Genomic DNA, 461373 nt, shown 5'->3' with positions numbered 1-461373 from the left:
GCCTTCGCCATCGAACACGATGTCGTTGGGGCCGCGCAGCACGCAGCCGAAATCGCCCGATTTGTAGAGAATTTCCACGCTGCCGGTAGCGATGTCGATCCGCTCGATCCGCCCGCCCGAATAGTCGCGGGCGATGCCGTGCGGCGCGAGCATGCCTTTATTCTCGATATAGTCGAAGCCGCCATTGTTGCAGCAATAGAGCTTGCCGTCCGGGCCGATCGCCAGCCCGTTGGGGCCACCGCCAGGTTCGGCCACCGTCTCCTTCGAGCCGTCGGAGCGGACCCGCGTGATGCGGCCGGCGGCGATCTCGACCAAGATGACGCTGCCATCGGCCATCGCCACCGGGCCTTCCGGAAAACGCAATCCGTCGGCGACGATCTCCATGCCCCACTCCCGCTCGTCATGGCCGGGTTCATACCCGGTCTTCGAAACGGTCATGCCGCGTCCCGCGGGCGAAAGGAAGATGGTTTTGGATGGAGTTTTAGCCCTCTCCCGCGTGCGGGAGAGGGTTGGGTGAGGGTCTTCCTTCTTCTTTTTCGCCCCGTCTGCTTGGAAGAAGTAAGAAGACCCTCTCCCTCCCACCGCCTTCGGCGGCGCCCCCCCCCTCTCCCGCACGCGGGAGAGGGGGTATCACCGCACCAATCAGAACCGTTCGCCGACCAGTTCCTCGCTCTTCGCCCAGAGCGCCTTGGCGTGCTCGGCGTCGAGTGCGTAGGCGCGCACGCCGCCACGAATGCCTTCGCCTTCCTGTAGTTCCGCGACGTGGCAATCCTCGCAATATTTCCCGCCGATTTCGGCCGGATCGGCGACGATCGCGGCCCAGACCGAGGTGGCTGCGCCTTGCGGAATGGTCTTGAGCTCGAAAGCCGGTGCGCCCGCCTTGGCCGCGGTTTCGTTGATCGAAGCGACCAAGGCGGCCAACTGGCCTTCGTCCATATGGCGGCTGAGCTCGGTCTGGATGCCGCCCGGATGAACCGCCGTCGCACGGACGCCGCGATCGCGATGGCGCCGGTCGAATTCGACCGCGAACAGGACATTGGCGGTCTTCGACCGGCCATAGCCGATCCAGGGTTCGTACGGCGTGTGCTCGAAATTGGGATCGTCGAGGTCGACGTCCGAATAGCGATGCCCGGCCGAGGACAGATTCACCAGGCGCCCGCCATCCTTGAGCAGCGGCGCGATGCGGTTGATCAGCACGAAATGGCCGAGATGGTTGGTGCCGAACTGGGTTTCGAAGCCGTCGGCGGTGTGTCCGAACGGCGGGACCATGACGCCGGCATTGGCGATGATCACGTCGAACGGGCGGCCATCGGCGTTGAGCGCGTCGGCACAAGCGCGGACGCTGGCGAGCGAGGCAAGGTCGAGCTCGACGATCGAAAAGGCGCCCTTGCCCGCTTCCGCCGCGGCGCGGACCTCCGCCGTCGCGCGTTCCGCTTTGGCGACATCGCGCGCGGCACCGACGACTTCCGCGCCATGCGCGACCAGCGCGCGCGCCGTCTCCACGCCAAGCCCGGCCGAAACGCCGGTGACCAGGATGCGCTTGCCCGTCAGATCAACGCCAGCGAGCACATCCTCGGTAGTCGATTTCTCGCCGAATTGGATCGTCATCATCATTCTCCATGAATGTCGGAAAGAGGGCCCGGAGCGATCGCCATGCGCCCTCGCCGCCTATTTGGGCGCGGAGGTCGCCACCGCGGAGCCCGATCGTCTCGATCGCTTGCCCAATCCTATCAGCGGCGCACGATTTCAGGTCGGAAGCGCTTGCGCTTCCCGTCGCCGCGACCACCTTCGCTATCATGCAGGACAAACTCGACGAGATGAGCCGGCGCGTCATGCGCCACACGCAAGGCGTGGCATTCGTCACGGCGATCCCACGAGTCGGGATTGGTGTGGTCGATCAACCGAGCAAGCCAATGCCGACCGTGTACGAACCAATGATCTGCCTGGTGCTGCAGGGCGCCAAGCAGGTGATGATCGGCGACCGCATTCTGCACTACGACCCGGCATGCACCTTCATCGCCTCGCTCGAATTGCCGGTGTCCGGCTGCGTGATCGAGGCGTCGCCCGACAAGCCCTATATCGCCGCCAGCCTGACGATCGATCGCGCGATCCTGGCCGATCTGCTCGCGACCATGCCTTCCTCTCCCGAAGGGCAAACCGCCGGCTTCGCGGTGACGCCGGTCACGCCCGATTTGCTCGACGCCTGGGCGCAATTGCTGGCCTTATTCGACGCGCCGCAGGACATTCCGGTGCTGGCGCCTTTGCGCGAGCGCGAAATCCTCTATCGCTTGCTGCAGGGGCCAGACGGCGGATTGCTGCGCCAGATCGCGCGCGAGGACAGCCAATTGTCGCGTGTGCGACGAGCAATCCACTGGATCCAGGCGCATTTCGACCAGGCGATGCGGATCGAAGGGCTGGCCGAGATTGCAGGAATGAGCGTCCCGTCGTTCCACCGCCACTTCAAGGCGGCGACGGCGATGAGCCCGCTACAATATCAAAAGACGCTCAGGCTGCATGCGGCGCGGCGGATGCTGGTCGCGAGCAACGATGCCAGCCGCACGGCTTATTCGGTCGGCTATGAAAGCGCGTCTCAGTTCAGCCGCGAATATACCCGCATGTTCGGCGCGCCGCCGTCGCGCGACGCCGAGCGGCTGCGCGGCCTGCAGGTAGCGGATCTCGCGGAAGCGGCAGGCTTGGCGTGAACGAGGAAGTCCGAAGCCCCTCTCCCGCCTGCGGGAGAGGGCGGGGCCCGCCGCCGGAGGCGGTGGGAGGGTGAAGGTCTTCTTTTTTCTTCTTGGACCATAGCTGCTGGGAAGAAGAAAGAAGACCCTCACCCAACCCTCTCCCGCGCGCGGGAGAGGGCTTTTGGTCGCGACACACGAATAGGGGGCCGCGCGGTACCGCACGGCCCCCACGTCAGCGCGGTGAGCGCTGCAAGCCGGACAGCGACTAGATGTCGTCGCCCAGCGCGCCCTTCACCTTGCCGACGAACTGTTGGCCTTTACCTTTCAATTCCTGGCCGGCGCCTTCGGCCTCCAATTCATCATCCCGGCGCGTGCGGTTGGGGTCGTCGGCGTCGCCGGCCATCGCCTGCTTCACCTTGCCCACCGCCTCGTTGACATTGCCTTTGATCTTGTCGGTCAGCTCACCCATCGGTTGTTCCTCTCCATTCGCGACAGCGGATCGCCGGCGCGTTGAAATTACGGAAATAGAACGGTTTGAGGGGCCCAGAGTTCCTAAGGAGCAACCCGTTTCAGGAAGGCGAGCACCGCCTGCCAATTATCGTCGGCGCCGCCCGGATTCTTGGCGGCGATCAATGTCGACGACCCGTGCACGCCCGCTTTGGGAATGAATTGCTGCCGATCGGTGCTCTTGGTGGCCGACAGGATCGCCTTCGCTTCCTGCTCCTCTACGAGCGTGTTGGCCGAGGTGACGAAGACCGGCACAGTGATCTTGGCCGCGGCCTGTTCGACCATCTTCTTGTCTTCGAAATATTCGCCCGGCGAGAAAGCGAGCACACCCTTCACGCTGCCTTCTGCCGACTTGGACGCCGCAACCAGGAATACCAGGCTGGCCGAATAGCTCGATCCCCACAGCAGGATCGGCTTGCCCTGCGCCTTGTCCTTGGCCCAGGCGAGCGCCGCCTCGAGATCGGGAAGCGCGCCAAGATAGTCGGTCTTGCCCTTATATCCGGCCATCGTCTGATTGTTGCCGTAGAGCCCGCCGCCGACGCGCTGGTCGATCGCCAAAGCGGCAAAGCCGGCGCGCTGAAGCTGCGGCGCGATCGAGACATATTCGTCCTTCGACGATCCCGCCTGATGGAACAGCAGGATCAACGCGCGTGCATTGCTGGCCGGATAATAAGTGCCATAGACGGCGACGCCGTCGGGTGCGGTGAGCGTCACGGCCTGGGGCGCATGGTCCTTCACCGCGGCGCTTTCGTTGATCAATGCATCGGCATTGTCGGTCTTGGATTGGGAGTGGCAGGCAGCGAGCGCGACGAGCGCGGTGATTGGCAGCAAACGGCGCATCGAGCCTCCTTGGATCAGATCAATCCGGCAAGCGGACTGGAGGGATCGGCATAACGCCGCTTGCCCATCCGGCCGGCGAGATAGGCCAAACGCCCGCTCTCGACCGCAAGTTTCATTGCGCGTGCCATCATCACCGGGTCCTTGGCCTCGGCGATCGCCGTGTTCATCAGCACGCCATCGCAACCGAGTTCCATTGCCACCGCCGAATCGGACGCGGTGCCGACCCCGGCATCGACCAGCACCGGTACCTTGGCGCCTTCGACGATCAGGCGGATCGTGACCTGGTTCTGGATGCCGAGGCCTGAGCCGATCGGCGCGCCAAGCGGCATGATGGCGACCGCACCGACATCCTCCAGCCGCTTCGCCGCGATTGGATCGTCGACGCAATAGACCATCGGCTTGAAGCCTTCCTTGGCGAGGATCTCGGTCGCCCTGAGCGTCTCGACCATGTCGGGATAGAGCGTCCGCGCCTCGCCCAGCACTTCGAGCTTGACCAGATCCCAGCCGCCCGCCTCGCGCGCCAGCCGCAGGGTACGGATCGCATCCTCCGCAGTGAAGCAGCCCGCGGTGTTGGGCAGGTAGGTGATCTTTTTCGGATCGATATAGTCGGTCAGCATCGGCGCCTTGGGGTCGCTGACGTTGACCCGGCGCACCGCGACGGTGACGATCTCCGCCCCCGACGCTTCGAGCGCGGCGGCGTTCTGCGCGAAATCCTTATATTTGCCGGTGCCGACGATCAGCCGCGAGCGGAAGGTCTTGCCGGCCACGGTCCAGGTATCTTCCTTCACCGCGGAAGCGTGGTCGCCACCGCCAACGAAATGGACGATTTCGATCTCGTCGCCATCCTCGACGATGACCTGGTTGAGAGTCGAGCGCGGCACGACCTCCAAATTGCGTTCGACCGCGACCTTCTCGGCGAGGAGGCCGAGCTCCTCGGCAAGTTGGGCGAGCGTGAGCCCGGCAAAGACGCGGCGATGCTCGCCATTGACGCGGATCGAGACGGTTCCGTCGGTGTGCATGGTATTCATGGCAAATCGCGATATAGGGGCGCGACCGATAGCGCCACAACCGAAAGGGCAAGGGTGACCGAAACGATCCTGGTGCTGAACGGCCCCAACCTCAATCTGCTCGGGACGCGCGAGCCGGAGATCTATGGGGCCGACACGCTCGACGACATCGCGGCGAGACTGGAAGAGCGCGCGAGGGAACTCAATCTCGAGATCGACATGCGCCAGTCGAATCACGAAGGGCATCTGATCACCTGGATGCACGAGGCGCAGGGATCGGACGTGAAGGCGATCCTGCTCAACGCGGGGGCGCTGACGCATACCAGCGTGGCGCTGTACGACGCGATCAAGGGCATCAAAGTGCCTGTGATCGAGGTGCATTTGTCGAACCCGCTGACGCGCGAAGAATTCCGCCACCAGAGCTTTGTCGGCCGTGCCGCGCGCGGAACCGTTTCCGGGTTCGGCGCACTTTCGTATATGCTTGCGCTTGAAGCCGCCGCCCGACTCTGACAGAGGGCGCGCCTTTGAGTCAGCCTCAACAGGGCGAAGAAGGGTCGAATGGCAGACAATAACAATGACGGGGGCATGCGAGTCGATGTCGAGCTGGTCCGCCAGCTCGCGTCTCTGCTCGACGAAACCAATCTTACCGAGATCGAGGTCGAGGATAATGACCGCCGCATCCGCGTCGCGCGTCAGGTGCATGCCGCGCCGGCGGTGCACTATGCGGCACCGGCGGCCGTCGCGGCTCCCGCTGCGCCGGGGGGTGCTCCCGTAGCGGCTGCCGATCCGGCACCCGCTGCAATCAGCGCCAACGCGGTCAAGTCGCCGATGGTCGGCACTGTCTATCTGGCGGCGAACCCCGAAGCGAAGCCGTTCATTGCGGTGGGGCAGAAGGTCGCCGCGGGCGACACGCTGGTGATCATCGAAGCGATGAAAGTGATGAACCCGATCATCGCGACGGCCGCCGGCACGGTATCGGCGATCCTGATCGAAAACGGCCAGCCGGTCGAGTTCGACCAGGCGCTCGTCGTGGTCGAGTAAGAAGTTTCTTGCCGATGTGCCGCTCCGGCCCGCTCCCCCACCCGGCCTCCCATATGATGCTGCCGTTGGGAGGCCGGGTGGGGGAGCGGGCCGGCACCGCCTAGGAAAACGACCGATGCCCGAAATCAAGAAACTGCTGATCGCCAATCGCGGCGAGATCGCGCTGCGTATCCATCGCGCGTGCCATGAAATGGGGATCAAGACGGTTGCGGTGCATTCGACCGCCGATTCCGATGCTATGCACGTGCGGCTGGCCGACGAGGCGATCTGTATCGGTCCGCCCTCGGCGACCGAATCGTACCTCAACATCCCCAACATCATCTCGGCGGCCGAGATCAGCCATGCTGATGCGATCCACCCCGGCTATGGCTTTCTGAGCGAGAATGCGCGTTTCGCCGAGATCGTCGAGGCGCACGGCATCATCTTCGTCGGGCCCAAGCCCGAGCATATCCGCACGATGGGCGACAAGATCGAGGCGAAGCGCACCGCCGGCGCGCTCGGCCTGCCGCTGGTGCCCGGCTCGGACGGCGCGATCAGCGATATCACGGAAGCCAAGAAGATCGCCGAGGCGGCGGGCTATCCGGTGATCATCAAGGCCGCATCGGGTGGCGGCGGGCGCGGCATGAAGGTCGTCAATTCGCCCGAAGAGCTCGAAACCCAGATGCAGCAGGCTGGGAGCGAGGCCAAGGCCGCGTTCGGCGACGCCACCGTCTATCTCGAAAAGTATCTCGGCAATCCGCGCCACATCGAATTCCAGGTGTTCGGCGACGGCAATGGCAATGCCATCCATCTCGGCGAGCGCGATTGCTCGCTGCAGCGCCGCCACCAGAAGGTGCTGGAGGAAGCGCCCTCCCCGGTCATCACGCCCGAAGAGCGCGAGCGGATGGGCGGGATCGTCGCCAAAGCGATGGCCGACATGGCCTATCGCGGCGCGGGCACGATCGAATTCCTGTGGGAAGACGGCGAGTTCTACTTCATCGAGATGAACACCCGCCTGCAGGTCGAGCATCCGGTGACCGAGGCAATCACTGGCCTCGATCTGGTCCGCGAACAGATTCGCGTTGCGGAGGGCCATGGCCTGACACTGCGCCAGGAAGACGTGCAGTTTCGCGGCCACGCGATCGAATGCCGCATCAACGCCGAGGATCCGCGAACCTTCGCGCCCTCGCCGGGCCTGGTGAAGCAATATCACGCGCCTGGGGGCATGAACGTCCGCGTCGATAGCGGGCTCTATGCCGGCTATCGCGTGCCGCCTTATTACGATTCGATGATCGCCAAGCTGATCGTCTATGGCACGACCCGTCAGGGCGCGATCCGCCGCTTGCGCCGCGCGCTCGAGGAATTCGTGATCGAGGGGATGAAGACCACCATTCCGCTCCATCAAGCGCTGATCGAGGACCCCGAATTCCTGCAGGGGCAGTATACGATCAAGTGGCTCGAGGAATGGTTGGACAGGCAGGGAGCATGATGAAGCGCCGGGGGGCTGCCGCATTGCTGATCTCGTGGGCGCTGGCCGCAGCGCTCGCCCCGGCAGCCGCAGAGGCGAAGCGCTTCGCAATCGCCTGCGCCGGCACGCTCAATATAGACGAGCGCGCGCTCGGCGGTCTTCCTAGGACCGAGACCCAGAAGGCCGACCAGGTCTTCGTGATCGACGAGGAGGCCCGCCGCGTCGCGCACCTCCTGACCGGTCCCCCGGCGAAGCTGGAGGACATGTGCGTGTCGCGCGACGCCGCCTGTTATTCGGCTTTTTCCGACACGCTGATCGTCGCGGACACCGGCAAGTTCGCGATGGGAGCTCTCACGGGCTCGCAGAGCTTTCGGTACGACCGGGCGGCGAACCATGTCGACATGATGGTGGCGATGGAACGTCCGGACCATCGCACCCTGCGCATGACCTTTTCGATGATGTGCCAACCGACCGGCGTTCCCGATCTGGGCTATTGACGGGCAACGCCGATTCTCAACGGGGAGAATTGAGTGATGAAGAAAGCCATCGTCATCTTAACGCTCGCGGTGATCGCCGCGGCGCCCGTCTCCCCCGTCACCTCGCTGGCCGGACGCTATTCGAAGCATTTCCAGAACGGGATGGTCGACGGGTCGAAATTCTGGTCCGACGACGTGGTCGAGATCGTTCCGGTCGACGCGGGCCACGCCTTTTTTCGCGCCGAGCTCGCTTTCTACAACGGCCATAGCTGCTCGATCGCCGGTGTCGCCAAGGCGGCCGGCGGCAAGCTCGTCTATAGTGAGAAGCAGCCGAGCTATGACGGCGGACCGACCTGTCATCTGACCATCACGACCAAGGGCAAGAGCCTGTTGCTCGACGACGGCGACGGCAGTTGCCAATCCTATTGCGGCGCGCGCGGTTCGCTCAGCGGATTCGACTTGATCCCGCTCTCATCGAAACGGCCGATCAGCTATATGGCGCGGCTCAAAGGGTCGAGCGAATATAAGGGCGCGATCGACGCCTGGAAATCGGGCAAGACCGACTGAAGCCTAAGCCCTCTCCCGCATGCGGGAGAGGGCTTAAATCGCGGAGGGGGGACTCATATGTTCATCGGTCACTACGCGCCGGCCTTCGCGGCCGCGACATCGCCCAAATCGCCGCGGCTCGGCGCGCTGTTCGTCGCCGCGCAACTGGTCGACATCGCCTTTTTCAGCTTCCTGATCCTGGGCGTCGAAAAGATGCGGATGCTGCCCGGCGCGACCGTGATGAACGGCATGGACCTGTACGACATGCCCTGGACGCACAGTCTGGCCGGAGCGATCGGCTGGGGCGTGCTGTTCGCGGTTGCGGTGAAAGCGCTGCGCGGTAGCTGGACCGCGGGCCTGATCGGTGGCGCGGTGGTGGTGTCGCACTGGCTGATCGATCTGCTGGTCCATCGCCCCGACCTCACGCTGGCAGGAAGCGCGCCCAAACTCGGCCTCGGCTTGTGGAACCATCCCTGGATCGAAATCCCGCTGGAGCTCGTCTTCGCGTTCGGGGGATTGTGGTTCTTCGTCAGCCGGACGCGGGCGATCGGCGCAATGGGCAAATGGTCGCCCTGGGCCCTCGCCATCGGCATGGCGGTGCTCCAGGCGGTCAACTGGACCACGCCGCAGCCGAGTGAAGCGGGCCCTGCCCCCGCTTCAACCGGCTGGCTCGGGCTGTTCGCTTATGCTGTGCTCGCCATGCTCGCCTGGTGGGTGGCGCGGACGCGGCGTTTGGCGTAGCCCCTTCCCAAATCGGGGAGAACCGGATGTCGTTGGTCGCAGAGCTCAAGGGATTGCAGCGCAAGCAAGTCCATTCGATCTGGGCAAGCTATCTCGGCTGGACGCTCGACGCGTTCGACTTCTTCCTGCTCGTCTTCATGCTCTCGGCGATCGCCAAGGAATATGGCACCGACATCAAGACGGTGTCGGAAGCGACTTTCCTGACGCTCGCCGCGCGGCCGTTCGGCGCGTTCGCGTTCGGCTGGATGGCCGACCGATTCGGGCGGCGGCCGATCATGATGATCGTGATCCTGCTCTTTTCGCTCTTCTCGTTCGCCTCGGCCTTCGCCTGGTCGCTGACCAGCCTGTTCGTGATCCGGACCCTGTTCGGCTTCTGCATGGGCGGCGAATGGGGAATCGGCGCCAGCCTGGTGATGGAATCGATCCCGATCAAGCTGCGCGGCCCCGTCTCCGGCCTGCTGCAATCGGGCTATCCCTCAGGCTATTTCCTAGCCAGCCTGATCTATTTCCTGTTGTTCGACGCGCTCGGCTGGCGGGGCCTGTTCATGGTCGGGATCGCGCCGGCGATTCTGGTCTTCCTGATCCGGATGCATGTCGAGGAGAGCCCGGCGTTCGAGAGGCGGCGGCACGAACGGCCGGCAAATCCGATCGGCGAACTGGTCAGGAACTGGAAGATCGCGCTCTATCTCGTCATCCTGATGACGGCGTTCAACTTCTTCAGCCACGGCACGCAGGACCTGTATCCGACGTTCCTCAAGGAGCAGCATCACTTCGACACCAAGACGATCGGACTGCTCGCGATGATCGGCAATGTCGGCGCGATCGTAGGCGGAATCTCCTTTGGCATCTGGTCCGAACATATCGGGCGTAAGCGCGCGATCATCATCGCCAGTCTGCTCGCCATCCCGATCATTCCGTTATGGGCGTTCGCGAGCACGCCGGTCATGCTGGGCCTGGGGGCCTTTCTGATCCAGGTTGCCGTCCAGGGCGCCTGGGGGATCGTGCCGGTGCATCTCAATGAGCTGTCGCCCTCATTGGTGCGGGGCATGTTCCCCGGCTTCGCTTATCAGCTGGGCAATCTGATCGCGTCGCGCAATGGGCCGATCCAGGCGTCGATCGCGGAGAGCCATGGCGGCAATTTCGGCTTGGCCATGGCGATCGTCGCGGGCATCACCGTGGTCGTATTGGTGGTGTGGACCGCGATCGGGCCCGAGCGCACCGATGTCGATTTCCTGACGGAGAAGACGAATTGAAGGCGACGATCTGGCACAACCCGCGCTGTTCGAAATCGCGCGAGACGCTGGCGATCCTGGAAGGGACGCCCGGCGTTCAGGTCGAGATTGTCGAATATCTCAAAAACCCGCCATCGCGCGACGAACTGGCCGCGCTCTACGCCGCGGCCGGGCTGACCCCGCGCGAAGGACTGCGCAAGAGCGAGGATGGCGCCAAGGCGCTGAAACAGGCCGATGACGACGCGATCCTCGATGCGATGGCCGCCAATCCAATCCTGATCGAACGTCCGCTGGTCGAGACGCCCAAGGGCGTCCGGTTGGGCCGGCCACCCGAAAAGGTGCGCGAGATCCTCTGATCACTAGGTCGAGAACCAAAATAAGCCGTTGTTCTTAAAGCGACCCATTTCCAAAACTCGTCATCCCAGCGAAAGCTGGGATCTCAAGCGGTATCGCGTCACCGCGTGAGACCAACATCGGGTCGGATCGTCCCCCGGACGATCCTTGAGCATGCGGGGCATGCTCAACCCGATGTTCTTTCGCTGGGGTGACGAGAGGATTCCGCGGGGATGACGCCAGGAATATGAGCTCCCCAACCTAGGCGTTCAGGCTCTATATAGGCGATCGCGCGCACGTTTCGGACATATAGTCAGGGAGGGAAGCCATGACGCCGCTGTTGCTCGCCGCATTCCTGTTCGCTGCCGACGGTCCGCCGCCGGTCAATCCGCAGATCGACTATCAGGGATTCCAGCGGCTTGCCGCGCGCGTCGCGCCGGAACGCGCAAAACGCCGCGTCACGCTGGCGCGCTTCAAGCAAATGGCCGCGACGGGGGAAGCAATCATTCTCGACGCGCGATCGGCCGATGCGTTCGCGCAGGGGCATATTGCCGGGGCGATCAACCTGCCGCTGACCGATTTCACCGCGCCGGCGCTGGCCGCGGTTCTGCCCGACCGCGATCGGCCAGTGCTGATCTATTGCAACAACAATTTCTCGAACGACCGACCACCCGTGATGCTCAAGTCGGCGGCGGTGTCGCTCAACATCCAGACCTATATCAACCTCGCCGCTTACGGATATCGCACCGTCTACGAACTCGGCGAGACTGTCGATTTCGACGACCCGAAGGTGGGCTGGGTAAAAAGCTGACGCCGGGGCGCGTGCGGCCGGTTGGCCACGCGCGCCCGCGATCATCAGTTCGAGCGAGTCGTAACGGTCGTCTTGGTCTTGACCGTCGCCGGCGCCGCCTTGCGCACGACGTGGCGCCTCGTCACCACCCGTTTGCGCGTAGCCGCCCTGGTGACGACCTTGGGAGCCGGAGAGACCGTCTCGGTCGTAACCGTCGTGCTGGTCGGCGTGGGCGGTGGCGGCGGCGCGGCGATGACTACCGGGGCTGGCGGCGGCGCGTTGCGCGCGGCAGCGGCTGCGGCCTCCGCCGCGGCGGCGCGAGCATTGGCGTCCGAGGCCGATCGCGCGGCGTCGGCTGCCGCTGCGTCGGCTGCCTGCTTGTCATCGCGGGCGCGGTTGAGCTTGGCGCGCTGCGCCTCGCCCAGCGCTTGGTCGGCAAGCGTCGACGCGCGATTGGCGTCGGCGATCGCGTCGGTCTTCTTGTCGCGCGCCAGATCTTCCTGCGCGGTACGCAATGCCCCTTGCGCCTCGGCGAGCAGCCGCGGCACTTCACCTGCGGCGCCGACCTTGCTGGCGGCATCGACCTTGGCCTGGGCGGCGGCGACCGCCTCTTGCGCGCGGTCCTTCTTGCCCTGCGCCAATGCGGGCGACGCGGCAATGAGTGCGGCCCCCGATACGCACGCGAATATGGTTGGGAAACGCATGTTACTCTCCTGTTCATGGAACTGCCGCACAACGATCGTTACGCAGGGGATGTTCCGTAACGGTCTCAACGGGTGACGGATGCGATCGGGCCCGCTAAGGGCTGCGGCATGACCGGAATCACGCCCGAAATCGTCGCCGAACACGGCCTGTCGCCCGAGGAATATCAGCGCGTCCTGCACGCCATGGGACGCGAACCCAACCTCACCGAACTGGGCATCTTTTCGGTGATGTGGTCCGAACATTGTTCGTACAAATCGTCGCGTATCCATTTGAAAAAGCTGCCGACGACGGCGCCGTGGGTGATCTGCGGACCAGGTGAGAACGCCGGCGTGATCGATATCGGCGACGGTCAGGCGGCGATCTTCAAGATGGAGAGCCACAACCATCCGTCTTACATCGAGCCTTATCAGGGCGCCGCGACCGGAGTCGGCGGCATCCTGCGCGACGTGTTCACGATGGGTGCACGGCCAGTCGCGAACCTGAACGCGCTGCGCTTCGGCCGCCCCGATCATCCCAAGATGCGCCACCTGATCGCGGGCGTGGTCCACGGCATCGGCGGTTACGGCAATTGCGTCGGCGTGCCGACCGTGGGTGGCGAGGTCAATTTCCACGCCGCTTATGACGGCAACATCCTGGTCAACGCGATGACCGTCGGCGTCGCGGAAACCGCCAAGATCTTCTATTCGGCGGCGTCGGGCATCGGCAATTCGATCGTCTATGTCGGCTCCAAGACCGGGCGCGACGGCATCCATGGCGCCACCATGGCGTCGGCCGATTTCTCCGAGGATTCGGAGGAAAAGCGCCCGACCGTGCAGGTCGGCGATCCGTTCACCGAGAAATTGCTGATCGAAGCGTGCCTGGAATTGATGGCGTCCGACGCGATCGTCGCGATCCAGGACATGGGAGCCGCCGGCCTGACCTCGTCTTCGGTCGAGATGGCATCGAAGGGCGGCGTCGGGATCGAACTCGACATGAATGCGGTGCCGTGCCGCGAGACCGGCATGACGCCGTATGAGATGATGCTGTCGGAGAGTCAGGAGCGGATGCTCATGGTGCTCAAGCCCGGCCGCGAGCCCGAGGCGGAAGCGATCTTCCGCAAGTGGCAGCTCGATTTCGCGATCATAGGAACGGTGACAGATACCGGCCGCATGGTGTTGACGTTCAACGGCGAAACGGTGTGCGATATCCCGCTCGGGCCGCTCGCCGACGACGCACCGGCCTATGATCGGCCATTCGTGCGCACCACGCCCCCGGCGGATCTGACCGATGAGCCCGAATGCGGCGACCTGACCGGCGATCTGCTCAAACTGATGGCGTCGCCCGACATCGCCAGCCGCCGCTGGATCTGGGAGCAATATGACCACATGGTCGGCGCCGACACCGTCCAGCGCCCCGGCGGCGACGCCGCGGTTGTCCGCGTCCATGGCACGTCCAAGGGCCTGGCGATCACCACCGACTGCACCCCGCGCTACTGCCTGGCCGATCCGTTCGAGGGCGGAAAGCAGGCGATTGCCGAGGCTTATCGTAATATCTGCGCAGTCGGTGCGAAGCCGCTGGCAACCACCGATTGCATGAATTTCGGCAATCCGCAGCGGCCCGAGATCATGGGGCAGTTCGTCGGCGCGATCGAGGGCATGGCGGAAGCCTGCACCGCGCTCGACTTCCCGATCGTGAGCGGCAACGTGTCGCTCTACAACGAGACCAAGAATGACGATGGCAGCGGGTCGGCGATCCTGCCCACGCCGGCGATCGGCGGCGTCGGCCTGCTGCAGGATTACACCAAGAGCGCGACGATCGCGTTCAAGCACACCGGCGACGCCATTCTGGCGGTCGGCGAGCGTGGCGGTCATCTCGGCCAGTCGATCTGGCTGCGCGAGGTCCATGGTCGCGAGGATGGCCCCCCGCCCCCGGTCGACCTCAAGGCCGAGCGCCGCACCGGCGATTTCATCCGTTCGGCGATCGAACGCGGGCTGATCAGCGCGTGCCATGACGTCTCCGACGGCGGCATGGCGGTCGCGCTGGCCGAAATGGCGCTGGCGAGCGGCATCGGCGCGATGATCAACGAGGCGCAGCCGTTCGGCGTGGCGGGATCGTTCTTCGGCGAGGATCAGGGTCTCTATCTGGTCACCGTGCCCGACGAAGCGCTGGCCGAATTCCTGGCCGATGCCGCAGCAGGCGACGTTCCCGCCGATCCGATCGGAAGGACGATCAAGGACCGGCTGATCTTCGAACTCGACGAAGGCGATTGGTGCGTCAGCATCGCCGACCTGCGCGCCGCGCATGAAGGCTTTTTCCCTGCGCTGATGGGCGACACCATCGTTTGATAGGGCGCCTGATCGGGCGCCCAATCCGCGCCGGCCGCGTCGGGCTGTTGTAGTACGGCAGGTTGGTGATAGCGTCGGCGTCATGGCATCGCTCGACGCACCGTCTTCGCGCCCCAAGGCGGCCCCAGCGGGCTATTCGGGAACCCCGCTGGCGAAGAAGCTGTCGCTCGCGCCAGGCATGCGTGCCTGGTTCCATGTCATGCCCGACAGCGTCCACGCGGAGATCGATCCCGCGGCGATCGGCGTCGTCGAGGTCGATGCTCCGGTCCTGGGCCTTGATGCCGCGCATCTGTTCGTCACCGACCGCGCCGAGCTGGAGAGGCTGATCGCCCAGCTGCGCACCATGATCGCCCCGGCTGGGCAGATCTGGGTGTCCTGGCCGAAAAAGGCATCCAAGGTCCCGACCGACGTCACCGAGGACGTTATCCGCGCCGTCGCGTTGCCGATCGGGCTGGTCGACGTGAAGGTCTGCGCGGTCGACGCAATCTGGTCGGGGCTCAAATTGGTGATACGCCGCGAATTGCGGTGAAGCGGGGAGAGGAACGATGGAAAGAACCGGTCGCAAGATTCTGTTGGCAACGTTGGTCGCGGGCACGCTCGATATCCTGTCGGCGTGCGTCTACACGCTGATCGCCGGGCGTGCGCCGATCAACATGCTCAAGGGGCTGGCCAGCGCCATCCTGGGCAATGATGCGGTCAAAGGCGGGATCGGCGTGGCGCTGGTCGGGCTGCTGCTGCACTTCGCGATCATGGCGGTGATGGCGGCGTTCTTCGTGATCGCGGCAAACCGCCTGCCATTGCTCAAGGCTCGCTGGCTGCTCGCGGGCATCGCTTATGGTGTCGGGTTGTGGGCGGTGATGAACCTGATCGTGTTGCCGCTGCGCTTTGGCGCGCATCCGTTCACGGCGCTGGGCCTGGCCGAGCAGTTCTTCAGCCATATCGTTCTGGTGGGCATCCCGATCGCCTGGTTCGCGCGGCGGTGATCCACCCACCGGCGAGCGACGGCGCGGCCGTGCCGCAACGGCTGCGCACGCTCGACGCGGTGCGCGGGGTCGCGGTGATGGGCATCTTGCTGCTCAACATCATCGACTTCGCGATGCCCGGTTACGCCGCGATCGACCCCAGTTTCTATGGCGGATCGGCCGGCGCCAATTGGTGGGAATGGGCGATCGCCTATGCGATCGGCGACGGCAAGTTCCGCGGCCTGTTCACGATGATGTTCGGCGCGTCGACCATGCTGATCGCCGACCGCGCGTTGCTGAGCGGCCAGCGGCCGGCCGTGGTCCATTATGCGCGGATGGCGACCTTGTTCGTGTTCGGCATGGTCCACGCTTATCTGATCTGGGCGGGCGACATCCTGGTGCTCTACGCGCTGACGGGGATGATCGCGTTCGTCGGCTGGCGCGTGCGGCCGCGGATGCTGGTGACGATCGGCATGCTGCTGCTGGCCTTCAAACTGGCCGACGGACTGGTCGCTTATCAGCATCTCGAGAGCGCGCGCGTGGCGTCGATCCAGCCGACGCCCGATCCAACCCTGACCGCGGATTGGCGCGCGTTCCGGCAGCAGTCCGATCCGCAGCATGACGCGATTGCGCGCGAACTGGCGGGCTATCGCGGATCCTATGGCGACGCGTTCAAGGTGCGCGCGCGGACCGCGATCTTCTTCCAGACGATCATCAACCGCATCGCCTTCATCGACACCTTGGCGCTGATGCTGATCGGCATGGCGTTGTTCCGCTGGGGATTCTTTTCCGGCGCCTGGTCGCGGCGCGCTTATTGGCTGACGGCCGCCGCCGTGCCGGTCGCGTGGGCGGCCTATATCCCTCTCATCGGCTGGCTCGATGCGACGCATTGGGCGCCGCTGACGATGATCGCGACCGAGGCGATCCAGCTGAGCTTGCTGCGGCCCTGGCTGAGCCTGGGCTATGCCGCCTTGGTCATCCTGTTCGTGCAATCGGGCAGCGTGCCCTGGCTGGCGGATCGCTTCGCCGCGACGGGAAGGATGGCGTTTTCCAATTATCTCGGCACCTCGATCGTCTGCACGTTGATCTTCAACGGCTATGGTCTGGGCTGGTATGGCTATCTGCAGCGCTGGCAGTGCCTGATCGTCGTCGCCGGCATGTGGCTGTTGATGCTCGTCTGGTCGAAGCCGTGGCTCGACCGATTCGCTTATGGTCCGTTCGAATGGCTGTGGCGCAGCGCCGCGCGCGGACAATGGCAAGAGGTCCGGCGCACGGGGCAAATTGCAAACGTGTCGCAATAGTATTGCGAATCGATCTCACTATCGCTAACTCGATCGCAACGAGCGCGAGGGATAATCGGTCTCATGATGGTGTGCGTGTGCAATGCGATCCGCGAACGCGAAGTGCGCGAGGCCGCGCGCAACGGATCGATGACCGCATGCCAGGCCTATCGCTCGCTCGGCCGCCAGCCCAAATGCGGCCAGTGCGTGCCGTTCGCGCGATCCATTATCGATGACGAGCGCGCTGCTGCGTAGCGTTCGCAGCAAACGAAAACCGCAGAAATCCGCCATTTTTTGGACTGTTTCGCCGGGGCTTCCGGGGCTATGATGCTGGCTGAAAAGCAACGAAGGGCATCACCATGAAGGGCGATCCGCAGGTCATCGACTTCCTCAATACCGCGCTCAAGAACGAACTGACCGCGATCAACCAATATTGGCTGCATTACCGCCTGCTCGACCATTGGGGCGTGCAGAAGCTGGCCGAATTCGAACGCCACGAATCGATCGACGAGATGAAGCATGCCGACTGGCTGTCGGAACGCATCCTGTTCCTCGACGGCCTGCCCAACTTCCAGTTGCTCGGGCGGCTGCGCATCGGCGAGACGGTCGAAGAAGTGCTGAAGTCCGACCTCGAGCTCGAGATGGAAGCGCTGCCGCTGCTGCGCGATGCGATCGAACATTGCGAGAAGGTACGCGACTATGTCAGCCGCGACCTGTTCCGCCGCATCCTCGACAGCGAGGAGGAACATGTCGACACGCTCGAGCGCCAGTTCGACATGATCGAGCGGATGGGGCTGGAGAATTACATCCAGCTCAACGCGAAATCGGCGGAAGACAGCGAAAGCTGAGCGGGACACAGGACGGGCTTCTTAATCCGTCATCCCGGCCTTGTGCCGGGATCCACTGTGCAGATTAGCGCAGTAACAGGAGCTTCTTTTTCCGGGGCTTGCCGCCCGGTGGACCCCGGCACAAGGCCGGGGTGACGATTCAGCTCGGTCGCATTCGATCCCAATTGTACGAGATCGGCAAACAAACGGGGCTAAAGATCAAACCGCGCGGCGTCCGAAAGCGGTGGGGCGGCGTTCGACCAGCGGATTGGCCTCGCGCTCGAGCATCGCGAGCGTCGCTTCGAAGGTCGGGCGCAGCTTGACGACATGTTCCAGCGCCTGGTCGGGTGCGTCGCGCGTTTCCACGCACTGGCGCCCGATGACTTCGATCGCTTCGGCGATGGCGGCGAGCTGTTCCGCACCGAACTGACGCGACTCGCCCTTCAGCGTGTGCGCCGGCAGCACGATCGCGGCGGCATTGCCCGCGCGCATCGCCTCCTCGATCGCGGCGACCGACTTGACGCCGTCTTCCTTGAAATAGCCGAGAATACGGACGAATCCGGCGCCGAGCTCGCTCCGGGCCGCCTGAAACGCGCTCCAATCCACTATCTGCCCGCTGTCGATCGTCACCACGTCCTCCACCCGTATCGGCACGCCCCCGCTGCCAATCTGTCCGCTGTAGCTGGCGCAGGTAAACGACCGGTTGACGGAATGCGCGGCCGTCAGCCTCTAAAGCCTTGGAGCCGTGCAGCTTTCACGAAATTAGGTTCATTCCCGATCAAATGGATTCTTCGGCGCGCGCAAGGTCAAGCGAACGGGGACTGCGCCGAAGCCGAGATCGCGGCGCATCGAGTTGACCAGATAGCGCTCGTAGCTTGCGGGAAGTTGATCGACGCGCGTGCCGAAAATGACGAAGCTGGGGGGCCGCGTCTTGATCTGGGTGACATAGCGCATCTTGATCCGCTTGCCGCCCGGTGCTGGCGGAGGGTTGGCGTCGATCGCCCGTTCGAACCAGCGATTGAGTTCGCCGGTGGAAACGCGCTTCGACCAGGCCTCGCGCGTTTCGAAAGCAGCGCCCAGCAGCTGGTCGATCCCCTTGCCGGTCGCGCCCGACACGGTGATGACGATCACGCCCTTCACCTGGCTCAGCCCGTCCTCAAGCGCCTTCTTGACGCCATTGAACAGCGACGAGGCGTTTTCGGCGATGTCCCATTTGTTGAGCGCGATGACCAGGGCGCGCCCTTCCTGCAGCACGCGGTCGGCGATCTTGAGGTCCTGAGCCTCCAGGCCGAGGGTCGCGTCGAGCAGCAGCACGACCACTTCGGCGAAATCGACCGCGCGCAACGCGTCGGCGACCGAGAGCTTTTCGAGCTTGTCCTGCACCTTGGCGCGCTTGCGCATGCCGGCGGTGTCGATCAGCCGTACCGCGCGCGGGCCGCTTTTCGGATCATGCCAGGTCCAGTCGATCGCGATCGAATCGCGCGTGATCCCGGCTTCGGGGCCAGTGATCAGGCGATCCTCGCCCAGCATGCGATTGATCAATGTCGATTTGCCGGCATTGGGGCGGCCGACGATCGCGAGCTTGAGCGGCGCGTCGGGGCTTTCGTCTTCCTCTTCCTCGAACTCTTCCGGTTCGGGAACGAACGGGACCAGCGCCTCAAACAGATCAGCCATGCCTTCGCCATGCTCGGCCGACACCTGGACCGGGTCGCCGAAGCCGAGGGCGAGCGATTCGATGATGCCGGCCTCCGCCGCGCGTCCTTCCGCCTTGTTGGCGACCAGGATGACCGGCGTGGTCGAGCCGCGCAGCCAGCGCGCGATTTCCTCGTCGAGCGGCACGATGCCGGCGCGAGCGTCGATCAGGAACAGGGCGACATCGGCCTGTGCCACCGCCGCCTCGGTCTGTTGCCGCATCCGGCCCGGCAAGGTCGCGGCCTCGAGATCCTCATAGCCGGCGGTGTCGATCACGCGGAACTCGAGGCCGAGCAGGTTTCCGTCGCCCTCGCGCCGATCGCGGGTAACGCCGGGCTGGTCATCGACCAGGGCAAGCTTCTTGCCGACGAGCCGGTTGAACAGCGCCCCACCCGACCTCCCAATCAGGGTATTCTATGGGAGGTCGGGTGGGGGAGCGGGCTGGTGCCGCGAAACGCGCCCTCAGCGCGTTTTCAAACAGACTCTCAGCGATAGGCGGAAATGCGCCCGCGCCCGTCCAGCACATAGAGCGTATTGTTGGCGACCACCGGCCCCAGGCTGAAGCCGTCCTTGCCCGGAATAGTCTGGCCGATCGCGCCGTCGCTCGGCGAGGCGAACACCATGTCGCCCAGCGAATTGACCAGCACCAGGCGATTGCCGGCAAGGACCGGACCGTACCAGGTCAGCGGGTTCTTCTTCTTTTTCTTCTTTTCGACCTGGAAGGCACGCAACTGGCTGATCCAGCGGATCTTTCCGGTCGAGCGCTGCAGGCAGTAGAGCTTGCTTTCGTCGGTCACCACGAACAGCCACTCGCCCGCCAGCCAGGGCGTCGAGATGCCAGCGAAGTTCTGCTCCCACAAACGCTGGCCGGTGGCGAGATTGGCGGCGATGAGACGACCGCCCTGCCCCAAGGCGTAGACATTGGTGTCGTCGATCACCGGATCGGCGTCGATATCGGCGAGGCTGGACACCGAGGTCGAAATGCTGGTGCGCGACAAGGCGTCGCCCCAGATCGCCCGGCCATTTTCGACGCGATACGCGTTGAGTTCGCCCGACGAGAAGCCGGCGACGACCGTCTGGTGCGCCACTGCCGGCGCCGCGACGCCGAACACGCCTTGCGTCTCGAGGCTGCCCGAGGCCGACCAGACTTGCTGCCCGTTGGCGGTCGACAGCGCATAGAGCTGGTTGTCCTGGCTCAACGTATAGAGCTGGTCACCGACGACGGTCGGCGATCCGCGCAGCGGCGGCCCTGGCTTGGAGCGCCACACTTCGGAGCCGGTCTTGGCGTCGAACGCCACGATATCGCCAAGACCAGAGGTCGCATAGACGCGGCCATTGTCATAGGTCGCGCCGCCGCCGAACCGCGCCGATTTGCTCTTCTCCGCCTTGGCGATCGGCACGGTCCACAAGGACGCGCCCGAATTGGCATCGAAGGCGTGCAGCGCGCCGTCGACATCGACCGCGTAGAGCTTGCCGTCGCCGATCACCGGGGACGCCGCCAGCCGCTGCCGGTTCGACCCCGCGGGGATCGACACCGTCCAAACGCGGGAGACGGATCCACCCAGCGCCAGATGGCCCATCGATTTTTCGGGGTTGCCGCCGGGCTGGGCCCAATCGGTGTTGGCGACGGGCGCCGGCAACAGGACGTCGAGCCCCGAAATCGCCGGATCGACCTTGGCATCGCTTTCCGACACCAGGATCGGCACGCGGTCGCCGAGTACAGGAGTCTTCTTTCCGCCGCCCTTGAACGCACCGCACGCGCCGAGCGCGGTCAGCGCCACCAGCGCAATCGGCATCCTCCACTTGGTCGTCATGCTATTTACTTGCCCTTCTGAACGTTCGTGCCGGGATCCAGAGCCTGGGTCGCCTGAACCGCGCGTTGACGGATGCTGTCGGGAACCTTGTCGCTCTCCGCGATCATCTTGAACATCGCGCGCGCTTCCGCCAACCGGTTGAGCTTGAGATCGGCCATCGCGATCATCTCGCCGGCGCTGCCGAGCCAGGCCGAGTCCGAGGTCGCGAGCGGCTTCAGCCGGTCGATCACCACCTGCGGCGCGAGTGTGTCGAATTCGGTATGGGTCTGGCGGATCGTGGCGAGGTCGCGGATCGGCTGCCCGACGCTGCTATCGCCCGCGACTTCGCCATATTTCGCCGCGGCTTCCTTGGTCTTGCCGGCGGCGAGCAGGTCGTTGCCCTGGAGCATCTTGGCGAGCGCGCGGTAGCCCGGTGCGCTGTCGCCGGCGAGCTTGTCGATCGGGGCCTTGGCCGCCTGGCTATTGCCGCTGGCGATCGAGTCATAGGCTTGTTGAAGCTCGATCGCCTGCTTTTCGGCAGCGCCGTGGCTCCATGCCCGCCAGCCGAGCACGCCGGCGAAAATCGCCAGCGCGGCCACGATCAGGCCGACGATCACCCGGCCATAATTCTTCCACACGCCCACGATCTGATCGCGGCGGAGTTCCTCATCGACCTCGCGCAGGAAAGCTTCATCGGTTTTCGGCGTCACAGCCAAGGGGTAGGCTCCAATTGGGGGCAAAAATAAGTCGGCGGACCTTAGGGACCGCGTTCGGCTCTCGCAATGGCCGTGATCGGCGACTGTTCCTAGGGGGGTCCCTTAGCGGCGCGCCGCCCAAAAGCAACGCGGCTTAGGCGTCCTTAGACCTTAGGCAAATAGGTCTGCTCAACTCCGGGGAAGGTCCGGTTGCGCACCTCTTCGGCATAGCGCGTAGCGGCGTCGGTGATGCGACCGGCCATATCGTCGTACTTCTTGACGAAGCGCGCGGTACGCTCGAACAGGCCGAGCATATCCTCGGCGACCAGCACCTGGCCGTCGCAGGCGGCGGATGCGCCGATGCCGATTACCGGAATGTCGGTGGTTTCGGCAATCGCGCGGCCGATTGGCTCGACGACGCCCTCCAGGACGACCGAGAAAGCGCCGGCAGCGGCGATAGCCTGCGCATCGCCCTTGATCTTGGCCTCTTCCTCCTGGCTTCGCCCGCGCGCGCCATAGCCGCCGAGCGTGTTGATCGCCTGGGGGGTCAGGCCGATATGCGCCATGACCGGTATGCCGCGTTCGGTCAGGAAGCGGATGGTCGGCGCCATTACCGCACCGCCCTCCAGCTTGACCGCGGCACAGCCGGTTTCGGCCAATATACGGCTGGCGCTAGCAAAGGCCTGTTCGGGCGAGGCTTCGTAACTGCCGAACGGCATGTCGACGATGACGACGGCATGATAGCTGCCCCGCACCACCGCGGCGCCGTGCGCGCACATCATGTCGAGCGTGACCGGCAGCGTCGACGGCAGGCCATAGACCACCTGCCCCAACGAATCGCCGACCAGCAGCATGTCGCAATGCGGATCCAGCAATTGCGCCATGCGGACCGTATAGGCGGTCAGCATCACCAGCGGTTCCTGCGTCTTTCCCTCGAACTTGCGGCGCTGGATCGCCGGGACGGAGAGGCGCTTCATCGGCGCCGGCGTCGGGTTGGCGCGGCTGGTCGAGGTGTCGATCGTGAAGGTCGTGGACATGGCGCGCTCCCTAGCTGCTTGCCGCCCGCGCCGCCAGCGCCGAACGCCGCGATTGTATCCCACGCTTGACTTCATGTTAGTTTTATGTAACATTGAGTTTATAGATTCGAACATGAGGTCAACAATGCCATTCAGGGAAAAGATGGCCTGGCTATCGGTGACCACTACGGTCGTCGTGTGGGGCGCCTATTTCACCTTCCTGCTGACGACCGCGCGGCACTTGCCCGGGCCGGCGCAATTCGGCGGGTTGCTCGCCGCGGTGATCGTGCAGACTGGGCTGGTCACGGTCGGGGCGATCGTCTCCGCGGTGCTGTCACCCAAGGACGCCAGCGCGGCGAGCGACGAACGCGACAAGGCGGTCTCGCGCCGCGCCTATGCGCTCGCCTATCCGGTGCTGCTGAGCCTGATCGTGTGCGTTGCCGCCAGCATGCATTTCGGCGTCGATGCCAAGGGGATGACCTATGGGATCATGGCCGCAATCGTGATCGCCGAGATCGTCCACTACGGCGCGCAGATCGTCGGCTATCGGCGGGGAGCATGATCATGGCCTATCGCGAAAAGACCGCTTGGCTGACGCTCATCTGCATGATCGTCGCCTATGTCATCTACTTCTCGCTGGTGCTGTCGGGGCATGTCGGGCCCAGGTTGCTCGACATCGTCTGGACGTTCGGCATCGTCGCCTCGATCCAGGCGATCGTAGTGATCATCGGCCACATCGTGCTGGCGGTGCGCGACGGCGCCGAAGGACGCGCCAGGCCCGATGAACGCGACCGCGCGATCGCCCGGCGCGGCGGCAGCGCCGGCTATTACGTGCTTTTGGTCGGGACGATCATGGTCGGCGTGGTGATGCCGTTCAGCGATCCGGCGCCCAAGATCGTCAACACGGCGCTGCTCGCGATCGTGTTGGCGGAAACCGTCCGCCATGTCCTGATCGTGACGAGCTACCGGAGGGGCTGGCATGGTTAGGGCGTGTACTCATGACCGGCAACGCCCTGGATTGCGCTGGGAGGCGTGCTGGCTAGGAGCGCAGCGCAGTCGCGTAGCCTTGAGCTACGCGCAAGCAAGCGACGACGCCGGCGCGCCTCCCAGCGCAACCGCGAAGCGGCGGGCGGATTTTGGCGCCGGGCGGCGTCGCTCGTCGGTCACGATGCAGAAACGCATCGCTCCCTCCTCGCTTCTTGCCCTGCGCCAAAATCCGCTCCGTCCAGGGCACTGCCGGTCATGAGTACACGCCCCAAGCCCCTCCCCGGCCGGGTGGTCAATCAGATCCGCCTGTTGCGCTTCATGGCCAACGAGATGACCCAGGCCGAATTGGGCGAGCGGATCGGCATGACTCGCCAGACCGTGGCGGCGATCGAGGCGGGCAAATATTCGCCCACGCTGGAAGCCGCGTTCCGCATAGCCCAGGTGTTCGGCAAACCGTTAGACGAGGTGTTCCAATGGGAGGGCTGAGCGCCCTCCCCCTGGATCAGCGCCCGATCCAGCCCTTCTTCGCCGCCATCCCGGAAAACCAGATCGCGAACAGGCCGACAAGCGCGATGAATACCGGGAACGGCACCACCTTCGCGGCGCCCTCGTGCGCGATCAGGTCGGTCATCGCGAACGTGTAGCCGAACTGCACGATGACGGCGATTAGCGAGATCCAGAACAGGATGATCGCGCGGCGTTCGCGCAACAGCAAGGCGAGCCCGCCGAGCAATCCGCCGAACGTGGCGACGGCGTAGACATAATTGTACCAACTGGGCAGCGAGCGGTAGAGCGCCTGGTGATAGGGCGTTTGTTCCCACATTGCAGACGCCGCACCCAGGCGGAACTGCTCGACACAGAAATAAACGCCGATCGCGTTCCACAGCACCAACAGGATCGCGACGATCCAGAACCAGACCGGCGGCTTGGCGGTTTGAGCCATGATTCCCCTCCCCATTATGTGTGGCGGAGACTGCGCCCGGATGCGCGCCGTGGCAAGCTCAGCCGATGCCGGCCGTCTGCCAGGCATCGGGCTTGAACCCGGCGACCAGCACGCCGTCGCCTTCGACGATCGGGCGCTTGATCATCGACGGCTGCGCCAGCATCAGCGCGATCGCCTTGTCCTGGTCGAGATCGGCCTTGTCGGCATCCGGGAGCGCGCGAAACGTCGTACCCGCGCGATTGAGCACGGTTTCCCAGCCCAAGGCACTCGTCCAGCGGCGCAGCGATGGCTCATCGGCTCCGGCTTTCTTGTAATCGTGAAAGGCATAGGCGACGCTATGGTCGCCGAGCCAGGTGCGCGCCTTCTTCACCGTGTCGCAATTGGGAATGCCGTATAGGGTAAGCATGGCCGTGTGCTTAGGCCGGGCTCCGCCATCAGGCAATCAAGCAAGCCCGGCCGGCGCGATATCGCCGAAAGCCGGGCTCGCCGATCGGTCGCGGGCCGATACCCGTCAGCGCACGCGCGTGAAGTCGGCGGTCCAGTTGGTTTCCCAGGTAGCGCCGCCGTCGCGCGAAAAGGCCTGTTCCCAGCGTTCGCGATCGGGCGGTTGCTTGGTGCGGATGAAGCGCACCTTGACCGGGATGCCGTCATCGCTGTCATCACCGTAGAACAAGCCATTGTTGCCGCGGAAACCGCCGATCACCGGCGTTCCGAGCACGCCATCGCGACTGTTGATCCAATAGATATACCATTGCCGCCGGGCGCGATTGAACGTGCGGACCGTGAGCCCCGACCAGCCCTTGGTCGGAAAGTTGACCTGGTCGACATTGACGAGGCCATCGAGATATTGGCCGTAAATGTCGTTGCTGGGGAATTCGTCCCATTCCGGATTGGTGGTCCAGCGTTTCTTCAGTCGTCGTTGCACCGCGGTCCAGTGGCCGAGATGATAATCGAAATCGTGGATGTCGCCGGTCGGCGCCTCCGCCGGGGGTAGGACGGCGGCCGCCCGACCCGCCAAGCCTAGCCCACTCGCCAGCAACGCGCCCGCCAGCAGGTCACGCCGAGCCGGTCGTATCGGGTTGGTCATCGCTCTCTCCTTCGGACGGGAAAAGGAGCTTCCCCGCTCCGTACGGCCTGCTAACCTCGCCGCGACAGTGACTTGCCAGCGGATATTCGCGACTGGGCGAACGGGTACGGGAGTGGGCATGGCGGACGGTGCGCGGCGCGGCGTCGAGCTTTGGGAAGCGGGAATCGGCACGCCCGGCGGTTGGCTGCGGTTGCTCGCCTTCGGCGCGGTTGCGGGCGGCGTGGTCGGCTTCCTCGGCTATCTCGGTGGCGACCTGCTGATCTGCCTGTTCAACTGGACCGGTATGATGGTGATCGGCGCGGGCCTTGCCGGGCTGACCGTGCCGCCGGTCGTGAGGATGCTGCGCGCACGCGGCGTGCCGGCATCTGTGGCGCTGGCGATCGCGATCCTGGTGGCGGCCTTGCCCGTCAGCCTGGCGGCTGCGGCGTTCGGCCGCTGGGCATGGCCTGGAGAAGCCGCTCGGATGTCGCTGCTCGATTGGTATGTGAAGACGGCATTGGTCGAGGCGATGGTGGTCGGCTTGTGGTTAGTGGCCGAGGCGCGTCGCAGGTCCGTGCCGGAGCTTGCCATGCCCTCCGCGCCGATGCCGCCCGCTTTCGCCAATGACCACGTCACCTGCCTGCAGATGGAGGATCATTATGTCCGCGTGCACCAGGGCTCGGGCAGCCGGCTCGAACTGATGCCGATGGCCGACGCGATCGCGCGTTATGGTGCGGTGGGGATCCGGACGCATCGAAGCTGGTGGGTGGCAGTGTCGGCGGTGCGCGCGATCGAGCGCGACGGGCGCAATATACGGCTGCGGCTGGACGGCGGCGTGATCGTTCCCGTCGCACGCAATCGCGTCGCGGCGGTCCGCGCCGTGCCGACGCTGGCGCGCCTGTTCCCTGCCCCTAGGTTGGACGCCGCGCGATCCGCCACAGCGTGAAGAGTCCGATCCCGGCCCAGATGACGTTGAGCACTGCCGAGGGGATCGCGCCGTTATAGCCGCTATTGACGACAAAGCAGGCGGCCCCGACCAGGTTCATCCACTGATAGAGCCGCGATTGCCCACCGACCCGACCCGCGGACAGCAGGAGGTAAGCAAGCAGGATCACCACGGCGCCAGTCCAGCCGATCGTTTCGATAAGGATGCGTTCCGCTGTCATGCGATCTGCCGATGACGCGGTTCGCCGCCGCCGTCCAGCCATCACCGTTAAGTCGGCATTCAGCCCCGATTGGCTGATATGCTGTCATAAGACGATATAACGGCTTGGGAGGAAGGGCATGGGGCGGCTGGGCTCGGCGACGCTGACATTGTTGCTGGCGGGGATCGCATTTCCCGCCGTCGCGCAGGATCGCGCCGACGACAATGCGGTGACGCAGGCGGAGGACGGGTTCGGCTTCAGCGTCGGGCGCGAGACGATCGGCATCTACACGTCGAGCAATGCGCGCGGCTTCTCGCCGACCGCGGCGGGGAACGTGCGGATCGACGGCATGTATTTCGACCCCGCGATCGCGCTGTCGAGCATCATCAACGATTCGACCAGCATCAAGGTCGGCCTGTCGGCGCAGGGCTATCCGTTCGCCGCGCCGAGCGGGATCGTCGACCAATTGCTGCGTCGTCCCGGCGACAAGGCCGCCGCCTCGATCGTGCTCAACGCCGATAGCTACAGTTCCTATGGGCTGGAGGTCGACGGATCGCTGCCGGTCAGCAAGCGGCTGTCGGTCGGCTATGGCGCGATCGTCGGGCGCACCGCATTCCCCGACGGCACCGACAATTTCAATCACAGCCAGGGGCTGATCGTCCGCTGGCGCCCCGCGCCCGGCGTGGAGATCATGCCGTTCTGGACGCTGACCAACGATTATAATGATGAGGCGGGGCCGTTCTACGTGCCGGCGGGCAAGTATCTGCCGCCCAAGCCCCCCGCGCACAGCTTCGATGGGCCGCAATGGGCCGATTTCCGCTATACCGGGACCAATCAGGGACTGCTCGCTTCCTATGCGCCGGGCAAGACCTGGCTGCTTCGCGTCGGCGCGTTCCGGTCGGTGTTCGATCAGAAGAAGAGTTACGCCAACCTGTTGGTCGACTTGCAGCCCGACGGGACGGCGGACCGCCTGCTCATCGCCGATCCGCGCGCGAAGAACGTGTCGCTGAGCGGCGAGGTTCGGCTGACGCACAGCATCGTCGACGGGCCGCGGCTGCACGTGATCCATCTCAGCCTGCGCGAACGCGACGCGCGTCATCAGTTCGGCGGATCGGACGACGTCGATCTGGGGCCGACCCGGATCGGTGTCGAGGAGGATTCGCCCAGGCCGAATTTCGTATTCGGCGCGTCATCGCGCGACCGCATTCGCCAGGCGACCCTGGGCGTGGCCTATGACGGGCGCTGGCGCGACATCGGCGAGATCAGCTTCGGCCTCTCGCGTGCCGATTACCGCAAGACCACCTGGCTTCCCGGCGTCGCGCCGATCGTGTCGCGATCGCGGCCATGGCTCTATAACGGCACGGCGGCGGCCTATCTGTCCAAATCGGTGTCGCTCTATGCCGGTTATGCCCGCGGCCTCGAGGAAAGCGGCGTGGCGCCGCCCAACGCGGCCAACCGCAATCAGCCGCTCAACGCGATCCTGACCGAACAGAAGGACGCCGGCATCCGCTGGACGGTGACGGGGAACGTCAAGCTGATCGCCGGCGTGTTCGACCTGCGGAAGCCCTATTTCGGATTCGATGCGGCCAGTCGCTACACCCAGGTCGGCACCACGCGCAGCCAGGGGGCGGAAGTGTCGGTGTCGGGCAATTTGACGCGGACGCTCAATGTCGTCGCGGGCGGGTATTTCCTGCGCGCCCGGGTCGAGCGCGACCCCAATGCGCTTGGCACGATCGGCGCCCGCCCCGTGGGATTGCCGGGGCACCTCGTCAATTTGAACCTCAACTGGAAGACGCCGGTGCTCGACGGGCTGTCGCTCGACACCACCCTGCTCCAGCGCGGCAAGGTGCCGTCGACCACCGACAATCTGGTGTCGCTGCCCGCCCGCGCACAGCTCAATCTCGGCGGCCGCTATCGGTTCAAATTGGTCAACCGCGACGCAACCCTGCGCATGCAGGTGACCAATCTATTCGACAATCGCCCCTTCAACGTCGCCGGACCCGGCATCTACGGCGCAGGCGCGGGACGGTACCTCACCGGCTACCTGGCAGTCGACGTCTAGGGTCCATACTCAGCGTCGACGCGCCAGTCTCCGTAGCCAGGCCCCCGAATGAAAGATGCCCATCAGCGCGTACATCGGCACCATTCCGCCCCACAGCGACATCGCGGACGCGGAACAGTTCATGGTGCCGTCCGCGCCGGATGCATAGCTCAACAGCGCCATCCCGATGAAGGTCGGGGTTGCCACGATGCCAAGCCATCCGGCCGCGTCGGGCGCTGCATCGTTGCGGCGCCCATGCTGGACATCGGCGGTGATCATGCCGCGGTCTCCGCGTAACGGTCATGATGGCGCCACCAAATCCCGTGTTCGTCACGTCCCCGGGGCGCGCGGTCGAGCCACTGGAACATGCCCCACAGCCCGTCGAGCCCGCGGGCGTAGGTCGAATAGCTGTGGTAGACTACGCCGTCCTCGATGACGAATGCGCTGAGGCCGGGACGTTGGCGCAGATAGGCGATCGGGTCGGCGCCGGTCCGCGCCGCGCTCTGGTTGACGACCGGCGGTATCGTTGCCTCGGTCATCGCATGGCCGCCCCGACGGTAATTATATTCGGTGCCACCCGCACGCTGCTGCTCTTCGGAGATCGAAACATTGAAGTCGTAATTGAAGTCGCGGCCCTGGGTCGACGCCCAGGGAAAGGACCAGCCCATCCGCTCCCTGAAGGCAAGCAGCTTGTCGAGCGGAGCAAGCGACGCGGCCCACAGCATCACGTCATGGTTGGCGAGGTGCACCGCGATGCCGTTGAAGCCGTCGGCAATCGCCGAGCAGGAGATGCATCCCGCGGGATATTCCGGTCCGAACATGAAATGGTAGACCAGTAATTGCGACCGACCCTGGAAGAGCGCCGCCAGCGCCACCTCGCCTTGCTCGGTATCGAACCGATAGTCCTTGTCGACCCGTACCCAGGGCAGCGCCTGACGCCGTTCGGCAACCGCGTCGCTCTGTCTCGTCAACGCTTTTTCCGCGTCGAGCAGATCAAGCCGCGCCGCGAGCCATTGCTCGCGCGTTCCGATTTGGTGGGACGTCATCGCGGAATCTCCTTCCTATCGTCGCACGTCATACGTCGCCGGCGCCTTCTCGCGGATGCGGATGCCGCGATGGTCGTCGAGAAGGCGCCGGGCGCTACTCAGGCCGCTTCGCGATAATCGCCGAGCTGAGCATTCAGCGCGCGCTGGAAAGCGGGCCGCGCCATGCAGCGATTGATATAGGCAGCCAGCCGGGGATCACGCTGCGCGACCTCGGGGTGGAAGCGGAGCACCGTCGCCATCATCAGATCGCCGACGGTGAAGCGTTCGCCGTCGAGGAACGGCTTGTCGCCCAGCCGTTTGGCCACCGCGTCGAGTTTCTTGTTCATCAACTCGGCGGCGCTCGCCCGGCGCAGCTTTGCCCATTCTTCGTTCGTGAAGATGAAGTCGATCAGGAAGAGGTTGACGATCGACGGCTCGACCGAATTGAGCGCGGCGATCAGCCATTGCACCGCCCGGATGCGCGCCGCCGGCTCCTTGGGCAGCAGCGCCTCCGACCGCTCCGCGACATGAAGAGCGATCGCGCCCGATTCGAACAGGACGAGCCCGTCTTCCTCGAACATCGGGACCTGCCCGAACGGCTGCATCAGGCGATAGTCCGGATGATCCTGGTCACCCTGTTCGAGCAGCCGTGCGGTGTAGGGAAGGCCCGCCTCCTCGAGCACCCAGCGTACGCGCAAGTCGCGCACCAACCCCTTGGCGAAATCCGGAACGTCGCGGAAAGCCGAAATGGTAATCATTGCCAATGCTCCTTTTCATCCGACCAGGCGCAATTATGTCTGTTCTTGCGGGCACCGATCCGTCGGTAGCCATCGGTCACGAACGGCATCTAGGGCGCGTCGCCGGAAGGGTGAGAGTGACAATCGTGGCGGGATTTCGATGGACTCGCTGATCGCCGCCGCGGCGCAAGCGCTGGCGAAAGGCGATCCGCTAGGCGCGCTCAACCGCATCGCGCTGCGCGACGACGCGCCGGCGCTGGCGCTCCGCGGTATCGCCATGGCGCAGCTCGGCGACTTCGATCGCGCCCGTTCCTTGGTGCGTCGCGCGGCGCGCGCCTTTGGCCCGCGGGAGCCCGTGGCGCGTGCACGATGCGTCGTCGCCGAAGCCGAGATCGCGCTCGCGTCGCGCGACCTGACCTGGCCGACCAAGGCATTGGCCGCGGCGGCGGCGGCACTCGAATCCCATGGCGATCGCGCAAACGCGGCCCATGCGCATTATCTCGAGGCGCGGCGACTGCTGTTGCTCGGGCGGCTCGACGATGCCGAAGGCAAGCTGGCCCGACTGGACGTCTCGGCACTTCCCACCCCGCTGCGCGCGATCCACGAGTTGACGATGGCCGGCATCGCCATGCGGCGCGTTCGGGCCGGTGCCGCGCGCGCGGCGCTCGGCCGCGCCGAGGAGGCGGCACGCTGGGCACGCATTCCGGCGCTCGCCGCGGAAGTCGAGCAGGCCTTCGCGGTGCTCGACACGCCAGCAGCGCGGTCAATCGCGCGCGGCGACGAGCGCCCTCTCCGGCTCGAACAGGTCGAAGCTGTGCTGGCGTCGGACGCGATCGTCATCGACGCCTGTCGCAACCTCGTGCGTGCGCGAGACACGATCGTTCCGCTGGCAACGCGTCCGGTGCTCTTCGCGCTGGCCCGCGCGCTCGGCGAAGCCTGGCCCGGCGATGTGCCGCGCGACATGCTGCTCGCGCGGGCATTCGGCGCGCGATTCGTCGACGAATCGCACCGCGCCCGGCTGCGGGTCGAGATTGGGCGCCTCCGCAAGCTGCTGCTGCCGATCGCGCGGGTGAGTGCGACCACGCTGGGCTTCAGGCTCTCGCCGCTCGGCGCGCGCCAGATCGTCGTGCTGGCCCGCCCCGTCGAGGAGGACCAGGCCAGCGTGCTGGCATTGCTCGCCGACGGTGAATCCTGGTCGAGCTCGGCGCTGGCGCTGGCATTGGGCGCCAGCCAGCGCACGGTGCAACGTGCGCTCGACGCGCTTGCTGCGACTGGCAAGGCGCAAGCCCTGGGTCGCGGTCGGGCGCGGCGCTGGACGACGCCACCATTGCCTGGATTCGCGACGACCTTGTTACTCCCCGCACCGTTCCCGGGCTGCTAGGATACAGGCATGAAGACATCCAAAGCGCAGATCGTCCGCGAATACGGACCCTTCCCTGAGGTCGAGCAGGTCGGCGGGGTCTCCTTCGACGGCACGAACGTCTGGTTCGCATCGGGCGACCGGTTGAACGCTTTCGATCCGGAGAGCGGCGAGCAACGGCGCTCGCTCGACATTGCCGCGCATGCCGGCACGGCGTTCGACGGCGAACATCTGTTCCAGATCGCCGAGAGCAACATCGAGAAGATCGATCCGGCGACCGGACGGATTCTCGCCACCATCCCGGCGCCGGGCGGCGGCAAGGACTCGGGTCTCGCCTGGGCCGAAGGCACGCTCTGGGTTGGCGAGTATCGCGAGCGCAGGATCCACCAGATCGACCCCGAGACCGGCGCGATCCTGCGCACGATCGCGTCCAATCGTTTCGTGACGGGAGTCACCTGGGTCGATGGCGAGCTGTGGCACGGCACCTGGGAAGACGAAGCGAGCGACCTGCGACGCATCGACCCGCGCAGCGGAGAGGTGTTGGAGCAAATCGAGATGCCCGAGGGGGTCGTGGTATCGGGCCTCGAATCCGATGGGTGCGACCGGTTCTTTTGCGGCGGCGGCAACAGCGGCAAGGTGCGGGCCGTCCGCCGACCGACGTAACGGCGCGGCGTGATCGTGCGGGATGCGGCCGGGACTGTGTCCCGCGATCGCCTAACCCACCTCGCGTTGCGGGCGCGCCAAGAAGTAGAACGCGGTGACGTGGGTGATCATCAGCAGCGGCACATAGAGGATCGGGATCGCATAGGCGGCGCCCAGTTCCCCCGCATGCGCCGGGAGGTCGGCCTGGATCGCATGGCTATAGGCAAGCACGAGATCGACCAGGCCGACCAGGTTGAACGCGACCACGAACAGCCAGAAGACGGGCCGAATCCGAACGGTCGTCAGCGCGAGCATCGCGAGCAGCCCGGTGGCGAGATCGCCATAAGCGGCAGGTATGGCAAAACGCGCCGCGAGGTCGGCGCCGACCACGCCCGGGACGATGAAGGCGAGCCCGAAAAATCGGAAGCTGTGAAGCGTCGCGATCGCACGATGCGCCGCGGCGCGATCGATCGATTTGAGCCAGGGCAGGATATAGGCGAAAAAGCACAGCAGCCACGCCACGTATCCGAGGAAAAGATGCGTCTGAAAGATATGGGTCGTCGACATGGCGATCTTCGGTCCTGAATCGATTGCGGCGGGGCCGGGCACCGCCGGCAGTTGAGGTCGCGATCGCATCTATGGTCGCTTTCCCCGCACGACTATCGGCGATAATCTCGACGATCCATGAAGCAGAACTTCACAGTCCGGCACGGTGCGCTCGACGGGGTCGAGACATTCCTGAGCGTCGCCCGCTATCGCAGTTTTCGCCGGGCCGCCGCGGCTCTGGGCGTCACGCCGTCGGCGGTCAGTCAGTCGGTACGGTCGCTCGAAGCGCGGATCGGCGCCGCGCTGCTGACCCGGACCACGCGCAGCGTCGGCCTGACCGAAGCCGGCCAGCGCTTCCTCGACCGGGCCGGCCCCGCCTTTGACGAACTCGTCGCCGCCAGCGAGGCGGCGCGCGATCTGGGCCAGCGTCCGGCTGGATTGTTGCGCCTTGCCGTCCCCCGCTCCGTGGTCCCGCTGATCCTCGAGCCGGTGATCGCCTCATTCTGCGATGCCTATCCCGAGATAGAATTGGAGATCGCCGCGAGCGACGAGATGGTGGATATCGCGGCCGGCGGTTTCGATGCCGGTATCCGCCTCGGCGAACTGATCGCGGCCGACATGATCGTCGTGCGGCTCACGCCTCCCTTCCCGTTCGTCGTCGTCGGCAGCCCGGATTATCTGCGCCGGCGCGAGCCGCCGGCGCGCGTCGAGGATCTCCGCAACCATGCGTGTCTACGCCTGCGCCGTTGGAACGGATCGATCGCGCCTTGGACCTTCGCAGTCGGCAACGATGTGATCGAAGCAGCGGTCTCCGGACCGCTGATCGCGCACGATTACCCGACCCTTCTCGGCGCCGCGATACAGGGCCTGGGGCTCGCGCAAGTGCCCGGCCCGATCGCCCGGGCAGCGATTGCGGATGGCCGGTTGCAAGCGCTGCTGACGCCGCTGGCGATCATGACACCCGGCGTCTTCCTCTATCATTCCGGCAAACGTCAGATGCTGCCCAAGCTCCGCGCCTTCATCGATCACATGAAGGCGACCCGACATCCAACCGCGACCGCCTGAACCTTCAGTTTGCGGCGCCCTGTCGACTAGCGAGATCGAGCGTCGCCTCGAGGCTTCCCACAGTGAACGGCTTCACCAGCACGGGAACCTCATCATCGACCGCCTGGAAGTTTGGTTCGGCATAACCGGTAATGATCACCGCCGGGAGTGTCGGCCGGATTTCGCGCAATTGACGAATCAGGTCGGACCCCGACAGCCGCGGCATCGCATAGTCGCTCAGCACCAGGTCAAAGGCTCCAGGTTGCTTGCGCACCATCTTGAGCGCGGTCTCTCCTTCACCGGCCTCGGAGACGCGATGACCGAGATCGTGCAACATCGCCGCCGTGGCGGCTCGCGCGCCCTCATGATCGTCGACCAGCAGGATGTTGAGTTGCCGTTTGCCGGTCCGCGATTCCGGTGCGGACACCACTTCCGGCGCGACGGGCATAGCCGCGTCGGCCGGCGCCGCGGGCAGCCAGATCTCCACGCGGGTCCCGACGCCGACTTCGCTGGTCAGGCGCAGCGCGCCGCCCGATTGTTTGGCGAAGCCATAGACCATGCTGAGCCCCAGGCCGGTGCCCTTGCCCACCGCCTTGGTCGTGAAAAACGGCTCCATGACCTGCTCGACTTGTTCGGCCGCGATCCCGCAGCCCATATCGGTCACGGCGAAGACGATATAGCGCCCGGGCTCGAGCAGCGTGCCGGCGATATCCTGGCTCGCCTGCGCATCGTGGCCGCTCGCCTCGATCGTCACGGTTCCGCCGTCCGGCATGGCGTCGCGCGCATTGATGACGAGGTTCATGATCGCCAGTTCGAGCTGCGCCGAATCGGCGAATACGGCGTCGAGCCCGTCTTCGCATTTCCAGACGAGCTCGATCCGGCCGCCGAGCGTGTGCGCCAACAGCCCGTCGATCGCATCAGCCAGCGTCGCCACGTCCACCGCGGCCGGTTGCAGCATCTGTCGCCGCGAAAATGCCAGCAGGTGCCGCACGAGTTGCGTTCCCTGTTCGGCAGCGTGCCGGGTCATGTCGACGAGCCGTCGTTGCTGGGCGTCGAGCGGTATCTGCCGTTCGATCATGCCGATGCCGCCGAGCACCGCGGCGAGCAGATTGTTGAAGTCGTGCGCGATCCCGCCGGTCAGTTGGCCGATCGCCTCCATCTTGCGGATCTGGTTGAGCTCGCTCTCGAGCTCGCGGCGGTCCGAAATGTCGAGCAGCGTCCCGGCATATTCGACCGGCGATCCACCCGCGTCATGCAACAGCACCGCTTGATCGAGAAAATGGCGATACTCGCCGTCGGCGTGTCGCCAGCGATATTCGACCGAATGCGCCCCGCCCTGGCCGCGGGCCGCCAGCGCGGCGATCGCCCGCTCGCGGTCCTCGGGATGAAGCCGATCGCTCCAGATGCCGGGGGAATGCCGAATATGGTCGAAGCTGAACCCGGTCAGCGTCTCGAAATTGCCGCTGACGAACTTGGGCATGCGCGGCTCGCAGTCGACATCTTCGAGGTAGAGAGTGATCGGCAGCGAGGCGATGATTGCTGCCTGGCGCTGCTCGGCGAGCCGCAATTGCTGCTCGGCATGGAGCCGCTCGGCATTGGCGCGCAGATTGTCGTCGAGCAGCCGCTGCTGCGCTTCCGCGGTGCGCTGCACTTCCTTGCGCATCGCATAGAGGTCGACGAACACCGCGACTTTGGAGCGGAGCACGGTCGGCTCGACCGGCTTGAAGACGTAATCGACCGCCCCCGTCGCATAGCCCCGCAAGAGATGTTCCATCTCCTTGTTGACCGCCGAGAGAAACAGGATCGGCACACGGCGGGTTTGTTGGCGCTCGCGGATCAGCTGCGCGGTTTCGTAGCCGTCGAGTCCGGGCATGTAGACGTCGAGCAGGATGACCGCGAACTCTTCGCGGAGAAGGTGCCGCAGGGCTTCTTCGCCCGAGCGCGCGACGACGATCTCGGCGAGGTCCTCGAGCACATTGCTGATCGCGACGAGATTGTGCTCGTCGTCGTCAACGACAAGCACGCGCGCCCGTTCGGAAGGGAGCACCACCGGCGCCGGTTCGTCGACGATCCCGCGATCGAGGATCACGGTTGGGGCACGGGGCATGGTCCGCCGCGGCATCTCAGGCATGCCCCGCGAGGATCGCGCCGGCCGCCTGCTGCGCCTCTCTCGATCGCGAAATCCAGACGCGCAGCAACGCGAGCAGCAGATCGATATCGACCGGCTTGGCGATGTAATCGGAAGCGCCGGCGTCGAGGCATTTCTGGCGGTCGCCCTTCATCGCCTTGGCGGTGACCGAGATCAGCGGCAGGTCGGCCAGCGCGGGGCGCCGGCGAATCTGCTTCATCGTCTCATAGCCGTCCATTTCGGGCATCATGATGTCGATCAGGGCGATATCGATGCCGGGCGTCTCCTCCAGGATCACGATCCCGTCGCGGCCGCGCTCGGCGTGCATCACCTCGACGCCATAACTCTCCAGCACGCTGGTCAGCGAGTAGATGTTGCGGATGTCGTCATCGACGATCAGGATCTTGGCGCCCGCCAGTTCGGGCGCCGAGCGCACGGTCGACGGCGGCTCCGTGTCGGGCACCAGTTCGAGCACCGCCCTACCGGAGCCGATCCGTTCCGCGAGATCGCCAAACACCGCGGCGAGCGCATCGCTTTGCGCCGGTTTCTCGGTGACCCCGGCCGCGCCGAGATCGATCGCCCGCGCCAGCTTGTCGGCGCCGGAGATCACATGGATCGGCAGGTGCCGCGTCTGGGGGTCGTGCTTGAGCAAGTCGAGCAGCACGAACCCGTCGATATCCGACAGGCCGAGATCGAGCGTGATCGCATTCGGCTGGAGCTTGCGCGCGAGCGCCACCGTGCCCGCGCCCGCGGTTGAAATGACGCCCTTGAGCCCCGCGCCGCGCGCCACGTCGAGCAGGATCGAGGCGAAAGTGGGATCGTCCTCCACGATCAGCACGAACGGCGAGCCGTCGAGGCTGTCGCGATCGTCGCTCACGTCGAACGTATTGGGCAGCGCCGTCGGTACCATCGCGCCGCTATTGTCATAGCGTGCCTGGCTGGGTTCCACCGGCAATGCCGCCGGCGCGATCGCCTGAAGCGGCACGAACAAGGTGAAGGTCGATCCCTTACCCGGCGTCGAGCGGACCTGGAGCTCGCCGCCGAGCAACCGCGCGATTTCCCGGCTGATCGAAAGGCCAAGCCCGGTGCCGCCATATTTACGGCTCGTCGTGCCATCGGCCTGTTGGAACGCCTCGAAGATCAGCTTCTGCTTGTCCTTGGGAATGCCGATGCCGGTATCGGTCACCGCAATCTCGATCGCGCGCTCCGCTCCCCGCAGCACCGGGTGATTGGTGCTCCAGCCGCTTTCCGCGGTGCGGACGGCCAGGGTGACCGAGCCTTGCGAAGTGAATTTGAAGGCGTTCGACAGCAGGTTGAGGACGATCTGCTGCAACCTTTTCTCGTCGGTGCGGATCGTCGCGGGCAATGCTTCGCCGAACTCGACGATGAAATCGAGATTCTTGTCCGCGGCGAGTTGGCGGAAGGTCCGCTCCATATGCTGTTTGAGGCCCTGCATCGGCATCTCGCCGATCTCGATCGAGACTGTGCCCGATTCGATCTTCGACAGATCGAGGATGTCGTTGATCAGGTTGAGCAGATCCGAGCCGGCCGAGTTGATCGTGCGCGCGAACTCGACCTGCTTCTCGTTCAAATTCCCCTGCGGGTTGTCGGACAGCAGGTTGGACAGGATCAACAGCGAGTTGAGCGGCGTGCGCAATTCGTGGCTCATATTGGCCAGGAATTCGGATTTGTACTTGGAGGTGAGCGCCAGCTGCTCGGCCTTTTCCTCGAGCGCCCGGCGCGCCATCTCGATCTCGAGATTCTTGGCTTCGACCTGGCGCTTCTCATTCTCGAGCAGCTGCGCTTTCTCTTCGAGCTCCTCGTTGGTGTTGTGCAACTCCTCCTGCTTGGTGGTGAGCTCGGTCTGGCGCGCCTGGAGTTCCTGGGTCAGCAGCTGGGATTGTTTGAGTAGACCCTCGGTGCGCATCGTCGCGGCGATCGTGTTGAGCACGATGCCAACCGACTCCATCAGCTGGTCTAGGAAGTTCTGGTGAGTCTCGTTGAACTCGCTGAACGAGGCGAGCTCGATCACCGCCTTGACCTCATCCTCGAACAAGGCAGGCAGGATGGTGACATTGGCCGGGCGCGCCTCGCCCAGCGCCGAGCCGATACGGATAAAGTCGGGCGGCACGTCTTCGAGCAGGATCGGACGTTTGTCGGCGGCGGCCTGGCCGATCAGCCCCTCGCGTAGCTGAAACGCGGGTTTCAGCGCTTCGCGATTTTCCGCGCCATAGCTCGCGGCGAGTTCGAGCACCGTGTCCTCGGCGTCGCGATTGGTCACGTAGAAGACGCCGTATTGCGCGCCGACCAGCGGGGCGAGTTCGGACATGATGAGGTTCGATACGGTCGAGAGGTCGCGTTCGCCCTGCAGCATGCGGCTGAACCGTGCGAGGTTGGTCTTGAGCCAGTCCTGTTCGGCGTTCTTGAGCGTCTGATCCTTCAGGTTGCGGATCATCTCGTTGATATTGTCCTTGAGCGCCGCCATCTCGCCCGACGCCTCGACCGCGATCGACCGGGTCAGGTCGCCCTTGGTCACCGCGGTCGCCACGTCGGCGATCGAGCGCACCTGATTGGTCAGATTGGCGGCGAGCTGATTGACGTTGTCGGTCAGGTCGCGCCACAGGCCGGCCGCACCCGGAACGCGCGCCTGACCGCCGAGCTTGCCCTCGATGCCGACCTCGCGCGCCATGTTGGTCACCTGGTCGGCGAAGGTCGCCAGCGTCTCGATCATCAGGTTGATCGTCTCGGCAAGCGCGGCGATCTCCCCCTTCGCGTCGAGCGTCAATTTTCGCTTCAGATTGCCTTGCGCCACCGCGGTCACGACGTCGGCGATGCCGCGCACCTGGTTGGTGAGGTTGGTCGCCATCAGATTGACGTTGTCGGTCAGATCCTTCCACGTCCCGCCGACGCCCGGCACCTGCGCCTGGCCGCCGAGCTTGCCCTCGGTGCCGACCTCGCGGGCAACGCGAGTCACTTCCGAGGCGAAGCCGTTGAGCTGATCGACCATCACGTTGATCGTGTTCTTGAGCTCGAGGATTTCGCCCTTCACGTCGACGGTGATCTTCTTCGACAAGTCGCCGCGCGCCACCGCCGTCGTCACCTCGGCGATGTTGCGGACCTGGCCAGTCAGATTGTCGGCCATCAGATTGACGTTGTCGGTCAGATCCTTCCACGTCCCGGCGACGCCGCGCACGTTCGCCTGGCCGCCCAATTTCCCCTCGGTGCCGACCTCGCGCGCCACGCGCGTCACCTCGCTCGCGAACGAGTTGAGCTGGTCGACCATCGTGTTGATCGTGTTCTTGAGTTCGAGAATCTCGCCCTTCACGTCGACGGTGATCTTCTTCGATAGATCGCCCAGCGCCACCGCCGTCGTCACTTCGGCGATGTTGCGGACCTGACCCGTCAGGTTCGCCGCCATCAAATTGACGTTGTCGGTCAGGTCCTTCCACGTGCCGCCGACGCCCGGCACCTGCGCCTGGCCGCCGAGCTTGCCGTCCGACCCGACCTCGCGCGCCACGCGCGTCACTTCCGAGGCGAAGCCGTTGAGCTGCTCGACCATCGTATTGATGGTGTTCTTGAGCTCGAGGATCTCGCCCTTCACGTCGACGGTGATCTTCTTCGACAGATCGCCCGACGCCACGGCCGTGGTCACCTCGGCGATGTTACGCACCTGGCCGGTCAGGTTGGTCGCCATCGCGTTGACATTGTCGGTCAGATCCTTCCAGGTGCCGGCGACGCCCTCGACCTGCGCCTGGCCACCCAGCTTGCCTTCCGAGCCGACTTCACGCGCGACGCGAGTCACTTCGCTGGCGAAACCATTGAGCTGGTCGACCATGGTGTTGATCGTGTCCTTGAGCTCGAGAATCTCGCCCTTCACGTCGACGGTGATCTTCTTGGACAAGTCGCCCTTGGCGACCGCGGTCGTCACTTCGGCGATATTGCGGACCTGGCCGGTCAGGTTCGCGGCCATCAGGTTCACATTGTCGGTGAGGTCGGCCCAGGTGCCGGCGACTCCCGGCACCTGCGCCTGGCCGCCGAGCTTGCCCTCGGTGCCGACCTCGCGCGCCACGCGAGTCACTTCCGAGGCGAAGCCGTTGAGCTGATCGACCATCACGTTGATGGTGTTTTTCAGCTCGAGGATCTCGCCCTTCACGTCGACGGTGATCTTCTTCGACAAGTCGCCGCGCGCCACCGCCGTCGTCACGTCGGCGATGTTGCGGACCTGACCGGTCAGATTGTCGGCCATCAGATTGACGTTGTCGGTCAGATCCTTCCACGTCCCGGCGACGCCCGGCACCTGCGCCTGCCCGCCGAGCTTGCCCTCGGTGCCGACCTCGCGGGCAACGCGCGTCACTTCCGAGGCGAAGCCGTTGAGCTGGTCGACCATCACGTTGATCGTGTTCTTGAGCTCGAGGATTTCGCCCTTCACGTCGACGGTGATCTTCTTCGACAGATCGCCCTTGGCGACCGCGGTCGTCACTTCGGCGATGTTGCGCACCTGGCCTGTGAGGTTCGCCGCCATCAGATTGACGTTGTCGGTCAGGTCCTTCCACGTCCCGCCGATACCCGGCACCTGCGCCTGGCCACCAAGCTTGCCTTCGGTGCCGACCTCGCGCGCCACGCGCGTCACCTCGCTGGCGAACGAATTGAGCTGGTCGACCATCGTGTTGATCGTGTTCTTGAGCTCGAGAATCTCGCCCTTCACCTCGACGGTGATCTTCTTGGACAGATCGCCCGACGCCACGGCCGTGGTCACCTCGGCGATGTTACGCACCTGGCCGGTCAGGTTGGTCGCCATCGCGTTGACGTTGTCGGTCAGATCCTTCCAGGTGCCGGCGACGCCCTTCACCTTGGCCTGGCCGCCCAGCTTGCCCTCGGTGCCGACCTCGCGCGCCACGCGCGTCACTTCCGACGCGAAGGACGCCAATTGCTCGACCATGGTGTTCACCACCTTGCCGATGCGAAGGAATTCGCCGCGCAACGGGCGGCCGTCGATCTCGACCGTCATCGACTGCGACAGATCGCCCTTGGCGACGGCGCCGATGACGCGCGCGACCTCGGCGGTCGGCTGCACCATGTCCTCGATCAATTCGTTGAGCGCGCGCAGTTGCGCCTCATAGCCGCCAGTGGCGCCGCGGACATGCCCGCGCTGGTTGATCTTGCCTTCCTTGCCGACGACCCGCGACAGCCGCTCGAACTCGTTGGTCATCTGTTCTTCGAGGCCGACGACCTCATTGAACAGGATCGCGATCTCCCCGTCGGTGCCGGACAGATCCTCCGGCAGCCGGACCGAAAAATCCCCGCGCCTGAGACTACGGAGCGCGGAAACGAGCTGGCGGCGATCCAGCGTTTCGGGGGATTGTTCTGCGTGCACCTATGGCTCCAGGCATCTCCCACCCCGCTCGTTCACGCGACCCCCCGATCGCTTTCACCAACATAGGAGAACTATCTCGTTCGGCGTTTAAAAAAGGTCAATATACCGCGAAAGGTCGGCCCGGAACGGCCGGGCGTCGGTGGAGTAGCGAAGCCGGACCTGCTCGCTTTGTCGGGCCGCTGTTCGATCACGCCGGCGCCGTCGCGGAGAAAGTCTCCTCGACGGATCGACGCCGTCGGTCAGCTGTCGATCCGGTAATGGATCGGCTTGAAGGTGCCGCCATTCGAATCCGGTGCCGAGCAGGCCGTCAGCCCGATGATCAGGTCGATCTCCGCCCGGAACGTGATGTAGTCGCCAGCCTTGCTCCGCGGCGGCAGCACTTTCAGTTTTCCCGTCCGCCCATCGACCGGCACGTTCATGAAGCAATTGAACGCGACCGGAATGCGATCAGGCCCGATGCCATAAGGCGCCAGTGCCTCGGCAAGATTGCCGAAACAGCCGCGATGCGGCGGCAGATCGGGATAGAAATGGTGGAACGTGTCGACCGAGCACGGCGTCAGCAGGAAATCGTGGCGGCCGACCGTATCCTCGACGATCGTCAGCAGGACGCGGGAACGGTTGGAATAGAGTTTGTGCCCAGTCGTCAGCGCGATCGTCTCGGCGTAATCGAAGGTGCGGCCCGACGAGATCACCTCGTCCATGTCGCAGGCGTTGAACGCGAGCAGATCCGCCACTTGCTCGCCCTTGGGATCGATCACGGTCAACAGCGCGCCGCGGGGCAAGGGGAAAGCGGTGCCGCTCCGTTCCGGAATGACGATCTCGCCGCTCATTTCGCGTCGCCGCGATATTCGAACGGAGGCTGCCAATCCTCATCCACCGCGCGGCCGGAATATTGCCGCGCCTCGCTGACCTCTCCATGACGCGCCAGCATCGGATTGCGCGAGCCGGCGAGGTGGTCGTCGCGGACCAGGATCTTGTCGCGCAGCCCCTCATATTTGCCGGCCTCGCGCAGGCGCTCGAACTGGTCGTGGAGATTGAAGACGAGCGTCGGCTGTTCGAACCGGCGAGCCGGACGGCTGGCCTTGGGATGGAGGCCGACGATGAAGAACGCCTCGCCCCCGAAGCTCAGCGAGAAATGCGGGTTACCTGGATCGGCGCTGACGCGTGAATCATAGGCCTGGCCTCGCCAGACGTCTTTGTCGTGGAGCGACTGGACACGATCCCATAAAGCGCGCTCGAACGCCTCTTCGTTGAGGTCGGTTGGTCCCTGAAACACGACGGCAAAGCTTTGGAATAGCGCCGGGTCGCCGCGATACGCCTGGGTAAAACGCAGCAGCGCTTCATGGATGCGCAGGTCGTCCCAGGCACTGTCGATATTATCGCAGGCAAGGACGGTCAGGCGACCTCGCGCCAACGCCGATTTCGCGCCGACGCAGGGAAAGGATGCCGCTTCGACATGCGCGAAAAGCTTGCGTTCCAGCGCGTCCTGGGCGGCGTGAGTCCAATGAAACATGGAGGTTATGGAGATCCTTGGAAATTGATGGTCAGGAAAGCCTGGCAAGAATGCGCGGGCCTGAGTTTCCTGCGCTCTGAGTGTCGCATAACGGTCCAACGCCCGCCTGCCCGCCGGGTTTCGGGGCGCCTAATGTCGCTCAGTACGATTGCCGTACGCGGCTCGCCGATTACCGGCTTGGCCCAGGCTCATCCTTGTTGGTCCGGAGGCGAGTTTAGAGAGGTCGAGGGCAGCATCACGGGATGTCGCTACCAGCCGGCATCGATCGCCGCATCGACCAACCGGGTCACCATTCGCGTAGCTTCGCCGGTGCCGTGCCGGTCGGCTAGCTGAGCGAAGAAACCTTGGCTGGTCAATGCGGTGACGATGTCGGTCAGCGCCGCTGCGTCACCCGGCACATCCAAGCGTGCGATCAGCGTTCCGACGGTGCCACGGCGGCGCTCGCCACGCGCGGCAAGTGCCGCCGCAAATTCTGGATCGGGGGCGATGACTTCGTGCAACCTGCGAACCGCGCCATCACCGCCCCAGAAATCGCAAAATATGGTGACGATGTGGCGCAGCGCCTCGCGCGGGTCTGTCATCGCCATCGCCTGCGGAATCCGGTGCAGCCCGCCCGCCGCCGCACGATCGTCGAACACAGCCTCGAGCAATCCGTGCCGCGAGCCGAACTGGTTGTACACGGTAAGCCGGGTCACGCCGGCCCGAAGAGCCACGGCGTCGAGCGATAACCTGCCACCTTCGCGCAAAATATCCCCGGCGGCCGCGATCAGGCGCGCGCGCGTCGCCGCCGCTGCCGCCTCGCGCTGGGAGCCGGCAATTGGGCGATCATTGGTCACTTGGTACGCGCCGCATAGTTCACTATACAGTGTGTATATCGAGTCGCTCCGAGGCCGTCCATGCAGACCACTATCATCATTGCGCTTTCGCTCCACATTCTCGCCGCCACCTTCTGGGCCGGCAGCACTTTCGTGCTGGCGCGCACCGGAGGCAAGGGCGCCGAACAGTTGCTGCGTCCGCAGATCGGTGCAGCGACCGTTGCGATATTGTCGGGTGCTTATCTGGGGCATTTGCTCCACGCCGGCAGTTTCGAGACGCCGGAGAAATTGCTCGCCGCCGGCGCGGGCTGCGCGCTGGTCGCCTATCTGGTGCAGATTTGGCTGGCGATCGGCCTGCGCGGCCGGAGTCTCGATGAGGCCGCGGCCAGCCGAATGGCGGCGGGCGAGCGCCTCGCCGCCATTTTGCTGGCGATCACGACAGTCTGCATGGCGGCGGCGCGATATGCGTGAGGTTGGCTAAAGCGCCGGGCGTCAGGGTTCGATCGCGACGACGTCGCGGAAATAGACGACGCCAATCTTGTTGCGCCCCTCATCCTCCACCTCGATCTTGTGGTGGAGCACCAGGTGACCGTGCGCCTTGACCGATTCCGCGGCGAAATTGCGCGCCTCTTCGGCCGCGCGCCGTAGCGCCGCCGGCGTGTCGGCCAAGTCGGCGCCCTCCTCGTCCAGCGTGATCTCATCGTTATAGACGTTGAAATAATAGCGGGTCATCGCGATGACCAGAAAGCCGCTGCCGCGATTTGGTTTCGTATTTTGCCTAAAATCAATGCGATTCCGCTCCGGACGCGGATCCTGCGGCGATTTCGCGGGGCAGGCGGCTAGCGTTTCGTCCGTTCCGGCCAATTGGTCGCGGCTCATGATCAATGCCCGCTCGGCATCGTCGAGCCCGAGCGTGAGGGAGTGGTAGCAAGCTGAGTCATGCATTTCCGAACGCGGCCGGCTCGGCGAGGTTTCACCGTCGAGCAGGAGTGACGTGCTGGATTTTTTAGGACAAATGCACTAGATGACCATCTACATGGTCAGGAACACGGCAATGGAAGCAATCAATCTGGCAGAGGCGAAAACACATCTGAGCGAGCTGGTCGATCGGGTAGAAGCCGGGGATTCTATCGATATCACCCGCCGTGGAAAGCCGGTTGCGCGGCTCACCGCCGTAGCCGGGGCACGCAAGCCGATCGATGCCGCGCTACTTCAATCGCTAACGGCAGCGATGCCCCCGCAGCCCGAGAGTGCTGCCGACCTCGTGCGGTCGATGCGGGACGGTGATCGCTACTGATGCTCTATCTCGATACGTCGCTGATCGTCGCAGCGCTATCCAATGAAGCAACGACGCCGCGGATTCAGGCGTGGCTGACGGAGCAGGATCCCGCACAACTGCTGATCAGCGACTGGACCGTCACCGAGTTGTCTTCCGCCATGGCGATCAAGCTGCGGACCGGACAGATCAGCCTGGAGCAGCGCGCGGCGGCGCTCGCCATGTTCAACAAGCTGGTCGCGGAGAGCTTCACCGTCCTGGGCGTGACGGGCGGACAATTTCGGGCGGCGGCGAAATTTGCCAATCAGCATGCGCTCGGGCTTCGCGCCGGTGATGCGCTGCATCTTGCTATCGCATCGGAACATGGCGCCGCGGTTCATACGCTTGACCAACGGCTCGCGGAAGCCGGGCCGGCGCTCGGCGTCCCGACGCAATTGCTCGCTTGATCCGACCCTTCTCCGGCTTGGCAGACTTGCTCGGAAATCGTGATGGGAGACTGGATCAGACTTTCATCACCCGCAGGGCGATCCAGGGCTTGCCCGGCAGCGCGACTTTCGGCCGCGCCGGGTCGTGCACGTCATAATCGTTCTTGCGGGCCATCTTGAACACGCCGTCGACCGGCGTGATCGTCATGTTCCAGGTATCGATCACGTCGATCCGGTAGCTCTGTAATGCATCCTCGCCACGGCCAGGCAAGATGACGTCCCATTCGGTCGGGCGATCGGCGCCGAAATAGCGAAGATAATAATGATTGGCCTTGCCGCCGAGGTGATAATTCCACCACGCCTGGATCGGTTCGATGCCGGGGACCGGCCCCTCTTCCATGATCTTGCGCAGGAAGGCGAGCCGCGGCGGGCTGGTGCCGACCAGCTTGCCGCCCTGCCCCAGCCAGGAGAAATCGGCATTGCGGTTAGCGTCGAACGTCTCGCTGTGGCCGACATAGGTGCCGCCGATCAGTCCGTACCAGAAGCGCTCGACCATCTCCTCGCCGGTCAATTGGCCCCAGCGTTTGTCCGAATTCCCTTCATAGACCACTTCGTCGAAGATCACCGGCTTGAGCGCGAAGGCGCGGTGCAGTTCGGCACGGATGTCGTCGAGCACCGCCGCGCCGTTCTGAATGCTGGCATGGGTGATCCACGGCTTGCGCGCGTCGTAATAGGTATTGATCTGATGGATCGAGCGCAGTCGGTCGTGCGGATCGGCGGCGACCAGCACCTGGAACAGATGGTCCCAGTCGTCCATCGTCTTGGTCTTGATGGCATCATATTCGTTGCCCATCGACCACCAAACGTTGCGATAGGCGCCGAACCGCGCGGCGACGTAGCGCAAATAACGCTCGTCATCGGCGCGCTTCATGTCGGAATAGCCGCGCTTGGCGTCGTACGGGTGGTACAGGATGACGTCGGCCTGGATGCCGAGCGCGCCCAGCCGGACGATCCGGTCCTCGTAGCGGCGGAAATAAGCGGGATCGAAGCGCGCGGGATCCCAGTCCTTGGGACCGTCGCCGGTCCGCACGAACGGATTGGTCGCAACCGATTCCACATTGGGAAAGACCAGCATGCGCATCTTGTTGAACGGCGCGCCGGTCAGCGTCTTCAGCGTCTCCGCGCATCGGGCGTCGGATTGCAGCGCCCAGGAATAGCTGGTCGTGCCGATCTGGCGAAACGGCGTGCCGTCGGCATATTCGAAATGATAGCCGTCCTTCGTGACGCGGACTGGACCATGATTGCCGGGGCCCGGCACGATCGCCTCGAATGCGCCGGTGCGGCCGTTGAGCGCGGGCGCATTGCTCTCGCTGGTCCAGCGCCAATTACCGATCTCGGGCGGGCTGAAGCGGATGCGGTAGACGCCCACGCCATCATAGAAGCCGGGTACACGGACCGTCCGTCCGCCGCCGGTGAAGGTCGCCGACAAGGTGACGTCGTCGAATGGATTGCCCGCTTGCGGCCCATCGAGCGCGATCTCGTACACGCTCCAGCGTTCGACACGCCCGTTGGCCGATCGCTTCGTTGCCGCAGATATCGGACCCGAAGCGGCAGCCGCTCCCAGCACCATGGCATTGGCCAGCACCGCGCGCCGCGAAAGTCCCATCGCTTCATCCTCTCCGTGGCGACCGAATTGCGACGTCGGCCGGGTTTCCGAAGAGGTATCGGGCGCCTCCGGTCGAGTCAATTTGGGATTATAATATGATCAATTGCTGCGGCACCGCTCTCGACAAACCGGGTGCCGACGCACGAAGACTTGCGTCGCACCGCGTCGATGCTACACTCGCTTAATAATATTATCATACGCTTTACGGAGAGCATGCCAATGACCACGGGAGGCTCCGCGACGGGAGGCTGGCGGGACACGATCCTGGCGGGTCTGGCGAATTATATCGACGCCGGATCGATCGTCGCCGGATCAGTGGCGCTGGCATTGTGGCAAGAGGCGTACGGGCTCAGCAACACGACGCTCGGCGTCCTTGGAGCATTCGGGCCCAACGCAATATCGGCGGGGATCGGCGCGCTGATCGGCGGGCGGCTGTGCGATCTCTTGGGCCGCAAGAAGATCTACCAGTATGACATGCTGTTCTACGCGTTCGGCATGTTGTGGCTGGTGTTCGCGATCAACGCCTGGATGGTCGTGCTGGGGTTCTTTCTGGTCGGTCTGGCGGTAGGTGCCGATATCCCGGCGTCCTGGTCGCTGATCGCCGAACAGGCCCCCGACGATTCGCGGGGCAAGCATAGCGGCTCCGCTCAGGTGCTGTGGTATCTTGGCCCGACCGTCGTGCTGCTGATGTTCGCGGCGCTCTCGCCATTGGGCCTGCTCGGCGCCCGCATCGTGTTCGCGCACCTCGCCATCCTCGCGGTCGCCCTCACCTTTCTGCGCGCCCGCATGCACGAGTCCAGGCGCTGGCTCGAAGCCCAGGCGCTGCCCGCCGCGGAACGTCGCCGCGGCAAGTTGAGGGACTTGCTGACCTGGCAGCACATCCGCTCGATGGCGTTCCTGATTGGCATGTACGGTATCTGGAACCTTTGGGCGGGGACCAACGGCTTCTTCTTTCCGTTCATCCTGCGCACGGTCGGCAATCAGAGCCAGTTCACCGCCGTGGCGGTCCAGACGCTGAGCTTCTTCATCGGCATGCTGTCGATCTACCTCGTCTTCATGCAATTCTCCGACCGGGTGAACCAGCGGTTGATGTTCGGCATATCGGCGGTGATCCAGGTGATCGGCATGTCGCTGCTCGCGATCTTCCCGCTAACCCTGCCTGTCGCGATCATTCACGTGTTCCTGATGTCGTTCGGCGGCGGGTTCGGCGCGCAGAGCTTCTTCCAATTGTGGAGCGCGGAGATGTTCCCGACCCTGCTGCGCTCCACCGCGCAAGGGGTGATGTTCGCGGTGGTCCGCGTCTCGCTGGGCGCGTTCAGCTTCTTCGTGCCGGCGCTGACCGCGACCGGCTTCACCACGCTCGCCTGGATCCTGGTGAGTTTCCTGGTGGTGAGCGGGCTGATTGGATTCCTGGGCGCGCCGCGCAACGAAGGCAAGTCGCTCGAGGAAATCGAGGCGGGGATGAAGCCCGCACGCTGACATACGCGAAGGAGGGGAAAATGCGCTGGACCAAGGCGGCGATCGCGGCACTGGCGCTAGCGATGGCGACCGTTTTTCCGGCAACGGCGCAGGAGCGAACGCCGCTGCTCAAGGTGTCGAGCAACGGCCGCTATCTCGAGGCCGGCGGCAAGCCGTTCTTCTGGCTGGGCGACACCGGCTGGCTCCTCCTCTCCAAGCTCGATCGCGAGCAGGTCGAGGACTATTTCGCCGCTCGCGAACGGCAGGGCTTCACCGTCATCCAGGTCATGGTGCTCCATCGGCCGGAAATGGCGAACCCGCTGACCGGACCGGCCCTGGTCGATGGCGATATCGCGCGGCCGCGAGTCACGCCGAGCAACGATCCGTCAAAGCCCGGCGAGTACGATTATTGGGACCATCTCGACTGGGTGGTCGACCGCGCCGCCGTGCACGGTCTGTACGTCGCGTTGGTGCCCGCCTGGGGCACGTTCGCGGAGATGCGCAAGCTGACGGTCGACAATGCGCCGATCTATGGCCGCTTCCTCGCCGAGCGCTACAAGGACAAGCCCAATATCGTCTGGATCAATGGTGGCGACACCCATGCCGACATGGCGACGCTGACCTGGCGCGCGCTTGGCGAGACGATCAAGTCGATCGACCACAACCACCTGATGACTTTCCATCCGTTCGGGCGGACCGATTCCTCCTGGGTGTTCCACGACGCGGCGTGGCTCGACTTCGACATGTTCCAGTCGGGGCACCAGGATTACGCGCAGGACACCCAGCGCTGCGCCTATGGCGAGGACAATTGGCGCTATATCGAGGATGACTGGAAGCGCCGCCCGGCCAAGCCGACGATCGACGGCGAACCGAGTTACGAGAATATCCCGCACGGCCTCGATTTCGTGCAGTTTCCAATCTGGCAAGCGGCGGACGCGCGCCGCTACGCCTGGTGGTCGGTCCTCGCCGGTGCGTTCGGGCACACTTATGGCGAGAACAGCGTGATGCAGTTCTACACGCCGGGCGAGAAAGCCGCTTACTGGCCCAAAATCTCGTGGCAGGACGGGTTGAAGGCGCCGGGCGGCGGGCAGATGCGGTTCCTCAAGGACCTGATCCTTTCGCGGCCCTATTTCGAGCGCGTACCCGACCAGTCGCTGATCGTCGGCAACGGCACGCGCTATGACCGCGTCGCGGCGACGCGCGGCACCAGCTATGCCATCGCCTATAGCTATACGGGCAAGCCGTTCCGCGTGCAGATGGGCAAGATCAGCGGCAAACGCGTGCGCGCGTCTTGGTACGATCCGCGTACCGGCCAGACACAGGCGATCGGCACTTTTGCCAATCGCGGCAAACGCCTGTTCACTCCGCCCGGCACGCCGGCAGCGGGCAACGACTGGGCGTTGCTGCTCGACGATGCGGCGGCAACGAGCGGGAAATAGCGCTGCTATCCCGCGGCCCGTCCGGGCGCTATTGAAGCAGCGCATGGCTCAACAAGATGCATTTTCCGCTGCCGATCCGATCGTCCGGCGCAAATTGTCCGACGAGGTGTTCGACCGACTCAAGGCGATGATCGTCAGCGGCGAATGCGGTCCGGGAGGATCACTGCCGTCCGAGCGCGAATTGATGGCGCGCTTCGGCGTCGGCCGCCCGGCGATCCGTGAAGCGATGCAGGCGCTCGCCAATCTCGGGCTGGTCACGATCAGCCATGGCGAACGCGCCAAGGTCCGCCAGCTCACCGCGGAATCGGCGATGCGGCAGCTCGATCCGATCGCGCAAATGCTGCTGTCGACGTCGCCCGAATCGCTCGAACATCTCAAGGAAGCCCGCAGCTTTTTCGAGCGCGGCATGGTGCGTCGCGCCGCCGAACAGGCGACCGCCGAGGATGTGGCGGATTTACGCGCGATCCACGCGCGGCAGACCGCCGCCGCCGGCGACGCGGTCGCCTTTATCCACGCCGACATGAACTTCCATACGCGCGTGGCGCGGATCACCGGCAACCCGATCTTCGTTGCGGTGAGCGAGATGATGCTCGGCTGGCTGCAGGAATATCATGCGCACATGCTGATCTGGCAGGGTCATGGCGACCAGACTTTGGCCGAGCATGCCGAACTGATCGAGCGCATCGCCGCGCACGACCCGGACGGCGCCGAACAGGCGCTGACCCGGCACCTCGCACGGTCGAACCATCTCTATGCGCATCGCGAGGGTCCGACGGCGGGCTAATCCCCGGCCCAATACCCTCTCGGCACGATTTAACTGGCGCTCGTTTCGGCGATCTCGAACGGCCGCAGCGAGAGTTCGCGCTCGCCGATGCGAGCCACCTGCACATCGGCGGTCAAATTGGCGACCACCACTATTCCGCCCGCAGCGATGGCGGCGATCTTGTCGGGTGCCGACGATCGGCACTCACGCCGCTTCAACCCGGCCATCCGCGCGAGCATCGCGACCGCCGCGAACACCGGCCGCGACCCTTCCTCTCCCAGCACGCCCAGCGGGCCGGTCAGCGCTCCCAAGGTCAGCGTATCGAGCGCGGCGCCTTCAGTCGCGGCGGCATAGCCGATCGTCCAGGCCGCAGCGAAGCGGCCATCCTGGCGCGGATCGGCCATTGCCATCGCGATCCGCTCGCGCGCCGGATTGGGCATGGTGCGCGAGCCATAGGGATTCTGCCTCATCCCGATCGTCACCGGACCGAGCCGGTAGGGCTTGTCGCCGATAATCGCGCGCGCCGAGCGCAGGATGTGGGGAATGGCTTCAAGCGACTGCATCACGCCGAGATCGTCGGCAGCGTGGACGATCGGGCAGGTCGCGTGGCTGACGAAATCGAGCCGGTCGAGCGGCGGGCGCTTGCGGTTGAGTTCGGTGAAATAGCCGTACATCCCGCCGCCCAGTTCCAGGTGAGGAAATGCCCGGCGCGCGGCGGCGTAGACATCGGACAGAGGCGGGCAAGCGGGCCACTCGCTGCCGGGTGGCGTCGATCGCAGATCGGGTGCCGGATAGAGTGCGATCGCGTCGAGCTTCAGTCCCGTTGCCGCGACGTGATCGGCGACCGCCTGCAACTCCATGTCGAGATCGCCGTCCGTCGCGATCACGCATTCGAGTGTCTTGCGATGCGACAGCCCATCGACGGCGCGCGCCAGCGCCTGCATCTCGGCAAGCCCCTGCCCGGCCTGCGCCTCGAAGCTCAGCAGCAAGTCCTGGACGCCGCTGTCGAGCAACGCACCGCGTACCGCCAGCACGGCGTCGGCCTGGGCCGACGCGACAACCAGCCCGACCCGCGGCATCGGATCGATCGTCTCGCCGATCGCGACGGTGACGCTGCCCTCTTGCGACGCCTGCTCGACGGCGTCGCCTTCAATCTCGATGCGCACCGACTGATGCTCGATCGTGCCCCCCGGCATGACGTAGGGCCACGGTTTGGCGAGCGGCCGGACATAGGTCTTGTACGAAGCATCGGACCAGTTGCGCTGGTCCTCCATCTCGAAAATGTCGCCATCGAGGCGGCACGACACGGTCAAGCCGCGCTGGCGATGGATCAGCGCGGCGATGTCGGTGAAAGGCTGAAGCGGAGCGATCAGCTCGGGAAAGACGGATTCCTCTATCGATCCGTCGCCATGCTCGACGCGAAGCGGCACCCCCGCCAGCGCAGCGGGATGAAGCACGCAGAAGCCGAGCCGGTTGAGCGTGACGTCGTCGACCGCTTGCGCCTCGACGCAGAAGATCAGGCGGTCGCCTAACGCGGCGATGGTCGCGCCGTAAACCAGATGCTCGCCATTGGGGCCGGTGCAATCGGCACCGTAATAGATTTCGATCCGATCGTCCGACTGCTCGACATGTAAGGAATGGATCGTCGGGGCCAGCGTACCCCAATCGCGGTCGCGAACCAGGTACTGGATGCCCCGCACCACCTCGACCCCGTCGACGCGGATCGAGCGCAGATTGCCGCCGACCAAGTCGAAGGAAAGGCGTCCGACGGCGAAATGGCGCACCGGCGCGGGCGGCGCGTCGGTGCCGTACAAAGCCAGCGCATCGGCCTCGGTCTTGGCCATTCCTCTCCCCGCGCCCTCTTGGATCCAGCGCTTGCACAACTCATCATACCATCATACCACGAAAGCAAGCAATTTGATCGGAAGGGTTGAAAACATGGTGGCGATTGCGCTGTTCGGTGCGGGCGGGAAGATGGGCGCGCGGCTGTCGCGCAACCTGCAGGGCAGCGACTATGAGGTGCGGCACGTCGAACCCGGCGAGGTCGGCCGCGCGCGGCTGCGCGACGAGCTTGGCATTACGTGCGTCGATGTCGCCGCGGCGATCGATGGCGTCGACGTGGTTATCCTCGCGGTGCCCGACACGCATGTCGGCTCAGTCGCGCATGAGATCGCGCCGTCGCTCAGGTCCGGAACAATAGTGATGGCACTCGATGCCGCCGCGCCGTTCGCCGGGCATTTGCCCGATCGTGCCGACCTCACCTATTTCGTCACCCATCCCTGCCACCCGCCGATCTTCAACGACGAGACCGATCCCGCCGCGCGCGACGACCGGTTCGGGGGGCTCCATGCACGCCAGGCGATCGTCAACGCGATGATGCAGGGACCCGAGGAGCATTATGCCTTGGGAGAGGCGGTCGCACGGACGATCTGGGCACCGATCCTGCGCTCGCACCGCGTCACGGTCGACCAGATGGCGCTGCTCGAACCCGGCCTGTCGGAAACCGTGTGCGCGTCGTTGCTCGACACGATGCGCGAGGCGATGGACGAAGTGGTGGCGCGCGGCGTGCCCGCCGAGGCCGCGCGCGACTTCCTGCTCGGCCATATGAACATCCTGGCGGCGGTGATCTTCCAGCACATTCCCGGGCAATTCTCGGACGCTTGCAACAAGGCGATCCTGTTCGGAAAGCCGGCGATCGTGCGCGACGACTGGAAGCGCGTGTTCGACGCCGACGAGCTTGCTGCGAGCATCCAGCGTATCACCTGAAATTTCCGCCCGATTTTCGCCTGCTGATCAACGGTGTGCATTGACTCGCCCGGCAGACTTATGATCTCATCATACCAGTTTAGAACAACAGTTCGAGCGACACCGGCCGCGTTGCGGGAAACGGCGCGGACCATTGGAGAGGATGATGGCAAGAGCCTGTTCGACGGCGGCGGCGCGCATGGTGCGCCGCCGGCGGCTGCACATGTCCGTCAGGGGTACGATCGCCTTGCTGGCCAGCCTTGGCTGCGGCGCTGGAATGGTTGCACCAATGCTGCACGCGGCCACCGCCAAGCCGCGCGCGGCGTCAACCGTGAGGATCGTTGGCGAACGCAAGCAATGGCATGACGTCCAGCTGACCTTCGCCGGCCCGCAGACCAGCGAAACCGCCAAGCTCAACCCGTTTCTCAACTACCGGCTCAACGTGACTTTCCGCCACGGCGACAAGGTCTATGTCGTGCCCGGTTACTATGCCGCCGACGGCAATGCCGCGGAGACCAGCGCGACCGCAGGCAATCTGTGGCGGGTCGATTTCGTTCCCGACGAGGTCGGCACCTGGACCTACACCGCGTCGTTCCGGACCGGCCCCGAGGTCGCAGTCAGTCTCGACCCGAATGCCGGCACCGCGACCTCGTTCGATGGAACACGCGGCGCGTTCACGGTCGCGCCGAGCGACAAGACCGGCCGCGATGCCCGCGCCAACGGCATGCTGCGCTATGTCGGCAAGCACTTCCTGCAATATGCCGGCAGCAAGCGATATTTGGTCATGGCGGGCACGCAGAGCCCGGAGAATTTCCTGGCTTATTACCAGTTCGACAACACCAGGGATTTCCGCGGGCAGAAGGGCCTGCCCTACCCCGACCAGCTTCATCATTACGACCCGCACGTCAGGGACTGGAAGCCCGGCGACCCCAGCTGGCAGGGCGGCAAGGGCAAGGGGATTATCGGCGCACTCAACTATCTGGCGTCGAAGGGGATGAACAGTTTCTACACGCTGACGATGAACAATTACGGCGACGCCATGGATATCAATCCGTGGATCTCCTACGACGAGCATACCCGCTACGACGTGTCCAAGCTGGGCCAGTGGGAGATCGTCTTCTCGCACATGGATCGCCTGGGCATGCAGGTGATGATGATCACCCAGGAGGAGGAAGGCGAACAGACGCTCGGCAAGATGAGCGTCGAGCGCAAACTCTATTATCGCGAGCTGATCGCGCGGTTCGCGCACCATTCCGGGATCGTCTGGGACCTGGACGAGGAGATGGACCGGTTCCGCTATTTCAAGACCCAGGACATCGAGGACATCGCCAATTACATCAAGGCGATCGACCCCTATAAGCACCCGATCCAGTACGTGCAGTGGAAGGCCGAGCTGATCGACGATCAGCGGACCTATGGCCGTTTGCTGGGCTTTCCCAATTTCGATTCCACCGCACTCCAGCACGATGCCGAGAACACGCATGCGGAGACGATCAAGTGGCTCGACAAGTCGGATGCCGCCGGGCACCCGTGGCTGGTCCACCTGATCGAGATGAACCCCGGCGTCCGCCCCGATACCGAAGACTATGCCCATGACCGGGTGCGCAAGCTGGCGATCTGGGGGCATTATATGGCGGGCGGCACGGGGACGATGTTCTTCTTCACCGACCCGATCGGCGACCTCAATATGGAGGATTACCGCTCGCGCGATCACCTGTTCGACCTGATCCATTACGCACAGGATTTCGTCGTCCGCTATCTGCCGGTCCAGGACATGCGCCATGCCGACGAGCTCACCCCGGCCAAGGACGATTACGTCCTGGCGAAACCCGGCCAGATCTATGCAGTCTATCTGCCCGAGGGCGGGTCGACGGCGCTGGATCTGTCGCAGACACCGGGCAGGTTCGAGGTCAAATGGTACAACCCGCGCGCCGGCGGCGAACTCCAGGACGGCAGCGTCCGCACCGTCGAGGGCGGCGGTAGCCGATCGCTCGGCAAGGCGCCGTCCGACACTTCGAGCGACTGGGCCGTGCTGGTCCGCAAGGTCAACTGACGCCGCCCATTCGGCGACACGATGAAATTGGATCACGCCATGAACAAGACCATGTTTGTACTCGCCGCGCTATTTTATGCGACGGGCGCTTCGGCCCAGGAAAGCGGGCGGGAGAAAGAGGGAGCGGCAATACTCTCGGACGCGAACAGCTCGATGTTGGTCAAGATGACGAGCTCGATGAGCGCGGCGACCAGCAAAGTCGGCGAGCCGGTCACCGGCGAGCTGATCGATCCGCGCGAGTTGCGCGGCGCCAAAGTCGAAGGGGTGGTTGATCGCGCCGACCACGACATATTGAGCTTCTCGTTCGACGCGATCCGGATCGGCGACAAGAGCTACCCGATCCAGTCGCGGCTGGTCTCCGTCACCAGTTCGCGCGGCAATGAGGGCCAGGACGATCTCGGTCAGCGCATCCGGATCGAGGGCGCCGGCATCATCGCTTATGGGGTCTCAACAACGCTCGACGAGGGCGCCGAGGTGCGGATCACCGCCTGGAAGAAATAGCGGGTGGATTCCCCAGCCCAGCCGTTCGGTTGCGGCGGGGATTTGGTTTGATCGCCTCCCCGCGCCGCTTGATCGGAAGGTATGATGGGGTCACGCGGCGGCTAGCGTGATAATGACCGGCCGCCCTAATTTTCCGGGTGGCTGGCGACGTAATCCATCACGGTCGAAAACGGCGCCACCCAAATGGTGTCGGCATGGTCCTTGAGATAAGCGAGGAGTTGCGCGTGCGCCTCGGCGGACACCTTCAAATAGTCGCCGCCGACTCCGTGAAAGCCGACAACCAACAGGTCGCCGGACTTTTTGGCAGTTTCGACCGCCGCGATCATATCGGCGCCCGTGGCCTTTTCGTCGAACCAACGGCACGGCACATCCATCGGATCCAGCACCTTGCCGCCCGGCCAGCCGGCGCTGCGGGTATAGCGCACCAGCCCACTGGTGCGCAGCGCAGGGAGATAGTCCACACCACCGGCCAGATGTTGACCGCACGGCGTGGCAAAGCTGTGCTGCACCTTCCCGTCGATCGCCGTCAGCATGGTGTTCATCGTGCGGATTTCGGCAAGCATCATTGGGACATCGTAAGCTTCACTGGTGTCGAGCTTCCTCGCCGGCGGATAATTGGCCTGCGGACAGGCGTGACGAACGGTGTGGTTGCCGAGCTCGTGGCCTTCGGCCGCCGCTGCCCGCCAGCGCTCGATCTGTTCCGGCACCAAAGCGTTGCCGATCAGGAAAAATGTCCCTTTCAAGCCGGCCGCATCGAGCGCGGGGATCGCGATGTCGAGGTCCGAGGGTAAGGCATCGTCGTAGGTCAGCACCACCGCGGCCCGCCGGCCGCCAGGCCATTCCCTTGCCTGAGCTTGGGACGCCATCAGGGTTAGCCCGATCAGAACCGATCCGACACGCAACAGAGTTGCTACCGTTCGCATCACCACTCCACGATTTTTCCAGTTATGATAGCGCTACCTAGCGGACGGGTGAGACTTCGACAACGTGCCTTGCACATTGGCCGCGGCCCGAAGGTAAGGCTACTCCGGGATTTTGATGTCGATGGTCGAACGACCAATTGGTGCGCAAGCCGCCGACGATCCAGGTCAAAGCAACCGCCGGGCTCCGCACACAAAAAAGACGGGAGAGCGGCCGAGGCCACTCTCCCGCCCAGGGGAGGAAACGGGTCGCGAGGTTACATCTTGATGCGGAAACCGGCGTAGAAACGGCGGCCGATCGGATCAAACATGGTCGACGGGTTGAAGTTGCCGACACTGCCGTAAAGCGGCGGCATCTTCACATCGAAGGCATTCTTCGCGCCGAGGTAGAACTGCCAGTTCTTCTTGACGTCGAAGCGGACCTGAACATCGGTGTAGACCCTCGCGCCGAGCGTGAACAAGCTCTTGGGCGGCAGCGATCCATCGGCCAGCACATAGGTCGTCTGGAAGTTCTCATAATCCAGCATCTGCTTGCCGATATACTGGTTGGTGACCGTCACCCCGAACGTATCGCTCGACCAGTCGAGGGTCAGCACGGCCTTGTCCCGCGGGTTGCCGAACTCGCCCATCGTGTTGTCGTATTTGTCGCCCTGGAGCGGAACGACACCGTTCTTGAGCAGATGGGTCCAGCTGCCCTCGAACGTGGCGGTCCCGCCAAACACCGCCTGACGATAGTTCAGCGTGAAGTCGAGGCCGCGCGTGAACGCGCCGCCGCTGTTGACCAACGTCGTGAAGATCTGCTGGACCGACCCGATGCTGAACGCGCCCGATGGTTGATCGCGCCGGGTGATGAACTGGCAGAAGTCCGAAATACCCTGCACATAGCATTTGTTGAGGATGGTCGTGGTCGACAGGCGGCTGATCGCGCCCTGCAGCTGGATGTCGAAATAGTCAGCCGTGAAGGTCAGGTTGCGAAGCGCATCGATCGACCGCGGATTGATCACCACGCCCGCGGTGAAGGTCTTGCCGGTTTCCTGCTTGATGTTGGGGTTGGCGCCCGACACGCTGCCGACACCGCTCTGGTCCGACGGCGTCAGCGTGAACTTGCCGTTGGCGTTGATGTTCGCGACGACCGACGGCACGGCGAGGCAGTTGGCCGCCGTAGAACCGGTCGAGGTCAGGGTAATGCCCTGACAGGGATCGGTGATCGAGGTGATGCCCGACGACGCGGCCGAGAACAGCTCGCCGATATTCGGCGCGCGGACGGCGTGCGCATAGACCGCGCGGAACCGGATATCCGAGGTCGGCGCCCATTCACCCCCGATGTTCCAGGCCGAGAAGCTGCCGACGGTCGAATAGTCCGACAGGCGATAGGCGCCGCGCAGGGTCAGTGCCTTGAAGAACGGGAGGTCCGCCAGGATCGGCGCGACCACTTCGCCATAGGCTTCCTTGACGTTGAACGAACCCTGCGTGTTCAACAACTGGACGTAACCGTTCTTCGCCTGGTTGCTCAGCGGGTCGAAGATGTCGCGGCTGGACTCGGTGCGATATTCGGCACCGACCGAGATCTGGAGTGGACCATAAGGCAGCTTGAACAGATTGCCGCCTAGGTTGAGCGATACGACCTGCATTTCCTGCTTGGAGTCGCGGATGAGGTTGGTCTGCAGGTATTTCGCCGCGGCAGCCGAAATCTTCGACGAGCCATCCGGGTTCAGGCCGTAGATATTGACCGGCACGCAACCAGCCGCTCGCGCATTGGCGTCGACGCAGACCGCTTCGGTGAGGTCGCCGTTCTTATTGTAGTCGAAGATGTCCGGCATGACCTGGAGCGCGTTGGCGAGGTTGTAGAGGTTCGCCAGCCCGGTCATTTCCTGGTGCTGCTTGGTATAGCTGTACTGGTAATAGCCATCGAGGCTCCAGCTACCGCCAATGTCCCAGGATCCGCCGGCGGCGATCCGGAAATTGTCGCGCTCGGTCGGTGTCTTGCGTGATCCGAACGCGGTGGTGCGGATCAGCATGCTCAGGTCTTTCGACCCGATCGCATCGTTGGTCGAGCGGTCGGTCGCGGCATTGAAGACGGCGGTCGGCACCAGCGGGTTGTTGACGATCACCGTCGCGCCGGTGGTTGGATTGGTCACCGCATATTGGATCGGATAGAAACCGCCGGTGCCCGTGAACGCACCGAGTGCGCTGTCGGTGCGCATTGGCGACGCTTCGCGCTCGCCATTTGTGCGCACGTTCACATAGGTCGTCTCGAGGAAAACGTTGACCTTGTCGGTCACATCGAAATTGGTGCGCTGAGCGAAGGTCAATCGCTTCGACGGTGGCGCGATCTGGCCGTATTGGGCGGCGTTGAAGCCGTCGGTCGCCGGGACATAGGTGTGGAACGAGCCGTCGGGACTGATGATCTGATTCGACTTACTGCCGATCACGAAGGCGCCGCCCGGGCCGACGCTCGACGGCACATAGGCACGTTTGAAGAGGTCCTGTGCCGCCTTGAGGTTGAGATCCGACTTGCCGGCGACGCGTTCGGTCGTGCCCAGGCTCAGCGCCGAGAGACGGCTGAAGTCGCGATCGGCGGCAAAAACCGCGCTTGCCTGGTTCCAGCCGACATAGGCCATCACATTGCCGCGATCGCCGGCGAAATTGGATCCGAACGTGACGTTGGCGTCGAGCTCGTGATTGTCGCCCTTTTGCGAGATGCCGTCCTGCACGTTGAGCTGGATGCCCTCGAACTTCTTCTTGTAAATGAAGTTCACCACACCGGCGATCGCGTCCGATCCATACACCGCCGAGGCGCCGCCGGTCAGCACGTCGACGCGATCGACGAAGGACGGTGGGATCATCGACACGTCGACCTGCGCCGTGCCGGGCACGCCCGCGACGGTGCGCCGGCCATCGATCAGGACCAGGGTGCGATCGGGGCCGAGATTGCGAAGGTTGATGGTTGCAAGGCCGGGATCGGTATCGTTGCCGGTCGTGTTACGGCTCTTGCCCGGAATGCCGACCGCCGGATTGATCTGCAGGATATCCTGGACGTTGGTCGTGCCCTGCTTCTGCAGATCTTCGCTGGTGATCACCTGAAGCGGCGACGGCGAGGTCAGCGTCGGGCTCTTGATGCGGCTGCCGGTGACGACGATCTCGCCCTGCGGCGCCGTACTATCCTGGGGAACGTCCGCGGTCGGCGCGGGCGCCGGAGTGTCCTGGGCGAATGCCGGGACCGCGATCATCGTCATCAGGCTCGCACCGGCAAGCAATGCGGCATGCGCGGCACGCCGTTCGAATCCTGGTTTCTTCAGATATACCTTCATCGTCCCACTCCCTATTTTCGACTTATTCTTCGCAATCACGTCAGCTTCCCGGATCTGCGCCCGGCGTTATGTCTCGCTCGATCCGGCCGTGCGCACCGCGCCGGCCACTGCCGCATGCCAGCGGGCAAGCAGGCTTTCGCGCTGCGCCGCCGGCATCGCCGGATCGAAAAATTCCTTCTGTTCCTCGTCGCTTGCCGGCAGCTTCATGCCGAGCCCGCCCGCCGCCAGCCGCGCCACGCCGAGGGCGCTCGCTTCGGGAATGGTGGATCGGATGATGCGCCGGCCGGTCAGATCGGCGAGCAATTGCATCAGCAGCGCGTTGCGCGCGGCGCCGCCGTCGATCGACAGTTCGGCGATCGCGGTACCGAGATCCGCGTCGAGCGCCGCCATGACGTCGCCGATCTGGAGCGCGATCGCCTCCAGCGTCGCGCGCGCGATATGCGCCGGCTGCGTCGCCAAGGAGAGACCCGAGATCGTACCACGCGCGTCGCTGCACCAATGCGGCGCGCCAAGGCCAGCCAGCGCGGGCACGAAGACCACACCGCCACTGTCCTCGACGCTCTGCGCCAGCGCGGTCAGCGCCGCCTCGTCGGGCAGGCCAAGCATCGTGGTGGCGAAAGCGGCCGCGTGGCCCGAGACCAGGATGTTGCCCTCGAGCGCATATTGGACGCGATCACCCCGGCTCCACGCGATCGTGCTCGACAGGCCATGCGTCGAGCGCACCCGCTCCCCGGTCGCTGCCATCAGCGAGCTGCCGGTGCCGATCGTCACCTTGACCCGCGGCGATCCGTCGGCGCTGTGCTCGAACAGGGCCGCATGGCTGTCGCCCATCACCGCCAGGATCGGCGTACCGTCGCGCAGCGCAGTCAGCCCCGCGGCGACGGTGCCGAACCGGCTGTCGGACGGCATCACCCTGGGCAACAGGCCGAGGGGCACGTCGAACAAACGGGCGAGGTCGGCATCCCAGTCGAGCGTGTCGATGTTGAAGAGTTGGGTGCGCGAGGCGTTGCTATGGTCGGTCGCGTGCACCGCGCCGCCGGTCAGGTTCCACAACAGCCAGCTGTCGACCGTGCCGCAACGCAGGTCGCCGCGCTCGGCCCGCACGCGCGCATCGGGGATCGTGTCGAGCAGCCAGGCGATCTTGGCGGCGGGGAACAGGGGATCGATCCCCAGCCCGCTGCGCGCGACGATCTCCGCCTCATGCCCCGCCGCGCGCAACGCAGCGCAGCGATCGGCCGAGCGGCGGCATTGCCAGATCACCGCGGGACCGACGGGACGGCCAGTCTCGGCGTCCCACAGCACGGTCGTTTCGCGCTGGTTGGAGATCGCGACGGCAGCAATCGCAGCCGGATCGACCGCGGCCGCCAGCTCGGCGATCAACGCGGCAACACCTTCCCAGATGTCCGATGCCGATTGCTCGGCCCAGCCTGACTGCGGATAATCGACGCGCATCGCCCGCGACCGCGACAGGCGCACCGAACCGTCGGGCGCGACGAGCAGCGCCTTGGTGTTGGTCGTGCCCTGGTCGATCGCGAGGATGAGCCGATCGTCCATCAGCTTTTCCCGGCGACCAGCTCTTGCGCGGCGGCGACGATACCGGCGGCATTGAGACCGGCATGGTCCATCAGCCAGCTCGCCGATCCGGTCGGCGCGAAGCCCTGAAAGCCGAGCATCCGCATCGGCACCGGCCGATGCTGCGCACAATATTCGGCGACTGCACCGCCCAAACCACCGCGCGCGAGGCCCTCTTCCGCGGTGACGATCGCACCGGTTGCGGCCGCGGCGGCGATCGCGCCGGTGTCGAGCGGCGAGACGGTCGCCATGTTGATCACGCGCGCGGCGATCCCCTGCGCTGCGAGCGCGGTCGCGGCGTCGAGCGCTCGATAGACCAGGGTGCCGTTGACGATGATAGCGACGTCGCTACCCTCGCGCAGCGTCTCGGCCTTGCCGATCGTGAAGCTCGCGCCGGTCGGCCGCTCAATTGCCGGGACCGGCATGCGGCTGATGCGAATGAAGACGGGGCCGTCATGCGCCGCCGCGGCCTTGACCGCTTCCGCCGTTTCCCACGGATCGGACGGCACGATCACGGTCAGTTTGTCGATCGCGCGCAGCCAGGCAATATCCTCGATGCTGTGATGCGTCGCGCCGAGCTCGCCATAAGCGACGCCGCTCGAAATGCCGCAGAGCTTCACGTTCGCCTGACTATAGGCGCAGTCGACCTTGATCTGCTCCATCGCGCGCGCGGTCAGGAAGCAGGCCGCGCCACTGACGAACGGCACCTTGCCGCCATTCGCCAGGCCGGCGCCGACCCCGACCATGTTCTGCTCGGCGATGCCGACATTGACCAGCCGATCGGGGAAGCGGTCGCGGAACTTGCCGAGCTTGGACGAACCGACCGAATCGTTGCAGACCGCGACGATGCGATCGTCCCCGACGGCGAGCTCTTCGAGCGCGCCGGCAAAGGCATCGCGACAGTCAAACATGCCGGGAAGATTGGCCGGGGCGTTCACTCGCTCTTCTCCGCTTCGAGCTCGGCGATCGCCTGGGCAAGCTGGTCCGCATTGGGGACGCCATGGTGCCAGCCGGCCTCGTCGCGCATGTAGCTGACGCCATTGCCCTTGAACGTGTTGGCGATCAGCACGCGCGGCTTGTCGCGCGGCTGCGCGGCGTCGTCGAACGCCTTGAGCAGGGCGATCACGTCATGCCCATCGACCTCTACCACGTCCCAGCCGAACGCGCGCCATTTGTCGGCAAGCGGCTCGAGCGCGTTGGTCTCTTCGGTCCGCGCACCCTGTTGCAGGCGGTTGCGGTCAACGATCACGGTGAGGTTGCCGAGCTTGCGGTGCCCGGCGAACATCGCCGCTTCCCACATGCTGCCTTCCTGCAGTTCGCCATCGCCGGTCAGCACGAACACGCGATAGCCGGCACTGTCGATCTGCCCCGCCACCGCAACGCCGACGCCGACCGGAAAACCGTGGCCGAGCGGACCGGTATTGGTTTCGACGCCCGGCAGATAGACGCGATTGGGATGACCGTTCAGCCGCGATTCGGGCTTGAGATAGGTATCGAGCTCGGCTTCGGGAAAGAACCCTGCCCCCGCCAGCGCGGTATAGAGCGCACCGGTACAATGGCCCTTAGACAGGATGAAGCGGTCGCGGTCGGGCGCATTGGGATTGGCGCTGTCGATGCGCAGAATATCGAAATAGAGGCACGCGACGATATCGCTCGCCGAGAGGTCGCCGCCGGGATGGCCCTGGCCGGCATCGACGATCATCTTGAGCAGCCGCTGACGCATCCAATTGGCGCGCGCACGGACGTGCGCGGCGCGCTCTTCCAGCGTATGAGCGTTCGCATCGGAAGACCGAAGCGCCTGATGGTCCATTGATTACCCTCTCCTGCGAAGGGCTATAAGTGTGATTATATCCGAACACAAGCCATTTGCTTACGTTTGCTTTCGTTTTTACCGCCAGAAAGCGAAGAGATTGACAAAAAGCAAAAACTCAACCTATCGAACTCGAAACTGGAAGCGAGCGGCCAGAGGAATATGGAGAGCTATGCCGATAAGGCAGCGTCGGGTGTCGAGCCCGGCGACAGCAAGGGAGACCGGCCAGTGAACGGGGGCTCGCGGTCGCGGCTGCTCGGCGAGGCACGGCGCGCCCGAATCCTCGACTGGTTGCAGGAAGAAGGCAGCGCGCGCGTGCGCACGCTGGCTGAAGCCTTCGATGTATCCGAGGTGACGATGCGCCAGGATCTCGAAAAGCTCGAGGCCGACGGCCATATCGTGCGCGAACATGGCGGCGCTTTCCTCAAGTCGGTGACGCAGCAAGTGCGCTCGATGGCGCTCCAGCATCTCGAGAACATGGATGCCAAGCGCCGGATCGGCCGCGCAGCAGCCGCTCTCGCGAGCGACGGCGAGACGGTGATCCTCGATTCGGGATCGACCACGACCGAGGTGGCCGCGCAATTGATCGGCAAGCGCGACATGACCGTGATCACCAACGCGCTCAACATCGCGCTGATGCTGGGCGCCGAGCCGGGGTTCGAGGTCCATATGACCGGGGGGCATTTCAAGGCCCCTACCCTGTCGCTGTCGGGCGAACGGTCGGCCGACTATTTCCGCGGGCTGTTCGTCCAGAAGCTTTTCCTGGCCACCGCCGCGATCGATCTCGAGGCGGGGCTGACCTATCCGGCGATGTCCGACATCGCGGTGAAGCGCGCGATGATCGGCGCGGCGCAGACCGTCATCCTGGTCGCCGATTCGAGCAAGATCGGGCAGCGTTCGTTCACGTCTTTGGGTGGGCTGGAGCTGGTCCGCACGCTCGTGACCGACGACGCGATCCGCGACGAGGACCGCGCGGCAATCGAAGGCATTGGCGTAGAGGTGATCGTTGCCTGAACTTTCGGGTGCGCGGTTTTCGTAAGTTTTCGAAACAATTGGGTGAGGATCGAACGTGAGCAAGCAACGGTACGGCGCCGGCATCTGGCATTTCGCGACCTATGTCGACCGCTACGCGACCGACGGCTACGGTCCACCCCGCACGCTGATCGAGATGATCGATCTCGCCGGCCAGGTCGACGACCTGTCGGTGGTCGACATCAACTACCCCTTTCCCGGCGGCGAAACCTCATTCGACAAGGTCGAGGAAGCGCTCAAGCGCAACAATCTCTCGGTGATCGGCATCACTCCGGAAATCTACACGCGCCAGTTCGCCAAGGGCGCCTTCACCAACCCCGATCCGGGCGTGCGCAAGCTGGCCAATGAGATGGTCAACGATGCCGCCAATGTCGTCCGCCGCTTCGGCGCCGATTACGTCAAGCTCTGGCCCGGCCAGGACGGCTGGGACTATCCGTTCCAGGTCGACCACAAGACGCTGTGGCGGCACAGTATCGACGGCATCGGCGAGCTCGCCGCGCAGAATCCCGACCTCAAGTTCGTAATCGAATACAAGCCGCGCGAGCCGCGCGTGCACATGAGCTATGACAGCGTCGCCCGCACTTTGCTGGGGATCGAGAAGATGGGCGTGCCCAACGTCGGCATCCTGCTCGATTTCGGCCACTCGCTCTATGGCGGGGAAAGCCCGGCCGATGCGGCGCAACTCGCGATCGATCATGGCCGGCTGTTCGGCATGGACGTGAACGACAATTTCCGCAGCTGGGACGACGATTTGATCGCCGGATCGGTCCACCCGATCGAGCTGTTCGAATTCTTCTACACGCTGCGCAAGAACAAGTGGGAAGGTGTGTGGCAGCTCGACCAATTCCCATTCCGCGAGGATTGCGTCGCCGTCGCCAATACCGCGATCGACTTCCTCAAGATCGTCGAGCGCGCGCTCGACAAACTCGATTTCGCGGCGATGCAGAAGGCGCAGGACGAGCATGACGCGGTGACCGCGCTCAAACTTGCGCGCGAGGCGTTGTTCACCTCTTATTGAGGGGTGACGAGGCCGCATATCGCCGTTAGGGAAATAATATGATTATTTCTTCGGCCAGCGATTTCCGGGAGGCGGCGCGGCGACGCTTGCCGCGCTTCCTGTTCGATTATGCCGATGGCGGCGCCTATGCCGAGGTGACGCTGCGCCGCAATGTCGAAGACCTCGCGGGGATCGCGCTGCGCCAGCGCGTGCTCAAGGACGTCGCGACGATCGACCTGAGTACCAGCCTGTTCGGCCGGCAGGTCGGCCTGCCGGTCGCCTTGGGGCCGGTCGGGATCAGCGGCATGTACGCGCGGCGCGGCGAGATACAGGCAGCGCGCGCTGCCCGTTCAGCGGGCATTCCGGCCTGCCTGTCGACCGTATCGATCTGCTCGATCGAGGAAGTAGCGCAGGTCGCCGATCCGTTCTGGTTCCAGCTCTACGTGATCCGCGACCGCGCCTTCATGAAGGACCTGATCGCACGGGCAAAGGCGGCCGGCGCGAGCACGATGGTCTTCACCGTCGACATGCCGGTGCCGGGCGCGCGCTACCGCGATGCGCATTCGGGCATGTCCGGACCCAACGCGCCGCTGCGCCGCATGCTGCAGGCGATCGGCAAGCCGGCCTGGTCCTGGGACGTCGGTTTGCGCGGGCGGCCGCACACGCTCGGCAATTTGCTGCCCGTGCTCGGCAAGGATAGCGGGCTCAACGATTATATGGGCTGGCTCGGCGCCAATTTCGATCCGTCGATCCAATGGCGCGACCTCGACTGGATCCGCGCGGAATGGGACGGACCGCTGATCATCAAGGGCATCCTCGATCCCGAGGACGCGCGCGAGGCGGCAGCGATCGGCGCCAACGGCATCGTCGTCTCCAATCATGGCGGACGCCAGCTCGACGGCGTGCTGTCGAGCGCGCGCGCTTTGCCCGCGATCGCCGATGCGGTCGGCGACGCGCTGACCGTGCTGGCCGACGGCGGCGTGCGCAACGGGCTCGACGTGGTGCGGATGCTCGCGCTGGGCGCGAAGGGCGTGCTGCTCGGCCGCGCCTGGGTCTATGCGCTGGCGGCGCAAGGCGAGGCCGGCGTCGCCAAATTGCTCGAATTGATCGCCCGGGAAATGACGGTCGCGATGACCTTGACCGGGGTCAACCGGATCGACGCGATCGACCGCTCGGTCCTGGCCGAGCCCATCAAGTAACGAGGAAACAGATGAAGCTTCTCGAGGGAAAGACGGTGCTGGTCACTGGCGGATCGACCGGCATCGGCCGCGCCGCGGCGATCGGTGCTGCGCAGCATGGCGCGAACGTCGCGATCAACTATGTGTCGAGCGACGACAAGGCGCAGTCCTGCATCGCCGAGATCGAAGCGCTCGGGCAGCGCGGCATTGCGATCAAGGGCGACGTCGCGCTGCCCGAGACCGCGACCGATTTCGTCGCCCGCGCGGTCGCCGAGTTCGGCCGGGTCGATGTGATGGTGTCGAACGCCGGCATCTGCCCGTTCCACGCCTTTCTCGACATGCCGGTCGAGACGGTCGAGCGCACGTTCCGCGTCAATCTGCATGGCGCCTATTTCATGGTCCAGGCGGCCGCCAACCAGATGGTCAAGCAAGGTGATGGCGGCGCGATCGTCGCGGTATCGTCGATCTCGGCATTGGTCGGCGGCGAGTTCCAGACGCACTACACCCCGACCAAAGCCGGCGTGCATTCGTTGATGCAATCCGCCGCGATCGCGCTCGGCAAACACGGCATCCGCTGCAATTCGGTGCTGCCGGGCACGATCCTGACCGAGATCAACAAGGACGACCTCGCCGACGCGGAAAAGCGCAAATATATGGAAGCGCGCACCCCGCTCGGCCGGCTCGGCATGCCCGAGGATCTGGCCGGGCCGATCGTGTTCCTGGCGTCCGACATGGCCGCCTATGTCACCGGTGCGGCGTTGCTGGTCGATGGCGGCATGTACGTGAATCTGCAATAACGCTGCCGTGACCATCTGCATGCCCGCCCCCGACGAAGCGGTGCTCGCGCGCCGCGGGGAGATCGTCGCCGCGATGCGCGCGATCGTGGCGGGCGAAGGGGTGATCGACAAAGCTGACGAACTGCGCCCCTACGAATCCGACGCGCTGACGGCCTATCGCCAGCCGCCGATGGTCGTGGTGTTGCCCGAGACGACCGAGCAGGTCGCGGCGATCCTGCGCTGGTGCCACGCCAATCGCGTCAAGGTCGTGCCGCGCGGCGCGGGCACCTCGCTGTCGGGCGGCGCGCTGCCGCTGGCCGACGGCGTGCTGCTCGGCATGGCCCGGTTCAACCGTATCCTGGATGTGGATTATGCCGACCGATTGGTGGTGGTACAGCCCGGGGTCACCAACCTGGCGATCACGCGCGCGGTCGAGGACGACGGTTTCTATTACGCGCCCGACCCTTCGAGCCAGATCGCCTGCACGATCGGCGGCAATGTCGCCGAGAATTCGGGCGGGGTACATTGCCTCAAATACGGCCTGACCACCAACAATGTGCTCGGGGTCGAATTCGTCACGATCGAGGGCGAGGTGTTACGTGTCGGCGGGCGTGGGCTGGAGCCGGCGGGGCTCGATCTGCTCGGCGTGATCGTCGGGTCGGAGGGGCTGCTCGGCGTGGTGACGGAAGTGACGGTCCGCATCCTGCCCCGGCCCGAAACGGCGCGCGCCTTGCTGATCGGCTTTCCCGAGGTAGAGGGCGCCGGACGCTGCGTCGCCGACGTGATCGCCGCGGGGATCATCCCGGCCGGGATGGAAATGATGGACAAGCCCGCGGTCCATGCCGCCGAGGCGTTCGTCCAGGTCGGCTACCCGCTCGACGTCGAGGCGTTGCTGATCGTCGAGCTCGATGGGCCCGCAGCCGAATGCAGCCATTTGCTCGAGGAAGTCGAGGCGATCGCGCGCGCCAATGGCGCGGTATCAATCCGCATTTCGACCGACGATGACGAGCGCGTCGCCTTCTGGGCGGGACGCAAGGCCGCTTTCCCCGCCGCGGGCCGGCTGGCGCCAGATTATCTTTGCATGGACGGAACGATCCCGCGGCGCCGATTGCCCGATGTGCTGACGCGAATGGGCGTACTGTCGGAGCAATATGGGCTTGGCGTGATCAACGTCTTCCATGCCGGCGACGGCAATCTGCACCCGCTGATCCTCTACGATGCCAACAAGCCCGGCGAGCTCGAACAGGCCGAGGCGTTCGGTGCCGACATCTTGAGATTGTGTGTCGAGGTCGGCGGCGTGCTGACGGGCGAGCATGGCGTCGGGGTCGAGAAGCGCGACCTAATGCCGGTGATGTTCACCGAAACCGACCTTGCGCATCAACAGCGGGTCAAATGCGCGTTCGACCCCGACTTGCTGCTCAATCCCGGCAAGATGTTCCCCGTGCTGCATCGCTGCGCCGAACTCGGCAGCATGCACGTCCATCGCGGCGCGCTTCCCTTCCCCGATCTGCCGCGCTTCTGACGATGGCAGACGCGATCCGTCCTGACAGCGCCGATGCGCTTGCGGCGATCGTCGCCGAGGCGGCGCGTGACGGGACGCGGTTGTGGCTGCGGGGCGGCGGCAGCAAGGACGCGATCGGCGCGCCGACACCAGACGCCCGGATCGTCGACATGCGCGGCTTTTCCGGGGTGGTCGATTACGACCCACCGGAGCTGGTACTGACGGTGAAAGCGGGAACGCCGCTTGCCGAGGTTCAAGCCTTGGTCGCCGACAAGGGGCAGATGCTGGCGTTCGATCCATTCGATCACGGCGCGATACTCGGCGGCGCGGTTGGCGAGGCGACGATCGGCGGTATCGTCGCGGCCGGCGTGGCGGGTCCGACCCGCGTCAGCCGCGGCGCGGCGCGCGATCATCTGCTCGGCTTCGTCGGCGTGTCGGGACGCGGCGAGCGCTTCGTGGCAGGCGCGAAGGTCGTCAAGAACGTCACCGGTTACGATCTGCCCAAGCTGATCACCGGAAGCTGGGGAAGGCTTGCCGCGATCACCGAACTGACTCTCAAGGTTCTGCCCGCGCCGCGCGTGCGGCTGACGCTCGGGATCGCCGGGCTGGATCCCGCCGCTGCGATCTCGGCGATGGCGCGGGCAATGGGATCGACCGCCGAAGTGTCCGCGGCAGCGCATCTGCAGGACTGGGATGGCGCCCCGCTCACCGCGATCCGGCTCGACGGTTTCCCAAGTTCGGTCGAGGCGCGCGCGGCGATCCTCACACGGCTGGTCGACGGCATCGTGCCGCTCGCTGACGAAGAGGCCACACGCCTCTGGCCCGTGATCACCACGGCTGCACCATTGCCGGCGAGCGTGCCGCTGTGGCGGATCATCGCCCCCGCGGCGCAGATGCCGAAGGTGATGGCGGTGGTCCATGGCGCGTGGCTGCTCGACTGGGCCGGCGGCCTTCTCTGGCTGGCGAGCGGAGACGATCCGCAGGCGATCCGCGCCGCCGCGATGCAAGCGGGTGGGCACGCCATGCTCGTGCGTGCTGACGCCGAAATGCGGGCTGTCGTGCCGGCGCTCCATCCGCAACCCAAGGCGCTCGCCGCGCTGGAGGAGCGCGTGCGCCGCGCCTTCGATCCGGCCAGCGTGTTCGAGACGGGACGCTTTTAGGTGCAGACGCAATTCTCTCCCGGGCAGTTAGCCGATCCGGCAATGGCATCGTCCGAAGGGGTGATCCGCAAATGCGTCCATTGCGGCTTCTGCACCGCGACTTGCCCGACCTATGTCCTGCTCGGCGACGAGCTCGATAGCCCGCGCGGGCGGATCTACATGATCAAGGACATGCTCGAGAACGAGCGCGCGCCGAGCGCCGAAGTCGTCAAGCATGTCGACCGCTGCCTGTCCTGCCTGTCCTGCATGACGACCTGCCCGTCGGGCGTGAACTATATGCACCTGGTCGACCATGCCCGGGCCTATATCAACGAGAGCTACAAGCGCCCGTGGCACGAGCGAATGCTGCGCAGCATTTTAGCCTGGATACTCCCCTATCCTGCCCGATTCCGGACTGCCTTGCGGCTGGCGCAGGTCGGTCGACCACTGGCGCCGCTGTTCGCCAAGGTTGGCGCACTGCGCCCCCTCGCGGCAATGCTCGCGCTGGCACCACGGCGAATTCCAGCCGCGCCGGAGAAACGCGTTCCGGCTGCCACGACGCGCCCGCGCATCGCGCTGCTGCAGGGATGCGCCGAGCCGGTGCTGCGCCCAGAATTTCGCGCGGCGGCGATCCGTCTGCTCGATCGCGCGGGATACGATGTCGTGCTGACTCCCGGCGAGCAATGCTGCGGTGCGTTGGTGCACCATATGGGCCGCGAGGCGGATAGCCTCGCGGCCGCCCGCCGCAATGTCGATGCCTGGACACGCGAGATCGAAACGGGGGGACTTGCGGCGATCGTCGTCACCGCATCGGGGTGCGGCACGACGATCAAGGACTATGGGTTCATGCTCCGGAACGATCCCGACTATGCCGACAAGGCGGCCCGGGTTTCCGAACTCGCGCGCGACATCAGCGAAGTGCTGATCGACGCCGATTTGCCCCTGGGCGATGGCCGCGGCCTGACGGTCGCCTATCACGCCGCTTGTTCGCTGCAGCATGGGCAGAAAGTCACCGACGCGCCGAAGCGATTGCTGGCCGGCGCGGGCTATGTCGTCCGCACGCCGATCGAGGCGCATCTCTGCTGCGGGTCGGCGGGCACCTACAACATTCTCCAGCCCGAAATCGCCGGCAAGCTCGGCGACCGCAAGGCGGCCAATCTCGCCCGGCTCGACGCCGATGTGATCGCCACCGGTAATATCGGCTGCGCGATGCAGCTCGCCCCGCGCCTCGGCATTCCGGTCGTCCATACCATCGAACTGCTCGACTGGGCCACTGGCGGCCCCGTTCCGCCGCAACTTGCGGGCCGCGAGACCCCTAAGGGCGGTTGACTTTAATAGTCATATTATACAATCCAGACGAGCGATGCCGCCAAGGGCGTTATGGGGGAAGGATTCGGATGGGCCTGCCGAAGATCAAGCATGTTCGCGCGTTCACCGTCCGGGGCGGTGGCGCCGACTATCACGACCAGGGCGACGGTCATTGGATCGACGACCATATCTCGACGCCGATGGCGCGCTATCCCGAATATCGCCAGTCGCGGCGGAGCTTCGGGATCAACGTCCTCGGTACGCTTGTCGTCGAACTCGAGGCCGATGACGGCACGATCGGTTTCGCGGTGACCACCGGTGGCGAGCCCGCCGCATTCATCGTCGAGAAGCATTTGTCGCGTTTCCTGGTCGGCCGCAGCCCGGCCGAATATGAGAAGATCTGGGACCAGATGTACTTCTCAACCCAATATTACGGGCGCAAAGGTCTGGTGGTGAACGCCATTTCGGGCGTCGACCTCGCGCTCTGGGATCTGCTTGGCAAATTGCGCGGCGAGCCGGTCTATCACATGCTGGGCGGCGCGGTGCGCGACGAACTGCAATTCTACGCTACCGGGTCGCGGCCCGACATTGCCAAGGAGCTCGGCTTCATCGGCGGCAAGCTTCCGCTCCATCACGGTCCGGCCGAGGGGCTGGAAGGAATGGAGAAGAACATCGCGCTGCTCGCCGACATGCGCAGCAAGTGCGGCGACGATTTCTGGCTGATGTACGATTGCTGGATGAGCCTCGACATCGACTATGCGACCCGGCTTGCGCAGCGCGCCTGGCACGAATGCGGCCTCAAATGGATCGAAGAGGCGCTGAGCCCCGACGATTATTGGGGTTATGCCCAGCTCAAGAAGAACGCGCCCAAGGGCCTGCTCGTCACGACCGGCGAGCATGAAGCGACGCGCTGGGGCTTCCGCATGCTGATGGACATGGACTGCTGCGACATCATCCAGCCCGATGTCGGCTGGTGCGGAGGCGTCACCGAACTGATCAAGATCGCCAATTACGCCGACAGCCGCGGCGTGATGATGGTCCCGCACGGATCGTCGGTCTACAGTTATCACTTCGTGATCACGCGGCACAATTCGCCGTTTGCCGAGTTCCTGATGATGCACCCCGGGCCCACCGAAATCGTGCCGATGTTCGCCCCGCAATTGCTCGGCGAGCCCGTCCCGGTGAACGGCAAGATCCGCGCGAGCGAACTCGACAAACCGGGCTTTGGCGTCGAGCTCAATCGCGATATCGCGCTCCACCGTCCCTATCCAAACTAAGGAATATCCATGAAACTCTGCCGTTATGGTGCCGCAGGCGCCGAGAAGCCCGGCCTGATCGATGCCGATGGCCGCATCCGCGACCTGTCGGGCCATGTCGCCGATATCGGTCCGGACGCGCTGGGCAAGCAGGGCTTGGCCAAGCTCGCCGCGATCGATCCCGCCTCGCTGCCGCTGGTCGAAAGTGACGTCCGCTACGGCGCCTGCGTGACCGGCACCCGGCAGTTCATCGCGATCGGCACGAACTTCGCCGACCATGCCGCGGAATCGAACCTGCCGGTGCCCGAGGAGCCGGTCGTGTTCCAGAAGTGGGTGAGCTGCATCCAGGGGCCGAACGACCCCGTCACCATTCCCAGGGATTCGAAGAAGACCGACTGGGAAGTCGAGCTGGGCGTCGTGATCGGCACCGCCGCTTCCTATGTCGATGAAGCCAATGCCCTCGACCATGTCGCCGGCTATTGCGTGATCAACGACGTGTCCGAGCGTCACTGGCAGATCGAGCGCGGCCTGACCTGGGACAAGGGCAAGGGCTTCCCGACCTTCGGCCCGATCGGTCCCTGGATGGTCACCGCCGACGAAGTGGGCGATCCGCAGAACCTGGCGATGTGGCTGTCGGTCAATGGCCGGAAGATGCAGAACGGCAGCAGCAAGACGATGATCTTCACCGTTGCGCAGATCGTCGCTTATTGCTCGCAATTCATGACCTTGCTGCCGGGTGATGTGATCACCACCGGCACCCCGCCGGGCGTCGGCCTCGGCCAGAAGCCCGAGCCCTGGTATCTCAAGGCGGGCGACGTGGTCGAACTCGGTATCGAGAAGCTTGGTGAGCAGCGCCAGGAATTCGTCGCCTGGGACGCTGCCAAATGAGCGTCTATGCGGGTCGCTTCGCCGGGCGCGCGGCGATCGTCACCGGCGGCGCGTCCGGCCTCGGCAAGGCCGTCGCCAAGCGCATCGTCGCCGAGGGTGGCACGGTAGCGCTCTGGGATCTCAATCCCGAGGCGCTGGCCGCCGCGAAGGACGAGGTCGGCGCCGCCGACATCCAGGCGCTCGACGTCTCCGATCCCGCCGCGGTCGAGGCCGCGGCCAAGGCCAGCGGCGCCGCGCTCGGCAAGGTCGACGTGCTGGTCTGCTCGGCCGGCATTACCGGCGCGACCGTCCCGGCTCACGAATTCCCGATCGACAGCTGGCAGCGAGTGATCGACATCAACCTGAACGGCCTGTTCTACTGCAACCGAGCGGTCGTGCCGTTGATGCTGGCGAACGGCTATGGCCGCATCGTCAACATCGCGTCGGTTGCCGGCAAGGAAGGCAATCCCAATGCCAGCGCCTATTCGGCGTCCAAGGCGGGCGTGATCGGCTTCACCAAATCGCTCGGCAAGGAACTCGCCGAGAAGGGCGTGATCGCCAATGCGCTGACGCCGGCGACGTTCGAAAGCCCGATCCTGGCGCAATTGCCCCCAAGCCAGGTCGATTACATGCGCTCGAAGATCCCGATGGGTCGGTTGGGCGAGGTCAGCGAGTCCGCCGCGATGGTCTGTTTCATGGCGAGCGAGGAATGCAGCTTCACCACCGCATCCACTTTCGACACGTCCGGCGGCCGCACGACCTTCTGACATGACCGAGCGGCCGCCCTTCGTCGACGCCCATGTCCATCTGTGGGACCTGTCCCATATCCGCTATCCGTGGCTGATGCCGCCATTTGCGGAGGACGGCCCGAACGGCAGCGTCGAGCCGATCGCCAAGGATTACGGCCTCGACGATTATCTCGCCGACGCGCGCGGCTGGGATGTGCGAGGCCTCGTCCATATCGATGCCGGCGCCGACCCGGCGGATGCGCTGAAGGAGACCGACTGGCTGCAGGCGATGGCCGATGCGCGCGGCATGCCCAATGCGATCGTCGCTTTCGCCGCGCTTAACGATCCGGAGGTCGAGGCTTTGCTCGCCGCGCATGCCGAGCGCCGCTCGGTGCGCGGCATCCGCCATATCGTCAATTGGCACCCCGACCCGGTGCGCACCTACACGCCGCGCGACGTGACCGGCGACGAAGCCTGGGCAGCGGGTTTCGCGTTGCTCGGCAAATACGGATTGAGCTTCGACCTCCAGGCCTATCCCGGCCAGTTTTCCGGCCTCGCTCCGCTGCTCGAACGGCATCCCGACGTGCCGGTCATGATCAACCATGCCGGCATGATGGTCGGCGAGAGCGGCCGTGAGGAATGGCGCGCGGGGATGCGCGCGCTCGCCGCTATCCCGCATGTCGCGGTCAAGATCTCGGGCATCGGATTCGCCTTCCGGCCGTGGACGATCGAGCAGGTGCGCAGCTATGTGCTCGAGACGATCGAGCTGTTCGGCACCGACCGCGCGATGTTCGCCAGCGACTTTCCGACCGACAAATTGTTCGGCGGGTTCGATCAGCATCTCAATGCATACAATGCCATCGTCGCCGATTTCAGCGACGACGAGCGCCGCGCCTTGTTCGCGGGCAACGCCAATCGGCTCTACCGCCTCGGCCTGACGCTCTGATCATGCGCATCGTCGACCTGCGCGCCGAATATACGGTCGACCTGCTCGGCACCGATGTCGAGCGTCCGCGCCTGTCGTGGCGGATCGAGAGCGATCGACCGGGCACGCGTCAGGCAAGCTATCGCCTGCGCGCGGCGGCCAGTGCCGAAGCGCTCGATGGCGACACGTTGCTATGGGACAGCGGCGAGATTGCCGGCGAGGCGACGTTCGATCTGGCTTATGGCGGTCCTGCCCTCACCGCGATGCAGCGCATCTGGTGGTCGGTCGAAGCGACGGATGATATCGGCGCCACCGCGCGCTCGGCGCCGGCCTGGTTCGAAACCGGACTGACCGCGCCGGAGTCCTGGCGAGCGGAGTGGATCGAAGCCGAGGATGACAATGCCGCGGCCGATCGCGCAGCCGGGCTCGCCTGGGTGTGGAGCGAGACGGCGCTCGACGGCCGGCCCCATGCTTTCCGTCTCGATTTCCACGCCCCCGACGATCTCGTCCGTGCGGAAACATTGCTCGCCGGCAAGGATCATCTGCGCGGCGTCTGGATCAACGGCGCTGCAGCCCCACTCGATCGGCATTTCGATTGGGACACCTACCTCCCCTTCTGGGGCACACTTGCACCTTATGCCGGGGATGTTCGGCCCGGCCGCAATAGCATCTGTGCGCTGGTCGAAGCGGACACGACCGGCTTCTTCCCCGTCGATGGTGGCGCCTTCGCGGCGTTGATCCGCCTGCATCGCGCCGACGGCAGCGTCGAGCGCCTCGTCAGCGGCCCGGCCTGGAGCGTTCGCCCGAGTCCGCCCGCTGATTGGACCGGCGCCGATGCCGATACCTCGGACTGGGCCAATGCGCAGCCAAGCGGCGCGAATGTCCACAACGATCCGCGACCCGCCGAGCCGGCGATGCTGCTGCGCACCGAGTTCGACGCGCGCGGGCCGATCGCGGGCGCGCGGCTCTACGCGACGGCGCTCGGTGCCTATGACATGCGGATCAACGGCGAGCGCGTGTCGGACGCACTGCTCGCGCCGGAAATGACCGTCGCGCACGACCATCTTCTCTACCAGAGTTACGACGTGACCGGCTTGGTAACGCCGGGCGCCAACGCGCTCGCCGCGATGGTCGGCGACGGCTGGTATGCCAGCCCGTTCGGCTGGCGGATCGAGCGCTATGGCTTCGGCCCAGCGCCGCGCCGGCTGCGCGCGCAGCTGCGCATCGATTATGCCGATGGCAGCAGCGAATGGATCGCCACGGGACCCGATTGGCGGATCGCGCCCTCACCGATCCTCAAGTCGGAAATCTATGACGGCGAAACCTATGATGCGCGGCTGGAGCGTGCGGGGTGGGACCGGCCGGGGTTCGACGACAGCGGCTGGCCCCAGGCGAAAGTGGGTGACACGCCCGGCGCTCGGCTCGTCGCCCAGACATCGCCTGCGCTGAAAGCCGCCGGCACGCGGCGCGCGGTCGCGATCAGCGAGCCGCAACCGGGGCGTTACGTCTTCGATTTCGGCCAGAACTTCTCGGGCTGGGTGCGCATTCGCGCGACCGGTCCCGCGGGAGCGACCATCACCGCCAAGTTCGCCGAGCTGCTCAAGCCTGACGGCACCGCCGACCTATCCAACCTCCGCCTCGCCAAGGCGACCGACAGTTTCACGCTCGCCGGTTCGGGCGAGGAAGTGTTCGAGCCGCATTTCACCTATCACGGCTTCCGCTATGTCGAGGTCGCCGGTTATCCCGGCGTGCCGACTGCGGGCGATATTGTCGGGATCGTCGTCCACAGCGCGTGCCGCGAAACCGGCACGATGACGTTCGCCGACGCGCCACTGCTACAAACGATCTGGCAGAACGCCTTGTGGAGCCAGCGCTCCAACTTCTTCTCGGTGCCGACCGATTGCCCGCAGCGCGACGAGCGGATGGGCTGGATGGGCGACATCCAGGTGTTCCTGGATGCCGCGGCGTTCAACATGGAGGTCGACCCCTTCATCCGCCGCTTCCTGCTCGAAGCACGCGCGGCGCAGCGGCCCGACGGTGCCTATCCGATCGTGGTGCCGCAACCTCTGTCCTTCCCCGATGTGGTGACCGCGGGCTGGAGCGAGGCCGGCATCATCCTGCCCTGGCAACTCTGGCAGCGTTATGGCGACACCGCGGTGATCGACGAGAATTGGGCGGCGATGCAAGGCTGGATGGACTTCGTCGCGCGCGGCAATCCCGATCATGTCTGGCGCAACGATCGCGGGCTCGACCTCGGCGATTGGCTGTCGGTCGATGCGATCAAGCCAGACGACGAGACGACACCGCGCGTGGTCTGCGCGACCGCCTATTGGGCATGGTCGGCAGCGCTGATGGCCGAGATGGCCGATGCGACTGGACGCGCCGATGACGCGGAACGCTACCGCGATCTTCGCGCGGCGATCGGCCAGGCATTCGCCGCCGAATTCGTCGCCGCCGACGGCACGGCCGGCAATGGCAGCCAGGCCAGCCAGGTGCTCGCCTTGTTCATGGGTTTAGTGCCTGCCGACCGGCGCGATGCGGCGGCGGGCGTGCTGGCCGCCGACATCCGTCGGCGCGGGATGAGGCTGTCGACTGGCTTCCTCGGCACACCTTACATTCTCGACGTGCTGGCCGATGCGGGCCGCCTCGGGGAAGTCGCCGGGCTGTTGCTCCAGACCGACTATCCAAGCTGGGGCTATATGCCGGAGAAGGGCGCAACCACGATGTGGGAGCGGTGGAACGGCGACACCGGCGACCTGTCGATGAACAGCTACAACCATTATGCTTTCGGGGCGATCGTCGGGTTCTTCTACCGCCGCCTCGCCGGCATCGCACCGGCTGCCCCGGGTTTCCGCCGCATCGCCGCGCGGCCTTTGTGGCTGCCGCAGATCGGCCGCGTGTCGGCGCGCTATGACTCGCTGGTCGGCCCGATCGAGACGAGCACGGATGGCAATGCCGAGCGGCTGACGCGGTTCGCTTTGTCGATCCCCGCCAACACGACCGCCGAGGTAGAACTGCCCGCCGGCGATTGGCACGCCGGCAGCCAAGCCCTCGACGCGCATCCCGCGATCCGCGCACTCACCAATGACGGCACAGCGACCCGCTTCGAGGTCGGCGCCGGACGCTACGATTTCACGACATAAGCCCTGAGAGGAACGACCCGTGGCCACGCTTGGACTCATCCACAATTCGCCGATGCTGGCACCCGTGTTCAACGAGATCGCCGCGCGGGTGATGCCCGATGTCCGCCTGCTCCACTTCGTCGATGAGAGCACGATCAAGAACACGATCGCCGCCGGCTATCTGCAGAAGGCGACGATGCGACAGGTCATCCGCCTCGTCGGCTCCGCATTCGATGCCGGATGCGATGTGGCCCTGGTGACCTGTTCCTCGATCGGCCGTGCAGTCGAGATGGCGGCCGAGCTTTATGACCAGCCGGTGCTGCGCGTCGATCGCGCTATGGCAGAAAAGGCGGTCGCGACGGGCCAGCGGATCGGTGTGGTCGCGACCCTGTCGACCACGCTCGAACCAACCGCCGAGCTGGTCCGCCGGGTCGCTGCCGAACAGGGCAAGAAGATCGAGATCGTCGAGCATCTCTGCCAGGGCGCGTTCGACGCGGTGATGGCGGGTGACGGCGCGACGCATGATCGCATCGTCAGCGAAGGGCTGACCGAGGGAATGAAGGGCGTCGATGCGATCGTCCTTGCCCAGGCATCGATGGCGCGCGTCGTCGCCGCTTTGCCCGAAGGCGCGGTATCGGCGCCGGTCTATTCGAGCCCCGAACTCGGCATGGAGCGCGCGCGAGACGTCCTCGCGAGCCTGGGCAAGTGAAGAAGCGGCACGCGGTCGTCAGCTTGCTGGCGGTCCTGTCGATTATCACCTTCCTCGATCGCATGGCGATCTCGGTCACCGGACCCGGCATCCAGAAGGAGTTGGGGATAACGCCCGACCAATGGGGTTGGGTGATGGGCGCCTATGTCTTCGCTTATGCCGTGTTCGAGATCCCGTCGGGCGCGCTGGGCGACCGCCATGGCTATCGCCGTGAGTTGACCCGGATTACGGTCTGGTGGTCGTTCTTCACCGCGATCACGGCCGCATGCCACAACTTCTGGCAGATGGCCGCCTCGCGCTTCCTGTTCGGCCTGGGCGCTGCGGGCGCCTACCCCAACATGACCGGCGTGCTCTACCGCTGGATGCCGGCCCGCGAGCGCGCACGCGGCCAGGGTGTGATCTGGGCCGCAAGCCGGTTCGGCGGCGGGATGGCACCGCTGCTGTTGGTGCCACTCGAGGCGTATTTCGGCTGGCGCGCAGTGTTCATCGCGCTCGGCCTGGTCGGTTTTGTCTGGGCGATCGTCTGGCGCGGCTGGTTCCACGACAAGCCTGCCGACCAGCCCGGCATATCGCGCGAGGAAGTCGTCGAGATCGGCAGCGACGAGAGCGGCGGGCACCTCGGCACGCCGTGGCGCAAGCTGCTCGCGCTGCCGCAATTGTGGCTGATCGCTTTGGCCTATTTCTTCTACGCGTTCGGCAGCTGGTTCTTCTTCAACTGGTTTCCGACCTGGATGGTCAAGGGAGTCGGGTTCAGCGTCGCCGAGATGGGGCTGTACGGTTCGATCCCCTTCTTCCTCGGCGTGGTCGGCAACCTGATCGGCGGCGTGCTGTGCGACCGGCTGGCGCAGCGCATCGGCATCCGCCGCGCTTATAGTCTGATCGCCTGCAGTTGCTTGTGCACTACCGCGGCCCTGCTGGTCGGAATGAGCATCGCGAGCGACCGGCTGGTCATCATCATCCTGTCGGGCCTGGCGTTCGGCGTGATGGATCTGATGCTGCCCGCGGCCTGGGCGATGTGCATGGCGATCGGTGGCCGTTATGGCGGTACCGCGAGCGGCGTGATGAACACGGCGGGCAACCTCGGCGGATTCATTTGCACCGTGGTGATCGGCTATATGATCGCCGGCACCGGCAGTTACGACCTTCCGTTGCGCGGCGTCGCGGCGATGGTGCTGATCGCCGGCCTGCTGTTCGCGGTGATCGATTGCACCAAGGGGTTCGATCACAAAAGGCCGCCCGAAGCGGACCCGGTGCTGGCGTGACCGCGACGATGCGCAAGACTGCCCTCGCCGTTGCCTGCGCGGCGATGCTGTCTTCGAGCCTGGCCATGCCGGCGGCGGCGCGGCCTCAGGCCGCCAAGGCCTCGGCCATCCCGGTCGCGAACGAGCGGCTGTGGCTCGGATCGGCCTGGTATCCCGAGCAATGGCCCGAAAGCGCCTGGCCCGAGGATCTCGGCCTGATGAAAGCGAGCGGCGCCAATGTCGTGCGGATCGGCGAATATGCCTGGAGCCGTATGGAGCCGAGCGAGGGCCAATATGATTTCGGCTGGCTGGTCCGCGCCGTCCAGCTCGCGGCCAAATACGACATCAAGGTCGTGATCGGCACGCCGACCGATACCCCACCCGCCTGGCTGACCGAGACATATCCCGACACGCTTCAGGTGGACGGTAGCGGCAAGAGGCTGGGGCATGGCGGGCGGCGGCAATTCTCGATCTCATCGCAACGCTACCGCACGCTCGCCCGCGACATCGTCACGCGCATGGCACAGGCGCTGAAAGACGAGCCCAATGTCATCGGCTGGCAGGTCGGCAACGAGCCGACCGACGAAAGCTACGATCCCGAGGCGCGCGCGGCCTGGGTCGCCTGGCTCAAGCAGCGTTATGGCACGCTCGACGCGCTCAACGAGGCATGGACCACCGCTTACTGGTCGCAGACCTATACGGCCTGGGACCAGGTGCCGTTCAACACCGACAAGGGCAATCCCGGCTGGATGCTCGAGCTCAAGCGCTTCATCACCGCGCAATGGGGCGAGTTCCATCGCAACCAGCGCGACGCCATTCGTGCGGTAGTTGGCCCCATGCCGTTCATCACCGTCAATCTGGGCGGGCTCGGCTGGGCCAATCGCTTCGACCGCTACGCGATCAACCGCGACCTCGATCTCGCTTCCTGGGACGATTATGTCGGCACCGGGCATCTCAAGCCCTATCGCAACGGCGCGACGCACGATTTGGTGCGGGGATGGAAGCGGCGGAATTTCTGGGTGATGGAGACGCAGCCGGGCTTCGTGAACTGGGCGCCGGTCAGCAACATCCTTTACCCCGGCGAGACGCGCGCGATGGCGTGGCAGGCAATCGGGCATGGCGCCGACGCGGTGCTCTATTGGCAGTGGCGCAACGCGCTGAACGGCCAGGAAACGATGCACGGATCGGTGGTCGGGCCCGACGGCAAGCCGCTGCCGATCTATCCCGAGCTCCAGGCGCTGGGCCGCGAATTCGCCAAGGCCTCGCCGGTGCTGGCCGGCACCAGCCCGGTGTCGCCGGTCGCCTTGCTGCAGGATTATCCGAGCCGCTGGGCGATCGATTTCCAGCTCCACCATCGCGACTATGACCAGATCGAGGTGCTGCTCGACTATTACCGTCCGCTCAAGGATGCGCTCGGCGCGGTCGACGTGGTCGAAGCTGCCCATGCGCCTCTGGACGGTTACAAATTGGTCGTCGCGCCCAGCCTCAACGTCATCACCGATGCGATGGCGAAACGGCTGGCCGATTACGTCCGGCGCGGCGGGCACCTGATCCTCGGTCCGCGATCGGGAATGAAGGACGAATTCAATCGTCTCGATCCGCAACGCCAGCCCGGCCCGCTCGCCGAGTTGCTGGGCGGGCGGGTCGAGCAATTCTATGCGCTGGATGAGAAGGTCACGGTCGGCGACGGCACCGCCTCGATCTGGGCCGAGCAGCTGACGCCGACTTCGCCCGACACGCGGGTTGTGCTGACCTATGGCAAGGCCAATGGCTGGCTCGACGGCAAGGCCGCGGCGATCACGCGCAAGGTCGGCAAGGGCAGCATCACGTATGTCGGCGCCTTGGTCGACGATCATGTGATGGACGGACTGATCAGTGCCGCCATGCGCGACGCCGGCGTGATGCGCGACTTCGCCGTACCGGCGGATGTCGAGCTGATGACGCGCCAGGGCCAGGGACGGTCGATCGTCATCCTGATCAATCATGGGACCGAGGATCGGACGGTAGAGTTGCCGGAGGCCATGGCCGACGTGCTGGCGGGTGGTCAGGTGAAGTCGGTGACGCTGCCGGCGCAGGGTGTGGCGGTGTTGTTGAAGAGCAAGCCCTGAAAAATCCTCCCCGTTTACGGGGAGGGGGACCAAGGCGCGCAGCGGCTTGGTGGAGGGGGTTTTCCTTTTCGGGATCGTTGAGTGGAGGTCCCCCTCCACCACCGCCTTCGGCGGCGGTCCCCCTCCCCGTAAACGGGGAGGATCTTTAGGAGCTCCTACCCGCCGCGGCGGACAGCTTCGAAGAACTCTTCCCCGCCCATCTGACCGCCCTTCAGCACCAGTTCGAGACCGTCGATCGCTGGATCCTGGGCATGCGCACGCACCAGCGGTGCCCCGCGTTCGATTGGCGCGGCCCAGGTCAAAGCATCGATGCCGAGCTGCGCGACTCCGTGGCTCGACGTGTCCCCGCCGGCGAAGAGCACGCGGCGCAACCCTCCCTGACGGATCGCCGCTCCGGCCACGCGGCCAAGCGCGGAGCCGAGGCGATCGCCTGCCGCTGGGGCGACCGCTCCAAGCGGGCCTTCCGCCGAATGGATCACCGCGCGGCCGCCCTCGCCCAGCGCGCCACCGGCCGCCTGCACCAGCCGCTCTTCTTCCGCGCTTTCGCCGCGCAGCAAGGCGTCGACATCGGCGCGGATCGTGGTGAAGCCGTCGGCCGTGCTGCGCGCGATCTGCGCAGCCGTCACTGGCGAGCAGCTTCCGCTTACCACGAGCAGCCGGTCGACTTCGGGTGCGCGGACATGATCCGGCTCGCCCTTGACGATCCCCGCTGCGCGCCATGCCAGCACCAGCGCGCGCGTGACGCCCGAACTGCCCACCGCGAATTTCACCTTGCGGCCGAGCAGGACCGCGCCGGTCGCGACGAGGTCGTCGACCGACAGTCCGTCGAACAGGACGCCCGCGGCGTCGCCTGCTTCGGCAAAGGCCGCATCGGTTTCGTCGGCGTGGATGCGATCGATCGGCACCAGGGCGATCCGCGCATCGGTCTGGTCGCCGAGATGCCGGATCAGGTCCGCCTCATGCATCGGCGTGACCGGGTGGCGCGACATGGTCGGGTGGCGGTCGATGCGGAATATCTCCGCTCCCGCCGCCGCGAAAAGATTGCCGAACGCGACATAGCGGCGAAGATGTGGTGCGCCGACGACGATCGCCGCCGGACCGCCGAACGCAGCAACACCGAGGTCCAGCGCGCGCCCGATCGAGCCGGTGTGCGGGCTGGAATCGAACGTCGAGCAGGTCTTGTAATGGACGATCGCGGCATCGCTGAGGCTGGCGAAGGCGCGGGGCAGATGGTCGTCCATCCATCCAGGCGAGCGACTGCGGCTGTCGCCGGCGAGGCCGATCGCCCTAGCGTCGGGAAAACGCGCGCGCAACGCGGCATCGGGCTCGCGCAGGAACAGGACCGCCGGCACCCCGCCATCGGCGCATTGCTCGAGAACGTCGGTCGATCCGGTGAAATCGTCGCCATAGAAAGCGTAGAGTGGCGTCACCCCCCGAAAGCCCCCAAAGCCGCGGCCAGTTCGGGTGCATCGCGCGCGGCGTCTTCCACCGGTACGCCGGCAACCGCCGCTTCCCATGCCTGACGCAGCGCGCGCACGCCCGCTGCCGGGCCGCCGGGATGCGCCATGATCCCGCCGCCGGCCGCGAACATGCAGTCGACCGAACCGAGCGCGGCGAAGGTCGGCGCGGCCTGTCTGGCCGACTGGCCCGAGGAGAAGACCGGCATGATCTCGCAACCGGGATGCGGCGGATCGAACATCGGCGTCAGGCATTCGCGCGCCGAGGCGATGACGCTCTCATTGCTCTCGCAGAATTTGTTGTCGATGCCATTGACGTGCGTGTGGTCGATCCCGGCGAGGCGCCACAATTTCTGGAAAGCGATATAGCTCATCCCGATCGCCGGCGAGCGGCCGAGCATGCCCCAGCCGTTGCGATGCCCGTGGATCGGCAGCTGGGAATGCGCTCGCAGCACCTTCATCGCCGGCAGGCCGATCGAATTCATGCTCGCCATCACGCAAGTGCCGCCCTCGGCGACGACATGGTCGTGGCGCGCCAGCATCTCGTCGATCTCGCCGGTCAGATTGGCGGCGTACATGACTTTCTTGCCGGTGCGCTCGGCATGGTCGTTGATCACGCGCATCACCGCCGAGACCCGCGCCTCGAACGGGCAATGCGGCCCGTCGGCCTGGAGCTCGTCATCCTTGATGAAATCGATTCCCGCCTCGACCAGGGTGCGGACCTGCTCGGCGGTCGCCTCTGGCGAGAGGCCGACGCTCGGCTTGATGATCGTGCCGATGATCGGACGGTCGAACACCCCCGCCAGCCTACGCGTGCCGGCGACGCCAAATTGCGGACCCTGATAGCGATCGAGGAATTCGGGCGGCAGCTTCACGTCGATCAGCCGCAGCCCGGAAAACGCCTTGAGCTCACTGAGATTGCCGTTGATCGTCGCCAGCAGATTGGGCAGCGACAGCCCCATGTTCGACACCGGCCAGGACAAGGTCACCCGCGCGGCGCGGCGCGTGGCGTCGCCCGATTTGGGCAGACCCGAGCCCGGTAGCGACGGCGCCGCGACCTCGCCCAGCTCGATCACATCCTCGATCCGCGCAGCGTGCGCCGCGCGCAGCTCGTCGGTCTCGCCGGGTACGCGCACGAAAGTGCCGGTCGATTGCTCGCCGGCCATCGTCTCCGCGGCCTGCTGCAGCGGAAAGGCGGTCTCGATCCAATAGGTCGCGCTGATCCGGGGTTCGGTCATCAGGCGGTCTTGAAATAGGTGTTGTAGCGTTCGGTATCGACGTTGAAATACGGTACGAACACGAGATCGCGACCGTCGACATGCGCGCGATACGACTGGGTCTGGCCCGGCATCGGCTCGAGCGCCGCCGGCAAGGCGATCGTCTGGTCACCGATCCCGGTCCAGGGGTTGAGTCCGACATACATCACCGCGCCGCGCATCACCGCCGCCAGATTCGGGTTCTGGTCATCGATCGGCAGAGTGCGCAGCGGCTGCGGCAGCGTCAGTTCGACCACGTCGCCTGCCTTCCAGGCGCGGCTGACCGTCGCCAGCGTGCCGGGCGCGACCGGTTGCGGCGCGCCGTTGACGCGGAGCGATGCGTTCCTGGTCCAGGCCGGAATGCGCAGCTTCAGCGCGAAACGGCCATTGCCCGGCTTGCGCACGATCAGGCGGATGTGATCGGTCGCGGGATAATCGGTTTCCTGCACGACTTCGACTGCGCCGCCGGGACGGTCCCAGCGGACTTCCGAGCCGGCATACATGTTGACCATCAGCGCATTGTCGTCGTGGAAATAGAGGCCCTGGACGTAATCGGCGACGCCCTGGACGAGCGTGCCCGAGCAGCACGGCCATTTCTTCTGGTAATAGAGCTTCTCGGCGTCGCCGCCGTAATTCGAATAATAAGGATAGTCGCCGTCGCTGTCGGGCAGCCGCGTCGCGAGCATCGTGTTGTAGAGCGTGCGTTCGAGCCCGTCGCCATAGACCGGTGCGCCGGTGAAGCGGGTGAGATAGCGCGCGAGCTTCATGTCGGCGAAACTGCCGCACGGCGTTTCGAAATGCGCCTTGGAGGTTTTGAGGCTGACGGCGAGCTTGCCCTGATGGAGCGGCACGAACTGCTCCTCCGGCCCCCAGCCGCCGCTCGCGAAACGCTGCGGCTCCATGAAGGTCCAGGCATTTTCGAGCGCCTTGCGATATTTGGGATCGCCGAGATGGAGATAGGCCTGGCCGCCCGAGCTCAGCGCGATCGTGTGGCTATAGGCATGTTTGGTCGGCAGCACGTCCTGGCCCGCCGCGAGCGGATCGAACCATTCCTTGTTGAGCAGGTAATGCACCGCCATGGCGCGATATTTGTCGTCGCCGGTGATGTCGGCGACGTGGAACAGATTCTCCGGCAGGACATAGGTCTCGTCATAAGGCGGATCGACCTTGCCGACGCGGTCGCGCGAGACGGGCGAGATATAGGGCATGCATTTGTCGATGATCATCGGCAGCAACGTCTTGGCCTGCTCGACTCCGCTCAAGCGATAGGCATCGACCAGGCCGACGACATATTTGTCCATGACATAGGCCGCCCACTGCTCCTGCGCCTTGGGTCCGGCATAGGGGTTCTTGGCAGCGACCATCGCCTTGCCGAAGCCGTCGACCAGAGTCGCGACCTTGGCGTGAGCCGCCTTGTCGCCGGTGGTGGCGCCGATCCGTGCGAGGCCGGAGACATATTGGCCGAAAGCGAGACCCGGCACGAAGCCGTCGGCGTCATACCAGCCGCCCATGTCGGGGCCGGGCGCCGGCAGACCGGCATTCTGACGGAAGACCTTGAGCAGGCGATCATTGTCGAGCGCGAGGTAATGCGCGGCAATATGGTCGTAATGCTGCTTGATCCGCCCGCCGGTGAGACGGACGGCGCCGTACGGGAATTCGTGCACCGCTTCCTTGCCACGCAATACTGCCTGCTGCGCGGCAAGCGCCATCGGCGACGTGGCCAGCGACCCCGCGGCCGCAGTCGCGCACGCCACGCAATGGACGAAGTCGCGGCGGGACAAGTCGGCCTTTTTCAAGCCTGTCATGGCAATCCTCTCAAAACTCGGCGACCTACGAACAGCGCGGCCAAGCCGATCCTGCTCTTGTGATATAATAGTATCATTTGCGCCGCAAGGCGGCGAAGCCGAGTGAAGGACTATTTCGTTGTCTTGCGTTTGCGCGATGCGCTCGCACGCTCGAGCCGGTCGAGGCCGTGGGTGATGATCGCGCGCATCGCCTGTGCCGCGCCGGGGCCGTCACCCGCTTCGATCAGATCGACGATGCGGGTATGGCCCTGCACGCTCTCTTCGTGCACCTCCGCCTCCCGCACCGGCGAGCTCAGCCGGAACGACGCGAGCAGAGCGGTTTCGATCACCGCCGCGAGCGACCGCATCAGCACATTCCCCGAGGCGTAACCGACCGCTTTGTGGAAATCGAGATCGGCATGGGCGAAATCGCTCGCGCTGCTCGTCGCTTCCGCCATGCGGGCAAGGCAGCAGCGCAGGATCTTTATGTCTTCGGGCCTCGCCTGGTTGGCTGCCGCTTCGGCCGCCGCCGGCTCGATCGACATGCGGATCGCGGCGATGTCGCGGATGAAGTCCACATCCAGTCCCTGGGCGACTTTCCAGGCCAGGATGTCGGCGTCGAAGAAGTTCCAGTGGACGCTGTCGAGCACGGTAGTGCCGACGCGTGTGCGCGCAACGATCAGGCCTTTCGCGGTCAAGGTCTTGAACGCCTCGCGCAACACGGTGCGCGACACGCCGAACCGCGCCAGCATCTCGGCCTCGGACGGCAATTTCGACCCGGGCGCGAAGACACCCGACAGGATATCGCTGCCGATCGAGCGTGCGACCTGGTCCGCGTTCGACAAGGTCGCGTCGGCGACCCTTCCGAAATCAGGACGGGATTGCATCGTCATTGGTCTCCTCCGATCGCCCGGTGCCGGAAATCCGATCGGGGTCGTAAACCGTATGACAATAAGGGCCGGAACTCGATGCGCGCAAGCGGCAGCCGTACGAGGGTTCGGATGTCGAGGATGCGATGGCGGTCACCTCAGCTCGATCTCGTCGGCGAACACTACGCGGACCGGACCGAGCAGCCCCGAATCCACCAGCGGTTCGTCCCTGGAATAGAAGGTCCAGGGCGAGAAAGTGACGCGGCCGCCGGGTGGCTTCGGCTGCCCGGCTTTGTACCAATCGGGGAAAGCCGTGATCTTTCGCGCCATGATCGGGGTCTTCTTGCCGTCGGCACCGACGCGCTCGCCGATTGCCCAGTCGCCGTCGACGTAGTTGCCCTCCTCGGGCAGCGCGGCGTCGGCGATCATGCGGTTGACCCAGAGGTTGGTGACCGCGACCGACACCGTGTTGGCGCCGGGATGGACGACATTAGTGATGTCGACGCGATACGGCTCCTTCCACACCACGCCGATATCCTTGCCGTTGACCGTGACCCTCGCGAGCACTTCGACGCGGCCGAGGTCGAGAAAGACGCGCCGCCCCTTGCGCAGCGCCGAGGCGGGAATGGTGATCTCGCGTTCATAGGTGGCGGTGCCGGAAAAATGCCGGATGCCGTCATCGGCGTTGCGGCTGAGCGATTCCAGGCGGGGCAACGTGGCGGCGGCCGGCGCCCCCCTGCCCGGTTGGAACCGCACCGTCCACGGACTGTCGACCGTGATCGGGTCCGGCACCGCGGCAGTGAAACTGGCGCCGCTGTCGGTGGTGTACTTGCCGCCGCGCCAGGCGAGCGCATCGAGCTTTCCGCTGTCGCGCCGGGTCAGCGTCACAGGCGAGGCACCGATGGTCGGAAGCGGCGGTCCTTTTGCGGCGTCCGCGACAATCTCGGCCGGGGTCAGCGCGCGCGGCACGGTGGCGAGCGGAGTCGCATTGCCCTCGAAGAAATAGGTCACGCCGGTCGGCGATGGCGCATCGCTGCCTCCCGCGAACACATGGCGCCCGCTCTTCAAGCCGGTGCGCACCAGCTTACCGTTGAGATAGAGGCTCGGCACGCCCTTATCATAGACCAACGCGACGTGCGTCCAGCCGCTGATCGGGGTCCGGCTGACCAGCACGGCGGGCACGACATCGGGCGAGACGCGCTCGATCACCATCGCGCCATTGCGGCCGATCGCAAGGCCGGCCACCGCCGTTCCTTCACCGTGCAGATCGCGGCCCGAGCGGGCGTTGATCAGGTAATTCTTGCCTGTCTCGTTGATCCGTCCCTCGATCTTCTCGTCGGGCATCACGCGGAGATCGATGTCTGGCTTGGCCCAGAGCGAGAGGGTGAAGCTGTCCGAGGGCGCGGGCGCGGCCTTGGCCGGCGCGGCGTCGAGATCGGCGACGCGCTGGCCGTCGCGCGCGATCCATTTGATGCCCTGCGCACCGCGCGCAGGATCGAGCATGACGAAGGTCGAGCCGGCCGGCGACAGGTCGAAGGAGACTGTCGTCGTATCGGCACCACTTTCGAACAGAGCCGGGCGGGCGACCTTGCCGGTCTCGGGGTCCCATAACGCCGGCACGGCATTGCCGACGCGGAAGGTGCAGCGCACGGTTTCCGCGCGGCGCTGGCGGTTGGCGACGAAATACATGTCGCTCGCCGTCAGTCGGCGATGGAGCCATACCAATTGGCCATCCGGACTATCGGTCCGGCATTGCGCGTCGGGCGTTATTTTCATGCCGGCAAGCGCGGCGCCGATGCCGCCGCCGGGAAGCACCCTGCCCTTGCCCACCGAACGTGCCGGCGCCGCTGCGGGGCCGCTGCCCCAGAGCGCCGCCGCCGCCGTCTCGAAGGCGCGATCGCCCTCGGACCTGCCGACGAGCGTGAGCGAATGTTGCGGCCTGGGACCCAGGATCGTCGCGCCTTGCTCGACCAGCGCGCGAAGCCGTTCGGCCAGCGCCGGGGTCATGCTCGACAAGGTCGCCGGCAGCACCAGCAAGCGGTAGCGCGCCCCGTTGGGCAGCACGATCGCGCCATCCTCGACATGCGCGCGAGTCAGCAGCACCTCGGCATTGACCAGGTCGTAATTATAGCCCGGCGGCATTTGCGGATCGAAATATTGCCCGATCTTCGGATTGGTATCGGGCGACACGTCGGGCCGGACATATTCGGCTTGGTTGGGACTTTCCTCGCCGACGAAATAGAGGACGTCGGCGACGTAGGTGCCCTGGCGCAGCAGATATTGGCTGCGCGCGAGATACTCCATCCACGGTTTCGACTGCGCGAACCAGGTGTTCGAGCGCTCGAGATTGATCCCCCACGGCCCCATGCTCATCCCCGGCACGGCGTTGGGATCGGGCTGGTGGGCGTAGCGGTGGAAGAAGACCTGGTTGAACCCTTGCGCGAACATCTGATCGCCCAGGAGCTTCATCGCATAGGGATAGTCCTGCCAGCGACTGGTCTCCGCCTCGCCGGTGAACGCCTCGGCGGCGATGACCGGCTTGCCGTAGACGTGCGCCGCCGAAGACACCATCTTGACCGAACGATTGTCGGTCCACGGCGTGCGCGTCCAGAATTCGGTCATCGGCACTTGTGCGCGGCCCGATACCTGGAGCTCGTCGAACGGGCCCGGGCCGTAGCCCTCGACATGGAATCGCAAGCCCGCCGCGTTCGCATTGGCCTGCATCCGGCCGTAATAATTGTCTGCCATCAGGTCGGCGAGCGTACGGCGGAAATCGAACAGGAATCGGTTCGACGTATCGAGATCGCCGACGATCCGCCCGGTCAGCGCCGGCAGATAGGGCAGCATCGAATAGCCGTTACGCTTCTGGAAGTCGGCGGGCAGCGCGGCCGTCCAGTTCTGCAGCCCGGCCTCGTAGCTGTCGATCTCGAGCATGTCGAAGGTCGAGCCGGCGAGCGGGCCCGACGCCTTGACCAATCGGTCGACGCTGCTCTTGAACTGAAAGTCGGTCGCTGCGGCGTCGAGCTTGTCGACTTCGAGCCCACGCCCCGAATCCGACGCGGAGACGTTGAGGTGCGCGGTCGTGGTGTGGCCGAAGCGCAGGATCGTCCAGCGGCCCGGTGGTGGCGTCCAACGCAACGTGCCCGACGCATCGACGCGTGCGGTAACATCGACGATCTTGCTGGGGTCGATCGCGTAGCGCGCCATCAGGTCGGACGGACGGGCCTCGGCCGCGGGCAGCATGTGGAACAGATGCTCGCCCTTGTTGCCCCAATCGTCGATCCGCGGCGTCGCGTAGAACAGGGCCTCGGCGAGCTTGAACGCCCCCTTGGGCGTGACGCGGAAATAGTGCGCGGTGACAGGTGCAAAATTGATGCTGCCCGGCGCTTCGATCCCGCGCTCGTGCTGGACCGGCGCGGAGACCTCGCCGACCTTCTGCCACGTTTGGCCATCGTTCGATGCCTCGATCGTCGCCGAAAAGGCCTTGGCCTCGATATCGCCGTAGAGCGTGACCGCCTGCGCGGTGAACGGCGCCTTCATTTCGATCACCAGCGGCGCATCGGGCGCGATGTCGACCGAGCTGTGCAGGTCACGGTCGGTCAGTACGCCGGCCGCGACGGGACCGGCGACGCGCATCGAGGCGATCGCGGCGCGATAGACGCTCTCGTCGCCGTCGCTCGCGGGGAAAGCGAGCACTGCCGCGTCCTGGTAGAAATCCTTCTTGGTATACGGTTGCGGCAGCTTGATCGCGACCGGCTTGCCGCCGGCGATCGTCGTCTCGTTCCAGACGATCTGCTGCATCGAGCGGTCGGGCGTAATCCATGGCCCGCCCGATGACGACCAGCCCGGCGCATTGTGCAGCCCGACCTTGAGCCCCAGTGCCTTGGCCCGCTCCATCATATGCGTCATCAGGTCGAGCCATTGCGGGCTGAGATAATCGACCGGCCCCTTGGGCACATCACTGCTGCCGTCGAACATCATCGCGCCGCCGAGCCCGGCGTCGCGCATCGCCGTGAGATCGGCATCGATCCCTTCCCTGGAGACGTTGCCGTTCATCCAGAAATAGAGCGTGTTGGGCCGGGCATCCGCCGGCGGATTGCGGAAGGTCGCCGGATCGGGATCGGCCGGTGTGGCTGCAGGTGCCGGCGCGGACACCGGCGCATCTTTTGCCCAGGCCGCGGCTGCCAGCGCCGCCATGGCGCACCCAGCCGCGAATCGCCCGATTCCAGTCATTCCCGGTCCTCTCCCGATGCCGCGATCCCCTGTCGCGGGATCGTTCAAACATCATATAAACATATTATTTGGCGCAAGGCCATGATTTCGCTAGGATGATCTCCGCCGCAACGGCCCGCCGGTGCAGCCGCAAGAATAGCCAGACAAAATCAAAGGGATGGGATGTCGATTCGCGGAATCATCGCCTTGCTGGCTGCGACGTTGGCGACGGGCGCACCGGCCTTGTCGACACCGCCGCAAGCATCGATCCCGTTCCCCCAACGCGCGACCGCCTTCGCGACTCGTCCGGCGATCGCGGTCGGCACCGCCTGGTATCCCGAGCAATGGCCCGAGGCGCGCTGGGACGCCGATCTCGCCATGATGAAGGCGACGGGATTCAACATTGTGCGCATCGGCGAGTTCGCCTGGAGCCAGATGGAGCCCGAGGAAGGCCGCTTCGATTTCGCCTGGCTCGATCGCGCTATCGCGGCGGCCGAACGCCACGGCATGATGGTCGTGCTCGGCACCCCAACCGCGGCGCCGCCCGCCTGGCTCACCCAGAAATATCCTGACGTGTTGCGCGTCGACGAGAACGGTGCGCGCGCCGGCCATGGCGCGCGCCGGCAATTCTCGTTCGCGAGCAAACGCTATCGCGACTTCAGCCGCCGGATCGCGACCGAGATGGCGAAACGTTACGGCCACAATCCCGCATTGGTCGGCTGGCAGATCGACAATGAGGTTGGCCCGCCCTCGTTCGACGACGAGGCGGTCACCGCCTGGCACGCTTTCCTCAAGGCACGCTACGGCTCGATCGAGGTGCTGAACAAGCGCTGGGCGACGCAATATTGGAGCCAATATTACAACGATTTCGAGCAGGTGCCGCTCCACGCCACCGGCCAGCAGAACCCGGCGCTGCTGCTCGATTTCAAGCATTTCACTACCGCGACTTGGATCGATTATGTCCAGAACCAGGTGCAGGCGATCCGCCCGCTGATCGATCCGCGCATGTTCGTCACCACCAACACGATGTTCTGGAATGCGGGCTTCGACCATTTCGCCATGCATCGCGGCCTCGATATCGCGGCGTGGGACAATTACATTCCCGACGGGCGCCCCGATTGGGTGGCGAACGGCGCCAATCACGACCTTGTCCGCGGCTACAAGCAGCGCAATTTCTGGCTGATGGAAACGCAGCCCGGGCGCGTCGATTGGGTCCCGGTCAACCGCGCGCTCGATCCCGGCCAGGTGCGCGAGATGGCGTGGCAAGCGGTCGCGCATGGCGCCGATGCCGTGCTTTACTGGCAATGGCGCCCGGCCGCCAACGGGCAGGAAACCTATCACGGCGCGATCCTGGGACAGGACGGCGAGCCTAATCCGATCCAGCCGGAAATCGCCAGGACCGCGAGCGAGCTGACCAAGGCCGCTCTATTGCTCGCCGATACCGCGCCGGTCGCGCGCGTGGCGATGATCTTCTCGTACGACAGCCGCTGGGCGATCGACCTGCAGCGCCATCATCGCGACTTCGATCCGGTCAAGGCGTTCACCGATTTCTACCGCCCGTTGCGCGTCCAGGCGCAGGGCGTGGCGATCGCGCCGGCGGAGGCCGATCTGTCACGCTACCCGTTGGTCGTGGCGCCCAATCTCAACGTGCTGACCGAAGATCAGGCCAAGGCGCTCGACCGTTATGTCCGCGCCGGTGGGCATCTCGTGCTCGGGCCGCGCTCCGGCATGAAGGACGATGCAAACGCTCTGTGGCCGCAGCGCCAGCCAGGGCCGCTGACCGATCTGCTCGGTGCGCGGGTCGAGCAATTCTATGCACTCGACCAGGATGTCGGCATTGCCGGCAGCGTGGAAGGCAAAGCGTCAATCTGGGCTGAAGCGCTGACGCCGGTCGCGCGCGACGTCCGCACCCTGGCGACCTATCGCGATGCCGGCGGCTGGCTCGACGGCAAGCCGGCGATCGTCACGCGTGCGGTCGGCCGCGGCAGCATTACCTATGTCGGCGCCTGGCTCGACGCCGCGACGATGGCGAAGCTTGCCGCCAATCTGCTCGACGACGCCAAGATCGCGCCGATCGTCGCGGGCGCCGATCCCGACCTCGAGATCGCCGAGCGCGCCGGCGGCGGCAAGCGCCTGGTCATCGTCATCAATCATGGCAATGTGGCGCATCCGGTCGCGCTGCCCGCCGGCGCCTCCCCTGTCGGAGACGACTGGGCTGGCGGCCGGATCGCCGCGCATGGCGTGGCCTTGTTTGAAATCGCTCGCGGAGGAAAATGATGAAACCTGGCCTCACCCTCGCTCTCCCGCTGATCGGCCTGCTCGCCGTCGCCGCTGCCGGAACGCCGGAGCGCTGGGTGCCCGGCTGGGCCGCGCCGCCGATCGGGTATGAGCCCAAGATCAAGGAAGCGCTCGGCCGTCCATTCAAGGACGAGAGCGTCCGCCAGGATCTCCGTGCCGGGATCGCTGGTCGGGCGATCCGCGTACGCTTCTCGAACGAGCTGTCGGACGTCCCGCTGCGCATCGGCGCGGTGTCGGTCGTGCGGCTCGACGCGCAGGACAGACCGGTCGCGGGCAGCCTGCGCTCGCTGACCTTCTCGGGCGCGCCCGACACGATTATCCCGATCCGCGCGCCGATGCTGTCCGACCCGATCGACTATCCGGTCACGGCCGGCGAGCGGCTCGCCATCACGGTCTATTATCCGGAGGAAGCGGCGCCGCCCGCCCATGCGCAGATGGTCGACGTGGCTCCAGGGGACGCAACTACCGCGCTCACACTGACCAATCCGCAGCACGCGCGAGCCCCGGGCGTGGTCAGCGGATTGGAGGTCTCCAGCCCGGCCGCGACGCGCGTTCTGGTCACCTTCGGCGATTCGATCACCGAGGGCGCGGGCGCATCGAAGGCGATGAGCTGGCCCGACCAGCTCGGCCGCCTGCTCGCCGCCAGTCCGCGCGGGCGGTGCTGGGCGATCGCCAATGAAGGGATTAGCGGCAACCGTCTGCTCAGCATGGGCCGAGGACCCGATGCACTGTCGCGCTTCGACCGCGACGTGCTCGCGGTGCCCAACGCCACCCATGTCGTGATCCTCGAAGGGATCAACGACATCGGCAAGGTGCGCGACCCCAAGGATTGGCAGCCTCCCGCCGCCAATCTGATCGCGGCGTACGAGCAGATGCTGGCGCGCGCGAAGGCACGCGGGCTCAAGGTGATCGTCGGGACGCTGCTGCCGTATGAAGGCGCGGCCTATGCCGACGCCGCGGGTGAGCAAAGGCGCGCGACGGTCAATGCGTGGATCCGGGCGAACGCCAAAAGGTTCGATGGCGTGATCGACTTCGACGCCGCGATGGGCGAACCCGGAAAGCCGACCGTGATGCGGCTGGCGGAGCAGATTGGCGACCATCTGCATCCGAACGACGCCGGCTATGCACGGATGGCGAAGACCGCACTGCCGGTGATTGTGGGTCAGGGCTGCCGGTAAGCGGTCGGCTACCGACGCCGACTTTCAATTACTTCGTCACCCCGGCCTTGTGCCGTGTTCAAGCTTTGGCCTGCCCCCGGCAGGCCAAAATCGTGTCCGGGGGACACGATTTCGCTTTGAACACCACTCTTCCACAACCGAGTTGAGGCGTTGTTGCACGGTGGATGCCGGGACAAGCCCGGCATGACGATTAGGTAGGGACGCGAATAAGCGAGCTTTTGAGGCCAAAGCGGTCCAGGCATCAGCGTTCAACCCGGATCAAATAGCTGGTCGTCGCCGGACTGCCGATCGGGATTTCCCAGCCCGGTTCGATCATCTTGCCCGATATCTCCTTGCCGATCGGGCGCGCCGAGCCATCGAGCGGCTGCGCGAACACGCCGATTGCGCCTTCGAGATCCTTGAGCGTAACCCAGCCGGTGATCGGCTCGATCAGGGTCGGCGCGGTGCCCCAGACGGTCAGGTTCGATCCCCGCTCATCCCATTTCTGGCCGCTATTCTCGACCCGTCCCGTTGTGGTCAGCAGGATGCGGTTGGACAGGTTGAGCGGCTTGCCGTCGAGCGACGACAAGGTGATCACCGCAAAGCGGTTGCGGATCTGCGCCGACAGGTTGCGCGTCTCTATGTTGTTGGCGCTGACGAAGCCGACCAATGCCTGGCTGCGCGGGCTGTTGACACTGACCAGGCCGTTCTTGCCACCGTCGGTCAACCAGCTGAGCTCGCCGGTATCCGAGACGATCGGGTTCATCGGTCCGAGCGGCGCTGGCAGGCTGGGCTTGCAGTCGAGACACGACACACGCGAGCCGTGGACCAGCGGAATGCGGACATCGAAACCCGGCGTGTAATAGGGCATCGCCGCGCGCGGCAGCCGCGCCGCCTCGCTGATCTGGTCGGTCGAATAAGAGCGTGTCAGCATCGTCTTCGCCGCCGACACGTCGCCGCGCAGGAAGATCATCGCGCCGACCGGCATTTGCGCCATCGCCACCGGATCGAGCGTCATGTCGAAATGGTCGGTGATCATCGGCGTCCACTCGCCCGCGACCTTGGTCTCGAACGTGTAGAAGAATACCGCGTCCCAATCCTGTAGCGAGGCATAAGAGGCCAGGATCGGAATCATCTCGGCGGCGTAATCGGTCGGGTACGGCTGGTTGACCTCGCTGACCGTGAACGGCTTGCCCGCCACCGCGCTGCGCGCGAGCTTGAGGATGGTGGACAGTTCGGGCGAATTGACCATCGGTTCGTTGCGCTGGCCGTAGATTGCCGGGTGCTGCCAATAGACATGCGCGTCGACGATGTCGGACTTGATGAGCGTCCGCATCAGCGGCTGGTTGGCCATGAAATAGGTGTGGTCGGCCATCGGGATGATCGGCACCTTCACCCCGACCTCATCCTTGAGGAAGCGCTTCATCTCGGCGTGGAAATCGACTTCGACCGAGGTGAGGAAGGCGATCTCGGCATCGAACCGCAGCCGCGGCGCGTCGGGATGGTCGCCGCGGCGCATGAACGGCACCCGCTGGCCATCGGCGACGCCCGCCATCCGGTGCAGTTCGGCAATCTCGGCGGGCTTGCGGTTCTTCGCCAGCCAGTCGTTGTACATTTTCACCAGCAGCGCTTCGTAATGCGGCGTCATGTCGAGCTGGTAGTTGGGACCGTCCTTGCTCCGCTCGCCGCGCAGCCAGTTGCGCGCCCAGAATTCGAGCAGCGAATTTTCGTTGACGACCTCGACCAACGCCACCGCCGGATCGTCGGCATAGCGCAGCCCGGTATAGGCGTTGCGATGGCCGAGCAGCTGCCTGGCGTAATCCTTTTGCAGCGCAATCAGCTCGGGCCCGAAATAGGTGAAGGCCTTGGCGTTGTTGATCAGGTCGACGTCAGGGACGTTGTCGCCCGATTTGAACACGCGCCCGACATTCAGGTTGAAGTCGGCATAGATGCCGTTCTTCTTGAGCTCGGCGATCCAGTAATCGAGCCGGTCGAGCTGGTCGGGATTGAAATGCTGGCTGTCGGGCAGGTCGCCGCGGATCAGGCCGCGCGGCGGATGCGTGAAGGGTCCCGCGGTCGGCGAGATAGCAGCGCCTTCGTTGCGGATCGGCAGCGCGGTGTCGGGGCGGTCGAGAAAATGCAGCCGCACGCAATTGACGCCGATCCGTGCCAGCGCCGCGGCGTAGGTCTCCGCCGCCTTGTGATCGGGAAGCTCGGCCGAGCCCTTGGCCCAGCCGGTCATGTTGAAGCCCCAGCAGCGGAAGCGTTTGCCGTCGCCGCGATAAAGGTGCCCGTCCTGAACGCGGATGAAACCGTGGCTGCCGGCGGGACCGTCATGGACGAACCGTGCATCGGCGGGGGAATCGACCCGCACCTCGTGATCGACGGTGAAGGGCTGGAGCGCCGGCGTGTCGGACTGCGGCCGGCCCGATGCCGGCCGCCGTTCAGTCGGTGATCAATGCGTTCGAATACGCAGCGCGTAGGGGAAGGACCCGTCGGCTGCGAGGGGCAGGCTCACCTTCAGCCCCTGCGGCGTCTGCTGCCAGCTGATCTTGCCGCCATCGAGCAGTTCGATGCTCCTGATCGGCGCATCGAGATAAGGGGTTCCGGCATAGAGAGTCTTGATCAGCACCTTCCCGTCCGACGGACGCGCCAGCCCAAGCGCGTAAACGGCGTTGCCCTTGGCGGTGAAGCGGATGTCCTGCGCCGTGAAGCCCTTGATCGCCGACTGCTCGACCTGGCCGCCAACGCGGACCTGGCCCGACTTGGTCGGCCCCTCGCCGAAATATTTGAACGGACGCGTGCCGTAGATCGCCTCGCCATTGACCTTGAGCCAGCCGCCCATGCCCTTGAGCACCGAGACGATCTCGTCGGGAATGGTGCCGTCGGACTTGGGACCGACATTGAGCAGCAGATTGCCGTTCTTGCTGACGATATCGATCAGGTCGGCGACTAGAGATTGCGGGGTGCGATAGCTGTCGTTCCTGGCATAGCCCCAGCTTTTCAGGCTGACCGACGTGTCCGACTGCCACGGCGTCAGCCTGAGCTGATCGGTCTTGCCGCGTTCCATGTCGAACAGGGCACTGCCCTCGGCGAACTGGCCGCCTTTATAGGCGATGATCCCCGGCGACCCCCAGCTCGCGCTGCGGTTGTAATAATAAGCGGCTGTGTCGCGCATCCGCGATTCGAACATCGGCGCGGCGGTCCACCAGTCGAAATAGATCAGTTCGGGGTGGTATTTGTCGATCAGCTCTGACGTGCGCCCCATCCAGTCGTCCATGAACGCCTTGCTCGGCGGCAGCCATTCCTGGAGCTGGTTGCCATCGGGCCAGTTGGTCGGGCCGTCGGCGGGCAGGCCCATCGGCGCGGCGGGGCCGTAGAGCCCGGCATATTTCGGGTCGTTCACGTCGGAATCGAACGTGCGCCCCATATAATACCACCACCAATGCTCGGCGCGGTGCGAGGACAGGCCGAAATGCATGCCGCGGGCGCGCGCCGCCTTCGCGATCAGGCCGACCACGTCGCGATGCGGACCCATCTCGGCCGCATCCCATTCGGTCAGGTCGGACTGGTACATCGCGAAGCCGTCGCAATGCTCGGCGACCGGGACGACATAGCGTGCCCCCGCGTCCGAGAAGAGCTGAACCCAGGCGGCGGGATCGAACTTCTCCGCCTTGAACTGGGGAATAAAGTCCTTGTAGCCGAACTTCGATTGCGGGCCGTAAGTCGCGACCTGGTGCTCGTAGGCGGCGTTGCCCGGCACGTACATGTTGCGCGAATACCATTCGTTGGCGAAGGCCGGGACCGAATAGACTCCCCAATGGATGAAGATGCCGAACTTGGCGTCGCGGAACCAATCCGGGGTGCGGTATCCGGCGCGCAGCGAATCCCAGTCGGACTTGAACGGCCCCTTCGCGATTCCCGTTTTGACGTTGGTCAGCTTGGTGGCGAGCCTGGCCTGATAGCCCGGGATTTCGGCCGACGCCGCCGACGCCATCAATGCCAGCGCGACGCCCATTGCCGCTCCGCGCGCGATGCTCTTGATCAGCGTGGCCATCGCTCTCTCTCCCGGTCGAGGCGCGCGGCTGATGCCCGTCGCCAAGGCTCGTGATCTAAATCACCGCGCCCCGGCCGATCAAGCTTTATTATCGTATCATATTACATTATTCGACGTTCAAACGCCAACGATGGGCGGGAGAGGATTATGGGACTCGGACGTCGCGAATTCCTGGCGGGCGCCGCTGCGGGCAGCTTCGCGGTCACGCTGAGTTGGCCCGAAATGAGCGAGGCCGCGAGCGACGACGCCTTGCTCGATCAATTCCGATCGCCTGGCCCTGATGCGCGCCCGCACACCTGGTGGCATTGGATGAACGGCAACGTCACCGCCGAGGGGATCACGCTAGATCTCGAGGCGCTGGCGCGGGTTGGAGTCGGCGGCGTCCACATGTTCGATGTCGGCTGCGGCATTCCGCAGGGGCCGGCCAAGACGCTGAGCGCCGAATGGGTGAAGATGATCCGTCACGCCGCCGATGAATGCGGCCGGCTGGGGCTGACACTCGTCCTGCACAATTGCCCCGGCTGGTCGTCGAGCGGCGGCCCCTGGATCACGCCCGAGCGCGGGATGCAGCAACTCGTGTGGAGCGAAATAACTGTCGACGATGGCGCTCCGATCGACCGCGTCCTGCCGCGCCCGTTCACCCGGCTCGATCATTATCGCGACGCGATGGTGATCGCCTATCCGGCACTCCCGGGCGGCCGCGCGGCGGTGCGCGGGCAAATCGTCCGCGCGACGCTCAACGGCGCGTCTGCCGACGTGCGGCTGATCACTGATGGCGACGGGTCGACCGCGCTCGACGTCAAACCGGGCGACTCGCCGTCGCAAATCGTGGTCGAGTTCGCCACGCCCTACCGCGCCCGCTCGATGCTGCTGCAGGCGTCGCCGCCGGAGGACAACGCCAATTTCTCGCCTTCGGCCGCCTTCACGGTCGAGGCGTCGGATGACGGCAGGACTTGGCGTCGGCTCGCCCATGCGCCGGTACCGACATGGCGCGTCCACACCACGCCGCCGATCGTCGCCAATTTCGCGGAGACCGCGGCGCGCTTTTACCGGGTGAGCGTACCGGCCGCCTGCCGCCTCTCGGAACTCCGCCTGTCGACCGATCCGCGCGTCGCTGACCTCGGCGCCAAAGGCGGCTGGGGGCGCTATGCCAATATTGGCGAGACGCCCGATGCGTCTGACCCGGGCGCCACGATCGATCCGGCACAGGTGATCGACCTCAGTCGCTTTATGGCTGCCGACGGCCGGTTGCGCTGGACGCCACCCAAAGGCGCCTGGACCATCCTCCGCTTCGGCCATACCGCGACGGGAGCGCGCAACGTTTCCGCCGCGACCGCGGGCATCGGCCTGGAATGCGACAAATTCAGTGCCGACGCGCTCGACTTCCATTTCGACGCCTATTTTCGCGAATTGCTCCCCGCGCTCGAGCGGCTCGGCCGACGCCAGCTCGCGGGTGTGCTGATCGACAGTTACGAAGTCGGCATGCAGAATTGGACCGCGGCCATGCCGCGCGAGTTTGAGGCACGGCGCGGCTATGCGCTGACCAGATACATGCCCGCACTGACCGGCCGGCTGGTGGGCGACCCTGAGACGACCGAACGCTTTTTGTGGGACATGCGCCGCCTTCAGGCGATCCTGATGGAAGACCTTTATTACGGCCGCTTCCACGATCTGTGCCGCCAGCACGGATTGCTGTCCTTCACCGAGCCCTATGGCAACGGCCCGTTCGACGACCAGCGTCCCGGCGCCAAGGTCGACAGCCTGATGGGCGAATTCTGGGTGCGCGGCGGCGCCGCCGCTTATTCGGTCAAGGTCGCCGCGACCACCGCGCACGTTCAGGGCAAGACTTTCGTCGGCGCCGAATCCTTCACCGGCCGCCCGGCTCAGTCGCGCTGGCAGGAGCATCCCTATGCGATGAAGGGCCTGGGCGACGAGATGTACGCACTCGGCCTCAACCATTTCGTGTTCCACCGCTATGCCCAGCAGCCGCACCCGACCGCGCGGCCCGGCATGACGATGGGCCCCTGGGGATTCCATTTCGACCGGACCAACACCTGGTTCGACGAGGCCAAACCGTGGCTGAGCTATGCCACGCGCTGTCAGCACATGCTGTCCTCGGGCAATTTCGTCGCCGATATCCTGTTCTTCACGGGCGAGAATTCTCCGGTGCAATGCCCGGTCGATATCGAGGAGCCGATCGCGGCCACCTTGTCGGGCCCGCGGCCCAGGCTGCCGCATTCGGTTCCGGCGGGACACGATTACGACGTGTGCGGCGCCGATGTGCTGCACGAACGCGCGCGGATCGAGGGCAATCACATCGTGCTGCCCGACGGCATGCGCTACCGATTGCTGGCCATGCCCGACGACCCACGCATCACGCGCGAGACGCTGGCCAGGATCGACGATCTGGTCCACGCGGGCATGTGGCTGGTCGGCGCGCGGGTCGAACGCTCGCATGGACTGCGCGACTATCCGAACAGCGATGCCGAGGTGAAACGGCTGGCAAGCGGCTTGTGGGGCGACCTCGACGGCAAGACGCGGACATCGCGCGCCTGCGGCAAGGGACGCGTCTTCTGGGGCGTGTCGCTTGAGCGGGTGTTGGCTGAGGCGGGGCTCGCGGCGGACGTCGCGATCTCGACCCGCGCCAACGACGCCAAGATCCACTGGATCCATCGCCGCACCGCCGATGCGGAAATCTATTTCGTGTCCAACGCGCGGCGGCGTCCCGAGGATCTAGTCGCGACTTTCCGCGTCGCCGGACGCCAGCCCGAATGCTGGGACCCGATGACCGGGGAGACCCATTCCCTGCCGGTGTATGAGCAGGCTGACGGCCATATCCGCGTTGCCCTTCGGCTCGACGAGGCAGGCTCGTGCTTCGTCGTCTTCCGCAAGCCGAGCACCGCGTCGGGGGCGCTCGCGCTGCGCGGACCGGCGACCGAAGTGCTGCGGACTGCCGCCTATCCCGCTGCCCCGCGCGAGGAGGCCGAGGGACGCTTCACGATTTCGGCCTGGATCAAGCCCGAGGTCGAACTGTGGCCGATCAGTCCCGACATGGCCGTGCCCAACCCCGAACCCAAACTGGCGGCCGGACGCGCCGTCGCGCTCGCCCGCGGTGGGAACGTGGAGACGCTGGGGATCGCCGGCGCCAGCTTCCTGATCGATCCGCCCGCCGGCAAGACGATCTACGGCGCGGGCAACGCCACCGTTGCGCTATCGGCGGGTCGCAACGGCGTCATCGCTTATGCCAATGAAGGCGACAGCTATCGCGCGGTGCTGTCGGCACCGACACCGATCGCGGGATGGACTCATCTCGCGCTGACCGCCGACAATGGCCGCACCGCATTGTTCCTCGACGGGAAGCCGGTCGCCACCGGCCTGCCGATAAAGGCGCGGCTCCACGCCCTGCTCAACGCCACGATCAACCAGCCGCGATTGTTCGAAGGCGACAGCGCCGGGCTGAGGCTGCATCGGGACGTACTCGATCGATCGGCGATCGGCCGCCTCGCCGCCGAACAGCCCCCGGCGCCCACCGCGCCGCCTGCCTGCGAAATCGTCCCGGGCGGGCTGCTCCTCTGGCAGGCGGGACGGTACGCCCTTGGCGACCGGCAAATCGATGCTGCCACGATCCCCCCACCCGTCGGTCTTGCCGGTCCATGGCAGGTCTCCTTCCCGCCCGACCTCGGCACGCCGGCGGCGATCACCCTCGACCGCCTCGCGTCGCTGCATCGCTATGCCGATTTCGGGGTTCGGCACTTTTCGGGCACGGCGACCTGGCGGACGCGGTTCGCGGTTCCGGCTTCGGCGCTGGGGAGCGACCGGCGGCTGTATATCGATCTCGGCCGCGTCGAGGTGATTGCGCGCGTCGTGGTCAACGGCAAACCCCTGGGCGCGCTGTGGAAGCCGCCCTTCCGCGTCGATGTCACCGACGCGGTGCGCGCCGGCGACAATCTGCTCGAGGTGCACGTCACCAACCTCTGGCCCAACCGCCTGATCGGAGACGAACACTTTCCGCCGGAGAACGCCTACACGGTCAATGCGTTCGGCTGGGATGGCGGGATCGAGCGCCTACCCGATTGGTACCGCGACGGCCGTCCCAAACCATCCGGCCAACGGGTCGCCTTCACCACCTGGAAACATTATTCGGCGGACTCGCCGCTGCTCGAATCCGGCCTGCTCGGACCCGTCCTGCTACGCAGCGCGCGGTTCATCCGCTTGAGCTGAGCGCGTCGTCTACCAGGGTTTGGATCGCGCCACGGCCAGGCCGCGTATGTCGTTGGGCCATTTGCCGCTGACCGCGCAATAGAAGTGATAGAGCGCGCCGTCGTGATAGATCACGGCGGGTTTGTGGGCGAATTTCTCGTCGATCGAGCCCGGGGCGCCGATGTCGACCAGCACCTCGTCGACTTTCTCGAACCGGGTCGGCGTGCGCCCGAGGGCGAGCAACTCGCGACACGGGCCGTCATTGGCGCGGCCGAAATAGAACATCCCCCACTCGCCACGATGCTTGACCACTACTGGATCGCTCGCGAAACGCGCGTCCGGGGCGCCATTGGGGCCGTTGCGGATCAGCGGATTGCCGGGGTGGCGCGTCCAGGTCTTGAGGTCCTTCGACGTCGCGAGACCGGTTTGCTCGAACCATGGCGTGCCCGTCGTCTTGGCGTTGTAGTAGAGATAGAAAGTGTCGCCTTCCTTGATCAGGTACGGCTTGTAGAGCCCACCGCGTTCCCATTCGGCGCCGTCCTCCGGCCGCAGGATCACCGGCCCGCGTTGCCAGTGGAGAAAATCGTCGCTCCAGGCGAGCCCGATCACCGCCGCGCCCTGCTCATATCCTGCGCCGGGATAAGCGTGCCAGGCGGCGAGATACCGCCCGCCGACCTTGACCAGCCGTGCTGGCGACTGGAGTTCGTTTTCGCGCAGGATCGAGGCGCAGGCGATATTGTAGCGAGTGACCGGATCATTGGCATCGCGTGCGAGGATCATACCCTTGCGCGTCCAATGGAGCAGGTCGGTCGATTCGCAGATGCCGGTCTGATAGCCGTCGCCGTCGAAGCCGACATAGGTCAGATAGAATTTGTCATTGGCCGAGAAGACGAACGGACAATCGACGGATTTGGCGTCGAATTCTCCGGCGACACCTGATCCGCCCAGGATCAGCTTCGGATATTTGTACGGCGTGCGATAATCGGCGACTGGATCGGTGGCGGCCCCCGCGAAGCCGGGAAGCGCCAGCGCGCCGGCGGCGCCCGCCGCCATGCCGAGGATGCCCCGGCGGTCGAACTCGGCCCTCTCCATCGTCCTGCTCCTGCGTCGCCGTCATGCACTCGGCCATTGCGGAATCACGCTATCGTCCCGCTCAATCGGGGCCAAGTCATTTGTCATATTAATTGTCGTTTTCTGGCGGCTCGCGCGGTTGCTTTATGCGTGACCGGCGTCATAGTCGGGCGGGGAAAAGAACATGGGGACGAACGCTATCCACTTCCGGACCTTGGCCGATGGCTGACCGCGAAATACGCGAGCCGGGCACCATCCGCTCTACCGCTCGGCGCAGGCCGGCTACCCCGATGGAAGCCGAGATCAGCTTCCACAAATTCAACCGCAAGGCGCGGTCGAACCACGACCAGGTCGCCCGCGCTTTGGGCATCGAGATCATGTCGGGCGTCTATCCGCCGGGCACGCGATTGCCGCACGAGGCCGATGTGCTCGAGCGGTTCGGCATCTCGCGCACCGTATTGCGCGAGGCGCTCAAGACGCTGACCGCCAAGGGCCTGATCGCCTCCAAGTCGCGGGTCGGCACCAAGGTGCTCGACGAGACCCATTGGAACCTGTTCGACGCCGATGTGCTGTCGTGGAAAGTGGCGCAGGGGTTCGATGAGAAATTGAGCAACGACCTCGCCGAGATCCGGCGAGCGATCGAGCCGCGCGCGGCCGCGCTCGCCGCCGGGCATGCCGACCGCGAGATCATCGCGCAGCTCCGCCGTTGCATCGCCGATATGCGTGCCGCGACTGACAGCCGGCGACATTTCGCCGAGGCCGACCTCGAATTCCACCGCGCAATCGGGGCCGCATCGGGCAACATGCTGATGCGCGCGCTCTCGGCGGTGATCGAGACCGCGCTGGTCGAATCCTTCACGCTGAGTTCGCCGGTCCGCGACCTTGCCCAGCACGAAACGGTAGTGCACAAGCACGAACGCATCGTCGACGCGATCGAAGCCCTGGTCGACGCTGACCCACCCCTTAATCCCCTCCCTTGCAGGGAGGGGACAAGACTCGCCTCAGATCGTCCAACCGCCGTCGATGATCTGCACCTGCCCGGTCGTGTAGGTGGCGCCGGCGAGATAGACGACCAGATCGGCGATCTCCTCCGCCGCGCCGATCCGGCCGATCGGCTGGCGCGCGATGAAGGCGGCGCGCGCGCCGTCATAATCGCCGCCGGCGGACAGACGATCGTGCAATGACGGTGTCTCGACCGTGCCCGGACAGATCGCAGTGACGCGGATGTTATTGCCGACGAAATCGGCCGCGATCGACTTGGTCAGCCCGACCACCGCCGCCTTGGTCACGGTATAGGCGAAGCGATTGGGCACGCCCTTCACGCTCGACGCCACCGACGACATGTTGATGATCGCGCCGCCGCCGCGCTCGACCATGCCGGGCAGAACCGCCTGGCAGGTCCGCGTCATCGCGATGACGTTGAGCCGCCATGCGAAATCGAGATCGGCATCGCTCGTCTCGAGCACGGTTCCGCCGTGGACGACGCCCGCGCAATTGAACAGGATGTCGATCGTCTCGTCGCCAAGCGCCGCGACCGCTTCGGGATCGAGCACGTCAAGCCGGCGCGTCTCGATCCGCTCGCCAGCCAAGCCGTCCAGCCCCGCTTCGTTGACGTCGGTGGCAATGACACGCGCGCCGGCGGCGGCAAGTGCCAGCACCGAGGCGCGGCCAATGCCTTGTGCGGCGGCGGTGACGAGGGCGGTCTTTCCGGTCAGGTCGATCAACGTCTTGGTCCTCAAGGTTGGGGAATCGGAGTGCTGGGCACTTTGCCCGCCCTATAACAGGCTTCGACCAGCGCCATAGTCCGCCAGGCGTCATCGACGCGAGTGGCAAGCACATCGTCCTCGCCCGCGGCGAAACGCTGGAGATTGGCCATCGGGCCGATGAACGCGTCGGGGAACCAGGCGCCCGCGAGCGCGACTTGCTCCCACGGTCCGCCACGCGGGGCGAGCCAGAGTTCGTCGGGCTCGCCCGCCGGATAATCGAGCAGCACGCCGAGCTTGGCCTGGGTCGCGCCGTCGGTGCCTTCGACCCGGAAGCTCGCGCCCTGGTGGCGGCGGCCGAAATCGTGATGATGGTTGATCGACAACAGCACCCGGAGCGTGTCGCCATAATCGAGCAGGATCGACGTCCGCGTGTCGGCGAGCTCGCTCGACGGATGGCCGAAACTCCGCGCGAACACGCCTTGCGGGTCGCCGATCAGGGCGCGAATCGTGTCGAGATAATGGATCGAATGGCTGACGATCTCGACCCGTGGATTGGGCTTGAGATGCGGAAACAGATGCCAGGGCGTGACGAGGTTGATACGTATCTCGACCTCGACCAGCTCGCCCAGCCGACCCTGTCGAATCGCATCGGCGATCGCGAGCATCATCGCCGAATATCGTAGCTGGAAATTGACCGACGCGTTAAGCCCACGCGCCCGCGCCGTATCGCGGATCGCGGTCGCTTCGGCGAGGTCGAGCCCCATCGGTTTCTGCAGCAGCACCGCCGCCCCCGTGGGCAGCGCCTCGAGGATCGCACGGTGCGCGACCGGCGGCGCGGCGACGTCGAACACCGCATCGGCCCTCGCCGCTTCCTCGATCGAGGCGAAGACGTGCGGCACGTCCCATTGCGCCGCGAGCGTCCGAGCACGCTCCTGATCGAGATCGAACAAGCCGGCGACGTGGAACCCGGCCTTGCGATAAGCAGGCAAATGCGCGTCGGCGACGATGCCGCCGGTGCCGATGATCACGATCGGCCGCGGCTTCGAGGGCATCGGCCATTGCTGCTGGAGCGCGGTCATGACGCCACCCTTGCCTGTGCCTCTGCGATGAGATCCGCCGTCGCGCGATCGGTCGTCACCGCCGCGGTCATCAGGTCGTCGACAATATGGCTGATGCGGGCCAGATCCGCTGTCAGCGGCATCTCGCGCGCATGTTCGTGCAGCCATTCGAGCCGGTGATAATAAGGCATGAGCGCGTTGATCTCGGGATCGGTCCAGGTCGAGCGCCGCACGCCGATCGCGCCTTCGGTCGTGGTCAGCCGGTCCATTGGCGCGGTGGCGCAATGGCGGAGGAAATCCCAGGCGAGTTCTTTGTTCGCCGATCCCGATCCGATCGCGAGCACCCAGAAGACGTTGAGCGACACGCTGCGCCCGCCCGGCCCCGCCGGCAGCGGCGCGACGTCGACCAGTCCGCGCACCCGGCTGTCCGCGGCGGTATCGGCATGGGCAGCGAAGCCGAACCAATTGGCCATCAGCGCGACCTTGCCCTCGGCGAACAGGCTCCCCGATTGGACGCTGTCGAGCGAGCGGCAGTCGGGGGCGATCGCATCTTGGTCGGTCGCCAGCATTCGGAGAAAATCGAGCGCGGCGTGCGCGGCCGGCGACGTGAAATCGGGTCGGCCGGCACCGTCAAAAACTTCGCCGCCGCGCGACCAGATTTGGATGCAGAAATCGTAGAAGCTGTTGTGCCCGTCGGGGAAGAGCGCCAGCACGGTACCGTAGCGGCCGCTGGTGGGTTCGTGGTGGCGCCGAGCTAGCGCGTGGAAATCCTCCCAAGTTGCAGGAGGTTTAGCGATCAAGTCATTGCGATAGATCAGGCATTCTGGGCCATCGTGATAGGGCATGGCCCAAAAGCCGCCATCGAACCGCTGCAGCCCGGTCAGCGACGGGCTCCAGGCGTCGGGAAAATCGGCGATCGGTGCGCGGACCATGTGCGGCGTCAGATCCTCGAGCAGACCGTCGGCGACCGCCTCGGCCAGCCAGTCGGTGTTGAGGAAGGCGATGTCCCAGGCGCCGGTCGCAAGCCCGCGCTGCCCGATCACGCTTTCGTGCAGCGGGTTGAGGTCCATAGGCACCGCCTCCAGGTCGGCCTCGACGCCATAGCCGCGCGCAAAATCGGCGAATTGCGCGGTAATGGCGCTTTCGAACGGTCCAAAGCGGCGGACCGCGATGCGGAGCTTCGCCATTAGCCGGCCTCCGTCACGGCAGGAGCAGTGGGCGCAGTGTCGACCGCGGCGCGGCGCGCGCGCCGGCGGTCGCCACCGACCGTGTAGATCGCGGCTGCGGCGATCACCACCGCGCCCTCGATCAGTCCCTGATGGCTCGCACCGAGGTCGAGCACGTTGAATCCGTTGGTCAGCGTGAATAGCAATAGCGCGCCGATCACGGTCTTGAGCACGCTGCCCGCGCCGCCCAGCAGCGACGTGCCGCCCAGGATCGCGGCGGCGATCACGGTGAGTTCGGTACCCTGGAGCGCGGTCGGATTGATCGCGCCCAACCGGCACCCGAACAGCACGCCGGCGAACCCGGCTGCGGCGCTCGACAGCACGAAGGCACCGAGCTTGTAGGCATGGACGTTGATCCCCGACAGCCGCGCCGCCTCGGCATTGCCGCCGACCGCGTAGATGCGCCGCCCGATGACGGTGAAACGCAGCACCGCCCAGACCGCGACGGTGAACAACGCGAGATAGACGACGGGCGCCGCGACGGTGAAATCCCTCCCCGCGAGCAGCGCCAGCACCGCGACGACCACGCCCGCCAGCGCGTCAAGCGGCCGCCTCTTCCACGCCGCGAGCGCCAGCAGCGCTACTGCGAACAGCAAGGCAGCCCAGAAGATCGGCACGCGCGTGCTCTCGAACGCCAGCATCTGCTCGAGCACGTCGGGGCGCTCGACCATCAGCGAGCGTCCATCGGTCAGGACGAGCACCAGCCCCCTGACCGCGGTGAGCGTGCCGAGCGTGACGATGAAGGCGTTGATCCCGACGAACTGGACGATCGCGCCGTTGAAGATGCCGACAGCGATCGCGGTGACGATCGCGGCGCCGGCAGCCAGCGGGAAGCCGATGCTCGGTGCCAGACCGACCAACACCGCCGCGGCGAGCGCCGCGACCGACGCCACGGACAAGTCGAACGCGCCGGTGATCAGCATCACCGTCATCGCCACGCCCATGATCCCGACCAAAGATGCCTGGTAAACGATGTTGCCGAGATTCTGCGGCGACAAATAATTGGGCAAGCCGCGCGATTGCGCGATTGCCGCAAGCAACGCGAGCAGGATCAGCAGCGCGTAATAGACGCCCGCTTCGCGCAGACCGAAGGTCCGGCGCCAGTCGATGGTTCGGGTCATGCGGCGATGTCCGTTCTGGATTGGGTTCCACTGGCGAGCTGGATCAGCCCGGCCTCGTCAGTCGTCGCCGGATCGACCTGGGCAACGATCGCGCCGTCGCGCATCACCAGGACGCGATCGGTGACGGCGAGCAATTCCTCGAATTCCGAGCTGACCAGCAAAACCGCCAATCCCTGATCGGCAAGGCGACGGATCAGCCGCAGGATGTCGGTGCGTGCGCCGATGTCGATCCCGGCGGTCGGCTCGTCGAGCAGCAATAGGCGCGTGCGCGGGGTCAGCCATTTGGCGATCACCACTTTCTGCGCATTGCCGCCCGAAAGTTCGCCCACCAAAGCCTCTGCATCGGGCGCCTTGATCGCGAGATCGTCGATCGCGGCGGTCGCCACAGCGCGCTCGCGACGCGGCGCGATCAGCCAGCCATTATGCGGCAAAGCGATGTTCTCGGCGATCGTCATGCCAGGAATGAATCCCTGCGCAGCGCGATCCTCCGGCACCAAAGCGATGCCCGCAGCGACCGCTTCGGCCGGATCGCGGCCCGTTTCCTCCCCGCCGAGCAGGACGGTGCCCCGCGCCGCGGGATCGGCACCGAAGATCGCGTGGAGCAATTCGCTGCGACCCGAGCCGAGCATGCCGGCGATGCCGACGATCTCCCCGGCAGCGATGGAGAAAGTCGTCGGCGCGAGCTTTCCGGGCGAGGCGAGGTCGCGAACATCGAGCAACGCGCTACCTGCCGGAGGGGGCCGCTCGACTCGTTCGAGCGCCGTAACCGAGCGCCCGGCAATCGCCGCCGCGATCGCCGCTTCGTCGAGGTCCGCCGTCCGCGCGTCGAGCACCGCACGGCCATCACGCAGCACGGTGACCTCGTCGGTCAGCGCGACGATCTCATCGAGGAAGTGCGAGACGAACAATATTGCCCGCCCCTCGCCCGCCAGTCGGCGGATAGTGCGATAGACCTGCTCGCGCTCGTCGCCCGCGAGCGACGCGGTCGGCTCGTCCATGATCAGCAAGGCGGGGTCGCTCATCAGCCCCTGCGCGATCGCGACCATCTGGCGCGTGCCGATCGGCAAGTCGCCGATGATCGCATCGAGATCGAACGGGTCGCCCAGCGACTGCGCGACCGCCATCGCCCGGTCGCGCGCGGCACGGTCGATGCGCCATCCGCCGCGCTGCTCGAGCAGCATATTCTCGAGCACCGACAAGGTCGGGACGAGCGGAATATGCTGATAGATGGTGGCGACGCCTCCGGCCCGCGCGGCGCGCGGATTGGTCCAGCGCACCGGCTCACTGCGCCACTCGATGCTGCCGCCGCTCGCCGGGATCGCGCCCGCCAGCACCTTGATCAGCGTCGACTTGCCGGCGCCATTCGCGCCGAGCAGCCCATGAACCTTGCCTGCGCGCACCGTCAGATCGACCCCGCGCAGCGCGATGGTGCCGTTGGGCCAGACCTTCTCCAGCCCGCGCAATTGGAGGAGCGGCGCGTCTACCATTGCCCGACGCATTCGCCGATCGTGGCGCGCGTGACCGCCGGGATCGGATAGGTGCGGAAGCGCGGCGTATTGCCATTCCTGTCGTGAAGCGCCCCGAACGCCAGGGCGCCGAACGCCAGGGCGCCGAGCGCCTCTGGCTTGAAGCAGACCGTACCGTCGACCGCGCCTGCCTTGATCGAGGCGATGCCGAGCTTCGATCCGCCCACCCCGATCAGTCGTGCCCGCGAACCACCGGCGCGGACCGCGCGCGCGCAGCCGATCATCATGTCGTCGGCCTCGTTATAGAACAGGTCGATATCGGGGTGCGCGGCGAGGATGTTCTGGCATGCCGCCTCGCCGCCCTCGCTGGTCCAGTTTCCGGGCTGCGACGCGATGACGACGTAGCGTGCGCCCGCCGCGTCGAGCGCCGCGCGGAATCCCCGGGCGCGCTGCTCGACCTCGGGGAATCCGGCCGCGCCCTCGATGATCGCGATCCGCGCCAGCCGGTCGCGCGGCAGCCAGCGAAGCGCCAGGCTCCCCGCCGCGCGCCCCGCCGCCACTTCGTCCTGCGAGGCGAGCGCGACGAGGCCGGGATAGACGTCTTCGACCGATCGCGTCTTGGGATCGCCGACCAACGCCGCCACCGCCGCGATCGGTACGTTCTGCGCATTGGCACGGCGCACCCAGCCCTGCGCAACCACCGAATCGAGCGGCATCACCGCGATTCCGGCGACGCGCTGCGCGATCAGATCGTCGATGTCGTTGGCCTGTTTCTGGACGTCGCCCTTGGCGTCGAGCACCACCGCGCTCGCCCCGGCGCGCGCCGCCGCGTCGCTGAACCCCTTGGCGATCGCCGCAGCAAAGGGATAGCTCAGCCCGACCGTCGACAAGCCGTAGCGCGGCCCGCCAACATTGCTGCTGGCAACCACCCCCGCCTCGGCCCGCGCCGCCTGTCGTACACCGACCAGCGACGCAACCGCTACGGCGGCGACGATCGCGCACAGAGCTATCGGGATCGGGCGCAGCCGCATCGTTCAGTCGGCCGGACGGCGCGCCACGAGATAGAGATGCTCGCACGCCAGCACCGTCTCACCGCGCTGGTTGCGGATGTCGACCGCTTCGGTAACCACGCCGTGGGACGCTCTTTTGGGATGGTCGCGCTTGTCGGCGATGCGCGTGATAGTCGTGATCGTATCGCCGATATGCACCGGGCGGATGAAGCGCAGCCGATCATAGCCGTAGGACATTGCGTGCGGGTTGATCGTTGTCGCGGTCAGGCCGATGCCAATCGCGAACACCATCGTGCCGTGGGCGATGCGCTGGCCGATGTCCTGCGTCGCGCACCATTCGGCGTCCATATGATGCGGGAAGAAGTCGCCGGTATGGCCGGCATGGACGACGAAATCGGTCTCGGTGATGGTGCGGCCGAAGCTCGTGCGCTCCGACCCGATCTCATAGTCCTCGAAGTATTGTTCGACGATCATTGGCCAAGTTCCCGGTCGATGGATAAGCGGTCGGCCCCGAGCCGGGGCGCCGCGCACGGAGAGGTGAGGATCGCGCCGTCGACGCGGATCGGGCAGCGGGTCAGCGTCAGCGCCGCGCCATCGGGCGAACGCACCTGTTGAGTCGCATGGAGCGCGGCGAAGGCTGGTTCCGCCATCAGCGCCGGCCAGTCGAGCACCGGCGCCGCCCAGATTCCGGCGGGCTCCAGCATCGCCAGCCAATCGGCAGTGGCGCGCGTTCTGAGATGGTCGCGGATCAGCGCCTTGATCGCATCGCGGTCGGCGAACCAGCGGTCCGCCGGAAACCCCGCCAGCGCGGGCAGATCGATCACTTCCCCCAGCCGATCGACCGGCGTCATCGCCAGCGCGAGATAGCCGTCGGCGGTGGCATAGATGCCATAGGGCGCGGCGAGATAGACGTTGCCATTGGCCAATTCGCTGCGCGCCGGCATCGCGCCGCCGCGGTTTAGATGCACCGAGAGATGTTCGAACTGGAGATCGATCGCGGTCTCGATCAGGCTGACGTCGACGCGCCCGCCCTTTCCAGTCACCCCGCGCCGCACGAGCAGCGCCAAGATGCCCTGGCAGAGCTGCGCGCCCGCCATCATGTCGGTGATCGACAATCCCGCGGGGACCGGCGCGCCGTCGGCGTCGCCCGACAACCAGGCAATGCCCGACAGCGACTGGACGAGCAGGTCCTGTCCCGGGCGATCGCGCCACGGCCCGTCCGGACCGTAACCGCTGACACCGGCATAGATCAGCCGCGGGTTGAGCGCGGACACCTGGTCCCAGCCCAACCCGAGCCGGTCCATGATCCCGGGCCGGAAATTGTGGATCAGCACGTCGGCGCGGGCGATCAGTGCCTTCACCGCGGCGAGATCGGCCTCGTCTTTGAGGTCGGCGGTGTAGCTCAGCTTGCCGCGATTGATCGCGTGGAACAGTGCGCTGTCCTGATCGAACGCGGTTTCGGCGAGGAACAGCGATCGGCTGGCATCGCCGCCGTCGGGCCGCTCGACCTTGATCACCCGGGCGCCGAGATCGCCGAGGCGCAGCGCGCAGGATGGCCCCGCCAGGAACTGGCTGAAATCGAGCACAATAATGCCGTCGAGCGGCAATGCGCCGGGCGATCCATTCCCGCCTTGGTCCCGCATCGCCGCTTCCACTCGACCAGCTCCTAAAAAGTATGACTATATTATCTTTGTCGAACTGCTATTGGCGGCCGAATGGCGAGTCAACCGTTTCCCGAACGGGCGACGATCAAATCGATGGAGCAAGGCGCGACTATGCGCGGCATGACCTGGAACCATTCCCGCGGCTACGATCCGCTGGTTGCCGCATCGATCGAATGGAAGGCGCTGACCGGCGAGACGATCGAGTGGGACCAACGCTCGCTGCGAGATTTCGAAAGCTATCCGGTCGAGGAGCTCGCGCGGCGCTATGACCTGATCGTGATCGACCATCCGCATGTCGGCCAGGTCGCCACCAGCGGCTGCCTGATGCCCATAGACGAGGCGATCGATCGCTCGACGCTGGAGGGGATCGCGTCCGGCTCGATCGGCGGATCGTATGAGAGTTACACTTGGGCGGGGCATCAATGGGCGCTGCCGATCGACGCCGCGGCGCAGGTCCAGGCCTGGGTGCCATCGCGCATCGCGGCGCCGGTGACCGACTGGCGGGCACTTGCCGCGCTCGCGGCGGATGGCCGCGCCTCGCTGCCGCTCAAGCCGCCGCATAGCCTGATGAGTCTGTTCACCTTGTGCGGGCTCGCCGGCGTGACGCTCGACGGCGCCGGCGACGACCTCTTCCCCGCCGAGGCCGCACGCGCATATGATCTGCTCGCGACGCTCGCCGGACAGGTCGACGAGCAGGCCTATGCGATGGACCCGATCGACATGCTCGAGGCGATGGCCGATCCTGCCGGCAAGCTTGCGATCGCGCCGTTGATTTACGGTTATGTCAGCTATGCGATCGACGGGCTCCGGCCGGAGACGGTGCGCTTCGCCGACATTCCCGCGCTCGATCACGGCCCCACCGGATCGACGCTCGGCGGCACCGGGATGGCGGTGTCGGCCTATGGCCGCAATCCGCCCGCCGCGGCGCGCTTCGCCGCCTGGGTCGCCAACGGCAAAGCGCAACGCGACCTCATCGCGCGGCACGGTGGCCAGCCCGGCCACGCCGATGCGTGGGACGCGGACAGCGTCAACGCCGCAACCAACGATTTCTACCGCGCCACGCGCGCGACGCTCGACCGTGCCTGGGTCCGCCCGCGGCATGACGGTTATATGCCGTTCCAGCACGCCGCCTCCGAACGGATCAACACGGCGCTGCGCGGCGGCGAGCCGGCGGTGGAGGCGATCGCGGCGCTCAACCAGCTCTATCGCGCGAGCCGATGACCGCCCCGCTCGACGGTCTTCTCGTCATCGACATGGCCCAGTTCCTGTCGGGCCCGTCGGCGGCGTTGCGCCTCGCCGATCTTGGTGCGCGTGTGATCAAGGTCGAGCGGCCCGATGGCGGGGACATCTGCCGCACGCTCTATCTCAGCGACACCGATCTTGCCGGCGACTCCACGCTCTTTCATGCGATCAACCGCAACAAGCAGAGCCTCGCCGCCGACCTCAAGGACCCGACCGACGCGCGGCGCGTCCAAAGGCTGATCGACCGGGCCGATGTCGTCATCCAGAATTTCCGCCCCGGCGTCGCCGACCGACTCGGCTTCGGGCCGGCAGCGCTGAGGGCGCGCAATCCGCGACTGATCGTCGGCAGCATCTCCGGCTATGGCGAGGATGGTCCCTGGGCCGCTTTGCCCGGCCAGGATCTGCTCGCCCAGGCCTTGTCGGGCGCGATGTGGCTGAGCGGCAGCGCGTCGGACGGCCCGGTGCCGTTCGGACTGTCGGTCGCCGACATGCTCGCCGGTCATGTCCTGGTCGAAGGGATATTGGCCGCTTTGGTCCGGCGCGGGATCAGCGGTAATGGCGCGACGGTCGAGACCAGCCTGATCGAGGCGATGGTCGACCTCCAGTTCGAGGTGCTGACCACCCATCTCAACGATGGCGGCCGGCTCCCACAACGCGCGGCGGTCGACAACGCTCATGCCTATCTCGCGGCGCCATACGGCGTCTATCGCACCAGCGACGGCTGGCTCGCGCTGGCGATGACTCCGCTCGATCTGCTCGGGCGATCGCTCGACCTCCCGCTCGCCGGCCGCGACGCCTTTGCCGAGCGGGACGCGATCAAGGCGGACATCGCGGTGCTTCTGGCGGGCTGCACGACCCAGCCATGGATCGAGCGGCTGCGCGCGGACGGCATCTGGTGTGCGCCGGTCAGCGACTGGCCGACTTTGCTGACGGAAGAAGCCTTCACGCGGCTCGACATGCTCCAACGCCTCAAGCGCGGAGCCACGCCGATCACTACTACGCGCGCGCCCATTCGCGTGAATGGCGCGCGCGTCGGCACTTCGGCCGCAGCACCGCGCATCGGCGAGCATAGCGAGGCTATCGTCCGCGAATTCTCGCTCGACGACTGAGCCACACGTCCGAAGAAAAAGGGCACGAACCAGAGGTTCGTGCCCAGTCGGAGGTTCAGGGGAAGTACCGGCCGGATCTTCAGCTCCCCCTTGAGCAGAGCATCCGGCCGGATGGGGTATTCTCGTCGGATCAGTATTTCAGGCGGACGCCGATCATGAACTGTCGATCGTCGATCGTGAACTGCCCGGGCCGGGTCTGGACCTGATAATATTGCTGAATCTGCGTGCGCAGCAGGTTCTGCGCATCGAACGACAGCGTGAAGTGCTTGGTCACGTCGATGTTGAACGACGCGTCGAGCCAACCATAGCCCTTGGTGTAAACGGGCCAGGTGAAGGTGTGAAGCCCGCCGGCCGCGTCCGTATAGGCACCGCCCAGAATGCTCGACAGGAATTTCGAGCGGTAGTTGTATGCGACGCGCAGCGATACGCCGTTCTTCTCGTAGATGCCGACGATGTTGTAGCTCGTCTTCGACAACTGAGTCAGAGGTGCCGAGAAACCGACCAGCGACGTCGGCGCCTTGCTGTCGGCATAAGTGAAATTCGCCTGCATCCCCAGGCCCGACAGGAAACCCGGCAGGAAGTCGAAGAACTGCTGATAGCCGACCTCGAAGCCCTTGACCTTGCCGTCGCCGGAATTCTCCGGTGCCGACAGCGTATAGCCCGTCAACCCGCCGATCGTCACACCCGTCGTCTGGCGCGTGAAGATGAAGCCCTGGACGTCCTTGTAGAAGCCGGCGGCGTAGACCGATCCGGTCTTGTTGAAATACCATTCGAGCGAGATGTCGGCGTTGTTCGCCTTGATCGGGCTCAAATTGGGATTGCCCTGGCTGGCGGCGAGCTGGCCCGGCACCACGGTAAGCGCTGGCGAGAGCTGGCTGAAGTCGGGACGGGTGAGCGTTTTCGATGCGGCCAAACGGAGCTGGAGCTTGTCCGTCAGGTGGATGCGGAAGTTCGCGCTGGGCAGCCAATCGTCATAGCTGTTGTGGACCGAGACCGGCTCGACGACATTGGGCACGACCGGGGTCAGTCCGCCACCCGGAAGCGTGGTCGTTTTCAGCTGATTGCCGACGATCGTGTCCTTGGTCCGGACATATCGGACGCCGATATTGCCATCGACCGGACCGAATTTGAGGCTCGCCATCGCATAACCGGCCCAGACGGACTCGTCGGCATTGAACGCGGCAAGTTGCGAATTGACCGATGTGACCGATGGAGCAAGCGCGCCCGTCAGACCGAGCTGGCTCAGGACACCCTGGAAGTTGTTCGCCAGCTGGCCGACCACGGCGTAGGGATAGTTGCGCTGGAAATCGAGGCCGGCAGCGGTCTTGTCGTAGAAGTCGCCATAGCCATTGGCCTGGAACAGCCCCGGATACGCTGCCGGGTTCGTGTTCGGCGTCTTGCCGGTATAACGAAGCGGGTTGTTCTGCGCGATCGTGCGGTCCGAATACCGGACCCCGAACTTGATCGAACTCAGCCAGCTATCGACCTTGTATTCGCCATCCAGTTGCGCGGCCGCCTCATGCCCGGAATAGTGATTCTCGTTCCGCGTCAGGTTGCCGACCTTGTACTTGCTGAGGTCGGAGAGGTCGTACGCTCCCGTCGATGACGACGGTGGATTGGTCCCCAATTGCTGCGTGATGGTGGGCACCGTGGTGATCAAGTCGAGCTCGGTATACCAGAGATCGTTGGTCGACTTGGTATAGGTGCCGTCCGCGGTCAGCGTGAATTGTCCGCTGGTCCATTTGCCATTGAGCGAGATGGACCTGTTCTCGTCCGCGAAGTCGCGCTCGGTGCTGCCGGCGGTCAGCGACTGATTGGCATAGGTGACCTGAGAAATGTCCTGCGTGCCCGGAAAGGTCGTGGCGCTGCCCGGCACGACTGCGGTACCGGCGCTCTGGAACAGCGCGTTATATTGCTGCTGCGTTGCCTTGAAGCGTTGATATTGGCCCTCGATCAGGAATTCGAGGTTGGGCGCCGGCCGCCACTGGAAAGCCGCATTGGCGCCGATACGTTCGCGTTCGCCGGTAATCAGCACCTGGTTGTTGCCGTTCGGCGCAAACACCTGCTGCCCGGCAATGACGTTCAGCCGCGATCCCGGTGCGCCGGTCGAATCGAGGTCCTGACGATACGGTCGCAATTGGTACGAGACGCTGATCATCGCCCCCATCTCGCCAATGCCCGTGTGCCAGCGGTCGCTGAGCAGGACCGAAGTGGACGGCTTCGATTTGCCGATCAGATCGCCATAGAAATTCCGCAGGGTCGCGCTCGCCGAGAAACCGGGGAGGTCCAGCGGTCGCCGCGTCCGGATATCGACCAAGCCGCCCAGGCCGCCTTCGATCAGGTCGGGGCTCGGCGACTTGTAGACGTCGATCCGGCTGATCAGTTCGGCCGGGAGATCTTGCAGGTTGAAGGTGCGGCCGCCGCCGGCGGTGAAGGTCTCACGCCCGTTGAGCGTGGTTTCGACCTGGGGAAGGCCGCGAATGGCGATCGAGCTGCCCTCGCCCACGTCACGCGACACCTGGACGCCGGTAATACGCTGCAGCGCCTCGGTGGCGTTGTTGTCGGGAAGCTTGCCGATATCCTCGGCGACAATCGAATCGACGATCTGCGAGGCAGTGCGCTTGCGATCTGCCGCACTGGCGATCGACGCACGGACGCCGGTGACGACGATCTCCGCCGGGGCCGAACCGTCGGCAGTCTGCGGTGCCGGATCGGCCGCCTGGGGCGCAGGCGTGCCCGCGTCCTGCGCATGCGCCGCGCCGGCGGTGAGGCCGATGATCATCGCGCCAAGCGCGACTCCGCAACGAATCTGACCGGAATAGTTCATTCCTCTCCTCCCAAGGCGGTTTCGGCTTATCTGCCATGCTTGATTTATAGTACTAATTATCGTGATATTGTATGATTATATGCTTGTCAATCCTGATCAAAGGGCGGCCATCTCGGGAAGAAATCATGATTTATCATGCTGATAAATTGCGAAATTCGGAGGAACGTCGATGGGGTTGAAGCGACAGACTAAGCGGGCTAATTATGTCTGAGTTATTGGAGACATTTCTTGATAGACGGTTCCATCCTGATCGGTGCAGAGGCGCGCCAGTCCGATACCCGCTTCACCTCGGTCGACCCCGCGACCGGTGAGGCTCTGCGGCCCGATTTCTCCTCTGCCGGAGCCGGGGCGGTGGACGCGGCCTGCGCGCTGGCCGAGGCAGCCTTTCCCGCCTATGCGGCGATCACACCCGAAAGGCGCGCCGCGTTCCTCGATGCCGCGGCGCAGGCGATCCTCGACATCGGCGATGAATTGATCGTTCGCGCGATGCAGGAGAGCGGCCTGCCTCGTGCCCGGCTCGAAGGCGAGCGCGCGCGGACCGTCGGGCAGCTTCGCCTGTTCGCGTCCGTCGTCCGCCAAGGCGACTGGCTTGACGCTACGATCGATCCGACTCTTCCCGACCGTCAACCGCTGCCGCGCCCCGATCTTCGGCGGATGAACCTGCCGCTAGGGCCGGTTGCCGTATTCGGCGCGTCGAACTTCCCGCTCGCCTTTTCGGTTGCCGGCGGTGACACCGCCTCGGCATTGGCGGCGGGGTGTCCAGTGGTCGTGAAGGGCCATCCTGCGCATCCCGGCACCGGCGAGCTGGTGGCGCGCGCGATCGCCGCGGCGGTGGCGTCGAGCGGCCTGCCAGCGGGCGTCTTCTCCTACCTTCCCGGCGAGACCAACGCGCTCGGTGGGGCGCTGGTCGCGGATCCGCGGATCAAGGCAGTCGGTTTCACCGGATCGCGCGGCGGCGGGCTCGCGCTGGTGCGAATCGCGGCCGCGCGCGCCGAGCCGATCCCCGTCTATGCGGAGATGTCGAGCATCAACCCCGTCATCCTGTTCCCCGCCGCGCTCGCCGCGCGCGGCCCGGCGCTGGCGGAGGCGTTCGTCGCCTCGCTGACGATGGGTGCTGGGCAGTTCTGCACCAATCCGGGCTTGATCATCGGGCTCGACAGTCCCGATCTCGACGCATTCGTCGCGGCCGCGGGCCGGGTGCTCGAAGGCAGCAAGTCCTCGACCATGCTCACTCCGGGCATCCACGCCGCGTTCGAGAAGGGTGTCGGCGCGCTCGCCGGACATGACGCCGTCCGCACCGTCGCGCGAGGGTGCGCCTGCGACGGCGCCAACCAGGCAGTGGGCGCGCTGTTCGAGACGAGCGCCGAGCAGTTCCTCGCCGATTCAGCGCTGGGCAACGAGGTGTTCGGCGCGTCCTCGATCGTCGTGCGATGCCGCGACACTGCCGAGCTGGCGAAAGTCGTTACCGGGCTCGAAGGACAATTGACCGCGACGATCCAGATCGATCCGGCCGACGAATCCGCTGCAGCGGAAATCCTGCCGCTGCTGGCCCGCCGGGTCGGCCGCATCCTGGCCAACGGCTGGCCGACCGGAGTCGAGGTCGCGCATGCCATGGTCCATGGCGGGCCCTTCCCCGCAACCAGCGACAGCCGCACCACGTCGGTCGGCAGCAAGGCGATCGAGCGCTTCCTGCGTCCGGTCTGCTTCCAGAATCTGCCGGCCGGCCTGATCCCCGCCGCGATTGGCGACGCGAATGAATGGGGGATCGCCCGCCGCATCGACGGCCAGCGTGAGGAGTCGCCGAAATGATCCGTTCCCTGATCCAATTCGACGATGGTGCGCGCGGCGTCGCGGCTTTGGATGACGACGGGGCGCGCCGCGTGACCGGTGCGACGACGACTCTAGCGCTGGCGAACGAAGCAATGGCGGCCGGCGTGTCGCTCGCCGAACTCGCGGGCGCGCGGCTGGGGGAGGCGGTCGATCTTGCGGGCGTCACCCTGCTCTGTCCGATCGACCATGCCGACCCTGCGCACCTGCTGGTCAGCGGCACTGGCCTCACTCATCTCGGCTCGGCCGAGGGGCGCGACAAGATGCACCGCGCGGCGATCGAGAATCCGGCACCGACCGATTCGATGAAGATGTTCCTGATGGGTGTCGAAGGCGGCAAGCCCGAGACCGGCGCGATCGGCGTTCAGCCCGAATGGTTCTACAAGGGCGACGGCGCGATCCTGGCCGCGCCCGATGCGCCGCTCGCCATGCCCGATTTCGCGCTCGATGGCGGCGAGGAACCCGAGATCGCCGGGATCTATCTGATCGCATCGGACGGCGCACCGGTCAGGATCGGCTTCGCGCTGGGCAACGAATTCTCCGACCATGTCACCGAGCGCGGCAATTACCTCTGGCTCGCGCATTCGAAGTTGCGCGCTGCCGCGCTCGGCCCGGAATTGCTGCTCGGCGAGCTGCCCCAAGATGTGCGCGGCACCAGCCGCATCCTGCGCGACGGCGCAGTGATCTGGGAGAAGCCGTTCGTCTCAGGCGAGGCGAACATGTCGCACAGCATCGCCAATCTCGAGCACCATCATTTCAAATATGCCGGTTTTCGCCGCCCTGGCGATCTGCACGTCCACTTCTTCGGCACCGCGACGCTGTCGTTCAGCGACGGGGTGAAGACCGAGCCGGGCGACGTGTTCGAGGTCGAAGCACCGCCCTTTACGCTGCCGGCGCGCAACCCGCTCGCGCAGGAGGACCCAATTCCGGTGGCGGTGCGCAGCTTGTGAGCATTGTCACCGGGATCACGACCGCATAGGCTGGCACGGTCGATGGATGACGACCGCCCCCCTCCCGCGCCACGCATCCATGGTACGATCGCGCGCAAGCTCGGCATCGAAATCGTCGGCGGCATCCGCAAGCCCGGTGACATATTGGACGGCGAGATCGAGGCGAGCGAGGATCTCGGCATCTCGCGGACCGCTTATCGCGAGGCGATCCGTATCCTGGCCGCCAAGGGATTGGTCGAAAGCCGGCCCAAGGCAGGGACGCGAATCACGTCACGCAACCGCTGGAACCTGCTCGATCCGGATATCCTGGCCTGGACGTTCGAGGGCGAGCCCGACCCCCAGTTCATCGTCGATTTGTTCGAGCTGCGCGAAGTGATCGAGCCCGCCGCCGCCGCCTTCGCGGCGCAACGGCGCAGTGACCACGACTTGGCCGAAATGGCCGAGGCGCTCAACGGCATGCAGGCGTTCGGCCTGGCCGACGAACGCGGGCGCGCCGCCGACCAGCGTTTCCACCGCGCCATCCTGGCCGCCGCGCGCAACGAGCCGCTGACCGCGCTGGCCAGCACGGTCGGCGCGGCGGTGAGCTGGACCACCAAGTTCAAGCAGCGCCGCCGCAGCCTGCCGCGTGACCCGCTCCCCGATCATCGCCGCGTCCATGCGGCGATCGAAGCGAAGGATAAAGATGGCGCGCGGCGCGCGATGACCGACCTGCTGCGACTAGCGCTGACAGATATGGAATTGCCGGGGGGGGAGTAACAAAGCGCCCCTCCCTGCAAGGGAGGGGTCGGGGTGGGTGCGCGCGTCTGCGCGCCCAAAAGACTCAATAACCTATCGACAAAACAGCATCGGACGGGGCATCGAGCCTCGCCCGATACTCACCCACCCCTTAATCCCCTCCCTCAAAGGGAGGGGAAATTGGAGTGTCAGTGATTGTCGCGCGGCAGGCCCTTGGTCTGGGCGATGCGCTGATAGGCCTCCGCCCCTTCGAGGATGGCGCCGCTGCCGAGCTGGCCCACCACCGCGCGCTGGATCTCCTGCCACGGGGTCTGCGACGCGGGATAGCGATAGCCCCCCGCCGCCTCCAATGCGCGCCGCCGCTCGGCAAGCTCGGCCTCGTCGATCAACACATCGGCAGTACCGCGCTTGAGATCGATGCGCACGCGATCGCCGGTCCGGAGCAGCGCCAGCGCACCGCCCGCCGCGGCCTCGGGCGAGGCATTGAGGATCGAAGGACTGCCGCTCGTGCCGGATTGGCGGCCATCGCCGATGCACGGCAAGGCATGGACTCCGTCGAGGATCAGGTGCGCAGGCGGCCGCATGTTCACCACCTCGGCCGCGCCCGGATAGCCGATCGGCCCGGCGCCACGCATCACCAGCAGGGTTCCGGAGGTGATGTTGGAGGCGGGATCGTCGATCCGCGCATGATAATCCTCCGGCCCGTCGAACACCACGACCGGCCCCTCGAATGCTTCGGGATCGTCGGGGTTCGAGAGATAGCGCTCGCGGAATTCGGGCGAGATCACGCTGGTCTTCATGATCGCGCTGTCGAACAGATTGCCCGACAGGACGACGAAGCCGGCGTCTTGCATCAGCGGATCGTCGAACCGGCGAATGACCTTCTCGTCTTCGATCGCGGCATCGCGGCAATTGTCGCCCATCGTGCGGCCGTTGGCGGTCATCGCCTCCTCCGCGATCAAGCCGTGCTGGATCAATTGCGCGACCACCGCGGGAACGCCGCCCGCACGGTAATAATCCTCGCCCAGATATTCGCCGGCAGGCTGGAGATTAACCAGCAACGGGATGGCGTGGCCATGGTCCTGCCAGGTTTTTAGCGGCACTTCGACGCCGATATGGCGCGCGATCGCGGTCAGGTGAATCGGCGCGTTGGTCGATCCGCCGATCGCCGAATTGACCGCGATGGCGTTGAGGAACGCCTCCTTGGTAAGGATATCCGACGGTTTGAGATCCTCCGCGACCATCTCGACGACGCGCTTGCCGGTGCGATAGGCGACTTCCTGGCGGTCGCGATACGGGGCCGGGATCGCCGCCGATCCGGGCAGCGACATGCCGAGTGCCTCGGCCAGCGAGTTCATCGTCGTCGCGGTGCCCATCGTGTTGCAATAACCGGTCGAGGGCGCCGATGAGGCGACGAGGCGGATGAACTCGGCATCGTCGATCTCGCCTGCCGCGAGCAGCTGCCGCGCTTTCCAGACGATCGTGCCCGAGCCGGTCCGCTCGCCCTTGTGCCAGCCGTTGAGCATCGGCCCGACCGACAAGGCGATCGCCGGAATGTTCACCGTCGCCGCCGCCATCAGACAGGCGGGCGTCGTCTTGTCGCAGCCGATCGTCAGTACGACGCCGTCGATCGGATAGCCGTAGAGCGTCTCGACCAGGCTGAGATAGGACAGGTTGCGGTCGAGCCCGGCGGTGGGGCGCTTGCCGGTTTCCTGGATCGGGTGGACCGGGAATTCGAGCGCGATGCCGCCCGCCTCGCGTATCCCTTCGCGCACGCGCTCGGCGAGCACGAGATGATGGCGGTTGCAGGGACTGAGGTCGGATCCGGTCTGGGCAATGCCGATGATCGGCTTGCCCGATTGCAACTCCTCGAGACTGAGGCCGAAATTCAGGTACCGCTCGAGATACAGCGCGGTCATGTCGACATTGTCGGGGTTGTCGAACCAGGCGCGGCTGCGGAGCTTGGGCATGTTGTCGGAGGGCATTCAGGGCTCCAGGGGAAATTGGACGAGGCGCGAGGCGGGCGCGAATTTCATGAATATCAATACATTATGCATGCCGCCCCTCCTTTCGATACCGACCGGATTGACCGCGGCACGAGCGATATATAATCAGACAATTAGCCAAGGCACAAGCTTTGCGGTCGTACAAAGGAAGAGGAAGATGGCAGGTCCCGCGGCAACTACCCCGCGTCAGCAGGTCGAAATGCCGAGCGGCGGCAGGTACGGGCCGGCGCTCGCCTTGCTCGCCAGCCTCTTCTTCATGTGGGGGTTCATCACGGTCATCAACAATACGTTGCTGCCGCACCTGAAGAGCGTGTTCGAGCTCAACTACCTGCAGACCACCCTGATCGAATCGACCTGGTTCGTAGGCTATCTCGTCGCTTCGATTCCGGCGGCCAAGCTGATCGAGCGGATCGGCTATCAAAAGGCGCTGACGATCGGGCTCGCGGTGATGACGGTGGGGTCGCTGGGGATGATCCTGGCGGCCAGTCTGCCTTCCTATGGTGTCACGCTCGCCTCCCTATTCATCGTGTCGTGCGGAATCGCATTGCTCCAGGTCGCCGCCAATCCTTATGTCGCGGTGATCGGCTCGCCCCAGACCGCGGAGTCGCGGCTCACCCTGGTCCAGGCGTTCAACACCACCGGCGACGTGCTGGCGATCGTGTTCGGCCGGTATCTGATCCTCGCCCGCACCACTGCCGGGACCTCGGCGGAGGGCGTCCAGCTGAGCCACGCGCAACGCATGGCCGACGCGCAGGCGACCGAATTGCCGTATCTGATCGTCGCGATCGTGCTCGCGGTGCTGACCGTCGTCATCGCCCGCGCCAAGCTGCCCGCGCTGGGCGCGGCGACGCAGCGTGCCAATGCCGAGGAGCGCAAGCATCTGTCGCTGTGGAAGCACCGCAACCTGATTCTCGGCTGCGGCGCGATCTTTCTCTACGTGCTGGCGGAGATCGGCGTCGGCAACCTGTTCATCAACTTCGCGTCGCAGCCCCATATCGCCAACATCACCCATGAGCAGGCCGCCTTCTACCTGACCTTCGTATGGGGCGGGATGATGGTCGGCCGCTTCGCCGGTGCGTGGATCATGCGCTATTTCGCGCCGGAGAAGGTGCTCGCATTGTTCGCCATCGGGGCGCTGGTGTCGGCGCTCATCGCTACCTTCGTGCCTGGCCCGACGGCGATGTATGCGCTGATCGCCGTCGGCCTGTTCCACTCGATCATGTTCCCGACGATCTTCGCGCTTGCGATCCGCGGCCTGGGACCACTGACCGAGGAAGGATCTGGATTGCTGATCATGTCGATCGCCGGCGGTGCGCTGGTCTTCATCCAGGGCAGCGTCGCCGACAATTTCGGCATCCAGCTCGCCTTCATCGTCACGGCTTTGTGCGAGATGTATGTGCTGTATTACGCGCTGTGGGGCTGCAAGGTGACCAACCCGGCGTGACGGCCGGGCAGAATCAGCAGCCTACCCCTTCCGCACGCGCGGCCCAGCGGATCGCGCCGCTGATCATCTTCTGGTGGAGCGGTTCCGAATAGGTCTCCGCCTTGTGGCCGAGTGCCGAGAAGAACACTCGCCCGCGACCGACGCAGCGCGTCCAGATCAGCGGATGGAGCTTGCCCATCCGCACGCGCTCGGGAAACGGTTCGTAGCTGCTCTCGTCGAGCGTCGCGAGGATGTGGGTATCATTGCCGGTCGGCACCCGATCGAACGAATACCATTCCTCGGTCCGCACCCATTTCGCCGGCAGGTCGCGCGTCGCCGGGTTGCTGCGGTCGATCACGTCGATCGTCCCCTGCTGGAACTGCTTGGGCCGGCCGGTATGACCGATGAACTGCGCACCGATCAACGTGGTCGGGTACCAGCTCCAGTCATATTGCGGGTCGCCGCCAGCGCCGTGGAGCAGCACCACACCGCCGCCCTTTTCGACCCATGTCTTGAACGCCGCACGCTGATTATCGTCGAAGATCGTCCCGCTGGTGCTGCTGAGCACGACCACTGCGAAACGCGCGAGGTCGCGCGGGTTCATCACGGCAGCATTCTCGGTCTCGAATACGTCGCGATGCTGTTTGCGGACGAGCCCGACGAGCACCGTCTTCGCGGCGGCGATCTGATCGGGATCGCGGAAGCCGTTGGTCTTGGAGAGCACCAGCACCGCGCCCTTGCGCATTGCCGGGATCGGCGGCGGGAGGGTGTCCATGACCGGCGTCGGCCAATTGCGCGGATCGCGCGGCGGCGGCGCGACGGGCGCCGGACTTGTGGCCTGGAGGGCGATCGCGAACACCAGCGCAGCACGCAATATCATGGCCTCACTCCCCCGTTTTTTCCGGTTGTCCGCAGACGATCACCACTCGAACGCATCCCCGGTCGTACGTTCCGCGATCAGGAACGCGTCCGCCACGAGCTGAAGCGGCCGTAAGTCGACATCGCTTTTCCCGGTCGCAACCAGCTCCGCGAAGCGCCGATAGAGACCGGGATATTCGGCGTCCGCAGCTTCGCGCGGCGGCTCTCCGGGAAGGCGGAGGATCGAACCGCCCATCGACAGCACCATCGTACCGGCATCGGTATCGACCTCGATGTCCCAAGTCTGTGGGCCGGTCTGCAGGAAATCGAATTCGGCCGACACCGGCACGGCGCCTGTCAACATCCCGAGCGTCGCCTTGAGTGCCCCCTGTCGGCCAGCAGGAACGGTGATCGTCGCGGTGTCCACCCGCCAGGGCTCGGGCAGGATCCTGGTCGCGATCGACAGGGCATTGATCCCGGGATCGAACACGCCGAACCCACCCGCCTCCAATATCCAATCCTGGCCCGGATGCCAGCGGCGGATATCCTCGCGCCACGCGATTCGGACCGCATCGATCCGTCGCCCGGCGAGCCAGGCGCGCGCCGGCTCGACCCCCGCCGCTTCGCGCGAATGCCATGTGGCGAACAGCACCACGCCTTTCGCTTGGGCCAGTTCGGCCAGCGCAACCGCTTCGGATACCGTCGCCGCCGGCGGCTTCTCCATCATGACATGCAACCCCGCCTCGATCGCCATGCGCGCCTGATCGAAGCGGCCACGAGGCGGCGTGCAGAGCGATACGGCATCCAGTGCGACATCGCCGCCGAGCATCGCGTCGATCGTCGGGAAGTTGGCAACGCCATCGAGTGTCGCGTTGCGGCTGGCGATCGCGACAAGATCGTAGTCCGCGTTCGCGGCGAGCGCCGGCAGATGCTGATCCCGCGCGATCTTGCCGAGGCCAACCAGTCCGATCCGCAACTTCTTCATGCCCACTCCATGCCCAAATAAATACTCATACATATTCCTATCGGCCGGCCGGCCTGCTAGCAACCACGTATCAGTTGGGCGCCGATCTTGAAGGCCAAGCGGGAGCACACGTGCCGCGGGAATCGATGCATAGCGACGTCCGCAGTCTAGGTAGAACCGCCATGCGCATCCGCACCCTCGCCTCGCTGATCGTCTTGCTTCTCGCGCCAGTTGCGGCTCATTCGCGCGACGAGCCGGATGTTTGCGCCGCGGATCCGGCGATGCCCCCGGAAGTGACGGCCTATCAGGCTTCCGCCGACGCCGCCCGCGCTGCCGGACGCAAACCGACTCCACCCGCTCCCGAGGTGGGCGCCGCTTATGTCGCCTGGCAGCAGAAGCTGTTCGCGGTCGATTTTCCGAATGTCTGCCGATACCGGACCGCCAACGCTGCTCTGCCGCCCGCGACGAAACGCCGCATCGTCTTCTTCGGCGACTCGATCACCGAGCGGTGGCTTACACTGCGCCCGGGCTTCTTTGCCGGCGATCGGGTGGACCGCGGTATCGGAGGGCAAACCACGCGGCAGATGATCGGCCGGTTTCGCGCCGACGTGATCGAGCTCCATCCCGCCGTCGTGCATATCCTGGCCGGGATCAACGATCTCGCCGGCGCGACCGGCCCGACCAGCCTGTCCGAAATCGAAGGCAATCTCGCTTCGATGGCCGAGCTTGCGCGTGTGCACAAAATCAAGGTTGTGCTCGGCGCGGTCCTTCCCGCACGCACGCTCGGCGGCCGGCCGGGGCACGATCCGGCCGCGGACATCGCGTCGCTCAACGCATGGCTTCGGGCCTATACGGCACGCGAGGGCTTCAGCTTCGTCGATTATAATGCGGCGCTCGACGACGGCACACACGGACTATCGTCGGCCAATTCGGCCGATGGCATCCACCCGACCGCCGCCGGTTATGCGATCATGGAGCCGCTGGCGGAGAAGGCCTTCGCCCGCGCCGTTCGCTGACACAACATAACTCCCCGCTGTCATTAATCATACTATACGATTCGACGAGGCGCTTCTATATCGCCGGCACCCTATCGGAGTCGGACATGCCTCAGCCCTTCATCACCCTGAATGACGGCAGCAAAATTCCCCAGATCGGCCTCGGCACCTATCAAGCTGCGGCAGACCGTACGGCAAAGATGGTCGAAACGGCGCTCGGCATCGGATACCGCCACATCGATACCGCGATGATCTATCGCAACGAAGCAGGCGTCGGAGAGGGCTTGCGAACCAGCGGCGTGCCGCGCGAGGACGTCTTTATCACGACCAAATTGTGGAACACCGACCAGGGCAGGGAATCCGCGCGAGCCGCGTTCAACACCAGCCTCGATCTGCTGAAGCTGGATTATGTCGACCTTTATCTGATCCACTGGTCGGTGCCCGTGCGCGATCGCTACGTCGAATCGTGGGAGACGCTGATTCAGCTTCGCGAGGAAGGCCGCGCGCGCGCCATCGGCGTCTCGAACTTCATGCCTGACCAGATCGATCGGCTGATCGAAACGACCGGCGTCGTGCCCGTCGTCAATCAGATCGAATGCCACCCAGCCTTTCAGCAGGTGTCGGCACGCGCGGAGAATGCGAAACGAAAGGTCGCCGTTCAATCCTGGAGCCCATTGGGGCAGGGCGAACTACTCGGCAATGCCGTGCTCGCGGCGCTGGCGGAGAAGCACGACCGTACCGTCGCACAGATTATCCTGCGCTGGCATGTGCAGAACGACCTGATCGTCATACCCAAGACCGTCAACGAGGAGCGCATGCGCGAGAATCACGACATCCTGACCTTCACGCTTGACGCTGATGACATGGCGAAGATCGCGACGCTCGACGACCCTGAAGGACGGATGGGACCCGACCCGCTGACGTTCGAGTGACCCTGCCGGTCGGCTCCGCCGATCGAGAGAAGGCGAAGGCCGCGCTCATCGCCTGGGTCAGCAGATGTCTCTCGCGCCCGGTTATCCGCGTTGTCCGGCGGCTTCCAGGATGAGTTGAGTGATCTCGCCCGGATGAGAAATCAACGAGAGGTGACTTGCTTTCACTTCGATGGTCTTGGCGCCCATGCGCTTGGCCATGAAGCGTTCGAGATCGGGGTTGATCGTCCGGTCTTGCGTCGAAACGGCATAGAAGCTCGGTTTCGACCGCCAGGCCGCGTGCGCGGTCTTTCCCGTCAGCAGGGTCTTTTGGAACGGCTGCTGGACAGCATAGAGCACCCTCGCCTTTTCCTTCGGCAGATCGCCCGCGAAATCGCGCAGGAACGCCGTTTCGCTGAGACGCCCCTCATCGCCGTCATAAACGATCCCCGCGGACGCCGGGGGCGTCGGATAGGTCTTCGCCAGGGCCGTATAGTCCTCACCGGCATCGGGGGCCCGCGCCGCCACATAGACGAGAGCCGAGACGTTGGGATGAACGCCGGCTTCCGTGACGATCATTCCGGAGAATGAATGCCCGACGAGCACGGTCGGGCCGTCCTGCCGGTCCAGCACGCGCTGTGCCGATGCGACGGCTTCTGGCAGCGTCGTCAGGGGATTCTGCACGGACGTGGCGTTGAGCCCAGCCGCCTGCAGGCGCGCGATCACCTCGGACCAGCATGAGCCGTCGGCGAAGAGCCCATGGACGAGGACGACATTGCGCGCCTTCGTCGGGACCGGAATCGCGGCCATGCCGCGGGCGGCAACCAGCGAGACGGCGGCGCCGGTGGCTAAGCTGGCAGAGAAGGTTCGCCTGTTCATCATGTCGGTTACTCCTTCTCGGCCGGCGTCCGTGGTCCGGCAGGAGAGCGATGCGAGACGATCACCGCCGCCTGAATCGACTATACCTTCTCCGGAACCGCCAGCAAACCGCCGCTATCGAATTGGCTGGATGAATTTCCGCCCCAGGCAAAGGAACTACAGAGACGATCGATAGGGATCTGAGACCATGACGTTTAGCATTCCTAGCCGAAATGGCGTTCGCTTTCGGGCTGACGATCCAGCAAGCGCCATCGGCCTTTTGGCGATTGGCGCCGGCCGCGCCTCGGTCACATCGCCCGTTCCTTGCGCATTCGGGCACCGAGCGCGCGTTCGGCGGCGCGGGCATAGGCGCGGCAAGCTCCCGGCGCGGTTTGAAATCTTTCCTTGGCGCCATATTGGTCGGCATGCGCCGTGATGAGAATATCGCAGCGCATCGCTGCCATCGCGGCATAGCTGCGGCGAAAGCCTGCAACCAGGGGACGGCCGGAAGGCGAGGTGAAGCGGTAGCCGTCCGCCGAAACCGGATTGAGGCTCGAGGCGAAAACGACCGACTTGCACTGCCGCGCCTGGCACGAACGCCAGGTCCAGCTCATGCTGCCCATCGTGTGACCCGGCGTTGCGCGCGCGGTAACGACCGTGTTGCCGAGCCGCAGCGTTTCGCCATCGCGAATGATCCGTACCGAGGGTACCGCCGGAAAGCGGCCGTCATAGCCGCGCTGTGGATCGTCGTCGGCAAGGCGCCCGGATCGCAGACCTTCTGCTCCGCGCGGGCTCGCGACGACCGTTGCGCCGGTATCGCGAGCCAGCGCCGCGATACCGCCGGCGTGATCGAAGTGCGGCTCGGTGCTGAGGATGTATTTGATGTCGCCAGGACGGAAGCCGAGCGTCGCGACATTGGCGAGGATCGTCGGCTCGGCCTGTGGCAACGCGCCATCGATGAGGATCAGGCCATCGCCAGTATCGATCAATGCGACGCTGAGCCCGCCAAAGCCCACAAGATAGCTATTGCCGAACATGCGGATGGGGGGACGCGGAGCCAACCATTCCGCGGCCCGTTCCGGGGCGATCGGTCGGGTCAGTGGATCGTCACGGTCGGCTGCGGCGGCGGATCCCACGAGAGCGAGGGCAACGATAGCGGCGAGTTTGACGAGCATGTCCTGTTCTCCTTCGCCGCCGTGATGCCGCCGGGCGGGACGAACGACAAAGCATCTTCTCTGGACAGAGCCATGAGTTGAATTCATGATTAGGCATGGATCGCGCTCGACTGCCGCTCAATGCCTTGCGCGCGTTCGAGGCGGCGGCGCGCCATCTCAATTTTACCCGCGCCGCGATCGAATTGTGCGTCAGCCAAGGGGCGGTCAGCCATCAGGTCGCGCAGCTCGAACGTCGACTGGGGACGCGCCTGTTCGATCGGCTGCCGCGCGGATTGGCGTTGACCGACGACGGCCACGCATTGGTGCCGGTGCTGGCAGAGACGTTCGATCGGATCGGAGCGACGCTCGATCGCTATGCCGATGGAGGATTCCGGGACGCGCTGAGCATCGGCGTCGTCGGCACGTTCGCGACGGGTTGGCTGCTCGAAAGGCTGGACGGCTTCGCGGCGGCGCATCCGCACATCGAACTCCGCGTGTCGATCAACAACAATCGGGTCGATCTTGCCGGCGAAGCGCTCGATTATGCGATCCGGTTCGGGGACGGCGCCTGGCATGGAACGCATGCCGAGCCGCTGCTGGAGGCGCCGCTGACCCCATTATGCTCACCCGCCGTGGCGCAGCGACTGCAAGTGCCGGCCGACCTTACCCGCGAACGACTGTTGCGATCCTATCGCGCCAGCGAATGGACCCGATGGTTCGAGGCTGCAGGCGCGACGCCCCCGACGTTGCGCGGTCCTCTGTTCGATAGTTCCGCGCTCATGGTTGGCGCGGCAATGACCGGTCTGGGCATCGCCCTTGCGCCGAGGACCATGTTCGCCCGAGAGATAGCTGCAGGCCGTCTCGTCCAGCCTTTCGCTGTCGAGGTCGATGCCGGTCGTTATTGGCTCACGCGGTTATTGTCCCGCAAGAGCCGAGCGGCCACGCGGATCTTTCGTGACTGGCTGTTGGACGAAGCCGCGACGTAATCCGCGTAGTTTTGACAAGGCCAGAATGGGCAACTCACTCCCATTCGATCGTCCCAGGTGGCTTTGAGGTATAATCGTAGGTGACGCGGTTGATGCCTCTGACTTCGTTGATGATCCGGGTCGCGACGCGCGACAGGAATTCGCCGGTGAAGTGATAGGCGTCGGCCGTCATGCCGTCGACCGAGGTCACCGCACGCAACGCCAGCACGTTGTCATAGGTGCGGCCGTCGCCCATCACGCCGACCGAGCGCACCGGGAGCAGCACCGCGAACGCCTGCCAGATCGCATCGTAGAGGCCGGCGTTGCGGATTTCCTCGAGGTAGATCGCATCGGCCTTGCGCAGGATGTCGCAGCGTTCCTTGCTTACTTCACCGGGGATGCGGATGGCGAGGCCGGGTCCGGGGAACGGATGGCGGCCGACGAAAATCTCGGGCAAACCGAGTTCGCGGCCGAGCGCGCGCACCTCGTCCTTGAACAATTCGCGTAGCGGCTCGACCAGCTTCATGTTCATGCGCTCGGGCAGACCGCCGACATTGTGATGGCTCTTGATCGTCACCGAGGGGCCGCCGGTGAACGATACGCTTTCGATCACGTCGGGATAGAGCGTGCCTTGCGCGAGGAAATCGGCGCCGCCGACCTTTTTCGCTTCGTCCTCGAACACGTCGATGAACGTCTTGCCGATGAACTTGCGCTTCGCCTCGGGATCGGTGACGCCCGCCAGCCCGCTCAGGAACAACGTCTCGGCGTTCACATGGACGAGCGGGATATTGTAGTGGCCGCGGAACAGGCTGACGACCTGATCGGCCTCGCCAGAGCGCATCAGGCCGTGGTCGACGAACACGCAGGTCAGCTGGTGACCGATCGCTTCATGGATCAAGACAGCCGCGACCGCGCTGTCGACGCCGCCCGACAGGCCGCAAATCACCCGCTTGTCACCGACCTGAGCGCGGATCTCGGCGATCTTGGCCGCACGGAATTCGGCCATCGTCCAGTCGCCGCTCAGCCCGCAGACATGGCGCGCGAAATTGGCAATCAGCCTCGCGCCATCGGGCGTGTGGACAACCTCCGGGTGGAATTGCATCGCGTAATAGCGCCGGGTGTCGTCGGCGATCACCGCGAACGGCGCGCCGGCGCTGGCCGCAACCGGGCGGAAGCCGGGAGCGAGCGCAGTGACTTTATCGCCATGGCTCATCCACACCTGGTGCGTCTCGCCTTCGGCCCAAAGGCCGTCGAACAGCTCGCAGCCGTCGTCGATCTCGATAAAGGCGCGGCCGAACTCGCCGCTGTCGCCCAGTTCCACGGTGCCGCCCAGCTGATGCATCATCACCTGCTGGCCGTAACAGATGCCCATGATCGGCAATCCGCTGTCGAGGATCGACTGCGGCACGCGCGGGCTATCGTCGTCCAGCACGCTGGCCGGGCTGCCCGATAGGATGATCCCGCGTGGCTTCATCCGCGTGAAGGCGTCCGCTGCCGACTGGAAGGGTGCGATTTCGGAGTAGACCCCCGCCTCTCGCACGCGGCGCGCGATGAGCTGCGTCACCTGACTGCCGAAATCTACGATGAGGATCGAGTCGCTGTGCTGGTTCATGGCGCCCGATAGCGGCTGATCCCCCGGAATGCCAGTTCACCGGCGCGAATTGGCCGCTTTCGGTCCGATGCGACGAGCCGCGAAATTTTTGTTTCACAAAAGCTACGTAAATGTGTCATGATTCTGTAACATCGCGATCAAGCGGTGGTTTTGGAAGGATGCAGATATGATCAAGACGGTACTCCTCTCGTTGCTTGTCGCGTCGCCGCTGGCGGCAGTTCCGGCAGCGGCGGCCTCGAATGACGGCCAGACCACGGCGCTCGTCACGGCGCGCGACTCCGATGTTCGTTCGGCCGAAGCGCTTACCCGCATCGCGCCCAAGGACGGCGGTGCCTATATCGAGCTCGCCCAGGCCTATTTGCGCGCGGACCGCACTGCGGATGCCGCTGCTGCTTATCGCCGTGCGCTGACGCTCGACAACGAGATGATGGAAACCAAGACCGGCGATTCGATCTGGTCGCGCAATGTCGCGCGCGCCGCGCTGGTACGTTTCCCCCAGATGTCCTCGCGCTGATTTAGAGGGGGCGCACCCGGCCTCCACTGGAGGCCGGGTAGCGACTTTTTTCGCGACATGGCCCGTCGCCGGTTCGACGATGCGGCGGGCCGCCGCTCAGTTGAAAGTCAGGCCCTCAAACTTGCCCGACCGCGTCCAGTCGTCGAGATATCGGAAATAAGCGAAAGCGCCGAGCGGATAACCGACCGCGAGCGCCGCTGCCGGCCCCGGATCCTTGCCTTCGTTATTGTAATAACCGGGCGTGCAGTCGGGCGCGTTGCGCAATGTCTGTCCCGGTCCGGTCAGCAACAGATCGACCCAGGCGTCCTGCGCCTCCTGCGTCACTCCGACCTCTTTGGCGCCGATCTCTTCCGCGTGACGAACGACGGCGGCGATCGCGCGCGCGGATTCGGTCAGATTGTGCGGAACGTTGGAGATCAGGTTCGCGCCCTGGGTCGGCGTGACCACGAACATGTTGGGGTAATCGTGAACGTGGATGCCATGTTTCGAGCGCATGCCCTGCGCCCAGCTGTCGGTCAGCTTCACCCCGTTGCGGCCGACCACGTCGAAGCCGAGCGAGCTCTGTAAATTGGTGCCGACATGGAAGCCGGAGGCATAGATGATGCAATCGACCTCGTAATGCTTGCCGGCAACGACGAAGCCGGTCTCATCGATCCGCTCGACCCCCTGCCCGTCCGTATCGATCAGGTGAGTACCGGGCGTGTTGAACGCCTGAAGGTAGGCGTCGTGGAAGCAGGGGCGCTTGCAGAGCTGGCGGTACCAGGCTTTCAGCTTCGCTGAGGTTTCCTTATCCTCGACGATCGCGTCGACGCGACCGCGGATTTCCTCCATCTTCTCGAAGTCGGAATCCTCCCATACCGACATGATGTCGGCCAGGCTGCGCTTGTCGGGCGGCAGAGTCGCCACGCGCGCCTTGATGCGGCGCGACAAATCGGTCCAGCCGTCCTGAACCCAATCCTCCTCGATCATGTTGCCCGGCGTCTGGTTGGCGGTGAAATTCTCCAGCCAGCGGCGTTGCCACCCCGGCGTGGCGATGCCCGCGAACCAGTCGGGGTCGATCGGCACGTTGTTGCGGACGTCGACCGAGGACGGCGTGCGCTGGACGACGTAGAGCTCCTTGCACGCCCGCGCGAGGTGCGGGACTGCCTGGACCGAGGTCGCGCCGGTGCCGATGATCGCGACGCGCTTGTCGGCCAGGCCGGTCATCGGCGCGCCCTTGGCGTCGCCGCCGGTATAGTCATAATCCCACCGGCTGGTGTGGAACGACTTGCCCTTGAAGCTGGTGAGACCGGGAATGCCGGGCAGTTTGGCGACATGGAGCGGGCCGGTGCCGATGCCGACATATTTAGCGGTGAAGCGATCGTCGCGGTCGGTGGTGATCACCCAGAGCGACCGCTCAGCGTCCCAGGCGACCTCGCGGATCTGGGTGTGGAACAGCGCCTTGTCGTAGAGATGATATTGGCGACCGATCCGCTGGCATTGCTCGAGAATTTCCGGGCCGTGCGCGTATTTCTCGGTCGGCATGTGCCCGGTTTCTTCGAGCAGCGGGATGTAGATCATCGACGCCGTGTCGCATTGCGCGCCCGGATAGCGGTTCCAATACCAGGTGCCGCCGAAGTCTCCGCCTTTTTCGATGATGCGGAAGTCGCTGATCCCCGCCTCCGCGAGCCGGGCGCCCGTGACCAGGCCGGCAAACCCGCCGCCGACAAAGGCGAAGGTTACGTGATCGGTGACCGGCTCGCGCTCGATGAACGGCGTGTGCGGATCGGCGGCATAATGCGCCAGATTGCCCTCGAGATTGAGATATTGGGCATTGCCGTCGTCGCGCAGGCGCTTGTCGCGCTCGGCGATATATTTCGCGAGCAGCGCCTTCTTGTCGATCGGCTTCTTGAGCGGGGTCTGGTCGTTCATGACCATAATCTATCTTTGAAAAACGGTCCGGCGCAAGAAGGAAACGCCGGACCGTGCATTCGTTTCAGTTGATCGGCTTCACCTCCAGGCCGGTCCATTTGGCGATGAACGCCCAGTCAATCGCGGCCTCGTCGATGATCTTGTCGGTTGGCTTGCCCGAGCCGTGCCCAGCGCGGGTTTCGATCCTGACCAGACGCGGCTTCGGCCCCAGATCCATCGACTGGAGCATCGCGGTGTATTTGAACGTATGCCCCGGCACGACGCGGTCATCAGTATCTGCCGTCGCTGCCAGGACCGCCGGATAGGGCTTGTCCGCGCGAATGTTGTGATACGGCGAATAGGCGTAGAGCGTTTTGAAATCCGTTTGCTTCGACGGATAGCCGTAATCGTCGACCCAATAGCGGCCGGCGGTGAAGCGGTCGAAGCGCAGCATGTCCATCACCCCGACCTGGGGCAGAGCGGCGGCGAACAGATCGGGCCGCTGGTTGACCACCGCGCCGATCAGCAGGCCGCCATTCGAGCCACCCTGGATCGCGAGCTGGTCCTTGCCGGTATAGCCCTTGGCCTTGAGATATTCGCCTGCGGCGATGAAATCGTCGAACACATTCTGCTTGTTGGCCAGCCGCCCGGCATCGTGCCATGCCTTGCCATATTCGCCGCCGCCGCGGATATTGGCGACCGCGAGCACCCCGCCCTGTTCGAGCCAGGCGACCCGCGTCGCCGAGAAGGCCGGGGTCATCGAGATGTTGAACCCGCCATAAGCATAAAGCAGCGTCGGCGCTGGGCCGCTCACGCCCTTCTTGCGGACGATGAACATCGGCACCGTGGTCTTGTCCTTGGACGGATAGAAGACCTGGCTGACCTCATAGCCAGCGGGATCGAACGCCACCTTCGGCTGCGCCCAGACGCTCGCCTTGCCGGTTGCGACGTCATAGCGGTAGATCGTCGTCGGTGTGGTGTAGCTGGTGAAGGTGAAGAAGGTCTCGGGATTGTCGGCTTCGCCGCCGAAGCCGCCGGCAGCGCCGATGCCGGGCAGCGCGACCTTTCCGTCGGGCTTGCCGTCGAGCGTGAAGCGGCGGACCTCGCTCTTCACGTCGACCATATATTCGCCGATCAGCCTGCCGCCGATCAGGCTGGCCGTGTCGAGCACGGCCTTGTCCTGCGGGATGACCTCGACCTCGGGGGGGGTGGCCGAACGCGCGTAAAGGTTGGTCATCACTACCTTGTTGCGCGGCGCATCCTTGTTGGTCAGCCAGTAGAAATTGCCGCCCTGATTGCCGATCAGGCCCCACATATTGGCCATGCCGGTGAACAATTTGCGCGGCATCGGGTTGGGCGCGGTCAGGTCGATGACCGTCACGTCATTGCGATTGTCGGTGCCCTCGGTCGTGTAGATGACCAGCCATTTGCCGTCGTCGGTGACGCTGGCGCCATGGCCCCATTTCGGGTGCTCGGGTGTCGCATAAACCAAGGCATCGGCCGATTGCGGCGTGCCGAGCTTGTGGAAATAGACCGCCTGATTCTCGTTGGTCGACTGGAACTTCTTGCCTTCGGGTGGCGCTGGAAAGCGCGAATAATAAAAGCCCGATCCGTCCTTGGCCCAGGACAGGCCGGAGAATTTGACCCATTCGACATCGTCATCGAGCACCTTGCCGGTGTCGACGTCGAGCACCTTGACCGTGCGCCAGTCGGTGCCGCCGTCCTGGATCGCATAGACCAGCTTCTTGCCGTCCTCGCTCGGGGCCCATTCGCCGAGCGCGGTGGCGCCGTCCTTCGACCAGCCATTGGGGTCCATCAGCACCCTTCCCTGCCCATCGACGCCATCACGGACGAACAGCACCGCCTGGTTCTGCAGACCGCTATTGTGCAGGTAGAAATAGCGCCCGCCCTTGCGCTCGGGCTGGCCGAACCGCTCATAGTCGATCAGCTTCTTGAGCCGATCCTTGAACACGTCGCGGCCAGGAAGCGTCGCCAGATAGGCGTCGGTGATCTTGTTCTCGGCTTCGACCCAGGCCGCGACCTTGGGGTCGACGCGGACGTCGTTTTCGAGCCAGCGATAGGGGTCGGCGACCTTGACGCCGAATTGTTCGTCGACGGTGTCGCCGCGCTCGGTGGCGGGATAAGTGATGGCGGTCATATCGGTTTTTGGGGAACTCGTCTGGGCAAGAGCGGGCGCGGCAAGCGCAATCATGGTCAGCGGCAAGATATGGCGCATTCAGGGCTCCGCAAGCTAGCGTGGGGCATCCTGTGTATCAGGCGGCACACCGCGTTCAATGGCTGGAAATGGCGCCGTTTCGGACCCATAACGGCTTGAATGCGTTTTGCCGTCCATAACCAGGAGAAGAAAAAATGATCCGCTCCCTCCCGATCGCCGCGATCATGTTGTCGTCGATCGCGCTCCCCGCAATGGCGCAAAGTGTGCCCGAGCAGCGCCGCTGGGAAGCCGCCCAGCGCCGCTATGACAACGAAACCGCAATCTACGATCGCGCGCGTGCCGATTACGAAGCGGCACAGCGGCGCGACCGCCGCTACGGCTATAATAATGGCGGCTATAACGACCCTCGCTACAATGGTCCCAATGACGGGCAATATTCGACCGATTATGACGCCTCGCGTTATTATCGAGACGATCCGCGTTATCAGGAGCGCACGCTGAGCTCGAACGACCAGGTCTATCGCGGATCCGACGGCCGTTATTATTGCAAGCGCTCCGACGGCACGACCGGCCTGATCATCGGCGGCGCTGCCGGCGGCATCGTCGGCAACGTCATCGATGGTGGCCGCAACCGCGTTGCGGGTACGCTGATCGGCGGCGCGCTGGGCGCGCTTCTAGGCAAGAAAGTCGACCAGTCGAACAGCGAGTATAAGTGCCGCTGAGCCGCACGCAGGTTAGCGCACGCTAACCTGCGAGACGGCGAAAGCGCGGCCGGCGGGCCGGTTAGCCCGGCCCGACCGATGGCGCGGAATTTACTTCCGCGCCCCGCCGGAATCAGAAAGGCCACGCTCTCCTCGGCGAGCGTGGCCTTTTTTTATCCGGTAAGAATCCTGATCCCACCATACCCGGCCTCCAACACTATTGACAAAACAGGTCGACCGGTCTGTTTTGTCGGCGCCAAACGAGGGGAGTCGGAAAATGCCAGACAAAGACGATCGGCCCGACGAGCGACGCGACGGAGCCGGCGACTTCGACTTCCTGCACGGCGCCTGGCGTGTACATCACCGCCAGCGTCGAACGCCTCGCCGGGTGCGACGAATGGATCGAGTTCGGCGGAACGATGGAAGCCGATCCGATCCTGGGCGGCCTGGGGAATTTCGACCGCAACGTGATCGACTTGCCCGGCGAGCGCTATGAGGCCTCCACTTTACGGCTGTTCCATCCCGACACCGGGCAATGGTCGCTGCACTGGATCGACGGGCGCGATCCCAAGATCGATCCGCCGCTTTACGGCGCGTTCAAGGATGGCGTCGGCACCTTCTTCGGCGACGACAGTTTCCGCGGCCGTCCGGTCCGACTGCGCTTCCTCTGGGAGCGGCCGACGCCGACCACGGCGCGCTGGACCCAAGCCTTTTCGGCTGATGGCGGCGCTACCTGGGAAATCAATTGGATCATGGAGTTCAGCCGGACATGAAACGCGTTCCTTTTCTGTCGCTCGCCGCTGCCGGTATTGCGGCGCTCGCCTCCCCTGTCCCCGGCATTGCCGCCGACGATGCGGCGCCGCATCCGGTCATCGAACTGCGCCAGTACAAGATCGTGCCGGGCAAGCGCGACGCGATGATCGCACTGTTCGAGCGCGAGTTCGTCGAAAGTCAGGAAAAGCTGGGCATGCGGCTGGTCGGCCAGTTCCGCGACCGCGACGATCCCAGCCGGTTCACCTGGATCCGCGCTTTCCCCTCGATGGAGGCACGCGGCAAGGCACTCAACGATTTCTATTTCGGACCGGTCTGGCAGGCGCATCGCGGCGAGGCCAACCCGCTGCTCGACGACAATGACGACGTCCTGCTGCTACGGCCCGCCTGGCCGGGATCGGGGTTCGGGCCGCCAAATGGACTGCGGCCGCCGCCCGGTGCCAGTGGCAAACCGGCTGGGCTGGTCGTGGCGACGATCGAATATCTGTGGAAGCAGCCCACCGAGGGATACGCGGCCTATTTCCGCGACATGTTGGCGCCCGCCTATCGCGCGGCCGGCCTGCCGGTGCTTGCCGTCTATAGTCCCGAGACCGAGCCCAACAATTTCCCGCGGCTCTATGTGCGGCAAAGCGAGCGGCTGCTGGTGTGGTTCTCGCGGGTCGCCAACCCAGCCGCCTATCAGGCAGCACAGCGCAAGTTGCGCGCGACGGCGGTTTGGCGCGGGTCGCTTCGGCCGACATTGGCTAATTATCGCGAACGCACCCCGCAAGTGCTGATGCTGTCGCCGACGCCGCGCTCGCTGCTGCAATGATCCAATAAAAAAGGCCCCGCTTTCGCAGGGCCTTTTTTCGCAGTCGGCCAATGCCCGATCAGGCGGCGACGTCGAAATCCTCGTCGGTCATCACCGGGCCCGAATCCTGACCCTTGGCCGAGACGTCACGATCGACGAATTCGATGATCGCCATCGGCGAGGCGTCCGACGCGCGGATGCCGGCCTTGATGACGCGGGTATAGCCGCCGGCGCGCGAGGCGTAGCGCGGGCCGATTACGTCGAACAGCTTCACGAGCTGCGCGTCGTCGAGCAGGCGGGCGTGCGCCAGACGACGATTGGACAGGCCGCCCTTCTTCGCCAGCGTCACCAGCTTCTCGACATAGGGACGAAGTTCCTTCGCCTTGGCGACGGTGGTGGTGATCTGCTCGTGCTTGATGAGCGCGGCCGCCATGTTGCGGAACAGGGCGAGACGATGCGCGGAGGTACGCTGAAGCTTACGACCGCCAACCTTATGACGCATTGCTTATATTCCTTGTTCGTCCGGAAGCCGTGTCAGGCACTTCCGGCCAGGCGGTGAAAACGGGCCACCACCCAAAAACCCGATGCTTTCGCGAAGCGTGGGCAAAACCCGATCCGCACGCAAAAGTCAAGCCGCACCCGCATGAGCGCGGCTTGAACTTTTCGGGGATGCGGCGGGATTGGTTCCCGACCGCATCCGATTCCTTACTTCGCCTGCGGAACCGGAACTGCCGCCGCGAGCTGGTCGGGGCGCAGTGCGCCCTCGCCCGGGCCCATGTCGTCCGCATCGACCATCTTGAGCTTCTTGGTTTTCAGGAAGTCGTCGCGGGTCGAGGGACGGATGTCGGGACGGCCAACCATGATGCCCATCTTGATCTTGCAAGAAGCATATTGCGTCTCACCATCCTCGACGTTGAGTGCCAGCGTGTCCTTGGCTTCGCTCTTGACCGTGTACTCGTGACGACCCGGCGTCGCGGTCATGATAAAATAACGTCCAGCGCCCAGCGAACTGATCTTCTGACCGCTCTCATTCACCGAGCAACCGATTGCGAAGCCGGTGCCGCCTGGACGGAAGAATACGATTTGCCCCTTGCCCGACGGCGGGGTCGGAATCACGATCGACTCGGTCGGCACGGCCTCGGCCTTCGCCTTGTCCTTATCCTTCGCGACGGCCGGCGTGGCGAGCATCGCCAGCGCGAGCGCAGTCAGGGTAACGATACGCGACGTCATTGTTATTTCCCCTTCTCTTGTGAAGCTTGTTGCAAAGCGGATGGCGCGCCCGCCGACGCAGGGACAACCGCGGGCGCGGCGGCTGTGGCGGGCGTCGGAACGATCGCAGGGCCCGCCTGCGGCCCGGTCGTCGCTTCCAGAATGCTGACCGATCCCGGCGCGATGCTGAAGGCTTCGGCGGTCTTGGCGTCGGCGATCGTCCCTGCCGGAATCAGCGACTGCTTGCCCTTCATGAACATGGCTGCAATGCCGGATATCGCGATTCCGACCGTGTTCGCGCTGTCGATGCGCGATTTTCCGTTCCCGTTCACCACAAGGCTGCGCAGCCGCAGCCGCTTATCGCCGATATCGAGATAGCGCGCCGCGAGGACGAGCTCGCCGCCCGCGCCGCCACCGCCACTGCCCTTGGCAAAAATAACCTCTCCCATCCCCGTCACGCCCGCGGGCACGATGGTCTTGCCGTCGATCATGATCGGATAGGCGAGCTTGATCGGAAACATCTGGCCGGTCTTGCTCAGCTTGCTTCCCATTTCCGCCAGCAGTTCGATCCGGATGGGCGTGAGCGCGGGGATGGCAACACAATCGGCACAGACTGGCGCGACAGCAACATCAGCCGGTGCGAGCGGTGCCGCCTCGATCGCCTGCGATTGGACTGGCGGTAACACTGCCGGCGCGGGCGCGGTCTGCGCCACGGCGCACAGCGGAACGAGACTGCACGCGAGCGCAGCGTTACGCACAATTCGCTGATGCACTGAAATAGCCCCCCGGATTCCCCGCTCGCAACCTATGATGTTACTTTATGACGAGCAAATGAATTCCGTCGGTTACAGGCAAAACGGGTAAAAAAGAGAGGGGCTCCGCGTCGCCGCGAAGCCCCCTCATTTTCGTTCCGAAATCGAAAGGATAGGCCGCTGCTGCGGCTTAGCCCATGATCTCTTGCTCGAGCTTCTTGGCCATCTCTTCGATGTTCTCGGGCGGCCAGCCCGGGATTTCCATCCCGAGGCGGAGACCCATGCTCGACAGCACTTCCTTGATCTCGTTGAGCGACTTGCGGCCGAAATTCGGCGTGCGCAGCATCTCGGCTTCGGTCTTGCCGACCAGATCGCCGATATAGATGATGTTGTCGTTCTTGAGGCAGTTGGCCGACCGCACCGACAGTTCGAGCTCGTCGACCTTCTTGAGGAGGTAACGGTTGATCTGCTGGGTATCGCCCGACACGCCGGTATCCGACGGTGCCGCGGCGACGCCGATCGGCGCCGAGCGGGTGATCGCCGAATCGTCGAAGTGGACGAACAGCGCCAGCTGGTCCTGCAGAATGCGCGCGGCGTAAGCGAGCGCGTCCTCCGGGGTCACCGTGCCGTCGGTTTCGACCGTCAGCGTCAGCTTGTCGTAGTCGAGTTCCTGCCCGACGCGGGTGTTCTCGACCTTGTACGACACCTGGCGAACCGGCGAGTAGAGCGCGTCGACCGGGATCAGACCGATCGGCGCATCGGCCGGACGGTTGGCAACCGCGGCGACATAGCCCTTACCGACATCGGCGGTCAGCTCCATGTTGAGCGTCGCGCCCTCGTCGAGGTGACAGATCACCAGGTCGGGGTTCATCACTTCGATGTCACCCGACACGGCGATGTCGCCGGCCTTGACCTCGGCCGGACCGGTGGCCGCGAGCTGGAGACGACGCGGGCCTTCACCCTGCATCTTCAGCGCGATCTGCTTCACGTTGAGCACGATGTCGGTCACGTCCTCACGGACGCCGGCAAGCGAGCTGAACTCGTGCAGCACATTCTCGATCTTGATCGAAGTGACCGCCGCGCCCTGAAGGCTCGACAGCAACACGCGACGCAGCGCGTTGCCAAGGGTCAGACCAAAACCGCGCTCGAGCGGCTCGGCAACGAAGGTCGCCTTGCTCTTCCCATCGCCGCCCTTCTTTTCGAGCGCGTTGGGCTTCTTCAATTCCTGCCAGTTCTTTGCATTGACAGACACGGGGGCTTCCCTCTGTTGGGCCGGGGGTGGGGGTAACCCCTGCGGCCGTGGGCGAATGCCGGCGCAGCGCGATCAACCGCGCGCCGGCCAGACGAATTCAGACGCGGCGACGCTTGGACGGGCGCACGCCATTGTGCGGGATCGAGGTAACGTCGCGGATCGAGGTGATCTGGAAGCCAACCGCTTGCAGCGCGCGAAGCGCCGATTCACGGCCCGAACCCGGACCCTTGACCTCTACTTCGAGCGTGCGGACGCCGTGTTCGGCGGCCTTGCGGCCGGCGTCCTCGGCGGCAACCTGCGCCGCGTACGGGGTCGACTTGCGCGATCCCTTGAACCCCATCATCCCGGCGGACGACCAGCTGATCGCATTGCCCTGGGCATCGGTGATGGTGATCATGGTATTGTTGAAGCTGGCGTTCACATGGGCGACGCCGGCGGTGATGTTCTTGCGTTCGCGCCGACGAAGGCGCTGCGGTTCACGTGCCATTTTTCTATCCTAACCTTCGAAGCTGGAAGTAGCGGTGCGGATGAGCGCCCCTGCTTACTTCTTCTTGCCGGCGATCGGCTTGGCCTTGCCCTTGCGAGTGCGCGCATTGGTGTGCGTGCGCTGGCCACGGACCGGCAGACCCTTGCGATGGCGCAAGCCGCGATAGCAGGCCAGATCCATCAGGCGCTTGATGTTCATCGCGGTCTCGCGACGAAGATCGCCTTCGACCATATAGCCGGCGTCGATCGCTTCGCGGATCTGCAGCACTTCCTGGTCGGTCAGGTCCTGAACGCGGCGCTCGGGCGCGATGTTCAGCTTCGTGGTGATTTCCTTGGCTTTGGCCGGGCCAATGCCGTGGATATACTGGAGCGCGATCACTACGCGCTTGTTGGTCGGGATGTTGACACCCGCAATACGTGCCATGAAATTTATTCTCCTAGCTCCACGGGATACGGCATGGCTGCCACGTACCCCATCTCATCGCGATGCCCGAAACGCACGACAGCGGCGGACGCAGGCAAGCGCCGCCGGTCAGCCGGTGTATCGGAAGGGCGTTCACTTAGGGTCGAGTCGCTACGCTGTCAAGCGCGGCTGCGGGCGGAATGCGCCAGTCGGCCGCGCTTCAGCGGATGTCGGTGGCGGCATAGCGATCGTCATCGCCTCGTCCCCGTCCATAACTGAGATCGCCGGTGTCGGGAAGTGTATCGGCGGGCTGGACGAAGGACGCGTCGACGATCTCGGCGCCGCGATCCGTCCCGTCCGCCGCCGCGGCAAGGTTGGCGTAAAACGGGTTCATCTCGGCCACCGTCTGATTGCCCGCCAGGATGCCGGTTCCGACTGCTGCCAGCACGCCCAAGCCAAGCCCCAGCGCCCAACGATTGCCGCCATCGACACGCACGGCCATCCTCCTTTCCAATGCCCGCAAGCATCGAACGCGAGAAGGAAGATCGGCGTTCCCGGCTATTTCTTGTCGTCTGGGCCGACCGGCGCGGGTGGCGGCGCCTCCGCCCCGGCCTTGAGTCCGTCAAGCTGGGTGCCGAGCACGCCGTCGACGAGCGGCGCGAGCTTCTCGAACCCGGTCGGTGAATAGCCGCCGGCGACATAGGTCATCTTGACCTTGGTTGCCTTGTCGCCCTCCGGCGACAGTTCGAACGTCAGCGTCGCGACGATCGCCTCACCCTGGAGCGGGCCGAACGCGCCTTCCATCCGCAGCATCTTGCCCTTGTCGACGAAGATCAGCCGCGCGTGCTGGACACTGCCCCTGCCCGGCAGCTTCTCGCAGAAGCAGCCGGTCGCCTGGCTGTCGATATAGAGATTGGCGGAATCGCCCGACCAGGTGTGCTCCTTCGACCACCAGCGTTGTGGCGCACGCAACGTCTCCCACACCGTGTCGGATGAGGCGTCGATCGTGACGGTCTTTTCGACGACGAACCCCGCAGCTTCGGCTTTGACGACATCGGCGATGGCGGGTGTTGTGACGATCGCAAACAGAACGGTGGCAATTGCGGTGCGGAACATGGCGGATCCCCCCTCAGGATGGCGGGAGACTATCGTGCCACAAGCTATCCGTCACTCCGGCGAAACACCCCCCCGTCACCCCAGCGAAAGCTGGGGTCTCGTGGTGACAAGCGATCGCGCCGCCGCTTGAGATCCCAGCTTGCGCTGGGATGACGGAAGTGACTGGCATGACGACTATTTGCCAAGGGGAAGAAGGTCGAGCCTCAGGCCCTATCGCCTTACTTCCCGTCGAGCGCCGCCGCTACCGCCCTGCTGACGTGATCGATATCCGCCATGCCGTCGACCCGCGCCAGGATGCCGCGAGCTTCGTAGATCGGGATGATCGGCGCGGTCTTGCCACGATATTCGGCCATCCGGGTGCGGACGGTTTCCTCATTATCGTCGGGGCGGCGCTTGAATTCGGTCGAGCCACAGACGTCGCAGACACCGGCGACCTTGGGCTGCTTGAATGTGTCGTGATAGCCCTCGCCGCACTTGGCGCAGGTGTAGCGGCCGGTGATCCGCTCGACGAGCGCGTCCTCGTCGACGGTCAGCTCGATCACGCGGTCGAGCTTGCGACCGCGATCGGCGAGCAATTGGTCGAGCGCTTCGGCCTGCGCGGCAGTGCGCGGATAGCCGTCGAAGATCGCCCCCTCGCCCGCCGTCATCTGGTCGAGCCGTTCGCCGATGATGCCGGACACGACGTCGTCGGGCACCAACTCGCCGGCATCCATGATCGCCTTGGCCTTGAGGCCGGTCGGCGTCCCCGCCTTCACCGCAGCACGCAACATGTCGCCAGTCGACAACTGGACCATGCCGCGGTCGGCAACGAGCTTCGCCGCCTGGGTGCCCTTGCCGGCGCCCGGTGGGCCGAGGAGGATGATGTTCACGCCGATCTACTCCCTGTTGGCGCCGCCCCTCTTAACGGAGGCGGCCGCCCTTCAACTTCGCCTTCTTGATGAGATCGCCATATTGGTGCGCCAGCAGATGCGACTGGATCTGGGTCACCGTGTCCATCGTCACGTTGACCACGATCAGCAAGCTGGTGCCACCGAGGTAGAAGGGGATCTTGAGCGCGGACACGAGATATTCGGGCACCAGGCAGATTACCGCCAGATAGGCCGCGCCGATCACCGTGATGCGCGTCAGCACATAATCGAAATAGGCTTCGGTGTTCTTGCCTGGGCGGATGCCGGGAATGAACCCGCCATAGCGCTTCAGATTGTCCGCGGTCTCTTCCGGATTGAACACCACGGCGGTGTAGAAGAACGAGAAGAAGATAATGCCCAGTCCGTACAGTGTCATGTACAGCATCGAGCCGTGCTGGAGGTACTGATTGAGGCCGATGACGACATCGCCCCACCAGGTATCGCCCTTGACCTTGTTGCCCGCGAGCTGAGTGATGGTCAGCGGCATCAGCAGCAGCGACGACGCGAAGATCGGCGGGATCACGCCGGCGGTGTTGAGCTTGAGCGGCAAGTGGCTGCGATCGGACTGGACGCCGCGCTGGGTTTGTCGCTTTGGATATTGGATCAGGATGCGCCGCTGCGCGCGCTCCATGAAGCAGATGAACAGAATGATCGCAACGACCGCCACGATGATCCCGATCACCTGGAAACTGTCCATGCTGCCGGTGCGGCTGCCATTGACCAGATTGTAGATGTTGGTCGGCATGTTGGCGACGATGCCGGCCATGATGATCAGCGAAACGCCATTGCCGATGCCGCGGCTGGTGATCTGCTCACCCAGCCACATCAGGAACATCGTGCCGCCGATCAGGCTGATCACCGCGCCGACGCGGAACAGCATGCCGGGTTCGACCACCGCCTGGATGCCCGAATTGGCGCCATAAGCTTCAAGCCCGACGGCGATAAACCAACCTTGCACCGCGGTCAGCGCGACGGTGCCGTAGCGGGTATATTGGTTGAGCCGCTTGCGCCCGCTCTCCCCCTCTTTCTTGATCGCGGCGAGCGTCGGCGACAGCGAGGTCGCAAGCTGCACCACGATCGAGGCGGTGATGTAGGGCATCACGCCGAGTGCGGTCAGCGACATGCGCTTGAGCGAGCCGCCCGAGAAATTGTTGAAGAAGTCGAGCACGCCGCCATTGGTCTGGTTCGACAGCACGCCAAGCGCGGTCGGATCGACGCCCGGCAGCGGGACGTAGCTCAGCAGGCGGAAGACGATCAGCGCGCCGATCGTGAACCACAGCCGCTTCTTGAGGTCGGTCGCCTGGGCGAACTTGGAAAGATTGAGCCCTGAGGCCAGACTGTCGGCTGCGGATGCCATTTATTTGATCGTCCCGAAATAAAAACGGCGGAGATGCGTGTCCCGCGCCCCCGCCGCTCATATAGGCGCCCATTCGGCCTTGTCACCTATCGCCCGTCGCACAAGCGACGGACCGGTGTGGATTACTTCTTCGCGGCAGCCTGCTTGGCTTCCTTGTCGGCCTTGCGCTCGCGATACTTGACGCCCTTCTTGGCGGCAGCCTTGTCGGCGGCGGAGACGAGCTCGATGACCTCGACCTTGCCGCCGGCCTTCTCGACCGCCTCGATCGCACCCTTCGACGCGCCGGCGACCAGGAAGCTGAGCTTGGCAGTCACTTCGCCCTTGCCGAGCAAACGGACGCCGTCCTTGCCGCCACGCGCCAAGCCAGCAGCCTTCAGCGCGGCGTGGTCGATCGTGCCCTTGGCGTCGAGCTTGCCAGCATCGACCGCCTTCTGGATCGCGCCGAGATTCACCTCGGCATGATCCTTGGCGAAGATGTTGTTGAAGCCGCGCTTCGGCAGACGCATGTGGAGCGGCATCTGGCCGCCCTCGAAGCCCGCGATCGAAACGCCTTCACGGCTCTTCTGGCCCTTCTGGCCACGACCGGCGGTCTTGCCCTTGCCCGAGCCGATACCACGGCCGACGCGGATCTTGCGATGGCGCGCGCCCTGGTTGTCGCGCAGTTCGTTCAGTTTCATATCGTGCACTCGCTTTCGCTTTTGTCGCGCAAGCTCCCGCGAGGGAGCTTTATCCCCTCTCCCGCTTGCGGGAGAGGTACGGAGACTTGGCAGCTTGCTACCTAGTCGAAGTGGTGAGGGTCTTCTTTCTTCTTCGTGACCGCAACGCCGCGGAGAAGAAGAAAGAAGACCCTCACCCAACCCTCTCCCGCAAGCGGGAGAGGGCTAGATGGGTTACTCGGCGACGCTCACCATGTGAGCGACCTTCTTGATCATGCCGCGAACCTCGGGCGTGTCCTTCAGCTCGACCGTCCGGTGCATCTTGTTGAGGCCCAAACCGATCAGCGTGGAACGCTGGTCCTTGGTGCGGCGGATCGGCGAACCGGTCTGGGTGATTTTCACCGTACCGGTCGCTGCTTCCTTCTTGGCTGCCATGTCGATTACTCCGCGATCGCCAAGGCTTCAGCCTCGGCGACGCCCTTGTCGGCGCCGCTGCGGCCGAGCAGGTCGGCGATCTTCTTGCCGCGCCGCTGCGCAACCGACTTCGGCGAAGTCTGGTCGCCCAACGCCTCGAAAGTGGCGCGGATCATGTTGTAGGGGTTCGACGTGCCGACCGACTTGGTCACCACGTCGGCGACGCCGAGCGATTCGAACACGGCGCGCATCGGACCACCGGCGATGATGCCGGTACCCTGCGGCGCCGAGCGCAGCGTGACCTTGCCCGCACCGAAATGGCCGTTGCCATCATGGTGCAGCGTACGACCTTCGCGCAGCGGAACGCGGATCATGTGCTTCTTGGCAGCGGCGGTCGCCTTGGAGATCGCCTCCGGCACTTCGCGCGCCTTGCCATGACCGAAGCCGACCCGGCCCTTGCCGTCGCCCACGACGACCAAAGCCGCGAAACCGAAGCGCTTGCCGCCCTTCACCGTCTTCGAGACGCGGTTGATGTGGACGAGCTTTTCGATCAGCTCTTCGCCGCCATCGTCGCTGCCCTGGCCACGACGATCGTCGCGACGTCCGCCACGGCCGCCGTCACGGCCGCCACGATTGCCGCCACCGCCGCCCGGGCCGCCACGGCCACGACCGCCGCGATTGCCACCACCACGGCCACCCTGCGGCGCCTCATGGGTCGTCGCTTCGGCCGCAGGCGCATCGACGGGCGCGTCGACCGTCGGGTTGGTTTCGTCAGCCATTCTCAGAACTCCAGTCCGGCTTCACGAGCCGCATCGGCCAGCGCCTTGACGCGGCCATGAAACAGGAAGCCGCCGCGATCGAACACGACCTGCTTGACCCCGGCCTTCACCGCGGCTTCCGCCACGCGCTTGCCGACCTGGGCCGCGGCGTCGATGTTCGCGCCCGACTTGTCGCGCACGTCCTTTTCCAGGCTCGATGCGGCGGCAACGGTCTTGCCGTTCTCGTCGTCGATCACCTGGGCATAGATGTGCTTGCCCGAACGATGCACCGAGAGGCGCGGACGCCCGCCGCCACGCGAACGAAGCGCGGTGCGATTGCGCCGACGGCGCTTCTCGAAAAGCGAAAGACCCTTGGTCATTACTTCTTCTTCCCTTCCTTACGGAAGATGTACTCGCCGTCGTACTTGATGCCCTTGCCCTTGTACGGCTCGGGCTTACGCCAGCGGCGGATCTCGGCGGCCAGCTGGCCGACCTTCTGCTTGTCGGCGCCCGAAATCTCGACCGTCGTGTTGTCCGGGGTAGCGACCGTCAGGCCCTCCGGCACGTCGATATCGACATCGTGGCTATAGCCGAGCTGTAGCTTCAGCCTCTTGCCCTGGGCATTGGCGCGGTAGCCGACGCCGGTGATCAGCAGCTTCTTGGTGAAGCCGTCGGTCACGCCGGTCACCAGGTTCTGCACCAGGGTGCGCTGCATGCCCCAGAACGCGCGAGCGCGCTTGGTCTCGTTGGCCGGCTTGACGCCGATCGAGTCCGCCTGGACGTCGTAGATGACCTCATCGGCCATCGGCATGCTGAGGGTGCCCTTGGGTCCCTTCATGCTGAGCGTGCCGTCGGCGACCGTGGCGGTGACACCGCTCGGAATCGCGACAGCCTTTTTGCCAATGCGGCTCATCAGAACACCTCCGCCAGCACTTCGCCGCCGACATTCTGCTCGCGTGCTTCGGCATCCGAGAGCACGCCGCGCGGCGTCGAGACGATGGTGATGCCCAGGCCGTTCATCACGCGCGGCAGTTCCTGCGAACCGCTATACACGCGACGGCCCGGCTTCGAGACGCGCGCGACATGCTTGATGGCCGGCTGGCCCTCGAAATATTTGAGCTCGATACGGATGCCCTTGGCGGGCCCCATCTCTTCCTCGGAATAACCGCGGATATAGCCCTCACGCTGGAGAACATCGAGCACGCGGACGCGCAACTTTGACGCCGGCGAAAGGACCGAGTCCTTGCGCGCGCGCTGGCCGTTGCGGATGCGGGTGAGCATATCACCCAGGGGATCGGTCACTGCCATCTTCGTGTCCTTACCAGCTCGACTTCGTGACGCCGGGGATCAGGCCCTTGTTGGCCAGTTCGCGCAGCTGCACACGGCAGAGTCGGAATTTGCGGTAGTAAGCGCGGGGACGGCCCGTCACTTCGCAACGATTGCGGATGCGGGTCGGATTCCCGTTGCGGGGAATCTCGGCCATCTTCAGCCGCGCGATCAGACGCTCGGTTTCGTCGAGCGACTTGTCGTTCGCCTGCGCCTTCAGCTTCGCATAGCGGTTGGCATATTTCACCACCAGCTTCTTGCGACGCTCATTCTTGTTCACGGAACTCAGTTTCGCCATGACTTAAGTTCTCTTTCCCTTATGCCGCCTGCTTCGCTTCGCCGTCCGCCTCGATGGGGAACGGGAAACCGAAGAGACGGAGGAGCTCGCGAGCCTCATCATCGGACTTCGCGGTGGTGGTTACGATGACGTCCATGCCGCGCACCTTGTCGATGCGGTCATAGTTGATCTCCGGGAACACTAGCTGTTCCCTGAGGCCCATCGCGTAATTGCCGCGACCGTCGAACGACTTCGGGTTGAGGCCGCGAAAGTCGCGAACGCGCGGGAGCGCGATCGTGATGAAGCGATCGAGGAATTCGTACATGCGCTCACGGCGAAGGGTGACCTTCACGCCGATCGGCATGCCTTCACGCAGCTTGAACTGCGCGATCGACTTCTTCGCCTTGGTGATCACCGGCTTCTGGCCCGCGATCAGCTCCATCTCGGAAGCGGCCTGCTCGACCTTCTTCTTGTCCTGGGTCGCCTCACCGACGCCCATGTTCAAGACGATCTTCTCGAGCCGCGGCACTTCGAGCGCATTCTTGTACCCGAACTTCTCGGTCATCGCCTTGACGATCACGTCGTCATAGCGCGCCTGCATGCGAGCCTTGTACTTGTCAGCCATCGATCTTCTTCCCGGTCTTTACCGCGACGCGGACCTTCTTGCCGTCCTTGCCCGTTTCGAAACGGACGCGGGTCGGCTTGCCGTCCACGACATGGGCAACCTTCGACACGTGCATCGGCGCTTCCGAGCGATCGAGACCACCCTGAGGGTTGGTCTGGCTCGGTTTGACGTGACGGACGTGCACATTGACACCCGAAACGACGACCTTGCCGTCCTTCGGCATCGCCTTGACGACCTCACCGGTGCGCCCCTTGTCCTTACCGGACAGGACGATCACCTGGTCGCCCTTCTTGATCTTCGCAGCAGCCATTACAGCACCTCCGGAGCCAGGCTGATCACCTTCATGTGACCACGGGCACGCAGTTCGCGCACGACCGGGCCGAAGATGCGGGTGCCGATCGGCTCCTCGTTCTTGTTGACCAGGACGGCCGCGTTCGAATCGAAGCGGATCACCGAACCGTCGGGACGGCGGATGTCCTTGGCGGTACGCACGATCACCGCGCGGTGAACGTCGCCCTTCTTCACTCGGCCGCGAGGCTGTGCTTCCTTGACGCTGACGACGATGATGTCGCCAACGCCGGCCGTGCGACGCTTCGAGCCGCCCAGCACCTTGATGCACTGCACCCGCTTCGCGCCGCTATTGTCAGCGACGTCGAGATTGGATTGCATCTGGATCATCGATCCGGTTCCTTCTCGTTTGGCCTACCGGGACTAGCCCGGCGGTTCCGTTCCTCTTTTCGTCACCCCAGCGAAAGCTGGGGTCTCGAAGTTGCTTCGTGTCCGCTTGCCGCCTGAGATCCCAGCTTTCGCTGGGATGACGGCTGGGCGTCACGCGTCGACGTCGACCCGCTCCGGCGTCGCGTGGGTGTCAACCCGCTCGATCACCTTCCAGGTCTTCAGCTTGGAGATCGGCGCGGTCTCTTCGATCCGCACGGTTTCACCCTGCTTGTATTCGTTGCCCTCGTCATGGGCGTGATACTTCTTCGAGCGGCGGATGATCTTGCCGTAGAGCGCATGCTTGACCTTGCGTTCCACGTTCACGACCACCGTCTTGTCGCCCTTGTCCGAGACGATCTGCCCGGTCAGCACGCGCTTCGGCATGTCCGTTTCCTTACTTTGCCGCAGCGCGCGAACGCGCGGTCTGCAGGGTCTTGATGCGAGCGATGTCGCGGCGAACTTCACGCACGCGGCTCGGCTTCTCCAGCTGGCTGGTCGCGGCCTGGAAACGGAGGTTGAACGCCTCGCGCTTCAGATTGCCCAGCTCTTGGTCGAGCGTCTGCTCGTCCATGCCGCTATAATCGATCTTGTTCGCCATCTTACTCGCCTCCGAGGTGCGAGGTGTCGCCGAGGCGCGCCACGACCTTCGTCTTGATCGGCAGCTTCATCGCCGCGCGCTCGAACGCTTCCGCGGCCAGTGGGCCAGGAACGCCGTCCAGCTCGAACAGGATGCGGCCGGGCTTGACCCGCGCTGCCCAGAATTCCGGCGAACCCTTACCCGAGCCCATGCGGACTTCGGCCGGCTTCGACGAGACGGGAACGTCCGGGAAGATGCGGATCCACAAACGCCCCTGGCGCTTGATGTGACGCGTGATCGCGCGGCGAGCCGCCTCGATCTGGCGCGCGGTGATCCGCTCCGGCTCCATCGCCTTCAGCCCGTAGGAGCCGAAGTTCAGCGTCGCGCCGCCCTTGGCGTCGCCGTGAATCCGGCCCTTGAACGCCTTGCGGAACTTGGTGCGTTTTGGTTGCAGCATGTCCTGTTGTCCTTAGCGGCGGTCGTCGCGCGCCGGGCGCACGCCGGAGGTCTGAGCCTCCATCATCAACCGCTCCTGCGCCATCGGGTCATGGCCGAGAATCTCGCCCTTGAAGACCCACACCTTGACGCCGCAGACACCGTAAGCGGTGTGCGCCTGCGCTTCGGCATAATCGAGGTGGGCGCGCAGCGTGTGCAGCGGCACCCGGCCCTCACGATAGCTTTCGGTGCGCGCGATCTCGGCGCCGCCGAGACGGCCGCCGCACTGCACGCGGATGCCATCGGCACCCAGACGCATCGCCGACTGCACCGCGCGCTTCATGGCGCGACGGAAGGCGATACGACGCTCGAGCTGGTCGGCAATGCCCTGCGCGACGAGCTTGGCGTCGATCTCGGGCTTGCGGATCTCGACGATGTTCAGCGACACGTCCGAGCCCGTCATCGAGCCGAGCTTGCGCCGCAGCTTTTCGATGTCGGTGCCCTTCTTGCCGATGATCACGCCGGGGCGCGCGGCATAGATCGACACGCGGCACAATTTGGCCGGGCGCTCGATCACGACCTTCGAGATCGCCGCCTGGGGCAGCGTGTCGACGATGTACTTGCGGATCTTGAGGTCCTCGAGGAGGAGCTTGCCGTAATCCTGACCTTCCGCGAACCAGCGGCTGTCCCAGGTACGGTTGATCTGCAGGCGCAGGCCGATCGGATTGCTCTTGTGACCCATTATGCTTCTTCCTGCTCGCGGACGACGATGCGAAGGCGCGAAAACGGCTTCAGGATGCGGGTGGACTTGCCACGGCCGCGGGTCGCGAAGCGCTTCATCGTGATCGACTTGCCGACCGACGCCTCGGCGACGACGAGAGCGTCGACATCGAGGTTATGGTTGTTTTCCGCGTTGGCGATCGCCGAGGCGAGCACCTTGCGCGCATCGATCGCCATCCCCTTCTTGGAGAAAGCGAGGATGTTGAGCGCGTCGCCGGCCTTGCGACCGCGGATTAGGCCCGCGACGAGGTTGAGCTTCTGCGCCGACCCACGAATCTGGGTAGCGACGGCCAGCGCTTCCTTGTCGCCGACCTTGCGGGGAGACTTAGGCTTCGACATCTTAACGCTTGCCCTTCTTGTCGGCGGCGTGACCCGGGAAATACCGGGTCGGCGCGAACTCGCCGAGCTTCATGCCGACCATGTCCTCATTGACCGACACCGGCACGAACTTGCGGCCGTTGTAGACACTGAAGGTCAGGCCGACGAACTGCGGCAGGATGGTCGAGCGACGCGACCAGGTCTTGATCGGGCCACTACGGGCAGTCGATTCCTGAGCGACTTCGGCCTTCTTGAGAAGGCTGAGGTCGACGAACGGACCTTTCCAAACGGAACGAGCCATGAGCGGTTAGCCCTTCTTCTTCGCGTGACGCGACCGGATGATGAACTTGTCGGTCTGCTTGTTGTGACGGGTGCGTGCACCCTTGGTCGGCTTGCCCCATGGGGTGACCGGATGACGGCCGCCCGAGGTCCGGCCTTCACCACCGCCATGCGGGTGGTCGACCGGGTTCTTGGCGACGCCGCGCGTCAGCGGGCGAATGCCCTTCCAACGGTTGCGGCCGGCCTTGCCGAGGTTGGTGTTCTGGTTGTCCGGGTTGGACACCGCACCGACCGTCGCCATGCAATCCGCCGGAATGTAACGCTGCTCGCCCGAGTTGAGGCGAACGATCACCATTCCGCGGTCGCGACCGACGACCTGGACATAGGTCCCTGCCGACCGTGCGATCTGACCACCCTTGCCCGGCTTCATCTCCACGTTGTGGACGATGGTGCCGACCGGCATCTGGCCCAGCTCCATGGCGTTGCCCGGCTTCACGTCGGTCTTCTTGCCCGCGACGACCTTGTCGCCGACGGCCAGACGCTGCGGCGCGATGATGTAAGCGACGCGATCCTTGCCGTCCTCACCCGCGCCATAGTTCACCAGGGCGATGAACGCGGTACGGTTGGGATCGTATTCGATCCGCTCGACGGTGCCGTCGACGTCCCACAGGCGGCGCTTGAAATCGATGATACGATAACGCTGCTTGTGACCGCCGGCGATGCCGCGCGAGGTGACATGACCCTTATTGTTGCGACCGCCGGTCTTGCGCTTGCCTTCGGTCAACGCCTTGACGGGCTTGCCCTTGTACAGCGCCGAACGGTCGACGAGGATCAAGCCACGGCGGGCCGGGCTCGTCGGGTTGTAATGCTTGAGTGCCATTACGCCTTGACCCCTTCGGTCACGTCGATCGACTGACCTTCCTTGAGGGTGACAATCGCCTTCTTCATGTCAGAGCGCGTATAGGGAGCGCCCTTCCACTTCTTGGTCTTGCCCTTCTGGACGATCGTGTTGACCTTCGATACGCTGACATTGAACAGCGCCTCGACGGCAGCCTTGATCTCCGGCTTGGTCGCGTCGCCCGCAACCTTGAACACCACCGCGTTCTGCTCGCTGACGAGCGTCGACTTCTCGGTGATGTGCGGGGCGACGATCACGTCATAGTGACGGATGTCGACCGCGCTTTTGGTCGGCTTCTTAGCCATTGAAACGCGCCTCCAGCTTCTCGACCGCAGCGCGCGTCAGCACCAGCGTGTCATGCTTCAGGATGTCGTAGACGTTGGCGCCGGCGGCCGGGAGAACGTTGATCTCCCGAAGGTTGCCGGCGGCGAGCGCGAAGGTGTTCTCGACGGCGTCGCCATCGATCACCAGAGCGGTCTTGCCGAAGCCGATCTTCTCGAGATTGCCCTTGAGCGCCTTGGTCTTGCCGCCGTCGATGGCGATCGAGTCCATGACGATCAGCGACCCGGCCTTGGCATGGGTCGACAGCGCCATCTTGAGGCCGAGCGCACGGATCTTCTTGTTCAGCGACGGATTGAAGTCGCGAACGCGGGCGCCGTGAGCCTTACCACCACCGATGAAGATCGGGGCGCGGCGATCGCCGTGACGAGCGGTACCGCCGCCCTTCTGGCGACCGTACTTCTTGCCGGTGCGGGCGACGTCGGCGCGCTCACGCGTGCCGCGTGCGGTCGCACGGCGCTTTTCGAGCTGCCAGGTGACGACGCGGTGCAGGATGTCGGCGCGCGGATCGAGACCGAAGACCTCGTCGTTGAGCTCGATGTCCGCGGCCTTCGCCTTGGCGTCGAAGGATTGAACCTTGACCTTCACGTTCAGCCCTCCTGGCCTTCGGTCGCCTCAGGGGCGTCCACCGTCTCGGCGGGCGTCTCTGCGGGAGCGTTGTTGCTGTTGGCGGCCTGCTTCAGCCCGGCCGGGAACGGCGCGTCGGCGTGGCGGGCGACCTTGACGGAGTCCTTGACGAACAGCCAGCCGCCCTTCGAGCCGGGCACGGAGCCCTTCACGAAGATCAGGCCGCGCTCGACGTCGGTACCGACGATCTCGAGATTTTGCTGGGTGCGATACTTGTCACCCATGTGGCCGGCCATCTTCTTGTTCTTGAAGACCTTGCCCGGATCCTGGCGCTGACCGGTCGAACCGAGCGAACGGTGCGAGACCGAGACGCCGTGCGTCGCGCGCAGACCACCGAAGCCCCAGCGCTTCATGCCGCCCTGGAAGCCCTTACCCTGGGTCTTGCCCTGGATATCGACGATCTGGCCGGCGACATAATGGTCGGCCGAGATTTCGGCGCCGACATCGAGCAAGCCATCCGCGTCAACGCGGAATTCCGCGACGATCGCCTTGGGCTCGACTTCCGCCTTGCCGAAATGACCGCGCTGCGGCTTGGCGACGTTCTTCGCCTTCGCCGTGCCGGCCCCGAGCTGAACGGCGGTGTAGCCGTCCTTATCAATTTCGCGACGGGAGATAACCTGCAGCCCTTCGAGCGACAGAACAGTGACCGGCACGTGGCGGCCGTCGTCCTGGAACAGGCGGGTCATCCCCAACTTCTTCGCGATCACGCCAGTGCGCATGATCTGTTCACTCCATAACAGAGGCACCCAAGGGACCATCCCAAGGGTGCTTGTGACCGGCGACGAGCACCGATCGGTCCAGCCCGGAAATGCGAAGCGAGCCCCCGTCCCGGGCTGGGTGTTCGATGGCCTGAGCCAGGGAACGTGACGGGAGACGCTGTCCTGATCAGAAGATCAGCGGTATCTCTATTTGTCAGCGTCCCGCAGGACCGATTGGTCAACCGCGGGAGCAGCGCCGATAGTCGAAGCAGAGCGCCTCGTCAACCGGCCACCCCGCTTTCGCGAGGGTTAGGCCAAACTCGCTCAGGCGAGCTTGATTTCGACGTCAACGCCTGCGGCGAGGTCGAGCTTCATCAGCGCGTCGACGGTCTGCGGAGTCGGCTGAACGATGTCCAGCATACGCTTGTAGGTGCGCACCTCGAACTGCTCGCGCGACTTCTTGTCGATGTGCGGACCGCGGTTCACGGTGAACTTCTCGATGCGCGTCGGCAACGGGATCGGACCACGGATAAGCGCGCCGGTACGTCGGGCGGTGTCGGCGATGTCGCCGGTCGCCTGATCGAGCACACGATGATCGAACGCCTTCAGGCGAATGCGAATATTGCTGTCCATGGTTCCTACCGATGCCAAAGAGCGGGGCGGTTACCTTGCTCCCTCCGTCATCCCAGCGAAAGCTGGGACCTTGTACCACTCGGACAATGCCCGGGCGGCTTGAGACCCCAGCTTTCGCTGGGGTGACGAAGTGGGCGAGACCACCTCTTGCTGTTTCAAACTAAACTGGAGGCGCGCGGATACAGGCGCTTCCTACAAAAAGCAACCGCCCCGGCGCCCTTTTTTTGGGCGCCGGGGCGGTCGTTTGGGATCAGCTTACTTGCTGATGCCGCTGACGATGCCCGAACCGACGGTACGGCCACCCTCACGGATGGTGAAGCGCTGGCCGACGTCCATGGCGATCGGCGCGATCAGCTTCACGCCCAGCGCGACGTTGTCGCCCGGCATGACCATTTCGGTGCCGGCCGGCAGCTCGACGGTGCCGGTGACGTCCGTGGTGCGGAAGTAGAACTGCGGACGATAGTTCGCGAAGAACGGCGTGTGACGGCCGCCTTCGTCCTTCGACAGGACGTACACTTCCGAGTTGAAGTCGGTGTGCGGAGTGATCGAACCCGGCTTGGCCAGAACCTGGCCACGCTCGACTTCTTCACGACCGACGCCGCGGATCAGCGCACCGATGTTGTCGCCGGCCTGGCCCTGATCGAGCAGCTTGCGGAACATTTCAACGCCGGTGACGGTGGTCTTGCGGACGTCCGGGTGGATGCCGACGATCTCGACTTCCTCACCAACCTTGACGATGCCGGTCTCGACGCGGCCGGTCACGACGGTGCCGCGACCCGAGATCGAGAACACGTCTTCGATCGGCATCATGAACGGCTTGTCGAGCGGACGCTCGGGCTGCGGCAGATATTCGTCGACCGCCTTCATCAGCTCGAGAACGGCTTCTTGGCCGAGCTTCGCGTCCGAACCACTGAGCGCGGCAGTCGCCGAGCCCTTGATGATCGGAATATCGTCACCCGGGAAGTCGTAAGCCGACAGCAGCTCGCGAACCTCGAGCTCGACGAGCTCCAGGATCTCTTCGTCGTCGACCAGGTCGACCTTGTTCATGAACACGACCATCGCCGGCACGCCGACCTGGCGCGCAAGCAGGATGTGCTCGCGAGTCTGCGGCATCGGGCCGTCGGTCGCCGACACAACCAGGATCGCGCCGTCCATCTGCGCGGCGCCGGTGATCATGTTCTTCACATAGTCGGCGTGGCCCGGGCAATCGACGTGCGCATAGTGGCGGTTGGCGGTCTCATACTCGACGTGCGCGGTCGAGATGGTGATGCCGCGCTCACGCTCTTCCGGCGCCTTGTCGATGTTGGCGAAATCGACTGCGGTGCCGCCAGTGGTCTCGGCCAGAACCTTGGTGATCGCCGCGGTCAGCGACGTCTTGCCATGGTCGACGTGACCGATGGTGCCGATGTTCATGTGCGGCTTGTTCCGCTCAAACTTTGCCTTCGCCATTTTTCCCTACCTTCTGGAAAATCGTTTCGTGGGCCCGCTATCGGGACTCGCGCGAAGGCGGCCCAATAGCGGGTGTTTTTCAGTAATGCCAGCCCCGCGCGCTCAAGCGCCTCAGGCCAGCTTCGCCTTCACTTCATCAGCCACGTTCTGCGGCACTTCGTCATAGTGCGAGAACTGCATCGAGTAGCTCGCGCGACCCTGGGTGAACGAGCGGAGCTGGTTCACATAGCCGAACATGTTGGCGAGCGGGACCATCGCCTCGACGGTCTGCGCGTTGCCGCGTGCGTCGGTGCCCTGGATCTGGCCACGGCGGCTGTTCATGTCGCCGATGACGTCGCCCAGATAATCTTCCGGGGTGACGACTTCGACCTTCATGATCGGCTCGAGCAGCTTGATGCCGGCCTTCTGGGCCGCTTCACGCATCGCGCCACGCGCGCAGATTTCGAACGCCAGCGCCGACGAGTCGACGTCGTGATAGGCGCCGTCGGTCAGGTGGACTTCGAAGTCGATGATCGGGAAGCCGATCAGCGATCCGGTTTCCGCCGTCTCGCGCATGCCCTTCTCGACCGAGGGGATATATTCCTTGGGAATATTGCCGCCCTTGATCTCGTCGAAGAACTGGAAGCCCGAACCACGCTCACCAGGGACCACGGTCACCTTGACGCGGCCGAACTGGCCCGAGCCGCCCGACTGCTTCTTGTGCGTGTAGTCGATATCGACCTTCTTCCCCAGATATTCGCGATACGCGACCTGCGGGGCGCCGACATTGGCCTCGACCTTGAACTCGCGCTTCATGCGATCGACCAGGATCTCGAGATGGAGTTCGCCCATCCCCTTGATGATGGTCTGGCCCGATTCGTGATCGGTCGACACGCGGAACGACGGGTCCTCGCGAGCGAGACGATTGAGCGCGACGCCCATCTTCTCCTGGTCGGCCTTGGTCTTGGGCTCCACCGACAGCTCGATGACGGGGTCCGGGAACTCCATCCGCTCGAGAATGATCGGCTTGTCGCCCGCGCACAGGGTGTCGCCCGTCGTAGTGTCCTTGAGACCAGCCAGCGCGACGATGTCACCAGCAAACGCCTCGGTGATGTCCTCACGGCTGTTCGCATGCATCAACAGCATGCGGCCGACCTTTTCCTTCTTGTCCTTGACCGAGTTGACCACCTGCGACGCCGCTTCGAGCTTGCCCGAATAGATGCGTGCGAAGGTCAGCGTGCCGACGAACGGGTCGTTCATGATCTTGAACGCCAGCGCCGAGAACGGCGCCTCGTCCGACGACGGACGCTCGTCCGGGGTCTCGCCGTCGAGCTTGACGCCCTTGATCGCGGGAACGTCGAGCGGGCTCGGCAGATAGTCGACCACGGCGTCGAGCAAGGGCTGGACACCCTTGTTCTTGAACGCCGAGCCGCACAGCACGGGCACGAACGAGAAGTTCAGCGTGCCCTTGCGGATCAGCTTCTTGATCGTCGCGGGATCGGGCTCTTCGCCTTCGAAGAACTTCTCCATGACGGCGTCGTCCTGCTCGACGACAGCCTCGATCAGCTCGGCGCGCGCGGCAGCGGCGGCGTCCTTCAGGTCATCCGGGATGTCCCGATATTCGAACTTCGCGCCCAGCGATTCCTCGAGCCAGATGATCGCGCGGTTCTGGACCAGGTCGACCAGACCCTTGAACCCGCCTTCGATACCGATCGGGAGATAGAGGACAAGCGGACGCGCGCCGAGACGATCCTTGATCATCTCCACGCAGCGCTCGAAATTGGCGCCGGTGCGGTCGAGCTTGTTGACGAAGCACATCCGCGGAACCTTGTACTTCTCCGCCTGACGCCACACCGTCTCAGACTGCGGCTCGACCCCGGCAACGCCGTCGAAGCACGCAACCGCACCGTCGAGCACGCGTAGCGAACGCTCGACTTCGATGGTGAAGTCGACGTGGCCCGGCGTGTCGATGATGTTGATGCGATGCTCTTCGCCGTTACCCTCTTCGGCGCGCCAGAAGCACGTGGTCGCAGCCGACGTGATCGTGATCCCGCGCTCCTGCTCCTGCTCCATCCAGTCCATCGTCGCGGTGCCTTCGTGCACTTCGCCGATCTTGTAGGACTTGCCGGTGTAATAGAGGATGCGCTCGGTCGTCGTCGTCTTGCCGGCGTCGATGTGCGCCATGATGCCGATGTTGCGATAGCGGTCGAGCGGATGGCTGCGGGCCATGGTCGTAGCTTCCTTGGAATGTGGGGAGCCGGCCGATCCGGCTGCCCGCTATGTAGGTAATTAAATTACCAATGCCAGATCACCGGCCCCGCCGCAGCGGAACCGGCCGATCCAGTCTTATTACCAGCGATAATGGCTGAAAGCGCGGTTCGCTTCGGCCATGCGATGGGTGTCTTCGCGCTTCTTGACCGCGTTGCCGCGGTTGTTCGACGCGTCGAGCAGTTCGCCCGACAGGCGAGCCGACATGGTGTTTTCCGAGCGCGAACGCGCGGCCGTGATCAGCCAGCGGATCGCGAGCGCCTGAGCACGCTCCGGACGAACGTCGACCGGAACCTGGTAGGTCGCACCGCCGACGCGGCGGCTGCGGACCTCGATGCCCGGCTTGATGTTGTTGAGCGCTTCGTGGAACACCGCGAGCGGGTCCTTCTTGGCGCGGGCTTCGACGGTGTCGAGCGCGGTATAGACGATGCCTTCGGCGACCGACTTCTTACCGTCCAGCATGACGCTGTTCATGAATTTCGACAGAACCTCATCCCCGAACTTGGGATCAGGCAGGATTTCCCGCTTTTCGGGACGACGACGACGAGCCATCTTGAACTTTCCTTTACAAACTTCAGCCGATCCGGAACCCGTCCGGGGCTTACTCTGGCTGTGTGATTACTTCGGACGCTTCGCGCCGTACTTCGAACGGCTCTGCTTGCGATCCTTCACACCCTGCGTGTCGAGCACGCCGCGGAGCACGTGGTAGCGCACACCGGGAAGGTCGCGCACACGGCCGCCACGGATCAGAACCACCGAGTGCTCCTGAAGGTTGTGGCCTTCACCGGGGATGTAGCTGATGACTTCGCGCTGGTTGGTCAGGCGAACCTTGGCCACCTTGCGCAGAGCCGAGTTCGGCTTCTTCGGAGTCGTCGTATAGACGCGGGTGCAGACGCCGCGCTTTTGCGGGTTCTGCTCCATCGCAGGGACCTTCGACTTGGCCTTCTGCGGATCACGGCCCTTGCGGACCAACTGGTTAATCGTCGGCATGAAGCCCTTCACCTTTATGTTACCAGAGACGTCTGGCGGTTACTTTGCCGGGAGCCATTGTTAGCGAATACGAAAAAGGACCGAGGGAGCGCCTTTCGGCTTCCCGGGTCCGTGTCTTCCGGCAACGTTCAGCTCTTACTCGCGCGGCAAAACTGCCGAGTGAGCGGGCGCGCCTATAGACGGGGAGTCGGAAACGGTCAACGGGGGGTGAAAGAGCAATCCGAGCCCGCGGCGGCAATCGCGACAGCCATCCGGCGGCCACCCCAGTCCATATCGAGGCGATAATTCGATTTGGCGAAGGGCGCCAGCCGCCTCTTCCGAACTCGCCTTTACCGAGCGCTAACCGACGCACCGTAAGACGCCACCATGCAACGCGACGGCATCCACATTCCCGTTATGGCGGGTGCAGGCAGGCCGGCGCCTTATGCGATGATGCTGGCGCTCGCCGGCCTCGCCATTGCCAGCAGCCCGATCAACGCGACGTTGCTGCCGCTCATGGTCGGTTTCCTCATCGCACGGCGGGCGCTTCGGCTCTGGTTGATCGCTCCCCTTACCTTCCTGCTCGCCGTGACCGCGCTTCGATTCGCTGGGCTGCCCTGGACCGATCTGTCGACAGTCTATGTTGGCCTGGCCGGCGCATCGCCGCGGCTGTCGAACGATGCGCCGTCGGTATGGGCGATCCTTCAGGCGATGCCCTGGATCAATCACCTGCCCTTTGCCGGCCTCGCTTTGGCGTCGGGCATCGGCGCTGCCGCCTGGCTGACCGCGCGCTTCGCGTGGCGCCGCCCAAGCGATCGCGACCTGGTGGCGAACGGCACGGCGACAAGCCTGATCCTGGTCGGGCTGCTGCCCGGCATGCACTGGAACAGCTTCCTCCCGGTCACCGCGCTCGCCGTGCTGACCGCGCTTCTGCTCGAGGACCGGCGATCCTGGACGGTCGCTGCCCTGGTCGTCACTGGAACGATGCTCGGGCTGGCCAGCCATCTAACCGGAATGGAGGCGTGGGCGATGGCAGGCGCGGTTCCGATGATTGGCGCCACTCTGCTACTTGGCCGCCAGTTCCTCGTCTCGCCCGCGAATGACAACGGCCTGCCGCTCAACCCGTTTCGCGCCTATCCCGCCTGATGCGGAGTTCGCTAGGCTGGCGCGCGAGACTCGGGATTCGCAAAGGGGGTATGGGATGTTCAACAAGCGGGACAACGCGCCGGCGTCGACCTATCAGCCCGCGGCCGCCACGGCGCGCCGGACCAACGGCAGCTCGGGTGCCGGCTTCTCGGTGATCGGTCCCGATGTCGTCGTGACCGGCAATGTCCGCGCTTCGGCTGATCTGCACATCGAGGGACGGATCGAGGGCGATCTCGATTGTGGCAGCCTGGTCGTCGGAAGCGAGGCGCTGATCCAGGGCCAGGTCCGCGCCGAGAATGCGCGCATCGCCGGTCGGATTGAGGGCGCGGTGTCGATCCGCCAACTGACGGTCGAAGCGGGTGCGCGGATCACCGGCGATGTCGAATACGAGACGATCTCGCTTGAAACCGGCGCCCATGTCGACGGTCGCCTGAAGCATTTCTCCGCGCAGGCCGCCGCGGCGGCTGCGACGGTCACGCCGGTGCTGGGCGCGCCGCGCGAATTCAAGATGATCGACGCGCCGAGCGAAGAGGAAGCAGCCTGACTCCCTGCGATTAGATCGTCATGTTGTCGATCGCCGCGTCATAAGCGGTTTGGGCGCCGGCGATATCGATCGCGAAGCCGATCCACATCGCCATCAGCACGAGCACCGACACCCAGAAAGCGGGTGCGCGGACCGACACCTTGCGCAGCACGACGTGGCCGATGCTATGGACCACGCGCAGCGCGACATAGACCCAGGCGAGCGCCACCTGCGCATGGCCGGCCTGATGCGTGATCAGCAATAGCGGGATAAGGGCGAAGAACAGCACCGGCGCTTCGAACAGGTTGCGGAGGTTGTTCGCGGGCATCTCGACCGGCTGGAAATAGCGCATCGCCGCTTCGCCCGTCGCGAGATCGTCGGGGCGCGGCGGGTTTCTCTTCATGTGACCGGTCCGTGCGACCGCTACCCACACCATCACCACGAAGCTGAGCGCCGCGAGCGCGATCGCCGGCCACAAGATCGCGAAAGTCTGCATCCTCTTTGCTCCCCTTATTTGTTAGGATCAGGCTGCCCCAAGGCATGGAGGAATGGAATGGCGAAGTGGACATTGCCGATGGAGGGAGGATGCCGCTGCGGCGAGGTTCGCTTCCGGATCAGTGCGCCGCCGATGTTCACCGCAATCTGCCACTGCACCGGATGCCAGAAAATGACCGGCGGCGCCTATTCGACCAGCGTTGCAGTGCCGCGCGGGGGATTCGAGCTGATCAAGGGCGAGACGGTGATCGGCGGGTTGCATGGCGAACGGCTGCACCATCAGCACTGCGATCGCTGCAAGAGCTGGGTCTATACCGATTTCGAGCCCGACATGGGGTTCGTCAACGTGCGCGCGACGATGCTGGACGATCCGAGCTGGGTTACGCCATTCGTCCAGAGCTACACCAGCGAGGCCTTGCCCTGGGCGCTGGTCGATGCGCCGCATTCGTACGCGCAATTCCCGTCGATGGAAGAGTATCAGCCCTTGCTCGCCGAATTCGCCAGGCTTTAGCTCGCCAACATCTCTGGATAGCCGTTCGGCGCGAGCGGCAGGATAGCTCGCGCGGTTATGCCGCTTGCGATCACCAGCGCCAGTGGAAGCGCGCTCGCGACCAGCATACGCCGCGGCGGCCGCGTTTCGGCGAACAGCAGGATGACACCGAGCGGCGCGGCGATCATCGGCCACAAATGGTAACGCAAATCAGCCGCGATACTGATCGCAACGAAGCTCGTCTCGAGCGCGAGCGCGGATATCGCCAGAGCCAATGCCAGATCGCGTAATGGCGAGGCGGCACGCCCTAGCGCCTCGACCAATGCGGCCACGGCGAGCCCCAGCCAGACGATCGGCCAGCTGAGCGGCGTGTCCGCCAGCGCCTCAGTCGTTTCGACCCACCATGATGCCAGAAGCCCGGGATCACCGAGCCCCTGCCTATTGGGCTGGGATCGCGGTGGCGGCCAAGCGTCCATCAGCCCCCGGCCAACCAGCCAACGCTGCGTCATGTTGAAATGCGCCAGTCGATGCTCGGCATAGGCCACCGGATGGCGGATCGCGGCATAAGCAAGTTGCTGATACATCGCGCCGACCGGCTGGGACGCCAGATCCTCGATTGCGTCCCCGCATGGGCCATCGCCCAGCGTATCCCAGAAATAGGTCTTCACGCACCGGCCGCGCCGCAGCGCCGCGATTCCCGCCGGATCGATCCCGGTCGCGTCAGTATCCCCGGTACGCACCGCGATCGCCGCGAGATCGAACAGCGGTTCGGTCGTGCGCACGCCACTCGGTGCTGCGCCAAACAGGTCGGCGTCGATCAGCGGGGTCAGCGCGACAATCGCGGCTATCCCCGCGAACGCCAGCAACAGCCGCGCTGGCCAGCCTCCACGCGGCAGCAGCATCGCCGCCAGCGGCACGGTCGCGAACAACGCATTGGCACGGACCAATGTCGCATAGCCCAACAGGAGGATCGCGATCGCCACGGCGACCAGCGGCACGCGCTTACCGCGAAGGCGCCACCATCCCACGATCCCGACCGCCGCCAGTATCGCGGCAACCATCTGAACGTCCTTGAGCACGGCCCATTGCCACACCGCGACTCCAGGGAGCGCCCCGATTGCCAATACCAGCACCGCTGCGCGCGGACGGTCGGTTCGCGCCAATCCGCCGGCGATCAAGCCGAGCCCCAGCCAATAAAGCGCAATCTGCAGGGCCATCATCGGGCCGGCGCCGCCGCCTAGGACATGGAGCAGCGACCAGAGTCGCGCCATGACTGGCGGATGCCAGTCATCATACCGGCCGCTCAATACCTGCCGGAATTGCTCGACGCTGTCATATTGGGCGAGCCCCGGCCATCCCGCCGCGATCATCGTCGCCGCGAGTAGCAATGCCGCCCATAAGGGCCAGAATCGACCCGATTTCCCCATCTACACAGATCAGCACATCGCGCGCGGCGACGCGACTCCTAGCGGCGGGGTTTGAGCGCGACCTCGCCCCGGCTGGTCCGCGACCGCGAAGATTCCACCCGCGGGGCGGGTCGCTTCAGATATGCAGCGCTCGACCGTAGGCGCCGAGCACGCTCTCGTGCATCATCTCGCTCAAGGTCGGGTGCGGGAACACCGTTTCCATGAACTCGGCCTCGGTCAGTTCGCCGGTCTTGCCGATCGTATAGCCCTGGATCAGTTCGGTCACCTCGGCGCCGATCATGTGCGCGCCCAGCAACTCGCCGGTCTTGGCATCGAACACCGTCTTCACGAAACCCTCGGCCTCGCCCAGCGCGATCGCCTTGCCATTGCCGATGAAGGGGAAGTTGCCGACCTTCACCTCATAGCCGGCTTCCTTGGCCTTGGCTTCGGTCAGGCCGACGCTGGCAATCTGCGGATGGCAATAGGTACAGCCGGGGATGTTTAGCGGGTCCATCGCGTGCGGATGCTTGCCGGCGATCGCCTCGACCGCGATCACGCCTTCATGGCTCGCCTTGTGCGCCAGCCAGGGCGGCTGGGTCACGTCGCCGATCGCGTAGATGCCGTCGACATTGGTCTTGCAGGTGCCGTCGGTGACGATGTGGCCGCGGTCAGTCTTCACGCCCAATTCTTCCAGGCCGATATTCTCGGTGTTGGGCAGGATGCCGATCGCGACGATGACGTGGCTGAACTCGGCGGTCGTGACCTTGTCGTCCTTGTCCTTGATCGACGCCTTCACGCCGCTGGCAGTGACGTCGAGCTTGTCGACGCCAGCCTTGGTCATGATCGTCATGCCCTGCTTCTTGAGCGCCTTTTCGAGGAAGGCGGAAACGTCCGCGTCCTCGACCGGGACTACCCGGTCGAGCATCTCGACCACGGTAACGTCCGCGCCCATGTCTTTGTAGAAGCTGGCGAACTCGATACCGATCGCGCCCGAGCCGATGACCAGCAGCTTCGACGGCATTTCGCTCGGCGTCATGGCGTGGCGATAGGTCCAGATGCGCTTGCCGTCGGTCTTGGCGAACGGCAGGTCGCGGGCACGCGCGCCGGTTGCGACGATGATGTTCTTCGCGGTCAGCTCGGTCGTCTTGCCGTCCTCCGCGGTGACGGTCAGTTTGCCCTTCCCCGTCAGCTTGCCGGTGCCCATGTGGACGGTGATCTTGTTCTTTTTCATCAGGTGCGTGACGCCCTGATTGAGCTGTTTGGCGACACCGCGCGAGCGTTTCACCACCGCGTCGAGATCGGCGCTGATCTTGTCGGCGACCAGCCCGTAGTCCTTGGCATGCTGCATATAATGATAGATTTCGGCCGAGCGCAGCAGCGCCTTAGTCGGAATGCACCCCCAGTTGAGGCAGATGCCGCCGAGCAATTCGCGCTCGACGATCGCGGTTTTGAGCCCGAGCTGTGCCGCTCGGATCGCCGCGACATAGCCGCCGGGTCCGGAGCCGAGGACGATGAGGTCGTAGGTTTCAGCCACTGGGGAGATCCTTGCTTAGTATCGAAGATTATATGGGAAGCGCGGAGGCATCAGACCATGTCCTGGCGAACATCACCAACGCCGACGAACACGAACCGCCCTTCCGCAACTTTGGCGATCGCCTCGCCATGACGGTCGCGCTTCCAGGCCTCGGTGGTGATGGTCAGCGAGGTGCGCCCCTCGCCCACCACTTCGGCCCAGACAGACAATTCGTCGCCGATATCGGCCGGTGCCAGGAATTTGAAGCCGTCGGCCGCGACCACCGGCGCGCGCTTGCCGGTACGGCGCGAGGCTAGGCTGCCGCCGGCGAGCGACATCTGGCCGAACAGCCAGCCGACGAACGCGGTGCCATAGGGATTGGCGTCGGCGGCCATCACCGTCACGCGGATATCGGGCATGCGTTCGGGCGGAGAGACCGGCGCGCCGTTCATTCCACGATCACCGGCCGCGGTTTGCGGTCCTGATCGATCGCGACGAACGTGAAGCGCGCCTCGGTCACCTTGCGGTGATCGTCGCGGTGGCGATCGCGCGCCCAGCATTCGACATCGATTGTCATCGACGTGCGCCCGACCTTGGCCAGTTGCGCATAGACCGACACTTCGTCGCCGATATGGACCGGAGCGTGGAACTGCATGCCGTCCATCGCGATGGTGACGGCACGGCCGTGCGAGTGGCGCGCGGCGACCAGTCCGGCGGCGGAGTCCATCAGGCTCATCAGCCAGCCGCCGAAAATGTCGCCATAGGCATTGGCATCGGCGGGCATCGCCGTGACCCGGATCGCGGGATCACGCGCCGGCGGAGTGAACGAGGCAGAGGCGCTCACGCGTCGCGCCGCCCGGCACGGTCGGCTCGCCACGAAAGGAGGAACGGCTTGAATCCGAAACCGATCACGAACGCCATCGCGACCAGGCCGATCGGCCAGATCGTCGCCCCGCCCTGCGGATAGCCCCACGCCGCCGTCGCGGTGATGAGGTAAGTCACGATCGCGCTGGCGACCATGTAACACGCCTCGGCAAGAGTCCGCGCGGACATCGTCCGTGCCTCAGGCAAGCATGCCGAGCGGTGCTTCGATCAGCGCCTTGAACGCCTGCATCAGCTCAGCGCCGTCGGCCCCGTCGATCGCACGATGATCGAAGCTGCCGGTCGCCGACATCACGGTGGCGACGCCGAGCGCATCGTCAATGATGTACGGACGCTTCTCTCCAGCGCCGATCGCCATGATCATGCCCTGGGGCGGATTGATCACCGCCTCGAACTGCTTGATCCCGAACATGCCCATGTTCGAGATCGACGCGGTGCCGCCCTGATATTCCTCGGGTTTTAGCTTGTTGTCGCGGGCGCGCATGGCGAGGTCCTTCATCTCGGTCGAGATGGCCGCGACGCCCTTGGTATCGGCATGGGTGATGATCGGCGTGATCAAGCCCGAGGGAGTCGAGACCGCGACGGAAATGTCGGCGCGCTGGAAGCTGATCAACTGGTCGGGCGTGAACATCACGTTGCACTTGGGCACCTGGATCAACGAAGCGGCGAGCGCCTTGATCAGCAGGTCGTTGACCGAGAGCTTCACGCCGCGCGACTCAAGACTCTTGTTGAGGTCGGCGCGCAGCTTGAGCAGCGCGTCGAGACGGATGTCGACGGTCAGATAGATATGCGGGACCTGCTGCTTCGATTCGGTCAGGCGGCGCGCGATCGTCTTGCGCACGTTCGACAGCTTGGTCGCCTCGTGGGGGATATCGGGGATCGCGACGGGCTTGGCCGGTGCCGGCGCAGCCGCTGCCTCTGCCGGCGCGGCAGCGGTGGCTGCCGGGGCGGTGCCGGGCTTCGCACCCTCGACATCGGCGCGAACGATGCGGCCGTTGGGCCCCGAGCCAGTCACCGATGCGATGTCGACGCCCTTTTCAGCCGCGACGCGGCGCGCGAGCGGGCTCGCCTTGACGCGGTCGCCCGAAGCTGCGGGCGCGGATGCTGGAGCGGGTGTCGCGGCAGGAGCTGCGGGAGTCGGCGACGGAGCAGGAGCAGCGTCAGCCTTCGGAGTTTCCGCTTTCGGCGCATCGGCCTTGGGCGCAGCCTTGGCGGCGGAGGCATCCTCACCCTCGACCGCAAGGATCGCGATGACCTGACCGACCTTCACATTGTCGGTGCCCTCGGGAACGACAATCTCGGCAATGACGCCTTCGTCGACGGCTTCGAACTCCATTGTCGCCTTGTCAGTTTCGATCTCGGCCATCAGGTCGCCCGACTTGACGGTGTCGCCGGCCTTGACCAGCCATTTTGCCAGCGTGCCCTCCTCCATGGTCGGTGAAAGCGCGGGCATCTTGATCTCGATGGGCATTCTGCGTCCTCTCGGGCGTCCTGGGGAGGCGGACTGTGAAGCGGCTCCTTCGCGCCCGGCACGCTTCGGGTCAAGACCGAGGTGCTTGCGCAGGCGTGCGTTCCGCGTCACCTATCGCACGAACGAGAGGAGCCGGGCGCGCATGCGCATCTATCTGGTGGTGGTCGACGACAGTCCCGAAGCCGAAGTCGCGTTGCGCTTTGCGGCGCGGCGCGCGGTCAAGACCGGCGGAGGCGTCGAGATCCTGTCGATCATGGAGCCGCAGGAATTCATCGCCTTTGGCGGCGTCCAGGCGACAATCGAGGCCGAAGCCCGGCAGCACGCCGAAGCGATCATTGCAGGCGCGGCGGGTACGTTGTTCGAGGAATCGGGACTGAAACCGGCGATCACGCTGAAGCAAGGCGATGCGCCCAAGGTCATTCGCGAGACGATCGAAGGCAATCCGGAAATCGCGGCACTGGTGCTCGGCGCGGCGCCGAGCGGATCGCCCGGGCCGTTGGTCAGCCACTTTGCGGGAAGCGAGGCGGGAACGCTGCCGGTCCCGATCATGGTGATTCCGGGAAGCCTAGATCGCGAGGCGATCGACCGGCTCAGCTGAACGTCGTGATCACCGATCCCGGGTCCGCAAAATAATACCGCGCTCCGCCGGCTCGATTTCGATCCGATCGAGCTGGTCAATCAACTCGGCGAATAAGTCGTCGTTCGCCACCGGGAAATGGCGATTGAAACCACTGCCCAACAATTCCAGGTCTCTGCTCGTCAGAAACCCGAACGCGACTACGCGTTCCGCGGCCATCACGCGTACCTCCTGTTATTGAAGCGAACGTATCTTAACTATGTAAGTGCCAACCGTTTCGCAGGCGTTGCGTAATATTATTCACGTTGTCCCGAAAATTTGGGCGAGGACTCGACGATCGCGTTCCTCAGCATCACGCCTGCGCAGCTACGTTATTCAGTGTCTAATTTCGTTGCGCGAACGGTGGCATCGAGTCACGTTGCCGCATGCGCAAAACCCTGATGCTCGCCCCGCTCGCGCTCGTTTCCGCAGCTCCCGCGGTCGAGCAGCCCTCCGCACTGAGGATGAAAACCACCGTCAGCACGCTGGTCGGGTTCGGGACACGACACTCGCTGTCCGATCCCAATGACCCGAAACGCGGCATCGGTGCAGCACGAGCTTGGGCGAAAACGCAGTTCGATGCGATCAGCGCGGCCTGCGGCGGGTGTCTGACGAGCGAGACGATCGCGCGCAATTTCTCCGGGCCGCGCGCGCCCGACGGCGTGAACATCGTCGACGTGCTGGGCATTCAGAAAGGCAGCGACCCAAGTCGCGTGGTCATCGTCGGCGGCCATATCGATTCGATCGTCGGCGACGTCATGGATGCCAAGGCCGACGCGCCGGGAGCCAATGACGACGCGTCGGGCGTCGCCGTCGTTCTGGAGTCGGCGCGCATCCTGTCGAAGCGCAAGTTCCGTGCGACGATCGTTTATGCGGTGTTCTCCGGCGAGGAACAGGGGTTGTGGGGCGGCAAGCTGCTCGCCGATACCGCCAAGGACCGCGGCTGGCAGGTCACCGCAATGCTCAACAACGACATCGTTGGCAATTCGATCGGCAAGGACGGCGTGGTCGCCAACAAGAGCGTGCGGGTATTCTCCGAAGGTATTCGCGAGAGCGAGGATTTGAAGGGCGATCTCGCGCGACGGATGAACGGCGGCGAGGATGACGGCCCCAGCCGCGCGCTGGCCAAAACGATCGATCAGGTCGCGGCGGGCATTCCCGGCGGGCTCGACGCGTTCATCGTGCGCCGTCCAGACCGCTTCGGGCGCGGCGGCGATCACTTGCCCTTTCTCGAACTCGGCTACCCGGCGGTGCGCTTCACTGTCGCCGCTGAACGCTGGGACGGACAGCACCAATATGTCCGGAGCGAAAACGGCGTCGCTTATGGCGACACGATCGACAAGATGGACTTCGCCTATCTGGCCAAGGTGGCGGCGATCAACATCGCGACGATCCGCCGGCTCGCCGCCGCGCCTGCTGCGCCGGAAGGCGTGACGGTCCAGGGCGCCTTGTCGCGTGACACGACGGTGCGCTGGCAGCCGGTCAACGGCGCGGTGAAATATCGCGTGCACTGGCGCCGCGCCGACACACAGAATTGGACGACGAGCCGCGATGTTCCCGGCGCCACCGAATTGGTGCTGAAGAACGTTCCGATTGACGACAATTTCGTCGGCGTGTCGGCAGTGGCCGCCGACGGGTCGGAAAGTCTGGTGACGTTCGCCGGACCTGCGCCGCGGCGATAAGCCGGGGCGATCCCTCCCCGAACCGAACGGTTTAAGCTACCGCGACCGCCCCCGCCCCGAAACTGGCCAGATGGCATCGAGCGTCTGGCCACGCACGACATGGTAATTGTCGTACAGGTTGACTGTCGGGTCGCAGTGCGGCGTGCGGAGGGAGACGCGATCACCGAGCACGAGCGAGCCTGGCAGGGTCAGGACCGCGCCATGTTCGTCGCCCATCAGGAAGAAGCGCGCGCCGTCGGGAGCCCCGGCTTCCACCGAGGGTAGCGGCGCATCGGTCGCCATCGACTTGATCCCGGCGTCGAGCGTGAAGAGACCCGGCGTGTTGGCGCTGATCACGCTGGTGTCGATCATCAGCGAGGTCTCGAACGGGATCGGTACGCCCTCTTCCCCGGTCAGATCGCAGGCGAGATATTCGTCGTCCATGAAAATGTAGGAGCCGACCTGGAGTTCGGTGAAGATGCCGAGGCCGGCATCGATGCGGTGCGTCCCCGTCCCGCCTCCGGTGACGATCTCCGGCGCGCCGCCGGCCTCGGCAAGCGCGGCGATGACGGTGCGGAGATAATCGGCGCGCTCGCGCATCGCCGTTTCGCGCTCGGCATAGGCATGGATATGCTGGTGCGAGCCGCAATAGAATTGCACGCCGCGATAGACGAGCGCGGGTAGCGCGCGGATCGTATCGAACAGTTCGACCGCGGCCTCAGGCGAGGCAACGCCGGTGCGGTGGATGCCGGGATCGACGTCGATGATCACCGACAATTTGGCGTTCCCTGCCCGCTCGACCGCCTGCGCGATGGCGCGCGCATTGTCGGGGTTGTCGACCACGGTCATCAGCTCCGCCGACCACAGGTTGAGCGCTGCGAGCCGATCGACCGCAGGCGCCGGCACGACCGGCGACGTGATATGCAGCCCGGTGATGCCACCATCGGCCAGCGCTTCGGCCTCGCCGATCTTGGCGCAGCACAGCCCGATTGCGCCCGCCGCGATCTGGCGCTTGGCGATATCGACGCTCTTGTGCGTCTTCGCGTGCGGACGAAGCTTGAGTCCGTGAGCAGCCGCGAACGTCGCCATCCGGGAGATATTGCTGTCCAGCCGGTCAAGATCGAGCACCAGCACCGGGGTGTTGAGATCATGGCGCGAACCCTGGCGGCCGATCAGATGGGCATGCAGTTCCTGGTCGTTCACAGTGGGTCAGCTCCGGACGGGAGGGGTCAGGCCGAACAGGCGCGCAAGGTCGTCATTGACGAACTTCTGGCCCGGATCGACGGTTTCGCGGACGCGCAGGAAATCGCCGCTGCGCGGATAGAGCCGCGCGACGTCATCGGCGGTCATGGTGTGGCGCTTGGCCCAGTGCGGGCGACCACCCGAGCTGCGCAGCACCGCCTCCATTTCGGTGAACAGGTCGCGCCACGGCATCTTCGCATATTGGTGGAACGAGATGGAAGCGGCCGGGCCGGCGTGGAATGGGCTCATCCAGATGTCGTCGCCCGCGGTCAGGCGGAATTCGAATGGGAAAGCGACCGGCAGCTTGCGGCGGCGGATATAGGCGATCGCTTCCATCAGCGTCGGCAGCCCAGCAGCGCGCGGCACTTCATATTCCATTTCCTCGAACCGGATCGTGCGGTCGGACGGGAAGACGCGCCAGGCGGGCCCGACACGCTGGGTCGGCTTGGCGCTCATCTTCATCATGAAGCGCTGCAGCATGGGGATCAGCCTGGGCACGCGCCGCCCGATTTCGCAGATGTTGCGAAAGATCGATTCGTCGATGTCGGTGGTGTGCTTGAGGTCGCCGCTACCTTCGACCGGATGCAGCGTCTTGAAGATCACGTAATCGGCATAAGGGAAGACGAAGAACTCGAAATGGCGCGTGGCGGCGCCGAGTTCCTCCCAGCGCTCGGCCATTTCGGCAAGCGGGCGGCGTTCGATCCGCTCCTCGAGATAATAAGCCGGCAAGACGTTGATGCGGATCCGCGTGGCGACCCCGAACAGGCCGAGCGACAGGCGCTGCGCCTGATAGAGATCGGGATTTTGGTCGGGACCGCATTCGACCAGGCTGCCGTCAGCCAGCATCAGTTCGAAACCGCAGGCCTGGGTTGATAGGCTGCCGAGCTCGGCCCCGGTGCCGTGGGTGCCGGTAGCAGTGGCGCCGGCCAGGGATTGCGGGTTGATGTCGCCCTGATTGATCAGCGACAGCCCCTCGGCCCATAATGCTTCGGTCAAACGGTCGAGTCCCCAGCCGGCAGGTACCCAAGCCGTGCGGCGGTCAGGCGCGATGTCGATCCCACCTTCGTAATCGCCCATGCTGAGCAAGGTGCCGGACGTCTCGCACAGCGGCATGAACGAATGACCGGCGCCGGTCACACGCACTTTGTCGGCCGCCTGGATCAGGCCCGCCAGTTCGGCGCGGGTCTTTGGGCGCTCGATACGCTGCGGACGAGCGGCGACGCTGCCGGACCAATTGTGCCAATCCATGCCTGCTCTCTCCATGGGCAGCGGTCAGTCGAAATGTTCGAGATAGCGTGCGAACATCAGGCACACTTCGCGGTTGATGATATCGGCGTCGCGGTCAGGTTCCTCGACGACCATCTCGCTTGCCGAGTAACCGAGCTCGACGATCAGGCGGCAGGCCACCTGCACCCGCCGCTCATCGGTATTGGGATATTGTCGGCGCAGCGTTTCGGCGAACGCGCTCGCAATCATGTCGCGCGAGCGGATGCGCAGATCGTTGAGCAAAGGCACCGCGCGCAACGCGCGACCGATCGCGATGCCGCCGGGGAATTCGCGGTGGACCGCAACCATCCGTTCCTGGATCGCAATGCTCTTGGCCAGCCGTTCCTCGAACGTCGCGCCGGTCAGGCCGCCCTCGGCGACCCAGACGAGCACCTCATCGTCCTGGGCGCGCATCAGGCGGTCGCCAAGCTCCTTCAGCACCGCATATTTGTTGGGGAAATAGCGATAGAGCGCCGGCGGGGTCAGTCCGGCCCGCTGACAGATCAGGTTGGTGGTGAGCTGTTCGAAGCCGATCTCGCGCAGCAATTGCCCGGCGACGTCGAGGATCAGTTCAAACGTGTCCTGGCCACGCGCCTGGATCGGGCGATGCTTGGTCGCGAGTGGGATCGCTCGGCGGCGGCGCTTGCCGCCAGCAGTCTTGGCGGCAGGATCGGAAGGCGAAGATGCTGTGGTCATGCGGCGAGGGAGTGGCTTTTGGCCCGGACAAAGTACAGCAGCATGACAATGACGAGCGATGTCGCGAGGAGGCCGATGCCGAGGATCAGGCTTTGCCGTACATCCGCCTCACCGACGAACAGCGACGCCAGGAACGGGCCGGCGCTGCAGCCGAGCAGCGCCGCACCCGATCCGAACATCGCCGCGCGCCGCGTCGGGTCTGCCTCAATCGCCAGCGGTGTGAAGAAGGGCGAAGCGAACATCCACAGGAAGCCGAACATCGCCGACACGGTCAGGAAAATCGTGACGCCGGGCAGATAGGCGAAGACGACCATCGCCGCGCCCATGCCGAGCAGCGAGACGGCCAAGGTCGGTGCTGTCGGCAGACGTCCGGCCGCGAAGGTGGCGACCAATCCGCCCGCGACCTGCGCGCCGAGCGACAGCGCCATCGCCAGACCCGCAGTACCCGCGGGATGCCCCGACTGCCGCGACAATGGCTCGACATAGATCCACACCGCCAGGATGCCGGCATTGAACGCGAAAGCGGCCGCGAGCGCGACCAGCCCGCGCGTGCTCAGCCGCCCGGTCGGCTCATCAGGATCGACCGGCAGCACCGCCAGGCTGTTGGGCACCACCAGTCCGGCGAGGCCGGTCGCAATCCCGATAGCGGCCAACACCGCGAACCCCACTCCCACGCCCGCAGCTCCTTCGACCAAAGCGCCTAGCACCGCGACGATCACGGCTTGCGCCAGCGTCTGGACGGTCAGGTAGATCGCCGCCCAACGATCGGGTCGCGCCGAGCGCACGATCATCGCGGTCATCAGCCAGATCAGCGCGCCGCTTGGGATGCCGTTGAGGCCGCGGACGAGGACTACGGTCCAGCCATCGACGACGATCGATAATGCGTTGAGCCCGGCCATCGCTAGCCCGCACAGGATCGTCAACAACCGTAGGTTCCTGATGCCGTAGAGCGGTCCGGTCAGTCCCGCCGCCACACCCATCGCCAGCAATTCGGCGGTCCCCGCCTGGCCGAGTTGCGCCGGGCTGATCCGGCCGGATGCTTCGAGCCCACCCAGCAGCAGCGGGCCAACCCCGGCAAACAGGATGCCCGCGACGCCCGCGAACAAGATGGCGCCGATCTGGACCGCGCCGGGGCGCGATCCGATCCAGCCATAGTCGCTCTCGTTCGCGATGACGGTCATCCCCGTCTCCCCTCAGTAATGCGCGCGGAGATAGAGGCCGTAAGTGCGCGGCGGCCCGACGCTGACGACATCGAAGCCCAGGCTCGCGATCGGCGTGATGTCTGAGATGTTGGTCTCTCCGAAGATGTTCTTACCCCACACGCCGATCTCGAGCTTGTCGCGAACGAGCTGCACGCCCAGTCGCCCATCGACATAGACCCTGGCCTGGTCGCTCAGTCGCGGCGTGTTGGCGGTATCGAAGAACACCTTGCTGCGATAGCTCGCGCTGACATTCGCGACGATCGCACCGAACGATACCGGCTGGGTATAATCGACCGCAGTCTGGACACTGATCTTGGGTGCCGACGGCAATGTGTTGCCCGAATAATCGGCGCCGGCCGACACGAAGTTTCGGTAGGTAGCGTTGAGATAGGCCGCGTTCATCGAGATGGTCAGACCGCGCGCCGGCGTCGCCTCGAGTTCGAGTTCGCCGCCATACATGCGCGCGGCGGACGCATTGGTGAACAGCTGGCGTGTGATGAAGCCATCGATCACCGTCGTGTAGACCTGAAGGTTCTGATAATCGTAATAGAAGGCGGCCAGGTTGGCGCGCAAAGTGTGGTGGAGCAATTCGGTCTTTAGGCCGGCCTCATAGGCATTGACGGTCTCGTCCTTGTACGGCCCGATATCGGCGATATTGCCGGTCTGACCGCTGAAGAAACCACCGCTTTTCGTCCCGCGGCTATAGCTCGCATAGGCGTTCACATCGGGCGTGAAGCGATATTGCAGCCCGAATTTGCCCGACACGGAATCGAAGGTCTTCGAGCCATCGAAGGTGAAGAACGGTGTGCCGGTGTTCGTCTCTCCGCTAAAATAGTGGAAATCCTTGTGATCGGCCGAATAGCGCAGGCCCACGGTTGCGGTCAGCCGGCTGGTCAGATCGTAATCGAGCTGGCCGAACGCGGCATAGCTGTCGGTCTTCTGCGCCAGCGGCCAGACGAAACGCCCAATTCCCGATAGGGGGTCGGCGGGCAGGATCGCCAGCACGTCATAAGCCGAATTGTTGGTCAGGTCGTCATGGGCGTAATAAAGCCCGAACACGTAACGCAGCGCCGGCTTGCCGCTCGATTGCAGGCGCAATTCCTGGCTGAACGTGTTCTGCCGCGCGATATAGCTGGCGGTAATCACCGGCAGCGGGTTGGCGTCGGTCTCTTCCTGGTCGTTACGCTTGGCATGCTGATAGCCGGTCACCGCGACAATGTCGGCCGCGCCGAGATTGATGGTCAGCGTGTTGGCGACGGTGAAGAGGTTGACCCGATCCTTCCCCTCGAAGCTGTAATCGCCCTCATAGAGGTTCTTGCTGGCATTGGCGTAGCCGAGCACGTTGGTGCAGTTCGCAGTGCCATAATAAGCCGGCGCGCAAAGGCCGTCGGGGCCAGCAACGTCCGGGCTGACCGGGAACAGGGTGCGGTTATAGGCCCAGATCGACCCGCCGCGAGACTTGCCGATGGTAACGACCAGATCGTCGGTGATCGAACTCGACGGGGTGAAATGGACGCTGCCACGTACCGCCCAGCGATCGGCGTTGTTGCCGCGATTGCCGGTCAGCCGGTTGACCGAATAGCCATCGTCGCGCTGGTAGATGCCGGCGACGCGCACCGAGAGCAGGTCCTTGGCTAGCGGCAGGCTGACTCCGCCCTGGAGGTTGACCGAGTTGAACCGGCCATATTCGGCCAGGAAATCGGCTTCGACATCGTTGCCCGGCTTGCGGCTGGTGACGTTGACCGCGCCACCCGTGGTGTTGCGGCCGTAGAGCGTACCCTGGGGCCCGCGCAGAACCTCGGCCTGTTGCAGGTCGAAGAACGCGAAGCGCTGCGCCAGCGGCGAGCCGACATAAACGCCATCGGCATAGATGCCGACCGCGCTGGCGGTTGCCGGGTTGAAGTCGTTGACGCCGACGCCGCGGATGAAGATGCGCGGATTGGCACCGTTATCGTCCGATTTGATCTGAAGACCCGGAGTTGCATTCGACAAATCGACGAGGTCGAGGATGCGCTTGTTCTCGAGCGTCTTGCCGGTCACCGCACTGACCGCGACCGGCACATCCTGGAGATTTTCGGCGCGCTTCTGTGCCGTGACGATGATGTCGTCGACCCGCGGCGCATTATCGTCGGGAGGCGTGGTTGCCGCCGCCGGAGAATTGCCCGCCGACGCCTCCTGCGCCGATGCCGACCCGGCCCATGCAAGGGCCACCAGCGAAACTCCAACCCCGACTGCTCGACGCATAACCACTCCTTTTCGAGTGAGGATGCCTAACGGTAGCATGAACTATCGTAACTGCAAGACGAATGCCCCAACGGAGGATTTGCTTTGCAATACGTAATGTTACGGATGCTTGTTGAGGGCCGGAGGTAGATCTAATGGGAACGAAATTGCCGCCAACGCACCAGAAAGCTCATGAAATGACGGTTTTGCGACTCGCCTGCGCCGATCTCACGGGCAAACGCGGCGGCCGGCCTCTGCGCCATGCGGCTGGGGACGTCGGATTGGACGCGGAGATGTTGGAAGCGGAGATGTTGGAAAATAGGCGACGGCAGCCTTCGACTCATCGCAAAACTCGGAAACTTTTGAGCTTTTGCGCGTTTTACGCGCGATCACGCAGGTCGGTTCCTTAGCGGCCGCGTCGACGTCCTGAACAGAATCGAGCCGACACCCCGAGGGGCAGCCGACCGCACCACTGAGCGGATGGCGAGCGACAGCGAACGACCTTCCTGAAGGTCGAGTTCCGCGCGCTCCCGCGGGAGGGACGCCGATCCCGGCAGACGGCCCCGCATCACCCCTCCCCTTTTGCGCACGATGGACGCCGCGCGTGGCGCATCGCGCGCAGGAGGAGGTTAGGTATATGGACCGGCAGCGCACACGCGATATCGAGATCGAGCCCGATCCCGTCGATCGGGCATCGAGGAATGGGTTTCCAGCGGACGACGCGCCGACGCGGAAGGGGTTGGGACGCCGCGCCTTCGCGCAGTTTTCCACGCTCGCGCCGGACGATTGGTTGCCGCCCGACGGGCAACTCGACGAACAACTGAACGACCGTGCGGCCAATCACTGGCCGATCGTTGCAATCAAGGCGCTGCTCGCGATCGCGATGGGCGCAGCGGGCCTGGCCATCCCCGTCCCTGCTTTGGGTTCGCTGATCGTGGCCTTCGCTCTCTATTGTTTCGCCGATGGCATCGGATCGGCGGTGCTCGCCAGCCATCACGCGGTGAGCGGCACGCGCTGGGCGTGGCAGGCAGTGGCTGCGGTGGTCGGGTTCCTCGCGGGCGCGGCGGCGGTGATCTATCCCGACATGCCGATTGCCACGTTCCTGCGCCTGCTGACCGCCTGGTCATTGCTGATCGGGCTGGCCAGCGTGCTCGCCGCGGCACGGCTGGAGAACGATCACGGACGCGGCTGGCTGATCGGCAGCGGTGTCGTGCTGTTGTTCGTCGGGATCGTCACTGGTGTGGCGCTGCCATTGGCACCCGATATGGCGTTGCGCTCGATCGCCGCGGGTATTCTGGTCGCGGGCGTGCTGATGAGCGCGTTGGCAGTACAACTCCGCGCGCATCGTCCGGAGCGGACGGCCGTCAACGGCTGAAACGGAACTGCCCGTCGTCGCTATAGCGACGACGGGCAGCGCCCCCCCAACGAACTGGTCGATCAGCGGCAGCCGCAACTGCAGGTGCACCGCACCCTGGGCCGCCACTTCTTCACCGGCGCGCGATAGACCTTGCGGGCGACCGGGCGATACGTCTCGGTGATATATTCAGTGGTGGTGGTCGTGGTCGTCGCGCCCGGGATCACGATCGTCGTCGTGGTGCCTGGCGGGGTGTAATAGGTGCCGGCATAGCCGCCGCGATAAGCAATGGTTGGCGCCGGTACGGGCTGCGGCACGACGCGATAATCCGCGCGTTCCTCGTAATAGCTGCTGTTGCCTCCATAGCCCGGCGCGGCATAGTCTGCGCCGAACGCCGGAGCCGGACCGCCAAAATTCGGCCCGGACGCATAACCATTGCTGTCGTCATAGGCATAGCCGTCGTCATAACGGTCCCAATCGATGTCGTAGGCGCCGTCATAGACCACGCCATAACGGTCGACGAGCAACGCGTCGTTGTAATAGCGGGTCCAATAATAGCCGCCGGGCGGCGTCATCAGCCCGTAGAGCTGCCAGTCACCGATCATGAAATTGGAAGACAGCCAGTAGTTCGGGATGCGCTTGCCGCGCTTGATGCGCGAATAGCCATTCCAGCCACCCGGCGCCTGGACGCCGGCCCACCAATAACCGCCGACGCGATTGCCCCAACGGCTGTGATTGCCGTTCCAGCCGCCGCGCCATTGGCCGCCATTGTTCCAATTCCCCGGATTGCCCGGACGCGGGCGATTGCCGTTCCAGCCACCGGGATTACCGGGGCGCGGGCCATTGCCATTCCAGCCGCCCGGATTGCCCGGACGGGGACCCTGCCATTGGCCGGGATTGGGGCGCGGCATCGGCTGGCCCTGCGGTGCCGGTTGGCCGCCCCTCCAGCCGCCGGCGGGCGCGCCGCCATTGCCGAGTCGCTGGGCGTCGGCGGCACCGCCGCCAAAGGCCAAAGTGGCCGCAACCGCAGCAATCACTAGGGTTCGCATGGTTAACACTCCCTGTTACTCGGCGCGGCCATTAACCAAGCCAGCGCGATCGATCTTGGGAATGAGTACCAAAAACCCCTGTTTTCCGCCAGTTTTTCACCAGCCTTATGTTTGTCCCGATCTGGATCAGGATTCAGTTGTTAACCCTGTCCGTTAACAGTCGGGCGATCTGTTCGATTCCGGCCGCATCTTCTTCGTCGAAGCGTGAGGGTTCGGGACTGTCGAGATCGATCACCGCGACGACGCGATCGCCCGACACGATCGGCACGACCAATTCGGCACGGCTGGCGGCGTCGCAGGCGATATGGCCGGGGAAAGCATGGACGTCGGCGACAAGCTGGGTATCTCGCGTCGCCGCCGCCGCGCCGCACACGCCCTTGCCGAACGGAATGCGGATGCACGCCGCTTTGCCCTGGAACGGTCCGAGCACGAGTTCGTCACCGACATTGCGGTAGAAGCCCGCCCAATTGAGGTCAGGTAGATATTGCCACAGCAAAGAGGCGACGTTGGCCATGTTGGCGACCGCATCGGGCTCGCCGGCGGTGACGGCGTCACAGGCGGCAAGCAGGTCGCGGTAGAGGTCGGACTTGGATCCGGCGGCGATGTCGAAGGCGTACATGAAGCACCATGTAGCGATCGTGTGGCGCCAACGGGAGGGGTGGAATGGTCGCCGTCCGCTTAGCCGGACTTCTTCCTGGTTTGCTTGGTCCCGCCAGCATGCCGCGCGGGATATTTCTCCAGCGCCCGCTGCCACGATACGCTATCGGTCAGCCGCGACTGGACGATGCGGAGTTTTTCCCAGCCGGGGAGCTGATGGAGCAGCCGCCGCGTGGTGTCGACCAGCGCCGGCGGGATCGTCGGGCTGAACGTGATGCGGCTGACCGCGGCGCGATCGAGCGGGATGTGGATCACCTCATCCTCGTCGCCGCCGACCGCGATCGCGCGGAATTCGGCTTCGTCGCGGAAACCGGCGCGCTTCATGAACGGCAGGCGGTGAATGTCGCTGGCGTCGATCGTCGCGATATCGGCGATGCGGACATAGTCGACCGGGCCGATCAGGCAATTGGCGCGGCCGTCGAACATCGCGCAGAACCGCGCCTTGTCGAAATGGACACTCATTCCCGCCGATCCGCCGGCGAATACTTGCCAGTGATGGAAGGTTTCGGGCGCTTCGGTCAGGCAGACCGCGCCGACGAAGCCATGGCCGAGATGTTCCTGATAAACCGCCATCGCCTTGCGGTCATTGGCGTCGACCCAGGCCGAGGGGCTGACGAGCGTGATTCGCTCGTTCATCAGCATGTCGATCACCACCGGCAGGCTGGTGTAACGGCGCAGGCTTGGCGTGGGCTTGGCCACAGCTATCTCCTCAATCGATGCGGACCCTGCCGCGCCCGGCTTTTACTGTGCTGCGACCCTTTTTCTCGTCGACACGCCGCGCCTTGGCAGCGCGGGATGGTTTGGTCTTGACGCGTTTGGCCTGGCGAACGTGCGCGGCGCGGACCAGTTCGGCCAGCCGCTCGCGCGCATCCTGGCGGTTCGCCTCCTGCGTGCGGAAACGGCGTGCGGTGACCAGCAGCTCACCCCCGGCCGTCATTCGGCTGCCGGCCAGTTCCTTGAGCCGCTCATAGGCATAAGGCTGAAGGCCGAGCGCGAAGACATTGACGCGAAGCTGGACCGCGGTCGCCACCTTGTTGACGTTCTGCCCGCCAGGACCGGTCGCGGCGAGGAAACGCTCTTCGACGATGGCTGTATCGATACGGTCGACCCAGCCGTCGCCGTCACTCATGACCGAAGCCCGCCGCGACGAACCGTTCGGGGATCGGCGCGACCGCTTCGATCGCCGGCTTGCCGTCACGCGGGATAATCAGTTCGGCGGCATGGAGCAGCATGCCTAGCGTATCGGCGCGGCCATAGACCGGATCCCCCACCACAGGGAGGCCCACTCCCTCGAGCGCATGGACGCGAATTTGATGGGTCCGCCCGGTCGCCGGACGGAATTCGACCAGCGCCCGTCCGCCTTCGGTTCGCAGCACGCGCCAGGCGGTGCGCGCAGCCTTGCCCTTGGGCGAACCGGTCATCCGCCAGCCCTCTTCGCGCGTCGAGACTTTGATAAGCGGCAGGTCGATCACGCCCTCACTTTCCGCCGGTATGCCCTCAAGCACGGCGAGATAGCGTTTCTCGACGCGGTTCGCCTCGAACGCCTGTTGCAGCCGGGCATGGGCCTTGGGATTGCGTGAGAGCAGCAGGCAACCCGACGTATCCTGGTCGAGCCGGTGGACTGCCATCGGCCAGCGCTGAAATCCGAAGGTCAAGCTGTCGAGATGGTTTTCCAGACTAATCCCGCCGCGGCGCGGCGGATCGACCGGCAAGCCCGCAGGCTTGTCGATTACCATCGCCTCACCGTCGAGGAACAACACCTTATCCGCCAGCATGGCGCACCCCTTGCCACTCAAGCCGCCCGCGTGCCAGTGGTTGCGCGCTTTGTTTCCCCCCACGGAGCATATTGATGCCGTTGCGCTGGTTGCTGGTTGCCCTGTTCCTGTTCGCTCCCGCCGCCGCTCTCGCGCTGACCCCGGTCACCTTGTGCAATGGCCAGACTATCGACCCGCTGCCGGACGGGCGGATGCTCGGGCATATTCCCTATCCGGAAGGCAATCCGGCCGACATGGTGGCGATGCCGGGCAATTTCGGGGCGGGGCGGCCGTGCCAACTCCATCACGACGCCGCGGTGGCGATGACCGCGTTGCTCGCCGCCGCCGATCAGGTGCCGGAGGTGAAAGGCAAATTGCGCGGCATATCCTGTTTCCGCACGATCGAACGCCAGCGTCAGATCTTCTGTGGCCAGATCGGGCCCGGCAAAAGGTGCAAGGATGCCGCGGAGCGCGCCAAAAGCTCAGGCCCTCCGGGCTATAGCGAGCATGCCACAGGTTACGCGCTCGATTTCGCGATCCGCCCGCTGACGCGCGGCTGCGGCGATGTCAGCGACTGCATCGCCAACACGCCGCCGGGCAAATGGCTGTTGCAGCATGCGACCGAGTTCGGGTTCGAATTGTCGTTTCCGCCGGGCAATGCGCAAGGCGTGACGTGGGAGCCGTGGCACTGGCGCTGGGTGGGTATCAACGCGACCGTTCCGGGGGCGGCGACGGCGCGCACTTTGTTCGCCACGGCGCGGACGCGCTTTCCGGCATCGCCGGGCATCGCGGATTTATCGCCCGAATGGCAGAGAGCGATCCAGCCATCGCCTGCCCCGACCGCCGCACCGACACCGACGCCGACCTGGCCAAAATAGACCTGATCGAAGGGAGTTAGTCCCTCGTTCGGGACTGGTGGCGGTGATTACGTGATGCTAGGCCGCGCGCCCGCAATCGAAAGGTGAGATCGGTGGCAAGTCGCGTTCGCACAGCATTGATCATGGCCGCTTTCGCCGCAGCAAGCCCTTCGGCCGCGCAGGACGTCAGCAGAGTCATCCCGCCATCGGGCGTGATCGGCGTGCAAGACGCGATGTTGTCGCCCGATTACTGGATCGCGCGGGCCGCTTCTCCTAATGCGCTGTTGATGACGCCAAGCGAGATCGAGGCGCGCAATCGGCAGGGCTTTGCGATCGACTCCAACCTGGTCGACCTTGCGCGGATCGGACCGACGATTTCGCGAGAGCGCGTGCTCGGCTGGCTCAAGTCGATCGCCAGTCCCCTCACCACGCCGCCGGTCGATGCCAATGGCAAGCCGATCGATCGCGAGACGCTGGCAGGCGCCATCGCCAATGAGGACGCCGACACGATCCCCGCGAGCCAGCCGGCGCGCTACGGCTTGGCAGTGCGTCGCGCCCAACTGAGGATCTATCCCACCGAGTTGCATGCTTTCCCTTCGATCGATTCGCTCGATTTCGAGAGCTTCCAGGCCGGTATCCTATTCCCCGGCGATGCCGTCGTCGTTCTGCACCGCAGCCGCGATCGACGCTGGCTCCTCGTCCAGACCTGGCAGGGTCCGGCCTGGGTGCGCGACGAGGACATCGCCACGGGCCCGGCCGCAGAGGTGCTCGGCTATCACGGCGCGGGCCCGTTCCGCATCGTCACCGCCAGCAAGGTGCGGACAGTGTTCACACCCGAAGCGCCGGCAGTATCCGAATTGCAACTCGACATGGGCGCCAACGCGCCGCTCGCGCAGGTCCCACCCGACCAGCCGGTCAATGGCGAGGGACCTTCGCAGTCATGGCCAATCAAACTGCCAACGCGGGCGGAGGACGGGACGCTGCGTTTCGTCCCGGCGCTATTGCCGAAGTCGGAAGGCAGTGCGGCCGCCTACCTACCGCTGACCCGGGCAAACATCATCCGCCAAGCGTTCAAGTTCCTCGGTGAGCGATACGGCTGGGGCCATATGTACAATGCGCGCGATTGCAGCGGCTTTACCAGCGACGTCTATCGCAGCATGGGTGTGATTCTGCCGCCCAATTCGGGCGCGCAGGGAACGAGCCCGGCCATTCGTCATCAGGTCTTCACCGCCGCCGATAGCAAAGCGGCGCGGTTGAAAGCGGTGATGGCGGCGGACGTAGGTGACCTGCTGGTGGTGCCGGGGCATGTCATGATGTTCCTGGGGAAGATCGGCGGTCAGCCCTATATGATCCAGGACGTGCCCTATGCGATTTTCCGCGACAACGCGGGAAAGCTGCGCAAGACCAAGCTCAACCAGGTGTCGGTGACGCCGCTCTTGCCGCTGCTCTACGACGACAATCGTAGCTATGTCGATGCAATGACCAGCCTGGTCCACGTCACCGCGCGCTAGCGCTAATTTGTCGTCAGATCCTGGCTGGCGAGGCGTCGGCGGGATCGAGGATCACGCGGACCGCGGGCAACACGCGGCGGCGACAGCGGCGGTTGATCGCGGCCAGGCAATCCTCGAGCGTATCGTAGAGCACCGCGTGGCGGATCGTCCCCGAGCGCGCGATCTGTTGCCATGCCCAAGTGACGCGCACGCATCCGCCGGCCAGCACGGCCTGAGCGGGGAATACTTCATAGTGGGCGCGGTCACGCTTCATGCCTTGACCAACAGCGGGCGTGAACAAGCGTTCCATCGGTCACCATTTGTTAGCTACGATTCGGGCGAACGCGCCCGTGGGAGGCGTCAGGCGGCCCTCCTCTCACCGAAATCGTGGCGTTGACCGCCGCTATCCCGGCTTGCGGAAACGCAGGATGAACTGGTCGGTCTTGCCGCGGATCGAGGGATCGAAAACGTTCTGAGACCGGGAATCCTCGGGGTTCCTAAGGACATCGGCTCCGCCGTCAGCAACGAATCCCGCCTTAGTCACTTCGCTTTTGACTAACGCCTCGTCGATCCGATGCATCTTGGCCATACCCGCGTCATCGAGTCCCGCGGCTCCCGCGTGATCGAGGATGATATAATGGCCGCCAGGCTTGAGCGCATCGAAGACCGCCTTGTTCAACGCCGCCGCTCCGGAAGCGCCCAGCCAGATGTGAACGTCGTGATAGTTCTGCGACGTCCACACCAGATCCGCCTTTTTGGGCAGGTCAAAGGAATCAGCGGTAGCGACGAGTTCGTGAACGTTGCCACGGCCGGGCTCGCCCGACACCGGCGGCGGGAGAGGACGACCCTTGGCCCTCTCGAGATACACTTGCGGCGTCACGGCATAGACGGTGCCGCGCGGACCCACGCCAAGGCTGAACAGGCGTGTGAAATATCCCCTGCCTGGAAGGAAATCGACGACCGTCTGGCCTGGCCGAACCTTCGCGAAGGCAAGCATGTCGGCCGGCTTGCGCTCCGGATCGCGCGCCTTATCGGTGTCGGGACGGCCGGCGTCGGTCAGGATGGCGGTCCAGGAAGCCGGCGCGGCAACCGCATAGGACACAAGCGGCGCGGTCAGGCTGGCCGCTGCCAGCAGCGTACCCAGTCGCGGACTGATGGGGAATTTCACGGCAAATCCTTTCATCGAAGTTCGCCGATCAACAGGCTCCCTCGAGGCGCCCGGCGCTCGCCTGTTTCGATGAACGCGCGACACGCTTCGACCGGCGACGCTGCCGCACCTTCTATGGTGGCCGGCGCAACGCTATGATCCGCCATGCCCGAGGAATATGCTGCGGACTCGCCCGACGACCCCGCCCTTTCGCCACGCGTTGCCTTATTGTCGATGGTCGGCTTTTGGGCGTTCTATTGCGCCATCGTCACGCTCAGGTCCGCGGTCATCGGACAGGGCGTTCAGCCGGACGTTCTCGTCCGGCGCCTCGCCCTCATGCTGTTCAGCATCGGCCTCACCTATCTTGTCTACCTTGTCTTGCGCAGGATTCCGACGAGCTCGCTCAAGCGCGGCATGATTGCCGCCGGATTGCTCGCGGTGCCTGCGGCGTTGACCTATTCGGCTGCGAGTTGGTTCGTGTTCGATGTCGTGGGACAGACCGAAGCGGCGGCCACCAGCAGCGCCAACGCCCCTACTTCCGCCACACACCAGGCCAAGCCGCCAGGCGGAATGATGGTGCAGGTGGGCGGTACCCACGCTGACGACGCCAATATGGCGATCGTCAAGATGATCGGCGACAGCGCGGTCAACAGTTATTTCTTCTTCGCCGGATGGGCCGCGCTCTATCTGGCGCTTTGCTACGCCGCCGAGGTCGGCGCGCTGGAACGAAAGAACGCCGCGTTTCGCGCCGCCGCGCAGGCGGCCGAGCTTCGGGCGCTGCGCTATCAGGTCAATCCGCATTTTCTGTTCAACACACTCAACTCGCTGTCATCTTTGGTCATGGTCGGCCGGCAAGCCGCCGCCGAACGTATGATCATCAATCTGTCGAGCTTCTTCCGAGCCAGTCTGGTCGGCGATCCGAGCGAGGACGTGCGGCTAGCAGAAGAGATCCGGCTGCAACAACTCTATCTCGATATCGAGCAGATCCGGTTTCCCGATCGCCTGCGACTGGATATCGAATTGCCCGATGATCTGCGCGACGCGCTCGTGCCCGGATTGATCCTGCAACCGCTGATCGAGAATGCCGTGAAATATGGCGTGTCGCGATCGCGGCGCCCCGTCACGATCACTATCCGCGCCGCAAGCGACCGCGATCGCCTCCTGTTGACCGTTGAGGACGATGGCGAGCCTGGATCGACCGGCGCTCCGCCTGACCCGAGCACCGGCCTCGGTCTGCGCAACGTCGCCGATCGCATTGCCGCCCGGTTCGACGGCGACGGTTCTTGCCGCGTCCACCCGCTCGCTCCGGGCGGATTCCGCGTGGAATTGACGATGCCGCTGACCTTCGATGAGGACTGAGCCCGTGTTGCGGACGCTGATCGTCGATGACGAACCGCTCGCGATCGAACGCATGGTCGTGCTCTGCTCGAATATCCCGAGCCTGACGCTGGTCGGCACTGCCTCCGACGGTGAAATAGCATTGCGACTGGCGAAGGCGCTGTCGCCCGACCTCGTGCTCCTCGACATCGCCATGCCGGCAGTGGACGGCATGGACGTGGCCAAAGCCCTGTGCACCGGAGAGCATGTCCCCGCCATCGTCTTTTGCACGGCGTTCGACGGATTTGCCCTGGCGGCGTTTGATGTCGCCGCGGTCGACTATCTGCTCAAGCCGGTGACGCCCGAGGGGCTCGTCCGGGCGGTGGCACGCGCACGTGAGAAGATCGGCGCACCCGAAAACCGCGTTCCGGATCCATCACCGCAGTCGGAATGGATCGAAGAATTCTGGGTGCCGTACCGATCGGAGATGGTGCGCATCGCTGCGATCGATATCGATCGGATCGACGCGATGCGCGACTATATGTCCTTGCAGATCGGGTCGCGCAATTTCCTACTCCACCAAACGCTCGGCACGCTCGAACGCCGGTTGGACCCGGCCAGGTTCATCCGGGTCCACCGGTCGACGATCGTCAGGCGAGACTTCATCGCCAAGCTTCGCCACGACGGGCTGGGGATTTGGTACGCGATTCTCGTCGATGGAACCGACGTCCGGATAGGCCGCTCCTACCTCACCGCCGTAAAGGCCTTGGCAGGCCGCTGAGCCATGCTTTGCCGGCGACCACAAAGGGCCCGCCGACGGGCGATCGGCAGTGCTGATCCTCGGCGGCCGGACGGCATCATGATTATCTGGCGGCGAGCCTGAACGGAGCAAGTCGGGCGTCGGCCTGGCGCGCCGCGACGGTGCGGCAGCGCTCGACCTCGACGGGTACCAGCGCACCGACCCGTGGATAATCGCCGCAAACCCGTTCCGCCGCCCGGCGAATGCGCGCGCGCGCCGTCCTGATGCCGGCATCGGTCGAGAGATCGAGATCATGGATAGAGACGACGGCCTTGGGCAGCTGATCCATGTCCCGAGCTACCGCGGCCGCATCGGCAGTGCCGAAAAAGACCGCAGCGACGATCGATCCCATTCCCACATATGAAATATGCATCACGCTTTTCCCATCAATTGAAGTCAATCGTCGCTCGCCGAAACAGGGCGACGATTTGGGGATATTTCAGGGGACTGGTCGAGCGGAGCGCTCTTCGATCAACGCGCCGATCGCTTCTATCAACCACCTGAGCAGGCGACGAACGACCGACGGCGTTCGACAAGCGGCGACCTGGCCAAAGCCTCTCCTTTTGCAGCTAAATCGAATTCCGCGCGGCTTGAGCGCGGCGTGACGATCCGACATAGAGCCAGGAAGATCGAGGCGGCACGGAAGGCATGACGGTGCAGGAAATCGGTGTCGGCGTGATCGGTTATGGTCTGGCGGGCCGGGCGTTTCATACACCCTATGTCCGCGCCACGGCCGGCATGGCGTTGCGCGCGATCGTCACGCGCAATCCGGCGAAGGTGCATGCCGACTTGCCCGATATGCGCGTCGTGCCCGATGTCGCGGCGCTGCTGGCCGAGCCGGGCATCGATCTCGTCGTTGTCGCCAGCCCCGACGCGCTTCATGCCGAGCACGCCGTCGCGGCGTTGGAAGCCGGCAAGCATGTGCTGATCGACAAGCCGTTCGCCACTAGCTTGGCCGACGCCCGCCGCGTGGCGGCCGCCGCCGACGCCGCGGACCGGCAAGTGACCGTGTTCCAGAACCGCCGCTGGGATGCGGATTTCCGCACGCTGCAGCGGCTGATCGCGGAAGGCTCGCTGGGTGAGATCGTGCAGTTCGAAAGCCATTTCGATCGCTGGCGCCCAACCCCGACCGGTCTGTGGAAAGAAGCCCGCGAGGGTGGGGCTTGGCTCGACCTTGGGCCGCATCTGGTCGACCAGGCGCTGGTGCTATTCGGGCGACCCGAAGGAGTCAGCCTCGACCTCGCGACCTTGCGCGGAGGGGCGCCGTCACCCGATTATTTCCACGCCGTGCTGCGCTATGATCGGCATCGCGTAATCCTGCATGCCACCAAGCTCGCCGCGCAACACGGCCTGAGGTTCGCGGTGCACGGCACGCGCGCGAGCTGGATCAAGCATGGGAGCGATCCGCAGGAAGCCGCGACGCTTGCCGGGCACGCGCCGGAGGGAGAGGATTGGGGCATCGATCCGATCGACGGCACGCTGACGATCGGCGACGATGGCACGGTCTCCCCCGTACGCAACGAACGCGGCGACTATCGGCTCTTTTGGCAGGCGATGGCAGGCGCCATTCGGGGCGGGAATGCGAACCCGGTCCCCGCCAGCGAGGCGATCACGGTGATGGAAGTGCTCGACGCCGGGCTGCGCAGCGCCGCCGAGCGAGCGGAGGCTCTGCTTTAGCCCATCATCCGTTCGGTGCCGCGTGCAGTTGCTGGGCGATCTGCTTGAGCGCGCCCTCGGTTCCTTCGCAAGCGTCATTGGCGAGGAGGACATAGCCTTCCTGCGCCTGCGGATAGAGCACGACCTGGCTCGTCATCCCGAACGTGCCGCCGCCGTGCCATAGCATGCGCTGACCGTTGTCCAGCGCCATGTTCCAGATCAGCCCCTCGCCATCGGACTGCGTCCCGACCAGCGGTTGATGCGCCAGTTTGATCGCGGGGACATTCTCGTCGAGTTGCCACCGGACATAGCGGACCATGTCGGCCGGCGTCGAATAGAGGCCGTAAGCGGCACCGGCATTGCGCAGATGAAAGGGCGTCGCCCGGCCGAGCCGGTCATACGGCGTGACCAGCCTTTTGCGCTGGGCCGGCGAGAGGACGAAATCGGTATCCTTCATCCCGAGCGGGCGCAGGATCGAGGCACGCATCAGACGTTCGAACGGCTGCTTACGGACGGTCTCAAGCCCGAAACCGATCACTTTCATACCCAGGTTGGAATAGGCCTCGGTCGTTCCCGGCGTGCTCCGCAACGCAATGCCGTGCAACGCGGTGAGGTAATGATCGCGGTCATAGCCGCGATCGAGCGCCAGCAGGGCGTCGGGGAGTGTCCGATAATCGCGATGATCGTAGAGCGCGTCGGTATCGGGGAAATCGCGCGGCAACCCAGATCGATGGGTTGCCAACGAGCGCAGTGTGATCGGCTGCCCATCGCGTTCCAGATTCGGATAGGTCTGGGGAAGATAGGAGCGGAAATCGCGATCGACGCCCATCGCGCCGTCGCTCACGGCCTGCGCCGCCAGCGCCCCGGTGAAGGTCTTGGTGACCGAGGCGATTTCGTAGATGCTGTCCGGCGTCGCCTTCCGTCTGGTCTGCCTGGACGCCGTTCCGTAATCGTAGAACCGGACTTGCCCGTGCACCAAAGCCGCGATCGATAGGCCAACGCGGCAGCGGTTCGCCAGAAAGCCCGCGGCAAGCTTATCTGCAGCGGTGTCGATCGCCACGGTGAGCGGCTGCGACACTGGCTGGACACGCATGACCGGTGATGCCGCGGCCGGACCGAAGGCGGCAGCTGCGGTCAGAGTGATGGCGATATAACCTGCTTTCATTGCTGCAGATTTGCACAAATCGCGCAGGCTTGGCCAGGTATTTAGGCTGCCTTCGCATGCTCTTCGACATAGACCGACTTCGGCCGGATCAGGCGGCCGGTCAGCGCCTGTTCGCGCGCATGCGCGATCCAGCCGACGACGCGACCCATCGCGAAGACGCCAGTGAAACTCTCCTTCGGGAAACCGACCGCCTCGAGCAGCAAGGCGGTGTAGAATTCGACGTTGGTTTCGATGACGCGGCTTTGCTTGCGCTGACGCAAGGCGACGAGCGCGATGCGTTCGACCTGCTCGGCGAATTCCAGTCGACCGCCGACACGGTCGAGCGTGTGGAGGGCCGCCTTCAAGGCATCGGCGCGCGGGTCGCGGACACGGTAGATGCGGTGGCCGAAGCCCATAAGCCGCTCGCCGCGATTGAGCGCGCGGTCGATCCAGGCGTGTGCGTCTCCTTCCGCTGCGATACCGTCGAGCATTTCGATCACCGGGCCGGGCGCGCCACCATGAAGCGGCCCTTTGAGCGCCCCCAGCCCGGCCAGCACTGTCGACGTCAGTCCGGCCTGGGTCGACGCGACGACCCGCGCGGCGAAGGTCGACGCGTTGAGGCCGTGGTCGCTGACCGTCACCAGATAGGCGTCGAGCGCCGCACCGCCAGTATCGCGGCCAAGCATCCGCACGACATCGTCGGCGTGGCCGCGCGAGGGATCGGGTGCGATTGGGTGCTGTTCCGCAGATTGACGGAGCAAGGCGGGAATCAGCACTGCGGGCGCGGCGATCAGGCGCAGCGCGTCGTCGAGGGTCACGCCATCCGGCATCGGCGCGAGCGCGGCGCGCATTGCATCATAGACGGGCAGCTCCGCCAGCAACGGCAGTAACGGACGGGCGCGCTCGAACGCGCTAGTACGCGCCTGCCCCAGCATTGCGGCCAAGCGGTCGGGATCGGGCAGGTCATCGAAGAAACCATCGAATAGCAAATGCACGACCTGTTCGAACGTCCAGCGGCCCGCCAGTGCGTCCAGCGGATGGCCGCGGATCATCAGCCGCCCTGCCCCACCATCGACATCGGACAGTACCGTCTCCGCGGCGACGACATCTTCCAAACCGCTGTTCATCAGCCGAACTCCCTTGACGTGACGCAGCGCAAATGGTCGTGTCGCAACCGTCAATCAATCTTGATCAAGTGAATCAATCATGCAGGAATGGCTGTCGCGCGACGAGGCGCTGGTCACGTTGGGAGTCCGGCCGCAGACGCTCTACGCCTATGTCAGTCGCGGGTTGATCGAGCGGCGCGCCGATGCAGCCGATCCCCGGCGAAGCGAATATCGTGGCGACGATATTCTGGCGCTAACCAAGCGGCGCGCGCGCGGACGGCGCACGGCATCGATAGCGGCATCCGCCATGGCTTGGGGCGAACCGGTGATCCCGACGCGGATTTCGACCGTGGCGCATGGGCAGCTGATCTTTCGCGGCCGTCGGGCGGCCGAACTGGCCGATCACGCGACGTTGGAGGAGGTTGCCGCATTATTATGGGAACAACCGGTGGCGGCATTCCCGATCGCGCATGACGGCGGCGATCCTTTCCAAGCCTTGGCGGCGCTGATCGCGGGCGCCAGGTCGATGATCGGACGAGCGCCCGCCAAACTCGCGCAGGAAGCGTCAGTCGCGGTCGCGGCGATCGCCGGTACGTTCGGTGCGGCCGGCGACGGGCCGATACATGAACGTCTGGCGCGTGGTTGGTCGCTCGATGCGACGGGCACCGACCTCATTCGACGCGCGCTGGTGTTGCTCGCGGATCATGAGCTCAATCCCTCGACCTTTGCCGCGCGGATCGCCGCGTCGACCGGTGCACCGATGACAGCGTGCGTAATGGCAGGGCTATCGACACTGTCGGGGCCGAAACATGGCGGCGCAGGTGCCGCACTCGCGGCCCTGGCTGCGGAAGCCAAGGCGAACGGCGTCGATATGGCGGTGGCCCGGTGGCTAGCGGCCGGCCATGGCCTGCCAGGGTTTGGCCATCCGCTCTATCCGCATGGCGATCCGCGTGCCGCCGCGTTGCTGCCGCTAGTCACGCTCGATCCGGCGCTCATCGAGCTGCGCGACGCTGTCGTGGATGCAACCGAGGCGCTGCCCAATATCGATTTCGCCTTGCTCGCGATATCAGTCGCCGCTGACCTGCCTGCCGACGCACCGTTCCGTCTGTTCGCCACCGCGCGCGGGGTCGGATGGGCGGCGCACGCCATCGAGCAGTCGGCCAGCGGCGCGATGATCCGGCCGCGTGCGCGGTATCAGGGACCAGCGACCGGTACCCCGGGAAACGATCGCTAGACGGGTCATGAACAATGGGGCTCGGACGCCGTCGTCCGAGCCCCTGTAGCTTGCTCAATACGTGCCAGAGAAACTGCGATTGAGGATGCGGCCATCGCCGCCTTCCTCCTGATCGCGGCCGGCGCTGTCGCCACCGAAGAACGCGCTCCGCTCTTCATCTCGCCAATGCGCCTTGGCCTCCTCGGCCGTCTTGCGCACGATTACCTTGTCATCGACGCGGTCAATCCAGCGCGACGGAATCGAATGATGCCGGCCGCCGGCATCGGGATCGCTCTTGGTCAGGAGAATGCGATCGCCGCGCACTTTGTCGACGGTGCCGATATGCTCGCCATCGGAACCGACCACGTCCATATGCTCGGTAACACGCTGCAGACTCGATCGCTGAGTCTGCCGTTCGTTGCGCCAACTGCCGAATTCGTTGGAGAACCGCTGCTGGTTCTCGCGGCGATATTCCTCATAATCGCGGTCGAGTGCGGCGATCTGGCCGGCGCGCCAGCTGTGATAATCGCCATCGCCACGATAGCTACTATCGCCGCCATACCGCTGATCATAGCGCTGGTCCGCATCGCGCCGACGCTCGGCCTCTTCGTCGCCGAACCACGACCGCACCTCGTCGCCCGCACGCGCAAAGAAGTTGCGGTCTTCATAGCTATAGTCGCGTGGATCGCGATCATATCCGCGACCAAAACTGCGCCGGCCGCGATACATGTCAGGGCGACCGTAATCGCGATCGTCATCGCGGCGGTCGATATCGGAGAAGCGGTCGGACGCGTAGCTGCCGCGATAGCGTGGGCCGGAGCCATAATCGTATCCGCGATTGGCGAAATTGGGGTTGCGGCTCTGACTGTAATAACCGCGATCGTAATCGTCGCGATCACGATCGGGGCGACGGCTCGGGCCGATCATGCCGGCGGCTTCATATTCGCGCGCGCTGGTATAGGTGCGATCCTGACCGGAGCCATAATCGCGGCCGTAATTGTCGTCGCCGGGTGCGTAATAATCGCCTTGCAGCGAATTGCCGCGGGGGTAGCGTTCATATGCCATCTGGCGGGTCCTCTCATCGGGTGTCGACGGCGGACGCGGAAAGGGGGGAACCGCGCCCGCCTGCCCGCTTAAACGGGACGCAAAGGCCGCCAGTTCCCCAATTTGACGGCTGCTTGATGCAGGTTAACGAAGTTGTCCGGCAACTGAGCGCGACCTGTTTGGCCGACGCGGCAAAGCGCGTGTTGCAAAGCCGGAAAATGGTCGCTAGAGGCTCGCGCTCCCAAGGGCGGAAGCGCCCTTGCGGCGTGGGCGGGGCTGTAGCTCAGATGGGAGAGCGCTGCAATCGCACTGCAGAGGTCAGGGGTTCGATTCCCCTCAGCTCCACCAGCCGCCCACGCCAGATCGGACGCACCGTGCTAGCGTAGCTCGACGGATCGGCGCCTAACCTTTCGCCGCCGCCACGCGACCTAGGCTATCGCCACAGCACCGCCACCCTCGGCGCTTCCTCTTCGAGCGCTTGCAATCGGTCGTACCACGGCCCGATGTCCTGCGCGGCGGGCGAAAACCCTTCAAACTGCAAGCGCGCGGCGATCCAGCGCGCGCGCAAGCTTTCCAGCTCGGTCCAGATCATCCCGACGACTCCGCTGGCCCGCGGTTCTCGCCGACAGACGTTGATCCGTCCCGTTTCGATCGTTTCCCAAACGAGCGCTCCGATTTCGTCGGCGATCAGCCGGTCGATCGAGGGACGCCGGGTACACCAGTCACGCAACATCTCGCCGATCGGGATCAGGGCGTGCGCGGCATCGATCAACGCGGCAACCGCCGGGTCACGGGTCCAGCAGTCGACCGCGAGCAGACGCGCGCTTTCGGGATGGAGGTCGGGCGAGGACTGAACAGCGGCAGGCGGCAATGATTGCTCCCACGCCAGAAGAGCGGCGAAAAGCAAATATGGGACATATTGTCCAACTATTCAACGTCGCCGATGGCAGCTAGCTCGGCCCGGAATATAGCCTTCAGTGGGACGATCTGGCCAAGTCAGCCGCCTTTTCGCAAGGGCTTGCCGTGATTGGCGAGCTGAGCAGCGCGCCATTTTTCGATCATGTGCGGACCGGGCACGTCAGGATAGGGTCCCTTCCCGGCTACACGTCGTCCGGTGAGAAGAAATTCGACCGACACGCCCGTGATCAAGGCAAATTGCTCCATCATCGCATGCGGCATCGGCGTGCGCGATTCGTATTTGCGATAACGTTCGGCCGGTACGCCGAGCAGGGTCGACATCTGTCCGGCCGTCATCCCCCTGAGCTGGCGAAGTGCCTTCACCCTGGCGATATAAAGAGCGTCGAATTCCTCTGGCGTGATCGGATCGGTCATGGACAAATTGTACCATGACCTCGGCTCATAACAAAGCGCCAACTGACGGTTGATATGTTGGACAATATGTCCAATTTATTGCCAATGACGACCGCCGCTAGCTCCGAACGTGCCAATGGATCGCTAAAGGACGGACCGCAAACGAGGTGCGCAGCATGTGGGCGCTCGGTCTGCGATCATCCCGATCCGATCTACGGCGGCATTGTGCCCGCATCTCTTCGGCCCGCGCCAGCGGCCGAAACGCGAACCGGATAGGCCGTCGCGCCGGTCAAATCAGACACCGAATTTATCAGGAGAAAAGACGTTGGCGGATAGCAATCCGAAGATCCAGCGAGCGAGCGCACGCGCTGAGAGTGGCGCGGAAGACCGGCTCACGATGATCCGCGCCAGTGCCGCACGACGATTGGCCGCGCTCCCACAACGCGAGCAGCAGCCCGACGCCGTCGATCGTCTGGCCGCCGCGCTGCACCGGCGCGAGGAGTCGGAACGGCGGCACGAGGCAATGATCGCGCGGTGGCAGCACAAGAATGAAGGTACGCCGGAGACGCACGAAAAGGCGAACGCGCTGCCCGAGCGGCGTCGGCAATCGCCGCTCCACCGGATGGAACGCCTGGGCAAGATCAGCGCGGACGAGCGCGCCGCGGCCGAAGAGATTGCCGGCGTGGCGGAGAGAATCCGGCGCGCCGGGTCGATACGGTCGGTGTCACTGGAAACGCGCGTCGATTTCGCCAATTCGGGGCGGGACCAATTGGTCGAGTCACTGAAACGTGTGCGGCTGGAGGTCGCCTATCGCGCATGGTGCGAGGCCATCCCTCGGCCGAGAGCCATGGTGCTCGACATGGTGTTGAGCGACCGATCGTTCGTGCAACTGGCACACGCGCATGGGATGCAATGGCGAACGGCGCGCAAGCGGCTGATTACCGCGTTGCGGATGTGGCCCGAAATGGCGGCGGCAGCGCGACGAGATGTGGATCGCGAGGATGTCGAGGCGGTGTACGCGCGGCTGGGCGCGGGAGAACTGCTGGGATCGCAACCTTAGCCGGCCAACACGGACCGAAGCGACACGACGACCACCGAGATGTTTGGGAGTGCGCGGCGGACATATCTCCCCCGCACTTTCGAGATATAGTTCGCAAGGGTCTTGCTTCAAGACCCGCCCTTTGCCGTAAAGCCCCTGCCCCATCGATTCGCAGGGAGAGGCGATATGCGGGCAGTATCATCTACTTATGACGTGCGCGAAGGCGCCGATACGAAGGCGAGCGACCACGCGATTGTGATTTGCGGCGGCGGGCCGACCGGACTGATGCTGGCCGGCGAGTTGGCGCTGGCGGGGGCCGATGTCGCGATCGTCGAGCGGCGCCCGAACCAGGAACTGGCGGGGTCGCGCGCAGGCGGATTGCATGCTCGATCGATCGAATTGCTCGATCAACGCGGCATTGCCGACCGGTTCCTGGCCGCTGGAGAAGCGATGCAGGTCACGGGCTTCGCGCTCACCAGGCTCGACATCAGCGACTTTCCCACCCGGCACAATTACGGGCTGGCTTTGTGGCAGAACCATATAGAGCGCATCCTGGCCGAATGGGTCCCCGAGCTGGGAGTGCCGACCTATCGCGCGCGCAACGTGATCGGGTTCGTCGAGGATGAAACGGGCGTCGACATCGCACTATCCGACGGGAGTTCGCTGCGGACCGACTATCTGGTCGGATGCGATGGCGGGCGCAGCCCGATCCGCAAGGCGGCGGGGATCGACTTTCCCGGTTGGGATCCTACTATCAGCAATCTGATCGCCGAGGTCGAGCTGGAAGAAGAGCCCGACTGGGGCATCCGTCGCGACGCGATCGGGTTGCATGGGCTGAGCCGGATGGACGACGGCAAGACGGTGCGCGTCATGATCACCGAGCAGCGGGCGGGGCGTGCCGGCGATCCGGGGCTCAGCGACCTGAGCGAAGGGCTGATCGCGGTCTATGGGACCGATTTCGGGGTACATAATCCGAGCTGGATTTCGCGCTTCAGCGACATGACGCGGCAGGCCGCGACGTATCGCAAGGGCCGGATCTTGCTGGCCGGCGATGCCGCGCATGTCCATTCGCCTGATGGGGGCCAAGGCCTCAACATCGGCTTGCACGATGCGGTGAACCTGGGATGGAAATTGGCGCGCGTCGCCGCGGGGACGGCGCCCGACAGCCTGCTCGACAGCTATCATGCCGAGCGTCATCCCGTCACCGCGCGGGTACTGCGCAATACGATGGCGCAAGTCGCCCTGCGGCGCGCGGACGAGCGCTCCGGCGCGCTGCGCGAGATCGTCGCCGAACTGCTGGGCATGGACGAACCGCGCCGACGCATTGCGGGGATGATGTCGGGGCTGGACGTGCAGTACGATCTTGGCGAGGGGCACGCGCTGCTCGGGCGGCGGATGCCCGACCTCGATTTGGTTACCGCCGACGGCCCGGTGAGGGTGTTCGCATTGCTGCACGATGCGCGACCGGTGCTGATCAATCTCGGCGAGCCGGGCGCGATAGAAATCTCGCCCTGGGCGGATCGAGTGAAGCTGCTGGATGCCAGTTATGAGGGGATCTGGGCGTTGCCGGTGATCGGCGCGGTTTCCGCCCCGACCGCGGTGCTGGTCCGGCCCGATGGCCATGTCGCCTGGGTAGGAAACGGCGATGATGGCGGGCTGGCCCAAGCGCTGGCGACCTGGTTCGGGCCGGCGGCAATAGCGTGACCCATCGGACGGAGGGGCGGCGTCAACGGCTCCTCCGTCCACCCGAGAAAATGAGAACAAACCGTGAAAACTTCTTGACTGCTACGAAAAAACGTGTATGTAGCAATCATCCAAATTTGCGTTCGACCGAAACGGCGTCGCGCAGTTTTCTCGCAGAAAATCCACCGGTTCCCGGACACCCGTCCGGCAACGTGCGTACGTTGCTGGAGCGGGTTGTTGCGGCGCGTCGGGCGGATGGCGATCGGGTGGAGTTCGGATGGCGGAGCGGAAGCGTGCGGGGTCGGGAACATCCGCCAAGAACGCTATTGTTCCAACTTGGTTAGTCTCCCCTCCGACGCACCTTCCCAACACTGCGCGCAAAAGCGGGCGGGCGACGATCGAAATTACCGACGCGATGCGCGCCGACGTACGGCGCTTCGCCGAGGTCGGGACACCCTATGCGATCATCGCACGGATTATGGGCATCAGCGCGACGACATTGAAACGGCGGTGCCGCGCCGAACTCGACGCGGGCGTCGAAGTGGCCAATGCGCGGATCGCGCTGACCTTGTTCGAGACCGCGATGAACGGGAACACCACGGCGATGCTGTGGTGGGAAAAGACGCGCGCGGGGCGGCGCGAGGGTTCGGCGCCCGATCCGCTTGGGATCGGCACGCGTGCCGTCGAGGCGATCACGCCCGACATGTCGGCGCGCGAGGCGGCGGAACGCTATCGCGAGGAACTTGGGTGACAGTGGGTTCAGCGCCGGCCCTCCCGACCTGGCCGCCGGACTATGTCGCCGAGCTAATGGCACGACAGCATCGATTGCGGCGGTTGAAGGCGGATGCCGGGCTGCGCGCTGGGCTTGCCGAGCGATATCGCGAGGATCCCGCCGGGTGGATCGCGCATTGGGCCGTGACGTACGATCCTAGAAAGGCGGCGAGCGACGCGCCGACGGTGATGCCGTTCGTACCCTTTCCCCGCCAGGTCGAGATGATCGCGTTCCTGCGCGCCAACGTCGATGCGCAGCAGAGCGGGTTGATCGAAAAGGCACGCGACATGGGCGCGACGTGGCTGGCCTGCGCCTTCTCCGTGTGGCTGTGGTTGTACCGGCCGGGCGCCGCGATCGGATGGGGCAGCCGCAAGGAGCAATTGGTCGACAAGATCGGCGATCCCGACAGCATTTTCGAGAAGATACGGATCATCATCCGCCACTTGCCCCGGCTGATGCTGCCCATCGGGTTCGATCCGCGCGACGACATGCCGAGCATGAAGATCGTCAACCGCGCGACCGGTGCGACGATCACCGGAGAGTCGGGCGACAATATCGGGCGCGGCGGGCGTAAGCTGATCTATTTCAAGGACGAGAGCGCACATTACGAGCGGCCCGAGAAGATCGAGGCCGCACTGGCCGACACGACCAATGTCCAGATCGACATGAGCTCGGTCAACGGGCCCGGCAATGTATTCCATCGCCGGCGCGAAAGCGGGATCGAATGGGCGCCGGGCGCAGCGCTCGCCACCGATCGGGTCAATGTGTTCGTGATGGACTGGCGCGACCATCCGGCCAAGGGTGCCGCCTGGTATGCCGGGCGGCGGGCCAAGGCGGCGGCAGACGGGCTGCTCCATGTCTTCGCGCAGGAAGTCGATCGCAATTACACCGCCGCGGTCGAAGGAATCATCATCCCCGGCGACTGGGTGGCGAGCGCGATCGACGCGCATCTCGCGCTCGGATTCGACGATGAAGGCGGGTGGCGCGCTGCGCTGGACCCGGCCGACGAGGGTGGCGACCGACATGCGCTGGCCATCGCCAAGGGGTCGGTGGTGCATTCGGTTGACGACTGGGGCGAGGGCGATGTCGGCAAGGCGACGCGGCTGGCAGTCGACCGGCTGCGCTGGCGGACGGTTGCGCTGCAGTACGACAGCATCGGCGTCGGCGCGGGGGTGAAGGCGGAGGCCAACCGGTTGCGAGATGAGGTGGACGCCGACGGGCGGGCGCTGCTGCCCGCAGGTATCACATTCCGGCCATGGAATGCCGGGGCCTCGCCGCTCCGGCCGCGAGAGCATGTCGTGCCGGGGGATAGTGAGACGCCGGTCAATGGCGATTTCTATGCGAACTTGAAAGCGCAGGCCTGGTGGCAATTGCGGCTGCGGTTCGAGCGCACGCACAAGGCGGTGACGGCGGGCGAGGTTTACGACCCCGCCGACTTGATCAGCCTGTCGCGCGACATGCCGGGGCTCGCGTCGCTGCGGAAGGAATTGAGCCAGCCGACGCGCGCGGTGAACGGTGCGCTGAAGCTGGTGGTCGACAAGAAACCCGACGGCACCAGGTCGCCCAACAAGGCCGACGCGCTGGTCATGGCTTTCTGGCCGGCGGAGGATGCGGTGGCGTCGGTTGGGTTCCTGGACCTGGTGCGCGCGGCGAATGCGGTGACGGCTGCGGAAGCGATCAGGGTTCGGGATAGGGTCCGACATCGGTATTGATCTCAACCGACCGGACACCTTCGATCGTCTCCATCTCGCCGAGTACGATTCGCAGCGCTGCCGTGGCATCGTCACGCGTTTGATAAATCCCGGACGGTGGATAGTCGTTGATCCAGTAAGGCAGGAACTCCTCGGTTGCTTCGGTCAGATATTCGGTGACGAACACCCACAGACCATCGGCGCGGGAGCAAACACGCCCACGACTTTTGCCTGACCGGGCAAGGAATGTTTCGATCGCGGTGACGAACACGGCGGCGGTCAGCGGCGATCGTCGCCGACGACCCGCAGGCAATCGCCGTCGATCTCGATCAAGGCATCGGTCCCCGATTCCCTGATATGGCGAAGGGCCATACGGCGGCACTGATCGTCGGTGTTGATCTGGTATTCGACCCAGCGACGCCATTTGGTGTCGGCCAGCGCGATGCGTTGGGCGTCCGACAGGCCCGTATCGTGTTCGGCTCGAAGGTGCTTGATGTGGTGAATCCAGCGATTGCGATCACTCTCTTTCACTGACCAACGCCGACCGTATCGACCTTGCCCGTAGCACGCTCGACCCAGGCAACACCTCCGCCGCCGAAAGCTTCGGATGCCGGATCCCAGAAATGCACGACCCAATACTTGCCCCGGGCTTCGATCCGATGACGAACGACGTGCCGCGGGTCGGCGAACGCGCTGCCAAAACGGTCGCGGAGAACCGCCTCGGCGCGCCGTGCCGCTTCGGCTTGATCGACCGGACCCGCCGTCGCGCACGCGACTGGTAGAAGCAATAGCCAGATAATGGTGAACTTCATCGCTCCAATGTGCCGCAAAAACAGCGATCCTTCCATTCATAGAACCAATTCGACCACATTTTGCGGTGCCGCCGAGGTGCCCGGCAAAGGAGAACCACATGCCCAAAGGCGGCGTGCAGACCAACATCACCTATAGCTGGGGCAACAGCAGCAACGAGAATGCGTGGGGGCCGTTTTCGCCAGGCTTTCCGCTCACGCCTGTCGTGCAGCAGCCTGTACGCGGCTACGACTTCAAGCCCAATATCAACGCGACGTTGCAGCCCCGCGCCTACGAGCAGACCGGGTTTCCAGCGCTGCGCGCGTTCGCCAATGTCGAACTGGTGCGGCTGGCGATCGAGACGCGCAAGGACCAGGTCGAGCGGCTCGACTGGCAGATCAAGCCGGTCGATGGCGCCGCCAAGATTGCCGACGATCCGCGCATCGTCGAGCTTACGCGGTTCTGGCGCAAGCCTGATGGGGTCACGCCGTTCGCGACCTTCATGCGATCGAGCCTGGAGGATTTGCTGACGCTCGATGCGCCGGCGTTCGAGAAGCGGCGCAACCGCGGCGGCAAGCTGATCGCGCTAGAGATCGTGCCCGGCGATACGATCCATCCGATGGTCGACGATACCGGACGGCGGCCGCGCGGCCCCGCCGACGTCGCCTATCAGCAGGTGATCAAGGGCGTGGTGTGGGCCAACCTGACCAATGCCGACCTGCTCTATGTGCCGCGGAACGTCCGACCGCATCATCTCTATGGCTTCGGGCCGGTCGAGCAGATCATCGTGACGATCAACACGATCCTGCGGCGCCAGGCGGCGCAATTGAGCTACTTCACCGAAGGCAATGTCCCGGCGGGACTGCTCAACGCGCCCGAGGGATGGGATGCGGCGAAGATCCAGGAATTGCAGCAATGGTTCGACGATCGGATCGCGGGCAACGCGGCCGAACAGAACAAGCTGATATGGGGGCCGCATGGATCGCAATTCACCGCGTTCAAGGCGGCGCCGATCAAGGACGAGTTCGACGAATGGCTGGCGCGGATCGTCGCCTTCGCCTTCTCGCTGCCCCCTACCCCGTTCGTGCGCCAGATGAACCGCTCGACCGCGATGGAGGATCAGGAGCGCTCGCTCGAGGAGGGGTTGGAGCCGCTGCAGCTTTGGATGAAGCGCTGGATCGACGATGTGATCCAGATCGAGTTCGGTTACGCCGATCTGGAATTCGCGTTCGTCAAGGCGACCAGCATCGATCCGCAGGTGCAGTCGGAGATTGACGATCGCGATCTGCGCAACGGGTCGAAGACGATCGACGAGGTGCGGCATGCGCGCGGGGACGATCCGTTGCCCGATGGGCTAGGAGCGCGGCCGATATTGTATACCAGCGCAGGGGCGGTGTTGCTGGCGGATGCGATCGCGGGGGTGATGGCCGAACCAACGGAAGGCTGAACGGTGCTCGAACTACCAGTCGTGGTGACGCCGGCTCCGCTAGCCGCGCCTGCCACGGAAGATCGTCCAGCCGGCGAAGACGAACGACGCCAGCGCACCGAGCATCAGGACAAGCGCCGCGATATGATATTTGGCACGTTCGGGTGAGACACCATTCGCCCCGAACGGCGCGGCATCGCCCTCTGCCTCCAGCGAGCGACCGACGAAATAGAGTCCCGTGGCAACCGCCAGGAAGATGAGCGGCTTGAATTTCATGTCTTGCCCCCCGTGCCGACGTTCCGACCGCCCCCGCGATCCGGCCAAAGCGAGACTAACGCGACTGTGCGCGGAAGCCAAACAATAGCCGTAACGAGACCCCCTCACATCCTGAAAGGACAGCCATCGCATGACGCGGTTTCGCCAGTTCGGCGCGATCACCAAGGTCGAGGATCAGGAAGACGGCACGATCAAGGTCTGGGGCATCGCCTCATCCGAGACGCGCGACCAGCAGGGCGAGACGATCACCGCCGCGGCGATGAAGGCGGCGCTGCCCGACTACGGACGCTTCCCGGCGCTGCGCGAGATGCACGAGCCGAGTGCTGCCGGGCGCGTGGTCGAGGCCGAGGTCGACGATCACGGTATCACCCAGATCTGCGCGCACGTCGTCGATCCGCTGGCGATCACCAAGGTGCGTGCGGGCGTCTATGCCGGCTTCTCGATCGGCGGGAAGGTGCTGAAGCGCGACACCGCAGATCGCAGCGTGATCACCGCGCTGAAGCTGGTCGAGATCAGCCTGGTCGACAGCCCGTGCAACCCCGACGCCGTCATCAACATGTGGAAGGCCGATATGGATTATGTTCCGAGTGGCGACGAGGTGGTCGCTAAGGCCCGCGAGCTGGCCGAGGATGCGGGATCACGGCGGTACAAGGATTTCCTGTTCAAGGCGCGCGAACGGCTGATCGCCGCGGCACTGGCGAGCGACCTGGGCGACGATGATGACGACGACGACCAGGACGAGGATCGTGACCCGGATGCGGGGGCCGACGCCGATGGCGACGACGATGCTCCCGCCGCGGATCCGGACGGCGGCAAGCCGGACGACCAGGACAAGCCACCGGCGGCCAAGCCGCAACTGAAGCCCAAACCGAAGTCAGCCGACCCTCAAGCCGATAGCGATGCCGACACGGATAATTCCGACGCGCCGCGCGAGGGCACTGAACCGCCTGATGCTGACGACGACGCGCCGCCTAAACCCAAGGCCAAGCCGGCGCCGGACAGCAAGGATCGGGTGAAGCGTGTCGCGACCGGCGACAATGCCGGTAACGACACCGAAGACACCGGCAGCGACGATGCCGGGGCTGCCCAACCCGATGCCGATCGCATCCAGGCGGCACACGACCACCTCGTCGCGCTGGGCGCGCAATGCCGCGCGGAAAATTGCGGAGACGCTGACCAGCCACCGGCAGATGCTACCGCACGCCCTCGCCCACAGGTTGCACCGCCCGCTCCCGATCCTGACGAGGACACCGAGAAGTTGCGACGCGGCGACGCGCTGGGCGACGGTATGATGGCCGAGCTCGCCAAACGCTTCGGCGACACGATCACGATGCTGAACGCGACGATCGGCGATCTGACCAAGCGCCTGGAGCAAGTTGAGGCCGAGCCGGCGGCGCCCAGAACCGCCGTCGGCCCGCTGCGCGCGGTGAGCAAGGCCGAGGACGCCTCGCCCAATTCAGCCAATGGCACGTCGGCAATCAGCGCCGACGATCTCAAGAAAGTGATCGACACCCTCCCTGAGCAGGAGCGCGGCCAGTTCCTGCTGCGCATCGCTCTGTCCAACCCGACTCTGGTTCACGCGGCCCGCGCAACCGCCTGACCTGTCGCCCGCGCCGTCGCGCTCGGGCCTCGTTCCTGCGCCTATCCAAAGGACGGATAGCAATGACCAATCTCACTCCCGACGAGATCAAGAAGTCGCTCGTTTCCAGCCTGTCGAACCCCGACGAGAATATTTCGCGCGCCATCATGCTGATGGCGGGCGGACGCCCCGACATGGTCGAAAAAGCCATTTCCACCGGCACCGGCCTGGTCGCCTATGACCTGCAAGCGCCGGCCAAGAACCTGTATCCGGTCAACACGCCGATCATCAAATCGCTGCCGCGCGTCGGCGGCGGGGGCGGCACCGCGACCAACTGGAAGTCCGTCACCGCGCTGACCGGATCGGGCTTCGACAACACGCCCTGGGTACCCGAGGGCCAGCGTGCTGGGCAAATGGCCTACACCACCGCGGATCGCGCGGCCCCGTATCGTACATTGGGCGAAGAAGATCAGGCGACGTTCGAAGCGATCTCCGCCGGGCGCACGTTCGAGGACATCAAGGCGTCGATGACGCAGCGCTTGCTGCAAAAGACGATGCTGAAGGAAGAAGCCGGGGTGATTTTCGGCAACGCCTCGCTGGCGCTGGGCACGCCGACCGCGCCGACGCTGAGCGCGGGCGGTACCGGATCGACCTTGCCGGGATCGGTGACTTATTCGGTGATCGTCGTCGCGCTGACGATGGAAGGCATGCGCAACAGCACGTTGTCGAACGGTGTCGCGACCTCGAAGTCGGTGACCGGCGCCGACGGCAAGAGCTTCTCGATCAATGGCGGGTCGTCGATGAAGTCAGCGGCGGCTAGCCAGGCGACGACCGCCGGTCAGGCGCTGTCGTGCAGCGTTCCGGCGATCCAGGGCGCGGCGGGCTATGCCTGGTTCGTCGGCACCGCGGGGAGCGAGAAGCTCGAGGCGATCAGCTCAACCAACAGCGTCGTGTTCTCGAAACCGCTCGCCGGCACCGGCCAGGCGGCGAGTGCGGTCAGCGCGGACTGCTCGACCAACTCGACCGCGTTCGACGGTTTGCTGACTACCGCGCTGAAGCCGGCGTCAGGCGCATACGTCAATTATCTCGCCACGGGCACGCCGGGCGCGGGCACCACGCTGACCTCTTCGGGGCAGGGATCGGTGACCGAGATCGATGTGATGATGCAGTCGATGTGGGACAATTATCAATGCTCGGTCGACGTGCTCTACGTGAACAGCCAGGAGCAGCGGAACATCACCAGGAAGGTGCTCGCGTCGGGTACCGCGTCGCTGCTCAACTACTTCCAGGATCCGAAGGCGGGCGAGGTCGCGCTGACCGCCGGCGGCGTGGTCGAATATTATTACAACCCGTACCTCAACAAGAAGATTCCGATCCGCCTGCACCCCAACGTGTCGGCGGGGACGATCCTGGGCTGGGCCGGCGATTTGCCGGTCCAGTATCAGTCGAGCGAAGTGCCCAATGTCGCGGAAATGAAAGTGCGCCGCGATTACTACCAGATCGACTGGCCGATCACGACGCGTGCCGAGATGTCGGGCGTCTATGTCGAGGAGACGCTGGCGGTCTATGCGCCGTTCGCGATGGGCGTGATCGCCAACATCGCCAACGGCTGATCCTTCTCCCTCCCGGGCGCCCACCCCTTTGCCCCGGGCTTTCCTGGCCCCGCCGCGATGACCGGCGGGGCCTTTTCATGTTCGAGAGGAGATGCCGCGTGCCCGATAATCCTTCCCCGCGCCGGGCGCCCAAAGCGGCGCCCGCTGATATGGTCACGATGCATCATGAGGACGGCGCCGGGTGCAGTTGGCGCGGGCAATCCTTCGCGGCCGATGCCAAGGGCGTCGTGACCGTGCCGGTCGCGGCGGCGGCCGAGCTGCTCACGCACGGCTTCAGCTTCGTGAGCCGATGACGTCATGGCGGCGGGCGACCTCACCAATCTGTCGGCGGTCAAACGCTGGCTCAACATTTCGAGCGACAATGACGACGCGCTGCTGACCGATCTGGTCACTCAGGTCTCGTCGTTCGTCGAAAACACCATCCAGCGTAAGGTCCTGACGACGACGCATGTCGAGACTTATCGCGGGACCGGCGGATCGCGGTTCCTGCTGAGAAACTGGCCGGTCCAATCGGTGACGTCGGTCGAATGGGGCGAGACGCGGATCGACACTGTGGTCGATGCGATCGGCAACGCTTCGGGGGTCGCCACCGATGGGCGCAGCGTGATCCTGGTCGGATCGCGAACGCCGTACGATCGGCCGGTGCGAGTGACGTATGTCGCGGGATATGATTCCGTCCCGGCCGATCTAATGCTGGCGGTGACTGAACTGGTCGGCGAAGCCTATTCGGCCCGCACGCATATCGGCGAGACCAGCCATGCGAGTTCGGGCACGACCACCGTCGCGTTCAGCCGCGAGGCGATGCACCAGGCGGTGCTGGCACGGCTCAACAATTACATGTTGGCGGCGCCGCTATGAGCGTGACGCTGGATGCGGAGGCGCTGAGCGCCGGCCTCGATCGCCTGTCGTCGCAAGTGTCGGCGGCGGTCGAGGCCAAGGTGACGGCGGCGACCGCCGAACTGCAACGGCATGTGATCGACGACAAGCTTCACGGCCAGATGCTGAACGCGCGTACCGGTCGGCTGGCGAGCGCGGTCGAGCGCACGGTCGAGGCCAAGGACGACAATATAGTCGGTCAAGTATTCGTGAATAATAACGTGCCTTATGCTGCGATCCTAGCATACGGTGGCAGTACGTCGCCGCATGACATCGTGCCCGACAAGGCCAAGGCGCTCGCCTTCGCGGCAGGCGGCAAGCACGTATTCGCGCGGGTGATCCACCATCCCGGATCGCGCTTTCCGGCGCGGCCCTATCTGGCAAGCGCACTAAGCGATGAGGCCGACGAGATCGCCGCGGCGCTGAAATTGGCGGCGATCACCGCCGCGCAGGAGGCGATCGGATGACCATTCGCAATCAGGTGTTCGACGCATTGCTGGCGCTGGGCGACGTGCGTTGGGGCAATGACGAAGGTTTTGTCGAGCGGTCGCGCCGGCTCAAGATGTGGGACAAGGCGCCGGTGCCCGGGCTGTATCAGATCGAGGGCACCGAGACGATTGCCTCGCTCGACGGCCAGCTCGACAAGCACAGCCTGCGCGCGAGCTGGATCATCTATCATCGCGGCGGCAAGGACCAGGCGGCGACCCCCGCCGAAACCAGTAACGCAATCCTCGACGCGATCGAGGCGGCGTTTCGCCCCGCGCTTCCCGGCGCGCGGCAGACGCTCGGCGGGCTCGCCTATCGCGCGTTCATCGACGGCACGATCCACAAGGACAATGGCGACCTGGACGGTCAGGCCATGCTGATCGTGCCGATCACCATCATCCTTCCCTGATCACAATGGAGAAACCAATGGCACGATCGCAATCCGCCGCGGCCGACACCGATCCCCCGACGCCGACGGCGGACGGCGATACGGCCACCGCCCCTGCCCCAACAACGTCGCCTTTGCCGCCGCGCTTCACAGCGCCCGGCCATGTCAGCGCGATTATCCTGTCGACCGGGCGCGAGATCGGCGTGGAAAATGGCGTGCTCACTGCACCCACCGATCTGAGCGACGACGAACAGCGCCAGATCGCACGCGCGGGCTGCTCGCCCGTCTAAGCTGCCAATTACTTTCAACTACGAACGCCAATGCCCGCTTCCTGCGGGCTTTTTTATTGGAGAAATCGCATGGCCATGTACAATTTCGGTGCCGGGGTGCTGTGGGGCACGCCGACTTTCGACGCGACAGGCGCGACGATCGCCAACCCGACCCCGCTGATGTTGGCGGTGACGCAGGAAGTCTCGATCGACATTCAGGGCGACATCAAGGAGCTCTATGGCTCCAACCAGTTCCCGGTCGCGGTCGGCCGCGGCAAGATGAAGATCACCGGCAAGGCCAAATATGGCCAGTTCAACGGCGCGGTAATGAATAGTCTGTTCTTCGGCCAGACGGTGACGTCGAGCCTGTACAGCATCGTCAATGACGTGACGGGCGCGACGATCCCGGCGACGCCGTTCACGATCACCCCGACCGTACCGGCAAGCGGCACCTGGGCGGGCGACCTGGGCGTGCGCGATGCCAGCGGCAACCCGATGACGCGCGTCGCCTCCGCCCCCACCGCCGGGCAGTACAGCGTCACCGCCGGCGCGTATCTGTTCGCAGCCGCCGATACCGGCAAGCTGGTCTTCATTAACTACAGTTACACCGCGACTTCCACGGTCGCGAAGACCTCGGTCGTACAGAACATCCAGATGGGTCAGGCACCCACCTTTCGCGCCGATTTCTTCAACCAGCTTGGCGGCAACGGGCTGGCGTTGACCTTATTCGCCTGCGTCTCGAACAAGCTCGCCCTGCAGACCAAGGTCGATGACTTCATGATCCCGGAACTCGATTTTTCGGCATTCGCCGATCCGTCGGGCAACGTACTGAAATGGGGGTCGGCGCAGTAATATGGCCAAGATCCATATTCTTGGGCGCGATTTCGCGATCGCGCCCTATAAGCTCGGCGAACTGCGCCGGGCCGCGCCGTTCATCGACAACATCCAACGCAAGACCGACGGCAGCGGATCGCTGTCCGATTTGATGGATTCCGCTGTCGACCTGCTCAACGTGCTATCGATCGGGCTGGTCAAGATCGATCCGGTGCTAACCGCCGACTATCTCGAGGCGAACGTGTCGATGGACGAGTTTGTCGGGCTGCAAACCGCTTTCCTGGACCTGAGCGAGGAATCGGGACTCAAGCGCAAGGGGGAAGCGATGGCTCCCACGGAAGCGGCGCCGGCGGGAGCCTCGAGCACGGACTTGCCGAGCTCGTCCACGATCTGATCACCGCTGGAATCGAGGGCGGGTCGAAGGCCGCGATCGAACGCGATTGGGGGCTGGCCGATGTCGATGCCCAATATCAGAGCTGGCGACGTACCGGCCCGCCACTCAACATCGCTGCAGTCGCGATTGCGCGAGCGTTGGGAGTCGATCTGATTCCCAGCAAGGACCGTAGCTCGGCCGAGACGCGGGAACTCTCGCCGACGCGGCCGACGCTCGCACGGCTTTGCGCCGAGGTCGCGATGCCGGTCGCCGGCGGCGACACCGCGGCGGCATCATGCGCGATACTCCAGAGACTGAAGGACATGTCATGAGCGATACCGTCTCCATCCGGATCACGGCCGACACATCCGGGGTGGAGGCGGGCATCCAACGGGTCCGTGGCGATCTGGGCGAGTTGAAGAGCACAGTCCAGGCCGCCGCGGACAGCATGAGCGGAGGCTTCGCCGGGATGCGCGGCGCGGTAGAACGCAGTGCTCAGTCGATGGATGCGCTGACCGCCAGCATGCACGGATTGAGGCCGCAGGAAATCGTCAGCGGCCTGAACGAAGTGACCGCCGCGCTGAGGCATAACAGCGCGGCGCTGCAGGAAATGGCCACCAAGTCCGGCGAGGGCAAAAGCGGTTTCGGCAAGCTGGTCGAAGGGATCAAGGGCGCGGCGGGCGTTGCCGGCGAACTGTACGAAGCGGGCAAGCAAGCCGCCCAGGCCATCGTGGCGATGGGGGAATCGTCCGAGAAGGTCAGCGTGCTGTCGAAGCAACTCGGAATGTCGACGCACCAAGTTCAACAATTGCAGGCAATGGCGCAGGCGACCGGAACCGACTTCACCAAATTGTCGCAGAGCACGGCCGCGCTGGACAAGAATTTCAGCAAGAGCCCCGACACGTTCAAGAAACTCGGCATCGATATCAAGGCGGGGTCGGATCAGATGACGATCCTGACCACCGTGGCCGACAAGTTCGCCAAGACCACCGATGGTCCGCAAAAAACCGCGATGGCGATCAAGCTGATGGGCCAGGCTGGCGCCGAAGCGATCCCGTTCCTGAACCAGGGCGGCGCGGCGATCAGCGCGCTTGCGCAGAAGACCGATGCCTATGGGGCCGCTAACGACGGTGCGGTCGCCAGCGGTACGAAATTGGGAGAGTCGGTCAACGAGGCGCAGATCGCCTGGACCGGCGTCACCCAAACCTTGACCGCGGCACTCGCGCCGGTGGCGACCGAGATCGTCGACCGCTTCAACGAGCTCGCTAAGGCTTTCACGCAGAGCTACGCCAGCGGCGGCCTGGTCAAAACGATTTTCGACCTGTTGAGCGGTGCGATCGAGGGCGTCGGCGAGATCATCAACACGCTCGGCACAGCCTTTGCGGACCTTTGGCAGATCAGCGGCGCCGGTGGGCTGAACTGGTCTGAAATCCAGCATAATGTGATGAACGTCGTGATCACCGCGATCAAGACAGTGGTCGCCGCGGTCGTCGCGCTCGCGATCGGTTTCAAGATCGAGTTCGACCTGATCGCCGGCTATGCACTCGACTGGTGGGGCAAGTTGAAGGAGGCGTTCGACTTCGCCGGGTTGGGCATCGAGGCCATCAAGAAGACGTTCCAGCTGTTCGGCCAGGTGGCCTATGATGCGCTGACGCTCCACTGGAGCTCGATCGCCTCCGACTGGGACAAGGGGCTTGCGGACATCGACGCCACCGTCCGCCGCCGCGGCGCCCAGATCGTCGGCGATGCCAAGAAAACGAGCGAACAGGCGCAAGGCTATCTCCGTGCGGCCCATGATCTGCAGAATAACACGCCCGGAATGCTCGCCGGTGTTCTAAACAAGACACCGCCACCGCCGCCGAGCGGCGTGACCAAGCCGACTCCTTCTCCAACGCCGCCACCGACGCCGGCGCCCAGTCCGGGTCACGGCAATGCCGGCGGCGGCGCAGCGAAGCCGCAAAGCCGGATGAACGAATGGCAAGCGGCGCTCGACGAAAAGAAGCTCGCCATCCAGGCCGAAGCCGACGCTGAAGGCAAGTTCCGCCAGATATCACTTCAGGAAGAACATGCCTATTGGGCGAACATCCTCGCCACCGTAAAGATATCGAAAGACGAGGAGGCCGCAGTCAAGCGCAAGGCGACTGAAACCAGCATCGCCATGCATGAGGAGGAATTTCAATCCGAGGTCGATAAGCTTCGAAAGAAGCTCGATCTCGCGCATGGCAACCTTGCCGAAGAGACGAAAATAGGCAAGGCGATCGTCGACGCGACCAAGGAATATTATGGCGAGGAATCGAAGCAGGCTAAGGATACCGAACGACAGATCACCGAATATCTGCGCCGCGAAGCCGATGAACGGCGACGCATTCAGGATGACTATTTCAAGCACGTTGCCGACATGCGGCATAGCGATGTCGACGACGCTCAGGCCCAAGCCGAATATCTCAACCAGATGGGCGCGCTGAGCGACGCTCAGCTCCTCCAGCAACAGAAGAAGTTCGAAAACGATCGGTTCCAGATCGACAGCGACGAACTGACCCGTAAGCTCAACCAGCTCAAAGCCGACCCGACAACGAACCCCGATGTGATTAACGGCCAGAATGCCAAGATCGAGCAGCTTGCGAAGCAGCATCAATTGCGCCTTAACGACATCAGCCGAAAGGCCAGTCTCCAGCGCAGCCAGATCGAACGCCAAGCTATCAATCAGATCGCGTCCGGCTGGAGCCAGAACATCGCAAAGATGCTCACGCTGCAGCAGGGGTTCGCCGCAACGGTTAAGGGCCTTTGGCAGACCGTGCAGCAGGCGATTGGCGACGCCATCGCAAAGATCATTGAGCAATGGCTTGCCAAGGAGCTGACGGCACTCGCGATCAAGCTCGGGATCCTGAAAACCGACGGCCAAAGCACGATCACTACCGAGGCCGCCAAGGCCGGCGCAGGCGGCACGGCGTCGATGGCCGCCGCACCGTTCCCGATGAACCTCGGTGCGGTAGGGTTCGGTGCAGCTATGTCTGCCGCAGCGGCATCGTACGGGACGATGGCCGGGTTCGATGTTGGCGCCTACGACCTGAGTAGGGATGGCATCGGCATGCTGCACAAGGGGGAAACGATCATCCCCGCCGATCAGGCCGGCGGATGGCGGAATGTCATGGGGCTATTCGCGTCGATGCCGACTTTCGGTGTCCCGCCGGTCGGATTCGCGGCCGGCGCGAACAGCAACGCCCCTTTTGCCGCGAATGACCAAGCCGGTGCGTCAGGTGGCTACCATTACCACGACCACACCGCGAGCGGCCTGTCCGAAGCGCAGATCATCGCCAACCGAAACGCCTTCGCCAAGGCCATGAAGATGGCGCATCGCGAAGGCAAGCTGGGTTTCTCGCTGTAGCGCTAGCGCGGCTTGTCGGGCATTCGGAACGTGATTGACGAGCCCCCGTACGAACCGATGCCTGCAGCCATGCCGGCGACCGACCCCGCCACCACACTGACGCCGCACATTTCAGTATCGCCGAACATGCCGGATGAGATGCTCGGGCCCGACGGCATTTCCATGTACTGGTCCCGGCTTGCCCATTGTTTCTGCATCGCATCATATCGGCGGTAAAAGGCCAGACGGTCAGTCCCAACGCACTCGGATCCAAGAACCGCGGTGGCAAGCTCGAAAATGTGCGTGTTATCCCAATCCTCCTGGGTGCGAGCCAGCAACGGGGCATGTTTCAGGAAGAATTTCACGTCGGTGACGTGTTCGCCATCATACAAATCCATCTGCGCGTGCAAGACATTCTGTCCAAAGATGTCCTTGTCGCGCGATCCAAACGTGACCAGGAACTCCACCAATTGCGAGATGGGACGTCCGTCGATATCGTGCTGGACCGGCTTCGGAAGCTTGTAACCGCCTCCCATCCAGAGCGGCTCGGTCATGAGCGTCACGCCGAAGCTCAAGGTCGCAAGGCAAGTCACGGCGTCCACGCCGAGGCACTTTCTTGCCGCCGGATCTTGGCGGAGTTGCTCGGCCCGAGCCTTGATCGCCGCCACGGCCGCCGCATTTTCTTTTTTGTCCTTGTTGTCGGCGGCAGCTGGCGTCGCGACCATGGCCAACGCGATCGGCCCGATCATCCATCTTAACATTCGGTTCTCCTCCCGTTGATCTGGCTGCGCGCAACGACGGGGCTAGCATCGATCCGAGCTTGAACTGCAGCAATCGCGTCCGCGACCCTGTTGTGAAGGGACGACGCTATCATTGGGCAGGCTCCTCGCAATAGGGACTGCGTGCCGATAGATCGAAAACGGAGCAAAAACCTTCGAGCGTCATGCGACGATTTCGGAGCTGACTCCCTTGCCATGATCGCCCCGCCCGCGATCTGTCCGAAGCGCCGAAATACCGAACCGGAACGGGTTTGCGCACATCGCGTCCGCATCGCAGCGGCGGCAACAGCGCCGTGCCCAAACGCCCTGCGGCGATCCGCGCAGCCCATTCGATTGGAGACGAGATTGCCCACGCTCTATCTGCCGACCCGCTGGCTCGTCACCGCCGATCCGTCGATCGACGATGCCGACGTGTTCCCGACGTTGATCGGGCAATCGTTCCTGATGGTGAAGAAACCTATGTGGGCGACGAAAATCGCAACGGCCTCTTCCGGACGCGAGCGGCGGCGCAAGACCTGGTCGTATCCGCGCTGGCAATTCAAGGTCGCTTATGAGGTGCTGCGCGACCTGCCGTCGGCGCCGGACCTCGATCGGCTGGCGACGTTCTTCCTGCTGCATGGCGGGCAATATCAGGAATTCTTCTTCTTCGACCCGGGCGACAACACCGTGGCCGCACAACGGTTCGGGATCGGTGACGGGGTAACCACCAAGTTCCAGCTTATTCGGAGTATGGCGTTCGGTAACGCGACCTTTTCCGAGCCGGTCGGCGGCGTGCTCGGAACGCCAACCGTGTTTGCCGACACGACGCCGGTCGCGAGCTTCATGATCGGTCCGCGCGGATCGATCACCTTCGCCAGCGCGCCTGCAGCCGGAAAAGTGCTGACCTGGACCGGGCGCTTCATGTTCGTTTGTCGCTTCGACGACGACGCGCTCGAGCTCAACCAGATGATGCAGAGCCTGTGGTCGCAGGACGGACTCTCCTTCACCACGACCAAGGGCTGACCATGAAAGCTGCATCGCCTGCGCTGATCACCTTGCTCAACAGCGGCGCGGACTTTCAGATGGTCGACCTGTGGACGATCACGCTGGTCGGCGGGGCCGTCATCAGATGGTCGGGCGGAGACGTGCCGATCGTGTCGGGCGGCCACCTCTACGCGCTTGGCCCGATGATCGAGCGGCAGGATATCAGCGAGAAGATCGGACTCGACGTTACGACCGTCGACATGGCGATCGCCGCGAACCCAGACGATCTGATCAACGGCGTGCCGATCATCCCGTTCATCCGGGGGCATGGGTTCGATGGCGCGAATGTCCGACTGGACCGTGCGTTCCTGACCGATTGGGGCTTGCCGGTGGTCGGCACGGTGCTGAGGTTTTCGGGGCGCGTCACCGCGATCAGCGCGATTACCGGCGACAGCGCCACGATCACGGTGTCGTCCTGGACCGTGCTGCTCAACGCCAACATGCCGGCCAACCTCTATCAAGCGGCCTGCCTCCATGCGGTCTATGACGCCGGCTGCGCGCTCAATCCGGCGGCCTTCGCGGTGACCGGCATTGTCGGCGCGTCGCCGGCCCCAACACTCACGGTGTTCGACACCAGCCTGACACCACCGGCCAATGATTTCGCGCAGGGGCGCATCGTGTTCACGTCGGGACCGAATACCGGCATCTCGGCGACTATCATGGCGAACGATGCGGCGGGCCTGTTCCAGCTCGTCTCTCCCCTTCCCGCGCTGCCGGTCGCGGGCAACACCTTCACTGCCTACCCGGGGTGCGATCTGACGCAGAGCCGGTGTTCGGTCCGCTTCAACAATCTGGGGCGGTTCAAGGCGACGCTGTACGTCCCGGTGCCGGAGACCGCGTTCGGATGACGCGCGAGGATGTGGTGCGCGAGGCACTGGGCTGGGAAGGAACGCCGTATCATCACCGGGCGCGGTTGCGCGGCGTCGGGGTCGACTGCGCGATGCTGCCGGCGGCGGTGTATGAAGCGGTCGGGCTGATTCCGCGGGTCGAGCCCGATTACTCGCCGCAATGGATGCTGCATCGCGACGAAGAGCAGTTCCTGGGCTGGGTCACGCGGTTCGCGCGCGAGATTCCGCGCGAAGCGGCCGGGCCCGGCGACCTCGCGATCTGGAAATACGGCCGTTGCTATTCGCATGCCGCGATCGTCATCGCTCTGCCCGAAGTGCTGCACGCCGTGATCCGCGGCGGCGGCGTGGTCCGCGGCAATGCCGACCGCGACGAGGAGCTGCGCTCGCGCCCGGTCAAGTTCTTCACCCTGTTCGAGGATCAATGATGGGCGGCAAGTCAACCTCGACCACGTCGCCGAAGCTCAACGGGCTGCAGGTCCAATCGTCTACCCTAGGCCTGCCCATCTCCCTAGGTTGGGGCCGCGGCCGGATGAAGTGCAATCTGATGTGGTACGGCGCCTTCACGGCGATTGCGCACACCACCAAAACCGGCGGCAAGGGTCTAGGCGGCGGGTCGAAGAACACGACCTACACCTATACCGCCTCGATCATGATGGGCATTTGCGAGGGCGGCGCCAGCGGTATTCGGGGCATTCGCACGATCTACAAGGACACCGCCGTGCTGACGTCGCTGTCGGTTGCCGGGTTGAGCCTGGCGACGGGCAGCCCGACGCAACCGGTGTGGAGTTACCTGACTTCCAAAGTGCCGGCGCAGGCGATCCCCTATAGCGGCATCGCTTACGTTTATGCCCAGGATTACGACCTGGCCGACAGTGCGACGCTGTCGAACCACAGTTTCGAAATCGACTTCGGCGTGCAGCTGAGCGGTGTCGCGAACGGCGACGCCGACCCGAAGGATATCATCACCGATTTCCTGACCAATCCCGCTTACGGCGTGCCGATGTGGGGATCGGGACTGATCGGCGACCTGTCCGATTATTCGCTCTATTGCCGCGCCAACAACTTGCTCTTGTCGCCGGTGCTCGAATCGCAGTCGGGCGCGGCGTCGATCCTGGAGGAATGGCTGACCGCGACGAACTCCGCCGCCTTCTGGTCCGAGGGCATGCTCAAGATCCGGCCCTATGGCGACGCCCCAGCAACCGGCAACGGCGTCACCTGGAATCCGAACCTCACACCCGCTTATGACCTGACCGAGGACGACCTGATCGTCGACGACAGCGGCAATGCCGTGTCGATCGAGATCGTCGACCAGTGCGACGCCTATAACATCGTTCAGTTCGAGTTCCTCGACCGCAGCCAGCAATATAATGTCGGCATCGCGACCGCCCAGGACCTGGACAACATCGTCACGTTCGGGCGGCGCAAGCAGGATCCGACGACGGTCCATTGCATTTGCGACGCCGACATCGCACGCAAGGCGGTGCAGCTCTATGCCCAGCGCGTTCTCTACACGCGCGAGAAATATGCGCTCAAGCTGCCATGGAACTTCGCGCTGCTCGAGCCAACCGATCTCGTCACGCTGACGACGGCGACCGATTCACTGCAGCTCGATCGCGTGCTGGTGCGGATCATCGAGATTGGCGAGGACGCCGACGGGTTGCTGGCGATCACGGCGGAAGGCGTCCCCATCGGCATTGCCTCGGCGGCGCTTTATGCCTCCCACTCCGGCTCGGACGGATACAAGGCGAACACCGATATCGCGCCCGGATCGGTATCGGCACCTTGGCTGTTCATTGCGCCGCCGAACCTCGCCGGGCTCGATGCCGAAATGTGGGTGGCCGCCGCGTCGACATCGCCGACCTGGGGCGGCTGTCAGGTCTGGATCAGCACCGACGGCGCCAATTATTCGATGGTCGGGACGATCAATGGGCCGGCGCGCTATGGCACGCTAACCTCTGCGCTGGCGACGGGTGCCGATCCGGATACGACGAACACGCTGGCGGTCGATCTGTCGAACAGCCTGGGACAGCTCGACAGCGTCAGCACGTCGGATCGCGACGCTGGGGTTACGTTGTGCATGGTCGGCGACGAGGTGGTGTCTTATCGGACGGCAACCCTGACGGCAGCCAACCGCTATAACCTGACCCAGCTCCGCCGCGGCCAGCGCGGTACGATTTCTGGCGCGCATGCCAGCGGGACCAACTTCGCGCGGATCGACGATGCGATCTTCAGGTTCGGCTATGACGCCAGCAATGTCGGCGACACGATCTACGTCAAGCTTCCCTCGTTCAACATCTACGGCCGTGGGCTCGAGGATCTTGCCACGGCCACCGCTTATTCGATCGCGATCAGCTCGGCGCCAGCGCGCGCCGGCTATCGCGACATCAAGTTCATGCGCTCCTACGCCCAGCCGCCGACCCCGAGCGGGGATAATCCGTCGGGTTGGTATGACGGCATACCGGCCGGCACGGCGACGATCTGGTCCAGCACGGCGCTCAAGACGGCAAACGGAACTTTGTTGGGCATCTGGACCGCCCCGCAATCGCTGTCCGGCCTGACGCCCCGCGGCGATTATAGCAGCGGAGCGACCTATTTCCTGAATAACAGCGTCGCCTATGGCGGCGGCAGCTACGTCGCGACCCAGGACAATTTCAGCGGCCATGCGCCGACCGGCACCGGCCAGGCCAATGCATATTGGGACGTGCTAGCCGCACCGGGGAGCGCCGGGGCGCCGGCCGTGCCGCCAGGGGCATTCACCGCAACGATCAGCGTGCCGTCGGGATCGGCGGTCAACCTGCGGTCTTTGGCCGACGCCGCCGGCTATACCGGCAATTCGGACGCGACGGTGACCTTCAACGTCCCCAATGGCGTCAACGTCACCGGGCTTGCGAGCGGCGGCATCGGCATCGACACCGGCAGTTGGCCGACCACGTCCCATGCGATCGCGCTGACATTGGTCATCCAGAACGGCGGCTCGATTAGCGGCGGCGGCGGTGACGGCGGGAGCGGCGGCAGTGCCGGCATGGCCGGCGGCGATGCCATCTATGTCCGAGTACCGATGTCGGGCGGGATCACGATCAACGCCGGCGGCGCGGTGCGCGGCGGCGGCGGTGGCGGCGGATCGAACGCGATGGCTTCCCCCTACAAGATCGGCACCGGCGGCGGCGGTGGCGGTGCGCCGAACGGTCAAGGCGGTGCCGGTAGCGAGGGTTACCTGACGATCGGCAATGACGGCCAGGGCTGGTCCGCAGGCGGAGCCGGCGGCTCGCCGGGCGGCGGCGCCGGCGGCAGCTATGCGACCGCAGGCAGCCCGTCGAGCGGAGGTACGCCCGGCGGCGGTGCCGGCTTCGCCGTCCGCAAGAACGGCAACGCCGTCACCGTCACCAACAACGGCACGATGACCGGATCCGCCGCGTAACCACACCACGTCTTCCCAAAGGACTGGCCTCAATATGCAATATTACGAGTTCATCGCCTCCCGTGGCGACACGGGGGCCGTGTTGCCGTTCGCCAAGGTCACCGTGTTTCTGGCGGGTACGACGACGCTGGCAACGATCTTCGACAGTGCCAATGCCGGCCTGGCGAATCCGACGACGGCGGCGACGTCCGGGCTGGTGGGGTTCGCGGCCGCCAACGGTGCCTATGACGTTCAGATCGCGTCGGCGGACGGATCGTATCTCGCGCCGATGGTCCATGACCTTCAGCTGTACGACCTGACGCAGTTGGATGCGCAGGTGGCATCGGTCGCGGCGGCCACGACCGCTCCGGGGTTTCTTGCAGTTGTTGCCGACTTGGCGCTCGGCGCGGCGAGCAAGATCGGGACGGTCGCTGCGGACTTGTTGAGCGGGGCCAGCAATATAGCGGTGGTTGCGGCTGATCTGGCTTTGGGCGGTGCTTCGCTGATCAGGCAGGCGATTTCGAGTGCGGCGGCAGCGGCGGCGTCTGCTGCTGCGGCGGCGGCAAGTGCAGCCTCTATCTCGTGGTTTTTTCGCGGGCCTGCCGGTTTCGCTCTGACTGATACAGCGGGCTATCGCTGGCTCAACGTCACGCTCACAGATATCAAGCACGCCGCCATCGACCTGATCAAATCGCGACTGGCAGCCCTAGAAGTCTATGCTGCCAAGCTGCCGTTGATCAGCGCGCCCGGCGCCGCAACCTTCTCGCTAGTCGACAGCAACGGCTACAACTGGTTGAAGGCAACGCCGACCACCTTGCAGCACAAGGTCATCGAGGCGATGTCAAACCGAATCGTGGCAGCCCTTCGTGGACCAGCCGATCCGTCGATCGCCAATATGCGCATCATTGCGGAACGCATCGGCCTACATATGTCCGGCGAATCGCTATCGCTAGGGCATGGCTCGCCGGTCATAACCGTGGGCACAAGCACAACCTCGGATATGTTCGGCAATGCCGGGCTTACAAAAGCTAGTATCGTCCCGGATGACATCAGTGACATCTCGAGCGCGTCAGATCCCGACCTGATTTCGAACCGCGCCGCGCTCACACCGGCCATTGAAATCAGCTACAGCGCCGACGCCGATGATTGGACCAGCCACGGTGAAACGCCGCTCACCGGCTGCGCGCAGATGATTGTACAGCTCCTAAAGGACGAAGACGGCATCGACTTCCTCGTGGCTGGGATGCGCTTCTTGCTTTCCGATGACGGTCGGAACGGCGGCAGTATAACAACCGAAGATGAAACGCTCACCGGCCTAACAGCGCAGCGTGTCTATGCCAGCTTTGAGCAGGCCCAGGCACTCTATGGGGCGCTCGGCAAGTCTTATGCGCCGGCGGCGCAGATGATCGTCACTGGGACGAACGATAATGCCTCCGACAGCACAAATTATCCGAGCGGGGCGGATACAAAATGGTTCTACACTCGGGCTCAGACCGTGCAGATGCAGCGCCAAGCTAAGGCGATCACCCTCAAGCTCATTAGTCCGAACGCACGACTTCCGCTGCTGATCGGCCAAACGGCGACGCATACCAATCCAGCCTTCAACGCGCCGATTCCGCACGTTGCGCTCGATCAGCTCCAACTCGCAATCGATCACCCAGAGTTCATCCTAGCTTGCATCCAGTACGGGGTGCAGAACGGCGTCAACGACGTCCACATGACCGGCGCTGGCAGCAAGCAAATGGGTGCCTATTTCGGCTGGCACCTTAAGCGCCTGATGTTCGATGGCCTGCGTATCGGACCGATGGTGCCGACCTTCACGGCGCAGAACTCGCAGATCGTCGCGACCTTCCCCGTCCGTGCGGGCCACACGATTGCTGGCGGCCTGACGGTTGCCGACACCACCGTTCTCTCGAACTGGGGCGTTGCGGCTGTCGACTCGAGCGGCGTCGCGAAGACACTCAGTAACCCTCGCGTGGTCGCGCGCGATCGCATCGTATGGGACGCGCCAGCTGCTCCCGCGAACACCTGGAAGTTCCGCTGCGGTTACGCCGGCAACACCACCAAGGGGTGGACCAACATCGCCGAAACCCGCGCCGATTCCACGCTGATCTTCGATCCCTATGGCCTGCGCCTGCCGATGTATCGCTGGCTGCCTATCTGTGAGGTGCCCCTGACATGAGAGTTGCTATTCCCTTCGCCGGCGTCGATGCGTCTGCGCTTGGCTATGGCCGCACGCGGTCCTGTCCGAACTTCGGCGCCGGCTATGCTGCCTACATGTTCGGCACCTCGCTCAACGACTCGCCAACGGTCAACCTATTCACTGGCGCCAACGATGGACGGCTGATCGGTACGCCAGCGGCTGTCGGCTTGGTCGGCGGCCCGATGGCTACCACCTTCAGCGGGGCGATCACGGGCGGCAACCTGCTGACGGTCACCGGCACCGTGACCGGCGACCCCCTCGCGGTCGGCCAAACAATTGAGTTGACCACTGGCGTGGGCGGAAGTCTGGGCGTCATCTCGTCGCTTGCGACCGGAACTGGCGGCGCTGGCACGTATAGCCTCACCGGCGGCGTCAATACCTCGTCACAATCGATGCGCGCCTTCACCCGCTTTTTCGAGTTGCCGGGATTCGCGCGCGACATCTTCAACCTTGGCGGCGCACTTACTCTGCTCGCCGTCTACAAATCCGCGATCAATCAAGGCATCCTGTCGGACGACATCAACGGCGGTTCATTGGGCATGCTGGTGCCCGGCTTGTTTGAGGTCCAAACCTTCGGTCGCGACAGCGTTGGCACGGTGGTCAACGTCTCCACCAGCTCAGGTTTCGCCAATGGCGCCACGACCTGGAGCATGGGCGTATCGGAGTATAACACAACCACCGCCCAAGGTTTCTTCCAACGGTCTGGATCGGTCCGCAGTGCTTCGGTATTCGCGACCACACGAACCGCCAACCCGATGGGCAGCACCACACGCAAGCTACGGACGCACCTCTATACCACTACAACACCCGGCGCGACGATTGCGGGGATCGCGATCTATACCAAGATGCTGTCGAGCGCGGAGTTGGACGACGCCTTTAGTTACTGGCGCGACATTCTGTCCGATGCTGGCGAGGTGTTGTAGCCCTCGGGGATGACAAGGTAATCCCCGACCGGCAAGCGCTCGGATTTGTGATCGACAAGTACCGTCCGATTGAAGAGCGCGCCCTTTTTGCTCGTGTACAGCATCAATCGAAATGGGACCGGAATCAGTTCCGCAAGCGCGGAGGTGGTCGGCGTGTGAAGAGTGGTCTCGCTGATCTCGACCCAAATTAGAGGACGGTTAGCGATGATCGTCTCACGAAGTCCGCGGAGCACGTTCGGCTCGAACCCCTGGACGTCGATCTTGATTGCGTCGATGGCTACGCCGCGCAATTCTTCATCGCCGACAGCAATGTGCGCACTGAGGCCATGAGCGTTGTCCAATTCTCCATCGAGAAAGGTAGACAGGCCGTGGTTGTCATTGACGAAGATTGGCAAGTCGGCAACTGCGTCCCCCAATCCGACCTTGCGCAATTCAACCTTCGCCCAAGGGTTGATCGCGATATTCTGCTCGACCCGCGGCCAGACCTGTGGATTTGGCTCGAACGAGATCACGCTATTGAAATGGCGGGCGAACGCTAGCGCGTGGTTCCCGATGTTTGCGCCGACGTCAGCGATCGTCCCGCGCCGGCTCGCCCGGGCGAGAAAGGGTGCGATTTTGTGCCAGTCGTATGAACCGTAGAGATAGGCCTCGCGGTCGATCAACGACTTCAGATTGCCTGCGAAGCGGACCTCACCCCGCCGACATTCGAACTCGGCGTCATGCTTCGCAAGTCTAGTGGCGATCGCTGGCCAGCCACGAACGTGGCGCATGAAACTGAGGGATTTGGCGAGCTTGGCAGAAAGCGGCACTGTCATGGCGCGGTGGTCTATCAGCGCTGCCGCTATTCGGCCAACGAGAATTGCGATCAGAGTGGGCGATCGGCGACTTCCTCGATAGCAGATGGCTTCATACGTACACGTGATCGGATCCACTCGCGCGCTGGCTCTTCGATGTAGAGGAAGACCACGACGGAGCCTCCGACGACTACCAAATACTGTAACGGCACGAGCCATTTGCTCTCGCCCAACAGCCAAGTCATGTAAAAGTGCACCGGCTGGTGGAGCAGATATAGCGAATAGCTCGCCGCGCCAAGTAGCACGAGCCAACGCTGTTGGAGAACTCTAGCAACGATCGAGCCGTAATCGCCCGCAATGGCCAAGATAAGCAGCGCCGCCAACACCGTCACGGCAGACGCTACCCATGGCTCGTGCGATATGCATAGCATCAACAAAAGCACGGCGATCGGCACCCACGACGGCACGGGAAAGCGCTTCCCATCACGCCTGAAATGCAACTCGCCGACCAGCACCCCGATCACGAATTCAGGCAACCGGATGATCGGCGTCGGTACCCATCGGAGCCATTCGAAATATGCCGGATGCAGCGAGAAGAACGCCGAACTGCCGGTTGCAAAGTCCAGAACCGCTAGGGCCAGAAGGGCTATATAGATCGACCGCGTTGACAGCTTAGCCGCGACGGTCGTGAGCCAGGGAAACCAAAAGTAGAAAAACGCCTCTACCGAGATCGTCCACGACGGCCCGTTCCAGATGGCGAGAAGCGGCCATGGCGCTGTGATCCACCAATGCAAAAGCAAGAATTGCGGCACATCGCGCCAGTCGTAGTTCACGCCTGCAAACGGGAACATCACGATCACAGTGATGAGGTATACCGGGTAAATGCGAGCAAACCGAGCAACGGCGAATCGTTTGATGTTTTCCCGGTCGACTAGCTTGCAGCGATAGGTGTGGTGCAGAATGAAGCCGGACAGTACGAAGAAAAACGTGACGCCGGTGTAGCCGTTCAACAGCACTGACTTAATAATGCCGGGAATATGCGGCTGCGCGGTGATGAACCCGGAGCCCGAATGATACATCACAACGAAAATTGCTGCGAAGAACCGGATACTGGTTAGTGGCTTGATGAGATTGGCGCTCGCGGCGTCCGCTTTCGTTTGACCAGTACACCGTGCCGCTCGATTCGCGCTTTCTGACATGTCGACGCGGTATCCGCTTCGACAGCCGGGGGAAAGCGCCACCCGACAATGCCGAGCTCACTTAGATTGACCTCAAACACCTCCACGCCCCTTCCCAATGTGAGTACCCTCCCCAATGACCAGGCCCGCCAAAGCCCCGCCAACCTGGCTGGCGTGGCTTCCCGTCATCACGACGATTTTCCTGATCGCGGGCTTCCTATGGGCGGGCGGCGGCAAGATGAACGAACTGGCTGAGCACGAACGCCGCCTCACCGCGCTGGAAACCCGTCGCGAATTCGACGCCGACAAGCTCGACAAGATCAATGAGCGCACCGCGCGGATCGAGGCAAAGCTCGAGGTGCTCGTCCCCTCATCCGGCCAAACCAGGACAGGACAACCGTGATGTTCGATCCGGGCTCGATGCTCATCCTCTTCGCTCTGGCGCTGATGATGGTGTCGCCGATCCATATGACTATCACGCGGCCACGGATCAGCATCACTCAGGCCGCGCCGACGTTGCGTGAATCATTCCCGCCGCCGGCACTCGAGCCCGACCTCAACGAGCTGGAGCGGCTCGCCGACGAACACTCGCCAACGACCCGCTGATCCGCGCGACCGCCGCGATCGCGGAGACCTACGACCACGCCTGACCCGCGGCGCTGCCGCAAGTGGAGGAAACCATGAACCTGCTACGCAAATGGTGGGCGCTTGTCCGCGCCCGCCTGATCGATGACGCGCGCTTGTGGTGGCGTTTCTGGACCATGCGCCTGGCGGCGTTCGGGGCCATCGTCACCGCGTTGGCACAGTGGTTCCCCGACGCGCTCTCGGCGGCGTGGAACGCCATGCCGTACGACATGCGGGCATATCTTCCCGCACCGTTGCTCCACTCGATCCCCGTAATCCTGTTCGTCGCCATCATGGTGGCGCGGATCGTGGCGCAGAAGAAGGCGGCGCCCAATGGCTGAAGGCGTCGACAGTTTCGTTGAGAGCGACGCGGCGGCGCGTGCCGGCTGGGCCAGCAAGGGCGCCATCGCCGCGGCCGTCGCGGTCATCCTTGCCGGCGTCTATGCCGCCGAGGGCGGCTATGTGAACGACGCCCGCGATCCGGGCGGCGCAACCAGCTACGGCGTCACCGAACAAGTCGCTCGCGACTATGGGTATCGCGGTGACATGCGCCGGTTCCCGCAGCATTGCGATGGCCCCGCAACCATTTGCGCCGATGCCGTCTATGTGCGGAGCTACATCGCCGCGCCTGGCTATATGCCGCTGATCGAGATCGAACCCGCCGTTGCCGGCGAGTTGATCGACACCGCGGTCAATATGGGGCCGCGGCGACCCAATCGCTGGTATCGGCTGACGATGAACGCGCTGGGTGAGGCGCGCCTGCCGGACAGTGCGGCGTCGTTGGGGCCTGTCGACGTCGCGGCATATCGGATGCTCCAGACAAAGCTCGGCGTCATCCCCGCTTGCGCCGCGACACTCGACGCGCTCGATGCCCGGCAAGCTGCGGAATATCGTCGGCTTGCCGCCGCCAACCCCAAGCTTCGCGCCTTTCTCAAGGGGTGGCTGCGGAACCGGATCGGCAATGTCGATCGCCGATCCTGCGGCAAGGGAGAGAGCTGATGGCCTTTCTCATTTCCCTCACGCTCGGCTGGAAATGGCCTGGCTGGGCCGCTCGCCTGTTCGGCTGGGTCGCTCCGGTCCTGGTCGCACTCGCAGCTATCGGCGCCATGATCGCGCTGATCTATCATAAGGGCGAAACCGCCGGCGGGGCCAAAGCTGAGGTGCGGGCTGAAAAGGCACACGCCAAGACCGTCGCCGTCGCGCGCGCGGATGAACGCCAGGCACGGGCGACCGTCGATGCCATCGGCAGGCGTGTCGCGGCCGAAGACGACCAGACCTCCATTCTCGTCCAAACCAAGATCAGGGAGATGCACGATGCGCTGGATGCGACGCCGGGCACGCTTAATGGCGACGCTCGCTCCGCTAATGCTGTCGACGCTGACAGCGTGCGGGACCACCTCAACGCTCTCGTCGTCGATGCGAACCGATCGGCCGACGCTGCCGATGCCGAGCGCTGAGACGACCAGGACCGAGCGCCTGCCGACCCTGACCGGCAGGAAATCCGGCGAGCTGATCCTGATCGACAAGGGCGAATTTGGCGAGCAGCTGGACTTGCTGGCCGAAGCGATCGGCGCTGTTGCACGGCTCAACAACCGGCAAGGCGCGCGCAACGCCTATGACCGGTGCGTAAGGGCCATATTCGAGACTGGAAAGATGCCGGGGAACTGTCCGAAAACCAAGATCGACTAAATCGGTTCTGGGTCGGGCAACGAACGCCTCGTCTTGAGGCCAAATCGGTCCATCATTCGCTTCCGGACGGGCCGATCAAACGAGCGGTCGAGAAACAAGACCCCGCCAACCAGCAGCAGGCAGCAGATGAGGAATAGGAAAGGCCCTAGGGACACACGGGCGCGACCGGCGTGACTGACGATCCAGCTGACGAAGATTAGCGCCGGCATATGCAATACATAGACGCCATACGATGCGTCGCCCAGCTTCTTGAAAACCCGAGCGGTGAGACCACCCACGTCGACCCGCATGGCCAGCACCCCAGCCGCGGGAAAGATCAGGAGCACGCAGAGCAAATGATAGACCGCCGTCCATGAGCCCGGGCGAGCTGCGAACAGACCAATCAGCAGCGCCGCGCATGCTAGCCCGATCAACTGCGATCGGGCCCTTGCGCGTGGGACGGTTCGATTGATGAGCACGCCGAGGAAGAAGGAGAACAATACCCGTATTGGCCCCGCCCCGGCAGTCTCCCACAGACTACCCGCAGAAAGCTGGCCGTAGATCAGGGTGATCGCGATCACTCCGATTGCCCCGATGGCAATTATCGCGGCCATGACGCTGACCGACAATCGTCGCCAAAACAGCACGAATATGAAATTGGCCACCAATTCCCAGAGCAGCGACCAGAATGGCGGATTGAGCTCGAACAGCTTCCCTCCCCACCCCTGAGGGATAAACATCAACGTCAGCATGATCGCTGAGAGGAGTTCGCCGTAGGAGTGGTAATAGCCTGCCCGTCCTGTTGCCATTGCCACAAAAACCGCAACGCCACCGAGCAGGGTTCCCAGTGCGTAGAGCGGCCAAAAGCGGATAAGCCGCGTCAGCATGAATCGGGAGGTATTGAGCTCGCCGCTTGCAATTCGATCGTCATATGCGTGCGCGATCACGATGCCGCTCAGCAAGAAAAACAAATCTACGGCAAGGCCGCCGCTCGCAGCAAAAAACCAAGGCGCGCTAATGGCTTGCCAATGCAGCGAGGCGACCGCGATCGCGGCTAAACCTCGCATGCCATCGATTAGCGTGAAGGCCTCCGTTCGTCGCGCCATCGGCCTCCATAGCGCTGATTGATATGCGCGGCAGTCCTGTACCGAATAGGCCTTCACCGCGCAACGCCTGCCACCGCCGCCCGCGCGACGCCATGACCGCTGCGTCAAAGCGATCCTCGAACCGGACTCGTGCCCGGGATTGTCCGCATGACGTGGTGTCGCGACGTTGATCGAGATTGTGGCGGGACGGTCACATCCCGCAACCATCTGCGGGAAGCGGCGCTCCGGGCGCCTAATATGTCCGAATCGCTGTCTAATTCCGATTGACCGAATTACGACCCACGCTAGCGATCCTTTCTTCGCCCTGCGGGAAACAGGGCCAAAAAAAGAGGGGATAAACATGTCGCATCGTTCCGCGCGCCACAGCGCGCGTCTTCGCTTTGTCTTGAATACGTCCGCCGCACTGGGCTCACTTGTCGCTGCCGCGACGGCCCATGCCCAGACCGTCGATGCCGTCGCCAATCCGCGCGCCAATGCGCCGACCGGCAATTATTATTCGCCGCAGGACGCCATTTCGGTCGCGCCGCCCGAAACATCGATCCGCGAACCGCAGATCGTCATTTCGCAGCCCGGCAATCCGAATTCATCGGCGCCGCCCAACGGCGCACTCGACGCCGAGGACGTGACCGGCATCGGCGAAATGGTCATCGACCAGCAAAATGGCTTTATCGGCCTGTGCTCCGGCACGCTGATCAACCCGCGTACGGTCATCTTCGCCGCGCATTGCGTGAACCAGGATCCCGACGAGACCGGTTTCCAGGATCCGTGGGGTTATGGCGCGGCCAATGGCGGCCGGCCGATCGCTTTTGGGTTCCGGGCCAACAACAATGCCGCGGGTAATTCGGCGTTCGGCAACTGGTTGTACGGCGGTTATCAGACCGACGTCGCCAACTACCTCTACAACGTCAATCAGGTCACGTATAATCCCGCGTCGACCTCGCTCGGGGTCGGCAACAACTTCCTGCAGGGCGATATCGCCATCGCCACGCTCGACACGCCGGCGGCGAATGTCCCCACCTGGGCAATCCTGCTGTCGCAATTGCCGGCGCCGGGATCGATCGATCCCGCCAAGGGCACCGGCTATCACGTCACGATCACCGGTTACGGCGATAGCGGCACGGGCAATACCGGCGATACTCGCGGGGTCGATTTCCGTCGTCGCGTGGCGGAAAACTATATCGGCCTGCTGGGGTCGCTCGACGACGTCGATGGGTTCCTGTTCGGCGTGAATGACGGCCTGCCGCAGAACCTTTATCAGCTCGATTTCGACGACCCGCGCCGCGGCGGGCTCAACGCCAGCATCTATGACTTCAACCTGTTCCGCGACAAAGCCTTGCCCAAGGAAGGCATTACCGCGCCTGGCGATTCGGGCGGTCCGCTGATCCTCGACAATAGGTTTTCGAAGAAGCTGGTGATCGGCGTGCTGTCGGGTGGCAGCCGGTATTTCAATAACCAGCCATCGGCGAGCTACGGCACATCGTCCTTCTATCAGCCGCTCTATCTCTATTGGGACTGGATCGCCACGAACAATAATTACCATTATGTCGGGTCGAAGGCGGGCGATGCGAACTGGGCTGACCCGACGCATTGGGTCACCAATATCGACCCCAATTACATGACGATCGTCGACGGCAACCTCGTCAACGGAGTTCCCTCGACACTGGGTGACGGCGTCAACGGCACGTCAGGCAAGTTTGGTGAGATCTACATCGAGCAGGGCAATAACAGCGACTGCTACAACACCACCACCGGCGTCGAGACGTATAACGGAACCCAATATCAGTTCACTCCCGCGGGCGGCCAACCGGGCACCAGCCCGATCCCCGATGCCACGCTGGATAATGGGCTCCCGGGCGCGAGCAACTTCGTGCCGAACGACCGCGACCCAGACGCCGCTACGCATACCCGCGCGGCCTATTTCGATGTCACCCTGGATGCCGCGGGCACCACCACGCTCGACACCAAGGTCACGGTCGATCGCCTGACCGTCGCCGGATCGGGCGCGCGGCTGAACATCGCCACCAGCGGGTCGCTGACCAGTCTGATCGACGTCACGCAGACCAACGGCCGGATCACGGTTGACGGGACGATGAATTCGGTCGGCGATTATCTGCTGTTCTCCGGCGCGCTGGATGGACGAGGCCGGATCAACACGCCGTATCTGACCAGCGTCACCGGCATGATCGCGCCGGGCACCGTGGGCTCGATCGGCACGTTGACGGTCGGTGGTAATCTGGTGCTGTCGTTGGGCAACGTCTTGCTGATCGACCTTGGCGCCAACGGCGCGGCGGACAAGTTGGCGGTCATCGCCAATCAGTTCAGCGCGCCCGGTGTGGCGGTCGATGGGCTGGCATCGATCGGCGGCACCGTGCTGTTCGCACCGGTGTCGGGCTATATGATCCGCGATGGTGACACTTATCAGATCCTGACCGCGCAGAACCAATTGGCGGGGACGTTCAACACGACCGCGCTGAGCGCGATCCTGACGCCGAAATTCCTCTATTCGGCGAACGACGTGAAGGTGAAGATCGTCGCCGGCAAATATGCCGATGTGGTGTCAGCCAACTCGCCGGTGCAGGCCGCTTATGCCAGGTTGCTCGATGGCGATCGTACCGGCAGCTACAACGCCCTGGCAGGGCTTTACGGGCCGCTAGACCTGCAGAATGTGGCAACAACCCGTTCGACGCTCGAGAACTGGGCGCCGCGGACCGAGACGCTGAAGACCGCGCTCGGTACCGTTGCCACCGACAATATGGCGCGTTTCTATCGCGACCGGCTCGGTGCGCTGGGTAGCGGCGATATGGGCGGCACGGTGGCAATCATCGGCCAACCGCTCAGCGTCATGGCAAACCTGAATAATGTCGGCGCGATGGGATCGTACGAGTCCGGTGGCGCCGGCACGCCCCAGGTTACCAACGTGTCCACCGGCAAAGTGCCCGACGACGTCAGCGTGTTCTTCGCGGGCGGCTATTTGAACGGCAACAGCGCGCCGATGGCGACCGCGCTCCCCGTGGGTGGCCGCGACACGTTCGACGGCTGGTATGTTGCAGCAGGCGTCGAAAAGCAGGTGAGTTCGACCTTCACGGTCGGTTTCGCTTTATCCTACACCAGCACCCAGGGCACCACGACGACGGGCGCCACTGCCAAGGGTGAACTCTATCAGGGCACCCTGTACGGCAAGCTTGGTCTGAAGAATGGCTTCGGGCTGGATGGCGTGTTTTCCGCCGGCTTGTTCGATACGCATATGGTGCGATCGGCCAGCTTGGTCGGAACGCCCTATACGCTACGCTCCAACGATCAGGCGCTGGCCGTCAGCGGCGAGGCCGGCGTGTCGTGGATGGCGAACCTGGGTGGGCTCAAGCTCGGGCCGCGCGCGGCGCTCCGCTATGGCGACATCGGCTTTTCCGATACTGCAGAGGCCGGCGGTCCGATGGCGTTGCGGATCGATCGCGAAGGCGCGCACTCGACCCAAGGCCGCCTCGGTCTGACGCTGGGCGGGGGCAAGAGCAAGGTGCGGCCATATCTGACCGGCTATTACGTCCATGACTTCGACAACCAGCCGGCGTCGTTCGGCGCGAACTTCGTCGGGGGCGTCGGACCTGCCGCGCAGTTTGCGTTGACGGGCCGCGACAAGGATTGGTGGGAAGCCTCTGGCGGCCTTGCTGTCGACATGAAGAACGTCACGCTGTCGGTCGGTGTCGACACGACGATCGACCGCAGCGACGTGAAGAACCAGAGCTATCGCGGAAGCATCACTTTCCGCTTCTGATTTGATACCTGTGAAATGGTCGAGCCGCCTTCCCTTCGGGGAAGGCGGCTTTTTTTGTGTCCGCGGGAGCGGGGCTTAAGCAGCGATCGCGGTCGCCTCAATCTTCGCACCCTCGAGTGCCCTGGCCCGCGCATCAGGCCCCATTGCGATCCCCTCCGCGCGAATGAAAGCGATGTCGGTCACGCCCAGGAACTCGAAGAAGCCGCGGAGATAGGCCTCCTGATGATCGAGCCAGGTCCGTCCGGTGTCGGACCCGTAAAAGCCGCCGCGCGCCGAGGCGATGATCAGCTTGCGTCCACCGGCCAGTCCTTCCGCGCCTTTTTCGGAATAGCGGAATGTCGTGCCGGCGATCGCGAGGCGATCCATCCAGGCTTTCAGGTTGGAGGGAATGCTGAAGTTATACATTGGCGCGCCGATCACGACGATGTCGGCGGCGAGGAACTCCTCGGCAAGCGATGTGTCGCCGAGATCGCCCAAGGTCACATGTCCAAGCGGATCCAAAGCGAGGTCGCGCCGCCGGATTTCGGCTTCGGGATGAAGCGCACTCAACCTGGCGACCGCCGCCTCTCCGATCGAGCGGGTGACGCTGTTTTCCGCGGTGATGCTGCTGTCGACGTGAAGGATGATCATGGTGCCTCGCTGGTATTGATTAGTTACTGAGGCACGCTAGATAACTGCCATCATCCGCGTCGCAAGAAGGCACATTTTTGGCAATGAGGATCAACCATGTGCCCCGGTATCAACGATGTTACCGAAGGAGCCGGCAGTGAATCCTCATAGTCCGCAATGCCGCGGCGTGACCGGCGTGCTCCAGCGCGTCGGTGACAAATGGAGCATGCTGACGATCAACGCGCTGGCCGATGGGCCGAAGCGGTTCAGCGAGTTGCGGCGCTCGATCGAGGGTATCTCGCAACGCATGCTGACGCTCACGTTGCGCGGGCTGGAGCGTGACGGCCTGGTGACGCGAACGGTGACCCCCAGCATTCCGCCCCGGGTGGATTACGAACTGACCCAACTCGGCCAGTCGCTACAGCAGCCGGTCGGTGAACTCGCGCGCTGGGCAGTCGATCATCTGACGGTAATCCAGGCCGCGCAACAGCGTTTCGATCTGGTGGCCGACGCGCGCGAGGACAGCAAACTCAATCGGGAATGAGGTCGCGCGGCATTACGATCGCCTCGCTCACTTTGCCGTCGCGGCGATAGCTGATCGGCAGAGATCGGTCACGAGCAGGACTACGGACGATCATCTTTCTGTCTGGCGACGGGCTGGTATAGGATCGGCGATCATGGGTCCTGAACCGAATTCCCTTTCCTGTTCGTGTTGCACGCCGCGCGCCGCACCGCCGGGCCGGATGCGCCACCGGGGTGGCGAAACGCTCCACCGCCATCTTCATGAACGGCCCTTTGCCGCGATCGTGCTGGCCGGCGGCTATGTCGAGGCAGGCGATACCGGGCGGCATTGCGTCTCGGCCGGTGACGTCATCGTCCATGGTGCCTTCGAACGCCACCTCGACCGGTTTGACCCGCGCGGCGCCGAAGTGCTGGTGCTGCCGTTGAACGGCCGGTGGCGTGGTCCGGTGCGCGGCCGCGTAGCCGACCCTGACGCGATCGCCCGGCTCGCGGAAAGCGACCTAATCGCCGCACAAGAGTTGCTCGATCGCGATATCGTCGTGGAGGCGACCAGCGGCACCGACTGGCCCGATCTTCTCGCCGCGGATTTGCTCGCCGCGCCCGATCTGCCGCTCGCGAAATGGGCGGAGCAGCGCGGACTCCATCCTGCCAGCCTATCGCGCGGGTTCCGCCAGCAATTCGAGGTCACGCCTGCCCAGTTTCGCCTGATCGCGCGCACGCGTCGAGCGGTCGACCGCATAATCGAGACGGGCACGGCTCTGGCGGCCATCGCAGTAGCGGAGGGGTTCGCTGACCAATCGCATATGACGCGGTCGATCATGCGCCAGACCGGGCGATCCCCTCGCGCTCTGCGTAGCGAACTGGGGTTCTGCGGCTAAATCGCCAGCCGCATTTCCTCCTAGCGGCCGCTTTATTGCGGCAGTCTCCCGCTGCCGTTAAAATGGAATCGAACCTCAACCACTTAACGACTCGCGCTGAATCCTTGGCTTTCGAATAGACGGATTCCTGGCAACATGGTAAATATCGCGTTGCGCATGGTGGACGAGCCGAGTGGGGGTGAATGGTCCAGGTCTTGTTCCTGTTGGCATTGGCCGCGAGTTTCGCGGGCTATGCAGCATACCTGACCGGCCTGAAGCGGGATCTGGTTGAGCCCAACCGCGCATCGTGGCTGATCTGGTCGGCGGCTACCGCGGTCGAGGCGTCGACTTATGCCGCGGTGAACCCTGAAGGCCTGCAGCGCTGGGTGTTCCTGTTTGCGACCGTCGCCTGCGTCGCGATCACGGTCGCTTTGTGGCGCAGATCGGCCTGGACTCTGCCGACGCGCACCGAAACATTCTGCATCGCGACCAGCCTTGGCGCTTTGGCAATCTGGGCGATGTTCCGCGACGCTTTCTGGGCGCATATGCTGGTGGTGGTCGCGGTGCCGGTCAGCTTCTGGCCGACCTGGGCAAGCGTCGTCGCCGATCGCGGTCGCGAGCGCTCGCCTGCCTGGGGCCTGTGGACGCTGGGAGACCTCGCGACGTTGATGGTCGCTGCTCGTACGCCGGGGAGCCCGGTCGGCGAATATGCCTATATCCTGGTCGAACTGGTCTGCCACGCGAGCATCTGGTTCATGGTCGGGTTGGCGACGATCAATCCCTTGCGGTCGCTGGGCTTCCGCAACGGGCGCTTCTACGTGCTCGATGCCATCCGCACGCCCACCAATCTGTTCGCGGTGAGTGAGAACCATCTGGGCAAGGCGGTGTTCGCGGCCGCGCCGTTCGCCGAGGGTGAGCGGCTGATGTCGTTCACCGGACGCCGCTTCCGCGCCGACCGCATTCCCAGCCTGATGCGCGGACAATCGGACCGATACGTCCAGGTCACGCCCGATCATTATATGGGCCCGTCCGGGCGGATCGACGATCTGGTCAACCATAGCTGTGCGCCCAATGCCGGACTGCGCTTCACCGATCAGGGCGTATTCCTGGTCGCGATCCGGGATATCGCGCCGGGCGAGGAGATCTGCTGGGATTATTCGACCACGCTGGCGGAATCGAACTGGCACATGATCTGCCAATGCAAGACGCCCGACTGTCGTCGCGTGATCGGCAACTTCTCGACACTGAGCCCCGAGCGCCAGGAATGGTTCCGCGCGCGCAATCTGGTCGCGCCCTATCTCCGGCGCAAGGACGAGGTCGGCCGAGACCGCGCCGCCTAGACGTCCTCTTGCAGCGCGTCAGCTTCTCCCCACATTCGTCGCCGTTGGTCGCGGGCTCGAAGGAGGGCCGCAACGTCCATGAATAGCGTGTCGGTCCGCCCTGCCCTGATCGCCAAAGCACCGATCCGCGCCTGGCGCATCGTCGGCGGCGCTTTCCTGCACTTTGCCGTACCCGTCTATGTCGTGACGGTTGCCGTGGCGACATTGTTCACGGCGCCGGCGGGCGCGCCGCTTAGCGACCTCGCTCATCTGGCGCTCGGGTATAGCGGCTGGTTCCTGGCCGGCTACGCGGCGTTGGCATTGGCAGCGACAGTTGTCACGGCTGCTCTCGAGCCGTTGGTCGGCCTCCGCCGTCGCCGCGACGCGATCGACCCCAGGCGCGCGGCAAATGACTCCCGGATGCGCGTCACGCATGCGCTGGCCGAGGCACGATCATTGCCCGGTGCCGATCTTCGCCGACTCGTCGATGTGCTAGCCCGACCAAGGTGGGACCATGACGACGAGAGATATCAGGCGCTATCACGCGACCTCGTACAAGTCGTCCACGCGATGGCGGTGGCGAATGACACCGCTTCGGACGAATCCCGAACTGACATTCTCGCACTCGCGACTCGCTCGCTACAACGGATCGATGATACGCTAAATGATCTGGCTGCCGAGCGAAGCAGGCTTAACCATGGCGACGCACGTGCGGTCGCACGCTACGTCGAAAATCGGTATGGTCCTTCCGATTTCGCTGGAAGCTAGACTTGGGGCACATTAAATAGAGGGAGAGCGCGATCGTGCGCTCTTCTTTAGGTCCCAAGGACACCCACCACAGATGACAAATATGTATGTGCTCGGCGCTTCGGCCGTCGTGGCCCTTGTTGTCGCTTGTCTGTTCATCCTCTCTCGCTGCGTTCGCTACGTGCGCAACAACCGCGTCGCGATCGTCGAGAAATTGTGGAGCCGCAACGGCTCCGTCACCTCCGGCTTGATCGCCCTCAACGGCGAGGCCGGCTACCAGCCGATTGTCCTGCGCGGCGGCTATCACTTCTTCATGCCGTTCCAATATCGCGTCCATTCGCAGCCTTTGGTCACCATCCCCCAAGGCCAGATCGGCTATGTCTTCGCGCGCGACGGCGCCCCACTGGGTCCGACCCAGACGCTGGCGAGCAATTTGCGCACCGCCGACTTTCTCGACGTGCGCCGCTTTCTGGAGGATGGCGGACAAAAAGGTCCGCAACGCGCGATCCTGCGCGAAGGCACATATGCCATCAACCTGGCGCAGTTTGTCATCATCACGCGCGAGCATCTCTACGGCCTGATGCTCGAGGCGAACGACTTCGACCTGTTCAGCAACATGCAGCGCGTGATCGAGGAGCGATCGGGCTTCGAGTCTGTCGTGATCAAGGACGCGTCGGACATGATCGGCATCGTCACGGTGCATGACGGCCCGGCGCTGACTGCAGACCAGATCATCGCGCCCGAAGTCGGCACCGATCAGTCGGACGACGCGACCTTCCACAACAGCTTCCAGGATCCGGAGAAGTTCATTGCGGCGGGTGGCCGGCGCGGTCGCCAGCTCCAGGTGCTGGTCGAGGGCAGCTATTTCATCAACCGCCTGTTCGCGACGGTGGAGATGGTCGCCAAGACGGTGATCGAGGTCGGCCATGTCGGCGTCGTCATCAGTTACACCGGCGACAGCGGTGCCGACACGTCGGGCGACGATTATCGCCATGGCGAGCTGGTCGATCGCGGCACGCGCGGCGTGTGGAGCGATCCGCTGCTGCCGGGCAAATATGCGTTCAACACCTATGCCGGGAAGATCCTGATCGTACCAACGACCAACTTCATCCTCAAATGGGATCAGGAGATGACCGGACAGCACAAGTTCGACGAGAATTTGTCCGAAGTGTCGCTGATCACCAAGGACGCGTTTGAGCCCACGCTGCCGCTGTCGGTCGTCGTGCATATCGATTACCGCAAGGCGCCGTTGGTGGTGCAGCGGTTCGGCGATATCAAGAAACTGGTCGAGCAGACGCTCGATCCGATGGTTTCGGCCTATTTCAAGAACGTCGCGCAGAAGAAAACGCTGATCCAGTTGCTCCAGGAACGCTCCGACATTCAGGAGCAGGCGGGCGATCAGATGCGGGCAAAGTTCACCGCCTATAATCTCGAACTGCAGGAAGTGTTGATCGGCACGCCACGCGCCGCCGCTGGCAACGACCAGATCGAAAAGGTCCTGCAGCAATTGCGCGAACGACAGGTCGCCGAGGAACAGGTCACGACCTATGCCAAGCAGCGCGTCGCGGCCGAGGGCGAGAAGGATTTACGCGAGGCGCAGGCGCGCGCTCACCAGCAGACCGCGATCACCGAGTCCGAGCTGTCGATCACGGTGCAGGAAAACCAGGGCAAGGCGGCGGTGAAGCGCGCCGCGCAGGAAGCCGAACAGACCCGCACGCTTGCCAAGGCCGAATCCGACCGCATCCGCATCGTCGGCGAGGGCGAAGCGGCGAAGGTCGTGGCGTTGGCGGGCGCGGAAGCCGACCGTATCACCAAGACCGGCCTCGCGACTGCGGAGACGATCGAAAAGCAGGCGGCAGCGTCGGGCGGCGCGCAGTTCCAGCTGACGCGTCAGGTGATCGAGCGATTGGCCCAAGCGCTGGAGACATCGGGAGTCGACGTTGTGCCGAGGGTGCAGATCAGTACCGGCGGCGACGCCGGCGCGGGTGCCGGTGGCGGCGCACTCCAGGCGCTGATCGGAATGCTGTTGTCGGAGAAAGGCATGTCGCTGCTGGCCACGCCCGCGGCCAATGATCGGGGTCCCGTCACGCTCCCCGACGAAGACGCGGGGGTCTCCCCCCCCCCGGCGACTGTTTGATTATTGCTTGAAATAGACGTGAAGGGCGTTGGATAATGGCACCCGCTGTGCAGCTGTCGCCGGAAAGAAAAGTGGGGTCGATGCCGGTGCGGATGGAACCCCGATCACCTCCCCGATGACCGACAACAGCATGATCCGGGCGGAGCTGAGCGCTATTCGCATCGTGCTCGCTAGGCTGGGGTCGAACCGCTCGATCATACTGGCGTCGGCTCCCTCCAGCAGGGCGAGCAAATGACGTTCGTCGCGCGATAATCCGATATCCAGCAGGCTGCCGGCACGGAAACGCCGCCGGAAGCCAGCCTCGAACAGAGTCATCACGCTATCGAAGACCGGCGCGAGTAGGCCAGCGCCGAAGCGTTCGAGCCGTCGGTACAGACTCGGCTGGACGGGATCGCCGGCGTCGCGCGCGATCCGCCAATTTCTTGCGCTGTCGATAATGGTCCAGATGGCGGCGGGCGAAAACGCGAAACGCATAAGGGGTTCCTTCCAGACACCCCTTCGATCGCGCCGCTTTTTCGGTTCGCTGGCGAAGCGATACGCTCGGCCCGTTGCAGCGGCAAGACGCCGGCACGCGGTTCATCCGATATCGCGACCTAAACGCGACCAGCCGTGAGATCGTCCTCCCGCAAGCCCATCTCAGCATCCGTCCCCCGATGCATGGAGTGCAGTCGCCTGTCGGCGTTTTGCAGCTCAAAAGCCCTCGCGCTGCGGGCAAAGCTCCATTATGTATGGATATATATCCATACATAATGCGAGGCACCCGATATGCCACCCGTACAAAATAGCAACGACAAGTTCCGCTGGATCATCGAAACGGGTTGGAAGGGACTCTGCCCACGGTGTGGCAAGGGGCATATGTTCAGATCGTGGTTGAAGGTCACCGATACCTGCGAGTGTTGCGGATTGGATTACCGGTTCGCGGCGCCTGACGATGGCCCCGCATTCTTCTCGTTATGCCTGATCGCCTTGCCCCTGATCTTCATTGTTGTATGGATTCAAGTGGCATACAACCCGCCGATATGGGTTCATTTGGTCACGTCAGTGCCGATCATGGTGGCGGGTTGCCTGGTGCCGCTGCGGCCAATCAAAGGCTGGCTGGTCGCGTCGCAATATGTGAACCGGTCGCAGGAAGCGGGCACCGAACGCCTGTGGAACCAGCTGCATGGCCGCACCAAAGGCAGCAATTTCGATGACTGACGAGTGGTTGCCCGACCTGACCAAAGCGCGCGCGCCAAAATATCTGGCGATCGCCGATGCGCTCGGATCGGCGATCGAGCGCGGCAATTTGAGTAGCGGCGATCGCTTGCCGCCACAGCGCGATCTCGCGGCGCGGCTTGGCGTCGACCTCACCACCGTTACCAGGGCCTATGAGACCGCCCGGCAACGCGGCTTGATCGAGGCGCATGGCCGTGCCGGCAGCTTCGTCAGAGGCGCTTCTCCCGCTCAGATCGAGGATGCCGCGCGGGTCGATACGGGCATGAACATGCCGCCCGAATTACCCGGCGATATGCTTGGCCGCGCGATGCGCGATACCATCGCGACGTTGCTCGCGGATGGATCGGGATTGCGGATGCAATACCAGCCCACCGGTGGAAGTGCGGCGGACCGTGCTGCTGGCGCGCGGCTGATCGCCCGCGCCGGCGTCGATGCATCGGACGATCAAATCGTCGTTACCGCCGGCGCGCAAAACGCACTTCATGCGATCGTGAACACGGCGCTCCGCCCTGGCGACGCCGTGGCATGCGGACGGTTCGTCTATTCGGGGTTCAAGGTGCTGGCCGCGCGGCTGGGATTACGGCTGGTCCCCTTGCCGACGATCGACGGCGATGTCTTGGCGGCGGCGTGTCGCTCGGAACGGATTCGCGCATTGTATGTGGTGCCGACCAACGACAATCCGACCGCGATGACGCTCGATGCAGCAACGCGTCAATCGATCGCCCAAGCGGCACGGGCGAATGATCTGATGGTGATTGAGGATGATGTTTATGGCGCCTTGTGCGCCACGTGCGCGGTACCAATCGCTGCTCTTGCGCCCGAACGAACCTGGTACGTAGCGAGTGTTTCCAAGACCATCTCTCCGGCATTGCGCATCGCTTATGTTCGCGCTCCCGATATCGGCGGCGCGCTCCGTCTTGCTGCCGATGTTCACGAAACCGCGATCATGGCGCCGCCGCTCAACGCCGCCATGGTGCGAACCTGGCTCGATGACGACCGTTACGATCGATTGGTCGAGGCGATGCGGAACGAGGCGATGCGGCGTCAGGCTATCGCTGCCGATATCCTGAAAGGACTGCCCTATCAGGCGCATGCTCAGGGCTATCATCTCTGGCTTCCGCTGCCCGCCGGGCTCGATGGCGCCGAACTCGCCGATGCGATGCGCCCGAGTGGACTGTCGGTCGTGGCCGGCCACCGTTTTCGTGTCACGCCCGGCACGGATCAGGCAGTGCGGATATCGCTCGGTGGCCTGATCGAAATGCCTCGGCTGGCCCGGGCTCTTCACCTGATACGCGGCCATTTCGATACGCGCCAGCAACGGCCGCTGATCTGACTCTAAGCGTGCTGCCGGTAGCGAGCGGTCAAGCCCTGTCAGCCGGCAACGGAACCGCCGGTGTTACGATCGCGTTCTATTGCGCAAGTAGGAGGTTCAGATGACAGATATTCGTACCGACGATCGCACAGTGGTCGAACGCAGCAGTTTCAACGTCGCCAATGTGATCGTAGCGATCGCTCTCCTGTTGCTCGTGCTCGGCTTGCTCAAATATTTCGGCGTGTCGCCGCTCTGAGGCCGATCGCCACGGCGAGCCGTCTAGACGGGTAGGCGATGCGGCTCGAGCCGAGACTTCATCTTCGCGACGCCGATTGTCGCACCAGTGCGGACGCCATCGGCGGGCGTCGTCGATTTCAGTGCCCGCCCGGTTTATTAACCTCCGCTGATCCGCGGCCGGTCTGCGGGTAACCGTCGCCAGCCGCCGGATCGCTGGCGAAATCCTCTCCTGGATTGCCGCCGCCGGCGCCTACGCCGCTTCCGTGCACCTCTCCGGTTCGCTCATCGAACCACGCCCGGCGGCCGTTTTCGGGCGGAAAGCGATCATCGGCGGCTTCGGTGGAACGCTTTGGTCCTTCCGCGCTCTCCTTCAACACGCGATCGGCAGCGAAGTCGTCCGCGTCATATTCCTGACCGGAATAGCCCGGTCCATTCCCGATTGGCCCATGCTGCACGTCGATTGGCGCGCTCTCCATGGCCGTTCTGGCCGGCGGCCGCCGTCCTCGCTAGTAATGGTCCGTCATCACCTGCTCCTCTCCCGCCCCTAAACGCATGAGGACGGCAAGCGAGCCGCGCTTTCTAGATAGAACCCGACAGTAAGCACGCCGTCAGGCGGCGAGATCGGTCTTCGTTGTTTCACGTGCCGGGGCACGCAGCACCAAGCGCGCGGTCGCGCCACGGCCGACACCATCGCTTTCGAGGCTCAACGAGCCTTCCATCGCGGTTACCGAATTGGCGCACCAATGCAGGCCAAATCCGCCCGACTTGTGCTGGCGGGTCGAAAAGCCGCGCTGGAACAATTGTGGCGTCCCGCCCGGATCGAACCCCTCGCCCGTATCGTGGATCGCGATCTCCACACGACCGTCATTCGTATCGGTGACCGTGACATTGATACTGCCCGACCCGCCCACCGCGGAGATCGCCTCGGCGGCGTTGGAGAACAGATTTCCGACGACCTGACTCAGCAGCACGCGGTTGGCCATCACCTTGTGCTTCTTCGCAGGGAAGTTGAACGCGATTGACGCGCCTTTCCCGGAATGTCGCGCGATCGTGGCATTCTGCGCGATGATCTGCGTCGCATCGCATTCTTCGAGCGGCGGCCGCTCATGCGCGAGCTGTTGTTGCGCGCCAATGATCTCCAACACCTGGCGCATCGCGTCGCGACCGACCTGCAACTGACCGATCCGGTCCTCACGCTGCCTGTCCTCGGCGTCGAAGGCCGTGGCGATAAACGATGCCAGTTTTTCGCGGCGTTCGAGCGCAGTCTCCGCGGAGACCAGTTCGGCCAAGGCACGGTCGATCAGCGCGCGCTCGACCGGCGCGCCTTGGCCAATGCCGGCCGACAAGATTGTCGATACCGGGTTCAACGCGTTCCGCACATTGTGCATCACCGCGACCGCGCTTTCCGATCGGCCGAGCTCGAAGCCCTGTGCCTCGACTTGCTCGCGCAGCTCCTTGAGCTGGACCAGCATCGCGTTGAAGCTGCGGCCGAGCGACGCGATCTCATCGCGGCGCGCGGCGTCCTGGGGCAACACGGTCAGTGAGCCGGAGTTGCGAACGCGCTGCATATGCCCCTCGACCCGGCCGAGCGGTTTGAGCACCAGAAGCGAGAACATCCGACTCAGCACCGCGAGCACGAGCGCGAGCAAAATGGTCGATCCCAGCACCGCGAGCCAGAGCATGTGGCGCCCGAGTTGCGACACGTCGCGCGGCACCACGAAGCTGGCGACCGCGACCGGCCTGCCTTCCGCTCCGGTCACCGGCACCGCGATCTGCATCGTGGTCGGACTGGTGGTGACGAGGTCGCCACGGACGCCATCGAGATCCAGGCGCGCGGGCACCTGGAGCAATTTCGCCAGCTGCGCCGACGTGATCCGGCGCGCCATGACGACATAGCCGCGCGGCGTGCCGGTGCCGTCGCTTTTCCTGACCTTGGCGACGCCGACCGCCGCCACGATCTTGCCGAGGCGAATATAGAAATGGCCCGAATTGCTTCCCTTCATCGCGCCGTCGAGTGGAGCATGGTGGATCGCCGCGACCATCGCGTCGCGTAGGGCGTCATTCTCCCGGCCGGTGCGCGGATCGATCCAGCGCGCGATCACCAGGCTGCGATCGGGACGCAGATAGGCCATGGCATCGACGTCGAGATTGGCCATCGCCAGCGGCGAAAAGCTTTCCTGTTCGAATGCGCGCGTCGGCTTGACGATATAATCGTAGCTGGAATTCCAGTCGCCATAATCGCGCACCGAGCTTTCGACCTTGCTCGCGAAGTCGGTGAGCGCGGCGCGCGTCCGCTGGACGTGTCCGTCGATCGCCTGGCGTTCGAGCGCGTTGAAGCTGGGGGTGATGACCACGGCGAGCAGCACCGTCAGCGCAATCGAGCCAACCAGCCCTACCGATGCGAGGATCAGGAGCAGCTTGCCGCCGAGCGACGCGAACGACAATCGGCGCCCGGTCGCGGCGCGCAGCCGGACCATCAGCCGTTGGTCCCGTCGCCCGCCCGGATCGCGAATTCGTCGCCGTCGAGATCGTCCTCGCCGCCGATATAGCGCTCCTGCGCGATCTCGCGTGCGATATCGGCCGGGACCGGCCGCGAGAAATAATAGCCCTGCAAATGGCTCGCGCCGGCGAGGCGAAGCGCCTGGACCTGCGCATCGGTCTCCACCCCTTCCGCCACCACGCCCAATCCGAGCGCGTGGCCGAGATGGACGATCGACTGGACAATCGCGGCGGACTCGCGCTCGCGGCCCATGCCGTCGATGAAGCTCTTGTCGATCTTCAGGCAATCGAGCGCGAACTTGCGGATATTGTAGAGCGACGAATAACCGGTACCGAAATCGTCGAGCGCGATGCGGAAGCCCATCTGGCGCAATTTGTAGAGCGTCTCGGCCGCGCGTTCGGCGTTGTCGAAGATCGCGGTTTCGGTGATCTCGATCTGGACACGGGCGGGTGCGATCCCCGCGCGCATCACGCGTTCGACGACATGGCCGACAAAGTTCAGACGGCGGAACTGACGCGGGCTGAAATTGACCGAGACATATTGCCCCGGCCATTGGTCGAGCACCTTCAGCGCCTCGTCGAGCACCCAGTCACCGAGTTCGTGGATCAGGTTCGATTCTTCGGCGATGGGAATGAACAAAGCCGGGCTGATCGGTCCGAATTCGGCGGTGTTCCAACGCAACAGCGCCTCGAACCCGACCACTTCCATATCGTGTCCCGCGACGATCGGCTGATAAGCGAGGCTCAGTTCGCCGCGCTCGATCGCCTGACCCAGCCCGCCTTCGATGCGACGGCGGAAACGGACGCTTTCGTCCATGCCCTCATTATAGGCGCGAACGACGCCACGGCCCGATTTCTTGGCGTCGTTGAGCGCGAGATCGGCCTTGCGCATCACGTCCGTCGGATCGCGATTGCCATCGACTTCGGCGATCGCAAGCCCGATCGACGCCGATGCCTGGACCGAATGACCGATGATCCGGAAGCTGGACGTGCAAGCGGCGATGATATGGTCGCACGCCATGACCGCGGCCGGCTCGCCGAGCGTGTCGAACAGGATGCCGAACTCGTCGCCGCCCAGCCGCGCGACGATCGCGCCTGGCGGGGCCGATTGCTGCAGGATGGCGTAGATCGCGCGGATCAGCTCGTCGCCGGCAAGGTGCCCCAGCGTGTCGTTGACGATCTTGAATCGATCGAGATCGATCATCGCCGCCGCGAACATTCCACCGCTGCGTGCCTTGTCGGTTAGCGCCTTCAGGAAGGCGAGCCGATTGGGCGCCTCGGTCAGCGAATCGTGCGTCGCCATGTGCAGCGCCTTCGATTCGTTGGCGGCGAGTTCGACCGCTTGTTCCTCGAGCTTCGCCATTGCCGCGGCGAGTTCGCGATCGGCCTGCCAGCGGTGCGAAAGCGCGGTCGCGGTTTGCACGACCTCGGCGATCTCGAACGGTTTGGCGATATAGAAGATCTTGTCGACTGGCCCCGCTGCCTTCGAAATCTCGATCGGCGAGAAGTCGGAAAAGCCGGTGACGATGACGAGATTGATGTTGGGATCGAGCGCGCGGATGCGCATCGCGGTTTCCTTGCCGTCGATCCCCGGCGGCATGCGGACGTCGATAAAGGCAACCGCGAACGGATTGCCGTCGGCGATCGCATCCTCGACCGCAGCAACCGCGTCCACGCCCTGGTTGCAATGAACAGTGTCGAACGCCGCGCCGGCTGGCTCCGAAACCGGCACGGACGCGTCGCCAAACAGTTCTACGGCCATGTCGCTCAGCGCGTCATGATTGGTCGCCACCGGCTCGAAGCAGTGCCGGTAGGAGTCATGCATTGCCGGTTCGTCGTCGACGATCAGAATTCGCACCGCGCGCTGTCCCTCGCTTGGCGGGACGTACACGACGCCCCAAGGTCATTGCGGAGACGTAAGCGGACGGGGTTAAAGCGCCGTAAACGATCTTTAGCGGGTCGCCGGCGTTCTGGTTCAGACGCGCTGCATCGCCCCTAGCCGAGCGCGTGTTGTCCGAGCAGGATCGCGCCCAGCGGTCCCGCCTCGGCGCCGAGCGCAGCCGGGACGATAAAGGCATCGAGATCGCCGAGCAGCGAGCGATCGCCATAGCTGCCCAGGCTTTCATCCAGCATCCGGCGCACCATCGGCAGCAGCCAGGACACACCCAACGCGACACCGCCGCCGAAGACGATCCGGCGCGGAATGCCGGTCAGCACCAGCGTATGACAAAGTTGCGCGATCGGATGCGCAATCTGGGGCCAGATCGGCGAATGCTCGGCAATCTCATTGGCGGCAACGCCGGCGCGAGCCTTGATCGCGGGGCCCGACGCCAATCCCTCGACGCAATCGCCGTGAAACGAGCAGATGCCGGACCAATCGTCGCCGGCCATCCGCACCGGACGGACATGGCCCAATTCCTGGTGAGTCAGCCCGACCACCGGCTTATCCTGACTGATCAGGCCAACCCCAACCCCCGTGCCGATGGTGATATAGGCATGGTCATGCAGCCCCTTGGCCGCGCCCCATTGTCCCTCGGCCAGTGCCGCGCCGACAACGTCGGTGTGGAATGCGGTCGGCACTCCGTATCGACGTTGCAATCGCCCCGCGACGTCGGTGTTGGCCCAGCCCGGCTTCGTCGTCGCGGTGATATGGCCATAGGTGGCCGCAGTGGTATCGATTCCGATCGGCCCGAAACTGGCGATGCCGATCGCGCCGAACCCACGCCATTGGTCGAGTGCCTCTTCGATCGCCGCCATCGTCGTGTCGGGATCGGTGGTGTCGACTCGTCGTGCCTCGACGATGGTCGCGCCGTCTTGCGACAACACGCACACGCACTTGGTTCCGCCGAGCTCGACGCCTGCTATTCTCACGACACCATCCCCAAAATCCGTTCCGCCTGAACGAGGTGCAGCGCTTCCACCATCTTGCCGTCGACCTGGATCACTCCGCCATCCTTATTGGCGAACGCGTCGCGCACACGGGTCGCCCATTCGATCGACGCGGCATCCGGGCTGAATGCCGCATTGCAGATATCGATCTGACGGGGATGGATCAGCGACTTGCCGTCATATCCCATCGCCGCCGCTGCCACGCATTCGGCCTCGAGTCGCTCATCGTCCGAAAAGTCGTTGCAGACGCCATCGAGCGCGACCAGCCCGCGCGACCGTGCCGCGGCCAGCACGCTTGCCTGGGCAGGCGCTAGCCAGGCGCGGTCCGATCCCGGCCGCGCGCCGAGCTCGAGCGCCAGATCGTTCACGCCGAGCACGAACCCCTGGACGTTCGCCTCGGCGATATCCTGCAACCGGCCGAGCGCCTCGCACATCTCGATCATCACCCAGAGTGGCGCCTCGGAGCCGAGAGGGTCGCGGCATGTTTTGACGTCGCCGGCATTGCGTATCTTGGGTACCAACACGGTCACCGTCGTGCCCCGCATCGCCGCAAGGTCCGCCGCTCCCCATTCGGTGTCGAGGCCGTTCACCCGGATCACCACTTCGCGCGTCCCGAATCCCTGGCCGGCCGCCCTTATCGCGGCCTCGCGCGCCGCGGCTTTCGCGTCCGGCGCGACGGCATCCTCCAGGTCCAGGATGACCACATCGGCGGCGAGTCCTCTCGCCTTTTCGATCGCGCGCGGATTGCTCGCGGGCAGGAACAGCGCGCTGCGGCGGGGACGAAAGCTCATGTCACCCCCTTGCCTCAAGCCGCCGGGCGGGACAATGCGGTGGGAGACGAGGAGATTATCATGGCTGGCATGGCGCATTTCGATTGGGCGGATCCGTTCCTGCTCGACGACCAGTTGAGCGAGGACGAGCGGATGATCCGCGATACCGCGCGCGCTTATGCCCAGGACAAGCTCGCGCCGCGCATCATCGACGCCTTTGCCAACGAGACGACCGACCCGGAGATTTTCCGCGAGATGGGCGCGCTCGGCCTGCTCGGGCCGACGATCCCCGAGGAATATGGCGGCGTCGGCGCGAATTACGTGTCCTACGGGCTGGTCGCGCGCGAGGTCGAGCGGATCGATTCCGGCTATCGGTCGATGATGTCGGTCCAGTCGAGCCTCGTCATGTACCCGATCTACGCTTACGGCTCGGAGGAGCAGAAGCATAAGTATCTGCCCAAGCTGGCGAGCGGCGAATGGATCGGCTGTTTCGGCCTGACCGAGCCCGATGCGGGCTCCGACCCGGGTGGCATGACCACGCGCGCGACCAAGACCGCTGACGGTTATTCGTTGTCGGGCGCCAAGACCTGGATTTCCAATTCGCCGATCGCCGACGTGTTCGTGATCTGGGCCAAGTCCGACGCGCATGGCGGCGGCATTCGCGGCTTCGTGCTCGAAAAGGGCATGAAGGGTCTCAGCGCGCCCAAGATCGAAGGCAAATTGAGCCTGCGCGCGTCGATCACCGGCATGGTGATGATGGATGAGGTCGAGGTTGGCGAGGAGGCGCTACTGCCCGAGGTTCAAGGACTGAAAGGACCTTTCGGCTGCCTCAACCGCGCGCGCTACGGGATCAGCTGGGGGTCGCTGGGCGCGGCCGAATTCTGCATGCATGCGGCACGGCAATACGGGCTCGACCGCAAGCAGTTCGACAAGCCGCTCGCCGCCAACCAGCTGTTCCAGAAGAAACTCGCCGACATGGAAACCGAGATCGCGCTCGGCCTGCAGGCGTCGCTGCGCGTCGGGCGGCTGATGGATGAGGGCCGGTTCGCGCCCGAGATGATCTCGATCGTCAAGCGCAACAATGTCGGCAAGGCACTCGATATCGCGCGGATGAGCCGCGACATGCATGGCGGCAACGGCATTTCGGGCGAATATCAGGTGATGCGCCACCTCATGAACCTGGAGACGGTCAACACCTACGAGGGCGCACACGACGTCCATGCGCTGATCCTCGGTAGAGCGATCACCGGGATCGCGGCTTTCTAGGCCTGGTCCGTCCTCACGCCTCGCTTGGCGCCGCGTCGACAGGCAGCTTGCAGACCGTCGGCATCGCGCGCAGTCTCCAAATCCCACTCACGGGCAGGAGAAGTCGTTTATGCTACGGATCGCTTTCGTGCTTGCCGCCGTCGCGATGGTCGCGACGCCATCGATGGCCGCCAACCGCTGCCGTGACGCCAAGGGTCACTTCATCGCCTGTCCGAAGCCCAAGCCCGCGGCCACCGGCAAGTGCCGCAACGCCAAAGGCCATTTCGTGAAATGCGGAACACCGGGCGCCAAGCCGGCCTGAGCATCCACTGACGCGGAATCAGACGATCCGGACGATGTACGTCAGCGTCCGGACCGCCTTGCCTTCCCATGGGCGCATGTACCGGAACACGATCCGGTACATGCCCCGCCGGGTGCCGACGATGCGATAGGCCGCAACCGACGGCGCGCCGACCATTCCACGCCGCGTGGCGACCGTCGCGACCGCCGCCACCAGCGTGACGCTGATCCCGCGATCGGCGTCGACCTTCCACGTATAGCCCGTACTGGCATTGGTTTGCAGCTCGACCCGGGCAGCTTGCCCGCGACGCAGCGTCGTCGCCTTGCCACCGTTCGCACCAGTTAGCGGAATGTCAGCGGGTGCGGCGATGGCTACGGGCGCGACCATCGACATCGCGATCGCCATGAACAATCCTGTTCGCATCACCGGCCCTCTCCTGTTTGCCGTGCCCCGCTTCGGCGAGGCACGGCAAGGGTGATCAAGCGTCGGCATAATCCTGCGCGGGGTTGCGCGCATAGATGCCGAATGCCGTAATGATCGCATAGCAGACGCCCGGCAGGATCAGCGCCAGCGCAAGGCTGCCCGTCGCGTCGGCGAGAAAGCCGGTCGCGACCGGCAATACCGCACCGCCGAAAATCGCTACGTTAATGATTCCCGAGCCATCGGCCGCACGAGCCCCCAACTTTTCGCAGGCGAGCGTGAAGATCGTCGGAAACATGATCGAGTTCATCAGGCCGATCAGCAACAAGCTGTAGCCGGCCGTCGTGCCAGTCGTGTGGGTAGAAACCAGGATGAGCACGATCGCGCCCACCGCAACGCTCGCCAGGACTTTGCCCGGATTGATGAACCGCAACACCACCGCGCCGATGAAACGCCCAATCATCGCGCACAGCCAATAGACGAAGATCAGCTTACCCGCCGATTCGGTGGACAGGCCCATGACGCTGGATTGCTTGAGATAATTGACGATCAGCGAACCGATCGACACCTCGGCGCCGACATAGAGAAAGATGCACAACGCGCCGAAGGCGAAACGCGGGCGCCCCAGCAGATCGATCCCGGCAAGGCCGCTGCCCGCCTGATGCGCTTCGCCCTTCAACTTGTTCCGGAACATCCACACGACCGCCGCGACGATCGCCAACGCCACCGCCAGGCCAAGATAGCCATGGACGATCGCCTGGCTTTCGGCGGTACGATACGCATCGAGCGCCGGGCCCGAGAGATCCGCGGCGCTGACTTTGGTGAGGCTTCCGAGAATCAAGATCGCGCCCACGATCGGAAAGATCGTCGTTCCCAGCGAATTGAACGCCTGCGCGAAAGTGAGCCGGCTCGACGCCGTCTCCGGCTTGCCGAGCAACGTGATCAGCGGGTTCGCGACAATCTGGACGAGCACGACGCCCGTCGCGAGCACGAAGAGTGCGAACAGGAAGAGACCATAAGTGGCGGTGTTGGACGCCGGGATGAACAACAGGCAGCCCACCATCATCGTCAGCAACCCGGCTGCCGCACCGCGCATGTAGCCGATCCGTTTGACCAGCATCGCGCCCGGAATGCCGATCAAGGCATAGGCCGTGAAGAAGCAGAACTGCACCAGCATCGCCTGCGTGTAGTTGAGCGTGAAGAGCTCTTTCAGCTTCGGGATGATGACATCGTTCAGGCTGGTGATGCCGCCGAAGATGAAGAACAGCGCGAAGACAAACACCTGCAGACCGGGGGCATTGATCCCCTGATGCGTATCGCCCGTGGCAGTAGGATTGGTCGACGCCGCGGCGCCTGTGTCCATGACCATGAAAAAGCACTCTCCCTGGGGTCCGGTCTGAAACCGGTTTGGAGCGCCTTGATGGCCTAGCTGGGCGGCGACCGCAATCGCCTAGTGAACAGAATTGGGAACGCTCTCAACCGAAGCGGTAGCCCGAAACGGCCCAGCCGAGCACGTTACTTTCATGGTCGCGGACCGCTTTCTCATCGCCGCCCGCTCCCAATGCGACCATCAGCGGCAGCAAATGCTCCTCGCGCGGATGGGCGAATTGCGCGTGCGGCAGTGCCCGCCAGCCGGCGACGCGTTCCGCGCGGCGGGCCGGGTCGGGATCGGTCACCGCCGCAGTCAACGCCGCATCCCATTCGGCGGACGGCTCGATCGCCGCGGCGCCGCGTACGCGCAGATTGTGGAAGCTCATCCCCGATCCGACGATCAGCACGCCTTCGTCGCGCAACGGGGCCAGCGCCCGCCCGATTGCGATATGGTCGGCGGGATCGAGATCGGCGCGCAACGACATCTGCGCGAGCGGGATGTCCGCGCCGGGCACCGCGACCTTCATCGGGATGAACACGCCATGATCCCAGCCGCGCGCCTTTTCCTCGCGCGTCGCAAACCCCGCCCCACGCAATAAAGACGCCGCGCGCCAGGCAATTTCAGGCGCGCCGGGTGCGTCCCAGCGCAAATGATATGTGTGCTCGGGAAAGCCGTAATAGTCGAACAACAGCTCGGGCCGCTCGCCGGTATGGACGGTGATCTCGTCCTCTTCCCAATGCCCCGATACCAGCAGGATCGCGCGCGGCCGTTCTGGCAGGCCGTCGATCAGCCCGGCGAGATAGCGCTCCATCGGCTGCCACATCGGATCCGACGGGCCGCCATCGGGATCCATGAAGAAGCAGGGGCCGCCGCCATGCGGAATGAACAAAGTGGGTAAGGTCATGGGCGGAATATCGCCGCGGTCCGCCCAGGCAACAATGCCGCTAGCGGAAACGGCGCGTTTCCGCCTACATTTCGGGCGTGACCAAGTTCACCGTCAACAATCAACCGGTCGAATACCGCATGGACCCGGCGACGCCTCTGCTGTGGGCATTGCGCGACGCGTCCAACCTGACCGGCACCAAATATGGTTGCGGCACCGGACATTGCGGCGCGTGCATCGTCGATATCGACGGCGCGGCGAAGAAATCGTGCCTGGTGCCGATCGGATCGATCGAAGGCAGTGTCGTCACCACGATCGAAGGCCTGTCGCACGACCGCAGCCATCCGATCCAGGTCGCGTTCCTCGCGGAGAATGTCAGCCAGTGCGGGTTCTGCATCCCGGGGATGATCATGGCCGCATCGGTGTTGCTCAGGAATAATCCGCGCCCGTCGGAGGAGCAGATCCGCCAGAGCATCGCCAATATCTGCCGCTGCGGCGTCTATCCCCGCTTGGTCGAGGCGATCCAGCGCGCGGGCCGCATTCAGCGCGGCGACGACACCGTCGCGACCGGTCCGCGACCGGGAATCGACCCGAAGGACGCGGCTCGCGTCGTGCCCGCACTCACCCCGACGCCTTAGCCGATTCTTTCAATTGGCTGTCAGACCAATTCAGGAAAGGATCAGTGCGACTCGCCTAGAACCCGACTATCGTTGGGCCGGCATGTGCGCCGGCGAGTGGAGAAATTTAATGCGCAGGACTATTCTTATCGCGCTGATGGCCGCGGCGGCAATGACGCCCGCGATCGCCTCGGCGCAGGATCGCGGCTGGCGCGGTCGCGGCGGTGACGCCGGCGCGAACTCGAATCAATCGCGCGGCGACCATGGCGGCTGGCGGGGCAATCGTGGCGGCGATGGCGGCCGCAACAATGGCGGCAGCGCATCTCCGGCGCCAACGCCCGCCCCTGCCCCCGCTCCCCGCTGGAACGGCGGCGGCAATGGCGGCTGGCGCGGCGGCAATGGCGGGGCGGCTACGCCCGCCGTGCCCAATGCCAATCCGCAGGCACGCGGCGGCCGCTGGGGCGGGGACAATGGCGGTTGGCGTGGCTATCGCGGCAACCGTGCAGGCGACAACGGGGGCAATAACGGGGCCGTGACCCCGGCGCCGGCGCCGCGCCTGGACGGTCAGCGCGATAGCTATCGCGACTGGCGCAACCGCGGCGGCAACGACAATCGTGATGGCCGCAACTGGAACGGCGGCGACAATCGCCAGGATCGTAACTGGCGGGGTAACCGCGACGACAATCGCGGCTGGAACGGCAATGCACGCGGTGACAATCGCTGGCGCGGCAACGACCGCGATCGTGGCGGCAACTGGAATCGCGGCTGGCGTAACGACAACCGTTACAACTGGCAGAATTATCGCTCGTACAATCGTAACGCCTATCGGCTGCCGCGTTACTATGCGCCTTATGGCTGGAGCTATGGCTATCGCCGTTTCTCGGCCGGCGTGATCCTCAATTCGATCCTGTTCAACCAGAGCTATTGGATCGATGACCCGTACGATTACCGCCTGCCGGAAGTATACGGCCCCTATCGTTGGGTGCGCTATTACAATGACGCCCTGTTGGTGGATATCTACACCGGCGAGGTTGTCGACACAGTCTACGACATCTTCTGGTAAGACGGTCGTCACGCTGGGCAAGGGTTCGGAGATTCGTCTCCGGGCCCTTGCCTTTTTTGCGCGAGACGCGAAGAAACCGCGCCATGTTCGGCAGGAAGAAGAACCCCTCAGGCGGCACCTCGAAGGAGCGCGGCCGCGTCGGGAGTGAAGTGGCGGCGCGATTGGACGCCAATCCCAACGTCCAGGCGGCGATGGTCGGCGCGGCGCAAGCCTATTATTACATGAACTTCCTCACCCCCGCGCAGTGCGAGATGCTCATCAAGATCATCGACGGCAACCGCCGTCCGTCGACATTGCTGGCCGATCGCGAGGATTACGGGTTCCGGACCAGCGAAAGCTGCGACATGGATCGCTATTCGCCCGATGTCGCGCCGATCGACACCTCGATCGCCAATCTGCTCGGCATCCCGCCGGCGAAAGGCGAGACGATGCAGGGGCAGCGCTATGCGCCCGGCCAGCATTTCCGCGCGCACCACGATTTCTTCCACGAAAACCAGAAATATTGGGCCGAGATGAAGCGGACCGGCGGCCAGCGCACCTGGACCGCGATGATCTATCTGAACGATGTCGAGGAAGGCGGTGCGACCTGGTTCCCGCAAGCCGGCCTGCGCGTCGCGCCCCGCCGCGGTCTGCTGCTCGCCTGGAACAACATGAACCCGGACGGCAGCCCCAATACGCTGACGCTGCACGAAGGCATGCCGGTGGTGAAGGGCGTCAAATACATCATCACCAAGTGGTTCCGCGAGAACGATTGGGCGGTCTATTAAGACTACCGCGCGGGACCTCACGCTGGGCGCGACCCCTTATGGGGTACGATGGCGAGCGAAATGCCGCAGCGCCGGAACTCCGCATGCATCGGCTTCGTTTAGCGGAGCGTGCGGGACAAGGTGCATGCGTAATGTCGTGGCAATTACTAGGGTGCGCGGTCGGGATGCACCGCCGCGACCCGGCCAGTTCTCGTCCTGAGGACGGCCGATATATCGGCGAGTGCGCCGGTTGCGGCCGGCCGATGGTTTGGACGCTGTCGGGCTGGAAACTCGACCGCAGTCGGACCGACACGCACATCACTCAAGTTTGACGTCTGGCGACCGCTCGCCGTAAGCCGCCTAGCCTACCGGACCCCACGCGGCTAAGCCGCTGGCGATGGATCATGTCGCCGGCATCTCCCGATCGTTTCTTGGCCAGGCCTGGCGCTGGCGCGCTTTGGCTGCCGACGCGCGCGATCCGGGATTCCAGCCCGACGATCTGGTGACGCAATTGCTGCTCGCGCGCGGTGTGGGGCGCGAGGCGATCGAGGCCAATCGGTCGCCAAGCATTCGCGGGTTCATGCCCGACCCCTCGATCTTCAACGACATGGACAAAGCCGCGCGCCGCCTGGCCGACGCCGTCCAGACGAACGAACAGGTCACGATTTTCGGCGATTACGACGTCGATGGCGCAACTTCTGCGGCACTAATGATCCGGTTGCTGCGCGACCTGGGCCTCGCGCCGGCTGCCTATATCCCGGACCGGTTGATGGAGGGGTACGGCCCATCGGGTGAAGCGCTGGTGCGGATCGCCGGCGGCGGCGCCACGCTGATCGTCACGGTCGATTGCGGCGCCCAGGCATTCGAGGCGCTCGACATGGCGCGCGAGGCCGGGGTCGACGTGATCGTTGTCGATCATCACAAATGCGCAGCCGCTTTGCCCCATGCGCATGCTCTGGTGAATCCCAATCGGCTCGATGAGGGCGATGGCGCCGCGCACGGCCACCTCGCGGCAGTTGGGGTGGCGTTTCTGCTCGGTGCGGCGTTGCTGCGCGAGTTGCGCGGGCGCGGCTTCTTCACCGGCCGGGCCGAACCGAAATTGCTCGACCTGCTCGATCTGGTCGCGCTCGGCACGGTTGCCGACGTCGCGCAGTTGAAGGGCCTCAACCGCGCGTTCGTGGCCCAGGGGCTGAAAGTGATGGCACAGCGCGGCAATGTCGGCCTTGCCGCCCTGGTCGAGGCGTCGCGGCTGACCCGTGCGCCGACTTGCAGCGACCTCGGCTTCGCGCTGGGTCCACGGATCAATGCGGGTGGCCGCGTCGGGCGCGCCGATCTCGGCGTGCGGTTGCTCACCACCGAGGACGTCAACGAAGCGCGCACCATCGCTGCCGAACTCGACCGCCTCAACGAGGAGCGCCGCGCGATCGAGTCGATCGTTCAGGAACAGGCCGAGTTGCTGCCCCATGGCAGCGCCGTCGCCGTGGTCGCCGGCCGAGGCTGGCACCCCGGCGTGATCGGCATCGTGGCGGGACGGCTCAAGGAAAAGCTCGGTATTCCCGCCATCGTCATCGCGGTAGACGACGCCGGCACAGGCAAGGGATCCGGCCGATCGATTACCGGCGTCGATCTCGGCGCCATTGTGCTGGCGGCGAAGGAGATGGGTCTGCTCGTCGCCGGTGGCGGGCACGCAATGGCGGCCGGGCTGACGATCGAGGCCGATCGCATCCCCGAATTTGCCGCGTTCCTCGAAGAACGTCTCGCCGCCGCGGTGGCGCTGGCACGCGAGGACCGCGCCTTGCTGGTCGACGCCCTGCTCGCGCCGGGCGGCGTGACCCCCGGTCTGTGCGAGACGATGGAAGCGGGCGGCCCCTATGGCATGGGCTGGCCGGCGCCGCGCGTCGCCGCCGGACCGTTCCGAATCGTCCGTGTCGACGTGGTCGGCAATGGTCATGTCCGCGCCATCGTCGCCGGCGACGATGGCCGCAGCCTCAAGGCGATGGCGTTCCGCTCGGCCGACACGTTGCTCGGCCAGACGCTCTTACAGGCGCCGCGAGACCGTAAATTATGGCTCGCCGGACGACCCAAAGTCGACGACTGGGGATCGCGTCCCGCCGCCGAACTGCATCTCGATGACGCCGCCTGGGCGGATTGAGCGCGACAAACGCGCACAACGCTTGACCGAACGCCTCGCTTTCCCTAACCGCTCCCCCGCGCCGACACGCTCGGCCCCTTCGTCTAGCGGTTAGGACGCGGCCCTTTCACGGCTGAAACACGGGTTCGATTCCCGTAGGGGTCACCAAACTTTCCACAAGAAATAGCGATATCGAGACCCGCATTGAGGCGGCGTACCGGTTATCGGCAGGCGGCGACGGGAAAGGCACAGCCGCCCGCCCGACAGCGCTCAGGTCATGGCGACGTCGTCACCCGCCACAGGATTCGCGCACGATCAGGTCGGTCGGCAGGTGAACTGGCAAATGATCCGGGGAGAAATCGAGTATGCGGGAAACCAGCAAGCGTCCCGCTTCAGCAGTGTCCTGGCGGATGGTACTCAGCGTTGGCGTGCTCAGCCGGCTGAGCAACATGTCATCATACCCGACCACGGACACGTCGCCTGGCACGTCGCGCCCCGCGCGCTTGATCGCGCGGATCGCGCCCAACGCGATCAAGTCGCTCGTCGCGACGATGCCGTCGAACACCACACCACGATGGAGCAGCCGCGCCACGGCCGCCTCGGCAGCTTCGAGCTCGAATTCGACTGAGACGATTAAATTGGGGTCGGCCTCCAGCCCGCTTTCCTTCACGCCCTCCATATAGCCGCGGCGGCGTTGTAGCGCCTCGGGGTCGCTGCCGCCGAGGAACATGATGTTGCGCCGTCCCATGCGCGCCAAGTGCGACGTCGCGCGCCGGCCGCCGAGCATATTGTCCGACCCAACCGAGCAATATTTCTGCCCCGGCATATGCGCGCCCCACACCACGAAATGCCCATTGGTCGAGGTCGCGAGCTGGTTGAGCTGATCGTGGAGCATCCCTTGGCCCAGGAAGATCACCCCGCTGGCACGGCTAGTGGTCACGGCATGGACAAGGTCGTCATAATTTTCCGGCGAGGTGTGGCTGACGATGAAGTCGCACGACCGCGCGCGCGCCGCCTCGCCGATCTGCGCGATCAGCTCGAGGAAGAATGGGTGAGTCAGCGGCACGGGCCGCCCGCGCATGTGCGGGGTGACGATCGCGATCGATCCCTCGGCACCGATTGGTGCTGCGGGCATGTAATGGCGGAATGGATAATCGTGCTCGCGCGCCAGCGCCCAGATGCGCTGCTTGGTCTTGGCGCTGATCACCGGCTCGTCGTTGAGCGCGCGCGACACCGTCGACACCGAGACGCCCGCCAGTTTGGCGAGGTCTTGCAGCGTTGTATTGTTGTTGCTGTTGGTGCCCATTACGCTCAAGCTGACCCGCTAACCGGCGCCGACTTAAGGAGCGAAGGGCAGGTTTTGCAAGCGAACGAGGGGGACGCGGGCATTTCACCACCGGCGCCGACGCGGCGGCCGCGGCTGACGATCGGGCAAATCTGGAACATGTGCTGCGGCCTGTTCGGGGTGCAGATCGTCTGGGGATTGCAGAACGGCAGCACCAGCCGGATCTTCCAGACGCTCGGTGCCCAGCTCGACCAATTGCCGATCCTGTGGATCGCGGCGCCGATCACCGGGCTGCTCGTCCAGCCACTGATCGGGCATTGGAGCGATCGCACCTGGGGACCGCTCGGACGGCGGCGGCCGTTCCTGCTGGCGGGATCGATCCTGACCGCGATCGCCCTGGTCGCGATGCCCAATGCCGCCAGCATCTGGACCGCCAGCCTCGCTCTGTGGCTGCTCACCGCCTCGATCAACGTCGCCGCCGAGCCGTTCCGCGCGCTGGTCGCCGATGCCTTGCCGGAGGATCAGCGCACCGAAGGGTTCGCGGTCCAGGTCTTCTTCATCGGCTCAGGGGCGGTGTTCGCCTCGGCGCTGCCCTGGATCCTGACCCACTGGTTCGGCGTCGCCGCGACCGCTCCGCCCGGCGTGCTGCCGCCTTCGGTCCGGCTGACTTTCTATATCGGCGCGGTCGGGCTGCTCACGGCGGTCGCCTGGACGGTCGCCACCACGACTGAACGCCCGCCCGAAAGCCTTGCCGCCGACGCGCCCGATCTGGTCGAGCATGCGGTGCCGAGCACGACTGGCGCTGCGACGCTAGCGCGTAGTGGAACATTGTGGATGCTCGGCGGCGGCGAGATCGCCGGCTTCGCGTTCGCAGAGCAGCTCGAGCGCGAAATCTACGTGCTTGCCGCGATCGCCTTCGTGTTCGGCCTCGCGCAACTCGCCGCGGTGGCGATGCGGCGCGGCGGACGGCATTCGCTCGGCGTGTTCGAGATCGTCGAGGACATCCTCCACATGCCACGCATGCTACGGCACCTGGCGCTGGTCCAGTTCTTCACCTGGACCGCCTTGTTCGCGATGTGGATCTACACCGTCCCGGCGGTCGCAGCACACCATTACCACACTGCCGACGCGAGCTCGGCGGCGTACAATGCTGGTGCCGATTGGGTGGGCATATTGTTCGCCGGCTATAACGGCGTGGCGGCGATCGCGGCGCTGGCTTTGCCCTCGCTCGCCGCGCGGATCGGCCGGCGCAACATCTATGCCGCGAGCCTTGCGCTCGGTGCGCTGGGGCTAGCCGGGTTCGTGCTGGTCGACGATCCCTATTTGCTGTGGCTGCCGACGATCGGCATCGGCTGCGCCTGGGCGGCAATCCTGTCATTGCCTTATGCGATGCTCGCCAGCGCGGTGCCGCCCCGGAAAATGGGCGTCTATATGGGCATCCACAATATGTTCCTGGTGCTGCCCCAGCTTGTCGCGGCGACCCTGCTCGGCGCGATCGTCCACCATTGGCTCGGCAATCAGGCGATCCTCGCGTTGGGACTGGCGGCGGCGGCGATGGCGGCCGCGGCGCTGGCCGCGCTCTTCATCCCCGAATCCTGAAAACGGTTTATGCAAATTTTGCATAGATGAATTTGCGCAACACTCTCCTGAATTTAGCGACTCCCTAGTGACTCCGCCATAAAACAGCGCTTGCGCGTCGCGAAAATCTACGCAACAAAGCGCAAATCGTTGCATTGAATTGCAATCGATGGAGTCGCGCGCACCGCACAAAGCCGGGCCGCGAAGGAGGGATGAAAGGGCACATGGCACGCGACGACGCGCCGCAGGGATTCCACAGAAGGTGATTCGCGCCGCGCGCCGGGCATGCAGCTCGGCCGCGCGAGCAACGGGATAAAGCCTCCGCATGAGGGGCGTGCATTAGGGGAGTGATCGATGAAGCAACTGGGTTCGAGCCGTAGCCGCGGCCTTCTGTGGAGCGGCACCTCGCTGATGACGCTGGCGATGTTCGCCGCGACTGGCGCGCAAGCGCAGACTGCGCCGGAAGCCGCCACCAGCCCGACCGCGGCGCCGCAAGCGGATAGTGGCTCTTCGGCCGCGGACGATAACGACATCCTGATCGTCGGTGTGCGCCGCGCGCTCGGCGATGCGGCCGAGACCAAGCGCAATGCGGCGACGATCGTCGATTCGATCAGCGCGACCGATATCGGCGCCTTCCCCGACACGTCGGTGTCGGGCGCGCTCTCGCGCGTTCCCGGCATCACCGTTTCGCGGCTGCAGTCGACCGACGATTCGACCCACCCCTCGGGTGAAGCCGCCGGCGTGCTGGTCCGCGGCCTGACCCAGGTCCGCACCGAGTTCAACGGCCGTGACAGTTTCTCCGCCGACGCCGCGCGCGGGCTCAACTTCAACGACATCTCGCCCGAACTGATGTCGCGCGTCGATGTCTACAAGAATTTGACCGCCGACATGATCGAGGGCGGTATCGCCGGCACCGTCGACCTGCGCACACGTCTGCCGTTCGACCAGAACGGGCTGGTCGTCACCGGCAACGCCAAGGCCGATTATGGCGACCGCTCGAAAAAGTGGACCGGCGAATATTCGGCGCTGATCAGCGACACGTTCGACACCGAGATCGGCAAGTTCGGCTTCCTCGCCGACTTCGCACGCAGCCATGTGATCACGCGGACCGAAAGCGTGATCTTCGACAAGATCGACACCTATTGTTCGGCAGGTGCGTTCAAGCCCGACGGCACCGCCAATGTCGGGTCGGACGGCGCGATCGGCTGTACCGCCAATCCGTTCGGCGGCACCGGCTGGGCATATGCCCCCGACGGCATCCGCTATTCGCAGGTCGATTATGACCGCACGCGGCGCGGCATCGCGCTTGCCGGCCAGTTCCAGGACAAGTCCGAACGTTTCCTGCTGACCGTGCAATATACCGATTCAAAATATCACAACGCCTGGCTCGAACGCGCTTCACACGCGATTTTGGAGGGCAATGCCTACGGCACGCCGGCGTTCAACCCGCGCAGCTCGACGATCCTCGGCGCGGCCGACGGGAGCGGAGCGCTGGTCTTTGGCTCGAACGGCATGCTGCGATCGGGCGTGCTGACCCAGGGTCATGGCAGTTGGAACGGAAGCTGGAGCGGCAACGACCAAGACGCGATCAACACAGGCTCGGCGGTGCCCGGCATGCCGTTCGTCAACAATTGCGGCACCGGTCATTGCACGACGCTTCGCGACGGCCTCTATTTCCAGAACGAGGCGCGCAACTTCGACCATAGCGAAGGCACGCGCGACTTCTCGGCCAATATCGATTGGAAGATCACCGATAATCTCAAGCTGACGCTCGACGGCCAGCGCATCACCGCGTCGACCAACAATGACGACATCCTGGTCGCGGTCGGATCGATGGCCAATTACCAGTACAGTCTGACCGACGGCAACGCGCCCGAGATCAAACTGCTGCCTGGATCGAACGTCAATTACGCGGCCGGCGGGCTCGCCAATCCGCACAATTACTGGATCCCGTTCATCCAGGGCCATGTCGAGGATAACGACGCCGACGAATGGGCGTTCAAGGGCGACCTGCAATATGATTTCGACAAGGGCAGCTGGCTCGACTCGCTCAAGGTCGGCGTGCGCTACGCCGATCGCAACCAGACGGTCCGCTATTCGACCTTCAATTGGACCCCGATCGCAGCCAGTTGGAATTGCAACGGTGCCGGCTTCAACGCCGACAACACGACTCCCAATCCGGCCGCGGCGTGCAATTCGAACTTCAAGGGTTATGGCGCGGACATCTGGGAATCGACCAGCCTGGGCAGCAATTTCTACAATGGCAGCGCCTATAACAATGGCCCGCTGGTCTATCTGAACCGCGACACGCTGCAGAACTTCCCCAAGCTGCTCCAGTCATTGAGCGGCGCCACCACCAATTCGCCGATCGCGCCCGGCTATACCGCGATTTGCGACCGGCCCGAGGCGACGGTCGACAATTGCTTCACGCCGTCGGAAGTGACCAGGACGTCCGAACGGACCAAGGCCGCTTATGCCATGCTCAATTTCGGCGGCGACCAGCCGATCTTCGGCGGTGGCGTTCGCATCAAGGGCAATATCGGGGTCCGCGTAATCCGCACCGAAGTGACGAGTAACGGCGCGGTCGCCTATCCGACCAGCACCGCGCTCAACCTGTTGCCGTCCTGCGCGACGCCGGTGTCCGGTACCGCGATCGTGCAGCCAAGTTGCTATTTGACGCCGCAAGTCCTGGCCTTCGCAGCTGGCGGCGGATCGGCCAACACGCTCAAGGCGTCCTACACCAACGTGCTGCCGAGCTTTAACGTCCGGTTCGGCCTCGACTCCAAGACCTATATCCGCTTCGGTTATTCGCGCGGCTTGTCACGGCCCGATTTCGGGCTGCTCAGGAACTTCGTGTCGATCAATTCGCCGATCATCAACACCGGGCCGGACTCGCCGTACATCGTTTATAACTCGCCAACGGCGGCACACGTTGCCGCCAACGTCACTGGCTACAATTTCGTGTTCAACGCTGAGTCTGGCTATGCCGGGTTGAAGCCGATGACCGCCGACCAGTTCGACCTCACCTTCGAACGCTATATGGGCAAGTCGTCCTCGTTCACGGTCGATCTGTTCTACAAGAAACTGCACAATGCGATCTCGTACGGCCAGTTTGAGCGCCAGTTCACGAATAACGGATCGACCCAGACGGTGCTGCTGCGCGGCCCTCGCAACGAAAAGAGCGGGGGCGAGCTCAAGGGGTTCGAGGTCGGTTACCAGACGTTCTTCGATTTCCTGCCCGGCCTATTGTCGGGTTTGGGCATCCAGGCCAATTATACTTTCGTCTCGCAATCGGGGATCAACAATTCGAACCTGATCGCGGTGGGTGCGCTCGATGCCGGCGGCACCGGCGGCCAGGGCGCGGGGCTCGACGTCAGCGGCGGGCGCGGCGCGGTGATCGACTCGCACATGCTGGCGGGGATTTCGAAACATTCGTTCAACCTGGTCGGCCTGTACGAAAAGGGCCCGGTCGCGCTCCGCGTCGCGTACAATTGGCGGTCGCGCTTCCTGACCAACAACCTCGACTGCTGCGTCGGCCTGCCGGTGTTCCAGAAAGCCGCCGGGTTCCTCGACGGATCGCTGCGCGTGTCGGTGGTCAAGAATTTCGAGTTCCTGGTCGAAGGCTCGAACCTGCTCAACACCCGGACGGTCTACCAGCAGCAGATCTTCGGCGACTCCAAGGCGACGCCGGGCGCCAAGCCGGTGTTCATGGATGCCAATTGGGGCGTGGTCGACCGCCGCTTCTCGGTTGGCGGCCGGTTCAAGTTCTGATTTCCTCCACTGGGCGCCGCCGCCACCCTTCCAATGACGGTGGCGCCCAATTTTTGTGAGGGAAAACCATCATGGCGCCGGCACCAGAACCAGAATCGCTGAAGCCCGATCCATTGAAGGTGGTGATCGTCGGCGGCGGCACCGCCGGCTGGATGACGGCATCGGCGCTGGTCAAGCTGCTGCCCAGGCAGGACTATGCCATCACGCTGATCGAATCGGATGAGATCGGCACGGTCGGCGTCGGCGAAGCCACGCTGCCGCATATCAAGGTGTTCAACGATACGCTGGGGATCGACGAGGCGCAGTTCATGCGCGAGACCCAGGCCGCGTTCAAAATCGGTATCGAGTTCGTCGGCTGGGACCAGTCCGGCGAGCGCTACGTCCATCCGTTCGGCACATTCGGCGAGCCCTGGGCGGGGGTCGATTTCCAGCACCATTGGGCTCGCGCGCACGCCGCCGGCCGTGCCTCCGAACTGCACGATTATTCGTTCGCGATCGCCGCGTGCCGCAACAACGCGTTCGAATTCCCCAACGAAGACCCGAAGTCGATCCGCGCGACCTACGCTTACGCCTATCATTTCGACGCCGCGCTCTACGCGCAATTCCTGCGCCGCTGGGCCATGCCGCTCGGGGTCACGCGGATCGAGGGCAAAGTAGTCGATGTCGCGCGCGATACTGCCACTGGCCATGTCGCGTCGCTGACGCTCGCCTCAGGCACGGCGATCGCCGGCGACCTGTTCGTCGATTGCTCGGGTTTCCGCTCGCTGCTGGTCGGCGGGACGATGGAGGTCGGCTGGCAGGATTGGAGCCATTGGCTGCCCTGCGACCGCGCGCTGGCCGTGCCCAACATGCGCACCGAGCCGCTGCTCCCCTTCACCCGGCTGACCGCGCAGGAGGCAGGATGGACGTGGCGGATCGGGCTGCAGCACCGCACCGGCAACGGCTATGTCTTTTCGAGCCACTTCACCGATGAGGAGCACGCGCGCGACGTGCTGCTCGGCGCGCTCGACGCGCCGCCGCTCGCCGAGCCGCGGCTGCTGCGCTTCCAGGCCGGGCGCCGCGCCGCCGCCTGGGCGGGCAATTGCGTCGCGGTCGGGCTCGCCAGTGGTTTTCTGGAGCCGCTAGAATCCACCTCGATCTTCCTGATCCAGGCCGCGGTGATGGATCTGATCGGGCTGATGCCGACGCACCGCAGCGGAATCGATCCGCGGCTCGCAGCCGAGTTCAACCGATTGTTCGAGGTGCATTACGACCGCACCCGCGATTTCCTGGTGCTCCATTACACCGCCAACCGCCGGCACGGGCAGCCATTGTGGGATCATGTCCGCAATATGGAGCTGCCCGAGAGCCTGGCACATAAGATCGCCTTGTTCCGCGCCTCGGCCGCCGCGCCCGATTACCGTTACGGCCTGTTCTCGCGCGACAGCTGGCTTGCGGTGCTGGTCGGCCAGGGCGTGCTACCCGCCGCCTGGAATCCGCTGGCCGAGGCAGTCCCGCTCGACGATCTCGCAGCCAGGCTCGCCGACCTCAAATACCGGATCGAGGTCAACGCCGCCGACATGACCGCGCATGGCGACTTCATCCGATCCTATTGCCCCGCCCCCGTGCTGGAGCCGGCAGCATGAGCGCGCGCATCCAGAACCTCGTCCTGCTCGGCCGCGATGCGCCACTATGGCTCGCCGCGAGCGTGCTCCAGGCGGCGCTCAAGCCCGCCGGCGTCGCGGTCACCGCGATCGAGCTGCCGAGTCTGCTCCACGTCAGCGACGTCTATGCGACATTGCCGGGGATCGAGGCGCTCCACACCAGGTTGCGGCTCGACGAAGCCGGGCTGCTCCGCGCGACCGGCGGCGCCTTCTCGCTCGGCCAGAATATCCGCGACATGCTCGGCGGCCACGGACCTTTCCTCAATGCCTATGGTGCCTATGGCATGCCGATCGAGGGCAACGACTTCTTCGCTTACTGGGTGAAGGCGCGCGGGCTCGGGCTCGACGTCCCCCTCGAGCAATTCTCGCTGACCGCCGCCGCCGCGCGCCAGGGCCGGGTGATGATTCCCGACGAAGCGAGCGAGGCCTATGGCCGCGCCGATTACGGCTATCATTTGCCCGCCATTGCTTATGCCGCCGGGTTGAAGAGCGTCGCGGCGCGGATCGGCGTGGCGATGCGGACCGCCAACCATATCGCGATCGAGCGCGGCAACGACGGCGACATCATCGCATTGGTCGCCGATGGCGAGCGCGTCGCGGGCGAGCTGTTCGTCGACGCGACCGGCAGCGATGCGGCGCTGATCGGCAAGACGCTCGGGATCGAGCAGCAAAGCTGGCGCGCGCACTTCCCGGCCGACCGCGTGTTCGCGGCCCGCGCGCAACCCTTCACGCCGATCCCGACCTATGCCGAACTGCGCGCCTGGCACCCCGGCTGGGCCGCGCTCTACCCGACCCAGGCGGCGACCCATGTCCTCCACGCTTTCTCGAGCGCGCTTACCGAGCCCGAGGACGCGCTGGGCCGGCTCGGCGCCGCGGCCGGGCTGTCGCTCGCCGATCCGATCCTGCGCCCCTCCGATCCCGGGCGGCGCGGGCAGGCCTGGGCGCAGAATTGCGTCGCGATCGGCAGCGCGGCCTGCGCGCTCGACCCGATCCACAATCTCGACCTCCACGCGGTCCAGCTCGGGTTGATCACCTTGCTGACCTATTTCCCGGCCGGGCAGGACACCGCGCCGAGCCGTGACGAATACAACCGCCTGATGCGCTCGTCGTTCGAGCGGCTGCGCGACTATCAGGCCGCCTTCTATGCGCTCGCGCCCTATCCCGGGCTGTTCTGGGATACCGGCCGCGCCGCGCCGCCGCCGCCCGAACTCACGCATATCGTCGCGACTTTCCGCGCGCGGGGCGACGTGTCGCCGATGGAGGATGACAGCATCCCGACCGACAATTGGCGGGCGCTGCTGATCGGATTGGGGGTCACGCCCGAAAGCTATCCGCCGCGAATCGACGCGACGGCGCCCGACACGGTCAAGGCGCAGTTCCGGACCATGCTCGGGTTCGTCAAGGACGCGGTGTTGCGCCAGCCTACGCATGCTCAGGCATTGGGCATGGCCAATGGTTGAGCCCATCCGCCTGGCGCGCGATCCGGCCGCGCTCGACAGTCTGCCGCGTGTCGAGAAGCGCAGCGTCACCGGCGCGGAGGACTTCGCCGCGATCGTCGCCGCGGGCGAGCCGGTCATTGTCCAGCGCCTGTTCGACACCTGGCCCGCGCTCGCAGCGGGGATGCAGGGGACGACGACGCTCGACACCTATTTCCGCCGCCTGGATCGCGGCGCGCCGGTGCCGGTGATGGAAGCGCCCGCGCGGCATAAGGGCCAGTTCGCTTATGGCCCCGATCTGCGCGAATTTACCTTCACCAAGCGCCAGGCATCGCTCGGCGCCACGCTCGACCGGATCGAGAGCCTGATCGGCCAGCGCGACACGCCGACCCTGGCGATCCAGATGCTGCGGCTCGACCAGGCGATGCCCGATTTCGTCGAGCACAATCCGATGCCGCTCCTGCCCGGGGTCGGCCCGCGGCTGTGGCTGGGCGGCGCGGTGCATACGCGGACGCATAACGACCGCGACCGTAACCTCGCCTGCGTCATCGCCGGGCGCCGCCGCTTCGTGCTGTTCCCGCCCGATCAGGTCGGCAACCTCTATGTCGGCCCGCCCGACAATCCCCCGCCCCTCTCGCTGGTCGATCCCGAAGCCCCAGACCTAACGCGCTTCCCGCGCTACGCCGACGCCATCGCCGCCGCGCGCGTGGCGTTTCTCGAGCCGGGCGAAGCGCTCTTCATGCCGCGCTATTGGTGGCACCACGTCACCTCGCTCGATCCGTATAATGCGATGGTCAATTACTGGTGGGGCGGCGGCGATGCGCCCAACCATGCCTTCCTGACCGCCCTGCTCGCGTTTCGCGACTTGCCGCCGAGCGAGCGCGATTACTGGCGCGAGATGATCGCGGCCTATGTCTTCGCCGAGCGCGGCGACGTCCTCTCGCATATCCCCGCCTCATTGCAGGGGCCGCTCGGTCCGATGTCCCCGTCCGCCCGCGCGGCGCTGCGTCAGCAGCTTCGTACCGCCTTGCTCAAATCCTCCTGACTCTCCCCAAGGAAAGACCCGATGATCCTTCGCTCGCTTGCCCTGATCGCCGCGCTCGGCTGGACCGCCTCGGCCGCGGCCGCCACGCGCGAATGCGCGCAATCGCCGGGTAAGGTCATCGAGGTCTGCGTGTGGGTCGATAACGGCCAGGCGCTGTACGAGGTCACGCGCAAGGGCGCGGTCGTACTCGCGCCGTCCGAGCTCGGCCTGACCTTCAAGGGCGAGCCCGCCGCGCGCTACACCGCGATCGGCAATCCGCGCCGCGCCGCGTCGGACACGAGCTGGGAACAGCCCTGGGGCGAGCAGCGGGTGATCCGCGACAACCACACTCAGCTGACCGTGACGCTGAGCGGCGACACCGCGCTCAACAAGACGGTCGACGTCACCTTCCGGCTGTTCGATGACGGTGTCGGCTTCCGCTATGAATATGCCGGCATCCCGGCCGGGCAGGACGTCGCGGTCACGGCCGAGCGGACGCAGTTCCACACGCTCGGCGCCTATCAGGCCTGGTGGTATCAGGGGCTGGGCCAGGAACGCGACGAATATCTCTACACCCAGACCGACGCGCGCCGCATCGCACTCGCCGAGACGCCGCTGACGATGAAGGGCGACAACGGCCTCTACCTCTCGTTCCACGAAGCGGCGATGGTCGACTTCCCGTCGATGCTGCTCCAGGGCAATGGCGAAGGCACGCTGACCGCCTGGCTGATGCCGTGGCCCGACGGCACCTTGGCGAAGAAGACCGGCGCCTTCACCACGCCGTGGCGCACGGTGCTGATCGGCGAGACGCCGGGTGCGCTGGCCGACAGCCGGATCGAACTCAACCTCAACGAGCCGAGCAAAATCCCCGACATCCAGAAGTGGTTCACCCCGGGCAAATATGTCGGCGTGTGGTGGGAAATGCACCTCGACAAGACCACCTGGGGCAGCGGGATGCGTCACGGCGCGACCACCGCGAACGTCGAACGCTATATCGATTTCGCCGCCAAATACGGCTTCAGCGGCGTGCTGGTCGAAGGCTGGAACCTCGGCTGGGACGGCGACTGGATCACCAATGGCGACAAGTTCAGCTTCACCAAGCCCTATCCCGATTTCGACATCGCCGCGATCACCGCTTACGCCAAGTCGAAGGGCGTCCAGCTGATCGGGCATAATGAGACCGGCGGCGCGGTGATCAATTACGAGAACCAGCTCAACGACGCGATGAAGTTCTACAACAGCTATGGCGTGCATGCGGTGAAGACCGGTTATGTTCGCCATGCCGGCGACATCCTCGACCGCGACGGCAAGGGCGAGTGGTTCGCCGGCCAATTCATGGTGCGCCACAATTTGCTGGTCGCCGAAACCGCCGCCAAATACCGCATCGCCATCGACGCGCACGAGCCGGTCAAGGACACTGGCCTGCGCCGCACCTGGCCCAATATGGTCACTCGCGAAGGTGCGCGCGGGCAGGAATATAACGCCTGGGGCGTGCCGACCAATCCGCCCGAGCATATGACGATCCTGCCGTTCACGCGGTTACTCGGCGGACCGATGGATTTCACCCCCGGCATCTTCGACGTCGCGCACGGCAAGGACGATGTGACGCGGCGGGTACAATCGACCTTGGCGACGCAATTGGCCGAATATGTCGTGCTCTACAGCCCGATCCAGATGGCCGCGGATTTGCCCGAAAATTACGAGAAGAATCTGGGCGCGTTCCAGTTCATCCGCGACGTGCCGACCGATTGGGAGACGTCAAAAACCTTGCAATCAGAGATCGGCGATTACGTCGTCGTCGCGCGCCGGTCGCGCCATGGACAGGATTGGTTCCTGGGCGCGATCACCGACGAGAATGCGCGATCGCTGCCGCAGCCGCTCACCTTCTTGGCGCCGGGCAAAAAGTACGAAGCGCAGATCTATCGCGACGGCCCCAATGCCGATTACCGCGTCAATCCGCTGGCGATCACGATCGAGAAGAAGATCGTGACCTCCACCGACGTGCTGCCGCTCGACCTTGCACCCGGCGGCGGTACGGCGATAAGGTTTCGCCTAATCGAATAACGCCCGCGATCGTCGGACGCTGTGTCAGTTTTCACTCCCGGGAATCGGCTTACAGCGCATTGCTGACACCGGCTCGGTTTCTCGCGGGCTCGTGGCAGTCAGCGTTCTGATCGAAGGGCTGCAGACCGACGCACTGGCCGAAAGCTATCACCTGGCCAAAGAGCGTCCCACGATGTTCGGAACCGCCGTGCCAGCCGCTCCATTCTAATGCTTGGTCGGGTAAGCTGGGCATTATTGCCCAACCAAATCAGATTCGCGCTCTTCCCTAGCCGGGAAAATCGAAACGTGCGCCGCGCGCTACAGGAGAATGTTGGGATCGAGCGGCCACAGTCACAGCGGCGATCAGAACGACGCAACGACCTTGAGAATGCTGTCGGCATTGCGGATCAATTCGGGCAGGCGCTGCGGCAATTCGTCGGCCGCGATGCTGTGGGTGTGTAGGACATCGGTCGGAATAGCTCCGGACTTTATCGCCTCGATCACCCGCGAGAAGTCCTCAGCCAGTGCATTTCGGCTCGCGATCAGCGTCGCCTCGCGCTTGTGGAATTCCGGGTCTTCGAAACTGAGCTCGCCCTGCGCGACGCCGACCAGCACCAGTGCACCGCTATGCGCGACGAACGACAAGCTGTGACGCATCGCCGCCAGCGATCCGGTGGCGTCGACCACGACGTCGAACATGTCGCCGTTGGTCCGGTCGGCAAGCGTCTGATCAAGCTCGTCATCCGCGACGACCCCGTCCAGCCCAAGGCGGTCGCGAACGAAGGTGACCCGAGCGGGCAGCCGATCGACGAGTAGCGGTTTTCTTCCATCCAGCTTCGCGAACAGCGCAGTCGCGACACCGATCGGCCCTGCGCCTACGACGAGCATATGGTCGCCGCCTTTTGGCGCGCGGGCGGCTGCATGCGCTCCTACCGCCAGGAACTCGACCATCGCCGCCTGCACCGGCGAGAGGCCTTCCGCATCGATCACCGCTGTTTGCGGCACGGCCAGGAATTCGCACATGCCGCCATCGATATGGACGCCGAGCACGCGAATGTTGACGCAAGCGTTGGGCTTGTCGCGGCGGCACGCCACGCAATGACCGCACGCGAGATAGGGATTGATCGCGACCTGCTGCCCGATGCGCAGAGACGTCCCCTCGCCCAGGGCAACAATTTCGCCGCCTAATTCGTGGCCCATGATCCGCGGGTAATCCAGAAAGGGATGTTTCCCGGCGAAGATATGGAAGTCGGTGCCGCACAGGCCGATATGCCGAATGTGGATCAGCGCCTCGCCAGGTCCCGGCTGCGGTTTATCGCGCGCGATTACGTCGAGGTGAAATGGCTCACGGCAAATAATGGCGCGCATAACGATCGGTCCCTCCAGGACATCGCCCATCGCACGGTTATTTCCGTATATGCAAGTTCGTTATCGCTAGCGCTAACGGCTTTTACTTACGATCTGACGCCAAGTTCGCAAGACAGGAATTCGCATTCCCGAGGCCGAGTGTCTCGGACCGGATGCGCCGACCCGGCGCGATTGCGATCAGGCCATCGTAGATCGCGGAGAAGTCAGCCCGGTTGATAGCCTAGCCGATCCGACACGCGTATCGTGGCCAAGCGGAGGAGATCGCATGCCGCCTCGATATGGACTTTCTGCGAACCGTCGATCAGTTCGAGGAAGGGAATGGTCAACGCCGCAATGACCTCGCGATCAAAGCCGAAGACCGGAAAGCTGATGTCGGTCACGCCATAGGTGATCGGACTCTTGCGCAGATCGAAGCCGGCAGCACGGATCGCTTCCTTTCGCTCCGTCAGCCAGGCGCGGTCCACCTCGACGCCACGCTCGCTTTCCGCGGCGCGCACAATCTGCTCGCGGCGCTGGTCGTTTGAAAATGCCAGGATGACCTGGCCGGAGCAGCTCGCCACGATGTCGATATGAGCGCCTACCTTGAGCGCGAAGCCACGCGTACCTGGCTGTTCTTCGCGCGCTATCACGATGCCGCGACCGCCGTTCGGCACGACCAGATGGCAGGACTGGCCGGCTTCCATTGCCAATACCTGCATTTCCGGCAGCGCCGCCCGGACGAGATCCTGCGACGGTGTCGCCCGGTAGGCGAGGTCGAGGAGCTTATAGGTGACCGTGTAGCGATCGGTCGTCTGCGATTTCTGAAGATATCCCAGCTGCTCCATCACGACCACGATGCGAAACAACTCCCCGACGGTACGCCCTAGATCGGCTGCCATCTCACTGACCAAAGCTCCCTGCGGCCATTTCACCAGCAGTTCGATCACCTCGAAGGCTTTGTGGATCGCCGGCGCGGCGTAGGTCCCTTTCACCCCTGTTCGTCCCATCGCGGCCTCAATCTCTCCATGCTCTCTGTCAGAGGCGTGATCGCCCGGCCTGCGGCGCAGCACAAGTCGGAAGGCTGGTATCGGCATCGGCGGGCGAACCGCGCCCGTTTCCATATCTTCTCTGAGCCCGCTGGCGGCCAGGCTTCGATCCAGATCAAGCACCACTTGCCTGCGTTCATACTAGCCAGATTGCATCAAAGAGAATAGTATTGCACCAGTGAAAATGATCAGTGAGCCATCTGCGACGGCTAGACCGGAAAGCGCGCACCGCCGGGGGAGAGAGATGACGAGGTTCAGCAAACGCGAGATTTTGGGCGGCCCGTTTCTTGCCCTTGGCGCTGGCGCGCTTGGCCGGATTCAGCCTGCGGCCGCCGCACCCTCAGCGACCGAACGCGACATCGCGCGCGGCCCGTTCAACGCGACGCCGGAATCGCTCAAAACCTACCGGACGCCGGATTGGTTCAGGGACGCGAAGTTCGGCATCTGGGCGCATTGGGGCCCGCAAGCGGTGCCGCGTCAGGGGGATTGGTACGCCCGCTTCATGTATGTGCCAGGCCATCCGCACTACGATCACCATCTCAAGACCTACGGACATCCGTCGGAAAAGGGCTACAAGGACCTCATCCCGCTATGGAAGGCCGAGCGCTGGAATCCGGACGCGCTGATGACGCGCTATGCGGCGGCGGGCGCGAAATATTTCGTCTCGATGGGCGTGCACCACGACAATTTCGACCTTTGGAACTCGAAACACCATCGTTGGAATGCCGCCGCCATGGGGCCGAAGCGCGACGTCGTCGGCGCCTGGCAGGCGGCGGCGAAGCGGCAAGGACTCCGCTTCGGCGTTTCCGAACATCTCGGCGCCAGCTATTGCTGGTCGTATCCGAACCATCTCTACGACCAGTTCTGGCCCAAGCTTGGCGTCCCCTATGACGGCGCCGATCTGGCCTATGCCGATCTCTATCACGACAATCGCGACGAACCGTTCCGCAACACCAGGGAAAGCTGGTACACCACCAATCCTGCTTACCATCAGCGCTGGTTGAAGCGGATCCGCGATCTCGTCGACGGTTACCAGCCGGACCTTCTCTATTCGGATGGCGGACTGCCGTTCGGCGAGGTCGGTCGCACGCTGGTCGCCCATCTCTACAATAGCAGCATCGCCCGCACCGGGCGCCTTGAGGCAGTCTATAATTGCAAGGACAGCGGCACGGGCGAGTTCTTCAAGGAAGGAATGGTGCAGGACGTTGAGCGCGGCGTGCTCAACGGCATCAACCCCCTACCCTGGCAGACCGACACCTCCAACGGCGACTGGTTCTACAGCGACAATTACAAATACAAGACGCCCGGGGAAATCCTGACCATGCTTGCCGACATCGTCAGCAAGAACGGCAACATGCTGTTGAATGTGGTCCTCTACGCGGATGGATCGCTGCCGCCGGAATCGGATGAGCTCCTGACCGAGCTCTCGGCGTGGATGGCGGTCAACGCTGAGGCCATCCACGGCACACGTCCATGGGCCATTTATGGCGAGGGGCCAACCGAGGCCGAAGCGGGCATGTTCAAGGAGCAGGTCGATTATTCGGCGCGCGACATCCGCTTCACGGTCAAGGGCAAGGCGCTCTACGCGATTACGCTTGGCGAACCGTCGAAGGTGACGGAGATCGCTTCGTTGCGGGTCGACGCGCCTCATGCGCAGGGCCGCGTGGTCGGCGTCGAACTGCTCGGCGCTGGCTCGGTTGGCTTTCGCCGGACCGCGAAAGCTCTTTCGATCGACGTCCCCGGCCGTCTGCCGACCCGCCACGCCAGCGTTTTCAAGATACATTTGGCCTGACACCCAAACTGCGCCGGGTCGGCGCGAGCAATTGCCCCGGCCGTTTCGACCATCGATCCATCGAAGGACCTACCATGCACCGTCGCTCGGCTAGCCTCGCCGCCATTGCCCTTACGCTCGTTGTTTCTAGTGGCTTGGCACCGGACGGTCTCACCGCGCCGGCGCGCGCGCAGAGCGCGGTCGGGCACCCCGAATGGCCAGGAAAGGGCCAGTTATTCGTCGGCACCTGCTACCAGCCGGTCGATCGCAGCCCGGACCAGATCCGGCAGGATATCGCGATCATGAAGGTCGCGGGGTTCAACCTGGTGCGGATGGGCGATCTGTCCTGGGACTCGTTCGAGCCGGAAGAAGGCCGCTTCACGTTCGAATGGTTCGACAAGGTGATCGATCAGATGCACCAGGCGGGCATCCGCGTCATCGTCGATATCCCTGGTGAACCGGCGCCGATCTGGATGCACAAACATTATCCCGGCGTGGATATCATCAACCAGGACGGTGTCAGGATCAACGCGGCGAGCCGCTATTGGGACAATATCAGCGATCCGGACTATCGCCGCCTGGCGCGACGCCTCGCCCAGAAGATGATGGAGCGATATGCCCACAATCCCGCAGTGATCGCGGTGGGTTACGACAATGAGATCGGAAACGGGCACATGTCCTATTCCGCGGCCGATCGAGATCGTTTCGTCGCCTGGCTCAAACGTCGTTACGGCTCTATCGAGGCGCTCAACAAAGCCTGGGCGACCCAGCGCTGGTCGCGCCGCATCAACAGCTGGGATCAGGTGGACCTGCCCTATGAACGCGGTCCTGGTCCGAACGAGCGCTATCTCGACCTGCGCCGCTACTGGTCCGACGACACGATCGGCGCGCTCGAGGAGCTGGAAGCGGTGCGCAAGCAATATGCGCCGAACCTTCCCGTCGCTTCCAACTTCTGGCCGACGGCGGGCACCAAGGGCTTCGACTATCTGCGCTCGTGGGAAAAGATCTCGACCTATGGCGCGCAAGGCTTTTACCCCGGCGATGCGGGCGGCGCCGCATTCGAGGCCATGTCAAACCGGGCGGGCCATGACACGCCGCTTTGGTTCAATGAGTTCACTGCCGGTGGAGGCGGCTATTATGGCACGCCCGGCCGCTCGAGAATGTGGGCCTATTTCGGTCTGATCTATTATACGCAGACCTTCCTTGCATGGACGTTCAATTCGCATATCGGCGGCGAGGAGCAGGCATTGTTCGGCCTAGTCGATCACGATGGCCGCCCATCGTGGAAGGTCGACGAGTTCGCCCAGATCGCGCGCGAATTCCAGACCATGAAGACGTTGGGGTTCCCGCGCTATCGTCAGCCCGAAGTCGCCGTGAACTTCTCGTTCCAAAACCTCTGGCTGACCAGCCCGCCCCCGGGACCGAACACGATGCCGGAATATTTCAAAGGCAATTACACCGGCCAGGCCCAGACGGCCTTCCGTCCATTCTTCGAGGACAATATCGACGCAGCGGTCATCGACTTTGGACACGACGCGCTCGATCGTTACAAGCTCGCGATTCTTCCCAGCAGCTATGTGATGGACGAACCGACCGCGGCCGCCGTGCGACAGTACGTCGCCAATGGCGGGACGGTGATCATGACCGGCTATTCGGCGAAGGTCGATGAGACGGGCAAATGGTTCGAAACATCCCTTCCGGGCAGGCTGAGCGACGTTTTCGGCCTGCGGACCAATGCGTTCTATCGCGCTGATCAGCCCTTGAAGGTCACCTTCAAGGAGCAGACGCTGACCGGCAGCGACCCTTATTATGAAGTGCTCGAGCTCGGCACCGCCAAGCCGCTGGCGACGTTCGCCAACACGCCACAAAAGAGCGCCGCGATCACCGTCAATCATTTCGGCAAGGGCGAGGCGATCTACGTCGCCACCGCGCCGCAAGCCGAACTGCTTGGACCGCTGGTGCGGTCGCTCTATCCCGCCCTTGGTATAAAGCGCGGCCCGGCGACACCGCCAGGGGTGGTCGCGCGCGAGGTCGATGGGCGTACGCTTTACGTCAACACGACCCAGGGCCCGATCACCGTGTCGTTCCATGGCGTGAAGACGGGCATGCTGTCGCACAAGCGCTATGCCGGCACCGTCGCGCTGGCCCCGTATGGCGTAGAACTCGTCAAATAGGAGTCGCGAGAACGGAACTGATCCGCCGATCAGGCCCTGCCAGGCCTGACCTGCCAATAGGTCGCGTATCGCTCGTGCGCGATACGGTAATATGGGATCAGCCGCACCGGCTCCCCATCCGCCGAGGCGATCGTGAATTCCAGCGGTTTATCCCCGGCGCGGATCCCCTTTGCTAGCGCCCGCGGATCGCCGGCAAGGGTCGGTGCCGTGAAGGACGCGTCGTTATAGCTGCCATATTTGCGCTCATTCACGATGATGTCCGTGCCTGGAGCCAGCCCTTCCCGTCCCAATGCGCCGGCGAGTACCAACGGACCGTAAGTGAATGCGACGATGTCGGGAGCCGCAGGCGCACTCTCAGCTGATGTTTCCATGGCAAGCCGCAGTTCGACCTCGTCGCCGCTCCTCCAGGTGCGTTTTAACTCAACATAGCTACCGGGCGTAGTCGAGCGTGCAGCCTCCACGCCGTTGATGAGGACGATCGCGGTTCGGCTCCAGCGTGGGTGGCGCAGCTTGAGTGCCAGCTGTGTCGGTCGCAGCAGCTTCCAGCGCAGCGTGGTCGTCGGCGCCTCGGGGAAGGTGGTGGCCTGGGACAGCACCGCTCCCTTCTCTTTCCACCTCACCGAGGATGGCACGAAAAGATTCACATAGAGCGCGTCACCGTCGTGGAAGTAGATCGCGTCCCGATACTTGACGTGATTTTCCATGCCCGTTCCAGTGCAGCACCAGAAGGAATCCTCGGGGGTGTGGTAGAGCTTCATATAACCCGGGCGGGCGCCCTGAAAATAGGTGGCCATCCCGGAATCCGGGTCCTGAGAGGCGAGGATCCCGTTATAGAGCGTACGCTCATAGTAATCGGCATATTCTGCCCGGGGGTCGTGCAGGAACAAGGCCCGGGTCAATTTGAGCATGTTATACTGGCAACATGTCTCCGATCCCTTGGCCGAGAAGACGTGCTTGCTGAAATCCGCCATCGCAAAGAAGTGCTCGTTGTCGCCATGTCCGCCGCTGGCGAATGAGCGCGTGCGTGTCACCGTCTCCCAGAAAAACGCGGCGGCGGCGCGATATTTGGTATCTCCGGTCGCCTCATAGACGCGCTGGAAACCGACGATCTTGGGTACCTGCGTGTTCGCGTGCAGCCCGTCCAGATAGTCGCGGCCCTCCGCCAGCGGCTCCATGATTGCCTTGTGCGAAAAACGCTGTGCGATGGTCAGATATTCGGGATTGCCGGTCATGAAATGGAGGTCGGCATAGATCTCGTTCATGCCGCCATGCTCGGTACCGAGCATGGCCTCGAACTCCGTATCGGTCAGCGGGCGGGTGGCGACCACACCCCAGTCCGCCAGCCGCACCAGCACCGCCCGGGACGCCTCGCTGTCTGCGAGCAGTGCCGCGTCGCGCAAGCCCGCATAGACCTTGTGCAGCGTGTACCAGGGAACTCCGGTGATCTTTTCCCCGCGCAGATGCGCCGAAACCAGCGCCGCACCCTTCGGAAATGCGCAGACCAAGCCGGAGCCCGCCGCCTTCTGGCACGCTGCCAGTTCGCCGGCGATATAGTCGATCCGCTGTTTGAACCGCCTGTCGCGGGTCGAGCGATAGGCCGACGCGCAGGCCGAGAGGTAATGGCCGAGAGTGTGCCCGTGGCAATTAATCTCCGCCCATTCGGGCTTGGACTCCCAGCCGCCATAAATCGGGGCCTTGGGCTGCAGGCCCGCGTTCAACCGGAAATTGTGCAGCAGCCGGTCGGGCTGCAACTTCAGGAGATACGCCTCGGTCATTCGCTGGGCATGGAGGAAAGGTCCGTCCCCCAGCGTCACGTCGGCCATGTCGAATGGCTGCAACTTGGCCACGGGCCGCCCGACGGGATTTTGCGGCGCATCCGCCAGGGCCACGGCGGATACACTGCCGGTACAGGCTGCGACCAAAGCGCCAATGCCGGCACTGGCGAGAAACTGGCGGCGCGACCGGCCGGCGCGATCAGGCTGGAACCTCAAGGCGGCTAATCTCCTCTATATGCTGGAGCGCATTGGCCGACGCTCCCACGCCGCCGTAGGATACCCGTCCTGCCCGCTCGTGTATGGAATCATTTGGGCGTCACGAACGGATCGATCGTACGGATTGTCCCGTCAGCATTGTAGGTCAACTCGGTCACCTTGACGTTGCGCAGCCAGGTCTTGTCCGAGATCTGGGTGTCCGCATAAAATAGCCACCAACGCCCCTTATACTGAACGATCGAGTGGTGCGTGGTCCAGCCCTGCACGGGCAGCAGGACATTGCCCTTGTAGGTAAAGGGCCCGTAAGGCGACCTACCCACCGCATAGGCGATGAGATGCGAGCCTCCGGTGGAATAGCTGAGATAATATTTCCCGCGATATTTGTGCATCCACGAGGCTTCGAAGAAGCGCCGCGTGCCATCACCGCTGGTGAGCGGTTTGCCGTGTTCGTCGACGATCAGCGCCTCGCGCGGTTTTTCGGCGAATTCGAGCATGTCCCCGCGAAGCTTCGCCACCTGTGGCATGAAGGCCTGCTCGTTCTGGCCGCGCGGATCGCCGGCGGGGCCGTTGGGATCGTAGACGCCGCCGACATTCTTCTGAAGCTGCCCACCCGACAGCCCGCCGAAATACATATAACTGCTGCCGTCATCGTCGACGAACACCGCAGGGTCGATCGAGAAGCTGTCCTTGATCGGCTGGGGCCGGGCCTTGAACGGTCCGGCCGGCTGCTTCGAGGTGGCGACGCCGATGCGGAAGGCGCCGGTGCGGTCCTTGGCCGGGAAATATAGATAATAGATCCCGTTGCGATAGGCAGCGTCGGGCGCCCACATCTGTCGCGCCGCCCAGGGTACGTTCGCAATGTCGAGCACATTGCGATGCACCTGAACCGGTCCGTTGGGACGCGTCATGCTCAACACGACATAGTCGCGCATCTTGAACGCCCCGCCCTCGCTGTTCTTGAAGGGCTCGACGTCAGGGAGCGGCGGCCCCTCTTCAGTGTCGTGGCTGGCATAAACATAGAGCTTGCCGTCGAACACGTGAGCCGCGGGATCCGCGGTATAGGGCGAGGTAACGAGCGGCTGGGAGAGATATTGCCGCGCCGAGGTCTGCGCCTCATCGTTCGCCGGCGCCTGTGCGACGCCGAATGCTGCCATGGCCGGGACAGCAAACAGGACGAGAAGTCGATGGGCGTTGCGTGTCATTCTATTCTCCACCTCGCCGTCAGCCGTTTCGGTCGTCGCCGGGGGACGATTACGGGCAAGCGCTAAATACGGGCCAAACACAGTGATGCGGGGGCAACCGGCATCTCACGCCGCCGGCATCCCCCTGCCTTCCCCCAAGGTTCTATTGGGCTTGCTTCGCGCCGACGCGTTCGAGCCGCATGAGCAGGATATCGTTGGTCCGCATGGGCGCCTCGATATTCAGGGATCCGCTTTTGGGGACAGTGACGATGACGTCGCGTTCGGCCACGTCCCGGGTCAGCCCTTGCAATTGCTCCAGCTGGGCCGCCGAAAGCTTCTGGGGCATCTTCATATCGATATAGGCCGAATAGGCATCGTTATGGCGGTAGCCGGTCCGGTAGGTACGCAGACGGTACCGCCCCGGCTGGACATGCACGAAGCGCGCGCTGACCGGCGTCGCGGGCGATGACTCCACCAATCGGCTGTAGAACGGACGATTGCTGAGCTTCTGGTCGGGCTGGTGCCAATCCCACACCAGCAAGGTTAATCCGGATCCATCGACCGCGGCCATGCTGTAGGGATCCTTCACGGATATCCTCTGGCCCCGGAGCGCATTGAGATACTTGTAGGCAAACCAGGCGGGCTTGCGAACGCCCTCGGGGTTCATCAGCCCGAAGCCTCCCTGGAACGGCGCCGTGGGCGGACCGGGCTCTTCGAACAGGTCGCTATAGGTCCAGTAGCTCATGCCCTGGACCGAACCTTCGACCCCTTTGAGCTTGGTAAGAATATAGGGTGCGCTCACATAGCTGTCGTGCACTGCGTCGCGCGGCGTGTAGCTGGTGCTCCACTCGGTGAAATAAAGCGGCAGATTGGGAAAGCGCGACGCCTGGATTTGCGCGCGTACCCTGCGAACGTCGCCGACGATCGCGTCGGGTGAAGACGAGAGTTTGGTGTCGCCCTTGCCCTCTTCGTCGAGAAAGCCGCCGTCGACGCCATAAGTGTGCGTGGTGACGAAATCGACCGGCACCCGGTTCGCAGCGACATGATCGAGGAATTCGGGCACCCATGCCGCGCCGGCAGTCGATGGGCCGCCCACGCGCAGCGCAGGATCCACCGCCTTCAGCGTACGCGCCGTCACGTCATAAAGCGCGAAATACGCGTCGCGGTCGGCCTTTTCCCAGAAACCATCGAGATTGGGCTCGTTCCAGACTTCGAAATACCAGCTCCGCACCTCCTCGACGCCATAACGCTGCTGAATATGCCGAGCGAACGCGTCGATCAGGTGTGCCCAGCCATCCAGCTTCGGATGTGACGTATTGCCCTTCCAATAGAAGATCGAATTGTCCGAGGTCTTGAGCGCTTCCGGGGTGAAGCCGAGCTCGACGAAGGGCTTGATGTTGCGTGCGAGCAACTTGTCGTAAAGTTCGTCGATACGCGTCCAGTCGTAGACGATTTGTCCGTTTTTCACCTGCACCGTCTTGAGCACGTCATGGAAGATGGCGTGGAAGCGAATGTAGCGGAATCCCAGTTCGCCCGTCGCCGTCTTGAGCTGGGCCATGCTGTCGTCACGGATCAGCGTTCCGGGATAATCGGATCCCACGGAAAGATCGAAAAAGCGATCGACCGGAGTATCTGCCGTCGCCCGATCCACCTGCAGCACGCGCGGCGCAGACGCTGCGGACTGCGCGAACGCCGAAGATGTCAGGCTCGCAAGCGCCAGACCTCCGCAGGAAAGGACGGCGTATCGGCATCTCTTCACGAAATTCTCTCCCAGAGTTGTTTATCCGCTTTATCCGCTTCAGCGGATTCTGTCGTTCCTGCGCGCGCTCTCTTACACGCCGAATGGGGTCGACCTGTCTACCCAGCCACCGCCACTTCCGACCTCGTCAGAACCCGATAGGCAAAAAGCTGGGCCGGGATGTTATTCCCGGCCCAAGAGGAAGGCTCGTCCAAACTCATGTAATTGTGCGCGCCAGCCGGATCTATCTGATCAGCCTTCATCGCCAACTCAGATTTACCAAAGATAGCACGAATACCATGCAAGTTATTCTCTGGGGATACTTAGATCAACTAGGTTACATCTAAATATTGTCCCGAGAAATTTGTTACTCATCGCAGCTACGACGATTTGTCGCAACGCCGCTCCCAAGGAGTTATAGCGAAACGCAGACAGCTTTGCAGAGATTGTTCTCGACCGGCAAATTGGTCGGGTAAAACGGCTCGGGTGACGGCAAGCCGGTAAGAATAGCCGCGGGCAAAACGCGAATCGGGGCTCAATCGCGCTGCTCTTTGACGGAGACATGGCGTACTTCAGGTTCTCGGCGATCGCGTACTTGATTGCGAATAGCCGGATCCGCCCTATTCGCAGCACGCTCTTGCCACCGTCCTCGGCGGACACTCATCCGCGCATAGGAAATTTAGCTAGTTCAGAGCGATTGCCCCAGCATCGCTTCGACCTCATCCCGGTAACTCCGGCTGAGCATCAGGCGCGTGCCATCCTTCAGCACCACCTCGAACTCGCCATGCGAACGGCGCTCGAGAAACGCGACCGACCTTAGATTCACGACACTGGATCGATGGATGCGGATGAACCGAAAGGGGTCGAGCCGATTCACAACTGTGGTCAGCCCGGCCCGGTAGAGGAATTCCTCTGCCCCTACGTGCAGTGTCACATACACGCCGGCCGCTTCGATCCAGTCGATGTCCTGCGTCATCACGAACTGGGTCGCGTCCCGCTTCTTGACGACCATCCATTCCCAAATCTCGCCCGGCTTCGCACGCTTTGCAGCCAGCTTGAGGAGTTCCGGGCCAAAGGAATTTGCGTCGTCCGCATTTTCCGCGCGCAATTCGCCCAACCGCTTTTTGACGCGCTCCATCATCTTCTCATAGCGAGAGTCGCCGAACGGCTTGAGCAGATAATCGACGGCCTCCGCATCGAACGCCTGAAGCGCGAACTGGTCATAGGCCGTGACGAATACCGTCAACGGCATGTTTTCGGCACCCAGGGCGTCGATCACGCCAAAGCCATCAACACCGGGCATCTGAACATCGAGGAATACGATGTCCGGGCGCATGTCCTGGATCAACGCAACCGCATCGACGCCATTCCTTGCTTCAAGAATCTTGCCGACGCTACGGTCCTTGGCCAGCAGATCCGTCAGCCGTTTGCGCGCCGGCGCCTCGTCATCGACGACAAGAGCGGTGATCGGTCCAAGTTGCGATTTCATCCCCTTATCGCCGCCCTTCGCTTAGCGGCAGGCAGATCGCCACCTCGGTTCCACCACCCGGACGAGGCTGGATCATGAGAGCTTGTTCACCCAGGTCCGGATAGAGCGCGGCAAGGCGTTCACACGTCACACGGATACCCAGGCCGGTCGAGGTCTCCTTCCGCCAGTTCGCGGGCAGTCCCACCCCGTCGTCAAGCACCCGAATTTGCAGCTGCCCCGCAGTCCGCCGGGCCAAAATATCGATTGCTCCTCCAGACAGGCGACCTTCCAGACCGTGGCGAATAGCGTTTTCGACCAGGGGCTGGAGCAGCATCGAGGGGACCATCGCCGTTAGCGCCTCCGGCTCAATGTCCAGTTCGATCTGGATTCTGTCCCCGAAGCGAAATCTCTGGATCGAGATATAATGTTCCAGAAGTGCCAATTCCTGCGCCAGCGGTATTTCCAGCATGTCCTTGCAATCGAGCGAGCGCCGGAGCAGCGCGGCCAGATCACCGATCATGTTGCGCGCCAATTCGGGGTTCGTGCCGACTTCTGATGAAATGGCATTCAGCGTGTTGAAGAGAAAATGCGGCTCGAGATGGAGGCGTAACGCGTTCAAACGCCACTCGAGTAGGTTCGTCTCCACGCGCCCCAATTCGAGCTGTCCTGTCAAATAGCGGTTATAGTATCTGAATGATTGAAATATGCCTACGGCGGCGCAGTAAGTCTGCCAGCCGCCCAGGAAATAGTACACTGCGAACTCGCCGTTTGTTAACGGATTCCACCATACTTGAGGTATCGGAAGAAGAAGAAGTCCCGAGAGATACGTGTGAACCAGGCTGAAAGGGACGCTCAGTAGAAGAAAGAGCATGCTGAGGCGGAAGATGCTCTGGTCCTTCGGCACCATCTTTCTGTCGATCAGCAGCAGTGCCGGCGTAAGCAGCGCCCAGGCCCAGGAATCGATTATCTTCGCGATGAAGTGGTCCCATTGAAAGCCCCTCAGCATATCCGGCAAGGACAGGAATAAGCCGACCGACGTCCAGATCAGGAAGATGAGGGCGGCCGGGCGAAGCCAGGCACGCCAAGCGCGATACCAGGCGCCGACTGCTCCGACGGACTGGCCCCGCTGTCGCACGTCATTGGCCAAGATCGAGGAGTTGGACTGCACGGAACTCATAATTGGATATGGCTTATACCGCATTCGCGGCGAGAAAGCGCGTTTACGTCATGCCCGCCGCCGGACAGCATCTAGCAAACCCGGGCACCCGGGGTCGCGCGTAGCTGCCATCCCGGCGGACAAGACATGCGGCTTCCTCTCACTCCCCAGCGCTCGTCATTCCCGTCGCACAATATCCAGCCAAGCCATCCTTGCGCGTCGCCGGACGAATGCAATGACTTCTCCACAAGTATCGCCAGGGAAATATTATAGTATTAATTGACGACACGAGCAGCCATGTCCGGTGATTCGACGATTCGGCATACCTGGGATCGCATGCCGGCTGCTTATGGGGGTACCGGCCCCCGACCAAGGCTGGCGGATCAGCATTTGTAGGAAATGTTGCGAACCGGACTCATTCGACGCAAGCCGGCTCGCGGATTTGCAGAACGGATTCTGACGCCCCTCCTCACTGCCATTTTCCGCCAATTTTGGCGCACCCCGCCGATCCAATACATGGACGCGGCGGAAAAATTGTGTCGTTTGATAAGTAATGGCGAAGACGCGCCGCCCCTTGCGGGCCGGGAGAATGGACGAGCCATATTTAGGGAGAGATGATGCCGCTGAGAGCGACACCTCCCCCTTACCATCTGAATGGAGGGGTCGAGAAATGACGATTGACCAGGCAGTCTCCGGCACGCGCTCTCAAGCGCCGGTGCGTCATTATCCCTGCGCCGCCCAGATCAGATTTGACTTGCAAGGATCGGCTTCAAAACCGGCGACGCCGATTTTCGCGCCCAAAAATGGTAGCGGTAACAAGGGCGGATGCCGCGATCGCGAATGGTTGAAACGCGGGCCGCGGTCGCATTCGGGCGGGTTCAGGCCTGAAGCCGTGACGGGCGAAAGATCATCGCAGCAAATGTTCTGTGATCGACGCGCGGACGAACGGGATGAAGGGGCAAATGGCCGCTCACCTGTCGGGCAGGCCCGCGAGGAATATTCAAACTTAATCAACAAGATAAATGGGGAGGGCTAGATGAAATCACGTAACCTGTTGATCGAGGCCAGCATTTCGGCACTGATCTTGGGAGGCCTCGGCCTGGCTCAGCCCGCATGGGCCCAGAGTGCGGAAGCGAAGACCTCCGACGATGCTGCGACGGACAAGCCCGCCAAGGCGAAAGATAAGAGCGACGACGCCGTGACCGACATCATCGTCACCGCACGCCGGAAGGCGCTGAACGATGCGATCGAGATCAAACGAAATTCCGATACTATCGTCGACTCCGTCGTTGCCGATCAGGCTGGCAAGCTCCCCGACACGTCGATAACCGAAGTACTTCAGCGCGTGTCGGGCGTTACCCTGTCGCGCTTCTCGGCCGATCAGGGTAACCCGAGCTTCCAGATCGAAGGCACCGGCATTTCCGTGCGCGGTTTGCCCTTTAACTCCAGCATGCTCAACGGGCGCCAAGTCTTCAGCGCGAACGGCGCCAGCGCGATTAGCTGGGGCGACGTGACACCTGAGTTGATGAGCGCCGTCGATGTCTACAAGGGTTCGCTCGCCACTCTCATCGAGGGCGGCGCTTCGGCGGTCGATCTGCGGACGCGGCTTCCGTTTGATTACAGCAAGCCGGAAATCGACCTCACGGTCGGTGGCAGCTATGGCGATATGGCCAGGAAATTCTCTCCCAGCGCGTCCGTTCTGTTCACGAAGAAATGGGACACGAGCATCGGCGAGTTCGGCGTTCTGTACGACTTCGCCTTTTCGCGTTACGACTCGCAGAGCAGCGATCTGGCGATACGCCCCTTCTATGCTGAATATGCTCCCGGTTCGCCCTACGTCGCCACCGTCCCGGACGGTGCGGGAGGCACCGTCAAGGTGCCTAACGTGGGCCTGATCCCTTATGGGTATAATTGGAGCAACAGTAGCTTTAAGCGGGACCGTTATGGCGCCTATCAGGCGTTGCAATGGAGGCCGAATCCTAATCTGACCTTCACCAACACGGTATTCTATTCCCAATACGTCCAGGATAGCCAAGTTGCTCAAGCCGGCTTCGGGACGTCACCCCAGCAAAACGCAGTCTATATTCCGGTCAATCCCACGTTTGACTCAAATGGTGCGATGATCGCCGGTTCGCTGCGCTATGGAGCGACTGGACAGATCGTTTACGGCACGCCCGGAAATACCTGGCTCCAACAATATTCGCCAGGATGGTCGCCGGCGCCGACGACCGATTGTGGTTCCCAGGCAGGATATGGCGGGCCGGTTTCTCAAACCACCGCCGACTGGGCTAACGGCATCTATGGCTGCACCGCACCGCTGGACAACATCCAAGGATTTACCGGCTCTCGCTCCGTTAGCCACAGCAAGAGTTCAACGCTCGATATTTCGCAAACGTTCTTGTGGACGCCCGGCGATAAGGTGCGGGTCCGCGGCGGACTGCAGTATGTTTCGTCACAGGCCAAAAGCAAAAGCCTGTATGCCTCGATCGTACAGGAAGCCAACAATCTCGCGTCCGCCAGCTTCGATTTGACGAAGTCCATTCCTGTCGTGGGTGGATTCAATGCTGCCGCTCTGGCAAATACAGAAACCGCCTATTGGAGTACGTTGTCGAATCACGGGATCGACAACAAAGGACACATGTTCGCCGCCAATGTGGATGTGGATTACGATTTCGGCAGCGATTCCTTCTTCAGAAGCGTTTCGGTTGGCGCCCGGGCGTCGGTGCGCAACGAAAGTGATGTCGACACCGGAACCTATTGGGCTCCGCTGGCTCAACCTTGGGCGGGCATCAAATATTATCTCAGTGGCGACAACACTCCAACCCACACCGTGGCGCCGGATGGCTCGCCCAACGACTATCAACTCTATAACTTCCCTCAATACTTCGGGGGGAGAGTCCCCTCACCGGGCGCGGTGTTGATGCCATCCGAAAGTGTCATGAAAAATTATGACTGGTATCATCTGCTGAGTACTTATGGCCAAAGAATTCCTGGCGGAACGCCGCAGGATTATTATAATGCCCATCTTCTTAATACAAATGGGCCGGTCAACACCAGAATCAAGAACTACGCGGGTTATATCCAGCTGAAGTTCGGACACGATAACATGGGCATCATCCCTCGTTTCTCTGGCAGCATTGGTGTCAGATTCGTCGCGGCGGAAATCCACAGCTCGGGACAGCTCAGCCAAAACCAGATTACCAATTTTTTCCTGAGCCAGGCCGCCGCGGACGCCTATATCCAAGCGCAACTCGCTGGCGGAACGGGCGACCCTTCGACGATCTATTCTAGCCCGTCGTCCAGTACTCCCCGGTCGCTCGACTATTCGTTCTTCCGTGTTCTACCCGCGTTCAACATCAAATTCGATGTTACGCCGAACTTCGTGATGAGGGCTGCGGCTGCGGAAGCAGTCTCGCCGCCCAATCTCAACGACGTCCGGGCCGGTGGCTCCATTGGCGCGAATACTCTGAACTACTCCGTTACGCCTCCGGGCGGCGGCACCCCCATCAGCTTTCCGTACCTAACGAACTTCAGCATCACGGCTGCGGGGGCCCGGCTGAAGCCGACCATGATCCGGAGCGAAGATCTATCGCTCGAATGGTATCCCCGGAACGGCTCGATGGTCTATCTCAGCTTGTTTGCCAAGCAGATCAAGGACCAACCCATATTTACGTCGTTCGTGCAGAACCAGCCGACTCCGCTGGTTGATGGCAACAATCAGGTATCTATGCACGATCTGCCATGGACGTATCTACAGAACGAGACTTCCACCAAAGGCGTGAACATCAAGGGCTTCGAAGTGGGCGCACGCACCTTCTTCGACAAACTGCCGGGCCTTCTCAGCGGTTTTGGCATCAACGGCAGCTTCACCTTCGTCGACAGCACGAATCCGGGACCCAAGGCCACGGACGTTCTCGGCAACGATATCAAAGGCCTGCCGTTCTTCAATTTATCAAAATATTCGTATAATGCCGAACTGCTATACAGCCGTGGCCGTGTAAACATGCGTCTGGCTTATAACTGGCGCTCCAAGCAACTACTGTCCACCAACGTCAACCCCCTGTCTTGGGCGACTTCAGGCGGGAACCCATATAACGTAATTTTAAGTCCGACTGACTTCTCGTCGACGTATAATTTTCAGGTATACAACATGGTTCCATTGTGGGCAAAGGCGGCGGGCTATGTCGACTTTAGCTTCGACTTTAAGATCAACGACAGATTCGTATTGAACACCTCGGTCGGAAACCTTCTTAATACAAAGTCCAAGACGGTTCAGGAGCCCTTGGCCGGCGTCTTCCTGCCCTATGACACCAACATGAGCGATCGCCGCATAAACGCGACCCTCCGGGCAAAATTCTGATTGGACATCCGCTGGGCCATGGCAGACCGTTTCGGTGTGCCATGGTCCGGCCGATGTGAAAGGACGAGCATGTCTGAAAAGGATTTGAAAGCGCCCCATAACTCGAACGCGGTACGTAAGGTGCTGATCGCCGGCGGAGGTACGGCGGGTTGGATGACAGCGGCGGCCCTCAGTGCCGATTTGGCCGATGCTGGCCTCGAAATAGAGCTTATCGAGTCTCCCGAAATCGGCACAATCGGCGTTGGCGAGGCGACCGTCCCGTTCATCCATGTATTCAATCAGATGCTCGGTCTCGATCAGGCCGATTTCATGAGGCATTGCAACGCGACATTCAAACTCGGGATCGAGTTCGTCAATTGGCGCAATGTCGGAGATAGCTATTTCCACTCTTTTGCTCATTTCGGTCCCAATTACAAAGACGTTTCCTTTTATCACATGTACTTGCGGTACGCCCAGCTCATGGCGGCCCAAGGCACCGACACGCTGCTCGAAGACAGCAACGTTGGCGCGATAGCGGCACGGCATAATCGGTTTCGTCATCCACAAGCGGTCGAGCAGACCGGCCTGCCGTCGCACTTCTATGCCTTCCATTTCGACGCGGCACTTTATGCCGACTATCTTCGCACCTATGCCATCAAGCGCGGCGTGCAGCATGTGAGTGGCCGGATCGTGCATGTCGAGCAGAATGCCGAAAACGGATTTATCAAATCGGTTCGTTTACAGGATGGGCGCGAGTTCGAGGCCGATCTCTTCATCGATTGCACGGGCCTGCATGGCCTGCTTATCGAAAAGACCTTGAACAGCCCTTACGAGGAGTGGACGCACTGGCTCCCCTGTGATCGGGCGATTGCGGTTCCTTGCGCCAGGGTGCAGGCGCCGACCCCCTATACCAAAGCGATCGCCGAGGGATCGGGCTGGCGTTGGCGCATTCCGCTGCAACATCGCACCGGCAACGGGATGGTATATAGCAGCGCCTTCGCCGAAAGTGACGATGCGGTAGAAAAGAAGCTGCTCGGCGCGCTTGATGGAGAACCGTTGGCTCCCCCCAGGCGCATCAAGTTTACGCCTGGGCGTCGCCGCGAGGTCTGGGTCAAGAATTGCGTCTCAATCGGACTAGCCTCGGGATTTCTCGAGCCGCTGGAATCCACGAACATTCACCTCGTTCAAACATCCGTTTTCAAACTTCTAACCTATTTTCCCGACAAAAATTTCGACCAGTCCGAAATCGACTCCTACAACTCGGAAGTGGAGCTCGAAATCGAGCAGATCAGAGATTTCATAGTTCTCCACTACAAGGTAACTGAGCGAGAAGACACGTCATTCTGGAAATATTGCAAATATATGTCCGTTCCGGATTCACTTCAGAGGCGAATAGATATGTTCGCCCCACATGGCAGACTATTCATTCGGCCCGGAGAGTTCTTCACCTATAACAGTTGGCTGTCGGTAATGCATGGGCAGGGGCTCCGAGCGAACGGCCTCGTTCCTCAAATCGATCGTCTGACAGACGAAGAGATCATCGCATATTTCGACGCCTTCAACGGTAGGGTGCGTTCGGCCGTCAATGCAATGCCTCTCCATGGGGAGTATCTCCGGGCATTCGCCGGGGCGCCGGAAATTTCGGTGGCTCAACGTGGGGCTGGCGCTCGATGAGATTGCAGAACGAAATCATGAAGACAGTCGCGAACGGTAATCGAAAGAAAACGCCCACGCCTTTTGGCCGCGTATTGGCGGGATGCGCCATTCTCCTGAGCGTGCAGGCAGGTAACGCGAGCGCGAAGGAGGCGGCGCCAGAGTCCATCTGGGCCAAAGCGGGCGTCACCTACGAGCAATATCGCGGCGATGCTCTGGAATGCGGGAAGAAAGGTCTGGCGAGAAACGTCGCCAATTCCGAGGAGGTGAAGACCCTGGCTCGCGCATCCAAGCAGCTGGAAGCACTCGACGCCAGCGCTCAGGCTACCGTCCCCGCCGCCGGACCCATGGGCCAGCCGGACTTATCGGGTGCGATGAGCAGGTCCGCTGACGAGCAGAGGGTGATAGCCGCCGCCAGACCTGCCCAGCAATATGCAGGTATCAAGGAAATGATGTTCCAGGACATACGTCGTTGCATGATCGATCGCGGCTATGCCAAGATCGTCCTGACCGACGCTCAGCGCAAGGACTATGACGGGATCAAGGGCGGAGCCGACGCGCGGCGCGCCTATATCCACAAACTGGCCAGCGATCCGCATGTGCTGGAAACGCAGCGCGAGGCGACTGGGCGGTAGGTCGCGGGCGCAACGTTCATCCATTCCGTGATAACTGACGAACTTGCGCCTTTGCTCGCGGACAAGCACGGCGTCCGCGAAGTCGGTGCTTGGAAGACCGCTTCACCCCCTTCTGGTCCGGTTCGCAACATTTCGTTCTTATTTGGAACCCGGCAGCTTGTCCGGGCCAGATGGCCAAGTACGATAAAGCTATCAGAAGCGATGCGCGGTGCCTCTGCGGCAGAGCGGCGTCTCTATCCCGGTACTACGAATCCGCGGACACGGCTTGGTCCAGGCCGCGGCGCAGACCAGCACCGTTGGAGGAAACAAATGTCGCGACCGCTGGGGGTAGTATGGGGGCTTGCCGTCGCGTGGCTCGTCTGGGCGTTGGCAACTCCGGCGTTCGCGGAGACGCGCAGCCTGTCCCAGAACTGGCTGTTTGCCCGGGGCGAGGTGCAAGGTGCCGAAGCCCCTGCTTTCGATGATCGCGACTGGAAGCCGGTCGTGGTACCGCATGACTGGTCGATCATGGACGGGCGCGACGGCGCCGGGCCATTCGATCGACGCGCCACCGCCGGCCAGGATTCGGGCTATCTGCCGGGCGGCATCGGCTGGTATCGCCGCCATCTGAAACTCGACGCATCCGCGATGCGCAAGATCGTTCGGCTCAAATTCGAGGGCGTCTATATGGACGCCACGATCTGGGTGAACGGCCGCCGGATTGCCAAGCACCATTATGGCTACACCGCGTTCACGGTCGATCTTACCGGCAAGCTGCGGGCCGGCGACAATGTAATCGCTCTGCGCGTCAATCACGCGGACCCATCGTCGCGTTGGTATGCGGGATCGGGCATCATCCGGCCGGTCACGCTACAGATCCTCGATTGCGTTCATATCGATCCGGATTCGGTCTTCGTGACCACGCCCAAGGCGGCGCCGGACATGGGTATGGTCGCGATCCGGGCGTCGGCGAGCAACTGCGCGGCCCGGACGCAATCGGTCGAACTCGTGTCCAAGATAGTCGCGGCGAATGGCCGGGTGGTGGCGCAGGCCAGTCGGCGCCAAGCTCTAGGAGCAGGGGCGAGCGGCGAATGGGACCAATCGCTCGCGATCCCGCGCCCGGCCTTGTGGTCGCCCGCTTCTCCCAATCTCTACACGCTGGTGCAGGAGACGCGGATGGGCGGCGTCGTCACCGACAGGCACCAAACCCGGGTCGGCATCCGCACCATCACCGTCGATGCGACGAACGGTCTTCGGATCAACGGCAAGCGGGTGGTCTTGCGCGGCGGGAACATTCACCACGACAATTATATGCTCGGCGCCGCGGGGTTTCCGGATGCCGACCGGCGCAAAGTCGCGCTGATGAAGGCGGCAGGCTACAATGCCATCCGCAGCGCGCACAATCCGGCAAGCCAGGCCACGCTCGACGCCGCCGACGAACTCGGCATGCTGGTGATCGACGAGGCCTTCGACAGTTGGAACAAGGACAAGCGCGCGCAGGATTATTCCCGCTTCTTCGCCACGGATTGGCCGCAGGATATTGCCAGCATGGTGGTCAGCGGCCGCAATCACCCGAGTGTGATCTTCTGGAGCATCGGCAATGAAATCCCGGAACAGGGATCGCCGCCGGGAGTCGAAACGGCGCGGAAGCTGGCCGAACGCGTGCGCGCCCTTGATCCGACCCGGCCAGTGACCCAAGCGGTCAGCATCGATCCGCCCGATAGCGACAAACAATTCGCGGCGCTCGATGTGGCCGGATACAATTATCGAGCGCATTTGTTCGCGGGCGACCACCTGAAATTCCCGCAACGCGTCATGTACACCTCGGAATCGACCTCGCGGGATGCCTTTGACTATTGGCGGCCGGTCGAAACCATGCCCTGGGTGATCGGTGATTTCGTCTGGACCGCCGTCGACTATCTCGGCGAATCCGGCATTGGCTGGATGGGCTATAGCCAGGACTGGCAGAAGCTCGGCCCCTACCCCTGGCATCTCGCTTATTGCGGCGAAATCGACGCGACAGGGCGCAAGAGGCCCGCCGCTTATTACCGCGAAGCGTTGTGGAAGACGGGGATCGATCCGATCTCGGCGTTCGTTCGCCAGCCCGAAGGAAGCCAGGACCTTCCCGACCGGCATTTCTATCCGATTACGCCCCCCCATCTCGATTGGGCGCTCGACGACGTCCATCCCAGCTGGACGTGGCCGGGACAGGAAGGCAAGCCGCTCGAGGTCGTGGTCTATTCCGAACTTCCGGAAGTGGAGTTGTTGCTCAACGGAGTCAGCCTGGGGCGCAAGCAGGTAGGCGTCGAGAGCGAATTCAAGACCGTGTTCAAGACTCCTTATGCGCCAGGCAGGCTGACAGCCATCGGCTACGACCATGGGCGCGAGGTCGCGCGCTGGGAATTGCGCACCGCAGGCCCGCCGGCCAGGGCCCGCGTGACCGTCGATCGCCGCCGCCTCACCGCCAATGGCGAAGATCTCGCTTATGTGACGGTGGAACTCGTCGATGCCGCCGGAACGCCCGTCTATGACCAGCACGCCGACCGTGTCGTGACGGTGCAGGCCCTCGGCGCCGCGACGCTCGCGGGTATCGGCAACGGCAACCCGCAAGACGCATCGAGCTTCCAGTCGGGAGCGCGCAAGAGTTTTCACGGACGCGTCGTTGCGGCATTGCGCGCGGGCATCAGAACCGGTCCCGTCAAGGTCGACGTCGACGTCGAGGGGTTGCCGACGCAGCGCCTTCAGCTCGAGACCGTAGCAAAATAGCCCCAGCCCATCGTGGTTCGAGCAACGCATCGGGCAATTAGTCTGTCTCGAATGCGAAAAAAGTTACGAAGCGGACTGACGTTATTCAGGACAGTCCGGCAACCCGATAAGCGGGATTAGGTTGGTGATTTTTCTTATATTTACAACATCTTCTCCCATGAATTCAGCACACCGCCATTGGACTTGAGCGCGTGATTCTGTCTACCAGCCGACCCGGAGTCTGACCGCTTTGCCAACATGCAGCCGCGGCGGACGATGGGGAGGAGCCGCGAATGATCGCACAAGCAATGCCGTCGGGCGCAGCCTTTCCTCGGCCGAGACATCGACCACTCAAGGGAGAGAGAATGAACCTGTTTCGCAGCCTCTGCGGCATGCTTCTCGCGCTGTGTCTTGCCCTACCCGCCTCTGCCGCCGAACTGCCGCGGATCGTCTCCAAGAACGGCCGGCACGCTTTGTACGTCGATGGCGCACCGTTCCTGATCCTCGGCGGGCAGGCGCACAATTCAAGCAATTATCCGGCCATGCTGCCCGAGGTCTGGCCGACGATTCGCGCCATTCATGCCAATACGCTCGAAATTCCGGTCGCCTGGGAGCAGATCGAGCCGGCCGAAGGCAAGTTCGACTTTTCGTGGGTCGACGCCCTGGTTCCGCAGGCCCGCGAGAACCATGTACGCCTGGTCCTGCTGTGGTTCGGGACCTGGAAGAATACCGGGCCGGGCTATGCGCCGGAATGGGTGAAGGCGGATTCGAAGCGGTTTCCGCACATGATGACCAAGGATGGCAAACAGCATTATGTTCATACGCCACTCGGCCGAAATACGCTCGAAGCCGATAAGCGCGCGTTCGTAGCGCTGATGCGCCACCTCCGCGAGATCGACCCGGATCACACCGTCATCATGGTGCAGCCGGAGAATGAAGTCGGGAGCTATGGCCTCGATCGCGACTATTCGCCCGAAGCCAACCGGCTGTTCGCGGCTCCTATCCCGGCAGAGCTCGCGCGGCGGACCGGGAAAAGCGGCACCTGGACAGAGGCGTTCGGCAAGACCGCTGCGCGAAACTTCACCGCTTGGTACCTCGCACGCTATATCGACGAGATCGCGGCTGCCGGGCAAGCCGAACTCAACCTGCCGATGTACGTCAATGCCGCGCTCAGCGACGCCTTTAACGACGCCGGAGGCAATAGCGGGCCCGATTGGGCAGTGATCGACATCTGGAAGGCCGCGGCTCCGCATATCGCGATCGAAGCGCCCGACATCTACGAGCGCAACTCGACGGCCGTTGCGGCATATATGGATCATTACGCGCGGACGGATAATCCGCTGTTCATTCCCGAAACGGGCAACGACTTGGGATTCGCGCGGTTTTTCTGGCTGGCGCTCGGCAAAGGGGCGATCGGCTGGTCGCCGTTCGGGATGGATCCGACCTTTTCCAATTTCCCGCTCGGCGGTCTGAACACACCCGAGAATCTCGAAGCCATCTCGTCCAAATTCGCGCTGATGGCGCCGATCGCACGGGACTGGGCTCGGCTCGCATACGACCATCCCACGGTCGGTTTCGCAAAGGGCGAGGACGTGTCGGATCAATCCGCGACCCTCGGCCGCTGGAAAATCACTGCGCAATATGGGCTGTGGGAGTTCGGGGGCCGCGATGCGCCGCCAAATCCCAACAAGGACCGTCCTGTTGGCGGCGCAGCCGTCATCGAGCTGGGGGCGGACGAGTTTCTGCTTGCCGGGTCCGACGTGCGGATCGCCTTCGGCGAAGCCGCTCCGGCACCCGATGGCGGTGGACGTTTCATGGTGGTCGAGGAAGGCACGTTCCAGAATGGCCGCTGGCTCATGAAGCGCCGTTGGAACGGTGACGAGGTAGATCACGGCCTCAACCTGACGAAGCCGACGCTGCTCAAAATACGGTTCGGCATCTCTCACTAATTTGTTTGCCAGAGCTGTTCGCCTTATCGCTCAAGTGCGACTGACCCTTCGGGACGATCTTCCCAATTTGTCGGCGAAAGGTTCCAACGTGATGAGTGATCAACCTATAATTCTGTCGGCTCCCATCAGCCGCGACTGTTCGGCCTGACGTCGCCGACGTGCATCCCCGCGAGCGGCGAGAACCGCTCGCCGTTGAGCGCGACTTTCAGGTCGTCAACTATACGCTCGATGCGCGCCGCAACTCTCAATTCGCGCGACGCGGATTCTTTCGCTTGGCCAGGATCAGCGTGCGTAAGCTCGCCCCGAGCATGACAGTCGCGCAACCGACCTCCGCCATAAACCCTGCACGGGCTACGCGGATAGAAACACCACACCGGGAATTGCCGTGCCATGGACGGCAGCACCGAGGCGTCCGTCCTTGCCCAGCGGGAGCCGAGCAACATTTCCCGACCGTTGGTTGGCGACCAGCATCTCTCCCCGCTCCTCGACCAACAGGAACAAGCGCGGACCTCGCCCGCCCGAGCCGACATGCTGAATGAAGGTCAATCCTCCGGCCGCGTCGATCGCGAACACCGCGATGCTGTCGTGGCCGCGATTGGAGACGTACAGCCGCGTGCCGCTGCTATTAAGCGCTATGTGGGCGGCGGTCGACGTTCCGACGAACGCTGCCGGCAAGGTGGAAACGGACGCTTTCGCGGCGAATGTGCCGTCGGGACGGGCCGTAAGGACCGTCACCATATTAGCCAGCTCGGAGACCAAATAGGCGATCCTTAGGCGCGGATGGCGCGCGAGATGGCGCGGGCCCGACCCCGCGGGTGCGCGGTAAGCGAGCGAACTGGAGATGATCGCACCCGATCGCTGATCCAATCTGTGCGCGAAGATCGCATCTGCACCCAGGTCGACGGCATGCAGCAGCTTCCCGCCCATCGCAAAACCCACCCAATGCGCATGCGCGCCCGCCTGCCGAGCGGGATTGGGGCCGCTACCGGTATGTACGATTAGGTGCGCTTGCTCAACTGGACGACCGGTGTCGCGATCGATCCGCCAAACGGCAACGCTTCCGCTGGAGTAATTGGCCACGGCCAGCATGCCCCCGTCAGGACTAAGGGCGGCATGGCAAGGATCGGCACCGAGCGTGGAGAAGTCCGCCAAAGGCCGCAAGCCTCGGTCGTAAATGCCGACCCGGCCCTTTTCCTGTTCGTCGAGCAGGTATCGAACGCCGCTCGCGCCCGCGCGCACGCCGAACGAAGCGTTACGGATTGTGCTCAACGGATGGCCCGCTACCCAGCCGCTCGAACTTGCCGTCAGCGGCACAAGACCGGGGCCACCTTCGCGAGCATAGGTTCCGGCGATCAGCTCGGCCGGACCTCGCGCCAGGAGCCTGGCAGGGAGCGCACCGAGCGCGATTGCGGCGCCGACGAGCGCGCGCCGGGAAAAGAGCAACGCAGGAGCCGCCGCCGCGATGCAGTCGCGCGATTCCTCGCCATGACTGGTTACTGCCAGATTTTGCGCGATGCCCACGATAGGTTTCCTCTCATTCGGGCCAAACCGGCTCCCTATTGAGAAGAGTCGGATTGGTTGGACAGGTTTTCAGCTATTCACGACGATTTCAGAGCCAGCAAGCCTTCCTCGTGGCGATCGAACGATATCTGTCATACAGCAACCCTCGGATAAAGCTGGCCTAACGACCAAACAGCATATCGGAGGGAAGGCGCATGCTGAAGGACATTGCCTGCGCGAGGACCGCGAACCGCACAGCGACCCGATACGGGCATGCGCCCCGATGACTCCCGAAGATATCCGCCCGGTCCTGTCGGCTATGTTCGGGATCGGCCTGTCCGTCGTCCTGATCGTCAAGGGCCGCCTTCACCCGTTCATCGCGCTGCTGTGCGGCGCGTGCGTCGGCATGTCGCCCCTCGCCACGGCGGCCGCGGTGCAAAAGGGCGGTGGCGACATTCTGGGCGGAACGGGTTTGGTGGTCGCGCTCGGCCTGTCGCTGGGCGCGATGCTTCAGCTATCGGATGGCACTGCCTCACTGGCGCGGGGCGGCCTGAAACTCGCGGGTAATGCCGGCGCCCCCGGGCGAGTTTGCTGGTCGCACCGGTCGTCGGCCTGCCGCTGTTCTTCGAGACGGGACTGGTGCTCCTGCTGCCCATCCTGGCAACCGCGGCGGCGAACCTTCCCGAGGGCAAGAACGGCGATGCCGGGAAATTACGGTTGATGCTACCGGTGCTCGCCGGTCTGTCCGTGGTCCATGCGCTCGTCCCCCCACATCCGGGGCCGCTTCTGGCCGTCACGTCCCTCAACGCCAATCTCGGGCGGACAATTCTCTATGGCCTAATCGTGGCGATCCCCACAGCGGTCATCGCGGGGCCGTTCCTGTCGCGGTTCGCCTCGCGCGGGATCGCGCTGACTGCGCCATCGATCGAGCTTGGCGCCCCCCTGCAAGCTGCACCGCCGCTGGGGTGTCGCTTGCGGTTATCCTGATGCCCGTCGTGCTGATCGCGGCGGGCCGGATACCAGCCTTGCTCCCAGCCAGCGCCGCCGCATCAGCCGGCTGGCTGACCTTCGCGAGCAACCCGGTCTTTGCGCTGCTCCTGACCAATATCGTGGCATCACCGCTGCTGTTCGGGCGGCGAGTTCGTGATGCGACGGTGCAAGCGACCATCTGGGCAGAGGTGATGAAACCGGCGGGCACGATCCTGTTGTCGATCGGTGGCGGCGGCGCGCTCAAACAAGTGCTGGTGAGCGCCGGACTGTCGGATCTGTTGGCCAGGGCCGCGGCGGGCGGCGCCTTGTCGCCGATCGTGCTCGCCTGGCTTGTCGCGGTGGGCATTCGGCTGGCGACAGGCTCGGCCACGGTAGCGACGATTACGACCGCGGGCATCATGACCGGGGTCGTCGCAAACAGCGGCACGTCGCCGGAATGGGTTGTGCTGGCGATCGGTGCCGGATCGGTGTTCTTCTCGCACGTCAACGATCCGGGCTTCTGGCTGGTAAAGGGATATCTCGGCACCAGTACGACCGACACGTTTCGCACCTGGTCGGTCTTGGAGACGGTCGTATCGGTGGTGGGCTTGGTCTGTGTGCTTGGCGGGAGCTACCTCCTGTGACCAGGCGGAATCGGATGGCACCGCCCAAAAGCCCGGAGCGGCAAGGATGAGCGAGGGCCGCCTCGCCGACCGCGCCTATACCGGCATCGTCGCGATCATCGATCAGGAGCATCTGGAGGTCGGCGACCGCTTGCCGTCGGAAGCGCGGTTGGCCGAGATGTTCGGCATGTCGCGCACGATCGTCCGCGAAGCGCTGGTCCGATTGGCCTCCGATGGCATCACCGAAGCGCGGCGAGGCGCCGGGTCGTTCGTCAAGCGGCGTCCGTCGGAGCGATTGGTCGCGCATATGCCGATGGAGGAGCTGTCCGCGACGCTTGGCAGCTATGAGGTGCGCTTCGTCTTGGAAGCGGAGGCGGCGAGGCTCGCGGCAGCGCGCCGGTCCGCCGAACAGATGCACGTCATCGAGTAGGAAATGACACGCCTGGAAAATGCCTTGCTGTCCAGCGGACCGGCACATCTGGAAGATATGACGCTTCACCGCGCGATCGTGCTCGGCACCTGCAATCCCGCCTTCGTCTCCGCGTTCGACCACATGTTCGCCAACATCGACCGGATCATGAAAGCGGGTGTCGACATATCCCGGTCGCGGCCGCCCGAGGCGATCAGCGCGATGCTGTCCGAACACCAGATGATCGTCGAAGCGATCCGGGTTCAGGACGCCGACGGTGCAGCGCTCGCGATGCGCTGGCATCTGTCGCAGGGGCGCAAGCGGTTGAGCCATAATACCCCACGTCCCAGGCGTCATGCTTGCCCCATATCCTCATCCCATCTGAGGGTATCCCGCCATAGCGCTCTCACCTCCCCTCCCCTCAATCGAGAGGTCGGCTTGGGTGGGCAATGCCGGCGCGTGATCTTCAGGGGCTAATCGGCTACCTGCTGCACGTCCATTTGCAGGACGTCGATCGAACCCTCGGAACGGTGAACATGTTGTTCGACCGACCCTTCGGCGATCCCCAGCAGCGGAAAATCGCACCCTATCGATGGGCGCCTCAGCAGATCCGCGAACAACGCCGCGCGCCGCGGGCTGAGCGCCGCCAAGTCGTCGCTCGTCATCAGCACACCGCCGCAGCCGGCGCCGAAATGCGCGAGCGTTTCGACCTGCTCGTCGGTCAGATAGTGGAAGCGGTCGCGGAGCAGTACGCAATCGGGGTCGGCCTGCCACAGCAAGCCGTTCGCATGGTTGCGGGTCTGAAGATCGCGCAGCAGGCTTTCGGCGGAATAATCGCCATTCCAGGTCACGCCGACGTCGCGGCCGATCCGCACCGCGTCGACCAGACCGACCGACGCCCAAAGCGGGCAACCGCAGCCGGCGATGATCACATCCTCACCCGCCGCCTCGCGCAGGATCGTCATCATGTGCCGCCAGATCGCGATGCGCGACAGGCCCTGTCGATGCCAGCGCGCCCGCTCGGGACCATATTCCGCGCCGTGCAGGAGGAAATCGGCCTTGATGTAGCGCGCGCCCCACTCGCCGACCCAAGTACTGATGACTCGGGCGAGATAGGCGGCGGCATCGGGATGGGTGACGTCGAGGACGTAATATTCCTCCGACCGTTTGTGCCAGCGGAATTCGCCATAGAATTCCATCGCGACGAGCGGCCCGCCCGTCGCGATGTCCTGCACCACCCAGTCCGGATGAGCGGCAAACAGCTTGCTGCGATTACCGACGAGCAGCGGCGCGATCCACAGGCCCGGGCGGAACCCGGCCGCCGCGACCTCATCGAGAAGCGGCTTCATGCCACGCGGGAATTGCGGCTTCACGTCAAGCCAGTCGCCCATTTCCGGGGTGAACCCGTCGTCGATCTGAAAAATCTCGAGCGGCACCTGATGCGCATCGCGATAGGTCCGTGCGCTTGCGAGATGCTCGCGGATCACGCTTTCGTCGATCGCCGCATAGAGATTGTACCAGGAGCACCAACCGATCAGCCGATGGTCGGGCACGCGCGGCGGTACCGGCGCGGCGGCGGCCACGCGCTGCGACCAGCAGCGTAGCGTCGGCTCGACCGCGTCGCCATCGAACAGATATAGCGTTTCGGCGCGGGTCTCGCCGGTGCGATCGAGCAGGGTCGCGACATCGATCGTCAGCATCTCGGTGGTGCCGCCGAACCCGAAGCGGGTCTGATAGCGGTCGTGCCGGTCGAAGCCGAGCAGCACCGCGCCCTCGCCTTCCGGCAGCAAGGCAGTCATCGCGAAGCCCAATGTCGGTGCCTTGGCCGGCGGGCTATCGCCAGGCGGCGTTCCGGGTGCGACGAAATAGGCGCCGTCCCAACTCTGATAGCCATTGCGCAGATAGCGCCGCACGCCCCGGACTTCCTCGAAGCGCAGCCCGATGCTGTCGATCGCGCGGTCGATGGCCGTCGCCGACACGTCGAGGCTGAGCGCGTCGCCATCATGGGCGATCGCTAGTGCGATCGATCCGCCGGCGTCGAGCGGCCAGACGATCCGGCCGGGCTCGACGATCGGCGTGCCATGCGGCGGAACCACGCCGTCGAGCAGCGGCTGCGGCGTCGAGAAGGCGATGCCCCGTCGGTCGAGATCAGCGAGCAAGCCGGATCTCCCGGCGCTCGTCGGCCGACTGGCGCGCGGCAAGCGCGAGCCGCAACGTCTCCGCGCCGTCGCGCAGGCTGATCGCTGGTGCGTGGTGTTCGCGGATCGCGCCGACGACGTCGGCAAGTTGCGCGGCGAAGGGATCGCTCGCGCCAGCGACGATCTCGGCCTCGGCCCCCTGCGCTGTCGGCATCAGCACCGCCTCGTTCCAGCTGGTGAACCGGCCGGTCATGCGTTCGGCATAGATCACCCATTCCTTGTGCCACAGACCCGGGATGGCGATATTCGAGGCATTGATCGTGGCGATGCGGCCATCGTCCCAGCCGAACAGGATCGCCGAGACGTCTTCGATGTCATAACCCGGCACGTCGCGATGGAAGAGGTTGGCGCGGCGCGCGGTCACCGTGTCGGGCTCGCCGATCAGATGACGGACGAGGTCGATCTGGTGGATCACCTGTTCGAGCATCTGGCCACCCGACTTCGCCTGTTCACGCCACCAGGGTGCGTGGAGCGCATTGCAATGATAGGCGCCGGCATAGAGCCCGACCGGACCGGTATCGATCGATCGCCAGCGCCGCACCGCTTCGCCGAACCGGTACATGAAGCCGATCGCCGCGACGACGCCTGCCGCTTCGGCCGCCACGACCATCCGGTCGGCCGCCGCCATGTCGAGCGCGATCGGCTTTTCGACCAGCAGGTGAATCCCACGCGACGCGGCATGCTCGATCTCGCCGTTGCGTACGAAAGGAGGCAAGGCCACGATCAGCAGGTCGGGTGCGACGGTGTCGATCATCCGGTCGAGATCGACAAAGGCATGTCCACCATATTCGCCGGCGAAAGCGTCGGTGCGCGCCTGGTCGCGACCGCAGCAGCCGACGAAGTCGAGCCCCAGCGCCTTGACCGCGGCGACGTGACGTGACGCGATGCCGCCGCAGCCGAGCAATGCCACCCTCATTGCGGGAACTCGATCATCGCCTGGAGCAGGCCGGGTTCGCCTGCGTCGAGCCGCGCGAACAGGTCGGGCGCCTGCTCGAACGGCGCAGTGTGCGTGATCAGCGGCAGCAGATCGAGCACCCCGCGATGCTGCAGCTCGATCGCGGTGCGCCACAGCCTCGGCTTCGACCAGCGATGCATCGCCTCGGGCGCGGTGCCCGAGATTTGCGAGCAGATCAGTTCGACGCGATTGTGGTGAAATTCCTCGCCGAGCCGGAGACCCGACACCTCGCCCTGGAAGAAACCCATCGCGACGACGCGCGAGGAATAGGCGACCGCGCGGATCGCCTCGGCAAGCGCCGGCGGCGCGCCCGACACTTCAATGCACGCGTCGGCTCCGCGGCCGTTGGTCATCGCCTTGATCGTCTCCGCGACACTTCCCGCTTTCGGATCAAGCGCGTCGTGCATCCCCAGCGACAAAGCGGTGGCGCGACGGCCGGGATCGGGATCGATCCCGATGACCCGCGCGCCGCTCGCCCGTGCCGCCTGGGCGACGATCTGACCGGGCACGCCAAGGCCGAACACCGCGACCGTGTCGCCGATCCGCAGCCGGGCGTCATGGACACCGTTGAGCGCGACCGCGCCGATATGCGAGAAGATGCCGATCCGCGGGTCGGCGTCGTCGGGCATCAGCCGATCGCGGGCATATTGGACGCTCGCGACGTGATGGGTGCGGTGGTTCCACGTGCCATAGACCCGCATACCCGGCCGCAAGTCCGCGACCGCGGTCCCGATCTCGACGATCTCGCCGACTTCCTCATAGCCGAGGTTGCGGACCGGATAGGGCCAGCTCGGCGCCTCGCCATCGACAAACAGCCGGCGCTGCTCGTCCCAGCGCCGCGCCATGAACGGGCTGGTACCGCGATACTGGGTCAGTTCGGTGCCGGCGCTGATTCCCGAAAACAGCGTCGCGATACGCACCTCGTCGGCGCCAAGAGGCGCGTCGGGCGTTTCCTCGAAACCGAGTTCGCGCGGCGCATTGAGCACGAGCGCAATGGTCATTCGACTATTTCCTCAGCGGTAGCGGGTTCGCGATTGGCCTCGACCGCGGCCCGGGTCATGCCGCGCGTCGCGAGCAGGATGACGACGGCGAGTGCATACAGTGCGGCAAGCGATCCGAGCGCTGCCGCCATGCCCAGCGAGTTGGAGGCACGCGCGATGAACAAGGGCGCGACACCCGCACCAACGAAGCCACAGGTCGTCATCATGCCGACCGCGGTCGAGCGCGCATGCGGCGGTACGACATCGTGCATCGCCGCATAGATGCAGCCGTCGAACAGACCCTTGCCCAATGTCGTGCCGATCAGCACCAGCGCGACTTCGAACCCCGAGGTCGCCCAGGCCATCGGTGCGAGCAGCAAGGCAGCGATCACCAGCCCGATTGCCAGCGTATAGAAGCGCCCGATCGGCGAGCGCCGCGCCAGTACGTCAGCCAGCAGGCCGCCGAGCGGCACCGCCACGAAGCCCGCGATGTTGATGCTCGCGGAGCCATAGAAAGCCGATCCTGTCAGGCTTTCGCCAAGCTTGTCGTGGACGAAAGTCGGCGCCCAGACGGTCACGCCATTGGCGACGCCATTGGCAAGGAAGAACACGGCCAGCAGCATCAGCGCAGGCTTGATCCGGAGCACCACGCCGTAAGGCTCTTCGTTGCGGTCGCGTTCGGCCTTGGTGTGGCGGATCGGCGCGTCGCGCAGCGTGCGGACCAGCACGATCGCCCAGACCAGTCCCAGTGCGGCGAACACCAGGAACGGCGCGCGCCAGCCGAAATGGTCGGCGATCACGCCGGCGAGGATTGCCCCGAGCCCCGACCCCGCGAACACCGCGGTCTGGTGAATCGACAGCGCCCGGCTGCGCATCCCCGGGCCATGCCAGTCGCCGATCAGCGCGGTGGCAGTCGGATAATAGGTCGATTCTCCGAAGGCGACGACTGCGCGCAGGCCCAACAACATCACGAACCCAGTCGACAGCGGCACCATGCCTGTCGCGACACTCCAGAAGACGAGGCCGTAAATCACCACGCGCGTGCGCCGCGCGCCGTCGCCGAGCCGGCCGGTGAACAAGGCCGCGGCGGCGTAGCACCAGAAAAACACCGAGGAGATCAACGCGAGCTGGGTATCGCTCAGCCCGAACTCGGTGCGGATCGACGGCATCACCGCGACGATTACCGAGCGATCGGCGGCGTTGAGGAACGCCACCACCCAGAGTAGGGCGATCAGCAGCCATGGGTAGCTGGACGGAGCCACGCGCACGCGTGGTGGGCTGGTCGCCATGGGCAATCCTCTCAAGCCTTCGCGTCGATCAGGATCGCGCGAAAGTCGTTCACATTGGTCAGGGTCGGGCCCGATACGATCAGGTCCCCGATCCCATCAAAGAACAGATAAGCATTGTTGGCCGCAAGGTATGCTGCGGGGTCGAGTCCGGCATCGCTCGCCCGCGCCAGCGTGTCCGGTGTGATGATCGCGCCCGCCGCATCCTCGGTCCCGTCGATCCCGTCGGTGTCGCAGGCCAGCGCCCAGATGCCCGGTGCGCCGTCGAGTGCGATGGCGAGGGCGAGCAGATATTCGAGGTTGCGCCCGCCGCGCCCGTCCTTGTTGACCACCGTCACCGTAGTCTCGCCGCCTGATAGGATCACGCGTCGCGCGCCGTCCTGCGCCAGCCGCCGCGACAAAGCGGCGTGCGCAGCGCCGAGGTGCCGCGCTTCGGCCTGGATGTTGTCGCCGATATCGGTGACCTGATAGCCCTTGTCGCGCGCCAGCCGACCGGCGGCAGCGAGCGCGTCGCGGGCACGGGCGATCACCAATGTCTCGCTGCCGGCGATGCCCAGGCTGTCGGCCGAGGGCGTCTCGTTGGCCGGATCGTTCAGTGCCGCGGCAACCTGCGGCGATGGGTCGATGCCGTAGCGCTCGATGATCTCACGCGCCATGTCGAGGTTGCTCGTGTCGGCGACGGTCGGCCCCGACGACACGAACGACGGATCGTCGCCCGGGACATCGGAAATGATCCAGGTGGTGACGGCGGCCGCACCTGCTGCCACCGCAAGGCGACCGCCCTTGACCAGCGACAGATGCTTGCGGACGCGGTTGATCTCCTCGATCGTCGCGCCCGATTGCAACAAGGCGCGAGTGATCGTCTGTTTGTCGGCGAGGTCGAGCCCGGGCGCGGGCGCCGCCAGCAGCGCCGATCCGCCACCCGACAACAGCACCAGCAGGCGATCGCCCGCATCGAGCGTATGCGCGATCTCGAGTGCGCGAAGCGCTGCGCGCACGCTGTTCTCATCGGGATAGGGATGACCGGCCTCGATAATCTCGACCCCAGGCCACGACGTCCCGGCGGGCACATGGCCGTGACGGGTCACCACCAGCCCCTCGACCCCGCGGCCCTTCGACCTCGCCTGAGCGACGCGCATCATCGCCGCGGCGCCCTTGCCGACCGCGATCACCACGGTCCGCCCATGCGGCGACACCGGAATCGCCGGCGGCATTGCCGCATCCGCCGACACCGCTCGCACGGCTTCCGCGAACAAGGCGAGCAGGTCGTTGCGCTGGGCCGCGCCGCCGGTGGCGGTCAGGGCAGACTGGTCGTTGATAATCCCCTCCTTGGCGCTGACGCTCGCTCGTTCGGCGTCGTCTTGCCAAGGGTTGGCCGTTCCCTTTGAACCCGCCAAGCCCGGATTGATGGAACGCTGTGTTCCGTCAGGCGCAACTGTCAGTGCAGATCCCAGGACAAAGTCGGGCGAAGATGCTCGACCAGATAATCGATCAGCGTACGAACGCGGACCGGCACGCCCTTGGGATCGGCGAACAAAGCGAAGAAGGTGAGATCGCTCGCCTGCCAGCCGGGCAGCACCTCGACCAGCCGTCCCTCGGCAAGATCGCGCTTGCACAGGAACGCCGGCAGATTGGCGATGCCGAGCTCGGCCAGCGCTGCGTCGCGCAGCAATATCATGTCGTTGCACAGCAACCTGGGGGTGAACTCGACGGTCACTTCCGTACTGCCGTTGCGCAGGGTCCAGCGATGGCGCCGATCGGCCTCCCCCGCAGCGAGCAGGTCGAACCGTGGCAAGTCGACATGGCTTTGCGGTCGGCCATAACGCTCGAAATAGCCAGGCGAGGCGAAGGCGCCGCAGCCGGTGGTGCCGAGCTTGACCGCGATCAGCCCGCTGTCGGCGAACGGCCCGATCGCGAGCGCAACATCGAACCCCGATCGTAACAATCCGACCGCGTCGTCGCTCAGCACCGCGACCAGCCGGACGTCGGGATAGTTCTGCAGGAATCCGGCGAGCAGCGGCCCTACCAGGCTTTGCCCGAGCACATAGGGGATCGCGATCCGGACGACGCCTTGCGGTACCCGCGCCTGGCTCTGCAATGCGCGCTCGCCGTCGCGCAACACGCCGATCGAGCGCAGGCAATATTCGAAAAAGGTCGCGCCGTCCTGCGTCACCGTCACCGCGCGGGTCGAACGGTGAAGCAGCTGCACGCCGAGATGTTCCTCGAGCCGCGACAGCCGCCGACTGACAGTGGATTTGGGCAAGCCGAGGAGCTTGCCGGCGCGTGTCAGGCTTTCGGTTTCGACCACTTTGGTGAACACCATGAGATCGCCGAGATCGAGCATCCGGCAACGGCTAGGTTATTGTTGCATCCTGCGCAACATATCGTTGCGACATAACGGGCTTCCGGCGACGGCCGGCAACCAGCAGGCTTTAGGGGTCAAATGGCGCGATAACAGCGCCCGCACCGCAAGGTGACCATAAATTGGAGGGGACAGGATGAACACCCAGCTTCGTACCACGCTTTTGGCGGCGACTGCCGCGATCGCGCTCTTGCCGGTTGCCGCAACAGCGCAAACCGCGCCCGCCGACCCGGCGCCTGCCGCTCCTCAGGACGCCAGTGGCGATGCCGCGACTGCGCCGCAGCCCGATATCATCGTCACCGCAACCAGCGTGGGCCGCAAGGCGCTCGACACGCCGCTCGCCGTCACGACGATGAACGCGAGCCAGCTGCAGCGCACCAGCATGACCAACCAGGCCGACATCCTCAACACCATCCCGACGATCAAGGCGGACGGCGGTGGCGGCGAGGTCGCGGCCAATGTGTTCGTGCGCGGCCTGCCCTCCGGCGGACAATATCAGTTCACCCCGCTCGAATATGACGGCGTCCCGGTTCTCTCGAGCTTCGGGCTCAACTCGACCGCTTATGACGTCTACTATCGCAACGACCTAGGTCTCGAGCGGCTCGAATTCGTCCGCGGCGGCGTGTCGAACCTGTTCGGCCCGGGCTCGGTTGCCGGCCTGATCAACTATATCAGCAAGACCGGCGGCGACCAGTTGGAGGGCACGGCGCAGTTCGAATGGGCCGAACGCGGCCGCTACAAGGGCGATCTCGCGGTCAGCGGTCCGCTCGGCCACAATCTGTTCTTCGCGGTGTCGGGCTGGTACCGCACCGACGACGGGCCGGTGAAGACCGGCTTGCCGACCAAAGGTTGGCAGGTCCGCGGCAACCTCAAATACGAATTCCCCGACAATAGCGGCTCGGTCACGCTGTACGGCCAGTATATCGACGACAAGGCGCAATATTACCTGCCCGTCCCTCTCGACGGAAAGACCCGCAATCGCATTCCGGGCAATGACGGCAACGACGTCTATCAAGTTCTAACGCCCGCGGCCCTCGGGCTGGGCTTCAACACGCCCAATGGCCGCTTCACCACGGGCATCGCCGATGGCGCGGCCGCAAAGGGCGGCCAGGTCGCCCTCGCGTTCGACAAGAAGTTCGGCGACAGCGGCTTCGCGATCAACGGCCGGGTCAAATATTCGCAATATGCCTCGAAATTCGGCCTGTGGTCGGACGGCGACGGCCTGATCAACGTTCCCGAGACGCTGCAGAGCTTTTTGACCAACCGCGGCCTCGGCTCGCTCGCCAATGCGCAGTTCACTTATGCCGGCGGCGGCGCGGTCGCACCCAATTCGCTGCTGTTCGCCAACCGCATCACCGACCGTAACCGGCCCAATCACGACACCACCGCCGAGCTCAACCTGACCTATTCGGCGGATACCGGATCGATCCGCCATGCCTTCACGCTGGGCGGATTCTACGGCAACGCCTGGGCGCGGGATTACAACGTCACCACCACCTATCTCGCCGAGTTCAACAACCAGCCGCGGCTGGTCAATCTGGTGGTGACCAACCCGGTCACCAACGCGCAGACAATCGTGTCCTTGAACGGCCTGCTCAATGCCGGCGCCGGTTACGTCAACAACACGCACCAGGTCGAACGCTACGCCGCCTATTTCGCCGACCAGATGAAGATCGGCAGCCGCTTCAACTTCGACATCGGCGGCCGCTACGAATGGTTCAACGGCGACATCCGGCGCGAACAGACCTCGGTCGTCGTCACCGACTCGACGACACCCAACCTCGCGCCGGCGCTGCGCGACGTGATCTGGGGCAACGGCAAAAATTTCACCGCGCATCCGAAGACCGGCGCCTGGGCGTTGGCCGCTGGCGGACTCTACAAGCTCACTGACCGCGTCAGTCTTTATCTCAACGCATCGCGCGGCTATTTCTTCCCCGAAATCCGCGCGGTTACCTTCAACGCATTGGGCCAGCCAGCCTCGTACACGCCGGAGATCATCAAGCAGGTGGAAGGCGGCATCAAGATCGACCAGCGCTGGTTCAACCTGACCGCGGCCGCCTTCTACACCAAGCTCGACAACCGGCGTCAGATCAACTTCATCAACGACGGCCAGGGCGGGTTCACCGAGCAGGTCAATCTGGTCGCGACCCGGTCCTGGGGTGTCGAGGCGACGCTCGACCTCAAGCTCCACAAATACCTGCATTTCAACGGCAACCTGACGCTGCAGAACGCGAAATATACTCAGTTCATGCAGAACGGCACATCCAACCTGAACGTGATCGGCAAGGATCTCGAGCGCCAGCCCGATATCCTCTACAATGCCGGCCTCTATTACGATGACGGCACGGTCGATCTGTCATTCTTCACCAACTATACCGGCGACAATTTCACTGCCTCGACCAATGCTATCCGCCTCGACGGCTGGAACGTGTTCAACGTCGATGCCGGCATCAAGGTGAAGCCGTTCGGCGACCGTCGCTCGGTTCGGCTCGGGATCAACGTCTTCAACCTGTTCGACACCGACGCGGTGACCGAAGGATCGCCGCGCCAGGACGTCAACCAGACGGTCGGCGGCGCCTATTTCGTCGGCCGCCCGGTCCTGCCGCGCCGGATCTCGGCGCGCGCGACGCTCAAGTTCTAACGTTCTTCCCTCAGGGAGCGGGTTTCGGCCTGCTCCCGCTTTGTTATCGAAGCGGATATGATCGACCAGTTCCAGCAAGCGGCCCGCGCCATCCTGCGCGCCAACGATCGCGGTGGCTACACCGTCCCAAACGGCCGGGTCTATCCGTTCCAGTGGAATTGGGATTCAGCCTTCGTCGCACTGGGTTTCGACACGTTCGACCGCGATCGCGCCTGGGCGGAAGTCGAGACCCTGTTCCGCGTGCAATGGGCCGACGGGTTCGTGCCGCACATTGTATTCTGGCAGGACGACGAGGGCTATTTTCCCGGCCCCTCGGTCTGGTCGACCGGGACCGAGCCGCCGACCTCCGGCATCACCCAGCCGCCGGTCGCGGCGACCGTCGTGCGGCGGTTGTGGGACAGCGCCGTCGCCGCCGGCGCGGCGGAGGATTTCCGGCCGCGCGTCGAGGCCTTGTTTGACAAGCTTATCGCCTGGCATCGCTGGTTCGCCGTCAATCGGGATCATGAAGAGCGCGGCGTGGTGGTCGCGATGCATCCGTGGGAAACCGGCCGCGACAATTCGCCCGAATGGGACGTGCCCGGCGAGCCGATCGATATTTCGGGCGTCGGCGACTATGTCCGCCGCGACACCGGGCATCTCGACGCCAAGATGCGGCCCACCAAGCTCGAATACGACCGCTATCTCGCGCTGGTCCAATACGGCCGCGCGCAAGGCTGGGATCATGGGAAAATCGCAGCGGGCAACCCGTTCCGTGTCGCCGATATCGGTATGTCGATGATCCTGCTACGTGCCAATCGCGACCTGCTCGCGCTAGCCGGCAAGCTCGGCCGCGACGGAAGTGAGATCGCCGGCTGGATCGCGCGCGCCGAGACCGGAATCGGCTGGTTGTGGGACGAGGCGACAAACACCTGGTGCTCGCGCGACGTGCTGACCGGTCGGTTCTCGGGCTTCGTCACCAGCGCGTCGTTCCTGAGCTTCTATGCCGGAATCGCCGACCCGGCGAAGGACGCGGCGATGCTCGATCATATCGAGCGGATCGCGGGCAAGGTGCGGTATCTGATGCCGAGCCTTGATCCCGAGGATCCCGGCTTCCAGATGATCCGCTATTGGCGCGGCCCGGTCTGGGCAGTGGTCAACTGGATGATCGGCACCGGGCTGACCGAGGCCGGCCATGACAATTGGGGCGACAAGGTGCGCACCGACACGCTCGACCTGATCCGTACCACCGGTTTCTACGAGGCGTTCAACCCGATCGACGGCAGCGGATCGGGCGGCGACGATTTCTCCTGGACCGCCGCGATCGGGTTGGCTTGGTCTGAGGACTGACCGCGCGGCACCAACGTCCCGTCACCCGGGCGAAGGCCGGGGTCCAACGGATACTTGTATTTCCACGGCCGGCGAGGCACCTCCGGGCGCGGATGCACACCGAGGCAGACCTGGAAACGATTTTACTCGGGCCTGTCCTCGCGGATCGTGCCTGTGGGGATTGCGTGGCGTGCTGCACCGTCCTCAAAATGGATGCACCGGACTTCAAGAAACCTGCCGGAATAGCTTGCGAGCATCTCGCTTCGCATGGGTGCGGAATCCATGCGGCGCGCCCCGATATCTGCCGATCGTGGTTCTGCGCTTGGCGCAGGGTCGCGGACATGCCCGATGAAGCGCGGCCGGACCGGTCGGGGCTTCTGGTATCGCTCAATTTCGAGCGCGAGCCGCGCAATTGCTTCGAGGGTGTGTCGATCAACGTTCGTGCACTCCCGGGCAACGACGCGATAGAAAATGGCATGGCCGCAACCATCCTCGATAGCCTGTGCGATGGGCTGGTCCCGGTCTGGTTCAGCGACGGATCGAAGAAGATGCTGATGCACCCTGAGCCCGACGTCGCCAGCCTCGTCATCTCGGGAGAACCTGCCCCTCCCCATCTGCGGGACGAGGTCGCCGCATGGCGCGAGCATTATGGGATGTTCTCGGCAATCGGCTAGATTCTCTGGACGCGCGACGATGACTGCGGCGTACAACCGAGCGCCGGCTACCGATCGGGGTCGATCGTCGCGGCGTGGCTCGCGGCACGGATCGCCGACGGGCTGGCGCCGAGCATCCGCCGCACGCTCTTGTTGAAATGCTGCGGATCGGGAATCCCGACGCGCTCGGCGATACGCCAGATCGGCAGATCGGTGGACTCGAGCAGATAGCGCGCATGCTCGACCCGCCGCGCGATCAGGCGGTGCGGGATGGTTGTGCCGTAGCGCGCGCGGAAAGCGCGGGCGAGATGCGCCTGTGACCGGCCGATCGCCGCGGCGATCGCCGGGACGTCAAGCGGCTCGGCGAAACGTGCGTCGATCAACGACGCCGCCCGCTCGGCCGCGCTGTCGACGCGTTCCTCCGGGGTTGCGAGGTCTAGCAGCAGTGCCTGCAGCGCAAGACCTGCCTGGATGCCGGCGGTCGGGCTGTCGCTCGCGCGGGCATGGCACGCAGCGATATGCGCCATGCGCTCGCGCACCGCGGCAACCATGCTCGCGGCACAGTGGAGCGGAAGGCGCGCGGTATCATCACCACGCGCTTCCACCGCAAAATGCACGCACCAATGTTGCCCCGGCGCGGCCAGATCGTAGGACGAAGCCTGACCCGCCGGGCTGATCGTCACATCGCCGGGAGCAAGCGCCTGCTCGCGCCCGGCGAGTAGCATGGTGCCATCGTAATCGTGAAGATGCAGCGCATGCGTCGCGCCGAGATAGCGCGTCTCGTAAGCGCGATCGGCGAGCGCGAAGCGTCCCGCCACTTCGATCTGCGGCACCGCGCGCATCGGCCAATCCAGTCCATCCATCTTCGAATTTTTACCACATCGAGCCAGTTCGGCCAATCGCCCTCAAGGCATATCCGTGGCAAAACGACGGGATCTCAGCAGGAGTTTTCCACCATGACTGCGATCCCTGGTCTCACGCCGGAGCAGCTCAGCTTCTACCATGAGAATGGCTATGTCCGTATCGCCGGACTTCTGTCACCGGAGGAGGCGGCCGCCTATCGCGCCGAGGTCCATGCTATCGCCGAGCGCCAGGGATCGAACGACGCGACCTGGGAAAGCGTGCGCGGCCAAGACACGCAAATCACGCATTGCCACGACGTCCAGTTCCGCTCGGCGGCGTTCACCCGCCTCCTTGTCGACGAGCGGCTGACCAGCGTCGCGCAGGCGATCATCGGACCCAATGTCCAGCTCCATCACAGCAAGATGTTCATCAAGCCGCCGGAAAAGGGGTCGCCCTTTCCGATGCACCAGGACTTCCCCTATTTTCCGCATCGCGACCATTCGATGATCGCGGTGATCCTGCATTTCGACGATGCGCCCGAGGAGAAAGGCTGCCTGCGCGTCTATCCCGGCAGCCACAAACTGGGACCGCTCCCGGCCGTCGGGGCTGACCATCACCTGCCAGAGGACCGGTTTCCGCTCGATGGGGCGACGCCGATCCCGGCCCAAGCTGGCGACGCGATCTTCTTCTCCTATCTCCTCGCCCATGGTTCCGGTCTCAATGTATCGGACGAGCCGCGCACCACGCTGCTGGTGCAATTGCGCGATCCGGCCGACCCGCCGCTGCGCGAAGGGCATGGCTCGCGGGGTCAGGGGATGATGCTGGCCGGAATCGACCCCTCGACCGAGGAGTTCCGCTTCGCCTGGGAAGACAAGGCTGCGTAATCGCCGCCTCGTGGCCGCACTGCCGGCGCTGATGCTGCTCGGTGCGGCGCGCGACGATTCGTGCGCGGCGCTGCGCCGAGCGTTCATTCCGAACCTGGACATCGTAGCGGCAGGCGTCGCCGACGGTGCTTGCCGGGTCGAAGCTATCGCGCACCCTCACCGCGATGCCGCGATCAGGATCGAACTCTGGTTGCCCGCGTCCGCCGCCTGGAGCGGGCGCTATTACCAGATGGGGAATGGCGGCTTTGCCGGCAGCATCGATCGCGCGACACTGGCCGCGGCTGCCGGCCGCGGCGATGTCGCAGCGGCAACCGATACCGGACACCAGGGGAGCGGGTTCGACGCGAGTTGGGCAGCAAACCGGCCCGATCTGATCGAGGACTATGCCGGGCGATCGATCAAGGTCACCGCCGATGCCGCGGCGGCGCTGACCAGGCTCTATTATGGGCGGTCGGCGGCAAGGCGCTATTTCATGGGATGCTCCTTCGGCGGTCGCCAGGCTCTGGTCGCCGCGACGCGCTGGCCCGACGATTGGGACGGGGTTATTGCCGGCGCACCTGCCGCCGACTGGCCGCGCCGGCTCGAGGCATTCGCCAAGATCCAACATGCGCTACGCATCGTCCCCGGCGGATGGATCGCTCCCGAGCGAATTGCCGATCTGGCGGCCATCGCCCATGCCGCCTGCCGACAAGGGCAAATGGAGTGCGCCCCTGAGGCCGTTCGGCGCGCTTGTGATCGCGGACGCAAGGCCGCCTGCCTCGCCCCGGCACAGGACGCGGCGCTGCGCGTGATCGATGCGGCAGGCTATCCGCTCGGCGACGCCGACCCCGCGGAATGGCGACGCTGGATTCTCAACCCGGACCCTGCGGTGCCGTCGCAGCTGACTTTTGCCACGCAAGGCGCGCGCTTCCTGCTCCACCGCGGACATCGCTGGACCATCGCGGCTTATCGCCCGAGGCCGATCGATCCGGCAACCCGACGTACGTTCGCTCTTGGCAGCCTCAAGCACTTCGCCGCCAAGGGTGGCAAGGTGCTCTCCTATTTCGGCACCGCAGATGCCGTCCTGCCCCCTGCGTTCGCGGTTGCCGATGCCCGCGCCCATGCGGCCGAGGTCGGTGGCGGCCAGGCACTGATGCGGACGTACCGCATGTTCCTGATTCCCGGCATGACGCATTGCCAGGGTGGCGCCGTGCCCCACGCCATCGGACAATCCCTCCCCGCCCCTCCGCTCCAGGACGATCCGCAACACGACGTGCGACGCGCGCTCGAAGCCTGGGTTGAGCGCGGGGCCGCCCCCACCAGCCTGATCGCTGCGTCGCTGCCGAACGGCACACCGCGGCGCACAGCCGTTTTGCACGCGGTCAACTTCGGCGCAGCGAGAACGCCTGGGAGATGAGTTTTTGATCTGACCGAGCAACTGGATGGTGCGCGATCCGGAGTTCCCCTTCCACCGGTGCGGGGCCGATCGGGTAGGCCAGCACTCCGGGTCAGACCCCAGCCCCCGGGCGGCAGTGATCGCGGCCGCGTTCGTGTTGCAGCTCAGCGACGCCGAGAGCACATCCTGCTGGTGCTTTGTGTGGGATTGATGCGCTGCGTGCAACGGTTCCTTGTCTGCTTTCGACATTCAGCAACCCGGCGCTTTCGAGCAGACTGTCTTCGACGGATTGACCAATGCCACCCTGAAGGAGAATTCCATGTCCCGTCCACCGCTGCCCCCGTTCACCGAGGAAACCGCGATCGAGAAGGTCCGGCTCGCCGAGGATGGCTGGAATAGCCGAGATGCCGCGAAGGTCGCGCTAGCCTACACGCTCGATACGAAGTGGCGGAACCGTGTCGAGTTCGCGACAAACCGCGAAGAGGCGCAGGCCTTCCTTACCCGCAAATGGAACAAGGAACACGAATATCGCCTGATCAAGGAGCTCTGGGCATTCGCCGGTAGCCGCATCGCGGTGCGCTATGCCTATGAGTATCGCGACGACAGCGGCCATTGGTTCCGCGCTTATGGCAATGAAAACTGGGAATTCGCCGAAGACGGCCTGATGCGGACGCGCCATGCCAGCATCAACGAAATGCCGATCACCGAGGAGGAGCGAAAATTCCGTTGGCCGCTGGGTCGCCGTCCCGACGATCATCCCGGGCTCAGTCACTTCGGCTTCTGATCCGATGGACGCGGAAAGGCGGCATGGCGTGAGCAAGTTCAAGGTGGATGCGTGCGCCCGCTTGTCGACCGAGTTCGCGTTGACCGGGCGCGCGCTTCTCGCTGAATTCGGCTTGGCGGAAACTCATATTGCCTATATTGTATTTAGGTAGTTAATGCCTAGATCTGTAAATTGATGTTTTACACATCACGAGGCACCATGATCACGTCCCAGCAAATGCGCGCGGCCCGCGCCCTTCTCGAGATCGACCAGCGCCAGCTCGCCGACCTTGCGGGACTGTCGCTGCCGACGATCCAGCGCATGGAGGCATCGGGCGGCCAAGTACGCGGCGTGGTGGATACGCTGGTGAAGGTGATATCCGCGCTCGAGCGCGCCGGCATCGAACTGATCGGAGAGAATGCACCGAGCGTTGGAGTGGGGCGCGGCGTGCGCTTGAAAGAGACGCTGAGCGGAGACTCGCTCAAGCACGTGCCGTCCATGATGTTCGATCAGGCGTCGGGAGCCAATGGCAGTGCTCAATGACCCGCGCTGGACGGCTTATACGCCCAAGCTGATCACCGTTCTGGGCGAAGGCTATACGTTCGATCGTTTCAGGCGGGATGCCATAGCGGGTCTGACCGTCGCTATCGTTGCCCTCCCGTTGGCAATGGCGCTCGGCATCGCGAGCGGCGCGTCACCCGATAAAGGTCTGATCACGGCGGTCGTCGCCGGATTCCTGATCTCCGCGCTAGGCGGATCGCGAGCGCAGGTCGGCGGTCCCACCGGCGCCTTCGTCGTGGTCGTGTTCAACGTGATCGCGCAGCACGGCTATGACGGGCTGCTCCTCGCGACTTTGGTGGCCGGCTTTCTCCTGATCATCGCGGGTTATGCCAAGCTCGGTGCACTGGTGAAGTACATTCCACATCCCGTGGTGACGGGCTTCACTGCGGGCATCGCCGTCATCATAGCGTCGAGCGAGGTCAAGGATTTCCTCGGCCTGTCGATCGACAAGGTGCCAGCGGATTTCCTGCCCAAATGGCAGGCCTATTTCGGCGCGCTCGGCAGCATCCATGCCACGACGCTGGCGATCGGCCTCGGGTCGCTCCTCCTCATCCTCGGCTTGCGCAAGGTGGCGCCACGCGTGCCCGGTTTCCTGGTCGCGGTTGTGGTCGCATCCCTGGCAGTAGCGCTTTTGCACCTACCGGTGGAGACGATCGGTTCTCGGTTTCCGCACATCCCGGCCGGCCTGGCCGCACCGGCGCTGCCGTCGATCTCGCTGGCCAAGTTCCAGGCGATCCTGCCGTCCGCCTTCACCATCGCATTCCTTGCGGGGATCGAGGCATTGCTGTCGGCAGTGGTGGCCGACGGGATGATCGGATCGCGGCACCGTTCCAATCAGGAACTGGTCGGTCAGGGTGTCGCCAACATCGCCTCGGCCCTGTTCGGCGGATTGCCGGCGACCGGCGCGATCGCTCGGACGGCGACGAACATCCGGGCCGGCGCGCTGACCCCGGTGGCCGGCATGCTGCACGCGCTGTTCCTGCTCCTGTTCATCCTGTTCGCGACCAATTTGATGGCGTTCGTGCCAATGGCTGCGCTCGCCGCGATCCTGTTCCTGGTCGCCTGGGGAATGAGCGAGCATAAGCGCTTCATCGACCTGCTGCGCATGCCCAATGGCGATCGCGCGGTACTGCTGCTCACCTTCGGGCTCACGGTATTGGTCGATCTCACCATGGCGATCGCCGTCGGCGTCACGCTCGCCTCGCTCCTGTTCATGATGCGGATGAGCGAGACGGTCCAGATCGACGCGGGAGTCGGTGAAATGCCCGACGACGATGACAGCGAGGATATTCATCAGCGTGATGCTCTTCCCGCGGGTGTCGAGGTATTCCGCATCGACGGACCGGTCTTTTTCGGCATCGCCAGCGAGTTGCTCGATACGCTGCGGCGCATCGGCAGCACGCCGAAAGTCATCATCCTGCGCATGCGGCGCGTGCCGTTGCTCGACGCGAGCGGCGCGACGACGATCGCCGACATCCTGCGCCAGTCAAACGCCGCCGGCACCCAGGTCATTCTGTCCGGCGTGCAGCCGCAACCTCTCGCCATGCTCGATCGCGTTCATCTCGGGCGAGGCAATGCCGGCATCATCCATGCCGAGAGCTTTCCCGAAGCGTTGCGAATTGCGGCAAGCATCGTGAAAACGACCAACCCCGCGCCCGCCACGCTCAATTGATAGCTGGAACGAAAGCCCGACCATGACCGATACCAATGACGACTATGTGTATGACGATGCCACCGGCGAGTGGATCAGCGCCTCTGCGGCCGCGGCAAACGCGCAGAACCCCGATATCGTCGAAGTCCGCGATGCCGTCGGCAATCTGCTCGCGGACGGCGATAGCGTGACCCTCATCAAGGACCTGACAGTCAAGGGCGCCAATCAGACGCTGAAGCGGGGCACGGTGATCAAGTCGATCCGACTGACCGGCGATGCCCAGGAGATCGACTGCCGCTACGAGGGCATCAAGGGCCTGGTCCTGCGCGCGGAGTTCGTCCGCAAGCGCTGACGAAGCCCTGGGCTGGCGCGGGATCTAGCCGAGTGGCGGTGCGTCGGACTGGCGCCGGACGAGATCGAAATCGAGCACCAGATGCTGCGGCGCGCCGCTCTTGCCGTTCTTGCGATCCTTGATCTCGCGCACCAGCAATTCGACCGCGGTCCGCGACATCTCGATGATCGGCTGGCGGATCGTGGTGAGCTCTGGCCAGATCGTCGTCGCGAGCGCGGTGTCGTCGAACCCGCACACGGTGAGATCGCGCGGCACGTCGAGTCTGCGACGATGCGCGACGGCCACCGCCGCCGCCGCCATGTCATCGTTGCTCGCGAAGATCGCGGTTGGCCGGTCGGCCAATGTCAGCAAGCGCTCGGCCCCGTCGAGGCCCGATCGATAGGTGAACAGCCCTTGCACGATCAGCCCCGCTTCCTCGTCCAATCCGCTCTCGGCCAAGGCGGCGCGATAGCCGGCCAGGCGTTCGGCGCTCGCGGTCTGGTTGGGATTGCCGATGATGAAGCCGATCCGGCGGTGCCCCAGCTCGATCAGGTGCTGCGTCATCTCGAACGCGGCCCGACGATCGTCGATGCTGACCGCCGCCATCGTTGCTACCGGCCGGCCGGTAGCAACCGCGACCGCCGGGATATCGTGCTCCGCGACGGCCGCCAGGACCGCCGTCGCGTCGCAGAGCGGCGGCGGCAGGACGATCCCGTCGACCCTGCCCTGGACCAGGTGATCGATGACCGATTGTTCGAGCGCATCCTCATCGCATTTCTCGACGATCAGCTGAACATTGCTGCGTGACGCCTGGTCGAGGCTGCCGACCAGGAATTCGCTGAGATAGGCGGAACTGGGATTGCTGTAGAGCAGCCCAATGCGCATCTCCTCGCCCCCGGCCAGCGACCGCGCGGCGGCGCTGGGCGAGTAATTCAGCTTGCGGATCACCTCATTGACCAACTCGCGCGTGCGGTCGCGTACATTGGCCTCGCCGTTGATCACGCGCGACACCGTCATCGGAGAAACGCCCGCTGCCGCTGCGACATCGCTGATCGTCGGTGCGTTGCGCTGTCGTCTGGAGGGTCGGTTAGTCATTGCGGTCTCCGGCCGGGCCGCTCCCCTATGGGCATCGCCACGCGGCAATCAAGGACGCTGTCGCTTCGCTGCGGTCGCGATCGCGATCAGGGAACGAGCAACGGGCGCATTTCGGGTATCGCGACCGAGAGCTCGCGAGTCATCATGGTTGCGAAGTAATTCGCGCCTTCGATGCCGAGATGGGTGTGGTCGAACGACAATTTCGGCTCCGCCATGGGATTGACCATCACTTCGGTGGATCGTGCCGGCGTCGGTGGGGTGGGCTGTGCCGCGCCGGGCGGAACCTCGGCAAAGCGATCGGCGGCCGCCGAACCCATCGCGCCGACCGCGACCGCGCTGTCGGCATTGAGATCGAGCAGCGGCACCTTCAGTTCGGCCGCCACCTTGCGTGTCGCCGCAGCCCAGGGCGCGAGGTCGTTGACCAGCTTGCCGTCGACGAAGCTGCGGCGCGTCAGCGGCGTGACGAGCACCGGATGTGCGCCGACCGCGCGTGCTTCTTCGACATAGCGCTTCAAATTGGCCGGGAATTCCGTCGCGAGATCGGTCGACCGGCCCGGCTTGCCGGGCTGGTCGTTATGCCCGAACTGGATCAGGACCCAGATGTCGCGATAGCCCGGCGTCCGCATTTCCGACAGCGCGATGTCCCATGACCCTTCCGCGCGATAATTGCTGGTGCTGCGCCCACCGCGGGCGAGGTTCACGCACGCCATGAACGAGGTCACGTGATAGCCACAGAAACTGGGGCCCCAGCCGCCGAACACTGCGGTGGTCGAGTCGCCGACCAAGATGATCTTGGACGGCTGGATATGCCTGACGGGTTCGGGCACCGTCGGGGCGGGCGGCGCGGTTTGCGCCATGGCGGGGATCGCGAATAGGGAGAGCGCAGCGGCGGTGGCGCCGAATTTGGTCGTCATGATCAGAGAGCCTCGAACTTGAAGTTGCTGAACCGCGCCTCGCCGCGCCCGGCCGAATAGAGGCCGGGGCGGAGCATCAGGAAGCCGCCGCGCACATTGTGGTGATAACCCGACACTTCCATGCCACGGTCGAACCGGCGCCAGGTTTTGCCGCCGTCGCCGCTGGTATGGATCGCGACGATGTGCCGCTTGTTGGCGATCCGGATGCGCATCTTGCGGCCATGCGGATTGGCCGGCCGGCCGCGCTCCATGCCATATTGGTGCGTGACGAAATTCCGCTCGTCGAAGCCGAGCCCGCAATAGAGCTTTTCGTCATAGAACAGCACCAGCCCGGCGGTGCCGCCGGGGCTGATCTCGACATCGCATTCGAATTGATAGGCCGGGTCGCCTGCGATCATCAGCAGCGGCGAAGAATCGACCGGCGCCTTGCCGCTGGCTTTCATCAAGAGGCTGTTATGCTCGATCCGGAGGCGATCGCGTTCGTCCGGTCCCGGCTTGAAGAAATTCCACCGCGACCCGAGGTCGAGCGTCGCGAAATCGTCCGACAGACGCAGGCCGTGTGGCAGCGCCTGCCCGCCTTTGGGTTTGGCGATCGGTCGCGACAGATCGCCTCCTGTCATCCGGAACCATCCGTCCGGCGTCCATCGCACCGGATCGAGCAGCGCCTGGCGCCCGAGTGTCCAGAATCCGTTCTCGAAGCCGTGATAGAGCGACCACCAGCTGCCATCGGGTCCTTCGACCAGCGAGGCGTGGCCGCGCGACCACCATTTCTCGTCGTTGCTGACGGTGCGCACGACCGGGTTGGCCGGGCAATTCTCCCACGGCCCGTGGATCGATTTCGACCGCGCCACGATCACCATATGGCCGGTGGGCGGCCCGGCGGTGCCGCCGACCGCGGTGATCATGTAGAACCAGTCGCCGTGGCGATGGATCTTGGGCCCTTCGGGAGAGAAACTCTCGACATCCCATTCGGGGGGATAATGCCAGGGGTCATAGACATGCTCGACCTGGCCGACGGTCGACAAGCCATCATCGGCCAGCCGGATGCGATCACCGCCAGACAGGAACAGCCAGCGCGATCCATCTTCGCCAACCGCGTGGCACGGATCGATATGGCTCGGCATCTTGAGATCGATCGGGTCGCTCCACGGCCCGTCGATCGAGTCCGCCCAGATCACCCAAATCGAATTCGGGCTGCCTTTGGTCGGGATGTAGAGGAAATAGCGCCCGCCGTGCTTGGCGAGCGAAACCGCCCAGACCGAGCCGATATTGCGGGTCAGCGCGGGCTTGCGCGGTTGCCAGTTCACCAGGTCGCGCGAATGCCAGATCGTCAGCCCCGGATAGGAATCGAAGCTCGAAAACGTCATGTAATAATCGGCGCCGTCCTTCAGCACCGCGGGATCGGGATGATCGCCGGCCAGCACCGGATTGAGGAACCTCCCGTCGCCAAGATCGGCGATCCGCTGATTGTCGATTCCCCGCTTCCACGCGTCCGGCTTGCCCGGTGCCACTGCCGCGTCCGCGGCCCGCGGGGCCAGTGCCGACGCGCCACCGAACAGCGCCATGGTGAAAGCGTCTCTTCTACTGACGGTCATTCGAAATCCTCACGTCGACACGGTATCTGGAGCCAAAAATACCCGCCGGTACGCAGAGCTGCATACCGGCGGGAAGGTCCGTCCCAGGGTGGACGGCAGGGCAGATCAGAAGGTCACGCGCGCGCCGAGACGGAAGACGCGACCGGAACTGGCATATTGGGTCACGGCCTCCTGCCCTTCATAGGCATAACGGTTGCTCGTCTGGTTGGTGAGGTTGAGCCCTTCCGCGGTGATCGCGAAGTTTTCGAAAATGTTGAAACTAACCGAGGCGTCGACGTTGGTCGTCGCCTGGCTGTAGACGAAGTCGTTGATCAGCGGACCGTCGCAGCCGACCGATTCCACCGCTCCGCTGCCGACCGTGGTGAGGCCGGGGCTGCACGAGCCCGCCGCGATCGGATAGGCCGTGCTGTAGCCCTTGCGATGCGCGACCGATACGCGCGCCCGGAAGCCCTTCACCTCGTAGAACAAGGTTGCATTGAGCGCCTGGGGCGAGACCCCGAGAAACGGTCCCTTGCCTACCGTCTGCGGCTTGGTCGCCGAGCCGGGGTCGAGGATATAAGTCAGTTGCGACTTGATATAAGTGTAGTTCACCAACACGCCGAAATTCTTGAGGAAGCCCGGCAGGAAGGTGAAATTCTGCTGATAGCTGACCTCTATGCCGCGCAGATATCCGCCCGGCGCATCGCGATATTGGCGCGCGGTGAAGGCGTAGTTGTTGTCCAGATAGGCCAGCTGGTTGACGTTGGTATATTGGGCCCGGATCGCAGCGACCACCGTGGGATCGCCGACCAGGTCGGACAAGGGCGCCGAGAACAGCACGGTCTGTGGGAAGCTCGAAATCTGCTTCGAGAACGCCGCCACCGACAAGAGGGCGCCCTTGGCAAAATACCATTCGATGCTGGCGTCGAGGTTGGTCGACCGGAACGGGCTCAGCTTGGGATTGCCGATCGTCAGTGACGCGCCGGTCGTGCTGCCGTCGCTCGGGACGGAGATGCTGGTGATCGTTGGCGACAGATTGCCGAGCAGCGGCCGCGCCATCACCTTCGACGCGCTGAACCGCACCAGCAGGTTGCGGACGGGCTCGTAGATCAAGTTCATCGACGGCAGCCAGTCGGTGTAATTGTTCTTGCCGACGATCGGCCGCCCGGCTTGAGAGGTGCCGGTCGAGGTCAGGTCGGTGATCGCGACCCGGGTGCCGGCATTGCCGCGGAATGGACGCCCGAACAATTCGGTCTTGAAGTCGAACTCGAGGTAGAAGCCCTTGTCCTTCTCACTGACGCCGTAATTGTTCTGCCCGCCGTTGCGCAGCGTGGTCAGGCGCCAATCGCCCCATTTGTTGATGCAGTTGCACTCGAACCCGATCAGATTGTTGAACTTGTCGAGATCGGGGACGACGAAGCTGGTCGGCGTGCCGTCGGGCACCTGGATGCCCGTGCCGAACGACACGATCTTGCTGTTTGCCGCGGTGGTCGATCCGGCCTCGAGCAACGTAGGGTTGAGCGTGTCGGTGTTGCGCTCGGCCTGTTGGGTATAGAATCCGAATTCGCGGATGTTGGCGCCGAAACCGATGTTGAACTGGTCGTTCACTTGCCAGTCGAAATCGGCCTTGCCGCCTTTATAGGTGTTCCGGACATAACGCTCATAGTGACGGACCGCCGAGAAACCCTTGACCGTCTGCCAGTTGTTCGGATCGGCCACGTTGAAGCCGAAATCCATCTTGGGCATGGTCCCGCCGCCGCGTTCGTCGAACACGAAATTCTGCGGCGAATCCATCCGGTTGAACTCGACCAGCAAGCCGGTCGAATAGTTCACCGACTTGGACTGGCCATAGAGCGCGGTCATCTTGAAATTGTCGGTAAATTCGTGGTCGAGCCGTGCCGAGCCCTGCCAGAAAGTCGTCGTGTACGCGCCATAGTCGACTGCCGACCGGAAATCGACGTTCCGGAGAACGAGATAATCGGCCAGACCGTTGGTCACATTGGCATCGAGCACATCGACCCCCGGCCGCCCGATCAACTGGCCGCGATAAGCCAGGCCGTTCGACGAGGGGATATACCCGACCGAATTCGGGTTGTTGTAATAATCATAGGGGTCGAGATTGTTGGGATTGGTGCTGAAGATATTGGCGTTGGCCGGGCTGGTACCGCCTGGCGTCACCGCCGCATTGCCAAGCACCGCCGGGACCAGGTTGCCCTTGGCGTCGAGCGCAGTCGAAAAAGCGGGGGTGGTGCCGTACATCGACGATCCGCAATCCTGCGCGGGCACGATCGAGCTGCCGGCATTGGGCGTGCACAGCCCCGGATAGGTGCCCCGCGCGGCGGTCGGGGTAAGTCGGCCGGTGGCGTTGTTGTACGCCGCATTGGTGTTGTTGCGATTGAGGCCGACCGGCGAGAGCTGATCGTTCTCGCTGACATTCTTGAACCGAGAGTAGAGGCCGTCGATCGTCAGCCGCGTCTTGGACGAGATGTCCCATTGATACGCGCCGGTCAGACCGAGGCGCTGATTCTTGACCACCTGATGAGTCAGCGACGGCAAAGCGGGAATGCGAACTTGCGAATCGTCGAAGCGTCCCGGCGTGTTGAACGGTGCGCCGGGATACAGCTTGGCGTAGGCCGCCGGGTCAGATCCGGTCTGGAAGGCAAGCGCGTCGGGGTTCTTGTAGGGCAGCGCGGTCCCGGCCGGCGCCGAGAAGCCGGAGCGCTGGGGATTGCCTTCGCCGAGGAATTGGCTGCTGCGGTAGAGATAGTCCGACGCGCCCGGACCACGCTGGTACTGATCGATGATGTTGATTTCGCGGTTATATGCGCCGGAGAACAACAAGCCCATGCGCTTGTCCTTGCCGAACCTGACGGACGCGAGGCCGGCGATGCGCGGGTTTATCTTCTTGCTGTTCTGATTGTAGCTCGCCTGACCCGAGAGGGCGAACTTCGATCCCTTGTAATCGAACGGCTTGCCGGTCACGAGGTCGATCGTCGCGCCCAGCGACCCCTCATCGGTTTCCGCCGATGGCGTCTTCTGGATGCGCAGCGAACTGAACAGCTCGGACGCGAAGGTGTTGTAGTCGAACGCGCGGCTGCGGTTGGGCGAGGTGCCTGAATCGTTCGATCCTGCCGTCGACAGCGCTTCCATGCCGTTCAGCCGCGTGCGGTTGAAGTCGCCGCCCAGCCCGCGCACGGTAATGCCGCGCCCTTCGCCATTGTCGCGGTCGATCGACACGCCGGGCAATCGCTGAAGCGATTCGGCCAGGTTGGAATCGGGAAAGTCGGCAATATCCTGCGCGTTGATCTCGTCGATCTGGACGTCCGAATTGCGCTTGTCGTTGAGTGCCGATGCAATCGAGGCACGGAAGCCGGTGACGACGATTTCCTTGATGCCCTCGCTACCAGCGGTCTCTGTCGTGTTCGCGCCGGTCCCTTGCGGACGCGTCGAATCCTGCGGATCGGCCGCCTGGGCGTATGCGCCCTGTGCCACGAAGAGCCCCGCGAGCGCCAATGCCGACAGGGACACCGTATCGATCGCGCCCTTCCTGATCCTAGTCCTGAACATTCCTGATCCTCCCTCTTTTGATCTGGTCGATTGTCGGTCAGCCGTGCCAGTCGCCGAGCACGGCACGGGGTGTGAAAGCCGCCGCCTGGCTGGCGGTCAGCAACCGGCGGCCGATCGCGGCGGGGCCGGCTCCCGGGCCGCGGCTGGCAAATTCGAACAGCCGTGCATCGGCGGGTTGGAACAGGCGCTTCTGCCCGGCGGGATCGGTGAACCCCATCGCGGTCCAGCCCTCAGCCCGGATATGCGCGTCCATCCAACAGCGCAGGAACGTGGAGGCGCCTACCAGCCGCATATTGCCGCCGGCGCGCCATGGCCGTCCGAGATAGGTGGAAGCGTCGGGCACGCCCGCCTCGCGCGTGATCCGGCAATCGGCGAAGACCAATCCATAAGGTTGGTCGGCCGGCGTACTCGGCGCACTGAGATAGCCCTGGATCTCCGCGCCGGGGACCAATCGGCTGACGATCTCGCAGCGATCGAACAACGCCGCCGCGCCGCCGAAAATGAAGTCGACGCATCCCGATATCCGGCAGTCGCTGAAGCGCGCGCGACCCTGGACGTAGAGCGTATCCTGATAGCCCTCGATCGCGCAGTTTTCGACGCGAGTGCGGTCGGCGCCGCGGCCGAGCGACAAGGCCACTGCCTGCGCGCCGCCACTCGCCTGGGTGATGCGGTCCTGGAGAAAATCGAAGCTGTTGCGGATGGTAAGGTTGCGCAAGGTGGCGCCCGGCGCCTCAACGGTCAGCGTGGCCGAGCCGCCGGTGCCCCATTTCCCGCCGTCCGGACGGTGAAGGCCGGCCGCGGCACCGAAACTGATGATCGTCCGCGGCCCGCTGCCCGCGATCGTCACATTAGGCGCGCGGACGACGCATTTCTCGGTGAAGACCCCCTGCCCGAGCTGGATCGTGAAAGGTTTCCCGCCGGCGCGATCCGCCAGCTCCAGCGCGGCGGCGAGGGTTGGAACGGTGCCTGGGCGGCCGTTTGGATCGACAGCGGCGCCCCGATTGCTTGCGGGCACGGCGAGCGCTCGGGACCCTATGCCCAGTGCAACGCCGCCGGCGAGGAACCGCCGCCGATCGAGGGCGTACAAAGCCATCAATGGGTTCCGCTCAACCCTGACGGGGTCGCGGCCGCATCCAGTCATGTCCTCTCCCCAGCGGTTTCTCCGCTTTTTTTCAGCCGGCGCGAGGTTGTCATCTTCCAGCTGTGATGGTAGCGATACCAGCCTGGTGATACCGGTGTCAATGCCGGATCAGGAGAGGTAGAATGCGCCTGAAAACGGGGCCAAACGGGCCGACGCGCCGCGCGATCATGGGGTCGCTGTCCGCCGCCGCGGCATTGCTATTCCTTCCCCGCGCCTGGTCCGCGACTCGCGTCCGCAAGTCTCCTCTGACACTTTGGTACGAACGACCGGCTGCGGCATGGACCGAGGCGCTGCCCGTCGGCAACGGCCGCATCGGTGCGATGATCTTCGGCGGAATCGCCAAAGAACGCCTGCAATTAAATGAAGATACACTGTGGGGCGGCGGCCCCTACGACCCCGTCAATCCTCAGGCAAAAGCCAATCTGCCCGAACTGCGCCGCCTGATTTTTGCCGGCCGGTACGCCGAAGCGGAAGCCTTCGCCAACGCGCATGTCATGGCGACGCCATTGCGCCAGGCGTCGTATAAACCGATCGGAGATCTGGCGATCGAGATGGTCGGGATCGGCGATATCGATGCTACCGGTTACCATCGGGCGCTCGACATCGATTCCGCGGTCGCCGAAACCCGCTTCACGGCGGGTGGCATCACTTACGCCCGCAGCGTGCTAGCGTCTCCGGTGGACCAGGTCGTCGCGGTCCGGCTGTCGGCCAATCGGCCGGGTAAAATCTCCTGCCGCTTATCGTTCACCTCACCCGAAAAGGCATCGCGGTCGAGCATTGAGCGGAGCGACACTCTTGTCCTGAGCGGCCGCAACGATCCGGAAGGCGCGATAGCCGGAGCGCTGACGTTCGAAGCCCGCCTGCGCGCGCGGCCGCGCGGCGGTACGATACGTGGCGATGGCGACGCGCTGGTGATCGATGGCGCCGACGAGGTCGTGCTGCTGATCGCGATGGCGACGAGCTACCGGCGCTACGACGACGTATCGGGCGATCCGACCGCGATCACGCGCGCGCAGATCGACAAAGCCGCCGCGCGGTCGTTCGCCGCGATCGCCGCCGACACCAAAGCCGAACATCGCCGCCTGTTCCGCCGGGTGGCGATCGATCTGGGCCGGACCGACGCGGCCGATCAGCCGACCGACGTCCGCATCAAACAGTCGGAGACCGTTGTCGACCCCGCGCTCGCCGCCCTGTATTTCCAGTATGGCCGGTATCTGCTGATCTCCTGCTCGCGCCCCGGCGGGCAAGCGGCGAACCTGCAGGGCCTGTGGAACGAGAGTCCTCGTCCGCCCTGGGGCAGCAAGTACACGATCAACATCAATACCGAGATGAACTATTGGCCTGCCGAACCGACCAACCTGCCCGAGTGCGTCGAGCCGCTGATCCAGCTGATCCGCGACATCGCGCAGACTGGCGAGCGCACCGCACGCGACATGTACGGCGCGCGCGGCTGGGTCTGTCACCACAATATTGATTTGTGGCGCGCGACGGCGCCGATCGATGGTGCCAAATTCGGGCTGTGGTCGATGGGCGGCGCCTGGTTGTGCACGCATCTGTGGGCGCATTACGATTACAATCGCGACAAGGCCTTCCTGGCCTCGGTCTATCCGATCCTGCGCGGCGCGAGCCTGTTCTTCCTCGACACGTTGCAGGTCGATCCGAACACCGGCCACCTCGTCACCAATCCCTCGATGTCGCCCGAGAACGGCCACGGCCACGGGTCTTCGCTGATCTATGCGCCGACGATGGATATGGAGATATTGCGCGACTTGTTCGACCAGACCGTCGCCGCCACGCGCATCCTGGGTCGGGACGCTGATCTCGCCAAACAGATCGCCGACACCCGCGCGCGGCTGTTGCCGCTGCAGATCGGCGCGCAGGGCCAGCTCCAGGAATGGCCGATGGACTGGGACATGCAGGCGGACGACCTGCATCATCGCCACGTCTCGCATCTCTATGGCCTGTTCCCGAGCCACCAGATCGATATCGAGCGCACCCCCGACCTCGCCCGCGCGGCGAAGAAATCGCTCGAGATTCGCGGCGACAAAGCGACCGGCTGGGCGACCGCCTGGCGGATCAATTTGTGGGCGCGGCTGCGCGACGGCGATCACGCGCATTCGATCCTCGCCTTCCTGCTGGGGCCGGAGCGCACCTATCCCAACATGTTCGACGCGCACCCGCCGTTCCAGATCGACGGCAATTTCGGTGGCACATCGGGGATCACCGAAATGCTGATGCAGTGCCAGGACGACATTATCGACCTGCTGCCCGCCTTGCCGAGCGCGTGGCCGACGGGATCGATCTCTGGCCTCCGCGCGCGGGGCGGCTGCACCGTCGATCTCGCCTGGCGCGACGGGAAGCTCGCGCGCGCGGCGATCACCGGCAGCGAACCAGGCAGCCGCAAGCTGCGCTATGCCGGGCGATCGATCGAGGTCGAGATAGTGCCAGGCAAGCCGGTACCGATCCGACCGGTGCGCTTCGCATGATGCCGTCCGCGCAACCGCATACCGGCTTGGGGGAAGATCGATGGAACTGAACCGGCGTGGTTTCCTGGGCGTGGCGAGCGCCGGCGTGGCGGCAGGCTTTGTCGATACGACGCACGCGGCTCCCGTTCTGCTCGAGATTCCCGATGCCGGCTGGAAATTGTGGATCGACCGCGAGGCACGCTATCTCGATGACCGCATCTACCTGCCCTCCCAAGTCGACCTGGCCGCGTTGCCGGTCAATCCGCCAACCGGCGGCTGGGGCGTGCTCGATGCCGCCAAAGCGCTCACCGTCACCCTTCCGACCACGGTCGAAGAGCATTGGTGGGGCAAGTTTGGCGAGCGCTCTTATACTGCCGACGAATATCGCTATGCGGAGAACGATCCGGTCCCGCAGAACGGCGCCTATCGCGGCGTGTCGTGGTGGTACCGTTCGATCGACATTCCGGCGGCGGCGCGCGGCAAGCGCGTCATGCTCCATATCCGCGGCGCGCGGATGCGAGCGGAGGTCTATCTCAACGAAAAGCTGGTCGGCTATTCGATCATGTCCGAGCTGCCGATCGACTGCGACCTGACCGCGGCGATGTCACCCGGTCAGGCCAACCGGCTCGCGATCCGCATCACCAATCCCGGCGGGCGCTATGACTGGCGCGATTCGACGACGATGCAATGGGGCGCCGCCAAGCTCTTCCAGTCGCACGGCTTTGGCGGGCTCGATCGCGGCCAGACGCTGAGCGCACATCCGATCGACGCGCATATCCGCGACGCCTGGGTGCTCAACACAGCCGATCCGCGCATCGTCAGCGCACGAATGGAAATCGTGTTCGAGCGCGCCCCTCGCGACATCGCCGCGCTGCGCTCGCAGGCGACGCTGGCGTTGCTCGACACCAAGGGTGCGACGCTACCCGCCGCGGCAAGCCTCGATGCGCTGACGCTCGACGGCAAGGTGGCCACCGCGATCTTCACCTTGCGCGCCGCCGATGCCGAATTGTGGAGCCTCGAGACTCCGACGCTCTACCTGGCGCGGTTCGGCTGGGGCGACGACATTCGTAAGGTCCGTTTCGGCTTTCGCTGGTTCGCCCCCGACGGGATAGGCGGCAACGCCGTCTTGCGCCTCAATGGCCGCCGCATGCGGCTCTATTCGGCGATCTCCTGGGGCTATTGGGGTTATAACGGGCTGTGGCCGACCCCCGAGCTCGCTCGCCGCGAAGTCACGTCGGCCAAGGCGCTGGGGCTTAACTGCCTTCATTTCCACCGCAATGTCGGCAAACCTGAAGTGTTCGCCGCGCAGGACGAAATGGGCTTGCTGCGCGTGATGGAGCCGGGCGGCGGCCGTTTCGCGATCGGCCGCGGCCTCAAGCCCGGCGAACAATTGTCGTCCGCGGATCGCTTCAGCCGCGACTTCCTGGTCGAGAAATGCGTCGCGATGGCCAAGGCGTTCCGCTCGCACCCCTCGCTTGTCCAGTACACGTTGCAGAACGAGCTTGGCGCCGACCTCGCCAATCCAGACGTCCAAGCGGCACTGAAGGCGATCCACGATGCCGACCCCAGCAGAACGGTGGTGCTCAACGACGGCTTCGTCCAGCGCGGCGCGGCGCAGGCGATGTACCTGCCCTATGACGACCATTTCTATCGGTCGGACAGGGAGCAATGGGGCGGCTGGTGGAACAATCACCAGGGCGCGGGCGACCAATGGTACGACAAATTCTATCGCGGCAAGGACGATTATATCCACCGCCAGACCGGCAAGCCGTTCATCGTCGAATTCGGCGAGATGGAAGGCTGCGCGGTCGCCGATAACCACGCGAAGATGGTCGCGGACATCACCCAGCGAGGCAGTTCCTACGATCTTGCCGACCATCGCGCGACCCTGACCGCGACCGAGGCGTTTCTCGACAAATGGGGCTTTCGCAAAGCCTTCCCCACCGCGGAAAGCCTGTTCCTGTCGATCGGCCGCAAAGCCTATGACAGCTGGCAGAATTATCTCGAGAATATCCGCATCGGCGACGAAGTCGACATCGCGTGCATCAGCGGATGGGAAACGACCGCGATCGAGAACCATTCGGGAATCGTCGACAATCTCCGCTATTTCAAGGCCGATCCGGCGCTTGTCCGCGCGAGCCTGTTGCCGATACGGCCGGTCGCGAAGCAGCGCCGGCTGGCTTATGCGTTGGGCGAAAGCGCGGAGGTCGACCTCTATCTGTTCAACGACAGCGGCGAACAGGTGCCGGGAACGCTCCGCCTGTCGGTGATCGGACCCGATGGCAGCGAGCGCGACGTCGCGACCTATCCTGCTCCAACATTCGAGCCGGATGTGATGCGGCACTTGATCGCCGAGCAGGTCGCACTTCCCGCTTTTGGAGTGCCCGGCCCGCACCGCGTCCGTTTCGCGCATTCGGCGCATCCCGACGCGACATTCGAACGTACCTTGTGGATCGTCGCGCCCGCGGCAAAGCCGGCCCGCCCGATCAGAATCGCGGTCACCGGGGTAGCGCAGTCCCTCCGCGCGCAGCTGACGGCCCTCACCGGCGTGTCGGTCGAGGATTGGAAGCCGGGCGGCCGCTACGACGGCATCGTCGCGCAGGGCCTCAAGGTCGACGAGATCGCGCGGCGCCAGATCGGCGAGCAGACTGGCCTCGAGGCGCAGCCGAAGAAAGGCGAGAAGCCCAAACTGGTTCTGGGCGAGATCGACGGCGCCGTGCTCGATGCGGTGAAATCGGGAACGCCCCTGCTCGCGTTCGTGCCAGAGGATGGTCTGGCCGACGGGGTCGCCCGCCAGCTCTCCGCGCTCGGCCTGTTCAGTTATGAGGGCCAGGTCGGCGACCTCCGCGCGCCATGGATGGGGAATTGGAATTACCTCCGTGCGCATCCCCTGTTCGACGGCATCCCCGCGGACATGGCGACCGGCGTGCTGCATCAGGTCGAGGGTCAGGCGTCGAACGGCCTGATCGTCGATGGCGAGGGCGTCGAGGTGATCGCAGGCTACAGCCGTGACCATGACCGCCGCAACGGCGCAGCGACGCTGATCGCGCGCCATGCCGGCATGCGCGTCGCGGTCCATCGCATGCCCGACATGGTGGCGCCGTTGCAGCGCCGATTCCTGGAAAATGCCGTCCGCTGGCTCGCCATCGGCGCGCGCGCCTGACATCGAAATCGAGGGAGAGATAGATATGCGTAGTTGGACGATGGCACTGTTGCTGGGCGGTGCGCTTGGATCGGCGGCGACGGTTGAGGCGAGAGTGATCGGTTCGATGACCCCCGCGGCGCCGATCACCGAGGCCAGGATCGCGACGTTGCCGGCCGCAGAACGGGCGGTTTGGACGGCCTATCTCGCCAAATCGCGTGCGCTGATGGCGGCGGACAAGGCGGCGCTCGCGGCCGAGCGCGGCAATGCGGCCTATCCCGAGGCGCCGCATCCCGGCCGGTCCGGCGGCAGCGGCATGCCGATGGACCGGCCGCCGGCTTGGTATGCCTCTGACGAGGCGCGGCACATCGGCGACACCATCGTCAGCTTCCAGACTCCCGCCGGCGGCTGGGGCAAGAACATGGACCGCAGCGGTCCGGTGCGGGCGCGCGGCCAGCATTATGTGCCGATCGAGAATTTGCCGGCCAATGCCCGCGAGGATATCAAGACCGCCGATCCCAATTGGGCTTATGTCGGCACGATCGACAACAACGCGACGACATCCGAGTTGCGCTTCCTCGCCCGCGTCCAGGCGCAGGCGCCGGGTCCGGCGGGAGAGCCCTATCGCCGTGCCTTCCTGAAAGGCGTGCGCTATCTGCTCGACGCGCAATTCCCCAACGGCGGCTGGCCGCAAGTCTATCCGCTGCAAGGCGGCTATCACGACGCGCTGACCTTCAACGACGACGCGCTGTCGCAAGTCGCCGAGCTGCTCGCCGACGTCGCGGTACGGCGGAGCGACTATACCTTTGTCCCTACCCCGCTCGCTGCCCAGGCCGAAGCCGCCGAGGCGAAAGCGATCAAGGTCATCCTGACGACGCAAGTCGTGGTGGACGGCAAGCGGACCATCTGGGGTCAGCAGCACGACGCGCTGACGCTGGCGCCCGCCGGTGCCAGGAACTTCGAGCCGATCGCCTTGTCGTCCGACGAAAGCGCCGACCTGCTGCTGTTTCTGATGAAGCGCCCCAACCCCTCGCCCGCGATCATCGCAGCGGTGCGCGACGGTATCGGCTGGCTCAAGGCACATGCCCTGTACGGCGTCGAATGGACCCGCAACGAGCCCGGCAGCGGCGGCCGCAAGCTGATCGCGAAAGATGGCGCCGGGCCGCTCTGGTCGCGTTATTACGACATCGCCACCGGCAAGCCGATCTTCGGCGACCGCGACAAAACGATCCATGACGACGTCAACGAACTGAGCGAGGAACGGCGCAACGGGTACAGCTGGTTCAATGCCGGACCCGCCAAGGCGGTATCCGCATTCGACCGCTGGGCTCCTGCGTCCGCACACAAAACAGGCAGCTAGCCACGCCGAGCATTTCCAGCCGCTCGCTTGCGGCAACGACTTTGCCTATGCATCGCGCATGATCGGCCTCCGCTCCGCCATCGCGCGCCAGGTGCGCAGCTTGTTGTCCGATCCCGCCAATCGGCCGATCGAGCGCGCGTTCGACGGTAGCGGGTTGTTCGCGCCCGATTCGGTCAGTTGGCGCGTCCATATCGACGTCACCGGTATGATGGTAGGCGGCATCGCTGCCCTCATGCTGCAGATGCTGCACCCGCGCGTGCTGGCGGGCGTGTGGGATCATTCGAGCTTTCGCGACGACATGAATGCTCGGCTGAGAGGCACAGCGCGCTTCATCGCCCAGACCACGTTCGAGACGCGTGCGTCCGCGCAAGAGCAGATCGCACGCGTCCGCAACATTCACGACGCGGTGTCGGGAATACTGCCCGACGGCACCCCGTATCGGGCTAGCGATCCGCATTTGCTCGCCTGGGTCCATGTCGCCGAAGTGTCGAGCTTTCTCGCCGGCTGGATCCGCTATGGCGAACCGGGGATGAGCGTCGCCGACCAGGATCGTTATTATGCCGAAGTCGCGCTGATCGCCGACCTGCTCGGCGCCGATCCGATCCCGCGCAGCCGCGCCGAGGCGGACGCGATCATCCGCGATTTCCTGCCCGAGCTGAAAGCGGACGACCGCAGCCATGAAGTGCTGCACATCCTGCTCGACCAGCCCCCGCCCAGCCTGATGCTGCTGCCGTTCCAGGCGATGACGATGCGTGCCGCAGTCGATCTCTTGCCCGACTGGGCACGCCGGATGCACGGCCTTCGCCGCCCGGGCCTGAGCGGCCCGGTCGTCCACGCGGGCACGCGCGGCATCGCGGAGGTCGTGCGCTGGGCGATGAAGTCGTGACTCAGGCGATCGACGCGCGCCGCCGCGCATACAGGAAATAGATCGCCAGCCCGATCCCGTTCCAGATGAAGAACGAGATCTGGGTGATGCTCTGCAGACTGGTGAAGAGATAGAGGCAGCCCAGGATCGCGATCGGCGCCACCAACCACACCAGCGGCGTGCGGAACGGCCGCTTCACACCGGGATCGCGCCGGCGCGACACCAAGACGCAGACCGCGACCGCGATGAACGCGCACAGGGTACCGGCATTGGCCAGGCTGGCGATGACGTCGAGCGGGATCAGCGCGGCGAGCACCGACACCAGCACCGCCGTCACCGCGGTGATCCGCGCCGGCGTGCCGCGGCTCGATACCTTGGCGAGCGCGGTCGGCAGGAAGCCGTCGCGCGCCATCACCAGGAAGATTCGGCTCTGGCCGTAGAGGAAGCCCAAGATCACCGTCGGCAGCGCGATCGCTGCCGCTGCGGCGACTACCGTCGCGACACTCCCCTGCCCGATCTCGCGCAGGATCAGCGCCAGCGGCTCGGGGCTGTTCGAGAATCTGGAGAAATGCAGCGCGCCCACAGCCGCGGCAGCCACGATCATGTAGATCACGGTGCACGCCAGCATCGAGCCGACGATGCCGATGGCCAGATCGCGTTCGGGGCGCTTGGTCTCTTCGGCGGCGGTCGAGATCGCGTCGAAACCATAGAAAGCGAAGAAGATAATCGCCGCGGCTCCCATCATCCCGAACTTGACGCCGCATTGGCCGGGCGTGCTGCCGTAGCCGAGCGGCGCGAACGGATGCAGATTGGCCATGTCGAAATGGGGCAAGGCGACCGCGACGAACAGCGCCAACGTCACGATCTTGAGCAGCACCAACGCCGAATTGATCCGCGCGCTTTCGCGGGTGCCGAGCATCAGCAGCCCCGCCACCACGGCGATGATCAGGATCGCCGGCAGATTGATCCCAAAGCTGGCGGTCGCCGTCGCGGCCGCTCCGCAGACCTGGCCGCCGAGAGTCGGCCCGTGGGTCAGATAATCCGGCAGGACGATCCCCAACCCTTTCAGGAATCCGACCGCATAGCCCGACCAACCGACCGCGACCGTGGCGACGACCAGCGAATATTCGAGGATCAGCGACCAGCCGACCACCCAGGCGATCACTTCACCCAGGGTGGCATAGCTATAGGTATACGCGCTCCCCGACGCCGGAATCATCGTCGCCATCTCGGCATAGCATAGCGCCGCCGCCGCGCAGATCGCGCCCGCCACGACGAAGCTCAACAACACCGCGGGACCGGCGCGGTCGGCGCCCACGCCGATCAAGGTCAGGATGCCGGTGCCGACGATCGCGCCGACGCCCAGCGCGACCAGATGCGGCCAGCTCAGCGTGCGCGCGAGCTGATGCTCGGGCGGCGCCTCGGTGATCGTCTTGCGGCGGAGAAGGCTTGTCATTGGCACCCCTAATTTGCTCGTCTAGGGCAGGTCGTAACAGACGAAACCGTCCTGCGGGAGATGACAATGGACGCCACCCTCGACTTCGCGCTCGGCGAAACCGCCGACATGATCCGCGACACAACGCGGCGCTTCGCGAGCGAGCGGATCGCGCCCTTGGCCGCGAAAATCGATGCCGAGGACTGGTTTCCCGTCGAGTTGTGGCCGCAAATGGGTGAACTCGGCCTCCACGGCATCACGGTACCCGAGGAATATGGCGGGCTTGGCCTGGGCTATCTCGAGCATGTCATCGCGTGCGAGGAAGTCAGCCGCGCCTCGGCCTCGATCGGCCTGTCCTATGGCGCGCATTCCAATCTCTGCATCAACCAGCTGAGCCGCTGGGCCAGCCTCGAGCAGAAGGAGAAATATCTCCCCAAGCTGATCTCGGGCGAGCATGTCGGCAGCCTCGCTATGTCCGAGGCCGGCGCGGGGTCCGACGTGGTGGGCATGAAGCTGCGCGCGGAAGAGGTTCAGGGCGGCTATGTCCTCAACGGCACCAAATTCTGGATCACCAACGCGGCCTATGCCGACACATTGGTCGTCTATGCCAAGACCGGCGAGGGATCGCGCGGCATCACCACCTTCATCATCGAGAAGGACATGCCCGGCTTCTCGATCGGCCAGAAGATCGACAAGATGGGGATGCGCGGCAGCCCGACCGCCGAGCTCGTGTTCAACGATTGCGAAGTGCCCGAGGAAAACATCATGGGCCCGCTCAACGGCGGCGTCGGCGTGCTGATGTCGGGGCTCGATTACGAGCGCACCGTGCTCGCCGGCATCCAGCTCGGCATCATGCAAGCCTGCCTCGACGTCGTCATTCCCTATGTCCGCGAGCGCAAGCAATTCGGCCAGGCGATCGGCACGTTCCAGCTGATGCAGGCCAAGATCGCCGACATGTATGTCGCGCTCAATTCGGCGCGCGCTTATGTCTATGCGGTCGCCAAAGCGTGCGATGCCGGCAAGACCACGCGCTTCGACGCGGCCGGCGCGATCCTGCTCGCGAGCGAGAATGCGGTGAAGGTCAGCCTGGAGGCAATCCAGGCGCTGGGCGGCGCGGGCTATACCAAGGACTGGCCGGTCGAACGTTTCGCCCGCGACGCCAAATTGCTCGACATCGGCGCGGGCACGAACGAAATCCGCCGCATGCTGATCGGTCGCGAACTGATCGGCGCAGGTTGATAGGATAGCCGGCGATGAAACTGATCGGCCAATATGATTCCCCCTTCGTCCGGCGCGTCGGCATCACGCTGACGCTCTACGGCATCGAGTTCGAGCATTTGCCCTGGTCGACCTTTGGCGATGCCGACAAGATCGCGCCGTACAATCCGCTGCGTCGGGTGCCGGTGCTGGTGTTCGATGACGGCGTGTCGGTGATGGACTCGGGCGCGATCGTTACCCTGCTCGATGAGATGGCGGGCAACAATGCTGCGCTAGCTCGGGCTGGAGCCGATTTGCGCGCGATGCTGCGTTGGTGCTCGCTTGCTGCCGGTGCCGCCGACAAGGGCGTGAGCCTGGTCTATGAGAAAGCGTTCCGCGACGGCCTGCCGATGTGGGTCGATCGCTGCCGGGCGCAGCTGACCGACACGCTCGACCTGCTCGACCGCGAGCGCGTTGCGGCAGGCGAGTGGTTCGGCGGCGCGTCGATGAGCCATGCCGATCTGCTGACCGCGACCGTCTTCCGCTTCATCAGCGAAGCGCTCGCCGGACAGTTCGATCTCGGGCGCTGGCCGGCGCTCGTCGCGCATTCCGAAGCGTGCGAAAAGACGCCTGCCTTCCGCGCGATCTACCAACCATATGAACTCACGCCGCCCAACGACTGAGCGATGTGGCGGACGGTCATCCTCTATGCGCTGGGGCTGGCCGTCGCCGCGGTCGCGCTCGAGCAACTCAAGTTTCGCTACGCCGCCGCCGAGATTTCGACCGACCTCTATGTCGGGCTGCTCGCGCTCGGCTTCACCGCGCTGGGGTTGTGGGTCGGCCACCGGCTGACGGCGAAGAGGCCCGCCGCGCCGTTCGAACGCAATACCGCCGCGATCGCCTCGCTCGGGCTTACGCCGCGCGAATGTGAGATTCTCGATCTGCTGGCCTCGGGTCGAACGAACCAGGAGTTGGCGCGCGCGCTTGGCGTGTCGCCCAATACGGTGAAGACGCACCTCGCCAATTTGTTCGCCAAGCTCGAGGTCGACCGTAGGGTCAAGGCGATCGAGAAGGCGCGGTTCCTAGCGTTGATCGAATAGTCGATTCCCCGCTGAAATCGCATCAACCGTCAACCGTGTCACCCGCCAGCGGCGTGGCGAGCATCGAGGGTCGCTGGTTGAACGCGGCTAGCCAGCGTTCAAGGCCCGGGTGTTGACGGCCAGACGGCACGACGGCGCGAAATTCCAGCCAACTGAGCGTCGTGGCCAGCGCGATCGTACCGATGCCGATCTTACAGTCGTGTTCGATCTCGCTGGCGGCAAAGGCATATCCCGCCTCGAGCTTTGCCAGATGCCCGTCGCGCAATGGCGGGTAGCGTAAGGCCTCTGGTCGCCGTTCGGTCTCCCAGCGCACCGCGATTCCACTCTCGGCCATGCCATCGGCCAATGCCTGCAGCCGCAGCGCGCGCCATCGCGCCTCGCCGTCGCGTGGGATCAGCGGCTCGCCGTCATGCAGCGTGTCCAGAAACGCGCAGATCACGGTCGAATCGAACAACGGTGACCGGCCCGGGCGAACCAGCACCGGCACCTTGCCAAGCGGATTGAGCGCGAAGACATCGTCATTGCGCAAGGTTGGACTGGTTTCCTGGTGCCGGACCTCAATCTGATCCGCGAGCCCGGCTTCGTGCGCGAAGACAAGAACCTTGCGCGCGAACGGCGAATGCGTCTGATACTGCAAGACGAAACGATCCATCGCGGTCACCTTTGTCCACCTGAGGCGCCCGCCACCTGGCAGACGAGTTCGACCAATCGGCCGTCCGGGTCTCGCGCATACCCTGCAAAATAATCGGGATGGATATGCGGCGCCAAGGCCGGCGCCCCATCCTGTCGCCCGCCATGGCAACCGGCGCGATCAAACGCAGCGTGCACACTCTTCCAATCGGTCGCGGCAAAGGCATAGTGGACCTCGGCCGACGCCTTTCCGTTGACCAGCCAGAAATCGAGACGGCCGTCGTGACCGAAACCCTTTTGATCACCGTCGACGATGAGGTGGTAGCCGAGCGGCTTGAGCACCGCTCGATAGAAGCCGAGGCAATCCGCCATACGGAGGGTGTGAATTTCCAGATGATCGAGCACGAGGCACTTCCTTTCGACAACACCATCCCAGTAAAGGTACCGATGCGCAGAAAGGCAGCGATCTTGCCGGGACAAACGCGGCGTTTCCGCGTTGGCATGCGCAATAGGATCGTCCGATGACACTGGACCGATTCGATAGACAATTGCTCAATCTGGTTCAGGCCGATGCGGCCCGCACGGCAGATCAGCTGAGCGAGTACGTCGCCCTGTCTCCCTCGGCAATCCAGCGGCGATTGCGGCGATTGAAAGATGATGGTGTCATCGTTCGCGAAACCGCGATCATCGATCCTCGCTATGTCGGGCGGCCTACCTTCTTCGTCGTGTCGGTGCAGGTCGAACGCGAGCGGCCCGAACTACTCGCTCGGCTGCGCGCATGGCTGGCCGACCGTGACGAGGTGCAGCAGGCATTCTACGTGACGGGCGAGGCGGACTTCGTTCTGGTGATCGCTGCTCAAGATACCGAGGCATTTGACGGGCTGATGGCCGCAATGGTGGCGGACAATCCCAATGTTCTGCGGTTCACGACGAACGTCGCGCTGAGCGTGGTGAAGCGTAGCCTGTTCGTTCCCGTCACCCTCGACGCGGAATAGCCGCGGCGATGCCGGGATGCGCGCGGATAATAGGCATTCGGCCCAAATCTTTGCGGGCCAGCCGCGTGGCATTGCAGCTAGCCTGCCGCCATGAACTCCCCCACCCCCTTGCTCAATCGCCCCGCGCTCGCCGAGCAGCTTGGCGTCGCCCGCGTCTGGATCAAGGACGAAGGTAAGCGCGCGCTCGGCAACTTCAAATCTCTAGGCGGCATGGCGGCGGCCGAGGCCGCGCTCGATCGGGTCGGTGCAAGCGGCGCTACCCTGATCTGCGCGAGCGACGGCAATCATGGCCTTGCGGTCGCCGCAACGGCGCATGCGCGCGGCGTGCCGGCGCGCATATATCTGCCTGGGGCGGTCGATCGGGTGCGGGTCGATCGCATCGCAGCATTCGGTGCCGAAATTGTCCGTATCGACGGTACTTACGACCACGCGGTCGACCGTGCCCGACGCGCGGCCGCAGCCGGAGAAGGCTTGCTGATTCCGGACACCAGCGATGACATCGACGACCCCGTCGTCGCCGATGTGCTGGCGGGATATGGCCAGATCCCCCGCGAGATTGTCGCCCAGCTCGACGGCGACCACCCGACGCGCGTGTTTGTCCAGGCCGGGGTCGGCGGCCTCGCCGCCGCGATGTCGGTCGGGTTTCAACGCCTTTACGGCGATCGCATGTCGATCGTTGTAGTCGAACCGGCAGCCGCCGCCTGCGTGGCGGCTGGCCTGGGCGCCGGCCGCCCCGTGCAGATCGCGGGAACCCTGGAGACATGCGCCGACATGTTGTCATGCGGTCTGGCGTCGGCGAGCGCGCTCGAGATCCTTCGACGGGCGAACTGTCGGTCAATCGCCGTGAGCGAGCGAGCGTTGATCGATGCGGTCAAGACGATGAAGCAATGCGGCGACTTGCAAACTACCCCATCGGGGGCCGCTGGCCTGGCAGGGGCCATGGTGGCTGCTGGCGATCGTTATTGGGTCGAAGAGTTGGGACTGAACATGTCATCTCGCATTCTGTTGATCATGACCGAGCGTTGAACTGCCGCCAGGCGGCTGGTCCCGCGGATGATCTATTGCCGGATTCGCGAAAATCACCCGTTCGGGCGATAGTGTCCCGGGGAGCGGGCGGCGATGACCTCGCCGTTCGCAACAAGGGGAAACACGATGACTCCGACGCTTCGTTATTCGCTGATCTATGGCGGGCTCGCCAGTGCCGTGCTCGCCGCGTTCATCGCGGTGACCGCATTGCTGCACCACCAGGTGGAATGGGTCGCGACGCTGACCTTCGGTTATTCGGTCATGCTGGTGGCGATGAGCTTCATCTTCGTCGGCGTGAAGCGCTATCGCGACGTCGAGGGCGGCGGGGTGATCAAATTCGGGCGCGCGCTCGGCCTCGGCCTGCTGATCGCGTTGATCGCGTGCATCGCTTATACGCTGATCTGGGAATTGTACCTGGCGGCGACGCACTATCGCTTCATGGACGAATATATCGCCACGACGCTCGCCAAGGCACGCGCGAACGGCAAGAGCGCGGCGGAGATCGCCCGGATGACCGCGGAGTTCGACGGCATGCGCGCGATGTACGCCAACCCGCTGATCCGGATGCCGATGACCGCGATGGAGGTCGCGCCGGTCGGGTTGCTGGTCGCGCTCGCCTCGACAATACTCTGCAATCCCAGGCTGCTGCCCGCGCGCGCGAACGTCAGAGCAGCATCACCTTCGCCGTCACGGACAGACCCGGCCTGAGCGTCGCCAGTGCGGCCTGGCCGGGGTCGAGCCGGATGCGCACGCCGACACGCTGGACGATCTTGGTGAAATTGCCCGATCCCGGCTCGAACGGCAGCAGGGTGAATTCGCTGCCCGATCCCGGCGCGAAGCTTTCGACCGTGCCGCTCAGCGTTTCGCCCAGCGCGTCGACATAGACCTTGGCCTTCTGCCCCTCGCGCATGCCGCGCGTCTGCGTTTCCTTGAAATTGGCGACGACGTAGAGCGAGCGCGTCGGCACGACGGTGAACACGCGGCTGCCGGGCTGGACGAAATCGCCGACCTGGACCTGACGGTTGCCGACCACGCCGTCGATCGGCGCGACGATCAGCGTATGCCCGCGATCCTGTCGGGCGAGGTCGAGCGCGGCGCGCGCCTTCAGCGCCGCGGCCTCGGCGGAGGCAACTTGCGCTTCCAGCACCGGGCGGCGCGCGCGCGTCACGTCGGCCTGTTCGCTGGTGACGCCGAGCTCAGCGCGCGACTTGTCGGCCGCCGATGCCGCACCGATCGCGGTCGCCTTGATCCGTTCGGCATCGCGACGCGTGGCGAACCCCAGCCCCAGCAGTGAATCATAGCGAACCTTGTCGGCGTTCGCGCGGCTCAGTTCGGCATCGGCCGAGGCGATCACCGTGCTCGCGGCGCGCACTTGCGCCGAGGCGAGACGCTCGTCGGCGCCGAGTGCCGCCAGCGACGCGCGCGCGGTCGCGACGCCGGCTTCGGAATCGGCCAGCGCGGCCTGGGCCGCCTGCACCTTGGCGTCGTAATCCTGGGTGTCGATGCGAACGAGCGGATCGCCCGCGCGCACGATCTGATTGTCCTTGACCAGCACCGCCGAAACCAGCCCGCCGACCTTGGGCGCGACCGAGCTCGAATCGGCGTGGAGATAGGCATTGTCGGTCGACTCGCTCGACCTCGGCGCGATCAGCCACTGGATACCGGCGATCGCCACCGCGAGGGCGACCAGCCCCATGACCAACGCACTGCGCGGCACCGCGAAACGCTTCCTGGCGGGAAGTTCGGACGCCGTCGCGGCGTCGGTCGAACTGAAGGGAGCATTCATTTGGCAAGCACCAGCAAGGTGGAGGTAGCGGTTGCCATCAGGCGTCCGTCGGCATCGCGGATATCGGCTTCGGCAAAGGCGACGCGGCGGCCGATATTGACCACTCGGCCCTCGGCGCGGACCGGTCCCGTCGTGTCGTTCATGCCGCGCAGATACGAGACCTTGAGCTCGAGCGTGGTGAACCCCTGATCGGGCGTAAGCATCGAATGTACCGCAATCCCGCAGGCCGAATCGAGCAAGGTCGCGGCATATCCGCCATGGACCCCGCCCATCGGATTATAATGGCGCTCATCCGGCGTTCCCTCGAACACCGCACGTCCGCGCTCGACCTCGACCAGGGAGAAGTCCAGCGTCCGTCCGATCGGCGGCTGGGCGCCGCGGGCGAGCAAGTCGCGAACCTGCTGCAGACCGTCAGGCGCATCGGCCACGTCGCTCACTGCCGCCCCTCCAATCCATAGCGCGCGACCAGTAAGGCGTGCGCATCGGCCAGGATCGCGTCCGATTGCGCCGGATCGGCAACCGCCCTCGACAGCGCCACCGCACCGACCATCTGCGCCAGCATCGCCGATCCTTCGGCATGCGGGTCGGCGATGCCGATGCCGCCGAGTGCCTTGGCCAATCGGACCGTCAGCGCTTCCACGCCCTGGCCGAAGCGCCCGCGCTGCTGTTCGCCCGACCGCGCGAGGTCACCCGACAGAGTCGGCAGCGGGCACCCCCGCTCGCGACGGTCGCGATGCGCCGGGCTCAAATAGAAATCCACATAGGCCCTGAGCGCGGCGCGCGGATCGTCGGTCTGCTCGATCGCGTCCGACCGTCCGCGCGCGTCGTCGAACATCGTCCCGATCGCATCCGCGATCATCGCGTCCTTCGACTCGAAATGCGCGTAGAAGCCGCCATGCGTCAGCCCGGCGCGGGCCATCACCCCCGCCACCGCGACGCCCTCGGGTCCCTTGGCGCGGATCTCCTGCGCGGCCTCTTTCAACACGCGCTGGCGCGTCTCGGCCTTATGCTCGTTCGAATAGCGCACTTGAACGCCTCCTTTATATGACGCATATAATATAAACGCAGCCGGAGGCAAGTACGTTGGCGTCGATACCACTCTCCCCCCAGGGGTCGGCGCGTGCCCCGGCTGCACCGTTCGATCCCTCTCGCCTGACCAATCGCCAGAAATATCTGATCTTCGGCGTGATGGCGTTCGGCCAGTTCATGGCGCTGATCGACATCCAGATCGTCGCCGCCTCGCTCAACGAGGTTCAGGCGGGCCTGTCCGCCGGACCTGACGAGATAAGTTGGGTGCAGACCGCCTATCTGATGGCCGAATTGGTGATGATCCCCTTCTCGGCGTTCCTTGCCCAGGCATTATCGACGCGCTGGCTGTTCGCGCTGTCGGCCGGGTTGTTCACCATCTCGAGCATGTTCTGCGGCTTTGCCTGGAATATCGAATCGATGATCGTGTCGCGCGCGATCCAGGGCTTTGTCGGCGGCGCGATGATCCCGACCGTGTTCGCGACCGGCTATGTCCTGTTCACCGGCAAGCAGCGCGCGATGATCCCGGCGATCCTCGGCATGGTCTCGGTGCTCGCGCCGACGCTCGGGCCCACCGTCGGCGGCTGGATCACCGATGCGATGGGCTGGCGCTGGGTGTTCTTCATCAACGTCGCGCCGGGCCTGATGGTGACCGCGCTGACGCTCGTGCTGATCCGCGTCGACACGCCCAATCTCGCCATGCTCAAGCGGATCGACTGGGTCCACCTCGCCTCGATGGCAGTGGCGCTGGCGGGTCTCGAATATGTACTGGAGGAAGGGCCCAAGAACGAGTGGTTCACCGACATCCGCATCCAGATCGGCGCCTGGCTGACGATCGTCGCCTTCGTCTTGTTCCTAGAACGGTCGTTCCGGTCGAAGGGGCCGATCGTCAAGCTGACGCCGTTTCGCAAACCCACCTTTGTCTTCGCCTGCGTGTTTAACCTTGTTATCGGTTTCGGCCTCTATGCCGGCACCTATCTGATCCCACTCTTTCTGGGCCGCGTGCGCGGATACAATGCGTCGGAGATCGGCAGCACCGTCGTCATTGCCGGCTGCGCGCAATTGCTTGGCGTGCCGATCGCCGCCAGCCTGTCGCAGCGCGTCGACCAGCGCATCGTCATCACGTTCGGCCTGGCGCTTTTCGCCTTCGGCTTATGGCTGTTCTCGGCAATGACCCCGGACTGGGGCTTCGCCGCGTTGTTCTGGCCGCAAGTGGTGCGCAGCTTCGCGGTGATGTTGTGCATCGTGCCCTCGGTCGGCCTTGCGCTCGGCAATTTCGAAGGGCCGGAATTGCGTTATGCCTCCAGCCTGTTCAACCTGATGCGCAATGCCGGCGGCGCGGTCGGGATTGCGTTGGCCAATACCTGGCTGGCCGACAATACGCGGCTCCACGCACTGCGGCTGAGCGAGGCGCTGGGTCAGTCGGCGAAAGCCGCCAACGACACGGCCGCGGCACTGGCGCACGAACTAAGCGCAGTGACGCCGGATCCCGCGCAGGCGCTGTTGATGGCACAAGGACTGATGAGCCGGATCGTCGGGCGCGAGGCACTGACCCTGGCGTTCGATGACGTCTTCCGGCTGATGGCGTATTTGTTCCTCGCAGCGCTGGTGATGGTACCGTTCTGCCGGCCCCCACGCGTCGGCGCGGCGCCACCGCCGGATGCGCATTAAATGAAGCGTCACGGCACCACGCCGTAACCGGCATAGGTCTGGTCGATCCGCTTGCTCATCACCATCGCGGCATCGATGTCGGCCTTCGCCCCAGCCGCGTCACCCAATCGCTTGCGCGCGACGCCTCGGACATAAAGGCTGCCGCTCTGTTTCGGCTCCAAGGCGAGCGCGTCATCCATATCCTTGATCGCCGCCGCCCATTCGCCGCGCTGGAAATGCACCAACCCGCGGCTGTCGAGGTTGGCGGACACGCGCTTTGCGGTCACCGATTTGTCGCATTGCGCCAGCGCCGTATCAAGGTCGAGCTTCAGCGTCGCCCGCGTCCAACACGCGGAATTGAGTGCGATCCAGTCGGTGGGAGCTTTGGCTAATTGCTTGTCGACCAACGGCAGCAATGCCTTGCCGTCGCCGGTCACGGCGGCGACCATCGCACGTTGCTGGGCAATCGCATTGACGTTCGGATGAGCGGCGACTTGCGTATCATATGCCGCCAGGATCGCCGCTTTCGCAGCGGGGTCGGCGACCAGCTTACGAAGCACGATCAGTGGGATGTCACGCTCCGGTTCGGTCTTGATCTGGCCGAGCACGTCGTCGAGCTGATCCTTTGGCGCGGGGCGCAAGTTCCACTGCAACCGCAAGAAATAGGCATCGCCAGTTGGCTCGATTGCGATCGATTTGGTCGTCTCGCCAAGCGCCTCGTCGACCTGGCCCATCACCGCCAGAATATTGGCAAGCAGCGCGTGCGCCGTCGCGTCGTCGGGTTTGAGCTTCACGACCTCGCGCGCATCGGCCAGCGCCGCATCCCGTTTCGATTGCGAAGAATAGATGCGGACACGCATGGTGCGTGCCTCGACATTATCGGGTTGCTTCGCGATCGCCACGCCCAAGTCGGCGAGTGCTCCGTCATATTGTCCGGCGGCCACCCGCGCTCCTGCGCGCATGGTGTACGACTCGGCCTTGTCGGGAAACAGCAACACCATGCGATCGTAGAGGATCAGCGCGTCATCGAAACGGCCCTGCCGCTGCAGCACTTGTGCCTTTCCAAGGATTGCCATGGGAAAGCGGCTGTCGCTCGCGAGCGCCTGGTCGAACGCGCTCGACGCCTCATCCATCCGGTCGAGCAGCATCAGCGATTGGCCACGCCCGGCCAGCATCTGAACACTCTTGTCGCCGCGCGCGATCCGCCCATCGATCAGCTTGAGCGCTTCATCACTTTTACCGGTCGACCAGAATTGCGCGACCTGCCTTAGGTCGGCCTCAAGCTGGCCGGCCCCCGGCTCGTCCGACTTCGCTCCCGGCTTGGCCGCGATGGCGGCGCCGGCAGGTGCGCGAACGAAGACGCGCTTCTTCCACAATTCATCAACTTGATCGTCGGCCGCCTTGGCATCGGCATAGCTGATCTCCGCCGCCTTGTTGCGCGCCATCGTCGTCATCTCGAACCGCTCGCCTTTCAGCGCGACGGTGCGCACATAATGAACACCGCCGATGGTGGAATCGACCGCTTCGCCGTCGAGCGAGAATCCCTTGCCGCCATCGGGCAGCAGGATGGTCTCGCGATAGGCATTGTAATTGTCATCGACCTCGACCGGCGCGGCGTCGGGATTCTTGTCGCGCTTGGACTTCAGATAGTGTCCGACCCGGGCATTGTCGGCTTCATAGCTCTTGCGGCCGTAATCCTCACCCGACCAGTCCATTTCCGCGGTACCGGCAAAGCTCAGCGTAACGTCGCCAGTCACCTCGTCGATCTTGGACCCCACGTTCGAAACGGTCAGGAAGTCGAAACGCCCCGTCCACATCTTGCGCAATACGGTCTCGCGATCGGTTGCCGCCAGCATCGCCAGCATCATCCGCGTCCGGCTGGCCAATTCGCCGCGATAGACCAGCGTTCCGCTCGCCTTTGCGGGCTTGTCGAGGCCGGAGCGCGCATCGAGATCGAAGACCATCTCGCTTTGCGGTGCCGTCGGCGGTGCGGGGGTCAGCGCGACCAGATTCGACATCTGTGCTTCGAGCGGTAGCGCCCATTTGAATTCCGGTATCGCGATCCGATCGATATTACCGTCGCCGAACCGCGTGCCGTCGAGCCAATAGACTTTGCCGTCGATCACGGCGCGCACGATGACGTGATTGAACCGCCCCGGCATCGGCAGCGCGGCATCGACCCCATCGCCGTCGGTCGCCGAAACCAGCGCGGGATCGGCGGTAATGCCGAGCGCGTGCAGCATCGACAGCAGCAGAACGGTCTTGCCTTTGCAATCGCCGCTGCGCCCACTCCAGACCGCGTCGGCGGCCTCGGGCTTGTAGGCGCCAAGCCCATCGACACGCGCCAGATAGCGCACTTGCGATTGCACGGTCCGCAACGCCTCGGTCGCGCGAATCTTGGGATCATTGGACATGGCCGCGATCCGCTTCACCTCGGCCATGACGGGCGAATCGGGCGTGATGGTCGCCGCCGTCTCGAACAATGGTCGCATCAACGCCGAGACCGCATCCCAACTGGCGAAGTCGGAGAATTGCACCATCGCCATCCTGCTGTAGCGATCGGGTGCGCTCGCCGGCGCTTCGGGCTTCTTCCAATCGTCGCGGGTCAACGTCGCGATCTGGAATCCGCCCGCCTTGGTCAGCACCGGCACCGGCGCCAGCGGCCCAGCCATCCAGCGCACCGCGCGACCGATCGGCCAGCTTACCTTGACCGTCAGACGATCGCTCGACGGCAGCACGTCGAGCGGTATCGCCGTTTCGGCATGGCCGGCCAGCACCGGATTGCTCATGTCGGTAGTATAAGCGAGTTCGATCTCGTCGCCGACGCGCAGGTCCGGCACTTGCAGCACCGCGGTAAGCATGCCGTTGATCATCGCCGATTCGAGCTGGCTTTCGCGTCGCAGAATCTGGAACCCCTTGCCGTCCTTCATCACGTCGATCGTCTCCGCGCCGCGGTGGATCAGCACTCGATTGACGGTCATCTTGCCGATCGTCGGCTGCCAGATGACGTAGATCGTACCCGCCATCTGCAGGCCCTCGGGCGTGTTGACCCGCATGATCTGGCGCGTGACCTGATGCGTGCCGCTATCATCATAGCGAAGCTGCATGGTCATCAGGCGCACGGTGATTGCGCCATCGAACGTGCCCGGCGCCGGTTCGGCAATGTCGGTCGCCCAGCTAGGCCGCTCGCCGAAATGCAACACATCGTCGGCACGCGCCTGTCCAATGCTCAGCATCGCGCATGCGGCGATCAGCAACGCCCGGATCATGATGTTACGCCCCCGAAAACAACCCCTTCGACCGGATAGCTTAGACCGGTCGCGGACAAAGACAATTGCCCGATTAGGTCGAGAATGGGTCGATCGCCTCAGGCGATCACCCAGCATGGCACATCCCCCGCTGTGACCGTCCCGTTACGGCCAACGGGATAGCATTCGGGATCGGTGATCGCCGCAAGCGTCGCGCGGTCGTCGGGTGCCACGGCCGCCATCGTTCGCGCACCGTCCTCGGTTCGCAGGATGACAACGCCGCGGTCGACCGTCCCATCGCGGCGATAGAGGATCGTCGCGGTTTCGAGTGTCGCGGCGCCGTCGGTGGGGCTCACGATCGGCGGAACCGTTCCGCGCCGGTTCTCGGCATCGCTCGCAACCGAATAGTCCTGGTCGAACGAGCGGTTGGGCTGGGCGGAACTCAGCACCAAAGCGTGATGCTTAGTGACGAACTCGCCCTGCCCATAAAGCAGTCCGGCGCCGCCGCCCGACCGCAGCCGCCGCACCATCGCCGCGGTCGCATGGAGCATATAATCGTTGAGCGGCGCGCCGAAAAAGGTGAGCCCGCCGGTCACTGTCGGCACGACATCCTCGCTCAATTCCAGCGTCCGCCGCGCCATCTTGGGCACGCAGGGAAAGCAGCTGTACAGTTCGATCGCATCGAACGGCCGGCCATCGTTCAAGCCGCTCGCGCGATCCAGTACTGCGTTCTGGGCCGAACTTGCCGCATAACCGTCGCGGGCCAGGTAATCGCGCGGCTCGTCGGCTACAGCACCTCCGATGAGATAGATCATCGCCGCCGGATCGATCCCGGCCGCTCGCGCTAAGGCCAGGCTCGTCACGATCACCGCCGCGCCCTGATTGACCATGGGGTTGGCGACCATCAGCTTGGTGTAAGGCCAAGCGATTAGCCGGTTGTCGGTCGTCACACGGGCAATGTCGTCGGCAGCGTATCGGCGCCCGAGCCAACTCGACGGGTTGTCGGCCGCGACCGCCGCATATCTTGCCCATAGTTCAGCCGATTCCGCTTGCGCCACGGCGGGCGTCTGGCCCCAGGTGCACGCGCTCGCCATCTCATAGAAGGGGTAGACGTTGACTGGCAACGACGCGCCCAGCGCGATCGCCAGCGGGTGGAGATAGGTCGCCCGCTCGACCCGGGCCGGCGCGTCATGTGCGAACGGTGACCAGGGAAGGTCTGCACCTTCCTTCTGCGCTCGCGCCGCACTGTGCTGCGCTTCGCCGCCCGCGATAAGTGCGACTTGCGCCTCGCCTCGCGCGATCGCCAGTGCGGCTTCGTGGATCAATTTGGTCGGCGTCTCGCCGCCGATCGGCGCATAGCTAAGCGAACGTGGCGCGATGCCAAGCCGCGTCGCTAACTCGCCGAGCGGGTCGGCATAGCGCCAGCTTACGAGGTTGACGACATCGAGCCGGTCAACCCGGCGAAGCAAACCGCCACCAGCATCCTCGTCCGCGCGCCGCGCGGCGAGCGCCATCAGCCCGATCGGATCGAGCGCGTGACTGAGCGCCGCCGGACGATCGACCGCCTCGCCGCAGCCGACGATGACCGGCGTGCGATCGTCCGGCGTCACGCGCTTTACCAGACGTGGACGCGGTCGCCCGGCGCCAGATAGCGCTTATCGCCCGGCTTGATGCCGAACGCATCATACCATGCATCGAGATTGCGCACCGTCTCAACCCGCAGCGGCGCGAGTGCGTGGACGTCGGTCGCGATCCGCGCCCGGATCGCGCGATCGCGCATCTTGGTCCGCCAGCTCTGCGCGAACGCCAGGAAGAAGCGTTGATCACCCGTCAGCCCGTCGATCACCGGCGCCGGCTTGCCGCCCAGCGACGCGTGATACGCCTCATACGACGCGGTCAGGCCGGCGGTGTCGGCGATATTCTCGCCCAGTTCCTGCTGGCCATTGGCGTACAGGCCCGGCAGCACCTCATATTTGTTATACTGGTCGATCAGCGCCTTGCCCGATGACTCGAACCGCGCGAGGTCGGTCTTGGTCCACCAATTGTGCAGGCGGCCGGTCGAATCGAAATCCGATCCGAGATTGTCGAACGAGTGGCTGATCTCATGCCCGATCACCGCACCGATCGCGCCGTAATTGGCGGCCGGGTCGAAGGTCGGATCGAAATAGGGCGTGTTGAGGATCGCGGCCGGGAAGTTGAGCGCGTTCTGCAGCGGCAAATTGACCGCATTGACGGTCTGCGGTGTCATCCACCATTCGCCGCGATCGGGCGCCTTGGCGAGCTTGCCGATCTGGTAGCGGTAATTGGACAGCCTGGCGCGCAGCAGATTGCCCGCCGGATCGGTCGCGCTGACCGCATAATAAGGACGCATCGGCCAGGTGTCGGGATAGCCGACGCCGACCTTCAGCACCGACAGCTTCTTGCGCGCTTCGGCCTTGGTCGCCGGCGCCATCCAGTCGAGCGCGGCGATGCGCTTGTCGAACGCCGCGACGATGTTCTTGACCATTGTCTGGATCGCCACCTTGGACGATGCGGGGAAATATTTGGCCGCGTAGATTTTGCCGACCTCATACCCCAAAGCACCGTTGACCGCGCCGATCGATCGCTTGTCGCGCGGCTGCTGCGCCGGCGTGCCGGTCATCTGCTTGCCGAAAAAGTCGAATTTGGCGTCGTCGAACGCCCTGGGCAACGTAGAAGCGACTTCGTTGATGCGGTGGAAGGCGAGCCAGTCCTGCCACGACTGCATCGGCTCGCTGGCGACGAGGCCGGCGAGCTTGGTTGTCGTCTCGGGGTTCCAGACGATGAAATTCTGCTGCTTGGGCAGGCCGGCCGCGGTCCAATAGGCATTCCAGTCGATTCCCGGTGCCTTCTTCGCGAAATCGGCGCGGGTCCAGGGATTGTCGCCCTTATGCGCATCCTGCGCGGTGACGATGTCGGTCTGCGCCTGGGCGATCTTCGTCTCGAGCGCGAAAACGCGGCCGGCCCGCGCCTTGGGATCGCTCATCCCCGCCAACGTGAAGACCTTCTCCAGATAGTCCTTATACTCGTCGCGGAGCTCGGCCATCTCCTTCTTGTCGGACAGGTAATAGTCGCGGTCGGGCATGCCGACGCCGCCCTGCATCAGATACGGCGCGTTGATCGTCGGCTTGTTGAGATCCTGCCCGACGAACAGTCCGAACAGATTGTCGGTCGAGGCGTAATTGTTGTTGTTGAACGGATCGGTATCAGCCCGCATGTTGGCGCCGAGCATCGCCGACAATTGCGCGCGCGTCTTGAGCGCGTCGATCGGCGCCAGGATCGGCTTCAGCGGGGCGGTCCCGCGCGCCTCGATCGCGGCGGTATTGTTATAGGCGTCGTAATAATCGGCGATGCGGCGCAGGTCGCTGCCTGATTTCGCCTGCGACGCCGCGGCACCCTTGATGATGTCGGCATTGCGGCTCTCGGCGACCTTGAACACGTCGAGCCCGACCCCGATCGACGAGCGGTCGGCGGGGATCTCGGCGGTCTTCAGCCAGGCGCCATTGGCATAAGCGTTGAAGTCGTCGCCGGGCTTGGCGTTTTGGTCGATCAGCGATTTGTCGACGCCCGATTTGGTCCCCATCACGGCCTGGGCGAGAGCGGGAGCCTGCCACACGGCCACTCCGCCTGCGGTGGTGGCGAGCAACATAGCGGCGAGAATTGAGCGCTTCATCGGGAACCCTCTTTTTTCTGGTGTATGACTCGCTGGCTACACCAACACAGTTTGCCGCGCTAGGGGACCGTGCGGCTTCCCAATGCCAATCCGCGCGGCTAGTCAGGGCGGCATGAGCGCACCGGTTCTCGACACTCGCCTTTCCCCCGATAGCGACCAGTTCCGTGCCAATGCTGCGTACAATCGCGCGCTGGTCGACCGTTTGCGTGCCGACGTCGCGACCGCTGCCTTGGGCGGCAACGCGAAGAGTCGCGAGCGCCACACGTCGCGCGGCAAGCTGCTCCCGCGCGACCGCGTCGAACGGCTGCTCGACCCTGGTTCGCCGTTCCTCGAGATCGGCCAGCTCGCCGCCTGCGACCTGTACGACGGCGAAGTCCCCGGCGCCGGGATGATCGCCGGGATCGGCCGCGTCTCGGGTCGTCAGGCGATGATCGTCTGCAACGATGCGACAGTGAAGGGCGGCACTTATTATCCGATGACGGTCAAGAAGCATCTCCGTGCGCAGGAGATCGCCGAACAGAACCGCTTGCCCTGCATCTATCTGGTCGATTCGGGCGGCGCCAATTTGCCGCACCAGGCCGAGGTGTTCCCCGATCGCGACCATTTCGGGCGCATCTTCTTCAACCAGGCCAATATGTCGGCCAAGGGCATCCCCCAGATCGCCTGCGTGATGGGCAGTTGCACTGCCGGCGGCGCCTATGTCCCGGCGATGAGCGACGAGAGCGTGATCGTGCGCAACCAAGGCACGATCTTCCTCGCCGGCCCTCCCCTCGTTCAGGCCGCGACCGGCGAAGTGATCAGCGCGGAGGATCTCGGCGGGGGTGACTTGCATGCACGCAAGTCGGGCGTCGTCGATCATCTCGCCGAGAATGACGAGCATGCGCTGACCATCGTCCGCGACATCGTCTCGACGCTCCAGCGCGATCGCGGACACGATATCGAGCTGCGCGAACCGCGTCCGCCCAAGTTCGATCCGTATGACCTGTACGGTATCATCCCGCAGGATGTGCGTGCGCCCTACGACGTGCACGAGATCATCGCGCGGCTGGTCGACGGATCAGAATTCCAGGAGTTCAAGGCGCTGTACGGCAGCTCCTTGGTGTGCGGCTTCGCCCACATCTGGGGCATGCCCGTCGCGATCCTCGCCAATAACGGCGTGCTGTTCAGCGAAAGCGCGGTCAAGGGCGCGCACTTCATCGAGCTCGCCTGCCAGCGACGCATCCCATTGCTATTCCTCCAGAACATTTCGGGCTTCATGGTCGGCGGCAAGTACGAGGCCGAGGGCATCGCCAAACACGGCGCCAAATTGGTCACCGCGGTCGCCACCGCGAGCGTGCCCAAGGTCACCGTGCTGATCGGCGGAAGCTTCGGCGCGGGCAATTACGGCATGGCCGGCCGCGCCTATAGTCCGCGCTTCCTGTTCACCTGGCCCAACAGCCGGATCAGCGTGATGGGCGGCGAGCAGGCCGCGTCCGTGCTGGCGACGGTCCATCGCGATGCCGCCAAATGGACGCCGGAGGAAGTCGAAGCCTTCAAACAGCCGATCCGCGACGATTACGAAGCGCAAGGCTCCCCCTGGCACGCCACCGCGCGGCTATGGGACGACGGCATCATCGACCCCGCCCAGACCCGTGACGTGCTCGGCCTTGCCTTCGCCGCCTGCCTCAACGCCCCAATCCCCGAAGCCCCGCGCTTCGGCGTGTTCCGGATGTGATGGCGAAATGTAGCCAACGAAATCCTCCCCGGTCCGGGGAGGAATTTAAGGACGCACCATGATCTTCTTCCCCCTCCTTCTGCTCGCATCCGTCGCCGACCAAAAGTCGAGCGACAAGCTGCCGCCCGCCAATCCGCTTCCCCCGCCCACCAGCGAGGAGGGCCAGGTGATGGCGCCGATCAACGCAATGTTCGACGGCCTCGCCCGCCGCGATTCCGCGATCATCCTCGCGGCGATGCGGCCCGACGCCACCGCCGTCGTCGCTGCGGAAAAGCCCGACGGCACACGTAGCGTCCGCCGCCTGACCGGCGCCGAGTTCGCCGCCGGCGTGAAGCCCGGCCCGGAACGGTTCGAGGAACGGCTGAGCGATCCCGCGATCGAGATCGATGGCGACATCGCGATGGTGTGGAGCCCCTATACCTTCCTGATCGACGGCAAGGTCCATCATTGCGGCGTCGACCATTTTGACCTCGTCCGCGAAAGCGGTTCGTGGAAGGTCGCCAATGTCACCTGGTCAAGCCGCACCACTGGCTGCGCCGCGCAATAGCCTGACCGCATCGCTTCCGGAGGAGCCGACGATGATCTTCCTTCCCCTGCTGCTCGCCGCCTCGGCGCCCACAGCCGACAAGGCGCCCGCTCCGGTATCGGCGAGCGACGCGGCCGCGGTGATGGCGCCGCTCAAGGCGTGGTTCGCGGGGATCGACGCGACCGACGCCACCGCGATCCGCAACCAGATCCGGATCGATGGCGGCGGCGGCGCGACCATTGCCGTCAGCCGCCCTGACGGCACCAAATTGGTGCGCCACGTCACCTGGGAAGACTATCTGGCCAAGATCAAACCGGGCGAGCACCGCTATCACGAGCAGTTCACCGCCAGCCCGATGATCCAGATCGACGGCGACATCGCGATGGTGTGGGGCGACTTCACCTTGTCGGTCGACGGCAAGGTCGCGACCTGCGGCGTCGATCATTTCGATCTGGTGCGCGAGAATGGCGCGTGGAAAGTCCAGAACGTGACCTGGTCGCAGCGCACGGCGGGATGCCCGGCGGCGTGATGATCGCGGCATTTTTCCTCGGGCTTGCTCCGGCCATGCTCGATCCGGGACGAGCGGAGGTCCTCGCGGTCGTTGACGCTGCGTTCGCGGGAATCGCTGCCAAAGACGAAGCGGCGATCCGCGCGCAACTGCGCCCCACCGGCACCGCGACGGTCATCATGGAAAAGGTCGATGGCAGCCGTACGGTGCGCAGCGTCGATCTCGCCGCGTGGGCCAGCGTAGATTCTGGCCCCGAGCGCTATAACGAGCAGATGGTCGCGCCGACCATCGCGATTGACGGCGCGATAGCGACCGTATCGGGGCGCTACATTTTCGCGATCGATGGCACCATACGCCATTGCGGCTACCAGCATTTCGATCTGGTGCGTGACGCCGGCGTCTGGAAAATTCAGAACGTCACCTGGTCGGTCCGGACCTTTGGATGCGGCGCGACGCGCGCACGGAGACAATGATTTGCTGACCTCCCTCCTCATCGCCAATCGCGGCGAGATCGCCTGTCGCATCATCCGCACCGCGCGGGTGATGGGGATCCGCACGGTCGCGGTCTATTCGGACGCCGACGCCAGAGCGCTCCACGTCCGCCAAGCGGATGAGGCGGTGCATATCGGGCCCTCGCCCGCGCGCGAAAGCTATCTGGTCGGCGACAAGATTCTCGCCGCAGCGAAGGAGACGGGCGCCGAGGCAATCCACCCCGGCTACGGCTTCCTGTCGGAAAATGCGGACTTCGCGCAGGCGGTGATCGATGCCGGGCTGATCTGGGTCGGGCCCAAGCCCGACAGCATCCGCGCGATGGGGCTGAAAGACGCCGCCAAGGAGCGCATGATCGCCGCCGGCGTGCCGGTGACGCCGGGTTATCTTGGCGAGGATCAGCGCCCCGATCATCTGAAGGCCGAGGCCGACGCGATCGGCTATCCGGTGCTGATCAAGGCGGTTGCCGGTGGCGGCGGCAAGGGAATGCGGCGGGTCGAAGCGTCGGAGGAGTTCGCCGACGCCTTGCTTTCATGCCAGCGCGAAGCCGCCTCGTCGTTCGGCGACGATCGCGTGCTGATCGAGAAATACATCCTCTCGCCTCGCCACATTGAAGTGCAGGTGTTCGGCGACAGCCATGGCAATGTCGTCCACCTGTTCGAGCGCGACTGCTCGCTCCAGCGCCGCCACCAGAAGGTGATCGAGGAAGCCCCCGCCCCCGGCATGGACGAAGACACGCGTGCTGCGATCTGTGCTGCAGCGGTCCGTGCAGCAAAAGCGGTCGATTATGTCGGCGCGGGCACGATCGAGTTCATCGCCGATGCCAGCGAAGGCCTGCGCGCCGACCGCATCTGGTTCATGGAAATGAACACCCGGCTCCAGGTCGAGCATCCGGTGACCGAGGAGATTACCGGCCAGGATCTGGTCGAATGGCAGTTGCGCGTCGCCTCAGGCGAAGAGCTGCCGCGAACGCAGGACGAACTCGAGATCAACGGCTGGGCAATGGAAGCACGGCTCTATGCCGAGGACCCGGCCAAAGGCTTCCTGCCGTCGATCGGCCGGCTCGAAGCGTTCGATCTGGGCGACGATGCTCGCGTCGATACCGGGGTCGAGCAAGGCGCCGACATCTCGCCTTTCTACGATCCGATGATCGCCAAGGTGATCGCCTGGGGTGAGGATCGCGAGGAAGCGCGAGAGCTGCTGGCCGACGCCTTGTCCGACGCGATCGTCTGGCCGGTGCGGTCGAATGCGGGCTTCCTGGTCGAAGCACTCGAGCATGAGGCTTTCGCCGAGGGGCATGTCGACACCGGCCTGATCGCGCGCGAGGGCGATGCGCTGATGCCGCCCGCTCGGCCGTCTGACGAAGCCTTGGCCGATGCCGCCGCCGGGCTGATCGGCGAGCTGCCGATGGCAGGATTCCGCCTCAACGCTCAGGTGCGGCGTACCGACACCTTTCTGCTCGACGGCGCCACGATCGCGATCGAGCATGATGTGGCGGAGCCAGGATCCGAGGCAGTCGACAGTTTACTGATCGCCGAGGGCGGCCAGGTCTGGCAATTGACCATCTGGCGTGCGGCGGGCGGTGCCGCGGGCGCCGCCGGCGACGGCGCGATCCTGGCGCCGATGCCGGGTCGGGTGATCGCGGTTGACGTCGCAGCCGGCGACACCGTCAGCAAGGGGCAGAAGCTGTTGACGCTCGAGGCGATGAAGATGGAGCACGGCCTGACCGCCCCCTTCGATGGAATAGTGGCGGAGTTGAACGCGGCAGTCGGGTCGCAGGTGCAGGTCGATGCGTTGCTCGCCAGGATCGAGAAAACGCAATGAGCGCGCCCCCGTCGCTCCGACCGGACGCCCAAATCGGCACCGCCACGACCTTGCGATAGGCCGGTGTGAGGCCTAAGCGGCGGGCATGGCGAAGACCCATCGTTTCTTCTCGCACCACACGCACGAATTTCTGCGCGTGGCCGCCTGCACCCCGGTGGCCAGCGTCGGCGACATCGCCGTCAACGTCCGCGAGACGATCGCGCTGGCGAAGCGCGGACACAAGGAAGCGTGCGATCTGCTCGTCTATCCCGAGCTCAATCTCACCTCCTATGCGATCGACGATCTGCATCTGCAGCAGACGATCCAGCGCGCGACCGAAGAGGCCTTAGCCGAAGTCGCGGCGGCGACCGCCAAGCTGCGGCCGGTGCTGCTGGTGGGCGCCGCAATCCCGCGCAATGGCCGACTCTATAATTGTGCGGTGGCGATCCATCGCGGCCGGATCCTGGGCATCGTGCCCAAGACCTTCCTGCCCAATTATCGCGAATATTATGAGAAACGCTGGTTCGCCAGCGGCGACGGCGTGGTGCGGACAGAGATCGACATTGCCGGGCAAGCCGGCGTGCCGTTCGGCACCGACCTGATCTTCGCCGCCAGCGACCTGCCGCATTTCATTTTCCATGCCGAGATCTGCGAGGATTATTGGGCGCCTGTCCCGCCTTCAACCTGGGCCGCGCTGGCCGGTGCGCTGGTCTGCTGCAACCTGTCGGCGTCGAACGTCCTGATCGGCAAAGAACGCCAGCGGATGCTTCTGTCCGGGTCGCAGTCCGACCGAGCGGTGTGCGCTTATGTCTTCTCCGCCGCCGGTCCCGGCGAAAGCACGACCGATCTCGCCTGGGACGGCCAGGGAATGGTGCACGAACTGGGCGAGTTGATCGCCGAGTCCGAGCGCTTTCCGGCATCATCGGGACTGTTGGTCGCCGACGTCGATTGCGGACGGGTCCGGCACGAGCGAATGCGCAACAGCACGTTCGCCGACGCCGCGCGCTTCGCCGGGATCGACGACGCGGACTATCGCTTCATCGGCTTCGAGGCGAAACCCGATTTCGCCGATGTCGGTTTCAAGCGCGACGTGCGGCGCTTTCCGTTCGTTCCCAACGCGCCGGAGAAACTCGACGCCGATTGCTACGAGGCGTTCAATATCCAGGTCTCCGGGCTGATCCGCCGCGTCGAGGCGGCGCGCGCCAAGCGGCTGGTGATCGGTGTGTCGGGCGGGCTCGATTCGACCCATGCGCTGATCGTCGCGGCCAAGGCGATGGACCGGCTGGGTCGCTCGCGCGACCATATCCTGGGCTATACGATGCCCGGCTTCGCGACCAGCGAGGGGACCAAGTCGAACGCCTGGGCGCTGATGCGCGCGCTGGGGGTGTCGGGCGACGAGATCGACATCCGGCCCGCGGCAAGGCAGATGCTCGACGATATGCGGCACCCGTTCGCCAAGGGCGAACCGGTCTATGATGTGACGTTCGAGAACGTCCAGGCGGGCCTCAGGACCGATTATCTGTTCCGCCTGGCCAATCAGCATGACGGCCTGGTCGTCGGGACCGGCGACCTGTCCGAGCTCGCGCTCGGCTGGTGCACCTATGGCGTCGGCGACCAGATGAGCCACTACGCGGTCAATGCCGGCGTGCCCAAGACGCTGATCCAGTTCCTGATCCGCTGGTGCATCCGCACCGACCAATATGATGCCGAGACCGACCGCGTGCTCGACGCGATCGTGGCGCAGGAAATCTCCCCCGAGCTGGTCCCCGCCGGCGCCGACGGCGCGATCCAGTCGACCGAGAGCAAGATCGGCCCGTACGAACTCAACGACTTCTTCACGCACTATATCGTGCGTCATGGCCTGGTGCCGTCCAAGGTCGCGTTCCTGGCGCTGAAGGCGTGGGAAGATGCGAGCGCGGGCCGCTGGCCGCGCGATTTCCCCGCCGCCGCGCGACACGTTTACGATCTGGCGACGATCCGTTTGTGGCTGGAGAAGTTCCTGTACCGCTTCTTCACGATCAGCCAGTACAAGCGCTCGGCGATCCCGAACGGGCCGAAGGTTTCGGCGGGCGGAGCGCTGTCCCCGCGCGGAGACTGGCGCGCGCCATCGGACGGCACTGCCCAGCCGTTCCTGGACGAGCTGGCGGCAAATCTGCCCTGACGAGCATTTATGCCGTTTCAGCCAAGCTGAAACGGGAACGGTGCCGCCCTCCGCAGCCATTCCGACGATGCTGCGCATCGCCTGAACCTTGGGCTGCTCCGCCCGCTCCCCCACCCGGCCGCCCAACAGGGTATTCTATGGGCGGCCGGGTGGGGGAGCGGGCCGGCACCGCAACCGAAACTAGAGCCCGATCTGGAGCGTCGCGCGCAGCGAGATCGCGGCGCGGCTCTGTTGCTCCTCGGCACCCACTTCGCCGCCGATGCGGAAGCCGGGCGAACCGCCCGACGCGCGGAAGCGGCCGACCCAGCCATCGGTGCGCTTATCGGGGATCAAGGTGAAGGCCTGCCCGCCCGCGAAGTTCGCGGTGGTCGCGCCCAATTCGCCGCCGAGGATCTGGCGGCGGCCACCTTCGATCTCGGTGTGGAACCAGCCATCCTCGGTCGAGCCGAAGGTGAGACCGACCGCCATCGTCGCGTTGGCGGCGAATTCGTCGCTGGTGCGCTTGGCGATCGACAAGTCGAACGCCTTGCCGCCGCCGGTCTCGGTATGGGCGTCTTCTTCCAGCCGGTAATAGTCGACCGACAGGATCGGACGGAAGGTCAAATGCCCGACCGCGCCTTCATAGGACGCGCCGCCGGTAGCCGAGAGCATCTTGCCGTTCCATTTCGAGCTGTTGCTGAGCGCAACCGCCGTGCTGGTGCCGTCATTGCCGCTGAAGCTGCGCTCGCTGGCGAAATTGACGCGCGCCGCGGACACGCGGGCGAACGGACGCAGGCCACTCCACTCGCCGCGCCAATAGGCGGCGACTTCGTACTGGTCTGACGACACCGTATTATCGGTGCCATTGTCGTTATCGTTGCCGTGCAGATAGGCGAGCGACAGGCCGAAATTGCCGAGCTTGGTCTTGTATTCGGCGCCGCCGGACGTGCCCCAGCCGTTGATGTCGTACGAGGCCGTGTTGAGGAAGCTCTTCGACCCGCCATAGGCGACTTCCTCAAGCCAATATCCCCAATGCCCCTTGTCGACATACGGCGCGCCGCCATCGGTCAGCATCCGGCCGATCGCGCGCGATCCAGCGCTGACCGCCGCGAAAGTGCCGCCGGCATGATCGGGCAGCATCTGGCGGATCGCAGTCTGGAACGCGGTACCGTCGGTGATGTTGAGGAAGGAATTGGCGACCTTGGTATCCTGGCTCAACGCGGCATAGATCGCGCCATAAGCAGCCGACCCTGAACGGTTGAGGCCAAGTTCGCTCGCCGTCTTGGCGGCGATGTCGATCGCGATCTGGTTGGCGGGGCCGCCGGTCGCGATGCTGGTCTTGTACATATAAGGCAGCGAGACTGCCGAGGTCGTCAGGTTGCTCGCACCGGTGACCGTCCCGGCGGTCAGGATAGTGTAATGCCCGGTCCCGGTGACGAGGCCGGTCAGCTTGATCGCGAGTTTCGAATTGGCGTCGAAGCTGGCCGTGCCGGCGACATTGTACTGCGTGGCGGTGTTGGTCGTGGTGTTGACCGTGACGCCCAACGTGCCGCCGCCGGTCACCGCCAGCGATCCGATCGACACCGGCGTCGTGCCAGTGTTGGTGAACTTGCCGCCATTGACCGTGACCGCCAGGCCCGAGGCATTGGCAAGCGTGCCGGCGAAGGTCGAAGTGCCGCCGATGGTCAGCGTGTCCGACCCGCCGCCAAAGTCGACCGCCCCGGTATAGGCTGCCGTACCGGCCAGGGTCATCGCGTCGTTGCCGGCACCGAACGTGGCGTTGCCGGCCATCGTGGCGTCGCCCGACATGGTGAGCAGGTTGTTGCCAGCCCCGAACGTTACATTGCCGGCAAGCGAGCCGTCGCCCAGATCGAGCGTATCGTTGCCGCTGCCGAAGCGGACATCGCCGGCGATCGATGGCGCGGCGCCGCTGGCGACGACGATCTGCTTGACCGTCGCACCGCTCGTATTGGCGCTAAGGTCGATCGCGACATTGCGGGTCGATGTCGTGTCAGCACCGCTCGCGGTGATCGCGCCGCCATTTTCGACCGAGGTCACGCTGCCCGATTTGTCGATGATCGCTGTCGCGCCGGCGGCGGTTCCTGCAACCGCCGAGATCGTACCGGTATTGCGGATCGAGGTCACAGTGGCGCCGGCATCGACCACCACGGCCTGCGACAGCTGGCCAGCAGTGGACGCGCCGCTAGCGGTGATCTTGCCCGAATTGACGATGGTCGGGACCGTCGCGCCAGCACCGATACGCAGCGCCGTCGCGTTCGCCGCATTGGCGGTCGCCGCGACCGTGCCGGTGACTTGCATGCCGTTGGTGACGGTGACCGCTCCGCCCAGCCCGCCGATCACGACGCCATTGGCGTTCACGCCGGCATAAAGCCCGTTGCCGCTCGCCGTGCCATTGATGATGAGACCGTAGCCGGCAGTGTTGGCGACGGGACCCAAAGTGACCGCATTGCCGGCCGCGCCAACCTGAAGCGCGGCAGCCGATCCGTAGGAGGTGATCGCCGCCGAGCCTTCGTCGGCGTCGGGGATGCCGTCCTTGTCGGTATCGGGATCGGTGGTGCTGGTCGTCGGCGCGACGGCGAGGACGACACCGCCGCCGACATTGCCGGTGATCGACACCGCGGGGCCACCCTGGAGCAGATCGTCGGCGTCGAGCTTGCTCGGGTCGCTCGGCACCGTCGTGTAGCGATAGCCCGTGCTGGAAATCGCGCCCTGCAAGGTCAGCGCGCCCGAGACATTGCCGTTGATCAGCACAGCGCTCGACCCACCGCCTTGCGCGGTGATCGTGCCGGCGATGCGCGCATTGCCGTTGATGTCGCCGGTCTTGACGCCAGCCGAATTGTTGCCGGTGACCGCGATCGTGCCATCGGTCGACAAATTACCGTTGAGCGCGCCGCCGAGCACGATGCCGTAGGAATTGTTGCCCTCGACAGTGATCGTCGAGCCCTTGGCGTTGGTGATCGCGCCGGTGAAGGCGCCGGCGGTGCGGATGCCGGCGCGCCCGGTGCCGGAGGCGAACGGGCCGTCGAGGTCGCCGTCATTGTCGGTATCGGTCGGCGTATAGGTCTCGTCGACAATGATCTTGCCGGTATTGTTGATCGAGCCGGTCACGCCGGCCGCGGCGCCGATGCCGGTCGCATTGTCCGCATTGGTGATCTGGATCGTGCCGGCATTGCTGACGCCGTTATTGCTGTCGATCGTCACCGCCGTGCCGCTGGTGACCGTCACCGATCCCGCCGAAGTGATGCTGACATCGGACGGCGCGCCATTGTTCGCGGTCGATGTCTTCACCGGCGTGGTGATCGCGGTGGAGATCGAGCTTTGCGCCGCGGCGGGAGTGGCGGCGAACAGGATAACGGGGGTCAGGCAAGTCGAAGCAAGCAATACGCGCATCTGAAGTCCCTTTTTCGGATGCCCGTTGGGGAGGGCGGCACCCGTTCAAAGGCGATGACGGCGCAGACGCGGCGCAACCTTGAACCCCATCGTAAATTTTTGGGAATGCGAGGCCCGCCGCACGTTTCGCGGCGAGACGCAGCCGCTAAAATGCTGCGTCGAACCCGATCCGAATTGTGCGCGGTCGTAGCGGCGTGATCTGCTGCTCGCTGGGCACCGCGAACGGCGTGCCCAACGCAAAACGATTGCCGACCTCATCGGTCAGGTTGGTCACGCTGGCGGTCAGCGCGAAACGCTCGAACGACAATCGCGCAGAGATCCGCGTGTCGAGATAGTCGCCCTGTTCCGCCCCCAGGATCGGGCCCACGCCCAGCCGCGAGTGGCCGGTATATCGCGCCGACGCTGCCAGCGAGATCTGCGCCGTATCCGACACCGCGAATTCGTATTTCACCGCCCCGCGCGCGACCACATTGGCGATGTTGGGGACGCGACCATAGGTCACGGCGTCGGCGGCGACCGCATTGACGATGTGCGACGTCGCCGGCTCGCTGTTCGGGCCGGGAATGACGAAGCTGAGGAAGAACGGGCTGGGATTGACCACCTTGCTGTCGTTAAGCGAGACGCCGGCCTCCAGGCTCAACCCGGGCGCCGGGCGCCAATCGGCCGATGCCGATACCGTCCAGATCCGCCCGTCGCCGATATTGGCCGTGCTCGGCAATCCGCGCCCATCGATGAAGTCCGCCTGGATGTTGTGCCACAAGGTCCGCGACACGCTGAGCGAGACGCCGATCGGGTCGATGCCGGGCACGCCATGCCGCATGCCGAACTCGAACGTCGCGGCGCGATCATTCCGGAACCGCCGGACGAAGTCGCCCTCGATCGCCAGCCCGCCAGGTCGGAAACTCTCCTGATATCGGGCATAGAGCGTCAGCCGATCGATCGGCGTCGCCGACAGCGCAAGCGACGGCAGGAATGCGCTTTCCTCGCGTTCGGCGGTCACGTCGGCGTTGAGCCGCGCGATCAGCGGTACGACGTCGGCGCCCTCGCCCGTCAGCCAGACATGGCTGTAACGGCCGCCCCCGGTCAGCGTGAGCTTGGGCAGCAGCTCAACCGAGACTTCGCCATAACCGGTCGCCTCAGTGATGCGATTGACCACCCCGGTCGCGGGCAACGGCATGTCGGGATCCCCCATGGCGCGGCTGAGCTTGGTCGTGTTGCGCACGACGCTCATCCCGAAGACCCAGCCCAGGCCATCGGTCATCGGCCGCGACAGGCGGTTTTCGAACGAGAACAGGTCGGTATGGTTGTTCTGCTTGAACAGGCGCTCGGGCCCGTTGGGCTCGGTGGCGTCGTAGCGCTCGTCCAGCCGCTGCCGCGCAACGCCAAGCGACGAGACGAACAGCAGGCCACTGTCGAAGCGGCGGCTCGCGACCAGCTCGCCCAGCGCATAGGTCGCGTCGCTGCCTTGGGGTAGCCGGCTGTTGCGGGTGAGTGGCGGCGCGTCGCGATCGGCATATTGACTGTCGAGGTTGCGCGTCTTCTGGAACGTGCCGCCCAGATCGATCGTCCAGCCGCCGACCTTGCCGCGCAGCGTCGCGCGCCCGCCAAAGATGTTGGAGCGGTTGATGTCCTTCTTTCCGAGCAGCGGGTTATCGATATAACCGCCCTCGCTAACGCCATAGCCAAGCACGCGAATGCCCAGCGCATCCTCGGCGATCGGCAGGTTGAGCACGCCGGCGAGATCGCCCCCGGGCGCGCCGTGCCAGGTCGCCGACACGCCGCCGGTCAGCGACCCGCCTATCGTCGTGAGATCGGGCGTGTTGCGGACGATGCGGATGATGCCGCCGAGCGATCCGGCGCCGTACAGCGTTCCTTGCGGCCCCTCGAGCACTTCGACCGAGCCGACGTCGTAAAGCCTGAGATCGGGATCGGGTGCATTGTAGGTCAGGCGCACGTCACCGAAATATTGGCCGACGGTTGCCTGGGTCGGTCCGGTGAAGCTCGAATCGGCGATGCCGCGGATGAACAGCTTGTTGCGACCGGCGCCGAGATAGGTCGACGACACGGTAGCGACGCGCGAGATGATGGCATCGGTGCCGTTGTCGGAGTCGCGACCCAAATCGAGGCCGCCGATCACGGTAACCGCGCCGGGGAAGCTCTGCAGCCGCGTGTCGCGCTTGCTCGCCGTGACGACGATGTCGTCCCCCGCTTGCGGCTGCGGCGCGGGTGCCGGCGACGTCGGACGCTTGACGGCGATGGCGCGAGCGATCGGCTTTGCCCTGGGCGGCGGCGCCGGGACGATCCGCCAGACTCCGGGCGCCGGCGATACCGCCCGAGCCGACGTCCCCTTCAGCAACAGCTGAAGCGCGCGGCCGGCGCCCATCGTGCCGCGCACCGCAGGCACGGGCCGTCGAAGCAAGCCGGGATCGTTCACCGCCACGACGATGCTGACGCGCGCCTGCGCACCGAGTGCCGCGATCGCTTGGCCGAGCGTCCCAGCGGGAATGTCGATCGCCTGATCCTTCGCCTCGGCCGGCGATACGATCAGACAGAGCCCCGCCAACGCCGCGGGGCCGGCGAAACCCCTCATGGTCCGGCGATCACCCACCCTTTGCCTGAACGGTGCACATTCGCACCGAGAAGGATACCAAGCCGCGCCATGGTCGCCTCGACGCCACCGTCGAGCCGCACGACGCCACGGAACGGCCGCGCGGCGGCGGCGTCGCTGACGCTGACCGGCACGCCGAGATTGCGCTGCAGGTCGGCAGCAACGCGCGACAGCGGCGCGCCGTCATAGAAGAGTTGGCCGCCGCGCCACGCGCCGACATCGGCTGGCTTCACCGTACTCAGACGCCCAGTGCGCTGACCCTTGGCGAGCGTGAAGCGCTGGCCGGCGGGCACGTCGATACCGGCCTTGCCCGGATCCACTACCACCATGCCTTCGCTCACGGCGAGATCGAGCGCCCCGCCGCCGGTGGTCACCTCGAATGTCGTTCCGGCGTCGACCAAGGTCGCGTCGGCAGTCTCGAGCCGGAACGGACGCACGGGATCGTGCTTGACCGTGAACAGCGCCTGCCCGTGTTCCATCCGCGCGAACCGCTGGTCCTTGCGGTCGAGCTGGATCCTGGTCTCGCCATTGAGCTCCAGCTTGGTGTCCGCGAGCACCAATGTGCGGCGTTCGCCTGCCGCGGTCTGCACCGAATAGAGATCGCGCGACGGCCAGGCGAGCCAGGATCCGGCAGCGACCGCGAGTGCGACCGAGGCCGCCATTGCGCCGCTCAGCCAGCGACGACGTGACGGAGCGATCGGCTCGTTGAGATCCGGCTCGGCCTCGGCCGGCCAATCCACCCCGGTCAATAGAGCATCCAGGTCGCAGTCGGCGGCGGCGGTTTCGGCATAAGCGCGCGCATGCGCAGCGTCCGCGGCAAGCCATGCCTCGAACGTTTCCCAGTCATCGAACGAGGGATCGCGCTGGCGGATCAGCCAGGCGATGGCTTCCTCCTCCATCTCGCGCGTCCAGTCGGTCATGTCCGCCTCCTATTAGCGAAGACGGACTCGGTCGGGTCAAACCTCATCGATCGACCTCCGATAGTCGAGCAAGGCGCGATAGGCGCGCCTGAGATCGGCCTCCACGGTGCTCAGACTGACCCCCAATTCGCGCGCAATGTCGCGTTGCTGGACGCCGTCGATGCGGTGACGGCGAAAGATCGTCGCGGTGCGTACGCCTAATCCGTCCAGCACCGCCTGTACGCCGGCCAGCGTCTCGCGCGCGACCAGGCTACGGTCTGGCGGCGGCGCGTCGGAGCGGTCGGGCTGGGTCGGCCCCGCGGCCTCGCTCCAATCCTGTTCGCGCCGTTCGGTCTGGCGCCGCGAGCGGAAGCGATCGACCATCAAATTGTTAGCCGCGCGGTAGAGATAGGACAAAGGCTGGGCGACTGGTCCAGCATCCGCGGTCGCAACGCGCACGTAGAGGTCCTGAAGCACATCCTCGGCCGAGTCCCCCGCGCCGCGCGCAATCAGGAATCGCAACAGCTTCTCCCTGTTCGCGAGGATGACGGCCTGAAGGCCGGAGGGAGGAACGTCGTCCATAAGCGGCGAAAAGGCATGAACCCGAAAGGGAGGCGACGCCCAGTACGGCGTGCGGCGCCGCTTATCCAGCCCCATTGCGGGTGATGGCAGCCGGCAGACGCGCCAATCCGGATCGCGAAGCCGGTTGTTATGGGGCTTGGCTGAACAGGCTGGCCGAGGGCAGCACCTCGCTTGCGCCCGAATGCCGCGTCACCGCATAGGTGAATCCCGGAAGCAGGGCATAAGCGCCGACCCGGCCATCTTGGCCCAGCGCGAGAAAACCGACCTGCAGCCCCTTGATCGCATCGCCGCGCAGCTGCGCGATGTGCTTGACCGCTTCCTCGCACGCCGCCTGGGGCGACAGGCCTGCGCGCATCGAGGCGACGACCCGGGCGGTTCCGGCGATCCGCGTCACTTCCTCGCCCACTCCCGTAGACGCAGCCGCGCCTACTCCCTTTTCGAGAAACAGCCCGCATCCCGCTTGGGGCGAATCCCCGACCCGCCCGCGCATCTTGAATGCCATCCCCGATGTCGTGCAGGCCGCGGCCATCGCGCCGTCCAGACCGCGCGCCATGATCCCGATCGTGTCGTGGTTGAGCTTCGATCCCGGTGGTCCCGGCAGGCGGTTCTCGATATTGGCGATCGGCCGGTAATTCGCGGTCTTGAGCCATTCGCGCCAGCCTTTCTCGGCCTCGGGCGTGAGCAGATTGGTGCGCTTCATTCCCTGGTCGAGCGCGAAACGGGTCGCCCCCTCTCCCACCAGCAAAGTGTGCGGGGTTTTTTCCATCACCAGCCGCGCGACCGAGATGGCATGGACGATGTCCTCCAGTGCGGCGACCGCGCCGACGCCGCCGCGATCGTCCATGATGATCGCGTCAAGCGTCACATGGCCGTCACGATCGGGATAGCCGCCATAACCGACCGAATGATTGGTCGGATCGGCCTCGGGCACCTTGGCCCCGGCCTCGACCGCGTCGAGCACCGAACCACCGGCCTTGAGGCGCGCGAGCGCGGCCTCATTCGCTGCCTTGCCAAAATCCCAGGTAGAGAGGACGGCGACCGGATCGGTCTCGGCCGCTTCAGCCGTGGCCGCCGTGAACACCGCGGCCGCGCCGATTGCCAATGCCCCGCGCCGTGAAATGCCGTCGTTCATGCACTACTCCCTTTTTCCGCTAGCATTGTGCGCAACCGTTGCACGATGGACTGATCGGTCGCACGTCGCGCCCCCGTTGCAAAGCCGAGCCGCAACGTGGCGGCATCGGGTTCGGCACCAGGACGACTCGCCGATCCATGGACTTCGCGCACGCCGGTGCCGGCGATGATCCGCGCGACCGTGTCGGGCGTGACGCCCGATCCCGCGACGATCGATAGCCGCTCCCCGGCTGCCGCGACCATCGCCGCAAGCGTCGTCATGCCTTCGACCGCGGTCGGCGCGCCGCCCGAACTCAGGATCTTATCATAACCTAGCGCGATCGCCTCGCTCACAGCCGCAACGGGATCGGGGACAAGATCGATCGCGCGGTGCAGGACGATCGTCGCATCCCAAGCGGCGTCACGAAAACGCTCCAGCGCTTCTCGGTCGAGCTCGCCGTCGGGACGCAACGCACCGACGACAACACCGGCCGCGCCGCCGGCGACCGCCCGGCCGATCTCCTCGACCATCAATGCCACATCGTCGTCGCTATAAACGAAGCCGCCCGCGCGCGGACGAATCATCATGTGGATCGGACAGCCAGTCCCCAACGCGTGATCGAGCAGGGCGGCGGACGGCGTCAGGCCGCCCAGTTCGAGTGCCGAGCAAAGCTCGATGCGATCCGCACCACCGGCGACCGCTGCATCGACCCCGGCCGCATCATCGACACAGATTTCCAGGATAGCGCTCACAGACTCATTCCTAAGCGGCTTCACCGCATCTTGCCAGCGTGGCGCACGCGCGCGCGCCTTGTGACGTGGTGCTGGCGAAAGAGACATTCGACCGCCTCTTAGCGAGCGAGCAGTGCGACAGCGAGTGAACCTTTCAGTGCGTTCGCGCGATTCAGCCGGCGATGGATACGACCGTGGCTGCTTCCAAGGACGTGACCGACGCAAAGCCGGTGGTGGGCTTTTTTGGCAGTCGGACCTGGCGGACCATTCGCAACCTCCTGGTCGGCGTGCTCGCGACGCTCTTCATTATCTGGTTGGTCCTGTTCATCACCAAGGGTCGATTTTTGAAACAGCCGTTCGAGAGCGTCACGACCCGCATGGCGGGTCGCGCCGTAAAAATAGAAGGCGACTTCCAGCTCTATTTCGCGCCGATGAAAATCAAATTCTACGCGGAAGGGTTGAGCATCGCCAATCCGAAATGGGCGACCAAGCCCAATCTGTTTCAGGCGCAAAAGATCGATATGCGTGTTTCGCCGTTGAGCCTGATCTTCGGCAAGCGCCGCATCTACCGGCTCGACCTGACCGGCGGTTCGGCCGACCTCGAATGGAATACCGGGCACACCGCCAACACCTGGACGTTTGCCGACACGGGCGGCAAGCCGTTCGAACTGCCGCGGATCGATCTCGCGACGGTGGTGGGCACGAAGGTGCGGTATGTCGATCCGCGGATGCGGCTGCTCGCCGACCTGGGGATCGATCCGATTGCCGCCACCAACAAGCAGATCGGAAAGGCGGTCGAGCTGCACGGGACCGGACAAATTCGCGACACGCCGTTTCGTCTTGTCGCGCAAATGAGGTCACCCGACGCGACGCTCGATCGCGGCGAGAACAAGCTGGTCGCGCGTGCCTGGGCCGCGGGCAATGTAATCGACGTGGCGGGGACGCTGCCGTCGGCGACCGACATCGAGGACGTGCCATTGCGCACTCGGGCGCGGGGCCGCAACTTGGCCGAGCTGCTCGGCATTATCGGCGTGGTGCTGCCCAATACTCGCGATTATGCGTTGCGCGCGCAGCTGGTGAAGGACGGTTCTGAATATCGCTTCACGCACATGGCCGGCCGGTTCGGCGACAGCGACCTCGCCGGGCGGCTGACGATCGTCAATGACGAACGGCTGCGGCTCGATTCGGTATTGGCCACGCGCGAGCTCGACATCGTCGATGCCGCTCCCTTCATCGGCTACAATCCCGATATCGTCGCAACCAAGGGCGCGGTCGCCGCTGCCGCCGCAACCGGGGCCGCGCCGCAACGCGTGCTGCCCGACGCCGCGCTGCCGGTCACGGGGTTGCAGCGTTTCGACGCCGGGCTGCGCTGGACGATCCAGGATATCAAGTCGCGCAACGTGCCGATCTCCCATGTCGACCTGACGCTGGCACTCGATCGCGGACGGCTGGCGCTGTCGCCGTTGAGCTTCGCGATGGCGCGGGGCAACGTCGCTTCGGACCTGATTTTCGATACGCGATCGCGGCCGGCGCTCGACACTTACGACATTCGTCTGTCGCCCACACCGATGGGCCGACTGCTCGCCGGTTATGGTGTCGACGAGTCGGGCACGAGCGGTACGATAAAGGGCCGTATCCAATTGAAGGGGCGCGGCGACACGATCCACGATTCGCTCGCCACCGCGAGTGGTCGTGTCGCATTCATCATGCCAAGTGGCAGCTTCTGGACGCGCAACGCCCAGCTGTCGGAACTCGACATCGGCACGTTCATCCAGAAGATGTTCGAGCATAAACTGAAAGAGCCGGTGCAGATCAATTGCGGGCTGATCGCGTTCACCGTGCGCGATGGGGTTGCCGCCGCCGACCCGATCATCATCGACACGAAGAAGAATGTCATCCTCGGCCGTGGCGGGCTGAGCTTCAAGAATGAGAGCCTCGACCTCGCCTTTCGCGCCGACGGCAAGCAATTCTCCTTGTTCTCGGCTCAGTCGCCGGTCGGGCTCAACGGCTATTTCGCCAAGCCGAGCATACAGGTGGTCAGCCCGGAATTGCTCGCTCGCGCTGGTGGAGGCGTGGGATTGGGCGCCGTCGCGAGTCCCCTCGCCGCCATTCTCGCTTTTATCGACGTCGGCGACGCGAAAAGCGCCGCGTGCGGACCGATCCTGGCCGGCGCTCACGCCCAGGCGATGCGGACCACGAAGGGCAAGCCGCGCGACGACGTCGGCAACGGCACCACCGCCAAATCGGAGAGCGGCAAAGAGTCGGCCGCGGATCGCAAGAAACAAAAGAAGAAGTTTCTCGGGATCTTCTGAATGCGAGCACACCGGCGCCGATAGAAAGAGACTCGAGGCGGTGCGCGGCCTTTCCGGACGCCGCCGCAGACCGCCAGTCGACGGTCGCGACCGCCGCGACTTTACCCCTTTGCGTCGAATTTGACGGGTCGATCGTTCACGCATGCGTGGAAGCTGTGCTGGAGGAGAGACGCATGAATGGCGACGTGAACGCGGATGGCGAAGACACGCATGCAGAGCGTGCCGAGGTGCATTTCCTGGCCGCGCTGGCCGACGAATTGATGCGCGCGCTGCTACTGGCCGGCGTCTTGTCGCAAGCGCAATTGAACGAGATCGAGGCCGCGGTCGCTGCTCGCGTGGGATCTCCGCCACGGGCGTGGTGACGCAAACGACCGTCGACGAGCTCCCATCGACCGGCTGGGCCGATGACACAATATTACTGCCAGAAGCAGGAGCGTTTCACCCAGCCTGGTTGTTCGTTGATGCGGTGGAGGTGCGCCGCAGATCGAGGTCCTCCGTTGTAATCGACCGACCCCCCTCTTTTCAGAAGGAAGTCTTCGGAAAAGACGATCGCCTCCGCCTCCGGATTCGCCGCGCAATCGGGGCTCTGGCTGGAAGCCGGCAAGCCAGCCATTTCGTCAAACCAGCGATAGAATCCCGTATCGATGCCGCTCGCTCTCAATATCGCGTCCTAGCGTGCGACATCTTTCGTCAGCCTTCCGCGCCACTCCCGCCACAGCCGATCGCAGTCGACCTGCGGGTTCGCGGCCAACACCTTTTCCTTATCCCGATCCAATCTGTCAGCGAGGGAGAGGGACGCACCGCCGTGAAAACGCGACCACGGCACCTTTCAAGATGCCCTGCATTTTTTGAGATTCTATCATTTGCAGGGTAATCGCTCGAGCGTCAGTTCCCGATACGGTCAGGCTTCTTCCACCAGGACAGCGTGTGAACATCATGCGACGTCGTCCACACGCCCTTCCGCGTATATCGCAGGGCGCCGCTGCCGGTTTCCTTTCCGACCCGCGCGCGAATGGTCAGCGTTACGGGATCGATCACCACGAACGTCTGGCCGGCGGTCGTGCGCAGCCAGATCTTGCCGCCGCCCGCGTCGATATCTCCATATTTCAGGGTCTCGTCGACCTTGACGCGACCGGAGACATCGCCGGTTTCGGGGTCGATCCGGGCCAATGTCCCGTCCCCCTGTTCCTGAACCCAGACCGCGCCCTCGCCCGCGACGAGGAAGCCGGGCTCCCGGCCCAGCACGGTTCGGTGGACGACAGCATTGGTCTGCGGGTCGATCTTCTGGAGGCTCTGCTGGTCGGCGCTCACGCCCCATAAAGATCCGAGCCCGAATGCCAGATAATAGGTGCCGGGATCGACCGGGATCGAGGCCGTCACCTTGTTGCTGGCCGGGTCGACGCGGACGATGACGCCCTTGTCGTCGCTCGCTACCCAGATCGATCCGGCCCCGGCCACGACGTTCAGTTCGCCCTTGGGATTGGCGATACCGGTCGCGATCACGGCCGATTTCTCGGCCGTCTTGAGGTCGATCCGGTTGAGAGTGCGGTCCTGACAGTCAGCGACCCACAAGGAGCCGAACGCGACCGCCATCGCGCCACAGGGGTGTTCCATGGCGACTTCGGCGCGCTTGCGCTTCTTCGACCAACGCTCGACCCGGCCCTTGTTGGTGGCCCAAACCGACGAGCCGTCCACCGCCAGGAAATCGGCGAACCCGGGAACGGTGAGCACCCGCTCCTCCTGGGCGAAAGCGGCGGAGGCGGACGCCAGCGCAAGACCTCCCATGATCGCCATGACCATTCGGCCCCTGTTCAAACATGCATGCAGGATCACGAAGAAACGCCTCTCGATCGATATCAAACAGGAACGGACGGCAGCCTAAGCGTAATTCCGTTTCGCCTTGATCTTGTCGATCAGCGGCCGGAACGGGAAGATCATCTGCTCCACGATCGACAGGCGCCGACGGTCGTCCTGGCCGACCAGTTCGGATTCGCCGTGGCGATAGGTGCGGAACACGCGATCGATCAGGATCAGCGAGTTCGCATAATTGCAGCGCGTATCCTCATAGGCCACCGAATGGTGCAGGCTGTGGTTCTTGATCGTCGTGAAGAAGTAGCCATACCATCGCGGCGGATCACAGCGCGTATTGGCATGCGCAAACGTCGACACCACGGAGAGGACGTTGAAGGCGCAGAGTTCGGCAGCCAATGGCAGGTCGAACAGCGCCACCACGCTGAGGCTGATCAGGAAGAGCTCGATGGGATTGCCGACCGCGCCCTTCATGGCATTCAGCTGGGTGATGTGATGGTGCGGCGCATGCGTCAGCCAGAAGGGCCCGTAATTGTGCATCAGCCGATGCATCCAATATTGGCCGAATTCGATCAGGAAGATGACCAGCGCGACCTGGACGACAAAGGGCAGATGCATGGCCCATTGCGTCGTAATGCCCAGTGAATGCTTGGCGGCCTTTAGCGGCTCCTCGGCGAGCTTGGTGGTAGCCCAGGATATCGCGGTCGCGCCCAGGACCATGTAGAAAAGGTCGGTGAAGAACTCCTTCTTCGTCAACCGCCAGCTGGCATGCCGTTCATTGATCCACTCAAGCCCCAGCACCAGCAATGTTGTGAGGGACGTGGCGATGGTGAGCGCCCAGGCGTTTGCGATCCAGGCTTTAGGTCCGAGCATCCAGAAAAGCACGATCGCCACGACCATCGCTGGTTGCACGTAGCTGAACAGGATCTTCTTCATAGCTCTTCGCTCCGGTAGGTCGGCGAAAGGAGGTCTTCGGGTCTCGCGGGCATCCGGTCCGATGGCCCGCAAGGGTTCACGATCAGCCATGCCTGCCCTGCATGCCCGCACGGTAAGATGATGGCCTCGACGCCGCAGGTGGCCGAATGACGTAGGCTCGCGCCTGCGGCGACGGCGCCAGCCTGGTCCTTACCGGCGCCGTCGGCTTGCTGTGGAGAGGCACGGTCTGGCCCCTCTCGCTCAATAATGAATACGCAAATCGACGCCGACGCGACGGGGCGTCAGCACGCCGAGGGCGTAATAGCGCTCGACCACATCGGTGCGGACCTGATTGTAGGACGAGACGTCATTGCTGATCGCGGTCACCGCATATTTGTCGAAGATATTGTCCGCGAACAGACCCACCTCGAAGCGCTTGCTGATGTAATTCACCGTCAGGCTATGAGTGACGTAGCTCGGGATTTTCTCGCCGTTGCCGCGAAGCCCGACGCGCGAATAGATATCGCCGCGATAGATGGTGGCCCAGGTCGCCTCGACCTTGCGCCCGTCGCCGAGCGGATAGGTGTAGGTAAGCTGGGCGCTGCCCGAATTCTTGGCCGATCCTGGCAGCCTGTCACCCGAGAAGGCGTCGTAGCGGACGCCTTGGCTGACCACGAGCCCAGAGACGTCTTCGGTCAGGTGCGCATCGACATAGGAATAAGTGGCGATCAGGTTGAGGTTCGGGGTGATCTTGAGCGCGCCCTGGACATCGAAGCCCTGGGAGATGGCGTTGGCGCCATTCACCGTGATCCCGATCGCGCCGTTCACCGTCTGGCTCGGCACCTGCACACCTTTCCAGTCGATACGATAGCCATCGAGCGTCAGCTGGAGCCGCTTATCGAACAGGCTGGCGCGCACGCCGAGCTCGATGTTGCGCGTCTTGTCCGGCCCATAGACCAGCTCATTGGGCAAAGCGCATAGATTCTGGCCTGGCGGCAGCGGCAGGATGCAGGGCACCACCCGGTTGACGCCGCCGATGCGATAGCCGGTCGAATAAGTGAAATAGGCCAGCAGATCGTCGCTGAACTTGTACGAGGTGTTCGCCTTCCAGACGATGCCGTCCTTGCCAGTCGATCCGGTTCGGATCCGCTTCGGGAGGATCGTCGTCGAAGGATAAGGATCAACGCCGCTGCCGAGAAGCGGCAAGGCCGACCCGCCGGCGACATCCGAATCATATTTGAAGTAGCGAATCCCGCCTGTCACTTGCCACTTCTTGGTCACGTGCAGCGTGAGCTCGCCATAAACCGCCTTCTCGACGTCCTTGCTGTTCACCTGCGAGATATACTCGAGATTGTCTGGACGATTGACGCCCCAATATCCGGACCATTGCGCGAAACCGGGCGTGTATTCGTGCCGGTGGGACTCAAATTCCAGGCGGTTGTAGAACCCACCGATGACCCAGTTTATCGGGCCGCCATGGGTCGAGACGAGCCGCACTTCCTGATCGAACTGCTTATATTCCCGTTCGTTGTTCGCGTAGGAGGAAAACTGCGGGAATGCTTCGTAACCGTAGTTCAGATCGAGCAGGAGGTCGGTATTGTCGTCCGTGTTGCGGATGTGCTGCTTCGTATAGGCTGTCGTGCTGACAAGCTGCGCGACATTGAAGAGATTGATGTAGACCTCGGCCGAGAAGAGGTCCGACTTGCGCACGAACGGCTCGAGATAGCGCCAGGGGCCCTCATATTTCCCCGTTCCGAGCACACCGGCGCCATTGGCCTGGCGCCCGCCGGTCTTGGTGCTCTGATGGGCATAGGTGAAATAGGCCCTGATGTTGGGATTATATTCGAGCAGCAGTTGGTTGCGCGTGGTGAACGTGCGCTCATAGTTCACGTCTTCGGCGCGCTTGAAATTGGCCGCATAGTCCGCCGTGCCACCAAGGGAACCGGTCGATCCGCCCGACGCACGGACCGGCTGGGGATCGGAGACGCCCGGTTGCTGCAGCAGATAATTGTAATCGATAAAGCCGGCATTGCTGTAATAACCGGTCGAGGTCCGGAACGCGACATGGTCCTTCAGGATCGGGACGTTGACGGCGATATCGCCGCTGCCGCCGAAATCATCCGAATGCGATTCGGCATAGCCGCGGCCATGCAGGTCGACCGAGAAGCGATCCGTATCGGGACGATTGGGGATGTAGCGCACCGCGCCCGCGAGCGTGCCGAGGCCATAGAGCGTGCCTTGCGGCCCTTGCAGGACTTCCACCCGGCTGATGTCGATCAGCTTGAAGTCCAGATAGAGCGGAACCTCGCCGAGATAGACGCCGACCGCATTGTTGGAATTGGCGCCATCGACGCTGGTGTCGCCGGACGAAATGCCACGCAGGATGATCTGGCCCGTCGAGGCCGGGCCGGTATCCGCTATCGTGACGCCAGGTGTGAAGTTGCCGAGCGCGCGAATGTCGTCGAGCCGCTGGTTCTCGATTGTCGCGCCGGATACCGCGCTGATGTTGATCGGGGCATCCTGGAGTGTGGTCCGCCGGCGGCTGCCCGTCACCACGATCTCGTTCGGAGTGGTAGTAGCGGAATCGGAGGAAGCATCCTGCCCCGATGCGGGCGCTTCCTGCGCCAGCGCAGGCGTGCCCGCAACGCTCACGAGCGCGGTTGCGCAAAGCAAACCCGTGCGAGAAAGTCGTCCCATCTTCTACCCCCCTTTGGGTTTTATGTGATCCCGAGCGCCTCCTCTCACACCCTCTCTGTGCGTCGACTTCTCCGAGTCTTCGCGTATTACGAATCAGCTAAACGATAATAACAGTCCTGTGACATGGGGTGTTTGACGTAAGCCAATCCGCAAGGTGTACGCCCTACGTCAAACTGCCCATGTTGCGGCGCAGCAAGAGACCGTATCCGGGCGTGATGGTTGCTCCCGCTCGGGCTCGGCCCGCATCAAGGCCCGTATCGAGGCCCCTCTGCTTCATTCTGGGCCTCGCCATGAGTGCGACTCCGGGGACCGCAATCGCCGCACCAAAGGCTCGCCTGGTCCATTGCGGCGATGCGACCTGCCTTCGCATCTCTGGCCGTCGCCCCCATACGGCGGTGGCGATCCGGGTCTCAGGCCATCCCCTGGTGGTCGAGGGCAACCGCTCCTGGCGCGCGACAATGCCGCTGGCGACGGCGCGCGACTGGGCAAGCGCCCATGACGGCACGCTGATGGTGACCTTGGCCGACGCACGGACCGGCGACGAAAGCACCGAAGTCGTCACGCCGCCACCGGGTGCGCTCGGCAAGCGGATCGAACTCGCCACGTTGATCGTGAGCGCATACTGATCTTCTATTCAGTAATACTCGTCATTATACTTGCAATAACTGTCGGCCAACACTAATTGACCGACACCTGATCGCCGAAGAGCGCCGGGCAGAACAGACGCAGGAGATGATGATGAAGATCGGCATAGCGGCGCTCGCCGCGCTCATGGTGGCCGCACCAGCGTTCGCCGCCCCCCGTGACAATCCCTTTTCGGCGGATAGCGCAGTGCTCGACTTGCGTGGGCTCGATCTCACCAGCGTCGAAGGCCAGCAGCGTCTCGCGATCCGGATGGATAAGGTGGCAAACACCGTTTGCGGCGAGGGGATGAGCTCGATCCATCTCGCCCTCGGCGCCCAGGCGCGTGCCTGCCATGCCGACGTGATCGCCGACATGCGCTCGCGCATCACCACCGCGACGGCGGTCGCCGGCAACGCCAAGGCAGATCAGCTGGCGATGCGCTGAGGCAATCCCGGCCAAATCGGGTGCGGCGCCTGGTGGCAGGCGCCGGCCCGATCGCCGGCGAACGGATCAGTCGATCGCGATACCTTGCGCCTCCAGCCAGGCGCGCGCGGGCGCCAGCGCGGCAGCATGTTGCCGCCACCGCGCCACCGAATCCCGATAGATCGGACGACGGACCTGCGCCGCGCTCGGCGTCGATACCGCGCCGGAATGGGCGTGAAAATTCAGGCAATCGTCGGACCAGTCCAGCCCGCAATGGGCCAATAGCCGGCGAGTCTCGCCTTCCTGATCCTCGACCAGCGCTTCGTAGCTGAGTTCGAGGATGCGGCCCGGCAAAGCCTCGCGCCAGAACGCCATCAGTCGATCGAACCGTGCATAATAGGCGGCGATGTCGAGAAGATCGTAACTATAGTCATAGTAACGCGATCCGATCGCGAACAAATTTCGGAAGTTGGCCAGCACGGTGTCCATCGGGTTCCGCCGCAGGCAGACGATCGCCGCGTTCGGCAACGCGCGGGCGGCAATCCCCGCATAGAAGAAATTGCCCGGGAATTTGTCGACGAAGCGCCGCGCCGGCATCCGCCGATGATGGGCCGCGCGGGCCAGATAGTCGCGGCCGATCGCGCCCGTGTCCCCTACCGCCGCCGCCAGGATCGTCTCGGGGTCGAGAACGATGCGGCTGCGCGTTCGCGACGCCGCCTTGACGGCGAGCGGCATGGCCTGAAGTTCGCCGACGCTCTCGACCCCGGGATGCGATGCAAGGATGCGATCGACCAGCGTCGTGCCGGTGCGAGGCATGCCGATCACGAGGATCGGCGCGTCGGTAGCGCCCTCCCCGGCCGGCGCCCGCATGACACGCGGCCACGCCGTTTCGACCGCATCGAAGATCGCGGCGTCGCTCGCGAAATCATAAGCGAGCGCGGCGCGATGCGCGGTGTTGATCGCCACAAGGTGTTCGAGCGCTTCTTCCGCGCGACCGATATCCTCGAGCTCCTTGACCAGCGCATAGCCCGTCAGCAGACGATCGCGTCCCGGCGGGGAGCGACCATGCGCGGTGCGAAGCCGCTCGACATGGTTGCGGGCGGGAGTCTGTTTCCGCAGCCCGGCCAACAGATGATGGGCCCTCGCGTCGTGCGGCGCGCGGCCGAGGATCAGTTCGAGCACCGCTTCGGCTTCGTCGGTCCGGCCGAGGAAGCTTAGCGTGGCCGCGTGATTGTACCGGAACTGGTCGTTTTCCGGCGCGAGATCGACCGCGGCGACGAAATGCGGAAGCGCCGCATGGTGATCGCCCAGGCGCGCGTAGACGCACGCCATTGTGTCGCGCCCGAGGGCATCCGCGGGAGGCGCCGCCTCGGCCGCGCGAAGCGTGGCCGCGGCATCGCCATCACGGCGGACCAGCGCATAGAGACGCGCGAGCTGGGCGCGATATTCACCGTGCGGCGCGATCGCGACCGCCTGTTCGATCTGCCGAATGCCATCCTGCACCCGACCGGTCTCGGCATCGGCGATGCCGAGCAGGAAATAGGCTTCCGCCTGACCGGATGGATCGGCCAGGCGGACCGCCGCCAGGCGGCGCGCGCCGGCGAAATCACCACGCTCGAGCATGGCACGCCCCGCAGCGCTCAGGGGTTCTCCCATCCTCTGCGGCGCTCCGGTCATGACCTATTGCGACAGCGTGCTGACCGCGATCGCGGTGGCGGAAGCACGATTCTCGACACCCATTTTCTCGAAGACCTGCTCCAGATGCTTGTTCACGGTACGCGGGCTGATGTGCAGGATTTCGCTGATCTCGCGATTCTGCTTGCCGCGGCTGATCCAGACCAGAACCTCTGCCTCGCGCGACGTCAGGCCATGACGCTCGGCAAGCAGGCGCTCGGCGTCCCCTTCGCGCCGCTCGGTCAGCCGGAACAGCCATTGGTCGGCGCTGCTCTGGCGCAGGAACGTGCATTCCACCGTCGTCTCATCGATCTTGAACGATGCCTGGGCCCCGGGCGGCACGTCGGCTTGCTGGAGATGCCTGACCGTCGCGGCAAGCTGTTCCGGCAACCGGCCGTCGCGCGGCGCCCAGCCGGCGAACAACCGTTCGATCATGGCGGTGGCCAATGGCGTCAGCCAGATGATCGCGCCGGCATCGTCGATCGCGAAGGACGGTCGCCCGGCGGTGTCGAGCGCGAGCTGGCTGCCCTGTGCGACGCGGGCATTGGCCAGGTGCACCGATACGCGCGCCAGCAATTCGTCGACCACGATCGGCTTGTGGACATAGTCGACCCCGCCCGCCTCCAGCCCGTGCACGACATGCTCGGTCTCGGTCAGCCCGGTCATGAAGATCACCGGCAAATGATGGAAACGGCTGTCCGCCTTGATCCGGCGCGTGGTCTTGAAGCCATCCAGACCGGGCATTACGGCATCCATCAGCACCAGATCGGGCGTGACATGTTCGAGCAGCTCAAGCGCGGCGAGCCCGTCGACCGCAATCAATACGGTCATGCCGGCCTGTTCGAGCGTCGCGGTCAGAAAGCGCAGCGATTCGGGCGTGTCGTCGACGACAAGGATGGTCGCGCGCGTTCCGCTTCCCGGACTAGTCGCCATTGCCGAGCCTCCGGGCAAGCCCGCGCAGATCGAAATCGTCCAGATGTCGTCGCATCTCGGCAACCGCCCCGGCGCTGTCCGGCACCTCGGCTTCCAGGTCGGTCAGGAGCGTTTCGATCGCGCGAACATGGCCAGTTTTGACGTGGCGCCGCAGGGTCACGAGATAGGGCTCCGCCGCCGGGGGAAGCGAGCCGATCGATCGACTCGCCTCGCGCCCGGCCTGGCGGTCGCCGGCAGCGATCCAATCGATCCCGAGCTGCCGACCGATCATATCCAGCAGCGCATCGAGAGCGACCGGTTTGGACAGGAAGGCGTCGTGATGGCTCTGGCCATCGCCGCCAGCACGATATTCATGGGCGTTGGCCGAAACCATGACGATCCGCAGCGCCTCGCCAAAAGTCGCGCGCAACTGCGCCGCGATGTCCCATCCGCTGCAGCCCGGCATCTGGATGTCGAGCAACACCAGATCCGGCGTGCAACGCTCGGCCAGAGCCAGTCCCTCGGCTCCTCCGGTCGCCGCGAAGACGACGAAGTCCAGCGGGCGCAGCAAATGCTGCACGACGGTGAGTTGGGAGGGATTATCGTCAATGACCAGGATCGTCTTGCGATCTCCATTATAGCCGGTCACGCGATCATACGCCGGCGCGCCCGTCGGCGCGACCATCGGTTCGGGCAATAATAATTGGAGTCGAAAGCTGCTGCCGCGGCCGACTTCGCTCGTCACCGTCACTTCCCCGCCGAGGATCCTCGCGAGCACACGGGTAATGGCGAGGCCGAGGCCGATCCCCGGCTGCATCGCCGCGTCGAGCGACCCGCCGCGCTCGAACGGCTCGAAAATCCTGTCGAGATCCTCGGGCGCGATTCCGATGCCGGTGTCGGTGACATCGACCTGCGCCATTTGACTGCGATACCGAATCGTCAGCGTCGCGCCGCCCTTGTCGGTATATTTGATGGCGTTGGACAGCAGGTTGATGAGGATCTGCCGCAGCCGTTTCTCGTCGGTGCGGACGAACGGCGGCAACCGGCCTTCGACTTCATAGTCGAGCGTAAGTCCCTTGGCCGCCGCCTGCATCCGGAACATGTCGACGACATGATCGAGCAGCGCGGGCAGGCGAACGACATCCTGCCGCAGCTTGAGCAGACCGCTCTCGATCCGCGAAATGTCCAGCAGACCTTCGACGAGGTTGGTGAGATGCTCCGCGGAGCGTCGGATTACGCTGCCTGCTTCAACTGGCGGGATGCCGTCTTCGCGCTCGAGCAACTGGGCATAGCCATAGATGGCATTGAGCGGCGAACGGATTTCGTGACTTACCGCGACGAGGTAGCGGGTCTTGGCGGCATTGGCGGCCTCCGCGGCCTCCTTCGCGCGCGCGAGTTCGTCATGCGTCAGCCGATGGGCGGCGATCTCGTCCTGCAGAATCTGCGTCTGCCGCAGACGCTCCTGCCGCGCGTTGCTGCGCGCCTTGCGCGCCAGGATGAACACTGTCCCGATCAGACCGGCGACGACCACCGCCGCACTCAATATCATCCCTCGGAACGCGTTCGTCATCGTGCCGCCTATACCCAGCGCCGTCGCCGTTGGGCTCTCGACTGGATATCGAGAGCCGGCCGGCCCGCAAGGCCCTCTGGGATAGTGGATAAATGACGCATTGCAGCATAGCAAAATGAGGTGACACGTCCCATGGACTCGATATATATTTTATTACCGGATTGCGCAAACGTAATATCGGTTGCAGAATGCGCTCACCGGTTTCCGAGCGCAGGGCGCGAAACAAGGGGAAGAACATGGCGAACTGGATGTCAAAAACGCTTTTGACGATGGCGACCGCAGCCATGCTTCTGACCACCTCTTGCAGTGGCGGTGCACAAAAAGATGCTGCGCCGCGGCATGACTTTTCGATCGGCTGGTCGATCTATGCCGGCTGGATGCCGTGGCCCTATGCCCAGAAAGCCGGCATCGTGAAGAAGTGGGCCGACAAATACGGCGTCAAAATCGACTTCGTGCAGGTCAACGACTATGTCGAGTCGGTCAACCAGTTCAACGCCGGCAAGCTCGACGGCGTCACCGTCACCAATATGGACGCGCTCACCATTCCCGCCGCCGGCGGCAAGGATACGAGTGCGATCATCCTGGGCGATTATTCGGACGGTAATGACGGAATCGTTCTGAAGAATGCATCGAGCATTGCCGACATCAAGGGCCGCACCGTCTATCTCGTCGAACTGTCGGTTTCGCATTATCTGCTGGCCCGCGCGCTCTCGACGGCCGGGCTTCAGCTTTCCGACGTGAAGACCGTGAACACGTCCGACGCGGACATTGTCGGCGCCTTCGCCAATCCCAACGCCACCGCCGCAGTCACCTGGAACCCGCAGCTCACCGAGCTGACCAAGGTCCCGAACGCGAAACTGGTGTTCGATTCGCATCAGGTGCCGGCCGAGATCCTCGACCTGCTGGCGGTCGACACCGCCACGCTCAAGGCCAATCCCAATCTCGGCAAGGCACTGGCCGGCATCTGGTACGAGACGATCACCCTAATGCAGCGCAAGGATGCCACGGGCGCCGCCGCCCGCGCCGAGATGGCAAAGATGGCCGGATCGACCCCGCAGGCGTTCGATGCCCAGCTCGTCACCACTCATCTCTACAATACGCCGCAAAATGCCGTGGCCGCCCTCAAATCGCCTGCGCTCGCCAGCACGATGATCAAGGTGCGCGACTTCAGCTTTGCCAAGGGCCTGTTCGGCACCGGCGCCAAATCGGCCGACGCTGTCGGCATCAGCCTGCCGGGCGGAAAGACGCTCGGCAATCCGAACAACGTGAAGCTGCGCTTCGATCCGAGCTATATGGAACAGGCCGCGGCGGGCAAGCTCTGAAGAGATCGCAGCCATGCGCTGGGTGAACGTCAAGCCGAACCGACGCAGCGCGGTCTTACTCGGAACCTTGCCGCTGCTGGTGGCCCTGGTCGCCTATCTGATTGCGTCCGCTACCCGTCACGCGGCCAATGCCTCGGACAAGGTGCTGCCCACGCCTGCGGCGATGGCGGAGGCGATGCGCGGTCTGTTGTTCGATGCCGATCCGCTGAGCGGTCGGATCATCTTCTGGGCGGACACCGCCGCGAGCCTCGAGCGGCTCTGTCTCGGGCTCGGCATCTGCGCGCTCTCGGCGCTGCTCGTCGGCATGGTGCTGGGCGTCCTGCCGGCGGCACGCGCGACCTTCGGCGCCTTCGTCACGACCATTGCGGTAATCCCGCCAATCGCACTCCTGCCGGTCCTCTTTATCGCCTTCGGGCTCGGCGAGACGGCGAAGGTCGCGCTGATCGTGATCGGCGTCGCTCCCTTCCTGATCCGCGACCTCGCCGACCATGTCGCGGCCCTCCCGCAGGAGCAGTTGGTCAAGGCGCAGACCCTGGGCGCGAGTAGCTGGCAGCTCGCGCTGCGTGTCGCCCTGCCGCAAGCGCTCCCACGCCTGATCGCCGGACTTCGCCTGTCGCTGGGGCCGGCCTGGGTCTATCTTATCTCGGCCGAGGCGATCGCATCCGACATCGGGCTCGGCTACCGGATCTTCCTGGTCCGTCGCTACCTTTCGATGGACGTCATCATCCCCTATGTCGCCTGGATTTCGCTGCTCGCGATCGCGATGGATATTGCACTCATGCAACTGAGCCGTCGCGCCTTCGCCTGGGCGCATCAGGATCAGCGATGAGCGACCTCCTCGCTTTCGACAATGTCTGGCTCGAATATGGCGACAAGATCGTGCTCGAGCGCGTGACTCTCAGCATCGCCGAGCGCTGCTTCGTCTCGATCGTCGGGCCGTCCGGCGCGGGCAAGAGCAGTTTCCTGCGCCTTGCGCTGGGCCAGGAATCCCCGAGCCGTGGCCACATCCTGCTCGACGGGAAGCTACTCACCCCCGAATGCGGACCCGATCGCGGCGTGGTCTTTCAGCGCTACTCGGTGTTCCCGCACATGAATGCGCTGCGCAACGTGATGTTTGCTCGGGAATGCACCAAGGCGCCGTTCACCGCGCGTCTGTTCGGTGCCGCCCGGCGGCGCGCGGCCGAGGAAGCCGAAGCGATGCTGATCGAAGTGGGTCTCGGCGATTCGCTCCATCTGTATCCGTCCCAGCTTTCCGGCGGCATGCAGCAACGCCTGGCGATCGCCCAGGCACTGATCGCGCGGCCGCGCGTGCTGCTGCTCGACGAGCCGTTCGGCGCGCTCGATCCCGGCATCCGGCAGGACATGCACCGGCTCATCCTGCGGCTGTGGGAGGAGCATGGGCTCACCGTCCTGATGGTGACGCATGACATCATCGAGGCCTTCAAACTGGGCACACGCGTGCTGGCATTCGACAAGCGACGCATCGATCCGCACGCACCGCACCGCTTCGGCGCGACTGCGGTCTACGACCTGCCACTGACGAACAAACTGCCGCTGGACACGCCCGACGTATCGGTGTCAATTATTACGATTGACAGAATCAGTAATAATGAAGAGGGATAATTCCGTGAAGGACCCCACCCCCTCCAGCCTGGCCCGGCTCAGCATGAGCCTACCCGCCGAGCTCTCCCGCCAGCTTGACCTGATGGTGGAAGAGCGCGGCCTGCCATCGCGTTCCCAGCTGATCGCGGAGTTGATCCGCAACGAGCTTGCCCAGCATGGCGCTACCGTGCGGCCGGAGGACATGCTCGCCGGCACGATCACCCTGGTCTATCGCGGCGACATGGGGCGCGTTCGCCATCAACTCGCGCAAACCCAGGCCGAATATCTCAAGGAAGTGATCTCCTCGCAGCACGTCTTCCTCGAGGACGACCAGTCGCTCGAGGTGCTGCTGGTACAGGGCCCGGCCGTCCGGCTGCGCGATCTGTGCGATGCGCTGCGCAAGGTACGCGGCGTGCAGCAGCTCCGGCTCTTCACCACCACGGCACTGCTGCCTCCGCTTCACGAGCAGGAGCGTGGCGCGCTTCAGGCAGGGGACAAGGCGGCATGAGCGCAACACTTGCCGATCCCAACGCCGCGCGCGCCCATGCCCGTGCCATGGACGGCATCGTCGTCGAGGCGATGCCGATCCTGCCGCCCCAGGCCGACGACCTGCCGGCGGGCATCTCGTCCGACGACCTGCTGTGGGAAGAGACGATCGCGGGCGGCGGCTATGCCTCCCGAGCGCTCGCACGGGGCACGCGCCTGCGGCTGATCGATCTCGAAGGCGATGCCTGCGCGTCGTTGCTGCTGTTCAACGCCGCCACGCCGACCGAGCGGCTCAACATCGCCGACACCGTCAAGGTGCAATGGGACGCCTATCCGTCGACGGGTAGCCTGTTGCTGTCCGACATGGGCCGCGTCCTTGCCAGTATCGAACAGGACGATGCCGGCACCCACGATGCCTTTTGCGGCGCTTCCAGCGAAGCGTCGAACCAGCGCCATTATGGCGACGGCCGCAATTCGGGCGCGCATCCCAATGCGCGCGACCGGCTGCTGCTCGGCGCCGCGAAACATGGGCTGGGCCGGCGCGACGTCCATCCCTGCATCAATCTGTTCAAAGGCGTGCGGATCGCCGCGGACGGCGCGATCGTGCCGGAGCTCGGCCCCTTCACACCGGGCCGCGCGCTCGTCCTGCGCGCGGAGATGGACCTGATCCTGGTCATCGCCAATTGCCCGCATGTTCTCGACGGACGGCCGTGGAGCGTCACGCCACTGCGCGCCACTGCCTGGCGCGGTGCGGTAGCCGCTGCCGACGATCCGATCCGCACCGCGACGCCCGAGCGGCGGCGCGCCTTTCTCAACACCGAAGATCTGTATCGCCGCTGATGGAAAATGATCCGCATGTCGCTGGCCTCACCGGCCAGATCGTCCACGACGAGATCGTGGCTGCCCGCGCTCCCTGGATGCATCGCGTGAAGGCCGGGAAAACGCTCCGTATCATCGACCTCGAAGGCAATCAGGCGGTCGATTTCCTGCTCTATGCGACCGACGACGACGCCGAGCGCTACAGCGCGCAGGACACGGTGGCGGCGCAGGCGAACATCTTCCTGCGCACCGGCAGCGTCCTGCTGTCCAACGAAGGCCGGCCGATGATGACGATCACCGGCACATCGGTCGAGTATCATGATACGATCGGCGGCGCCTGCTCGATCGAGTCCAACAGCCTGCGCTACGGCCATCACACCAAGGCGCAGCATAGCTGCGTCGACAATTTCCTCGAAGCCAATCTGCGCGACGGCCGCGGCAAGCGCGACATGGTCTCGAACGTCAATTTCTTCATGAACGTGCCCGTCGAAGCGGACGGTGCGCTCGGCATCGTCGACGGCATTTCGGCACCGGGCCTTTCCGTCGACCTGCGGGCCGAGATGGACGTGACCGTCGTCGTTTCGAACTGTCCGCAGATCAACAATCCCTGCAACGGCTTCAATCCCACGCCCGTCCGCATGATCGTGACGGCATGAACTTCGGCACGGTCCTGATCGCCAATCGCGGGGCGATCGCTTGCCGGATCATCCGCACGCTGCGCACCATGGGCATTCGCTCGGTCGCGGTGTTCTCCGACGCCGACGAGGCGTCGCGGCATGTCGCCGAAGCCGACATCGCCATACGGATCGGCCCTGGCCCGGCCGCGGAAAGTTATCTCGATACCGCGCGCATTCTTGCCGCCGCCCGCGAAACCGGCGCCGACGCGATCCACCCCGGCTACGGCTTCCTGTCGGAGAATGCCGACTTTGCCGAAGCCTGTGCCGCCGCCGGCATCGTCTTCATCGGGCCGAAGCCGGACAATATTCGCGCCTTCGGGCTGAAGCACAGCGCCCGCGCGCTCGCCGAGGCCGAGGGGGTGCCGCTGGCGCCCGGCACCGGGCTGCTGGCGGATGCGGAGGCGGCGATCGAAGCCGCCGCGCGGATCGGCTACCCGGTCATGCTCAAGGCAACCGCCGGCGGTGGCGGCATCGGCATGCGCGTCTGCGCCGATCCTGCCGCCGTGCGCGACGGCTATGCCGCGGTGGCGCGGCTTGGCGCGGGCAATTTCGGCGACGCCGGTCTGTTCCTCGAGCGCTTCGTGCCCCGCGCCCGGCATGTCGAGGTGCAGATTTTCGGTGATGGAACGGGGCGCGTCGTCTCGCTCGGCGAACGCGACTGCTCGCTCCAGCGCCGCAACCAGAAAGTGATCGAGGAGGCCCCTGCCCCCAACCTTCCCGACCATGTCCGCGCCGCGCTGACCGACGCGGCAGTGCGATTGGGCGCGGCCGCCCGCTATCGCTCGGCCGGGACCGTCGAGTTCCTCTACGATGCCGAGCGGCAGGACTGGTTCTTCCTGGAAGTGAATACGCGGCTGCAGGTCGAGCATGGCGTCACCGAGGAAGTGACCGGCATCGACCTCGTCCAGTGGATGGTGCGCGGTGCAGCCGGCGATTACGGCTTTCTCGACGCGCCTGTGCCGCGTCCGCGTGGCTGGTCGATCCAGGCGCGGCTCTATGCCGAGGATCCGGCGCTCGACTTCCGGCCCGCCGCGGGTTCGCTCACCGACGTCGCCTTCCCGGACGACGCGCGGATCGAGACCTGGGTCGAGAGCGGCGCCAAGGTCTCGCCCTTTTACGACCCGATGATCGCCAAGCTGATCGTGCGCGGGGAGGATCGCGACGCCGCGGTCACGGCGATGCAGGCAGCGCTCGACGCGACGCGCCTGGCCGGCATCGAGACGAACTTGCGGTGGCTACGCGATGTCGCGCGCGCCGACGATTTCACCTCGGGCGACGTCTCCACGCGCTCGCTCGAGCGGGTCGTGCATCAGCCGCGCAGTATCTCGGTGCGTGCGGCCGGCACGCTCACGGCCGTGCAGGACTTTCCGGGGCGGATCGGGCTGTGGGATGTCGGCGTGCCGCCGTCCGGACCGATGGACGCCCGCGCCTTCCGGCTGGGCAACGCGCTGCTCGGGAACGATGCGGCGGCGGCCGGGCTCGAGGTGACGGTGACGGGCCCAACGCTCCAGTTCAACACACCGACACGTATCTGCCTGACCGGGGCCGAGTTCGAGGCCACGCTCGATGGCAGGCCGGTGCCACGCAACCAGGCCATCACGGTCGACAAGGACCAGCTGCTGGCGCTTGGCCGCGTCCATGGTGGCGGCATGCGCGGCTACATTCTGTTCGCCGGCGGCCTCGACATTCCCGCCTATCTCGGCAGCGTCAGCACCTTCGACCTGGGGGAATTCGGCGGACATGGCGGCCGCAGGTTGCTCGCGGGCGACACGCTCCACCTGGCACCGCACCCGCCCGCGGTAATCCCCGGACCACGGGTGATCGCGCAGCCGGCCTTCGGTCCGGACTGGACGATCCGCGTGCTCTACGGTCCGCATGGCGCGCCCGATTTCTTCGCCCCCGAGGATATCGAGACGATCCTGACGGCCGACTGGCGTGTCCATTACAACAGCAACCGTACCGGCGTCAGGCTGGTCGGGCCAAAACCCCATTGGGCGCGCCAGGACGGTGGCGAGGCCGGGCTCCATCCGTCCAACATCCACGACAATCCCTATGCGATCGGCTCGCTCGACTTTACCGGCGACATGCCGATCATTCTCGGCCCTGACGGCCCCTCGCTCGGCGGGTTCGTCTGCCCGTTCGTGGTGATCGCGGCCGATCTCTGGAAAGTCGGCCAGCTCGCGCCGGGCGACCGGATCCGGTTCGTGGCTGTCAGCCTCGCCGATGCGGATGCGGCGAGTGCGGCCGAAGAGGAATGGATCGAGGGGCGCCCCGCTCGCCCCGTCACGACGACCGCAGGCAGCGGATCGGAGGCGATCCTGGCCGAGATCCCGCCGCAGGGTCGTCGCCCGCGTATCCTGTATCGCCGCCAGGGCGACCGCAATCTGCTCGTCGAATATGGGCCGATCACGCTGGATCTCGAGCTGCGGTTGCGGGTTCATGCGGCCACGACGGCGCTTGCCGCGCTGGAGCTGCCCGGCATCCTCGACATCGTCCCCGGCATCCGTTCCTTCCAGGTCCATCTCGACGGCATCCGCATCAAGGAGGACAAGCTTCTCGATCGACTGATGGCGATAGAGGAACAGCTCGGCGAGCTCGACGACTTCGCGATCCCCTCGCGCATCGTGCATCTCCCGTTGAGCTGGGATGATCCCGCCATTCATCAGACGATCGAGCGCTACATGGCCGTGGTGCGCGACGACGCGCCGTGGTGTCCGGACAATATCGAGTTCATCCGTCGCGCCAACGGGCTGGCGAGCGCGGATGACGTCTATCGCACCGTTTTCGATGCGCGCTACCTCGTCTACGGACTCGGCGACGTCTATCTGGGCGCGCCGGTGGCGACACCGATCGATCCGCGGCATCGGCTGGTCACGACCAAATACAACCCGGCGCGCACCTGGACGCCACCCAATGTCGTCGGCATCGGCGGCGCCTATATGTGCATCTATGGGATGGAGGGCCCGGGCGGCTATCAGCTGTTCGGCCGCACCATCCAGGTGTGGAACACCTATCGGCAAGGCGGCGCCTTCACCGAAGGCAAGCCCTGGTTGCTACGCTTCTTCGACCAGATCCGGTTCTTCCCCGTGAGCCACGACGAACTCACTGAGTGGCGCCGTGACTTCCCGCTCGGTCGCCGCACGATCGAGATCGAGGAGACCGAATTCCGCCTCGCCGACTATCGCGCCTTTCTCGCCGAGAATGCCGAGTCGATCACCGCATTCGAAACGAGCCGCAACGCCGCCTTCGCTGCCGAGCGTGCCGAATGGGAGCGGCGCGGCGAGTTCGATCGCGTCGCCAGCCTGAGCGAGGAAGTCGACGACAAACCCGCCGACGCCATCACGCTTCCCGAAGGCGCGGAGCTGGTCGAGGCCCCCTTTGGCGGCAGCGTCTGGAAGTTGATGAAAGCACCCGGCGACCTGGTCGCGGCCGGCGAGACGATCGCGGTGATGGAGGCGATGAAAACCGAATTCCCGCTCACCAGTCCCGCCGCCGGGACAGTCGCGGCCCTCTATGTCGTCGAGCGGCAGAGCGTTACGCCCGGCGCGCCGATGCTGGCGCTGATCCGATCGTGACCGCGCTCGACCGCCTGTCCGTCGAAGCCATTGCAGCCGACGTACAGTCGCGTCGCCGCTCGGCCGCCGACGTGATGGACGAGGTCATCCGGCGCCTCGACTTTTATGACGCAGTCCAGCCCGCGGTCTGGATATCCCGCTTCGATGGCGCCGCGCTCCGCGCCGCCGCCGCCGCGGTCGACCAACGGGTCGCCGACGGCGACGCGCTGCCGCTTGCCGGCGTGCCGTTCGCGGTGAAGGACAATATCGACGTCGCTGGTCTCGCTACGACCGCCGGATGCCCAGCCTTTTCCTACGTACCGTCGCGGTCGGCGACCGCGGTAGAGCGGCTGGTCGCCGCCGGGGCGATCCCCGTCGGCAAGACCAACCTCGACCAGTTCGCCACCGGTCTCAACGGTACCCGCAGCCCCTATGGCATTCCGCGCAACGCCTATAACCGGGCCTGGGTGAGCGGGGGATCGAGTTCGGGCTCAGCGGTCGCGGTGGCAGGTGGGCTGGTCGCCTTCGCGCTCGGCACCGACACGGCGGGATCGGGCCGCGTTCCGGCCGCCTTCAATCACCTGATCGGCTTCAAGCCGACGCGCGGACGGTGGAGCAGCCGCGGGCTCGTCCCCGCCTGCCGGACACTCGATTGCATCACGGTCTTCGCCGGGACGGTGGCGGAGGCCGGACTTGTCGATGCCATCGTCGCCGGCTTCGATCGCGAGGACAGTTTCTCGCGGTCGCTCGACGACGCGCCGCGCGCGCATCGCCGGATCGGCGTGCCGCGCGTCGACCAGCGCCCCTGGTTCGGCGATATCGACTCCGGTTTCCTCTATGACGCGGCACTGGCCAGCCTCGATGCCGAGCTGGTCGAGATCGACATGACTCCGCTCAACGAGGCGGCCCGGCTGTTGTATAATGGCCCCTGGATCGCCGAGCGGACCGCGGCGCTTCAGGATTTGCTTCGCGACGACCCGGAGGCGATCCATCCGGTTGTTCGCAGCATCGTCGAGGAAGGCCATACCTACAGCGCGGTCGATGCCTTCGCGGCAAGCTACCGTCTTGCCGACCTCGCCCGGGCAGCGGAGGAGATGTGGGCGACAATCGATCTGCTCGCCTTGCCGACCGCCCCGACCAGCTATCGCGTGGCCGAGATGCTCGCCGCACCGATCGCGCTCAACGCGAGCCTCGGCGCCTATACCAACTTCGTCAATCTGCTCGACATGGCCGCGATCGCGGTCCCGACGGGTCAATATCACAGCGGCGTCGGCTTCGGCGTCACGCTGATGGGACCCGCCGGCAGCGACCGCAGCCTGATCGACCTGGCGAAGACACTTTTCCCCGCGCCGGCGCACCTGCCGCCGCTCGACCTGGAGGGACACATGGAGACCGTAAAACTGGCCGTTGTCGGTGCGCATCTGAAGGACATGCCATTGCACTGGCAACTGACCTCCCGTGACGCACGCTTCGTTGGTGAAGCCAGGACCGCCCCCGTCTACCGGCTTTACGCCATGGCGGACAGCGTGCCGCCCAAGCCGGCGCTGGTCCACAGCGGCGACGGCGCCCCGATCGCGATCGAGATCTACGAGCTCGACATGGCGGCGTTCGGCAGCTTCGTCGCCGAGGTTCCGCCTCCCCTCGCGATCGGCACCGTGACGCTGGAGGACGGTAGCCTGGTCAAGGGTTTCGTCGCGGAGCCGCGCGCGACCGTCAATGCCGAGGACATCACCTCGCTTGGCGGATGGCGGCGCTATCTCCAGCGATAGGCGTCTTCCCCACGACACAGCGCCGAGCGGCGCCGCATCGGGACCCCCGAAACGATCGCAGTACATCAACCGGCGGCGCTCCCGGCCGAAGCGCGCGCCCCATGCACGGAGTGAAACGAGCATGACCGAAGCCGCCCAGCAAGCGACGATCCAGCTCCATGTCCAGAATCTGGCGGGCGACACCCGCGTGATCGAGGGCACGATCGGCAATTCGCTGATGGAGATCATTCGGTCGTCCGGGATCGATGACATTCCGGCCTTCTGCGGTGGCTGCTGCTCCTGCGCGAGCTGCCACGTTCATGTCGATCCGGCCTTCGCCGCGATGCTGCCCACGATGTCGCAGGACGAAGACGATTTGCTGGATAGCTCGGCGCATCGCTCGACCGGTTCACGTCTGTCGTGCCAGATCCCGGCGTCGGCGGCACTGAACGGCATCCGGCTGACGATCGCACCGCAGGAATGAGCGCATCTCGACGACTGCCCGAGAGCGAGAGAAGGACATGAACGAAGCGACCATAGAGTCGCCCTCCCGCTTGCGGGAGGGGCTAGGGGAGGGCGTGTCTTTCTCTACCAACCAACATGCCCTCCCCCAACCCCTCCCGCGAGCGGGAGGGGAGAAGAGGTGGACGCGCGACGAGATCGCCACGTTGTTCGACCTCCCCTTCACCGAACTCGTGTTCCGCGCGGCCGAGGTGCATCGCGCCCATCACGCGGCGAACAAGGTGCAGCTGTCGACATTGCTCTCGATCAAAACCGGCGGCTGCGTCGAGGATTGCGGTTATTGCAACCAGTCCGCCCACGCCGAGACCGGGCTGAAGGCGACCAAGCTGATGGATGTCCAGCGCGTGCTGCAGGCAGCTGCCCAGGCCCGGGATCATGGCTCGACGCGCTTCTGCATGGGCGCCGCCTGGCGCAACCCCAAGGAGAGCGACATCCCCGCGCTCGCCGAGATGGTGAAGGGCGTGCGCGCCATGGGGATGGAGACCTGCATGACGCTCGGCATGCTGACGCCGGGCCAGGCTCAAGCGCTCGCGGAGGCGGGGCTCGACTATTACAACCATAATATCGACACCAGCCCCGAGAACTACGCCAACATCATCTCGACGCGGACCTTCGCGGACCGGATCGAGACGCTGGAGAATGTCCGCGAGGCCGGCATCAATGTCTGCTGCGGCGGCATCATGGGCATGGGCGAGACACGTGCCGACCGCGTGGGGTTCGTGCACGCGTTGGCGACACTGCCGGTGCATCCGGGCTCGGTGCCGATCAACGCGCTGGTGCCGGTGCCCGGCACGGTGCTGGGCGACATGCTGAAGGACGTGCCTTCGGCGAAGATCGACGACATCGAGTTCGTGCGCACGGTGGCGGTCGCGCGGATCACCATGCCGGAGAGCATGGTGCGCCTGTCCGCCGGCCGCGAGAGCATGAGTGATGCCACCCAGGCGCTCTGCTTCCTGGCGGGTGCCAATTCGATCTTCACCGGCAACAAGCTGCTCACCACCGGCAACGCCGGCGACGATCGCGATGCCGCATTGTTCGCCAAACTCGGCATCTCATCGGCACAGCTGCCGAGCCAGCAATCGACGGAGACGAGCGTATACGTCCGATGACGTATGCCGCCGCAGCGGGGTTCCGGATATCCAGAGTCGACACTCGGGATCGCGGGGACAAGATGGACGGAATTCGCGTCGGTAAAAGGGTGATCGGAGCACAGGCGCCGGTGATCGTCGGCTGGGAGAACATCCCCAGGGTCGAAGGCGGCCCGGTGAAGCAGTTCATCTTCACCTGGTTCCAGCCGACGATGCTCTTCGCGCTGATCGCCTTCTGGTATTACGCACCCAATTCCATCGCCAAGGCATCGACCGCGGTTGGCATCGGCATCGGCTTCAAGGCGCTGCTGCTGGGGCTCGAATGGGTGAACCCGCGCTACGAGAGCTGGCGCCTGACCTGGAAGGAACTTGTCACCGACCTGTTCTATGTCTCGCTCGGTTATACGCTGCTCCGCATTGTCGACAGCTATATCGGCGACGGCGCCATGATCGAAGCCATCCAGCATTCCTTCAACTGGGACAAACTCAAGTGGTTCACGGGACTGCCGCTGCTGGTGCAGGCCTTCCTGATCTCATTCATCTTCGATTTCGGGCAATATTGGATGCATCGCGGGATGCATAATTGGTACCCGCTCTGGCTGCCCCATTCGGTGCATCACTACATTACCCAGCTGAACATCAACAAGGGCGCGGTCGGCAACCCGGTCGAGCTGTTCCTGATCGGCCTTGGTATCGGTGGATTCTTCGATTTCCTGCCGAGGGCCGCTCTCCTCGCCGGGGCCATCGGCCTGGCGGTCGGGACCTATCAGCACATCAATGTTCGCTTCAACACGCCGCGTTGGTGGCGCTTCCTGTTCAACACCACCGAACATCACAGCCTGCACCATTCGCAGGACTTCGAAGCCACCCGCAGCAATTATTCCGGTGTCTACATCTTCATCGACCGCATGTTCGGCACGTGCGTGGACGGCGAAGCGGAACTGCTCGGGATGGAAGGCGGCCGCCGCATGTCGATCCGCGAGCAGATGACCCATCCCTTCACCGAGGGCTGGAAGACGCTCAAGGAACGATTCGGCCGGCCGGCGGCCGTGGTGCCCGCCGAGTGATGACATTGCTCCGCCCGCACAACCTCCCTCTACCCGTTCGTCACGCCCGGGCCGCCATGAGCGGCCCGGGTTGAGCCTTGCTCCGAGACGGTATGGAAAAGCTCTCCCCGATGGAGATCATCACGTGAACCTGCGTTTCATCGACTGGATCTGGCACATCAGGGGCAGCCTGGCGCTCGCTCCCGGGCAATCGGGCAGTCAAGCCTTTGACAGGCTCGATTCCCTGTTCCGCCAGACCGGGACCAGCCACGAACGGACCAGCGACACGCTGACGTTCCGCAAGAAGGACCAGGCAGCCCAGGACAAGATGTCGGTTTTCGATGGTGGCGTCCTGCGGATTGAACGAGGCGCGGCCGGCGCCGTGCTGCGCTATCATCTGACCAGCCGGGCGTTGCTGTTCTGCTTTCTGGCGCCGCTGCTATTTCTGGGCATCGCTCAGTTCACCATCGTCGTGGTCAAGCACCAGAAACCCTCAACCGACGCCGCAAAGTCCGCAAAAAAAGACGCGCAGGTGCTGCCGATGAACCCGATCGACAAAGCCCTGGGCGCACCCGCACCCGAAAAGCCTAAAAAGGATGGCGCGGACAAGGCCGAAGGCAAGAACAAGAAACCCTCGCCGACGCCCGCCTATGTCTTTGCGGCGATCTTCGCCTTTCTCTATCTCGCTGGGCGAATTCTCGAAGACAGGCTGATCAAGGCGCAGTTCAAAAAGAGATTGCTGGGCACATAGCCCTCGACTCACGTCGTCGCCCGGCAGTCACGCCTTCTCCCCTCGGCCCGCGATTCCTGATCCGCTAGCCCTTGCGCTTCTTGCCCTCGAATCCGTCCTTCACGTCGTCGATCCACGCTACGATCTCGCGGTCGCTCCATCGCGACGCGAAGGGAGAAACCTTGTAAGGCGACGGGAACTTCCCTTCCTGAATGAGTCGATAAATCATCGACTTCCCAAGCTCGACCCGGCGTTTGACCTCGTCGAGCTTGAGCAAGCGGTCAGGATGATCGGAACCGCTCATTTCCGGCGGCAGTTTGACCGGCGTTCGATATACCCAGCAGCCCTTCGATCTCGGCCGAGGTGTATCCCTCGCCGACCAGTTCGAGGCACTCCCGCTCTACCTCTCGCAATATATTGAAGCGCATAAATCCGAATATTATGCATCACTCAAAGCCGCGCAGCAGCAACTGGACTGGGCTGCGGCCGTCGCTTTTCTGGCCGACGCGATCACCGGGTCGGTCGACGAACTAATGGTCACACGCGACGCTCTTCGGTCACTCGCCCAGGCATGGCGGGCGCGCCGCCGCTTTCGTTAGCATTCGGCAGCCTTGCGCGCACTTGAGCTGCTTGCCAGCTACCCGGTGGTGACTGCCAAAAGGCTCGCGGCACGTCTCGATCCCGGGCGGCACTCACCGCGATCGAACAACTCGAGCAAGTGGGCGCCTTCAGGAGAAGACCGGCTACGCCCGTAACCGTGTGTTCGTCGCAACCGAAGTGCTGGCGATTATCAATCGTCCGTTCGGCGACAAGCCCATCCTGCACGGATAGCTCGTCCCGTCGGCCACTCCCGGATCAAACGTCAGCGGCAACGCGACCTTAGGCCGGAACGCCGCTCCTGTTCGTGCTATATCGAATATGCTCCGCGCCGCCGGACCGGGAACCGGAAGTCACGGTTCACCGGCACAGGCCTGAACCGCCGGGAGTGCAACCCGGTCGGATTTGCCGGGCGCAGGGCGAGTCCTTCTGGTTTGGGCAGACCTGCGCTCAGCATGTCCGCCCAGATGAACGCCAGCAAGCGGAGCGCGAGGCGCGTGATAGGGCACGCATAATCCGCCTCCGCTGCCACGATCATTTTCTGCAGAGGCCCAAGATCGGTGATCGCAGGTTGCCGGCCACCGATCTTCCGCCCCCCCCGGACCCGACGGAGATTGGCGGAGCCCCTCACCCGCCCTATTAGAAGCGCGCCCGCACCCCGACCCGATAGATGCGGCCGAGCGTGTCGTAGAGCGCCGGATTCACGTCGAGTCCGGTATTAGTCTGCGGCGACGGCGCAGGGTCGTGGTCGAACACATTGTCGACCTTGAAATACAGGGTCGCCTTCTTGCCGATGTTCACCGAGCCACCGATATCGATATAGAACGCGCCCTTCATCTTGTTGTAGTCGATCGTGGGGTTGTTCGCGGTGGAGACGGGACAACCCGTCGTGCAGACGACGTACTGGTGGCCAAACACGCCGTCGGAGAACCAGCGCTCCTGCACGTCGAGGCTGAACGCATCATTTGAATAGCTCTGGACAGCCAGCCATTTCCAATAGGGCGTATTACCCGAGTTGGCGCCGGCCTGATCGACCACGGCCACGCCGGCAATACCCGCATCGACCAGGAACTTGGTGACGTGCGTGCCCAATGCCCGAACCGTGAAGTTGCCCGGCAGGCCTAGTGGCTGCTTCCATTGGTAGCTCGCCTCGATATCGAAACCACTGGTTTTCCATGAAGCGAGGTTGAACGGCTGAACATTGATGAAATTGCCGCCCTGCACGGGGCTGTTGAGGACGAACCCGCCACAGAAAGCCTGGTTGCCGGAGAAGCAGAAATTGACGATCTGCTGCGGCGTCAGGGTAGAGACCACGCCTTTCAGGTTGATATTGTAATAGTCGAACGACAGGCTGAGCCCAGGTAGCCAGGACGGGCGCGACAGCACGATGCCGAGTTCGGTGTTGCGGGCGATTTCTGGCTTGAGATTGGGGTTGCCGACCGTGTTCTGGAAAGCCTGTACCGCAACGTTGCGAAACGGATCGGTGAAATTCGGCAAGGTCGTGATCGTCGGCGCCGCGAACAGTTCCGACAAATTGGGCGCGCGCACGTCGCGCGATGTCACCGCGCGCAGCCGGATGCCGTCGAGCGGGGTGGTCCAGGTGCCGCCGATCTTCCACGCCCAGACGGTACCCGACGTGCTGTAATGCGTTCCGCGGCCTGAGGCGTTGAGATTGGCCCGGCCGATCGCCTTGCTGTCGAACAGCGGCAGATCGAGTTCGAGAAATCCTTCGTAGACGTCGTATTTGCCGTGGCCGTTCTTATAGTTGCCGGCCGCCCAGCTGCTGCCTAGCTGCGAATTGAGCAGCGGATCGGCCGGATATGCGGGACTGTTCGGGCTGATGCTGGAAACGCCGGCGCCATAGGGATCGGCGTTCACGCGATAGAATTCGCGACGATATTCTCCACCGAAGGCGACCGACAGCGGACCCGCCCATAATTTGAGCGGCTCACCGGAGAAGTTCACGCTGACCACATCCTGAGTCAGCCTGGTGTGCTGAAACGGTCCGTTGACCGGCGTGACATAAGCGAGTGCCGCCGAGGACGGCGCCGCGCCGCCGAACACGTTGATCGGCTGGCAACCGAGCGCGCGCGCCGCTGGATCCGCGCAGACGATCGCACCGTTGAGCGTGATCGCGTTGGCCGCGGCGGCGTAGCGATTCTGCAGAACGATGTCGTGAACCTTGATGTTCGAAATGGTAATGGAATGCTGGTAATAGCTATCGTAGGACCAGCTGGATCCGAGGACATCGAATTTCCCCTTGGCCCCGCCGACGAAGCGGTACTGACGCCGGTCGGTATAGACTTTGGGATCCGGGAAGGATCCGTTGCTGGTCCCGAAGCTGAACTGCGTAATCCCGGCGGTGGCGCAGCGATCCTTCACCAATTGCGGCACGAACGGGTTGGCGCATTGAACGGTCAAGCTCGGGCGGCCATATCCGGGGCTCGGCTGGTTGCTGGTCTTCACCACACCCACGTCGACGGTCGCGTAAATCTCGTTGTCGGGGGCGAAGTCGTAGCCGATCCGGCCGAAGCCGTTGATGCGCTCGAGCGACGATTTCAGCGACGCTCCGCTACCAGGCGCTCCCGACAAATCGCCGCCGACGCAGAAACTGTTGCCGGGATAACAGCCGGTGACGGCGCCGGTGCCAGTAGGCTGGCCGCCCGACCCGTAGTTGAAGTTGAACGGCGCACCGTTCCGATCGAACGCGATCCCCTGCAACGGGCCGTTGTTGATCAGGCCATACAGGGCATATTGGTAAGGCTGGGCATAATCGCGATAGAGATATTGCGGCAGGCCGTTGTTGGTCTGCCCGGTATTGACCAAGGTGCTGGCGCGATACCAGTCGCGGCTGCCGGCGAGATCGGTTCCGAAATCGCCCGCCCCGACACCATCTTCGTGATCATATTCGCCGCTGATGATCAGGTGCAGGCGATCGTCGAGCAACTTCGTTCCGTAGGCCGCCTGGACGAGGCCCTGCTTGTCGTCGCCATAATTGGTGATGCCGCCCTGCACGTTCGCCTTGAAACCGACGAACCGCGTGTCGGTGATGAAGTTGACGACGCCACCGACCGCGTCCGAACCGTAGGACGCCGACGCGCCGCCGGTCACGACGTCGACCCGCTTGATGAGCAGTTGCGGAAACAGGCTGATATCGGGGACGCCGGTGACGTTGGCGCCGCCGACGCGTTGCCCGTCCAACAGGGTCAGCGTGCGGATCGCGCCGAGCCCGCGGAGCGAGAAAGAGCTCAACCCCTGCTGCCCGCTCGAGGTGCTGAACGTGCCGGTCGCCGCGCCCGTCGATCCTTGCAGTGACGGCAATTGGGCGATGGTGTTGAAGATGTTTGGCTGCGCGTTCTTGAGGATCTGGTCCTCGCCGATCACGGTCGTCGGGGTCGGCGCATTGAAGCCGTTGGTGGTGATGCGCGAGCCGGTGACGATGATATCGCCCGGACCGGAAGAGGGGGCGGCCGGAGCGTCGGGAGCCGGTTGCGATTTGGCGGGTTGATCGGGCGCCGCGGCGGCACTGTCCTGCGCATGGGCCGCGCCGGGGACCGCGGCCAGCGCGGCCGCCAGCGCGATCAGGCTGGCGAACGTTCCGCGGCGGGCGGTCGACGCCGAGTCGCTGCAGCTGCTGACTATGACCATATTCTTCTCCCCTTCCTATGTCGCAGCGCGCCGGCCGAGGGACGGGGCAACGATCTCAGTTAGCGCTAACTACAGAAAGGCGGCGCGCCGATCATCTACGACCAAAGTCGCAGAGCGGGCGGAAACGGGGATCAAGGATCAGGGATGCGCGGCGTAGAGCGCGTGGTGGGTCAGGATGAACAAGGTCCGTCCATCCGCTCCACCGAACAGCAATTGCAGCGGGCGCGCGGGCACGTCGATCCTGCCGATCTCCGCGCCATTGGCGGCGTAGACGAACACTTGTCCATTGGCGACAAAGACGCGCCCATCCGCCCCGACCGCGACGCTTTCCCCGCCGCGCGCGGCGAACGGTTTGAGGTCGGTGATGCTTCCGCCCGCGCCGAGCCTGCCCGAATAGGTGCGGTCCTCCGACGCATTGGCGAGGTATAGCGGTGCGCCGACCTTGCCCGTCACGAAGCCATAGGTGTCGAGCGTATCGGAAAAGCGCCACACCGGCCCCTGCTGCCATACGCGATAGGCAGGCAGCACAAGGCTGTGGTCGGGCGAGACATATTCGCGCGGTTTAGCCACTGCCACATCGCGCGCGAACATCTCGGCAAGTGTGACGAAGCGGTCGCTCGCCGGGTCATATTGGTCGCGGAACTCGCCATTGACCCAGAAGCTGCCAGGCAGAACGACCCGGCTATCCTGGCGGCCGGCGACGGGCGTCGGCGCGATGACACGAACCGCCTGAGGGCGCGCGGGATCGATGCTGAAGACGGTCGCTTCGGGTCCGGCGGATGAAAGCACCAGCAGGTTCCCGGAGCGGTCAACCGCGAGGTTGACCGCATCGAGCGGTGCGTCGGTGACGACCGACAACCCCTCTTTGTCGGACCAGCCATGGATGCGCTGGAAGAAGCGGTCGACGAAATAGAGCTTGCCCGATGCGTCTACCGCGCCGCCGCCGAGCGAATAGAAACCGTCCGCGAGCAGGGTCGCGGCCGCGATCGATGGGGTCGAAGGCGCGGCCGTTGCGTCGGTCACGTCCAGCACCGCGAACTCGCGCTCGCGCACATCGAGGCCGCGCGTGACGTCGCGGATCGCGTTTTCGAACGAGAATTTGCTCGCGCGAAGATACGTCCCGCAGCCGTTCGCATCGCAGGTCGCGAAACCGCTCTCCGCGTTGACGTGCAGGTTGCGGAAGCGGATGTCGGTCGACTGGTACAATCGTACCGCCTCCGCCGCGGGTTGGAGCGAGCGGGTGACGCGATAGCCGTGAAAATTGGCGAACAGGATGTTGCGTGAGTTGCGCACCTCCAGCGCGACGGCGTCGCGGCTCTCATTCGCTTCCTCCTCGGTCTGGGGCGCGAAGAACCGCCAGTTCGCGACGCGATCGAGCACGATCTCCGCGCGGCGATGGTGCTCGGCCGACATCTCATAGACGCGACCGGGGGTCGTCGTATCCGACACGTACAGCCCAGCCTGGGCATAAGTGTCTGGCGTCCACAATCCGTTGAAGGTGCCGCCGCCGCCATCGGTCACCCACAGGCTGGCATATTGCCCGTCCCACTTTTTCTTCGGATCGGCGTCGGCGGTCTGGTTGGCGTTATAGGGATTGAACCGGCTGCCATCGGCGAGGTTGGTGCCGTGGCCTCCCTGGAACTTGACATCGTCGACTAGCGACTCCTTGCCTGCTCGCCATAGCAATGCCGTCGCGCGCGGATTGACGCCGCCGGTGAACAGCCCGAGCCCGGAGATGATCGCATCACCTCCCTTCGCGCTCTCAACCAGTGCCTTGGGACTGCCGACCCCACGATAGCCGGGACTGTCATCGGTCAGCACGATCTGCGTAAGGCTGGGGTGCAGGCCGATCAGCACGCTGTCGGGACGTAGTCGTAACGTCTCGCTGATGCGATAGAAACCGGTCGGAAAATAGACGATGCGCTTCGCGTCGATCGCACGCTGGATCGCGGCGGTGTCGTCGGTCGCGTCGTCGCCTTTCGCACCGAAATCACGAACGTTGCTCCAGGCCGCGACCGGCGGGAGCGCACGGATAGCGGGCTTCGGCCGGCTCGGCAGAGCCGACAATGGCGCGGCGTCGAGCCGCGTCTCGACTCGTCCCGTCTGCCCGAGACCGGCAAGCGTCAGCCCGTGCGAGAATGCCACCACGCGATAGCGCGCGGCAGGACCTGCGACGGTCCGCCCGCTATCGCGAAAACGTGCGAACACCGGCGTGCCGCTCGCGGTCGCATTCTCGAATCCGATCTGGGTGAAGGCGCTGGCTTCGTTGCTGATGACGACGCCCGCGCGGGCGACATTCTCGAAGCGCACATCGCTGCCCCACAATTGGTCGCCATAGCCACGATCGATCTCGATCCCCACTGGCACGTTGCGTATGGCGACGTTGACGAGAGTCAGCGACGCCTCATGTTCGCGGATCGCGGCGTCGCGCTGCCCGTCAAAGGTCGAATCGAGCAACGTATATTGCCAGGCCGGCGACGGCTTCTCGGTCAGAATGCCATAGCGCCCGCCATGAAAGGCCAGGTCCATCCCCAGATTGCCGGCTTGGTAGATGCCGGCGAGGGCCGAACCGAGACGAAAATCGATATGGCTCAGATACGCGTGCTGCGCAGCATGGAAACGAACCGCGGTCGCTGCGGGATTGCCCTCGCCAATCTCGAAATCGACATTCGACAGCGCCGAATAGAAGGTGCCCGGATTGGCGTCGGCGACCTGGGGATCGAACGGCACGCTGGTCGGCGGCGGCACCGGCACCGGGCCCCGCTCGATCGGGCCGTAGAGGCCCGGCCGCGCCGCGCCGGGGCGATTGCCGGCGAACAGCACCATGCTGCCGACCCCGTGCTGGAAACCGGGCGTATCCGGTGCCAGCACGATGGTTGGACGCGTGCGGCCGACGCCGAATATCCGCACGCCGGGCCAAACGTAAATCGTGCGGGTGATGCGGTAGCGGCCTGAGGGAAGAAAGACGAGGCCGCCCCCGCCTTTGGCCTCCGCGGCGTCGATCGCCGCCTGGATCGCGGCGCTGTCGTCGGCGACGCCGTCCCCATGTCCGGCGACGGCAACCGCTCTCGGATCGATTGGCGCCGATGCGAATGCGGACGGGGCGCGAGCGGCCCATCCCGGCGCGGTGCCGGCGACCAGCAACGCGATGACGCTTAGCATCGATAGACCGCTGGTTCTTGCCATCACATCCGCCCTCGCCTTCAAGCGTGCCGGATTAAACGCCCATCGTCACCTCGTTGATAGCGACGAAGGTCGTAGTGGCGTTCACTCGGCAGCTGCCCGATAGGGGGTGATCCGTCCGCTCGGGATGGCGCAAGGGGTCGAACGAAACGATGCAGCCACGACGACCGACGACAGGGCTGCGCGCCCGCGCAATCATCGTGATGGGAGTGAGTGGCAGCGGCAAGTCGATGCTGGGCCGCTGCCTGGCGGAAAAGCTCGATTCGACGTTCATCGAGGGTGACGATCTCCACACCGCCGATGCCGTCGCCAAGATGCGCGCGAGCCATCCACTGGACGATGCGGACCGCTGGCCCTGGCTCGACAGGGTGGGCGCCGCTGTCGGCGCCGCCGTCGCGCGTGAGGGCATGGCGGTCGCCGCCTGCTCCGCGCTCAAGCGGCGTTACCGTGAGCGGCTGGCGATGGCGGCGGGCATTCCCTTGCTGTTCGTGCTGCTGGACGCACATCGTGACCTGCTGTCGCGGCGGCTGGCTGATCGTCCGCATCATTTCATGCCGACAACCCTGCTCGATAGCCAATTGGCGACGCTCGAACGACCCGATGCCGACGAACCCGTGATCGTGCTCGACGCTGCCCGCCCGCCGCTCGCCTTGTGCGAGGAAGCGCTCGTCCGGGTCCTGCAGACCGCCGAAGTCCGCACGCACGGAGCGCCCTGATCTAGGGCATTAGCCGCTTGCGTCCCTGCGACAGGTGCCAGCGCATCGCCAGCGCGGCGCCGTCGGCATCATGTACTCGGATTGCCTCCACGATCGCATCGTGCTCGCCCATCATCGCCTCGATCACTTCGGGCGGACGAGCGCGTGAAATTTCGACGCCCGCCTTCAAAATCCGCAACACTTCGTCGTGCAGATGGTCGAACAGCGACAGAAAGGCGCCGTTCGCGGTCGCTTCTGCTATAGCGCGGTGCAGCGCCCAGTCCTCGTCATGGGCCGGTGCGCTCGACAACAAGGCCGCGCGCAACGCCGTCAGCGCCGCCTCGATCGCCTCCATCTGCTCAGACGAACGGCGTTGCGCCGCCAGTCGCGCGGCCTCCGCCTCCAGCACGAACCGGACCTCATAAGTGCCGAGCGTCGCGGCGAGATCATCCATCGCCATATGCGCGCCGAGCCGCTCGGAGGGCCGGCGTTTGACATAGGAGCCCGCGCCGCGCCTCGACTCGGTAATGCCGTCGCTTGAGAGCCGCACCAGCGCCTCGCGCACGACGTTGCGCGACATGCCGAACATCTCCGCCAGCCGTGCCTCCGACGGCAACCGGTCGCCCGACGCCAATGCCTCGTCGGTGATGATGCGCACGATCGACGTATAGGCCCGATCGGCAAGCCTGCTCTCGTTCATGGATGCCCTTTCCACCGGTCAGACGACGTAGCTGAGCGCCACGACGAACGCGAGACCCAGCACCGAGATCGCCGTTTCCAGCATCGACCAGGTTCGGAACGTGTCTGGCATCGACGTGCCGACATAGCTCTTGACCAGCCAAAAGCCCGGATCGTTGACGTGGCTGAAGAACACCGATCCGGCGCCGATCGCCAGCACGATCAGTTCGGGCGGAACGCCGGAAGCGGCCGCCACCCCCGGCATCACGCCGACGGCGGTGATCGTCGCCACCGTCGCCGACCCGGCCGCCAGCCGAATGCCGACCGCGATCAGCCAGCCGAGCAATAGCGGCGAGATAGCGTGCGCCAGCACCAGTCGCGCAAGCAAATCGGACAATCCCGCGGATACCAGCACCTGTTTCAACGCGCCGCCCGCGCCGATCGCCAGCAGGATCGCTCCCGCCGCGCCCATCGTCTCGTGCCAGATCGCGTCCTGCACTTGCGTATCGGCCAGCCGCCGCCCGAACAGCAGCGGCAAGGCCAACAGGTTGGTGATCAGCAACGCGAGCACCGGGTTGCTCGCCGCCACCAGCCATCCCGAACCCTTCTGCCCGGGGATCATCTGGCCCAGTTCGCCGGCGGCAATCAGCAGCACGGGCAGCATCACGATGAACAGCGCAGCGTCGCGTCGCGGCGTCGCGACCGCAAGCGGGCGATCGCCGAGTACCGGCGGCGCCAACCGGACGCCACGCGCGGTCACCGATGCCAGGACGGGACCGGCGAGGATCGCGACAGGAATCGCGATCAGGATGCCGTACAGCATCGTTCGTCCCAGATCGGCGTGGAGCGCTTCCACCGCGAGCAGCGGGCCAGGATGCGGCGGCACCAGCGCGTGAACCACGCCGAGCCCGGCAAGAGCTGGCAGGATGAGCCGCAGCCGGGCCGCGTCACGATCGCCCTCCCCCGGCATCGCTTCGGCCGCCGCAACGACGATCGGCAACAGCAACACGAGCCCGGTCTCGAAGAACAAGGGCAGGCCGATGAGCATCGCGACTCCGAGCGTCGCCCAGGGCGCGGCGCGCGGCCCCGTTATCCTCAGCGCCCCATTGGCCAATGATGCGGCCGCGCCGGAAAGGTGGAGCATCGCGCCGAGCGACAGGCCCAGCGCGACGACCAGGCCGGTACCGCCGACGATATCGCCGACCCCTTTCTGCACCGCCTTGGCGATGTCGGCGAGCGGCATGCCGGCAAGCAATCCCACGGCGAAGGCGCCGCACAGCAAGCCGATGAAAGGATGAAGCCGCCCGCGAACGATCATCGCCACCGCCAGCGCGATACCGGCGACCGCAGCCACCAAAAGCCGGATATCGGCGGCGTTCATCGGCTGCGTACCAAAATGGTCGGATCGCCTGTCATGCCCCTCCCCTTACGATCTGCGCGGCTCTGTGGCCCACGTCCAATGCGGACAACCTGTAGAACAGGTTTTTGGTCATCTCAATCAAATTGAGCTTGAAAACGCCGCGTAAATGCTGAAATAGTAAAAATCTGTCCAACTGATTCCGGAAAATACCGGCGCAAACGGGCTTAGGGAGGATCGAATGGCGGACCCCGAATCAGAAACCACGCAGGCGGACGCGATCGCGCGCCTGACACCTACCCAGATCAAAGTGCTACAAGGCGTTCGTTCGGGTCAACTGAACAAGCAGATCGCCTATGATCTTGGTATCGCGGAGGCGACGGTAAAGGCGCACATGACGGCGCTGATGCGCAAGCTGAACGTGCGCAACCGTACCCAGGTGGCGATAGCCACGCAGTCGCTGGCGCTGCGAGCTTATTGATGCGGCGCCGGATCTGCCCCGGCTCATTTCACATCCCACGCAGCTGACGAAAGACCGGCTATGACCAAGAAAGCCTGGCTGGCCTCCGTGGCCTGCTTGTTCATGGCCTCGCCCGCCGCGGCGCAATCCATATCGGTCTATCGGTCGATGCCCGCCGACCCTCGCGCCGTCGTTGCGCACGGAGTCGGCGACGGGCGAGCCGATGACAGCGCCGCGATCCAGCGCGCGATCGATGCCGCGACCGACGGCCGCAGCGGCGGCATCGTTTTCCTGCCGTCGGGCCGCTACCGGATCAGCCGGACGATCTTGATCCGGTCCGGCGTGCGCGTGTTCGGTGTCGGGCCGACCCGGCCGGTGATCGTGCTTGGCGACGGCACACCAGGTTTCGGTTCAGGCATCGCGGCGATGGTCAGCTTCACCGGCGACGACCAGTATCGCGTGGGCAAGGTCGCCGAGCCGCCGCCGACCAGCGTCCCGTTCGATCCGTCGGTCTTCGATGCGACCTCCAGCACTTTCTATTCAGCGCTGTCCAACGTCGATTTCGAGATCGGCGCGCAAAATGCCGGCGCGGTTGCGGTGCGCGCGCGTGTCGCGCAGCACGGTTACCTCCGCCATATCGACTTCCATATCGGCTCCGGATTTGCCGGCCTCTATCAGGCGGGCAATGAAGCGGAGGATTTGCGTTTCTTTGGCGGACGTTATGGAATCGTCACCGAGAAGACGTCCCCTGCCTGGCAATTCACGCTGATCGATTCGAGCTTTGAGGGGCAGCGCGACGCCGCGATCCGAGAGCACGAGGTCGACCTGACATTGGTCAATGTCGCGATCCGCGACACGCCGATCGGGATCGAGATCGACCGCGGCTATTCGGATTCGCTATGGGGCAAGCGGGTCCGGTTCGAGCGCATCCGCGACGCGGCGATCGTCGTCAGCAACGAACGCAGCGTCTTCACGCAGATTGGATTCGACGACGCGATCGCAGACGAAACGCCCGTCTTCGCGCGATTCCGCGACAGCGGCAGGACGGTGAAGGGGCAAGGCGCGCGCTATCGGGTCCGCGATTTCGGCTATGGTCTTTCCCTGCCTTCCCCCGGTGGCGGTGGTGACGGCGATTATGCGACGGTGGCGGATATCGTCCCGCTCGCCCGCATGCCCGCCCGCCCCAGCCCCGCCATTCCCGCGCTGCCGCCGGTGAGCGACTGGACAAATGTCCGTACCTTCGGCGCGACCGGCGACGGCACCACCGACGACACCGCGGCGTTGCAGCGCGCGATCGACGCACGTCGGGTCCTGTATCTGCCGATCGGCCGGTATCGGATCACCGACACGCTCCGGCTCCGTCCCGACACCGTGCTGATCGCGCTGCATCCGGGATTAACCCAATTGTTCCTACCCGATGCCTCGCCCGCTTTCGGCGGCGTCGGCGGGGCGAAGGCGATGGTCGAAAGCGCGCGCGGCGGGCCGGCGATGGTCTCCAGCCTGGGGCTATGGGCGGGCGTCGCCAACCCTCGCGCAACGGCCCTGCTGTGGAAGGCGGGCGAGGCGTCGCTGGTCAATGATCTTAGCGTCCGCTTCAACCCCGGCGCCCTGCCCGCGTCGGGCAACCCCACCGCCTCGCCAACGCCGCGCTTCGACGGTCGGCGTCCGAGCATCTGGGTGACCGATGGCGGCGGCGGCACCTTTGCCGCGATCTGGTCGCCCGATACGATCGCCCAGGCCGGGTTTTACGTTTCCGACACGACGACGCCGGGGCATGTCTACGAATTGTCGGCCGAACATCATTACCGAGCAGAGATCGTGCTCGACCATGTCGAGAACTGGGAATTCCTGGCGCCGCAAACCGAGCAGGAAATAGCCGACGGGGTCAACGCGATCTCCACCGAGATGCGCAATTCGCGCAACATTCTGTTCGCCAATTATCACGGCTATCGCGTGGCGCGGTCGCTCGGGCCGATGGACGCGGCGGTGAAGCTGTACAATTCGGGCGGCATCCGCTTCCGCAACGTCCACATAAACGCGGAAAGCGGCTTTGCCAGTTGCGATGCGAAAGGATGCGGAACCTTCACCAGGGCAAGCAAATATCCGTTCGAAAACGCAATCCGCGACCTGACTCGCGGTACGGAGGTCCGCGAGCGCGAGTTCGCCCGGCTCGACGTCTCGCCCGCTGCCCCATCCGCATCGGCTGTCCCCCAGACTGCGATCCCGGTCACCGCAGGCGTCATCAAGCGCGCCGGCGGGTTCCATTCGATCGCCGGCGCGGCGGTCGACCGGTCGGGAAACCTGTTCTTCATCGACCGTACTTTCCAGCGCATCTACGGCTGGTCGGGCGAAAACGGTCTGTCGCTCGTCGCCGACGCGCCGCTCGATCCGGTCAACCTGGCGGTCGATCGGTCGGGCAAGCTGTTGGTGTTATCCTCCGCCGGACGCGATGGCACGGTGTACAGCATCGATCCGGCAAAGCCCGCGACGGTGCGGGTAATCGAGCCGACCCCTGTCCAGTCGCACGGTGACAGAGCGACATTGTTGCCGGTCAACGTCTGGGCGAACGGCGAATTCGCCGACCGGATCGACCCCGTCACGTACCGCTTCCCGCCGCTGGCCGACTTCTTCGTCGCCAAGATGGGCCAAGCCAAGCCGCTCGAATATGTTTCGTCCGATGGATCGCTGGCCTTGCCGGCGTTCCGCGTATGGAACCAGGGTCCCGACGATCATCGCGGATGGCGCTGGTCCGACTCGCTCGACGCCTATGGCCTGGTCAGCGCCCGACCTGGCGAGCGCGTGTACCTGACCAACGCATCGGAGAACCGTACCTATAGCGGGCTGGTCGGCCCGGGCGGCGCCGTCACCGATCTCCACATCGTTGCCGACCGTGGCGGAGAAAGCGTCGCCCGCGATGCCGCCGGCAACCTCTACGTCGCCAACGGGCAGGTCTATGTCTATGCGAAGGACGGGACGCGGACGCGGCGGATCGATATCCCCGAACGTCCGCTGCAACTGGTGCTTGGCGGCCGCGATCGACGCACGTTGTTCATCCTGACTCACCATTCGCTGTACACGCTGGACCTATGAGCGGGTACCATCATCACCACAGGAAGCCCGGTTGAGGAGGTTTCGGAACGAGGAGGCCGCGAATGGGCTGGGGACGTCGTGAAGTGCTGGGAGCAGCGACGTCGCTCCTCGCGATGTCGAGCTCGGTAGCGCGCGCAGTACCGGCGCGGCCACTGGGCTATGCGATCGTCGGGCTCGGCCGCTATGGTCTCGGCGTCATTATCCCGCAATTCGCCAACTGCGCGCAAAGCCGCCTTGCCGCGGTGGTCAGCGGCGATCCGGCCAAGGCGCAGCGCGTGGCGGCCGAACACGGACTGCCGGCCCGGTCGATCTATTCTTATGCGAGTTTCGACTCGATCCGCGACAATCCCGACGTCGATATCGTCTATGTCTGCCTGCCCAACTCGATGCATGCGGAATATACGGTGCGTGCCGCCAAGGCGGGCAAGCACGTCATGTGCGAGAAGCCGATGGCGGTGTCGGTGGCGGAATGCGAGACCATGATCGCTGCGTGCAAGGCGGCCGGCCGCAAGCTGATGATCGGCTATCGCTGTCATTTCGAAGCCTACAATCTCGAAGCAATGCGGTTGGCGAGGAGCGGCGCCGTGGGTCATACCCGCTACGTTCGCTCCGAGCACGGGTTCGTGCAGCGCAATCCGTCGGAATGGCGGCTGAAGCGCGCGCTGGCGGGAGGCGGCTCGCTGATGGACATGGGCATCTACAGCCTCCAGGCGGCGCGCTACATGATCGGTGAGGAGCCGGTGGCGGTGACCGCGCGCGAGTCGACCGACCGGCGCGATCCGCGCTTCACGCAAGTAGAGGACATCATCGACTGGACGCTCGAGTTTCCGTCAGGTGCAATCGCCAGCTGCCAATCGATGTATAGCGCCAACCAGAACCACATCCTGCTGATGGGGGATCAGGGGCGCATCGAGCTGGAGCCGGCCACACGGTACGACGGCAACCACATGTGGCTCGGCAAGGATGGACGGGAGCGCGAGGTAACGCCGCCGCCCGGCCCGGCGGCAACCCAGTTTGCCGGTCAACTCGACCATCTGGCGCAATGCATCCGCACGGGGCGCGAGCCGATCGTATCAGGCGAGGAAGGCCTGCGCGACATGCGTATCATCGAGGCGATCTATCGATCGGCGCGCGAGGGTCGGACGATCAGGCTGGCCGGTCAGGCATGAATCGTACCCTGCCCATCATGAATCGTCGCTCCGTCCTGACGGCGGCCGGAGCGTTCGCCACGACCGCGGCGTTCGGCACCCAGCCGAAGTCCTCTGTCCGCCGGCTGTCGTCATCTGCGGCGCAATGTCGAACGCCAGCGGCTGCCCTGACCCGGGTTTCCCCAAGCCCAGCGGTATTCGTCAGGCAATGTTGCGCTGGTCCGGGGACCATGGCTGGGAAGGATTGCGCTTGGGCGCCGCACTCGAGGTGAAGGGAGTATCGCACGCCGTCCGTTGGGCATGTCGGCAGGCACTGAACCTGGACGGGTCACTGACCCTGCGACAAATCTCCGATCGTTCTAATCTCGGAATCGGATGACCTCGGATCAATCTGGTCGCGCGGTTGGGCGGCGCGAACCTTGGCATCGGTCAGCAATGTCGGTCTCCCGAAAAGTACCACGTTTTTCGACCGCGCATACCACGTTTGAGTCCCCGAATTTCGCCGGATGGGCGCGAACGGGTACGGACGGCCGTGGCCGAGCTGATCGACTAAGCGTCGGTTTTCAGGAGAAAAAAGTCGATCCCAGTGGACCAGCGGGGACCCCTGTGGAGGGCCCCGTGGCGGAGAGGGTGGGATTCGAACCCACGGTACCTTGCGGCACAACGGTTTTCGAGACCGTCCCAATCGACCACTCTGGCACCTCTCCGCACTGGGAGTTCCGCACCTTTATGCACTGCCTGGACGGTGCGGGTGCTGGTCGAAGGCGGCGCCTCTAACGCACGCGGTCCGCGCGCGCAAGCGGTCCGCTTGTGCAGCGCCGAAGAAACTCTACATTATGATTATGACTCGTTCCGAACCCCATGACGTGCTTTCGCAATCCGGCGTGCCGATGCCTGCGGTGGCGACCGCGCGGTTCACGATCGGCGATGTCGTGCGCCACCGGATGTTCGACTTTCGCGGGGTGATTTTCGATATCGACCCGGTCTTCGCCAACACCGACGAATGGTATGAATCGATCCCCGAGGAACTGCGCCCGTCCAAGGAGCAGCCGTTCTATCACCTGCTCGCCGAGAACGGGGAATCGAGCTACGTGGCTTATGTCAGCCAGCAGAACCTGCTGCACGACGATAGCGAGGAACCGGTCGATCATCCGGCGATCGACGGGCTGTTCACCGGCTTTGCCGATGGCCGTTACAATCTCCGCCGCGAGCATCGACACTAGAGATTGGCCGACGTGCCACGCTGGAAATGAAAAAGGGGGCCTTTCGGCCCCCTTCCCTTTTGCGATGTCTTCGCGCCGATCAGAAATTGAACGCCACGCGGCCATAAAGGAAACGTCCGTTGAAGCCGAACGGCGACAGTGACGAATAGGGCAGGAAATAGCTGTTGGGCGAGAACGCTCCGCCAAGCGGCAATCGATCGGGGTAAACGTCGAACACGTTGTCGGCGCCCACCGCCAGCGTGATCTCCTTGATCGGATGAACGCGCAGTTCGACGTCGGTGACCCATTTCGGCGTCATCTTGAAGTCGCCCGCGACCGTGCCGAGCGGAGCGGACAGCGCGCCCCCGGCCGCGCTCCATACCGTTCCATAGCGGTTGGTGCGCACCGTCGCCCCGACGAGGCCCAGATCCCAGTCGACCGACAGGTTGAGCTTGGTCCGCGGCTGACCGTCCGTCAGGCGGAACGATTCCTGGCGCCCGAACAGAACCAGACCCGGGAGCGACGGCAAGACTGCCCGCTTGATGATCTTGGTTTCGTTGTAATTGTATCCAGCCGTGAGCACGAATTTGCCCGCACCGAAATCGGGCACGCGATACGTCGCGACGATATCGAGACCCTGGGTCCGCGTGTCGACGCCATTGACGAAGAAGCGCGCCGAGGTGACGTTCGTGATGCCAGCCGCAGTCAACAAGTTGACGACGGCCGCGCCGGTCAGGTTCTCGGTCAGCACCACGCGGTCCTTGATGCGGATATTGTAATAATCCGCGGTCAGACTGAACCCGCTGAACGGCGTGAGCGCCACGCCGCCTGCCAGGTTGAGGGCCTTTTCAGGCTTGAGCTGCTTGCCGCCGAGCGCGGTCGCGACGGGGCTGGTAGCCGGGAAAGTGCCGACCTCGATCAGCTGGGAAACGCCCCCTACAACGGTATTGTTGGTCGAGGTTGTGGCGAAATATTGCTGCGCCAGGCTCGGCGCGCGGAAGCCGGTCGAGACCGACCCGCGGATTGCGATACCCTTGATCGGCTCGAACCGGGCAGCAAGCTTGCCGTTCACCGTATCGCCGAAGTCGCTGAAATGTTCGTAACGGCCGGCCGCCTGGAGCGTGAACGCCTTGGAGATATCGGCGTCGATTTCGCCATAGCCGGCCACGCTGTCGCGCGAAACGTCGATCGCGTTATTCGGACGGAAACCGGGGAACACTTGCGCGCCCCCGCCGGCGCCGTTGGCCGAATAAGGGCCGTTGATATAGCTGTCGACCTCGCCCGCGCGGATCTTGAAGTTCTCGTTGCGATATTCCGCGCCGAAGGCGATGCCCAAGCTCGACAGCCAACTGACGTCGAACTTCCGGCTGACGTCGAGGTTTGCCGTGGTCTGACCGAACGCGATCCCACCCGCGTCGAACCGGCGTGGCGATGCAATACCTCCCAACGACGTGTTGAAGCTGTTGATCGTCTGGTAATCGAGCTGGTTCGACCCATAGACGACCGATAGGTCGGTGTTCCACGAGCCGAGGTTGCCCTTGACGCCGACCGCGCCAGACACATCCTCGATCTGGCTCTGAATCTTGGGCAGGAAGCCGTCGGGATAATAAGGGACGAACACAGTGGTCGACGCAGCATAGTCGCGGTTTCTGGGGTCGTCGGAGCGGCGATAAAAGCCGGCGCCGATGCCGTCGCGAATGCCGTAGCTTCCGAAGGTATAGAGCTCGAAATTCGGCCCGAGGTCGATTCCCGCGTTGACGAACAGATTATAGTCGGTCGCCTTGCCGTCGCCATAACCGTGCGTGAAGCGATCGATGGTCAGCTCGCGCGGATCCCCCACCGCGAAATATTGCCGCCGCGGGTCGGGACCGGATCGATTGGTCGGATCGCGATCGCGGAACTGTGCGGAGAAGGTGAGATAGCCGCCGTCGCCGACCGGTAGGCCGACCCGGGTAGCAAGTGTCAGCGTATCGCCGTCGTGCCGTGTGCGCTCGTTGCCGTTGTTGAGCTTGAGGATGTCGCCCTGAGCGTTCGACCCGGGCACGGCGACGGTCGGCACGCCGCCCGTCGTCGCAACCCCGGCGACGTCGTAAACCCCGTCCATCGTCGTGTCGTACTGGCCATAGGTCACCGAGCCGCTGACCCCGACCTTCTTCGACAGCTGGATGTTGATCACGCCGGCGATCGCGTCCGATCCGTATTGCGACGAAGCACCGTCGCGCAGCACCTCAATCCGGTCAATCGCGATCGGCGGAATCTCGTTGAGGTCGACTGCGCTCGACCCACGGCCCACCGATCCATTCAGGTTGAGTAAGGCGGCGGTGTGGCGGCGCTTGCCGTTGATAAGGACCAGCGTCTGGTCGGGCGCAAGACCCCGCAGCGTCGCCGGACGAAGCGAATCGGTGCCGTCGGTCAGCGACGGTTGCGGGAAGTTGAACGAGGGGACGAGTTGATTGAGCACCTTGTTCGTTTCGGTCTGGCCTGACGCGGCAAGCTGGTCGCCACCGATCACGTCGATCGGCACCGGCGATTCGGCGATGGTCCGGCCAGGGATGCGCGATCCCGTCACGACAATGTCCCGCGCGGGCGCAGCATCGGCGCCCGCATCGGCTGGAGCCTCCTGCGCAAAGGCAGGCATGGCCAACGCGAGTGCGGAGACAGTGATCATGGATTTGATGACGATTGCGCGATTCATCGCTGATTCCCCATTTTTGTTATGCTTACCCTGGCGGCGACGGCCCCTTCTCCGACGCTTCCTACGGCGACCTTATTCCGTCACGCCGATGTCACAACAAAGTTATGTTGCACGCGCAGAATACGCATTATTGGTGTGGCGCATGAGCAACACGCTATCCGAACGTTTCCGCTATCCGGCGCAGGTTGACAGGGCGCGGCCCTTCGCTTAGTCGGCCGGTCTTTCCCGTGCTGGATGCGTCCGGCGCGGCCTACTTATTTGGAAGTGATGAGGACCATGTTCGCAGTCGTGCGCACGGGCGGCAAGCAATATCGCGTCGCCGCCGGAGACAAGATCGTCGTCGAGAAGATCGACGGAGAAGCCGGTAGCTCGGTCACGCTGGGCGACGTCCTGCTCGCCGGCGAAGGCTCGGAGCTGCAGTCGACCGACGGCCTGACCGTCGCCGCCGAGATCATCGCGCAGGCGAAGGGCGAGAAGGTTATCGTCTTCAAGAAGCGTCGTCGTCACAACTATCGTCGTCGCAACGGCCATCGCCAGAACCACACGATCCTGAAGATCGTGTCGATCGGCGCCGCCGAGAAGAAGGCTGCGCCCAAGAAGGCCGCCGCCAAGAAGACCGAAGAAGCCGGCGCTGAAGCCCCGGCTGCCGAAGCTTAAGATCGGGAAGAGTAGAGATGGCACATAAGAAAGCAGGCGGTTCGTCGCGCAACGGTCGCGATTCGGCTGGCCGTCGCCTCGGTGTAAAGAAGTTCGGCGGACAGGAAGTCGTCGCCGGCAACATCATCGTGCGTCAGCGCGGGACCAAATTCTATGCCGGCCGCAACGTCGGCATGGGCAAGGACCATACCCTTTTTGCGCTTACCGACGGTCGCGTGACCTTCCACGAGGGCAAGCTCGGCCGAAAGTTCTGCTCGGTAGACATTATGGCGCAAGCCGCAGAATAACGGGCAACCGCACGGGTTGCCCACCAGGGCGACCCGGGTCTCGGGCTAACCAGAGACCGAACAAGGGAGACGGGTCGCCCCGGCTCCCTTTTTTCATGCTCCCTCCACTTCCGGGTCGCGGAAACGTCACATCGACGTGCGAGCGGCCCGGCACGATACGGAGAGTGAGATGTTCGCGCGGACCAAGAGACTGACATTACGTCCCGGCTGGCCCGAGGACGCCGCCGCGATCGCTCGGGCGATCGGGCATGAGGAAGTCGTGACCAAGCTGTCGCGGGTGCCCTGGCCCTATACCGAGGCCAATGCCGCCGAATGGCTGGCGACGCCACGGGCGAAGGACAATGTGTCGTTGTCGATCCTCGCGCACGAGGAGGCGACGCCGCGGCTGGTCGGCGGGATCGGCATCCACCCCGCCGAGGATCTCGGTGGCTACGAAATAGGCTATTGGCTGACGCCCGACGCCTGGGGCCGCGGCTATGCGACCGAGGCGGGCAAGGCGGTTCTGGGCATCGCGCAATTCGCGATGGGCCTGAAGAGCCTGCGCTCGCGCTATTTCGTCGACAATCCCGCCTCGGGCAACGTGCTGACCAAGCTGGGTTTCCGGCCGACCGGCCGCACCGCCACCTATTGCCTTGCACGCGGCCGAGAGGTCGAAAGCGTGACGCTCGCGCTCGACTTCGATGCTGACGAACCGGCATGCCGAATGGCCGCATAATACCTCCTCCCCCGTGACGGGGGAGGAGGTTCGGCCTCGCCTCCCGTGCGACTGGCGGGTACCCGACAGATTGATTTCACACCCCAAAGCGCCGACAGGTCGTCCATGTCCGTAAGTCCCCTCCCCGTCCGCCGTCGCCTGAGTCCCGAGGAATCGCGCGATGCCGCGCTCGATGCGGCACGCAGCCTGTTGGTGGAATTCGGCCCGCAGGCGGTGACGCTGAAGGCGGTGGCCGCTCGCATCGGACGAACGCATGCCAATCTGCTCCACCATTTCGGCTCGGCCGCGGGCCTGCAAAAGGCACTGATCGAACGGATGGCGGAGTTCATCTCGACCACCATCCGCGAAACCGTGATTCGCCAGCGCGCCGAAGACCAGAACCCGCGCGAGGTCGTCGATCTGGCGTTCGATGCGTTCGACACCGGTGGCGCCGGTGCGTTGGCGAGTTGGATGATTCTGTCGGGCAACGAGGATGCGCTCGACCCGATCCTCAACGCGATCCACGACCTGGTCGACGAACTGACCGAGGGCCATTCAAAGCAGGATCGTCCGATCGAGGACGAAACGCTGCAACTCGTCATCATGGCGCTGGGTGACGCCCTGTTCGGCGCGCCGCTCGCCCGTGCGCTCGGCCTGCCGCGCGACCGCGCGCGCCAGCTCGCTTATCAGGCGCTGCGCGACGGCAATTCGCCCGATCGCTGACAATCCACCCGATTTGGGACAAGACCAATAGTGCGCGGGACGCTGGTCGGCTTCAAGTCGGCCCGCGCTGTTCTAGATCGCGCTAATGCCTTTCCGCCCCGATACCAATGCCTTGATCTGCCGGATTATCGGCCACCGCCGCTCGCGGCGAGTCTGGCACGAGGGCAATGGCTACCGCGCGCAATGCAAGCGCTGTGGCACCGGCATGGTCAGGCCGCGCGGGGCGTCTCATTGGTCCGCAGCGCCGGCCGAGAGCGAGTAAAGGCGCGATAGTCGGACGGCGTCATGCCGAACCGTTCGCGAAACAGCCGGCCAAGATACGCGGCATCGCAAAACCCCCAACGCTCGGCAATGTCCGCGATACGGTCACGCTCGCTGGACTCACCGAGCGCCGCCGCGACACTCTCCAGCCGGCGCCGCGTCACAAAGGCATGCACGCCGCCTTCGTCCTCGAACAGACGATAAAGCGCGGAACGCGACATGCCCAATACACGGCACAGGCTCGCGACCGTCAGCGTCGCCGAGCCCAGCCGTGCCTCTATCTCCGCCCGCGCACGCGTCATGGCGGCGCCTGCCACTACCTCGGGCGTCACGCGGCCGCCGCGTTCCTGCGCTATGGCAATTGCGAGCAGATCCATGACGGTCCCCGCCAGACGCGCACCCTGATCGACCGGCAGGCGCTCGGCGTGGCGCCAGATCTGCCGCAAATGCTCGCGGAGCAATGCGGCGGTGGAGGGAGGGATTGTCAGGCCATGGAGCGAGCGAACGCTGGGCAGATATCGTTCGGCCAGCGCACGCGGCACGTGAAAATATGCGGTGGAGCTCGCCTCGGACATGTGGTGTTGCGGCTGCGCCATATCGGTGAGCAACGTCGATTCGCCGAAAGCGTCGAGGGCGGTGCCGTTCATGTCGCCAACCGCCCCGCCGCGAAACCGCACGTTGACGACGAGATCGTCGACGCCATCGGCAGCGGCCATTGCCCTGGTCCGCTCGAACGATTGTCCCGAGATTGTCGAGAAATGGATCTTGAGCGGCCCCAGCATCACCAGGTCCGTGGCGACGTCGAACGGCTCGTGCGGACGTGTTTCGTACAGCCGCCCCACGGTCGATGGTGAACGGCTGCACCACGCCTCGTGCCGATCGCGTTCGGGCAAATCGCCCGTTGCGAACCGTCCGCCGAAAAGCGACGCGCCGATAGGAGACACATCAACGACCATCTTGATACCCCCGCGCCCCCTTATGTGCGCTGCAGCAAGAAAGGCAATTGCCTTGGATCAAGCGGCGTTCGAATATGGGAATGGCGGTCGGGGGTTAGCAGCGCGGCGTTACGCGGCTAAGGCAGTTCGATGCACTTCCTGGATCAAGCCAAGATTTTCGTCCGTTCGGGCGCCGGCGGCCCCGGCGCGGTCGGCTTTCGGCGCGAGAAATTCGTCGAATATGGCGGCCCCGATGGCGGCGATGGCGGCAAGGGCGGCGACATCGTGTTCGAAGCCGTCGCCGGGCTCAATACGTTGATCGACTTCCGCTACACTCAGCATTTCCGTGCGCCGCGCGGGACCGGCGGCGCGGGGTCGAACCGCACCGGTGCCGGCGGCGACGATCTCGTCATCAAGGTGCCGGTCGGCACCCAAATCCTGGCCGATGACGAGGAGCGTTCGCTGCTCTTCGACCTCACCAAGGTAGGCCAGCGCATCGTCTTCCTGCGCGGCGGCGACGGCGGTCGCGGCAACGCCAGCTACAAGACGTCGACCAACCGCGCACCACGCCAGCACGGCACCGGCTGGCCGTACGAAGAAGCCTGGGTGTGGCTCAGGCTCAAGCTACTCGCCGATGCCGGGCTGGTCGGATTGCCCAATGCCGGCAAGTCGACCTTCATCAACCAGGTGACCAACGCGCAGGCCAAGGTCGGCGAATATGCCTTCACCACGACGCGGCCCCAATTGGGTGTAGTGCGGCACAAAGGGCGCGAATTCGTCGTGGCCGACATTCCCGGGCTAATCGAAGGCGCAGCCGAAGGCGCCGGAGTCGGCGACCGCTTCCTGGGGCATATCGAACGCTGCCGCGTGCTGCTCCATCTTGTCGACGCCAATGATCCCAACGTGGCCGAGAGCTATCGCATCGTGCGCGACGAACTCGAAGCCTATGGCGGCGGGCTGGTCGACAAACCGGTGGTGGTCGCACTCAACAAGATCGACACGCTCGACGAAGAGCTGATCGCTGCCTTGTCCGCCGAACTCGAGGAAGCGAGCGGCGCCGAGGTGATCCCGATTTCGGGCGCAAGCGGCGTCGGGGTCGATTGGGTGCTCGACAAATTGCTCGAAGCGATCCCGACCAACGACTCGCCGGTCGACGACGATGGCGCCGAGGATGAGGTGCAATGGTCGCCGCTGTGATCGTTTCGCCGGTGGCGGGACGGCACGGGGCCCGCTAAGCGCAAGCGCGATGCCGGAGACTTCGCCTTTTGCCGCGGCGCACTGCCCGCGCCTGATCGTCAAGGTCGGGTCATCGCTGCTCGTGACGCCGGAAGGCGAAGTACGGCGCGATTGGCTGGCGGGGCTCGCCGTCGACATCGCCGCGGCGACGCGGAGCGGACAGCAGGTCGCGATCGTCTCCTCGGGCGCGATCGCGCTCGGTGCACGACGGCTCAAGCTCACCAAGGGCGGACGGGCGAGCCTGGAAGATGCGCAGGCCGCCGCCGCCACTGGCCAGATCGCGCTGAGCCAGGTCTGGGCCGAGTGCCTCGGCGCCGAGGGGTTGACCGCCGCGCAGATGCTGGTGACGCTCGACGATCTAGAGGATCGCCGCCGCTATCTCAACGCCGCGGCGACCCTGGGCCGACTGCTCGGGCTCGGCGTGGTGCCCGTGATCAACGAGAACGATTCGGTCGCGACCGAGGAAATCCGCTTCGGCGACAATGACCGGCTGGCGGCACGGGTCGCGCAGGCGGCGGGCGCACAAGGTGTGCTGTTACTGTCCGACATTGATGGGCTCTATGACCGCGCGCCAACCCTGCCCGGCGCGACGCTGATCGATCGCGTACCGCGCATCGACGCGACGATCGAGGCGATGGCGGGCGGGTCGACGTCCGGCATGGGGTCGGGCGGCATGACCTCGAAAATCCAGGCCGCCAAGATCGCGACCCGCGCCGGCATCGCGCTGGCGATCGCCTCCGGCCGGGTGGATCATCCCTTCGCACGTTATGTCGAGACCGGTCATGGCACGCTGTTCCCGGCGCAGCGCGCCGCGCCCGCGCGCAAGGCGTGGTTGGGCGGACGGCTCACGGTTCGGGGGACAGTCCATGTCGACGCCGGCGCGGTTGCCGCGCTCAACCAGGGCAAGAGCCTGTTGCCCGCCGGCGCCGTTCGGATCGAGGGCGATTTCGCGCGCGGCGACCTGATCGCGATCGCCGGTCCCGGCGGCGTGATCGCAAGCGGGCTTGCCGAATATGACGTAGCCGACGCCGTGCGGATCGCTGGCAAGCGCAGCGATGAGGCCGCCGCGATCCTGGGCTACGCCCCGCGCGCCGCGCTCGTCCATCGCAACCACATGGTGCTGGCATGACCGTCATCGCGGTCACCGGCGGCACCGGGTTCGTCGGCAGTCATTTCATCGAACTTGCTTTGGCCCAGGGCCATCAGTTGCGCGCGCTGACGCGGCGGCCGCAGCCGGAGCGCGCCGGAATCACCTGGATCGAAGGCGCGCTCGACAAGCCGGACAGTCTGACGGTGTTGGTCCAGGGCGCCGACGCGGTGCTGCACATTGCCGGCGTGATCAACGCGCCCGACCGCGCGGGCTTCGCCGCCGGCAATATCGAGGGGACGCGCGCGCTGATCGCCGCGACCGAAGCGGCCGGCATCCGCCGTTTCGTGCAGGTTTCGTCACTGACCGCGCGCGAGCCGGATTTGTCGCTCTATGGCTGGTCGAAAGCGGAAGCCGACAAATTGCTGATCGCCAGCAGTCTCGATTGGACGATCGTGCGCCCGCCGGCGATCTTCGGCCCGCGCGATCAGGAGATGCTCGAACTGTTCAAGCTCGCCAAGCGCCATGTCGTGCCATTGCCCCCGGCCGGCGGACGAATGTCGGTGATCGCGGTCGGCGAACTCATCCGGCTGTTGCTGGCGCTCCCGACCAGCAACGCGCTGATCCGCGAGATCGTAGAACCCGACGACGGCAGGCCCGATGGCTGGGACCATCGCGATTTTGCCCGCGCGATCGGCATTGCGCTGGGCAGCAAGGTGTTGCCGTTGCCCCTGCCCCGCCCGATCCTCGACGCGATCGCCGCGCTCGACGGCCTGTTCCGCGGCAAGAACGCGAAGCTGACACCTGACCGCGTCGCTTATTTCTGCCATCGCGATTGGGTCAGCCATGCTCGGCCGCCGACCGACGTCTGGGCGCCGCAAGAGGAAACGCCAACCGCGCTGACTGCCACCGCGCAATGGTATCGCGCCCAAGGGTCGCTATAACCCTGCCGGAAAGCCGCCGCATTTGGCGGGCAACGCCTTCGCGACCACAAGGACATGACAATGAGCGACCGCGCAGCAATATTCGAGACCGTCACCGGCCTGATCCAGCCGTTCAACAAGAAGGGCGTCGCTCTGTCCGACGCGACCACCTTCCAGCACGATCTGGAGTGGGACAGCCTGACCGTCATGGATTTCGTCGCGGCGATCGAGGATGAGTTCGACATCATCATCACCATGAACATGCAGGCCGAGATCGAGACCGTCGGCCAACTGGTCGAAGCCGTCCAGAAGCTGAAGAACGCCTGACCACGGTGGACAAGGAAGACACGATGACCGACGCTATCGACACTGCCGAGGCGCTGCCCGAGCATCCCGCCACGGTCGCCCCCGAAAGCGATCTGATGTCGAAGTTTGACGGCCTGATCGCCGAGCGCCAGGCGTTGCTCGACAGCGGTGTGACCGATCCGTTCGCGATCGTGATGGAGCAGGTCAAGTCACCGACCGAGGCGGTGATCAAAGGCAAGGACACGATCCTGCTCGGCACCTACAATTATATGGGCATGACCTTCGACCCCGACGTCATCCAGGCGGGCAAGGACGCGCTCGACCAGTTCGGATCGGGCACCAATGGCAGCCGCATGCTCAACGGCACCTTCCGCGACCATATGGAAGTCGAGCAGGCGTTGCGCGATTTCTACGGGACGACCGGGGCGATCGTGTTTTCGACCGGCTATATGGCCAATCTCGGCATGATCTCGACGCTCGCCGGCAAGGGCGAGTACGTCATTCTCGACGCCGACAGCCACGCCTCGATCTATGACGGTTGCAAACAGGGCTATGCCGAGATCGTCCGCTTCCGCCACAACGATGTCGAGGACCTCGACAAGCGGCTCGGCCGCCTGCCCAAGGAGCCAGGCAAGTTAGTCGTGCTCGAAGGCGTCTATTCGATGCTGGGCGACGTCGCGCCGCTCAAGGAGATGGTCGCGGTCGCCAAGAAGCACAATGCGATGGTGCTGTCCGACGAAGCACATTCGATGGGCTTTTACGGGCCCAATGGCCGCGGCGTGTACGAGGCCCAAGGTTGCGAAGACGATGTCGACTTCATCGTCGGCACTTTCTCCAAGTCGGTTGGTACGGTCGGCGGCTTCTGCGTCTCCAACCACCCCAAGTTCGAGGCGATCCGCCTGGCCTGCCGTCCCTATATCTTCACCGCCAGCCTGCCGCCGTCGGTCGTCGCCACCGCGGCAATGTCGATCCGCAAGCTTCAACACGCGCACAACAAGCGCGCGCATCTGTGGGAAAACGCCAGGCAATTGCATGGCGGACTGACCCGGATGGGCTTCAAACTGGGCACCGAGAACCCCGACAGCGCGATCATCGCGGTGATCCTGGACGACCAGACCCAGGCAGTGATGATGTGGCAAGGGCTGCTCGACAGCGGCGTCTATGTGAACATGGCGCGGCCCCCGGCGACTCCGGCCGGCACCTACCTGCTGCGCTGTTCGCTGTGCGCGGAACACACGGCCGACCAGATCGCCACGGTGCTGGAGCGCTTCGAAGCGGCAGGCCGAGCAGCGCGCGCGATAAATTGAGGGAACCTACGGGGTTTCCTAGATTCAACCGATTCGGTACAAGACGGCCATGAGCGGGAACGACGCCGAGCCGGGGCTCGTCGATCAGGCACGCACGGTCTGGCGGGGCATTGCCCTGGCGGTCATGGCGTTACTCGGCACCGGCATCGTCGTCGCGCTGATCGTCATCCTGTCGGATACGACCGCGCAGCGTGATCGCGCGCTCAAGGCGCAGAGCCATAGCTATGACGTCATGATCCTGGCGCGCACGCTGTCGGGCACGATCGCGCACGCCGAAGCGGCGCTGGGACGATACGTCATGAGCCGCGACCAATTGGTCGGTCGCGAATATTATGACGAATGGAGTTCGGCGGGAAACCAGATCGACCGGCTCGATGCGCTGACCAATGACAATCCGATGCAGCAGCATTTGATCGACCAGTTGCGCGCCACCTATGCGGAACGCGGCAAGGAATTGGCGGTCACCGCGCTCAGCACCTCGTACAAGAAGGACAGCCAGGCCTATTCGCGCTTCTACGCCGCGGGGAAGTCGGCAACGTTGCGCGATATCGACCGTCAGCTCGACGCGATCATCAATTCCGAGCACGGATTGCTTGACCAGCGCGTCGCGGCGGCGGCAGCATCGATCCAGCGCTCGAACACCGTTGCGATGATCCTGGCGGTGTTCGGCATGCTGATCCTGGTCGCGGCGGTCGTGCTCGGCTGGTTGACGATCGGCGTGATGCGCGAGCGCGCCGCGGCGCGAGCCGATGCCGATGTCGAACGCGAGCGGTCGGCGGTGCTCGAAGATGCGGTGAACGAAGCCACCCAGGCATTGCGCGCGCAGGAAGCCAAGCTGCGCCAGGTGCAGAAGATGGAAGCGGTCGRCCAGCTGACTGGTGGAATCGCCCACGATTTCAACAATATGCTGGCAGTCGTTCTGGGTGGGTTGGAGCTCGCCCGGCGCACGCTGAAGAGCGATCCGCAGGGCGTCGGCCGTCATCTCGACAACGCCACCGAGGGCGCGCATCGCGCCGCCGCGCTGACCCGGCGCCTGCTCGCTTTTTCGCGCGAGGAGGCGCTCAACCCCGAACCGCTCACGCCGATCGCCGCGATCGAGGGCATGTCCGATCTGCTCGACCGCACGCTGGGGGACGCGATCACGGTGGAGACGAGCGACGACGGATCGGCCTGGCATATCTGGGCCGACCGCCACGAGCTTGAAAACACCATCCTCAATCTCGCGGTCAACGCGCGCGACGCGATGGACGGTCGCGGGCGGCTGACGATCCGAGCCAGCGCCAGGACGCTCGCGGCCAATGAGATCGGCCATTGCCTGGCGGGCGACCACGTCGCGATCGCGGTCAGCGATAGCGGCTGCGGCATGGCGCCGGAAGTTCTGGAGCGGGTGTTCGAGCCGTTCTTCACGACGAAACCGGTCGGCAAGGGCACCGGCCTAGGGCTCAGCCAGATCTTCGCCTTTGTTCGTCAATCGGGCGGCGAGATCGCGATCACCTCGGTTGAGGGCAAAGGGACCACGGTGACGCTGTATCTCCCCCGTCACGTTGGCGTCGGAGACGTGGCGGCGAAAACAGATACGGCGATGCCCTCCGCGGTGCCGTCGATACGCGGCCTCGGCGTGCTGGTGGTCGAGGACGATCCGCGCGTCCTCAACGCCACGATCGGCGCGCTGGAGGAACTGAAACATCGTGCCGTTCCGTGCCCCGACCCGCTCGACGCGCCGCGCATCCTCGACGATCTTGGGCCATTCGATCTGGTCATCACCGACGTGCTGATGCCCGGCCAGACCGGGCCGGAGATGATCACCGGATTGTTGGGACGCCGCCCCGATCTCGCTGTGCTATTCGTCACCGGTTATGCCGGCGAGGGGTCGGCGGCCGATTTCGGCGGACGACCGGTCCTGCGCAAACCGTTCACTATCGCCGGGCTGGAACGGGCGATTGCCGATGCGATCGCGGATCGACCCACGCCGACGGACCAATTGGCCGCCGAATAAAGGCAGTTTTTCCGGCTGACGCGGACCGAATGCCGCCCTATAGCCGTTCGATCATCTCCCTAGCCGCTCCCGGCCGAGAAGGATCCGTTTTCCGTCAGCCATGAAGTCCATCGACCGCTACATGGCCCGGCTGATCGCGTTGCCGCTATTCTCCACTCTGGTGATCGCGGCGATGCTGCTCGTGCTCGACCGCATGCTGCGGCTGTTCGACTTCGTCGCGACCGAAGGCGGGCCGATCAGCGTCGTGTGGCAGATGCTGGCCAATTTGCTGCCCGAATATTTCGGCCTGGGCATCCCGATCGGGCTGATGCTGGGCTGCTTGCTCGCCTTTCGGCGGCTGGCGACCTCGTCGGAGCTCGACATCCTGCGCGCGGTGGGGATGAGCTATTGGCGGCTGCTGCGCGTGCCGTACATGTACACGATTGTCCTCGCGATCCTGAACCTGTTCATCGTCGGCTATGTCCAGCCCAAGGCGCGATACGCCTATGAGAATCTGCGCTACGAACTGCGCACCGGCGCGCTCGGCGCCTCGATCAAGGTTGGCGAGTTCACCACTTTCCCGAATAACGGCCCGACCGTGCGGATCGAGGAAAGCAAGGATGAAGGGCGCGAGCTGAAGGGCATCTTCGTCCAGCGCAACGACGACAAAGGCGGCTCGTTTGCAGTCACCGCGGAAAAGGGCAAATTCTACGCCGCGCCCAATCCCGACGAGATCATCTTCCAGCTGACCAACGGTACGCTTGTCAGCAAGGAGGCGAAGGTCGCGGTGCCGCGCGTGCTGCGCTTCAACATATGGAACTTCCCGATCCGCTTGCCCCCGACCAGCGCGTTCCGCGCGCGCGGCGGGCGCAATCTGGAATTCACGCTGCCCGAACTTGCCCAGATCGGCCGCGATCGAACGCAACCCGAACCGCTGCGCGATACCAGCCGCGCCGCGTTCCATTTCCGCATCACCGAGGTGGTGTCGATGTTCCTGTTGCCGATGCTGGCGCTGGCGCTCGGGGTCCCGCCCAAGAGATCGTCGTCCGCGCTGGGCGTGTTCCTGTCGATCGTGATCATCGTGACCTATTTCAAGGTCAACGAATATGGCGAGGGGATCGGCGGACTGGGTCGGGTCGACCCATTCATCGCCTTGTGGGTGCCGTTCGCGATCTTCGCCGGACTGGTGCTGTGGATGTTTCACACCATCGCGTTCGTTCCCGGCGGCCAGCCGATCGGCGCGCTGGAACGCGTCTTCGCCAAGGTCAGCAAGGTGGTCGTGCGCTGGCTGCCATTCCGGCGGCCACGCCGCAACGGCGATGACGACGAGCCGGAGGCCCAACCGGCATGATCTCGATGCAGTTCTTCCCGTCGCGAACGGTGACGATGTACATGGCGAAGAGCTTCCTCGTGCGCACCTTCGCGGTGCTCGCGGCGCTGGTCATCGTTCTCCAGTTCCTCGACGCGCTGAGCGAATCGGGACGGATTCTCGCCCATGCCGGCAACGGGCAGGCCGAAGTCTGGCATTATATCAGCCTGCGCACGCCAGAGATCATCGCCCGCTTCCTGCCCTATTCGGTGCTGCTCGGCGCGATCATCACCTATTCGACGCTCAATCAAAATTCGGAAGTGATCGCGATGAAGGCGTCGGGCCTGTCGGCGCATCAGGTGCTGGCGCCGATGATCATCGCGGCGATCGGCGTCGCGGCTCTCAGCTTCGCGTTCAACGACCGGATCGTGAGCCGGGCGACTGCCACGCTCAACCGCTGGCAAAAGGTCGATTATGCACCGATCCCTATCGACCGCGGCGATCGCGTCAACATATGGACGCGGTCAGGGGACGATCTGATCAACGTCAAGCTGGTCAAGGGTCGCGGCGACGCGGCAACCCTGACCGACGTCACATTCTACGACCGCGACAAGGCCGGCGAGCTGCAGGCGACGATTTCCGCTCCGCATGGTCGGCGCGAAGGCAAAGGCTGGCGGATCTGGCCGGCCCAGAAGTTCGACGTCACCAGCGGTGTGGCGACCAACCTGGGCGCTGTAGTGGTTGGTGAAGGCGTGCGCCCGGACCAGTTCACGCTGGCGACGGTCGATGCCGACGGCCTGTCGTTCACCGAATTATGGTCGGCGATCGGCGACCTCAAGGCAGCGGGCCGCCCGACCAAGGCACTCGAAGGCGATCTGTGGCATAAACTGTCCGGGCCGCTATCCTCGATCCTGATGCCGTTGCTGGGCGCGATCGCGGCGTTCGGCATCGCGCGATCGGGCAAGCTCTTCATCCGCGCCGTGGTCGGCATGGCACTGGGCTTCACCTATTTCGTGGTCGACAACTTCGCGCTCGCGATGGGCAATCTCGGCGCCTATCCGCCAATGCTCGCGGCCTGGGCGCCGTTCGTGCTGTTCCTGATGATCGGCGAGGCAGTCCTGATCAGGACTGAGGAATAGCCGCTCCCCTCTCGCTGGCGGGAGGGGCTGGGGGAGGGCCTGTTGTCCGCTCTACCCAAAAGGGATTCTCGGGAAGGCGACACGCCCTCCCCTAACCCCTCCCGCCAGCGGGAGGGCAATAATTCAACGCGGTTGAAACGTGCTCTTCGCCAGCCGCGTCGCGAGGTGCGGCAGGCCCTTGTAATTGCCCTTGTGATAAGGCGAGTCCGGCTCGAGCGCCGCGGTGATCCGGCGATGCGCGGTGCCTAGAGCATGATAAGGCAGCCCCGGCAGCAGATGATGCAGCGCGTGATAGCGCAGCCCAACCGGTGCCCATAGCATCGGCAGCACCGCGGGCGGCGGCACGTTGACCGAATCGAGATATTGCGCGGTCACCGTCATCGCTTCGCCCTCATTCTCCCAGAGATGCGCGACAAGCGTCCGCACCTGATTGATGACCGCGACCGCCGAGGCGACGATCAGGAAGGTCACGAAGGCTTTGAGCGGGATGATCCCAGTCGCGGTCAGCGCGATCAGCGCGATCGACCACAGGCTGGCGGCAGCCTCCAGCCGGTGCCACAGCCGACGCGCCTCTCCCTCGGGCGGCCTGCGCTGGAATGACGGGTTGATCTGCAGGCCCGAATAGCGCGCGACGATGACACGGCGTAGCGCCGGCACGGCCAAAGAGAGCGGCGTGAGAATGGCGTAGCGGACCAGCAAGGCGACCGGCGCCAGCGCCGACACCAGCAGGAACACCGGCAGCGTCCAGGGCTTCATCAGCGCCAGCGGTAGATATTCGGGGTCTTCCACCGTGCCGTAGCGCGTCCGGGCGTGGTGAAGATTGTGCACGCCTTCGTACATGAAGCTCGGCGTCAGCAGCGGAATGCCGACCAGCAGATTCCAAACCAGCCGGAAACCCGGCACCGCCGAATGCTTGATGTGGGTGAGTTCGTGGATGAAGCTTTCGGCGCGATACAGGGCGAGAACCGCGACGGCGCCCGCCGCGATCGCCCAGCCGGTCGACGGCGCCAGGATCGCGCCGGCCAATGCCGCGTAGCCGATCGCCGCCGATAACAGCATGTCGGACCAGTAGATGCGCGGATTGGGCACGTTGAGGTCGCGAGTCAGATCCGCCGCCGCCTTCAGCATTGCCCTGTCGTCGTCGATCCGCGCGCGCACGGGCGCGGCGCTGGCCGCGCCGGCGGTGCGGCGGTCGAGAGTCACAATTGTATCCATGGGGAGCGCCATTGGCCGAACATAGTGGCGACACGGTGGCATTCCAACGACGAAGCCGCCGCCGATCAGGGTGATCGCAATTCCTCATCATGCGTAAAACGGCACGCCGCCGGGATTGTCGAAGCCTCGGACAAAGCCTAACGCGCGGACTGTTCCAGCGCATGAGGTGCCGATGCCCGGTCAAGTGACCATCCGCCCGATCGACAGCAAGGGCGACCTGAAGAAGTTCGTCGCCCTGCCCTATCGCCTCTATAAGGGCGACCCCAATTGGGTGCCGCCGCTGAAGGGCGACGCGCTGAAAAAGCTGATCCCGGGCAAGAACGGCTGGCTGAGCCACGCCAAGCAGCAATTGTTCCTGGCCGAGCGCGACGGCAAGGTCGTCGGGCGCATCTCAGCGCATATCGACACCTTGGCGCTCGAAATGCCGGCCGACCAGGGTTTCGGACCCGGCTGCGGCCAATTCGGCTATTTCGACGCAGAGGACGAGGCGATCGCACAGGCGCTGATCGCCGCCGCCGAAGCGTGGCTGAAGGATCAGGGCATGGACCGCGTGCTCGGGCCGTTGAGCGCGTCGATCTGGGAAGAGCCCGGCTTGCTGATCCAGGGCTTCGACCATCCGCCGACGATCATGATGGGGCACAACAAACCCGAATATCAGGGCTGGATCGAGCGCGCCGGTTATCAACCGGTCAAGCAGGTCATGACTTATGATCTCGACATCTCCAAGGACTTCCCGCCGATCGTCCAGCGCATCGTCCAGATGGGCGAGCGCAACGAGCGCATCCGCATTCGCGAGGTCGACAAGTCGAAGTTCGACGAGGAAGCGGCGATCATCCTCTACATCCTCAACGATGCCTGGTCGGACAATTGGGGGTTCGTGCCGTTCACCCCGCCCGAGATCGACGATATCGGCGTCATGCTGAAGCCGATCGTCTATAACGACCTGATCCGTATCGCCGAGCTCGACGGCAAGCCGGTTGCGTTCATGATCACGCTCCCCGACCTCAACGAAGCGATCAAGCCGTTGAACGGCAATTTGCTGCCGTTCGGCTGGGCGAAGCTGTTATTGTGGCTGCGCAAGCCCCAGGCGAGGACGATGCGCGTCCCGCTGATGGGGGTAATCAAGGAATTGCAGGCGTCGCGGATGGCGAGCCAGCTGGCCTTCATGATGATCGAATATATCCGCCGCGCCGCCATTTCGAAATACGGTGCGACGCGAGGAGAGATCGGCTGGGTGCTCGACGACAATCAGGGCATGAACGCCATTGCCGACGCGATCGATAGCAAGGTCAACAAGGTCTATCAGATCTACGAGAAACGAATTTGAGCTGGCCGCGATCTATTAGCGGCAGGTCCCAACAATATTCCGACCCTGGCCGCACGGGGCCATTGGTGTACGACCAGGGCCGAAAACCGCTCAACGGTTGAGCGGATCGAAATTGTCTTCGCGCATCCAGGCTTCGCGAGTCTTGCAGATCTTTCGCTCAATGCGGGATCCTGTAATGGCGCCGACCACGCAATATTTCGGTTGCGCCGTGGACTCGGCGGTCGGCGTAGCGCGCGCTGCGGGTGTCGCATCGCTAGCGGTCCGCGGCTCGGCGGCTTGCGCGGAACCGGCAATCATCGTCAGTGCCGCAGCGGTGGCGAACCCTGTCATCATGGTCTTGATCATAGCTTCATCCTTTGGAACGACGCGGCGGATGCCGCGCTTCTACGTTGCTCAGTTGTTTTGCGGCTTGGTCGGGTCGACGCCTTCGGCGCGCCATTGATCGAGCGTCTTGCACACCTTGCGGTCGATGATCGTGCCGGTCGTCGCGGGGACGAGGTAGCAATAGCGCGTCGACCCATTGGCGGCGGTTTGCTGACCCTTCGCGGTCCCAGCGTCGCTCTTGACCTTGCCCGAGGCGAGCGCGGGGCCGCCCACAAGGACACCCAACACCGCGACGGCAGCGATCGTGTATTTGACCATCTTCCTGCTCCTAACTAGCTGGCGGGGGTGACCAGCACGTGTATTGGTGCATTAAGTATGCCAAACACTAGAAACGTTATAAATCAATGGCTTGTTTGGCGACTACAGTTGTAGACATTGGCGCAGGGAACCAAAGCGCGGGAATTCGCACCAAAGATCGGCGGAACGCGCGGCCCGGTTTACGCAGACGTCAGAAGCGGCGCGCGATCCCCGCATAAAGCTCGACATCCGGGGCATTGCGATCGAGCCCGGCGACGGCGCCGACATCCAGTTGCAGCGTCTTGCGCGGCATCCAGGCCAGCGATGCCGACGCAAGATCCTGCGTGGTCGATCCCGACGGATCGTCATCGCGAACCAGTTGGTTTTCCAGCGTGAAGGTCAACGCATCGTTCAGCGCGACACCGACGCCGACCACGCCGCTAAAGGCGAGATGCCGCCCGCGGCCGCCCTGGTCGACCGCGGCGTCGACTTCGGGCGTGATTTCTAGGTTCATGGTCTTGGAGAGATCATAGGTTACCGGCACGACCAGCCCCGCTCCCCAATCGCCGGCCCCTATCGGCGCGCGGCCGACCGGCAGCGTCACGAACGGCTGGACTGCCACCGACAGTCCGCTGCCGTCTGGATTGTGCAGATTGGCCTTGATGCCGAACGTCGCGTCGCCGGTGCGGGTCGTACGATCTACTGCGTCCCCAGCCCTTTCGCGAACGATCCCCAAGGGAGTCCAGCCAACCTGCGCTTCGACCGTATCGGTCAACCCGATCCGCACTGATGTATCGCCGATCAGCACCGTATCGGTGCGGTCGCCGCCTTGTTTGTCGAGCGTCCAGTCGCCGAGCGAGGTTTCGACCGACACCTGGCCCGGCGCCATGGTGCAAGCCGGCGTGCCGAGCCCCGGCCGCGCAGGGCAATAATCGCGGTCCTGATCGCCGGCATGCGCGACGGTGGGAGCGAACAAAGCCGTTGCGAACAGCACGAGTGTTGCGCCAGCTAGCCGGGAATGGAAGGCCATCGGCCTAGCGCAGCCGAACCCAGGTGGGGGCGTGATCGCTCGCCTTTTCGCGACCGCGATACTCCCTGTCGACGCCGGCATCGGCCAGGCGGTCGGCGGCGACCGGGCTGAGCAGCAAATGGTCGATGCGAAAGCCGGCATCGCGCTGCCATGCACCGGCTTGATAATCCCAATAGGTCCACACCCCGCCCTTGGGGTGGCGCGTGCGCAGGCTGTCGGTCCACCCCTGGGCAAGCAGCGTACGATAACGCTCGCGGCTTTCCGGCTGCATCAGCGCGTCATCGGCCATCGCGCGAACCGAGAAGGTGTCGTCATTATTGGGAATGACGTTATAGTCGCCGGCGAGTACCACCGGCACTTCCTCGGCGAGCAGATCGCGCGCGCGATCGGCCAGCCGTTCCATCCATTTCAGCTTGTAATCGAACTTGGGACCCGGCTGCGGATTACCGTTCGGCAGATAGATCGAGGCAACCACGAGCCCCTCGACATCGCATTCGAGATAGCGGCTGTGCGCGTCCTCAGGATCGCCGGCTAGGCCCCGCTGCCGCTCGACCGGGTCTCTGCCCTTGGCCAGCACCGCGACGCCGTTGAAGCCCTTTTGCCCGTGCCACACCGCGCCGTAGCCGGCCGCGCGAATGTCATCGATCGGGAATCCGTCATCGGCCGCTTTCAGTTCCTGCAGGCAAACCACATCGGGCTGTTGCTCGGACAGATATTCGACCAGCCGCTCGAGCCGCGCCCTGATGCCGTTGACGTTGTAGCTGACGATCTTCACGCGGTGCTTTCGTTCGATTGCGGCCGGCCCGCTCCCCGTGCGGAGGGCGGTTCGGTGATCAGCAAAAGCTTACACCGAGAAGGACGAACCGCAACCACAGCCCGAGGCTGCGTTGGGATTTTCCACGGTGAAATGCGCGCCGCCGAGCGTGTCGACGAAATCGACCGAACAGCCGCGCACCAGATCGAGGCTCATATCGTCGACCGCCAGCTTGACGCCATCGGTCTCGACCACGGTGTCGCCGTCCTCCAGCCCCTCGGCGAGGCCGAATTTATACTGGAAACCAGAACAGCCGCCGCCTTCTACCGAGAGGCGAAGGATGGCAGGCTTGCTTTGGCGCTCGGCGATCCACGCCACGCGCTTGGCGGCGGCGGGAGTCAGCGCAATGTTGTCGGCGAGGGTAGCCATGGTGGGGAGATAGGCGCTCGCCGCCCGCTCAGCAACACATGCGGACGGCAAGATACGAAAAGGGCCGCCCCGGTTGCCCCGGAACGGCCCCTCCTCTCGCGTCCCTCGAGAAATCAGTCGGCCGAGTCCGCCGCCGGAGCGGTGCTGACCGGAACGGCGTTGAGCTGCGGGCTCTTGATCGCCTGGAGATAATCGGCGGTCTGCAGGAACGGCATCGGATTCACCGCGCGGCCGTCGATGCGGACCTCATAATGGAGATGCGGACCGGTCGAGCGGCCGGTCGAGCCCGACATCGCGATCAGCTGGCCGCGCTTCACTTTCTGCCCGGCGGTGACCAGGATCTTCGACAAGTGACCATAACGGGTCTGGATGCCACGGCCATGGTCGAGCTCGACCAGATTGCCGTAGCCGCCCGCGCGCTCCGCACGGTCGACCGTGCCGTCGGCGGTGGCATAGACCGCGGTACCGGTCCCGCACGGAATGTCGACGCCCGGGTGGAACGCCGCGGTGCCGCGGAACGGGTCGCTGCGGATGCCGAAATTGCTGGTGAATTTGAGATTGCTGACCGGCTGAACCGACGGGATCGAGATCAGGCCGTCCTGGAGCGTATCAAGCTTCTTCCAGGTCTGGAACAGAGCACGGAATTGGGCGTCGGCGGCCATGTCGGCGGCGGCTTCTGCGCTGTCGGCGGCTTCGTACGGGCCGCCCATCGCGGCGCTTTTGGTCTGGAAGCGGCTGGGGTTGATCCCCAACGCCTTCGCCCGCTGAAGCGCGGCGATATATTTTTTCTCGGTGGTGATCCGCGCCTTGATCGCCAGCGTCACCTGATCGTGCTCGACCTGCGCCAGCGGCGCGACGACGTCGGCGGCAGCGGCAGCAGCCTCGGGATCGATCGGCTGATAGGCGACCGGCTGGACCTCGCCCTGCCCGCTGATCGCGGCGGCAAGCATCGCCTGGCGTGCCTCGACGCGCTTGGCGCGGGCATCGGCGACATATTTGATCTGCTGGATCTTGGCCTGCATGCCGGCGACCTGCGCCTCCATCTTGGCGACTTTCGCCTCGGAGGTGAGCGGCGTTCCGGTGAGGCCCGACAGCGCCACGGCGTTCACGCCTGCCTGTGCAACGCCATACGCCGAGAAGCTCAGCGTGATGGCACCCGCGACAGCAACCGCGGCCTGCGTACGTCCCGCGATCGAGAAACGACGAAGATCGCGGCCATCATGGAAAATGAAATCGCGTGTTTTGAAGAATTGGCGGCAGCGAGCGAACGCCTCCTGCAAATTCGTAAGTTTGATCATGCGTCCCCGGCGACCCTGGCGACGATCCCCGCATTAACGGCGATCATGAAGATGGTTAATCCGGACCCAGCCCCTCCGCGCCCGGTTGTTACCGGTGACAAGTGCCAGCATGTCGTTTTCATGCAAGAGGCGCGTAATATTCGCGGGGCAGACCGGCAGCTTCGCGGGCTGAGTCGTTGAATGGCGGCTTAATCATGCCGCGAAAATGGCGCCGCACCAAGGCGCGCCAATGCGTTTCCGGCGCGATTCCAGTTGATTCGCATGCCGCGCGAAACCACGTCGCGCCATACGCAACATGACGTATCTCGTCGGCGAGAATACGCTTGAGGATAAGAGCGGTTCCCTCGTCGCCCCCGGCGAGGAAGCGATCGATCGTCGCCGGCGTGACGTCGAGGCCTCGCGCTTCGAGCACCATCGGCACCACGGCAAGCCGCGCAAGCGGGTCCTGTGCGGTCGCTTCGGCCGCTTCCCACAAACCGTCATGCGCCGCGAGCGCTCCATAATGGCTGCCCAGCGTACGCAGCCGTCGATCGAGCAGCGCGAAGTGCATCGCCTCATCGGCGCCGACCGACAGCCAGTCGTCGATGAAATTGCGCGGAAAATGACCGCCGAATCGTCCCGCGAGGTCGAATGCCAAGTCGATTGCGACGAACTCGATATGCGCGAGCGCGTGAATCAGCGCGATCCGGCCGCGTTCTGATCCCCCCTTGCCGCGCCGGGGCATGCGGTTGGGCGGGAGCAGCTGGGGTTCGGCGGGCCGCGTCGGCCGATCGGGCATCGCGACATCGAATTGGTACGCCAGATCGCCTCGGCGCCAGGCCCGCACGACCGCGCGAGCGCGCTTGACCTTGGCGGCGGGACCGCCGGTTTCGAGCACCGAGCGACACGCGGCGGCGATGGTGATGCTGGTTTTGACCGAAGTCATGCGGGCGGCCTACCCTGTTGGTGAACTCACGCCAACTTCCCGCTCGCTCACCCTAGTTCCCGCACCGCGGCCAGCACCTGTTCGGCATGCCCCGGAACCTTCACCTTGCGCCAGACTTTCGTCAACTTGCCCGAGGCATCGAACAGCCAGGTCGAGCGGTCGATCCCCATATACTCACGGCCATAGAGCTTCTTCGACACCCAGGCGCCGAACGCTTCGATCACGCCGGTCTCATCGCTCGCGAGCGGCACGGTCAGCGCATATTTGTCGGCAAATTTGCGGTGTTTTGCCGGCGTGTCCTTCGACACCGCCAGCACGGTCGCGCCGGCCTTGTGGAAGTCGGCCAACAGCGCGGTGAAATCCTGTGCTTCGCGAGTGCAACCGGCAGTATCGTCCTTGGGATAGAAATAGAGCACCAGCGGCTTGCCGGCGTAATCGCGCAGGTTGATCGTCGCGCCGTCAGGCGCCGTCAGCACCGCGTCGGGCAGCGTATCGCCGACATCAAGTCCCGCCATTTGTCTCTCCACTCACCGATTGCCAGACCCGCGCGACTTCCTGCCGGGTCGCGTTGAAACGCGCAACCAGCGCGTCCCAATTGTCGGCGCCGAGCGCGCGCAGGATCAGTTCGCGGGTCGGGGCCGATGGCGGCTCGTTGTCCGGTGCGACCAGCCGCAGCAACACCAGCATGCGCGTCAGGAAGCGGTAATCCTCACCGAGCGACGCGGGAACGATCCCTTCCCGCGCAAGCATGTCGATCGCCGGGTCGAGGTCGGGGTCGATCGCAACGCCCGGATGCGAGAGCTGAGCGACATGGACGGCGAATTCGAGGTCGACCAGCCCGCCGGGCAACAGCTTGGCGTCGAGCGATCCCTGCGGCGGCTTGTGCCGCGCCATTTCGGCCCGCATGTCGACCGCGTCCGCGATGAGCTTCGCCGTGTCGCGCGGCGCCGTCAGCACCGCGTCGATCACCGCGGCTACGTCCTGTCGAGCGCGTTGCGAGCCGAATACGGCGCGCGCGCGGGTCAGCGCCATATGCTCCCAGGTCCAGGCATCCTCTTGCTGATATTTGGCGAAGCCGGCGAGCGAGACGACCAACGGGCCCTGCGCGCCCGATGGCCGCAATCGCGTGTCGATCTCGTACAGCGCGCCGGCAGCGGTCGGCACCGACAGAGCGGCGCTCAGGCGTTGCGCGAGGCGGTTATAGTAATGAACTGCGCCCAGCGGCTTGGGGCCATCGGATTCGGCGGAGAAATCGCCGGTGAAGAGATAGATAAGGTCGAGGTCGGAAGCATGCGTCAGCGCTCCGCCCCCGAGCCGCCCTAGCGCGAGGATGAGCAATTCGCTGTCGGGTACATGGCCGTGCGCACGCGCGAACTCGGCCACTGTGGCCGCGCCGAGAACCTCGATCGCGGCTTCGGCGACGCGCGCATAGCCATGCGCGACCTCCAGCGGGTCGCTGGTCCCGGCAACCAGTTGCGCGCCGAGCGCGAAGCGTTTTTCGCCGACCACGAGGCGAACCCGCTGCAACGCGGCTTCGTAATCGTCCCCCGCCTCACCCGAGCGCATCTCCTCGGCAAGCGCGGCGACATCACCGACCGGCTCCAGCGCGGTCGCGTCGATCAACCCGTCGAGCAACGCCGGCCGACGGCTCAACGCGCCCGCAAGCGGCGGTGCGTGGCTGAGGATCGTCGCCATCAATTGCCCCAATTGCGGCCGCGCCTCGATCAGACGAAAAAAATTGATCGCGCTCGGCAGCCGCGACAACATCGTGTCGAGCTGGACCAAAGCAGCGCGCGGATCGGGTGCCTGGCCGAGCGCCGTCATCAGCCCCGGCAGCACCGCCTCAAGCGCCTGGCGCGCAGCCGGGCTGCGCAACGCAGGATACGAGCCGCCACGCCATCGCTCGATCATCTGGACAGCGCTGGCGCCGTCGTCGAAGCCGATCGCGCCCAGTTGCGCCGACAGGCTGTCGGCGTCGCTGGCCAGCGCCGCCTCGTCGCGCGCATCGAGCGAATCATAGATTTGCCCGACCCGTTCGACATGCGGCCGCAGCATCGCGATCAGACCCGCGCTATCCTCGAACCCCGCCAACCGGCTTACGCCCTCAAGCGCTTCTCCCGTGCGCGGCAACGCATGAGTCTGGCGATCGTCGACCATCTGCAATCGATGTTCGACCGTGCGCAGCGCGACATAAGCGGACTTCAGCGCACTGGCCTCTTCGCTCGTGATGCGACCGCCGGCGCACAGCCGGTCGAGCGCGTCCATCGTCGCCGGGGCGCGGAGCGATGGATCGCGGCCACCATGGATCAGCTGATGAATCTGGGTGAAGAACTCCACCTCGCGGATGCCGCCTCGCCCGCGTTTGAGATCATAGCCCGGTCCAAAGGCCTGGCCTTGCGCGTGGTGATCGCGAATCCGCCGCGTGATCTCGCGAATCTCCCCAACCGCGCCGAAATCGACCGCCCGGCGCCAGACGAAAGGCCGGATCGCGTCGAGAAAACGTTGACCGAGCGCCACATCGCCGGCGCAGGCACGCGCGCGAATGAAGGCGGCGCGTTCCCAGGGCAGCGCCTGGCTTTCATAATAGGAAATCGCCGCGTCGACCGGCAACGCGATCGGCGTCACCTCCGGCGACGGCCGCAGGCGAAGGTCGACGCGGAGCACATAGCCCTCGCCATCGCGCGCCTGGAGCAGTTCGACGACGCGGCGCGCGATCCGCACCGCCGCTTCCACCGGCTCCTCGCGCACGCGATGCGGCAAGGTCGTCGGGTCGAACAGCAGGATCGGATCGATGTCCGACGAATAATTGAGCTCGTGGCTGCCCTGTTTGCCGAGCGCGATCCCGGCGAAACCGCTCACGTCGGCATCGGGCGCCCGCTCGTGGATCGCCGTGCGGATGGCGAGGTCGAGCGCGCGATCGGCGAAGTCGGTCAGCCGCCGCGTCACGCCGACCAGGTCGAGCGCTCCGGCCAGATCGGCGATCGCGACAATCAACGCTTCGCGCCGGCGCGCCCGACGCAGTGCCACACTGACGGGCAGATCAGGATCGAACGGCGCCGGATCGGGCACCACACCTTGCGCCAATTGGGCGGCGAGGTCGGGCTGCTGTTCGAGCGCGAGACGTAGGAACGGCGCGTGCGCTTCGGCCCTGGCGACGGCATCGACGAAATTCTGCGCAGTCACCATATTGGCCCAATGGTTTCAGCAAAGGCTGAAACGGTTGCGGATGACACCCTAGAGCACTCATTCGCGCGCGCCAATCGTTGCGCGAAAAGCACAATTTGATCCAGATCAATTAAACTGACGACAAAGTGGCAACAAATCGTGGCAAACGACGTTCTACGTCGCATGAGCCCGCCCAATCCGCACAGTCAGGCGACGCATTCCGACAGCCACCATGTCGTGCATCGCCCGCGCGAGAGCGATGGCGTGGGCATTGCGCTGCGCCAGATTTTTACCGGCGCGCCGAGCCTTCCGAGCGACCTGACGTCATTGCTGAGGCGACTGTCGAAAGACAATTAGGGTCTCTGATCACGCGTCGATCCGACACGGAATATAGTTCAAACTAGCCAGCAGGGTGCCTAGTTTCCGAGCGACAGTTGCGACGGCCTTCGAAAAAGCAGGATGGATTTGAGGCACCTCGACCTAAGTCGAAGCCGCTCTATTCCTCGTCCTCGTCGATATCGTCGTCGCCCTGATCAGGCGCCGGGCTATGGTCACCGCTCAGGTCGTCGACCTCGTCCATGATCGTATCGAGCGCGGTGCGGCCGGGATGATCGGGGGCGTTGCGGCGCGACGTGAGTTGCCCACCGCTCAGGATCGCCTCGAGCGCGACGCGCCCGCGCGCGACGCGGCTCTTGATCGTGCCGACCGCGACCTGACAGATTTCGGCGGCCTCTTCATAGGCAAAACCGCCCGCGCCGACCAGAATGAGCGCCTCGCGTTGCGGCTGCGGCAAGAGCAGCAGCGCACGCTGCATGTCGCCCAGCTCGACATGCTTGTCCTGACTGGCGGGCGCGGCGAGGATGCGGTCGGCGACCAGATCGTCCCACTCGCCCTTAAATCGCGCGCGACGCATCTGGCTCAGATACAGATTGCGCAGGATGATGAAGGTCCAGGCGCGCATGTTGGTGCCGGCCTGAAAGCGTTGCCGCGCTGCCCATGCCTTGAGCAAGGTTTCCTGCACCAGGTCGTCAGCGAGGTCCCGGCTGCCTGACAAGGAACGGCCGAACGCACGGAGATGCGGGATCACTTGCCCCAGCTGTTCCTTGAACTCCGGATCCGACAAAGCGACGTGCTCGATCGCCTCCCCATTGTCATCCACATTGCCGGTCGCTGTGCTGCTCATGGAACTCCGTCGAACGTGGGGCCGCCAACGAGCGACCGAGAGGATACATAGGGTGACATGGGCGCCAGGGCCAAGCCGGACCGCTCCATTATTGGTGGAACAGCACCGGGCCCCAAACGATCGCCGACAGGATTACCACCGCCAGCACCAACGAAATACCGAGGACGTAGCGCATGACGCCGGGCGTCGCGCCGGCCCGTGCATGCTCGGCATCGGTGTGCACCGAAGCCTCTGAGGGAGTGGGTTCAGCCATCATGTCAAAACGCACAAATCCCGTTTTGGCTCCGTAACTGATGGAACTTTGAGTATTTAGACAGAATTCCCGAACCTTGGCTCGACAAAATGCGGCCGCCGGCGGCATCCTGTCGGATATCGCCGGCGGCCGAGCGCATGTTAAGCGAGACCCATGGGTCAAGCGGGCACGGTCGACTCGTCGAAAAACAGCGCCTGGCTGATCGCCGCCTTCACGGTCGACCGCTGGAACGGCTTGGTGATGAGGAAGGTCGGCTCGGGCCGCTCGCCGGTCAGCAGGCGTTCGGGGAAAGCGGTGATGAAGATGACGGGAACCTGGAATTCCGCGAGGATGTCCTTCACCGCGTCGATCCCCGAACTGTCATCCGCCAGTTGGATATCGGCGAGCACCAGGCCGGGGCGATCGGCCATCGCTGCGGCGACGGCTTCGTCGCGGGTAACCGCCACACCGGTGACGTCATGCCCCAAATCGCGGACAATCGTCTCGATATCCATCGCGATGATCGGCTCGTCCTCGATGATCAGCACCCGCGCACGCGTCTGCTGCTCGATCTCGGCGAGCGCTTCGGTGACGAGCTTTTCGACCTCGTCATTCTCGACGTCGATCAGATAGGCCGCGTCCTCGGTGGTGAAGCCTTCCATCGCCGTCAACAGCAGCGCTTGTCGTGACAATGGCGTCATGCGCGCCAGCCGGGCTCGCGCAATCGCTTCCTGCCCGCTGACATTGTCGCCGCTGGGCGTTTCGGTCTCGCCGGGATTGGCGCTCTGCCAGATCGCCTGGAACGTGCGGTACAGGCCGAGTCGCGGCTCGACGTCGCGCGGAAACTCCTCCGGTGCGGCGACGATCGCCTCGAGCGTGGCCCGGACATAGCGGTCGCCATGTTCCTGGCTTCCCGTCAACGCCCGCCCATAACGACGCAGGAACGGTAGATGAGGGGCTAGCTGCTGACCGAGCGACATGACGATTTCAATCTCCCCGATAGGATGCCGGCCTTTAGTGGGGGCCCGGCTTGGTGAATGCAACGCGGCAAATTTTCTGTTCGCTAGTGGAACAATCGAGATCGTTTTTGGTTTCACAGACATGATGGCGCATTCTAAGCGTCGTGTCGGGACCCCCTCTTGCGGGTCGTTTTCTGTTCCGGCATGGCCGGCATGTATATGAGGGGGATTGCGTTGCAGCCTGGCCGGCCGTCGTCAAAGCGGGACAAGAAGTCCGACGACAAGGATGACAAGGGCAAAAAGGGTAGGGACGAAGCGATGGGTGCCGCCCTTCGCTCGGTCTATCATGCCGCCGCCAGCGAACCCGTTCCCGATCAGATGCTCGATCTGCTGAACAAGCTGGGATAGCCCATGGGCGGCCTGACGGCTGGTGAGCGGGCGGCGGGTACGCTGGGCGCACGCGTCGCGCGCATGCCGACCGGCGCCAAGATTTTCATGATCCTCGGCGTGGCGCTGTTGCCGTTCGCCGTGATCGCTTTCTTCGCGACCCTGTCGACCACGCGCCAGGCCGGCCAGGAAGCAGCCTCGCAATTGCGCGTCGCCGCGCAGGAAAGCTCGCGCAATCTCTCGATCGAGCTGGTCGGCGACATGACCGCGCTGACCTCCGCGATGAAGGCGCTGGCGATCGATCACGGCGATACGCCGAGCTGCGCGCGCGTGCAGGGTGTGTTCGCACAGTCATCGACCACCGGCGCCGGGTTCATGATCGTCGATGGCCAGAACCGCCTGCTCTGCGGTTCGCGCCTGCCGGTGGCGATGCCCGAACAGATGCGCGCCAGTGGATCGACCGCGCGGATCGTCCCCAACAAGGGGATCGTGCTGGCGATCGCCGCTCCGGGTGGCGAGGTGCGTGGCGCCGCTTTCTTCCCTGCGGCGTTTCTCTCGGAAATCGCCAAACCGTCCGGCTTCGCGTCCGATTATGAGGAATCGCTGAGCAGCCCTGGCAGCTCCGACCGGCTGGTGCTGCGGTCGTTGGGCGGCGACAACCCGCTCGATCTGTACGTACCGGTCCGCGCGGCACTGGGAATCGGCGACCTGTCGGTTGAAATGCGGATGCGGACCAAGGTGCTGACCTCTCCGATCCTGATCGCGCTGATCTTTCCGATCCTGATGTGGATCGCGGCTGCCGGCTTCGCCTGGTTCGTCGTCGATCGCCTGTTGATCAAGCCTTTGCGGACGTTGCGCGCCAGCGTCGCCGCCTATCGTCCGGGCGAAGTGATCGATCCGGCGGTCGTACGATCGCTGCCGGCGCAGGAAATCCGCGAACTCGGCGAGACGTTCCGGTCGCTGAGCCGGACGCTGATCCTGCATGAGGCCGGGCTGGCCGAAGGACTGGTGCGCCAAACGCGGCTGACGCGGGAGGTCCACCATCGCGTGAAGAACAATCTGCAAGTCATCTCCAGCCTGATCAATCTTCACGCGCGCGGCGCCCAGGCAGCCGAAGCGGCGCGCGCTTATGCCTCGATCCAACGACGCGTCGACGCGCTGGCGGTGGTCCATCGCCACCATTTCGCCGAGATGGAGGATAATCGCGGCCTCAGCCTGCGCTCCGTGATCGGCGAGCTCGCGTCCAACATCCGCGCGACCAGTCCCGAACATTCGGGGCTGTCGATCCTGCTCGACGTTGAACCCTGGCTGGTCACCCAGGACATCGCGATCGCAATCGCCTTCCTGCTCACCGAGATTATCGAACTCGCGATCAGCGTCATTCCCAACGCACAGATCCATATCTCGGTACGCGAGGGGGAAACGCCCGGCACCGCGATCCTGCGCGTCACATCCCCCTCGCTAGTCGATGGCGACGCGCTGGTCGGGGCGTTGGGGCAGCGTTACGCCAGGGTGATCGAGGGCCTGTCGCGCCAGCTTCGCGCGCCGCTCCACCATGACCCGCTGACCGGATCCTATGAGATCGCGGTCGCCGTGACGGGCCGCGATTAAAAAAATTTTGGTCGGTGCATTTTTTTGGGAACAACCTCGAAAAAGGTGCGTTTGGCTTTTCGGATAGCGACCTTATGCCCCCCCGCTCTCGCTATCCACGACATAGGCCCGGAAGCGTCAACCCCTCCCCCCCCGGTGGCGCTTCCGGGCCTAAATTCGTCAAAGTCCAGTGGGATAGCCAAATAGCCAAGATGAAACGCCGCCGGAACGAATTCGGCGGCTCGATCATTGGCGTGCCGGGGATTCCCGCCAGGGATCGGCAAAAACTCAGAGTCAGAAAGTTCGGGAGAATTCATGATGAACAAGATTATCGGTCTGTCGCTCGCAGCGACGGCACTTTTGCTCGCCGGCTGCAACACGATTTCGGGTGTGGGCCGGGATGTCAGCTCGGTCGGCAGCACGGTCTCGAAGACCGCCGACAAACACAAATAAGACGGGCACAAATAGGCTGGTTCAGGCCGTTTCGGTGTCGGGGGCTGGCTGGCGATCGCGACGGCGATGCGTCAGCCAGATCACGCCAAGCGTCAGCACGTACAGGCCGACCAGCGGCAGCGCGAGCATGATCATCGACCCGGCATCCGGCGGCGCCAGGAACAGCGCCACCGCAAAACATCCCAGGATGGCATAGCGCCACGCGCGGACAAGCTGCTCCAGCGTCACGATCCCAGCGCGCTCAACCAGCATCAGCAGCACCGGCATCAGGAACGAGACGCCGAAACCGAACAGGAACTGCATGATGAACTTCAGGTAGTTGTCCGCGGCTGGCAGCGCTTCCTGCTCTACCCCACCGACATTGCCCTGATAGCCGAGCAGGAAGTGGAGCGCGCCCGGCACCGCGAAGAAATACGCGAAGCTCGCCCCCAGCCCGAACAGCACCGGCGTCGCCAGCAGGAACGGCAGCAGCGCGCGCTTCTCCTTGCGGTAAAGCCCGGGCGCAACGAACTGCCAGAGTTGGTTGGCGATGACGGGAAAGGCCAGCATGATCGCCGCGAAGAACGCGACCTTCAGCTGCACGAAGAACATCTCATAGGGAGAGGTGTAGATGAGCTTCGGAAAGCCGGCCTTGACCAGCGGATGCACCAGCACCGCGAAGATCGGTTCGAAGAAATAGAGGCACGCGCCGAACAATAGCGCCAACGTGCCGATACTGATGAGCAGCCGTTTGCGTAGCTCGATCAGGTGATCCATCAACGGCGCGCGGCTGGCGTCGATATCGTCCTCGTCGCTCATCGCCTAATCGCCCGGCGTTTCGACAGGGGCAGCCGCCTTGGGCTTGCGCGCGCGCGGCTTCGGTGCGGTCGGTCCGACCGTCTCCGGCGTCGTGGCTTTCTTGGCCGCCTTTGCGCGGGGTTTACGCACCGCGGGGGTCGAGTCGGTTGCCGGCGCGGCATGGATCGGCTCGGGCTCCGGGGCGATTGTCGGCTGCTCGACCAGCACCGGGGCGGGATCGGCATCGGACGCGTCCTGTGGTTTGGGCGCCATCAGCGCTGCCATGTCCACGGTCTGCGGAAATTCACGCATGATGCGCTCGTTCTCGGCCTTCCACTTCTTTTCCATTTCCGCGAATTCGGACTCGCGGATCATGTCGTCGAAGCCGGAGCGGAACTGGCGCGCCAGCCCGCGCGCCTTGCCGACCCATTGTCCGGCAAAGCGCATCGCGCGCGGCAAGTCCTTGGGCGGAATGACGAGCAACGCCACCGCCCCCAATACCAACAATTCGGTTGGGGCTATATCCAGGATCACGGCCGGATGCCTCTCCGGCGGCGCTTAGCGTTCTGCGTCGCGGACGCGTTCGGCAGTAGCCTCGACCGTTGGATCGGTCTGCCGCTTAGCCTCGATCCGGCTCGGCGGGACGGTATCGTCATCCTCCGCCATGCCCTTCTTGAACTGCTTGATGCCCTTGGCCACGTCACCCATCATGTTCGAGAACCGGCCACCACCAAGGACCAGGATCGCGATCACACCAAAGATCAGCCAATGAACCAGGCTGAAACTACCCATCACAAAATCTCCCAAAGGCGTGACATCTATCTAGTCTGCATCGCCATCATTTTCCACTTCTTCCTCACCGTCGCCGGCAATCGACAGCTCGGCCATCGCCAGATCAATCGGATCGAGCAGCCCGGCAGCCCGCAAATCGTCGATCCCGGGGAGGTCGCGGCGGCTGGCGAGCCCGAAATGGGTGAGGAATTCCGCGGTCGTCGCGTACATTAACGGCCGCCCTGGCGTCTCACGCCGGCCAGCCGGTCGCACCCATCCCGCCTCCATCAGCACATCGAGCGTCCCCTTGCTGATCTGAACGCCGCGAATCGCCTCGATCTCGGCGCGGGTCACCGGCTCGTGATAGGCTGTGATCGCCAAGGTCTCGATCGCCGCGCGCGACAGCTTGCGCGGCTCCTCGCGGTCGCGACGCAGCAAATGCGCAAGATCGCCCGCGGTCTGGAAATGCCAGCGATCGCCGCGCCGGACCAGTTCGATCCCGCGGCCGGCATAATCTTCGGCGATCCGCTCCAGCGCGCCGCGAACGTCGATATCCTCGCCGACATGCGCGCGGATCGAGTCGATGGTCAGCGGCCCCTCGGCGGCGAACAGCACCGCTTCGACCGCGCGGACCGGATCGTCGGGATCGATCGTCATGCCTCCGCCCTTTCGCCGGTCGCCTTGAGATAGAGCGGCGCGAACGCCGATTTCTGGCGCAATTCGGCCTTGCCCATCCGCGCGAGTTCGAGCGCCGCGACGAAACTGGAGGCGAGCGCCGACTTGCGAAACGCACCGTCCAGGCTGTCGGGCAGGAAGCTTTCGATCGTCGCCCAGTCGATATGCTCGCCGAGCAGCCGCGATACGCGCTCGAGCGCGGCATCCAAGGTCATCACCAGGCGATCATGGACAACGTGGAAGACCGGGCGATTGCGTGCGTTGATCTGGCCATAAGCGGCGATCAGGTCATAGATCTCGGCCTGCCATTGTGCCTTGCGCACCGTCCGCAATCCTTCGGGCGCGGCGCGGCGGAAGACATCGCGGCCGATCCGGTCGCGTGCGAGCAGCCGAGCGCCGGCATCGCGCATCGCGTTGAGCCGCTCGAGCCGCATCTGCAGCCGCAGCGCCAGTTCCTCGGGACTCGGTTCGATCTCCGGATCGCGCGGCAGCAGCAGCGCCGATTTGAGATAGGCCAGCCACGCCGCCATCACGAGATAATCGGCCGCGACTTCGAGCTTCAGCGTGCGGGCATGCTCGATATAGGAGAGATATTGCTCGACCAGTTGCAGGATCGAAATCTGCTTGAGGTCGACCTTTTGCGACCGGGCGAGCGCAAGCAGGAGGTCGAGGGGGCCTTCCCATCCCTCGATGTCGAGCGTCAGCGTGTCGTCGGCGGCGTCCATAGGCACGCTTTTAGGCATAGACTTTCGCGATACCAAAGCCGGAGGTCAGCGCTGTTGTGGATAACGCCCGCCAAGCCACACATCGTCATCCCGGTGCTAGGCCAGAGCCAACAACTCATCCCGCTTGGCGATCAGTTCCGCGAAATCGCCCTGCGGCGCGACTCCCCGCACCGTGGCCATCGCACGGTCGAGCCGTTCGAGCGACTTGGCCGGCATGTCGTTGAGCAGCGAGGCGATCTCGCGCATCTCGTCCATCCGTCCCCAGCAATCGAGCACGATATCGCAACCGGCGGCGATCGCCCCCGCGGCCTTCTCCCCTGCCGTCCCCGACAACGCCTTCATGTCGATATCGTCGGTCATCAGCAGCCCATCGAAGCCGATCTTGCCGCGGATCACCTGCTCGACGATCACCGGCGACATGGTCGCGGGGCGTTCGGGGTCCCAGGTCTGGAACACGATATGGCTGGTCATCCCCATCGGCGCGTCCGCCAAGCGGCGGAACGGCTCGAGATCGATTTCCAATTCCTCCTCCGACGCGGTCACCGTCGGCAGATGGAAATGCGTGTCGACCACCGCGCGGCCATGGCCCGGCATATGTTTGACCACGCCAACCACGCCGCCGGTGCGCAGTCCTTCGATGATCGCCTTGCCCATCGCCGCGACGCGCATCGGCTCGTGTCCCAACGCACGGATGGTGATCGCCTCGGTCGTGTCGCGCTGGCTGACGTCGAGCAATGGCCAGCAATCGACGTTGACGCCGACTTCGGACAGCATCAGCGCGGTCGCCTGAGCATTGACCCGCGCCGCCTCGATCGCGCTCATCGGCGCGACGTCGTAGAGCCGGTCGAAATCGGGGCCGGCGGGAAATTGCGGCCATTCGGGCGGCTGCATCCGTTGGACCCTGCCGCCCTCCTGGTCGATCAGGATCGGCAGCTCGTCGCGGCCGGTCAGCTCGCGCAAACTGTGGGTCAACGCGCGGACCTGCTCGCGATTCTCGATGTTGCGCTTGAACAATATGTACCCGGCGGCGTCAGCGTCCTTGTAGAAGGCGCGTTCGTCGTCGGTAAGGGTCAGGCCGGACAGGCCGAAGATCACGGGCTTCATGGCGGTGCTTCTACTCGCGCGCGCCCCGCGTTCAAGGTCGGTCAGTAGAACGAGCGCCAAAGCAAGGGCTTCGGCGAGATTGCGAGCACTGATCGATTTTTCCGCTCGTGGAGATCAGATTAACTCATCGCATAAATGATTGCAGCGCTTCGCCACACAAGCCACAACCGCCGAGCGAGCCGCGAGCCGGCTGCGCACCCGATCCGATAGAGTCCCAGCGCCGGTCGCACCGGCGCGAACGAGAGGAAGAACGAGATGGATGCTGTAACCGAAGGTAGCCCGCTGAGCGATCCGAACAAGGAACCCGCGGCGCTGCGCAGCTTGCTCGGCCGAACCAACCGCGACTGGTGGCCCAATCATCTCTCGCTCGACATCCTTCACCAGAAGGGGATCAGCGGCAATCCGATGGGCGACGACTTCGATTACGCGAAGGAATTCAAGTCGCTCGACCTCCCCGCGGTCAAGCGCGACCTGACCGCGCTGATGACCGACAGCCAGCCCTGGTGGCCGGCCGATTACGGGCATTACGGTCCGTTCTTCATCCGCATGGCATGGCATTCGGCGGGCACGTATCGCACCGGCGACGGCCGCGGCGGCGCCAATGCCGGACAGCAGCGCTTCGCTCCGCTCAATTCCTGGCCGGACAACGGCAATCTCGACAAGGCACGCCGCCTGCTGTGGCCGATCAAGGCGAAATATGGCCGCAAGCTCAGCTGGGCCGACCTGATGATCCTGGCCGGCAACGTCGCGATCGAATCGATGGGCGGCCCGGTGTTCGGCTTTGGCGGCGGCCGCGCGGACGTGTGGGAACCCGAACGCGACATCTATTGGGGCACCGAGGAGGAATGGGTCGGCCATCCCAACAACAAGACCCGGATCGACGAGGAAGAAGGGCGCGCGCTGGAAAGCCCGCTCGCCGCGATCCAGATGGGCCTGATCTACGTCAATCCGGAAGGACCCGGCGGCGTGCCCGATCCGCTCAAGTCGGCGCGCGACATCCGCGAGACCTTCTACCGCATGGGCATGAACGACGAGGAGACCGCCGCACTCACCGCCGGCGGCCACACTTTCGGCAAGGCGCACGGCGCGGGCGATGCCAGCCTGGTCGGTGCCGAACCCGAAGGCGCCGACATCGCGCAGCAAGGTCTGGGCTGGCAATCGGGGCATGAGAGCGGGATCGGTGACCATACCATCACCTCGGGTATCGAAGGCGCCTGGACGCCGACGCCGATCACCTGGGACATGACCTATTTCGACATGCTGCTCGACCATGACTATGAGCTGGTGAAGAGCCCCGCCGGCGCGAAGCAATGGCAGCCGGTCGGCAATCCCGAAGAGACGCTGGCACCCAAGGCGCATACGCCCGGCGTCCGGGTGCCGACGATGATGACCACCGCCGACATGGCGTTCAAGATGGACCCCGAATACCGCAAGGTGATGGAGAAATTCCGCGCCGACCCGGCCTATTTCGGCGACGCCTTCGCCCGCGCCTGGTTCAAATTGTGCCATCGCGACATGGGACCCAAGGCGCGCTACCTCGGCCCAGATGTCCCGGCCGAAGACCTGATCTGGCAGGACCCGATTCCCACAGGCCCGAAACTGAGCGACGGCGACGTCGCCACGCTCAAGGGCAAGATCGCCGATTCGGGTCTAAGCGTCGCGCAGCTCGTGAAGACCGCCTGGGCCTCCGCCTCGACCTGGCGCGGGTCGGATCATCGCGGTGGCGCCAACGGCGCGCGTATTCGCTTCGCGCCGCAAAAGGACTGGGAGGTCAACGAGCCGGCCGAGCTCGCCAAGGTGCTCCAGGTCTATCAGGGCATCCAGGCCGATTTCGGCGGCGCGGCCAAGGTCAGCATCGCCGACCTGATCGTGCTCGGTGGTAATGTCGGCGTCGAGCAGGCCGCAAAGGCTGCCGGCCGCAGCGTAACGGTGCCGTTCACCAGCGGCCGCGGCGACGCGACCGCCGAACAGACCGATGCGGAAGGCTTCGCGGTACTCGAACCCCGCGCCGACGGCTTCCGCAATTACCTGCAGGTCAGGTTCAACGTGCCCACCGAGGAATTGCTGGTCGATCGCGCCCAGTTGCTCGGCCTGAGCGCGCCGGAAATGACCGTGCTGGTCGGCGGCCTGCGCGTGCTCGGCGCCAATCATGGTGGCTCGAAACATGGCGTGTTCACCGACCGGCCGGGCCAGCTGACCAACGACTTCTTCGTCAACCTGCTCGATATGGCGACCGCCTGGCGCCAGATCGACGACAGCGGCGATGAGGAGTTCGAGGGCAATGACCGCCATACCGGCCAGCGCAAATGGACCGGCACGCGGACCGATTTGGTGTTCGGCTCGAACTCGCAGCTCCGCGCTCTGTCCGAAGTCTATGCCTCGGCCGACGCCGGCGACCAGTTCGTCGACGAATTCGTCAAGGCCTGGGCCAAGGTGATGAACGCCGATCGCTACGACCTTATCTAAGGTCAAACAGTCCCGCCTGGCCGTATCGGCCGGGCGAACAGAGCCGCCGGTGCCCCCTCCCCCCTTGGCGCCGGCGGCTTTTGTTTTGACGACAGGCCGCTCCTACGCGATCGCCTCCGTGCCGATCGGCAGGGGCGAACCGCGAAAGGCTGCCTCGTCCAATATACCCGCACGCTTCGCCACGATGGTCGGCACCAATGCCTGGCCCGCCACGTTGACCGCGGTGCGGCCCATGTCGAGGATCGGATCGATCGCCAGCAACAGACCCGCGCCCTCGAGCGGCAGGCCCAGGGTCGAGAGTGTCAGCGTCAGCATCACCGTCGCTCCGGTGAGCCCGGCGGTCGCCGCGGATCCGATCACCGAGACGAAAGCGATCAAGCCGTAGTCGCCGAGGTGCAGCGGAATGCCGTAGAATTGCGCCACGAAGATCGCCGAGACCGCGGGATAGATCGCCGCGCACCCGTCCATCTTGGTGGTGGCGCCCAGCGGTACCGCGAAGGCGGCGTAAGCTTGCGGCACGCCCAGCCGCCGCTCCGTCACGTCCTCGGTCACCGGCAAGGTTCCGACCGATGAGCGCGACAGGAAACCGAGCTGGATCGCCGGCCAGGCGCCCGCGAAAAAGCGCAGCGGATTGAGCCCGTTTGCTACCAGGATCGTCGGATAGACCAGCAGCAGGACGATCGCGAGACCGGCATAAACGGCGATCGCGAATGCCCCGAGCGACGAGAGCGCATCCCAGCCATAGCGAACCAGCGCATCGGCGATCAGCGCCGCGCTGCCGATCGGCGTGAGCGCGATCACCCAGCGCAGCAACCGACGGAAGATCGCCAGTGCGGACGCGTTGAACGCTAGAAACGCCTCGCCGGTCTCGCCGATCCTGACCGCGGCCGCGCCGACCGCGAGCGCGGCGACGATCACTTGCAGCACGTTGAACGACACCGCAGTCGAGGCGACGCCATCGGTCACCGTGGTCGATGCGCCCAGCCCCAGCGCGTTGGCGGGGACCAGCCCTTTGAGGAAATCGAGCCAGGATCCGGTCGTGCCGGGCGCCTTGGCGGCGCCGGCGGCGACCGATGCATGGAGTCCCGGCTGGATCGCCAGCCCGAGAAGGATGCCGATCGCGACCGCGATCAGCGCGGTGATCGCGAACCACAATAAGGTCCGGGAAACCAGCGCTGCGGCATTTTCCAGCGTGCGCAACGCCGCGACCGAGGCGACGATCGCGGTGAACACCAATGGCGGCACCAGCGCCTTGAGCAATTGGACGAAGATCTGGCCGATCGTGTGCGCCGTCTCGCCGATCGCCGCACTACCCAGCCAGCGCGCCAGCACGCCGAGCGCCAAGCCGGCGGCCATGCCGATCAGCACTTGCGCGCCGAACGAGAACCTGACCCGCGCGATCACGACGCCATCCTCCGCGCCGGCGGCCGGGTGCGGGCCAGCGCGTCGCCGAGCGCCTCGGCCTCCGCGCCGTGCAGACGAATGGCGCCCGGCTGGACGATCACGCTTTCGGGCGGGACGTCGTCGAGCAACCAGACATTGCCGCCGATGGTCGAGCCGCGGCCGATCGTCACGCGGCCGAGGATCGTCGCGCCGGCGTAGATGACGACATCGTCCTCGACGATCGGGTGCCGCGCATAACGTTCGCGCGGCGCGGTGCTCGCGTCCCATAACGGGCTGCGCGCGCCCAGCGTGACATGCTGATAGAGCCGGACATTCGATCCGATGATCGACGTCTCGCCGATCACCACGCCGGTTCCATGGTCGATGAAGAAGCGCGGTCCGATCGCGGCGCCGGGATGGATATCGATGCCGGTCCGAGCATTGGCGAGTTCCGAAATCGATCGCGCAACGATCGCCGCGCCTAACGTGTGAAGTTCGTGCGCGATACGATGGTGGAGCGTCGCAATCGCGCCGGGATAGCTCACCAGGATCTCGTCCACGCTGCGCGCGGCGGGATCACCGATAAAAGCAGCGTCGATATCGCTGTCGATCAATGCCCGGATATCGGCCAGGGTCGCCGCGAAATGCCGGATGAGCGTGGAGGCATGATCGTCGTCGAACGGCGCAGCGCTCTCCAACTGCCAATAGGCGATTTCGGCGTCGATCTCCTGTCGCAGGATATCGAGCCCGTCCGTCAGGCGTGCGGTGACGAAGGCGTCCTCCTGCTCAGGCCCGCCGCGAAACCCGCCGAGACGGCGCGGGTACAGGGCTGCGGACAGATCGCGGACTACCTGCGCCAATGCCTCGGGCGACGGAAACCGCACGGCCGGCGGTTGGCGGCGCGTACGGGATTTGAGCCGCGCGTCGCGCAAGTCGGCAACGGCGCCCTGGATGAATTCCGCCGACACGTCGTCGATCAAATTTCCGGCCACCATCGCAACGCCACCACTGTTCAACAAGGGAAGCGGCCCGGCTGCTAGGGGACGGCCGGGCCGCAGTTTGTGTCCAGGGAGCGGACCGTCTCTATCTAATCCATAGCATTTTGATGGGAAATACAGCTCTGCTTGCCATAGCCCAAGGATCGCTTGTGCGGTGGGGGGATTGTCCCGCCGCGCGATGGGATAACATTGCCCCCGCCCCCCGCCGTCATTATCCTGCCGTTATGCGCCAGCGAATCCTGATCGGTCTTGCCCTCGTCCTCATCCTGGTGGGCGGCCTCTATCTCTATTTTGCCCAACCCGATGAGGCGCGGCTCAGCATTGCGGCGGTCAGCGGCAGCCGGCCCGACATCACGCCGGCGCGGGCACAGATCTGGCCGACGATCAAGGTCGCCGACGCGGTGGGGTGGAAACAGGGGGAGATGCCGACGGCAGCGGCCGGGCTCAAGGTCAACGCCTTCGCCTCCGGGCTCGACCATCCCCGCTGGCTCTACCGCCTGCCCAATGGCGACGTGCTGGTCGCCGAGACCAATTCGCCGCCGCGCAAGGGCGGCGGGATTGCCGGCTGGGTGATGAACTATCTGCTCGACAGAGGCGGCGCCGGCGTGCCCTCGGCCAACCGCATCACCTTGCTGCGCGACGCGAATGGCGACGGCGTGGCCGAGGTCAAGCAACCGTTCCTGACCGGGCTCAACTCGCCCTACGGCATGGCGCTGCTCGGCCCGTATCTCTACGTCGCCAATACCGATGCGCTGGTGCGCTATCCCTTCACCCCGGGCCAGACCAGGATCGACGCCAAGCCCGAGACGGTGATCAAATATCCGGGCGGCGGCAATCATTGGGCGCGCAACGTCATCGTCGCCGAAGACGGCAAGACGTTATACCTGGCGGTGGGATCGTCGAGCAACATCGCCGACAATGGCCTGGACGCGGAGAAATTTCGCGCCAACATCCTTCAGGTCTATCCCGATACCAAGACCTTCCGCATCTATGCCGCCGGCATTCGCAACGCCAACGGCATGGCGCTCGAGCCCAGAACCAAGGCGTTGTGGGCGGCGGTCAACGAACGCGACTTGCTCGGCTCCGACAGCCCGCCCGATTATTTGAGCGCGGTGGAAGCCGGCGACAATTTCGGCTGGCCGTGGTTCTATTGGGGCGGCTATCCCGATCATCGCGTGAAGCCGGAAAATCCCGGGCTGCAGGAATATGTGAAGCGTCCCGATTACGCCTTGGGCCCGCATGTAGCGGCGCTGGGGCTGGCCTTCGCCGACGAGGCGCGGCTTGGCGCGCAATTCGCCGATGGCGCTTTTATCGGCGAACATGGATCGTGGAACCGGCAGCCAGTATCGGGTTACCGCGTCATCTATGTGCCGTTCGGCGATAATGGCTTTCCCACCAAAGGAGCGAAAGCGGTCGACGTGCTGTCGGGTTTCCTCGACGCCAAGGGTCAGGCCCGTGGTCGTCCGGTCGGTGTGATCTTCGACGCCACCGGCTCGCTGCTGGTGGCGGACGATGTCGGCAATGTCATTTGGCGCGTGAGCTCGGCGACGCCGGTTCCGGCGCCCGCCCCGTCGCCGAGCGCGGCGGCGACTCCGAAAGCGTCTCGCTAAATTTTATAAGGGGCGGGCTGCAACTGGCCCCCCGACCGCGCAGCCCGCACACCCGTACGACACCGAAGGGTCCACGCTTCGACGCGTATCTTTTCCCTCGATTCCGTTGCTTTACACCAACTTGCCCGATTCATGCGTTGACGATTGTATCTTAACTGCCCAAAATGGGTCACTGCGGGGGCGGGAGTGAGTCATATGGCTGCTGGCGACCGCGTTGCTACGGTTCCCGAGGGCATGAGCGATCACTGGCGCACCGCCATGTTCGCGCTGACCAATTTGTTCTTGTCGATGCACCACACCTTCACCGGGCATGACGGCGAAAGTCCCACGGCCGTGCTGATTTACTGCACGGTATCGGTCGGTAACATCCAGAAATTGATGCGCGAACGCAGCGTGCCACGCGAGTATACGGCAACCGCAATACTGCCGCGCGAATGGGTCGTGCCGATGTCGCGCAGCGCGATCGCCGCCGCGACCGGCCTGGCGAGGGAGACAGTGCGCCGGCACGTCGCGCAAATGATCGAGTCGGGCCTGTTGATCGAGGATCCGCGCGGCGGCGTGACGGTGGTGCCCGGCGCCATCCAGACCCGCGCGCTCGAGCCGTTGCTGGAAACTTTAGTCACCGAATTCTCGCGCACCGCGGACGCGCTGCTGCGCGCCGGGGTGATCGAAGTTCAGACGTCCTGACGAGCAAGTTTATTCAAGCAATTTGGGTGCTTCCTTGGCGAGCTTCGCGCGGATGCGGTCGGCGAACAGCGCCAGGAATGGCGGCAGGTCCACGGTCGCTATCACTCGGTCGCCGCGCACCTCCAGACTGGAGACGACGCGCTGCCCCATCGCCGCGACGGTGAAATGGAGCACGTCAGCCGTCCAGTGATGCTCGACCTCGGCCCCGCCGGGAAACCAGCCCGACAATTTGCCGATGCCCGCATCGACTCGCCGCCGCGCCTCTGCCAGCCCCAATTTGTGCGACACCTCGACAACGATCGGATCGCTCATGTCGCGAAGAATCCCGCCGTGTTCATGTGGCAAACAATTGCGCGTCATCGGCGAACGCCTTGAACTCCAGCGCGTTCCCCGACAGGTCGAGGAAGAACATCGTGGCTTGCTCGCCCGGTTGGCCGACGAAGCGGATATGCGGCTCGATTCCGAAGGTGACTCCCGCCGCCTTTACCCGGTCCGCCAACGCCCGCCACGCGTCCATCGTCAGCACGACGCCGAAATGCGGCACCGGCACGTCGTGACCGTCTACCGGGTTGGACACCGCGACCGGTTTCGCCGCGGGATCGAGATGCGCGACGATCTGATGCCCGAACAAGTCGAAGTCGATCCAGCTGTCCGAGCTGCGTCCCTCCGGACAGCCGAGCGTGCCGCCGTAAAAGGCGCGCGCGGCGCCAAGATCGTGGACGGGAAAGGCGAGATGGAAGGGTCGAAGCATGACGACTGACTACTCCGCCCGATCCCAAACGTCACCCCGGCCCTTCGACGCCGCCTGCGGCGGCGCTGAGGACAGGCTTGTGCCGGGGTCCGCCGTTCCGCATAGGCGACATGCGCGGCGCCCGCTGCTCGGTGGATGCCGGACGAGCCCGGCATGACGAAGGATGGAATGGCCGGTGCTGTCATCATGACGTGGCTACGTCGTCTCTTTCCCCTCGCCCTCGGCGCCGTGTCCGCGCTCGGATTTGCGCCATGGAACTGGTGGCCGCTGACCTTGGCCGGGTTTGCGGTCTGGCTGCTCCTCATCCATGGTGCCGGCTCGATTAGGCAGATCTTGGGAATAGGCTGGCTGTTCGGGCTCGGCCACTTCGCCATTGCCAATTTGTGGATCCAGCAGCCGTTCGAATTTCAGGACGCGATGCCGCCTTGGCTCGGCTATCTCGCGGTGGTTCTTGTCGCTGCCTATCTCGCTCTCTTCCCGATGCTCGCCGCCGGACTGGCCTGGCGACTCGCGAGTCCGGCGGCAAGAGGCGATCCGGCGCCGCGCGTCGATACCGCCTTTGTGCTGGTCGCTGGCGCCGCCTGGATCGCGACCGAGTATCTGCGTGGAACGATGTTCACCGGCTATCCTTGGGATCCGCTGGCGACGGTATCGATGTCAGCCGGGCGATGGGCTGGTCTGGCCGCCCATATCGGCACTTATGCACTGTCGGGCGTCGTCGTGGTGGCGAGCGGTTGCTTGCTGGTGGTCATCGTGGATCGTCGCGCTTATACCGCGATTGTCCTCCTGATCGCCCTCATGGCCTATTCCTTAGCGCCCGCGAGCATCGATCGGCATCGCTCTGACCCGCAGGCCTCTGTCCGGATCGTCCAGCCCAACCTGGCTGAAGAAGCGAAGCCGACCGCCGATTACGCCGAAGCCAATTTTCAGGCACTCGCGCGATTGTCGGGGAAACCCAATCCCGATCATCCGCGCCTGATCCTGTGGCCCGAAGGCGCGATCCGCTTTCCGGTCGAGGACGGTTATCCCCGCTATGTCTACGACCTGATGGGAAGCGCACAGACCGCGCGCATCCGGATGGCCGCGCTGCTCGGCGACCATGACGCTATCCTCACGGGCACGCAGGGCATGTATTTCGACAGGCGCACCGAGAATATGATCGCCGCGACCAATTCGATCGCGGTGATCGGCCCCGATGCGCAACTCCATGGTCGTTACGACAAGGCGCATCTGGTGCCCTATGGCGAATATCTGCCGATGCGTCCTGTGCTCGAAGCGATCGGCCTGTCGCGGCTCGTCCCCGGCGATGTCGATTTCATCCCCGGCCCCGGCCCGCGCACGATGACCATCCCCGGCCTCGGCAAGGTCGGCATGCTGATCTGCTACGAAGTGATCTTCTCCGGTCACGTGGTCGACCCCGCCGATCGGCCCAACTTCATCTTCAACCCCTCCAACGATGCCTGGTTCGGCACGCTCGGCCCGCCCGCGCACCTTGCCCAGGCGCGGTTGCGCGCGATCGAGGAAGGCCTCTCGATCGTGCGCGCGACGCCGACTGGTATTTCGGCGATCATCGATCCCGACGGGAACGTCCGCCAGAGCATCCCGATAGGCCAGGCCGGCGCGATCGAGGGCAGCGTCATGCGCGGCTCCCCCACCCTCTTCTCGCGCCTCGGCAATTGGGTGGCGCTGATCGTCTCGGCGATTCTGCTCATTTGCGCGATTGCCATCCGGCGGCTCGCTCGCTAGGACCCGCAGCCTCATATAAGGAAAGCTTTATATGGGCATGGCAACGGCCCGGCTTTCCGCCAGACCCCAGAGGAAACTCAATGCGTTCCAATTATCTCTTCACGTCCGAATCGGTCTCCGAGGGCCATCCCGACAAGGTCGCCGACCAGATTTCCGACGCCATCGTCGACCTGTTCCTGTCGAAAGACCCCGAAGCGCGCATCGCTTGCGAGACGCTGACCACCACGCAGCTGGTCGTGCTGGCCGGTGAAATCCGCGGCAAGGGCATCATGGACGAGGCCGGTAACTGGGCACCCGGCGTTCGCGACGAGGTCGAGAAGGCGGTCCGCGATACCGTGAAGCGGATCGGCTACGAACAGGACGGCTTCCACTGGGAAACCTTCCGCTTCGAGAACAACCTCCACCCGCAATCGGCGCATATCGCGCAGGGCGTGGACGCCAGCGGCAACAAGGACGAAGGCGCCGGCGACCAGGGTATCATGTTCGGCTATGCCGCCAACGATACGCCCGACCTGATGCCGGCGACGCTCTATTACAGCCACAAGATTCTCGAGCAGATGGCGGCCGACCGCCACTCCGGCAAGGCGCCGTTCCTCGAGCCTGACGCCAAGAGCCAGGTCACGCTGCGCTATGAAGGCAGCAAGCCCGTCGCCGCCACCGCGATCGTCGTCTCGACCCAGCATGGCAAGGGCTATGACGAAGGCGAGAAGGAAGCCGAGCTTCACGCTTATGTGAAGCAGGTCGTCGCCGACGTGATCCCCGCAGGCCTGCTCAGCGACGAGACCGTCTATCACATCAACCCGACCGGTAGCTTCGAGATCGGCGGCCCCGATGGCGACGCCGGCCTGACCGGCCGCAAGATCATCGTCGACACCTATGGCGGCGCCTCGCCGCACGGCGGCGGCGCGTTCAGCGGCAAGGATCCGACCAAGGTCGATCGTTCGGCGGCCTATATCACCCGCTATCTGGCGAAGAACATCGTCGCGGCCGGCCTCGCCCAGCGCGTGACGATCCAGCTGGCCTATGCGATCGGCGTGTCGAAGCCGCTATCGCTCTATGTCGATACGCATGGCACCGGCACGGTCGAGGACGACAAGCTGGAAGCGGCGATCGGCAAGATCGAGAAGCTGGGCGGCCTGACCCCGCGCGGCATCCGCACGCATCTCGGCCTCAACAAGCCGATCTATGCGCGCACCGCGGCGTACGGTCACTTCGGCCGCAAGCCCGAAGGTGACTTCTTCCCGTGGGAGCGCACCGACCTGGTCGACGACCTCAAGGCCGCACTGGCCTGATCCTGATCCGATCAACGGATCACGCAAGGGCCGGGGAGCGATCCCCGGCCCTTCTTCGTTGGCGGCGCCGATTGGCTTTCGACACATCTGGTTCTAGGCGGGCCCACAATGAACGATCCGACCACCATCCGGCGCCTCTACGGCCGGCGCCAGGGACATAAATTGCGCCAGGGCCAGTCGGCCTTGGTTGAAGAGCTGCTGCCCGCCGTCGAGGTCCCGGAAACCGGTCCGCTCGACGCGCGCACCTTGTTCGGTGATGATCGCCCGCTCGAGCTGGAGATCGGGTTTGGCGCCGGCGAGCATCTCGCGGGCCAGGCAGCGGCGCGGCGCGATCACGGTTTCATCGGCTGCGAGCCCTTCCTCAACGGCGTGGTCGGCGCGCTCGGCCATATCCGCGATCAGGGCCTGGAGAATGTCCGGCTGCACATGGGCGACGCGCTCGATGTGCTCGAGCGGCTGCCCGACGCCAGTCTGACCCGCGTCTACCTCCTCCACCCCGATCCCTGGCCCAAGGCGCGCCACGCCAAGCGCCGGATGGTCAATGACGGCCCGCTCGACCTGATCGCCGCCAAGCTCAAACCTTGCCATGAATTCCGGTTGGGTACCGACGATCCGACCTATTGCCGCTGGGCGATGATGGTGATGAACCGCCGCCACGACTTCGTCTGGACCGCGCAGACGCCGCGCGATTTTCTGACCCGCCCCGACGACTGGCCCGAGACGCGCTACGAACGCAAGGCGCGACGGCAAGGACATGAGGTCTGGTATTTCACGTACATCAGAGTGTAATATTTTGTCAGAACCGCGGGCTGAAGACTGTCAGCAGGGGAAAGTTGAACTGAGCAAGCCGACACCGCGATTGGCGCCGGTACCGTTCATCGCTCGGGTATCGACCTAACCGTCCGCAATGCGCCCTAGTCACGGTCTTCGATGCCGCACGAAACGTCCTTGAAAGCCGTCGTCGCTCAGTCGACCAGCCGACGCTAGTGCGCCACGGGCCAACCGTCAGCGGTCCATCCAAGCGCCTGGATTCTCAACGTCGGGACACCTTTGTTCCGCGCGTCGTAGGCGTGATAGACGAGAAAGTCGCGTCCGCCGTCAGCCAGGATGGCGACGTGCCCCGGTCCTCGCCACCGGCCGCTCGGATCGAGCTTGGCGTGAAGCACGATCTGACCATATCCTTTGCTCATCGGCTTGCCGTCATAGTCCAGATACGGCCCCGTCACGTCCTTCGATCGACCGACCACGGTGTAATAGCTGCTGTCGGACCCTCGGCAGCAGAAATCGTAGGATGCGAACAGGTAATGATAGCCGCCGCGGGCAATTAGGAAGGGTGCTTCCACCGCGTCCGGATTCGGCCGCCGGATCAAAGAATATATCGTCTTGTCTTCGATCGACGCCAGTCCCGTTGCAGGATCGAGCCGCACCATCTTGATTCCCGTCCAGAAGCTGCCGAACGTCAGCCACGATCGGCCATCGCCGTCGGTGAAAACGTTGGGGTCGATCGCGTTGAAATCGTCGGCGCGGGTCGAGCGGACCACCAGTCCCCGATCGGTCCAGCCCTTGCCCGGCGCGGCAGGATCAAGTGCCGGCGAAGTGGCAAGGCCAATCGCCGAGACGTTACTGCCGAACGACGACACGGCGTAGTATAACCGATACTGGCCGCCGCTATAGGAGATGTCCGGCGCCCAAAGCCCGCGCGCGGACGGGATCATCCGCCTCGCCCAATCCGGCACTGCGTCGAACACGGTTCCTGCCCGCCGCCAGCTGAGCAAATCCTTGGAGGTGCGGATCGGAATCTGTCCCCCGTCATCGGGCCGGGTGGTGCTGAATACGTAAAAGGTGTCGCCGGCCTTGATGATCGCCGGATCATGCACGCCAGTGATATCGCCGGTCATGTGGTCCGCGATTATGCCAGCCGGCGCGGGTCTTTGCGCGCTGAGAGCTGCGGACGTCCCCGCCGACAGCAGCGCGACGGCTGCCAATGAGAGGCCCGACCGGATCGACAGGCGCCTCATTGCCAACCTCTCGCGTCAGAACTTGAAGCGCAGCCCACCGCCGAAAGTGCGATCATATTGGCGAGTGTCGCGGGGCTCAAAGGTCGTGGTCCCGAAATTGTCGTGGTAGGTTTCGCCCAGCAGGTTGGTCGCATCGACCGTGATGGTGATGTTCTTGTTGATCGCGTAGCTGGCGGAGAAATCGAGAAAGGCGACCGGCGAAACAACCACACGTCCGCCTGCGAAAGCATCCGAATAGCTATCGGTATAGCGGCTGCGCCAATTGTAGGCGAGGCGGGCCGAGAGTCCGTACTTCTCGTAAATGGCAACGAGGTTGTAGGAATATTTCGACAGCGGCACGATGTCGCGGCGCACGCCCGTGACCGGATCGTTCACGTGCCCGTCCGAATAGGTGAAGCTGGCCTGCGCGCCGAAGCCGCTCAACGGCCCGGGCAGGAAATCATAGAATTGCGTGTAGGATATTTCGACACCCTTCAATTGACCACCGCTGGTGTTGCGCGGGCGAGTCACCAGAAAGGTCTGAAGCGTGCCGTTCGAGGCGACCAGCTGCTCCGCTGCGGAGTCGCTCTGGATGTAGCCATCGAGCTTCTTGTAGAAGCCGGCGACCGTGAACGAGCCTGTGCGCGAAAAATACCATTCCGCGGTCAGGTCGATATTGGTCGACTTGACGTCGCGAAGGTCGGCATTCCCGCCCGAGGCCGTGCCGTAGAATCCTTGGTTGCCCGTCGCTCCCGTTTCGACCTGGCTGATCGCCGGATTGAGCGCCGCGAATTGCGGCCGAAGGATCGCCTTTCCAGCGACCGCCCGCAGAACGATTTGGTCGGTCGGGCGCAGCTTGAGCGTCAAGCTGGGCAACCAGTCCAATTGGTTGCGCTTGCCGTTGATCGGAGACAGCACGGTTTGCGCCGGCGAGGTCGGCGTGGCGGCCAGGTTCGTCACCCGGATTGCGTTCAAGTCGGTCGCTGTATTCACGGCGCGGACACCAATCGTTCCCTCGAACGGCATCGATCCGAGATCGGCCCCGAACTGGGCTTGGGCGTAGGCGGCGAACACACGTTCCTTCAGCGAGAAGACCTGCGCGGGGTCGAACGCGGGTG

At 64.5% G+C, this 461373-nt stretch carries 414 protein-coding genes, 3 tRNA genes and 3 pseudogenes (2 of these 420 cut by a window edge); 208 read left to right on the top strand and 212 right to left on the bottom strand.

Features of this window, described 5'->3' with window-relative positions; all coding sequences use genetic code 11:
• The 3 genes from AC1DSD_RS05265 to AC1DSD_RS05255 all read right to left on the bottom strand — a co-directional run.
• On the bottom strand, positions 1–384 hold the 5' portion of the coding sequence (locus AC1DSD_RS05265) for an SMP-30/gluconolactonase/LRE family protein (RefSeq protein WP_478029023.1). It extends 534 nt beyond the left edge of the window; the window shows 384 of its 918 coding nt (coding positions 1–384); the start codon lies at positions 382–384; its stop codon lies beyond the left edge, outside the window.
• Between the two features lie 258 nt (positions 385–642).
• Positions 643–1608: an SDR family NAD(P)-dependent oxidoreductase gene (locus AC1DSD_RS05260; protein ID WP_478028862.1), complete on the bottom strand. Its 966-nt coding sequence runs from the start codon at positions 1606–1608 to the stop codon at positions 643–645.
• 122 nt (positions 1609–1730) lie between these two features.
• Positions 1731–1901 carry a hypothetical protein gene (locus AC1DSD_RS05255; RefSeq protein ID WP_478028861.1) on the bottom strand — a complete coding sequence of 57 codons (171 nt, stop codon included), beginning with the start codon at positions 1899–1901 and terminating at the stop codon, positions 1731–1733.
• 12 nt (positions 1902–1913) lie between these two features.
• Here AC1DSD_RS05255 and AC1DSD_RS05250 point away from each other — a divergent pair, with 12 nt between their 5' ends.
• On the top strand, positions 1914–2702 hold the full coding sequence (locus AC1DSD_RS05250; protein WP_478028860.1) for an AraC family transcriptional regulator: 789 nt from the start codon (positions 1914–1916) through the stop codon (positions 2700–2702).
• A 247-nt stretch (positions 2703–2949) separates the two neighbouring features.
• On the opposite strand, the gene AC1DSD_RS05245 is transcribed toward AC1DSD_RS05250, so the two are convergent.
• The 3 genes from AC1DSD_RS05245 to thiS form a co-directional block, all read right to left on the bottom strand.
• On the bottom strand, positions 2950–3153 hold the full coding sequence (locus AC1DSD_RS05245) for a CsbD family protein (protein WP_478028859.1): 204 nt from the start codon (positions 3151–3153) through the stop codon (positions 2950–2952).
• Between the two features lie 83 nt (positions 3154–3236).
• A complete protein-coding gene (locus tag AC1DSD_RS05240) occupies positions 3237–4031 on the bottom strand; it encodes an alpha/beta hydrolase (RefSeq protein WP_478028858.1) in 795 nt (264 codons plus the stop codon).
• A 14-nt stretch (positions 4032–4045) separates the two neighbouring features.
• The gene (gene thiS, locus AC1DSD_RS05235; RefSeq protein WP_478029022.1) at positions 4046–5050 is read right to left on the bottom strand and encodes a sulfur carrier protein ThiS; all 1005 of its coding nucleotides are present in this window, start codon (positions 5048–5050) and stop codon (positions 4046–4048) included.
• A 63-nt stretch (positions 5051–5113) separates the two neighbouring features.
• Between thiS and aroQ the strand changes: the two genes are divergently transcribed.
• The 9 genes from aroQ to AC1DSD_RS05190 all read left to right on the top strand — a co-directional run bounded on the left by aroQ (position 5114) and on the right by AC1DSD_RS05190 (position 11665).
• Entirely contained in the window at positions 5114–5548 is a 435-nt protein-coding gene (gene aroQ, locus AC1DSD_RS05230) for a type II 3-dehydroquinate dehydratase (RefSeq protein WP_478028857.1), read from the top strand.
• A gap of 48 nt (positions 5549–5596) precedes the next feature.
• Positions 5597–6079, top strand: a complete 483-nt coding sequence (gene accB / locus AC1DSD_RS05225; RefSeq protein WP_478028856.1) for an acetyl-CoA carboxylase biotin carboxyl carrier protein — start codon at positions 5597–5599, stop codon at positions 6077–6079.
• A gap of 115 nt (positions 6080–6194) precedes the next feature.
• Entirely contained in the window at positions 6195–7547 is a 1353-nt protein-coding gene (accC, locus tag AC1DSD_RS05220) for an acetyl-CoA carboxylase biotin carboxylase subunit (RefSeq protein ID WP_478028855.1), read from the top strand.
• Positions 7547–8023 (top strand): hypothetical protein, encoded by a 477-nt coding sequence (locus tag AC1DSD_RS05215; RefSeq protein ID WP_478028854.1) that lies wholly within the window; start codon positions 7547–7549, stop codon positions 8021–8023. Before accC ends, AC1DSD_RS05215 begins: the two co-directional genes overlap by 1 nt.
• Before the next feature lie 33 nt (positions 8024–8056).
• Positions 8057–8569 carry a hypothetical protein gene (locus AC1DSD_RS05210; RefSeq protein ID WP_478028853.1) on the top strand — a complete coding sequence of 171 codons (513 nt, stop codon included), beginning with the start codon at positions 8057–8059 and terminating at the stop codon, positions 8567–8569.
• 57 nt (positions 8570–8626) lie between these two features.
• Complete coding sequence (locus AC1DSD_RS05205) at positions 8627–9289, top strand: hypothetical protein (protein ID WP_478028852.1); 663 nt, start codon at positions 8627–8629, stop codon at positions 9287–9289.
• Positions 9290–9315: 26 nt separating this feature from the next.
• Positions 9316–10542: an MFS transporter gene (locus AC1DSD_RS05200; protein WP_478028851.1), complete on the top strand. Its 1227-nt coding sequence runs from the start codon at positions 9316–9318 to the stop codon at positions 10540–10542.
• Positions 10539–10877: an arsenate reductase (glutaredoxin) gene (gene arsC, locus AC1DSD_RS05195; protein WP_478028850.1), complete on the top strand. Its 339-nt coding sequence runs from the start codon at positions 10539–10541 to the stop codon at positions 10875–10877. The genes AC1DSD_RS05200 and arsC overlap by 4 nt, the downstream gene beginning before the upstream one ends.
• Before the next feature lie 305 nt (positions 10878–11182).
• The gene (locus AC1DSD_RS05190) at positions 11183–11665 is read left to right on the top strand and encodes a rhodanese-like domain-containing protein (protein WP_478028849.1); all 483 of its coding nucleotides are present in this window, start codon (positions 11183–11185) and stop codon (positions 11663–11665) included.
• A gap of 44 nt (positions 11666–11709) precedes the next feature.
• Here AC1DSD_RS05190 and AC1DSD_RS05185 read toward each other — a convergent pair whose 3' ends face one another.
• Positions 11710–12348, bottom strand: a complete 639-nt coding sequence (locus tag AC1DSD_RS05185) for a hypothetical protein (RefSeq protein WP_478028848.1) — start codon at positions 12346–12348, stop codon at positions 11710–11712.
• A 108-nt stretch (positions 12349–12456) separates the two neighbouring features.
• On the opposite strand from AC1DSD_RS05185, the gene purL reads away from it, so the two are divergent.
• From purL to bfr, 6 genes are all read left to right on the top strand, one after another.
• Complete coding sequence (gene purL / locus AC1DSD_RS05180) at positions 12457–14673, top strand: phosphoribosylformylglycinamidine synthase subunit PurL (RefSeq protein ID WP_478028847.1); 2217 nt, start codon at positions 12457–12459, stop codon at positions 14671–14673.
• Positions 14674–14755: 82 nt separating this feature from the next.
• Positions 14756–15202, top strand: a complete 447-nt coding sequence (locus AC1DSD_RS05175) for a hypothetical protein (protein WP_478028846.1) — start codon at positions 14756–14758, stop codon at positions 15200–15202.
• 16 nt (positions 15203–15218) lie between these two features.
• Positions 15219–15656, top strand: a complete 438-nt coding sequence (locus AC1DSD_RS05170) for a hypothetical protein (RefSeq protein WP_478028845.1) — start codon at positions 15219–15221, stop codon at positions 15654–15656.
• Positions 15653–16936, top strand: coding sequence for a DUF418 domain-containing protein (locus tag AC1DSD_RS05165; protein ID WP_478028844.1), 1284 nt, complete (start codon positions 15653–15655; stop codon positions 16934–16936). The genes AC1DSD_RS05170 and AC1DSD_RS05165 overlap by 4 nt, the downstream gene beginning before the upstream one ends.
• Positions 16937–16999: 63 nt before the next feature.
• Positions 17000–17170, top strand: a complete 171-nt coding sequence (locus AC1DSD_RS05160; RefSeq protein ID WP_066812205.1) for a (2Fe-2S)-binding protein — start codon at positions 17000–17002, stop codon at positions 17168–17170.
• 104 nt (positions 17171–17274) lie between these two features.
• On the top strand, positions 17275–17763 hold the full coding sequence (gene bfr / locus AC1DSD_RS05155; protein ID WP_478028843.1) for a bacterioferritin: 489 nt from the start codon (positions 17275–17277) through the stop codon (positions 17761–17763).
• Between the two features lie 198 nt (positions 17764–17961).
• Here the strand turns inward: bfr and AC1DSD_RS05150 are convergent, their stop codons facing one another.
• The 5 genes from AC1DSD_RS05150 to panB form a co-directional block, all read right to left on the bottom strand.
• Positions 17962–18396, bottom strand: coding sequence for an Hpt domain-containing protein (locus AC1DSD_RS05150; RefSeq protein ID WP_478028842.1), 435 nt, complete (start codon positions 18394–18396; stop codon positions 17962–17964).
• 114 nt (positions 18397–18510) lie between these two features.
• Positions 18511–19842, bottom strand: a complete 1332-nt coding sequence (gene der, locus AC1DSD_RS05145) for a ribosome biogenesis GTPase Der (RefSeq protein ID WP_478029021.1) — start codon at positions 19840–19842, stop codon at positions 18511–18513.
• A gap of 77 nt (positions 19843–19919) precedes the next feature.
• Positions 19920–21248, bottom strand: a complete 1329-nt coding sequence (locus AC1DSD_RS05140) for an outer membrane protein assembly factor BamB family protein (protein ID WP_478028841.1) — start codon at positions 21246–21248, stop codon at positions 19920–19922.
• Positions 21249–21253: 5 nt separating this feature from the next.
• Positions 21254–21937, bottom strand: coding sequence for a tetratricopeptide repeat protein (locus AC1DSD_RS05135; protein WP_478029020.1), 684 nt, complete (start codon positions 21935–21937; stop codon positions 21254–21256).
• A 149-nt stretch (positions 21938–22086) separates the two neighbouring features.
• Positions 22087–22959, bottom strand: coding sequence for a 3-methyl-2-oxobutanoate hydroxymethyltransferase (gene panB / locus AC1DSD_RS05130; protein ID WP_478028840.1), 873 nt, complete (start codon positions 22957–22959; stop codon positions 22087–22089).
• Between the two features lie 124 nt (positions 22960–23083).
• Here panB and AC1DSD_RS05125 point away from each other — a divergent pair, with 124 nt between their 5' ends.
• The 3 genes from AC1DSD_RS05125 to AC1DSD_RS05115 all read left to right on the top strand — a co-directional run bounded on the left by AC1DSD_RS05125 (position 23084) and on the right by AC1DSD_RS05115 (position 24411).
• Positions 23084–23500, top strand: coding sequence for a hypothetical protein (locus AC1DSD_RS05125; RefSeq protein WP_478028839.1), 417 nt, complete (start codon positions 23084–23086; stop codon positions 23498–23500).
• Positions 23501–23502: 2 nt separating this feature from the next.
• Positions 23503–23925 carry a hypothetical protein gene (locus AC1DSD_RS05120; RefSeq protein WP_478028838.1) on the top strand — a complete coding sequence of 141 codons (423 nt, stop codon included), beginning with the start codon at positions 23503–23505 and terminating at the stop codon, positions 23923–23925.
• A gap of 255 nt (positions 23926–24180) precedes the next feature.
• The gene (locus AC1DSD_RS05115) at positions 24181–24411 is read left to right on the top strand and encodes a helix-turn-helix transcriptional regulator (RefSeq protein ID WP_478028837.1); all 231 of its coding nucleotides are present in this window, start codon (positions 24181–24183) and stop codon (positions 24409–24411) included.
• A gap of 16 nt (positions 24412–24427) precedes the next feature.
• Here AC1DSD_RS05115 and AC1DSD_RS05110 read toward each other — a convergent pair whose 3' ends face one another.
• The 3 genes from AC1DSD_RS05110 to AC1DSD_RS05100 all read right to left on the bottom strand — a co-directional run bounded on the left by AC1DSD_RS05110 (position 24428) and on the right by AC1DSD_RS05100 (position 25955).
• Positions 24428–24868 (bottom strand): hypothetical protein, encoded by a 441-nt coding sequence (locus AC1DSD_RS05110; protein WP_478028836.1) that lies wholly within the window; start codon positions 24866–24868, stop codon positions 24428–24430.
• 58 nt (positions 24869–24926) lie between these two features.
• Entirely contained in the window at positions 24927–25274 is a 348-nt protein-coding gene (locus AC1DSD_RS05105; protein WP_478028835.1) for an arsenate reductase, read from the bottom strand.
• A 105-nt stretch (positions 25275–25379) separates the two neighbouring features.
• Entirely contained in the window at positions 25380–25955 is a 576-nt protein-coding gene (locus tag AC1DSD_RS05100) for a hypothetical protein (RefSeq protein WP_478028834.1), read from the bottom strand.
• Between the two features lie 118 nt (positions 25956–26073).
• Here AC1DSD_RS05100 and AC1DSD_RS05095 point away from each other — a divergent pair, with 118 nt between their 5' ends.
• Positions 26074–26880, top strand: coding sequence for a LytTR family DNA-binding domain-containing protein (locus tag AC1DSD_RS05095; RefSeq protein ID WP_478028833.1), 807 nt, complete (start codon positions 26074–26076; stop codon positions 26878–26880).
• Here the strand turns inward: AC1DSD_RS05095 and AC1DSD_RS05090 are convergent.
• Positions 26846–27100 carry a CBU_0592 family membrane protein gene (locus tag AC1DSD_RS05090; protein ID WP_478028832.1) on the bottom strand — a complete coding sequence of 85 codons (255 nt, stop codon included), beginning with the start codon at positions 27098–27100 and terminating at the stop codon, positions 26846–26848. The two genes, AC1DSD_RS05095 and AC1DSD_RS05090, sit on opposite strands and share 35 nt — an antisense overlap.
• 118 nt (positions 27101–27218) lie before the next feature.
• Here AC1DSD_RS05090 and AC1DSD_RS05085 point away from each other — a divergent pair, with 118 nt between their 5' ends.
• Positions 27219–29141, top strand: coding sequence for a TonB-dependent siderophore receptor (locus tag AC1DSD_RS05085; RefSeq protein WP_478028831.1), 1923 nt, complete (start codon positions 27219–27221; stop codon positions 29139–29141).
• Positions 29142–29150: 9 nt separating this feature from the next.
• On the opposite strand, the gene AC1DSD_RS05080 is transcribed toward AC1DSD_RS05085, so the two are convergent.
• The 3 genes from AC1DSD_RS05080 to AC1DSD_RS05070 form a co-directional block, all read right to left on the bottom strand.
• Positions 29151–29399, bottom strand: a complete 249-nt coding sequence (locus tag AC1DSD_RS05080) for a hypothetical protein (RefSeq protein WP_478028830.1) — start codon at positions 29397–29399, stop codon at positions 29151–29153.
• Positions 29396–30166 (bottom strand): DUF899 domain-containing protein, encoded by a 771-nt coding sequence (locus tag AC1DSD_RS05075; protein ID WP_478028829.1) that lies wholly within the window; start codon positions 30164–30166, stop codon positions 29396–29398. The genes AC1DSD_RS05080 and AC1DSD_RS05075 overlap by 4 nt, the downstream gene beginning before the upstream one ends.
• Before the next feature lie 98 nt (positions 30167–30264).
• Entirely contained in the window at positions 30265–30903 is a 639-nt protein-coding gene (locus tag AC1DSD_RS05070) for a glutathione S-transferase family protein (RefSeq protein ID WP_478028828.1), read from the bottom strand.
• 139 nt (positions 30904–31042) lie between these two features.
• Between AC1DSD_RS05070 and AC1DSD_RS05065 the strand changes: the two genes are divergently transcribed.
• Positions 31043–32263, top strand: coding sequence for a helix-turn-helix domain-containing protein (locus AC1DSD_RS05065; RefSeq protein WP_478028827.1), 1221 nt, complete (start codon positions 31043–31045; stop codon positions 32261–32263).
• Positions 32264–32272: 9 nt separating this feature from the next.
• On the top strand, positions 32273–32905 hold the full coding sequence (locus AC1DSD_RS05060) for a Vgb family protein (protein ID WP_478028826.1): 633 nt from the start codon (positions 32273–32275) through the stop codon (positions 32903–32905).
• A 51-nt stretch (positions 32906–32956) separates the two neighbouring features.
• Here the strand turns inward: AC1DSD_RS05060 and AC1DSD_RS05055 are convergent, their stop codons facing one another.
• Positions 32957–33451: a hypothetical protein gene (locus AC1DSD_RS05055; RefSeq protein ID WP_478028825.1), complete on the bottom strand. Its 495-nt coding sequence runs from the start codon at positions 33449–33451 to the stop codon at positions 32957–32959.
• Between the two features lie 117 nt (positions 33452–33568).
• Here AC1DSD_RS05055 and AC1DSD_RS05050 point away from each other — a divergent pair, with 117 nt between their 5' ends.
• Complete coding sequence (locus AC1DSD_RS05050; RefSeq protein WP_478028824.1) at positions 33569–34495, top strand: LysR family transcriptional regulator; 927 nt, start codon at positions 33569–33571, stop codon at positions 34493–34495.
• A gap of 4 nt (positions 34496–34499) precedes the next feature.
• On the opposite strand, the gene AC1DSD_RS05045 is transcribed toward AC1DSD_RS05050, so the two are convergent.
• From AC1DSD_RS05045 to AC1DSD_RS05025, 5 genes are all read right to left on the bottom strand, one after another.
• The gene (locus tag AC1DSD_RS05045) at positions 34500–36581 is read right to left on the bottom strand and encodes a response regulator (RefSeq protein ID WP_478028823.1); all 2082 of its coding nucleotides are present in this window, start codon (positions 36579–36581) and stop codon (positions 34500–34502) included.
• A 16-nt stretch (positions 36582–36597) separates the two neighbouring features.
• Positions 36598–41976, bottom strand: coding sequence for a HAMP domain-containing protein (locus AC1DSD_RS05040; protein ID WP_478028822.1), 5379 nt, complete (start codon positions 41974–41976; stop codon positions 36598–36600).
• Between the two features lie 239 nt (positions 41977–42215).
• Positions 42216–42806, bottom strand: a complete 591-nt coding sequence (locus AC1DSD_RS05035) for a DUF1989 domain-containing protein (protein ID WP_478028821.1) — start codon at positions 42804–42806, stop codon at positions 42216–42218.
• Positions 42803–43489 (bottom strand): guanitoxin biosynthesis heme-dependent pre-guanitoxin N-hydroxylase GntA, encoded by a 687-nt coding sequence (gene gntA, locus AC1DSD_RS05030; RefSeq protein WP_478028820.1) that lies wholly within the window; start codon positions 43487–43489, stop codon positions 42803–42805. Before gntA ends, AC1DSD_RS05035 begins: the two co-directional genes overlap by 4 nt.
• A 248-nt stretch (positions 43490–43737) precedes the next feature.
• Complete coding sequence (locus AC1DSD_RS05025) at positions 43738–44325, bottom strand: TetR/AcrR family transcriptional regulator (RefSeq protein ID WP_478028819.1); 588 nt, start codon at positions 44323–44325, stop codon at positions 43738–43740.
• Positions 44326–44385: 60 nt separating this feature from the next.
• Between AC1DSD_RS05025 and AC1DSD_RS05020 the strand changes: the two genes are divergently transcribed.
• A complete protein-coding gene (locus AC1DSD_RS05020; RefSeq protein WP_478028818.1) occupies positions 44386–44775 on the top strand; it encodes a hypothetical protein in 390 nt (129 codons plus the stop codon).
• A 21-nt stretch (positions 44776–44796) separates the two neighbouring features.
• On the opposite strand, the gene AC1DSD_RS05015 is transcribed toward AC1DSD_RS05020, so the two are convergent.
• Positions 44797–45036 (bottom strand): DUF6894 family protein, encoded by a 240-nt coding sequence (locus AC1DSD_RS05015; RefSeq protein ID WP_478028817.1) that lies wholly within the window; start codon positions 45034–45036, stop codon positions 44797–44799.
• A 292-nt stretch (positions 45037–45328) separates the two neighbouring features.
• On the opposite strand from AC1DSD_RS05015, the gene AC1DSD_RS05010 reads away from it, so the two are divergent.
• Both AC1DSD_RS05010 and AC1DSD_RS05005 read left to right on the top strand, forming a co-directional pair.
• Positions 45329–45601 carry a type II toxin-antitoxin system Phd/YefM family antitoxin gene (locus tag AC1DSD_RS05010; protein ID WP_478028816.1) on the top strand — a complete coding sequence of 91 codons (273 nt, stop codon included), beginning with the start codon at positions 45329–45331 and terminating at the stop codon, positions 45599–45601.
• Positions 45601–46026 carry a type II toxin-antitoxin system VapC family toxin gene (locus tag AC1DSD_RS05005; RefSeq protein WP_478028815.1) on the top strand — a complete coding sequence of 142 codons (426 nt, stop codon included), beginning with the start codon at positions 45601–45603 and terminating at the stop codon, positions 46024–46026. Before AC1DSD_RS05010 ends, AC1DSD_RS05005 begins: the two co-directional genes overlap by 1 nt.
• Before the next feature lie 55 nt (positions 46027–46081).
• Here the strand turns inward: AC1DSD_RS05005 and AC1DSD_RS05000 are convergent, their stop codons facing one another.
• The gene (locus AC1DSD_RS05000) at positions 46082–47671 is read right to left on the bottom strand and encodes a DUF5060 domain-containing protein (protein WP_478028814.1); all 1590 of its coding nucleotides are present in this window, start codon (positions 47669–47671) and stop codon (positions 46082–46084) included.
• 219 nt (positions 47672–47890) lie between these two features.
• Here AC1DSD_RS05000 and AC1DSD_RS04995 point away from each other — a divergent pair, with 219 nt between their 5' ends.
• From AC1DSD_RS04995 to AC1DSD_RS04985, 3 genes are read left to right on the top strand one after another with little or no spacing between them, the layout of a single operon-like run.
• A complete protein-coding gene (locus tag AC1DSD_RS04995) occupies positions 47891–49150 on the top strand; it encodes an MFS transporter (protein ID WP_478028813.1) in 1260 nt (419 codons plus the stop codon).
• A 20-nt stretch (positions 49151–49170) separates the two neighbouring features.
• Complete coding sequence (locus AC1DSD_RS04990; RefSeq protein WP_478028812.1) at positions 49171–50568, top strand: glycoside hydrolase family 140 protein; 1398 nt, start codon at positions 49171–49173, stop codon at positions 50566–50568.
• 43 nt (positions 50569–50611) lie between these two features.
• On the top strand, positions 50612–51352 hold the full coding sequence (locus tag AC1DSD_RS04985) for a transcriptional regulator NanR (RefSeq protein ID WP_478028811.1): 741 nt from the start codon (positions 50612–50614) through the stop codon (positions 51350–51352).
• A 29-nt stretch (positions 51353–51381) separates the two neighbouring features.
• Here the strand turns inward: AC1DSD_RS04985 and AC1DSD_RS04980 are convergent, their stop codons facing one another.
• Positions 51382–53175, bottom strand: a complete 1794-nt coding sequence (locus tag AC1DSD_RS04980) for a D-apionate lactonase family protein (protein WP_478028810.1) — start codon at positions 53173–53175, stop codon at positions 51382–51384.
• 94 nt (positions 53176–53269) lie between these two features.
• Here AC1DSD_RS04980 and AC1DSD_RS04975 point away from each other — a divergent pair, with 94 nt between their 5' ends.
• The 3 genes from AC1DSD_RS04975 to AC1DSD_RS04965 all read left to right on the top strand — a co-directional run bounded on the left by AC1DSD_RS04975 (position 53270) and on the right by AC1DSD_RS04965 (position 56630).
• Positions 53270–54097, top strand: coding sequence for a phosphogluconate dehydrogenase C-terminal domain-containing protein (locus tag AC1DSD_RS04975; protein ID WP_478028809.1), 828 nt, complete (start codon positions 53270–53272; stop codon positions 54095–54097).
• Positions 54098–54242: 145 nt separating this feature from the next.
• Complete coding sequence (locus tag AC1DSD_RS04970) at positions 54243–56129, top strand: DUF5060 domain-containing protein (RefSeq protein WP_478028808.1); 1887 nt, start codon at positions 54243–54245, stop codon at positions 56127–56129.
• Positions 56130–56168: 39 nt separating this feature from the next.
• Entirely contained in the window at positions 56169–56630 is a 462-nt protein-coding gene (locus AC1DSD_RS04965; protein WP_478028807.1) for a hypothetical protein, read from the top strand.
• Positions 56631–56755: 125 nt separating this feature from the next.
• On the opposite strand, the gene AC1DSD_RS04960 is transcribed toward AC1DSD_RS04965, so the two are convergent.
• The 5 genes from AC1DSD_RS04960 to AC1DSD_RS04940 form a co-directional block, all read right to left on the bottom strand.
• On the bottom strand, positions 56756–57553 hold the full coding sequence (locus tag AC1DSD_RS04960) for a polysaccharide deacetylase family protein (protein WP_478028806.1): 798 nt from the start codon (positions 57551–57553) through the stop codon (positions 56756–56758).
• A gap of 254 nt (positions 57554–57807) precedes the next feature.
• A complete protein-coding gene (locus AC1DSD_RS04955) occupies positions 57808–60861 on the bottom strand; it encodes a TonB-dependent receptor plug domain-containing protein (RefSeq protein ID WP_478028805.1) in 3054 nt (1017 codons plus the stop codon).
• A gap of 66 nt (positions 60862–60927) precedes the next feature.
• Positions 60928–62415 (bottom strand): FGGY family carbohydrate kinase, encoded by a 1488-nt coding sequence (locus tag AC1DSD_RS04950; RefSeq protein WP_478028804.1) that lies wholly within the window; start codon positions 62413–62415, stop codon positions 60928–60930.
• Positions 62415–63371, bottom strand: coding sequence for a transketolase family protein (locus AC1DSD_RS04945; RefSeq protein WP_478028803.1), 957 nt, complete (start codon positions 63369–63371; stop codon positions 62415–62417). Before AC1DSD_RS04945 ends, AC1DSD_RS04950 begins: the two co-directional genes overlap by 1 nt.
• Positions 63368–64243, bottom strand: a complete 876-nt coding sequence (locus AC1DSD_RS04940; RefSeq protein WP_478028802.1) for a transketolase — start codon at positions 64241–64243, stop codon at positions 63368–63370. Before AC1DSD_RS04940 ends, AC1DSD_RS04945 begins: the two co-directional genes overlap by 4 nt.
• Before the next feature lie 228 nt (positions 64244–64471).
• Here AC1DSD_RS04940 and AC1DSD_RS04935 point away from each other — a divergent pair, with 228 nt between their 5' ends.
• The 15 genes from AC1DSD_RS04935 to AC1DSD_RS04865 all read left to right on the top strand — a co-directional run bounded on the left by AC1DSD_RS04935 (position 64472) and on the right by AC1DSD_RS04865 (position 83130).
• Positions 64472–65257 carry a DeoR/GlpR family DNA-binding transcription regulator gene (locus tag AC1DSD_RS04935; RefSeq protein WP_478028801.1) on the top strand — a complete coding sequence of 262 codons (786 nt, stop codon included), beginning with the start codon at positions 64472–64474 and terminating at the stop codon, positions 65255–65257.
• Between the two features lie 55 nt (positions 65258–65312).
• Positions 65313–66293, top strand: a complete 981-nt coding sequence (locus tag AC1DSD_RS04930; RefSeq protein ID WP_478028800.1) for a sugar phosphate isomerase/epimerase family protein — start codon at positions 65313–65315, stop codon at positions 66291–66293.
• Between the two features lie 38 nt (positions 66294–66331).
• The gene (lldD, locus tag AC1DSD_RS04925) at positions 66332–67471 is read left to right on the top strand and encodes an FMN-dependent L-lactate dehydrogenase LldD (RefSeq protein ID WP_478028799.1); all 1140 of its coding nucleotides are present in this window, start codon (positions 66332–66334) and stop codon (positions 67469–67471) included.
• Between the two features lie 11 nt (positions 67472–67482).
• Positions 67483–68247 (top strand): SDR family NAD(P)-dependent oxidoreductase, encoded by a 765-nt coding sequence (locus tag AC1DSD_RS04920; RefSeq protein WP_478028798.1) that lies wholly within the window; start codon positions 67483–67485, stop codon positions 68245–68247.
• A 7-nt stretch (positions 68248–68254) separates the two neighbouring features.
• A complete protein-coding gene (locus tag AC1DSD_RS04915) occupies positions 68255–69748 on the top strand; it encodes an FAD-linked oxidase C-terminal domain-containing protein (RefSeq protein ID WP_478028797.1) in 1494 nt (497 codons plus the stop codon).
• A gap of 2 nt (positions 69749–69750) precedes the next feature.
• The gene (gene glcE / locus AC1DSD_RS04910; RefSeq protein WP_478028796.1) at positions 69751–70887 is read left to right on the top strand and encodes a glycolate oxidase subunit GlcE; all 1137 of its coding nucleotides are present in this window, start codon (positions 69751–69753) and stop codon (positions 70885–70887) included.
• Positions 70888–72195 (top strand): glycolate oxidase subunit GlcF, encoded by a 1308-nt coding sequence (gene glcF / locus AC1DSD_RS04905; protein ID WP_478028795.1) that lies wholly within the window; start codon positions 70888–70890, stop codon positions 72193–72195.
• A 68-nt stretch (positions 72196–72263) separates the two neighbouring features.
• Positions 72264–73451: an L-rhamnonate dehydratase gene (gene rhmD / locus AC1DSD_RS04900; protein ID WP_478028794.1), complete on the top strand. Its 1188-nt coding sequence runs from the start codon at positions 72264–72266 to the stop codon at positions 73449–73451.
• A 9-nt stretch (positions 73452–73460) separates the two neighbouring features.
• The gene (locus tag AC1DSD_RS04895; RefSeq protein ID WP_478028793.1) at positions 73461–74318 is read left to right on the top strand and encodes a fumarylacetoacetate hydrolase family protein; all 858 of its coding nucleotides are present in this window, start codon (positions 73461–73463) and stop codon (positions 74316–74318) included.
• Entirely contained in the window at positions 74315–75064 is a 750-nt protein-coding gene (locus AC1DSD_RS04890; RefSeq protein ID WP_478028792.1) for an SDR family NAD(P)-dependent oxidoreductase, read from the top strand. The genes AC1DSD_RS04895 and AC1DSD_RS04890 overlap by 4 nt, the downstream gene beginning before the upstream one ends.
• A gap of 1 nt (position 75065) precedes the next feature.
• The gene (locus AC1DSD_RS04885; RefSeq protein ID WP_478028791.1) at positions 75066–75971 is read left to right on the top strand and encodes an amidohydrolase family protein; all 906 of its coding nucleotides are present in this window, start codon (positions 75066–75068) and stop codon (positions 75969–75971) included.
• A 2-nt stretch (positions 75972–75973) separates the two neighbouring features.
• A complete protein-coding gene (locus tag AC1DSD_RS04880) occupies positions 75974–79093 on the top strand; it encodes a family 78 glycoside hydrolase catalytic domain (protein WP_478028790.1) in 3120 nt (1039 codons plus the stop codon).
• A gap of 19 nt (positions 79094–79112) precedes the next feature.
• Positions 79113–79781: an aspartate/glutamate racemase family protein gene (locus tag AC1DSD_RS04875; protein WP_478028789.1), complete on the top strand. Its 669-nt coding sequence runs from the start codon at positions 79113–79115 to the stop codon at positions 79779–79781.
• A complete protein-coding gene (locus tag AC1DSD_RS04870) occupies positions 79778–81043 on the top strand; it encodes an MFS transporter (protein WP_478028788.1) in 1266 nt (421 codons plus the stop codon). The genes AC1DSD_RS04875 and AC1DSD_RS04870 overlap by 4 nt, the downstream gene beginning before the upstream one ends.
• Positions 81044–81051: 8 nt before the next feature.
• On the top strand, positions 81052–83130 hold the full coding sequence (locus AC1DSD_RS04865; RefSeq protein WP_478028787.1) for a beta-galactosidase: 2079 nt from the start codon (positions 81052–81054) through the stop codon (positions 83128–83130).
• A gap of 155 nt (positions 83131–83285) precedes the next feature.
• Here the strand turns inward: AC1DSD_RS04865 and AC1DSD_RS04860 are convergent, their stop codons facing one another.
• From AC1DSD_RS04860 to AC1DSD_RS04840, 5 genes are all read right to left on the bottom strand, one after another.
• Positions 83286–84560 (bottom strand): four-carbon acid sugar kinase family protein, encoded by a 1275-nt coding sequence (locus AC1DSD_RS04860; RefSeq protein ID WP_478028786.1) that lies wholly within the window; start codon positions 84558–84560, stop codon positions 83286–83288.
• Positions 84557–85825 carry a ribulose-bisphosphate carboxylase large subunit family protein gene (locus AC1DSD_RS04855; RefSeq protein WP_478028785.1) on the bottom strand — a complete coding sequence of 423 codons (1269 nt, stop codon included), beginning with the start codon at positions 85823–85825 and terminating at the stop codon, positions 84557–84559. The genes AC1DSD_RS04860 and AC1DSD_RS04855 overlap by 4 nt, the downstream gene beginning before the upstream one ends.
• Positions 85825–87648, bottom strand: coding sequence for a beta-L-arabinofuranosidase domain-containing protein (locus AC1DSD_RS04850; RefSeq protein WP_478028784.1), 1824 nt, complete (start codon positions 87646–87648; stop codon positions 85825–85827). Before AC1DSD_RS04850 ends, AC1DSD_RS04855 begins: the two co-directional genes overlap by 1 nt.
• A gap of 110 nt (positions 87649–87758) precedes the next feature.
• Positions 87759–88514 (bottom strand): FadR/GntR family transcriptional regulator, encoded by a 756-nt coding sequence (locus AC1DSD_RS04845; RefSeq protein ID WP_478028783.1) that lies wholly within the window; start codon positions 88512–88514, stop codon positions 87759–87761.
• Between the two features lie 135 nt (positions 88515–88649).
• Entirely contained in the window at positions 88650–92693 is a 4044-nt protein-coding gene (locus AC1DSD_RS04840; RefSeq protein ID WP_478028782.1) for a glycosyl hydrolase, read from the bottom strand.
• Positions 92694–92891: 198 nt separating this feature from the next.
• On the opposite strand from AC1DSD_RS04840, the gene AC1DSD_RS04835 reads away from it, so the two are divergent.
• Together AC1DSD_RS04835 and AC1DSD_RS04830 are read left to right on the top strand one after the other, a co-directional pair.
• On the top strand, positions 92892–94985 hold the full coding sequence (locus tag AC1DSD_RS04835) for a beta-galactosidase (RefSeq protein WP_478028781.1): 2094 nt from the start codon (positions 92892–92894) through the stop codon (positions 94983–94985).
• On the top strand, positions 94985–96184 hold the full coding sequence (locus tag AC1DSD_RS04830; RefSeq protein WP_478028780.1) for an SGNH/GDSL hydrolase family protein: 1200 nt from the start codon (positions 94985–94987) through the stop codon (positions 96182–96184). The genes AC1DSD_RS04835 and AC1DSD_RS04830 overlap by 1 nt, the downstream gene beginning before the upstream one ends.
• Before the next feature lie 241 nt (positions 96185–96425).
• Here AC1DSD_RS04830 and AC1DSD_RS04825 read toward each other — a convergent pair whose 3' ends face one another.
• Together AC1DSD_RS04825 and AC1DSD_RS04820 are read right to left on the bottom strand one after the other, a co-directional pair.
• Complete coding sequence (locus tag AC1DSD_RS04825; RefSeq protein WP_478028779.1) at positions 96426–98537, bottom strand: hypothetical protein; 2112 nt, start codon at positions 98535–98537, stop codon at positions 96426–96428.
• A gap of 81 nt (positions 98538–98618) precedes the next feature.
• Positions 98619–100220, bottom strand: coding sequence for an alpha-L-fucosidase (locus AC1DSD_RS04820; RefSeq protein ID WP_478028778.1), 1602 nt, complete (start codon positions 100218–100220; stop codon positions 98619–98621).
• Positions 100221–100367: 147 nt separating this feature from the next.
• Between AC1DSD_RS04820 and AC1DSD_RS04815 the strand changes: the two genes are divergently transcribed.
• Positions 100368–104441: a glycosyl hydrolase gene (locus tag AC1DSD_RS04815; protein WP_478028777.1), complete on the top strand. Its 4074-nt coding sequence runs from the start codon at positions 100368–100370 to the stop codon at positions 104439–104441.
• Positions 104442–104450: 9 nt separating this feature from the next.
• Here the strand turns inward: AC1DSD_RS04815 and AC1DSD_RS04810 are convergent, their stop codons facing one another.
• Positions 104451–105512, bottom strand: a complete 1062-nt coding sequence (locus AC1DSD_RS04810) for a glycoside hydrolase family protein (protein WP_478028776.1) — start codon at positions 105510–105512, stop codon at positions 104451–104453.
• A 125-nt stretch (positions 105513–105637) separates the two neighbouring features.
• On the opposite strand from AC1DSD_RS04810, the pseudogene AC1DSD_RS04805 reads away from it, so the two are divergent.
• Positions 105638–106420: pseudogene (locus AC1DSD_RS04805) on the top strand (FadR/GntR family transcriptional regulator); the annotation flags it as partial.
• 72 nt (positions 106421–106492) lie between these two features.
• Here the strand turns inward: AC1DSD_RS04805 and AC1DSD_RS04800 are convergent.
• From AC1DSD_RS04800 to AC1DSD_RS04765, 8 genes are read right to left on the bottom strand one after another with little or no spacing between them, the layout of a single operon-like run.
• Entirely contained in the window at positions 106493–107215 is a 723-nt protein-coding gene (locus AC1DSD_RS04800; RefSeq protein WP_478028775.1) for an SDR family oxidoreductase, read from the bottom strand.
• 11 nt (positions 107216–107226) lie between these two features.
• On the bottom strand, positions 107227–108276 hold the full coding sequence (locus tag AC1DSD_RS04795; protein ID WP_478028774.1) for a Gfo/Idh/MocA family protein: 1050 nt from the start codon (positions 108274–108276) through the stop codon (positions 107227–107229).
• Positions 108273–109442, bottom strand: coding sequence for an extracellular solute-binding protein (locus AC1DSD_RS04790; protein ID WP_478028773.1), 1170 nt, complete (start codon positions 109440–109442; stop codon positions 108273–108275). The genes AC1DSD_RS04795 and AC1DSD_RS04790 overlap by 4 nt, the downstream gene beginning before the upstream one ends.
• Entirely contained in the window at positions 109442–110602 is a 1161-nt protein-coding gene (locus AC1DSD_RS04785; RefSeq protein WP_478028772.1) for an ABC transporter permease, read from the bottom strand. Before AC1DSD_RS04785 ends, AC1DSD_RS04790 begins: the two co-directional genes overlap by 1 nt.
• Positions 110599–112089, bottom strand: a complete 1491-nt coding sequence (locus AC1DSD_RS04780; protein ID WP_478028771.1) for a sugar ABC transporter ATP-binding protein — start codon at positions 112087–112089, stop codon at positions 110599–110601. Before AC1DSD_RS04780 ends, AC1DSD_RS04785 begins: the two co-directional genes overlap by 4 nt.
• Positions 112083–113099, bottom strand: coding sequence for a sugar ABC transporter substrate-binding protein (locus AC1DSD_RS04775; RefSeq protein ID WP_478028770.1), 1017 nt, complete (start codon positions 113097–113099; stop codon positions 112083–112085). Before AC1DSD_RS04775 ends, AC1DSD_RS04780 begins: the two co-directional genes overlap by 7 nt.
• A gap of 3 nt (positions 113100–113102) precedes the next feature.
• The gene (locus AC1DSD_RS04770; RefSeq protein ID WP_478028769.1) at positions 113103–113552 is read right to left on the bottom strand and encodes a MaoC family dehydratase; all 450 of its coding nucleotides are present in this window, start codon (positions 113550–113552) and stop codon (positions 113103–113105) included.
• Positions 113549–114721, bottom strand: coding sequence for a CaiB/BaiF CoA transferase family protein (locus AC1DSD_RS04765; protein ID WP_478028768.1), 1173 nt, complete (start codon positions 114719–114721; stop codon positions 113549–113551). Before AC1DSD_RS04765 ends, AC1DSD_RS04770 begins: the two co-directional genes overlap by 4 nt.
• A 72-nt stretch (positions 114722–114793) precedes the next feature.
• Between AC1DSD_RS04765 and AC1DSD_RS04760 the strand changes: the two genes are divergently transcribed.
• A complete protein-coding gene (locus tag AC1DSD_RS04760; RefSeq protein WP_478028767.1) occupies positions 114794–115963 on the top strand; it encodes an extracellular solute-binding protein in 1170 nt (389 codons plus the stop codon).
• Positions 115960–117093, top strand: a complete 1134-nt coding sequence (locus tag AC1DSD_RS04755; RefSeq protein WP_478028766.1) for a CaiB/BaiF CoA transferase family protein — start codon at positions 115960–115962, stop codon at positions 117091–117093. Before AC1DSD_RS04760 ends, AC1DSD_RS04755 begins: the two co-directional genes overlap by 4 nt.
• A gap of 130 nt (positions 117094–117223) precedes the next feature.
• On the opposite strand, the gene AC1DSD_RS04750 is transcribed toward AC1DSD_RS04755, so the two are convergent.
• Complete coding sequence (locus AC1DSD_RS04750) at positions 117224–119920, bottom strand: TonB-dependent receptor (protein WP_478028765.1); 2697 nt, start codon at positions 119918–119920, stop codon at positions 117224–117226.
• Positions 119921–120148: 228 nt separating this feature from the next.
• Between AC1DSD_RS04750 and AC1DSD_RS04745 the strand changes: the two genes are divergently transcribed.
• The 3 genes from AC1DSD_RS04745 to AC1DSD_RS04735 are packed head-to-tail and all read left to right on the top strand — an operon-like array spanning position 120149 to position 123453.
• Positions 120149–121729, top strand: a complete 1581-nt coding sequence (locus AC1DSD_RS04745; protein WP_478028764.1) for an aldehyde dehydrogenase (NADP(+)) — start codon at positions 120149–120151, stop codon at positions 121727–121729.
• On the top strand, positions 121726–122697 hold the full coding sequence (araD1, locus tag AC1DSD_RS04740; RefSeq protein ID WP_478028763.1) for an AraD1 family protein: 972 nt from the start codon (positions 121726–121728) through the stop codon (positions 122695–122697). Before AC1DSD_RS04745 ends, araD1 begins: the two co-directional genes overlap by 4 nt.
• Before the next feature lie 42 nt (positions 122698–122739).
• Positions 122740–123453, top strand: a complete 714-nt coding sequence (locus AC1DSD_RS04735) for a FadR/GntR family transcriptional regulator (RefSeq protein ID WP_478028762.1) — start codon at positions 122740–122742, stop codon at positions 123451–123453.
• A gap of 167 nt (positions 123454–123620) precedes the next feature.
• On the opposite strand, the gene AC1DSD_RS04730 is transcribed toward AC1DSD_RS04735, so the two are convergent.
• Positions 123621–125417: an IlvD/Edd family dehydratase gene (locus AC1DSD_RS04730; RefSeq protein ID WP_478028761.1), complete on the bottom strand. Its 1797-nt coding sequence runs from the start codon at positions 125415–125417 to the stop codon at positions 123621–123623.
• Positions 125418–125595: 178 nt separating this feature from the next.
• Here AC1DSD_RS04730 and AC1DSD_RS04725 point away from each other — a divergent pair, with 178 nt between their 5' ends.
• Positions 125596–126882 carry a sugar MFS transporter gene (locus AC1DSD_RS04725; protein ID WP_478028760.1) on the top strand — a complete coding sequence of 429 codons (1287 nt, stop codon included), beginning with the start codon at positions 125596–125598 and terminating at the stop codon, positions 126880–126882.
• 13 nt (positions 126883–126895) lie between these two features.
• On the opposite strand, the gene AC1DSD_RS04720 is transcribed toward AC1DSD_RS04725, so the two are convergent.
• Together AC1DSD_RS04720 and AC1DSD_RS04715 are read right to left on the bottom strand one after the other, a co-directional pair.
• Positions 126896–127741 (bottom strand): ThuA domain-containing protein, encoded by an 846-nt coding sequence (locus tag AC1DSD_RS04720; RefSeq protein ID WP_478028759.1) that lies wholly within the window; start codon positions 127739–127741, stop codon positions 126896–126898.
• Between the two features lie 39 nt (positions 127742–127780).
• Entirely contained in the window at positions 127781–128704 is a 924-nt protein-coding gene (locus tag AC1DSD_RS04715; protein ID WP_478028758.1) for a Gfo/Idh/MocA family protein, read from the bottom strand.
• Positions 128705–128865: 161 nt separating this feature from the next.
• On the opposite strand from AC1DSD_RS04715, the gene AC1DSD_RS04710 reads away from it, so the two are divergent.
• Together AC1DSD_RS04710 and AC1DSD_RS04705 are read left to right on the top strand one after the other, a co-directional pair.
• The gene (locus AC1DSD_RS04710) at positions 128866–129699 is read left to right on the top strand and encodes a GDSL-type esterase/lipase family protein (protein ID WP_478028757.1); all 834 of its coding nucleotides are present in this window, start codon (positions 128866–128868) and stop codon (positions 129697–129699) included.
• Between the two features lie 86 nt (positions 129700–129785).
• Positions 129786–130610: an aldo/keto reductase gene (locus AC1DSD_RS04705; RefSeq protein ID WP_478028756.1), complete on the top strand. Its 825-nt coding sequence runs from the start codon at positions 129786–129788 to the stop codon at positions 130608–130610.
• Positions 130611–130691: 81 nt separating this feature from the next.
• Here the strand turns inward: AC1DSD_RS04705 and AC1DSD_RS04700 are convergent, their stop codons facing one another.
• Positions 130692–131468, bottom strand: a complete 777-nt coding sequence (locus tag AC1DSD_RS04700; protein WP_478028755.1) for an alpha/beta fold hydrolase — start codon at positions 131466–131468, stop codon at positions 130692–130694.
• A gap of 284 nt (positions 131469–131752) precedes the next feature.
• Positions 131753–132619 carry a subclass B3 metallo-beta-lactamase gene (gene bla / locus AC1DSD_RS04695; protein WP_478028754.1) on the bottom strand — a complete coding sequence of 289 codons (867 nt, stop codon included), beginning with the start codon at positions 132617–132619 and terminating at the stop codon, positions 131753–131755.
• A gap of 95 nt (positions 132620–132714) precedes the next feature.
• On the opposite strand from bla, the gene AC1DSD_RS04690 reads away from it, so the two are divergent.
• A complete protein-coding gene (locus tag AC1DSD_RS04690) occupies positions 132715–133584 on the top strand; it encodes a LysR substrate-binding domain-containing protein (RefSeq protein WP_478028753.1) in 870 nt (289 codons plus the stop codon).
• Between the two features lie 34 nt (positions 133585–133618).
• Here the strand turns inward: AC1DSD_RS04690 and guaA are convergent, their stop codons facing one another.
• Complete coding sequence (gene guaA / locus AC1DSD_RS04685) at positions 133619–135175, bottom strand: glutamine-hydrolyzing GMP synthase (RefSeq protein WP_478028752.1); 1557 nt, start codon at positions 135173–135175, stop codon at positions 133619–133621.
• A 166-nt stretch (positions 135176–135341) separates the two neighbouring features.
• Between guaA and AC1DSD_RS04680 the strand changes: the two genes are divergently transcribed.
• Positions 135342–135689: a hypothetical protein gene (locus AC1DSD_RS04680; protein WP_478028751.1), complete on the top strand. Its 348-nt coding sequence runs from the start codon at positions 135342–135344 to the stop codon at positions 135687–135689.
• 96 nt (positions 135690–135785) lie between these two features.
• Here AC1DSD_RS04680 and AC1DSD_RS04675 read toward each other — a convergent pair whose 3' ends face one another.
• Complete coding sequence (locus AC1DSD_RS04675) at positions 135786–137600, bottom strand: flavin-containing monooxygenase (RefSeq protein ID WP_478028750.1); 1815 nt, start codon at positions 137598–137600, stop codon at positions 135786–135788.
• A gap of 64 nt (positions 137601–137664) precedes the next feature.
• The gene (locus tag AC1DSD_RS04670; RefSeq protein WP_478028749.1) at positions 137665–139815 is read right to left on the bottom strand and encodes a prolyl oligopeptidase family serine peptidase; all 2151 of its coding nucleotides are present in this window, start codon (positions 139813–139815) and stop codon (positions 137665–137667) included.
• 134 nt (positions 139816–139949) lie between these two features.
• Between AC1DSD_RS04670 and AC1DSD_RS04665 the strand changes: the two genes are divergently transcribed.
• From AC1DSD_RS04665 to AC1DSD_RS04655, 3 genes are all read left to right on the top strand, one after another.
• Positions 139950–140477 (top strand): glycine zipper 2TM domain-containing protein, encoded by a 528-nt coding sequence (locus AC1DSD_RS04665; protein ID WP_478028748.1) that lies wholly within the window; start codon positions 139950–139952, stop codon positions 140475–140477.
• A gap of 332 nt (positions 140478–140809) precedes the next feature.
• The gene (locus AC1DSD_RS04660; protein WP_478028747.1) at positions 140810–141229 is read left to right on the top strand and encodes a DUF1579 domain-containing protein; all 420 of its coding nucleotides are present in this window, start codon (positions 140810–140812) and stop codon (positions 141227–141229) included.
• Positions 141226–142038, top strand: coding sequence for an NIPSNAP family protein (locus tag AC1DSD_RS04655; RefSeq protein ID WP_478028746.1), 813 nt, complete (start codon positions 141226–141228; stop codon positions 142036–142038). The genes AC1DSD_RS04660 and AC1DSD_RS04655 overlap by 4 nt, the downstream gene beginning before the upstream one ends.
• A 58-nt stretch (positions 142039–142096) precedes the next feature.
• Here AC1DSD_RS04655 and rplQ read toward each other — a convergent pair whose 3' ends face one another.
• The 35 genes from rplQ to rpsL all read right to left on the bottom strand — a co-directional run bounded on the left by rplQ (position 142097) and on the right by rpsL (position 164543).
• Entirely contained in the window at positions 142097–142519 is a 423-nt protein-coding gene (gene rplQ, locus AC1DSD_RS04650; RefSeq protein ID WP_478028745.1) for a 50S ribosomal protein L17, read from the bottom strand.
• 203 nt (positions 142520–142722) lie between these two features.
• A complete protein-coding gene (locus tag AC1DSD_RS04645) occupies positions 142723–143247 on the bottom strand; it encodes a hypothetical protein (protein WP_478028744.1) in 525 nt (174 codons plus the stop codon).
• Positions 143248–143249: 2 nt separating this feature from the next.
• Complete coding sequence (locus AC1DSD_RS04640; protein WP_478028743.1) at positions 143250–143984, bottom strand: hypothetical protein; 735 nt, start codon at positions 143982–143984, stop codon at positions 143250–143252.
• 184 nt (positions 143985–144168) lie between these two features.
• The gene (locus AC1DSD_RS04635; protein WP_066583937.1) at positions 144169–145230 is read right to left on the bottom strand and encodes a DNA-directed RNA polymerase subunit alpha; all 1062 of its coding nucleotides are present in this window, start codon (positions 145228–145230) and stop codon (positions 144169–144171) included.
• A 97-nt stretch (positions 145231–145327) separates the two neighbouring features.
• Positions 145328–145717 carry a 30S ribosomal protein S11 gene (gene rpsK, locus AC1DSD_RS04630; protein WP_066583941.1) on the bottom strand — a complete coding sequence of 130 codons (390 nt, stop codon included), beginning with the start codon at positions 145715–145717 and terminating at the stop codon, positions 145328–145330.
• A gap of 54 nt (positions 145718–145771) precedes the next feature.
• Complete coding sequence (gene rpsM, locus AC1DSD_RS04625; RefSeq protein WP_066803677.1) at positions 145772–146140, bottom strand: 30S ribosomal protein S13; 369 nt, start codon at positions 146138–146140, stop codon at positions 145772–145774.
• A gap of 199 nt (positions 146141–146339) precedes the next feature.
• The gene (locus tag AC1DSD_RS04620) at positions 146340–146621 is read right to left on the bottom strand and encodes a hypothetical protein (RefSeq protein WP_478028742.1); all 282 of its coding nucleotides are present in this window, start codon (positions 146619–146621) and stop codon (positions 146340–146342) included.
• A gap of 56 nt (positions 146622–146677) precedes the next feature.
• The gene (locus tag AC1DSD_RS04615; protein WP_478028741.1) at positions 146678–147235 is read right to left on the bottom strand and encodes an SRPBCC family protein; all 558 of its coding nucleotides are present in this window, start codon (positions 147233–147235) and stop codon (positions 146678–146680) included.
• A gap of 218 nt (positions 147236–147453) precedes the next feature.
• Positions 147454–148104: an adenylate kinase gene (locus tag AC1DSD_RS04610; protein WP_478028740.1), complete on the bottom strand. Its 651-nt coding sequence runs from the start codon at positions 148102–148104 to the stop codon at positions 147454–147456.
• Positions 148105–148135: 31 nt separating this feature from the next.
• The gene (gene secY / locus AC1DSD_RS04605; RefSeq protein WP_478028739.1) at positions 148136–149500 is read right to left on the bottom strand and encodes a preprotein translocase subunit SecY; all 1365 of its coding nucleotides are present in this window, start codon (positions 149498–149500) and stop codon (positions 148136–148138) included.
• Between the two features lie 122 nt (positions 149501–149622).
• Entirely contained in the window at positions 149623–150177 is a 555-nt protein-coding gene (gene rplO / locus AC1DSD_RS04600; protein WP_478028738.1) for a 50S ribosomal protein L15, read from the bottom strand.
• 213 nt (positions 150178–150390) lie between these two features.
• The gene (gene rpmD / locus AC1DSD_RS04595; protein WP_066583962.1) at positions 150391–150591 is read right to left on the bottom strand and encodes a 50S ribosomal protein L30; all 201 of its coding nucleotides are present in this window, start codon (positions 150589–150591) and stop codon (positions 150391–150393) included.
• A 5-nt stretch (positions 150592–150596) separates the two neighbouring features.
• Entirely contained in the window at positions 150597–151349 is a 753-nt protein-coding gene (gene rpsE / locus AC1DSD_RS04590; protein ID WP_478028737.1) for a 30S ribosomal protein S5, read from the bottom strand.
• A 2-nt stretch (positions 151350–151351) separates the two neighbouring features.
• Entirely contained in the window at positions 151352–151708 is a 357-nt protein-coding gene (gene rplR, locus AC1DSD_RS04585; RefSeq protein WP_478028736.1) for a 50S ribosomal protein L18, read from the bottom strand.
• Entirely contained in the window at positions 151708–152241 is a 534-nt protein-coding gene (rplF, locus tag AC1DSD_RS04580; protein WP_066803654.1) for a 50S ribosomal protein L6, read from the bottom strand. Before rplF ends, rplR begins: the two co-directional genes overlap by 1 nt.
• On the bottom strand, positions 152241–152636 hold the full coding sequence (gene rpsH / locus AC1DSD_RS04575) for a 30S ribosomal protein S8 (RefSeq protein WP_066583973.1): 396 nt from the start codon (positions 152634–152636) through the stop codon (positions 152241–152243). The genes rplF and rpsH overlap by 1 nt, the downstream gene beginning before the upstream one ends.
• A gap of 10 nt (positions 152637–152646) precedes the next feature.
• Entirely contained in the window at positions 152647–152952 is a 306-nt protein-coding gene (gene rpsN, locus AC1DSD_RS04570) for a 30S ribosomal protein S14 (RefSeq protein ID WP_066803651.1), read from the bottom strand.
• A gap of 19 nt (positions 152953–152971) precedes the next feature.
• Complete coding sequence (gene rplE, locus AC1DSD_RS04565; RefSeq protein ID WP_066803647.1) at positions 152972–153556, bottom strand: 50S ribosomal protein L5; 585 nt, start codon at positions 153554–153556, stop codon at positions 152972–152974.
• Positions 153549–153866, bottom strand: coding sequence for a 50S ribosomal protein L24 (rplX, locus tag AC1DSD_RS04560; RefSeq protein ID WP_066803644.1), 318 nt, complete (start codon positions 153864–153866; stop codon positions 153549–153551). Before rplX ends, rplE begins: the two co-directional genes overlap by 8 nt.
• Positions 153866–154234, bottom strand: a complete 369-nt coding sequence (gene rplN, locus AC1DSD_RS04555) for a 50S ribosomal protein L14 (RefSeq protein WP_066583980.1) — start codon at positions 154232–154234, stop codon at positions 153866–153868. The genes rplX and rplN overlap by 1 nt, the downstream gene beginning before the upstream one ends.
• 150 nt (positions 154235–154384) lie before the next feature.
• Complete coding sequence (gene rpsQ, locus AC1DSD_RS04550) at positions 154385–154657, bottom strand: 30S ribosomal protein S17 (RefSeq protein ID WP_066583982.1); 273 nt, start codon at positions 154655–154657, stop codon at positions 154385–154387.
• 10 nt (positions 154658–154667) lie between these two features.
• Positions 154668–154871 carry a 50S ribosomal protein L29 gene (gene rpmC / locus AC1DSD_RS04545; protein ID WP_066583985.1) on the bottom strand — a complete coding sequence of 68 codons (204 nt, stop codon included), beginning with the start codon at positions 154869–154871 and terminating at the stop codon, positions 154668–154670.
• A gap of 1 nt (position 154872) precedes the next feature.
• Positions 154873–155307: a 50S ribosomal protein L16 gene (gene rplP, locus AC1DSD_RS04540; RefSeq protein ID WP_066816142.1), complete on the bottom strand. Its 435-nt coding sequence runs from the start codon at positions 155305–155307 to the stop codon at positions 154873–154875.
• Between the two features lie 12 nt (positions 155308–155319).
• Positions 155320–156027, bottom strand: a complete 708-nt coding sequence (rpsC, locus tag AC1DSD_RS04535) for a 30S ribosomal protein S3 (RefSeq protein WP_478028735.1) — start codon at positions 156025–156027, stop codon at positions 155320–155322.
• A complete protein-coding gene (gene rplV / locus AC1DSD_RS04530) occupies positions 156027–156404 on the bottom strand; it encodes a 50S ribosomal protein L22 (RefSeq protein WP_066803635.1) in 378 nt (125 codons plus the stop codon). The genes rpsC and rplV overlap by 1 nt, the downstream gene beginning before the upstream one ends.
• Before the next feature lies 1 nt (position 156405).
• Positions 156406–156684, bottom strand: coding sequence for a 30S ribosomal protein S19 (gene rpsS / locus AC1DSD_RS04525; RefSeq protein WP_066803633.1), 279 nt, complete (start codon positions 156682–156684; stop codon positions 156406–156408).
• 6 nt (positions 156685–156690) lie between these two features.
• Entirely contained in the window at positions 156691–157542 is an 852-nt protein-coding gene (rplB, locus tag AC1DSD_RS04520) for a 50S ribosomal protein L2 (RefSeq protein ID WP_066583996.1), read from the bottom strand.
• Entirely contained in the window at positions 157542–157865 is a 324-nt protein-coding gene (locus tag AC1DSD_RS04515) for a 50S ribosomal protein L23 (protein WP_066803631.1), read from the bottom strand. Before AC1DSD_RS04515 ends, rplB begins: the two co-directional genes overlap by 1 nt.
• Entirely contained in the window at positions 157858–158487 is a 630-nt protein-coding gene (gene rplD / locus AC1DSD_RS04510; RefSeq protein WP_066803629.1) for a 50S ribosomal protein L4, read from the bottom strand. The genes AC1DSD_RS04515 and rplD overlap by 8 nt, the downstream gene beginning before the upstream one ends.
• Positions 158488–158489: 2 nt before the next feature.
• Positions 158490–159245 (bottom strand): 50S ribosomal protein L3, encoded by a 756-nt coding sequence (rplC, locus tag AC1DSD_RS04505; RefSeq protein WP_066803626.1) that lies wholly within the window; start codon positions 159243–159245, stop codon positions 158490–158492.
• 303 nt (positions 159246–159548) lie between these two features.
• A complete protein-coding gene (gene rpsJ, locus AC1DSD_RS04500; RefSeq protein ID WP_007406109.1) occupies positions 159549–159857 on the bottom strand; it encodes a 30S ribosomal protein S10 in 309 nt (102 codons plus the stop codon).
• Between the two features lie 255 nt (positions 159858–160112).
• Positions 160113–161306 carry an elongation factor Tu gene (gene tuf / locus AC1DSD_RS04495; RefSeq protein WP_066803623.1) on the bottom strand — a complete coding sequence of 398 codons (1194 nt, stop codon included), beginning with the start codon at positions 161304–161306 and terminating at the stop codon, positions 160113–160115.
• Between the two features lie 111 nt (positions 161307–161417).
• Complete coding sequence (gene fusA, locus AC1DSD_RS04490; RefSeq protein WP_478028734.1) at positions 161418–163514, bottom strand: elongation factor G; 2097 nt, start codon at positions 163512–163514, stop codon at positions 161418–161420.
• 120 nt (positions 163515–163634) lie between these two features.
• A complete protein-coding gene (rpsG, locus tag AC1DSD_RS04485) occupies positions 163635–164105 on the bottom strand; it encodes a 30S ribosomal protein S7 (RefSeq protein ID WP_478028733.1) in 471 nt (156 codons plus the stop codon).
• A gap of 66 nt (positions 164106–164171) precedes the next feature.
• Positions 164172–164543, bottom strand: coding sequence for a 30S ribosomal protein S12 (gene rpsL / locus AC1DSD_RS04480; RefSeq protein ID WP_022691828.1), 372 nt, complete (start codon positions 164541–164543; stop codon positions 164172–164174).
• A 366-nt stretch (positions 164544–164909) separates the two neighbouring features.
• Between rpsL and AC1DSD_RS04475 the strand changes: the two genes are divergently transcribed.
• A complete protein-coding gene (locus tag AC1DSD_RS04475) occupies positions 164910–165668 on the top strand; it encodes a hypothetical protein (RefSeq protein WP_478028732.1) in 759 nt (252 codons plus the stop codon).
• Between the two features lie 55 nt (positions 165669–165723).
• Positions 165724–166212, top strand: a complete 489-nt coding sequence (locus tag AC1DSD_RS04470; protein WP_478028731.1) for a bactofilin family protein — start codon at positions 165724–165726, stop codon at positions 166210–166212.
• 10 nt (positions 166213–166222) lie between these two features.
• Here AC1DSD_RS04470 and AC1DSD_RS04465 read toward each other — a convergent pair whose 3' ends face one another.
• A complete protein-coding gene (locus tag AC1DSD_RS04465) occupies positions 166223–166687 on the bottom strand; it encodes an MAPEG family protein (RefSeq protein ID WP_478028730.1) in 465 nt (154 codons plus the stop codon).
• 57 nt (positions 166688–166744) lie between these two features.
• Here AC1DSD_RS04465 and AC1DSD_RS04460 point away from each other — a divergent pair, with 57 nt between their 5' ends.
• Positions 166745–167197 (top strand): GFA family protein, encoded by a 453-nt coding sequence (locus AC1DSD_RS04460; RefSeq protein WP_478028729.1) that lies wholly within the window; start codon positions 166745–166747, stop codon positions 167195–167197.
• On the opposite strand, the gene AC1DSD_RS04455 is transcribed toward AC1DSD_RS04460, so the two are convergent.
• From AC1DSD_RS04455 to AC1DSD_RS04430, 6 genes are all read right to left on the bottom strand, one after another.
• Positions 167194–168603 (bottom strand): hypothetical protein, encoded by a 1410-nt coding sequence (locus AC1DSD_RS04455; protein WP_478028728.1) that lies wholly within the window; start codon positions 168601–168603, stop codon positions 167194–167196. The two genes, AC1DSD_RS04460 and AC1DSD_RS04455, sit on opposite strands and share 4 nt — an antisense overlap.
• Positions 168604–168718: 115 nt before the next feature.
• Positions 168719–170116 (bottom strand): dihydrolipoyl dehydrogenase, encoded by a 1398-nt coding sequence (gene lpdA / locus AC1DSD_RS04450; RefSeq protein ID WP_478028727.1) that lies wholly within the window; start codon positions 170114–170116, stop codon positions 168719–168721.
• A gap of 50 nt (positions 170117–170166) precedes the next feature.
• Positions 170167–170547 carry an acyl-CoA thioesterase gene (locus AC1DSD_RS04445; protein ID WP_478028726.1) on the bottom strand — a complete coding sequence of 127 codons (381 nt, stop codon included), beginning with the start codon at positions 170545–170547 and terminating at the stop codon, positions 170167–170169.
• Positions 170544–170879 (bottom strand): acyl-CoA thioesterase, encoded by a 336-nt coding sequence (locus AC1DSD_RS04440; RefSeq protein ID WP_066816801.1) that lies wholly within the window; start codon positions 170877–170879, stop codon positions 170544–170546. Before AC1DSD_RS04440 ends, AC1DSD_RS04445 begins: the two co-directional genes overlap by 4 nt.
• Before the next feature lie 56 nt (positions 170880–170935).
• On the bottom strand, positions 170936–171148 hold the full coding sequence (locus AC1DSD_RS04435) for a hypothetical protein (protein ID WP_478028725.1): 213 nt from the start codon (positions 171146–171148) through the stop codon (positions 170936–170938).
• Between the two features lie 10 nt (positions 171149–171158).
• The gene (locus AC1DSD_RS04430) at positions 171159–172448 is read right to left on the bottom strand and encodes a pyruvate dehydrogenase complex dihydrolipoamide acetyltransferase (RefSeq protein ID WP_478028724.1); all 1290 of its coding nucleotides are present in this window, start codon (positions 172446–172448) and stop codon (positions 171159–171161) included.
• 142 nt (positions 172449–172590) lie between these two features.
• Between AC1DSD_RS04430 and AC1DSD_RS04425 the strand changes: the two genes are divergently transcribed.
• Entirely contained in the window at positions 172591–173046 is a 456-nt protein-coding gene (locus AC1DSD_RS04425; protein WP_478028723.1) for a universal stress protein, read from the top strand.
• A gap of 9 nt (positions 173047–173055) precedes the next feature.
• On the opposite strand, the gene AC1DSD_RS04420 is transcribed toward AC1DSD_RS04425, so the two are convergent.
• Positions 173056–173244 (bottom strand): hypothetical protein, encoded by a 189-nt coding sequence (locus AC1DSD_RS04420; RefSeq protein WP_478028722.1) that lies wholly within the window; start codon positions 173242–173244, stop codon positions 173056–173058.
• Between the two features lie 206 nt (positions 173245–173450).
• Here AC1DSD_RS04420 and AC1DSD_RS04415 point away from each other — a divergent pair, with 206 nt between their 5' ends.
• On the top strand, positions 173451–174746 hold the full coding sequence (locus tag AC1DSD_RS04415; RefSeq protein WP_478028721.1) for a M20/M25/M40 family metallo-hydrolase: 1296 nt from the start codon (positions 173451–173453) through the stop codon (positions 174744–174746).
• Between the two features lie 36 nt (positions 174747–174782).
• Here the strand turns inward: AC1DSD_RS04415 and AC1DSD_RS04410 are convergent, their stop codons facing one another.
• Genes AC1DSD_RS04410 through AC1DSD_RS04390 form a run of 5 tightly spaced genes read right to left on the bottom strand, consistent with a single transcriptional unit; the run spans position 174783 to position 181342 of the window.
• Positions 174783–175928 (bottom strand): DSD1 family PLP-dependent enzyme, encoded by a 1146-nt coding sequence (locus AC1DSD_RS04410; RefSeq protein WP_478028720.1) that lies wholly within the window; start codon positions 175926–175928, stop codon positions 174783–174785.
• A 6-nt stretch (positions 175929–175934) separates the two neighbouring features.
• Positions 175935–177215: a D-arabinono-1,4-lactone oxidase gene (locus tag AC1DSD_RS04405; protein ID WP_478028719.1), complete on the bottom strand. Its 1281-nt coding sequence runs from the start codon at positions 177213–177215 to the stop codon at positions 175935–175937.
• 24 nt (positions 177216–177239) lie between these two features.
• Positions 177240–177929: a TetR/AcrR family transcriptional regulator gene (locus AC1DSD_RS04400; protein ID WP_478028718.1), complete on the bottom strand. Its 690-nt coding sequence runs from the start codon at positions 177927–177929 to the stop codon at positions 177240–177242.
• Entirely contained in the window at positions 177926–179110 is a 1185-nt protein-coding gene (locus AC1DSD_RS04395; RefSeq protein WP_478028717.1) for an MFS transporter, read from the bottom strand. The genes AC1DSD_RS04400 and AC1DSD_RS04395 overlap by 4 nt, the downstream gene beginning before the upstream one ends.
• 12 nt (positions 179111–179122) lie before the next feature.
• A complete protein-coding gene (locus AC1DSD_RS04390; protein ID WP_478028716.1) occupies positions 179123–181342 on the bottom strand; it encodes a TonB-dependent receptor in 2220 nt (739 codons plus the stop codon).
• Positions 181343–181991: 649 nt separating this feature from the next.
• Here AC1DSD_RS04390 and AC1DSD_RS04385 point away from each other — a divergent pair.
• Positions 181992–182729, top strand: a complete 738-nt coding sequence (locus AC1DSD_RS04385; protein ID WP_478028715.1) for an HdeD family acid-resistance protein — start codon at positions 181992–181994, stop codon at positions 182727–182729.
• Positions 182730–182791: 62 nt separating this feature from the next.
• On the opposite strand, the gene AC1DSD_RS04380 is transcribed toward AC1DSD_RS04385, so the two are convergent.
• From AC1DSD_RS04380 to AC1DSD_RS04360, 5 genes are all read right to left on the bottom strand, one after another.
• Positions 182792–183757 (bottom strand): RcnB family protein, encoded by a 966-nt coding sequence (locus AC1DSD_RS04380; RefSeq protein WP_478028714.1) that lies wholly within the window; start codon positions 183755–183757, stop codon positions 182792–182794.
• Between the two features lie 133 nt (positions 183758–183890).
• Positions 183891–184376, bottom strand: a complete 486-nt coding sequence (locus AC1DSD_RS04375; protein ID WP_478028713.1) for a GAF domain-containing protein — start codon at positions 184374–184376, stop codon at positions 183891–183893.
• A 59-nt stretch (positions 184377–184435) separates the two neighbouring features.
• Positions 184436–185113 (bottom strand): hypothetical protein, encoded by a 678-nt coding sequence (locus tag AC1DSD_RS04370; protein ID WP_478028712.1) that lies wholly within the window; start codon positions 185111–185113, stop codon positions 184436–184438.
• Positions 185114–185123: 10 nt separating this feature from the next.
• A complete protein-coding gene (arfB, locus tag AC1DSD_RS04365) occupies positions 185124–185543 on the bottom strand; it encodes an alternative ribosome rescue aminoacyl-tRNA hydrolase ArfB (RefSeq protein WP_066816232.1) in 420 nt (139 codons plus the stop codon).
• Positions 185536–186189, bottom strand: a complete 654-nt coding sequence (locus tag AC1DSD_RS04360; RefSeq protein ID WP_478028711.1) for an RluA family pseudouridine synthase — start codon at positions 186187–186189, stop codon at positions 185536–185538. Before AC1DSD_RS04360 ends, arfB begins: the two co-directional genes overlap by 8 nt.
• 74 nt (positions 186190–186263) lie before the next feature.
• On the opposite strand from AC1DSD_RS04360, the gene AC1DSD_RS04355 reads away from it, so the two are divergent.
• Positions 186264–187046: a M15 family metallopeptidase gene (locus tag AC1DSD_RS04355; RefSeq protein ID WP_478028710.1), complete on the top strand. Its 783-nt coding sequence runs from the start codon at positions 186264–186266 to the stop codon at positions 187044–187046.
• Between the two features lie 92 nt (positions 187047–187138).
• A complete protein-coding gene (locus AC1DSD_RS04350) occupies positions 187139–188536 on the top strand; it encodes an SH3 domain-containing protein (RefSeq protein WP_478028709.1) in 1398 nt (465 codons plus the stop codon).
• Positions 188537–188549: 13 nt separating this feature from the next.
• Here AC1DSD_RS04350 and AC1DSD_RS04345 read toward each other — a convergent pair whose 3' ends face one another.
• Positions 188550–188789, bottom strand: a complete 240-nt coding sequence (locus tag AC1DSD_RS04345; RefSeq protein WP_478028708.1) for a hypothetical protein — start codon at positions 188787–188789, stop codon at positions 188550–188552.
• 129 nt (positions 188790–188918) lie between these two features.
• The gene (locus AC1DSD_RS04340) at positions 188919–189683 is read right to left on the bottom strand and encodes a class I SAM-dependent methyltransferase (protein WP_478028707.1); all 765 of its coding nucleotides are present in this window, start codon (positions 189681–189683) and stop codon (positions 188919–188921) included.
• 144 nt (positions 189684–189827) lie between these two features.
• On the opposite strand from AC1DSD_RS04340, the gene AC1DSD_RS04335 reads away from it, so the two are divergent.
• Both AC1DSD_RS04335 and AC1DSD_RS04330 read left to right on the top strand, forming a co-directional pair.
• Complete coding sequence (locus tag AC1DSD_RS04335; RefSeq protein WP_478028706.1) at positions 189828–191021, top strand: sensor histidine kinase; 1194 nt, start codon at positions 189828–189830, stop codon at positions 191019–191021.
• Positions 191011–191760, top strand: coding sequence for a LytR/AlgR family response regulator transcription factor (locus AC1DSD_RS04330; protein ID WP_478028705.1), 750 nt, complete (start codon positions 191011–191013; stop codon positions 191758–191760). Before AC1DSD_RS04335 ends, AC1DSD_RS04330 begins: the two co-directional genes overlap by 11 nt.
• An 82-nt stretch (positions 191761–191842) precedes the next feature.
• On the opposite strand, the gene AC1DSD_RS04325 is transcribed toward AC1DSD_RS04330, so the two are convergent.
• Positions 191843–192151: a UrcA family protein gene (locus tag AC1DSD_RS04325; protein WP_478028704.1), complete on the bottom strand. Its 309-nt coding sequence runs from the start codon at positions 192149–192151 to the stop codon at positions 191843–191845.
• Positions 192152–192426: 275 nt separating this feature from the next.
• On the opposite strand from AC1DSD_RS04325, the gene AC1DSD_RS04320 reads away from it, so the two are divergent.
• Positions 192427–193455 (top strand): oxidoreductase, encoded by a 1029-nt coding sequence (locus tag AC1DSD_RS04320; protein WP_478028703.1) that lies wholly within the window; start codon positions 192427–192429, stop codon positions 193453–193455.
• 4 nt (positions 193456–193459) lie between these two features.
• Here AC1DSD_RS04320 and AC1DSD_RS04315 read toward each other — a convergent pair whose 3' ends face one another.
• Both AC1DSD_RS04315 and AC1DSD_RS04310 read right to left on the bottom strand, forming a co-directional pair.
• Positions 193460–194599: a serine hydrolase domain-containing protein gene (locus AC1DSD_RS04315; RefSeq protein WP_478028702.1), complete on the bottom strand. Its 1140-nt coding sequence runs from the start codon at positions 194597–194599 to the stop codon at positions 193460–193462.
• 41 nt (positions 194600–194640) lie between these two features.
• On the bottom strand, positions 194641–195705 hold the full coding sequence (locus tag AC1DSD_RS04310; RefSeq protein ID WP_478028701.1) for a citrate synthase/methylcitrate synthase: 1065 nt from the start codon (positions 195703–195705) through the stop codon (positions 194641–194643).
• 79 nt (positions 195706–195784) lie between these two features.
• Between AC1DSD_RS04310 and AC1DSD_RS04305 the strand changes: the two genes are divergently transcribed.
• Complete coding sequence (locus AC1DSD_RS04305) at positions 195785–196918, top strand: citrate synthase (protein WP_478028700.1); 1134 nt, start codon at positions 195785–195787, stop codon at positions 196916–196918.
• Between the two features lie 54 nt (positions 196919–196972).
• Here AC1DSD_RS04305 and AC1DSD_RS04300 read toward each other — a convergent pair whose 3' ends face one another.
• On the bottom strand, positions 196973–197962 hold the full coding sequence (locus AC1DSD_RS04300; protein ID WP_478028699.1) for a DUF2171 domain-containing protein: 990 nt from the start codon (positions 197960–197962) through the stop codon (positions 196973–196975).
• Between the two features lie 251 nt (positions 197963–198213).
• On the opposite strand from AC1DSD_RS04300, the gene AC1DSD_RS04295 reads away from it, so the two are divergent.
• A tRNA-Ala gene (locus AC1DSD_RS04295) sits at positions 198214–198289 on the top strand.
• Between the two features lie 85 nt (positions 198290–198374).
• Here the strand turns inward: AC1DSD_RS04295 and AC1DSD_RS04290 are convergent.
• Both AC1DSD_RS04290 and AC1DSD_RS04285 read right to left on the bottom strand, forming a co-directional pair.
• Positions 198375–198812 carry a hypothetical protein gene (locus tag AC1DSD_RS04290; protein WP_478028698.1) on the bottom strand — a complete coding sequence of 146 codons (438 nt, stop codon included), beginning with the start codon at positions 198810–198812 and terminating at the stop codon, positions 198375–198377.
• A gap of 125 nt (positions 198813–198937) precedes the next feature.
• Positions 198938–199273 (bottom strand): helix-turn-helix domain-containing protein, encoded by a 336-nt coding sequence (locus tag AC1DSD_RS04285; protein WP_478028697.1) that lies wholly within the window; start codon positions 199271–199273, stop codon positions 198938–198940.
• Between the two features lie 157 nt (positions 199274–199430).
• On the opposite strand from AC1DSD_RS04285, the gene AC1DSD_RS04280 reads away from it, so the two are divergent.
• The 4 genes from AC1DSD_RS04280 (at position 199431) to AC1DSD_RS04265 (ending at position 204458) form a co-directional block, all read left to right on the top strand.
• Positions 199431–200312: a hypothetical protein gene (locus AC1DSD_RS04280; RefSeq protein WP_478028696.1), complete on the top strand. Its 882-nt coding sequence runs from the start codon at positions 199431–199433 to the stop codon at positions 200310–200312.
• Between the two features lie 165 nt (positions 200313–200477).
• Entirely contained in the window at positions 200478–201995 is a 1518-nt protein-coding gene (locus AC1DSD_RS04275; protein ID WP_478028695.1) for an FAD-dependent monooxygenase, read from the top strand.
• 394 nt (positions 201996–202389) lie between these two features.
• Positions 202390–202725 carry a hypothetical protein gene (locus tag AC1DSD_RS04270; RefSeq protein ID WP_478028694.1) on the top strand — a complete coding sequence of 112 codons (336 nt, stop codon included), beginning with the start codon at positions 202390–202392 and terminating at the stop codon, positions 202723–202725.
• Positions 202722–204458, top strand: a complete 1737-nt coding sequence (locus AC1DSD_RS04265; RefSeq protein WP_478028693.1) for a hypothetical protein — start codon at positions 202722–202724, stop codon at positions 204456–204458. Before AC1DSD_RS04270 ends, AC1DSD_RS04265 begins: the two co-directional genes overlap by 4 nt.
• Here the strand turns inward: AC1DSD_RS04265 and AC1DSD_RS04260 are convergent.
• Genes AC1DSD_RS04260 through AC1DSD_RS04250 form a run of 3 tightly spaced genes read right to left on the bottom strand, consistent with a single transcriptional unit; the run spans position 204424 to position 205285 of the window.
• A complete protein-coding gene (locus AC1DSD_RS04260; RefSeq protein WP_478028692.1) occupies positions 204424–204750 on the bottom strand; it encodes a hypothetical protein in 327 nt (108 codons plus the stop codon). The two genes, AC1DSD_RS04265 and AC1DSD_RS04260, sit on opposite strands and share 35 nt — an antisense overlap.
• Positions 204717–204968 carry a hypothetical protein gene (locus AC1DSD_RS04255; RefSeq protein ID WP_478028691.1) on the bottom strand — a complete coding sequence of 84 codons (252 nt, stop codon included), beginning with the start codon at positions 204966–204968 and terminating at the stop codon, positions 204717–204719. Before AC1DSD_RS04255 ends, AC1DSD_RS04260 begins: the two co-directional genes overlap by 34 nt.
• The gene (locus AC1DSD_RS04250; RefSeq protein ID WP_478028690.1) at positions 204965–205285 is read right to left on the bottom strand and encodes a hypothetical protein; all 321 of its coding nucleotides are present in this window, start codon (positions 205283–205285) and stop codon (positions 204965–204967) included. The genes AC1DSD_RS04255 and AC1DSD_RS04250 overlap by 4 nt, the downstream gene beginning before the upstream one ends.
• 62 nt (positions 205286–205347) lie before the next feature.
• Here AC1DSD_RS04250 and AC1DSD_RS04245 point away from each other — a divergent pair, with 62 nt between their 5' ends.
• On the top strand, positions 205348–206673 hold the full coding sequence (locus AC1DSD_RS04245) for a phage portal protein (RefSeq protein WP_478028689.1): 1326 nt from the start codon (positions 205348–205350) through the stop codon (positions 206671–206673).
• A 39-nt stretch (positions 206674–206712) separates the two neighbouring features.
• Here the strand turns inward: AC1DSD_RS04245 and AC1DSD_RS04240 are convergent, their stop codons facing one another.
• A complete protein-coding gene (locus tag AC1DSD_RS04240; protein WP_478028688.1) occupies positions 206713–206928 on the bottom strand; it encodes a hypothetical protein in 216 nt (71 codons plus the stop codon).
• 130 nt (positions 206929–207058) lie between these two features.
• Here AC1DSD_RS04240 and AC1DSD_RS04235 point away from each other — a divergent pair, with 130 nt between their 5' ends.
• The 9 genes from AC1DSD_RS04235 to AC1DSD_RS04195 all read left to right on the top strand — a co-directional run bounded on the left by AC1DSD_RS04235 (position 207059) and on the right by AC1DSD_RS04195 (position 213367).
• The gene (locus tag AC1DSD_RS04235; protein WP_478028687.1) at positions 207059–208528 is read left to right on the top strand and encodes an HK97 family phage prohead protease; all 1470 of its coding nucleotides are present in this window, start codon (positions 207059–207061) and stop codon (positions 208526–208528) included.
• A 62-nt stretch (positions 208529–208590) separates the two neighbouring features.
• Positions 208591–210120, top strand: a complete 1530-nt coding sequence (locus tag AC1DSD_RS04230) for a hypothetical protein (RefSeq protein WP_478028686.1) — start codon at positions 208591–208593, stop codon at positions 210118–210120.
• 98 nt (positions 210121–210218) lie between these two features.
• Positions 210219–210413, top strand: coding sequence for a hypothetical protein (locus tag AC1DSD_RS04225; RefSeq protein WP_478028685.1), 195 nt, complete (start codon positions 210219–210221; stop codon positions 210411–210413).
• 4 nt (positions 210414–210417) lie between these two features.
• Positions 210418–210978, top strand: a complete 561-nt coding sequence (locus tag AC1DSD_RS04220; RefSeq protein ID WP_478028684.1) for a head-tail connector protein — start codon at positions 210418–210420, stop codon at positions 210976–210978.
• Complete coding sequence (locus AC1DSD_RS04215; protein ID WP_478028683.1) at positions 210975–211463, top strand: hypothetical protein; 489 nt, start codon at positions 210975–210977, stop codon at positions 211461–211463. The genes AC1DSD_RS04220 and AC1DSD_RS04215 overlap by 4 nt, the downstream gene beginning before the upstream one ends.
• A complete protein-coding gene (locus tag AC1DSD_RS04210; protein WP_478028682.1) occupies positions 211460–211891 on the top strand; it encodes a hypothetical protein in 432 nt (143 codons plus the stop codon). Before AC1DSD_RS04215 ends, AC1DSD_RS04210 begins: the two co-directional genes overlap by 4 nt.
• 17 nt (positions 211892–211908) lie before the next feature.
• Positions 211909–212160 (top strand): hypothetical protein, encoded by a 252-nt coding sequence (locus AC1DSD_RS04205; RefSeq protein ID WP_478028681.1) that lies wholly within the window; start codon positions 211909–211911, stop codon positions 212158–212160.
• Between the two features lie 69 nt (positions 212161–212229).
• A complete protein-coding gene (locus AC1DSD_RS04200) occupies positions 212230–212991 on the top strand; it encodes a hypothetical protein (protein ID WP_478028680.1) in 762 nt (253 codons plus the stop codon).
• Position 212992: 1 nt separating this feature from the next.
• Positions 212993–213367 (top strand): hypothetical protein, encoded by a 375-nt coding sequence (locus AC1DSD_RS04195; RefSeq protein ID WP_478028679.1) that lies wholly within the window; start codon positions 212993–212995, stop codon positions 213365–213367.
• 76 nt (positions 213368–213443) lie between these two features.
• On the opposite strand, the gene AC1DSD_RS04190 is transcribed toward AC1DSD_RS04195, so the two are convergent.
• Entirely contained in the window at positions 213444–213671 is a 228-nt protein-coding gene (locus AC1DSD_RS04190) for a hypothetical protein (RefSeq protein WP_478028678.1), read from the bottom strand.
• A 3-nt stretch (positions 213672–213674) separates the two neighbouring features.
• On the opposite strand from AC1DSD_RS04190, the gene AC1DSD_RS04185 reads away from it, so the two are divergent.
• On the top strand, positions 213675–216731 hold the full coding sequence (locus AC1DSD_RS04185; RefSeq protein ID WP_478028677.1) for a phage tail tape measure protein: 3057 nt from the start codon (positions 213675–213677) through the stop codon (positions 216729–216731).
• A gap of 2 nt (positions 216732–216733) precedes the next feature.
• Here AC1DSD_RS04185 and AC1DSD_RS04180 read toward each other — a convergent pair whose 3' ends face one another.
• Entirely contained in the window at positions 216734–217471 is a 738-nt protein-coding gene (locus AC1DSD_RS04180) for a hypothetical protein (RefSeq protein ID WP_478028676.1), read from the bottom strand.
• A 363-nt stretch (positions 217472–217834) separates the two neighbouring features.
• Here AC1DSD_RS04180 and AC1DSD_RS04175 point away from each other — a divergent pair, with 363 nt between their 5' ends.
• The 6 genes from AC1DSD_RS04175 (at position 217835) to AC1DSD_RS04150 (ending at position 225883) form a co-directional block, all read left to right on the top strand.
• Positions 217835–218491 (top strand): DUF2460 domain-containing protein, encoded by a 657-nt coding sequence (locus AC1DSD_RS04175; RefSeq protein ID WP_478028675.1) that lies wholly within the window; start codon positions 217835–217837, stop codon positions 218489–218491.
• Positions 218492–218493: 2 nt separating this feature from the next.
• Positions 218494–219360: a DUF2163 domain-containing protein gene (locus AC1DSD_RS04170; protein ID WP_478028674.1), complete on the top strand. Its 867-nt coding sequence runs from the start codon at positions 218494–218496 to the stop codon at positions 219358–219360.
• Positions 219357–219785, top strand: coding sequence for an NlpC/P60 family protein (locus AC1DSD_RS04165; RefSeq protein ID WP_478028673.1), 429 nt, complete (start codon positions 219357–219359; stop codon positions 219783–219785). Before AC1DSD_RS04170 ends, AC1DSD_RS04165 begins: the two co-directional genes overlap by 4 nt.
• Positions 219785–222778: a phage tail protein gene (locus AC1DSD_RS04160; protein ID WP_478028672.1), complete on the top strand. Its 2994-nt coding sequence runs from the start codon at positions 219785–219787 to the stop codon at positions 222776–222778. The genes AC1DSD_RS04165 and AC1DSD_RS04160 overlap by 1 nt, the downstream gene beginning before the upstream one ends.
• Positions 222779–222812: 34 nt before the next feature.
• Complete coding sequence (locus AC1DSD_RS04155) at positions 222813–224939, top strand: hypothetical protein (protein ID WP_478028671.1); 2127 nt, start codon at positions 222813–222815, stop codon at positions 224937–224939.
• Positions 224940–225034: 95 nt separating this feature from the next.
• Entirely contained in the window at positions 225035–225883 is an 849-nt protein-coding gene (locus AC1DSD_RS04150; protein WP_478028670.1) for a hypothetical protein, read from the top strand.
• On the opposite strand, the gene AC1DSD_RS04145 is transcribed toward AC1DSD_RS04150, so the two are convergent.
• Together AC1DSD_RS04145 and AC1DSD_RS04140 are read right to left on the bottom strand one after the other, a co-directional pair.
• A complete protein-coding gene (locus AC1DSD_RS04145; RefSeq protein ID WP_478028669.1) occupies positions 225841–226698 on the bottom strand; it encodes an FkbM family methyltransferase in 858 nt (285 codons plus the stop codon). The genes AC1DSD_RS04150 and AC1DSD_RS04145 overlap by 43 nt on opposite strands.
• Positions 226699–226748: 50 nt before the next feature.
• The gene (locus AC1DSD_RS04140) at positions 226749–227876 is read right to left on the bottom strand and encodes an acyltransferase family protein (protein WP_478028668.1); all 1128 of its coding nucleotides are present in this window, start codon (positions 227874–227876) and stop codon (positions 226749–226751) included.
• Between the two features lie 115 nt (positions 227877–227991).
• Here AC1DSD_RS04140 and AC1DSD_RS04135 point away from each other — a divergent pair, with 115 nt between their 5' ends.
• From AC1DSD_RS04135 to AC1DSD_RS04110, 6 genes are all read left to right on the top strand, one after another.
• Positions 227992–228258, top strand: coding sequence for a hypothetical protein (locus tag AC1DSD_RS04135; protein WP_478028667.1), 267 nt, complete (start codon positions 227992–227994; stop codon positions 228256–228258).
• Positions 228258–228461 (top strand): hypothetical protein, encoded by a 204-nt coding sequence (locus AC1DSD_RS04130; protein WP_478028666.1) that lies wholly within the window; start codon positions 228258–228260, stop codon positions 228459–228461. The genes AC1DSD_RS04135 and AC1DSD_RS04130 overlap by 1 nt, the downstream gene beginning before the upstream one ends.
• Positions 228462–228535: 74 nt before the next feature.
• Entirely contained in the window at positions 228536–228820 is a 285-nt protein-coding gene (locus AC1DSD_RS04125) for a DUF7940 domain-containing protein (protein WP_478028665.1), read from the top strand.
• Positions 228813–229478 carry a glycosyl hydrolase 108 family protein gene (locus tag AC1DSD_RS04120; RefSeq protein ID WP_478028664.1) on the top strand — a complete coding sequence of 222 codons (666 nt, stop codon included), beginning with the start codon at positions 228813–228815 and terminating at the stop codon, positions 229476–229478. Before AC1DSD_RS04125 ends, AC1DSD_RS04120 begins: the two co-directional genes overlap by 8 nt.
• The gene (locus AC1DSD_RS04115) at positions 229478–229936 is read left to right on the top strand and encodes a hypothetical protein (RefSeq protein WP_478028663.1); all 459 of its coding nucleotides are present in this window, start codon (positions 229478–229480) and stop codon (positions 229934–229936) included. The genes AC1DSD_RS04120 and AC1DSD_RS04115 overlap by 1 nt, the downstream gene beginning before the upstream one ends.
• On the top strand, positions 229923–230168 hold the full coding sequence (locus AC1DSD_RS04110; RefSeq protein WP_478028662.1) for a hypothetical protein: 246 nt from the start codon (positions 229923–229925) through the stop codon (positions 230166–230168). The genes AC1DSD_RS04115 and AC1DSD_RS04110 overlap by 14 nt, the downstream gene beginning before the upstream one ends.
• Here AC1DSD_RS04110 and AC1DSD_RS04105 read toward each other — a convergent pair.
• Complete coding sequence (locus AC1DSD_RS04105) at positions 230165–231310, bottom strand: acyltransferase family protein (RefSeq protein WP_478028661.1); 1146 nt, start codon at positions 231308–231310, stop codon at positions 230165–230167. The genes AC1DSD_RS04110 and AC1DSD_RS04105 overlap by 4 nt on opposite strands.
• A gap of 283 nt (positions 231311–231593) precedes the next feature.
• On the opposite strand from AC1DSD_RS04105, the gene AC1DSD_RS04100 reads away from it, so the two are divergent.
• Complete coding sequence (locus AC1DSD_RS04100; protein ID WP_478028660.1) at positions 231594–235022, top strand: autotransporter domain-containing protein; 3429 nt, start codon at positions 231594–231596, stop codon at positions 235020–235022.
• Positions 235023–235097: 75 nt separating this feature from the next.
• Here the strand turns inward: AC1DSD_RS04100 and AC1DSD_RS04095 are convergent, their stop codons facing one another.
• On the bottom strand, positions 235098–235652 hold the full coding sequence (locus AC1DSD_RS04095) for an FMN-dependent NADH-azoreductase (RefSeq protein WP_478028659.1): 555 nt from the start codon (positions 235650–235652) through the stop codon (positions 235098–235100).
• Between the two features lie 136 nt (positions 235653–235788).
• Here AC1DSD_RS04095 and AC1DSD_RS04090 point away from each other — a divergent pair, with 136 nt between their 5' ends.
• The 5 genes from AC1DSD_RS04090 (at position 235789) to AC1DSD_RS04070 (ending at position 241213) form a co-directional block, all read left to right on the top strand.
• Entirely contained in the window at positions 235789–236175 is a 387-nt protein-coding gene (locus AC1DSD_RS04090) for a winged helix-turn-helix transcriptional regulator (protein WP_478028658.1), read from the top strand.
• Positions 236176–236308: 133 nt separating this feature from the next.
• Positions 236309–237031, top strand: a complete 723-nt coding sequence (locus AC1DSD_RS04085) for a helix-turn-helix domain-containing protein (protein WP_478028657.1) — start codon at positions 236309–236311, stop codon at positions 237029–237031.
• A 182-nt stretch (positions 237032–237213) separates the two neighbouring features.
• On the top strand, positions 237214–238350 hold the full coding sequence (locus AC1DSD_RS04080) for an SET domain-containing protein (protein WP_478028656.1): 1137 nt from the start codon (positions 237214–237216) through the stop codon (positions 238348–238350).
• Positions 238351–238437: 87 nt separating this feature from the next.
• Positions 238438–239097 (top strand): hypothetical protein, encoded by a 660-nt coding sequence (locus AC1DSD_RS04075; protein WP_478028655.1) that lies wholly within the window; start codon positions 238438–238440, stop codon positions 239095–239097.
• Between the two features lie 73 nt (positions 239098–239170).
• Positions 239171–241213, top strand: a complete 2043-nt coding sequence (locus AC1DSD_RS04070) for an SPFH domain-containing protein (protein WP_478028654.1) — start codon at positions 239171–239173, stop codon at positions 241211–241213.
• On the opposite strand, the gene AC1DSD_RS04065 is transcribed toward AC1DSD_RS04070, so the two are convergent.
• Complete coding sequence (locus tag AC1DSD_RS04065; RefSeq protein WP_478028653.1) at positions 241214–241687, bottom strand: hypothetical protein; 474 nt, start codon at positions 241685–241687, stop codon at positions 241214–241216.
• Between the two features lie 291 nt (positions 241688–241978).
• Here AC1DSD_RS04065 and AC1DSD_RS04060 point away from each other — a divergent pair, with 291 nt between their 5' ends.
• The 3 genes from AC1DSD_RS04060 (at position 241979) to AC1DSD_RS04050 (ending at position 243996) form a co-directional block, all read left to right on the top strand.
• Positions 241979–242410 (top strand): DUF983 domain-containing protein, encoded by a 432-nt coding sequence (locus tag AC1DSD_RS04060; RefSeq protein WP_478028652.1) that lies wholly within the window; start codon positions 241979–241981, stop codon positions 242408–242410.
• The gene (locus tag AC1DSD_RS04055; protein WP_478028651.1) at positions 242403–243761 is read left to right on the top strand and encodes an aminotransferase-like domain-containing protein; all 1359 of its coding nucleotides are present in this window, start codon (positions 242403–242405) and stop codon (positions 243759–243761) included. Before AC1DSD_RS04060 ends, AC1DSD_RS04055 begins: the two co-directional genes overlap by 8 nt.
• 100 nt (positions 243762–243861) lie before the next feature.
• A complete protein-coding gene (locus AC1DSD_RS04050; RefSeq protein ID WP_478028650.1) occupies positions 243862–243996 on the top strand; it encodes a hypothetical protein in 135 nt (44 codons plus the stop codon).
• 589 nt (positions 243997–244585) lie between these two features.
• Here the strand turns inward: AC1DSD_RS04050 and AC1DSD_RS04045 are convergent.
• From AC1DSD_RS04045 to AC1DSD_RS04030, 4 genes are all read right to left on the bottom strand, one after another.
• Positions 244586–246454: a CHASE4 domain-containing protein gene (locus AC1DSD_RS04045; protein WP_478028649.1), complete on the bottom strand. Its 1869-nt coding sequence runs from the start codon at positions 246452–246454 to the stop codon at positions 244586–244588.
• The gene (locus AC1DSD_RS04040) at positions 246454–248334 is read right to left on the bottom strand and encodes a GGDEF/EAL domain-containing response regulator (protein WP_478028648.1); all 1881 of its coding nucleotides are present in this window, start codon (positions 248332–248334) and stop codon (positions 246454–246456) included. The genes AC1DSD_RS04045 and AC1DSD_RS04040 overlap by 1 nt, the downstream gene beginning before the upstream one ends.
• 137 nt (positions 248335–248471) lie before the next feature.
• The gene (locus AC1DSD_RS04035; protein WP_478028647.1) at positions 248472–249347 is read right to left on the bottom strand and encodes an ROK family protein; all 876 of its coding nucleotides are present in this window, start codon (positions 249345–249347) and stop codon (positions 248472–248474) included.
• Positions 249344–250156 (bottom strand): HpcH/HpaI aldolase/citrate lyase family protein, encoded by an 813-nt coding sequence (locus tag AC1DSD_RS04030; RefSeq protein WP_478028646.1) that lies wholly within the window; start codon positions 250154–250156, stop codon positions 249344–249346. Before AC1DSD_RS04030 ends, AC1DSD_RS04035 begins: the two co-directional genes overlap by 4 nt.
• Positions 250157–250216: 60 nt before the next feature.
• On the opposite strand from AC1DSD_RS04030, the gene AC1DSD_RS04025 reads away from it, so the two are divergent.
• Together AC1DSD_RS04025 and AC1DSD_RS04020 are read left to right on the top strand one after the other, a co-directional pair.
• Positions 250217–251401 (top strand): acyl-CoA dehydrogenase, encoded by a 1185-nt coding sequence (locus AC1DSD_RS04025; RefSeq protein ID WP_478028645.1) that lies wholly within the window; start codon positions 250217–250219, stop codon positions 251399–251401.
• 109 nt (positions 251402–251510) lie between these two features.
• Positions 251511–251702 carry a hypothetical protein gene (locus AC1DSD_RS04020; RefSeq protein WP_478028644.1) on the top strand — a complete coding sequence of 64 codons (192 nt, stop codon included), beginning with the start codon at positions 251511–251513 and terminating at the stop codon, positions 251700–251702.
• Between the two features lie 18 nt (positions 251703–251720).
• Here the strand turns inward: AC1DSD_RS04020 and AC1DSD_RS04015 are convergent, their stop codons facing one another.
• The 3 genes from AC1DSD_RS04015 to AC1DSD_RS04005 form a co-directional block, all read right to left on the bottom strand.
• A complete protein-coding gene (locus tag AC1DSD_RS04015) occupies positions 251721–252104 on the bottom strand; it encodes a protease inhibitor I42 family protein (RefSeq protein WP_478029019.1) in 384 nt (127 codons plus the stop codon).
• Between the two features lie 55 nt (positions 252105–252159).
• Positions 252160–253470 (bottom strand): sugar MFS transporter, encoded by a 1311-nt coding sequence (locus AC1DSD_RS04010; RefSeq protein WP_478028643.1) that lies wholly within the window; start codon positions 253468–253470, stop codon positions 252160–252162.
• Positions 253471–253576: 106 nt separating this feature from the next.
• On the bottom strand, positions 253577–254377 hold the full coding sequence (locus AC1DSD_RS04005; protein ID WP_478028642.1) for a DODA-type extradiol aromatic ring-opening family dioxygenase: 801 nt from the start codon (positions 254375–254377) through the stop codon (positions 253577–253579).
• A gap of 77 nt (positions 254378–254454) precedes the next feature.
• Between AC1DSD_RS04005 and AC1DSD_RS04000 the strand changes: the two genes are divergently transcribed.
• From AC1DSD_RS04000 to AC1DSD_RS03980, 5 genes are all read left to right on the top strand, one after another.
• Positions 254455–254994: a (2Fe-2S)-binding protein gene (locus tag AC1DSD_RS04000; protein WP_066806483.1), complete on the top strand. Its 540-nt coding sequence runs from the start codon at positions 254455–254457 to the stop codon at positions 254992–254994.
• A 109-nt stretch (positions 254995–255103) separates the two neighbouring features.
• Positions 255104–256036, top strand: a complete 933-nt coding sequence (locus tag AC1DSD_RS03995) for an RcnB family protein (RefSeq protein ID WP_478028641.1) — start codon at positions 255104–255106, stop codon at positions 256034–256036.
• Positions 256037–256119: 83 nt separating this feature from the next.
• Positions 256120–256803, top strand: a complete 684-nt coding sequence (locus AC1DSD_RS03990; protein ID WP_066816337.1) for a prolyl hydroxylase family protein — start codon at positions 256120–256122, stop codon at positions 256801–256803.
• 376 nt (positions 256804–257179) lie between these two features.
• Complete coding sequence (gene recJ / locus AC1DSD_RS03985) at positions 257180–258934, top strand: single-stranded-DNA-specific exonuclease RecJ (RefSeq protein ID WP_478028640.1); 1755 nt, start codon at positions 257180–257182, stop codon at positions 258932–258934.
• A 72-nt stretch (positions 258935–259006) separates the two neighbouring features.
• A tRNA-Glu gene (locus AC1DSD_RS03980) sits at positions 259007–259081 on the top strand.
• Between the two features lie 121 nt (positions 259082–259202).
• Here the strand turns inward: AC1DSD_RS03980 and AC1DSD_RS03975 are convergent.
• Positions 259203–260219 carry a LacI family DNA-binding transcriptional regulator gene (locus AC1DSD_RS03975; protein WP_478029017.1) on the bottom strand — a complete coding sequence of 339 codons (1017 nt, stop codon included), beginning with the start codon at positions 260217–260219 and terminating at the stop codon, positions 259203–259205.
• Positions 260220–260273: 54 nt separating this feature from the next.
• On the opposite strand from AC1DSD_RS03975, the gene AC1DSD_RS03970 reads away from it, so the two are divergent.
• The 6 genes from AC1DSD_RS03970 (at position 260274) to AC1DSD_RS03945 (ending at position 271714) form a co-directional block, all read left to right on the top strand.
• Positions 260274–261797: an MFS transporter gene (locus AC1DSD_RS03970; protein ID WP_478028639.1), complete on the top strand. Its 1524-nt coding sequence runs from the start codon at positions 260274–260276 to the stop codon at positions 261795–261797.
• Between the two features lie 333 nt (positions 261798–262130).
• Complete coding sequence (locus AC1DSD_RS03965) at positions 262131–265547, top strand: TonB-dependent receptor (RefSeq protein WP_478028638.1); 3417 nt, start codon at positions 262131–262133, stop codon at positions 265545–265547.
• A 71-nt stretch (positions 265548–265618) separates the two neighbouring features.
• Positions 265619–267172 (top strand): tryptophan halogenase family protein, encoded by a 1554-nt coding sequence (locus AC1DSD_RS03960; RefSeq protein ID WP_478028637.1) that lies wholly within the window; start codon positions 265619–265621, stop codon positions 267170–267172.
• Positions 267169–268650: a tryptophan 7-halogenase gene (locus AC1DSD_RS03955; RefSeq protein ID WP_478028636.1), complete on the top strand. Its 1482-nt coding sequence runs from the start codon at positions 267169–267171 to the stop codon at positions 268648–268650. Before AC1DSD_RS03960 ends, AC1DSD_RS03955 begins: the two co-directional genes overlap by 4 nt.
• A complete protein-coding gene (locus tag AC1DSD_RS03950) occupies positions 268643–269671 on the top strand; it encodes a cupin-like domain-containing protein (protein WP_478028635.1) in 1029 nt (342 codons plus the stop codon). The genes AC1DSD_RS03955 and AC1DSD_RS03950 overlap by 8 nt, the downstream gene beginning before the upstream one ends.
• A gap of 21 nt (positions 269672–269692) precedes the next feature.
• Positions 269693–271714 carry a glycoside hydrolase family 97 protein gene (locus AC1DSD_RS03945; protein ID WP_478028634.1) on the top strand — a complete coding sequence of 674 codons (2022 nt, stop codon included), beginning with the start codon at positions 269693–269695 and terminating at the stop codon, positions 271712–271714.
• A 342-nt stretch (positions 271715–272056) separates the two neighbouring features.
• Here AC1DSD_RS03945 and AC1DSD_RS03940 read toward each other — a convergent pair whose 3' ends face one another.
• Together AC1DSD_RS03940 and AC1DSD_RS03935 are read right to left on the bottom strand one after the other, a co-directional pair.
• The gene (locus tag AC1DSD_RS03940; protein WP_478028633.1) at positions 272057–273061 is read right to left on the bottom strand and encodes a zinc-binding alcohol dehydrogenase family protein; all 1005 of its coding nucleotides are present in this window, start codon (positions 273059–273061) and stop codon (positions 272057–272059) included.
• Positions 273062–273264: 203 nt separating this feature from the next.
• Complete coding sequence (locus AC1DSD_RS03935) at positions 273265–274212, bottom strand: IclR family transcriptional regulator (RefSeq protein ID WP_478028632.1); 948 nt, start codon at positions 274210–274212, stop codon at positions 273265–273267.
• A gap of 118 nt (positions 274213–274330) precedes the next feature.
• Between AC1DSD_RS03935 and AC1DSD_RS03930 the strand changes: the two genes are divergently transcribed.
• Both AC1DSD_RS03930 and AC1DSD_RS03925 read left to right on the top strand, forming a co-directional pair.
• A complete protein-coding gene (locus tag AC1DSD_RS03930) occupies positions 274331–275878 on the top strand; it encodes an alpha-L-fucosidase (protein WP_478028631.1) in 1548 nt (515 codons plus the stop codon).
• Between the two features lie 74 nt (positions 275879–275952).
• On the top strand, positions 275953–278031 hold the full coding sequence (locus tag AC1DSD_RS03925) for a beta-galactosidase (protein WP_478028630.1): 2079 nt from the start codon (positions 275953–275955) through the stop codon (positions 278029–278031).
• 29 nt (positions 278032–278060) lie between these two features.
• Here AC1DSD_RS03925 and AC1DSD_RS03920 read toward each other — a convergent pair whose 3' ends face one another.
• From AC1DSD_RS03920 to AC1DSD_RS03900, 5 genes are all read right to left on the bottom strand, one after another.
• Positions 278061–279854, bottom strand: coding sequence for a glycoside hydrolase family 127 protein (locus AC1DSD_RS03920; RefSeq protein ID WP_478029016.1), 1794 nt, complete (start codon positions 279852–279854; stop codon positions 278061–278063).
• A 257-nt stretch (positions 279855–280111) separates the two neighbouring features.
• On the bottom strand, positions 280112–281176 hold the full coding sequence (locus AC1DSD_RS03915; RefSeq protein ID WP_478029015.1) for a glycoside hydrolase family 43 protein: 1065 nt from the start codon (positions 281174–281176) through the stop codon (positions 280112–280114).
• Positions 281177–281366: 190 nt separating this feature from the next.
• Positions 281367–282863 carry a GH39 family glycosyl hydrolase gene (locus AC1DSD_RS03910; protein ID WP_478028629.1) on the bottom strand — a complete coding sequence of 499 codons (1497 nt, stop codon included), beginning with the start codon at positions 282861–282863 and terminating at the stop codon, positions 281367–281369.
• Between the two features lie 766 nt (positions 282864–283629).
• A complete protein-coding gene (locus AC1DSD_RS03905; protein WP_478028628.1) occupies positions 283630–284430 on the bottom strand; it encodes a LytR/AlgR family response regulator transcription factor in 801 nt (266 codons plus the stop codon).
• A 4-nt stretch (positions 284431–284434) separates the two neighbouring features.
• Positions 284435–285586, bottom strand: coding sequence for a sensor histidine kinase (locus AC1DSD_RS03900; RefSeq protein WP_478028627.1), 1152 nt, complete (start codon positions 285584–285586; stop codon positions 284435–284437).
• A 649-nt stretch (positions 285587–286235) separates the two neighbouring features.
• Here AC1DSD_RS03900 and AC1DSD_RS03895 point away from each other — a divergent pair.
• The 6 genes from AC1DSD_RS03895 to AC1DSD_RS03870 all read left to right on the top strand — a co-directional run bounded on the left by AC1DSD_RS03895 (position 286236) and on the right by AC1DSD_RS03870 (position 296865).
• The gene (locus tag AC1DSD_RS03895; RefSeq protein WP_478028626.1) at positions 286236–286601 is read left to right on the top strand and encodes a hypothetical protein; all 366 of its coding nucleotides are present in this window, start codon (positions 286236–286238) and stop codon (positions 286599–286601) included.
• Positions 286602–289925 carry a TonB-dependent receptor gene (locus tag AC1DSD_RS03890; RefSeq protein ID WP_478028625.1) on the top strand — a complete coding sequence of 1108 codons (3324 nt, stop codon included), beginning with the start codon at positions 286602–286604 and terminating at the stop codon, positions 289923–289925.
• Positions 289926–289994: 69 nt separating this feature from the next.
• Complete coding sequence (locus tag AC1DSD_RS03885) at positions 289995–291578, top strand: tryptophan halogenase family protein (RefSeq protein WP_478028624.1); 1584 nt, start codon at positions 289995–289997, stop codon at positions 291576–291578.
• 17 nt (positions 291579–291595) lie between these two features.
• Positions 291596–292192: a hypothetical protein gene (locus AC1DSD_RS03880; protein ID WP_478028623.1), complete on the top strand. Its 597-nt coding sequence runs from the start codon at positions 291596–291598 to the stop codon at positions 292190–292192.
• Between the two features lie 309 nt (positions 292193–292501).
• On the top strand, positions 292502–294937 hold the full coding sequence (locus AC1DSD_RS03875; protein ID WP_478028622.1) for a glycoside hydrolase family 2 TIM barrel-domain containing protein: 2436 nt from the start codon (positions 292502–292504) through the stop codon (positions 294935–294937).
• Between the two features lie 344 nt (positions 294938–295281).
• Complete coding sequence (locus AC1DSD_RS03870) at positions 295282–296865, top strand: DUF5597 domain-containing protein (protein ID WP_478028621.1); 1584 nt, start codon at positions 295282–295284, stop codon at positions 296863–296865.
• A gap of 351 nt (positions 296866–297216) precedes the next feature.
• Here AC1DSD_RS03870 and AC1DSD_RS03865 read toward each other — a convergent pair whose 3' ends face one another.
• Positions 297217–298386: a lactonase family protein gene (locus AC1DSD_RS03865; protein ID WP_478028620.1), complete on the bottom strand. Its 1170-nt coding sequence runs from the start codon at positions 298384–298386 to the stop codon at positions 297217–297219.
• A 262-nt stretch (positions 298387–298648) separates the two neighbouring features.
• Here AC1DSD_RS03865 and AC1DSD_RS03860 point away from each other — a divergent pair.
• A pseudogene (locus tag AC1DSD_RS03860) lies at positions 298649–299978 on the top strand (GntT/GntP/DsdX family permease).
• A 46-nt stretch (positions 299979–300024) separates the two neighbouring features.
• Positions 300025–300693: pseudogene (locus AC1DSD_RS03855) on the top strand (FadR/GntR family transcriptional regulator); the annotation flags it as partial.
• Between the two features lie 146 nt (positions 300694–300839).
• Here the strand turns inward: AC1DSD_RS03855 and AC1DSD_RS03850 are convergent.
• Genes AC1DSD_RS03850 through AC1DSD_RS03825 form a run of 6 tightly spaced genes read right to left on the bottom strand, consistent with a single transcriptional unit; the run spans position 300840 to position 308129 of the window.
• Positions 300840–302525 carry a glycoside hydrolase family 36 protein gene (locus tag AC1DSD_RS03850; RefSeq protein ID WP_478028619.1) on the bottom strand — a complete coding sequence of 562 codons (1686 nt, stop codon included), beginning with the start codon at positions 302523–302525 and terminating at the stop codon, positions 300840–300842.
• The gene (locus AC1DSD_RS03845; protein ID WP_478028618.1) at positions 302515–303480 is read right to left on the bottom strand and encodes a Gfo/Idh/MocA family protein; all 966 of its coding nucleotides are present in this window, start codon (positions 303478–303480) and stop codon (positions 302515–302517) included. The genes AC1DSD_RS03850 and AC1DSD_RS03845 overlap by 11 nt, the downstream gene beginning before the upstream one ends.
• Positions 303477–304520, bottom strand: coding sequence for a zinc-dependent alcohol dehydrogenase (locus tag AC1DSD_RS03840; protein ID WP_478028617.1), 1044 nt, complete (start codon positions 304518–304520; stop codon positions 303477–303479). The genes AC1DSD_RS03845 and AC1DSD_RS03840 overlap by 4 nt, the downstream gene beginning before the upstream one ends.
• Complete coding sequence (locus tag AC1DSD_RS03835; protein WP_478028616.1) at positions 304517–305788, bottom strand: MFS transporter; 1272 nt, start codon at positions 305786–305788, stop codon at positions 304517–304519. Before AC1DSD_RS03835 ends, AC1DSD_RS03840 begins: the two co-directional genes overlap by 4 nt.
• An 11-nt stretch (positions 305789–305799) precedes the next feature.
• Entirely contained in the window at positions 305800–307182 is a 1383-nt protein-coding gene (locus AC1DSD_RS03830) for a glycerate kinase type-2 family protein (protein WP_478028615.1), read from the bottom strand.
• A gap of 41 nt (positions 307183–307223) precedes the next feature.
• Positions 307224–308129, bottom strand: coding sequence for a LysR family transcriptional regulator (locus tag AC1DSD_RS03825; protein ID WP_066806501.1), 906 nt, complete (start codon positions 308127–308129; stop codon positions 307224–307226).
• A gap of 154 nt (positions 308130–308283) precedes the next feature.
• Here AC1DSD_RS03825 and AC1DSD_RS03820 point away from each other — a divergent pair, with 154 nt between their 5' ends.
• From AC1DSD_RS03820 to AC1DSD_RS03810, 3 genes are all read left to right on the top strand, one after another.
• A complete protein-coding gene (locus AC1DSD_RS03820) occupies positions 308284–310788 on the top strand; it encodes a TonB-dependent receptor (RefSeq protein ID WP_478028614.1) in 2505 nt (834 codons plus the stop codon).
• Positions 310789–310845: 57 nt separating this feature from the next.
• Complete coding sequence (locus AC1DSD_RS03815) at positions 310846–312114, top strand: MGH1-like glycoside hydrolase domain-containing protein (RefSeq protein ID WP_478028613.1); 1269 nt, start codon at positions 310846–310848, stop codon at positions 312112–312114.
• Between the two features lie 92 nt (positions 312115–312206).
• Positions 312207–312767: a YkgJ family cysteine cluster protein gene (locus AC1DSD_RS03810; protein ID WP_478028612.1), complete on the top strand. Its 561-nt coding sequence runs from the start codon at positions 312207–312209 to the stop codon at positions 312765–312767.
• A 47-nt stretch (positions 312768–312814) separates the two neighbouring features.
• Here AC1DSD_RS03810 and AC1DSD_RS03805 read toward each other — a convergent pair whose 3' ends face one another.
• A complete protein-coding gene (locus AC1DSD_RS03805) occupies positions 312815–313609 on the bottom strand; it encodes a helix-turn-helix transcriptional regulator (RefSeq protein WP_478028611.1) in 795 nt (264 codons plus the stop codon).
• 93 nt (positions 313610–313702) lie between these two features.
• On the opposite strand from AC1DSD_RS03805, the gene AC1DSD_RS03800 reads away from it, so the two are divergent.
• From AC1DSD_RS03800 to AC1DSD_RS03775, 6 genes are all read left to right on the top strand, one after another.
• Positions 313703–314473 carry a phytanoyl-CoA dioxygenase family protein gene (locus AC1DSD_RS03800; protein ID WP_478028610.1) on the top strand — a complete coding sequence of 257 codons (771 nt, stop codon included), beginning with the start codon at positions 313703–313705 and terminating at the stop codon, positions 314471–314473.
• Positions 314474–314483: 10 nt separating this feature from the next.
• Entirely contained in the window at positions 314484–315869 is a 1386-nt protein-coding gene (locus AC1DSD_RS03795; RefSeq protein ID WP_478028609.1) for a tannase/feruloyl esterase family alpha/beta hydrolase, read from the top strand.
• A gap of 298 nt (positions 315870–316167) precedes the next feature.
• Positions 316168–316632 (top strand): nuclear transport factor 2 family protein, encoded by a 465-nt coding sequence (locus tag AC1DSD_RS03790; RefSeq protein WP_478028608.1) that lies wholly within the window; start codon positions 316168–316170, stop codon positions 316630–316632.
• Between the two features lie 198 nt (positions 316633–316830).
• Entirely contained in the window at positions 316831–317154 is a 324-nt protein-coding gene (locus AC1DSD_RS03785; RefSeq protein WP_478028607.1) for a helix-turn-helix domain-containing protein, read from the top strand.
• Positions 317138–318844 carry a SulP family inorganic anion transporter gene (locus AC1DSD_RS03780; RefSeq protein ID WP_478028606.1) on the top strand — a complete coding sequence of 569 codons (1707 nt, stop codon included), beginning with the start codon at positions 317138–317140 and terminating at the stop codon, positions 318842–318844. Before AC1DSD_RS03785 ends, AC1DSD_RS03780 begins: the two co-directional genes overlap by 17 nt.
• Before the next feature lie 22 nt (positions 318845–318866).
• Positions 318867–319175, top strand: a complete 309-nt coding sequence (locus AC1DSD_RS03775; RefSeq protein WP_478028605.1) for an alkylphosphonate utilization protein — start codon at positions 318867–318869, stop codon at positions 319173–319175.
• Positions 319176–319199: 24 nt separating this feature from the next.
• On the opposite strand, the gene AC1DSD_RS03770 is transcribed toward AC1DSD_RS03775, so the two are convergent.
• The 5 genes from AC1DSD_RS03770 to AC1DSD_RS03750 all read right to left on the bottom strand — a co-directional run bounded on the left by AC1DSD_RS03770 (position 319200) and on the right by AC1DSD_RS03750 (position 327397).
• Positions 319200–320249: a LacI family DNA-binding transcriptional regulator gene (locus AC1DSD_RS03770; RefSeq protein WP_478028604.1), complete on the bottom strand. Its 1050-nt coding sequence runs from the start codon at positions 320247–320249 to the stop codon at positions 319200–319202.
• Between the two features lie 86 nt (positions 320250–320335).
• Positions 320336–321163, bottom strand: a complete 828-nt coding sequence (locus AC1DSD_RS03765; RefSeq protein ID WP_478028603.1) for a rhamnogalacturonan acetylesterase — start codon at positions 321161–321163, stop codon at positions 320336–320338.
• Positions 321164–321165: 2 nt separating this feature from the next.
• Positions 321166–322758 (bottom strand): family 43 glycosylhydrolase, encoded by a 1593-nt coding sequence (locus tag AC1DSD_RS03760; protein WP_478028602.1) that lies wholly within the window; start codon positions 322756–322758, stop codon positions 321166–321168.
• A 105-nt stretch (positions 322759–322863) separates the two neighbouring features.
• Positions 322864–326304, bottom strand: coding sequence for a TonB-dependent receptor domain-containing protein (locus tag AC1DSD_RS03755; RefSeq protein ID WP_478028601.1), 3441 nt, complete (start codon positions 326302–326304; stop codon positions 322864–322866).
• A 37-nt stretch (positions 326305–326341) separates the two neighbouring features.
• Positions 326342–327397, bottom strand: coding sequence for a pectinesterase family protein (locus AC1DSD_RS03750; RefSeq protein ID WP_478028600.1), 1056 nt, complete (start codon positions 327395–327397; stop codon positions 326342–326344).
• A gap of 170 nt (positions 327398–327567) precedes the next feature.
• Between AC1DSD_RS03750 and AC1DSD_RS03745 the strand changes: the two genes are divergently transcribed.
• From AC1DSD_RS03745 to AC1DSD_RS03730, 4 genes are read left to right on the top strand one after another with little or no spacing between them, the layout of a single operon-like run.
• Positions 327568–329931: a glycoside hydrolase family 95 protein gene (locus tag AC1DSD_RS03745; RefSeq protein ID WP_478028599.1), complete on the top strand. Its 2364-nt coding sequence runs from the start codon at positions 327568–327570 to the stop codon at positions 329929–329931.
• Between the two features lie 40 nt (positions 329932–329971).
• Positions 329972–333073 (top strand): sugar-binding domain-containing protein, encoded by a 3102-nt coding sequence (locus AC1DSD_RS03740; protein ID WP_478028598.1) that lies wholly within the window; start codon positions 329972–329974, stop codon positions 333071–333073.
• A 25-nt stretch (positions 333074–333098) separates the two neighbouring features.
• Positions 333099–334412: a pectate lyase gene (gene pelA, locus AC1DSD_RS03735; RefSeq protein ID WP_478028597.1), complete on the top strand. Its 1314-nt coding sequence runs from the start codon at positions 333099–333101 to the stop codon at positions 334410–334412.
• A 58-nt stretch (positions 334413–334470) separates the two neighbouring features.
• Positions 334471–335298, top strand: a complete 828-nt coding sequence (locus AC1DSD_RS03730) for an oxygenase MpaB family protein (RefSeq protein ID WP_478028596.1) — start codon at positions 334471–334473, stop codon at positions 335296–335298.
• Position 335299: 1 nt separating this feature from the next.
• Here AC1DSD_RS03730 and AC1DSD_RS03725 read toward each other — a convergent pair whose 3' ends face one another.
• Positions 335300–336733 (bottom strand): amino acid permease, encoded by a 1434-nt coding sequence (locus AC1DSD_RS03725; RefSeq protein ID WP_478028595.1) that lies wholly within the window; start codon positions 336731–336733, stop codon positions 335300–335302.
• Between the two features lie 66 nt (positions 336734–336799).
• On the opposite strand from AC1DSD_RS03725, the gene AC1DSD_RS03720 reads away from it, so the two are divergent.
• Genes AC1DSD_RS03720 through AC1DSD_RS03710 form a run of 3 tightly spaced genes read left to right on the top strand, consistent with a single transcriptional unit; the run spans position 336800 to position 339009 of the window.
• The gene (locus tag AC1DSD_RS03720) at positions 336800–337951 is read left to right on the top strand and encodes an isovaleryl-CoA dehydrogenase (protein WP_478028594.1); all 1152 of its coding nucleotides are present in this window, start codon (positions 336800–336802) and stop codon (positions 337949–337951) included.
• 14 nt (positions 337952–337965) lie between these two features.
• Positions 337966–338592, top strand: coding sequence for a glutathione S-transferase family protein (locus AC1DSD_RS03715; RefSeq protein ID WP_478028593.1), 627 nt, complete (start codon positions 337966–337968; stop codon positions 338590–338592).
• 3 nt (positions 338593–338595) lie between these two features.
• On the top strand, positions 338596–339009 hold the full coding sequence (locus AC1DSD_RS03710; RefSeq protein ID WP_478028592.1) for a helix-turn-helix domain-containing protein: 414 nt from the start codon (positions 338596–338598) through the stop codon (positions 339007–339009).
• Between the two features lie 22 nt (positions 339010–339031).
• On the opposite strand, the gene AC1DSD_RS03705 is transcribed toward AC1DSD_RS03710, so the two are convergent.
• Entirely contained in the window at positions 339032–339661 is a 630-nt protein-coding gene (locus tag AC1DSD_RS03705; protein WP_478028591.1) for a glutathione S-transferase family protein, read from the bottom strand.
• A gap of 5 nt (positions 339662–339666) precedes the next feature.
• A complete protein-coding gene (locus AC1DSD_RS03700) occupies positions 339667–340044 on the bottom strand; it encodes a VOC family protein (RefSeq protein ID WP_478028590.1) in 378 nt (125 codons plus the stop codon).
• A gap of 116 nt (positions 340045–340160) precedes the next feature.
• On the opposite strand from AC1DSD_RS03700, the gene AC1DSD_RS03695 reads away from it, so the two are divergent.
• The 3 genes from AC1DSD_RS03695 (at position 340161) to AC1DSD_RS03685 (ending at position 342368) form a co-directional block, all read left to right on the top strand.
• Positions 340161–340634 (top strand): Lrp/AsnC family transcriptional regulator, encoded by a 474-nt coding sequence (locus AC1DSD_RS03695; RefSeq protein ID WP_478028589.1) that lies wholly within the window; start codon positions 340161–340163, stop codon positions 340632–340634.
• Positions 340635–340724: 90 nt separating this feature from the next.
• The gene (locus tag AC1DSD_RS03690) at positions 340725–341660 is read left to right on the top strand and encodes a pyridoxal-phosphate dependent enzyme (protein WP_478028588.1); all 936 of its coding nucleotides are present in this window, start codon (positions 340725–340727) and stop codon (positions 341658–341660) included.
• A 126-nt stretch (positions 341661–341786) separates the two neighbouring features.
• Positions 341787–342368 (top strand): DUF4199 domain-containing protein, encoded by a 582-nt coding sequence (locus AC1DSD_RS03685; protein ID WP_478028587.1) that lies wholly within the window; start codon positions 341787–341789, stop codon positions 342366–342368.
• Here the strand turns inward: AC1DSD_RS03685 and AC1DSD_RS03680 are convergent.
• From AC1DSD_RS03680 to AC1DSD_RS03670, 3 genes are read right to left on the bottom strand one after another with little or no spacing between them, the layout of a single operon-like run.
• Positions 342325–343446, bottom strand: a complete 1122-nt coding sequence (locus AC1DSD_RS03680) for an HlyD family secretion protein (protein ID WP_478028586.1) — start codon at positions 343444–343446, stop codon at positions 342325–342327. The two genes, AC1DSD_RS03685 and AC1DSD_RS03680, sit on opposite strands and share 44 nt — an antisense overlap.
• The gene (locus AC1DSD_RS03675; protein WP_478028585.1) at positions 343443–343883 is read right to left on the bottom strand and encodes a PaaI family thioesterase; all 441 of its coding nucleotides are present in this window, start codon (positions 343881–343883) and stop codon (positions 343443–343445) included. The genes AC1DSD_RS03680 and AC1DSD_RS03675 overlap by 4 nt, the downstream gene beginning before the upstream one ends.
• On the bottom strand, positions 343880–344473 hold the full coding sequence (locus AC1DSD_RS03670; RefSeq protein ID WP_478028584.1) for a TetR/AcrR family transcriptional regulator: 594 nt from the start codon (positions 344471–344473) through the stop codon (positions 343880–343882). Before AC1DSD_RS03670 ends, AC1DSD_RS03675 begins: the two co-directional genes overlap by 4 nt.
• Positions 344474–344529: 56 nt before the next feature.
• Here AC1DSD_RS03670 and AC1DSD_RS03665 point away from each other — a divergent pair, with 56 nt between their 5' ends.
• On the top strand, positions 344530–346143 hold the full coding sequence (locus AC1DSD_RS03665) for a DHA2 family efflux MFS transporter permease subunit (protein ID WP_478028583.1): 1614 nt from the start codon (positions 344530–344532) through the stop codon (positions 346141–346143).
• Positions 346144–346151: 8 nt separating this feature from the next.
• Here the strand turns inward: AC1DSD_RS03665 and AC1DSD_RS03660 are convergent, their stop codons facing one another.
• The 3 genes from AC1DSD_RS03660 to AC1DSD_RS03650 form a co-directional block, all read right to left on the bottom strand.
• Complete coding sequence (locus AC1DSD_RS03660) at positions 346152–349391, bottom strand: DUF3857 domain-containing protein (RefSeq protein ID WP_478028582.1); 3240 nt, start codon at positions 349389–349391, stop codon at positions 346152–346154.
• 98 nt (positions 349392–349489) lie between these two features.
• A complete protein-coding gene (locus AC1DSD_RS03655) occupies positions 349490–350980 on the bottom strand; it encodes an acetyl-CoA acetyltransferase (protein WP_478028581.1) in 1491 nt (496 codons plus the stop codon).
• Between the two features lie 5 nt (positions 350981–350985).
• Complete coding sequence (locus tag AC1DSD_RS03650) at positions 350986–353061, bottom strand: M13 family metallopeptidase (RefSeq protein WP_478028580.1); 2076 nt, start codon at positions 353059–353061, stop codon at positions 350986–350988.
• 112 nt (positions 353062–353173) lie between these two features.
• On the opposite strand from AC1DSD_RS03650, the gene AC1DSD_RS03645 reads away from it, so the two are divergent.
• The 6 genes from AC1DSD_RS03645 (at position 353174) to AC1DSD_RS03620 (ending at position 360262) form a co-directional block, all read left to right on the top strand.
• A complete protein-coding gene (locus tag AC1DSD_RS03645) occupies positions 353174–354775 on the top strand; it encodes a carboxyl transferase domain-containing protein (RefSeq protein WP_478028579.1) in 1602 nt (533 codons plus the stop codon).
• A gap of 58 nt (positions 354776–354833) precedes the next feature.
• A complete protein-coding gene (locus AC1DSD_RS03640; protein WP_478028578.1) occupies positions 354834–355322 on the top strand; it encodes a nuclear transport factor 2 family protein in 489 nt (162 codons plus the stop codon).
• A gap of 31 nt (positions 355323–355353) precedes the next feature.
• On the top strand, positions 355354–355830 hold the full coding sequence (locus AC1DSD_RS03635) for a nuclear transport factor 2 family protein (protein ID WP_478028577.1): 477 nt from the start codon (positions 355354–355356) through the stop codon (positions 355828–355830).
• On the top strand, positions 355830–356282 hold the full coding sequence (locus AC1DSD_RS03630; protein WP_478028576.1) for a nuclear transport factor 2 family protein: 453 nt from the start codon (positions 355830–355832) through the stop codon (positions 356280–356282). The genes AC1DSD_RS03635 and AC1DSD_RS03630 overlap by 1 nt, the downstream gene beginning before the upstream one ends.
• Position 356283: 1 nt before the next feature.
• Complete coding sequence (locus AC1DSD_RS03625) at positions 356284–358122, top strand: acetyl/propionyl/methylcrotonyl-CoA carboxylase subunit alpha (RefSeq protein ID WP_478028575.1); 1839 nt, start codon at positions 356284–356286, stop codon at positions 358120–358122.
• A gap of 85 nt (positions 358123–358207) precedes the next feature.
• The gene (locus AC1DSD_RS03620; RefSeq protein ID WP_478028573.1) at positions 358208–360262 is read left to right on the top strand and encodes an NAD(+) synthase; all 2055 of its coding nucleotides are present in this window, start codon (positions 358208–358210) and stop codon (positions 360260–360262) included.
• 180 nt (positions 360263–360442) lie between these two features.
• Here AC1DSD_RS03620 and AC1DSD_RS03615 read toward each other — a convergent pair whose 3' ends face one another.
• From AC1DSD_RS03615 to AC1DSD_RS03590, 6 genes are all read right to left on the bottom strand, one after another.
• A complete protein-coding gene (locus tag AC1DSD_RS03615; protein WP_478028571.1) occupies positions 360443–363652 on the bottom strand; it encodes an autotransporter outer membrane beta-barrel domain-containing protein in 3210 nt (1069 codons plus the stop codon).
• 145 nt (positions 363653–363797) lie between these two features.
• Positions 363798–366242 (bottom strand): TonB-dependent receptor, encoded by a 2445-nt coding sequence (locus AC1DSD_RS03610; RefSeq protein ID WP_478028569.1) that lies wholly within the window; start codon positions 366240–366242, stop codon positions 363798–363800.
• Positions 366239–367180, bottom strand: coding sequence for a FecR family protein (locus AC1DSD_RS03605; protein ID WP_478028567.1), 942 nt, complete (start codon positions 367178–367180; stop codon positions 366239–366241). Before AC1DSD_RS03605 ends, AC1DSD_RS03610 begins: the two co-directional genes overlap by 4 nt.
• Positions 367181–367216: 36 nt before the next feature.
• Positions 367217–367741, bottom strand: a complete 525-nt coding sequence (locus AC1DSD_RS03600; protein ID WP_478028565.1) for an RNA polymerase sigma factor — start codon at positions 367739–367741, stop codon at positions 367217–367219.
• Between the two features lie 127 nt (positions 367742–367868).
• On the bottom strand, positions 367869–368873 hold the full coding sequence (locus AC1DSD_RS03595; protein ID WP_478028563.1) for a glycosylasparaginase: 1005 nt from the start codon (positions 368871–368873) through the stop codon (positions 367869–367871).
• On the bottom strand, positions 368870–369604 hold the full coding sequence (locus AC1DSD_RS03590) for a copper homeostasis protein CutC (protein ID WP_478028561.1): 735 nt from the start codon (positions 369602–369604) through the stop codon (positions 368870–368872). The genes AC1DSD_RS03595 and AC1DSD_RS03590 overlap by 4 nt, the downstream gene beginning before the upstream one ends.
• A gap of 161 nt (positions 369605–369765) precedes the next feature.
• On the opposite strand from AC1DSD_RS03590, the gene AC1DSD_RS03585 reads away from it, so the two are divergent.
• On the top strand, positions 369766–371895 hold the full coding sequence (locus AC1DSD_RS03585; RefSeq protein WP_478028559.1) for an AsmA family protein: 2130 nt from the start codon (positions 369766–369768) through the stop codon (positions 371893–371895).
• Positions 371896–372068: 173 nt separating this feature from the next.
• Positions 372069–372257: a hypothetical protein gene (locus AC1DSD_RS03580; protein WP_478028558.1), complete on the top strand. Its 189-nt coding sequence runs from the start codon at positions 372069–372071 to the stop codon at positions 372255–372257.
• Positions 372258–372780: 523 nt separating this feature from the next.
• Here AC1DSD_RS03580 and AC1DSD_RS03575 read toward each other — a convergent pair.
• From AC1DSD_RS03575 to AC1DSD_RS03565, 3 genes are all read right to left on the bottom strand, one after another.
• A complete protein-coding gene (locus AC1DSD_RS03575) occupies positions 372781–373695 on the bottom strand; it encodes a Vgb family protein (protein ID WP_478028556.1) in 915 nt (304 codons plus the stop codon).
• Between the two features lie 78 nt (positions 373696–373773).
• Positions 373774–374640, bottom strand: coding sequence for a sterol desaturase family protein (locus AC1DSD_RS03570; RefSeq protein WP_478028554.1), 867 nt, complete (start codon positions 374638–374640; stop codon positions 373774–373776).
• Positions 374641–374880: 240 nt separating this feature from the next.
• On the bottom strand, positions 374881–377316 hold the full coding sequence (locus tag AC1DSD_RS03565; protein WP_478028553.1) for a TonB-dependent receptor: 2436 nt from the start codon (positions 377314–377316) through the stop codon (positions 374881–374883).
• Positions 377317–377606: 290 nt separating this feature from the next.
• Between AC1DSD_RS03565 and AC1DSD_RS03560 the strand changes: the two genes are divergently transcribed.
• Positions 377607–377942 (top strand): hypothetical protein, encoded by a 336-nt coding sequence (locus AC1DSD_RS03560; protein WP_478028552.1) that lies wholly within the window; start codon positions 377607–377609, stop codon positions 377940–377942.
• 112 nt (positions 377943–378054) lie between these two features.
• Complete coding sequence (locus AC1DSD_RS03555; protein ID WP_478028550.1) at positions 378055–378384, top strand: UrcA family protein; 330 nt, start codon at positions 378055–378057, stop codon at positions 378382–378384.
• Between the two features lie 66 nt (positions 378385–378450).
• On the opposite strand, the gene AC1DSD_RS03550 is transcribed toward AC1DSD_RS03555, so the two are convergent.
• The 3 genes from AC1DSD_RS03550 to AC1DSD_RS03540 are packed head-to-tail and all read right to left on the bottom strand — an operon-like array spanning position 378451 to position 382519.
• The gene (locus AC1DSD_RS03550) at positions 378451–379986 is read right to left on the bottom strand and encodes a tetratricopeptide repeat-containing sulfotransferase family protein (RefSeq protein WP_478028549.1); all 1536 of its coding nucleotides are present in this window, start codon (positions 379984–379986) and stop codon (positions 378451–378453) included.
• 57 nt (positions 379987–380043) lie between these two features.
• Positions 380044–380970 (bottom strand): response regulator, encoded by a 927-nt coding sequence (locus AC1DSD_RS03545; protein WP_478028548.1) that lies wholly within the window; start codon positions 380968–380970, stop codon positions 380044–380046.
• Positions 380960–382519, bottom strand: a complete 1560-nt coding sequence (locus AC1DSD_RS03540) for an ATP-binding response regulator (protein WP_478028546.1) — start codon at positions 382517–382519, stop codon at positions 380960–380962. The genes AC1DSD_RS03545 and AC1DSD_RS03540 overlap by 11 nt, the downstream gene beginning before the upstream one ends.
• Positions 382520–382755: 236 nt before the next feature.
• On the opposite strand from AC1DSD_RS03540, the gene AC1DSD_RS03535 reads away from it, so the two are divergent.
• The 12 genes from AC1DSD_RS03535 to AC1DSD_RS03480 all read left to right on the top strand — a co-directional run bounded on the left by AC1DSD_RS03535 (position 382756) and on the right by AC1DSD_RS03480 (position 396134).
• Entirely contained in the window at positions 382756–383841 is a 1086-nt protein-coding gene (locus AC1DSD_RS03535; protein WP_478028545.1) for a putative urea ABC transporter substrate-binding protein, read from the top strand.
• 13 nt (positions 383842–383854) lie between these two features.
• Entirely contained in the window at positions 383855–384670 is an 816-nt protein-coding gene (locus AC1DSD_RS03530) for an ABC transporter permease (protein WP_478028544.1), read from the top strand.
• On the top strand, positions 384667–385464 hold the full coding sequence (locus tag AC1DSD_RS03525) for an ATP-binding cassette domain-containing protein (RefSeq protein WP_478028543.1): 798 nt from the start codon (positions 384667–384669) through the stop codon (positions 385462–385464). Before AC1DSD_RS03530 ends, AC1DSD_RS03525 begins: the two co-directional genes overlap by 4 nt.
• Before the next feature lie 43 nt (positions 385465–385507).
• Positions 385508–385951: a CopG family ribbon-helix-helix protein gene (locus AC1DSD_RS03520; protein WP_478029014.1), complete on the top strand. Its 444-nt coding sequence runs from the start codon at positions 385508–385510 to the stop codon at positions 385949–385951.
• Positions 385948–386769 carry an urea amidolyase associated protein UAAP1 gene (locus tag AC1DSD_RS03515; RefSeq protein ID WP_478028542.1) on the top strand — a complete coding sequence of 274 codons (822 nt, stop codon included), beginning with the start codon at positions 385948–385950 and terminating at the stop codon, positions 386767–386769. The genes AC1DSD_RS03520 and AC1DSD_RS03515 overlap by 4 nt, the downstream gene beginning before the upstream one ends.
• A complete protein-coding gene (locus AC1DSD_RS03510; protein WP_478028540.1) occupies positions 386769–387404 on the top strand; it encodes an urea amidolyase associated protein UAAP2 in 636 nt (211 codons plus the stop codon). Before AC1DSD_RS03515 ends, AC1DSD_RS03510 begins: the two co-directional genes overlap by 1 nt.
• Positions 387401–391000 (top strand): urea carboxylase, encoded by a 3600-nt coding sequence (gene uca / locus AC1DSD_RS03505; protein ID WP_478028539.1) that lies wholly within the window; start codon positions 387401–387403, stop codon positions 390998–391000. Before AC1DSD_RS03510 ends, uca begins: the two co-directional genes overlap by 4 nt.
• Positions 390997–392748, top strand: a complete 1752-nt coding sequence (gene atzF / locus AC1DSD_RS03500; RefSeq protein WP_478028537.1) for an allophanate hydrolase — start codon at positions 390997–390999, stop codon at positions 392746–392748. The genes uca and atzF overlap by 4 nt, the downstream gene beginning before the upstream one ends.
• Positions 392749–392869: 121 nt before the next feature.
• Positions 392870–393211 carry a 2Fe-2S iron-sulfur cluster-binding protein gene (locus tag AC1DSD_RS03495; RefSeq protein ID WP_478028536.1) on the top strand — a complete coding sequence of 114 codons (342 nt, stop codon included), beginning with the start codon at positions 392870–392872 and terminating at the stop codon, positions 393209–393211.
• A gap of 94 nt (positions 393212–393305) precedes the next feature.
• The gene (gene bioB / locus AC1DSD_RS03490) at positions 393306–394358 is read left to right on the top strand and encodes a biotin synthase BioB (protein WP_478028534.1); all 1053 of its coding nucleotides are present in this window, start codon (positions 393306–393308) and stop codon (positions 394356–394358) included.
• Between the two features lie 62 nt (positions 394359–394420).
• Positions 394421–395404 (top strand): sterol desaturase family protein, encoded by a 984-nt coding sequence (locus AC1DSD_RS03485; protein WP_478028533.1) that lies wholly within the window; start codon positions 394421–394423, stop codon positions 395402–395404.
• A gap of 124 nt (positions 395405–395528) precedes the next feature.
• The gene (locus AC1DSD_RS03480) at positions 395529–396134 is read left to right on the top strand and encodes a hypothetical protein (protein ID WP_478028532.1); all 606 of its coding nucleotides are present in this window, start codon (positions 395529–395531) and stop codon (positions 396132–396134) included.
• 64 nt (positions 396135–396198) lie between these two features.
• Here the strand turns inward: AC1DSD_RS03480 and AC1DSD_RS03475 are convergent, their stop codons facing one another.
• On the bottom strand, positions 396199–396417 hold the full coding sequence (locus AC1DSD_RS03475; protein ID WP_478028530.1) for a helix-turn-helix transcriptional regulator: 219 nt from the start codon (positions 396415–396417) through the stop codon (positions 396199–396201).
• Positions 396418–396430: 13 nt separating this feature from the next.
• On the opposite strand from AC1DSD_RS03475, the gene AC1DSD_RS03470 reads away from it, so the two are divergent.
• A complete protein-coding gene (locus AC1DSD_RS03470; protein ID WP_478028529.1) occupies positions 396431–396712 on the top strand; it encodes a hypothetical protein in 282 nt (93 codons plus the stop codon).
• Positions 396713–397349: 637 nt separating this feature from the next.
• Here the strand turns inward: AC1DSD_RS03470 and AC1DSD_RS03465 are convergent.
• Positions 397350–400358: a TonB-dependent receptor plug domain-containing protein gene (locus AC1DSD_RS03465; protein WP_478028527.1), complete on the bottom strand. Its 3009-nt coding sequence runs from the start codon at positions 400356–400358 to the stop codon at positions 397350–397352.
• A 138-nt stretch (positions 400359–400496) separates the two neighbouring features.
• Positions 400497–403544, bottom strand: a complete 3048-nt coding sequence (locus tag AC1DSD_RS03460) for a glycosyl hydrolase family 28-related protein (RefSeq protein WP_478028525.1) — start codon at positions 403542–403544, stop codon at positions 400497–400499.
• A 149-nt stretch (positions 403545–403693) separates the two neighbouring features.
• Between AC1DSD_RS03460 and AC1DSD_RS03455 the strand changes: the two genes are divergently transcribed.
• Complete coding sequence (locus AC1DSD_RS03455) at positions 403694–404257, top strand: gluconokinase (RefSeq protein ID WP_478028524.1); 564 nt, start codon at positions 403694–403696, stop codon at positions 404255–404257.
• A 1-nt stretch (position 404258) separates the two neighbouring features.
• Here AC1DSD_RS03455 and AC1DSD_RS03450 read toward each other — a convergent pair whose 3' ends face one another.
• Complete coding sequence (locus AC1DSD_RS03450; RefSeq protein ID WP_478028522.1) at positions 404259–404936, bottom strand: FadR/GntR family transcriptional regulator; 678 nt, start codon at positions 404934–404936, stop codon at positions 404259–404261.
• A gap of 18 nt (positions 404937–404954) precedes the next feature.
• Entirely contained in the window at positions 404955–406295 is a 1341-nt protein-coding gene (locus AC1DSD_RS03445) for a GntP family permease (protein ID WP_478028521.1), read from the bottom strand.
• Positions 406296–406512: 217 nt separating this feature from the next.
• On the opposite strand from AC1DSD_RS03445, the gene AC1DSD_RS03440 reads away from it, so the two are divergent.
• The 3 genes from AC1DSD_RS03440 (at position 406513) to AC1DSD_RS03430 (ending at position 410990) form a co-directional block, all read left to right on the top strand.
• Entirely contained in the window at positions 406513–406752 is a 240-nt protein-coding gene (locus AC1DSD_RS03440; RefSeq protein WP_478028520.1) for a helix-turn-helix domain-containing protein, read from the top strand.
• A gap of 60 nt (positions 406753–406812) precedes the next feature.
• Positions 406813–409821: a glycosyl hydrolase family 28-related protein gene (locus tag AC1DSD_RS03435; RefSeq protein ID WP_478028518.1), complete on the top strand. Its 3009-nt coding sequence runs from the start codon at positions 406813–406815 to the stop codon at positions 409819–409821.
• Positions 409822–409883: 62 nt separating this feature from the next.
• Entirely contained in the window at positions 409884–410990 is a 1107-nt protein-coding gene (locus tag AC1DSD_RS03430; protein WP_478028517.1) for a Gfo/Idh/MocA family protein, read from the top strand.
• Positions 410991–411588: 598 nt separating this feature from the next.
• On the opposite strand, the gene AC1DSD_RS03425 is transcribed toward AC1DSD_RS03430, so the two are convergent.
• Positions 411589–411676, bottom strand: a tRNA-Ser gene (locus AC1DSD_RS03425).
• A 135-nt stretch (positions 411677–411811) separates the two neighbouring features.
• Between AC1DSD_RS03425 and hspQ the strand changes: the two genes are divergently transcribed.
• The gene (hspQ, locus tag AC1DSD_RS03420; RefSeq protein WP_478028515.1) at positions 411812–412192 is read left to right on the top strand and encodes a heat shock protein HspQ; all 381 of its coding nucleotides are present in this window, start codon (positions 411812–411814) and stop codon (positions 412190–412192) included.
• 79 nt (positions 412193–412271) lie between these two features.
• Here hspQ and AC1DSD_RS03415 read toward each other — a convergent pair whose 3' ends face one another.
• Positions 412272–414866 carry a TonB-dependent receptor plug domain-containing protein gene (locus AC1DSD_RS03415; protein ID WP_478028514.1) on the bottom strand — a complete coding sequence of 865 codons (2595 nt, stop codon included), beginning with the start codon at positions 414864–414866 and terminating at the stop codon, positions 412272–412274.
• 276 nt (positions 414867–415142) lie between these two features.
• On the opposite strand from AC1DSD_RS03415, the gene rplU reads away from it, so the two are divergent.
• The 4 genes from rplU (at position 415143) to AC1DSD_RS03395 (ending at position 417227) form a co-directional block, all read left to right on the top strand.
• Positions 415143–415523, top strand: a complete 381-nt coding sequence (gene rplU / locus AC1DSD_RS03410; protein ID WP_478028512.1) for a 50S ribosomal protein L21 — start codon at positions 415143–415145, stop codon at positions 415521–415523.
• A 17-nt stretch (positions 415524–415540) separates the two neighbouring features.
• Complete coding sequence (gene rpmA, locus AC1DSD_RS03405; RefSeq protein ID WP_066585833.1) at positions 415541–415810, top strand: 50S ribosomal protein L27; 270 nt, start codon at positions 415541–415543, stop codon at positions 415808–415810.
• A 169-nt stretch (positions 415811–415979) separates the two neighbouring features.
• Complete coding sequence (locus AC1DSD_RS03400; RefSeq protein ID WP_478028510.1) at positions 415980–416525, top strand: GNAT family N-acetyltransferase; 546 nt, start codon at positions 415980–415982, stop codon at positions 416523–416525.
• A 105-nt stretch (positions 416526–416630) separates the two neighbouring features.
• Entirely contained in the window at positions 416631–417227 is a 597-nt protein-coding gene (locus AC1DSD_RS03395) for a TetR/AcrR family transcriptional regulator (RefSeq protein WP_066809548.1), read from the top strand.
• Between the two features lie 209 nt (positions 417228–417436).
• Here the strand turns inward: AC1DSD_RS03395 and AC1DSD_RS03390 are convergent, their stop codons facing one another.
• Positions 417437–418444, bottom strand: coding sequence for a helix-turn-helix domain-containing protein (locus tag AC1DSD_RS03390; protein WP_478028509.1), 1008 nt, complete (start codon positions 418442–418444; stop codon positions 417437–417439).
• 129 nt (positions 418445–418573) lie between these two features.
• On the opposite strand from AC1DSD_RS03390, the gene obgE reads away from it, so the two are divergent.
• The 8 genes from obgE to lptG all read left to right on the top strand — a co-directional run bounded on the left by obgE (position 418574) and on the right by lptG (position 427705).
• On the top strand, positions 418574–419620 hold the full coding sequence (gene obgE / locus AC1DSD_RS03385; protein ID WP_478028507.1) for a GTPase ObgE: 1047 nt from the start codon (positions 418574–418576) through the stop codon (positions 419618–419620).
• Between the two features lie 49 nt (positions 419621–419669).
• Entirely contained in the window at positions 419670–420788 is a 1119-nt protein-coding gene (gene proB, locus AC1DSD_RS03380) for a glutamate 5-kinase (RefSeq protein WP_478028505.1), read from the top strand.
• Positions 420785–421690 (top strand): SDR family oxidoreductase, encoded by a 906-nt coding sequence (locus AC1DSD_RS03375; RefSeq protein ID WP_478028504.1) that lies wholly within the window; start codon positions 420785–420787, stop codon positions 421688–421690. The genes proB and AC1DSD_RS03375 overlap by 4 nt, the downstream gene beginning before the upstream one ends.
• A 60-nt stretch (positions 421691–421750) precedes the next feature.
• Entirely contained in the window at positions 421751–421996 is a 246-nt protein-coding gene (locus AC1DSD_RS03370; protein ID WP_478028502.1) for an acyl carrier protein, read from the top strand.
• 23 nt (positions 421997–422019) lie between these two features.
• Positions 422020–423282: a serine palmitoyltransferase gene (spt, locus tag AC1DSD_RS03365; RefSeq protein WP_478028500.1), complete on the top strand. Its 1263-nt coding sequence runs from the start codon at positions 422020–422022 to the stop codon at positions 423280–423282.
• Positions 423283–423331: 49 nt separating this feature from the next.
• Positions 423332–425278 carry an ATP-binding protein gene (locus AC1DSD_RS03360; RefSeq protein WP_478028499.1) on the top strand — a complete coding sequence of 649 codons (1947 nt, stop codon included), beginning with the start codon at positions 423332–423334 and terminating at the stop codon, positions 425276–425278.
• Positions 425279–425378: 100 nt separating this feature from the next.
• Positions 425379–426608 (top strand): LPS export ABC transporter permease LptF, encoded by a 1230-nt coding sequence (gene lptF / locus AC1DSD_RS03355; RefSeq protein WP_478028497.1) that lies wholly within the window; start codon positions 425379–425381, stop codon positions 426606–426608.
• Entirely contained in the window at positions 426605–427705 is a 1101-nt protein-coding gene (gene lptG / locus AC1DSD_RS03350) for an LPS export ABC transporter permease LptG (protein ID WP_478028496.1), read from the top strand. The genes lptF and lptG overlap by 4 nt, the downstream gene beginning before the upstream one ends.
• 123 nt (positions 427706–427828) lie before the next feature.
• On the opposite strand, the gene AC1DSD_RS03345 is transcribed toward lptG, so the two are convergent.
• Positions 427829–428920, bottom strand: a complete 1092-nt coding sequence (locus AC1DSD_RS03345) for a fatty acid desaturase family protein (RefSeq protein ID WP_478028495.1) — start codon at positions 428918–428920, stop codon at positions 427829–427831.
• 172 nt (positions 428921–429092) lie between these two features.
• Here AC1DSD_RS03345 and AC1DSD_RS03340 point away from each other — a divergent pair, with 172 nt between their 5' ends.
• Positions 429093–430247, top strand: coding sequence for an N-acetyltransferase (locus AC1DSD_RS03340; RefSeq protein ID WP_478028493.1), 1155 nt, complete (start codon positions 429093–429095; stop codon positions 430245–430247).
• A gap of 90 nt (positions 430248–430337) precedes the next feature.
• On the opposite strand, the gene AC1DSD_RS03335 is transcribed toward AC1DSD_RS03340, so the two are convergent.
• The 9 genes from AC1DSD_RS03335 to AC1DSD_RS03295 form a co-directional block, all read right to left on the bottom strand.
• The gene (locus tag AC1DSD_RS03335; protein WP_478028492.1) at positions 430338–430592 is read right to left on the bottom strand and encodes a hypothetical protein; all 255 of its coding nucleotides are present in this window, start codon (positions 430590–430592) and stop codon (positions 430338–430340) included.
• 48 nt (positions 430593–430640) lie between these two features.
• Positions 430641–430889, bottom strand: coding sequence for a hypothetical protein (locus AC1DSD_RS03330; protein ID WP_478028490.1), 249 nt, complete (start codon positions 430887–430889; stop codon positions 430641–430643).
• A 190-nt stretch (positions 430890–431079) separates the two neighbouring features.
• Positions 431080–431862, bottom strand: coding sequence for a transporter (locus tag AC1DSD_RS03325; RefSeq protein WP_478028488.1), 783 nt, complete (start codon positions 431860–431862; stop codon positions 431080–431082).
• Positions 431863–431902: 40 nt separating this feature from the next.
• Entirely contained in the window at positions 431903–432673 is a 771-nt protein-coding gene (gene xth / locus AC1DSD_RS03320) for an exodeoxyribonuclease III (RefSeq protein WP_478028487.1), read from the bottom strand.
• Between the two features lie 69 nt (positions 432674–432742).
• Positions 432743–433081: an iron-sulfur cluster insertion protein ErpA gene (gene erpA / locus AC1DSD_RS03315; RefSeq protein WP_478028485.1), complete on the bottom strand. Its 339-nt coding sequence runs from the start codon at positions 433079–433081 to the stop codon at positions 432743–432745.
• Between the two features lie 113 nt (positions 433082–433194).
• Complete coding sequence (locus AC1DSD_RS03310) at positions 433195–434379, bottom strand: M23 family metallopeptidase (RefSeq protein ID WP_478028484.1); 1185 nt, start codon at positions 434377–434379, stop codon at positions 433195–433197.
• A gap of 118 nt (positions 434380–434497) precedes the next feature.
• Positions 434498–435304, bottom strand: a complete 807-nt coding sequence (locus tag AC1DSD_RS03305; RefSeq protein WP_478028482.1) for a ferritin-like domain-containing protein — start codon at positions 435302–435304, stop codon at positions 434498–434500.
• Between the two features lie 47 nt (positions 435305–435351).
• A complete protein-coding gene (locus AC1DSD_RS03300; protein WP_478028481.1) occupies positions 435352–435819 on the bottom strand; it encodes a peroxiredoxin in 468 nt (155 codons plus the stop codon).
• The gene (locus AC1DSD_RS03295; RefSeq protein ID WP_478028479.1) at positions 435806–438490 is read right to left on the bottom strand and encodes a bifunctional [glutamine synthetase] adenylyltransferase/[glutamine synthetase]-adenylyl-L-tyrosine phosphorylase; all 2685 of its coding nucleotides are present in this window, start codon (positions 438488–438490) and stop codon (positions 435806–435808) included. Before AC1DSD_RS03295 ends, AC1DSD_RS03300 begins: the two co-directional genes overlap by 14 nt.
• A 138-nt stretch (positions 438491–438628) precedes the next feature.
• On the opposite strand from AC1DSD_RS03295, the gene AC1DSD_RS03290 reads away from it, so the two are divergent.
• On the top strand, positions 438629–438826 hold the full coding sequence (locus tag AC1DSD_RS03290) for a hypothetical protein (protein WP_478028478.1): 198 nt from the start codon (positions 438629–438631) through the stop codon (positions 438824–438826).
• A 139-nt stretch (positions 438827–438965) separates the two neighbouring features.
• On the opposite strand, the gene AC1DSD_RS03285 is transcribed toward AC1DSD_RS03290, so the two are convergent.
• The 3 genes from AC1DSD_RS03285 to AC1DSD_RS03275 form a co-directional block, all read right to left on the bottom strand.
• Complete coding sequence (locus AC1DSD_RS03285; RefSeq protein ID WP_478028477.1) at positions 438966–439652, bottom strand: sigma-70 family RNA polymerase sigma factor; 687 nt, start codon at positions 439650–439652, stop codon at positions 438966–438968.
• An 88-nt stretch (positions 439653–439740) separates the two neighbouring features.
• Positions 439741–439908, bottom strand: coding sequence for a hypothetical protein (locus tag AC1DSD_RS03280; protein WP_478028475.1), 168 nt, complete (start codon positions 439906–439908; stop codon positions 439741–439743).
• 155 nt (positions 439909–440063) lie between these two features.
• Entirely contained in the window at positions 440064–440864 is an 801-nt protein-coding gene (locus AC1DSD_RS03275) for a response regulator (protein WP_478028473.1), read from the bottom strand.
• A gap of 297 nt (positions 440865–441161) precedes the next feature.
• Here AC1DSD_RS03275 and AC1DSD_RS03270 point away from each other — a divergent pair, with 297 nt between their 5' ends.
• From AC1DSD_RS03270 to AC1DSD_RS03260, 3 genes are all read left to right on the top strand, one after another.
• The gene (locus AC1DSD_RS03270) at positions 441162–441251 is read left to right on the top strand and encodes a NepR family anti-sigma factor (protein ID WP_478028472.1); all 90 of its coding nucleotides are present in this window, start codon (positions 441162–441164) and stop codon (positions 441249–441251) included.
• Between the two features lie 3 nt (positions 441252–441254).
• Positions 441255–442841, top strand: coding sequence for a sensor histidine kinase (locus AC1DSD_RS03265; protein WP_478028471.1), 1587 nt, complete (start codon positions 441255–441257; stop codon positions 442839–442841).
• A gap of 297 nt (positions 442842–443138) precedes the next feature.
• Positions 443139–443273 carry an entericidin A/B family lipoprotein gene (locus AC1DSD_RS03260; RefSeq protein WP_478028469.1) on the top strand — a complete coding sequence of 45 codons (135 nt, stop codon included), beginning with the start codon at positions 443139–443141 and terminating at the stop codon, positions 443271–443273.
• A 21-nt stretch (positions 443274–443294) separates the two neighbouring features.
• Here AC1DSD_RS03260 and tatC read toward each other — a convergent pair whose 3' ends face one another.
• From tatC to nagZ, 6 genes are all read right to left on the bottom strand, one after another.
• Complete coding sequence (tatC, locus tag AC1DSD_RS03255; protein WP_478028467.1) at positions 443295–444071, bottom strand: twin-arginine translocase subunit TatC; 777 nt, start codon at positions 444069–444071, stop codon at positions 443295–443297.
• 3 nt (positions 444072–444074) lie between these two features.
• Positions 444075–444584, bottom strand: a complete 510-nt coding sequence (locus AC1DSD_RS03250) for a twin-arginine translocase TatA/TatE family subunit (protein ID WP_478028465.1) — start codon at positions 444582–444584, stop codon at positions 444075–444077.
• A 24-nt stretch (positions 444585–444608) separates the two neighbouring features.
• A complete protein-coding gene (locus AC1DSD_RS03245; protein ID WP_478028463.1) occupies positions 444609–444842 on the bottom strand; it encodes a twin-arginine translocase TatA/TatE family subunit in 234 nt (77 codons plus the stop codon).
• A gap of 30 nt (positions 444843–444872) precedes the next feature.
• Complete coding sequence (scpB, locus tag AC1DSD_RS03240; RefSeq protein ID WP_478028462.1) at positions 444873–445478, bottom strand: SMC-Scp complex subunit ScpB; 606 nt, start codon at positions 445476–445478, stop codon at positions 444873–444875.
• Positions 445475–446221, bottom strand: coding sequence for a segregation and condensation protein A (locus AC1DSD_RS03235; protein ID WP_066805947.1), 747 nt, complete (start codon positions 446219–446221; stop codon positions 445475–445477). Before AC1DSD_RS03235 ends, scpB begins: the two co-directional genes overlap by 4 nt.
• Before the next feature lie 96 nt (positions 446222–446317).
• Positions 446318–447325 carry a beta-N-acetylhexosaminidase gene (gene nagZ / locus AC1DSD_RS03230; protein ID WP_478028459.1) on the bottom strand — a complete coding sequence of 336 codons (1008 nt, stop codon included), beginning with the start codon at positions 447323–447325 and terminating at the stop codon, positions 446318–446320.
• A 255-nt stretch (positions 447326–447580) separates the two neighbouring features.
• Between nagZ and katG the strand changes: the two genes are divergently transcribed.
• Positions 447581–449791: a catalase/peroxidase HPI gene (katG, locus tag AC1DSD_RS03225; RefSeq protein WP_478028458.1), complete on the top strand. Its 2211-nt coding sequence runs from the start codon at positions 447581–447583 to the stop codon at positions 449789–449791.
• A gap of 102 nt (positions 449792–449893) precedes the next feature.
• Here katG and AC1DSD_RS03220 read toward each other — a convergent pair whose 3' ends face one another.
• Positions 449894–451195 (bottom strand): dicarboxylate/amino acid:cation symporter, encoded by a 1302-nt coding sequence (locus tag AC1DSD_RS03220; protein WP_478028456.1) that lies wholly within the window; start codon positions 451193–451195, stop codon positions 449894–449896.
• Positions 451192–452169 (bottom strand): serine O-acetyltransferase EpsC, encoded by a 978-nt coding sequence (gene epsC, locus AC1DSD_RS03215; protein WP_478028455.1) that lies wholly within the window; start codon positions 452167–452169, stop codon positions 451192–451194. Before epsC ends, AC1DSD_RS03220 begins: the two co-directional genes overlap by 4 nt.
• 227 nt (positions 452170–452396) lie before the next feature.
• On the opposite strand from epsC, the gene AC1DSD_RS03210 reads away from it, so the two are divergent.
• Together AC1DSD_RS03210 and AC1DSD_RS03205 are read left to right on the top strand one after the other, a co-directional pair.
• Positions 452397–453782, top strand: a complete 1386-nt coding sequence (locus AC1DSD_RS03210; RefSeq protein ID WP_478028453.1) for a PQQ-dependent sugar dehydrogenase — start codon at positions 452397–452399, stop codon at positions 453780–453782.
• Positions 453783–453977: 195 nt separating this feature from the next.
• On the top strand, positions 453978–454469 hold the full coding sequence (locus tag AC1DSD_RS03205; protein ID WP_478028452.1) for a hypothetical protein: 492 nt from the start codon (positions 453978–453980) through the stop codon (positions 454467–454469).
• 9 nt (positions 454470–454478) lie between these two features.
• Here the strand turns inward: AC1DSD_RS03205 and AC1DSD_RS03200 are convergent, their stop codons facing one another.
• Both AC1DSD_RS03200 and AC1DSD_RS03195 read right to left on the bottom strand, forming a co-directional pair.
• Positions 454479–454781: a polyhydroxyalkanoic acid system family protein gene (locus tag AC1DSD_RS03200; RefSeq protein WP_478028451.1), complete on the bottom strand. Its 303-nt coding sequence runs from the start codon at positions 454779–454781 to the stop codon at positions 454479–454481.
• A 22-nt stretch (positions 454782–454803) separates the two neighbouring features.
• Positions 454804–455220, bottom strand: coding sequence for a VOC family protein (locus AC1DSD_RS03195; RefSeq protein ID WP_478028449.1), 417 nt, complete (start codon positions 455218–455220; stop codon positions 454804–454806).
• Between the two features lie 153 nt (positions 455221–455373).
• Between AC1DSD_RS03195 and lnt the strand changes: the two genes are divergently transcribed.
• The 3 genes from lnt (at position 455374) to trmB (ending at position 459047) form a co-directional block, all read left to right on the top strand.
• Positions 455374–456966 (top strand): apolipoprotein N-acyltransferase, encoded by a 1593-nt coding sequence (gene lnt, locus AC1DSD_RS03190; RefSeq protein ID WP_478028448.1) that lies wholly within the window; start codon positions 455374–455376, stop codon positions 456964–456966.
• Between the two features lie 80 nt (positions 456967–457046).
• Positions 457047–458258, top strand: a complete 1212-nt coding sequence (gene metK / locus AC1DSD_RS03185) for a methionine adenosyltransferase (RefSeq protein WP_478028446.1) — start codon at positions 457047–457049, stop codon at positions 458256–458258.
• 108 nt (positions 458259–458366) lie between these two features.
• Positions 458367–459047 carry a tRNA (guanine(46)-N(7))-methyltransferase TrmB gene (gene trmB / locus AC1DSD_RS03180; protein WP_478028445.1) on the top strand — a complete coding sequence of 227 codons (681 nt, stop codon included), beginning with the start codon at positions 458367–458369 and terminating at the stop codon, positions 459045–459047.
• A gap of 194 nt (positions 459048–459241) precedes the next feature.
• On the opposite strand, the gene AC1DSD_RS03175 is transcribed toward trmB, so the two are convergent.
• Complete coding sequence (locus AC1DSD_RS03175) at positions 459242–460156, bottom strand: arabinan endo-1,5-alpha-L-arabinosidase (RefSeq protein WP_478028444.1); 915 nt, start codon at positions 460154–460156, stop codon at positions 459242–459244.
• A gap of 135 nt (positions 460157–460291) precedes the next feature.
• A protein-coding gene (locus tag AC1DSD_RS03170; protein ID WP_478028442.1) for a TonB-dependent receptor crosses the window boundary here: on the bottom strand, positions 460292–461373 show its end. 1633 nt of this gene lie beyond the right edge of the window; the window shows 1082 of its 2715 coding nt (coding positions 1634–2715); its start codon lies off the right edge, out of view; its stop codon occupies positions 460292–460294.

This window comes from Sphingomonas sp. P4_D12, from assembly GCF_056401895.1.
Note: the sequence above shows the minus strand (reverse complement) of the source record. Positions and strands in the feature narration are given on the sequence as shown.

Coding starts and splice junctions, on each gene's coding strand:
- AC1DSD_RS05260 (WP_478028862.1), bottom strand. CDS start 1,608: ATGACGATCCAATTCGGCGAGAAATCGACTACCGAGGATGTGCTCGCT.
- AC1DSD_RS05250 (WP_478028860.1), top strand. CDS start 1,914: ATGCCGACCGTGTACGAACCAATGATCTGCCTGGTGCTGCAGGGCGCC.
- AC1DSD_RS05245 (WP_478028859.1), bottom strand. CDS start 3,153: ATGGGTGAGCTGACCGACAAGATCAAAGGCAATGTCAACGAGGCGGTG.
- AC1DSD_RS05240 (WP_478028858.1), bottom strand. CDS start 4,031: ATGCGCCGTTTGCTGCCAATCACCGCGCTCGTCGCGCTCGCTGCCTGC.
- thiS (WP_478029022.1), bottom strand. CDS start 5,050: ATGCACACCGACGGAACCGTCTCGATCCGCGTCAATGGCGAGCATCGC.
- accB (WP_478028856.1), top strand. CDS start 5,597: ATGGCAGACAATAACAATGACGGGGGCATGCGAGTCGATGTCGAGCTG.
- accC (WP_478028855.1), top strand. CDS start 6,195: ATGCCCGAAATCAAGAAACTGCTGATCGCCAATCGCGGCGAGATCGCG.
- AC1DSD_RS05215 (WP_478028854.1), top strand. CDS start 7,547: ATGAAGCGCCGGGGGGCTGCCGCATTGCTGATCTCGTGGGCGCTGGCC.
- AC1DSD_RS05205 (WP_478028852.1), top strand. CDS start 8,627: ATGTTCATCGGTCACTACGCGCCGGCCTTCGCGGCCGCGACATCGCCC.
- AC1DSD_RS05200 (WP_478028851.1), top strand. CDS start 9,316: ATGTCGTTGGTCGCAGAGCTCAAGGGATTGCAGCGCAAGCAAGTCCAT.
- AC1DSD_RS05190 (WP_478028849.1), top strand. CDS start 11,183: ATGACGCCGCTGTTGCTCGCCGCATTCCTGTTCGCTGCCGACGGTCCG.
- AC1DSD_RS05185 (WP_478028848.1), bottom strand. CDS start 12,348: ATGCGTTTCCCAACCATATTCGCGTGCGTATCGGGGGCCGCACTCATT.
- purL (WP_478028847.1), top strand. CDS start 12,457: ATGACCGGAATCACGCCCGAAATCGTCGCCGAACACGGCCTGTCGCCC.
- AC1DSD_RS05175 (WP_478028846.1), top strand. CDS start 14,756: ATGGCATCGCTCGACGCACCGTCTTCGCGCCCCAAGGCGGCCCCAGCG.
- AC1DSD_RS05170 (WP_478028845.1), top strand. CDS start 15,219: ATGGAAAGAACCGGTCGCAAGATTCTGTTGGCAACGTTGGTCGCGGGC.
- AC1DSD_RS05160 (WP_066812205.1), top strand. CDS start 17,000: ATGATGGTGTGCGTGTGCAATGCGATCCGCGAACGCGAAGTGCGCGAG.
- bfr (WP_478028843.1), top strand. CDS start 17,275: ATGAAGGGCGATCCGCAGGTCATCGACTTCCTCAATACCGCGCTCAAG.
- AC1DSD_RS05140 (WP_478028841.1), bottom strand. CDS start 21,248: ATGACGACCAAGTGGAGGATGCCGATTGCGCTGGTGGCGCTGACCGCG.
- panB (WP_478028840.1), bottom strand. CDS start 22,959: ATGTCCACGACCTTCACGATCGACACCTCGACCAGCCGCGCCAACCCG.
- AC1DSD_RS05125 (WP_478028839.1), top strand. CDS start 23,084: ATGCCATTCAGGGAAAAGATGGCCTGGCTATCGGTGACCACTACGGTC.
- AC1DSD_RS05120 (WP_478028838.1), top strand. CDS start 23,503: ATGGCCTATCGCGAAAAGACCGCTTGGCTGACGCTCATCTGCATGATC.
- AC1DSD_RS05115 (WP_478028837.1), top strand. CDS start 24,181: ATGAGTACACGCCCCAAGCCCCTCCCCGGCCGGGTGGTCAATCAGATC.
- AC1DSD_RS05110 (WP_478028836.1), bottom strand. CDS start 24,868: ATGGCTCAAACCGCCAAGCCGCCGGTCTGGTTCTGGATCGTCGCGATC.
- AC1DSD_RS05105 (WP_478028835.1), bottom strand. CDS start 25,274: ATGCTTACCCTATACGGCATTCCCAATTGCGACACGGTGAAGAAGGCG.
- AC1DSD_RS05100 (WP_478028834.1), bottom strand. CDS start 25,955: ATGACCAACCCGATACGACCGGCTCGGCGTGACCTGCTGGCGGGCGCG.
- AC1DSD_RS05095 (WP_478028833.1), top strand. CDS start 26,074: ATGGCGGACGGTGCGCGGCGCGGCGTCGAGCTTTGGGAAGCGGGAATC.
- AC1DSD_RS05090 (WP_478028832.1), bottom strand. CDS start 27,100: ATGACAGCGGAACGCATCCTTATCGAAACGATCGGCTGGACTGGCGCC.
- AC1DSD_RS05085 (WP_478028831.1), top strand. CDS start 27,219: ATGGGGCGGCTGGGCTCGGCGACGCTGACATTGTTGCTGGCGGGGATC.
- AC1DSD_RS05080 (WP_478028830.1), bottom strand. CDS start 29,399: ATGATCACCGCCGATGTCCAGCATGGGCGCCGCAACGATGCAGCGCCC.
- AC1DSD_RS05075 (WP_478028829.1), bottom strand. CDS start 30,166: ATGACGTCCCACCAAATCGGAACGCGCGAGCAATGGCTCGCGGCGCGG.
- AC1DSD_RS05070 (WP_478028828.1), bottom strand. CDS start 30,903: ATGATTACCATTTCGGCTTTCCGCGACGTTCCGGATTTCGCCAAGGGG.
- AC1DSD_RS05065 (WP_478028827.1), top strand. CDS start 31,043: ATGGACTCGCTGATCGCCGCCGCGGCGCAAGCGCTGGCGAAAGGCGAT.
- AC1DSD_RS05060 (WP_478028826.1), top strand. CDS start 32,273: ATGAAGACATCCAAAGCGCAGATCGTCCGCGAATACGGACCCTTCCCT.
- AC1DSD_RS05055 (WP_478028825.1), bottom strand. CDS start 33,451: ATGTCGACGACCCATATCTTTCAGACGCATCTTTTCCTCGGATACGTG.
- AC1DSD_RS05050 (WP_478028824.1), top strand. CDS start 33,569: ATGAAGCAGAACTTCACAGTCCGGCACGGTGCGCTCGACGGGGTCGAG.
- AC1DSD_RS05045 (WP_478028823.1), bottom strand. CDS start 36,581: ATGCCCCGTGCCCCAACCGTGATCCTCGATCGCGGGATCGTCGACGAA.
- AC1DSD_RS05035 (WP_478028821.1), bottom strand. CDS start 42,806: ATGAGCGGCGAGATCGTCATTCCGGAACGGAGCGGCACCGCTTTCCCC.
- gntA (WP_478028820.1), bottom strand. CDS start 43,489: ATGTTTCATTGGACTCACGCCGCCCAGGACGCGCTGGAACGCAAGCTT.
- AC1DSD_RS05020 (WP_478028818.1), top strand. CDS start 44,386: ATGCAGACCACTATCATCATTGCGCTTTCGCTCCACATTCTCGCCGCC.
- AC1DSD_RS05015 (WP_478028817.1), bottom strand. CDS start 45,036: ATGACCCGCTATTATTTCAACGTCTATAACGATGAGATCACGCTGGAC.
- AC1DSD_RS05010 (WP_478028816.1), top strand. CDS start 45,329: ATGACCATCTACATGGTCAGGAACACGGCAATGGAAGCAATCAATCTG.
- AC1DSD_RS05005 (WP_478028815.1), top strand. CDS start 45,601: ATGCTCTATCTCGATACGTCGCTGATCGTCGCAGCGCTATCCAATGAA.
- AC1DSD_RS05000 (WP_478028814.1), bottom strand. CDS start 47,671: ATGGGACTTTCGCGGCGCGCGGTGCTGGCCAATGCCATGGTGCTGGGA.
- AC1DSD_RS04995 (WP_478028813.1), top strand. CDS start 47,891: ATGACCACGGGAGGCTCCGCGACGGGAGGCTGGCGGGACACGATCCTG.
- AC1DSD_RS04990 (WP_478028812.1), top strand. CDS start 49,171: ATGCGCTGGACCAAGGCGGCGATCGCGGCACTGGCGCTAGCGATGGCG.
- AC1DSD_RS04985 (WP_478028811.1), top strand. CDS start 50,612: ATGGCTCAACAAGATGCATTTTCCGCTGCCGATCCGATCGTCCGGCGC.
- AC1DSD_RS04980 (WP_478028810.1), bottom strand. CDS start 53,175: ATGGCCAAGACCGAGGCCGATGCGCTGGCTTTGTACGGCACCGACGCG.
- AC1DSD_RS04975 (WP_478028809.1), top strand. CDS start 53,270: ATGGTGGCGATTGCGCTGTTCGGTGCGGGCGGGAAGATGGGCGCGCGG.
- AC1DSD_RS04970 (WP_478028808.1), top strand. CDS start 54,243: ATGGCAAGAGCCTGTTCGACGGCGGCGGCGCGCATGGTGCGCCGCCGG.
- AC1DSD_RS04965 (WP_478028807.1), top strand. CDS start 56,169: ATGAACAAGACCATGTTTGTACTCGCCGCGCTATTTTATGCGACGGGC.
- AC1DSD_RS04960 (WP_478028806.1), bottom strand. CDS start 57,553: ATGCGAACGGTAGCAACTCTGTTGCGTGTCGGATCGGTTCTGATCGGG.
- AC1DSD_RS04955 (WP_478028805.1), bottom strand. CDS start 60,861: ATGAAGGTATATCTGAAGAAACCAGGATTCGAACGGCGTGCCGCGCAT.
- AC1DSD_RS04950 (WP_478028804.1), bottom strand. CDS start 62,415: ATGGACGATCGGCTCATCCTCGCGATCGACCAGGGCACGACCAACACC.
- AC1DSD_RS04940 (WP_478028802.1), bottom strand. CDS start 64,243: ATGGACCATCAGGCGCTTCGGTCTTCCGATGCGAACGCTCATACGCTG.
- lldD (WP_478028799.1), top strand. CDS start 66,332: ATGATTATTTCTTCGGCCAGCGATTTCCGGGAGGCGGCGCGGCGACGC.
- AC1DSD_RS04920 (WP_478028798.1), top strand. CDS start 67,483: ATGAAGCTTCTCGAGGGAAAGACGGTGCTGGTCACTGGCGGATCGACC.
- glcE (WP_478028796.1), top strand. CDS start 69,751: ATGGCAGACGCGATCCGTCCTGACAGCGCCGATGCGCTTGCGGCGATC.
- rhmD (WP_478028794.1), top strand. CDS start 72,264: ATGGGCCTGCCGAAGATCAAGCATGTTCGCGCGTTCACCGTCCGGGGC.
- AC1DSD_RS04895 (WP_478028793.1), top strand. CDS start 73,461: ATGAAACTCTGCCGTTATGGTGCCGCAGGCGCCGAGAAGCCCGGCCTG.
- AC1DSD_RS04890 (WP_478028792.1), top strand. CDS start 74,315: ATGAGCGTCTATGCGGGTCGCTTCGCCGGGCGCGCGGCGATCGTCACC.
- AC1DSD_RS04885 (WP_478028791.1), top strand. CDS start 75,066: ATGACCGAGCGGCCGCCCTTCGTCGACGCCCATGTCCATCTGTGGGAC.
- AC1DSD_RS04880 (WP_478028790.1), top strand. CDS start 75,974: ATGCGCATCGTCGACCTGCGCGCCGAATATACGGTCGACCTGCTCGGC.
- AC1DSD_RS04865 (WP_478028787.1), top strand. CDS start 81,052: ATGCGCAAGACTGCCCTCGCCGTTGCCTGCGCGGCGATGCTGTCTTCG.
- AC1DSD_RS04855 (WP_478028785.1), bottom strand. CDS start 85,825: ATGACCGAACCCCGGATCAGCGCGACCTATTGGATCGAGACCGCCTTT.
- AC1DSD_RS04850 (WP_478028784.1), bottom strand. CDS start 87,648: ATGACAGGCTTGAAAAAGGCCGACTTGTCCCGCCGCGACTTCGTCCAT.
- AC1DSD_RS04845 (WP_478028783.1), bottom strand. CDS start 88,514: ATGCAATCCCGTCCTGATTTCGGAAGGGTCGCCGACGCGACCTTGTCG.
- AC1DSD_RS04840 (WP_478028782.1), bottom strand. CDS start 92,693: ATGGCGGCGCTGGCAGCCGCGGCCTGGGCAAAAGATGCGCCGGTGTCC.
- AC1DSD_RS04835 (WP_478028781.1), top strand. CDS start 92,892: ATGTCGATTCGCGGAATCATCGCCTTGCTGGCTGCGACGTTGGCGACG.
- AC1DSD_RS04830 (WP_478028780.1), top strand. CDS start 94,985: ATGAAACCTGGCCTCACCCTCGCTCTCCCGCTGATCGGCCTGCTCGCC.
- AC1DSD_RS04820 (WP_478028778.1), bottom strand. CDS start 100,220: ATGGCCACGCTGATCAAGAGCATCGCGCGCGGAGCGGCAATGGGCGTC.
- AC1DSD_RS04815 (WP_478028777.1), top strand. CDS start 100,368: ATGGGACTCGGACGTCGCGAATTCCTGGCGGGCGCCGCTGCGGGCAGC.
- AC1DSD_RS04810 (WP_478028776.1), bottom strand. CDS start 105,512: ATGGAGAGGGCCGAGTTCGACCGCCGGGGCATCCTCGGCATGGCGGCG.
- AC1DSD_RS04795 (WP_478028774.1), bottom strand. CDS start 108,276: ATGACCGCGCTCCAGCAGCAATGGCCGATGCCCTCGAAGCCGCGGCCG.
- AC1DSD_RS04790 (WP_478028773.1), bottom strand. CDS start 109,442: ATGGCGAAGCTCCGCATCGCGGTCCGCCGCTTTGGACCGTTCGAAAGC.
- AC1DSD_RS04785 (WP_478028772.1), bottom strand. CDS start 110,602: ATGACCCGAACCATCGACTGGCGCCGGACCTTCGGTCTGCGCGAAGCG.
- AC1DSD_RS04780 (WP_478028771.1), bottom strand. CDS start 112,089: ATGGTAGACGCGCCGCTCCTCCAATTGCGCGGGCTGGAGAAGGTCTGG.
- AC1DSD_RS04775 (WP_478028770.1), bottom strand. CDS start 113,099: ATGCGGCTGCGCCCGATCCCGATAGCTCTGTGCGCGATCGTCGCCGCC.
- AC1DSD_RS04770 (WP_478028769.1), bottom strand. CDS start 113,552: ATGATCGTCGAACAATACTTCGAGGACTATGAGATCGGGTCGGAGCGC.
- AC1DSD_RS04765 (WP_478028768.1), bottom strand. CDS start 114,721: ATGCGGGACCAAGGCGGGAATGGATCGCCCGGCGCATTGCCGCTCGAC.
- AC1DSD_RS04760 (WP_478028767.1), top strand. CDS start 114,794: ATGGCGAGTCAACCGTTTCCCGAACGGGCGACGATCAAATCGATGGAG.
- AC1DSD_RS04755 (WP_478028766.1), top strand. CDS start 115,960: ATGACCGCCCCGCTCGACGGTCTTCTCGTCATCGACATGGCCCAGTTC.
- AC1DSD_RS04750 (WP_478028765.1), bottom strand. CDS start 119,920: ATGAACTATTCCGGTCAGATTCGTTGCGGAGTCGCGCTTGGCGCGATG.
- araD1 (WP_478028763.1), top strand. CDS start 121,726: ATGATCCGTTCCCTGATCCAATTCGACGATGGTGCGCGCGGCGTCGCG.
- AC1DSD_RS04735 (WP_478028762.1), top strand. CDS start 122,740: ATGGATGACGACCGCCCCCCTCCCGCGCCACGCATCCATGGTACGATC.
- AC1DSD_RS04730 (WP_478028761.1), bottom strand. CDS start 125,417: ATGCCCTCCGACAACATGCCCAAGCTCCGCAGCCGCGCCTGGTTCGAC.
- AC1DSD_RS04725 (WP_478028760.1), top strand. CDS start 125,596: ATGGCAGGTCCCGCGGCAACTACCCCGCGTCAGCAGGTCGAAATGCCG.
- AC1DSD_RS04720 (WP_478028759.1), bottom strand. CDS start 127,741: ATGATATTGCGTGCTGCGCTGGTGTTCGCGATCGCCCTCCAGGCCACA.
- AC1DSD_RS04715 (WP_478028758.1), bottom strand. CDS start 128,704: ATGAAGAAGTTGCGGATCGGACTGGTTGGCCTCGGCAAGATCGCGCGG.
- AC1DSD_RS04710 (WP_478028757.1), top strand. CDS start 128,866: ATGCGCATCCGCACCCTCGCCTCGCTGATCGTCTTGCTTCTCGCGCCA.
- AC1DSD_RS04705 (WP_478028756.1), top strand. CDS start 129,786: ATGCCTCAGCCCTTCATCACCCTGAATGACGGCAGCAAAATTCCCCAG.
- AC1DSD_RS04700 (WP_478028755.1), bottom strand. CDS start 131,468: ATGATGAACAGGCGAACCTTCTCTGCCAGCTTAGCCACCGGCGCCGCC.
- bla (WP_478028754.1), bottom strand. CDS start 132,619: ATGCTCGTCAAACTCGCCGCTATCGTTGCCCTCGCTCTCGTGGGATCC.
- AC1DSD_RS04690 (WP_478028753.1), top strand. CDS start 132,715: ATGGATCGCGCTCGACTGCCGCTCAATGCCTTGCGCGCGTTCGAGGCG.
- guaA (WP_478028752.1), bottom strand. CDS start 135,175: ATGAACCAGCACAGCGACTCGATCCTCATCGTAGATTTCGGCAGTCAG.
- AC1DSD_RS04680 (WP_478028751.1), top strand. CDS start 135,342: ATGATCAAGACGGTACTCCTCTCGTTGCTTGTCGCGTCGCCGCTGGCG.
- AC1DSD_RS04675 (WP_478028750.1), bottom strand. CDS start 137,600: ATGAACGACCAGACCCCGCTCAAGAAGCCGATCGACAAGAAGGCGCTG.
- AC1DSD_RS04670 (WP_478028749.1), bottom strand. CDS start 139,815: ATGCGCCATATCTTGCCGCTGACCATGATTGCGCTTGCCGCGCCCGCT.
- AC1DSD_RS04665 (WP_478028748.1), top strand. CDS start 139,950: ATGATCCGCTCCCTCCCGATCGCCGCGATCATGTTGTCGTCGATCGCG.
- AC1DSD_RS04655 (WP_478028746.1), top strand. CDS start 141,226: ATGAAACGCGTTCCTTTTCTGTCGCTCGCCGCTGCCGGTATTGCGGCG.
- rplQ (WP_478028745.1), bottom strand. CDS start 142,519: ATGCGTCATAAGGTTGGCGGTCGTAAGCTTCAGCGTACCTCCGCGCAT.
- AC1DSD_RS04645 (WP_478028744.1), bottom strand. CDS start 143,247: ATGACGTCGCGTATCGTTACCCTGACTGCGCTCGCGCTGGCGATGCTC.
- rpsK (WP_066583941.1), bottom strand. CDS start 145,717: ATGGCACGTGAACCGCAGCGCCTTCGTCGGCGCGAACGCAAGAACATC.
- rpsM (WP_066803677.1), bottom strand. CDS start 146,140: ATGGCACGTATTGCGGGTGTCAACATCCCGACCAACAAGCGCGTAGTG.
- AC1DSD_RS04620 (WP_478028742.1), bottom strand. CDS start 146,621: ATGGCCGTGCGTGTCGATGGCGGCAATCGTTGGGCGCTGGGGCTTGGC.
- AC1DSD_RS04615 (WP_478028741.1), bottom strand. CDS start 147,235: ATGTTCCGCACCGCAATTGCCACCGTTCTGTTTGCGATCGTCACAACA.
- secY (WP_478028739.1), bottom strand. CDS start 149,500: ATGGCATCCGCAGCCGACAGTCTGGCCTCAGGGCTCAATCTTTCCAAG.
- rplO (WP_478028738.1), bottom strand. CDS start 150,177: ATGAAACTGAACGAACTGCGCGACAACCAGGGCGCGCGCCATCGCAAG.
- rpmD (WP_066583962.1), bottom strand. CDS start 150,591: ATGGCAGCCAAGAAGGAAGCAGCGACCGGTACGGTGAAAATCACCCAG.
- rpsE (WP_478028737.1), bottom strand. CDS start 151,349: ATGGCTGACGAAACCAACCCGACGGTCGACGCGCCCGTCGATGCGCCT.
- rplR (WP_478028736.1), bottom strand. CDS start 151,708: ATGACCAAGGGTCTTTCGCTTTTCGAGAAGCGCCGTCGGCGCAATCGC.
- rplF (WP_066803654.1), bottom strand. CDS start 152,241: ATGAGCCGCATTGGCAAAAAGGCTGTCGCGATTCCGAGCGGTGTCACC.
- rpsH (WP_066583973.1), bottom strand. CDS start 152,636: ATGGCAGTGACCGATCCCCTGGGTGATATGCTCACCCGCATCCGCAAC.
- rpsN (WP_066803651.1), bottom strand. CDS start 152,952: ATGGCGAAACTGAGTTCCGTGAACAAGAATGAGCGTCGCAAGAAGCTG.
- rplE (WP_066803647.1), bottom strand. CDS start 153,556: ATGGCTGACAAGTACAAGGCTCGCATGCAGGCGCGCTATGACGACGTG.
- rplX (WP_066803644.1), bottom strand. CDS start 153,866: ATGGCTGCTGCGAAGATCAAGAAGGGCGACCAGGTGATCGTCCTGTCC.
- rplN (WP_066583980.1), bottom strand. CDS start 154,234: ATGATCCAGATGCAATCCAATCTCGACGTCGCTGACAATAGCGGCGCG.
- rpsQ (WP_066583982.1), bottom strand. CDS start 154,657: ATGCCGAAGCGCGTGCTGACCGGGCAGATCGTCTCGGACAAGGGCGAC.
- rpmC (WP_066583985.1), bottom strand. CDS start 154,871: ATGGCGAACAAGATCGATTATAGCGGCATGGACGAGCAGACGCTCGAC.
- rplP (WP_066816142.1), bottom strand. CDS start 155,307: ATGCTGCAACCAAAACGCACCAAGTTCCGCAAGGCGTTCAAGGGCCGG.
- rpsC (WP_478028735.1), bottom strand. CDS start 156,027: ATGGGTCACAAGAGCAATCCGATCGGCCTGCGCCTGCAGATCAACCGT.
- rplV (WP_066803635.1), bottom strand. CDS start 156,404: ATGTCGAAGCCTAAGTCTCCCCGCAAGGTCGGCGACAAGGAAGCGCTG.
- rpsS (WP_066803633.1), bottom strand. CDS start 156,684: ATGGCTCGTTCCGTTTGGAAAGGTCCGTTCGTCGACCTCAGCCTTCTC.
- rplB (WP_066583996.1), bottom strand. CDS start 157,542: ATGGCACTCAAGCATTACAACCCGACGAGCCCGGCCCGCCGTGGCTTG.
- AC1DSD_RS04515 (WP_066803631.1), bottom strand. CDS start 157,865: ATGGCTAAGAAGCCGACCAAAAGCGCGGTCGACATCCGTCACTATGAC.
- rplC (WP_066803626.1), bottom strand. CDS start 159,245: ATGCGCACTGGCGTGATCGCGAAGAAGTTGGGGATGACCCGCCTGTTC.
- rpsJ (WP_007406109.1), bottom strand. CDS start 159,857: ATGGACAGCAATATTCGCATTCGCCTGAAGGCGTTCGATCATCGTGTG.
- tuf (WP_066803623.1), bottom strand. CDS start 161,306: ATGGCGAAGGCAAAGTTTGAGCGGAACAAGCCGCACATGAACATCGGC.
- fusA (WP_478028734.1), bottom strand. CDS start 163,514: ATGGCCCGCAGCCATCCGCTCGACCGCTATCGCAACATCGGCATCATG.
- rpsG (WP_478028733.1), bottom strand. CDS start 164,105: ATGGCTCGTCGTCGTCGTCCCGAAAAGCGGGAAATCCTGCCTGATCCC.
- rpsL (WP_022691828.1), bottom strand. CDS start 164,543: ATGCCGACGATTAACCAGTTGGTCCGCAAGGGCCGTGATCCGCAGAAG.
- AC1DSD_RS04475 (WP_478028732.1), top strand. CDS start 164,910: ATGCAACGCGACGGCATCCACATTCCCGTTATGGCGGGTGCAGGCAGG.
- AC1DSD_RS04470 (WP_478028731.1), top strand. CDS start 165,724: ATGTTCAACAAGCGGGACAACGCGCCGGCGTCGACCTATCAGCCCGCG.
- AC1DSD_RS04465 (WP_478028730.1), bottom strand. CDS start 166,687: ATGCAGACTTTCGCGATCTTGTGGCCGGCGATCGCGCTCGCGGCGCTC.
- AC1DSD_RS04460 (WP_478028729.1), top strand. CDS start 166,745: ATGGCGAAGTGGACATTGCCGATGGAGGGAGGATGCCGCTGCGGCGAG.
- AC1DSD_RS04455 (WP_478028728.1), bottom strand. CDS start 168,603: ATGGGGAAATCGGGTCGATTCTGGCCCTTATGGGCGGCATTGCTACTC.
- AC1DSD_RS04445 (WP_478028726.1), bottom strand. CDS start 170,547: ATGAACGGCGCGCCGGTCTCTCCGCCCGAACGCATGCCCGATATCCGC.
- AC1DSD_RS04440 (WP_066816801.1), bottom strand. CDS start 170,879: ATGCCCGCCGATGCCAATGCCTATGGCGACATTTTCGGCGGCTGGCTG.
- AC1DSD_RS04435 (WP_478028725.1), bottom strand. CDS start 171,148: ATGTCCGCGCGGACTCTTGCCGAGGCGTGTTACATGGTCGCCAGCGCG.
- AC1DSD_RS04430 (WP_478028724.1), bottom strand. CDS start 172,448: ATGCCCATCGAGATCAAGATGCCCGCGCTTTCACCGACCATGGAGGAG.
- AC1DSD_RS04425 (WP_478028723.1), top strand. CDS start 172,591: ATGCGCATCTATCTGGTGGTGGTCGACGACAGTCCCGAAGCCGAAGTC.
- AC1DSD_RS04420 (WP_478028722.1), bottom strand. CDS start 173,244: ATGGCCGCGGAACGCGTAGTCGCGTTCGGGTTTCTGACGAGCAGAGAC.
- AC1DSD_RS04415 (WP_478028721.1), top strand. CDS start 173,451: ATGCGCAAAACCCTGATGCTCGCCCCGCTCGCGCTCGTTTCCGCAGCT.
- AC1DSD_RS04405 (WP_478028719.1), bottom strand. CDS start 177,215: ATGGATTGGCACAATTGGTCCGGCAGCGTCGCCGCTCGTCCGCAGCGT.
- AC1DSD_RS04400 (WP_478028718.1), bottom strand. CDS start 177,929: ATGACCACAGCATCTTCGCCTTCCGATCCTGCCGCCAAGACTGCTGGC.
- AC1DSD_RS04395 (WP_478028717.1), bottom strand. CDS start 179,110: ATGACCGTCATCGCGAACGAGAGCGACTATGGCTGGATCGGATCGCGC.
- AC1DSD_RS04385 (WP_478028715.1), top strand. CDS start 181,992: ATGGACCGGCAGCGCACACGCGATATCGAGATCGAGCCCGATCCCGTC.
- AC1DSD_RS04380 (WP_478028714.1), bottom strand. CDS start 183,757: ATGCGAACCCTAGTGATTGCTGCGGTTGCGGCCACTTTGGCCTTTGGC.
- AC1DSD_RS04375 (WP_478028713.1), bottom strand. CDS start 184,376: ATGTACGCCTTCGACATCGCCGCCGGATCCAAGTCCGACCTCTACCGC.
- arfB (WP_066816232.1), bottom strand. CDS start 185,543: ATGAGTGACGGCGACGGCTGGGTCGACCGTATCGATACAGCCATCGTC.
- AC1DSD_RS04360 (WP_478028711.1), bottom strand. CDS start 186,189: ATGCTGGCGGATAAGGTGTTGTTCCTCGACGGTGAGGCGATGGTAATC.
- AC1DSD_RS04355 (WP_478028710.1), top strand. CDS start 186,264: ATGCCGTTGCGCTGGTTGCTGGTTGCCCTGTTCCTGTTCGCTCCCGCC.
- AC1DSD_RS04345 (WP_478028708.1), bottom strand. CDS start 188,789: ATGAAGCGTGACCGCGCCCACTATGAAGTATTCCCCGCTCAGGCCGTG.
- AC1DSD_RS04335 (WP_478028706.1), top strand. CDS start 189,828: ATGCCCGAGGAATATGCTGCGGACTCGCCCGACGACCCCGCCCTTTCG.
- AC1DSD_RS04330 (WP_478028705.1), top strand. CDS start 191,011: ATGAGGACTGAGCCCGTGTTGCGGACGCTGATCGTCGATGACGAACCG.
- AC1DSD_RS04325 (WP_478028704.1), bottom strand. CDS start 192,151: ATGCATATTTCATATGTGGGAATGGGATCGATCGTCGCTGCGGTCTTT.
- AC1DSD_RS04320 (WP_478028703.1), top strand. CDS start 192,427: ATGACGGTGCAGGAAATCGGTGTCGGCGTGATCGGTTATGGTCTGGCG.
- AC1DSD_RS04315 (WP_478028702.1), bottom strand. CDS start 194,599: ATGAAAGCAGGTTATATCGCCATCACTCTGACCGCAGCTGCCGCCTTC.
- AC1DSD_RS04310 (WP_478028701.1), bottom strand. CDS start 195,705: ATGAACAGCGGTTTGGAAGATGTCGTCGCCGCGGAGACGGTACTGTCC.
- AC1DSD_RS04305 (WP_478028700.1), top strand. CDS start 195,785: ATGCAGGAATGGCTGTCGCGCGACGAGGCGCTGGTCACGTTGGGAGTC.
- AC1DSD_RS04300 (WP_478028699.1), bottom strand. CDS start 197,962: ATGGCATATGAACGCTACCCCCGCGGCAATTCGCTGCAAGGCGATTAT.
- AC1DSD_RS04285 (WP_478028697.1), bottom strand. CDS start 199,273: ATGACCGATCCGATCACGCCAGAGGAATTCGACGCTCTTTATATCGCC.
- AC1DSD_RS04275 (WP_478028695.1), top strand. CDS start 200,478: ATGCGGGCAGTATCATCTACTTATGACGTGCGCGAAGGCGCCGATACG.
- AC1DSD_RS04270 (WP_478028694.1), top strand. CDS start 202,390: ATGCGCGCCGACGTACGGCGCTTCGCCGAGGTCGGGACACCCTATGCG.
- AC1DSD_RS04250 (WP_478028690.1), bottom strand. CDS start 205,285: ATGGAAGGATCGCTGTTTTTGCGGCACATTGGAGCGATGAAGTTCACC.
- AC1DSD_RS04245 (WP_478028689.1), top strand. CDS start 205,348: ATGCCCAAAGGCGGCGTGCAGACCAACATCACCTATAGCTGGGGCAAC.
- AC1DSD_RS04240 (WP_478028688.1), bottom strand. CDS start 206,928: ATGAAATTCAAGCCGCTCATCTTCCTGGCGGTTGCCACGGGACTCTAT.
- AC1DSD_RS04235 (WP_478028687.1), top strand. CDS start 207,059: ATGACGCGGTTTCGCCAGTTCGGCGCGATCACCAAGGTCGAGGATCAG.
- AC1DSD_RS04230 (WP_478028686.1), top strand. CDS start 208,591: ATGACCAATCTCACTCCCGACGAGATCAAGAAGTCGCTCGTTTCCAGC.
- AC1DSD_RS04220 (WP_478028684.1), top strand. CDS start 210,418: ATGGCGGCGGGCGACCTCACCAATCTGTCGGCGGTCAAACGCTGGCTC.
- AC1DSD_RS04215 (WP_478028683.1), top strand. CDS start 210,975: ATGAGCGTGACGCTGGATGCGGAGGCGCTGAGCGCCGGCCTCGATCGC.
- AC1DSD_RS04210 (WP_478028682.1), top strand. CDS start 211,460: ATGACCATTCGCAATCAGGTGTTCGACGCATTGCTGGCGCTGGGCGAC.
- AC1DSD_RS04205 (WP_478028681.1), top strand. CDS start 211,909: ATGGCACGATCGCAATCCGCCGCGGCCGACACCGATCCCCCGACGCCG.
- AC1DSD_RS04200 (WP_478028680.1), top strand. CDS start 212,230: ATGGCCATGTACAATTTCGGTGCCGGGGTGCTGTGGGGCACGCCGACT.
- AC1DSD_RS04195 (WP_478028679.1), top strand. CDS start 212,993: ATGGCCAAGATCCATATTCTTGGGCGCGATTTCGCGATCGCGCCCTAT.
- AC1DSD_RS04190 (WP_478028678.1), bottom strand. CDS start 213,671: ATGTCCTTCAGTCTCTGGAGTATCGCGCATGATGCCGCCGCGGTGTCG.
- AC1DSD_RS04185 (WP_478028677.1), top strand. CDS start 213,675: ATGAGCGATACCGTCTCCATCCGGATCACGGCCGACACATCCGGGGTG.
- AC1DSD_RS04180 (WP_478028676.1), bottom strand. CDS start 217,471: ATGTTAAGATGGATGATCGGGCCGATCGCGTTGGCCATGGTCGCGACG.
- AC1DSD_RS04170 (WP_478028674.1), top strand. CDS start 218,494: ATGAAAGCTGCATCGCCTGCGCTGATCACCTTGCTCAACAGCGGCGCG.
- AC1DSD_RS04165 (WP_478028673.1), top strand. CDS start 219,357: ATGACGCGCGAGGATGTGGTGCGCGAGGCACTGGGCTGGGAAGGAACG.
- AC1DSD_RS04160 (WP_478028672.1), top strand. CDS start 219,785: ATGGGCGGCAAGTCAACCTCGACCACGTCGCCGAAGCTCAACGGGCTG.
- AC1DSD_RS04155 (WP_478028671.1), top strand. CDS start 222,813: ATGCAATATTACGAGTTCATCGCCTCCCGTGGCGACACGGGGGCCGTG.
- AC1DSD_RS04150 (WP_478028670.1), top strand. CDS start 225,035: ATGTTCGGCACCTCGCTCAACGACTCGCCAACGGTCAACCTATTCACT.
- AC1DSD_RS04145 (WP_478028669.1), bottom strand. CDS start 226,698: ATGACAGTGCCGCTTTCTGCCAAGCTCGCCAAATCCCTCAGTTTCATG.
- AC1DSD_RS04140 (WP_478028668.1), bottom strand. CDS start 227,876: ATGTCAGAAAGCGCGAATCGAGCGGCACGGTGTACTGGTCAAACGAAA.
- AC1DSD_RS04135 (WP_478028667.1), top strand. CDS start 227,992: ATGACCAGGCCCGCCAAAGCCCCGCCAACCTGGCTGGCGTGGCTTCCC.
- AC1DSD_RS04130 (WP_478028666.1), top strand. CDS start 228,258: ATGTTCGATCCGGGCTCGATGCTCATCCTCTTCGCTCTGGCGCTGATG.
- AC1DSD_RS04125 (WP_478028665.1), top strand. CDS start 228,536: ATGAACCTGCTACGCAAATGGTGGGCGCTTGTCCGCGCCCGCCTGATC.
- AC1DSD_RS04120 (WP_478028664.1), top strand. CDS start 228,813: ATGGCTGAAGGCGTCGACAGTTTCGTTGAGAGCGACGCGGCGGCGCGT.
- AC1DSD_RS04115 (WP_478028663.1), top strand. CDS start 229,478: ATGGCCTTTCTCATTTCCCTCACGCTCGGCTGGAAATGGCCTGGCTGG.
- AC1DSD_RS04110 (WP_478028662.1), top strand. CDS start 229,923: ATGCCGAGCGCTGAGACGACCAGGACCGAGCGCCTGCCGACCCTGACC.
- AC1DSD_RS04100 (WP_478028660.1), top strand. CDS start 231,594: ATGTCGCATCGTTCCGCGCGCCACAGCGCGCGTCTTCGCTTTGTCTTG.
- AC1DSD_RS04095 (WP_478028659.1), bottom strand. CDS start 235,652: ATGATCATCCTTCACGTCGACAGCAGCATCACCGCGGAAAACAGCGTC.
- AC1DSD_RS04085 (WP_478028657.1), top strand. CDS start 236,309: ATGGGTCCTGAACCGAATTCCCTTTCCTGTTCGTGTTGCACGCCGCGC.
- AC1DSD_RS04080 (WP_478028656.1), top strand. CDS start 237,214: ATGGTCCAGGTCTTGTTCCTGTTGGCATTGGCCGCGAGTTTCGCGGGC.
- AC1DSD_RS04070 (WP_478028654.1), top strand. CDS start 239,171: ATGACAAATATGTATGTGCTCGGCGCTTCGGCCGTCGTGGCCCTTGTT.
- AC1DSD_RS04065 (WP_478028653.1), bottom strand. CDS start 241,687: ATGCGTTTCGCGTTTTCGCCCGCCGCCATCTGGACCATTATCGACAGC.
- AC1DSD_RS04060 (WP_478028652.1), top strand. CDS start 241,979: ATGCCACCCGTACAAAATAGCAACGACAAGTTCCGCTGGATCATCGAA.
- AC1DSD_RS04055 (WP_478028651.1), top strand. CDS start 242,403: ATGACTGACGAGTGGTTGCCCGACCTGACCAAAGCGCGCGCGCCAAAA.
- AC1DSD_RS04050 (WP_478028650.1), top strand. CDS start 243,862: ATGACAGATATTCGTACCGACGATCGCACAGTGGTCGAACGCAGCAGT.
- AC1DSD_RS04045 (WP_478028649.1), bottom strand. CDS start 246,454: ATGGTCCGGCTGCGCGCCGCGACCGGGCGCCGATTGTCGTTCGCGTCG.
- AC1DSD_RS04030 (WP_478028646.1), bottom strand. CDS start 250,156: ATGAGCTTTCGTCCCCGCCGCAGCGCGCTGTTCCTGCCCGCGAGCAAT.
- AC1DSD_RS04025 (WP_478028645.1), top strand. CDS start 250,217: ATGGCTGGCATGGCGCATTTCGATTGGGCGGATCCGTTCCTGCTCGAC.
- AC1DSD_RS04020 (WP_478028644.1), top strand. CDS start 251,511: ATGCTACGGATCGCTTTCGTGCTTGCCGCCGTCGCGATGGTCGCGACG.
- AC1DSD_RS04015 (WP_478029019.1), bottom strand. CDS start 252,104: ATGCGAACAGGATTGTTCATGGCGATCGCGATGTCGATGGTCGCGCCC.
- AC1DSD_RS04010 (WP_478028643.1), bottom strand. CDS start 253,470: ATGGTCATGGACACAGGCGCCGCGGCGTCGACCAATCCTACTGCCACG.
- AC1DSD_RS04005 (WP_478028642.1), bottom strand. CDS start 254,377: ATGACCTTACCCACTTTGTTCATTCCGCATGGCGGCGGCCCCTGCTTC.
- AC1DSD_RS03995 (WP_478028641.1), top strand. CDS start 255,104: ATGCGCAGGACTATTCTTATCGCGCTGATGGCCGCGGCGGCAATGACG.
- AC1DSD_RS03990 (WP_066816337.1), top strand. CDS start 256,120: ATGTTCGGCAGGAAGAAGAACCCCTCAGGCGGCACCTCGAAGGAGCGC.
- recJ (WP_478028640.1), top strand. CDS start 257,180: ATGGATCATGTCGCCGGCATCTCCCGATCGTTTCTTGGCCAGGCCTGG.
- AC1DSD_RS03975 (WP_478029017.1), bottom strand. CDS start 260,219: ATGGGCACCAACAGCAACAACAATACAACGCTGCAAGACCTCGCCAAA.
- AC1DSD_RS03965 (WP_478028638.1), top strand. CDS start 262,131: ATGAAGCAACTGGGTTCGAGCCGTAGCCGCGGCCTTCTGTGGAGCGGC.
- AC1DSD_RS03960 (WP_478028637.1), top strand. CDS start 265,619: ATGGCGCCGGCACCAGAACCAGAATCGCTGAAGCCCGATCCATTGAAG.
- AC1DSD_RS03955 (WP_478028636.1), top strand. CDS start 267,169: ATGAGCGCGCGCATCCAGAACCTCGTCCTGCTCGGCCGCGATGCGCCA.
- AC1DSD_RS03950 (WP_478028635.1), top strand. CDS start 268,643: ATGGTTGAGCCCATCCGCCTGGCGCGCGATCCGGCCGCGCTCGACAGT.
- AC1DSD_RS03945 (WP_478028634.1), top strand. CDS start 269,693: ATGATCCTTCGCTCGCTTGCCCTGATCGCCGCGCTCGGCTGGACCGCC.
- AC1DSD_RS03940 (WP_478028633.1), bottom strand. CDS start 273,061: ATGCGCGCCATTATTTGCCGTGAGCCATTTCACCTCGACGTAATCGCG.
- AC1DSD_RS03930 (WP_478028631.1), top strand. CDS start 274,331: ATGACGAGGTTCAGCAAACGCGAGATTTTGGGCGGCCCGTTTCTTGCC.
- AC1DSD_RS03925 (WP_478028630.1), top strand. CDS start 275,953: ATGCACCGTCGCTCGGCTAGCCTCGCCGCCATTGCCCTTACGCTCGTT.
- AC1DSD_RS03920 (WP_478029016.1), bottom strand. CDS start 279,854: ATGGCCGACGTGACGCTGGGGGACGGACCTTTCCTCCATGCCCAGCGA.
- AC1DSD_RS03915 (WP_478029015.1), bottom strand. CDS start 281,176: ATGGCAGCATTCGGCGTCGCACAGGCGCCGGCGAACGATGAGGCGCAG.
- AC1DSD_RS03905 (WP_478028628.1), bottom strand. CDS start 284,430: ATGAAATCGCAACTTGGACCGATCACCGCTCTTGTCGTCGATGACGAG.
- AC1DSD_RS03900 (WP_478028627.1), bottom strand. CDS start 285,586: ATGAGTTCCGTGCAGTCCAACTCCTCGATCTTGGCCAATGACGTGCGA.
- AC1DSD_RS03895 (WP_478028626.1), top strand. CDS start 286,236: ATGACGATTGACCAGGCAGTCTCCGGCACGCGCTCTCAAGCGCCGGTG.
- AC1DSD_RS03890 (WP_478028625.1), top strand. CDS start 286,602: ATGAAATCACGTAACCTGTTGATCGAGGCCAGCATTTCGGCACTGATC.
- AC1DSD_RS03885 (WP_478028624.1), top strand. CDS start 289,995: ATGTCTGAAAAGGATTTGAAAGCGCCCCATAACTCGAACGCGGTACGT.
- AC1DSD_RS03880 (WP_478028623.1), top strand. CDS start 291,596: ATGAAGACAGTCGCGAACGGTAATCGAAAGAAAACGCCCACGCCTTTT.
- AC1DSD_RS03875 (WP_478028622.1), top strand. CDS start 292,502: ATGTCGCGACCGCTGGGGGTAGTATGGGGGCTTGCCGTCGCGTGGCTC.
- AC1DSD_RS03870 (WP_478028621.1), top strand. CDS start 295,282: ATGAACCTGTTTCGCAGCCTCTGCGGCATGCTTCTCGCGCTGTGTCTT.
- AC1DSD_RS03845 (WP_478028618.1), bottom strand. CDS start 303,480: ATGAGGGTGGCATTGCTCGGCTGCGGCGGCATCGCGTCACGTCACGTC.
- AC1DSD_RS03840 (WP_478028617.1), bottom strand. CDS start 304,520: ATGACCATTGCGCTCGTGCTCAATGCGCCGCGCGAACTCGGTTTCGAG.
- AC1DSD_RS03835 (WP_478028616.1), bottom strand. CDS start 305,788: ATGGCGACCAGCCCACCACGCGTGCGCGTGGCTCCGTCCAGCTACCCA.
- AC1DSD_RS03825 (WP_066806501.1), bottom strand. CDS start 308,129: ATGCTCGATCTCGGCGATCTCATGGTGTTCACCAAAGTGGTCGAAACC.
- AC1DSD_RS03820 (WP_478028614.1), top strand. CDS start 308,284: ATGAACACCCAGCTTCGTACCACGCTTTTGGCGGCGACTGCCGCGATC.
- AC1DSD_RS03815 (WP_478028613.1), top strand. CDS start 310,846: ATGATCGACCAGTTCCAGCAAGCGGCCCGCGCCATCCTGCGCGCCAAC.
- AC1DSD_RS03810 (WP_478028612.1), top strand. CDS start 312,207: ATGCACACCGAGGCAGACCTGGAAACGATTTTACTCGGGCCTGTCCTC.
- AC1DSD_RS03805 (WP_478028611.1), bottom strand. CDS start 313,609: ATGGATGGACTGGATTGGCCGATGCGCGCGGTGCCGCAGATCGAAGTG.
- AC1DSD_RS03800 (WP_478028610.1), top strand. CDS start 313,703: ATGACTGCGATCCCTGGTCTCACGCCGGAGCAGCTCAGCTTCTACCAT.
- AC1DSD_RS03790 (WP_478028608.1), top strand. CDS start 316,168: ATGTCCCGTCCACCGCTGCCCCCGTTCACCGAGGAAACCGCGATCGAG.
- AC1DSD_RS03785 (WP_478028607.1), top strand. CDS start 316,831: ATGATCACGTCCCAGCAAATGCGCGCGGCCCGCGCCCTTCTCGAGATC.
- AC1DSD_RS03780 (WP_478028606.1), top strand. CDS start 317,138: ATGGCAGTGCTCAATGACCCGCGCTGGACGGCTTATACGCCCAAGCTG.
- AC1DSD_RS03775 (WP_478028605.1), top strand. CDS start 318,867: ATGACCGATACCAATGACGACTATGTGTATGACGATGCCACCGGCGAG.
- AC1DSD_RS03770 (WP_478028604.1), bottom strand. CDS start 320,249: ATGACTAACCGACCCTCCAGACGACAGCGCAACGCACCGACGATCAGC.
- AC1DSD_RS03765 (WP_478028603.1), bottom strand. CDS start 321,163: ATGACGACCAAATTCGGCGCCACCGCCGCTGCGCTCTCCCTATTCGCG.
- AC1DSD_RS03760 (WP_478028602.1), bottom strand. CDS start 322,758: ATGACCGTCAGTAGAAGAGACGCTTTCACCATGGCGCTGTTCGGTGGC.
- AC1DSD_RS03755 (WP_478028601.1), bottom strand. CDS start 326,304: ATGTTCAGGACTAGGATCAGGAAGGGCGCGATCGATACGGTGTCCCTG.
- AC1DSD_RS03750 (WP_478028600.1), bottom strand. CDS start 327,397: ATGGCTTTGTACGCCCTCGATCGGCGGCGGTTCCTCGCCGGCGGCGTT.
- AC1DSD_RS03745 (WP_478028599.1), top strand. CDS start 327,568: ATGCGCCTGAAAACGGGGCCAAACGGGCCGACGCGCCGCGCGATCATG.
- AC1DSD_RS03740 (WP_478028598.1), top strand. CDS start 329,972: ATGGAACTGAACCGGCGTGGTTTCCTGGGCGTGGCGAGCGCCGGCGTG.
- pelA (WP_478028597.1), top strand. CDS start 333,099: ATGCGTAGTTGGACGATGGCACTGTTGCTGGGCGGTGCGCTTGGATCG.
- AC1DSD_RS03730 (WP_478028596.1), top strand. CDS start 334,471: ATGATCGGCCTCCGCTCCGCCATCGCGCGCCAGGTGCGCAGCTTGTTG.
- AC1DSD_RS03725 (WP_478028595.1), bottom strand. CDS start 336,733: ATGACAAGCCTTCTCCGCCGCAAGACGATCACCGAGGCGCCGCCCGAG.
- AC1DSD_RS03720 (WP_478028594.1), top strand. CDS start 336,800: ATGGACGCCACCCTCGACTTCGCGCTCGGCGAAACCGCCGACATGATC.
- AC1DSD_RS03715 (WP_478028593.1), top strand. CDS start 337,966: ATGAAACTGATCGGCCAATATGATTCCCCCTTCGTCCGGCGCGTCGGC.
- AC1DSD_RS03710 (WP_478028592.1), top strand. CDS start 338,596: ATGTGGCGGACGGTCATCCTCTATGCGCTGGGGCTGGCCGTCGCCGCG.
- AC1DSD_RS03705 (WP_478028591.1), bottom strand. CDS start 339,661: ATGGATCGTTTCGTCTTGCAGTATCAGACGCATTCGCCGTTCGCGCGC.
- AC1DSD_RS03695 (WP_478028589.1), top strand. CDS start 340,161: ATGACACTGGACCGATTCGATAGACAATTGCTCAATCTGGTTCAGGCC.
- AC1DSD_RS03690 (WP_478028588.1), top strand. CDS start 340,725: ATGAACTCCCCCACCCCCTTGCTCAATCGCCCCGCGCTCGCCGAGCAG.
- AC1DSD_RS03685 (WP_478028587.1), top strand. CDS start 341,787: ATGACTCCGACGCTTCGTTATTCGCTGATCTATGGCGGGCTCGCCAGT.
- AC1DSD_RS03680 (WP_478028586.1), bottom strand. CDS start 343,446: ATGAATGCTCCCTTCAGTTCGACCGACGCCGCGACGGCGTCCGAACTT.
- AC1DSD_RS03660 (WP_478028582.1), bottom strand. CDS start 349,391: ATGATCCGGGCGTTGCTGATCGCCGCATGCGCGATGCTGAGCATTGGA.
- AC1DSD_RS03650 (WP_478028580.1), bottom strand. CDS start 353,061: ATGAAGCGCTCAATTCTCGCCGCTATGTTGCTCGCCACCACCGCAGGC.
- AC1DSD_RS03645 (WP_478028579.1), top strand. CDS start 353,174: ATGAGCGCACCGGTTCTCGACACTCGCCTTTCCCCCGATAGCGACCAG.
- AC1DSD_RS03640 (WP_478028578.1), top strand. CDS start 354,834: ATGATCTTCTTCCCCCTCCTTCTGCTCGCATCCGTCGCCGACCAAAAG.
- AC1DSD_RS03635 (WP_478028577.1), top strand. CDS start 355,354: ATGATCTTCCTTCCCCTGCTGCTCGCCGCCTCGGCGCCCACAGCCGAC.
- AC1DSD_RS03630 (WP_478028576.1), top strand. CDS start 355,830: ATGATCGCGGCATTTTTCCTCGGGCTTGCTCCGGCCATGCTCGATCCG.
- AC1DSD_RS03620 (WP_478028573.1), top strand. CDS start 358,208: ATGGCGAAGACCCATCGTTTCTTCTCGCACCACACGCACGAATTTCTG.
- AC1DSD_RS03615 (WP_478028571.1), bottom strand. CDS start 363,652: ATGCGCGTATTGCTTGCTTCGACTTGCCTGACCCCCGTTATCCTGTTC.
- AC1DSD_RS03610 (WP_478028569.1), bottom strand. CDS start 366,242: ATGAGGGGTTTCGCCGGCCCCGCGGCGTTGGCGGGGCTCTGTCTGATC.
- AC1DSD_RS03605 (WP_478028567.1), bottom strand. CDS start 367,180: ATGACCGACTGGACGCGCGAGATGGAGGAGGAAGCCATCGCCTGGCTG.
- AC1DSD_RS03600 (WP_478028565.1), bottom strand. CDS start 367,741: ATGGACGACGTTCCTCCCTCCGGCCTTCAGGCCGTCATCCTCGCGAAC.
- AC1DSD_RS03595 (WP_478028563.1), bottom strand. CDS start 368,873: ATGAACGACGGCATTTCACGGCGCGGGGCATTGGCAATCGGCGCGGCC.
- AC1DSD_RS03585 (WP_478028559.1), top strand. CDS start 369,766: ATGGATACGACCGTGGCTGCTTCCAAGGACGTGACCGACGCAAAGCCG.
- AC1DSD_RS03580 (WP_478028558.1), top strand. CDS start 372,069: ATGAATGGCGACGTGAACGCGGATGGCGAAGACACGCATGCAGAGCGT.
- AC1DSD_RS03575 (WP_478028556.1), bottom strand. CDS start 373,695: ATGGTCATGGCGATCATGGGAGGTCTTGCGCTGGCGTCCGCCTCCGCC.
- AC1DSD_RS03570 (WP_478028554.1), bottom strand. CDS start 374,640: ATGAAGAAGATCCTGTTCAGCTACGTGCAACCAGCGATGGTCGTGGCG.
- AC1DSD_RS03565 (WP_478028553.1), bottom strand. CDS start 377,316: ATGGGACGACTTTCTCGCACGGGTTTGCTTTGCGCAACCGCGCTCGTG.
- AC1DSD_RS03560 (WP_478028552.1), top strand. CDS start 377,607: ATGAGTGCGACTCCGGGGACCGCAATCGCCGCACCAAAGGCTCGCCTG.
- AC1DSD_RS03555 (WP_478028550.1), top strand. CDS start 378,055: ATGAAGATCGGCATAGCGGCGCTCGCCGCGCTCATGGTGGCCGCACCA.
- AC1DSD_RS03550 (WP_478028549.1), bottom strand. CDS start 379,986: ATGCTCGAGCGTGGTGATTTCGCCGGCGCGCGCCGCCTGGCGGCGGTC.
- AC1DSD_RS03545 (WP_478028548.1), bottom strand. CDS start 380,970: ATGGCGACTAGTCCGGGAAGCGGAACGCGCGCGACCATCCTTGTCGTC.
- AC1DSD_RS03540 (WP_478028546.1), bottom strand. CDS start 382,519: ATGACGAACGCGTTCCGAGGGATGATATTGAGTGCGGCGGTGGTCGTC.
- AC1DSD_RS03535 (WP_478028545.1), top strand. CDS start 382,756: ATGGCGAACTGGATGTCAAAAACGCTTTTGACGATGGCGACCGCAGCC.
- AC1DSD_RS03530 (WP_478028544.1), top strand. CDS start 383,855: ATGCGCTGGGTGAACGTCAAGCCGAACCGACGCAGCGCGGTCTTACTC.
- AC1DSD_RS03525 (WP_478028543.1), top strand. CDS start 384,667: ATGAGCGACCTCCTCGCTTTCGACAATGTCTGGCTCGAATATGGCGAC.
- AC1DSD_RS03520 (WP_478029014.1), top strand. CDS start 385,508: ATGAGCCTACCCGCCGAGCTCTCCCGCCAGCTTGACCTGATGGTGGAA.
- AC1DSD_RS03515 (WP_478028542.1), top strand. CDS start 385,948: ATGAGCGCAACACTTGCCGATCCCAACGCCGCGCGCGCCCATGCCCGT.
- AC1DSD_RS03510 (WP_478028540.1), top strand. CDS start 386,769: ATGGAAAATGATCCGCATGTCGCTGGCCTCACCGGCCAGATCGTCCAC.
- uca (WP_478028539.1), top strand. CDS start 387,401: ATGAACTTCGGCACGGTCCTGATCGCCAATCGCGGGGCGATCGCTTGC.
- AC1DSD_RS03495 (WP_478028536.1), top strand. CDS start 392,870: ATGACCGAAGCCGCCCAGCAAGCGACGATCCAGCTCCATGTCCAGAAT.
- AC1DSD_RS03485 (WP_478028533.1), top strand. CDS start 394,421: ATGGACGGAATTCGCGTCGGTAAAAGGGTGATCGGAGCACAGGCGCCG.
- AC1DSD_RS03475 (WP_478028530.1), bottom strand. CDS start 396,417: ATGAGCGGTTCCGATCATCCTGACCGCTTGCTCAAGCTCGACGAGGTC.
- AC1DSD_RS03465 (WP_478028527.1), bottom strand. CDS start 400,358: ATGGTCATAGTCAGCAGCTGCAGCGACTCGGCGTCGACCGCCCGCCGC.
- AC1DSD_RS03460 (WP_478028525.1), bottom strand. CDS start 403,544: ATGGCAAGAACCAGCGGTCTATCGATGCTAAGCGTCATCGCGTTGCTG.
- AC1DSD_RS03455 (WP_478028524.1), top strand. CDS start 403,694: ATGCAGCCACGACGACCGACGACAGGGCTGCGCGCCCGCGCAATCATC.
- AC1DSD_RS03450 (WP_478028522.1), bottom strand. CDS start 404,936: ATGAACGAGAGCAGGCTTGCCGATCGGGCCTATACGTCGATCGTGCGC.
- AC1DSD_RS03445 (WP_478028521.1), bottom strand. CDS start 406,295: ATGAACGCCGCCGATATCCGGCTTTTGGTGGCTGCGGTCGCCGGTATC.
- AC1DSD_RS03440 (WP_478028520.1), top strand. CDS start 406,513: ATGGCGGACCCCGAATCAGAAACCACGCAGGCGGACGCGATCGCGCGC.
- AC1DSD_RS03435 (WP_478028518.1), top strand. CDS start 406,813: ATGACCAAGAAAGCCTGGCTGGCCTCCGTGGCCTGCTTGTTCATGGCC.
- AC1DSD_RS03430 (WP_478028517.1), top strand. CDS start 409,884: ATGGGCTGGGGACGTCGTGAAGTGCTGGGAGCAGCGACGTCGCTCCTC.
- hspQ (WP_478028515.1), top strand. CDS start 411,812: ATGACTCGTTCCGAACCCCATGACGTGCTTTCGCAATCCGGCGTGCCG.
- AC1DSD_RS03415 (WP_478028514.1), bottom strand. CDS start 414,866: ATGAATCGCGCAATCGTCATCAAATCCATGATCACTGTCTCCGCACTC.
- rplU (WP_478028512.1), top strand. CDS start 415,143: ATGTTCGCAGTCGTGCGCACGGGCGGCAAGCAATATCGCGTCGCCGCC.
- rpmA (WP_066585833.1), top strand. CDS start 415,541: ATGGCACATAAGAAAGCAGGCGGTTCGTCGCGCAACGGTCGCGATTCG.
- AC1DSD_RS03400 (WP_478028510.1), top strand. CDS start 415,980: ATGTTCGCGCGGACCAAGAGACTGACATTACGTCCCGGCTGGCCCGAG.
- AC1DSD_RS03395 (WP_066809548.1), top strand. CDS start 416,631: ATGTCCGTAAGTCCCCTCCCCGTCCGCCGTCGCCTGAGTCCCGAGGAA.
- AC1DSD_RS03390 (WP_478028509.1), bottom strand. CDS start 418,444: ATGGTCGTTGATGTGTCTCCTATCGGCGCGTCGCTTTTCGGCGGACGG.
- obgE (WP_478028507.1), top strand. CDS start 418,574: ATGCACTTCCTGGATCAAGCCAAGATTTTCGTCCGTTCGGGCGCCGGC.
- proB (WP_478028505.1), top strand. CDS start 419,670: ATGCCGGAGACTTCGCCTTTTGCCGCGGCGCACTGCCCGCGCCTGATC.
- AC1DSD_RS03375 (WP_478028504.1), top strand. CDS start 420,785: ATGACCGTCATCGCGGTCACCGGCGGCACCGGGTTCGTCGGCAGTCAT.
- AC1DSD_RS03370 (WP_478028502.1), top strand. CDS start 421,751: ATGAGCGACCGCGCAGCAATATTCGAGACCGTCACCGGCCTGATCCAG.
- spt (WP_478028500.1), top strand. CDS start 422,020: ATGACCGACGCTATCGACACTGCCGAGGCGCTGCCCGAGCATCCCGCC.
- lptF (WP_478028497.1), top strand. CDS start 425,379: ATGAAGTCCATCGACCGCTACATGGCCCGGCTGATCGCGTTGCCGCTA.
- lptG (WP_478028496.1), top strand. CDS start 426,605: ATGATCTCGATGCAGTTCTTCCCGTCGCGAACGGTGACGATGTACATG.
- AC1DSD_RS03345 (WP_478028495.1), bottom strand. CDS start 428,920: ATGGATACAATTGTGACTCTCGACCGCCGCACCGCCGGCGCGGCCAGC.
- AC1DSD_RS03340 (WP_478028493.1), top strand. CDS start 429,093: ATGCCCGGTCAAGTGACCATCCGCCCGATCGACAGCAAGGGCGACCTG.
- AC1DSD_RS03335 (WP_478028492.1), bottom strand. CDS start 430,592: ATGATCAAGACCATGATGACAGGGTTCGCCACCGCTGCGGCACTGACG.
- AC1DSD_RS03330 (WP_478028490.1), bottom strand. CDS start 430,889: ATGGTCAAATACACGATCGCTGCCGTCGCGGTGTTGGGTGTCCTTGTG.
- erpA (WP_478028485.1), bottom strand. CDS start 433,081: ATGGCTACCCTCGCCGACAACATTGCGCTGACTCCCGCCGCCGCCAAG.
- AC1DSD_RS03310 (WP_478028484.1), bottom strand. CDS start 434,379: ATGATCAAACTTACGAATTTGCAGGAGGCGTTCGCTCGCTGCCGCCAA.
- AC1DSD_RS03305 (WP_478028482.1), bottom strand. CDS start 435,304: ATGACTTCGGTCAAAACCAGCATCACCATCGCCGCCGCGTGTCGCTCG.
- AC1DSD_RS03300 (WP_478028481.1), bottom strand. CDS start 435,819: ATGGCGGGACTTGATGTCGGCGATACGCTGCCCGACGCGGTGCTGACG.
- AC1DSD_RS03295 (WP_478028479.1), bottom strand. CDS start 438,490: ATGGTGACTGCGCAGAATTTCGTCGATGCCGTCGCCAGGGCCGAAGCG.
- AC1DSD_RS03285 (WP_478028477.1), bottom strand. CDS start 439,652: ATGAGCAGCACAGCGACCGGCAATGTGGATGACAATGGGGAGGCGATC.
- AC1DSD_RS03280 (WP_478028475.1), bottom strand. CDS start 439,908: ATGATGGCTGAACCCACTCCCTCAGAGGCTTCGGTGCACACCGATGCC.
- AC1DSD_RS03275 (WP_478028473.1), bottom strand. CDS start 440,864: ATGTCGCTCGGTCAGCAGCTAGCCCCTCATCTACCGTTCCTGCGTCGT.
- AC1DSD_RS03270 (WP_478028472.1), top strand. CDS start 441,162: ATGGGTGCCGCCCTTCGCTCGGTCTATCATGCCGCCGCCAGCGAACCC.
- AC1DSD_RS03265 (WP_478028471.1), top strand. CDS start 441,255: ATGGGCGGCCTGACGGCTGGTGAGCGGGCGGCGGGTACGCTGGGCGCA.
- AC1DSD_RS03260 (WP_478028469.1), top strand. CDS start 443,139: ATGAACAAGATTATCGGTCTGTCGCTCGCAGCGACGGCACTTTTGCTC.
- tatC (WP_478028467.1), bottom strand. CDS start 444,071: ATGAGCGACGAGGACGATATCGACGCCAGCCGCGCGCCGTTGATGGAT.
- AC1DSD_RS03245 (WP_478028463.1), bottom strand. CDS start 444,842: ATGGGTAGTTTCAGCCTGGTTCATTGGCTGATCTTTGGTGTGATCGCG.
- scpB (WP_478028462.1), bottom strand. CDS start 445,478: ATGACGATCGATCCCGACGATCCGGTCCGCGCGGTCGAAGCGGTGCTG.
- AC1DSD_RS03235 (WP_066805947.1), bottom strand. CDS start 446,221: ATGGACGCCGCCGACGACACGCTGACGCTCGACATCGAGGGATGGGAA.
- nagZ (WP_478028459.1), bottom strand. CDS start 447,325: ATGAAGCCCGTGATCTTCGGCCTGTCCGGCCTGACCCTTACCGACGAC.
- katG (WP_478028458.1), top strand. CDS start 447,581: ATGGATGCTGTAACCGAAGGTAGCCCGCTGAGCGATCCGAACAAGGAA.
- epsC (WP_478028455.1), bottom strand. CDS start 452,169: ATGGTGGCCGGAAATTTGATCGACGACGTGTCGGCGGAATTCATCCAG.
- AC1DSD_RS03210 (WP_478028453.1), top strand. CDS start 452,397: ATGCGCCAGCGAATCCTGATCGGTCTTGCCCTCGTCCTCATCCTGGTG.
- AC1DSD_RS03205 (WP_478028452.1), top strand. CDS start 453,978: ATGGCTGCTGGCGACCGCGTTGCTACGGTTCCCGAGGGCATGAGCGAT.
- AC1DSD_RS03200 (WP_478028451.1), bottom strand. CDS start 454,781: ATGAGCGATCCGATCGTTGTCGAGGTGTCGCACAAATTGGGGCTGGCA.
- AC1DSD_RS03195 (WP_478028449.1), bottom strand. CDS start 455,220: ATGCTTCGACCCTTCCATCTCGCCTTTCCCGTCCACGATCTTGGCGCC.
- lnt (WP_478028448.1), top strand. CDS start 455,374: ATGACGAAGGATGGAATGGCCGGTGCTGTCATCATGACGTGGCTACGT.
- metK (WP_478028446.1), top strand. CDS start 457,047: ATGCGTTCCAATTATCTCTTCACGTCCGAATCGGTCTCCGAGGGCCAT.
- trmB (WP_478028445.1), top strand. CDS start 458,367: ATGAACGATCCGACCACCATCCGGCGCCTCTACGGCCGGCGCCAGGGA.
- AC1DSD_RS03175 (WP_478028444.1), bottom strand. CDS start 460,156: ATGACCGGCGATATCACTGGCGTGCATGATCCGGCGATCATCAAGGCC.